Origin of the sequence: Streptomyces sp. DT2A-34 (genome assembly GCF_030499515.1) — a bacterium.
Taxonomy (GTDB): domain Bacteria; phylum Actinomycetota; class Actinomycetes; order Streptomycetales; family Streptomycetaceae; genus Streptomyces.
Genome location: NZ_JASTWJ010000001.1, coordinates 8,359,366 through 8,820,738, shown reverse-complemented (window position 1 = coordinate 8,820,738; position 461,373 = coordinate 8,359,366). Strand labels below are relative to the sequence as shown.

Here is a 461,373-nt window from a genome sequence, read left to right as displayed (position 1 = left end):
CGAAGATGGGGTCCTGGTCCTCGTCCTGGCTGTCGCCGCCAAGGGCGCCCGAGCCGATGAAGCGCTTCATGCCGCCGTTCAGCGAGGTCGGCACCTTGATGGTCGAGGTCACCGACTTGTCGCCCGTGGGCGTCGGCCAGGCGCCGAGGACGCCGCCCGCGGAGGACGCGGGGACGGAGGTGGTGGCCGCTGGGGTCTTGGACGCCGAGGGGGTGGCCACGGAGGTCTTGGTGGGCGTGGCGGCCGGGGGGACCGATGCGGAGGAGGGGGACGGGGAGGCCGGAGGAGTTGAGGCCGGCCTGGTGACCGGGCCCGTGACGGGCTCCAGTTTCCAGCTCTTGCTGAGCACCTTGTCGCAGGAGTTCTGCTGTGCAAGCCCGGCCTTCACGTTCAGGCACTTGCCGCTCTTGGCGTTGACCAGGTGGTAGGCGTCACCGACCGCGCTCAGCTTCCAGACCTGCGCGGACGTGCCGTCGCAGAGCTGCTGCTGGACCGCCTTGCCGGCGGAGGTGGAGGCGCCCTGCACCCCCGCGCACAGACCACTGAGCGCACTCTTCACCAGGAACCCGTTACCGGACTTGCTGAGCCGCCAGGTCCGCTGGGCGGCGTTGCCGGCGGCGCACTTCGCCCCGCCGAGCCGTACTCCGCTCTTCGCCGTGGCGGCGGGCACTTCAAGACACGTGCCGTTCGCGGCGTTCACCAGTCGGTAGGTACCCGCGCCGGGCCCGGAGGCGGATGCCGTCATCAGCACTCCGCCGACGACCGCACCTCCTGTCAGGGCGGTGGCCAGTGCACCGATGAGAACGGTGCGTCGAGGGTTCGTTCGCCTGCGTCGTGTTCTGCGCAGGGTTGCTCTTGTGCTCACGCGATGACTTTCATTCAGAGGTACAGGAAGTCCCATCGCCCCTCTGTTGCCACAGTCCGCACAAAGGTTGCCCCCTGATCCGCACTTTGTGCGCACCGTGTGCGCACAAAGTGCGGGCCTCTTTGACTCTTATCAGCGCAATTCGCCCGCGCACCCGCTCCCCCGGCCCGCCCGTCGATCCCGATCTCGCCGGCCTGTTCGAGCCCGTACGCGCCAGCACGCCCCGCTAACCGGCGTTGTCCAGCATGACGGCAGGCCGCACACCTGCCGGACCCCGGACGCGGCCAGGCCACGTTCGGCGGATCCTTCCGCGATGTCGATCAGATTGATCCGTCCCAGGACCTCTCCGCCCGCGCCGGTGTCCAGCAGTACGTGGAGGCGGTGCAGCCCCCGGCAGCCAGCTCTGCTCGGCGAGCAGGCCGGCGTGACGTGCGTCGAAATCCCTTACGGCGGCGCACGAGAATCAAGTGGAGGGCGTGCCAGGACGGCGCACTACCGCCGTGGGTGGCGGAGGTGGACGTACCGGTCGCCGAGCCGGTGGCACCGGCAATCCACAGCGCGGTGGAGTGCGGAGATACCGGATATACGGCTTGTACTGCCGAACGCCTGCCCGTCGTGCGTCCGATGCCCGGGCCAAGCCAGGTAACTGGCCTGGGCGGACCGCCGGAATCTGGGTCCTGGCGACACACCCGGCGGCCGTCTTCCTGGAGCGAGGCCGGATCGCTCTCAACTCCGGGGTGACCTTGAGGCCCCGCGGAGCGGGGTTTGTCCGCATGAATCTGGCCACCTCCCCGGAGATCCTGACCGAGGGGTCCGCAAGATGGCCTCCGCGCCGTGTGCCTATCGACTCGAATCACATCGCGAGAGGTCAAACGTTGCCTGATGCGCTCCTGGTGGCCTCCGCACGGGCCTCACTCGGGGTCATACCGAATCTCGCGCGGAAGAGGCGAGCGAAGTGAGCCTGGCTGGAGAAGCCCCACCGGTACGCCAGGTCGGCAATGGTGGTCTGCCGTCCTCCCGGAACGGTGAGTTCCCGGTGCGCCGCTACCAGTCGCCGCTCCACGATGTGCCGCATGGGAGACCTGCCGGTGGACTCGAAGATCCGGCCCAGGTGCCGTACGGAGATACCCAGGACATCAGCGACCTGAGCCGCGTCCAGGCCCGGGTCGTGCAGATGCCTGTCGATGTAGTCCTCGGCGACTATCAACTGCGAACGGTAGGCATCGGGCCCCGGCCCGCCATCCGTCCGTTCCGCCGCGAGCTGCGCGAGCAGGTCGAGCACGGCCCGCTCGACGCAGGCGGGATCGTTGGCCTGCCGCGACTCCACCGGCCCGCCGACCGTGGAACGCAACGCGGCGACCAGCGCCCCCTCCCGCACCGTGGATCTGCCGAACACCATCGCCCCGGGCAGTTCGCCCGCGAGGCAGGTCTGACCGAACAGCTCGCGCGGGATGTCCACGAGGATCTGGCGCATCGAGGAAGAGAACCCGAACAGATACGGCCGGCGCGTGTCGTAGACGACAAGCTCACCCACCGTGACCGCCAGGCAACCGTTCTCGTGCAGGAACACTGCCTCACCCTTGAGCAGCAAGCTCGCAAACACCGAGTCCTTGGGTGTGGCTCTGACCGTCTGTGAGCTGCGCTCGATCACGTGTGCGTTCCCGGTGATCTCGGCCACCCGCAACCCGGCCAGTTCGATGTTGGTCTGCCTGGCGAGGAGCCCTTGCTCTGAATAGGAGGTGCAGGACAGGCCGACGAGTGCCTCGCGGTTGTAGTCCTCCCAGAAGCGAATGCGCTCCGAGGGCGCAACGTTCTCAGTCGTGACTTGGGAGATCACGGAGACGGCGGACATACGACGGCTCCTCGTGTTCCACGCCTGGGGGCACAGCTTAAGTGACCTACCACAGGCGAGGAAGTCACCGTCCATGAACTCGATGGCGCCGGTCACGTACGAGGCTGCGGACGTGCACGTGACCGCCTCTGTGGCAACTGCACACGGCCGCCGAGCCGCTCGGCCGGGGTGCGGGCCACTGGTTCAACGGGTAGGCGGACGACAGCCCGAGCACGTCGCGTCGACGCCCAGTTCGGCGAAGGCACGGCGATTGCGCCGCCGATTCCCGACGCACCTGCGTCCACGAACGCCCGGCGGTCTCCGAACAGGCGGAGCACGAAGCCTTCGGTCACCTTCCCTGCACCCCAGTCACACCAGGACCTGACCCACTCTTCGCCGTGCCACAGCGCCTCGGACCCGGCGGGTACCACGTGCCTGGGAGGGATCGTCGGGCTGACGATCCCTCCCAGCGTCTGCGCCATCGGCAGCGGTCAACGGAACAAGGAGTCGACGTAGTCGGCGCCGATCCCGACCTTCTCGTAGTGCTCGCGGCACATCTTGATGTAGTCGTGCACGTCGAAGAAGCCGTCGGCCTCACCGTTCTCGTCCAGCCACACGAGCGGGCCCTTGACGATGAAGAACGTCTTCATCGGCTCGCCGCTGTCGTAGGCGACCAGCGTGTGCCCCTCACCGGGCGACTCGTAGACGAAGTCGCCGGCGGTCGCGGTCCAGGGCCGCTCCAGGTAACCCCACTTGCCGGAGATCGTGTAGGCGAACACCTCGTGCGGGTGATAGTGCCGGTTGACCAGCCCTGCCTCCTTGGCCCGCAGGATGTCGGCCCAGCTGTTGTCCTTGACATTGATCCACAGCGGCCGGGAGCCGACGGTGTCGGTGAACGGGACGTAGTAGCGGTCGTCGTCCGTAGCGACCTTCGACAGATACACCTCGGGCAGGGCGTCAGGGCGCAGGGAGTTCTCGATCGGCTTGAGGTTCTTCCAGAACTCACCGGCAGGCATATCGGGCATGTGAACAGCCCCCTTCAGTCGGATTTCCCGGAAGTGAATCCCGGCTGGGGTGGTGCCGTCTTTCCCGTGGCGGACCTGCCTGTTTGCAGATCCCGGACACTCGGCATGACGGCCTCACCTTCTGCTGTCGCAGTCATCTACCGGGTGAACCGGAGCAGGGAACGTAGACATGGTCCGGTAAGCCGAACCGCCGACCGATGGTTGTGCGGACGCCGTCCAGGACAGCGCCGACGCGCGTGACTGATACCCGCCGTCCGGTGCCGCTTTCGGGCGGATGCGGACGGCGGATCGTGCGTCGCGAGTGTCCTTTACCGTTGCCGGACGTCCGGGCTGTCGCGTGCTCAGGCAAGCGTGGTGACGACGTCCACCGGGTTGACGAGGGTGTCGCGGATGGGCGAACGGCTCTCGACGAGAGAGATCAGCTCTTCGAGCTGCTCGCGGGTGGCATCGGGGGCCTCGATGTGGACACGGACGCGCAGCTGCTGCACACCCGGCCGGATTGTGGTGTCGATGCCGAGGAACCCGCGCAGGTCGATGTCGGCTTCGAGGTCCAGGCGGAAGCTCTTGAGCTCGATGCCGCGCGAGGCGGCGTTGGCGGTGAGTGTGACGGTGTAACAGCCTGCCAGCGCCTGCAGAACATACTCCGCGGGCGAGACCGCGGTGTCGGTGCCCAGCAGCGCGGTCGGCTCGTCGCTGCTCATCGTGTACTTCGCCACGCGCTTCTCGTCGCGCTCGCCGCCCTGCGTCAGAGCGCCGGTCTGTGCCTTGATCCGGAAGCCGCCCTGCCACGAACCGTCGACAGCGAAGGTGACCTGGCCGAGTTCGGGAGTGGCCCGAACGGCGTCGATGGTGTCCTGCAGAGCCTTTACGTCGATCTCGTTGACTACGGACATCAGTATCGGTTCCTCCGATTGGCGTGGGGTTCTCAGGGGTGAGCGACCGCCGCCGTCGCGCCGCCGCTCAGGGCTGAGAACTTTGTCGCGGCGCGGCGCACACTTCGCCTCCGAAGAAGCAGTCGGCCGCGTCGACTCTCGAAGACGAGACTAGGCAAGATTTGACCGTTATATTTTTGCCTTCTTTGCTGCCAGCCGGACAGATTGGGGAGAGGGTTGCTTGTCGACCGCCTGGATCGCGAAATTCTTGCGGAGCTCCAGAAGGACGGCCGCCAGACGATCACGGAACTGTCGGAGAAGGTCCGGCTGAGCATCTCCCGTTGCCAGCGGCGACTGCGTGAGCTGGAGCGCGCGGGCGTGATCCGCGGATACAAGGCGGTACTGGATCCGGAGGCGGTGGGGCTCGGCTTCGAAGCACTGGTCTTCGTGACGCTGCAGCGGGAGGACCAGTCGACGCTGGCGGCCTTCGACGAGGCCGTCGCCGCCATCCCCAACGTTCTGCAGGCACAACGCCTCTTCGGCGACCCCGACTGCCTCCTGCACATCGTGGCCGCCGACCTCGCCGACTACCGAAAGCTCTACGAAGGGCAACTGACCAGGCTGCCAGGTGTGCAGAAGCTGACCTCCACCATCGTCATGAAGCAGATCGTCGAGGCGCGCCCACTCCCCACCTGAGACGACGCCGGCCACTCGGCTCGGTACGGAATGAGTGGGGCGAGGAAGAGGGACGCGCCCGTCAGGCTGCGGTTTCGAGCGCACGCGCCGCGAGTGTCGTCGGCTCTGGTCGGCGGCTTGGACGGCGAAGCAGTCGCCGTCCGCCGGGAAGGGCACACGACATTGGCTCGTCGCCCCCGGGAACCCCCCTCAGGTGCGATGCCGGACGTCGAAGTGCGCGGAGTGCGCGGTCAGCTTGCCGAGCAGCTCGATGAGGGTCCGCTGCTCGCCTTCGCTGAGTGCGCCCGCCCACTCCTGTTCACGTGCGTTGTGCGCCTGGAAGGCCGTGGTGATCGCCTGCAGGCCGGCTTCGGTGAGGCCGAGCTGGACCGCGCGCCCGTCGTAGGAGGCCCGTTCCTTGCTCACCAGACCGTCCCTTTCCAGCGTGTTCACCAGCGCCGACACGGCCGCCCGGCTCATGCCGGACAACTCCGCAACCTTCTTCGCCTCGACCGGGCCCGACAGCCAGATGGCGAACAGCACTCGGAAGCCGGGCCACGACCAGCCGCGAGGCCGGTGCACGGCGGATTCGAGGTCGTACACGAGCATGTTGGCCGCGCGATGGAGGGTGAGTACGAGCCGCATGGCAAGCGGGTTGATGCCGGGGAGTTCCCGGGAGGCCCGGTCGACGGCGTGGTCGATGAACGACCAGAAGTGCAGGTGGTCGGCGTCCAGCGGTTCCGGTTCCTGGGTCACAGTCGGAGTCTAGGTGGGGCGGTGTCACGGACCGCACCCAGGAGGCAGACGCCCGTCGACGCGTCTGCCCGGTTTCCGAACGATTAAAAACCTTCGCCCGAGGGCTTCCCCGGAGATGCCGAGAGGGGTACGGTCGCCAATTAATCAAAGCATTGATTACACGCTCTGAGTAGCATTCGTCCCGTTTTGCCCTCTGGGCCTGTCAGGGGACAGGTCTCCCCCTGGCCGTGCGTCCTGATGTGCGGCCGCCCTGGCCGTTCCTCCCCCGTCGACAGGGACGGCGCGGTGGGCGATCGATCCCAAGGAACCTCCTATGCCCGAAGCACTCGCTCCCCCCAGCCCCGGCGCGCTGCGTGCCTGTATGTCGCGTTTCGCCACCGGCGTCACGGTGGTGTCGTACGCGACCGACAACGGTCCGCGGGGCGCCACCATGAACTCCTTCACGTCCGTGTCCACCGAACCGCCGCTGGTTCTGGTCAGCGTCGCGCGCCGGGCCCGCTGCCACGACCAGCTGGCCGACGGGCCCTTCTGCGTGAACATCCTCGGTGCCGAACAGGAGCAGTTGGCCCGGTTGTTCGCCGGGGCCCCGAGCACCGTGGAGCCCCGCTGGGCGCAGGGCGCGCGGGTCCCCCGGCTGGCCGACCCGCTCGCCTGGGTGGAGTGCGAGCCCTGGCGCTCGTACGACGGCGGTGACCACACCCTCGTCCTCGGCCGCGTCACCGGCCTCGGTCATCGCGACGGCGACGCCCTGACCTACGCCTGGAGCCGTTTCGGTTCCACGACCGAGTCCACCGACGGCATCGAGCACCTCTTCTGAAGCCCCTCCGACCGTCCCATCCCCTGCTGAAGCCCCACACCCCAGGAGAACGACCATGGCCGCACGCACCGGCAAGGAATTCCTCGAGCGCCTCTCCCAGTCCCGCCCCACCGTGCACATCCAGGGCGAGACGCTCACCGAAGGAATCCAGGAACACCCCGCCTTCCGCAACGTAGTGCAGACCTACGCCGAGCTGTACGACCTCCAGCACAGCGACGAACACAAGGACGTCCTGACCTACATCTCCCCCACGTCCGGCGAACCGGTCGGCACCTCCTTCCTCACCCCGAAGGCCCCGGACGACCTCGTCAAGCGCCGAAAGGCGTTCAAGGTGTGGGCCGATCACAGCAACGGCATGCTCGGCCGCACCGGCGACTACATGAACAGCTCGCTGATGGCCCTTGCCTCGGCCGCCGACTGGTTCGCCCAGGCCAACCCCGACTTCGGCGAGAACATCCGCCGCTACTACGAGAAGGCCCGCGAAGAGGACCTGCTGTGCACGCACACGCTGATCCCGCCGCAGGTCAACCGGGCCGTGGCGGGTACCCAGCAGGCGGGCGGCAAGCTCGCGGCACGCATCGTGAAGGAGGACGACAACGGCGTGGTGATCCGTGGGGCACGCATGCTCGCCACCATCGCCCCCTTCGCCGACGAGATGCTCGTCTTCCCATCCACGGTGCTGCGTGGCACGCCGGAGGACAAGCCGTACTCGTACGCCTTCGCCATCCCCAACGACACCCCCGGCCTGCGCTACATCGCCCGCGAACCCCTCGACTACGACCGCCCGCGGCACGACCACCCCCTCGCCTCCCGCTTCGAGGAATCCGACTGTGTGGTCGTCTTCGACGACGTGCACGTGCCCTTCGAGCGCTGCTTCGCCCTCGGCGACGCCGAGCTGTGCAACGGCTTCTACTCCCAGACGTCCTCCGTGGTGCACATGACCCACCAGGTCGTCACCCGCACCACCGCCAAGACCGAGTACGTCCTGGGGTTGGTGTCACTGCTCACGGACGCCATCGGTATCGAGCAGTTCCAGCACGTCCAGGAGGACATCGCCGAGATCATCACCACGCTGGAGACGCTGCGCGCCTTCCTGCGAGCCGCGGAGGCGGACGCCGAGGTCAACGAGTACGGCGTCCTCACCCCGGCCTGGGCCCCGCTCAACGCCGCCCGCAACCTCTACCCCAAGCTCTACCAGCGCTTCCCGCAGATCCTGCGCAAGCTCGGCGCCTCCGGGCTGATGGCCACCCCGACCGAGCTCGACATCACCGGCCCGGCGGCCGCCGACATCGAGGCCTACCTCCAGTCGGCCACCCTCACCGGCCCCGAGCGCGTGAAGCTGTTCCGTCTGGTCTGGGACACCTGCATCTCCGCGTTCTCCAGCCGCCAGGCGCTGTACGAGTACTACTTCTTCGGCGACCCCGTCCGGATGGCCGGCGCGTACGTGAAGTCGTACGACCGCGAGCCGTACAGGGCGAAGGTCCAGGCGTTCCTGGAGCGCTCCTGATGACTCACCCCCTGGGGAACCCCCCGTCGAAGATCATCGCTGTCCATCTCAACTACCCCAGCCGGGCGAAGGAGCGCGGCCGGATCCCGGCGCAGCCCTCCTACTTCCTCAAGCCCTCCTCGTCGCTGGCCGGCACCAGGGAGGCCATCGTCCGCCCGGAGGGGTGTGAACTTCTCGGGTTCGAGGGCGAGATAGCCCTGGTCATCGGTAGTCGGGCCCAGCGGGTGAGGCCGGAGGACGGCTGGTCCCACGTGCGGTGGGTGACCGCCGCGAACGACGCCGGGGTCTACGACCTGCGGTATGCCGACCGCGGCTCCAACCTCCGCTCCAAGGGCGCCGACGGCTTCACCCCGATCGGGCCGCGGCTGCTGGATGCCCGCCAACTCGACCCGGACGCGCTCCGGTTGCGTACCTGGGTCAACGGCGAACTCGTGCAGGACGACACCACCGACACGCTCCTCTTCCCCTTCGGACAGCTCGTCGCCGATCTGTCGAGACTGGTCACGCTGGAGCCCGGGGACGTGATCCTGACGGGCACTCCGGCCGGCGCGTCCGTCGTCTCTCCCGGCGACACGGTGGAGGTGGAGGTCACCGGCAGCGGGCAGTCAACCGGGCGTCTGCACAACCCCATCGCCACCGGGCCCGGCCTGGAGACGTACGGTGCGATGCCGAGGACGGACGCGGCCGAACGCGAGGCCGCCTACGGAGCCGCGTTCACACCCGATCCGCTGCTCGACAAGCGCATCGAGGACGGACTGCGTTCGGTCGCGGTCGCCACGCTCAGCGCGCAGTTGCGGGGGCGCGGGCTGCCGCACATGTCCATCGACGGGGTACGTCCCACACGGCCGGACATGAAGATGGTCGGCGTCGCCCACACGCTGCGCTACCTGCCGCTGCGCGAGGACCTGTTCAAGCGGTACGGCAATGGCATGAACGCCCAGAAGCGGGCCGTAGAGCAGCTGCGGCCCGGCCATGTGCTGGTCATGGACGCCCGCCGGGACACCTCGGCCGGCACCCTCGGCGACATCCTCGCCCTGCGCGCCCAGCAGCGCGGCGCGGCCGGGGTGGTCACCGACGGAGGCCTGCGCGACAGCGTCGCCGTCACCGAACTCGGGCTGCCCGTCTACCACGGCGGAGCCCACCCCTCCGTCCTCGGCCGCCGCCATGTGCCGTGGGACACGGGGGTGCCGATCGCCTGCGGCGGAGCCCTCGTGCAGCCCGGCGACCTGCTGGTCGCAGACGCGGACGGCGTGGTCGTCGTACCGCCCGAGCTGGCCGAGGACCTGATCACCGACTGCCGGGAGCAGGAACAGCGCGAGCGCTTCATCACCGAGCAGGTGCGCGCCGGACACGACATCGACGGCCTCTATCCCCTCGGTCCCGACTGGCACGAGCTGTACGAGCGGTGGCGCAAGCAGCAGAGCACGCAAGGAGAGCACACATGAAATTCCGCAGCGACCCATCCGCCATCCGCGGATCCATCGCCCCCGTCGTCACCCCCTTCACCGCGGACGGAGCCGTCGACCACGACAGCCTGCGCTCACTGATCCGCTTCCAGCTCGAGTCCGGTTCGCACGGCATCTCGCTGGGCGGCTCCACCGGCGAGCCCAGCGCGCAGAGCGTCAGCGAGCGGATCGCCGGCATGCGGACGGCGGTCGAGGAGATCGGCGACCGCGTCCCGTTCCTGCCCGGCACCGGCTCCCACAAGCTCGATGAGACCCTCGAACTCACCGCCGCCGCGGCGGAGCTGGGCGCCGACGCCGCGCTTGTCATCACGCCGTATTACGCGCGCCCCACACAGGAGGCGCTGTACCAGTGGTACGCGACGGTGGCCCGGGAGTTCCCGGACCTGCCGATCGTCGCCTACAACGTGCCCTCGCGCACGGCCGTCGACATCGCACCCGAGACGGTGAAGCGCCTGTTCACCGACTTCGAGAACTTCGTCGGCGTGAAGGAGACCACCAAGGACTTCGAGCACTTCTCGCGAGTCCTGCACGCCTGCGGGCGCTCACTGTTGGTGTGGTCCGGCATCGAGCTGCTCTGCCTGCCCCTGCTCGCGCTCGGCGGCGCGGGGTTCGTTTCAGCCGTCGCCAATCTGGCGCCGGGTGCCGTGGCGCGGATGTACGAGCTGTGGGAGGCGGGCGATTTCGACGGAGCCCGCGATCTGCACTACCGCCTCCACCCGCTCGTCGACCTCTTGTTCGTCGAGACCAACCCGGCGCCGGCGAAGTGGGTGCTGCACCAGCAGGGACGTATCGCGTCGTCTCATGTCCGCCCGCCGCTCACCTCCCCCACCGACGCGGGGCTGACGAAGATCCGCGCATTGCTCCGCGAGGGCGGAGACCTCACCCAGCAGATCGGAGCCGCGCAGTGAGCGCCACCCCTGAGCATCTTCCCTCCGTGATCCCGCACTGGATCGGCGGTGCCCTCGTCGACGCCGCGGACGGACGCACCTTCGACGTCGCCGACCCGGTCTCCAACACGGCCTACGCACAGGCCGCACGCGGCTCCGCGACCGACATGGACCGGGCGGTGGCAGCTGCCCGTGCCGCGTTCCCGGAGTGGGCCGGGCTGTCCAACCGGGCACGTGCGGGTGTCCTGTACCGGATCGCCGACGCCGTCGAGGCCCGTCATGACCGACTCGCCGCCTTCGAGTCGTACGACTCCGGGCTGCCGATCACACAGGCCCGCGGTCAGGCGCGGCGCGCGGCCGAGAACTTCCGCTACTTCGCAGACGTCATCGTGGCCCTGGGCGAGGAGGCGTTCCGGCAGGGCGACGACCAGTTCAGCTATGTAGTGCGGACGCCGGTCGGGGTCGCCGGACTGATCACTCCCTGGAACACCCCGTTCATGCTGGAGAGCTGGAAGCTCGCCCCGGCGCTGGCCGCCGGCTGCCCGCTCGTGCTGAAGCCCGCCGAATGGACCCCACTGTCCGCTTCGCTGTGGCCGGAGATCTTCGCCGAGGCCGGCGTCCCGGACGGCGTGGTCAACATCGTGCACGGCATCGGCGAGGAGGCCGGCCAGGCCCTCGTCGACCACCCGGACGTGCCGCTGATCTCCTTCACCGGCTCCACCGACACCGGCCGGCACATCATCCGCTCCTCCGCCGAGCACCTGAAGACGGTGTCGATGGAGCTGGGGGGCAAGTCACCGGTCGTCGTCTTCGCCGACGCCGACCTCGAAGCCGCCCTGGACTCGGTCGTGTTCGGGGTGTTCTCCCTCAACGGCGAGCGCTGCACGGCAGGTTCACGTGTCCTCGTCGAGCGCCCGCTCTACGAGGAGTTCACGCGCCGGCTGGCAGAGCGGGCCGCGAACGTACGCGTCGGGCTTCCTTCCGACCCGGCCACCGAGGTCGGCGCGCTGGTCCACCCCGAACACTACGAGCGTGTCCTGAACTACGTGGAGATCGGCAGGAAGGAAGGCCGTCTCGTCGCCGGCGGCAACCGCCCCGACCACCTCGCCGACGGCAACTACCTCCAGCCCACCGTCTTCGCCGAGGTCGAACGCGACGCCCGTATCTTCCAGGAGGAGATCTTCGGGCCCGTCGTCGCCATCGCCCCGTTCGACGACGAAAACGAGGCCGTGGAGCTCGCGAACGCCACGCAGTTCGGTCTGGCCGCCTACGTCTGGACCTCGGACATCAAGCGCGGCCACCGCATCGCCCACGCCGTCGAGTCCGGGATGGTCTGGATCAACTCCCACAACGTCCGTGACCTGCGCACCCCGTTCGGCGGGGTCAAGGCCTCCGGTGTCGGCCGCGAGGGCGGCGCCCACAGCATCGACTTCTACACCGAATCGAAGATCGTCCACGTCGCCCTCGCCGAGGTGCACACTCCCCGCTTCGGAGCCACATCATGACTACCTCGAACGCCCCGGACGTCATCCGGTCCGCCTACGCCCAGCTCGCCGTCACCGACCTCGGCGCCGCCCGCTGGTTCTGGGTGGACATGCTCGGCTTCTACGTCCAGTACGAGGACACCGAGTCGCTGTACCTGCGCGGCACGGACGAGCTCACCCACCACTCCCTGGTGCTGCGCAAGGGCGACATCGCCGCCCTCGACCACATCTCCTACCGCGTCCGCACCCCCGAGGACGTCGACAAGGCGGAGAAGTTCTTCACCGACCTCGGACGCCCGGTCAAGCGGCTGAAGAAGGGCGAGGGCACGCACGGTATCGGCGACGCGGTCCGCGTCATCGACCCGCTCGGCTTCCCCGTCGAGTTCTTCCACGAGATCGAGCGCGCCGAGCGCCTCATCCAGCGCTACGACATCCGCCACGGCGCCGAGATCGCCCGCCTCGACCACTTCAACATCTGCACCCCCGACATCCCTGCCGCCTATGCCCACTACAAGTCCCTCGGCTTCGGCTGCTCGGAGACCATCGAGGGCGACGAGCACGAGCTGTACGCGGCCTGGATGTACCGCAAGCAGACCGTCCACGACGTCGCCTTCACGGGTGGTGCCGGGCCGCGCCTGCATCACCTCGGTGTGGCGACCCACGAGTCCCACCAGGTGCTGCGCGCGGCCGACATCTTCGGCTCGCTGCACAAGGAGCACCACATCGAACGAGGCCCGGGTCGGCACGGCGTCTCCAACGCCTTCTACCTCTACCTGAGGGACCCCGACGGCCACCGCGTGGAGATCTACACCTCGGACTACTACACCGGTGACCCGGACCACGAGACGTACCGCTGGAACGTACGCGACGACCGCCGCCGCGACTTCTGGGGCAACGCCGTCATCGAGTCCTGGTACAAGGAGGCCACACCGGTCCTCGACCTCGACGGGCACCCGCAGCCCGTCACCGACACCGTCCTCGACGAGTCCGCCGTCCAGGTCGGCGCGGACGGCCTCGGCTGATGCCACGTGCGCGGGAGGGGGCCCGGCGATGCTTCGCGTCCCTTCCGGAACCCCCTCCCGCGCGCCCTCGACGCACACGGGATCTTCCTATACACCCCATTCATCGCACTTTATAAAAACCGGATACGGCAGTTAGTATCCGGCGGCACGCCCACCGGCCGGCTTGCCGCAGGGCCCGCAGAGGAGACCCATGCCCTCGATGACGACTCCGTCGGACGCGACCTCCCCAGGACGCTTCGAGTTCTGGCGGGAAGTGGTCGGCCAGAGTTTCGTGCCGCTGGAAGCACTGCCGCGCGAGGTTCCCGACTTCCACGCCACCCTGCACACCGCCCAGCTCGGCGCGGTGCAGGTGTCGGTCGTGGACGCCGATCCGCACGGCGTCGCCCACACCGGTAGGCACATCGCCTCCGACCCGGCCGATTTCGTCAAGGTGAGTCTTCAGCTGGCCGGGCAGTGCATGCTGACCCAAAAGGACCGCCAGGCCCTGCTCAAGCCGGGCGAGCTGGCCGTCTACGACACCCGGCATCCGTACACGCTCGACTTCGACCAGCGGTACCGCACGCTGGTGCTGATGTTCCCGCGGGTCATGCTCCGGCTGCCCGAACGCGATTTGACCCGCGTGATCGCGACCACCGTGCCCTGCAGTGACGGGCTGGGGCCCGTGGTGTACCCGTTCCTGCGCGGGCTGGCCGGGCAGGTGCGGCAACTGGACGCCCTCGGCACCCACCGGCTCGCGGACAGCGTGGTGGACCTGGTCGGCGCCATGCTCTCGGACCGGTGCGGGGTGCACGTGGCGCAAGAGGACGACGGGCGGGAACTACTGGCCCGGCGCATCCTCAGTTATATGGAGCAGCGGCTGTCCGACCCCGGGCTCGGCCCCGACCGGATCGCGGCCGCCCACCACATCTCACGGCGCTTCCTCTACAAACTGCTGGCCGAGCGGGGATACACGGTCTCGGGCTGGCTCCGGGAGCGCCGCCTCGCCGAGTGCCTGCGCGACCTCGCCGACCCCGCGCTCGCCCACATGCCAGTCGCCACCATCGGAAGCCGCTGGGGCTTTCCCGACCCCGCCCACTTCAGCCACGCCTTCAAGAGCGCGTACGGCATGAGCCCGTCGGGCCGGGCGCACCGCGCTGGGCGCCTAAGGACCTGTCCGGCCGATCATGACCGCAAACGCGGGGTGCGGCACGCGCATCTGCCGCGTTGTCGTCGGCTGCCGACTCCCTCACGCTCGAACAAGCTCGCGCCGAGGGGCTCCTATCACCCTGCTCACCAGCGCTGATGTGACGCCGTCGCTGCCTGTCGTCGTAGGACACCCGAACACGGTGGATCTGTCGATCGTGCCCGCCGCAGCAAGGGCCGGTGCACCATCACGCAAGCAGGAGTGGGCCGCCGAGGTGCACCCTCCGGTCGTGAGAGAGAGCCGCACACTGCTCACGGGCCCGCTTCGCGGGCGGCAGTGAGCGGCTCCCGCAGGAACATCCACAGACACGGAACGGGCTGACGTCCCGGCCTCCCCCCAGGGCCGGAGGGCGGCATCACTGCGCTTGTCGAGAGCCCCATGCTGGTTCTTCTCCCCACGGCACCCTCCCTTCCTGCCGCTCGGCGGCGCCGGCCCCGACGCGCGCCGCTACGAGAACAAGTTGCTCGTCATCCTGTTCCTGGGCTTCGGCCTCGTCTTCTTCGACCGGCAGGCACTTCTCTTCCTCGTCCCCTTCATCAGTGAGGAAATCCCCTCTCGAACACCGCTCTGGGCACGCTCTCCGGAGTCCTCGCCCTGACCTGGGCCCTGTCCGGAATGGTCTCCGGGCGCCTGTCCGACCGGCTCGGCCGTCGCAAGCCCGTGATCATCATCGCGGTGGTGCTCTTCTCCTGCTTCTCGGCGTCGAGCGGGCTGGTCGCCGGGTTCGGCGCACTGCTGGCGGCCAGGGCGCTGATGGGATTCGCGGAAGGTGCTGTACTGCCGGTGTCGCAGTCCCTGATGGTGGAGGGGTCCCAGGAGCACCGGCGCGGTCTGAACATGGGACTTCTGCAGGGATCCTCGGCCGGGCTGCTGGGCGGCATCCTCTGTCCGCTCGTGGTGGTGTGGATCGCCACGCAGTACACCTGGCGACTGGCGTTCGTCATCACCATCGTCCCGGGGCTGTTGATCGCCCTGTGGATCTGGCGGTCGGTGCGTGAGGAGCCGCCGGGCGGCCGTGTGACGACGGAGCCCGCGGTGGAGGCCAGGGACGCCGGGGCCAAGCCGACCGTCGGCAGCATCCTCCGGCAGCGCAACATCATCCTCTGCGTGCTGATCGCCTGCGCGTACATGACCTGGTTCTTCGTCATCATCACGTTCGCGCCTGTCTACATGACCTCGGTCAAGGGGTTCTCACCCGCGACGATGAGCGGCGTCGTGACCTGCCTCGGGGTGGCGTGGGTACTGTGGGGCTTCGTCACACCGGGGATCTCGGACCGGTTCGGCCGCAAGAGCACACTGATCGTCTTCACGGTGTTGGCCGCGCTCTGTCCCCTGGCCGTGGTGTACGTGAGCAGCCCTGTGATGCTCGGCGCAGTCGTCGTGCTCACGTATACGGGCCTTGGCTGCTTCACCCTGTTCATGGCGACCATTCCCGCGGAGACCGTCCCCCGCGGCGCGCTGGCGACCGCCCTGGGCCTGGTCATGGGCATCGGGGAGCTCGCCGGCGGTTTCCTCGCTCCGGTGATCGCCGGGTGGGCCTCCGACAACTGGGGGCTTCAGACGGCCATGTACATCTCGGCAGCGGGTGCCGGGCTGGTCGTCCTGCTGGCCCTCGGACTGAAGGAGACGGCTCCCGCCGTCCTGCGCAGGAAGGAGGCGGCGGCGGTCCGCGACGGCGCTGCGGAGCGCACCAGGAGCGCATCCGCCGTTTCCTGACCCGCCCGCTTTCCGCGACTCCCGCGACGGCCAGGACCACCGAGGTGGTCCTGGCCGTCGCGTGCTGCTTCGGACGAGCTGTTCGCCCGCGCGGGCCAGCCGGTCGCCCGCCCCAGCTGCCAGGTCGCCCACAGTCCCGTAAAGGCAACGCGCAACCGGCCAGAGGGCTGGTCCGACCCGGCCGTACACAGCCGTTCGTGCCCGCCTCCACAACACTCCGTGCACCGCGACACAAGCAGGGAGCCCGTCCGCCTGTGACCCTCCCGTCATGCGAGCAACACACACCGTTTACGACCACATCGTGGTGGGCGCCGGCTCCGCCGGCTGCGCCCTCACACGCAGACTCGTGGATGCCGGCCGGACCGTCCTGCTGATCGAGGCGGGCGACCGGGACGACAACCCGGCCATCCACGACCCAGGGCGACTGTGGGAGCTGTGGAACTCCCCCCAGGACCACGCGTACACCACCGAACCCCAACGGCACGCCTCCGGAACCCAGGTCTTTTGGCCGCGAGGCAAGGTTCTCGGCGGCTCCAGCGCCCTCAACGGCATGATCTACGTCCGCGGCCACCGTGCCGACTACGACAGCTGGGCCTACCAGGGAGCGGCCGGCTGGTCGTACGACGAGGTGCTGCCGTACTTCAAGCGCTCGGAGGACTTCGAGGACGGCGCGTCGTACTACCACGGTGTCGGCGGCCCGCTGCCCGTCAGCCGGAACCACTCCCCCAACCCTGTCACCACCGCCTTCGTCGAGGCCTGCCAGGACTACGGGCTCCCGTACAACGACGACTGCAACGGCCAGGACCAGCTCGGCGTGAACCTGCTGCACCGCAACATCCGCGCCGGCAGGCGGGTCAGCGCGTGGACCGCCTTCGTGCAGCCGGTGCTCGACAGTCCGCTGCTGACGGTGATGACCGGCGCGGCGGTAACGCGAGTCCTGGTGGACGGCGGCCGGGCTCGGGGCGTCGAGCTGCTGCGCGAGGGCCGTACGGCGGAGATCCGCTGCGAAGGCGACGTGATCCTGTCCGGCGGCACCATCGGATCGGCCCAGGTGCTGCTGCTCAGCGGCGTCGGGCCGGCGGACGAGCTGCGGGCACTCGATATGGAGGTGACCTCGGATCTGGCGGGCGTGGGCGCCAACCTGCACGACCACACCCTCGCTCCGGTCGTGTGGGAGTCGGCGCGGCCGGTGCCGCAGGGCACGGCCAACAAGCTGGAGGCCCACTACTTCGCCAAGTCCGACCCCGCACTTGCCGTGCCGGACCTGCAGCCGCTGATGTCCCACGTGCCGCTGCCGGTGCCCGACATGACCATTCCGGAAGAGGGGCACGGCTTCTCAGTACTCGCGGGGACGATCCGTCCGCTCAGCCGGGGCCGCCTGTGGCTGCGCTCGGCCGACCCCACCCAGGCTCCCGCCCTCGACCCCGCCTACCTCTCCGAGCCGTCGGACCTCGCGGCCATGGTGAGAGCCGTTCAGCAGGTGCGGGAGATCGGCGAGGAGAAGTCGCTGGGCGACTGGCGGGCCCGCGAGGTCGCACCCGGACCGTACGTGCGTACGGACGCGGAGGTGGCCGCGTACATCAAGCGGACGCTCCTCAGTTATCACCACCAGGTGGGCACCTGCCGTATGGGCATCGACCGGATGGCGGTCGTCGATCCGCAGCTGCGCGTCCACGGCGTGGGCGGGCTGCGTGTCGCTGACGCCTCCGTCATGCCCTCCGTCACCTCCGGCAACACCCACGCACCGGCCGTCATGATCGGCGAGCGCTGCGCCGACTTCATCCTGGGAGTACAGCTGTGACCACCAACACCCTTCTCATCGGTGGCGAGTGGCAAGCCGCGGCCTCCGGAGCGGAGTTCGAGACCCTGGACCCGGCGACGGGGCAGGCCCACGCCCGGGTTTCCCTGGCGGGGGCCGTGGACGCCGACGAGGCCGTACAGGCCGCTCGCACTGCCTTCGAGAGCCCGGAGTGGGCGGGCCTCACCCCGGCCGCCCGCGCCCGGATCCTGTGGCGCATCGGTGACCTCATCGAAGAACACGCCGAGGAACTGGCCGAGTTGGAGACGCGCGACCAGGGCCAGCCGCTCGGTGTCTCCATGGCGGTCAGTGTCGCCGCTGCGGCCGAGCACTTCCGCCACTACGCCGGCTGGGTCACCAAGATCTACGGCGAGACGGCGCCACTGTCCTTCCCCGGTGTGCTGCAGTACACCAAGCGCGAGCCGGTGGGAGTGTGCGCGCTGATCACCCCGTGGAACTTCCCGCTCATGATTGCGAGTTGGAAGATCGCACCGGCCCTTGCCTGCGGGAACACCGTGATCGTCAAACCGGCGGAGCAGACCCCGATGACCACGGTGCGGCTCGTCGAGCTGTGCCGGGCGGCCGGTGTGCCGTCGGGCGTCGTCAACCTGCTGACCGGAGGCCCCGAAGCGGGCCGGGCCCTGGTCGAGCACCCCGGCGTGGACAAGGTCTCCTTCACCGGTTCGACCGAGACCGGCAGGGAGATCGTCCGGGCTTCCGCGGGCAACCTCAAGCGGGTCTCGCTCGAACTCGGCGGCAAGGCACCGAGCCTCGTGCTGCCCGGCGCCGATCTGGACGCGGCCGTGACGGGCTGCCTTCAGGGCGCGCTCCTCAACAGCGGCCAGGTGTGCGCCGCCTACACCCGGTTTCTCGTCCACCGCTCCCTCGCCGACGAGTTCGCCGAGCGCTGCACCAAGGCGGTCTCAGCGATGCGGCTCGGCGCGGGCAGCGCGCCTGACACCGAGCTCGGCCCCCTGGTCACAGGCGAACACCGTGACCACGTCCACGCGCTGGTCCGCAGCGGGGTCCAGGAAGGCGCCCAGTTGCTCGCCGGCGGTGCACCCGTCGACGACCTGCCGGGCTTCTTCTACCAGCCGACCGTGTTCACGGGCGTACGGGACGACATGCGCATCGCCCGCGAGGAGATCTTCGGCCCGGTGCTGTCCGTCCTGCCGTACGACGACGAGGACGAGGCGATCGCCCGTGCCAACGACACCGAGTACGGCCTGGCGGCGGCCGTGTGGACCCGTGACGTGGGCGCGGCGCACCGCGTGGCGGGCGCCATCCGCGCGGGCACGGTGTTCATCAACATGCCCAACCCGGTGGATGCCTCCGCGCCCTGGGGCGGGTTCAAGGCCAGCGGCTGGGGCCGGGAGATGGGCAGGGGAGCCATCGACGCGTACACGGAGGTCAAGAGCGTGTGGACCTCGCTCGCCTGAGGTGCCCGCCCGTCGGCGGACAGGCAGGTCCCGCCGGCTCGACCGTCACGTGCCTGACGATGACGCGCGGCCCGACCGCCTGTCCGCCCGGACGAGAATCTCGTCGCCACCGCGGCCCCGCGACCAAGAACCATGCGGCCGCCCGGGGCCCTGAAGAACCACACAACCGACGTCTGGTCCCTGTACAGCGACCGCATGGCGGTCGGCAGAGCTCAACGAGGAGTGTCGTGACCACAGAACCGTCTTCCGACGTCGTCACCGTGGCAGGTGTCGTGCGCGGCCGCCGCGAGGAGGGTCTCGCGGTCTTCCGGGGCATCCCGTTCGCCGAACCCCCGGTGGGCGGCTTGCGTTTCGCCGCGCCGCAGCCGGTGCGCCGCTGGGAGGGCACACACGAGACGTTCGAGTTCGGGCCCCCGCCTCCGCAGGAGCCGTTGAGCCCCGCCATGCCCGCTCCCATCGATGCGACCGGCGGAGAGGACTGGCTCACTGTCAATGTCTGGACACCTGATCCGGACCCGGCGGCGAAGCGCCCCGTGATGGTGTGGATCTACGGCGGTGCCTACCGGTTCGGTTCCGTCGACGACCCCGCCTACGATGCCAGCCGACTGGCCCGGGACGGGAATCTCGTCGTGGTGACCTTCAACCACCGAGTCGGCATGGAGGGGTTCGCCCGCATCGAGGGAGCACCGGCGAACCGCGGACTGCTCGACCAGGTCGCCGCCCTGAAGTGGGTGCGGGAGAACATCACCGCCTTCGGCGGCGACCCCGACCAAGTCACCTTGTTCGGCGAATCAGCCGGCGCCGGGTCCATCGCCTCGTTGCTGGCCATGCCGAGAGCGCGGGGCCTGTTCCGGCGGGCCATCGCACAAAGCGTGCCCGGCACCTTCTTCTCCGACGAGCTGGCCGCCGACATCGCCACCGCCCTGGCGGGCGAGCTCGGGCTGCGTCCTACGGTGGGCGACCTCTCGGCGGTGGATCCGCACAAACTGCCAAGGGCGGGCCTCGCCCTCGGCGCCCGGATGAATCAGTACGCGGATCGCTGGGGACCGATCGCGCTCTCGTCGTCGCCCTACTCCCCCGTGGTCGACGGCGAGGTCCTGCCGACCACACCGTGGCAGGCACTCGCCGATGGCGCCGCGCGCGATGTGGAGCTGATCATCGGTCACACCCGGGACGAGTTCCGGCTGTTCATGGCACTGGGCGGGCTTCTCGGTCAGGTCGGTGAGGAACTGGCGGTCGCCGCACTGCGTACCTTCGGGCCGGGCGCGGACCCCGGGCACGCCTACCGCACGGCCTTCCCGGATGCTCCGGCGGAGCGCATCTTCGAGCTCGTCCAGTCCGACTGGCTCTTCCGCATGCCCTCGCTGCACCTCGCGGAAGCCCAGGTGGCAGGAGGCGGCCGGGCCCACCTCTACGAACTCACCTGGGCCGCACCGGCGAACGGCGGTGCCCTGGGCGCCTGCCACGCGTTGGACATCCCGCTCGTCTTCGGCACGTTCGGCGGTCTCGGCGGACAACTGATCGGCCCCGCGCACCTCGACGAGGCCGCGGCCCTCTCCGGCCTGGTCCGCGCCGCGTGGACCTCCTTCGCCACCACCGGCGATCCGGGCTGGCCCGCCTACGACACCGAGCGCCGTCCGACGCGCATCCTCGACACGGAGCCGATGACCACTACCTACCCGGAGGAAGCCTCTCGCCGCCTCTGGCAGCACCACGTGTTCAACGCGCTTCCCCTGATCGCCTCATAGCCCTGCCTCACTCATCCCTGCCATTGAGAGTTGCTCAACCTGAATTCCTGGTCATGGGGTGGCGTGGGGAGGGGCTGGGGTCCTCTTGCCGGTCGTGGGTGTGATCAGTGGCAGGCGATCGGAGCGCGCCGGGGATCTCAACCTGGGATGGCCAAGCGCTGTTCGACCGGGGCGGGGCAGCGTCGGGCGTCGACCAACTCGCCCCAGACGGCCTTTCCCGCCCAGTCGTCGAGCGGCGGTAGCCCCACTGGGTGCTCAGGTGCTACGCCTGTCGGCGGCATGGGTGGGGTCCTCCAGGCGGGCCGAAATCCAGGGAGGATGTCGGCCGTGAGGTCCTGAGCGTGGACATGTTCACGATCCTCCTTCCGTCTCTTCATCGTGAGCGGCGCGGCCGGCCCAGCCACGTTGGTCAAGTGGTGGCAGTACGTTGGGAGTGGACACCTCCTGATGGCTACTAAGGGTGAAACTCATGAGACCACCTTCTTCTGCCGGCGCCCCACGCGAGCGGCGGCGCGGGACACCGAGCCTCCTCGTGCCAGTCGCTCTGGAGCGGGCCTCCGGGGAGACGCTCACCGACCAACTCGTCGCCTCGCTGCGCGACGCCGTTCACAGGGGGCTCCTGCCGACCGACACCCGTCTGCCGTCCACGCGCACGCTCGCCGACGAGCTCTCCGTGTCACGGACCGTGGTCGCGGCGGCGTATGCCCGGCTGGTCGACGAGGGCTATCTGGAGGGCCGCCATGGATCGGGAACGTACGTGCGCACGCTCAACGAGGCGGCACGGCACGGCAGTGCCGCGCCACAGCCGTCCGAGCCCGTTCCTTCCCCGACCACGGCCGACATTGCCCGCTTCACCTTCCGGACCGGTGTCACCGCACCGGATGCCGCACCCGAAGGATGGGGGCGCGCGCTTCGGGAGGTGGCCCGCACCACGCCGCCCAACCGATACCTCGATGCCCAGGGCGAGCCGCCGCTGAGGGCCGCCATCGCTGCGTATCTGGCCCGTTCCCGGGGACTGACCGCGGAGCCGGAGAGCATCGTGGTGACGAGCGGGGCCACCCAGTCACTGGACCTGATCATGCGGACACTGGTGTCCTCCGGCGACAAGGTGGCCTGCGAGGAACCCGGACATCCGGGCGTGCGGGCGCTGCTCGCCTGCCACGGTCTCACCGCGGTGGCTCTGCCGGTGGACAACGACGGGGCCCGCCCCCAGGACCTCCCCCGGGGCCGGGGCCGCCCGCGTCTTGCGCACGTCACCCCGTCCCACCAGTTCCCGCTCGGCGTCCGGATGACCATCGGACGCCGTCTGGACCTGGTGGCCTGGGCTCGCGAGGAGGACGCCTTCATCATCGAGGACGACTACGACAGCGAGTACCGCTTCGACGGGCCGCCCCTGCCCACGCTGACCGGCCTCGATCCCGAGCGGGTGCTCTACCTGGGCACCCTGTCCAAGACCCTCACCCCGGCCATTCGCTGTGGCTACCTGGTGGCCCCCCGAGACATGGCCCGCCGCATCACGCGGCTCAAGGACCTGTGCGACGGGCCCCTGTCGTGGCCGGTGCAGCAGACGCTCCTCCACCTCATCGAGTCAGGCCGTCTGGAACGGCATGTCCGCCGGACCCGCCAGCGCTATGCCGCCGCCCGGGCCGCCTTGCGCGGCGCTCTGGCGCCCGTCCAGGACGCCGTGACGCTCACCGGCATCGAAGCCGGTCTTCACGTGGTCCTGTGTCCAAGAGCCGGGCTGAGCGCCGAGCGCATCGCCGAACGGGCGCGGGCGAACGGCGTGAGCGTGACGACCCTGGCCGACTTCTACACGGGCCCGGACAAACCTGACGGTCTCCTCCTGGGGTACGCAGGCATGTCGGAGGTCGAACTGGTGGAAGCCGCCGAGGTGTTGGTGCGGACCATCAGCGACCTCGACGAGGACTAGACGTTGCGGGAACCGACCGGCGGGGACGCCGTCTGACCCACCACTGTCAGCGCTGCGTGGTGGGTTCGCCGTCGTTTCCGACCACCGTGTGTCCCGCGGCTCGCAGGACGGTGGTCGCGTCCGTGAACCGTGCCTGTGGCACGAGCACGAGGTCCGAATGGAAGGTCGAGGCGACGAACACGGGAATGCCGGCCGATCCGAGTGGCCCCACGACGGCGGCCAGCATACCGGGGAGGTCCAGGTCGTGGGGGTCGTCGCCATAGAGACCAATCCAGTACTCGGGTCCCTCGGTGGCGTCCGGCGGCGCATGGCGGATGACGGTCAGCCCTTCGGGAGCCCGGACGGCCGCGAACCAGGAGTCGTCGGCGGGTGCGGACCGGTCGGGGAGATGATCGATAAGAAAGGGCGGCGGCAGGACCAGAAGCCGTCTGCTCGGTGTGGTCATGGCGGGAGAGTACGTGGCGTTCACCTCCCACAACACACCCCAAGTGGACTCTTTGACTATCTGCATAGTGGCCGTTTGTTCATGTCCACTTCCGCTGTAACGTCACTCATGACGACGCCACGGCAAAGGAATGCGCCACATGACAGGTATCCGACTGGCCGACTACGAAGTCGACGACGAACTCGGCTTCCTCCCCGGCGCCGAACCGTTGCGCGTGCTGCCGAAGGAGTACAGCGAGTGGGACGAGATCGGTGCGTCCCTGCCCAAGTTCTTGATCATGGGCCGAGGCCGCGACCTGCTACGAAACGTACCGCCGCTGGACACGACCAACCTGCGGACGACCGCCGAGCTGGAGCGGGCGATGCTTCTGCTCTCCTACTTCGGCCACGGCTACCTCAACGACACCGACCCGCCGGCCCGGGTCCTCCCCGCCAACGTCGCCGTGCCCTGGCACGCCGTCGCCACCCGGCTGGGTCGCCCGCCGATCCTGTCCTACGCCTCGCACCAGTACCACAACTGGGGCCGCTTCGACCCCTCGCGCCCGGTTGAGCTCGGAAACCTCACGCGCCTTCAGGACTTCCTCGGGGGCATGGACGACGACTGGTTCGTCATGGTGCATGTGGCGATCGAAGCGGCCGCGGCCCCAGGCCTGCGGGCCATGGTCCAGGCTCAGGACGCAGCCCTCGCCGGCGACGACGCACTCCTCGCCGAACGGCTGCTCAACGTGGCCGCCAGCCTTGGTCGCATGCAGCGGGCCCTGGACCGTATGCCCGAGCGCTGCGACCCGTACGTCTACTACAACCGTGTCCGCCGCTTCCTCTTCGGTACCAAGAACAACCCGGCCTTCCCCGAGGGTCTGGTGTACGAAGGCGTCGCGGAGTACGGCGGAAAGCCGCGGCAGTTCAGCGGCGAGACCGGGGCGCAGAGCGCCGTCATCCCCTTCCTCGCGACAGCTCTCGGCATCAAGCACCAGGACGACCCGCTGAACGACTACATGCTGTCCCTGCGGGACTACATGCCGCCGAGGCACCGCGCCTTCATCGAGACCGTGGGCCCGCGCGCCGACATCCGCGGTGCGGTGCTCGACCGCCGTACCCCCGCCGCCGTCGAGGCGTACAACGCGTGCATCGCGGCGATGCACGACTTCCACCAACGGCACCTGCGCTATGCGGCCATGTACGTGCACAAGCAAGGCCAGAAGTCCACCTCGAACTCCAATGACACCGGCACCGGGGGCACACCCTTCATGAAGTACCTCAAGCTCCACCTCGACAACATCACCGCGCACGCGATCGAGGCCGGGCGAACTCCATGACCACCCTCACACCCGCCCCTCAGCGCGTCCTCCTCGACAGGCTCGACGAACGAGTCTCCGTCTTCCGGGTCAAGGACGAGGTCGACGCCTTCGCCATCCGTACGGACCGCTTCGTCGCACTCATCGACACCCTCAGCACGCCGGACCTGTGCCGGGCGGTCCTGAGTGAGCTCGAACCAGACCTGCGCGACCGCCCGCTGATCGTCGTGAACACACACGGCGACTGGGACCACGTCTGGGGCAACGCCGCCGTCGAGGACCGCGCGACGATCATCGCCCACGCGTCCGCGGTGGACCGGCTCCGCTCGCCGCAGGCAGCTGCCGTCCTTCAGGAGAAGGCGGCTGCCGAGGAGCGCTTCAACACCGTTCGTATCGTCGAGCCGACGGTCACGTTCACCGACACTCTGACCCTTCACGGTGGGGACCTCACCCTGCGGCTCATCCACACTCCTGGCCACACCGACGACCACACCGCGGTGTGGATTCCCGAACTGCGTCTGTGCATCGCCGGGGACGCCGCCGAGGACCCGATTCCGGAGGTGACCAGCGCGCACCCCGAGGACCTGCGGCGGCTGCGCCTGTCGCTTCGACGCCTGCAGGCTCTGCGGCCGTTGACAGTCCTGCCGTCGCACGGCGAGACGACCGAGCCTCAGGTGCTGGAGCGCAACCTCGACTACTTCTCCCTCATCGAAGACCGCGTCCGCGCGCTGTCGCCCGGAAACGCCGACCCGTTCGAAGCACCCGGACTCACTTTCACGGAATGCGTCGGGGGCACCAGGCCGCTCGCTGAAGGCCTCCAGGCCTTCTACTCGATGTGCCACCGCAAAGCGCTGCTCGCCACTCTCGACCAGGAATCTGCCGACCGCCTGCTTCAGACGTCCTCCGGCCTGGCCGACCCGACGGACGCGGCGACCGCGTGATCGTCATCGAAGAAGATGCCGGTTTGACGGACCCCACGCCCCGGACACCACTGCACGGGCTCGACGTCCACTGGATCCACGGATCGCCGTCGCCGGAAGCACAACGCAGACCCCGAGATACAGACCCACGCCCATGACGAGCACACCTACGTACTGCGCCAGAACAAGGCTGTCCACTACGAGGCCCCGTTCATGTTCCTGTTGTTCGGCGAAGAGTGGGCCGTGCTCATCGACACCGGGGCCACCCAGTCACCTGAGTGGTTCCCGTTGCGCCGGACCGTTGACGACCTGATCGACCACTGGCTCGCCGAGCTCCCGCGGTCCGCGTACTCCCTGCTGGTGTTGCACACCCACGCGCACGACGACCACGTGGCGGGCGACACGCAGTTCGCGGGCCGCCCTGGGACGCTGGTCGTAGGCGCGGACCGGACCGCAGCGTGGCCGATTCCGCGCAGGGGAGATCGCATGAACATGGGTCCTTCTGTGAGTGGATTGGTTCGGCTTCGACCTGGGCCCGGAGAAGACCGCCCGGGTCGACCTGGGCGGGCGAGTGCTGGAATGCCTGGCCACCCCCGGCCACCACGAGTCAGCGGTCACGTACTACGATCCGTGCACCGGATGGCTGCTCACCGGCGACACCGTGTATCCGGGCAGGCTCTACGGTGCACGACTGGCCTGCGTTCGTCACCACTGTCGACCGGCTGTACGCGTTCGCGGCGTGCCGTCCGGTCACGCACGTGATCGGGTGCCATGTCGAGATGACGCGCGAGCCGGGTGTGGCTACCCGGTGCGTCCCACCTACCAGCCCGACGAACGCCGCTCGAGATGACAGTGCTCCAGCTCCGTGAACTGCGCTAAGCGGTGCACCGCGTCGGCGATCACTCCGGTCGGTACGTCTTCCCGGACTTCGTCATCTGCCACCAGGTGACCGAGCCGGCCCAAGGGGAATGAAGCCCCACTTCTTGGAGTGCGGGACGACGCTTCCAGAACTGTCCAATCACCACCTCGGCGGCTCCAGCCAAGCCACCCCGGCCTCGATCTCGGCGAGCTGCTTGCGTAGTTGTTCGGCGCCATCAGCCAGCAGGCTCCTCCGCTGTATCCCCCAGACCAACACCGAGGCCGAACGGCTCAGGGCTCTACATTGCCTCGCCGCTACGAACGCAGCCCTGAGCGCGTCCGGCCTGTTGCCGACATGGCCGCGGGCGAAATCGAGATGAACGGAGCCGCTGCCGCGCCAACACCTGTGAGAACCCTGTGAAGTTCAGCCTAATTTGATATTTCAAGATTTTCTTTGGTCGCGAATTCTGTGACATTGAGCGTCATCCAGGGTCACGGGGACCGACGTCACGAAATTCGACTGATTTGGACCACTGTTGCTACTCGACCGAAGACATCTCAGAGCACTTGGTGCGCTCTTGGCTCCTGCCCTCACAGGGGCCCTGACGCTGACCGGTGCCGTGCCCGCGTACGCCGCTCCCGGCGACGCGCCCGATTCCGGGCAACCGAAAGGGACTTACAGCGCAGGCACCTATGTGGTGAAACTCAAGGACGACCCCGTGGCCGCGTACGAGGGCGGACTACCCCGGCTGAAACGGACGGCACCGGTGCCGGGAGAGCGGCTCAACGCCGACTCAGGCGCGGTCAGGGGCTATCTGCGGCATCTGGACGACCGTCGGGACAGCGTGCTGGACGCCGTGCCGGGCGTCAAGAAGCTCTACGACTACGACTACACGTTCAACGGGTTCGCCGCCCGGCTCACCGGCAAGCAGGCAGCGAAGCTGGCCGGCACGCCCGGTGTGGTGGCGGTTACCCGGGACACAATCAACCAGCCGGCCGCCGCCCCGGGCGGATCCGCCCCGACGGATCACGCCCCCTCGGCCACCGCCACCTCCGTACGGACTGCCACTGTCAACACCGCACCTGCGCCCGCAGGTTCGGCCGCCGACAGGCGGTCCGGCGCGGCGCAGCCGCCCGACATACCCCGCTTCCTCGGTCTGTCCGGGAAGAAGGGCCTGTGGTCCAAGTTCAGCGGCCCGGAGCACGCGGGCGAAGGCATGATCGTCGGAGTCATCGACGCGGTGGACACCAAGAACCCGATGCTCGCCTCGCTGCCGGAGCCCCGCCCGGACGCGGAGGTCATCGCCAAGAAGTGGCGGGGAACCTGCGACACCGGCCAGGACAGTGACCCCGCCAACAACATCACCTGCAACAACAAGGTGATCGGCGCCGGCTGGTTTCGCAAGGGCGTGCCCGAGCCTCTCCCGATAGACGTCCCCTCACCCATGGACATGGACAGCCACGGCACCCACGTCGGCACCACCCTCGCGGGCAACTACAATACCCCTGCGTCGATCCCGGGCACCGGCGTGAGCGGTCGGCTCAGCGGCCTCGCGCCCGCGGCTCGGCTGGCCTTCTACAAGGCGTGCTGGAGCATCGGCTGCCCCGGTGTGGACACCGCGGCGGCGATCGACCGGGCCGTGGCGGACGGCGTCGACGTCATCAGCTTCTCCATCGGCGGGTCGCTAACCGACCCGACCTCCGTGGAAGCCATGTTCAACGCCGCCAAGGCGGGCGTCTTCGTCGCCGCGGCGGCCGGCAACGACGGCCCGCAGACGGTGAACAACACCGCGCCGTGGATCACCACGGTGGCCGCGAACACACATGACACCGTGTACCACTCGACGCTGGTCCTCGGCGACGGCCGACGGTTCACCAACATCAACATGAACCCTGGTGTCCCCTCGGCTCCGCTGATCAACGCCGCCGACGCGCGCAAGGCGGGCGCCGACGCCGCGAAGGCGGAGCTGTGCCTCCCGGGCACCCTGGCCCCGGATAAGGTGAAGGGAAAGATCATCGCTTGCGACCGGGGCGGTCCCCCCGGCGTGTACATGCAGGACAAGGTCAAGGAGGTATCGGACGCCGGCGCCGTGGCTGTCGTCGTGGCCAACACGCCGACCAGCTCCCAAGACTTCTTCTCCGACCCCCTGCTCCTCCCGCTCATCCAGCTGGGACCGGAGAACCGCGAGGCGCTCAAGGAGTACGCCGCCACCGCGGGCGCCACTGCCGAGTTCACCCCCAGCGCGGCCAGCCGTGGCCGGGCTCCGGAGGTCACCTACTTCTCTTCCAGCGGCCCCGACCCCTTCAGTAACGGTGGCCTGCTCAAGCCCGACATCTCCGGACCGGGCGACCTGATCGCCGCGGGCACCGTGCCGGGCGGCTTCGCCGGATACCCGGGTGAGTACGGCTTCATGTCGGGTACGTCGATGGCGACCCCGCACATCGCTGGGCTCGCGACGCTGCTGAAGTCCCTGCACCCGCACTGGTCTCCGATGGAAATCAAGTCGGCGCTGATGACCACGGCCGCCACGACTGACAACGAGGGGAAGCCCATCGGCCGGCAGGAGGCCACCGGTGCCGCGACGCCGCTCGATTACGGAGCGGGCACGACCCGGGTCACCCTCGCCGCCGATCCCGGCCTGGTCTACGACTCCACCTCCGCGGACTGGACGGCGTACCTCTGCGCGCTCGGCGAGCAGCCGACGACGGACGACGGCGGAGACATCTGCGCCACCATCCCGCGGACCGACCCCAGCGACCTGAACTACGCGTCCATCGCCGTCGGTGACCTGCTCGGCCGGCAGACCGTGGCCCGTACGGTCACCAACGTCTCCTCGGAGACCGGCGACTACAAGGCGACGATCCAGACCCCGCCCGGTTACAAGGCCGAGGTCACGCCGAAGCGGCTGGTGCTGAAGCCTGGCGCGTCGGCGACTTACAAGGTGACATTCACCCGCACCGACGCCGCCTTCGACGACTGGTCGTTCGGCTCCCTCACCTGGAATGACGCACACAGCCAGCACCGGGTCACGAGCACGGTCGCCCTGCGTGCGGCGGCGATCGACGCGCCGGATGCGGTCACGGTGGACGGCGAGGACTCGGCCACGCTCACCGCACAGGTGGGCTGGAACGGCGCACTCAGCGCCACGACAACGGGGTTGTACGCAGGTCGGAAGACCACGGGCACGCTCACCGACACCGATCAGAACGGATATTCCGAAGGCGCCCCGGACCCCTCGGACGCTGTCGCGAAGATACGAGTTCACGTACCGGAGGACGCCCTCTTCACCAGGGTGGCGATCACCTCGGCGGACCATCTGCCCGGCACCGACCTCGACTTGTACACCTTCGACAAGGACGGCAATTCGGTGGGCCCGCCGCCTCCGTTCGGCTCGGACGAGCAAATCGATCTGCCGCCCGGTGACTACGACGTGTACGTGGTCCAGTACGAGCTGCCGGAGGGCGCGACGAGCCAACAGTTCACCCTGTGGACCTGGCAGGTCGGCCAGGGCAGCCCGGACGTCGGGGCCCTGGTAGCCCCCGCGACCCAGCCGGTCCGCGGGGGCTACCACGCCGACGTCACCGTGACGTGGCCGGGCGTCGAGCGGGGCAAGCGGTATCTCGGGGTCGTCGAGTACGGCGACGGTTCCGCGACCGTGGGGCGCACGGCGGTCACGGTCATCCCGTAGCTATCAACAAGCAGTCATAGCGCGAGATGCCGCCACGGGCCATGTGCCTGTGGCGGCTTCTGGCGTCCTAACAGGTGTTTAGTGCTGCAACGGGACAGGGGCAGCACGGCCTGTTGATGAGGTTCCTGCTGCTGTTCTTGCCCCAAATGGCTCGCGGCACAGGCTGTGCCGCGAGCCCATTACGTCCTTCACGCATCAGCTTCCCAAGCTGAGAGCGCGAGTTTGATTCTCGTCACCCGCTCTTTTCGAAGCCCAAGGTCAGCGGCCTGGGGCTGATGTGTAGGCGAGCCGTTTCGGCGTCCTACTGGCACCCATGGACCCAAAGATTGGGCACGTGGGGACATGAGCGCCTTGCGTGTGCAGCCCGCTCATGATGGAGCACACGCTGGCCTGTGCGTTCCCGTCGACCGTCACAAGCTCGCGCGGTCGGAGCACTCAGAGGGCGTTTTCCTCCAATGTTTAGAGGTCGTTTTCTCCCAGTGTTTTATCCCGTGATGCGGATTTGATCCGGTGTTGTCGGGTCGCGCCAGGAGATGGTGGCCTCGCGGGTGAGGCGGCGGGCCATGAGGTCGGTCATCGCGAGGTGGATCAGGGCTTCTGAGCGGGCCGGGAGGGTCTCGTAGTCGCGGGCCAAGCGACGGTGGAGCATCAACCAGCCGTAGGTCCGCTCTACCGTCCACCGCTTCGGTATCGGGGTGAATCCTCTGGTCCCGGGGGTGCGGGTGACGATTTCCATGTCGATGCCCAAAGTGGCGGCATGCTCGACGAGGTGCTGGCGATAGCCGCCGTCGACCCACACCTTGCGGATGCCGGGATGGCCAGTGGCAACCTGGTCGAGCAGTTGGGTGCCGGCCACGGAGTCCTGGACATTGGCCGCCGTGACCAGGACGGCCAGCAGCAGGCCGAGCGTGTCGGTCACGATACTGCGCTTGCGGCCCACGATCTTCTTGCCCGCATCCGTGCCCTGACTCGCGGCGGGGACGCTGGTGGAGGTCTTCACGCTCTGCGCGTCGATCACGCAGGCCGACGGCTCCGCGTTCCGTCCCTCCTTTTGCCTTGCCAACTCCCGCAGCAGGCCATTGAGCTGGGCAAACACTCCTTCCTTCTGCCACTTGGCGAAGTAGCCGTAGACCGTCTCCCAGGGTGGGAAGTCGTGTGGCAGGTAGCGCCACTGGACCCCGGTGCGGTCCACGTACAAGATCGCGTCCAGGATCTCCCGCAGGTCATGCTGGGGCGGGCGTCCGAAGTCCAGGGCCCGGCCGCGGCGTTCGAAGCGCCAGGCCGCCAGGGCGGGCTCGATCAGCTCCCAGCGGGCATCGGACAAGTCGCTCGGATACGGGCGTCGTTCACTCATGCCCTGGACGTACTGCCACAAGGTGAGTGCGCCCAGGCGTGCGTATTAGGCCCTGGAAGCACGGCATCGATCAGGGCACCTTGGGATGAGACAGGCGCACGTCGCATCCCACCCCAGCTATCACCCCACGTGGCCCTCACGGTTCGAAGGCACCGGCAAGCGCACCAACACCACAGCTCCGCACATCAGAAACCGTCAGGTAATGGGCTAATCGAGATGAAAACGACCTCTCAGAGGGCGTTTTCCTCCAATGTTTAGACGTCGTTTCCTTTGGCGTGATCGTTCGTTGAGCCGTGCATGACGGATCTGATTGAGCGGTTGGTGCCGGAAGAGTTATGGACGCTGTTCCGACGGGTGGTTCCGCCGACGGAGGTCATACGTCCGCAGGGCGGCGGCCGACGGCGGGCGGGTGACCGCGAGTGCCTGGCGGCGATCATCTTCGTAGCCACCTCCGGGTGTACCTGGCGGCAGTTACCCCCGGTGTTCGGCCCGGCCTGGCCGACGGTCTACCGGCGTTTCGCCCGGTGGAGCCGGGACCGGGTCTGGGCCAGGCTCCACCGGGTCCTCCTGGACGAGCTCGGCGCCCGCGGTGAGCTGGACTGGTCGCGGTGTGCCATCGACTCCGTCAGCCTCAGGGCCGCAAAAGGGGGCCCCTGACCGGACCGAATCCGACCGACCGCGGCAAGAGCGGATCGAAAATCCACCTGATCACGGACCGGAACGGTCTGCCTCTGTCACTGGGCATCTCCGGCGCCAACATGCACGACAGCCTCGGTCTCAAGCCACTGGTGCGCGGGATCCCGCCGATCCGCTCCCGGCGCGGCCCGCGTCGCCGACGGCCGGCCAAGCTCCATGCCGACAAGGGCTACGACTACGACCACCTGCGGCGATGGCTCCGTAAACGGGGTATCCGCCACCGCATCGCCCGCAAAGGCATCGAGTCCTCCACGCGGCTCGGCCGCCACCGCTGGGTCGTCGAGAGGACGGTGTCCTGGCTGGCCGGATGCCGACGTCTGCACCGCCGCTACGAGCGCAAGGCCGAACACTTCCTCGCGTTCGTCGGCATCGCCGCGGCCCTCATCTGCCACCGCCGACTCACCAACTGAAACGACGTCTTAGTCCCTTCATGTCCTGGTTCAGGTCGTTCTAGGTTCCGCGCCAGCTCGGGGTGGATTCAGCTGTGAGGCGGCGGGTCATGAGGTTGACCATTGCCAGGTAAACCATGGCTTCGGAGCGGTGGGGATGGGCTTCGTAGTCGCGGGCCAGGCGGCGGTGGTTCATGAGCCAGCCCAGTGTGCGCTCGACGGTCCAGCGGCGGGGCAGGACCGTGAATCCTCTGATGGTGGGGTCGCGGCGGACGATGTGCATGTCAATGCCGAGGGTTGCCTCCAGAAGTACTGGCGCAGCGGAATCCTCATGGGCAGCCTCAAGTAAAGGAACCAGTCGTGGCCCACACACCCCGACGTCGTGAAGTGCTCAAGTACACCGGTTCGACGGAGCCGATGACTTTGCCGGTGGCGACCTCAAGGGCCGCGAACAGGGTGGTGGTGCCGGCCCGGACATAGTCGTGTGTCGCCCGCTCGGGAACCCCGGGCACCATCGGCAGTACGGGCTGGGACCGGTCCAGAGCCTGGATCTGTGACTTCTCGTCGACACAGAACAGGGCCCGCTCGGGCGGGTCCAGGTAGAGGCCGACGACATCGTGGGCCTTGTCGACGAGATACGGATCGGTCGGCAGCTTGAAGGTCTCCGACCGGTGCGGCTGCAGGCCGAAGGCCCGCCAGATCCGTGACACCGACGACTGCGAGAGACCCAGCCCTTTCGCCATCGACCGCGTCGACCAGTGCGTTGCGTTCCGCGTTCCCCGGAGTGGACTCCAACGTCCTGGCGATCACCGCGGCAACCTGCTCCTCCGTCACCGTCCTGGGGCCGCCTGGACGTGGCATGTCCCCGAGACCAGCGATCCGGTACTGCACGAACCGGGCCCATCAGCGGCCCACCGCATGAGGCGTGGAGCCGAGTTCAGCAGCGCCGGCGTGCCTGGCGGCCGAAGCAGCTGACGAAGCCGTCGAGGCACGAGGGTGCTTGCCCTGGCTTCGACGGTTGACGGTCAGACCAGGCACGCTGGCCGCTGTGCCCTGAGTTTGGCCGATCGGGCTCACGGCCATTCTCGCGAACGGGACGGATAGGCGGGCGCGGGGCAGCGCGGAGGGGCCCCAGAGAAACTGTGCTCCTCTGGGGCCCCGATCTGGTCAACCGTGACGGGCCTGGTGGTGGTCGCGTTGCGGGTTCTTGCGGGTGTTACTAACCCCGTTGCCCGTACCAAAAACGGGCAAATTGCCTACACCACGCTGGGTGGTGCCGAGGCCGAGGACGTCTCGGTGAGCGGTCGGCCCGCCCAGTGATGGCGACGTCGGTGGTGAGGGACGAGTTCGTCGGCACGGTGGGGGCGGACGTGCCGGTGAGCGGGTCAGGCCCCCGGTCGCGCTGCCCATTCCTCGATCAGGCGGATCGTGCGTTCCGGGCGCTCCTCGTGAAGGTAGTGCCCGGTGTCGGGCCAGTGGTCCACCCGTGAGCCGGGCACCAGCAGGGTGCCACGTTCCCAGGCGGCGGCCTCGGCCGACGTCCATACCGTGAGCGCCGGCTGGGTACGTGCGCGCAGGTAGGTCTCGCTGTGCGGGCGGACGCCGACCGCGTCCGGGTCGGTGTACATCCCGGCGTACGCCTGGGCGATGACATGGTCAGGAGTGCCGAGCATGGTGCGTACGTGCGCGGTGCGCAGGCCGGGCGGGGCGGTCGGCGCGAAGGCCGCGGCCACGAAGGCGGCCGCCGCGTCGGCCCCCCGCTCCCGGTATTCGGCCAGTCGTGCCGGGATGCCATCCACCTCGGCGCCGTGCGCCCCGTGCGCCGGGTCGAGGGCGACGACCGACCGCACGAGGTGGGGGTAGTGCACGGCGAGCAGGTTGACCACCTGACCGCCCATGGAGTGGCCGACAGCGATCACGGGACCGGTGCCCACCGCGTCGGTCAGCGCGGCCAGGTCCGCGGCCATCTCCCTCGGCGTGTTTCCCTCGCGCGGCGTCTGGGAGCGGCCGTGCCCGCGCAGGTCCGGGATCACGACCCGGAACCGCCCGGCCAGGGCATCGGCGTGCGGCGACCATTCTCTGCCGTCCCCACCCCAGCCGTGCACCAACAGAAGCGTGGGAGCGCCCACTGGGCCGAAAGAGGTGCAGAACAAGCGGACACGGCCGAGGTCGACGGTCCTCATGGGCGCTCGTCCTCCGTTGTTCGGTACTTGGCGTAGGCGAAGTCCGCATTCACTGCCCCGCCGTCGAGATCCTGCACCCACAGGCCCAGCATGGCACCCGTGAAGCCGAGGACGCGTAGCTGTCCGTCGTGGAACTCGTCGGCGTGCTCGTCCGACAGCACGGTGGCGTCGAGATCGAGGGGAAGTACGTTCGGGCCGTGGCCGTCGTCGTACGCGAACCGCAGGACAGGACCTTCGAACTCGGCGCGCAGCACCACCGGCCGCCCCGGTGCGAGAGGCACGGCAACCGGGTGGGCGGTGCGATCACCGGCCGCGCAGCTCATTGCCGTCAGCAGCGGGCTGCCGTCGTCGTCGGCGGTCACGTACACGTAGTGCCAGTTACGGGTGTTGTAGTAGGCGGTGAGTCCGGCCAGGTGGTCCGAAGTACGGGGTTCGAAGGTCAGGCTGGTCTCGAAGGAGCACCGTTGGGCGGTGACCCGGCGGGCGACCAAGCTGGGGCTGCGGCGCCCGGCGGGCGACTGCCCGCCTCGGATGCGCAGCCGTCCGCGGGCGGGCTCGACCCAGTCGGCGCCGGCCGGACGACGCAACGTCGACCACTCGGGCCCCAGGGACTCGAAATGGTCGGTGGCGTGCTCCCGGCCCACCGGAGCGGAGGGCAGAGCGGGAGCGGGCACGGTGACGGACGGGATCCCGCCCGCGATGCGCGGCCAGCCGTCCGCCGTCCAGGTCACCGGCTGCAGCGCGGTCTCCCGACCGAGGACGCATCGACCCCGTTCGCCGTACGGTCGGGCGGTGATGTGGGCGGCGTACCACTCACCCGTCGCGGTCTCCACCAGCGAGCAGTGCCCTGCCTTCTGCAGGGCCAGGGACGGGTCGTGCCGGGCCGTGAGCAGGGGGCCGGACGGGTCGGGCTCGTACGGGCCGAACAGGTCGCGGGAACGGGCGACGGCCGCGCCGTGCTCGTATCCGGTGCCGCCCTCGGCGTGTACGAGGTAGTACCAGCCTTCCCGTCGGTACAGGTGCGGTCCCTCGGCGACCCCCGCAGCCGTGCCCACGGAGATCGTCCGGGGCTCGCCCAACAGGGCCTGGGTCTTGCGGTCGTACTCCTGGAGCTCGATCCCGGCGAACGACTCCCGGCCGGGCCGCCAGTCGAACCGCATGTTGAGCAGCCAACTGCGCCCGTCCCGGTCATGGAAGAGCGACACGTCGAAGCCCCGGCCGTGCAGCGGCACCGGGTCGGACCACGGCCCCTCGATCGACGGCGCCGTGGTCACATAGTTGGGCAGGTCCTTCCAGCCCTCGGCATAGGTGTCGACGACTGTGAAGACCAGGTGGAACAGTCCGTCCGCGTACGACAGTCCGGGCGCCCAGATACCGCCGGAGTCCGGGACGCCGGTCAGGTCGAGGAGCCGTCTGCTGTCCAGAATTCCGCCCAGTGGGCGCCAGTTGACCAGGTCCCGGGAGTGGTGGAGCCGTACGCCCGGATACCACTCGAAGGTCGAGGTGGCGATGTAGTGGTCGTCGCCGACCCGAAGGATCACGGGGTCGGGTTCGAAGCCGCGCAGCACGGGGTTGTGAATCAACGGGATCATGAGGCGCTTTCGTTCAGAGGGTGAACAGCAGGGTGCCGAACCCGGGGTGGTCGCACTGGAAGAGCTCGCCCTCGGGGCGGATCCTCTCGATCGCCGCGTACGTCCACGGGACGGACAGGCTGCGGCGCTTGACGTAGTGGTCGAAGACCATCTCCTCTATCGGGCGTAGCTTGCCGGGCTCGGTCGTCGAGAGGGGGAGCCGGGCCGGTGCGGTCCCCCAACCGCACCGATCCGGCAGCGGATCAACCGCGGTGCAGCACCAGGCTGCTGAGCGGTCCGAGCTTGGGCCGGTCGCCGGCGCTGACGGTCCTGCCGGTCGCGAGGTCGCGGGCCGGGCCGAAGTCGGGACGGATGGGCAGGGTGAACGTCCGGTCGGCGCTGGTGTTCATGGCTATGAGGTAATCGCCGTAGACGCAGAGGTAGAAGGGGGCACGGCCGACGAGCATGGTCTCTACGCCGTCGAAGTGGACGCCGAGGGTGGGGTCGGGGACGTCGGCGGGGATCGGGGCGAGGTGATAGACGTCGCCCGCCAGTGCCTGGTGGACGGTGTCCCCGGGCGGTGGGAACCCGCCGGGCGGGATGTGCGAGGCGCCCGGGTCGTTGATGGCGTAGTCCCACAGGACCCAGTCGCGGGCCGTGAAGGTGTCGTCGGTGGTGCCCGCGGTGCGCTGGCGGATGGTGGCCGAGCGCTGGTCGGTGGGCGTGACGTGGTGTACGCGGGCGTAGTTGTTCACGCCCTGGCGGGCCCGCCAGTACAGGGAGGCGAAGAGGAGTTCCCTGCCGTTCTTGACGGCGACGCAGCCGTTCTCCTCGTCGGTGACGACGAAGTCCGGCCGGTCCCAGTCGGTCGGAATGCGGGCCGGACGAGCGGCGAGGGACTGGAAGGCGTCCCAGTCGCGGGAGATGAGGCGCAGGGCGTTGAGGCCGACGCGCGTCCAGGTGTGGGTGGCCTGGAGGCCCAGCTGCGGGTACAGCTGGCCGTCCGCCACCATCTCCTGGGTCCAGCCGACGATGTCGGGGTCTTTGAAGACGGCCGCCGTCATCAGCGGGTTGGAGTCCCAGGCGGTCCGGGAGGCGTACGCGGTCTCGCCGGGGTAGACCTCGTTGCGCCAGCCGATGACGGTCTCGATGCGGGAGATCCGGCAGTTGTCCCCGTCGACGTCCACGATGCGGAAGTTGCCGCGCGCCTTGGTCATCTTGACCATCTGCTCGCGCAGTTCGGGCGCTTCCTGGCCCCCGTGCCCGCGCGTCACGGACTCGTACATCATCACGAGCCAGTCCATGACCTCGCCGTAGTTGCCGACGTAGCCGAGCTCGCGGGTCAGGCCCGCCTTCGTCACCTGGTAGTAGCTCTCACCGAGCGGCTTCGTCGGATTGCCGTCCGCGTCCTCCGGGCCGAGGTACGGCTTGATCCCGATCGCCTGGTACATGTAGTCGCGGGCCTTGGCCTCCGGCAGCGCGAGGTCCGGGGCGAGGAGTCGGAGGCCGCGGTTGGCCTGGTAGATGCCGATGGCGCAGATCTGCGACTGGTTGCTGTAGTGCGGGAAGTGCTGCCGCCAGTAGTCCCGGCTCGACTTGAGCATGTCGATGTACGCGTCCCGCCGCACCGGCGGTACGGGGGTGTCGGTGGCGGCGGGCGCGACGAGCGTGACGTCGTCGAACCAGGCCGTGCCCGGGCCGGCGAGCCGCAGGTGCATCTCCATCTGGGTGGCGCCGGCCGGGGTCTCCAGGTCGATCGAGACGTACTCCCAGTCGTGGGTGCCCGTGCTCGCGTACTTCTTGTGGTCGCTGCCGACCAGATTGCCCTTCGCGTCGAAGAACAGCGGGTCGATGTGGGCGCCGAGACCGGTGACGGTGTCGGTCTTGATCCAGGCGCCGTAGGTGTAGGTGCCGTGTCCTATACGGGTCCTGGGGGCGGAGTAGACGTAGCTGTAGCCGTTCGTGGTCGTGGCCTGGAGCTTGAGTGAGGCGGAACCGGAGCGTGAGACGGTGGTGTCGCGCGCGAAGGTGCCGCCTCCGCCGGAGGCCCAGCCGGGCGCCTGCCAGGACGTGGGCTTGTCGGCGCCCGATTCGAAGCCGGGGTTGGCGATGGCGTACGGGGAACCGGTGACCTGCTCGCCGAGGCGCTCTTCGCCCAGGTGCTCCCAGAGCAGGGCCAGCACCAGCCCGACCCGGCCGAAACCCTGCCACTGCTGGTCGGAGCCCGTGAGCACCGTGCTGTCGGACTTCCAGGCCAGATAGCGGCCGTCGATCGCCTGCAGCACCCGGTCCAGTGCGGCGTCCTGCTGATAGGCAGGGCTGCCGGACCACAGGTAGCCCTCCGCGAGGGACTGCATCGCCCAGCCGTCCATGGTGGCGGGCGTCGCGGTAGTGAGGTAGTTCTTCTGGTCCTTCTGCACCCGCGCCTTGATGGCGTCCATGACCTCCTCACCGCCGGTGCGGGGCTTCGGCTGCGGAGCGGGGCCCTGGACCTCGCCCTTCGGCGGCACGAAGTACGGGTTGGTATGGGTGTAGAGGCGGTAGATGCCCCGGGAGGGCGTGGTCATGTTGTAGTAGAGCTGGGCCTGGTTCTGGCCGTAGGGCCAGATGCGGCCCATCGCTCGGATCTCCAGCGTCACCTTCTTCTTGCCGGCGGTCATCTTCTCCGGCAGGGGAATGGTGTGGAAGAAGAAGCGGCCGGGGGTGCGCGGGGCGGTGTCGAGGATGTCGAGGCCGTCGACGGCGCCTTGGTCCTCGTAGCCGATCTGCTTGCCCTCACAGAACAGTTGGAGCCGCCACATGCGCTTTCCCGAGGCAGCCTCCTCAGAGCTGTCGTCGTGGTCGTCGCCCCAGAGCCGGACTGTGACATACGTCGTTCCGGTCGGGCTAACAGCCACCTCGAACGTGAGCTTGCCGCCCCAATAGGACACCGGATCGGACGGATTGAGCACGCGGGCGCTCTGACCGAGGCCGCCGGTGATCGTGTCGGAGCGGGTGGCGGTGAGGGCATGGACGGTCTCGGAGTCCGCGTCGCCGAAGACAACGATGTCCAGCGGTGCACGTGTCTCGGAGGCCTTCGCAGCGGGCGCGGCCGTGGCGGGCAAGGCTCCCGGCCAGCCGAGGCCGACGACGGCGAGACCGGCCGTCGAACCGGTGTACTTGAGCACTTCACGACGTCGGGGTGTGTGGGCCACGACTGGTTCCTTTACTTGAGGCTGCCCATGAGGATTCCGCTGCGCCAGTACTTCTGGAGCGCGAACATGAAGATCGCCAGCGGAATGATCGACAGCAGTGAACCGGTGAGGACGAGCGTGTTCATGTCTCGGGACTGCTGCGCCTGCTGCACCCAGGAGAACAGGCCCAGGGTGACGGGGAAGGTGCGCTCGCCGTTGAGCATGAACAGGGGCAGGAAGAAGTTGTTCCAGATGTTGATGAAGTCGAGCATGAAGATCGTGACGCCGCCGGTGCGCATGAGATTCAGCGCGACCGAGAAGAAGATCCGCGTCTCGCTGGCCCCGTCGATGCGGGCGGCCTCCATCAGCTCGGTGGGCACCGAGGTGTCGGCGTACACCTTGCCGAGATAGACCCCGAACGGGTTGATGAAGTACGGGATCAGCACGGCCCACACGGTGTTGGTGAGCCCGATCTCCGAGAAGACGAGATACAGCGGGAACGCGAGCAGGGTGCTGGGCAACAGGGACGCGCCGACGATGACAGCGAACATCGCCCCCCGGCCCCGGAAGCCGAACTTCGAGATGCCGTAGCCGGCGGCGAGCGAGACGAAGGTGGAGCCGGCCGCGCCGACCGTTGAGTAGAGGAGGGAGTTGCCGATCCAGCGTCCGAAGACGCCGTCGTGGTAGTCCCAGATCGCGGTGAAGTTGTCGGCGAAGTGGTTGGAGGAGAACCACAGGCCGAACGTGGAGTACAGGTCGGTCTGGTTCTTGGTGGAGGACACCAGGAGGAACCAGGTGGGCGCGATCGAGTACAGCAGGAAGACGATCAGCAGGCCGGTGGTCAGGGCCACCGCGCCGCGGGAGGGACGCACCCCGCCTCCGGAGGAGCCGGTGGCCCGGGTGGCGCGGACGGCCTCGGTGGCGCTGCTCATGACATCTTCCTGTTCGTGACGCGGTAGAAGACGAAGGCGAGGATGCCGGTGACGACGGCGAGAACCAGCGACTCGGCGGCGGCGTACTGATAGTTGCCGGTCTTGAACGCCTTGTCGAAGATCTCCATCATCGGCGTGAAGTCGGTACCGATGGACTCCGGCGCCACATACCTCAGCAGCAGTGGCTCGGCGAACAGCTGGAGCCGGCCGATCAGCGAGAACATGCCAGTGAGCACCAGGATCCCGGTGATGTTCGGCACCTTGATCGACCAGGCGATCCGCCACTCGCGGGCCCCGTCGAGCCGGGCCGCCTCGTACAGCTCGCGGGGCAGGGCCTGCAGTGAGGCGGAGATCAGGATCATGTTGAAGCCGATGCCCTGCCAGGTGAGCAGATTGCCCAGCGAGAGATAGGTGTTGAGACCGCCGAACAGGGAGAGGTGCATCCCCGCACGGTCGGCCAGGTCGATGATCGGGCTGATCGTGGGGCTGTAGAGGAACAGCCACATCAGGGTGGAGACGACACTCGGGACGACGTACGGGATGAGCAGCCCGGCGCGGAAGAACCGGACCGCGCGAGCCGCCACGCCGTCGAGGAGCAGCGCCAGTAGCAGCGAGATCCCGAGCATGACGGTGATCTGCACGGCTCCGAAGAGCAGAGTGCGCAGCATGCTCGACCAGAAGGCGCTGTCGGACAGGATCGTCGCGAAGTTGGAGAAGCCCGTGTAGACGACCTTGGTCGGGCCGAAGCCGATGCCGCTGCTCTTCTTCTCGCGCAGGCTCTGGCTGAAGGCGTACGCGATCGGCAGGACGTAGGTGAACAGGAAGCCCACGAGGAAGGGCAGCGCGAACAGCACGCCCTTGTAGGCTCCGCGCCTCCCCGGCCGGCGGGGGGAGGTCCGCCGGGCCGGGGAGTTGGCGGCGACCTTGGGGGGTCGCGTCAGGGTGGACACGGAAGTCTCCAAGTCAGGTGCTCGGACGATCGGTTGAGCGTGCGCGATACGGATCAGCCGCCTGCGACGGCGTTGACTCCCTTTTCCTTCAGGTCCGCGAGCGTCCACTGCTGAAGGTGCGTCAGCATCTCCTTGACGGTGAGCTCCTTCTTCATGACCTTGCCCCACTGCTTCTGCATCTCGGAGTACATGGAGGCGTAGTTCGGCCCGTACTGCCACTGATCGCCGACTCGGGAGGCGGCCGTGGTGATCACGTTCGCGCTGTCGGACTTCCCGTTGAACATGTCGGTCGGGATGATCTTGTCGACGTACGGGGAAACGTCGTTGGCCGCCGGGAAGAGGCCGGACTTCGACGCGGGGTCAGTGAGTGCGGTCAGCGACTCCTTGCTGCTGGACAGCCAGGCAGCGAACTGTGCGGCGCGGTCCGGGTACTTGCAGCCCTTCAGTACGGCCGTTACGTCGAAGTTGCTGGAGGTCTGCGGCTGGGCGGTGTCGAACAGGGGGGCGTCCGCGAGCTGCCACTTGCCCTTGGACTTGGGGAAGTTGGTGTCGTAGATCGGCAGCTGCCAGGTGGACGTGGTCATCAGGATCGTCTTGCCGAGGTCCCAGGTCTTGAAGACGCCCGGGTCGGCGTACGAGGCGTTCGAGGCGAGGTTGTTGTCGACCAGCTTCTGGACGACGTCACCCGCCTTGAGCGCCTCGGGCGAGGTGAAGTCGATGACCCAGTGGTCGCCGTCGACCTTGTACCACTGGGCCCCGGCCTGCCAGGACAGGTCGACCAGTGTGCTCGGGTCCTCACCCGCCATGTTGTAGATCTTGACGTTCTTGTCCTTCTTCTGCACCGCCTTGCCCGCCGCGATCAGGTCATCCCAGGTCTTGGGCGCCTTGATGCCGTACTTCTCGAACAGGTCCGCGCGATAGGCGGTGAACAGGGGCGAGGAGCCGGTGGGGATGCCGTAGGTGGCACCGCCGGGGCTCACGGAGTTCCAGGCCGGGACGGTGTACCGGGACTTGTACGGGGCGGCGACCTTGGTGATGTCGGTGAGCAGTCCGTCGGCGGCGAAGTTCGCCAGGTTCATCCCGTCCATCTTGGACAGACAGGGGGCGTTGCCGGAGGTCACCGCTGCCCTGAGCTTCTGGTAGACGGTGTCGCCGGCCGCGTTGACGAACTTGACCTGCGTCTCGGGGTGCTCCTTGTTCCAGACCTTGACCTGGGCCTCGATGCCCTCGGTCCAGCTCCAGAACTCCAGGTTCACCTTGCCCTCGGTGCTGGGCTTGGCGGCCGAGTCGGTGTCGTCACCGCCGCCGCACGCGGTCAGGGCGAGGGAGAGCGAGAGTGCCACGGCCGCGCCGGCGAGCGCTCTTGAACGGATGGTGGTCATCGGTCCTCCACGAAGGACGGGACTGCGCGTGCGGTGTGGGGGCCGGCGCGGTCGGCTGAGCGGGGCAGGGGAAGGGGAAGGGGAACGGCCGGAAATCAGTAGTAACCGTTTGCCGTGGACCGTAGGACTTCGAGGGCCCGCCCCACAAGAGGCGGGAGGTTCTTTGTTTCGCCAATCTTGCCTGAGCGTTACTTGAAGGGGCTTTCGACCTGCATCTTTGTTCGGCATATCGATTCGGTCCCGCGCCCGCCGGACTCTGGACACCCTCCGGACGCACGACCCAGAGCGTTGACCAGGAGCCTCTCGCCTCACTAGCGTGGAATACGTTTACTACCCGTATTCACCACCTTCCTTCCTCCTTTCGTGACGAAGCGGGAGCCCCATGCCCACGTCAGCGCTGCCCCGCGCCGTGTTCGCCATGAACCCGGTGCACCTTCCCGAGCTCTTCCCGCCCGGCCTCATGGCGCGGCTGCAGGCCCTGGCGCGGGTCGATCCCGCACTGGTCGTGCGGGACTTCGCCGATCCCGCCGTCGGCCCAGCGCTGGCGGATGCCGAGATACTGATCACCGGATGGGGCTGCCCACGCATCGACGCGGACGCCCTGAGGGCCGCTCCTCGCCTGCGAGCCCTCCTGCATGCCGGAGGCAGTGTGCGCGGCTGGATCGACGACGCCGTGTGGGACCGCGGTATCCCCGTGTCGAGTGCGGTGCAGGCCAACGCGCTGCCGGTCGCCGAGTACACGCTCGCCGCGATCCTGTGGGCCGGCAAGGACGCCTTCGGGCTGAGGGAGCGCTTCCGCGCCGAGCGTGTGTACCCGGCTCCCGGTGACTGCGTGACGATGGGCAACCTCGGCCGGCGGGTCGGCATCATCGGGGCCTCCCGGGTCGGCCGCCGCGTGCTGGAACTGCTGCGGCCCTTCGACTTCTCGGTCGGCCTGTTCGACCCCTACGTCAGCGACGCCGAGGCCGCAGCGCTGGGCGTCGTACGGCTGCCTCTGGACGAGCTGCTGGCCGCCAGCGACATCGTCAGCCTGCACGCGCCCGACACTCCCGAGACGTACCGGATGCTCGACCGCCGGCGACTGGCACTGATCCCGGACGGCGGGGTGCTCGTGAACACCTCCCGGGGCGCGCTCGTCGATCCCGAGGCACTCACCGACGAGCTGGTCGGCGGGCGGATCAGCGCGGTGCTGGACGTCACCGAACCGGAACCACTGCCGGCCGATTCGCCCCTGTACCAGATGCCGAACGTCTTCCTCACCCCGCACATCGCCGGGTCGCTCGGCAACGAGCTCGAGCGGCTCGGCCGCACCGTCGTGGACGAGCTGTCCCTGCTCATTGCTGGGAGGGAGCTCGAACACGCCGTGCGGCACACGGACCTGGTCAACAGCGCCTGAACCAGGTGCGCGGGCGAGCGGACCGGAGCCGGCGTCCCCTACAGCCATCCCCCACGCGAACCCACCCCCGCACGACCCTCCAGAGCCGAAGGGAACCCCCGCCATGTCCGAACCCGTCCAGCGCAGATCCTTGCTCAAACTGACAGCCGGCGCCGCCGCCACCGGATGGCTGTGGCAGACCGGCGTCACCCAGGCATCCGCGGCCGAGACGACAGCGTCCGCCGTAGGGCCGCTGGACACCCTCGTCCTCGGCGACCCCGCCTCCGAGGCCGCGCACGGGCTGTCCGCCACACTCTCCGACGTCGTCACGGGCGGCCTCGACCAACCCGCCCGGGTACTGAACCCGCGGAGCACCACCGATTTCTGGGGCGGGACTCTGGTAGCGACCCTCGCCTGCCGCCCCGGGGGGCCCACCTACGTCACCATCAAGCTGTGGGGTTCGGAAAGCGGTGCTGAGCTGGGACGTCTCCAGCTGTTCGCTGAGGGCAAGCAGGTCGGCCACTACCACCTGGGCGCTGTCGATCCCCTCGACATCTCCGGTGACGACCCGCGTACCCCAGGACGGTTCTACTTCCACACGGTGCCCCTCCCCACGGAGCTCACCGCGGGCAAGGACGCCGTACGCCTCGAGATTCGCTCCATGGGACGGATCGCGGGCTATTCGCAGTCGGCCGCGGACTACTACAAGCCGATGCCCGGCTCAAGCCGCACCATCTACCGGCTCTACACCCACGACGCGCCGTACTTCGACGTCACCGCCGACGACGTCACCGGCACCATGCCCGAGCTGAGGAACCGGCCCGAACCGGGCATCGAAGTGCTCGACACCATCAACGCCCGGGTGGTGGCCAAGGCAAACGCGGAGGCCGTCCGCTCCGTGCCTCAACTGGAGCCCTGGTACCTGGAGTTCCTGGGCCGGGCCTACCGGATGCCGTCCACCAAGGCGTACCGGAACAGCGCGGTGCCGCTGCAGATCACCAGCAGTCTGGACGCCCTCTACTGGAGATACCTCGACAACGCGAAGATGATCACGGATTCCAGCCAGCAGTGGATGGGGCTGGGACGGCTGGGTCTCGTCATGCTCCAGTTCCAGGACGAACTGAAGCCGCTGCTGGACGAGCCGGTCATCGGCTCCCCCGGTACGATCGCCAACCCCGGCTTCGAGTACGGCATGTCCGGCTGGCGTTCGGCCACGTGGGGCGGCAGTGGTACCGCCTCCCGCGACACCGAGGTGCACCGCACCGGAACCGCGTCGGCGAGGATCACCATCCCCTCCTCGGGTGTCGTCGGCTGGGTTCCCCAGGCCAAGGTCCCAGTGGGCCAGGGCACGTACACGTACGGGGCCTGGATCAGGACCGAGGGGGTTGTCAAGAGCGCGTACCTCGACATCCTCTTCTTCGACGCCGCCGGGAAACTGGTCGGGGGCGACAACAAGTTCTACGCCGCCTCGGGCACCCATGACTGGGAGCACGTCACCGCCACGCTCACCACACCGGGCACCGCCGCCTCCGTCGAGGTTCAGGTCCGTCTCGACGGCGCGGGAACCGCGTGGTTCGACGACCTGACCCTCACCCCGCCCGCGGGCTCGGCCTTCACTCCGGTCGTCCGCCGCGACGCGTGGGCCAAGATGCTGCTGGACAGCCGCGAGTACTGGCGCCAGTGGTTCCCGCAGTACACCAACCAGGCGATCATCTGCGCCATCGGCCTCTACCTCGCCGACCGCGGCCTGTCCCTCCTCGGCTCCGCCGACGCCTGGGGGAGGCCAAGGCCCGTGGCTACATCTACCAGTCCGTCGGCCTGACCCCCTGGCTCGGCCCGGAGAACGAAGACGGCACTCCCACCAAGCCACTGGGCAGCTCGTACTACCAGGTCACCAAGAAGGGTGTTTCCAAGGAACTCGGCTACGCCGGTAACTACGGCGACCTCCACGACTGGCTGGCCCTGGTCTACGACTCCGTCATCGAGTTCGGCGGCGTGCGTGACGACAAGCTCCGCGACCACCTGATCAAGATGGCCAAGGCCCGGTCGTACTTCCGCCACCCGTCGCTGGACAACGGCGGTTACCGGACCATGCGCATGGAGACAGTCGTCGGCTGGCGCGACACGGAGTACCCGGGCAAGAGCGCCTACGACGAGGGCAGCAAGTGGGACGGGCACCCCCTGCGGCTCGCGGCTCAGCTGAAGGACCCGGACCTGGTCGCGCACGCGAAGCAGTCGATCGCCGACAACCAGGTGTTCCACCTGCTCCAGGAGGCGTACGCCCTCGGGGACTCGGCCCGGACGAACCTCGCTCTGCTCAGCACGGCCGACGACTACGCGTACATCAGCCAGGCCTCCGCGAGCGGTGCCCGGCTGCCCATGACGCCCGGGCAGCCGGACCTCGTCTTCAGCGACGAGGAGAACGGCCTGGTCGCGATCAAGCACGACGACGAGATCCTCTACGCCTCGCTCTACTGGCGGGCCCGCTGGGGCGTCAACCGGCTCGCCCGGATCCACCACATCACCGCCGACGGCATCGAGCGCTCCGCGACCGTCTGGCAGGACGTGAAGTACATCCCGGACGGCCGCGCTTATGCCGAACCCGACTGGGTGAACTGGGAGTTCGGCAATCCCGACATGCCGTCGATCCCCGGCGGGGGCTTCCCGCCGCCCGGGGAGGCACTGCACCAGGCGTTCGCCGGGCAGGTACTGCCGCTGGCCGCCGCACCCGCGGACGTACCGGACTCCCCGCTCGGCCACGAGACACCATACGTGGGGCGAGCGTCCTTCTACCGGTGTCAGTACGGCCCGTACCTGATCGCCATGAACACTACGGCTGACCGCAGCTACACCTGCACCACGAAGGGCTTCGGTGCCGGCCGTGACCTGGTCACCGGCGCCAAGGTGCTCGGCAACGAACAGGTGGCCGTTCCGCCCGGCAGCACGGTGGTGCTGCGCAAGATCTGACCGCCCGTAACGGTGGCCCGGCGAACCGTCGGGACGCCGGGCCACCGCCCGCTTCCTCTTCGCCCGTGCCGCGTCGCCGGAACACCTCAGGGCAGAACGCGGTCGTGCGCGGACCGACCGGTACCGCGCACGACCGCCTTTGCACGTCAGCACATGGACGTCGCCCCGAAGACCAACAGCGCCGCCGACCGCTCGGCCGGGAGCGTCATCCGAAGAACACGCTGCAGGCCGTTCCACTCGTACTGCGGCCCTGGGTCCGCAGCGAACAACACCCGGGGCTCGTCGTCCGTGGCTACCCAGGGCAGCGGGATCGTCAGCGTGTCCGGGGTGCCGTCGCGGCGCCACACCGCCAGCAGGGTCGTGCCGTCGTCGGTGGTCAGGGCCAGGCAGATCCAGCCGTCGCGCCACCCGGGCAGGCCCAGGGGCCAGCGGGGCCGGGTGTCCGGCAGCAGGTGGCGGTAGGTCCTGTAGGCGTCGAGGGCTCGTCGCACCAGCGCCGCCTGTCGCGGGGACAGCAGGTCAGGGCGACCACTGAGGTGAACACGGCCCAGCATCGCCGAGACCATCACCATCCCGAGCTCCGCGTCGCTGTGCTCGGGCAGTGGGTATGCCCAGACGGCACCCTGCTCCGGGGTGACCGCGGTGGGCGCGGCAGCGGCGATGGCGGGCAGGAGGCGGAAGTCCTGCTGGTCGGTGACGGAGTGGATCGGCAGCCGGGACAGGATCGCGTGGTCGGTGCGACTGCCGCCGGCCGCGCAGCTCTCCACGACCAGCGTCGGATGCCGATCCAGGACGCCGTCGAGCCAGTCGAGGTAGGCACGGTTGTGGCCGAGGAGACCGGCTCCGGGGCTGTCGGTGCCCTCCGGGCCGTCCGTACCGGCCCCGATGTCGATGTTGTAGTCGAACTTGAGGTAGCCCACCCCGTAGTCGCGCACCAAGCGGTCCACGACCGTGTCCAGATGAGCGCGGGCCGCCGGGTGGCGCAGGTCGAGCTGGTGGCGGTCCCACTCCACGACCCGCACACCGTCCCGTCGGAAGAACGCCTCGTCGGGCAGGGCCGCGGCGATCGGACTGCGTACTCCGATGACCTCGGGTTCGAGCCACAGCCCCGGGACCATACCCGCCGCGCGGATCCGGTCCAGCACCTCACGGAGTCCGCCCGGAAAGCGCCGCGTCGACTCCTCCCACTCGCCCACCGCGCCCCACCATGCCGGGACGCCGCCCGGGCCGGCCGTGCCGGGAGGCTCGGCGTCGTACCAGCCCGCGTCGATGCAGAAGACCTCGGCACCGGCGGCCGCCGCCGCGTCTACCAGCGGCAGCAAGGCTTCGGTGCTGGGGTCGCCCATCAGACTGTTCATGAAGTCGTTGAAGACGACGGGGAGTCGCTCGTGATCGGGATGCGGGCGACGGGTGGCGCGGCGGTGGTCGGTCAGCGCGCCGAGAGCCGCCTCGAAGCCGCCCTCGGCAACGAGAGCCACCGTCGCCGGAGCCGTCCGGAAGGTCTCGCCGGCGGCGAGGCTTTGGCGCCATTGGTGTTCGCGGTCGGTCGGGCCCGACAGGGTCAGGTACACATCGTCGAAGCGGTCGCCGAGTTCGACGTGCCAGGAGCCGTTGTGCTCGATCTGCCACATCAGGGTGCGGCCAGTCGCCGTCTCCTCCAGGCAGCCCATCGGCAGGTGCTCGGAGGAGGACCAGGAGCCGGTGCTGGTCACGGCGATGCGGTTCTTCGAGCCCGTCTGACCGTGGGCGACCATGCCGACGTCGTACAGTCCCCTCTCCGCCAGGGTGGCCCGCGACCAGCGGAATTCACCGCTCCAGGGATTGGCGGCCAGCCAGAGGGACAGCCCGTCCTCCCATCGCTCGCCCTCCGGCAGATGCCTGGCCAGGTTGGACAGCGCGAGGGACGAGACGTACTCCAAGGTCACGGGGCGGTCGCCCGAGTTCTCCACGCAGGCCTCGGCACGCAGCACTGGAGCGGTGTCGCACAGGGTGTACATGGCGGTCACCCGTACACCAGAGGCGTCGTCCATCAGCCGCACGCGCAGCGTGCGCTCGGCCGCGCCGTCCTCGTCCTCGTGGCTGACGTAGCGCAGGCCGCGTGAGACGGCACCGTCGACGTGACGCTTGCCGGAGGTGCCCAGACGTCCACTACCCGTGGTCTGCATCTCGACCAGAGGAAGGGCCCTGCGGGCGAGGAGTGCGCACCGTTCCGGATCGCGCTCCGGATCAGGCAGAGAAGCCACCTCCCCCGCTGCCAGTAGTCGCACCGAGCCCGTCGGATCAAGGGCGAGGAGAAGGGACAAATCGTCGCTTCCCCAGCGAAGGTAGGTGGAGGTCATGGCGGCGGCTCCGGCGAAGGGCGTACGGAGAGGAGAGAAAACGTTTTCTGACGTGAGTACCGTAGTTCGCCAGGTTACTGGGTCGCAAGGCTCATCCAATGCAGTAACGTCGGGAGCTGTGACGGACGACGGACAGGGAACGCGCAAGCGCCCAGGACCGAAGCGGGCGAGCCGGAACGGTGCACAGACGGACAGGCCGAGCACAATTCGCGATGTCGCGGCAAAGGCCGGAGTCTCAGTAGCAACCGTTTCCCGTACCTTGGCGGGCAACTACCCGGTGTCGGCCGATACCAGGGCCCGGGTCATGGCGGCCGTCGACGCACTGCACTACGTGGTCAACGTGCACGCCAAGGCACTCTCCGGCCGAGTTCCGGGGCCCATCGCCCTGGTCATCGGGGACATCACCGGCCCGTCGCTCGCACAGGTCGCCGGCGGTGTGGAACAAGAGGCAAGCAGCCGGGGCAGACTGAGCCTGGTGTGCTCCACGCAGGGAGACACCTCCCGGGAGGACGATCTGGTCCAGCTCATGCGGGAGCAGCACGCTGCGGCCGTCGTCCTGGTCGGCGGTGTTGTGCAGGACGAGGCGTACCACCGCCGCATGGCCACGTACGCCAGAGCGCTCGAGGCCGCCGGGTCCCGGCTGGTGCTGGTCGGTCGTCCGCCTCTGCCCGGGGCGATCCCGGCCACCGTCGTGGAGTACGACAACCGGGGCGGCGCCTTCCAGGCCGCTGCCCACCTGCTCACCGCCGGACACCGCTGCATCCTCCTGCTCAGTGGCGAACCTCAGCTCAGCACTGCCGAGCAACGCCGCGAAGGATGCCTGGCCGCTCTACGCGCGCACGCCGTCCCGTACGACGAGGAGCTGGACATCCCAGGCCCCTACACCCGCGTCTCGGGTTATCGGCGTACCAAGGAGGCGCTGAGCGCCGGCCTGGACTTCACAGCGATCTTCGCGGGCACCGACGCGGTAGCCGTCGGAGCGCTGGCCGCCCTCAGAGAAGCGGGTCTTCGCGTCCCTGGCGACGTGTCCCTGGTCGGCTTCGACGACGTGCCCTTCGCCGTCGACCTGACGCCTTCCCTCACCACGGTCCGGGTGCCCTATGAGGAGCTGGGCCGGACCGCCGTACGACTGGCCCTCGAACGCGAGGAGAACATCACAGGCGACAACCAGGTCATCCTGAGTACCCAACTGGTGATCCGGGAGTCCGTGAGCTCACTGAAGCAAGCCGCGGTCCGTCCCGCCGCGGACTCCCGGTGAGGCGTGACCGAGCGCGGAACAACCTGAACGACGAGGCCGTGCGTCCACCCGGTCTCACCGTCACCGAGCGGACGACGACGCTGCGCCACGACGAGCCCCTCGGGTGGATCCACAGATCCACAAATGCTCACGTCAGAGCGGGGACGGATACCGCATTCGGGACGGTTCCAGTTGCGCGGAGAGCAGGGGCGCTTCGCTGAGTGGATCGCAGTCACACCAGTGCCGGATCGGTGCAGGTGGAGGAGTGCCGGTCCGTCGGCGGCGAAGAGCTCGCGCATAGCCGTGTCGAGTTCGGCCGCCGTACGCGCGGAGATGCCGGTGGCGCCGCAGGAGCGGGCGTAGTCGGCGAAATCCGGGTTGACCAGCAAGGCCTGTCACACGGGTACGTCCGCGGCCAGTCGCTCCTTGCTGATCTTGCCGAGGGAGCCGTTGTCGAGCAGGACATGCTTGATCGACATGCCATGTTTGACGGCGGTGGTGAGCTCGGCAAGGTACTGGCCGAAGCCGCCGTCGCCGGTAACGGCGATGATAGGCCGGTCGGGATGGGCGGCCCAGGCTCCCAAGGCCGCCGGATACCCGAGGCCTATTGAGCCGAGGTAGCCGAACATCAGGACGCTGGCCCTTGCCTTCGAAGTAGCGGCCGAAGGCGTAGACGTGATCGCCCACGTCCACAGCAATCACCGCGTCGCTCGGGCAGTGCCACGCCAGCGCCTCGAATACGTCCGCAGACGACAGCCCCTGCCCCCGGTACTCCGCGGCCTGGCGTTCCGCCGCCGAAGCGGCCGTTCCTGATCACGAATCCCCACTCGGGCGGCGGCAAGGTGGACCGGTTCGGCCTGCAATAGAAGGCCGAACAGCTCGGAGCCAGGGCTGCCCTGCTTGATCCCAACACCAACACGTCACCGCCCTGGCCCGCGCCGCCGTCGCGGACGGCGCGGTACCCCTGGGCGTAGCAAGAGGCGACGGCACCCAGGCACTGGTCGCACCCGTCGCCGCCGAGCGGGAGATCCCGTTCCTGGTCATCATCGCCGGCATCCGCAACCACTTCGCCCTGGTTCTCGGCCTGAACCGTGCCGACCCGGCCGGCGCCCTGGAGGCCCTCACCGACGGCGTCGGACTCCGCGACGACCTTGGCTTCGCTGACGACCGTCCCCTTCGTGACAACGCCTCCTTCGGCGCGTACGCGGCGATCGTGCAGAGTCCCGCCTACCACGACGACAAGATCGGCACCAGCCTGGCCCTGCTGCCCGATCTGCTCGCCGGTCACCAGGACCCCCAACTGACCGCCCTTGCGGAAGACATCACGCTCTCCGCCCCGCATGCCGTGCTGGTCAGCAACAACCCCGACGGCACCGACGGTCCTCTCAGGTGCGGCCGCCGCGACGGCTGGACTCCGGCGTGCTCGGCGTCCGAGTGGACAGCGTGACCAGGGCCGCCGCCCTGCTGCTGGACCCCGAGCCGGACGGGCTCTCCATCCTGACGGTCCACGCGGTCGTCATCGAGCCCGACCGCACCGCAAGGAGATCGAGGTCGGCGTCTACGGCGACGCATTCTCACCGGTTGACTTTGTTACTTGACTAAGTCGGTAGTATTTCCTCATGGCACATGTTCCAGCGGCCGAGCGCCGCCCCCAGTTGATCAAAGCGGCCGTCGACCTCATGACGCGGGAGGGAATCGCGGCCGGAAGCACCCGCGCCATCGCTACTGAACTTGGCGTGGCCCAGGCCACCGTGCACTACACCTTCGGCACGAAGGAGGGGCTCTACCGTGCCGTCATGGAACAGCTCACGGACGAACTGGTGGCCCGGGTGAAGCGAGCCGCACCGAACGACACGGGCTTCGAGGAGACACTGAGCGCTCTGGCCACGGCTCTGTGGCGGACCGTACGCGAACAGCCCAGCAGCCACCAACTCCTGGCCGAACTGACCCTCTTCGCCCTTCGCACGCCAGCCCTGAGCGATGCCGTCGAAAGCCATTATCGAGACGTCACCGAGGTGGCGGCCGAGCTCATCGCGGAAGCAGCCACACGCACCGGTCGCTCTCTGGCACAGCCCGCGGAGACCCTCGCCCGGTTCTTCCTCGCCGGCTTCGACGGGCTTACGACCCAGCGCCTTGCGCTGCCCGACGAGGCGGCCGAGTACGCCTGCCTCCAAGCCCTCGTCTCCTCCACCGTCGCCTTGGCAGGAGGGCAGCTGGACCTGGTCGTGGTCCCCCGCGACCTCGACCGGTGATCGTCCGGCCGCTTGAGTCCAGCTGTATTGTCCCGCAGCGTTCTTTTAGTAGCTGTTGTCGTACAGAACCCGAGGACGGCGTTTTCGCTGGTCGGGCGTAGGGCGGGCGTTCCCGTGGGAGTGGTGGCGTGTCGTGTCGTCGCTCCGGTGAAGGTCGTGGATGCCGTCGGTCGTGGGGTTGCTGGAACAGCGCGAGGTTGCCGTCCGCCGTCGCGTGGCTGGGCCGAGGGAGGAGGCCGACCGTATCCAGGCCGAAGTGGCCGTGGCCGAGCGGGAATGGCAGGAGTGGAGTGGGCCATCGCCTGCTCGCGGGTCGGCGATGTGCTGGCCCGCGTGAACGAGTCCGGGCAAGGCCGCGTCCAGGCCATTGGGACAGCGCCGGCCACGAGGCAGGGTGAGGAGACATCCTCAGCGCGCCGCGGCGAAGTCGCAGGTGCCGGTGTGGCGTGAGGGGCTGGCCTGGTCGGTGCTGTCGGTGGATTACTAGCGCATTCTGCAGGCGCTCGCGGACCGGGCCCGGCTCCGTCAAGGGCCGTTGACCTGTCAGAAGATGGCCGCCTTGTTCGGCATGGACGTGGTGCCGGCTCGGGTGGAGGCACTGCGGTCGAAGGCGAAGCATCTGGTCGCGCGCGGTTGGCTGGCCGAGCCTGCGCCGGGCCGGTTCACGCTGGCTGCGGGTGTGGCCGGGCCAGGCGGCGGGTCATGAGCAGGATCAGCCCACTCCGCGATCGTCCAGCAGTTCTTGCGGGGCAGGTCCGACAGCAGGCCCAGCAGCAGCCGCCCGGCTCGCACGCGGGGTTCGTATCGGGCGAACCGGCCCGCGATGCGGCCCATGGCCGCCGCGAACGCCTCCCGCCATCGGGCGAGATCTATGCTGTGACCTGCGGCCACCATCTCATCGTCAGTCCACACAGCTCACGATGATCAACGGTGGCCGCACTCGGCCACCCACCGGACCCGGTCGGCATGATCACGCTCTACGAGCGTTCGGTGAGCAACTCCGCCAGGCGGTCGGCGAATTCGGTGAGCCAGTCCAGTCGTGGTCCACTGCGGGCGATACGAAAACCGTGACGGCGACCCCAGAACGCAGCCTGGACGGCATGGAACTGGGCCCACCGCTGGACGCGTCCGCGGTCGAGTTCCGCGGCCTCTGCGAAGACGTCCAAGACGCGGTGGACAGCCTTGCGCAGGTCATCCGCTTCCAGGAGCGTCAGCGCGCGGGACTTCAGCAGTGTGCCGCCGTCGTAGGCGGGATCTCCCACGTACCCCTTGGGGTCGACAGCCAGCCACGGCTCTCGGCCGGCACGCAGGATGTTCCGGGCATGCAGGTCGCCATGGATGAGGGTGTCCGGCTGGGCCCGGCCCAGTTCCCGAACGGTCCCCACGGCGGCATCCAGCACCTGACGCGGCAGCGCATGCGGCAGCTCCTTGGCGTCCTTGCACAACTGCTCCTCCCAGACATCGGCCTGCTCACGCAGCCGGGGCAGGTCGAGCGGTGCGGGGATGGCCAGGCGGCGATTGAGCCGCCCGGCGACCGTCACCACCTCGTCGCCGTCCTCGACCTCCGCCAGGGTCGACGGCTGAACCCGCTCCAGCAGCATCGCGAACCGCTCGTCGTCGTGCTCATGCAGCAGGACGGCGCCGCACCCGCCCCACGCAACGAACGCATCCGGTTCATGGGCGTTGCCGGGATGCGGAAACGACACCTTCAGCACGGCCCTCTCGCCGGCTCGCCGCAACACTGGAACGATGACGCCAACACCCCCGTGCATGACCTCGCCATCCGGCACGCACCCCCAGCGCCCCAGCAACTCCTCCACGATCCCGGGCAGCTCGGCGAGCCATGCCGCCCCGGCCTCCCCCTCGCGGTCGACGGTGCTCTGTGCGAACTCCTCTGGCATCGCGATCATCCCGGCACCCTACGCGCCAGCCCGCTGCAGCCACCAAGCCCAAGCCGGCAGCTGCCGTCGCCCCGGCAGACTCCGCACTACGAAGATCGCGATCTACAGCTGGAGTATTAGGGCCTCCTGAGCAACTCGGGTTACCTCACCGTCCGAGCATCAAGAGTCCAGTTTGGTCACCGGGACGTAGGCCGCATCCCGACCGAGCCCACAACGACACACGCCAGCCGTCCGCGCTCATCACCTGGCACGGCACGGCGCTCCTGCGCTGGTCCCGGTCTCGCCCGGTGGACTGGCGGTCGGCGCATGTCCGAGGCGCCGGTGGTCCCATCCACCCCCGAGGCATGCCTGGGTCTGCTCCAGCGGCACAGGTTCTCCTGCCTCAATTCCACAGCCGGCAATGGGCGAGGTCACTGCCACGGGCTTGAGGTGCCGCCACCGAGGGGGGACCTCTGCGACCGGCGACGGTTCCCACGAGGGCGTCTCGGCGGAGCAACAGGCCCGCGCCCTCGGTACGAGCGGAGGTTCGGTGGCCATCTCGTACGGCCCACGAAGTGACGCCGCCTTCTCCCATGGACACCGCGTCGACGCCCTACGACGAGCAGCCCCTTGAGCCAAGCTACTCCAGCGCCACTGGCCAAGGCCAGCCGAGCCGACTGCCTCATACCTCTCTCTTCCGGCCCTGCCCGACGCCCTCAGGGCCCTCTGCATGCACCGGTGGCCCGCGCCGACCGCGCCTGCAGGATCCAGCGCCGGCATGCCGGGTGCCTGGGCCAGATCGCCATCGACACCACCGGGACGCTCAGACGACAGCCGCTTGAGCACATACGGCTGCCACTCACCGTGATCGATTTACCTGAGCAAACCTCGCGCGGCTCCTCCTTCGAGCGGAGCTCCCCTGGGGAGAATCTGGGGAATTTCGGCCGCGTTGGGGAGCGCGTGGGGAGAATCGACTGCACAACGCCGCACGAGCCTGAAAGACAATGAAAGAAGCATCGGCGCAGGTCAGGGGGCCCCGAACCACATAGTCGCAGGTCAGGACCCCCAGGTAGACAACTTCAAGAAGATGTCCTCTTGGGCGGCGATTCTGTTCGCTCCGACGCTGGTCGGGACCATCTACGGGATCAACTTCGAGCACATGCGGAGCTACCCTCGGGCGGGATTGACTCTGAGTGGTCTGTTGTGCGAGCCCGTGTCCCGCAGGCTCGAAGCGACGTTCACGCGTGTCGCAGCCCCTCTCAGGCGGCTGGGGAGAATCAGGCACGAATGCGATCCAGCACTGGCCAAGGTTGAGGCCGGAGAAGGGGCAAGCCGCCCAGCAATCCCGCCACGAGCGGCGAAGTGGCCAGAAGGCGGCCCACGGTCTGGCGGCTGAGCGAGACGCGACGGTCCGACCAGGGCAGCACTGGATTGATTTCCTTGATCGAGGATGGTGCCGATCAACTCTCCGCGGGGGGAGCCTTGAGTTCTACCAGCACGGCAAGGGCCTGTCATGGCGCCCCGACGAGTCTCCTCGCCCAGCCATGAGACCTTGCCGGCCGAGGAGTTGACCTTTCGAAAGCGCCGAAGATTTTAACCGCCAATTAATCTTGAAACATAAACAAACAGGTATCATGACCAGCACACACGCGGGACCGTCTCCTGCCGGAGCGGGTGACCTCCGTGTTCATCGCTTCGCACCGTCGGGCAGCAAGGCTGCCACCTTTCGTCGTGCACAACAGAAAGCAACACGAGCATGAGCATCAGCAGGGGCCGAGGGCTCCAGGCCAATGTCCTCGGTACGTTCGACACGGTGGTGATGGCGGTCGCGGGCAGTGCCCCGGCGTACTCGATCGCCGCGACCACGGCGGTCCTGGTCGGCGCGGTGGGTCTGGCGAGTCCGGCCGCGCTGCTGTACTGCGCGATTCCCATGCTGGGCATCGCTCTGGCGTTCAGCTATCTCAGCCGCATCGACGTGAACGCGGGTGCCAGCTACTCCTGGGTGGGCCGCACGCTCCACCCCTTCCTCGGGTTCATCAGCGGCTGGTCACTGGTCGTCTCGGCGACCATCTTCATGGTCGCCGGCTCGCTCCCCGCGGGATCGATGACGCTGGCCCTGTTCGACGAGGGGCTCGCCGAGAACACCGCACTGTCCACGGTGGTCGGCGCCGGCTGGTTCCTGGTCATGCTGGGCGTGGTGCTCGGCGGCGCCCGGCTCACGGTCCGTGCTCAGCTCATCATGTCCGGCGTCGAACTCGCCATCCTGGCCCTGTTCGCCGTACTCGCCCTGTTCCACACGGACAACGCCCGTTCCTTCGAGTGGTCCTGGCTCGGCTTCGGCCACTTCGACGGGATGTCGGGCTTCGCGGCGGGTGCCCTGGTCGCCGCGTTCTACTTCTGGGGCTGGGACGTCACCAGCAACCTCAGTGAGGAGACCCGCAACAGCCGCCGCACGACGGGCCTCGCCGGCCTCATCGGGGTGGGCGTCGTCTTCCTGCTGTTCGAGGTGTTCACCATCGCCACCAACGTCATCCTCACGTCCAAGCAAATCGCCGACAACGATGCCAACGTGCTGGCCGCGCTCGGCGAGGAGATCTGGCCGGGCTGGGGCGGCAAGCTGCTCATCATGGCCGTGATGCTGTCCACCATCGCCACCCTGGAGACCACCCTCATCCAGGTCACGCGCTCGCTGTTCGCGATGGGCCGCGACCGAACGATGCCAGAGGCACTCGGCCGGGTCCACCGCCGGTGGAACACCCCCTGGGTGGCCATCGCCGCGGTGGGTGCGGTGGCGCTGCTGCTGTTCATCGCGTCCAACGCTCTGGGTTCGGTGGGCGACATCCTCTCCGACGCCATCTCGGCGATCGGCCTGCAGATCGCCGTCTACTACGGGCTGACCGGCCTCGCGGTGGTCGTCGCCTACCGCAAGATGCTGCTGAAGTCCGTGGGCAACTTCCTCTTCGGCGGGCTTTGGCCGCTGCTCGGCGCGGTGTTCATGTTCTGGGTGCTCGTCGAGTCCCTCGGCGAGCTGAGCAGCGCGGCGGTCACGATCGGACTCGGGGGTCTGGCCGTCGGCCTGGTGCCCATGCTCTGGTACTGGCGCAAGGGCAGCGAGTACTACCGGCCGGTGAAGCTGGACGCTTCCCGCACCGTCGAGACGGACTACGTCCCCGACGACCGGGTGCCCGCCGGGTCCCATGCCTACGAGGGCCTTTCCACCGACTTCTGAGGGAGAGCCCCATGGCGCGACACAAATCCCCCTCCGGCTCCGACATCGCCTTCGACCCCGACGACGGGGACGCGCACCTCACCTCCGCCCGCCAGGACGTCGTCATCGGCCGCTGGCAGGGCCTGCGCGATCTGCTGCAGGCCACCGGTGCCGACTGGCCGACGCGCGGCCACCGGATCCGGCTGCTCGGGCAGGCGTGCGCGAGCAGTACGACCGTGGAGTCGTGGCTGGCCGCCGAGCCGCACAGCACCGACGCGCTGGTTCTGCGGGGGGCCACGGAGACCGCCAGGGCCTTTGGCCTGGCGATCGCGGCGGGCCGCGGCGCGCCGATGGACGTGGACCGCATCGACACCGCGGTGGTGGCGTGCCGGCGGGCCGCCGACGCATACCCGGCAGATCCGACTCCGTGGATCTCCCTGATCTCCCTGGCCCGGCTGTACCCGTCAGGTGTACAGCAACAGGAAATGGCCCGCTGGTGGGACGAGTTGGACGCCCGTGACCCGTACAGCATGGAGGGCCACCTGCAGGTGCTGCACTACTACTCGGCCCGCTGGCACGGTACCCACGGCTTCATGTACGACTTCGCCCGCGACGCCGCCGGAGTAGCACCGCCCGGCTCCCCGCTGCCCGTGCTGGTGCAGTACGCCCGCGTCGAGGAGTACCGCTACATCCTCGACGCGGCGAAGGGCCGCCGGGAAGCCGTGGGGCTCGGGCAGCACTGGCATCACGACGGTGCCGTCAGCGACGTACGCCGGACATGGGAGCGCTGGATCCTGGGGCGCCCGAACACCGCCGTGCCCCCTGCGGAACTGCGCGATCTCAACTACCTGGCTCACGCGGCCTGCCTCGCGGGCACCACCGACATCGCCACCGCACTCCTGCGGATGCAGGGGCCGTATGCCACGCGAACTCCCTGGTTGTACACCGGAGATCCGGTCAAGCAGATCGGTAAGTGGCGTGAGCATGGGCGAGTGTGAGCAGAAGCCATAACCGCAGACGTCGGGTACTGCCATGCTTCCCTGGCCGTGCCGCGCAGCATCCGGCAGCTCATACCCGAGTTCGATGTCCGGGACGCGTACATCGCCCGCCCGTGGATCGCAGTGCTGATCGCGCCGCTCGGGCTCGCCGGCTACCTACTCTGGGTCGGCAACCAGATGGGCGACCTCGGCGGCTATTTCACACACCAGGAAGGAGCCTGGGCGCATACCTTCGACTACGGCGAGCACACACTCGATGTCCTCACCGGCGTCGCAGTGGGCCACGTCGACTACTTTTTCGCGTACCGCTACGCGGACACCATCGGAGTACTGGTCGTACTGCTTGGCCTGCTTCTGATCCCCCTCTTGAACCGCCAGCGCCCGCCGGCTGTCCTGACTGGCTACACGCTCCTCACCTTCGCATTGTTCCTGGGCAGCCAGCAGATATTCGGCAACGTCTCCCGCTACCTGTTCCCCGCCTTCCCCCTCTTCATCCCCCTCGCCATCCCTCTGAGCCGCCTCCGCCTGCCGATGCTGTGCACGCTGCTCGGCATTACAGCGATCGCATCGGGCTCGTACTCGGGATTCGTGCTCTTTCGAACTCGGAGTCACTTACGACCTTGGGAGCGATTGAGATCGGGGCGTGTCGGCCTGGTGGGTCGGCTGGTGGGTGATCAGCAGGCGACCTGCCGAGTGTGCACCAGTTCGGTGCTGGTCTTGCGGCGGGTCGCCCGGCGGGCGGAGCGGTCGGAGACCAGGCCGGCGATCGCGGAGTGGGTCTCGGCGTAGGTATCGCGGCGGCCAGTGAACCGTTGCAGCGGGCACCACTGCTTGAACTCGGCGTTGGTGTGCTCCACGCAGATCCGGCGGGAGGACTGGCGGCGTCGCTGCTCGCGCCAGGCGTGGTGCTCGCCCAGCGGCGCATCGTCCTTCGGCTTCTTCGGCGGGGCACTGACCTGGGCGGGGAACTCGTTGGCCAGACCCCGGTAGCCCTCGTCGTCCTCGGCCCTCACCTTCGGGTGCAGGCGGAACTGCTCGGCGATGCCCTCGGTACGCACGGCGGTCTGGTCGTGCATCCGCCCCGGCCTGACCACTCCGCTGAACAGGGTCCGCCCCTGGCCGTCGCTGAACGTGGTGGTCTTGATGGTGTTCTGCTTCTTCTTGCCGGATACGAACGCTTTGCGGCCGGGACGGCCTGCGCGCGGGCGGCGGACCTGCATCTCGGTCCCGTCGATCCGCAGCTCAACGCCTTCTGCGTCGGTGTAGGAGAACAGGTCCTCCAGCGTGCGCAGCCGCATCCCTGGACGGTCGGGGATGGCGAAGCCGCGAACGACCAGCAGCGGACGGACCTCGCGGACCGCTCCGGACATGGTGGAGCGGTCCACCCCGTACAGCTCGGCCAGCGCAGCGTGCGGCAGCCCCAGCCGCAGGTGGACCAGCGTGGCCAAGAGCCGGTCGGTGAATACCAGGCGCTGCTTGGGCCCCGCGCCAGCGGCCCGCCGCCGGCCCCCGCCGCGGCGCTCGTGGAGTGCCGACTCCCGGGCCGCTTCCCACTTCGGAGCGAGTTCTTCGAGCAACTCGCCGAAGTGTGCGCGGGAGATGCCGGACAGGGCAGGATGGGAACAGGCCGCACGGGCCCAGTCTCACGTCACGGCCCGAGGCGAGGCGCGATACTCGACCAGTGAAATCGATCTACCGCAGTACGACGGGCAAGGATCTCATCCGACGCTGGTGCCTCGACCAGCTCGCCGCGTGGCCGGTGCCACACGAACGGAAGACGGTGACCGCTAAGGGCGCACAGACTCACGTGGTCCTCGCCGGCTCTGGCGCGAAGACGGTCGTGTTCGTCCCGGGCACCAACTTCAACGCCGCCGCGTCCCTGCCGCTGGCCACGGCCCTGGTCGCCACCGGCTACCGGGTCCTGCTGGTGGACGTCCCTGGCCAGCCCGGTCTCAGTTCTGGCCAACGTGGGCTCTCCGGCGGCCGGTTGTCATGGTATGGGGCGTGGCTGAGCGAGGTGATCGAGAAGATCTCGTCCGAGCCGGTAGCGGTGATGGGCCACTCCTTCGGTGCCGCCATTGCCCTGTCCAGCGACACTCCCCGGATCGACCGGCTCGTCCTGGTTTCCCCTGGCGGACTGACCAGACTGAGGCTGACCCCCACCGTGCTGGCCGCCTCGGCCGCCTGGTTCCTTCGGCCCGCACCGACGCACAGCGCCCGGCTCCTGCGCACCATGCTCGCGCCTGGCCGTCCACCCCGCACGGAATTGGTGAACTGGATGACACTGGTCGCCCGGCACTCGCGCTCCAGCGGGGCGCCCGGCGCTGCCACCCTGCCAGCGCAGTTAATTCCCCGCCTGGTCGTCACCGGGGAGCACGACGTCTTCCTCCCTCCACGGCGGCTCGGCCCGGCAGCACGCGCCACACTCAGCGCCGAACTCGGTGTGGTCTCCGAGGCCGGACACCTCGTGGTCGAAGAGCGCCCCGAACGCCTATCCACCTTGCTGGAGATTCCGGGCCAGCCCACCGCCGATGCCCCCTTGGAGTAGCCGACATCCGAGTGCCGTGTCCGCCGACCATCCAGGACCCGGGCCCACACGCAGCATGGCACTCCTATCGCTCCCCAAGTCGTTAGGACATCCACCGCCTTGCGCACCTCGGACATACCGCCTTGGCGCTTCTCCGCCTGCGGCAGCAGATGAAACCGCAAGCTGCGTGTCTTGGCGCTGCACGCGCTCCCACAGCGTCAGCGGCGACAAGGACACGCTGGAGCGAGCCCTCGCCAGTAATGCGAAGCAACCCCACTCCGGCCCGCCGATAGACGCCGTCCCACCTACCGCTGCGTCGCCCCACCGGTCACGTCCGCTGGAGTGGTGTATTGACGGCCACTCGGTGATCTCGTTTTTGAGGTTATGCGGTGAGTTCGGTCGGGAGGACGGTGTCCTCGGTTTCTGACTCGATCGGGTGGAGGCGGGCCTTGGCGAGCAGGTCGAGTCCCATGTAGCGGCGGGCTTCGGTCCACTCGTCGTTCTGCTCGGCCAGTACCGCGCCCACGAGTCGGATGAGGGCGGTGCGGTCGGGGAAGATGCCGACCACGTCGGTGCGGCGGCGGATCTCCTTGTTCAGTCGCTCCTGCGGGTTGTTCGACCAGATCTGCCGCCAGATCTCGCGGGGGAACGCAGTGAACGCCAGCAGTTCGCGCTGGGCGGAGTCCAAGTGGGCGGCCGCCTTGGGGAACTTGGCCTCCAGCGCGTCCAGCAAATGTCGCATCTGGGCCTGGACGGCGTCTGCATCGGGCTGTTCGAAGACCGTCCGCAGCAGCGTGGCCACCCACGGCTGGGCGGACTTCGGCACCTGGCAGAGCAGGTTGCGGGCGTAGTGCGTGCGGCATCGCTGCCAGGAGGCGCCGGGAAGGACCGCGCCGATCGCGTTCACCAGCCCGGTGTGGGCGTCGGAGACGACCAGCTGGACGCCGGACAGGCCACGGGCGGTCAGGGAGCGCAGGAAGGCGAGCCAGCCGGCGCCGTCCTCGGCGGTGGCGACATCGATGCCGAGGATCTCGCGGTGTCCGTCGGCGTTGACGCCGACCGCGATCGACGCGTGAACGTTGATGATCCGGCCGCCCTCGCGGACGTTCTGGGTCAGCGCGTCGACCCAGACGAACGCATACGGCCCGGCGTCCAGGGGCCGGTTACGGAAGGCGGCCACCTGTTCGTCGAGGTGCTTGGCCATCGCGCTGACCTGGGACTTCGACAGCTGGGTGACGCCGAGGGACTCGGCGAGTTTCTCGACGCGGCGGGTGGAGACGCCGAGCAGGTAGGCGGTGGCGACCACCGAGAGGAGGGCCTGTTCGGCCCGGCAGCGGTGTTCGAGGAGCCAGTGCGGGAAGTAACTGCCCTGGCGCAGCTTGGGAACGGCGAGTTCGACAGTGCCGGCGCGGGTGTCCCACTCGCGTGGGCGGTAGCCGTTACGGTGGTTGACGCGTTCGTCGCTGACCTGCCCGTACTCGGCGTTGCAGAGTGCGTCGGCCTGTGCGGACATGAGTGCGTCGGCGAACGTCTTGACCATCGCGCGCAGCAGATCGGGACTCGCCGCGGCGAGGTTGTCCTCGGCGAGGGCGTGCAGGGGCAGACTGTCAGGTGCGGTCATCGTGCTGATCTCCTTCGAGGCTTCGACACTTCGAAGATCAGCCGGTGGCCGTTCATCTAGGCGGGCCCCATCCCGATGCCGGAGCAAACCCCCGGATCAGGTCGCACCCGTACACCACTTCCCTGGACGTAACCCGACTGTCAAGCATTCGGAAGGTGACCTCGAGGAAGCTCTGGGCCTGCGCGGCGCTCGACGCGTCAGCCAACCGAGCGAAGGCACCGAAGGCGGCCTGGCGCGGATCGCGGGTGCCAAAAGGAACGGGGTGTTCGTCCCCAATCTCCGTCAAAGCCGCGTCGGCCCAGGTGCGAGCATCGCCGTCCGGGAGTAGGTCAGCGGCGACTTGCACGGCGATGAACGTGCCGTGCCGTCTCCATCGTGGTTGGTCGGGCAGATCCTCAGGAACCTGGAGGGAGAACGGTTCCTCGGGTAGGCGACCGCTGAGCGACTCGAGAGCCTTGTCAACGCCAGCGGTAATGAAATGGCTGACGGCAGCAGCAAGCTCCCCGTTGTCGAGATGACCTCGACCGAGGATTTCGTGGGCCTCGTGCTCCTCAAGCCACGCAGCCGAGACCGTCGCCTGCCGGAGGTACTGAGCCTTTTCCAACATGGCTGGGAGTCGCTGGGGTTGGCGTGGCAGAAGGACGAAGCTCCTGGTAGATGGGTTGTCAACCAAGATCAACCTCGCTGTCAGGGGCTTCGCGTGCTTGTCTACCCATCAGGACTGGACCTGTCCACTTCCGCACTGCGGCTGCTGCGGCGGGAGCTGACCGCTCGGCGGCGACGGATCGGCACCCGCTGGCGTCGACTCACTTGCGGCCGACAGGCGTTGATGACCCTGGCCCATCTGCGCTGCGGTCATACCTTCGCCCAACTCGCGGCCGGGTTCGGCGTCGGCCTGGCCACCGCCCACCGCTACGTCACCGAGGCCGTGGACGTCCTGGCCGTCCTCGCCCCACCCTCCAGCAGGCCATGGCGGTTGCCGCACGCAAGGCGTTCGTGATCCTGGACGGAACCCTGCTGCCCATCGACCGCATCGCGGCCGACCGCCCCTTCTACTCCGGCAGGCACCGCAAACACGGCATGAACGTACAAGTTCTCACCGACCCGTTCGGGAAGCTCATCTGGGCTTCGCCGGCCCTGGCGGGCGCGGTCCACGGCATCAAGGCAGCCCGCTCCCAGCCTGCTCGACGCCCTCAACACCGGTGGCATCCGGTGCTGGGCCGACAAGGCGTACCAGGGCTTCGGCCCCGCCGTCCGCGTCCCCTTCCGCGGCCGCTGGCACAAGCTCTCCACCGGGGAGAGGGCCGTCAACCGCGCCCACGCGAAGATCCGCGCACTCGGCGAACAGGCCATGGCCACCCTCAAGTCCTGGCGCCTGCTGCGGAAGCTCCGCTGCAGCACCACCCGCATCACCGACCTCGTCAAGGCCGTCCTCACCCTGGAGCTGACCGCCTCAGCCTGAGGAGGAAGCCTCACTGGCTCCTATACTCCTGGCGTGTTTGATACACCAACCCTCCTCCACGTTTCGTCCGTGCTCAATCGCCGGTCGATCGCCCAGCACGGCCTGGATTGGACCCGGATGAGCGCCGCACGGGGGATCGCCGGCAGCCGCCGCCCTGAGGTGGAGGGGATCTTCGTCTGTCGAGGCGAGGAGGAAGCAGAGTTCTTCTTTCAGATCAACAACACCGGTGGGCCGGTTGATCTCTGGTCCGTGGACGGCGTCGATGAGGGGTTGCTCCTCGACAACGGCAACGGATTCGTGTACCTGCCCGGCTGCATACCAGCCGCGCGAGTCCGCCTCGTGCGATCAGACGTTCCTCCGCAGCTTGGTTTTTGACTTCGCGCGGCGATACGGCTGGGGGCAGGCCCACGCGGAATCTGGATGCGAGCTCGGCGAAGGCGTGGTTGCAGCGCAGGTAGGCCAGGGTCGTAAGCGCCTGACGGCTGCAGGTCAGCCGGCGCCGGGTGCCGATCTGTCGTCGCCGAGCGGTCAGCTCCCGCCGCAGCAGCCGCAGTGCGGAAGTGGACAGATGTAGCCCCGATGGGTGGGCAATGACTCGGGGCTCGGCGGAAAAGGTTGCTGTTAGTCGACAACCCATCTACCTGGGGCTTCGTCGTCCATTCACCGCAACCCCTCGATCTCATAGCTAGGTTGGAAGGGGCTCACTGGGTGAGGGCCTGCAAGGTCTCAGCTGGACGGGCCTGGTTCGCCACCCGTCCCAAGGCCCGCTCACGGGCGGAGAATGACTGCGGCAGAACACTGCCAGAGCGAACAGCCCGTAGGACAGTCGCGGTGGGATACGCCTGACCGATCTTGTCACCCTGCAGGCCGTAGCGGATGCGGACAAGGTTGTGTGCCTCGATCCACGCCGCAGCATCCTGATGATTGCTGCACTGAACAGCGCGCTCAATGGCGCCGCCGTACCGGCCGAGGGCCTTCTGCGCCTGCCCGTGACTGGCCAAGAAACGGCCATGGCGGGCCAGCAGTAGCGCGGTGATCGGCCGGGGGAAGTCGGCTCGGGCGGATTGGGCAAGGGTGGTCCACGCGGTTCCAGTGAGGTCCAGATCAGCCAGACATGCCCGCAGCCGCGCCTGCAACAGCGCATCGCTCTGAGTCGCAGTGGCGGCAAGGCTGGACAAAGCCTCCTCTCGCGGCCGCAACAGGTCCATTCGGCCGGTTGCAGTGGCGCGCTCCGCAAACCAGGTAGCGGCCAGCACACAATGCGGGTCACTGGCACGGAGAGCGTCAATCGTGGCGCACACTTCATCAAGAGTGACCTGGTGAAAGTGCTCGTAGGCCGCGAGATCGCCGAGGGCGTTCGCCGCGCGGATCAGTTCGTGAGGCGCCACGATCTGATCAGTGGCCAGCCGTTGACTAACCGACACCGCACGCCACACCTCACCTGAAGGCAAAGCCGCGGCCAACACGGCCACGCCGGCAGTGTGCTCCCCGGGCGGCTTCAAGTTCCCGGTAGAATCGGGCTGTCGGTGATGCCCCAGATCCAGATGGCGTGTTCGGGTGCGTCCCGGATCGCTCTGGTGGTCTTGGCGATGTTGTCCGCTCCCAGCAGCCGCAGTCTGCCGATGGCCAGGTTCCGCAGAGCGGCCATCGCCCGCGGCGCGCTGCCGGTGTGGACGGTGGAGGCGTCCTCGGCGAACACCACATCTCTGACATGGTGGCTGGAATTTTCGATTCCCCAGTGCCCTCGCCCGTATCCGCCCAGGTCGGCAGGGGTGGCCTGGTGGGTGTCGAGGCTGGTGACGGCGTAGACCGTCTCCCGGGTCTGCCGCTTGCCGTTCTCCTGGCGGCGCCGGTGGATGCGCAAGGCCAGCCGGGCTCGCGGGAAGGCGAACCCGCCCAGGTTCGCCGCGATGGCCATGGTCTTGACCGATCGGGACTCCCGCCGGCCGTGCCCGGTGCCGGAGACGGTGTGCGCCACGGGCACCTGGTCCCACGGCAGGGCCTTGAGCTGGGCCGACGCGGTCGGCTGGTTTCCCTTGATCACCGCGATGTAGTGGGCCTTCTTCTCCTGTACCAGCCAGCGCACCTGGTCCTTGACGCTGTGCAGGGCGTCGAAGGTGACCACGGTGCCGGTCAGATCGAGTGGTTCCAGCAGCGGACGGAATGCGGTCGTCTCGTTGGTCTTGGCCCCCACCTCGCGCTGGGCCAGGGTCACGGTGGGGGCGTGGGTGACGGCGGACAGCAGGTGTCGGTGGCGCTGCTGCCGGTGCGCGGAGCCTGACAATGCCTTGCCGTCCACCGCGATCGCCGGCCGCGGCGCCAAGCCGGTGGCGTCGACGCCGGTGTGGTTGTGTCCGGCCAGGTAGGCGCCGATCGCGGCGTCCAGGGCATCGCCGTCGAGAGCGGCCAGGAGCCGGGTGAAGGTGGCATGGAACGGGGCGCGCCGGCGTCCGGGCAGATGGCGGCGGATGCCGAGGTGTTCCAGCACCGTGGTGGTGGCGCGCTGTCCCCACTCGGTGATCTCGGTGATGGTCCGGGCGCCGGAGACGACTGCGCAGGCGCAGATCAACAGCAGGCCGACCAGGGGATACCACCGTCCGCGACGCGAACGCGGGTCGGGTACGCGCTGAAGGTGGGCGCGCAGGCGGCCGGTGTCGTGCTGGTGAAGGGGTTCCAGTTTCGCCAGGGCGGCAGGGACCAGGGAGGATGGAGCAGCAGGCACGGGACCTCAAAGTGATCAGCTGGCGTAGACACCCTGATGATCACCGGTCTCGTGCCTGTGCTGTTGCTGCGTCAACTCCCGCTGGACGCGGATGATCTACGCAATCCCGGAACTTGCAACCGCCCTGCGCCAGGACCGCCCGGATTGTGAAATGCGTCACGCACAAGAATGCAGATTTCCGGCCGGCAAACATGCCAAGCCAGGTCGATCCAATTCGAGCAGCGGGAGGGGGAGCGGCCGCAGACCATGGCGACGCAGGGGAATTCTGTCAAGGGTCGACGGGAAATTGATATCGTTCAGTAGTTCGCAGAAACTCGCGGGGGCACCGTGGAAAACGGTGAACATTTGATCAACTCCGCAGCCCTGGGGGAGTATTACCTTCGCCACACATGCAGACCCCACGCTCTGCACAATCCGTGGAACGGCTAGCTCTGAGCCCAACCGGAGGCGGAGGCACCTTGCCGACCTGCCGAATTGCCGAATCTTTGCTTGACCAGCGCACCGCGGTGCTTTAGAAACAAAGCAACTTTTGCGGATGCGCCGACGCGCGCATTGCGCTCCGCACCTCAGGGGACCCGCCGCGGCCTCCGACACACCCATTCAGCTTGAGAGGTGCACGTCAATTCAGGATTGTCCGGTGGCCGAACCGGCCGTCGGAAGGGCAAGGACCCGCGAGCGCGTGGGATGAGCACCTCTCAGTATTGGAGTGTCTGTGGCCAGATCTCTCGCGGTGCGCGCCGTCTCTGATGCGCGCCACCCGGTCGACGCAGGCTGGTCGGCATGGCCGCCCGCACGGTAGACGCGCCGGTCGTCGGCGAACGGGGCGCGGTGATCAGCGTGGCCGTGCACGCCGGTGACCCGGTCAGCGGCGAGGGTGCCGTCGCCTGTCTGCGCTCCGTCCCGGGGATCACGCTGCTCCCGCCCGACCGCAGGTGCGAAGCCGACGTCCTGCTGATCACGGCCCACCAGACCACCGAGGACATGGTCCGCTGGATGGAACGCGCCGCCACCGAGTCGACCAACCCCGACATGCGCATCGTGCTCGTCGCCGAGACCATCTCCGAACACCACCTGATGCGCGCGGTCACCAGCGGGCTGGTGGCCTTTCTGCCGCGCGAGGAGGCCAACCGGGACCGTGTGGTGAAGACCATCCGGGACAGCGGGCGAGACCGCGCCCTCGTCCCCGAGCAGATGGTCGGATGGCTGCTCGAACAGGTCCGGACGATCCAGCGCACGGTGCTGGTGCCCAACGGCCTGACCGTCGGCGGTCTGCAGGAGCGGGAGGTCGAGGTGCTGAGGCTGCTCGCCGACGGCCTGGACACCGTGGAGATAGCGCAGCAGCTCAACTACTCGGAGCGGACCATCAAGAACATCGTCAGCGGCATGCTGACCCGGCTGAACCTGCGCAACCGCTCGCACGCGGTCGCCTACGCGATGCGCTGCGGAGCGCTATGAACCTCTGGGAGCGCTTCCACGCGATGTCCATGGAAGAAGGACGGGGATGACGAACACGGTGCCGGTGAAGCGCGGCTCGCGCGCGACCCCACCCGAGATGCCCGAGGGCGAGATCGAGCTGGCCGAGCCACCGGTGCTCGGTGAGCCGGCAAGCGTGGAGTTCGGGTCGGCGCTGGCCTTCCTCCCCATGGGTCTGGGCTCGGCCGCGATGGCGGTGGGGCTCTCCATGGGCAACGGCTCGCCCACCACGTACATGATGTCCGGGATGATGGGCGTCTCCATGATCGCGATGAGCCTGACCCAGCTCGGGCAGGCGGGCCGCGAACGCAAACGCCGTATGCGGGCCGAGCGCCGGGACTACCTGCGCTACCTCGCCCAACTGCGCAAGCAGGCCAGGGACGCCGCGGGCGAGCAGCGGGCCGCCGTCTCCTGGGATCATCCCGAACCCGAGGACCTGTGGTCGCTGGCCATGAGCCCCCGGCTGTGGGAGCGCCGCGCCAGCCACGACGACTTCGCCCGGGTCCGGGCCGGGCTCGGCTCACGGCGGGCCGCGCTGCACTTCATCCCCCCGGAGACCAAGCCCGTCGAGGACCTCGAACCCCTCTCGGCGATCTCGCTGCGCAGGTTCATCAAGGCCCACCAGACGGTCGAGGGCATGGCCGTCCCCGTCTCGCTCCGCAACTTCAGCAGCGTCGAGTTCGCCGGGGACGGCACCCACGCGTACGCCCTGGTCCGGTCGATGCTCTGCCAGCTGGCCGTCTTCCACTCGCCGGACGAGCTGCGTATCGCCGTACTCGCCGACGAGCGGGGCCGGCCGGACTGGGACTGGGTGAAGTGGCTGCCGCACAACGCCCATCCGCGCGAGCACGACGCGGCCGGTGCGCTGCGGCTCGTCGCCACCGACCACGACGCCCTGATGGATCTCCTGGGCCAGGACGTCAGCGACCGGCCCGACCACGACAAGTCGGAGGCGCCGAGCACCTCCGAGCCGTTCGTGGTGATCGTCGCCGCCGGTACGCAGATACCGACCGGCTCCCGGCTGCTCGGCGCCGGACTGCGCAACGTCGTCCTGCTCGACCTGACCGGCGCCATGACCGGCGGCTCGAAGGTGCTGCGGCTGACCACCGAGAAGGGACAGGTGACCTTCCCGTCCGGCGACTCGACGGCGTCCGCTCGGGCCGACGCCCTGAGTCTCGCCGCGGCCGAGAGCCTGGCCCGGTACCTCGCGCCGATGCGCACCAGCGGGATCGTGGACCTGGTCGACGAACCGTTCGAGAACGACTTCGACCTGACCGCCCTGCTCGGCATCCGCGATCCGCGGGGGTTCGACGTGGCTTCGCAGTGGCGGTCGCGCACCCCGCAGCACTCCCGCCTGCGGGTGCCCGTCGGGGTGACCGAGGACGGCGAGATCGTCGAGCTGGACTTCAAGGAGTCCGCCCAGAGCGGCATGGGTCCGCACGGTCTGCTGATCGGTGCCACCGGCTCCGGCAAGAGCGAACTCCTGCGCACCCTGGTCATCGGCCTGTGCGCGACCCACTCCTCCGAGATCCTCAACCTGGTCCTGGTCGACTTCAAGGGCGGCGCCACCTTCCTCAACATGGAGAAGCTGCCGCACACCTCCGCGGTGATCACCAACCTGGCCGACGAGCTGCCGCTGGTCGACCGGATGCGCGACTCGCTCCAGGGAGAGGTGATCCGCCGTCAGGAACTGCTCCGCGAGGCCGGCTACCCCTCACTCTTCGAGTACGAGAAGGCCAGGCTGGGCGGCGCCCGGCTGGCCCCGATGCCCTCGCTGCTCCTCATCGTCGACGAGTTCTCCGAACTGCTCTCCAGCAAGCCGGAGTTCATCGAGCTTTTCGTGATGATCGGACGCGTCGGGCGAAGCCTCGGCGTGCACCTGCTGCTCGCCTCGCAGCGACTCGACGAAGGCAGCATCCACAAGGTCGCCGGCCACCTCTCCTACCGGATCGCCCTGCGCACCTTCTCCTCCATGGAGTCGCGCAGCGTCATCGGCGTCACGGGCGCCTACGAGCTGCCCTCGGCGCCGGGCCACGGCTATCTGAAGATCGACACCACCAACCTCGTCCGCTTCAAGGCCGCCTACGTCTCCGGGCCCTGTCCGGAACCGCAGATCCGCGCCGTCACGGGCGACGACCCGAGCAGGCCGGCCGCCGAGATCGTCCCCTTCGGCCTGGAGCAGCGGCCGCCGCTGCCGGCCGCCCTGGCGTCCGCCGACCCGGATGAGTCACGGGATTCGGACGAGCCGTCGGACGACGAGGAGCAGTCCGAGAGCTCCGAGAGCCTGCTCGACGTGCTGATCGACCGGCTCAACGACGCCGGCCCGCCCGCCCGCCAGGTGTGGCTGCCGCCGCTGGACGAGTCGCCGAGCCTCGACCAGCTGCTGCCGGGCATCGTGCCCGACCCGCTGCGCGGGATGAGCGCGAGCGACTACCCGGCGCTCGGCGCCCTGAAGGTACCGCTCGGCATGGTGGACCGGCCGTACGAGCAGATACGCGAACTGCTGGTCGCCGACCTCTCCGGGGCCGACGGACACGTCGGTGTCGCGGGAGCACCGCAGACCGGCAAGTCCACCCTGCTCCGCAGCCTGATCCTCTCGCTCGCCCTGACGCACACCCCGGAGGAGGTCCAGTTCTACTGCCTGGACTTCGGCGGCGGCGGCATCGTCTCCGTCGCGGGGCTGCCGCACGTCGGCTCGGTGGCCACCCGTCTGGAGCGCGACCGGGTGCTGCGCACCGTCGAGGAGATGACCCAGGTACTGGAGACGCGCGAGGAGCGCTTCACCAGCCTGGGCCTGGAGTCGATGGCCGCCTACCGCGCGCTGCGCAGGAGCGGGCAGATCGACGACCCGTACGGCGACGTCTTCTTCGTGGTGGACGGGTGGGCGACCCTCCGGCAGGACTTCGAGGAGCTGGAGGACCGGGTCGCCGAACTGGCCTCCCGCGGCCTCTCCTTCGGTGTGCACGTGGTGGCCTCGGCGGTCCGCTGGTCGGAGATCCGCCCCAAGCAGCGTGACCTGATGGGCACCAAGCTGGAGCTCCGGCTCGGTGACAGCATGGAGTCGGAGGTCGGAACCCGTCAGGCCGCCGGAGTGCCCTCGCGCCCGGGGCGCGGTCTCACCAGTTCGAGCCACCACTTCCTGTCGGCGCTGCCCCGGCTCGACGGCTCGTCGGACATCGAGGACCTGACCAGCGCGACCAAGGCCGCGGCCGCGGAGATCGAGACGTTCTGGCCCGGCCGGTCGGCACCCGGCGTACGGCTGCTGCCCAGCAACCTGCCGGTGGACCAGCTGCCGCCGCCGGAGGGCGACATGCGGGCCTGTCTGGGCTGGGACGAGAAGCGCCTGCAGCCTGTCTGGCACGACTTCGCGAAGGTGCCGCACCTGATGACCTTCGGCGACGACGCCACCGGGAAGACCAACGCGCTGCGCCTGGTCGCCAGGGCGATCACCGCCCGCTACACCCCCGACGAGGCGCGCATCCTGCTCGCCGACCCCAGCCGGCAGCTCCTGCGGGACGTCCCGGAGGAGTACCGCGTCGGCTATGCCGTGGGCACCGAGGCGCTGGCGGAACTGGCGGCCAGCGCCGCGGTGTCGGTGAGCGGCCGGGTGCCCGGCCCCGACATCGCCCCGGAGCGGCTGCCGCAGCGCGACTGGTGGACGGGACCGCGGCTGTTCATGCTCATCGACGACTACGACCTGTTCGCCACCGGCAGCGCCATGGACAACCCGATGACGCCCATGGTGCCGCTGCTGGCGCAGGCGGCCAACATCGGGCTGCACATCGTGGTCGCGCGCAGCACCTCCGGAGCGATGCGCGCCATGATGGACCCGCTGCTGCGCCGGATGTGGGAACTGGGCAGTCCGGCGCTGCTCCTCTCCTACCCCAAGGAGGAGGGCAAGTTCATCGGCGAGGCCAAGCCGCGCACCCTGCCCCCGGGCCGTGCGCAGTTCGTCACCCGGCGCGGTGTCGGGCTGCTCCAGACCGGACTGGCGGCTCCGCCGTGAGCCGGCCCTCCGCCGGGCGCCGGACACCTGGCGCCCGGCGCCCGCGCGCCGCACCGACCTTCCCCAGCGCATCGAACCCGCCCCGTTTTCCCCGTCTTTGCACCGCAGGAGAACCATGAGCACCGCCGCGTCGTCCCCATCCCGTACCGGGCACGGGGGGACCACCGACGTCTGCCGACTGACTGTCAGCGCGGCCAAGGGCCGCACCGACCTCGCGGTGCCCGTCACCGCCACGGTGGCCACACTCCTGCCCCTCGTGCTGAAACCGTCCGTGAACGAGGAGGACCTCGGCGGCAGATGGGCGCTGCAGCGCCTCGGCGAGGCCCCGCTCGACCTGGACGGCACTCCGGAGACCCTCGGTCTGCGCGACGGTGACGTGCTGTATCTGCGGCCGAAGGACGACCTCCTGTCGGAGCTGCGGTTCGACGACGTGGCCGACGGGGTGTCCAACGCGCTCAACGCCCAACGGGACCGCTGGCGGCCGGAGTTGACCCGTCGGCTCTGCCTCGTCCTGGTCTGCCTGGTGCTGGCGTCCCTCGCCGCCATGGTCGTCGCCACCCGCCCCCATCTGCTGACCACGCTCACCTGCGGGCTGCTCGCCGTGGGCCTGATCGTCGGCTGCGGCCTGGTCACCAAGAACCTGGAAGACCGGGCCATGGGGACCATCACCGGCCTGGGCGCGTGCCTGTTCGCCGCGCTGGCCGGGCTGTCCGCGGTGGCCGGCCCCGCCGGGCTGTTCGCGCCCGGCCGGCTGGACGGGCTGCTCACCGCCACGTTCACCGGAGTGGCGGCCGCCGCGGTCCTGGCCACCGGCCGGGTGCCGATCGCGGTGTTCGGCACCCTGCTGATGCTGGCGGGCACGGTGGAGGTCGGTTCGTTCCTGTCGATCGTCCTCGCGTGGGACGCCACCCGGGTCGCCGCGGTGCTCGCGGCGACCCTGTTCGCGCTGTCCCCGATCGTTCCGCGCCTGGCGCTGTTCGCGGCGAGGCTGCGCGTCGTGGAACTCCCGCACAACGCCGAGGAACTGCAGCAGGGCATCGACCCGCTGCCCGAACCCCTGGTCAACCGCCGGGCCGCGGCGGCGGACGGCTATCTCAGTGTCTTCTTCCTCTCCTCCGCCGCGGTCTTCATCGTGGCCTCCGCCCTGCTGGTCCAGGCCCCGAACTGGTCGGGCTGGGTCTTCGCCGCGGTGTTCAGCCCGGCGGTGCTGCTGCGCGCACGCGCGGTGGGCAACGCCTCGCAGCGCATCGCCCTGGTGATCGCCGGCGCGCTCGGCGCGATCCTGGTGCTGCTGTCCCTCACCCTCCACGCCGGCCCGGTGGCACAGGCCGGCACCATGTTCGGGCTGTTCGCCGTCGCCGTTCTGCTGCTGACCGGTGCCTGGCGGCTGCCCGGGGCGCGGCTGCGGCCCATCTGGGGGCGCCTCGGGGAGATCTTCGAGGGCCTCACGGCGCTCGCCCTCATCCCGCTGCTGCTGCAGGTCCTCAACGTGTACGCGTACTTCCGCTCGCTGGCCGGCTGAGGGGGCTGCGGTGCAGAATCGACGCGATCACGTCCAGGCCCACCGGTTCGCCGTCGGCCGGCTCGTGTCGGCCTTGCTGGCCGGTGATCCAGGACCCGTCGAGGTCCCCATGCGGCGCGGGAACCTCGGCATGCAGTTCGGCGCGCTGGTCGCCGTCCTGCTCGCCGCGGGCTTCGGGGTCTACGGCCTGATCAGCCCCAAGGAGAGCACGGCATGGCGCAATCCGGGGTCGATCATCGTGGAGGAGGAGACCGGCAACCGGTACCTCCTCCTCGACCAGCAGCTGTACCCCATGGCCAACTACGCCTCCGCGCTGCTGGTCGCCGGAGCCCGTGCCAAGACGGTCTCCGTCGCACGCGACACCCTGGCGGAGGTCCGGCGCGGCCCGCAGCTCGGCATCGTCGGCGCACCCGATGAAGTGCCTCCCGCCACCGACCTGCTCTCCGGAGACCGCGCGGTCTGCCTGCCGCCGGGCAGCGCGAAGACGCTGGTGGACCTCGACCCCGCGGGTCGTTCCACCCCCGTCCCCCGCAACCAGCGGGTCCTGCTCTCCGGGCCGGACCGCACCACGTACCTCGTGTGGAACAGCCGGGCGTACAAGCTGTCCCACGCCGAACTGGTCGCGCTCGGCATGGTGACCCAGCGGACCGTCCGGGTCTCCTCGACCTGGCTGGCCCAGCTGCCGTCCGGCGGGAAGCTGACCGCCCCGCGCATCCCGGAGGCGGGCTCCGCGGGCTCCTCGGTGGCCGGCGAGTCCGCGAAGGTGGGGCAGCTGTTCGAAACGACAGCCGCCGGCGCCCGCGAGATGTACGTGCTGCTGACCGACGGCCTGGCCCCGATCAACCGCACCGAGTTCGCCCTGCTCAGCGCCGTACCCGGCGCCTCTACGCCGAGGCAGGTCACCACGGCCGACATCGCGGCGGCCCCCGTCTCGCAGGACCGCTCCCTGCTGACGGCGGTGCCGGACCTCCTCTCCGGGCCGGCATTCAGCCCTGGCGGCTCGGCGCTGTGCGTGCTGCAGAAGGCCGGCAGCTCCAAGGGCGGCACGGTCGTGACCGAGCCCATCGCCGCCGGGCCGCGACCTTCCGGTCTGTTCGTGCCGCCGGCCAAGGGCCTGATCGTCGCGGCGGAGTCCGCGCAGGCGCCCGACGCCACATCGCGGATCTACCTGATCACCGACAGCGGCAGGAAGTACCCGTTCGCCAACACCGACGCGCTCGCGGCACTCGGCTACGGCCAGGCCAAGGTGCGGACGCTGCCCCGCCAACTGCTCGATCTGGCACCCACCGGTCCGACGCTGGACACCACCACAGCCAAGACCGCCGTCTCGGCGCGTGCCGGTTAGGGGGCGGGACATGGTGCAACTCGATCGCGGTTCGCGCAGCTCAAGCCGGGCCGCACTGGAGTGCCAGAGCATCGGCGGTGCGCTGCTGGTCCACCCCGCGGGGAAGATCAACCCACAGCTGCACGCCTTCGCCGGCGGACTGGCCCACGACCCGGAACACACGCTCGTCGTCGTCGACCTCCCGGAGGATCCGCCGGCCGAGGACTGGGAGTCGGTGGCCAGTCTGCTCAAACGCCGAGGGCGTTCCTTCCGGCTGATCATCGGCCGACCGAGCCGCGAGACCGCCATGACGGCCGGTCAGCTCCTGGCCGACCGGCTCGAACGGACCGTGCTCACCCCGGACGGCTGGGTGCTCCCCGCCGCCGGGGGTGTGCTGTTCGTGCCGGAGGCCGCCGGTTCCGGCTGGCTGGGCTTCCAGCCGCGTCGCTCGTCCGCCTGGGCCCGGCTCGGGCCGACCAAGCGCGCCCCCCAGGTGTCGCGCCGGTTCCCCGTGCCGAAGTGGGAGCACGCCGTGCCGGAGGCCTCCTTCGCGACCAGCCCCAACGGTACGGCCGAACCCGTTCCCGGCGGCGTCTGGGTCCGGCGGACGGACCAGCCCGTAAGCGAGCAGGACGTCCATCGTCGCCGGCTAACGGCCTCCCTCCTCTGCCAGTCCGACCGGCTCGTCGTGGTGCTCGGCTGCCCCGGTGGCGCGAACCTGTCGGTGGAGGACATCGAGCGGTTCTGGGGACGCGTCGCACCGGCCGCCCGGCCGCTGGTTCGCTTCACCGCCTACGGGCCGGTGGCCGTGCCGAAGGGCACCGCGCTCGGTCAGGTACTGGCCGACCGGTTCGGCCAGCAGGTCACCGTCTACGCCGGGCTGCCGACGGTCGGCGAGCCGGGCACCGACGGTGCGCAGATCCGCGTACTGGCCACCGACGGCACCCCCGGCCCGCCCGCCTTCGTCCGCGAGCTGGTCTACCGGCCCGCGGCCGCCCCCGGCTCCGCGGCGCCACCGCCCGAGCTACGCGGCCGCCGCCGCCCGGCGGACGGCTTGCCGGAGGTCTCCTCGGGCGTGTACGAGTACGCGCCCGACGCCGTGCTGGAGGTCACCCAGAGCGGACTGTGGCTACGGCCGCCTGCGGCTGCGTGCGACGCCCCGGCGGTGCACCGCGTCCCGGCCGACCCGGGCATGACGGTCATCCACTTCGACGCGGGCACACCGGAGTCCGCGGAGCGGATGCGGACACTGGCCGAGGAGCTCCGGCAGAAGCTCGATCCGACACTCACCGAAAGCTGCCGAGTACTGCCCGCCCCGAAGGACGCAATCGAGAAAAACTCCGGCGCGGCGTCGTCCCGGAGGGGTGGGGCGGGTGCGTCTGGAGCTGCGGCTGGGGTGGCGGGTCCGGGGCCCTTGGCCGGCGAGCCTGCGCAGGTGGCCGACGTGCGTGCACCTGTGCCTGGGGGCGGGGTGTCGGACGCGTCGGGGTCTGGGGTTGGTGAACCTGGGCTTTCGATCGAGGTGCCGGGTGCGGCGCGGCCCGCGGCGGGTGAACCCTCAGGTGCGAGCGGAGTTCAGGAGCCCGGGTCGAGGTCTGCGGCGGGCCGGACCGGGCCTGCGGCGGAGGCGCCGGGGGCTGTGGTGGGCGAGCACGGGCTTGCTGCCGAGTCAGTGGCTTCTACGCCGGACCGGATCGGTCCTGCCGGTGGGGTTCCTGGGGCTGATGGTGGGGTGTCCGGGCCTGCTGGTGGCGTACCAGGTCCGGCAACCGGGATACCTGGGACGACAAGTGGCGTGCCCGGGGCCGATGGTGGGGCGTCCGCGCCCGCGAGTGACGTCCCTGGGCCCTCAGCTGAGATGCCTGGGACCGCGAGCGGTGTGCCCGGGGCCGGTAACGGAGTGTCCACGCCCGCAGGTGCCGATGTTCGCGGCCCCGCAACCAGTGGTGTGCCCGGGACCGAAGGCGGAGTGCCCGGAACCCAAGGAGGCGCGCCCGGCGCGGCAGGCGCAGTGTCCAGTGCCGCGCTTGCGCCCGGAGCCCACGGCGGTGCCCCCGGGCCCGAAGGCGGAGTGTCCAGGACCGCAAGTGGCATGCCTGGAGCCGACGGGAGCGTGCCCGGAACTGAAGGCGGCGTGCCCAGTCCCGATCCGGCGCCTGTCGTCGGTGCGTCAGGGGCTGCGGGCTCGGCGCCGGAACTTGCGGTGGGTCGATCCGGTGCTGCGGCCGAGGTGTTGGAGCCCACGCCGGTGCCCGTTGCCGGCGAGCCCGGGTCCGCGCCTGCCACCTCCGCAGGCGGGCCCCCCGATGGTGCGGCTCCCGTCGATCCGGCCGCGTCCGGCGGGCGGCAGGCGCAGGCATCCATGCCCGCCCCCGCTCCCCTGCGTCCGCGGTCACTCAGGCTGGAGTCGGCCCCGCCTGCCGGGGCCGCGTCCGCCGAATCGGCCGAGGCGGCGCCCGCCTGTGCCGGTACCGTGGATCCCGAGCCCGTGACAGACCCGGCGCCGCGAGCGGCGGCACCGCGACCGGCTCCGCAGCCGACGGCCGCGTCCTCCCCGGCGCCTCCTCCGGCGGCCGCCCCCACGTCGGCCCGGACCCCGACCCCGCCTCCGCCTCCGGGCCCGGCAGCGGCCCCCGCTCCCCCGGGAACGCCTGCGCCCGCGCCGGCCCCCACGCCCGCCGCGCGACCCAAGGCTCAGCGGCCGGCCGTACGCATGCAACCCGTGCCCGCGCCCGACGCCTGCGCCGTACCCCCGGCGCGCGGCATCGAGCAGGAACGTACCTGGTTGCGACGGACGTTGAAGGAGCAGTACGACTCCGCCTCGAACCACGTGGCGCGGGTGCTGTCCGAGGCCCCCGGGCTGCGCGGTGGTTCCAAGCAGTCGGCCGACGACGTGGTCACCGACCTGGTCGCGGTTCGGCTGTATCTGTCCGGAGGAACCGACCGGATCGACAGCGCGGTGCGCGGCGCGACCGTCGGCCCCCATGTGCCGCTGGCCCGCTGCGTGGCGTCGGGGCTGCGCCGACTGCCGTCCTATCGCGGAGCCACACTGCTGCGCACCACGCTGAGCGAGGCGGAGTGGCAGTGGTACGGCAAGCGCCGGCTGGTCACCGAGTGGGCGTTCTGCGCCGCGCTGACCGCCGCGCATCCCGAGATGGCCGGCGACGTCGACGTACTGATCTGGTCGATGACGGCGCGCCGTACCGCCCTGCTCGACCCGACCGTCCCCGACCGGGTGCTCTACCTGCCCGGCACCAGTTTCAAGGTGCTCGGGGTGCGCGACGAGGAACGGCGCGTGCTGCTGCTGCGGGAGCTGACGGGCCCGGAGATCGGCGCGGACGGGAGCGTCGACATCCGGCGCCTCCCGCTGGACGACCTCGCGATGACCAGGCTGGAGCAGGCCGACACGGAGTGGCGGGACGCCAAGCCCGCCGTACGGCTCCCGGCGACGGCCCTCGGCGCCCTCCGCAATCCACCGGGGCTGATCGTGACCGGCCGCGGCGCCGGCACCGCACCACCCAGAAAGGGAACGACGCCATGACGAGGCAGGTCCTGCTGGTCTCCCGGGACCGTCCCGGCGCCTACCAGTCCATAGGCGAGGCACTGCGCGCCGCCTCCGACGGCGCGGTGATCACCGTGGCCGGGGGGACGTACGAGGAACCCCTGGTCATCACCCGCATGGTGACCATCTCCGCCGCGAGCGGCGGGAGCGACGTGCGGATCCACGTGGGCTCGGGCAGCGCCGTCGTCGTCGACACCGAGGCGGTGCAGCTCTCCGGTCTGACGATCTCCGGCGGGGACGACGACACGGCCGCCGTGGAGATCCGGCGCGGCGAGGCCGCACTCGACGCCTGCCGCATCACCGGTGCGGGGTGGACGGCGATCCTGGCGTGGCATCAGGGAACGCTGGTGGCACGTGACTGCCGGATCGACGAGGCGCAGGGCGCCGGCATCGTGGTGACCTCGCCCGGTGGCAACACCGTCGAGAAGACCGTCATGCAGGAGACCGGCTCGTCCGCGATCGTGGTCGCCGAAGGCGGGCGGCTGGCGGTCCGGGAGAGCGTCATCGACCGGCCGGGCGGCAACGGCATCTGCGTCAACGGCAACGGGCACGCGAAGGTCAAGGACACGGCGATCACCGCGAGCGGCAAGCCGGCGCTGGTCGTCGAGCAGAACGGCGCGGCGACCGTGTCGGGCGTCACCGTGACCGAGAGCGCGAGCGTGGACGCGTACCTCACCGGCAAGGGCCGGATCACCCTCACCGGCTGCCGGTTCTCCGGTGCCGGCGCGGAGTCGGTGCACATCGCCGGCGGTTCGGCCCCGCTGCTCAAGAAGTGCGCTGTCTCCGCCCCGGGCGGAACCGCCGTCCGGATCACGGCGAAGTCGCGGCCCCGGGTGGAGAACTGCGAGATCACGCGGGCGTCGGTGGGCGTGAGCGTGGAGGGCGGCAGCACGGTCGCCCTCAAGCAACTGTCCGTACGCGAGGCGGCCCAGGCGGCCGTGCTCGTCACCGAGGGCTCCGCCGTCGAGGCGGAACAGCTGACGGTGGCGGAGGGCGCCGGCATCGGGCTGCGGGTCGCGGGCGGCGCCAAGGTCATGGTGCGGGACAGCGACATCGCCACCGACCGGGCGAACGCGGTGGAGCTGGCCGAGAAGGGCACCGGCAGGTTCCAGGAGCTGCGCCTGCGCACCGCCGGCGGCTGTGGGTTCTCGCTGACCGACGGCTCCGAGGCGGAGGTGGTGTCCGCCCGGCTCCAGGGCTGCGAGGTCCTCGTCGGGAAGGACGCGGCGCTCACCGTGCGGGACAGCGAGATCGCCGGCTCCGGGACCGACGCGATCCGGGTGACCGGCGGCGGATCGGTCACCGCGATCGGGTGCCGGGTGCACAGCGCCCGCGGGCACGGCGTCAACATCCAGGCGACCGCGCGGGCCGAGGTCAGCAACTGCGTGATCTTCGACAACGCCGGGGACGGCGTACGCACCAACACCGAGGAGCCGGTCAGCGTCCGTGACTGCGAAGTGCGGGACAACGGCGGCCTGCAGGTGCACCAGCTCCGGGACAACCCGCAGTTCTCGGCCGGCAACCTGACCGGCGGCGACCGGCAGGACAAGTCCGGGCGTGCCGCGTCGAAGGGGCGGCAGCGGCAGGAGGACGGCGGCGCGGAGCGGTCCGAGGCGTCGGAGACCGCGCAGCACACCGGCACCGGACCGCTCGCCGAACTCGACGCGCTGGTCGGGCTGGAGAGCGTCAAGCACGAGGTCACCAGCCTCATCAACCTCAACAAGATGGCCCAGCGCCGGGAGGAGATGGGACTGCCCATGCCTCCGATGAGCCGGCACCTGGTGTTCGCCGGCCCACCGGGCACCGGCAAGACCACCGTGGCCCGGCTCTACGGCGCGGTCCTCGCCGAACTGGGCATCCTCAGCAAGGGCCACATCGTGGAGGTCGCGCGCGCCGACCTCGTCGCGCAGTACATCGGCGCCACGGCCATCAAGACCACGGAGGTCGTCACCAAGGCGATCGGCGGTGTGCTCTTCATCGACGAGGCCTACACGCTGACCAGCCAGGCCAAGGGCAGCGGCCCGGACTTCGGTCAGGAAGCCGTCGACGCCCTCATGAAGATGATGGAGGACCACCGCGACGAGATCGTGGTCATCGTCGCGGGCTACTCCGAGCAGATGGACCAGTTCCTGTCCTCCAACCCCGGTATGGCGTCACGTTTCTCCCGCACCGTCGAGTTCCCCAACTACTCGGTGGACGAGCTGGTGACGATCGTCCGGGGACTGTGCGCCAAGCACTACTACGAGCTCACCGATTCCGCGATGGAGGGCCTCACCACCTACTTCGAGCGGATCCCGAAGGGGCCGACCTTCGGCAACGGCCGGGTGGCCCGCCAGCTGTTCGAGTCGATGATCAACCGTCAGGCATCCCGGCTGGCCACTCATCCCCCCACCGCCGACTCGGAGTTCACGCGTCTGACGGCGGACGACGTGGAGAAGCCGCCCGGGGCTGAGCCCGCCGCATCCGGCCCCGGGGACAACCGGCAGCCGCAGGAACCGCGCAGCAGCCGGCGCATCGCGAACCTGGTCGGGCTGGAGACGGTCCGCACCTCGCTCCTCGAACGGCTCGCCGGACTCACGGAGCTGCGCCGGCAGCGTCAGCCGGTCGCGGGGCTGATGAACCTCGTGTTCGCGGGCAAGGAGGGCAGCGGCCGCGGTGCCGTGGCCGGGCTGTACGCGCGGTGCCTCGCCGAGTACGGGCTGCTGGAGACCGGCGCGGTGCACCGGCAGGCCCTCTCCGCGTTCCCGGCGGGCTGGCGGGAGCAGGCCGAGACGTTCGCAGCCGCCGTCTTCGACGAGGCCGCGGGCGGCCTGCTGCTGCTCGAACTCGACCAGGCCTTCCAGGCCCGCCCGGAGTCGGAGCGCGGCGTCGTCATGAGCGCGCTGCGCGCCGCCGCGGACGCCAACGGTGAGGTGGCGCTGGTGCTGTGCGGCGAGGAGGCGCTGGTGGCCGAGGTCCTGAACGCGCGCCCGGGCTCCGAACTGGCCGCCTGCTTCGCCGAGTACCTGCCGTTCTCCGACTACTCGGGAGCGGAGCTGGCCGAGCTCTCGTGGCGCTATCTGACGGTACGTGGATTCACGGTCGACGCCCCTGTGCGCAATTCGCTCGCCGAGCATTTCACCGAGTCTCCGCCCCCGGCGGGCGCGTACGGGGCGCACCGGTTCGCGGAGCGTCTGGCCGCGGCCGACTCCCCCGCGATCCGGCCGTCCGCCCGGGCGAACGCCGCCGACACCGACTCCGCCGACTCAGGCGCAGGCGCAGGTCAGGTGCCCCCTGAGGAGGGCAGTCCGGCCCTGGCAGAGGCGGGCGCGGGGGCCTGACGGGAGTCGTCGGGGCAACTATCGCTGGTGGACGGGGCAAGGGACGGCGAATGCGGTTCCTTTGGCCCCTGGCATTGGAGAAGGTATGACCAGGCGGTTCCAGAGGGAACCCGCACCAAGAACTGGAGGGCTCGATGGCGGGCAATATGACACAGGTCGATCTTGCTGGACTTCAGAAGGCCATCAACGTCTTCTCGAACGGCGTCGCCAACTTCGACGGCCAGTACAAGGCGATGTCCACGACGGTCGGCAACATTCAGTCCGTGTGGACCGGCCAGGCGTTCATGGCATTCGACCGGGCGCTGCAGAACTGGCTCGGCGACTTCAACAAGGTGATCACGGTGCTCAACGGCATGGAGAACGCCCTGAGCCAGAACACCAGCATCCTGACGCAGACGAACGAGGAGACCATCCAGAAGGCCCAGCAGGCCGCCGCCGGGATCACCACCCCTTCGCTCCCCGGGTTCTAGTAAGTCAGCCTTCGGTCAGCCTTCACAGACAGCTTTCACAGACAGGAGAAGAACATGGCAGATTACAGTCTTCAGTTTGACGGCCTCGAGTCCGCGGTCACGGAAATGAGCCGGATTTCCAAGCAGATCAACGACTTCCTGGAGGAACTGCAGAGCGGCACGATGCAGGCCATCACCGAGTGGGAGAGCGGCGCGCGCGACCTGTTCGACAGCCAGCGGAGCGTCTGGGCCACGGCCGCCAACGACATGACCGTGCAGGCCGCCAACGCCCAGAACTCGCTGACCCAGATCATCGGCCAATACGCCGACGGTGAGAGGTCCGGCGTCAACATCTGGAACCGCTGATGCCGGATACAGATTCTCTGAACTGGGAACCCAGGGAGAAGAAGCCGCCGCCCCCTCCTCCCAAGGAGTGGGATCCGACGACGTTCCACGCGCCGCACACACGGTCCGGACCTGAGCCGCACGACCCCACGCCGCCGCCGGTTCCGGGTGGTTCGGGCAACGGGCGCAGGACCTCGGTCGACACACCGTCCATGGAACTCTTCGCCGGCAACATGGACAAGCTCGCGGAGCCGGTGAAGCAGGCGTACCAGAAGCTCATGGAGCTCCAGCGGGTCAATCCCGGATCCTTCTACGACGCCTATATGCTCCGGCAGGTCTCCTGTGGCGCCAACGGCGACACGGGGCTCCAGAACACATACCTCAAGATTCTCCACGATCTCGGTCAGGGTCTGGCAGACATCAGCACCGGCATGCACCAGCTGAGTGCGAAGTACAAGACCACCGAAGAAGAGGCCAAGATGACGGCCGAGGATCTGAACAAGGCGATGCAGTCCGCTCAGAGCGATTTCAGCAAGCTCGGTACCGGCGGATGAGACCAAAGCTATACAGCTGCCTGTGGCGGCGTCAGGTGTTCCTGGACCTGACGCCGCTTTAGGCGTTTGCCCGTGCAGGCACGAACGAGAGCGTCGACGTCATGGCATCGAAGAAGGACTACAACAGCGGCAACACCACGCAGTCGGACGACACGTCCGGGATCTTCGGCAACAACTCTGTCATGGGGTCACCGAACGACTACGACACCTGGGACTGGAAGCAGATCGAGGCTGTCATCGTCGGCGCTTCGAACCTGGCGTCCGGGCAGGAGCAGGACCGGGCGCACAGCGTGGCCACCCCGCAGAGCCTCTACGACGCCGGTAACACGTTCCAGTTCGTGCAAGAAGTCCTGCAGATGGTGTCGGAGAACCTCGTCGCGCAGGCCAAAGCGCTGGCCGGCAACACGGACTCGCCGTGGCAGGGCACTGCGGCGGATTCCTTCATGACCATGATGGAGACCTTCTCCAAGCAGGTGGCCTCCAGTGCCAATGCGCTCTCCGGGGGGAGTATGGGCGCATCGGTGGCGCAGACTCTCGTCGATGCCGGTAACAATCTCGCGGTGGCCCAGGCGAACATCGTCACGATCGACCAGTGGTATGCGCAACAGGCGCAGATCATCGGCATCAAGCCGATGAAGAACGGGCTCATACCGGTCAGCAAGAGCCCGGAGATCGTCAAGATGATGACGGACGACATGCGCAAGGTGCTGCACACGCTGGCCGGGCAGTACTCCGCCGAGACGCGCACCCTGAATCAGGTCTCCACGACGAACATCACGTCTCCGCTCAGCGGTACCAGCCCGAATCTCACGCCGCCGGATCCGTCCAAACTGCCGCAGCCCAGGACCGCCATCCCTGGCGTCACCACGCCGCCCCGCACCCTTGGGCCCGGGCCCCAGATGAATCCGCCAACGACGCCACGCATCACGCTGCCGAATACGACGCCGCGCACCACGCTGCCGAATACGCCGCCCGTGACAACGCCGGTGAGAAATCCGGTCAATTCGCCGGTGAACTCACCGGTGAGTCCGCCGACTCTGCGGGGAAACCTGCCCGTGAATGCGCCGGTGAACCTGCCGGTGACGACTCCTACCCGGATGACCTTGCCGACCAACACGCCGGTCACGCCGACCAAGTTCACTTCAGCACCGGTGAACGGCCCTGCGAATTCACGGGTGAATTCCCCGACGAACGCGCCCGTGCCGACCCCTACGCGGATGACGTTGCCGAGCAACACGCCGATCAAGCCGACGAAGTTGGCTTCGGCGCCGGTGAACTCACCACTACCGTCGACGACGCCGTCGACCACACGGTCATCCCCACTGTCCCCCACACAGCTGAACCCCGGGAAACTGAACCCCGCGATGCACGCGGCCCTCAACCCGGGTTCCGTGCCCACCAGCACGTTGCCGACGGCGCCCAGCACCAAGAGCCCGAGCACCACTGCGTCGCCGACCGTCGGTACTCCGTCGCGGATGCCGTCGACTTTCCTGAACAGCGGCGGCAACGGGAGCACGCCGCCCGACACGAGCACCATCAACCCCGTTTCTCTCGCCTCCAACCCTTCCGCCGGTGGCGGCGGTACCTCGCCGACGACGGGTCCCGTCAGCCCTGTGCTGCCGTTGCGGACCAACTCGGCGAACCAGCGCAAGAGCGCTGCGGGTGGGAGTGCGGCGCCCGAACTCAGCTCTCCGACGCCGATGCCGTCGGACCTGTTGAACAGCAGGGGCAACGGGGCCACGCCGCCCAACACGTCAACGGTCGGCGCAGGTGGCGTGACCTTGCCGACCGGCGCCGGTGGCGGCCGCACGGGCATCAACCCCGTCTCCCTCTCGTCGAATCCGCCTACGAGCAGGACGACGTTGCCGAACGGGTCTGCGCCGACGGGGTCGTTGCCGAAGGGGTCTGTTCCGAGTGCTCCTGTGTCTCGTGTGCCGTCCAATTTGCTGGGTCAGGGTGGCGCCGGTGGTCTGAAGTTGCCTGGCGCCGGTGCCGGCACCGGCGCCGGCGGGGTCTCGTTGCTGGGCAACCCCGGCTCAGGTTCGGGTTCAGGCTCGGGCTCGGGTGTGCCGTCGTCGAAGGCGCCTGTCGGCGGTGCGGGGACACCGTTCATGCCGATGGCACCCGGAGCCGGCGGAGCACCGAAGGACGAGCAACAGTCCGATGCCTCCGGACTCGTGTCGCGCAATGTCGAACCGTGGTCGGGTCAGGGCGCTGAGCCGCCGGGCGCAAGTGAGATCTCACCGACGTCGGGCACTGCCGCGGGCGGAGCCGGGCTGGTGACACCGCTGCCCAGCGGATCGCTGCCGAACGGATCAGTGCCACAACGGTCCGCACCCAACACAACCCTGCCCAACAGCTCCGTGCCCAACGTCTCGTTGCCGAACAGCTCCGTGCCGAACAGGTCTGCACCGAACGCCCCTGTTTCCCGCATGCCGTCCGACCTGCTCGACCAAGGTGGCGCCGGCGGTCTCAGACTTCCCAACACTGGCACAGGCACCGGCGCCGGCGGGGTCTCGTTGCTGGGCAACCCCGGCTCAGGTTCGGGTTCAGGCTCGGGCTCGGGTCTGCCGTCGTCGAAGACGCCTGTCGGCGGTGCGGGGACACCGTTCATGCCGATGGCACCCGGAGCCGGCGGAGCACCGAAGGACGAGCAACAGTCCGATGCCTCCGGACTCGTGTCGCGCAATGTCGAACCGTGGTCGGGTCAGGGCGCTGAGCCGCCGGGCGCAAGTGAGATCTCACCGACGTCGGGCGCCGCCGCGGGCGGAGCCGGGCTGGTGACACCGCTGCCCAGCGGATCGCTGCCGAACGGATCAGTGCCACAACGGTCCGCACCCAACACAACCCTGCCCAACAGCTCCGTGCCCAACGTCTCGTTGCCGAACAGCTCCGTGCCGAACAGGTCTGCACCGAACGCCCCTGTTTCCCGCATGCCGTCCGACCTGCTCGACCAAGGTGGCGCCGGCGGTCTCAGACTTCCCAACACTGGCACAGGCACCGGCGCCGGCGGGGTCTCGTTGCTGGGCAACCCCGGCTCAGGTTCGGGTTCAGGCTCGGGCTCGGGTCTGCCGTCGTCGAAGACGCCTGTCGGCGGTGCGGGGACACCGTTCATGCCGATGGCACCCGGAGCCGGCGGAGCACCGAAGGACGAGCAACAGTCCGATGCCTCCGGACTCGTGTCGCGCAATGTCGAACCGTGGTCGGGTCAGGGCGCTGAGCCGCCGGGCGCAAGTGAGATCTCACCGACGTCGGGCACTGCCGCGGGCGGAGCCGGGCTGGTGACACCGCTGCCCAGCGGATCGCTGCCGAACGGATCAGTGCCACAACGGTCCGCACCCAACACAACCCTGCCCAACAGCTCCGTGCCCAACGTCTCGTTGCCGAACAGCTCCGTGCCGAACAGGTCTGCACCGAACGCCCCTGTTTCCCGCATGCCGTCCGACCTGCTCGACCAAGGTGGCGCCGGCGGTCTCAGACTTCCCAACACTGGCACAGGCACCGGCGCCGGCGGGGTCTCGTTGCTGGGCAACCCCGGCTCAGGTTCGGGTTCAGGCTCGGGCTCGGGTCTGCCGTCGTCGAAGACGCCTGTCGGCGGTGCGGGGACACCGTTCATGCCGATGGCACCCGGAGCCGGCGGAGCACCGAAGGACGAGCAACAGTCCGATGCCTCCGGACTCGTGTCGCGCAATGTCGAACCGTGGTCGGGTCAGGGCGCTGAGCCGCCGGGCGCAAGTGAGATCTCACCGACGTCGGGCGCCGCCGCGGGCGGAGCCGGGCTGGTGACACCGCTGCCCAGCGGATCGCTGCCGAACGGATCAGTGCCACAACGGTCCGTACCCAACACAACCCTGCCCAACAGCTCCGTGCCCAACGTCTCGTTGCCGAACAGCTCCGTGCCGAACAGGTCTGCACCGAACGCCCCTGTTTCCCGCATGCCGTCCGACCTGCTCGACCAAGGTGGCGCCGGCGGTCTCAGACTTCCCAACACTGGCACAGGCACCGGCGCCGGCGGGGTCTCGTTGCTGGGCAACCCCGGCTCAGGTTCGGGTTCAGGCTCGGGCTCGGGTCTGCCGTCGTCGAAGACGCCTGTCGGCGGTGCGGGGACACCGTTCATGCCGATGGCACCCGGAGCCGGCGGAGCACCGAAGGACGAGCAACAGTCCGATGCCTCCGGACTCGTGTCGCGCAATGTCGAACCGTGGTCGGGTCAGGGCGCTGAGCCGCCGGGCGCAAGTGAGATCTCACCGACGTCGGGCACTGCCGCGGGCGGAGCCGGGCTGGTGACACCGCTGCCCAGCGGATCGCTGCCGAACGGATCAGTGCCACAACGGTCCGCACCGAACGGATCCGTGCCGAACGTGTCGTTGCCGACCGGCTCCGTGCCCGGCGGCTCTGCATCCCGTATGCCGTCTGATCTGCTGAACCAAGGTGGCGCAGGCGGTCTCAGACTGCCCAGCACTGGTGCTGGTGCCGGTGGGGTGTCGTTGGGCGAGGCTCCGACCTTCAGCGCGACCCCGGAGGGAAGCGGGGCCGGTGGCGGGATGCCGTTCATGCCTATGGCGCCCGGAGCCGGCGGAGCGCCGAGGGACGAGCAACAGTCCGATGCGTCCGGGCTCGTGTCGCGCAACGTCGAACCGTGGTCCGGACAGGCCACTGAACCGCCGGCCACAGGTGAAGTCTCGCCGCCGACGGGGGCGGTTGCGGGTGGGCCTGGGCTGGTGACGTCCGGCACAGGTGCTGATGGGGCGATCGGGCAGGTCCCGGGTTCGGTGATGCCGTTGCCCAGTGGGGCGTTGCCGAACGGATCCGTGCCCCAGCGGTCCGTGCCGAGCGGCTCCGTGCCGAACGGATCGCTGCCTACGGGATCCGCGCCGCACGTTTCCCTGCCTACGGGTTCCGCGCCGAGTGGCCCTGTCTCTCGTATGCCGTCCGAGGCGCTCGACCACGGCACCGCCAGCGCAGTCAGGATTCCCGGCGTCGGTGCCGGTGCTGGTGGGGTGTCGTTGGGCGAGGCCCCGGCCCCCAGCTCAGTCCCGGAGGGAAGCCATGCCGGTGCCGGTGCCGGTGCTGGTGCTGGTGCCGCTGGCGGGATGCCGTTCATGCCTATGGCGCCCGGAGCCGGTGGGGCCCCCAAGGACGAGCAGCGGTCCGATGCCTCCGGGCTCGTGTCGCGCGGTGTCGAACCGTGGTCGGATGCTCATGGTGAGGTGCCCGGGGAGGGCGAGGTCGCGGCGGCCGCAGGGGCTTCCGCAGGTGGGCCTGGACTGGTGCATCAGGACAGCGGTGCGGCGGTGCCCCCCGGCGCCGGCGTCGGGGGCGGTGTGACGCTTCCGGGTGTGACGGGTGCCGATGTCCCCGCGCCGCCCGAGGCCCGGGACCACCGCGACGACGACGCAGTGCCCGTTCCCGCTCCGTTTCCGCTGCCCGTCCCGCAGTCGGGGTCGGTCCAGCCGGTCCCGCCGGCGCCCCGGGGAAGCGGTGCGGGCGAGGTGACCCCAGTGCGTCCGGGGGCCTTGCCGACCGCGTCCCGGGTGGGCGTCGGCGGGCTGTCGGTGCCTGCCGAGGGCTCGGCGGCTGCCGCCGAGGAGGCCGCTCTCGGCGAGGCGGCTGCGGCCGAGGGAGCAGCCGCGCGGGAAGGCGGCATGATGCCGCCGTACGGGATGCCCGGTGGCGCCGCTCCGAGGGGCGGTGACGAGCGCTCCGACTCTTCGGGTCTGCTGCTGAACACGGAGAACGGCTGGGCCGATCCCGAGGTCGGGGACCTGCCGGGCGAGACGAAGGGGGCCCCGGCCGGCGGGGCGACTCTCTCCGGCGCGGATTCCTCGGCGGCCGAAGAGCTCGACGAAGGCCGTGTCGCCGTGGTCCCCAGCGCGGAGGCCGCGGAGGACACCAGCGCGTGGGGGGCCGGCGACCCCGCGATGCTGTGGGCGCTCGGGGGGCGCCGTGCGGAGGACGAGGAGGAGGAAGAGCTCCAGCCCAAGTACGTCCTCAGCGACGACGACGGGTGGAGCGACGAGGACGGCGCGGTGTCCGAGGCCGGAGTCGGCGGGGACGGGGCGGAGAGCCCGGACGAGGGCGGCGCTGCCACCGTGGCGGAGGAGCCTGGGTGGAGCGACGAGGACGGCGCGGTCTTCGCCGCCGGGCTCGGCTTCCCGCAGCCCTCCGTTTCCTCGGTCGACGCCTCCGCCGAGCCGGTCACCGGCCCGGGCCTGGCCACCTGGCGGCCCGACCGCTCCCAGGCCGCGGCCGCCGAGGAGCTGCCGCCGCCGGTCACCGGGTACGCCGGGATGCTGCTCAGCACCGCGGACGTGCCTGATGACGAGGATGAGGACGAGGAGGACGAGGACGGCCCGGAGGAGGAAGGTGACGAGGCGAAGAGCGGCCGCGGCATCGCCGACCTGCTGAGGCAGGGCGCCGACTCCTGGGGGGCGGCTCCCCAGCGGGCCGACGAGATCGGCTGACCGCCCAGAGGCGCGAACGGCGCCGCGAACGGTGTGGCGGACGTGCCGGGAATTTCCGCTGCGTCCGCCGTACCGGGTCGTTGGGGCAGAGGTCGGTGTCCTTCGGGTCATGACCTGCCGAATCAGGCTTACGGAGCCCACAGCGGCATGTTTGCTGTCCCGAACGAACTCTGCGTGACCGGGGTGCGGAAGCGCTTCCCGCTGGGCGGGGGCGTCACAGCAGGTGGGAGAGGAGCACCATGTCGAGTCCGTACGACCAGCACATAGAAGAGCTGCTGGGCGCGTATCGCAGGGAGCGGGCGCAGGTCGGCGAACTGCAGCGCAGGATGCGTGAGGTCAAGGCCAGCGCGACGGCTCCCCGGCAGGCTCTGAAGGTCACCGTGAACTCGCAGGGCGAGGTCACCGAGATCGAGTTCCCCACCGGCGCCTACAAGCGCATGGCTCCCGTGGAGCTCTCCCAGATGCTCGTCACGACCATCCAGAAGGCCCGGGCGACGGCCATGACGGACGTCGCCGAGGTCCTGTCCGGTCACCTTCCCGCAGGGATGTCCGCCGCCGACCTGCTCCAGGGCAAGGCCGATCTCGGCGGACTGCTGCCGGAGACGCCGCCCATGGCGGACGAGGTCCAGGAGTACATCGCTGGCGGCCGTCCCGGCCGAGGGTCCGGCCCCCGTATCGCACGGCCTCCGGTCGCCTGACGAAACCCCGAAACTCCGGAATCCCAGAATCCCGGAATCCAGGAATCCAGGAATCCCGGAGCCCCGAGTTTTATCTCCCCCTGAGCTGATGTGAGAAGGAGGTCGCAGTGTCTTCCAACTACTTCGCGGTGGACCCGGAAGCTTTGGCGAAGAACGCTCCCAATGTGCGGGCCTATTCCGACCAGATGAGGCAGCTCGTCACCCGGCTGGAATCGCGCCTGAACGAGCTCGGCGACTGCTGGGGCGACGACTCCATGGGAAAGGCTTTCGCGGAGCAGTACGTCACCCCTCGGAAAGAGATGGTCGACGGGCTCAAGGGGCTCGTCGAGGTGCTGGACAGCACGGCTGACGGACTGGAGACCATGGCGAAGGGCTTCAACGCGACCGAGGACCAGAACACGAAGACCGCCCGCAGCTTCGAGCGCGGTACCACCGACACCCACACGCCTTCCGTCCCGGACACCAACACGTCCGGTGGTTCGCACCGCGGTACCACGCGCGGCTGACGTGTTGTTTCCGGTGGGAGAGGCCTCGTAGCTCATGAGCATCCAGCTGCCACCGGAATTGGGATTCGTCGCCAAGATCGCCGTCGGGGACGAGTTCCCTAGGGGGAACGAGGACAAGCTCGCCGAACTCGGTGCGGTCTGGAACGCGGCGGCGCAGGAGATCAACCAGCTCCTGGGTGAGCTCAATCCGGCGACGGCCGCGACGTTCGAGAGCATGGCAGGGGCTCCGGCGGAGCAGTTCGGGCAGTTCGTCACCGCCCTGAGTTCGACGTTGCCCGTGATGGCGACGTCGGCCGCGCAACTCGGTGTGATGGCCGACAACATCGCGCTGGAGATCGAGTACGCGAAGTACATGATCATCCTGAATCTGGCGTGGATGGCCGCGGAAATCGCGTATCTGACGGCCACGTTGTTCGGGTCGGCGGCGATTCCGGCCGTGGTCACGGCGGGCCGGTTCGCGGTTCAGGCGATCCTGCGGGAGCTGTTCATCGCGGTGCTGTCGAACATCGTGATGCAGGTCGGCATGGATGTCGCGGTGCAGGTCATCCAGTTCCTGAAGGGCGACCGCACGCACTGGGACCTGAGCAAGACCAAGGGCGCGCTGGAGATGGGTGCGATCGGCGGGGCCCTCGGCGGCGGGCTGGGGCAGATCATGCGCCACCTGGCCCCGAAGTTCGCCGACTCCTTCGTCGGCAACGTCACCCACGGCGCTCTGACCGGTCTGACCACGACCGCGGTGACCAACATCTTCAGTCCCGGGCAGAACCTCGGGCTGGGCACGCTCTCCGAAGCCATCGGCGGGGCCCTCGAAGGTGGCGGCCGGCGCGGCGGGCACGGCGCGGGAGAGGGGGTGTCGCCGGAGCACATCAGTGTGCCCAAGATCGACATCCCGTCCATGCCCGACCTCCTGAAGGACGTGAATCCGGGCGCGGGCCAGGAGGGCGGCCCAACGGCCCCCACGTCCTCTACGACTCCGACGTCCTCCACAACCCCGACGACCGGTACCACTCCCGCGACACCCGCGACCGACACGACTCCCGCGACCTCCACGGGACCCGCGACACCCACAACCTCATCGACACCCACGACACCCGCGCGTTCGGGCCAGGTGCCCGAAGAGAACTCGGGACACGTGCCCGAGGAGAACTCGACCGGTCAGCGTCCCGGCGAGGAAGACCTCGATCTGCCGGACGCTCCGAAACCGTTCGACCCGTCGGAGCTGCCGGATCCGTCGCCCAGCACGCTCGTCACGGACCTTCCCTCCGCTCCGACCGGCACCCTGCCTCCCCTGCGACAGGAGGTGCAGACCCGCGTCACCGAGCTCAGCAGGATCGCGCGGTCGGCCGGGCTGCCCGAGTCGGAGTGGCGGCCGCGGGCCGACTCGGTGCGCGAGTCGGCCGGCTCGGGCGACTGGGCCGAGACGAGCCGGCGTCTGCAGGATTTCCGGACGACGGTCGAACACCAGATTCTCGACCAGCGGCTCGCGGACTTCCGCGCCCATGTGGAGAGCCAGGTCGAGAACGGTCTCTCCCCGCTGCGCGATCTGGGCGTCGACGAGGACGCATGGCGTTCCCAGGTGGACGCCGTGGAGCAGGCGCAGCAAACGGGCAACCCGGTCCTGGTAGACAGCCAGCTCAAGGAGTACACCGACTTCGTCGAGCGTCATCTTCCGGTCGAGGTGGTGTCGGAGAACGGCCCGCGCTCCTTCGACTCGAGAGTGGAGCAGTTGCGCCGGGAGCTGACCACGGTCAGCGACCCGACTGCGCGGGAGGCGCTGCAGAAGGACCTGGAGTGGCACCAGCAGGTCCAGCAGCGTATGGACCGCCTGACGCAGTCCGATCCCGAGGCCGGCATCATGCGGCGCCGGACGATCGCGCAGCAGGAGTCGGCCCGGTCGCCGGAGGAGTGGTCCCAGGCCCGTCAGACGCTGCAGGACTTCCAGAACCAGCGCGACATGCAGCGGCAGCTCGACGACGTGCGCCAGGGCACGGCCCAGGCAGAGGTGGAGCGGCGGCTGGACGCGCTGCGCGAACGGGCACTGCCGGATGCGCGCGGGCAGGAGTTGCTGCAGCGGCTGCAGGACGCGACCACGCCTCAGGAGACCGAGCAGGCGCTGCGCGATCTGGTCGCGCACAACCAACTGACGCAGCAGGAGCGGCAGTTGAACGAGCTGCGCGAAGGGCTGCTGCCCGCCGCCGATCCGCAGCGCGAGCAGCTCGTCCAGAACGTGGAGAACGCGCGGACGCCGGAGGAGGCGCGCCAGGCGCAGCAGGAGCTCAAGGAGTTCACGGATCGTCAGATCGAGGAGCAGCAGCAGTCGTTCACCGAGCGCCTGAACGCGCAGGAGGATGCCCGGACGCAGGCGGCGGACGAGGACCTGCTGCGGCGGCTCGACAGTCTGAACGCCGGTACGCCGCAGGATTCGCGCGAGGCGGAGCTGCGGCAGCAGCTCGATGCCGCGACGAGCCCGCAGCAGCGGGCCCAGGTCATCCACGAGCTGGGAGTGCACCAGCAGGGCGTGCTGCAGCAGCGCGTCGATGCCGCGGCGACGCCGCAGGAGCGCAGGCAGGCGCTCGACGCGCAGGCGAAGTTCAACGGCTGGACGCCGGTGGAGCGGCGGATGGCCGAGCTGCGCACGGTGCTGAACCCGGGCGGCGCGCCGGAGGCGGACGCCCACCGGGCGGACCTGCTGCGGCAGGTCGAGAACGCCCGGACGCCGGAGGAGGCGCGCCAGGCACAGCAGGAGCTCAAGCAGCACACCGACCGCCAGATCGAAGAGCAGACGCGGCACTTGGAGGAACGGCTGCGTCAGCAGGCCTCTGGCGGCGGCCAGGGGTCGGCTGCCGCGGCGGCCAACGCGGACCTCATGCGGCGGTTCGAGGAACTGCGCGGCGACGGGTCGCACCAGGACCCGCGCGAGGCCGAACTGATACGGCGGATGGAAGCGGCCGACAGCCCGCAGGAGGCACGGACCGCCGAACAGCAGCTGAAGGACCACCTCGCCGACCGGGAGCAGCAGCGCCAAGTCAGCGAGCAGCAGCGGCTGGAGCAGGTCCGCAGCCACCAGCAGGAAGTCACCCAGCTGCGCGACCAGCTCACCCAGCAGCGCCGGACCGGCGCGCCGGAGGAGTTCGTACAGCAGACGCAGCAGCGACTGGAGCAGGCGCGGCAGCGCCTGGCCACGGTGCGGACCCCCGACGAGAACACCGCCGCGCTGCGCCACGAACTCCAGCAGGAGATCGAACGGCCGGCGTCGGGCTCGGACCGTCCCGGTGCCGGGTCCGGCCGGGGCGGGGGAACGGAGTCCGGCGGTACGGGTTCCGACTCGGGCTCCGGGAGCCGGCTGGACCGACTGGTCCAGGAAGGCGTCTCCAGGCAGGCCGAGCAGGACCTCGCGCGCACGCAGGAGGAGCAGCAGTTCCTGCGCCAGGAGTCCGACGAGCAGGCCTCGTTCACCCTGGACGAACTCGACGACCTGCCCAGCGCCCCCAACACCAGGCCCGACACCCTGCCGAACGCTCCCACCGACGGCCCGGGCGCCCTGCCCGACGTGCCCACCAACAGGCCGGAAACCCAGCCGAGCGCCGACACCTCCCAGCCGGACGCCCTGCCAACCGCACCGGCCACCCGGCCGGAGACGTCGACCGCCACGCAACAGGAGCAGCAGTTCCTACGCCAGGAGCCGGACGAGCAGGCCTCGTTCACCCTGGACGAACTCGACGACCTGCCCAGCGCCCCCAACACCAGGCCCGACACCCTGCCGAACGCTCCCACCGACGGCCCGGGCGCCCTGCCCGACGTGCCCACCAACAGGCCGGAAACCCAGCCGAGCGCCGACACCTCCCAGCCGGACGCCCTGCCAACCGCACCGGCCACCCGGCCGGAGACGTCGACCGCCACGCAACAGGAGCAGCAGTTCCTACGCCAGGAGCCGGACGAGCAGGCCTCGTTCACCCTGGACGAACTCGACGACCTGCCCAGCGCCCCCAACACCAGGCCCGACACCCTGCCGAACGCTCCCACCGACGGCCCGGGCGCCCTGCCCGACGTGCCCACCAACAGGCCGGAAACCCAGCCGAGCGCCGACACCTCCCAGCCGGACGCCCTGCCAACCGCACCGGCCACCCGGCCGGAGACGTCGACCACCGCCGGCCGGCCCGATCCGCTGTCGGACCTGCCGGGCGCCGGTGCCAGGCCCGATGTCACGGTCCCGTCCGAGCAGCGCCCCGTCGGGGACGAGCCGCGCGTGCCGCTGCCCTACGAGGCGGCCGACCGGATCGCCTCCGAGATCGAGGGTCTGCCCAGTGCACCGGTGAGTCCCTTGGCGCGTCCGGGCGATGCGCCGACCGTCCAGCGGCAGCCGGAGATGTCCCGGCAGGCGCAGCCGCAGCGTACCGAGCCCTCCGCGCCTCGCCCCGGATCCGACGTGAACCAGCTCCAACGTTCCCGTCCCGCGGCCGAAACGGAGTTGCCCGCTGCGCCGGCATCCGGTCCGCGCGTCGACCGGGCCACCATGCCCTCGCGTGTCCCGCAGATCGCGGACCTCGAGCGGACCCTCGCGGAGATCGAGCACCAGGACTCCACCCCCGAGCCCGCCCAGGACACCTCGGCGACGCCGTCCGCGACGCGGCCCGGTCCGGAGACCGGTGATTCCCCGGACCGGCGGCAGGCCGACGGGGTGCGTCCCACGGCGCAGGCCGAGGCCCCCTCGACGACCGAGCTGCGGCAGAACGCCCCCGACGAACTGGACGTGCAGGACGTCCAGGACGTCCAGGACGTCCAGGACGGAACGACGGACCAGGACGTCCGCGACGTCGCGCCCGACGCATCGCTGCGCCACTTCGCCGAGCAGCGGTTCGGCAAGCTGGACGAGCCGACGGCCCGTCAGCTGTGGACGGAGGCCTCGCGCGTCACCGCGCAGCACAACCCCTTCCCGCCCGCCTTCGGCCGCCCCGGCGAGGGCATGCGGCAGCGTGATCCCCAGCAGTTCTGGTCCATCATGCGCGTGGCGCAGACCCTGCACGAGAACGAGGGAGCGCCGGACCGCGTCGCGCAGGCGGTCGAGGTCGCCCAGGGCCTGGCCGCAGAGCGCGGCATCGATGGTGTACGGGAGATGTTGCGGGGTGGTGCTTCCGCCCGCCCGACGGTGGATCTGACGCTCCCGGGAGACGGCCCCACCCGGCTCGACGAGGCCGGAACGCCCACGGAACAGCGGGTTGACGTCCTCGGCGCCCCTGTCGAGGCCCCGTCGTCCGGCGAAAGCTCGACCGCGGACGCGTCGGGTGCGGCCACCCTCGGCGGTCAGGCGCGCACGTCCGAGGGGCCGGCGGAGTTGCCTCTGCTCGGTGGCGGGGCATTGTCGGAGCAGGGGGCGCGGATCACGCGGGTCCCGGGTGACGCGGCCTCCGCGACCCCGGATCGGCTGGAGCTCGTGGGCCCCGACGGTCTGCGGCTCCCCTACCGCTCGGTGCAGGCCGGCGCGGACGGAAGCTTCATCGTGACCGGCACCGGCACCGGCACCGGCACCGGGGAGGAACTGCATTTCGCGGCGGACGGCGGGTTCAGGTACCGGGACTTGCCGCTACCGGGGATAGGCCATGTCGCGCGGTTCGACACCCCGTCCGGTGTGGTCGACGCGCCGCGGCTGATCGACAGGAACGGTTCTCCGGTGCCGGGAGCGGACATCCGGCGCACCGGTGACGGCGGCATGGCGGTGACCCTCCCGGTGCCGGGGCAGGAGGAGACGCGGCTCCGCTGGGAATTCGGCGAGGACGGAGCGCCTCGCGGCCAGTCGCTGATCGTGCCGGACCGGCTCGCCGCGGCCGTCGACCGCACGCTGGACCTCACGGATCTGCGTCCGGAGGGCGTCGTCTGGCGCGACTCCTACGAACCTTTGTGGCGGTACGACCTGCGGCCGCCCAAGGTCGTCTTCAAGCACGGCTTCGCGTCCAAGAGCACCGAGAACGCCGACATGGTGAAGTACGTCGTCGCGTGGGGCCCTTCGATGTTCGTCAGCACGTCGAAGGACAGCGACTACACCCACCCCGCGAAGTTCAGGTACGAGATCCACGCGCCGGGCGGCATCGACGTCAACGAGACGCTGAAGGACCACCGGTTCGACGATCTGCCCGAGGACTTCGGTGCCGATGTGGAAGGCACGAAGGCCGGGAACCCGCACACCGAAGAGCACGAGATCGCGTTCCCCGGTGGTATCCGCCCGCAGTTCATCAAGCAGGCGCAGCACATCAAGGACGCGCAGCACAAGCACATCAGGGGCAAGTGGGCCGCCAACCCCAGGTTCGACCCGACCTCCGTCAACACCGAGGTGACGAGGCCGGTGACCGTCCAGGAGGTCGAACAGATCCTGGAGCGGGGCAGGACCGCCATGGCCGCCGAGACGCCGGTGTCGGGGCCGGTGGAGGTGCCGGAGGAACTGCGGCGGTTCGCCCAGCAGCTGGCGGAGATGACGCTCCGGAAGTCTCACGACCTCTGGAACAACGCCGTCTTCGTCACCCGGAGGTCCAACCCGTTCGATCTGGTGGTCGACGAACCCCTGAACTCCGTGGCTGGGCACCGCCTGATCAGTCCGACGCTGCTCAAACGCGATCCCGAGCAGTACTGGCACACCATGCGGGTGGCGCAGGAGATCCACCTGCACGGCGGTCCCGGCCGGGGGGACTACGAAGGCTTGAAGCTGGCCGAGAGGCTGGCCAAGGGCCGGCGCGAGGGTGGTACGGCGGAGAGTCTCCTGGGCACAGGGGGCCTACGGACCTCGCAGGCGCCGTCCGGGGCATCGGCCGAACGGAGCGGGGTCGGTCACCCGTCGCAGCAGCCGGTGTTTCCGGCGGCGGATCCGGTGCGGCCCGAGCAGTGGCGGCACCGCCGGGCCGACGCGGTCGGCAGCGAGCTGCGGACCGAGCGCTTCGACCCCGAGCGGGGCCGGCCGGCCGGCGACGGCACACTGCCCGGCAGCAGCACCCTCATCCGGGCCTGGGTGCGCCGGATCCAGGCCGAGGACGGCCGCTGGGTGCGGAACCTGAGCCTGCATCTGCCGGTGCGGTTCGGCGACGGCTTCGACCAAGACATGCTCAGGGAGTTCGAGGCCCGCTGGCGGCAGGCGCTGGACGGCCACTTCAACACCGGCCTGCGGCTTCCCCGCTCCGGCGACCAGCTCCACATCGACCTCGACCTGAGCCATGTCCCGGACCACCCCGAGGCGATCGAGCTCAGTATGTCCCCCGAGCCCGGCCGCTCCGACCAGCTGCACCTGCGGATGCACAGCGAGGCTCCCGGGCTCGGCCCCGACGAACTGGTGCGGCAGCAGCAGCTCAACGACCTGCTGGGCCTGCACGAGTTCGGTCACTTCACCGGTCTGCCGGACACCTACTACGCGGCGGACTCGGTCTTCCGCAACAGCGCCGGGAAGTCCAGCGGCAGCGGCATCATGGCCGACGTCATCGAGGCACCCTCCCCGGGCGTTCCGGCGGAGTACCTGGCAGCCATCGAGAACGCCGCGGACTCCGGCCCGGTCGTCCGCGACCACCCGCTGACGGGGTCGACCGCCGCGAGGACGACGGCGCCGAGTGCCCGCCAGACCCCGGTGGACCCCGCGGAGCACCAGCGGTTCGGGCAATTCCGCGACGAACTGAAGAGCATGGTGGTCAGGCCCCACCCTGATCCCGAGCGACTGCGGCAGAGCATCGGCACGTTCCTGGACGGTGTCGCTCCGCAGCACCGGGCGGACTGGGTCCGGGAGACCCGGCGATTCATCGACACCCTGCCGGAGACGCAGTACGCCGACGAGTCGGTCAACGCGGCGCACCGGGCTCTGAACGCCTTCGACACCGACCGGCCCGCCATGGCCGTCCCCGGCACGGAGTACGTGAGCGCGAGCCGTGTCACGGGCACCAGGGGGGCCGGTGTCGTCCACCGCGACATCCCCGAAGTCGTCGTGGTCGAGGGCGAACCGTATGTGCCCATCTACACGGCTGTGTTCGGCGACTCACTGGGCGTCGACAAACCGCCGTTCAAGGACGTCGGTCTGGACGGGAACGGCATCGTCCAGATCCACACCGGCGCCCTCAAGGACACCGACAACGTGTTCTGGGTGAGCATCGGCCAGCCCCTGCGCCAGATCAAGTGGATCGACAAGTACAGGACCGACCCCGCGGCGACCGAGCCGATGATCCGGTCCTTCCTCGTGCCGCTGCGCACCGCCAACGAGATCTCGCGTGGCGCGGTCACCGAGCACCAGGCCGCGTCCTCCGCGTACCAGGACGGCGAGGTCCCGGACGACCTCAACGTCGACAAGCCGTACGCGTCCAACCAGTTCGGCATCAGGAACCCCCGCTCCCTCGAACTGCTCCGGCAGACCGCGCTGCCCAACTCGCTGCGCACGTACACCGACGGAGAGCCTCAGGGCCGTCCGGATTCCTGGGGCGATGTCCGGCCCCTCGGCGAACTCCGCGCCAGGCTCGGCGTCCCGAGCGAGGGCATGTCCGACTACCCCGTCTTCGTCGAGGGCAACAACTTCCTCGCTCCCGCCAGGTACAAGGAGATGGCGAGGACGCTCCGAGAAGTCGTCGCGGCCCACTACAACAACCCGAGCCTGCGCGAACGCGGGGACAGGCATCTGTCGAGGAAGCAGGTGGAGGCGTTCTTCGACCAGCACGCCCCCGAGCACCTCAAGGCGGGTGCCGCGGACCGTGCCGACAAGCGGCGGGCCATCGACGAGTTCGTCCGCGACTACGTCAGCCCCTCGGCCACCCAGGTGCGTATCGCGCAGACGATCCACGACGAGTATCAGACCCTCGCCGAAGGCAACCCGTCGGACCGGCCGGTGGCGTACCGCCTCACCGGGGCACAGCCCACCCTGCGGGGCCAGCGCAGGACCGCCGACCGGCAACTGGGCCAGTTCCACCGTGAGCTCATGGAGGAGCGGTTCGCGATCCGCTCCGGCTTCGACGCCCTCAACAAGGGGCTCCTCAGTGCCGCGTTGAAGGAGGACCCGCCGCGCGAGGTCCGCCTGGCTCTCACCGAACTGAGCGACAAGCGCAAGGAGATAGTCAACGACTACGAGTTCAAGATCGGCGACTTCACCACCATCCCGGCCAAGAACGAGGAGTACCGCGGCTTCGCCACCGCCGTACACGGCCGGATCACCGAGGCGCTGGGCGCGCGGCAGCAGGGTCCGCAGCTGGCACGTGTCCTCGAATTGCTCGACCGGATCCGGTCGGCCTCGACGCGGGAGACGGGCGCCCTCGATCCCGTCTCCAGCCGCTCGGACCTGCCAGACCGCCCCGTCGCGTCCGCACCGGTCGCGCAAGCCTCCGGGCCCGAGACCACCGGGACCGCCACACGTCAGGCGGTACCGGCCGTGGCGGCCCTCGGGCAGACCACCACGCACGGTGCCCTCTCGCGGCTGGATCCCGTCGCCGAGCACGAGGACATCGCGCTGCCCGGCACCGACCACGTCATCCGGGTCGACGCCGAGTCGGGGCAGCTGTTGTCCGTGGTGTCCGGCGGGACCGAGGCCGGCACCGACGTCCGGGTCGAGCCGACAGTGGACGGCGGGCTCATGGTGCACGTCGCGGGCCTGGCGGACGGCACGATGACGTGGCGTTACGACGCCGACCGGGTGCTCGTATCGACGGAACGGCCGCTGGTCGCGTACCGGGGCACCCCGCTCAGCGGACAGCGCGTGCAGTTCCGCTTGGCACCGGAGGGCGGTCTGCGCGAGGTCCGGCTCGTGCCGGAGAGCGCCGGGGGGCTGTTGCACGCCGACGTGCTGCGCGGCGAGGCGGCCACGCGGGTGCCCGGTGGATTCCAGGTGACCGATCCGCGTACCGGGGTGGAGTACTACTTCGACCGCGCGGCACGGCAGGTGCCGGCACCGAAGCCGGTCACCCGGCACGTCCTCTTCGACGGAGGATCGAGCCGGCTTTCCTCGGACGCCCGGCGGGCCGTCGACACACTCGCGGCGAGCACGGCCCAAGAGGGTGCGGCTGCCTTCGAGCTGGGACAGCGGCTGCCCGTCGTGTCCATCACCGGTCACGGCAACGGCACCGCGCTCGGACGGCCCCACTACGGCCGGGCCATCGAGCGAGGCAGCGAGCGCGCGGAGGCAGTGGCCCAGGCCTTCGCAGAGAGTCTGCGCAGTCACCTGCGGGAGGCAGGAGCGCCTCCCGCGCTGCACGCCGCCGACTTCCCCGTCGTCGTCACGTCACGCGGCCGCGAGTACCCGCTCGGCACGAGCCCCGCCGACGGCCCGGCCGCCCTCCGCCGCGCGGTCATCAGCATCAGCCACCCGAGCCCCACGCTGGCCGACCTCCTCGCGACCTCACCCCAGCGGGAGGCGGCACAGCCTGCCGGGGACGGGACGGCTCCCGAGGACACGCGCGCGCCGGACGAGGGGTCTGCCGCCGGGGACATGACGGTCCTTGAGGAGTCGCGCACGGCCGAGGGCGTACGCGACTCGGAGCAGCCTCCCGCCGTCGCAGAGGCGCCCGCCGCGGAGGGTGTCCATGCGGCGCTCGACGAGGCGCGGGCGTCCGAGAACGTGCGTGCCGCAAGCGACACGACGGTGTTGGAGGAGGCCTCCGCGCCGGTCGAGACCCGCGCGCCGAAGCGGGCTCGCATAGACGAGGCCGCCGCGTCGGACGAAGTCCGCGAGCCGAAGCGAGCCCGCACGACGGAAGAAGTCCCGGTACGCGCACCCGAGGAAGCCGAGGCGGTCGGTACGCCGGAGCAGGCGCCGACCGCCGAGGCGGTCCGCGCGCCCGAGGAGGCGTCCACCTCCGACGGCACCCGCGTACCCGAGCAGGCCGCCACTCCCGACGAGGCCCGCTCCCCCGCGCAGGTGGTCGCGTCCTCGTCGGTGGAGCGGCAGGCCGGCCGGACGGACGCGGAGGAGGAGAGCCCGGCCGTCGAGGTGCCGTGGTACGTGGAGCGAGGCGCGCTGGGCGAGGTGACCGTCCACGACGCCAAGACGTTCGACGAGGACGTGGCACGACAGTGGGCGGAGCGAGTCGCGTTCGAGGTGACGCGGCCGGGGGACGCGACCGAGCTGATCGAGGGCATCTACGACGCGGTCCGCGGGCTGCTGGTGGGCGCGCCCGAATCATCGTCGGCGACGCGGGTCCACGGCGAGGACGAGCACGCCGCTGTGCCCGCCGCCGTCTGGGACCGGGCGCTGCAGCGGGGCCTGATGGTGACGGCCGGCGACCACGTGGTGTGGGTGCGGCCGGTGCTGAAGGCGCTGGCGCCGGCTCCGGCTGACCCCCAGGCGGACGCGGCGGTGCGCGAGTACAAGGTGTCCTTCGCCGGGCTGTCGTCCACCACCAAGACCGCGACCGAACGGCCGCACGGCGCCGACGTCGTCCCGCTCACGGCCCTGTCACTCGCCCAGGGCGCCGGCTCACTGCTGCCGGTGATCCCGCTGGTCGGCGGCCAGTGGGGCCGCCAGCAGGCCACGGAACTCGAACGCAGTGTGGTGGCGGGCCGCAAGGTCTTCGTGCGGGACATGCTCCGGTTCCTGGCGGGCGGAGCGCACCTGCGTGTCTTCGTGGACGGCGAGCCGCGCCCCTACCTCTCCGGGGACGAGCAGCTGGTCGTACCGGCCCAGGTGACGGTGGACCTGCCCGCTGACTTCGCCCGGCCGGGCGGGCCTCGCCCCGAGGCCGTGGACGGACCCGACCCGCAGGGCACCGGGGTGGCGCGCCCGCACCACGCCCGCGAGGTGATCAACGCCGTCGACCTGGTGCCGGTGGCGGCCCAGCTGCAGCAGCGCCTGCGTTCCGCGGGACTGCCCGCTGAGGCGGTGCGGCAGATCGCGGAGACGGTGCTGTCCCGGCTCAACGAGAAGGCGGCCCGGAACCGGAGCAGGCACCTGCTCGGCAACGGCGTACTGACCAACCGTGTGGACGTCCGCGCGGGCCGAGGGCGGTTCCGCGGGCGCGTCGCCGTCAAGGCGACGATCCACGACCTGCAGTACGTGGGTGACACCCCGGAAATCGCCGTGCGCGAGGACTCCGGGGTCGGCATCACCGCCGCCCGTTCGCGGATGGACAAGGCGCGGCTGTCGCTCGGGGTGGCCAGCGGGGGCGGAACGAGCGGCACGGTCCGGTTCATGCCCTCCGCCGCGTTGTCGTACGACCGCGGCCGCAACGCCGGGCACGGCCTGGCCGAGGTGGCGATGAGCCACACCGTGCTGAACGCCACCAGCGAGCAGGCCCGGTACCGGGCGGGGCTGCGGGTCACGGTGGAGGTGCTGTCGGACACCCACCGCATCGCTCCCGTGGAGCACGTCGTCGACGCGGAGATCGGCGTCCCCGGCCGGGAGGCGGCCGACTTCGAGAAGCGGCTGCTGGGCGAGGACGCGTCGCCGCTGCGGCAGGCGGCACCCTCCCTGGAGGGCCCCGTCGACGCACAGCCGAACGTGGCGCGGTTGCTGACGCTGGCCGCGGACCATGGGGTGGGGCTGCCGGAATCCGCCTACCAGAGGCCGGTGAGGCTGGACGCCCCGCTGTCGGAACCGCATCCGCGCGAGCCGCTCGCGCTGGCGTCCCGGCTCGGTCAGGGCTTCGGCATGGGCATCGCCCTGCCCGGCGCCGAGCTCGTACTCCCCCAGATCCGCACCGTGCTGGCCACGCTGCACCGGCAGGTGTCGGGCGGCCGGACGCCCGACTGGTCGACGGCCGAGGACGACCTGATCGCGTGGTTCAACCGCCCGGCTCTCGAGGGCGACCTGCCGCGGCTGCTGGCGGGTGTGACGCACGGGATCACCCTGAACGGGCGGACGTACACCGTGTCGGTCGGCGCGCGCCTGCTGGAGCGGGTCGGCGGCCGGACCGACGTGGACGCCTACCCGATGATCGTCAACGCGCGGGCGCTGGAGAGCGCCTCGGCGACCGGCAACCGGGCGACCTCCTGGGGCGTCGACTTCCGGCTCGGTGCTCGGCTGAGCGTGCAACTCAAGAAGATCCTGCGCCTGCAACTGGGCAACGTCGGCTTCTCGGCCGGCGGCGGACGCAGCGGCACCAGCCAGTTCGCGGGCGCCGCCAAATCGTACCGGCGCACGGAGACGGTCGGCTCCGTCGACGAGCATGTCTACAACCTGGTCTACGAGCTGTCGGTGCGCACCTTTGGCCACTCGCCGCAGCGGTGGTGGATCGACCGGGCCGACGACGTGGTGGCCCGGATCGTCGTGCCGCACCAGCACGTCCCCGCGCGGCCGCTCAGCGTCGAAGACGCTCGCGCGGCCGGCCAGGTGAGCCCGCTGGCCGCGTTGCCGGAGACGGCGACCGACTTCCGCCACGGCGGCGTCGCCGGCGTCTTCCCGGCCTTCCTCACCCCCCGCGACCTGCCGCTCACCGCGGCACGGTTGTTCCAGGAGGCCGACGGGCTGCCCGAGAGCTGGCTGGAGGACTGGGGGAACTGGCCCGCCGAGCTGCACCGGACCTTCTCGTCCACGGACCTGGCGGCCCGCTTCGCGGACCTGGTCGGACCGAGCGGCGTGCTGGTCGACCTGCCCACCACCGACGGCGGCAGGCACCACATGCTGCGCGTCCGGATGGTGGTCACCGAGCCGAGGCACCTCACCGCCCACGCCGCGAAGGGCGAGGAGGTGGAGATCGAGCAGTACTCGCAGGGGCAGGCGCAGTACGAGAGCGGTCGCGCGAAGGAGCGCTCGGTCGGCGTGACCGCCGGTGCCGGTCTGCGGTTCGAGGCCGGTGACGAAAAGGTGAGGTTCGGGCACGCCAAGGTCACCACCCAGGGCAAGGCGGGCTGGGAGTGGGGCCGCAGCAACGAGGAGACCACGAGCGCGGGCCCGGTGGGCATCACCCGTGCCACGTACGGCGGCACCACCCACACCTACCGCGCGGACCCGGTGTACGAACTCACCGTCTTCCGGTGGAAGAGCGCCGGCGTGCTCGACCGTCTGACCGGCGCCGGCCGCAGCATGACCAGCAGGACACAGGTCGTCCGGGTCGTGGACGGACTGGAGTTGCTCGTACCCGAGCGGCGGATCCCGGATCTGGGCCTGGCCCCGCCGCCGGACGCGGTGGTGACGCCGCACGAACCGACGGGCTACGTGGATCACGCGCTGCTGCCAGGGGTGAGCCACGCCGAAGTGCTGCACGCCGACGGTGTGCTGGAGCTGATGAAGGGGTGGCTCGGCGAGCAGGGCCTGCTGAAGGACCGCGGGGACGGATACCGGCCGAACCTGCTGATGCGCGAACTGGAGAGGTCCTTCTCCTCCGAGGCACTGCTCAGCCAGTACGCGGTCCTGACGGGCGGCGGCGTGTCGCGGTGGCTCGCCGTGCCCTCCGTCTTCGGCACCCGCTACCTGTGGGTGGGGGTCACCGCGCAGGCGGGACGGCCGCAGGAGCAGCTCGACCGGCCCGACGTACGGCTGACGCTGCGCAACCAGACGGTGCGGGCGACCGGCGAGTCCCGGGCGACGTCCTTCGGATGGCAGGCCGCCCTGGTGGGGCGCGCCCTGTTCGGCGAGGAGACCCATGTTGGCCCGGAGATCGAGGCCGGCTACCACAGGGCGACCGAGGTCGGCCACGAGAAGTCCGAGAAGGAGATGGAGATCTACCGGGCGCAGACCCGCGAGGGCTCCGTCGAGTTCGGCCACGAGCTGACGTTCCAGGTCCGGATGGGTCTCGCCCACGAGCTGCCCGACGTGCTCCGCGCTCCGCTCGGCGCGGTACGCCGCACCGCGCTGACGGTGGCCGGCTGGACCGGGCACCACCAGGACGCTTCTGCGTGGTGGCAGGCCCACGAGACGTTCGTCAAGAGCTTCCCCGAGGCAGAGAACACCGATTCCGGCACCGTACGCGGCGATGTCCGCCTCCTGGTCCCGCGTCACCTGGTCACCCCCGGCGAGCCGCCGCCCGCTCCGGCCCGCGCCTACGGCACCGACCCGGTGTGGGAGCCTGCCGACGGCCGGCCGCAGCCCTCCGCTAGTGCGACGCCCGCGCCCTTGCTGGAGCGGCTGGCGCAGGACGGTCACCCGTGGGCGCTGCCCGCGCACGCGGCGGTGCACAAGTGGGCGGCACTGGCCGCGGCCCCCTCGCGGGTGCAGCGCGAGAACCTGGAGGCAGTCGCCCCGGAGACCTGGAACATCCCCGGGCCGCAGATCGCGGCAGGCGTGTCGTACGCCCACCACACCGGCGAGAACATGCTGCGGGCCAGCTTCGAGAAGCTGTTGAAGCACCAGTACGTGGTGCCGGTCGGCCGGCGCGACGTCACCGTCGGCATCGACGTGCTGGGCGTCACGCGTGTCGGCCCGGCCGACCCCGCCACCTTCAAGGCCCGTCACTACTCCCAGGTCCACGAGTCGGAGAAGGACCCTGTCAAGCAGTCCTCCGGATGGTTCGCCGGGGCCGGCCTGGAGAGCGGTCGGGACCCTGAGCGGGGCCCCCGGTTCATCAACCGCGCCCCGTACAGCTACGGGTGGGACCGCAGCCAGGAGACCTCGGGCGAGGCCGAGGACGTCGACGAGACCAACCGGGAGCGGGCGAAGCAGGCGTACCTCTACTACAAGGCCACGCTCGGCCTCGTCCTGACCGGCCGCCACGGACAGCTCCGGGTCACCGTCCCGGACGGCCTGTACTTCATGCTCCCGTCCGACGCGGACCTGGCCGAGTGGCTGGAGCGGACCGAGCCGCCCGCGCTCGTCCCGGTCGAAGAGGAGCCGGCGTCCGAACAGCTGGAGACCGGCGGGGACGAGCCGCACCTGCCCGCGCAGGCGCCCACCGTCGGGGTGGCCGTGCCGGGCGGGGCCACGCGGGCGCCGCAGGAGTTGGTGCGGCCGGTGGCGGATCCGGTGCTGCCGGAGCAGTGGCAGCACCGGCGGGCCGAGGCGCCGGACGCGCGGCTGGAGACCGAGCGGTTCGATCCGTTGCGCGGAGCGCCGCTCGCGGGCGGCTGGCTGCCCGGGAACAAGACCAGGATCCGCGCGGTCGTCCGGCGGATCCAGGCCGACGACAGCCGCTGGGTGCGCGATGTGACCCTGCACCTGCCGGTGCGCTTCGGCGAGGGCTTCACGGCGCAGCGGCTGCCGGAGTTCGAGCGCCGCTGGCGCGCTGCGCTGGACCGCTACTTCAACACCGGCCTGCTACTGCCGCGATCGGGCGACCAGTTGCACGTCGGTCTGCGGCTGGCTCCCGTCACCGACAACCGGGAGGCCGTCGAACTGAGCATGGCGGACGTCCCCGGGCGGTCGGACCAGCTCAACTTCCGCCTGCGGTCCGAGGACCCGGCGCTCGAACCGGCGGAACTGCGGGCGCGGCAGCTCCGCAACGACCTGCTGGGCCTGCACGAGCTCGCGCACTTCGCCGGCCTGCCGGACACCTCCTTCGCCCCGGAGTCGGTCTTCCGCGACACCCCCGCGAAGTCCACCGACACCGGCATCATGGCCAGCATCGCCACGGCCCCGGGCACGGGTGTGCCCCGGCGCTACCTGGAGATCATCGAGGGCGTCATCGACTCCGGTCCCGTCGTGCGGGACCACCCCCTGCCTGCGTTCGACCCGGTGGACCGGCGTGAGGTGTTCGAGGCGGTCCTCGCCGAGGCGCTGGCCGCGGTCGACGGGGTCCGGCCGGGTGACGGTCCCGATCTGTCGGGCGTCCAGGAACTCATGGACCGGATCGAGGAGGACTTCGGGAAGCACTTCCCGCAGGACGACTTCGACGTGCGCCCGGTGGGGCGGATCGAAGAGGTCGCACCCGGGATCGTCCAGGCGCTGGAGCGTGCGGGCTGGTCCCGGAACCTGATCCAGCCGAACGTCGTGGACGCGATGGCACGGGGCCGCAAGCGCCTGAAGCTGGAGGCTCAGCGCGCCCTGAACAAGTACCGTCAGCTGCCCTTGGCGGAGCGGCTTCCGATGGTCACCGAAGCAGATCCGGGGCCGTCCGCACGTACGATGACGATCGGTGCGTACGCCGTCGTCCCCACTCCACGCGAGGCGCTCGGCGGGGGCGTCCACCAGGTCACCCACCTCCCCACGGGACTGCGCTGGGGCTTCGGCGACAACGGGGAGCAGACCTACCACGAGGTGTTCCTCGGCAGTGTCGCCCACGACATTCCCGCCGAACTGGAGGGAATCAAGGTCACGTTCACCGGCGGCACCGTCGGTTTCACCGACGCTGCCCAGGTCGCCGACCGTTTCACCCTGACCACGGAGATTCCCGAGGGCGTGGAGGCCGCCTTCGGCATCGCCGACGGGAACGGGACGACGTGGTACTTCACGGCGGAGGGTGTCCACAACGGGCGCACGGTGCGGCTCTCCGACGGGACCGGATCTCTGCACTTCGAGGTGGGGCTGCCCGGGACCACCGAGCCCGGCTTCCTCGATGCCGCGGGCCGGCGCGACGACACCGTGCGTGCCGTACCGCTCGGGTCCGGGCGGATCGCCGTGCGGCGCGACGCGTCGGACCGCCGGCCGCTGGAGCACCGGGTCTACCAGGCACACGGCGCCCTTCAGGAGACGACCGTCGCGATTCGCCGGCGGGCCGGCGTCCCGACCGGCGAGCACTGGTGGATCGACCACACGACCAACACGGCGTCCCGCGTCGGCGCGACCGGTACCCGGGTGACCGGGCCGCACGGCTTCGCGACGGTCGGTACGTCTCCCACCGGCGCGCTGCGCCTGACCAGCCCCGATCAGCCGGATGTCGTCCTCTTCGAACAGGAGCCGCTGGCCGGTGGTCACGTCCTGCACGTCGACCGGGACGACGCCGGAAAGCTTCGCTGGACCGAGTTCGATCCGGCCGGGAACCGGGTCGCGCACGGCAGGCGCACCCAGAACGCCGGGACGCGGACGTTCCACGACACGCGCGCCAGTCGCCTGCCGCGGATGAATCTCCTCGACGTACGGACCTACCGTCCGACGGCCGACGGCGGTGTGGTCCGTGCCCAGCGAGGAGCCGACGGCACCTGGACCTGGACCCGCTTCGACGCGGACGGCGTCGAGCGGCTCTCCGGTACGCGGCGCTGGAACTGGACCCGTTCCGGCTACAAGGACGTCCACATCGATCCGGAGACGGGCCGGGAGGTCATCGCCGGGCGCAGCGGTGACGCGTGGCCGTTCGTCACGGGGACCGAGGAGCGGGTCGGACAGCCGGAGACGGCGGTGGACCTTGGGCTCACCGCGCAGCAGCCGGAGACCGCCGGGAGCCTCGAACTCACCGCGCAGCAGCCCGCGAACGTGCCGGTCGTCGCCGCACCGGCCGCCACGAGCAGGCCGCGTGGTGCGTTCCGCCCGATGCTGGACGCGATCCCCGAGATCTCCGAGGACGCGACCGTCGAGGGGATCCGGCTCTCCGGCGTCGACCAGGTGGCCGAACTCGCCGGTGCCGGCATCCAGTTGAGGGATTCGCTGCGCCCAGTCCTGGTGGACCGTGAGGGCGCTCCGCTGCCCGGCGTCGTCGTGACGCCGCGCGCGGACGGCGGTTTCACGCTCGCGGGGCTCCCGGCCGGCACGCTGCACGTCTCGGCGGCCGGGCAGTTCCAGTTCCGTACAGTGCGGTTGCCGGGCACGGACCGGCTGCTGTGGTTCTCCTCACCGGCCGGCGTGGACGGCGGGGCCCGCCTGGCCGATCCCGACGGCACACCGCTGGCGGACGTGCCCGGCGTGGGGACCGCCGCCGGTGCCGACGGCGGCCTCACGGTGCGGATGCCCGCGGCCGACGGGCCCGACGGGGCGGTGCTGGCGTGGCACCTCAACGCCAACGCCGAGGTGCGCGCGCTGGAGGTCCCGCTGCGGGGGGACGGGATCGGCGGGCTGTCCGGGCTCCGCGTACGCACCGACCTCCTGCGGGCCACGGACGGAGCCGTCGCGCAGCGCACGCTGCACGGCCCCCTTGGTGCCCTCTTCGACATCTGGCTGGAGCAGCCCACTCCCTCGTCGGAGGAGCGGCTGGACGCCGGCTTCACCGTGACGGACGCGGGCAACGACCGCATCCACCACTTCGACACGCTCGGCGTGTCGCACTCCTCGGACGCACCGGCTGTCGACCCGCAGGTCGCGCAACCGGCCGACGAAGGGGCGACGTTCGACGAGGATGCCGAGTCCGACGACGAGGTGCTGTCGGAGGAGGAGTCGGATGTCGTCTCCGAGTTGATGTCGTTCCCGAAGGCCTCGCCCGCCGGGTCGACTCAGGCCATCGCCTCCCCGTCCCGCCCGGCCCTCGTGGAGGAAACGCACGAAGAAGCCGAGTCCGACGACGAGGAGCTGTCCGACGAGGAATCGGACTTCGTCCCGGAACTGACCACGTTCCCCAAGACCTCCCCCACCGGATCAACCAAGGCCAACCCCTCCCCGTCCTTCACGTCTCTCCCGACCCTGACGGAGGAATCAGACGAAGCGACCGAGTCCGAAGAGGAGTCGGATGCCATCTCGGAGCTGACGTCGTTCTCCAAGTCGCCGTCTGCCCTCTCGGTGCAGAGCCCCGTCGGGACGCAGTCACACTCGGGGACTTCGGAGACCGTCGCTTCTCCGGTCGGCGACCTCGGGACGCCGATGCCGGCGACGGCCGTTCAGGCGGCCGGTGGGCAGCGGTCGATGCGGGCGCTCTACCAGGACGCGCAGTACTTCCCGAAGGCAGCGGCGTTCGAGTCGCGGCTGGGGTCGTTCGCCGCCGAGCACCCCAGGGCGCGGGCGGCGGCGCGCCAGGCCGTGGCCCGGCTGCACGAGGTACTGCTCGACGGACACCCCGATGTCGCTCCCGAGGAGATCGCGCGGATCTTCACGGCGGACGCCGCCACGACTGGTCTGCGGGACCTGCTGGAGCAGGGCACCGTCGGCGAGTTGATGACGGCCTTCACCCGTGCCGCCTTCGCCACCGACTCGCCGTTGACGCTGCGTTCGATGCTGCGGGACATCACCGACTCCAGCGGCTGGACGCGGGCGGAGGACCTGCGCCTGGACGCCGGGGCCCTGCGGGAGCAGACGTCGTTCCTGCGGGAGCGGCCGGGCGGACTGCGCTCCCGTGTGCAGGAGCTGATGGGCCGGACGGATCCGGCGAGGGCCGCGGCGTCCGCGAGGGACTTCTTCCTCGGGGAGCAGGGCCCGGAGCTGCGTCCGGGCCTGGTCACCGGCGAACCGGGGACCGCGATCGACCCGCGCTCCCCGCTCTACCGCGAGATGCACGACAAGCGGGGCATGCCGCTGGTCGGGGGCGTGTCCGGGACGGCGGCGAGGCTCGGCAACGCCTTCCGGCTGCTAAACGTGCCCGGCGCGGACGCCGAGGGCCTGGCGCTGGCGCTCGTGGGCTGGATGCTGCCGGGGCAGGAGCACTCGCTGTACGAGGTTCTGGCGGGCCTGCAGAAGGCGGATGCCGGGCCGTCGACGGCCGGCCGGCCGCTGGACGACGCCGCGCAGATGTACCGGTCGATCCCGGGCGTGCGGCTCGGCGAGCTGCGCGAGCGGGTGGGTGAGGGCGGCATGCTGCCGCACGAGGCGGCCTACTGGGCCAGGGTCTCCACCCGGCCCGCGGACGGCGGCTTCAACTCCCCCGGTGAGGACCTGCGAGCGGCACAGACGCGTCGCAGGGAGTTCCAGGAGCTCGCCGAGCGTCCGCAGGGCAGCCGCGCCTCGCTGCTCCCGTCGGAGGCCGAACGCTGGGTCCGGGACAACGGCATGTCGGCGCCGGAGGTGCTGGAGCGGCTGAGCCCGGCGCACTTCGCCGCCCTCGTCGCCTACACCGTCGCGGCGTTCCCGCTGATGAACGTGCTGCTCACGCACGGCTCGGGGGGCACACGCATGGCGCTGCGCGTCCAGGTCAAGGCGATCCTCGACAAGGCGTTCCGCGCGCCCTCCTGGAGCGTGCCGCCCACCCTGGAGTCGTACAGGGAAGTCGGCGACCTGTTCCGCGCTCATCGCCCGGACATGACGCCCTGGGAGACGGCCTCCCTCAAGGCGCGGATCTACGCCGCCGCCGACCGAGCGCTGCCCGCCATCGAGAACGAGATGGCAGCCCACTCCGCGATGATGCTGGAAGCACTCGCGCAGCTGCCGCCCGCAACCGGCGAGGCATACCGCGGCACGCGTTCCACGGGCACCCTCGACTCGGGCATCGGCCGGTTCGTCCCGGGCGGTTTCGGCGGTTCCCAGCTCTCCTTCAGCGCGTTCGCCAGCTTCAGCCGGAACGAAGCACTGGCACAGGACTTCCTGCGCCGTCCGGCTCGCCTGCCCCTGACCCACCCCGTGCTGGTCCGAGCCGAGCTCAGCGGGAACTGGGCCCGGGACATCTCAGCCTTCTCGGCGACCCCGTACGAGCAGGAGCTGCTCCTCCTGCCCGGGGCCCGGCTGAACGTCACCTCCCGGCGGGTCTCGGGCCACGACGGCCTGCGGTACGAGGAGATCAACGCCGTCGAGAAGCAGCCGGACCTCTCTTCGGCCACCCTCGCCAACCCGGCCGTGCCCGAGGACCGGGCCACCGAGCTGCGCCACGCCCTTCAGTCACTCAACGGCGCCGGCCCGATCTCGACCCACGGCGACCTGGAGCCCCTGGCCACGCGGATCGGCGCGTCCAGCGGCTTGCAGGTGTGGCGTCTGGCCGGTCTGGCCGCCCAGGTGTTCGGAGGCCTGGCGCAGCTGACCGTGGAGAGCCTGACAAGCGTGCGCCGCGCGGCGGACGTGACCCGCCGCACCCTGAGGCTCGGCGCGGACCAGCCGGTGACCGGCGAGCACCTGGACGCCTTGGTGCGCCGTCTGCGGGGCGCCACCGCCGAGGCCCTGGTCACGCCGGAGGAGCGAAAGCGGCTGCTCGACCTGATCGGCCGGCTCAAGACTCCCGGCCGGCCCGTCACGTACGCGCGGCTCGCGGACGCGTGGCAGGCCCCCGCCGCGGGGGAGCAGCGGACCGATGCCGCCGCCCCCGAGGACGACGAGCTGAGCGGCGAGCACGGCTCCGCGGACGTGGCCAACCAGGCCCACGCCGGCGTACCGGAGGTTGCGGAGGAGGCCGCGAACGACGCGAACGGCACAGGCAATACGGATGACACGGGCGCGAGCGAGATCCAGCCGGCCTCGGCCGCAGTACAGGAGCAGGCGCCTGGCGGGGATCCGCTCGACCCCGGGCTGTCGGAGGCCCGTACGGCACCGGTGTCGCGGGCCGAGCCGGACCTGCTGGAAACGTTCGCGCCCGGCCGCAACCGCGCCCTGCGGGCGCTGTACACGGATCCGTCGTACTTCGCGAGAGCGGAGAGGTTCGAGACTCGGCTCGGCGCGTACGCGTTCAACCACCCGCGGGCGCTGGAGACGGCGCGGGAGAGCGTCGGGCGCCTGTACGAGGTGCTGACGAAGGCGCATCCGGACCTCGGGCAGGACGAGATCGCCTCGGTCTTCTTCAGCGACGACGTGACCTCGGCGGGTCAGGTCGGTGAGCACGCGCCGTCGTCCGGTCTGCAGGAGATGCTGGAGCGGGGCAGCGTCCGGGAGTTGATGACGGCGTTCTTCAACGCCACGTTCTTCAAGGACTCGCCCCACACGTTGAAGTCGCTGCTGCTGAGAATCGCCGACCGCCGTGACTGGGCAGAGGCGGAGCGGCTGGGCCTGGACGTGCGGGCACTGCGGGAGCAGGCGTCGTTCCTTCGGGGCGGGCTGCGGTCTCGGATGCACACGCTGTTGAGCCGGGTCGCGCCGGGCAAGCAGACGGCGTTCGACAAGGACTTCTTCGCGATCGCCAACGTGGCCGCGCAGTCGGCGTCGTGGAAGCGGGAGCTGCCCAAGTACTGGGGAGCGTCACGGCGCATGCGTCCGTGGCGGGAGCGGCTGGCGGGAGAGATCGCCAGAACTCCGCGCGAGTGGGCGCAGTCAGGCATCGCGCTGAGCGAGCGCGAGGCGGCCTTCCTGGCGGCGAACCCGTTCGCGCTCGGGGTGATGGGTTTCCGCACCGAACAGGTCCCGCTGGAGCGGGTGCGTTTCGACGACCAGGGCGTTCCGCTGCTGGAGGAGCTGCGCGCGGCTCCCGGCGTGCTCGGCATCGAGGTGCACCACAGCGCTCCCGAGGGCACCGCGGGCCGGACGGTAACCGGCATCACCAGGATCATCGCGGAGCCCGCGATGGTCGAGAACCCGCGCGCGGGCGATCTGGCCCCGGGCGTGGAGGGCCCGGAGCTGCCGCTGCCCCTGGTCTCGGGCAAGGCATTCTGGGCGATGCTTCCCGGTTCGTCGCTGTTCCGCGGAGCGCACGACAAGCAGGGCATGCCTCTGGTCGCCGGCATCTCGGGCACGGCCGCGAAGCTCGGCAACGCCTTCAAGCTGCTGAACGCGCCGGGCGGGGACGCGGAGGGCCTCGCGCTGTCCCTGCTGGGATGGATGCTGCCGGTCCAGGACCACTCGCTGTACGAGATCCTCTCCGGTCTGCAGACCGCGGACGTGGTGCCGTCGCTGGCCGGGCACCCGCTGGACGACGCCGCGGGAATGTACCGGTCAGTCCCGGGCCTGCGACTCGCGGATCTGCGGGAGCACGCCGGTGAGGACGGCATGCTCCCCCACGAGGCCGTGTACTGGGCCAGGCTGAAGTCCCCGGCCGGGGACAGCGGCTACCGCGAGCCCGGCAGCCAGGGACTGTCCGGGGCCGAGCGGCGGCGGGCGGTCTTCCAGCGGCTCGCCACCCAGGCGCAGCCGGAGGGGCCCGTCGAGATCCTGGCCGAGGAGTGGCTGCGGGAGAACGGCATGACGGCCCCGCAGGTGCTGGAGCGGCTCAGCCTGGGCCACTTCGCCGCCCTCCGGTCCTACACCGGCCCGGCCTTCCCCCTGTTCAACGTGCTGCTCACGTTCGAGTCGGGCGGCACCCGCACGGCGCTGCGCACCCAGCTCAAGCGGCTCATCGACAGGTTTGTCGACCACGGAGGCCTGCAGGACCTTCCGGCCGTGCTGCGGGACGCCCCGGCCGTGGCCGAGGTACTCGGCACCGGGCGCCCGTTGATGTCGCGGATCGAGCGGGCTCGGCTCAAGGAACGGCTCCACGCCGCCGTGGAGACGTTGCTGCCCTCGATCGAGGCGGAGATGGCGGTCCACTCCGCGATGCTGCGGGAGGCTCTCGCGCAGTTGCCGCCCGCCTTCGGCGAGGTGTGGCGCGGCACGCGCTCCGTGGGGGATCTCGCCTCGGGGATCGGGCGGTTGGTCTCGCCCACCTTCGGCGGCTCGGAGCTCGGCTTCGGCACGTTCTCCAGCTTCAGCCGGAAGCAGGCCGAGGCGCACGGTTTCATGAGCCGCCAGGATCCGCTGCCGATGACCCACCGGGTGCTGATCCGTGCCGAGCTCAACGGGAACTGGGGCCGGGACATCTCGATCTTCTCGGATAAGGAGCACGAGCGGGAGGTGCTGCTGCTCCCGGGGGCCCGGATGAAGACCGTCTCCCGCCGGGTCGCCGACAGCATCATCGGCCCCTACGAAGTGATCGAGGCCACGGAGAAATTGCCGGAGTTCCCGGCCCTCGGCCTGGCTCAGACCCCGGCCGCGGCACAGGTCCGGGCCGCCGAGCTGAGGAACTCCCTGCAACGGCTCTCCGGCTCCGGCCCGGTACTGAAGCGGAGCGATCTGAGGCCGCTCGCGACGCGGGTCGGTGCGGACAACAGCCTGCACCTGTGGCGGCTGGCCGGTCTGGCCGCCGAGGTGTACGGCGGTACCGATCACCTGACCGTCGAGCGCCTGACGACCGTACGCCGCACCGCGGACCTCGCGAGGAGCGCGCTGCGGCTCGGCTCCGGTCGGCCCGTCACGGTCGAGCACCTGAACGCCCTGGCTCGTCGCCTGGACGGTGCCGCGGAGGACGCCCCGGTCGCGCCGGGTGCGGGGCTGCGGCTGCTCGACCTGGTGACCGCACTGAAGAGGCCGGGCCGGCGGATCACCTACAGCCAGCTCGCGGCCGCGTGGCAGTCGAGCGGCGAGGCGGAAAACCGGGCAGCCGACCAGGCCGACCAGTATGCGGACGAGCCGGCCGACAGCGACAGCGCGTCGGCGGCCGAGGCTCCCGACACCGCGCCCGAAGTGGAGCCGGACGGGGAGCCGGACGCGGCTCAGTCCTGGGACAACGAGTCCCAGGCGGGGCTGACCGACGTCGGGTCCTGGCACACCGAGGACGAGGTGGTGTCGCAGGGCGAGTCGGAGGAATACGGTCCGGGTCCGGACGGCGAAATGGTGCCGGACGACGAGCTCCTGCCGGACGTCGATTTCCAGCCGGACGTGGACGCCGGGTTCAACGAGGACGGGACGGACACGCTGCCGGCCGTCCTGGGCTCGACGGCCGTCGGCGGCTCCCTGCGGACGCTGTACGCGGATCCGGAGTACTTCCGGAAGGCTCAGGAGTTCGAAGCACGGCTGGGGACGCTCGCGTCCGGTCATCCGCGGGCTCTGGCCTCGGCGCGGCAGAGCGTGCACCGCCTGCTCGACGTGCTCACGCGGGCCCATGCGGACCGCGGCCGGGAGGAGATCACCAAGGTCTTCTTCACGGACGACCCGCAGGTGCCTGAGCTCGGGGAACTGCTGGAGCAGGGCAGCGTGCCGGAGTTGATGGCGGCGTTCTCCCACGCGGCGGTGTTCAACGACTCGCCGCTGGCACTGAAGTCGCTGCTGCGCGGGCTCGCCGACACCGCCGACTGGTCCGGGGCGGAGCGGCTGGGTCTGCACGTGCGGGCGCTGCGCGACCAAGGACCGGAGTTGCCGCAGAGCGCGCTCTCGGGTCTGGGGCATGCGCTGGAGCCGGGCTCCGCGCGGTTCCGGGAGCTGCACGACGATCGAGGCATGCCGCTGGGCGCGGGTGTCTCCGTGACGGCGGCGAGGATCGGGAACGCGTTCAGGCTGCTCAACGTGGCGGACGCGGACGGTCTGGCGCTGGCTCTGGTCGGCTGGCTGCTGACGACGCGGGACAACTCGCTGTACGAGGTGCTCGCCGGTCTGCGCACGGCGGACGTGCTGCCGTCGTCGGCCCAGAACCCGTTGGAGGACGCGGCGCGGATGTACCGGTCGGTCCCCGGGGTGCGTCTCGCCGAACTGCGGCAGCAGGCGGGCGAGAACGGCATGCTGCCCCACGAGGCCGCCTACTGGGCCAGGATCACCGTCCCGGTCGAGCAGGGCGGGTTCGGTGAACCGGGCGAGGAGACACTGCAGCTGGCCGGTCGGCGCCGGAGGGCCTTCGAGCTCCTGGTGAACCGGGGGCTCGGCAGTGACCCGGCCGACGATTCCGCGGCCGGGCGCTGGTTGCGGGAGAACAGCATGACGGCGCGACAGCTGCTGGAGCGGCTGAGCCCTGCTCACTTCGCCGTCCTGATGGCCTACACCGGCCATACGCACCCGCTCATCAACGTGCTGCTGAACTTCAGCTCCGGCGGCACCCGCACGGCGCTGCGCATCCAGGTCAGGCGGCTCGTCGCGCGGCACCTCGCCCCCGACGGGGGGCTGCTGCCGCCCGTGCTGGGTTCCCACCCGACCGTGCGGGCCCTGCAGCCCACCGGCTCCAGGTGGGACCTGACGCCCGAGGAGTGGACGCAGTACGGGAAGCGGCTCTACGCGGCCGTGGACACGCTGCTGCCCGCCATCGAGAGGGAGATGGCGGTCCACACCGCGATGCTGATGGACGCGCTGTCGCTGCTGCCGCCCGCGGTCGGCGAGGTGTGGCGCGGTACGCGTTCGGTGGGCGACCTCACCTCGGGAATCGGGCGGTTCGTCTCGCCCGGCTTCGGCGGCTCGGAGCTCTCCTTCAAGGCGTTCTCCAGCTTCAGCAAGGAGCAGGTGATGGCGCGGGGGTTCATGAACCGCCAGGCGCAGCTGCCCCTGACCCACCGTGTCCTGGTCGCCGCGAAGCTCACCGGTCAGTGGGGCCGCGACATCTCGGCCTTCTCGAAGCTGGAGAGCGAGCGGGAGGTCCTGCTGCTCCCCGGGACACGGATGAAAATCACGGCCCGGCGGACCGTCGACGGCGAATACGAGGTGATCGAGGCCGTCGAGAACCCGCCGGAGTTCCCCGTCGCGGAGCCTCAGCACCCGGCCGCTCAGGCCCAGGCCATGGCCCTGAAGGACGTCCTGCAGAGTCTGTCCGGCACCGGGCCCGTGCTGAAGCGCGCCGACCTCAAGCCGCTCGCCGCGCGGATCGGCGCGGCGGACACCCTGCAGGTCTGGCACCTCTCCGGGCTGGCGGCCGAGGTCTACGGCGGCCCGGAGCACCTCACCGTCGAGCGGCTCGCGACCGTACGCCGGGCGGCGGACATGGCCCGTCGGGTTCTGAGCCTCGGTTCGGCCGGTCCGGTGCTCGTCGAGCACTTGGACTCCCTGGTGCGGCACCTGGAGCGTGCCGCGGACGGCACCCCGGTCGAGGCGGCCGCGAGGCTACGGCTGCTGGACCTGGTCGCGGAGCTGAAGACGCCGGGTCAGCGGGTGACGTACCCCCGACTCGTCGAGGTGTGGCGGACGACGGCCCCCGCCGCCCACGAGCCCGCGCACGTCACGGACGAGGTGCCGGACGCACCGGCGTCCCTCGATGACCCGCCGGCCTCCCTCGACGACTCGTCGCCGCACGGGCCTTCACAGGCGCCCGTCGAATCGCCTGCCGAGGCCACGGCCGAGCCGTCCGAGGCGGCACCGGTTCAGGACGCTGTCACCGAGGCCGTACCCGGTGGTTTCACCGTGGTCGACGGTGATGCGGTGGATCTGGTGGAGCCGGTCGCTGTGGCTGGGGGCCGGACGTTGGGAGCCCTGTACGCGTATCCGGAGTATGCCGAGCATGCGCAGGAGTTCGAGGCGCGTCTGGGTTCGTACGCGGCCGGTCATCCGCGTGCGGTGGCGTCGGCGCGGGAGAGTGTGTCGCGTCTGTTCGACGTGCTGTCCCAGGCACATCCGGACCGTGGTCGGGAGGAGATCGAGCGGGTCTTCTTCAAGGACGAGGTGACGCCGAACGGTCTGCGGTCTCTGCTGGAGCTGGGCAGCGTACAGGAGTTGATGACCGCGTTCCACAACGCGGCATGGCTCAGCGACTCCCCCTTGACGCTCAGGTCGTCGCTGCTGGACATCGCGGGGCGCCGGGACTGGGCTGAAGCGAAGCGGCTGGGGCTGAACGAGGAGGCGCTGCGGGAACAGACGGCGTTCCTGCGCGGCGGGCTGCGCACCCGGATCAACAACGGGCTGGACTCGGTGACGCCGGGGGAGGCGAAGGCCTTCGAGAGGGGCTTCTTCGCTGCGGACGACGACGTGGAGCACTCGGTGTCGTCGAAGCGGGAGCTGCGTCGCGAGCGTGGCATACCGCTCGTGGCCGGTGTGTCGGCGCAGGCGGCGAAGACGGGCAACGCCTTCAAGCTGCTCAACGTGCCCGGCGGGGACGCGGACGGACTCGCCCTGTCGCTGATGGGGTGGATGTTGCCGGCCGAGGACCACTCGCTGTACGAGATCCTGGCGGGCCTGAGGACTGCGGACGTGGTGTCGTCGCTGGCGGCGAATCCGCTGGACGACGCGACCCGGATGTACCGGTTTATTCCGGGGTTGCGGCTTGCCGAGGTGCGGGAGCGGGTCGGCGAGGACGGCATGCTGCCGCACGAGGCCGCCTACTGGTCGAAGCTCAACACCCCGCACGAGCACGGCGGTCTCCGCGAAGGCCGCATGTCGTTCGTGGACGACGAAAGGCAGCAGACGCTGCTGCAGGAGGCCCTCCGGCGGCGGAACGACTTCCGGCGCCTCGCCGACCCGCTCCCGGACGACCGGCAGAACCCGCACGTGCAGATGTGGCTGCGGGACAACGACACCACGCCGCAACAGGTGCTGGAGAGGCTCAGCCTGGGCCACTTCGCCGCCCTGATGACCTACACCGGCCCGGCCTTCCGGCTGATGAACGTGCTGCTCACGTTCAAGTCCGCAGGCACCCGGTCGGCTCTGCGCGTCCTGATCCAGCGTCTGCTCGACAAGCACCTCGACGACAACCGCGTGGTCGTGCCGGGCGTGCTGGCGGGCGACCCCGGCGTCAGCGGACTGCTGGCCACCGACCGCACGTCCATGACGCCCAAGCAGCTGGCGCGGCTCAAGAAGCAGCTCTACGCCGCCGTCGAGCCGCTGCTGCCCGGTGTCGAGAAGGAGCTGTCGGTTCACAACGCGATGCTGGTGGACGCTCTCGCACAGCTGCCGCCGGCCCTCGGCACGGCCTGGCGCGGCACCCGTTCCGTGGGCGACCTCGCCTCGGGGATCGGACGCTTCGTCTCCCCCACCTTCGCCGGATCGGAGCTCTCCTTCGCGGCGTTCTCCAGCTTCGCCCGGGGCCGACGGCAGGCCCAGGTGTTCATGGACTTCCAGGCTCGCCTGCCCATGACCCATCCCGTCCTGGTCGGTGCCGAACTCAGCGGGGCATACAGCCGGGACATCACGGCCTTCTCGGCGAAGCCGCAGGAGCGGGAGATCCTGTTGCTGCCCGGGGCCCGGATGAAGATCACCCGGCGCACGATCGAACAGGGGGAGAACGGCTCCTACGAGCTGATCGTCGCCAAGGAGGCACCGCCGGAGTTCCCCACCACGGACACCCTGAGCCCGGGCGAGGCACGGACCCGCGCCACCGCGCTGCGAGGCGCACTCCAGCGGCTCTCCGGCTCCCGCCCGGTGGTCAGGCGCGCCGATCTCAGGCCGCTCGCCAGGCGGGTGGGTGCGAACGGCGGGCTCAACCTCTGGCGGTTGGCCGATGTGGCGGGCGACGTGTACGGCGGCCCCGAGCACCTGACCGTCGAGCGGCTCACGACCGTGCGCCGCACCGTGGACCTGGCACGCCGGGTCATGAAGCTCGGTTCCGAGTGGCCGGTCTCCGTCGGCGATCTCAACGCCCTGGTGCGTCGCCTGGACCGCGTGGGGCCGTACGACGTGGTCGACCCCGCCGCGCGGCTGCGGCTGATGGACCTGGTCGCCGCGCTCAAGACACCGGGCCGACCGGTGACGTACACACAGCTCGCGGAGGCGTGGCGGACGCCGCGCGGTGTGGCGCCCTCACGGGGTGCGGGCGAGGTGTCAGACCAGCCGGCCACCCTCGACGACCCGTCGCCGCAAGGGACCTCGCAGGCGCCGCTCGAGCAGCCCGCCGAGTCCGAGCGTTCGGAAGCACCGGGCCAGGAGCTCCGCCCCGCGGAAAGCCGGACGGAGCACGTGGAGTCCGCCGCTCAGGACCAGGTGGAACAGGAGCCGGGCAGCCCGGCTGCCTCGGTCAGTTCCCTCTCCAGCATCGGCTCCCTCACCTGGCAGAACGGCTCCGAAGCGGAGGTGGGCGGGTCCGAACGGGGGCTGGACGGATCCGAATCCTCGCTGACCGACCTCGACGCGGGGCCGCTCGGGGACGAAGCCTCGCCGGCCGAGGACGGCCTGTCGGTGCGGGCGGAGACGAACGAGGCCGCCGAGCGGCAGTCCGTCATCGCGGAGCGTCAGGAGGCCGGGGGCCCGGCGGCCGTCGGCGCCGACGGCCGCCGGGAGCTGCCGCTGACCGGCGTGTCCGAGGGACTGCCGGACGGGCTGCTGGTCCGGCTGCCGCACGGTGCCGACATGGCGCAGCGGCGGCCGGAACTGATCACGCCGCCTCACCTCGCCGGTTCGTTCCTGGTCGCCCCGCTGGAGGGCGAACGGGCCGAGCGGTTGCTGGGCGGGTTCTCCCTCACCGATGTGATGACGGGGATCACCCGCTTCTTCGACGCGGACGCGCGGGAGTCCATGCCGGCGGAGATGCCGCGGGACGACGAGGCATCAGGGTCGCCGCTCACCCAGGTGATCGGGCAGCCGACGACCGGGCCCGCGCACCGGGCCGACGGGACCGAGACCGCGCCGCGGCCGACACAGGCACCCGCGCCACAGGCCGCCACCGAGGGCGCCCGGAAGACGTTGACCGACCTGTTCGCCGAGGCCGACGTGGAGGACGTGCTCGGCCTGAGCGACCACCCGCTCGACCCCGCCGAGCTGATGCGCCGGGCGCGGGCGGAGCAGCCGAAGGTGACCGGCGACATCGACGGCTCCGACGTGCGCACCGCCGTCGTCCGGATGGTCGGACTCGCCGCCGCCGAGCGCGGTACGTACGCACTGATCGACAACGCCTTCTCGGACGAGCAGCTCAAGGCGAACTTCCACCGCGCCCTGGACGGCGGTCACCTCGTCGACTTCAGTGGCCGGAGGAACGGCGGGCCACAGGTGGTCGTGGAGGCCGTGGGCCTCGGCACACCGCACGGTGTGACGGACGGCACCGACGACTTCACCTTCAACCGGACTCAGGTGGTGGAGGACCACAGTTCGTCGGCCACCCGCCAGCCGCCGTCCCTCGAACCGGCGGCGGGCCGCATCCCGATGCCGTGGGTGCAGGTCCAGGCGAAGATCGCGGGGATCTTCAACGCGCGGGACTCGAAGCAGTCCGCGAAGACCAGGCGCAGCATGAAGACGAAGGTCGTTGAGACCGGGGTGCCGGTCACGACGGCCGGGCACGACGTGACGTACCGCGTCTCGGTGCGCAAGCCGGGCCGCTGGCCCTGGAGCAAGGCCAGGGTCCAGGAGGACATCGTCCACGTACCGGTGCAGCTCACCTGGCCCAAGCCGGCCGAGGACACCGCCACGCGGAGCGACGGCCGGCAGGGCATCGAGCGGCTGCGCACCGAGGAAGTGGTGCACGCCGAGTTCACCAGCGTCGGCTCCGGTGTCGTCCGCGAGGTGGAGAAGGCGCTGGGCCGTGAGTTCGACGTGAACGACCCCGTGGCGCGGGATCTGCGCACCTGGCTGGAGCGGCTGCCCGAGCATGCGACGGAACTGTTCGGCGGTGAGCCGGTCCGCAAGTCCTTCCCGTTCAAGGGCCGTTGGGGGCGGACCCAGGTCATGCTGGCCATCGCCAAGGACGTCGTCGTCCAGGACTTCCCGGACGCGGGGGGCACCGTCACCCGCACCCATGAGATCAGCGAGGAGAACACCTCGGGGCAGGGCGTGACCCAGCGCTGGGGTGCCGGTGTCACGGTGGGCGTGGGCAACACGACCCATGCGACGGGCACTGTCGGCCCGGTCGTCCTGGGCTACGGACTGACCAGGAACACCAGCGACGTCACCGACAAGCGCGAGCGCACCGAAGCCGAGAAGTACAGCGGGCCGGTACACAAGCGCCGGGCGGAGTTCACCCTCGTCGTCCGGGTGGGCGGCCCGGACGGTCAGGCGCAGCGGGTCGACGGCGGTGTGGCGACGCTGTGGACGCGCGAGCGCGACGCGGCGGCGCCGGCAAACGACGCCCAGGACGCGGTGTCCGCCGATGACCCCGCGGAGACGGAGGAGTCCGCCACGCCGGGGGCTGCCGTCGAGGAGCCGGCGGGCGTGAGCCGGTTCACCGTGGCGGACCGGCTGGACTCCGTGTACCGGCTCGCGGACGAGACGGTGGAGGACATCGTCGGCCGGGTGCTGCACCGTCTGCACGCGGAGGGTCTGCTGGACTCCGCCCGGCTGGACAGGACGAGGACGAGGCTGCGCGCCTTCCTGCGGGAGCACGCGCGGGAGCTGGCGAACGGCGGGGACGGGGTGCGGTTCCCCTTGAGCGCGTGGTCCAGCGGCGCCCCGGATGTGTTCGTCCGCGGTGTGCTGCGCCCCGCGGACGGCCGATATGTGCCCGGCGGGACGGCGGACGTGACGCTGACCGGTTCCACCTCCGCGAGCCACGCCCAGAGCACCTCGCTCACCAGGCGCCGGGACAGCTCCGTCGGCGTGGCGGCGGCCGGGTACCTCGTCGACGGCGACGAGATCGACTACGCCTCGACCGGGCTGGCGTACAAGTCCAACCAGGTCGACACCCACAAGGTGACGCAGCGGCTGGGTTCCGAGCGGCCGCTGGGCGGCGGCACGGGCGCCCACCGCTTCGACTTCCCGGTCGACTTCGAGGTCCGGGTGGGCGGCCGCTGGTCGATGCCGGGCGAAGTCGAGCGGTGGCGGGACACCTCGGGCGACGGGTCCCCCAGGATTCACGGCCGGGTCGAGGTGGCGGTGCCCCAGCGTGCCGCGGTGCCGCTGGCGGAGCCGTCGCGGGATACGGCCGAAGCGTCCACCCCGGTGTGGCAGGAAGGGAACGCGCCGGAGTCCGACCAGCGCGTGGGACGCCTGCCGGCCGACTACCAGCTGGACTCGCTGAAGCCGGTGCCGGAGCTGCAGAGCACCATGGCCGAGATGCTGGCCGCACCGCCCGGAACGAGCTGGCGGGAGTTCTACCGCCGGCCGCTGACGGGCAGCGCCCCGGCCGAGTTCGACCAGCACCAGGGCAAGAACTGGCTGGAACGGAAGCGGGACGAGATCAGCGAGCGCAACGCCGCGCTGGACGTCCTGGAGAGTTTCACCGGTCCGACGGCCCGGATGGCCGGTTTCGAGCGGGCGGTGGGACTCGCGGACACCGTCCCCCTGAAGAGCCACAATCGGGCGGGACTCGCGGGCAACCGCGAACTGTTCGCTCGCGTGGGCCTGTCGGCCCGGCTCGGTGACCCGCGGATCGTGGCGGTCGACGAGCAGCACCGCTTCGGCGGCACACGCCACGGGCAGGTCGAGCGGGCTACGGACGCCCAGCAGGGCTGGGCCGTGAAGGCCAAGCTCGGCGGCGGCATCCTGACGCCGATCCCCGACGCGCACATCAACGTCGGCGGCGAGGTCGGCGGCTCGCTGAGCTATGTCGAGACGCAGGGCACGTCCGCCGGGCGTACGGCGAGGGACGTGTCCACCGACGAGTGGGTCGAGCGCGGCTATCTGGTGAGCTTCGACGCGACCTACCAGGCCCGCACCACCAAGGACCAGGCGTGGCAGGACCTTGCGAAGCGGCTCCATCGGGACCCGGCCCAGGAACGGTCGTCCTGGGTGCAGGTGCCCGACGCGGTCACCGTGTGGGTGCCGGCCGGCGAGATCCACCGAGTCGGCGAACTGACCCAGTCGGACATCGCCAAGCTGGCGGCGCGCGACGCGGAGCACTACCGCGCGACGGTCGCCGAGGCCGAGGCCGACGTGGACACCGAAACGCGGCAGGATCCGGACACGCCGGCGGCGGAGTCCCCGGCTGCGAACTCTCCAGTGGCGGAACCCCCGGCTCAGGAGTCGCCGGCGCCGACCGAGACGCCGGACGTGCCGACGGTGCGGGCGCCCGCCAATGTGGGCCGGGGCAGCGGCAGCGTCGACCTGTACCGGCTGGAGGCCGGCGGTGAGCTGGTCCAGCAGATCGCGCGCCGGCTGAACGAGTGGTCCGTGGCGAACGGGCAGCCGACGAGGTTCGACCGGATCAACGAGCGGCTGGTGCACGACGTGCTGGGCCCGGTGCTGTCGGGGCCCACCTCCGGTACGGCGATCGAGCAGATGCTGAACGGCGGGCGCCCGGTGTTCCTGGAGGGCGACACGGCCTTCGGCAAGGTGGAACAGCTGGTGGTGCTGAAGGCGGAGCTGGGCCACGGGACTTACCACGCCACGCGCTCCCGCCACACCTCGCGCGGCGGCCTGGACACGACCGAGCGCACGGCCGACACGACCCAGTCCGGCATCTCCGCCCTGTGGGGCGCGTACCTCGCCGCCAATCCGGGCGCGACGGGCATGCCGGGCGCGATGTTCATGGCCGGAGTCGGCGGTTCCCGCTCCTGGACCACGAAGGACGAGGTGTCGAAGGAGCACACCGACTCGCTCACCGGCTCCGAGTCCGGGGTGAGTGTGCAGTTCCTCCACGATCTGCGGGTGACGATGGAGGTGCATCCGCACGCGAGTCCGGGCACCTACAGCAAGCATCTGCCGGACTGGATGCCCAAGCCCGGCGGCCGCTCGTTCGACGGCTCGTGGACCGAGCAGTTCACGCTGCCCGGTGCGGCTCGCTCCACCGTGCCCGCGGAGGAGGTGCTCCCGGCGGACGAGACGGGTCCGTCGACCGGGGCGCCGGTCCAGGGTTCGCTGTCGCAGTGGCAGCAGGATGCCGGACTGCCGGTGGGCCTGCCCACGAAGACGCTGGTACGTCCCTTCGACGCGCCGCAGCTCCACGAGGTGCTCAACGACCTGGCCTTCGCGGGCCGGGACGGACGGCCGGTGCTGCGCCCGAGCGCGGGCTTCAAGCTGCTGTCGCAGACGGGTTCCGAGCTGCTGCGCTCGAGGCTGCCGGAGGCGCTCTCCGAGCAGGGCCAGGTGATCGACGTCGCCGGGGACGCTCTGGCCCAGGTGACGGTCAAGGCCGACGTGGTGGATCGGGAGGTCGTCCGGGTGATCCAGGGCGGCTCCCTGACCAGGACCGCCACCGACACCGCGAAGGCCGAGACGACCTGGACGAGCGCGGGTGACCTGGGCCCGGAATGGATCGCCGACTTCCGCCAGCCGACGATCCAGGTCGACGACCAGACCGCGGCCAACCGCCCCAACGTGCTGCTCGCCGATCCGTACAGCACCTGGCTGACGTACGGGGAACCGAAGTCCGTCGCAGCGGAGACGACCCCCGAGGTTCCGAAGCCGGCGGAGGAAGCCGAAGCAGGCCCCCACTACCTGGTGCGGCTGACTCCGAAGTGGACGGTCACGCCCGCCTACCGCGAGAAGAAGATTCCTGCGCGGAGCCGTCCCGCCCTCGCGGAGTGGCAGACGCCGCTCACCACCGAGCCGGACGAGCCCATCCTGGTGGTGGTCGACCAGGAGGGACTGGCCCGACTGGGCCTGCGCGAGCCCGGTGACGACGACACCCGGACGTCGCTGCCGACGGTGCCCGAGGAGTTCGAGGAGCCTGCGGAGCACGCGAGCGACCTTGCGGAGCAGTCGCCGCGACCTGCCGCCGATCCGGCGACGCGGGTGCGGGTGGTGGAGGAGCCGCTGCGCGACGCCGGGCCGCTTGCCGGGCACCTGCTGCGGCGAACCGACACTCCGGCGACCGAGACGTCCCCGGCGTCCTCGCGGCTGGAGTTGGTGGACTCCGCAGGTGAGGTCGTCCCGGACCGGACAGTGCTGCCGCGTGAGGACGGCGGGTTCGTCATCCAGGGCCCTGAGGGCAACCTCTACCTGGACTCCGCCAACCGCTTCGAGTACCGCGAACTGGAGCTGCCGGGACTCGACCACGTGGTGCGGTTGTCGGTGCCGACGGGCATCGAAGGTCCGCTTCAGCTCCTGAACCGTCAGGGCGACCCGGTCGAGGGCGGACGCCTCGCCCGCTTCCCGGACCGCCTCACCGCCACCGTCCCGCTGACGGACCCGAACCAGGGCACCACGGCCGAGTGGCACTTCGACAACCGAGGCGCACTGGTCCGTCAGGTCCTGCCCCAGACCGGCCAGTCGTCCGCCAGCATGGTCATCGGCCGCGGCAAGGCACCGCTGGACGCGGTGGAGACACCGGGCGACGTGTCAGACGTAGCGAACGTAGAGGACGTAGCGGAGACACCGTCGGCCGAGGCCCCGGCGGAGCAGCCCGCTCAACAGGCCGATCAGGCCGAGCAGGACCAGCAGGACCGGCAGGCCGAGTCCGGCGACGTCACCCAGGAGCCGGAGGAACTGGAGGAGGAGCCCGAGCAGACGGCAGGTCGCGGCAGGGAGCCGCGGGCGCGGTGGCAGCCGGGGCTGCCGACCGTCCCCGAAGGGCTGCACGCGACTCCCCCGTTCCGGCTGCTGGTGCCGTCGCCGGAGGTGATCGCCCGGTACGAGCTGCTGGGCCTGCCGGCGGTCCCGGAGGTCATGGACGCGGGCGGGAAAGCGGTGCCGGGCTGGACGGTGACGTCGCGAGCGGACGGCGGGTACACCGCGTCCGACGCGTCGGGCGAGACCCGCTGGCAGTTCGGTGCGGACCGGGTGCCGCAGGCGTTGGACGTGCGGTTGACGGGGACGGCGGACTTCCTGCGGTTCGCCGCCGGTGCCGACGGTTCTGAGCTGTCCGTGGTGGACACGGAGGGCGCGGTGGGTACGGAGGGCACGAACCAGTACCAGCTCGGCGAGGTCCGCGACGCGGCGGGCACGCTGACCGAGGTGTGGGTCAGCACTCCCGGCGATGACCTGGGGTGGCGTTTCGACGGAACCGGCGTACCCCGCGACGTCGAGGTGCCGCTGACCGGCGCGGGGCTGCCCGACCACCTGGCGGGTGCGCTGATCCGCAAGCTCCGGGTCCCGGTCTCCGAGACCGCGCCCTCGGGCTGGGTCGCCGAACTCGTCGCCGACGACCCGTGGGTCGTGGCGTCCCACGGGCTGGAGACGACCTCGGACGCGTACGTCCTCATCGACCGGGTGACCGACGAGGCGCTCCGCTTCGGCACGGACGGGGTCCTGGTACCGGTCGGCGCGCACCGTGAGGCGCCCTGGCGGACGTTGCTGCGCCGGCTGAACGAGGGGCTGTTCGCGAAGCGTCCGCCCCTGGTGGAGCCACAGAACCACCTGGGCACCATCGGCCTGGAGTACGACCCCGAGCTGGCCCGGATCTTCGACGAGACGCTGCCCAAGGCGCGGCAGAGCGGCACCCGCGGTGAGACGCCTCCGTTGCTGACGTCGTTGATCGCCGACGATGCCACGGACTTCCTGCAGCGTGCCGGACTCGACCCGGCGTCGGACCGGGAGGAGCTCGCCGAGCTGCGGGCAGCGGTCCATGAGGCGCTGTGGACGGACGCCCGGCGGGCCCTGGACGAGGCCGGGCCTGTCACGGACGCGGCCGGGCGTTCCGTGAACGGATTCACGGTGCTGCCCGCCCAGCCGAACGGTCTGCGCCCGGTGGTCCACGAGGCCACGGGGCTGGAGACCAGGTTCGGGCGCTCAGGCCAAGTGGTTTCGCACCAGGTCTACTTGCACGAGGTCACCGAGGAGCTGGTGGGACGGCGGATGCTGGTCACCCGCGGCCCGGGCGGGGAGTTCCTGTTCGAGTGGGCGGACGTGCCCGAGGGCGCGGAGCACCTCATCGTGAGCTGGGCGGGCGACGAGCACGAGGCGAGCGCAGACGACCCTCTCCGCCAGTTCCTCATCGCGAACGTGCGTACCAGGGCGACGTATTTCTTCAGCGCGGACGGCACCCGAACCGAGGCTGTTGGCGAGCCGGAGGTCTTGTCGCCACGGGCGTCCGAGATCGAGCAGCCCCAGGGGGCGTCCGAGGCATCCGAGATCGCCTTGGAGTCATCCGAGACCGAGCAGTCCCAAATATCGGCCGACGCCGACGCCACCGACACCGCACAGCCGCACGAGCAGGAGCACGAGCAGCAGCCGGACACCCCCACGGCCCCTCCCGAGCCGCAGCCACAGCCACAAGATCAGCCAGATCCGGAAGCTCAGCCACAGCCACAACCGCAGCCCCCGCACGCCGAAGCCCCCTGGTACATGGGCCAGGACGACATGGACGCGCACGGTGAGCTGAACGTCATCGCCGTCGACCCCTGGGACGAGGCGCTGATCCGGCAGTGGGCCAACAACATCGCCTACGCGGTGCGAAACGACGGCGACAGTGCCGAGCTGACGACGGGCATCCGCGAGGGTCTGCGCACCCTGCTCCGGGACGGGACCGTACCCGAGGCGTTGTCGGCCGGCCGGGACACCGCCGGCACGTCCACCGCGGACAAGGACAAGGAGCGGCGGCTGGACTTCTGGGAGGCGGCCCTCCAGCGCGGGCTGCGGCTCACGGCGGGCGGTCGTGTGGTGTGGCTGCGGCCGGTGCTGCGCGATGTCGAGCCGTTGCCGGCGACCACGCCCGCTGTCGAGCAGTACGCCCTCAACTGGACCAAGCCGGCCACCACGCACAAGTCGGCGTGGGAGCAGGGCTGGGGCGCCGGGACGTCCGTACTGACGGCGATCTCCACGGGCGCGAAGGTCGCGTCGTCGGTCACACCCGCGCCGGTACTCACCTTGGAAGCGCACCGCACCGGCGAGACGCAGACCAACCGCACGGTGGCCTTCGACCGCAAGGTCTTCATGCAGCAGAGCACCCCGTTCAGTGCGGGCCTGAAGCTGCGGATCTTCGTCGACGGCGAGGAACGTCCCCACGACGTGGTCACGCCCGCCCGTCTCACCGTGCAGCTCCCCAAATCGCTGACCGTGCCGGGTGCTCTGCGGCACGTCGCCCACGAACCGTCGCGCGGCGGCGAGCCCTCGGACACTGGGTATCAGCGGGCCCGGACCATCATCAACGCGATCGATCTGATCCCGTCGGCCGCCGAGTTCGAGCGCCGGCTGCACTCGGCGGGGCTGTCCGCCGATGTCGTACGAGCCCTGATGGACCGGACTCTCACCCAGCTGAACGAGCGGTCCGCCATCAACCAGAGCAAGAACCTGCTGACCAACGGGCTGGTGACGGGGCAGGTGTCCGGCTCCCTGGGCATCGGCAGCTCCTTCAGGGGCCATGTGGCGATCCACGCGACGGTCGAGGGCCTGCGCTATCTGGGCGACACGAGCAAGGTCCCCGTACGTGAGGACGCCGCGAACACGCTGGCCGTGCGCCGGAAGGAGGGCGCACGCACCGGCTTCTCGCTGGGCGCGCGGGTCACCGCGGGGCCGGCGGAGTTCTTCTCGCTCACCGGCGAGTTCAACCGAGCCACCGGTCACGGCCTGGCCCTCGCGACCGACACCCACACCATCGTCCAGACCACCGAAAACCATGCGCGCTACCGCGCCTCCCTGAACCTCACCCTCGAGGTGCGTTCCACCACCCACCGGATCGAGCCGGTCACCCTGACCGTGCCGGCCGAACTCGCCGTCCCCAGCCATGAGGCCGCCGACTTCGAGCACCGCGTGCTCGGTCCGGACGCCACGCTGCTACGGCAGCCGCAACCGGAGCCGGACGGGCCGGTGGAGGCCCACCCGTACGTGCGGGCGCTGCTCGCCGAGGCCGCCGAGCTGGGCGTAGGCCTGCCGGAGGCGGCGTTCCGGCGCCCGGAGCGGCTGGACGCGGAGCTGCCCGAGCCGCACGAGCGCGAGCCGCTGGCCCTGGCGGCGCGCAAGGGCCCGGGCTTCGGCATCCTCTTCGGGCTGCCCGGCGCCGAACTGGTCCACGACCAGATCCGGACCGTCATCGAGCTGACGCACCAGCAGCTGACCGGTCGCCGACCGAAGTTGACGTTCGAGCCGCCCTTCGTCAAGCTGCGCCGCCCCCGGGTGAACTGGGCGGGCGCCGACGCGGACCTGCTCACCTCGTTCGGGCGGGCGACCCTGGAGACCGACCTGGCGCAGCTGATGTCGGGCATCGAGCACTCGGTGCGGCTGGGCGGCCGGACGTACCACGTGTCGATGGCGGCCCGGCTGCTGGAGCGCGTCGGCGGCATCACCGGTGATGAGGCGCGGCCGATGTCGCTCAACGTCCGCACCAATCAGGGTGCCACCGTCACGGGAGAGCGGAAGAACAGCTGGAGCGTGCGGGGCTTCCTCGGTGCGCGCGGCCGGGTCGAGCTGGCCGAGGAGGTGCGACTGCAGCTCGGGCAGGCGGGTGTGACCGGCGGGATCGGGAGCGGAACCAAGCAGGTGTTCTCCGGTGGGGCGGCGTCCGGTCAGCGCGCGGACATGAGCGGCAAGGTCGACGAGCACGTCTACAACGTGATCTACGAGCTGTCCGTGCGCACGGAGGGTCACCCGGAGCAGAGGTGGTGGATCGACAAGCCGGGCCAGGTGGTGGCCCAGGTGGCCGTGCCGCACCTGCACGTGCCGGTGGAGAGGATCTCGCGGGAATCGCTGCGCGAGGCCTACGAGACGCGGCCGCTTCCGGCGCTGCCGGCCGTGGACCGGCAGGTGGACTTCGCCGGCCATGGCGCCACCGCCGTGTTCCGGTCGGTGACAGCCCCGCCCGAGGTGGTGCGTGCGGCGGCGGAGATGTACCGGAAGGCCAACGGCCATCCGGACATGTGGCCCGCGGACCCGGCGAACTGGCCCGCGGAGATCAGGGCGCTGTTCTCCCCGAATGAACTGGTGGCGCGCTTCCCGTCGCTGACCAGCGCTCAGGGACGGCGGACGGAACTGCCCGACGGTCCCGACGGGTGGCACCAGGCTCTGCGGCTGCGGATCGTCGCCGTCGACCCGCACCATGTGCGGGCCCACGACGGCTCCGACTTCAAGCTGTGGCAGAACAGCAGCGCCTCCGCCAAGTACGAGCACGCCGACGACCGCACCCGTGCCCTGGGCCTGGCGGGCCGGCTGGGTCCGGTGGTGCACCTCGGCCACGGTGCGGATGAGGGCGAGGAGGCGGCTTCGGCCGGCGAGGAAGGGGCCGCGGCCGGACAGCGCAACGCCCTGACCGCCGAGGTCGGCGGCACCCTCGGCGGCGGGTTCCAGTGGGGCTGGGAGACCGGCGACAGCACCGCCGTCGGGCCGATCGGCATCACGCGCGGCACATACGGCGGCCCCAAGCACACCTACCGGGCCGACGCGGTGTTCCAGATCACCCTCGACCGGTGGCGTGGGCGCCATCTGACCGACGCCGTGACCCGCGGCACCTCCGGCACGACCAGCGACGAGCTGACCATGGAGGTCAGGCACGGCCTGGACTTCGTGGTCCCCGAGCGCCGGATCTTCGACCTGGGCCTGCCGGTACCGGACGGCGTGGACCACGTCGAACCGCACCCCCCGACCGACCACTTCGACCCGGCACTGCTGTCCGGAGGGACCCACCCGGAGGTCCTCAAGTCCGACGGCGTGCTGGACACGATGAAGCAGTGGCTGACCGAGCAGCGCCTGCTGCGGCCCGGCCCCGACGGCGTCGGCCACCTGCCGAGCCAACTGCTGAGCGAAATCGAGGCTTCTTACTCGCCCGCGGCCCTGCTCGACCAGTTCACCCTGCTCAACACCACCGGGGTCACGCGGTGGTGGCCGATTCCGTCGGCCTTCGGCGCCACCCGCTACCTGTGGACCAAGGTCACCGCCGCGACCCTGGAGCCGATGTCACAGCACGACCGGCCCGAGATGACGATGCTGCTGCGCGGCAAGGCGATCACCGAGAACACGACCAGCACGTCCCGCTCGACCGAGGTCGAGGCCCACGCCGAACTGCACGGCAGGGTCGGCACCTCGACCACCGGCGGACTCCAGCTCGCGGGCGGCTGGTCCCGCGAGGCGAGCACGGCACACGAGCAGCACGCACAGGGCGTGGGCGTCTACTGGGGCCAGACCAGCAACCCGTCGGTCGAGTTCCAGCTGCGCCAGCGGTTCGACATCGAGATGGACATCACCCAGGAGATGCCCGAGATCCTCGCCGCACCCGTGCGTGGCTACCACGGCGTGACGCTCGCGACTTCCAGCCTGCTGGGCCACCGCCGCCACGCGGCAGGACGCATCCAGCAGCATCCGTCGTTCGTCGCCCGGTTCCCGCGCCGGCCCGAGGAGGGCTCCGTCGACGGCTGGGTACGGGTCGTCATCCCCAAGCACACCGTCCGGCCGGGCCTGGCACCACAACCGGTCGCACAGCCCTCCCAGAACACCGTCGCGCGGTGGGAGTCCGAGGAACGGCCGTCGAACGACGCACTGGTGGACCTGATGGCCGAGCACGGGCATCCCTGGGCGCTCCCCGCCGCCACGGCCGTGAACCGCTGGGCCGTGCTGCCCGCAGCCCCGACCACCTCGCGTCCCCAGCCGACGACGCCGGAGTCCTGGCGGCCGAACGGCTCCACGCTCTTCGGCCTGCTGTACGACCACCTCACCAACGAGGTGCACATGCGGCTGAGCCTGGAGCAGCTGCTGCGGCACAAGTACGAAGTGCTGGTCGGCGGCGAGAAGGTGACCGTGGGCATGCGGATCACCAGCGCCACCGCTCTGCCCGGGTCCGAAGTGAAGATCCTCTCCCGCCACTTCAACCAGGGCCGCGACACCGAGGAGCACGTCAGCGGCGCGGCCAGTGCGTGGTTCGCCGGCATCGGCCCGGCCGTCGGCGGGGAGGTCGACGGCCACTCGCTGCGGGACTCGCTGCCGCTGCGCTACGAAAGCCATGGCTCCGGGGAACAGGCCGGGGAGTCCGAAGAGGTCCTGGAGCGCAACACGGCCTCCACCCGGCAGTTCCGCTACTACAAGACGGACGTCGAACTCGTCCTCTCCGGCCCGCACGGAAACCTGCTCGTCGACGCCCCCGGCGGCCTGTACCTCATGCTCCCCACCGACCTCGAGGACTCCCCCGCCCTGCGGGAAATCCTCGTCACCGAGCCGGAGCCCCAGCAGCCGGACAACGGCGATGACAGGGACGGGGACGGGGACGGCGCAACGCCGCACACCGCCCCGACATCCCACGCCGAGCGCCCGGTTGACCCCCTGGTCGAGGCGTTTCTGACCCGCATCAACGGTGATGCCGCGTCGGACAGCCGCCGAGCAGAACCTCCCGTTTCGCCGGCGCCGCCGCCGGAGTCGGCGCCCGAGCACGAGTCCGACACGGTGGTGCACCAGTCGGACGGCCCGGAGACCGCCGAGGCCAGTGCGGAAAGGTTCCTCACACTGATCAACGATGACCGACGCGCAGCCGATGCAGGCAGCCGTACCGATACCGACGAGGAATGAAGAAGGGAACGAGGGCCAGATGAGACCAGGAGAGCACGCCTCCGAGGAAGTTGGCGAAACGGCCGCTTCCGCCGGGCAGGCCGGAGCGCAGGTCGCGGTCGCGCCGGCGCCCGCCGCGCCGGGGACCGATGCCGACGGCAAGGCCGGTCAGCCGGCGGGCGCCGTGTGGGACCAACCCCTGCCTTGGGCCACGCCACAGGCCGAGGGCGAGGACCGGAGCTCCGAGGAGCCCACGTCCTCGCAGGCCGAGTCGCCCGTGGCCGAGGCAGGCCCGGCAGCGCAGGCGGCCGCCGTCCGTGAGGCGGACGGAGACGAGGCGAAGGGCGAGGCACAGGGCGACGCGGAGCAGGGTGCGCAGAGCACGGAGGCCGCCGACAACGACTCCTCTGTCGCGCTGTGGCAGGCCGCTGCCGCCGACCAGCAGCGCGGTGCGCACGCGGCGCCGACTCCCGTGGGTGCCACCGGCGTTGCCGGCCACGCCGTCTCCAAGTGGCTGCTCGGCGCGGCTGTCGCGGTCGGCGGTCTGGTCGCGGCCGCGGGAGCGGTCAAAGGAATGAGTTCGCCACCCGCCGCGACGGCCAAGGAGAAGCCGGAGCCGATCCTGGCTCCCGGCCAGGGCCTCGACGAGGACGGCAGCCCGACGCCGACTTCGACGACGCCTGAGAAGAAGCGCGCCGCGACGGAGGCCGGGAAGGCTGCCGCGGCGGCCGTGCCTGCCGCAGCCGCCCCGGGCCACGTCCCCGGCGCTCCCGCCCCCGCACCGGCGCACACGCCCGAGGCCACGTCCCAGCGGTCGGGCGTCAAGTCCTCGGTGGCCGGGCAGAGCAGCTATGTCGCCGTTCAGACCGCCCTGAAGTCCCCGGACGGCTACTGGAGCCAGAGCTCCGTCACCGTCACGACCACCAAGAAGCTCACCGCGCTCAAGGTCGTGCTGCATGTGGCGCAGACGGGTGGCGTGGCGAACACCGGTGTCTGGACGTCGCTCGGTGACAAGGTCACGGTGCACGCAGGGAAGGCCTCGGACGGAGGAGCGGACTACGTCGTGGTGCTCAACGAGGGCATCACGCTCGACGCGGGAACGTACGTCTTCCAGTTCGGGTACAACCACGACAAGGGCGCCCGTGAGACGGTCCATGACATATGGGGCGTGGTGACCACAGCCGTCGGTGACAGCAGCGAGGTGTACAGGAACGGACGTTACTGACGACACCTCGCTTCAGGCCTGCCCGCACGACGCCGTCTGCTGGTCGGCGTCAGCGGCGCATTAGGGTGGCGCATGAGGGCCTCCTGGGCTCGGCGGACGATGTCGCAATCCCCACCGAAACCAGAAGGCCCTCACCGATGCAAGGCCTCCGTGCCGTCACCAACGTGCCCGAACAGCACATGTGTATTGATCACGAGCGTTGTTGACACTTGCCGGGCTTGATCATGGCGAAGACCTCCGGTGTGGTGGAGCTGTCTAGGACTGCACCGCACGGAGGTCTTCGTGTCCCACCGTAATGCCCGGCTCACCGTTCACGGCAGGCGGCTGCTCGTCGAACGTGTCTGCAGTGGCCGCCCCGTCGCGCACGTCGCAGCGGAAATGGGTATCTCGCGCGTCACGGCCCACAAATGGATGCGCCGCTGGCGAGCGGAGGGCGAGCAGGGGCTGCACGACCGCTCCAGCCGTCCACGGACGACACCCCATCGCACGGCGGCAGCGGTGGAGGCCCGGGTGTGCCGGCTGCGCCAGGAACGCAAGCTCGGCCCCGCCCGCCTCGGCCCAGTTCTGGGCCTGCCCGCCTCGACCGTGCACCGCATCCTGGTCCGGCACGGCCTGAACCGGCTGGCGTTCATGGACCGGCCCACCGGCCAGATCATCCGCCGCTACGAACGCGCCCGGCCCGGCGAACTGGTCCACGTCGACGTCAAGAAACTCGGCCGGATCCCGGCCGGCGGCGGCCACAAGACGCTGGGCCGCCAGGCCGGCCGGGCCACCCGCGGCGGCATGGGCTTCGACTACGTCCACTCAGCCGTCGACGACCACTCCCGTCTCGCCTACAGCGAGATCCACCGCGATGAGAAAGTCGCCACCTGCGCCGGCTTCCTCACCCGCGCAGCCGCCTTCTTCCACGCCCACGGCATCACCCGCATCGAGCGCGTGCTGACCGACAACGCCTGGGCCTACCGCAAGGGCCTGGCCTGGCAGCAGGCACTCGCCGAGATCGGCGCCACCGGCAAGCTGACCCGCATCTACCGCCCCCAGACCAACGGCAAGGTCGCGCTTCAACCGCACTCTGCTCGACGAGTGGGCCTACCTGAGGCCCTTCACCAGCAATGACCTCCACACCTACAACTACCATCGCTGCCACACCGCACTCGGAGGCCAGCCACCCATCACCCGAGTCAACAACCCTGCGGGTCAATACACCTAGCGCGGTCGCGGTCCGATGCCGGGCCCGTGGCCGCAAGTTCAGCCAGAGGCATCCGGTGGTGGAAACCCGAGACGGTGAACGCCTACGACCGGGAATGCAGCCCAGCCGCCCGCAACAGCGTTATGCGCCTGAGCCTGCGACCTCTCCGGCCGACTTGTTGCGGACATCACGCATCCGGGCGTCGAGAGCGGCCTGCGTCTCAAGATCGAGCTCGTAGTCGCCGGCGGTTTCAGGGTTGACGTCCAGCGCGTGAGAACGGAAGGCCTCCCGCTCGGCGGAGAGCTGCTGGATGGTCTGGGTGATCCGGTGGATCTTCTGGCGCAGCCTCTCCCATTCCTGCTCGGCAAGGGCGAGCTCAGCGAGCTGGTTCTGGATCTCAGCCTCGTTCTCGCGGGCGTAGTTGTCGCTGATCAGTGTGATCAGAGGGACCCCGAGAGCCTCGGCAGCGGTGACCGCCTCGTCGAGCCTGACCGCGCGGGTCTGCTGCTCGATGCGCGTGATGGCGGTGGAGTCGACGTTCGTGCCGAGCAGTGCGGCCATACGGCGTGCTAGCTCTGCCTGGCTGATGCCGAGGCGTTCGCGTTCTTGACGAAGTCGGCGGGCGAAAAGGTCCCCGGGCAGTGGGTTCATGGCGGTTTGGCACTTCCTGGTCAAGATCGCGATCGAGTGCGTGAGGGTGGCCCGCCTCGAAATCGAGCAGGCCAGCGCCGCAGCAGTGCTGGAGCGGCACATTACACATCTCGCACTGCGGATTCCACAGGCGTCCATCACGACCCTGCGGTCGCGCGCCGCGATGCCGATTCGCCTCGTTTCCGAGCACCTTGCGACCCTTTGTCGATAGACCATTTGAGACCCCTACGATCCACCATTCGAATGGGGTAGATTGGCCATTGCACACGTGCACGTATACGAGTCGGCGAGAGGGGTCGGCAGCATGCAACCGATCACTCCATTTTCTATCAGTGCCCGTCCTGGTGGGCGACCTGCGCTTGTTGCCTTGCGACTCGCTGCCATGGCTCCGAATGATTCGAAAGAGGAGAGGAAAGAACCATGACGAAGATCTACGAGGCAGCCGTCCTCACACAGGCCTCCCTGCCGAGTGCAGCCTGGGACCTGACCAGCTTCCTGCAGAACGCCAAGTCCCAGATCCAGCTCTGGGGCGGTCTTCTGCTCTGCTGCTCGGTGCTGTCGGCCTGGTCTGGGGCGGTGTGCTCCTGATCAAAAAGCTGATGGCCAACCCGCAGTCCGCGGGTCAGCAGCAGGGCTGGGGCACGATCGCGCTCCTCATTCTCGTCGGCGGAGCCCTGGGCACCGGCGGGTGGTCGCTGATCTCGACGGTCGGTTCCGGCGGCCAGCAGACCATCACGGACCTCGGCGGCGGCACGGTGATCGTCCAGACCGCCGATCAGTTCAGCGGGTTCCTGAGCGGCCTTTCCAAGTAAGAGGCCGTCACAGACCGTGCACACGACCGGGGACAGAGGCGTCGAGCGAACCGGGTCGGTTGAGGTGCAAGGCCTCCTCCGGCCCGGTTCGCCATATCCGGTCCCGCAGCACGGTGCAGGCACGAAAGAGAGCAGAACATGGGGATCAAGGACAAGGCACTGGCCTTCAGTAGGAAGTTCAAGCTCGACTCGCACCACGCGATCGAGCGTTTTGGGGTGTTCTTCGGCATCTTCGCGGTCACGGGCGCGATCGTGATCAGCGCATCGGGGGCCTCGGCGTACCAGGCGGAGCGTGACTCGCTGTCGCAGACGGCGCTGTACACCAGCGACTTCAAGACGTCGAAGACGAATCTCGACGGCACCGTCGACGGGGTCTACACCAACGAGAGCGGCAACAAGGCGCTCGTGATGATGCACTTCAGTCCGACCGCTCAGATCTCGTACAACGCCGCGGACTACAGGGCGTTCCTGCTCGGGTCGGACACCTCGCTGAACAGTGAGCCGGTCAGCACCAGTGGGATCAAGGGCTCCTTCTACGCCTTCGGTTCGACCGGCTACGTCGGGGTCCTCCTGAACGCCGACCGGCCCTTCGACCGTCAGGTGTTGAACCTGACGGTCCGTGCGAATGCTGAACTCACCACGCCCGGAGCGGAGCAGGCGCACAGCAGCGGCAAGCTGGCCGGCGACGAGACCTTCTCCAAGTACGACCAGTGGCGGGTCTTCTTCAACCCCGGCGCATCCGGGGTCCAGAAGATCGCGGCGCTCGACGCTCTGACCTTCGACCCTGCGCAGGCCTACTACGAGGTCGCGCTCAAGGAGATGGAGGCCGAGGCCAGGGATGCCCTGGACCAGAAGCTCGTCGAGTTGCGCACGAATCTGACGCAGATTCAGTCGTACACGTCCGACCTGCAGACGACGAAGATCGACGGCCTGTTCCTGCGTCCGCCGACCGTTCCGGTCTCGATTTCCACCGACAAGATCACGGGCGTCTCCGCGGCCGCGGCCAAGGACGGCGTCTCGACGCTGGCGCTGCAGACCAAGCATGTCGTCCCGGGCGGCTTCGACCTCAACTGGCGTGCAGGCAACGTCTACGGCGGCTACCTCGACGCCCTGGTGCCGGCCGGTCAGAGCTACGCCCAGTTCTTCACCAAGAAGCGTGACGAGGGCTCGGATCCGACGAGCCAGCAGATCTCGGACATGCAGTGGATCCTCTCGGACGGCACCAGCCTCACCAACGGCTACCAGTCCTCTGACGTGACGATGCGCCCTCTCATGAACATCATGAACAACCTTTCACAGGCGTATCAGAACTACTCCCGGAACAAGTCGCAGTACGAGTCTGATCTGTCGCTCGACTTGCTCCGACTGGACGTGAGTCTGCGGGACGTGCAGTCCAACAGCACCATTCGCGACGACAAGGACTTCCTCACCACTCTCCATTGAGTGCGGCGAGGAAGTGACGCATCCCGCTACCTGGAATTGAGCTGGAAAGGAAAACGACATGGCCACCGACAAGCCGAATCGGAGTCCCAAGAAGGGGACGACGAAGGACCAGCCGAGCACGTCGGTGAGTCAGGGGATGCCCCGGCAGGGTCGCGGGAGGGCATCGAGAAGCCTCCCGAGGGCAAGGCCAGCGTGCCCAAGCAGCTCCCGGGGCCGGGAGCTGCTTCTTCTGGTCCTTCTGGCGCGGCGAACACGGCACCGGAGGCCGCGCCGAAGATGCCGGACGCTGCAGACACCGCAGAGACCGCGGGCAAGGCGGCCGGTGCCGCGAATGCCGGGTCGAAGATCAAGCAGGGCATGAACGGCGTCGCCGGGAACATGGCCGGAGTCGCGGCCCAGAAGGCGATCGAGGGAGACGGCAGCAGCGCGACCCGCCGTAACGCCGGGCGTTACGCAGGAGCTGCCGTCTCCGGTGCCGTGGCCGGCGCACAGGCTGGCGGGCTTCCGGGAGCCGCCGTTGGCGCAGCGAAGAACGTCGGCGTCGAGGGGGCCCAGGACGCGGTCAAGGGCGTGTCCAAGGTCACCGGCGGCAGCCCGGACGCCAAGCCGGCCGACCAGCGCGAGCTGGGTGCCGGCGGCACTGGCTACGAGCGCGGTGCGTCGAAAGACGACGAGGGCCTGGGCTCGAAGGCGGCCAAGGGCGTCGCCGTCGGCGGTGGCGCGGCTGCTGCTCCGCCGGCCATGGGCGTGGTCATGGCCATGGCCTTGCTGAACTGGTTGAAGTCCATGTTCTTCGCCGCCATGGCGATGGCCGTCAACGCAGGGAAGCTGCTGTGGACGCTCATCGTCAACATCGCCAAGGCGGTTGGTCATGCGATCGCTGCGCCGTTCATGGCGATCGGCAGCTTTATAGCCAAGGGGGCCGGCGCGGTCCTGGGCGTCACCGTCACGGCGACGATGACCCCTGTAGCGGCAGCCATGTCGGGTGCGGTCGCGATGACCGCCACCGTGGCCCTGCTGGGCACGGTCTTGACCGGCGTCCTCAACTCGACGGCGCTGACCGAGGGCAGCATCAACGCGAACGGGACGGCGTGCGTCTTCAACGCGGGTAGCGTCGGCAACGGTTCCGGGGCCACCGTCCCGGCGGACGTGGAGAAGAACGCCAAGGAGATCTACTCGGTACTCAGCAGCTGGGGGATGCCGAAGGAGAACATCGCGGGCATCCTCGGCAACTGGTCGCAGGAGTCCGGGATCGACCCGACGAGCGTGCAGAACTTCCCCACGGGGACGTATGCCATGACCGCCGGGAAGGCCAGCGCCGCACAGAACACGGACAACGGCATCGGTCTCGGGCAGTGGACGTTCGGCCGCAACACGCTGCTGCGCCAGTACGCGAAGAGCAAGGGCGTCGACTGGTTCACGATCAAGGCCCAGCTGGCCTTCATGGTCGATGGTGACAACCCGGGCGATGTCACGGTCTTCAAGGACATGCTCAAGACGTCGCAGGGCTCGCCGCGTGCGGCGGCGCTGCACTTCCACGAGAACTGGGAGCGCTCCGCTGACGGCGCGGCCGGGCTCACCGCACGAGGCGACAACGCCGAGATGTGGTTCGGCAAGATGAGCGGCTGGTCGGTCGACAACTCGATCGTGGACGGCGTCAAGAACATCGTCGGCGGGATCATCGAGAACATCGTCAACGGCATCAATACGATCCTGGGCAACTGCAGTACCAAGGGCGGTACTTCTGTCTCATTGAAGGACGGCGGGATGACCCAGGAAGAGGCTCAGGCCCTCGTCGACCTCTTCAACAAGGAGGGTGACAAGTTCCTCGACGACCGCTACGGCGACCAAGGTGGTCCTGGCTCGTGCGGGAGCAACCATGCTGAGAACTGCGTGTCGTTCTCGACCTACTTCGTGAACAAGTACACGACGTTCCAGACCTACCCGGCCGGTGACGGCAAGGAGACGGCGTACACGATCGCGAGGGAGACCAGCAAGCAGTTGTCCTCGACTCCGACGGCGTATTCGGTGGGTTCCGGCCCGGGCTCCGATCCCGCCGGCCACACCCTCGTGGTGCTCGGCGTCCAGGGCGACAAGGTCATCCTCGGCGAGGCCGGCTACTGCGCCTTCATGGGGCGGGTCCGTGTCGACAGCGCGGCGCGGATGGCGGCCGAGGGCTGGAAGTTCGTGGACATGTCGGATTCGATGCTCCCCTCCGGCAAGATCAAGACGGTCTGATGCACTGCATCTGATCTGGGAGTGAGAAGCCGGTGCCGGGCGATCTGGGCACCGGCTTCTTCATGTCCGGTGCAGGCCCTGCGTGCCGGCTTCGCTTTTCGGAGCCCTTATCGAATGGATTCAGAGTCGGTCGCAAATGCCTTTAGAGATAGGCTTGAGTCGTTTATGAGGAGCAACGTGGAGTGAGGAGTGTGCTGGTAGAGCACGTGGGCACCGCAGATCCCAGTGTGGGCGTAGGTCTCGTCGATCCGGCACGGGTCGACGGTGATGTCCGCGGTCGAGCCCGGCGCGAGCTCTTCATGGTGATCGGTCACCAGCGTCGTCCAGCCCAGGGCACGCGCGGCGGCGATACCGCGGTGGGAGTTCACTCCCCCGTCGCAAGTGAGCAGGACCCGCGCGTCGGGCCACTTCGCGTGGATCTCGGCGATGTCCTCGGGCGTGAGCTCGTGACCGCGGCGGTAGTCGGGCAGGTGCAGCTCGACGTCGAAGCCGAGCTCGGACAGACCGGCGTAGCCGAGGACCCCGGAGGAGATGCCGTCCATGTCGAAGTCGGGGGCAATGGTGATCTTCTTGCCCGTCGCCCGGGCGTCCGCAAGGGCCTCGACCATCTCGGCCAGGTCCAGGAGCTCGTCGTGCTCGGTGGACTCGATCTCCTTCAGGTACTGATCCGACCACCCCCGGCGCTGGCACAGCAGTCCGAAGAGGTCAGTGTCCTCGTCAGTGAGCGAATGGTCGTCGACGGTGTCGAGCGTGGACATGGTGGAGGCCTCTCGATCGGGGTCTATGTCGGTGGGGAACGGGGTACGAGACCCCCTTGCGGCACTGTGATTTTAGCAGTTGCATTCACATCCTCTGCTCTTTTAGCAGTAATCCTGAGTCTTATTCCGGCCCTCAATGGCACACTTATCTCGAATGACCGCGACAGACTTTCCAAGGTCCTTGCGTATCGGCTACTCTCGCTGCTATGGTCATTCGAAGCATTGTCGAGTCGGATCTCAGCGGTAAGCCGGATGCGGCTACACAGATGTTCGGCTTGGGTGACACCTGGTACGAAATCGATCTCACAGCTGAGGAGCAGAAGAAGCTTGAGGAAGCGCTGAAGCCGTACCTGAAGGTCGGCCGGAAAGCCGGGAAGACAACGCCGGTCAAGAAGCGAGTCGTACCCGAGACGACTGCCGAGGAGCGCGACAAGATCCGCGAGTGGGCCAAGAAGGAGGGCTATGAGTTCGCGGAACGGGGACGCATCGCGAAAGCAGTCATGGAGGCCTATGACGAGGCGCACGGCATCGATCGGAGCAAGTAGCGCTGAGCCTGGTGTTCGCCTCCCGGCCGACTTCTCCCATCCGTCCTTGAAGGGCCCTGCAGCACGCTGCAGGGCCCTTCGTGCGTCATCAGAACGGCGACAGCGACGGATGGAGCACGGTGGCCGTCTCGATCCCCGCGGCTCGCGCGCGAGCCCTGCAGTGGATCGTGCCGTGCGAGAAGTGCCCCGGCGTATGCGGCATGAGCTGCTCCCGGCCTCGCTGCGGGCACCCAGGCTTCCGACAGAGGTCGAGGAATGCCGTGCACAGCACCTGAGCCCCGGCCTCGCGGAAGACCTGGGCGGCGTCGACCATCTCCTGGTTGCGCTGGAAGCCGGCCCGCTTCCCATGAGCCGACCAGGCGGCGGGGAAGGTGCGGATCTCGAAGCCGGCGGCCCGCCACAGGCGCTCGGCCATGGCGTCGGCACCTTCGGGGCAGTGCCCCGAGATGAGTACCGGCCGGGTGACGTTCTTCGCTCCCCAGTCGCGCCAGGCGTCGTTGAACGCCGAGCGCATGCTCTGCTCGTCGTTCCAGCTGCGGGAACCCGTGAGGAGGACGACATGCGAGAACGATTCTGGAATCATTTCAGCAATCATTCGAGTCTCCTCTCCTTGTGACTCGGCGGTCTCCACAGCTGGAGTCGAGAGCTGTGGCCACGATGTCTGGACAGGCGCGGCGGCCTGCATGTCGCTGGCTCATACCGGCCGGCTGGTACTGGGCTCGATGACGGCCAGGTCCTTCTCCCGGTGGAGCTCGACGCGGATCTGATCGTCATCACACATCGGCATGAGGTGGACGGTGTACATCCCGTCATCGCTGCGGGAGACGTGCACGGTGACGACCGTGCTGTTCTCGCCGTTGGTGAAGTCGACGTTGCCGATGTCCCCGGCTTCGCCGGAGCGCATCACCTCGGCGACGGCTTCGCTGTTCGGTTGCCACAACTTCGGCTGGTAGCGGGCTCCGGTGTCGTAGGGCGAGATTTCGGGCTGGGACGGCGTCATGGTGGCGCCTCTTCGTGGTCTCGGGTGTGGGTGGCGACCATCGAGTGCGGACCCCGGTGGGGTCCGTGTGATCTCGATGTTCGACCCAGCTCCCGTGCCAGCTTTGCTGGCTGACGACTCGGAAGATCTTGCTGGCGTGATCCGCTCCCGGACGGATCGCGTGGCGAGCCGTCGCACGGGTCGTCACTTCTCGCCTGAGCCAGGCGCGCAGCGCCAGGCGATCCACCACTGCTGCGCCCTTTGCTGCTGTCCACATCTGTGGACAACAGCAGCGGGGCAGTGGTGGGGCTTCCTCTCTCAAGCGCAGCGCTGGGCATAGCCGGAGGGAGCGCCAGCGACCGACGGACCGGCGAGCGAAGCGAGCGGTGGAACCCGTCGGCTATGCCGACTAACACGTCCTCGGAGCGCAGCGGAGAGGCCGAGCGGAGCGAGGGTCCGCAGGACACGTGTTATCAGGTTCCCTTATGCCCTTTGCTTCCTTGTCGTCGTCCTCGCTGTTCCACGGCTGGAGCGTTAGCGGAAGCCTGGAACATCAGGGGAAACGGTCCGTACCCTCTTGACCCGTACCCCTCCCCTTCTTCCGCGCAGCGGGGGTACGGGTCTGGCTGTTTCGCCTGGTCATTGCACCTTTTGGCTGTACTGCTGTTTTGTCGTCCGTGATACGGCCGTACCCCCATGCTGATCCGTCCTCGTGAGGCACGAGCGAGGCGGGGGTACGGGTCTGCTCCCGACGGGGCGCAGCCCCGGTTCATCGCCCTGCTGCCGCAGGCGGCACAGCCCTCGCCGCGCAGCGGATCCGGCCTCTCGCGACACCGTCGCTCCGGCTGTGGATAACGCTCTGCTCCATCGCTCGCTGCGGCGGCGCAGCCGGCCTCGCCCCGTCGCGTTGTGCTGGCTGCACCGACGTCGACGATTATCTAGTGCTGTCAAGCATCCCTACAGGTCAACGGGTTGATGCGGCGTAAGGCAAGTTGGTCATGTTCACGGCCGACCTGATCGCCGGGCACCGGCGGCTATGACCCCTCAGCCCACATCCTGCTCCGCCGTCGTAGCTCAGCCGTATCTGACTCATCCGCAGCCAGCCGTGTTCAGCGGTCGATTCCGTCGACGAGTCGATGGGCTATGCGTGTGGATCGGCGCGCTCTGCGCGACCGGCCTGTCCCACACTCATTACTCCTCGTTCGGCCATGCACACTTTTTGTAAGCACTACGCCTTGAGAGACGTGTCCGCCCGCAGGGCGAGCGTATATTCGGGTTTATGGGGACCGATGTCGATGTCCTCCTTTGCGATCTCGCTCGAGGGCTTAGGCCCCGATCGGATCAGTTGACCGACGCCCTGATACAGCGCCTGCGCAGCGATGTCCCCCAGCTGTGGAAGTTCGAGGACATCGCCGCTCCGGCACTGGTCGCCACGTCCGAGCACGTAAACAACTGGTTGGATGTTCTTGAATACGGTTTCGACGTGGCTGAGGTCAAAGCGCCGCCTGCAGCCGTTGAGTGTGCCCGTCTCATCGCTGAGCACGGGATTCCGATCAGTGTTCTCCTGCGTAGCTACCGGCTCGGCCATGCCAGTCTGCTTCAGCTGCTGCAAGAGGAGACAGCCCGTCTCATCAGGGACCCGGAACTCATCAACGCGGTGTCGATCGCACTGAGCGCGCTCGGTTTCGAGTACGTCGATCGCACATCGGAACAGGCCGTAGCCGCGTATCAGGAGGAACGTGACCGCCGACTGCAGCGGAAACTGATCGTGATAAACGAGGCCGGCACCCGGATCGGGACCACTCTCGACATCACCCACACCGCCCAGGAACTGGCAGATGTCGGAACCGACCACTTCGCTGACGTCGTCACCGTCGACCTAGTCGACGCAGCTTTCCGAGAAGCGCCGAGCAACCCGGCAGCCGATTCGCCGGCACTGCGCCGCATCGCCCAGCAGTCCGTAGGGGGCGACAGCCCGAACTCAGCCGTCGACACAGGGCAGATACACACCTACCCCGAAGGGTCGGAGGCCGCTCGCGCACTGGTCACCGGACATTCCCTGCTGCAGGTCACGAGTTCAGACAACCCATCAGGGTGGGCGGAGTCTCCGGACCGCAGCCCCACTCTCCACGTATCCGGTATCCACTCCATGCTTCTGGTACCGCTGTGCGCCCGCGGAAGCACTCTGGGCCTTGTGCAATTCCTCCGCCACCAAACCGCAGTACCCTTTGACGACGACGATCTGCTCCTCGCCCAGGAGATCGCCTCCAGGGCCGCTGTCAACATCGACAATGCCCGTCGCTACACCCACGAGCGTTCCACCGCACTCACCCTTCAGCGCAGCTTGCTGTCGCACCACGTCCCGGAACAGTCCGCCGTCGAGACAGCCTCCCGTTACCTTCCTTCCGGATCCCGCGCGGGAGTAGGCGGTGACTGGTACGACGTGATACCGCTATCCGGAGCCCGCGTCGCCCTCGTCGTCGGCGACGTGGTAGGCCGCGGCATCAACGCCGCAGCCACCATGGGCCGACTGCGGACGGCCGTCCGTACCCTGGCGGACATCGATCTGCCACCAGATGAATTGCTCACCCACCTGGACGATGTGGTCATCCGCCTCCAAAGCGAGGAAGAACGCGATTCCGACGAGATCAGCGCCACGTGCCTCTACGCGGTCTACGATCCGGTCTCCCGCCAGTGCTCCATCGCCAGTGCCGGACACGTAGTACCTACTGTGCTGACTCCCCGTACCGCAGATGGTGTTCCGGACTGCCGTGCAGTCGCCATCCCTGAGATGCCGATCGGCCCGCCACTGGGCCTGGGAGGCTTCCCCTTCGAAGCAGCCCAGTTCGAACTGCCAGAAGGCAGTCTCCTCGCCCTGTACACCGACGGCCTCATCGAAAGCCGCACTCGCGACGTGGACACGGCACTCACGTTGCTGCGCCGCACCCTCGCCCGGGCACCGGTGTCGTTGGAGGACACGTGCGACATCCTGCTGTCCGCGCTGCAACCCGGCAGCCCCATCGATGACATCGCTCTGCTCATGGCGCGTACCCGAGTTCTCGATGCCGACCATATTGCCACCTTGGACATCCCCCCCGATCCGGCGGTCGTCTCCAGAGCCCGCGCGTACGCCTCCGACCAGTTGGCCGCCTGGGGACTGGAAGAGATGGTCTTCAGCACGGAGCTCATGGTCAGTGAGTTGGTGACGAATGCGATCCGCTACGGCAAAGGCCCGATCCAGCTGCGGTTGATCCTTGAATCGGCCCTGACGTGCGAGGTGTCCGACACGAGCAGCACCGCTCCGCACATGCGCCGTGCCCGCGCATTCGACGAGGGCGGCCGCGGCCTGCTTCTGGTCGCCCAGATAGCCGCGCGCTGGGGCACTCGGCACAGCCGCGACGGAAAGGTCATCTGGGCGGAACAGCCCCTTGTGGACGCTCAGTCGAGCGCCGTTTCATAAATCAACTACCGGTAGTTCGTTAAATCCGGAGGTAGAGATCAAGGCCGTGTCCGGTGGTGACCGCGTCGATCAGGGCCTGGAGTTCGGAGGGTGGGTCTCTGTCCGTCCAGGATCGCCACCATCGGTTCAGGGTGGTGGTAGGGGTGAGCCAGGCGCGGACCGAACGTAATGCCTTGGGCCAGCAGGGCAGTTGGGGTGGGTGGGGTTCGGTTGGTCCCCCTCTCTGGCCCCTCGTCGGGGCACGGGTCCGGGGCGGTGTCGTCCAGGAGTCCGGGTGGGGTGAACCACTGGTCCCAGCAGAAGGAGAAGGCGCAGTTGACCAGGGTCTGGTGGCGGCGGATGGCGCGGTCGGAGCGGACCTGGAAGTCGGCCCAGCCGAGTTCGTCCTTGATCTGCTTGTAGCTCTGCTCGATCCATGGCCGCAGGCCGTAGAGGCGCACGATCTCGGCGAGGTCGGCCGGCGGATGCGGGCTGGTGGCGGCGTGGGGTGCGTCGGGGTGGGGCAGGTTGGTGGCCAGGTACCAAGTGGCCTTCTCTGGCAGCCGGGCTGGGCCGGTGGTGGCCACGATCAGCCGGCAGGGTGAGTCGGGGCCGTAGCCGCCCAGTCGGGCATCGGCGGCCCACCAGGTCTCGGTGTGCCCGTCGCGGAAGTGACGCTCCACGGCCCTCCAGTCGCCGGGGCGTCTGGCATCGAGCCAGGTCAGGGCGTGGGCGGCTTCGATGGCGGTGTGCGGCTGGTCGGCGCGGGCCCAGGTGCCACGGTGCGGCTTGAGCGCCACCACGTAGGCCAGGCCCGCCTCGCGCAGTGCCAAGTGCCAGTCGTCGCTGACGGAGTAGGCGCAGTCGGCGACCACCGCCCGGCAGGCGAAGCCCGCCTCCTTCCCGCGGGTCGCGAGAGCAGCGGACAGCTGTGGTTTCGTACGGAAGGCGGGATCGGACCGGCCGCGGGCGAAGTGGTGGGCAGGGGTGTAGGGGTGTGCGTGCAGCGGGTAGTAGACGCGGCCGTCGGTCCACACCGTGGTCACCGTGACGATGCCGTTGTCGGTCTTGCCCAGCCGGCCCAGCCACTGCCGGCCCACGTGCGCGGTCGCTCGGCCGTCCTTGCGGTCCCCGGAGTCGTCGATCACGATGACCCCGCCGTCGTGCGGAGCCGTCGCCGGCTCCTCGCGCAGCAGTTCAAGCCGCCGGTCGTTGATCTGCTCGGCCTCCCAGGGCGACTCGGACAGGAAGAACTGCAGCCGCTGCACCCCCGGCATTCCCGCACTGGCCACCGGCTCCGCCCCTGCCAGGCAGGTGATCGTCTTGTTCCGCTGCCGCGGCGCCAGCAGCCCGGTCAGATACTCACGAAACCCCCGCCGCTGGGCCAGGCTGAAGAAGAGGTCGTCGAACCGAGCCGCGTAGTCCTCCAACGGTCCCGGAGCGGGCGGACACGGACGGCGAGCAGTCATCTTCAGCCCCCAGTCAGGCAGTCGACTCCTACCACCGGCCTACGACCAACCCGACCCGTCGTCAATCCCCACCACCGGCCGGATTTAACGAACTACCGGTAACTGTATGCACCGCATGGGACCACTGAATCGCTCCGAAATTGATGGAGGCTCTGTGCGTTGACTCCAGATGCTGGCCGAGGCTGGTGTTGAGCGTAGTGGTCGGTCTCTTATGGACACAGGCCCGGTCGTCACTCTTGAGCCCCACAAGGTAGGCACACGCCTCGATGTGCAGCTCGAAGGCATCGTTGACCACGACCCAGTACGTAGACCCGTCACCCGATATGGCCCGCTCAGCCCGGTAGTGCCGGTACAAGACAGCAGACGTAGCCAACGTGCCTAACACCCCTTGGATACCGGTAAGGCAAGTACAGAACTACCCTACTTGCCTTACATAACTGACGTCGTTTAAGGACCCAAGATAAGGATTCACCTCACTCCGGTCGTTGCTCTGGTGCTGCCGCGGCAGCGTGCCAGCACTTTATGCACCGCGTCCGAGGCGGGGGTTCGGCACTACCTTGTCGACGCACGATCCGGCCCCGGGCTGTGTTCCATTTCGCGCCTGCGCGGCGAGCCTGGGGTGTTCCCTCGTGGACGCATCAGAAGAAGAGAGGCTGACTGCCGCGACCAGCTCCAGCGCCATCGGGCCGTTGCCGTCTTCCTCCAGGGGCAGCCTCCGCAGCAAAGGCCTCCGCTCTTCCTGTACCCCACGGTCGTTTGGAGCCACTGACACATCCCCCTTACCGCCCCGGCGCAACCCGTTGGCGGAGCCTGAGGAATGCCCTCGCGGGCTCGGTTCCACAGCCCGGCGGAGCGTATGATGTGCGTCACCATTTCAAGATTCATTGCCGGTTTGAGTCCGTGCCGAGCCTGAAGAGTGAAGGTGTCGCTCAACTTGGTGCTGGAGGACTTGATGATCCCGTCGAAGACGCTTCTGCCGACGATTACGCCGGAGGGGACGTACGGGCAGCTCGTGGAGCTGATCACGGCTGTTTCGGAGCTCGACGATCAGGCGGCAGAAGGGCTTGCGGACCGCCTGCTGTTCCGGTTGGGGCTCTACGGCCCTACCCCTGAACGGGTGGACGACTTGTGTGCGGCGATGTTCTTCGACGCCGATCCGGAGGACGGCGGCTGGGTGCAGTGCGGCAAGACGCCGGGGCACATCCGGCGTGGCGATCCGCTGCACAAAGGCTGGTGGGGCGGACGGCGTTGGCGCGACGACCACCGGCAGGCCGTGGTCGCTGACGGCGACGAGGGGTGACGTGGCGGCGGCCGGAACAGCCGGCTCCGGCCGCCGCACCAGTGCTGCGCCATCACCGTGCACGGCTCACCGGCTGTTGTGCTGATCTCGCTCCGCCGACGTTCCGTGGCTGCGCTGCCGTGCCCGCCGACGGGCTTCGGCAAGGGGCACAGACAGGCTTTTCGGCCGCATGAAACAGCAATGAAACAGCGTCTCCATCGCGTCTCTGAGGTGACTCATCGGGACACACTCCCGAGACGCGACAGGGACGCCGATAAGACGCCGATTGGTTGCGGCGAGCTTCTCAGAGTCCTGTGCGTGTCCCCCTGATGCCTCGCGTGCGCTCCAACAGTGCCGTCATGGTGTCGCACACAGTGCCCTCGGAGGACACATCTGTGTAGGGGTGCCAGGTGGCGTCTCTCAGGAGTCACAGTCGGGACACCGACGGGGCCTTATACGTACCCTCATGCGGCTTCCCCGGGGCGGCGCCGTGACCCCAGGTGTCTCGCAGGTGTCCCGTGGGAGCCGTTGTTGCGTCGCATGTGGGGCTCATAGGCACATGGTGCCGGCGGCTTGCACACGGTCGTCCCAGGCGGGGGCGCTGCGGTGTCTCGCAGGTGTCCCTGCCAGTACTCAATAGGGCCACCAATGGCGCCCACATCGCGTATCGAATGGGACTTGCATAGGACTCGATAGGGACACTAGAGTGGACTCGCGTCGATTCGCATTCGAGGGGAGACGTGAAAGGCGGTGAGTCCATGTGACAGAGCGAGAGGCATCCGGCGAACGACCGGATGAAGTGCAGGAGCGAGTGGCAGGGCGAGGTGAGTGCAATGGCGAATCAGTCGGGTGAACCTCGCAAGGTCCGCTGGACCGTGCCCGCTGCCGACACCTCGGTGATCGAGTGGCTCGATCAGCAGGAGAACATCTCGCAGTCGCTGCGACTGCTCATTCGGGAGTCCATTCAGCGCGACGGATACGTCGACGTCTACTACAAGCCCGTCGAGCAGCTGCCGCGTCGTGGTCGGCCGCCGCTGGAAAGCACCGAGCAGCACGAGGACGACGAGGCCACAACCGATCGCCGTCCGGCCGCCAGGCCGGTTCAGCCGCAGCCGCAGCCCGTGGTCACCGACCAGGCCGACGCCGTCGTCGAGAAGACAGCACCAGCGCCGGTAGCACAGCCTGAGCCGGTTCCCGCACCGGTTGAGACGGCCGAGGAGCCCGCGGCAAGCGCCCCCAGCGCACCGCCGGAGCCACCGAAGCAGGCATCCATCGACGAAATCATGGCGAGTACTCGGCGCTGAGTGACGCGGTGAATTTCATTTTCCAGGCAGACAACACAGACACTACCCGCAGGCCTTGGCACTCTCCTGGCCCGCGATGTCTTCGGCGGCTCGGAGCTCTCCGGCGGTCAGTGGCAGCGCGTGGCGTGTTCGAGGGCCCTGTACAGGCGCCCGGGGCTGCTGATCCTGGACGAGCCCACCTCCCAGATGGACCCGCGTGGCGAGCACCAGATCTTCGAGCAGATCAAGGCCATCGCCGCCGACCGCATCACGATCGTGGTCACGCACCGCCTGGAGAACACCAAGATCGCCGACCACATCGTCGTGATGGAGCACGGCCGGATCACCGAACAGGGAAGGTACGAGGACCTCGTCCACGCCGGCGGAACCTTCGCCGAACTCCTGGAACTCTCCCAGGACCGCTGATCCGCCTCGCGCCCGTCCCGCCCCGGCGGGACGGGGCCCCATCAAGGAGGACCCGTGCCCCCATCCCTCGCCTCTGCCGACGACCTTGCCTTCCGCTCCCCGTGTGCTTCGTACCCGAGCGCGAGGTGCACGGCGTGAGGCAGACGAAACCCCTGCCTACGACAGTGCAGTGCTGGGCGGAGCAGCGAACCGGGCCGGTCGTGGCCGTACGCGACGCCTCGCACGACTGGCACCGCTCCCGGGTGTGGGAGCTGACCGGCGAGGGCGGGGCCCGCTGGTACGTGAAGGTCTCCCCCTCGGCGAAGTTCTTCGCCCGCGAGACGCACGCCTACCGCCATCTCGTTCCCGCGCTCGGGCACAGCCGGGCACCACAGCTCCTCGACAGCCGCGCGGACGACCTGGCCTTGCTGCTCACGGTCGCGCCCGGCGCTCCGGCGCCGGGTCTGGGTCTGACCTCCGCCGCGTGGCGGGCCGTGCACGCGCAGGCCGGCATGCTGTGCGCCCGGCTCCACGAAGCCGGTGAACTCGACCGCTCCGGCCGAGCGGAGGCCGAAGCCTCGTTGACAGCCGCGGCCGACGGCGCGGAGAAGTACCTGGGCCGCGCCGGGGATCGGCTCACCGGGGGCGAGCAGCAGCTGGTCCGCGACTACGCGGCCCAACTCCGCCGCGTCGGCCGGGTGCCGCTCGGCTACATCCACGGCGACAACCAGCCGCGAAACTGGCTGTGGTCTGGGGCGATGGCGTTCGTCGACTTCGAGCGGACCCGGCCGGCCGCTCGTGTGCAGGACCTGGTCATCCTCGCCGTCACCGAGTGGCTCGACCACCCCGACCGCGAGCAGGCCTTCTTCCAGGCGTACGGGCGAGTGCTCACCGGTGCCGAGCGGCACGCGCTGCGCTGTCTGACCGCGCTGGACGCGGTCAACTGCCTGGCCCGGGTTCCGGACAACCATCATCCCGAGGTCACCGCCCGGGGCCGGCGGACCTTGGACCGGCTCATGAAGGAGGACAGGCCGTGAGCGACGTCCACCGGAGCATCGCGTACGTTTCGGAACTGACCGGCGGGGGCGAGGCTTCGTGACGGTCGCCGCCCGAGCCGCGAGGAGCACCGCGTGGTCGAGGCCCCCTTTCCGGTTCCTGCTCGGAGCCGAGGCCGTGACCCTGTCCGGGGCGGCGGTGAGCACCGTCGCTCTGCCTGCGCTGGCTGTGCTGGAGCTGCGTGCGTCCACCACCGAGGTCGCCGTGCTCGCGTTCCTCGGACAGCTTCCGAACGCGGTCGCGCTGTGGGCGGGGGCGCTGTCCGACAGGCATCCCAAGCGGCCTCAGCTGATCGCGTCGGACGTGGCGGCGGCCGGCGCGCTGGTGACCATCCCGGCCGCCGCCCTCGCTGGGGTGCTCACGGTCGGGCAGCTGTGCGCGGTCGCGGTCGTGCTCGGGGCGGCCAAGGTGGTGCACGACGCGGCGGCCATCAGCCTCCTGCCGGCCCTGGTCGGTCCGGATCAGCTCCACGACGCGAACTCGAAGATCGGTGCGGCGTCCTCGGTGGCCGACAGCGCTGGCACCAACGCCGGTGCGCTCCTGGTCGGTGCCGTCGGCCCCGCCCGCTCGGTCCTTGTCGACGCCGTGTCCTTCGTTGTCTCCGCGGTGCTCATCTGGCGCATGCGCGTCCCCGAGGCCGCCATCGCGCCGCGCGCCCGCACCGGCTTGGCGCGGGACATCGCCGACGGCGTGCACTACGTGGCCCGGCAGCCCACGATCCGCATCGTGATCGCCGCGCTGTCGACCCTCTCCTTCGGCCTGGCGGTCATGAACACGTACTGGGCGTACTACCTGCTGGACCGGCTCGGGGCTTCCCCGTCCGCGTTCGGCGTGATCATGAGCATCGGGGGTGCCGGCGGGGTGGCCGGTGCGCTGCTCGCGCCGAGGATCGCCGCCCGGATCGGTATAGGCCCAACGATCATCGTGGGGTTCGCGGTCAGTCCCCTCGCCCAGGTGCCCCTACTGTGCGCCGGGCCAGGACTGCGGTGGCAGATCGTCCTGGCCGCCACGCTGGCGGTGCAGTTGTTCTGGGCGACGGCGTCGGGGACCAGCCAGCGGTCCCTGCGCCAGGCCGTGTGCGACCCGGCCTTCCAGGGCCGGATGCAGTCCGCCAGCACCACGCTCACCGCCGGGGCACGCCCGCTCGCCGCCGCCACCGCCGGCGGCCTGGTCCTCCTCCTCGACGTCCGGGCCACCCTCGCCGTCGGCGCGCTCCTCCAAGTCGTACCCGCCGTCCTGCTGCTGGCCTCCCCCATCCGCACGCTGCGGAAGATCCCCGCCCGCGCGGCCGTGCCGCCAGCCCGAGAAGGAGCCCCTTCATGACCACCGCGTCCACCGCGGCCGCGACCTACTGGGAGCCGCTCTGGTCCCAGGGCCGCCGCTACCGGCAGCTCGACGACACCGAGAACCGGCTGCTGGAAGACCACCTCGGCCCCGGTCGCGACCGCCCCGCCCTCGACATCGGCTGCGGCGACGGCTCGCTCGCCCGGCGCCTCGCCGAACTCGGCTACCGCGCCACCGGCATCGACTGCTCCCCCAGCGCCATCGAGTTCGCCGCCGCCCAGGACACCGGGCCCGGCCACGAACCGGTCTGGCGGTGCATGGACATCACCACCGACGACCTCCGTGCCCTGCCCGAGCCGGCGTACGCGGTCGTCACCTGCCGCCTGGTCTACCGGTGGATCGACGACAAAGCCGCCTTCCTTGGCCGCGTCCGCCACCTCCTTGCCCCGGGCGGGACCTTCTGGGTGGTCACCGAGATCTCCGGGCGCCGCCCCGCTACCGACCCCTTGCAGGGCCTCGGAATCACCCCCGCCCAGGCCGAGATCCTCACCGCGGGATGGTCCTCCGTCCACACCGCCGACCTCGACGTCCTGCGCTGCTACGTCCTGCGCCCCTAATCCCCCGCCGCCCCGCGACCTGATGGAGAACCTGGTGACCACCGAATCGGAGACCGTCGAGACGTGAACGGGCTGCGCGTCCTCGACCTCGGCAGCGGCCTTGGCCGGCACGCCGCTCACCTCGCCGCCCGGGGCGCCGACGTCACCGCCGTGGACGCCTCCCCCGCCCAGCACCAGCGCGCCCTCGCCCGCTACCCGGACACCCCGAGCCTGCACCTGGTATGCGCCGACGCCGTGGCCCACCTGCGCGACGCCGATCCGTACGACCTGATCTACTCCGTCTGCTCCATGCCGTACCTGGACCCCGACCGGCTGCTGCCCGTCCTGGCCAACGGCCTTGAACCGGGCGGCCGACTGCTCTTCTCCGCGCTGCACACCAATTCGGCCGGCGCCGGGCCGTCGAACGAGGTCGCTCCGCGACCCGAGATCCTGCGGCTGCCCGGCACCACCGACGATCACCCCGTCGACATGTGGGTCCTTACCGCGCAGCTGTCGGAGGACCTCCTGGTCCAGCACGGTCTCACCATGGAGGCGGTCACCGCGATCGACTCCGACAAGCCGGACAACCACGTCTCCTACCGGCTGTACGCCGCCCGCCGCCCGCAGCGCGTACCGAGCCGCCCCCGCACCAACGCACCGCCCCCGCCGAATACCGCGCTGGGCGTCGGCGTGATCGTGCACGGCCCGGACGGAGTCCTGCTCGGGCGGCACCGGCGCCGTACGTGGGAGCTCGCAGGCGGAACCGTCGAACCGGGAGAGACCCTCGCTCAGGCCGCCGTCCGCGAGCTCCGCGAGGAAGCCGGCCTCGTAGCGGCTCCCGGCGACGTACGGGTTCTGGGCACGCTCCTGGACCGGGTGGGCGACGTCGTCCGGGTGACGGTGCCCGTCGTCGTCACGCAGTGGTCCGGCGTCCCGGAGCAGCGCGAGGAGGCCATCGGATCCTGGCGGTTCTGGCCCACGGACGCGCTGCCCGGCCCGCTGTTCGTACCGAGCGCCCAGTGCCTGACCGCCTGGAACCCGAATCTGCCGCTCGACCACCCGCCCGTCCACTTCCAGGCCTACCGCTCTCCCGGCCGTTCCTAGCCCGGCGCCCACTCCCCACCGCGTTCGACAGGAAGGCACCATCGTGACTCCGCCCCCTACAGATGTGTCCCGCCCGTCCCTTCTGGGGGTCTTCGCCCACCCCGACGACGAATCTCTCCTGGCCGGCGGCGTCCTCGCGCAGCACGCCGCCGCGGGCGCCGCGACCGCCGTGGTCACGGCCACCTGGGCCCCCGACACCCGCCGAGCCGCTGAGCTCGCGGACGCGCTTGCGGTCCTGGGGGCTGGGAAGCCCCGGATGCTCGGCTACGCCGACGCCCGGGTCCCCCAGTCCGCTTCCGGCATGCCCCGCCTGTGCGACGCCCCCCTCGATGACGTGGTCGACGTGCTCGTCAGACACATTCGCGAGCTGCGGCCGGACATCGTCGTCACGCACGACGCGTACGGGCAGCTCACCGGTCACCCCGACCACATCCACACCCACCGCGTGACCCTGCTCGCCGTACACGCCGCCGGGCTCCGCCACCTCTACCCGCACGCCGGCGCCCCCTGGCAGCCCAGCGCCCTGTACGTGGCCACGCACCCGGAATGGGGCATCGACGACCTCGGCAGCCTTCTCCAGCGTGTCGGCAAGACGATCCACAGCGCCCCCGATGAACAGGTGACCGCGACCGTCGATGTGGGTCCCTGGGTGCAGACGAAGTGGCGGGCGATCCTCGCTCACCGAAGCCAGGTCGAGAGCCAGCGCCCCCTGCCAGCTCTTCGGTCCGGCCTCACTGCCGACGCCCGGCACCGGATCCTCGCCACCGAGTGGTTCACGCGCCTGGACACCAAGCCCGCGCCCGGGCTGCAACGGGATCTGACGCCCTGACTCCCTTCATCGTCCGACAACGCCGACACCCACCCCCTTCGCCAACCCTCAAGGAGCGCCCGTTGACAGCACACCCGTCGAACCCACCGCTGTGGGACGTGATCGGCCAGCTTGCCGCCCTCTTCACCGGCCTGGACTTAGAACGCGGGATGACCCCAGAGCAGCAGTGGACGCTGCAGGTCCTCAAGCTCACCGAGGAGGTCGGCGAGTCCGCGCAGGCCGTGGTCGGCGCCTGGGGCACCAACCCCCGGAAGGGACAAAGCCACACGTGGCGACACGTTCAGGAAGAGGTAGCCGACACCGCGATCACCAGCCTGGTCACGCTGCATCGGATGCTCGGCGACGAGGCACCCGCGTTCCTGGCCGACGTTCTCGCCCAGAAGTCCGCGAAGTTCCTCCCCCAGAGCAGTCGCATCGAGGAGGTGTGAGCCATGGCGAGGACATTGCGGCTGGCTGTCGCGCAGAGCACCGTGCCGGAGGACCCCACAGACCGCGGCGCGCTGCGGGCGGCTGGGCAGGAGATCCGGGCCCTGATGGCCGAGGCCGCCGGGGCGGGGGCGCAGCTGGTGCAGTTCCCTGAGGGGGCGATCACCTACCCGAGCAAGCACGTGATGGCGGCTGGACCTGACGGGAAGCTGGTCCCGGCCGACTGGAGCCGTGCCGCCTGGGACGTCCTGCATGAGGAGGCCGAGGCAATCGCCGCGCTGGCTGGAGAACTACGGCTGTGGACGGCGTTCGGTTCGCTCCACCCCCTCACGCCTCCGAACAGGCCCCACAACAGCCTCTTCGTCGTCTCCGACCGCGGCGAGCTGGTCGCCAGGTACGACAAGCGGTTCCTGTCGCATACCGGGGTCTCCTACCTGTACACCCCGGGCCGCGAGCCGCTGGTCTTCGAGGTAGACGGCGTCCGAATCGGCTGCGCGCTGTGCGTGGAGGCGAACTTCCCGCCGCTCTTCGCCGAGTACGAGCGCCTGGGCGTCGACTGCGTCCTGCTCTCCGTGATGGTCGACGACGCTCCGAGGGCGCGCGTCGCCCAGGCCTACGGGACGCTGTACTGCTACTGGGTGGGCTACGCCGTGCCGGCGCAGTTCAGCGCCACGGTGCCGTCCGGGATCGTGGCGCCCGGCGGCAGGTGGCTGGCGCAGTGCCCCGCCGACGGGCAACCCGCTCTGGCGGTCGCGGACATCGACCTCGACTCGGCCGACCCGGACATCGACGTGGCCGTTCGGTACGCCAGGCCTTGGCGCCGCCGGGCGCAGGAAGGGCTCTACGAGGACCGACTGGTAGCCGGGGACCCGCGCAGCGACATCCGCACGGCCTTCTGAGAACGCCCGCGCGCCTGACCCGCCAGAGCTTCTTGGTGTCTCGTCGGATCGCGGTGCTCCCCCAGCGGCCGCTGGGGGAGCACCGCGAGGATGTCCCGCCCGTCCACGGTCGGCCCCGCCTCCTTCTACTCGTACGACCAGGGCCGGCCAGTGGCCTCGGCCGTCCTGCGGTACTCCTCGACCGGGACCGGCCTCACACCGGGCCGCATCCGGTCCATCAGCAGAAGTCCGTCGAGGTGATCAATTTCGTGCGCGATGAGCCGCGCATCACCCCGCTCGTAGACGGCCTTCTCGATACTGCCCGCTGCTGTCATCGTTTCCACCGTGATCCGCAGGGGTCGGGGAACCTGTGCCCGTACGTCGAAGAACGACAGGCACCCTTCGAACCTCTCGTCCACGTCTTCAGAGGCGCCGGTGACACGGGGGTTGAGCAGAACGATCGGGTCGGATCCAGGAGGCTGGACGACGGCTACCGACCGGCCGATGCCGATCTGCGGGGCAGCCAGGCCCAGGCCCTTGCCAGAGAAGTCGTGCGTGCGACGGATGCGCTCCATAACGTCAAGGAGCTGAACGACGACGGTGTCGATGGTTTCCCGCTCGTCGGGGAGTGCGAAGGGGCGGGCAGGGTCACGCAGGACAGGCGCGCCGTACTGAACGATGCCGAGATCGCGCATCTGCTGGCTGGGCCGCATCGGACCATCTCCCCCTTCGCGAACGGTCATGGAGAGTCTGCCCCACGGCTTGTCACGGGGCGGCGCGTTTCGCCCTCAATAGGGGCACGGTGGTGGGCATCGGTCAGGTCAGCTCCGGGCTGTTCCCGCTCAGGAACTCGCGGGCGCCGCGGAGCCGGGTGCGCAGCATCTGCTGGGTGGTGCGGCTGTCGAGTCGTACGTCGAGCCCGCCGGGCAGTCCCGTATCGGAGCGGCGTGCGGGGGGGCAGCCGGGCGGGGTCGAGCCCGTCGCGGCGGGCGATGAGCTCGCCTAGCTCGTAACGGCTGAGGGCGTCCGGCCCAGCGAGGTGGAACACGCCAACGGCGTCGGACCGGGTGATCTCCCACAGAGCGGCAGCCAGGTCTGTCACGTGGACAGGGCAACGGATGTCGTCGGTGAACAAGGCGCCCTGCCGGGTGCCGTCGGCCAGCGCGTGCACCAGCCGCTCGTGCTCGGACCGACCGTTGCCGATGATCAGGGAAGTACGGGCGACGGCCGCCGTGTCGGGGCACAGGAGGCGTACGGCGGTCTCGGCGGCTGCCTTCGCGGCCCCGTAGGGGGTAAGGGGGTCCGGAAGGCAGGACTCGTCATAGCAGTGGCGGCCCGTCCCGGAGAAGACTGCGTCGCTGGAGACGTGCACCAGGCGGATGCCGCGGCCGGCCGCGGCTTGGGCAATGCGGATCCCGCCTTCAGCGGTGACCGCCCAGTCCGCTCCGCCACTCGTCGCGTTGATCACCACGACCGGAGCCACCGTGTCGAGGACTTCCTCCAGGCGGAGGGCGTCGCGAAGGTCGAGGTGATGCCAGGTCGCCCCGTCGTGGCCGCCGGGGCGGGAATGGAACGTGGCGACCGGGTGCAGGCCCGCGGACACCGCCTGGCGTACTAGCTCGGCGCCCAGGAAGCCGTTGCCGCCGATGATCAGCACAGTCATGCCGCCTCACGCTACGGGCGAGCGCCATCGCCCCGAGCCACTTCGGCCGAAATCGGGGCAGGGCCTCGATGTACTGCTCGGACGGGAGCCAGGTACCGGCTGCGGCGTCGAGGCGCGGCGGGAAGGCAATCAGCTGCTCCAGTCCAGGTCGCGCAGGACGGTGACGGCCCACTGGTAGTGGCCGGTGGCCTGGATCGGCTTGTGGTTCTCGGGATACAGGTCGCAGGTGAGGATCGCGATGACCTCGGCGTAGGCGCGCAGGAGGTGGCGGCGGCCGGCGAGGGTGCGGTCGGCGGCCTGGTTGTGCAGGCGCCGCCAGACGGTGAGGCGGTCGTTCTCGTACTAGCGGTAGTAGATGCAGGCGCCAGCGACGTCGTAGAACGGGTCGCCGGTCATGGTGAAGGTGCCGAAGTCGACGACCGCGGACACGCTCCCGCCGGCGAGCAGGAGGTTGTCGGGGTAGAGGTCGCCGTGGACGACGGCCTCGGGCCCGGTGTACTCGCTGTCGAGCAGGGTGTGCAGGTCCTTGACGACGGTGTCCATGCGGGGGACGTCGGCGCTCAGGATGTCGTGGACGGCCTCGAGCCGGGTGTCGAGTAGGCGGCGCAGGAGGGGGTGCCAGTCGAGGCCGGGGTCGGGGCCGGGCGTGCCGGGGCCGGCCAGGAGCGTGCGGGGCCCGCGTCGCCGGGCGGGGGCAGGGCGCCGAGGGCAGTGACGGCGTCGAGGTAGAGGGCCTCGGTCTCGGGGGTGGTCAGGTCGCAGACCTCGCCCATCGGCCGGCCGGGCAGGAGCGCCTCGCGGGTGGCCAGGAGGGGGCCGTGCTGCTCGACCGCGTGGATGACGGGCAGGGCGTAGGGCACCCGGTCGCGGTCGAGGTGGTCGTAGAAGGTGCGCAGGGTCTGCAGCCGGGCGGCCTGGGTGCCGTCGGGGTCGGCGTACACCTTGAGCACCTGCTCGGCGTCGAGGAGGTAGACCTTGGCCTCGGTGCCGGTGGCGATGAGGTCGAGGGAGTTGAGCTGGTGGGCGGCGAGGAGGTCGCGTTCGGCCTGGGCGGTGATGTCGCTGACGTCGCGTCGGTGGATGACGGGGCGGCTCCGGGGGTTGTGGCGAGGACGACGGTTCGGTTGGCGGCCACAGTCAGCGGGCCGCGTCGAGCTCCGGTGTACCAGAATTGACGGCGTGCCAGACGTCCGCAGCGGGCGCCGGCCACGAGTGTTCATCGATCCGCCGGGGTGTGAGCCAAAGCTTTCCCATGTGGTGAGCATGGCCTTGAGGCGGGTGCACCTGTAGAAGAACCCAGCAGCTTGGCCCCGTGTCCCCATCCGGAACATCGGCTGAACATACCTATCCAGGCCGGCTCCTGCGGGCTTTGCGCCATGGGCGCGGCCGGACTCCCTGACGGCATCCGCCGCGGGACTGCGTATAGCTCGACCGGACCGCTGCCCTGCCTGCCGACCGGGTCGGCGCCACCGCGAAGAGGTGGCGCTCCGGCGCGGGGGGCTGGATCCGCGACCTCAGAATCGCGTGAGCTGCTCCTTGGCCAGAGCTTCGAGCGTCCCGGCCCCGGCGGCTTAGGCCCGGGCCGCCAGCCGGCCCCAGCTCCTGACCAACACGCGTACAGGGTGCGATCACATAGACCCCAAAGGTCTACTCCGGCGCGCCGTCCCCACCAGCATGTGACCGAGGCTCACGTGCATGGCCAGCTACAGACATTCAGAGCCAAGGGATTCGACAAGAGCTCGATAGCGATCGACTGGGCAAGTGAGTAGCTACTTTCCTTGAAGGGCGGAAGATCCTGATTGACGAGTCGAGACGCCAGTCGTTAGGCTTTCAGAGTGAGCTTTGATAGGCGAACCGGAGCGTCACCCATGAGGACTTGACACACACCAGGAACCGACTCGACATCATCGCTGCAGCACAGCGTCGGCAGTGCCGCAGCTTCAAGGTGCACTCCGCGCTGACACGCAAGGACCAGCCGTCTACGAGTTCGTACAAGTTCCTGCACTCGCTTCATGTCCGGGTGTCTACCAGCTGACGAAGCACCCAACCAGCCCGAGACGGAAGAGAGGTGCCATGACTAGTCCGGAGGCAAACCGCACCGGTGCCGAGCGCAAGGCCATAATCGAGGCAGCCATTCAGGCCCTTGAGCAGGGCGAGGTGATGCTCACCCCACGGGAAGCGGCCCGCGCCATCGGCTGCGGCGAGAGGTGGCTTCGAGATGGGGCCAACCATCGCGGCTTCCCTCACCACCGCTTCGGCAAATTCCTGCGGTTCAGCCTCCAGGACTGCCGCGAAATCCGGGAGATTCACCGTGCGATGGCCCGGCCGTCGGCACTGGCCAAGGCCCGCCGTCGCAAAGCCACTACACGTAAGTCCACTGGCAGCGGCCCGGCTACACCGGCCTCCGTCCGCCTCAAGCCCGTCGCGTGAGGCGACCCCTAAGGGTATGCCGCGACCGGCAGCCTCACCCCGACTTGCTCCTCCCAGATGAAGGAGCGCATAGGTCGGCTCGCTCCGCCGGACCCGCCCTGACGTGAGAAAACTCCCGGACCAGGGCGGGTTTTCCCATGCCCGGCAACCTGCACGTCACCCCAACGCGGCTTCTTGACTCACCAAGTGATGGTGTGTCCGTTGCGGACGGTCCGAGTCATGGGGGGTATCCCGGCCGTTCCACGCCAGGCTCCGGGCCGCATCCAAGGGGTGCATGCCTGATCCCCGCAGCCCCACACCCCGCGACACATCTGCCTCATTCAACTGCCGAACTCTTCCCCTACCGCCCAGAAAGAGAGACACCTGATGCCCTACACCGAGTGGCGCGGCAACTTCTGCCGCGTCCGCTGGAAGACCGGCCGCATCAAGCCGAACGGGAAGCCCGAGTACGACAGTCAGGGTGGCTTCACCGACGAGGAGGTCGCCTACGCGTACGGACTGGACCGGGAATCCGACGTTCGCAACGCGCGCTACATAAGCCGCCGCGACGGAAGCATCCTCATGTCCACCTACTGCCCCAAGTGGCTCAAGACGCAGGACGTCGGGCACCTGCGATGGCGAACGATCGACGGTATCCTGCGCAACCACATCGTGCCCTACTGGGGCGAGACCTCCGTGGGCGACATCAAGGCCCCGACTACCGCGCATGGGGTCTCCATCTGGACGCCCAGCCCGGTGTCGGTGACGCGTACGCCAGAGAGATCCGGCTGGTGTTCAGCATGATCATGGACGATGCGGTCGATGACAGCCTACGGGCCGAATCACCGGTGAAGAAGAAGTCCCGACGCGGCAAGTACACGAAGAAGCCCCGGGAGAAGAAGCAGGACATGCAGATAAAGGAGGTGCACCAGCTTGCCCTCAATGCACTTACCTTCTGGGGCTTCGCCGGTTATGTCTTTTTCCTGACGATGCCGTTCACGGTCATGCGGCCTGCCGAGCTCTACGCTCTGCGCCGCGAGTTCTGCCACCCGAACTGGCCGGCCTCAGACCCCGACCTTGAACGGCGGAAAGAAGCCCTGGAGCGCTACGGGCCAACGGCACTGCCCGCGCTGCGCGTCCAGTGGCAGTTCCAACGCGAGTTCGGCAAGGGACCGGTGAAGCTCTTCCCGCCAAAGTACGAATCCCATCGAAATCCCTCCCTCCCCGGATTCCTCGCGGAGCTGCACACGGCGCTCCTCGCCACCCTTGACCACGAGTACCTGTTCCCGGCCATTGGCGGCGGGCTACTGGCCAACGCAAACTTCAGCTACTCCTACTGGCAGCCGGTCTCGCGCGGTCGACCGGCCTCCGAGGAGTTCGAGAGGGTTCGCCTGGGCCAGCCCCAGCTGGTCACCTCCCGCCGCCCCCTTCCGGAGGTCCCTGCGACCGCATACGCCGGGAAGCGGCTGTACCTGCTTCGTCACGGCGGCAAGGAGTGGTTGGACGAAGATCGACACAGTCGCATCGCCGTGGAGACCCGCATGGGCCACGAGGTCGCCGGCGTGGAAGGTCTCTACTCGCACGTTACCCTGACCATGGAGCAGGAAATTGCCGATTCGCTGCAAACCAGGTGGCTGCGGTTCGTGGCCAGCGAGGGAGAGCACTGGAGAGTGTCATCTCCCACTGCTCTCCCATTCGATCTTGAAGAGTGGTGGAAACAGCAGGTCAAAGCCGCTCAGGACCTCGACGCTTGAACTGGTTCATGAAGTTCATCTCGACCAAGAGCTTCATGCCGTTCGTCTGGTACCGCATCGCGCTCGGCATCGTCATCATCGCCCTCGTGGCCACCGGCGCCCTCAGCCCGCACGCGGCGGAATCAGCGGGCTGACCCGGGCGGCACGAAAGCCCGTGACCAATCACATACGTGGTGCGTAGCCGTCCGGTAGCGCACTGTCAGTCCTTGCCCCTAGGCTTGTCCGCATGTCCCCCCATTCCTTAGGCCCTGGTTCCGTGCGGTCTGCTGCCGAGGTGAACGAGGAGATACGCGCCCTGTGGCTGCGCGCGGGCGGCTCCCTGTCGGCTCAGGAGCGCGCGGAGTACGAGCTGTTGGTGGTCGAGTGGGCGGCCGCCATCCGCGGTGAGGTCATCGAGGCGGCCTGACGCCGAAACACCGGGTCGGCGAGACTCCGGGGCGCGAGACTCCGGGGCGGCCGGCCCCAGTTGATGATCCGCCGCCGTCTGGACTCGTAGTCGTCTCTAGGCTCGCAGATGCGCGAGGACCTCGTCCTCCAGCGGATACGGCCGCTCCTGTGGCAACAGCTCGGCCGCACGGTCCAGTTCACCCGCCCGCACGCGCGCGTGGATCTCCGTGGCGAGCGGTGTCACGTCCTCGATGCCGACGATCCACTCGTCCGCGTACCGGGCGGCCGCCTCGCCGGTGAGCCCCAGTTGCAGGGACCGGTATGGCAAGGGGTTGAGGTGCAGATCGCGCTCCGGATCCCACTGCACGCGCGCGGGTGCCGTCCTCAACTGCCGCTTCCAGGCGCCCTGGTCGCCGTGCAGGACGGGGACGTGGTGGGAGAGGCACGCGTGGCGCAGCGCCCATGCGAAGCCGTCCCGGCTGATCTCGACGGCGAGGACGGTCTCCTGGTTCTCCTTCGTGGCCCAGCCGCAGCGGTACATCATCCAGAGGAACGACGGCTTGATCCATGTCATGCGGTCACGGCTCCAGGACGACGGAAAGCGGCCGTCACGGGCGGCTGCCCGGCCGATCTCGGGGCGGTAGGCCTGGTAGACGGTCACCGTGGACTCGGTGTGGTGGGTGCGTATGCGGAACCTGGGTTCCTGCTGGACCGGCTGCACGGGCCGGTCGTTCGGGTCGTTCTGGTTGTTCTGGTTGTTCACGGGGAACAGCCTCGCCCCCCGCCCCCGCCGACATCCACCGAATATCGCCGCACGCCCTCTTGGCTCCGACCACCTCATGCCCAACACTGAGCCGATGACGCAGCGTGTGGAACTCGCGACCCTGAGGGACCGGCTCGCGGTCGACGAACTGATCACCGACTATGCCGTGGCCGTCGACGACGGCGACTGGGCGGCGTACCGGGACCTGTTCGCCCCCGGCGGACGCGCGGACTACCGCTCGGCCGGTGGCATAGAGGGGGACGCCGGACAGGTCGCCGTTTGGCTCGCCGAGAGCATGCGGGTCTTCTCGATGCGGCAGCATCTCATCGTCAACCGCCGGGTGCGCTTCGGGATCCTCGAACAGGACGACGGCGACACGGCCCGGGTCCAGGCCGAGTACATCAATCCGATGCGGTTCGCCGAGCACGGCGACGGCTGTGCCGCGCCCGACTTCGTGTGCGGCGGCCGGTACGCCTTCGGGCTGCTGCGGACGTACGACGGCTGGCGGCTGCGCGAGGTGGTCGTGCAGGAGAAGTGGCGTCGGCTGCCCGACCGGATCGCGTCGGCGATGATCGACTGAGCGGGGTCCCACTGTCCGCTGTCAGTGCCGGCGAGCACACTGGAAGGACCACGAGGCAGGGAGGCCACCGCATGAAGACGATCAGCCACTGGCTCGCCTCGCCGTGGCGGCGCTCGGCCGCGGCCGCGGCGGCCGGTGCGCTGCCCGTGCTCGCCTATCCGGAGCCGTCGCTGTGGTGGTTCGCGTACGTCGCGCTGGTCCCGTGGATCGCGCTGCTGCGCTCCGCGCCGACCGGAAAGCGGGCGCTGTACGACGGCTGGTGGGGCGGGTTCGGCTTCATGCTGGCCATGCACCACTGGCTGCTGCCGAACCTGCATGTGTTCACGTTCGTCCTCGCCGCCCTGCTCGGCGCGCTGTGGGCCCCCTGGGGCTGGCTGGTGCGGCGTTTCCTCGCCGCGAGGCCGTCCCCGGGCCGGGTCGCGGCGGCCCTGGCCGTCCTGCCGTCGGGCTGGCTGCTGATCGAGCTCGTCCGTTCCTGGCAGGGACTCGGCGGGCCGTGGGGCGTGCTGGGCTCCAGCCAGTGGCAGGTGGAGCCCGCACTCCGGCTGGCATCGGTGGGCGGGGTGTGGCTGATCAGCTGGCTCGTGGTGGCCGTCAATGTCGCGGTCGCCGTGCTGGTGGCGGTGCGGAGGTGCCGGGTGCCCGCGGTGGCCGGGCTCCTCGCCACGGCCGTCGCCACCTCGGCCGTGTGGGTGTGGTCACCGCGCCCCGACGTCGACGACCGGGTCCGGATAGCTGTCGTACAGCCGGGCGTGATCCAGGGCGTCCGCGGCCCCGACCGCCGGTTCGACCGGGAGGAGCAGCTCACCCGCGAGCTGGCCGGCCAGGATGTCGACCTGGTCGTCTGGGGCGAGAGCAGCGTCGGCTACGACCTCGGCGACCGGCCCGACTTCGCCCGGCGCCTCGCCGCGCTCTCCCGCGAGACGGGGGCGAACATCCTGGTCAACGTGGACGCACGGCGCTCCGACAAGCCCGGCATCTACAAGAGCTCGATCCTCGTGGGCCCGGACGGCCCGACCGGCGCCCGCTACGACAAGATGCGGCTGGTCCCCTTCGGGGAGTACATACCGCTTCGCTCGATGCTGGGCTGGGCGACCTCCGTGGGTGAGGCGGCGGCCGAGGACCGCAGGCGCGGCACGGAGCAGGTCGTGATGGACGCCGGACACGGGCTTCGGATCGGCCCGATGGTCTGCTTCGAGTCCGCGTTCGCCGACATGAGCCGCAACCTCGCCGACAACGGCGCCCAGGTGCTGATCGCCCAGTCGGCGACCTCGACGTTCCAGCAGAGCTGGGCCCCCGAACAGCACGCCTCGCTCGCCGCGCTGCGCGCCGCCGAGACCGGCCGGCCGATGGTGCACGCGACGCTGACCGGCGTCTCCGCCGTGTACGGCCCGAGCGGGCAGCGCCTCGGTTCCTGGCTGGGCACGGACGCGAGCACGAGCGCGGTCTACGAGGTGCCACTGGCCGACGGTGTCACACCGTACGTCCGCTTCGGCGACTGGCCGGTGCAGGCGGCGCTGCTGATCGTCGCCCTCTGGGGCGCGAGCGAGGGCATACGGACCCTGCGGCTGCGGTTCAGGCGGCCCGCTCCTGAACCGCGTGTACAACCCGCTCGCACAGCTCATGGGTCGCCAGCGCGTCCCGGGCGCTGAGCACCTTGCCCGCGCGCACGGCATCGAGGAAGGCCAGCACCGCCTGCTCGATGCCGCGCTGCCGGGCCACCGACACCCAGTCCCCGCGCCGCCGCACGGTGGGCTGGCCCTTGTGGTCGACGACCTCGGCGAGGTTGAGCACCTGGCGCTTGGTGTCCTGCCCGGACACCTCAAGGATCTCCTCGGCCGAACCGCTGAGCCGGTTCATCACGCCGAGGGCGGTGAAGCCGTCCCCGGCGAGCTGCAGCACGACGTGATGCAGCAGACCGCCCTCGACGCGGGCGCGCACGGTCACGTCGTCGACCGGGCCCGGCACCAGGAAGCGCAGGGTGTCCACGACGTGGATGAAGTCGTCCAGGATCATCGAGCGCGGCTCTTCCGGCAGTCCGATCCGGTTCTTCTGCATCAGGATCAGCTCGCGCGGATGGTCGGCGCACTGCACATAGCCGGGGGCGTAACGCCGGTTGAAGCCGACGGCGAGGCTCACGTTCCGCCGCTCGGCGAGCGCCACCAGCCGTTCGGAGTCGGCGAGATGGTAGGCGAGCGGCTTGTCGACATACGTCGGCACGCCCGCCTCCAGCAGCCGGGTCACGATCTCCGGGTGCGCGACGGTGGGCGCGTGCACGAAGGCGGCGTCGAGGCCTTGGGCGAGGAGCGAGTCGAGGTCCGCGTGCCGCCGCTCCGGCGGCAGGTGGAGGCTGTCGGCGACCCGGGCGAGCGTCGCGGGCGTACGGGTCTGCAGATGCAGTTCAACCCCGGGCTGGACACCGAGCACCGGCAGATAGGCCTTCCGCGCGATGTCACCGAGTCCGATGCAGCCGACCTTCACGGGGTGTTCTCCTCTGGTGGTTGCCTGCCGTGGCCTTCCCGGCAGCATACGGCGGCTACGGGGGCCACCGGCCGGCGATGCCCGCGAAGCCTTCGGGAACGGCAAGGGCGCGGCCTGGGACATGGCGACGGTCACCGTGTTCCCTACGGCGATCCCGGCATGGTCGGCCATCAGGTTGAGGCGGGCAGCCTTGACGGCCTGGCGGGCTGTGGTGGTCGTACCCGGCAGGCCGGCCCGCGGGTACGCGGCGAGGTCGTCGGCGCGGGCAGCGAGCACGACGGCGTCCTCGATGGCGGTTGCCGCACTGCCCCGGCGCCAGCGGCCCGGCGTACCCGGCGTCGCCTACCGGGGCGACGCACAAGCGGGGGCCGTGCGACCGCGGTGGCGTCGACGGCCCCGGCCCGGCACGTGCCGTCCCGGGCCGCCCGTCCGCCCGGGCGGACGGGCCGACAGGCGGACGGGCGGATGTTCAGCCGCGTGGCCGGGGCCTTCGGCACCGAGGCGCCGAACCTGGCGGAGGTGCGGCAGGCCGCGCGAGTTGCCGGCCGGGATGCTCGGCCGGTGACGCCGCGCACTTGGGCACTCGTGGGCACCGCAGAACTCCTGGCACTCAAGGGCACCGTAAAACTCCTGGTGGGCTCAGGGGAGTTGAGCGAGGATTCGGGGATGACCATCGAACGCAATGAGCCCGCCACCACCGCCGACGAGCGCGCCATGCTGGAGGGCTGGCTGGACTACCACCGGCAGACCCTCGCCTGGAAGTGCGAAGGCCTGACCGACACCCAGCTCAAAACCGCCTCCGTGGAGCCGTCCGAGCTGACCCTGCTGGGGCTGATGCGGCACATGGCGGAGGTGGAGCGGTTCTGGTTCCACGAGATACTCCTGGACGACGACCTCGGGGTCCTCTACTGCAGCGAAGAGGACCCGGACGGAGACTTCCACTTCACCGAGGCCGACACCGGGGACGAGGCGCGCACCACCTGGCAGACCGAGATCGACAACGCCCGTCGCAACGCGGCCGCCTTCGGTCTGGACGACATCTCCAAGGGCAGGAGCCGCAGGGGGGAACCGTTCAACCTGCGCTGGATCATCACCCACATGATCGAGGAGTACGCCCGCCACAACGGCCACGCCGACCTGATCCGCGAGCGCCTCGACGGTGCCACCGGCGACTAGGACGTCAGCCGCGAGGGGCCCGCGCCGCCCGTACGGGGACAGAGATCACCCGTGCGGAGCAACCTCTGCTCGTCCGCTGTCCCAACGGCCGCCGGCCCCAGCAGAGTTGCGCGGGTGCATCGAACGACGACCACCGCAACGCTCCTGGTCACCGTGGCCGTCTCGGCCCTCTCGGGCTGCGTGACGGTCCCGCCGTCACCGTCGCCCGTCCCACCGACGGCACCGTCCCAGTCGCCGACGCGGCAGCCGGGCGGGCAGACGGACCCTCGGATCGTGCAGGCACCGGCTCGCGAGGCCCTGGCGCAAACCGGACCGTCCCCCAGCCCGGCCCCCACGACGTCCGCCGCACAGCCCGCGTCCCCCACCGCCCCACCCCAGGCGCACAGACCACCAGCCCCGCGCTCGCACCCCCACCCCCGTCCGCATCCCCAGCACCCCCGTCCCCAGCACCGGGAACCCCACCGCCCGGCCGTCGACACCCCGAAACGGCCGCACATCGAGACCCCCGACATGTCCGGGTCGGTCCGCAACGAGGTCCCGAAAGGGAACGCGGACCTCTGCACGCTGGGCAAGAAGTACGGCGGCTGGAGGGCGGACAGCCCCGAGTCGAGGATCTGCGAGCAGACGTACGGCCATTGAGGTGCGCTGCCGCTACGGCCCCTCCCCCAGCCACGCCTCCAACCGCCGAAGCTCCGCCCGCACCCCATCCCCGTAGCTGTCGTCCCGCAACGCCCCCACGGCTCCCCGCGCCCGGCGCAGATGCACCCGGGCGGCCTCCGCACGGTCGAGCTTCACATAGTCGGCGGCCAGATTCAGATGCAGCGAGGGATACAGGGCCCGTACGGCAAGCGCACCGCCGGCGCCCTCGGCCTCGGTCAACGCCCGCAGATCCCAGGCCAGTTCGTCCGAGGGGTCGTCCTGTGTGTCCGCCAGGTAGTGCGCCAGCGTGCAGCGGTGCAGTGGGTCGCCGTCCTCGCCCAGCTCGGTCCACAGGTCCAGCAACCGGCGCCGGGCCTCCTCGCGGTCCCCGGCGTGATGCAGAATGACGACCTGCCCGATCCGCGTCAGCACCGCGTCCGGCGCCGCCTGCTCCTGTTGCTCCGCCACCGCGTCCTCCGGGCCCTCGTCGGCTGGTCTCTCCCGACGCTAACGGCCCGCACCGGCAATCCCGGTCAGGCGGCTCCGTACGGAACCGGGCCGGTCCGGCGAACGACCGGCCCGGTGGAGCGCGTCAGCCCAGGTCGGGGATCCGCCAGTCGATCGGCTCGTGCCCCTGCCGGGCCACCGCCTCGTTGATCTGCGTGAACGGGCGGGACCCGAAGAACTTCTTCGCCGACAGCGGCGAGGGGTGCGCCCCCTTGACCACGACGTGCCGCGTCTCGTCGATGAGCGGGAGCTTCTTCTGCGCGTAGTTGCCCCACAGCACGAACACCGCCGGGTCGGGCCGGTGGGCCACGGCGCGGATCACCGCGTCGGTGAACTTCTCCCAGCCCTTGCCCTTGTGCGAGTTGGCCTCACCGCCGCGGACCGTGAGGACGGCGTTGAGCAGCAGGACGCCCTGCTGGGCCCAGGGCATCAGATAGCCGTTGTCGGGGACGGGGAGGCCGAGCTCCTCCTTCATCTCCTTGTAGATGTTCCGCAGCGACGGCGGCGTCTTCACTCCGGGGCGGACCGAGAAGCACAGGCCGTGCCCCTGGCCTTCGCCGTGATACGGGTCCTGGCCGAGGATCAGGACCTTCACCTGCTCGTACGGCGTCGCGTCCAGCGCGGCGAAGACCTCCTCGCGCGGCGGGTGGACGGGACCCTTCGCCCGCTCCTCCTCGACGAACTCCGTCAGCTCCTTGAAGTAGGGCTGCTGCAGCTCGTCACCCAGAACCCCGCGCCAGGACTCGGGCAGCATGGCGATGTCGGTCACGTCAACTTCCTTACGATGTGCGGCGAACGGTGGGAGGTGACCGCCGCGCGGTCACTTCCAGGCCTCCGAACCTACAGGCGGGCACTGACAATCGCCCCGCCCACCGCACATCCCGCCGCTACCAGCTGGTCTTGCGGTACAGCTCCCCCACCATCATGATCGTCGACGGGTCCAGCGCCCGCTCCGCGCCCGAGATCTCCGCGCTCGCGGCCACGTACTGCCGGCCCTGCCACAGCGGCAGCAGTCGCGCGTCCTCGACGAGGATCCGCTGGGCCTCCTCGAAGTCCTTGACCACGTTGGCGCGGTCGCTCTGGGAGCGCGAGTTGGGCAGCAGCGTCTCGGTGATCTTGGGCGTCACATACGGCGTACCGAGCGCGTTCTGCTTGCCGACGAACGGCGCGATGAAGTTGTCCGCGTCCGGGAAGTCGGGGAACCAGCCACGCCCGAACACCGGGTACTCGCCGTTCTGGTAGCCCGCGACGTAGGTCTTCCAGGGGCGGCTCTTGAGGGTGATCTCGAAGAGACCGGACTTCTCGAGCTGGCTCTTCAGCTCCTGGAACTCCGCCTTGGTGGCGGAGCCGTAGCGGTCGCTGGTGTACCAGAGCGTGAGCGGGACGGGCGTCGTGATGCCGGCGTCGGTGAGGAGCTTGGCGGCCTTGGTCTCGCTGGGCTCGCCGTAGTCGTCGAAGAAGCCCGTGGTGTGTCCGGTCAGGCCCTTGGGGACCATGGAGTACAGCGGCTCGACGGTGTCCTTGTAGACCTTGTGGGCGATCGCGGGGCGGTCGATGACCTGGGCGATGGCCCTGCGGACGGCGGACTTGCCCGCCATGGGGTCCTTGGGGTTGAAGACGAGGTAGTTGATCTCGGTGCCGGAGCCCTCGATCAGCTGGAGTTCGTCGTCATCGTCGGCCTGGATGTCGACGATGTCGTCGGCGGCGAGGCCACGGAAGGCGACGTCGAGCTCCTTGTCGCGCAGCGCGGCGACCATGGTGGGCGAGTCCTGGAAGTAACGGATGGTCACCGCGTCGTTCTTGCGCTCCGCGTGCCCCTGGTAGCCCTCGTACTTGACCAGCTCGGCCTGCTGGCCCTCGTCGTACGAGTCGAGGGTGTACGGCCCGGAACCGACGACGGTGGTGTCGTCCTCGCGCAGCTTGTCGGCCGGGTAGTCCTCGGGGTCGACGATCGACATGGCGGGCGTGGCGAGCACGAACGGGAAGGTCGCGTCGGCCTTGTTGAGGTGGAAGACGACCTCTCGGTCGTTGAGCACCTGAACCCGTTCGAGGCTGCCCAGCAGACCGGCGGGTCCGCCGTTGACGTTGATCGTCCGGATGCGGTCGATCGAGTACTTGACCGCCTGCGCGTCGAGGGTGTGCCCGTCGGAGAACTTCAGGCCCTCGCGCAGCTCGCACTTGTACTTCATGTGCGAGCTGTCGGTGAACTGGCAGCTCTCGGCGGCGTCGGGCTCGGGCGCGCTCGCGCCGGAGGGGTAGCTCAGCAGCGTCTGGTAGATGTTCCGGAACAGTTCCCAGGAGCTGTCCCAGGACGCGGCGGGATCAAGGGTGCTGGGGGCTGCGGTCGTCCCCACCACGATCGCGGCCTCCTCATCCGTCGAATCGGACGAGAGGACGCCGCACCCTGCCACCAGGGACGATATGGACGCGATGGCCGCCACCTGCCGCAGGCGTCGGATCCGGTTGAACACGCGCACGCTCCTCGATCTGCCATGCCAAGGGTCGGCAAAACATACCGCAGTGTTCCGGCCGGTGGACCTCCAGTCTCAGGAGCACTTGCTCACCTCTGCGGTGACTACGTTGTCAAGGGCCGTTGATCTCCCGATACGCCGACACGGGCGCCGCTGGTGTCCAGCAGCGCCCGTGTCCTGAGTCCTGTGTCCTGTGTCCTGTTTTCTGAGTCGCCTGCGTCAGCCGACGCCGGCGTTGAGGAAGATGCCGCCGTCGACGACGAGCGTCTGCCCGGTGACCCAGTCGGACTGGTCCGAGGTGAGGAACGCGGCGGCGCCGCCGATGTCGGAGGGCACGCCGAGCCGGCCCAGCGGGTAGGACGCGGCGGCCTCCGCCTCCCGGCCCTCGTACAGGGCCTCGGCGAACTTGGTCTTCACCACGGCCGGGGCGATCGCGTTGACCCGTACCTTGGGCGCGAACTCGTGCGCCATCTGCTGGGTGAGGTTGATCATCGCGGCCTTGCTGACGCCGTAGGCGGCGATGAACGGCGAGGGCGCGATGCCCGCGACGGAGGCGATGTTGACGATCGCGCCGCCGTTGTCCTTCTGCCAGGCGTGCCAGGTCTTCTGAGCGAAGCCCAGCGCCGAGATCACGTTGGTCTCGAAGACCTTGCGCGCGACACCCAGGTCGAGGTCGGCGAGCGGCCCGAACACCGGGTTCGTGCCGGCGTTGTTGATCAGGTAGTCGACGCGGCCGAAGGCCTCCATGGCGCGCTCGACGGCGACGGCCTGGTGGGCCTCGTCGTGCGCCTTGCCGGCCACGTAGACGGCGCGGTCGGCGCCGAGCTGCTCGACGGCCTCCTTGAGGGCGTCCTCGCCCCGGCCGGTGATGACGACGCGGTCGCCGCGGGCGACGAGCGCCTCGGCGACGCCGTAGCCGATGCCGCGGCTGCCGCCCGTGACGAGGGCGACCTTGCCGGAGAGTTCAGGCAGTCCAGTCATGTCCGTGTGTCCCCAGTTCCCTAGTCGAGCGGTCCGCCGGCGACGTACAGCACCTGGCCGGAGACGAAGCCGGCCGCCTCGCCGGTGAAGAAGGCGATGGCGTTGGCGATGTCCTCCGGCTCACCGACCCGGGCCACCGGGATCTGGGTGGCGGCGGCGGCCTTGAAGTCCTCGAAGCCCATGCCGACGCGGTCGGCGGTGGCCTTGGTCATCTCGGTGGCGATGAAGCCGGGGGCGACGGCGTTGGCGGTGACGCCGAACTTGCCGAGCTCCTTGGCGAGGGTCTTGGTGAAGCCCTGGAGACCGGCCTTGGCGGCGGAGTAGTTGACCTGGCCGCGGTTGCCGAGCGCGGAGGACGAGGAGAGGTTGACGATCCGGCCGAAGCCCGCGTCCACCATGTGCTTCTGACAGGCCTTGGACATCAGGAAGGCGCCGCGCAGGTGCACGTTCATGACGGTGTCCCAGTCGGCGACGCTCATCTTGAACAGCAGGTTGTCACGGAGCACACCCGCGTTGTTGACCAGGATCGTCGGGGCACCGAGCTCCTCGGCGATCCGCGCGACGGCCGCCTCGACCTGCGCCTCGTCGGAGACGTCGCAGCCGACCGCGATGGCCTTGCCGCCGGCCGCGGTGATCTTCTCCACGGTGTCCTTGCAGGCGGCCTCGTCGAGGTCGATCACGGCGACCGCGCGGCCCTCGGCGGCCAGGCGTACGGCGGTGGCGGCGCCGATGCCGCGCGCTCCGCCGGTGACTACGGCGACCCGCTGCTCAGTGGTGGACATGGATGACTCTCCTCGGGTGAGCGACCGCTTAGTACCTTCGATGGACGTGACGCTAGAAGTCCTGGCACGCGGTGTCAACGGCCACCGCACGCATGTGATCCATTACCTGATCCGTAACCCGGTTTGTCACTTCACCAACAGATCGAGCAGCCGCTCCGCCTCGGCCGCCGGATTCGAGGTGAGCCCGGTGTGCACGGGCCCCGGCTGGACGACCGTCGAGCGGGGCGCGATCAGCCAGCGAAAGCGCCGGCCGGCGTCGTCACCCCCGGCCTGCCCCGCCGCGTCGCCGCCCGCGCAGACGCCCTCGACGGCCCGGAGTGCGGCCCGCACTCCGGCGACATCGGCATCGGCGTCCAGCGCGCGCAGTCTGGTCTCGTCCAGGTGGGTCCGGGCGGCGACGAAGGACCGGGCGCGGCAGTACACCAGCACGCCGGCGTTGAGGCACTCCCCGCGCTCGATGCGCGGGACGACCCGCAGCAGCGCGTACTCGAAGACGTCCTGCGTGCGGGAACGGGTCCCCAGGGTGCGCTCGCTCACTTGATCCCCTCGATGCGTTCGTGGATGACGGCGGCCCGTGCGACCAGTGGCTGCGTGTACGCCCTCCGGAGCGCGTCCGCCGACTCGAACCCCGGTTCGTCCGCCAGCCACACGCCGGGGATCTCGGCGGTCACCTCGGCGAGCAGTTCCTCGGTGACCAGCGGCGCCAACTCGGCCGCGGCTGCCCGCACATCCGGGGCGAAGGAGGCCAGGGCATGCTCGGAGGCGTCGTACGGGCGCGCCGCCGAAGCCTGTGCCCCGGGCCAGTTGTGCTGCCAGATCATGGTCGCGCCGTGGTCGATGAGCCACAACTCGCCCTGCCACATCAGCAGGTTGGGGTTGCGCCAGGAGCGGTCGACGTTGTTCACCAGGGCGTCGAACCAGACGATCCGGCCGGCGTCTTCCGGGCTCACCTCGAACGCGAGGGGGTCGAAGCCGAGCGCGCCGGAGAGGAAGTCCATGCCGAGGTTGGTGCCGCCGCTGGACTTGAGCAGCCCCTGCACCTCCTGGTCGGGTTCGCCGAGCCCCAGTACCGGGTCGAGCTCCACGGTCACCAGGCGGGGCACCCGGAAGCCCAGCCTGCGGGCGAGTTCACCGCAGACGACCTCGGCGACCAGCGTCTTGCGGCCCTGTCCGGCACCGGTGAACTTGATGACGTACGTCCCGAAATCGTCGGCCTCGACGAGCCCCGGCAGCGAGCCGCCCTCACGCAGGGGCGTGATGAAGCGGGTCGCGATGACTTCCTTGAGCATCGCCCCAGGTTACTGGCGCGGAGGCGGGGCACGGGGCGGCCCGGGCGGGCGACGGCGGGTTTGCGCCGACAGCGGATCGACAGCGCCGGACAGTGAACCGACAGCTCCGCTTTACCCACCTCTTCGCCGGACCGGGTCAAGATTTCGACTGCGTCTGAACAGCCGGTCCCGAAGGACCGTACCTCTCGCCAGATCAAGAATCCGTGGAAGGAACTTCAGCATGACCAGCAAATCAGTTCAGCCGGTGTCGGGCCCGAGTCGCCGTACCGTCGTGGCGGCGGTCGGCTCGGCGGGGCTCGCCGTTGCGCTGACCGCGTGCGGGTCGGACGACGACGCGTCCGGCTCGTCCACCGAACAGGGCGCCGCCAGTGGCGGTGCGAGCACCGAAGCGAGTGGCTCGTCCGGCGAGGCCGGTGCCGGTGGTGCGGCGCTCGCGAAGACCGGCGACATCCCGGAGGGCGGCGGCAAGGTCTTCAGCGACGAGAAGGTGGTGGTCTCGCAGCCGACGGCCGGTGACTACAAGGCCTTCTCGACGATCTGCACCCACCAGAACTGTCCGATGACGGACCTGCAGGGCGACACGATCACCTGCGCCTGCCACAAGAGCCAGTTCTCCGTCCTGGACGGCAGCGTGAAGAAGGGGCCCGCCACCGAGCCGCTGGCCGCCAAGCAGATCAGCGTGACGGGCGACTCGATCACCCTCGCCTGACCCGGCGCGGGCGCTTGAAGCCGTCCAGTACCTCGTCCGTGGTCGCGACCGTGGCGACCAATGCGAGGGTGTGGCGGATCATCGCGGGGGTGTAGTCGGAGGGCGCCCCCGCGATGGCGTCCCGCGGCACGACCACGACGTAACCCCGGTTCACGGCGTCGAAGACGGCGTTGGGGATCGCCACGTTGGCCGAGACTCCGGTGACGATCAGCGTGCGGCAGCCGAGGTTGCGCAACAGGGCGTCGACGTCGGTGCCCTGGATCGGGGACAGGCCGTGCAGCCGTCGTACGACGAAGTCCTCCTCGGCGACCTCGATCGGCGCCGCCACGCGTACGGCGGCCGTGCCGGACAGCTGCTGGACGGGGAGCCGTTCGGCGGCCCGGAAGAGGCGGGCGTTGCGGCCCGCGCCGCGGCCGTCGGGGCGGCGTTCGGCGATCGCGTGGATCACCTGGACGCCGCTCTCGTGGGCGGCCGCGACCAGCCGGGCGACGTTGGCCAGGGCTCCCGAGGAGCGGGCCTGCTCGGCGAGTTCGGGCAGCGCGCTGTCCGGTCCGACGACGCCCTGCTGGCACTCGACGGTGAGCACGACCGTGGTCGCGGGGTCGAGGAGGTCGCTGAGTTCGGCGTACGACGGCATGGGTCCCCCTGTGACCGACGGCGGCGTGGGGCGGCGAGCGTAGCCACGTTCGGGTGAGGACGGAACCACCATTGCGTGTGGACGGAAGACGACCCATCCTTTTCTGACGTGATGTCAGAGGATCTCTCCTCTGACACGACGTGAGAGAAGAGGGGGCCGCATGACCGTCACTGAGCAGCGCCGGGGCCGGAAGATCATGATGACGCCCGGTGAGCTGGACGAGTTCCTCACCAGCCAGCGCACCTGCCGGGTCGCCACGGTGTCCGCCGACGGCTTCCCGCATGTCAGCGCCCTGTGGTTCGCCTGGGACGGCACCTCGCTGTGGCTGTACTCGGTCGTCCGCAGCAAGCGGTGGGCCGAGATGCGCCGCGATCCGCGGGTCGCCGTCGTGATCGACACGGGTGAGGAGTACGAGCAGCTGCGCGGCGTCGAGCTGTCCGGAACCGTCGAGTTCGTGGGCGAGAGCCCTCGCGTCGGCGAGCTGCGCGCCGAACTCGACGTGCCCGAGACGCTGTTCGCGCGCAAGAACTTCGGCCTCGACGAGATGCCGCACGACGGCCGGCACGCGTGGGTGCGGCTGACGCCCGAGAAGATCGTGTCCTGGGACTTCCGGAAGCTGGGAGCGCTGTAGGCGGCGTCAGGAGACGTTCGCCCCTGCCTCTTGCAGCGCCCGCACCGCCGCCCGGATCGACGGTCGGCGGTCGGCGTCGGCTCGCCAGACGACGTACACATGGCGCCGCACCCGCTGCTTCAACGGCACGGTCACCACCCCCGCGGGCATCGGGTGCCGCCCCAGCAGCGGCGCGATGCACACGCCGAGTCCGGCCGCGACCAGCGCCAGCTGGGTGTGTGTCTCAGGGGCGCGGTGGCCGAGAAGGGGCTCGATGCCCTTGGAGCGCAGCGTGAACATCAGCCACTCGTGGCAGAACTCGCCCTCGCCCCAGGTGATCCACTCGTCCTCGGCGAACTCGGCGAGGTCCACCTCGTCCCGGTCGGCGAACCGGTGCCCCGCGGGCATCGCCACGTCGGCCGGATCGTCCAGGATGTGCGCCTTGACCAGGCCCTCGGGCAGCGCCATCGGCTTGTTGTACCAGTCGAGCACGACGGCCAGGTCGAGGTCGCCGCGGATCACCCCGGCGATGCCGCTCTCCGGCTCCAGCTCGCAACTGCGCACGCGCAGCGCGGGATGCGCCGTGCGCAGGGCGGAGAGCGCGGCCGGGAACAGCCCTCGGGCGCCCGTCGGGAACGCGGCCAGCCGCAACTCACCGACGACCTTCCCGCGCTGCGCCTCCAGGTCGGACTGGGCCAGCTCGACCTGCGACAGGATGCGCGCCGCGTGCTCGGCCAGCAGCCGGCCCGCGTCGGTGAGCCGGACACCCCGGCCGTTCTTGGCGAGGAGCTGCTGGCCGACCTCCCGCTCCAGCTTCGACATCTGCTGCGACACGGCCGACGTCGTGATGTGCAGCCCCTCGGCCGCGCCGCTGACCGAGCCGTGCCGGGCGAGGGCGTCGAGGGTGCGCAGGCGCTCCAGATTCAACATGTAAGCAATGCTACGAGATATCGCGTGCGAAATCTCGATTGTGCTACGAGATCAGCTGCAGCATCGTTGCTGCCATGACCACCGCCACGACGTCCCGCAACCCGGCCGAGGCCGCCGCCCGCCCACTCCCCCGCGCCCGCCTCGACTGGCGTCTGCGCTTCGCCGCCCTGTCCCTGATCTGGGGCTTCAGCTTCCTGCTCATCAAGGTGGGCACCGACGGCTACGCACCCTTCCAAGTCACCCTCGGGCGGCTGGTGTTCGGTACGGCCGTACTGGCGGCGGCGATGGCGGTGAAGCGGGAGCGACTGCCGCGCGGGGCGCGCACGTGGGGGCATCTGACGGTCGCCGCGTTCCTGCTCAACGCGCTGCCGTTCTCGTTGTTCGCGTACTCCGAGCTGACGATCCCGTCCACGCTCGCCGGCATCTGCAACGCGACCTCGCCGCTGTGGGGCATGGCCCTGTCCCTGGTCGCCCTCTCCGAGGACCGGCCGACGCGGGTCAGGGTCGCGGGTCTCGGGATCGGCTTCCTCGGTGTGCTGACGGTGCTCGGGGCGTGGCAGGGCTTTCACGGGCTGGATGCCACGGGGACGGTGATGGCGCTGCTGGCCTCGTTGAGCTACCCGATCGGCTGGATATACGTACGGCGTACGCTGGCCGGGTCCCGTGAGTCGCATCTGTCGCTGACCGGGGCGCAGTTGCTGCTGGCCACGGTGCAACTGGCCGTTGTGACGCCGGTGTTCACGTCCGTGCCGAGCAGCTTTCCGGTGCTGCCTCTGCTCGCGATCGTGGCGTTGGGTGCGCTCGGTACAGGGCTCGCGGTCCTGCTGCAGTACGGGCTGGTCGCTGAGGTGGGGCCGACCACGGCTCAGATGGTCACGTACTTCATTCCGGTCATCGCCACGGCTGCGGGGGTGGCTGTCCTCGGGGAATCTCTGAGCTGGTCGACGCCGGTGGGTGCGGTGGTCGTTCTTGTGGGGGCGGCGCTTACTCAGGTCAAGCGGGGCGCCTAGTGGGGTGGGGGCGGGGAGTGTTGGCGGCTGCGGGCCGATTGTGGCTGGTCGCGCCCACGCGGCGGAGCCGCACATCGATACAGCCCCGCGCCCCAAAAAGCAGGTTGGCTGCACCCGCCCCTGTCTAGACGTAACCCCTCGGCGGTGCTGAGCCAACCGCCTTCGCCACCGCGTCTGCCAGCGGGGCGATCTCGTCGGCGCCGAGCGTCGCGATGGTGATGCGGATCCCAGGCGGCGCACTCATGCGGAAGCGGGCGCCTGGTGCTACGGCCCAGCCGGCGTGCAGTAGCCGGGCCACGGCGCCCGTCTCGTCGGGCACCGGAATCCACACGTTCAGCCCGCTGCGTCCGTGTGCCGTGATCCCCCGCTCCGCCAGCGCGGCGATCAGCGCGTCCCGGCGCGCGGCGTACGCCGCCGCCACCGCCTTCGGGTCGACAGCGCCGTCGGCCCACAGTCGCGCCAAGGCCCGCTGACCGATGCGGCTGACCCAGCCGGGGCCGAGGCGCTGGCGGCCTCGCACCCGGTCGACGGTGACGGCGTCGCCGGTGAACACGGCGAGCCGCAGGTCGGGGCCGTACGCCTTGGCGGCCGAGCGGACGAACGCCCAGGAGCGGGTAACGCCGGCCAGAGCGTGCAGGGGCAGGTCGACGATGCCGTGCCCGTGGTCGTCCTCGATGAGCAGGACGTCGGGGTGGTCCTTCAGCACGGATTGCAGGGCACGCGCGCGTGCGGCACTCACGACCGCGCCCGTCGGGTTCTGCGCCCGGTCGGTGACGATCAAGGCGCGCGCCCCCGCTTCCAGGGCCCGGCGCACGTCGTCCGGGAGCGGGCCCTCGTCGTCCACGCCGACAGGAGCCGTCCGCAGCCCGACGGCCGGGACCAGGTCGAGCAGGCTGCCCCATCCGGGATCCTCGACGGCGACGGCGTCGCCGGGCTTGAGGTGGGCCGCGAGGACCCGTTCGATCATGTCGAGCGAGCCGGAGGTGACGGCGATCGGCCCGTCCGGGACTCCGTCGGCGTCGAGCGCGGCCCGCGCGATGCGCGCCAACTCCGGATCCACAGCCTCGTCCCCATACATGACGGGCGCGCGGTCGTTCTGTTCGGCGGCCGCCGCGAACGCCTTGGCCAACGACGGCAGCAGCATCGGGTCCGGGTTGCCGGTGGCCACGTCCCGTACGCCCTCCGGTACGTCCACCCGGATGGACTCGCGCCCGGTCGTGGCCGGCTTGGGCCGCACCCGGCTGCCCCGACGCCCCGCCGTCTCGATCACCCCGCGCTCACGCAGGATGCGATACGCGGCCGCGACGGTATTGGGGTTCACGCCCAGCGTGACCGCCAACTCCCGCATGGGCGGCAGCAGTTGCCCCGGTTCCAGTTCCCCGTCCCCGACCGCGCGCTCGACGCTCGCCGCGATCTCGGCTGCGCGTCGCCCTTCGATCCGATATCCTTCTAGCACAAACCACATTATGCACTAGTGCAATGGAGAGCGCAATGCAGGGGACCCAGCAGCCGACGTCGCCGCCCGCCGCCTACACGCCGACCGACCGCACCGTCCCCACGCGCTCCCCGGACCGGGCGTCGTACGACAAGGAACTGGTGCACGCGATACTCGACGAGGCCTACGTCTGCCATCTCGGCTTCGTGCGCGACGGCGCGCCGGTCGTGCTGCCCACACTGTTCGGCCGGGTCGGCGAGACGCTCTACGTGCACGGCTCGACGGGCTCGCGCCCGCTGCGGATGACCGGCCGGGCCGACCCGGGGCTGCCGGTGTGTCTGACGGTCACGCATGTCGACGCGCTGATCCTGGCCCGCTCGGCGTTCCACCACTCGATCAACTACCGGTCCGTGGTGGTGCACGGCCTCGCGTACGACGTGACGGACCCCGAGGAGAAGCGGGTCGCGCTCGACGCCCTGGTCGACCACGTGGTGCCGGGCCGGTCGGCCGACTCCCGCCCCGCCAACAAGAAGGAGCTGGCGGCCACCGCCGTGATCCGCCTCGACCTGACCGAGGTCTCCGCCAAGCTCCGCACGGGCGGCGTGAACGACGAGCCCGAGGACCTCACCCTCCCCCACTGGGCCGGCGTCGTCCCCCTGCGCAAGGGCTATGACACGCCCGTCGGGGACCCCGGCCTGGCCCCGGGCACCGAGCTCCCCGACTACCTCGGAGCCCTGTGATGCTGATCCACCCCTGGGACGCGCCCCGCGACGACGCGGAGTGGCAGGCGTGGCTGGACGTCCACGACTTCGGGCAGCTCGTCGTCAACGGGCTGGACGGCGAGCCGCCGTATGTCCAGCCGCTGCACTTCGCGTACGACGCCGAGCGGGGTGAGGCCGTGACGCACCTGGCCCGCCCCAACCCGATGTGGCCCGCGCTGCTGGCGAACCCCGAGGTGGTCCTGAGCGTGGTCGACGACTATGCCTACGTACCCGGCCCTTGGCAGGCCGACCCGGACGGCCCGTCCGAACACGGCACGCCCACGAGTTTCTACGCGGCGGTCCAACTCCGTTGCCGGGCCCGTCCGGTGGACGACCCGGCGGAGAAGGCCGCGCTCCTCAACCGTCAGGTCGGCCATTTCCAGCCGGAGGGCGGCTCGGCGCAGGTGGCGGTGGGTGAGGTGCCGTACGGGCGGATGTTGCCGGGGATTCGAGGGCTGCGGCTCGAAGTGACCGGTGTACGGGCGAAGTTCAAGTACGCCGGGCATCGGTCCGCACCGGTGCGGGACCGGATCGCGGCCGAGCTGGCGAGGCGCGGTGGTCCGGGGGACACCGCGGCCCGCGAGCACCTGCTGCGACGGCGAGGAGCCTGAGCGTGGGGCCCTGCGAAGAGACAGGGCCCCACGGGCTCAGACGAGCACCGGTTCCTCCTGCCTGCCTGCGCCCCGTGCCTCCGCGACCGCCAGCCACACGACCGACCCCAGCATGAGCAGGGTGCCGACGATCGTGGCCGCCGTGAGGTGCTCACCGAGCAGGACGACGGCGAGCACCGCCGCGCTCACCGGCTCCAGCAGCATGATCACGGAGACGGTGGCGGACCGTACGACGGCCGCGCCCGCGAAGTAGAGGGCGTAGGCGAGGGCCGTGGGGATCGCCGCGAGGTAGGCCAGCAACAACAGCACCCGGGCGGGTTCGGCGATGTGCGGCAGCAGTCCCTCGCCCAGGGCGAGCGGCAGCAGGCACAGGGCGGCCGCACCGAACGTCCCCGCGGCCGCGGCCGAGGCGTCGGCCCCGCCGCCGCGGCCCCAACGCCGCGTGAGCAGCGTCACCGCGCACTGTCCGCCGGCGGACATGACGGCGAACAGCACCCCCAACGGCCGTACCGTCGCGCCCGAATTCCCCAGCACGACCTCCCCCAGTCCGAGCAGGGCGCCGGTCACGGCGACGACGCCCCCGACTCCGAGCCGCTCCCCCATGGCCAACCGCGCGGCGAGCGCGATCAGGACGGGACCGGTGCCCAGGGTGACGACCGTGGCCACGGCGAGCCCGGTGACCGAGACGGCGGCGAAGTAGGCGCCCTGGAACACGGCGAGCCCCAGGCCGGTCGCCGCGCTGCGCAGCACCCTGCGCCCGAGTGGTTCGGATGCGGCGGGCCGGAAGCGGGAGCGCAGGAGATGGACGCCGAGCAGCAGGACGAACCCGGCCGCACAGCGCCAGAAGGACAGGGCTAGGGGCCCCATGTCGCTGGACCGGTAGACCAGCGAGGCCGCGGCGCCGGCAGTCCCCCAGACGGCAGCGGCGACGATCAGATGGACAAGGCCTCGCCCAACGGGCAGGCCGGAAGCATTCGACACGACTTCTCTCCGCAGACGCGCGGCGGCGCCCCGGAGAGCGGCGGCCGCGCGGAAGTTCGGGAACGGACCTCGCGCGGGGCGCGTCAGGTCCTCGGACTTCGTCTGCGGGCAGCACCGTCACGCCCGGCGGGACGTGGGGTTCGGTCCCCGTGCCGTCCCGGGCGTGGTGTCCGGAGGGCCCGCCTCAGGCGGCCGGCGGAGAGATGATGAGGGTGCCGCACTGCATGGCTCGGAGCCTAGGTCGCCGCTTCCCGGGCCGACAACTCGGTTTCCGTACGGGCGTCCGCGCCCGCCACCGGCCCGGCGGAGCCCTTCGCGGGCGTGGACGACTGCGCGATGAACGCCCCGACCAGGACGACCGCGCCACCGATGATCTGCGGCGCCGAGAGGTGCTCGCCGAGCAGGAACCAGGCGAGGACGGTGGCGATGACCGCTTCCAGGCACGCCACGACGCCCGCGACCTGCGGTGAGAGCCGTCGTACGGAGAGCACGCCGGTGACGTAGGCGACGACCGTGGCGAGCAGCACGATCCAGGCCAGCAGCACAGCGGCCGCGACCGGGGTGCCGTTCATGTCGGCGGTGCCCGCGAGGACCGACCAGTCCATGCTCCACGGGCGGGCGACGACGGTCAGGACGGCGGCACCGACGAGCAGGCCGTAGGCGATGACGCCGAGCGGGTCGGGCGCCGCCTCACCGGAGTCGCTGCCCTGGTCGGACAGGACGAAGTAGCCGACCTGGCAGCAGGCCGCGCCGAGCGCGAGGAGCAGGCCGAGGGCGTCGAAGCTCAGGCCCGACCAGACCTCGACGACACAGGCCAGGCCGCCGACCGCGAGGACCACGCCGAGCGCGGCGGCACGCGTCACCGGCCGTCGCTGTACGAACCGCACCCAGCCGAGTACGAGGGCGGGGGCGAAGTACTCGACGAGCAGCGCGACCCCGACCGGTATCCGGGAGATCGAGGCGAAGTAGAACGCCTGCACACCGGCCACGCCGAGCAGGCCGAACCCGGCGAGCAGCGCGGGACGACTGCGCAGCAGCCCGCGGTGGCGTACGGCGAGCGGCAGCATCACCAGGGCGGCGCCGGCCACCCGCAGCCACACCACATGGAGCGGGTCGAGTCCCGCCTCGATCAGTGGCTTGGCGGCGACACCCGACCCGCCGAAGGCGACCGCGGACCCGACCGCCAGACCGAGCCCGATGCCCTTGCCACGACCAACCTGACTGCTCTCAGACATACGCACCGGCACATGATGACAGGCGATGACATGAGCGTCATCCCCGATGACACCTGTCTCGCCGAGTGGACCGAGGTGGCGGGGCAGAGTCGGCGCACCGGGCAGCCGAGGCCGGGCCCAGCGCGTGGCGGGGGCGTCGGCCTAGCGGGCCGTCTCGCCGCCGGCCGCGTACTCGTCACGGCGCTCGTCGACGCGGGCGTGCACCACGTTCGCGTCGATGCCGGCGCGGGCGAGCACCTCCACCGCGCGGGCCTGCGGGTCCGCCACGATCGCCGCGAGCAGGTCGATGCCGCGGGCCTGTGGGTCGCCACGCCGGGCGGCGCGTCGGCAGGCGTGCTCCATGGCGCTCGCCGCCAGCGGGGAGAAGCCCTCGCCGTCCAGCACCACGGGGACGGCGCCGGAGTCCTCTACGGTGCCCTGCCAGCGCAGGCCGTAGCCGATGCTGCGCTGCACGAGGTAGCCGAGCAGGCGAGCGATCCGGGGTCCGTCGCCGAAGACGGCGTAGACGTCCGGGTCGCGCTCCAGGAGCGAGTGCAGCAGATGAGCGGTGTCGATCTGCCGGTCCCCGTCCCTCACCGCCCGGCGGCGGGCACCGGAGACCACCGCTGCCAGCTCGTCGCTGAGCCTGGCATCGTCCGCCGCGGCGTCCGGGGGCCGGCAGTCCGGCTCCTGGGCCGACTGCCGGGGAATACGGGGTTGCACACCCCCACCCCATCAACCACTTCGAGCCAAGTCATCCCCGAGAGGAAGCATCTTCGCGTCCCACACAGAGTGGACTGCGTCGGCCGGGATCTCCTCCTTACGGATGAGATCAGGCCGAACGACCCCGAGGGGCGCGCGCCGCCTTGCTGTGCGCTCCGTACGCAACCATGGCGCTCCGTCGCACGTCCCACAGGGATATGGAGCGCAGGTGCTGGTTGGTGGCATTGCCCGCCGTCGACGGCAGGCAGTACGTCTACCGGGTGTACGCGCCGGAGGACGCCCTGCTCGCCGACCTGTTCTGGGAGGCGTGGCACTGCCACGACGAGAGCGCGTTCCCGCGTGCGTGGGATCTGTTCGACGCGGCGGTGATACGGCTGGTGGGCTGAGTCGACGTCTCACATTTCTGACGGTTCATCAGTATTGAATGTTCCACGCCCCGCGGCTACGTTCCGCGACACCGTAGCCCGAGACGAAGGGGTGGTCGCATGGCCGAAGTCAGCGCGGAGGCACGTATCGAGGCACCGGCCGAGAAGATCTGGGCGCAGCTGACGGACTGGTCGGCGTACGGACAGTGGAACGCCACCCACACCAGCTTCCCGGGCGGCGGCCCCGCGGTCCTCGAAGTGGGCGGGACCTTCCAGGAGAACATGAAGCTCATGGGGTTCCCGGCCGAGGTCGAGTGGACCATCGAGGAACTGGAACCGGCGCGGGTGCTCGCCATCCGCGGCAAGGGTCCGATGGCGGTGACCGTGGCCACGCGCTACACGCTGGCCCCGGACGGGGACGCCGCCACCGTCGTACGGATCGACGGGGAGTTCACGGGTGCGGCGGTGTCGTTGATGGCGGGCAAGCTGAAGGACTCGGCGACGGCGGCACTGAACGAGTCGCTGCGCAAGCTGGCGGGGCTGGTGGCCTGAACGCCCGCACAACGCACACGAAGGCGCCCCGCGGATCACTCCACGGGGCGCCTTCACTCACGGGCAACCTCAGCCACGGCGGGGAGGCCGCCGGCTCTTCCCACTCCTCGCCTCAGTCCTCGTCGGCGAGGATCAGGTACAGCTTCTTGCGGGACTCGTTGATGACGGCGAGCGCCTTCTCGCGCTGCTCCTTGTTGCCCGTCTTCCAGACCTGACCGAAGGCCTCCATCAGACCGAAGCCGGCCTGACGGATCTCCCCGAGGGCCTCCCAGTCGACACCACGGGAGGCTTCCTCCCAGGGCGCCTCGGGCCCCACCTCGGCCGCCTCGCGGCCCGCCTCGGTGAGCGAGAACAGCTTCTTGCCGCCCTCGGTCTCACTGGCGATCAGGCCCTCGTCCTCCAGGAGCTGGAGGGTGGGGTACACCGAGCCGGGGCTGGGCTTCCACGCCCCGCCGCTGCGCTCGGCGATCTCCTGGATCATCTCGTAGCCGTGCATGGGGCGGTCCTTCAGCAGGGCGAGGATCGAGGCGCGCACATCACCGCGCCGCGCCCTCCCTCGCGGTCCACCTCGACCACCCCTCGGGCCCCAGGGCCCGGGCCCGAAACCGGGGCCACCCGGCCCGAAGGGCCCGAAGGCGCCGCGAAGCCCCTCGAAGCCGCCTCGGCCGTGGTGACCGTGTCCACCGTGTCCACGCTCGAATCCGTGGGAACGCATCGCAATCACTCCATTCCATCGTTGACCTGTCGCGATGCCTCAACGATATATCGGGATAGCTCGCATGGCAAGGGAGCCGGGTAAGGGAGCCAAGGGAGCGGAGCCCGTGATCTACTGCCGGCCATGCCGTTGCTGCTGCTCGACCTCGACAACACGCTGGTCGATCGCGACGCCGCCTTCCGGCACGCCGCCGCCGACTTCCTCGCCGAGCACGGACTGCCCGCCTCGGAGCTCACGTGGCTGATGGCCACGGACGCCGGCGGCTATACCGCCCGTGACGAGCTGGCCGCGGCCATGACCGACCGATACGGGGACGTCGTGCCGGCCACCGCCGTCCGAGCCCTGCTCGACACCGGCGCCGCCGACCGCGTCCGCCTGGCGCGCTCCTCCCGCCGGGCACTGGTGAACGCCCGGGCCGGCGGCTGGACCTGCGCGATCGTCACCAACGGCCGCACCGCCCAGCAGGAAACGAAGATCCGCAACACCGGGCTCGACCGACTCGTCCAGGGCTGGGTCGTCTCCGAAGCCGTCGGCCACAAGAAGCCCGAACCGGAGATCTTCCGGGCGGCGGCAGCGGCCGTCGACGCCCCCCTCTCCGGCGCCTGGGTCATCGGCGATTCACCGCACGCCGACATCGCCGGTGCCGACGCGCTCGGACTTCGCAGCGTGTGGGTGACGGACGGACGGCCCTGGACACAGGGCTCCTACGAGCCCACCCACACCGCTCACGACGTCGCCTCCGCGATCAACCACGCCATCGGTACACGGCCATAGGGTGCCGCCGACAGCGGCTCTCCCTCCCCACAATCGGTCCAGCACCCCCGAATTGGCCTTAGCCACCTCCTCACCACAGCCCCTAGCGTCGACGTCATGCGGATTCGAATCGTCGATGCCTTCACCGACCGTCCCTTCGCCGGCAACCCGGCCGGGGTCCTGCTGCTCGACGCCTTCCCGGAGGACGACTGGCTCCAGAAGGTGGCCATGGAGGTCAACCACGCCGAGACGGCGTTCGCGCACCGGCTGGACGGGGGCGGGGAGGCCGACTGGGCGCTGCGGTGGTTCACCCCGGTCGCCGAGGTGGCGATGTGCGGGCACGCCACGCTGGCCACGGCCCACGTGCTGCACAGCACCGGCGCCCACAACGGTCCCGTGCGGTTCGCCACTCGCAGCGGCGTCCTCGTCGCCACGCCCCGCGAGGACGGCTCCCTCACCCTCGACTTCCCGACCGCTCCCCTCACGCCGGTCGAGGTCCCTGCCGGAGTCGCGCAGGCCCTCGGCGCCGAGCCGCGCGTCGCCTTCGACACCGGCCCGAACGTCGGCGACCTGGTCATCGAACTCGCCGACGAGAAGACGGTCCGCGCCCTGACCCCCGACCACAAGGCCCTCGGCGCCTACTCCGAGCGCGGCATCATCGCCACCGCCCGCGCCGAGGACCCCGCCCGGGGCTACGACTTCGTCTCCCGCTGCTTCTTCCCGAACCTCGGCATCGACGAGGACCCGGTCACCGGCAGCGCCCACACGGCCCTCGCCCCCTTCTGGTCCGAACGCCTCGGCCGGGCCGAACTCACCGGCCTGCAGGCCTCGCCACGCTCCGGCCGCGTCCGCACGGAGCTGCGCGGTGACCGCACGCTGCTGAGCGGCCATGCGGTGACCGTCATCGAGGGGGAGTTGATCGCCTAGGCGGGGCGGCCCGGCATGACGAAGGGGGCGTACGAAACCGTCGTAGGCCCCCTCGGAACGGCTCACGCCGTCGGCAGCCACCCCACCTTCCCGGCCAGCAGCGCGTACCCCACGAACGCCCCTATGTCGAGCAGGGAATGCGCCACGACCAGGGGACCTACCCGACCCCAGCGCCGGTACAGGTACACGAAGACCACGCCCATCGCCATGTTGCCGATGAACCCGCCGATGCCCTGGTAGAGGTGGTACGAGCCGCGCAGTACGGAACTGGCCACCAGCGCGGTGCCCGGCGTCCAGCCCAACTGGCCCAGCCGGCGCAGCAGATAGCCGACCACGATGACCTCTTCGAGGATCGCGTTCTGCAGGGCGGACAGGATCAGCACCGGGTACTTCCACCACACGTCGGGCAGCGCCTCGGGCACCACGGTGAGGTTGAAGCCGAGTCCACGGGCGGCCAGGTAGAAGGCGATTCCGGTGCTGCCGATCAACGCCGCGATCGCCGCCCCACGGCCGAGGTCCGGCCAGGGGCGGGTCCGGTCGAAGCCGAGGGTGCGCAGGCCCGCTCCCTCGCGCAGAAGGAAGTGCGCGACGAGGGCGACGGGCACCAGGGCGGTGGTGATCCCGAAGAGCTGCCAGGCGAGATCCAGCCAGGGACGGCCCGGCGCGGCCGAGGCGTTGAGGGTGGCGGCCTGGTCCTTGAGGCCCCCCGGTTTGGTGACCGATCCGACGAAACTGATCAGGGCGGACACACCACTCGCACCGAGCGAAAGCCCCAGAACAAGCAGCGTCTCATCGCGGAAAGTCCGTCGCGAGGGCCGCTCATGCGGAAAAGAATCGGCCACGGGGCCTGCCTCGCCCTGCACACCTGCCTCCAGTTGAGTAATCCCGCCGCATCCTCATCGCCACGCCGCCAGGGTCTCGAAAGCAGTTACGAAGACCGTGCGCGACAGGCCGTTGGGGAGACGGGCGCCGTACGGGGCGTACCGCCCCTTCGCCTGCCATACGGCCGTACTCCGGCACAAGGTTCAGCAGGGAAACAGGGCGGGGCACCACCGTCATGGGACGTCACAGCTTGCCCGATCAGTATGGAGCGGGCGGCAGGGCCCCCGCCGACGCACCCCTCGGCGACGCGCCCGCCGTCGTACGGTGGCCGCCGGCGACGGCCCTCGCCCTGGCCGTCGCCGGCGGTACGGTCGTCGCCGCGGTCGAGAGTGGGGACGCGCAGGCCGCCGCACTGATGAAGGCGCTGGCGCAGCGCGTCCTGGACAGTGCCGGCCAGGTCCTGGACACGCTGCCGCGCGATGCCTCGGAGCAGGGCAATCCGAAGCGGAACCAGGCGCTGGTCGTCAGCGAGCAGGCGGCGTACACGCACAACTCAGGGGCGGACGGCGGCGGCAGCCTGGACTTCTTCCCTCCGAAGACGGCCCGGCTCGCCTACCCGTACCCCCTCGACCAGGCGGAGCTGACGACCGACTCTCCGCGGCGTTCGGCGAGCCGGCGCCGATGCCGAACGGCGCGACCGGTCTGCACGAGACCGCTCTCGCCGCGTACAAGGCGGCGACGGCCTCATGATCACCGTCGGCCCCGACGCCGACCGGGAGGAGGCCGACCGCATCGCCGGGGCGACGGGAGGCTCCGACCTGCCCCGGACAACCGCCGCGGCCGTCACCCCAGCGGCACCGGCTCCAGCAATCCGACCGGCCAGGTGTGCACCGGGTCCCCGCGGTGCATCAGCTCGCGGTATCGGCGGGTCGTCGCCGCCAGTGCCGCCTCTCGGGTCAGCCCGGACTCCAGGGCCCGGTGGAAGGTGGCCGACTGCCAGGACGCCCCGTTGATGCGCCTGCGGCACCGCTCCTCGATGACGCCCAGGTACAGATCCCGGTCGGCCGGCTCGACTCCCCAGGCGTCCAGGCCGGCCTCGGCCAGGGGCAGCAGTTCGTCGCGTACGAGGCTCACCGCGTCGACCTCGGCCGTACCGCCGTACCGCCCCCGACGGGGCCAGCGCAGCCGGGCGTCGATGCCGTGCTCGCACGCCGCGTCGAAGTTGGCGGCCGCCGCCTCGAAGGGCAGCCGCGTCCACACCGGCCGCGGCTCCTCGGCGAGGGCGCGGACGACGCCGTAGTAGAAGGCCGCGTTGGCGATGACGTCCGTGACGGTGGGCCCGGCGGGCAGCACGCGGTTCTCCACGCGCAGGTGCGGGACGCCGTCGGCGATGCCGTAGACCGGGCGGTTCCAGCGGTAGACGGTGCCGTTGTGCAGGACGAGCTCGGCGAGTGTGGGTACGCCGCCGGCGTCGAGCACCTCGAGCGGGTCCTCGTCGTCGCAGATCGGCAGCAGGGCCGGGAAGAAGCGCAGGTTCTCCTCGAAGAGGTCGTACGCCGAGGAGATCCACCGCTCCCCGAACCAGGTGCGCGGCCGCACGCCCTGGGCCTGGAGTTCGGGCGGGCGGGTGTCGGTGGACTGCTGGAACAGCGGCGGGCGCGACTCGCGCCACAGCTCCCGCCCGAAGAGGAAGGGCGAGTTGGCACCCACGGCGACCTGGGCCGCGGCGACCGCCTGGGCCGCGTTCCACACGTCGGCGAAGCGGCCCGGGGTGACCTGGAGGTGCAGTTGCACAGAGGTGCAGGCGGCCTCGGGCGCGATGGACTTCGACGTGCACGTCAGATGCTCCACGCCGTCGATGTCGAGCGTGAAGTCCTCGCCTCGGGCGGCCACGATCTGGTCGTTGAGGAGGGCGTAGCGATCGACGTCGGAGAGGTTCGAGGAGACCAGGTCGTCGCGGTCGAGGGTCGGCAGAATGCCGATCATCACGATTCCCGCGTCGAGCTCCCCCGCTTTTCGGTCGGCATATGCCAGTGACGTACGGAGTTCCTCGGCGAGCCGGTCGAATACCCGCCCCTGCAATCGATGTGGGGCTATGTTGACTTCCAGATTGAACATGGCGAGTTCTGTTTGGAAGTCGCGGCTCGCGATCCGCTCGAGTACCTGCGCATTCAACATTTTCGGCATGCCGTCGGCGCCGGTGAGATTCAACTCGATCTCCAGCCCCATGAGGTTCTTGGGGCGGTCGAACCGCTTCGCCTCCAGCAGCCGCTCCAGGCCCGTCAGGCACTGCCGCAGCTTGTGGCGGTAGCGCTGGCGATCGGACAGATCGAACCGACCTGCCACGACCTTCTCCCCCATCGAAGCTTCCCTCCTCGGATGAGCGGACCGAAGACCGGGCCGCCGGTCTCCCGGGTCAGGTGGGATGATGCCCAGCCGAAGCGATCGATAACGTCCCGCGTGAGGCCGGCGCCCGCTAGGCTGTCGGACGTGACCGGCGGCACATTCACCAGGCATGGACCACTGTGCAGTTTCGGTCGGCTCACGAACTCGTGAAAAACGCCGACGAGAATTGGCCGACCGCACCCGGGGCATTTTTCGAGGTCATCGCCGCACGACCGGCCGGCAATCGGGATGATTCCCGCATATCGCCGACCGAATGGACCCTTGCCGGGTGCACCAAAAGCGGTTAGACGAAACACCGTCTGAACACTCGTCGTATAAACTCCGCAATCAAGGCAGAGGGTTGGCGCCCGCGGTCCAGGACCTGCCGTCCAGGTGACGTACGACAGGCCTCACCCGCACCTCTCACCCCCAGACCCCGGCCCCCGCCTCTCTGACCTTCGTGAGCTGACAGCGCCGTCCGCCCCCGCCCCGCCCTCGCGCCACCGTGCCTGTCGAATGAGAGAGGCGACCCACCATGCCGCTGCATGTCCCCCCGGCTCCCGCGCCCGCACTTCGCTCCGTCCTCACCGCACTCGGCTCGCCCACCGCGGTCAGTGAGGCCCGAACTCCCTCCCTGCGCGCCGCCCAGGGGCCCGCGACACCCGAACTCCCGCTGCCCGTCCATGTCGTGGACGAGATCACGCCGGCCGGTGTGGCCGCGACCCGGCTGGCCGGCTGGCGTTTCCTGATCCGCTGCGGCGACCGGGCGGTGGCCGCGGCCGAGACCCGGCTGACGCCCGACGGCTGGGCCTTCTCGCACTTCTTCGAGGGCCCCTACATCGCCTCCACCGAGCGGGCGCTGCGCCAGGCCGAGACGATCACGCAGGCCTACCAGCCGCGCCTGCTGTCGTTCCCCGGCCTCTACATGCTGACCCTCTGGCTGCACGGCGACTGCGCCGCGGACGGCACCACCGGGCACCCCGACGGCACGGACATCCTCGTGCCGCTGGCCCCGGCCCCGCCCGGCATCGCGGCCCATGTGCCGCACCGGGTCGCCGAGCTGCTCCCGGTGCTCACGCATCGGGCGACCCAGGCTCCGCTGCCTCCGCTGCTCGGCTCGCCCGCCTGACAGCACACCGCGCGTACACCGCCGTACCCCGCTGCCCGATTCCGGCAGCGGGGTACGGCGGTGTTTGCGCTGGAATCAGGGCGGTGGGATTAGGCTCGTGTCGGACAACAGAAAACACGCACGCACGAACCGTAAATAACTCGTACGAGCGAGAATGTGCTCGAATGAGCCCCGCAAGTCCCCCGACCCTCCGGACTAGCCCCATCCGACCATGTCGAACCACCCGAAATGACGGTGGAGTTGGGCTGAACCGTCCGCGCGAGTGAGGCGTCATCAACCTGTGAGAAGCGGTGCTGCGAAATCCCTGCGGATTGACGCCCGTGGGGCAACACTGGGTTCCGACCGACCAATCATCAACGGGGGGCGGCCATGAACGAGGCTTCACGCCGCGAAACAGACACCACCACAGTCACATCACACGTCACGACAGAGCGAAAGATCCCTTCCATGTGCCAGCACCAGCCACCGTGTCCCTCAGCCGACTCCGCCGACCGGGAATCCGCCCGTCTCGTGGCGCACCACCCGGAGCAGGGGTGGAGCCTGCTGTGCAACGGTGTTCTGCTCTTCGAGGACACCGGTGAGCTCCTGCCGGACGGCCAGATCATCGCCCCGCACCGTCCGCTGGGCACCGGCAAGGTGATGACCGCCGCATAACGCCTGCCGGCGGAACACACCGGTCAGGCCCGCACCACCGGGCGGCTCGACGGACGCCCGGCGTACCCCAGGGGCCGGTCGCAGACCCTGACTGCGAGCCGGCCCCCACGTGCGTCCGGGGCCGGTCACGCACCGTAGCGGGTATCTACTTCAGCGCCATCCGCAGCGCGAAGTACGCCGGCTTGGGGTTCAGTTGCTCGTCCCACGGCAGGGCCGCGCCCTCACCCTCGAAGAACGCCGGAATCCAGCTGTACTTGTCGGTGTAGTCCCAGACCGTGATGCCCACGCACCGGCGCACCGCGAGACAGGCGTCGGTCAGGTCCGCGTACCACTCGGCCTGCTGGGCCAGCTTCTCCTCCGTCGCGGGCAGGATCATCCGGATGTCCACCTCGGTGAGCGAGGTGTCGAGTCCGAGCCTGGCGAAGCGGCGGAGGTTGTCCTCCAGCGTGGTCGGATAGCCGTACTGGAGCGCCAGATGGGCCTGCAGGCCGATGCCGTCGAGCGGGACACCCTCCGCCTTCAGCTCCTTGGCGAGGTTGTAGTAGGCGTCGCTCTTCGGGCCGATCGACTCGATGTTGTAGTCGTTGAGGTAGAGCTTCACCTTCGGGTCGGCCTGGCGGGCCCAGCGCAGGGCGTCGGCGATGTAGCCGGGGCCGAGCGTCTTGTAGAAGATCGTCTCGCGGTAGGTGCCGTCCTCGTTGAACGCCTCGTTGACGACGTCCCAGGCGAAGACCTTGCCCCGGTAGTGGCGTACCTCGGTCTGGATGTGCTTCTTCAGTACGGCCCTCAGCTCGGCCGCCGTCCACTCGCGGCCGGTCAGCCAGCCGGGCAACTGGCTGTGCCAGACGAGGGTGTGGCCGCGCACCTTCTGGTGGTGGGCGCGGGCGAGGTCCACGATCTCGTCGCCCTTGGAGAAGTCGAACGCTCCCTGCTGCGGCTCGGTGGCGTACCACTTCATGCCGTTGCCCGGCGTGATCTGGTCGAACTCGCTGCCGAGGATCGCCTTGTACGGCTCGTCGACGAGTTCGGGATTGTCGGTGGCGCTGCCGAAGTAGCGGCCGTGGCGCTGGGCCAGTTCGGCGAGGGTGGGCTGCTTGCCGTGCCGTTGGTCCGCCTGCGCCGCCGGGCCGGTGGCCACGCCGGCCGCGACCAGTACGGCGGCGAGGGCCCCGGCGAGTCTGAGCCGGGTGCGGGAGCGGGTGGTCGTACTGCGCATGGTGCGACTCCTCACGGATCGGTGGTGTGTTGAGCCGTACGTCCGCCTGCGCGCGTCACCCCTTGGTGGCGCCGGCGGTGAGGCCGCCGACGAGCTGGCGCTCGGCGACCGAGTAGAAGGCGAGGGCGGGGACCATGGCCAGCACGAGGTAGGCGAACACGCGGGCGTAGTCCCCCGAGTACTGGCCCTGGAACTGCTGGACACCGAGCGGCAGGGTCCACCAGGTCGAGTCGGTGAAGACCAGCAGCGGCAGGAAGAAGTTGTTCCAGCTGGTGACGACGGCCAGGACCGAGACCGTGCCGAGCGCGGGCCGGGCCATGGGCAGCAGGACCCGCCAGAAGAACCCGAGCGGTCCGCACCCGTCCAGCGTGGCCGCCTCCTCCAGCTCGCCGGGGATCTCCCGGAAGAAACCGCGCAGGATGATGATCGTCATCGGCAGCCCGAAGGCGGCCTGCGGAAGGATCACGCCCAGCGGGTTGTCGAGCAGCCCCATGGAACGCAGCAGCAGGAACAGCGGCAGGGCCGCCACCGCGAACGGGAACATCAGCCCCATCGTGAACAGCGTGAACAGAAACTCCCGCCCGCGGAAGGCGAATCGGGCGAACGAGAACGCGGCCAGCGCGGACACCGCGACCACGAGCACGGTCGTCCCGACCGCGATCAGCGTGCTGTTGCCGACCAGCCGCCAGAAGTCCCCCGAGCCGAGGATGCCGCGGTAGTTGGAGAACACCCACGGGCCGGGCAGCCCCACCGGGTTGCGGGAGAGCTGGTCGGTGGACTTGAAGCCGGACAGGACGGCGTACAGCAGCGGCAGGCCCATCACGGCGCCGACCAGGACGAGGATCACGTGCAGGGGCAGGTTCTTCCTGCCGGTCTTCCTGTCGGCCCTGGCGGTCACTTGGCGTCTCCCCTCATCGTCGTGGTGGCCCCTTGGAGGTCTCGGCGGAGCACGAACCGCTGGTAGGCGAGGGCGAAGACGAGGCTGATGCCGAACATGACCACACTGATCGCGCTGGCGTAGCCGACCTGGTAGCGCTTGAAGCCGTACTGGAACATGGTCACGGCCATGGTCTCGGAGTGGTGGTCGGGACCGCCCGCGGTGGTGACCCACACCAGGTCGAAGAGCTGGATCGACCCGATGACGGACAGGAAGGCACTGATGCGCAGGGTGGGCGCGAGCAGCGGCAGGGTGACGCTGCGGAAGCGCTGCCAGGCGTTCGCGCCGTCGATCAGCGCGGCCTCGGTCAACTCGCGCGGGATGGACTGGAGCCCGGCCAGGTAGAGCATCATGTGGAAGCCGAAGTACTTCCACGTCATGACCAGGAAGAGCGTCGCCATCACCGTGGACGGGTCGGCGAACCACTCCCCGCCCAGTCCGGCCAGCCCTACATAGCCCAGGAGATGGTCGGCGAGGCCGTCGTCGGGGGCGAAGACCATGCTGAACAGCACCCCCGTGATCGCCTCGGACAGCACGTACGGCGCGAAGAACAGCATCCGGTACACCGCCCGGCCGCGCAGCCTCTGGTTGAGCAGTACGGCCATGGCGAGCGCGAACGGCAGCTGGACGGCCACCGACAGCGCGACCAGGAGCAGGCAGCGCCACAGGTCCCCGAGGAAGACGGGGTCCTCGAAGAGCCGGGTGAAGTTGTCGGTGCCGATGTAGTCGGAGGGCATGCCGAAGCCGCCCCAGCGGAAGAAGGCCGCGTACGTCGCGAACAGGATCGGCAGCAGCACCAGGACGAGGAAGAGCACCAGGGCGGGCACCTGGAACGCGACCGCGGTGAGCCAGTGCAGCGCGCGCCGCCGGGCCCGCCCCCTTGCCGCGCCGGCGGACGGGGGCGGAACGTCGGCATCGGGGCCGTCGGGGCCGGTCCGCTTGTCCGGCAGGAACGTGGAGGTCATCGCCGGCTACTGCTCTTCCTTCGCGGTCTGCGTGATCGACTCGCTGACCTGCTGGGGAGACTTGGACCCGGCGATGAGCGCGGCAACGCTGTCGTTGACCTCCTGGCCCACGGCCGGCGCGTACGCCTGGTCGAGATAGAGCTGGAAGCCGGTGGCGGCCTTCAACTGCGCCTGTACAGCCTTGATGTTGGGGTCCTTGATGGCGCTCTCGGCCGCCGGCACGACCGGGAGGATGCCCGTCTTCGCGACCAGTTCCCGGTCGGTGGCCTCCGAGGCGAAGAACTTGAGGAAGTCGACGGCGGCCTGCGGGGCTCCGCTGCGCAGGGCATGTCCGCCGCCCCCGCCGAACACCTCGGTGATCTCGCCGTTGCCACCCTCGACCGCCGGGAACGGGAAGAACCCGAGGTCGTCGCCGAGGCCCTTGCCGGCGTCCGCCTGCACGACCGGGGCCCACTGGCCCATGAGTTCCATCGCCGCCTTGCCGTTGCCGACGGCCGCGGCCTGGCCGGTGGGGGTGGAGTAGGCGGCGCCGAGGAAGCCCTTCTGGAAGGGCTGGAGGTCGACGAGTTCCTGGAGGTGCTGACCGGCCTGGACAAAGGCGTCGCCGGTGAAGTCCTTGTCGTCGTAGGCCCTCTGCAGGGCGGCGGCACCGGCGGTGCGCATCGCGAGGTAGGCCCAGTAGTACATGCCGGGCCACTTCTCCTTGCCCGCCAGGGCCAGCGGGGTGGTGCCCTTCGCCTTCAGTTCGCGCACGGCGTCGAGGAAGCCGCTCCAGGTGGTCGGCGGCTCGGTGATGCCCGCGTCCTTGAAGAGCGCCTTGTTGTACCAGAACCCGATCATGCCCATGTCGAACGGGATGCCGTACACCTTCTCGTCGAGGATGTACGGCTTCTTGGCGACCGGCAGCAGGCCGTCGGCGAAGTCCTTCGTGCGGTCGGTGAGGTCCTCGACGAGCCCGGCGTCGACCTGCTGCTTGAGCACGCCACCGCCCCAGGTGTGGAAGATGTCGGGCAGCTTCCCCGAGGCGGTCAGTGCCGTCATCTTGGATTTGAAGGCGTCGTTCTCCATCTGGACGATCTTTATCTTCACCTTGGGGTTCTGGGCTTCGAACTTCTTTGCCAGCGCCGCCCAGACGCCCCTCGTCGGCTCGGCGGTGGAGATGTTCCACCACTCGATGGTGGTCGTCCCGTCCGACGACCCTCCGTCCGCGTCGCCGCCGCAACCGCTCAGTGCCGTCATGCTCAGACCGGCTGTGGCGGAGGCCGCGAGGAAGCCGCGGCGGGACAGTCCCGGGTCGCCCATCATGCGCTCCTTGGGTACGGGACGGCCCGTCCACGGCCGTCCGCTGGATCGAAAGTTTCGGAGTTGATCCAGAAAGCTGCGTCGTTGCCGCACCCTAGAGACAGCTGCCAAACGGTGGCAACCCCTTGTACGCGGTGAATCTGCCGCCAAGTGTGACTGCGGGGGCGGGCCTTGAGGGATGTCGGCGACAACGTAAGGGCAAGTAGGCGTCACTCGAAACATTCGGCCTGGTGGACGAACCTTACGGAGGGGGCTGTGAGGGGGCGGGACGAGGGTGGGTGCCGGACCGCGGTGCCTCCGGACGACGACCGGGCCGGCTCTCGTCCGGAGGCGGGGCGGGGAGCCCGTCGGCTACAGGCCGATGTCGCGGCTACGGATGTCGTCCAAGGACTCGCGGCGGATCAGGAGCCGGGCGTGGCCGTGGTCCACGGCGGCCACCGGTGGGCGGCCGACCAGGTTGCGGCCGGAGGCCATGGCCAGGTGGTAGGCGCCGGCGGCCGGGACGGCGAGCAGGTCTCCGGGACGGATGTCGGCGGGGAGGTCGACCTCGGCGACGACGTCGCCCGCCTCGCAGTGACGGCCCACCACGGTCACCGGGCTCGGGGCGGCGGTGCTGCGCCGGCCCACGAGGCGGGGCGCGTACCGGACGCCGTACAGGGCAGGCCGGGGGTTGTCGCTCATGCCGCCGTCGACGGCGACGTACGTGTGCGAGCCGGTGCGCTTGACGGAGAGGACGCGGTAGAGCGCGATCCCCGCCGGGCCCGCTATCGCCCGCCCGGGTTCGATGATGAGGCGCGGCACGGCGAGCCCCGCTACCGTGCACGCCTCGATCAGTTCCGCACGCACCTTGCGGGCCGGCAAGGTCAGGTCCAGGGCCGGTTCACCGGGCCGGTAGGCGATGCCGTGACCGCCGCCCAGGTCGAGTTCGGGGAGGACGAGGCCGTGCTGTTCGTGCAGGCCGGCCATGAGGCCGACCATGCGCCGTACGGCGGCCAGGTAGGGCTTGACACTGGTGATCTGTGAGCCCAAGTGGCAGTGGAGACCGGCCAGTTGGAGCTGCGGCTGGTCGAGCACGCGGGCGATGGCGTGGTGTGCGTACCCGTCGAGGGGGGGCACCTCCCGTTCGAGCGAAGCCGAGAGTGGGGGCGGACAGACCGAACTTCTGGTCCCGGTACCGGTACCGGTGCGGATCTTCTCGTGCCCGCCGGCGCTGATGCCGGGCACGACGCGGACCCTCACCTTCTGGTGGCCGCCGATTCCGACCGCCGCGGCCGGCCGGGCGATCTCCGACGGGCTGTCGATGACGATACGGCCGACCCCGAGGCGCAGGGCGGTCTCCAGGTCGCGCGGGGACTTGGCGTTGCCGTGCAGGACGATCCTGTCGGGCGGGAATCCGGTGGTGACCGCGAGTTCGAGTTCACCGGCCGAGCAGACGTCGAGTCCGAGTCCCTCCTCGTCCATCCAGCCGAAGTCCTGGTGGACCATCGCCCGGCACAGGAACGCCTTGGCCGCGTAGAGGACTTCGGCGTCGGGGAAGACATGCCGGTACGTACGGCAGCGTTCGCGCACCTCGGCCTCGTCCAGGACGTAGACGGGAGTGCCGAAGCGATCGGCGACCTCGGCCAGGGGCACGCCGCCGACGGAGAGGGCGCCCGGCCGGGGCTCGGCGGTGGAGCCGGGCCACACGGACAGGGCGTCGGCGCCGGAGGTGACCGCGGGTTCGTGGAGGGTGGTCATGGTGTGGTCCCCTCAGCCGATCCGCAAGGCGGGAACAGGGTCGACGGACTCGACCGGCGCGGGAGCCGGTGCCGCGAACTGGGGATCCAGCGTGAGGGTGGTGACACCGAGCGGTGCCGTCAGCGCACGCAGCGCGGGCTCGGCGAGCCCGATCCACGCCTGCTGCGGGCCGAGCGTGGCGATCAACTGCCGTTCGGAGGTGAAGCCGACGGCCGTACGGTCGCCGAGAGCTGTGCGGAAGAGGCGCGTCACCCACCCCGATGGTCCCGACCGGACCGGAACGTACAGAGGGCCGGCCGGGAACCGATCAGGGGGCTCCGGGTCTTCGTCGGACGGGATGTCTGGCATGGGGTGCCTCCGGGTGGATCGGCCGAGATCCGCCGTGGATCGGCCGAGATCCGCCGTGGATCGGCCGAGATCCGCCGTGGATTGGGGGAGACCCGAGGGACTCGGGCGAGGAGATCAGCGGTAGATCGGGCGAGATCCGTGAGTGGGTCGGACGAGCAGTTCGGCAGCCCCGGACGCGGGGAGGCGGACCGGGGCTCGCCACTGACGCTATGCCCGGCGACCGGGGTTTCGGACGGTCCATGACGCGATGCTGACGGCGATCGGTCGGATGCTGACGGCACGCTGACACACCGCCCGGTCGGCCGGGGAAGGGGCGCACATCCAGCCGCTACGAAACAACCGCAGCCGGCACCTCGGGCTCCCCCGAACCGCGCCCCTGCGCCATCCGCAGACTCAGCACCATGGTCAGCCCGGCACCGGGCGCGTCCTCGGCGTTGATCGTGCCCCCATCCCCTCCGCGAAGCCCCGTTCGACGGCGAGGCCGAGTCCGCCCCCCGCCCCGCGCGGGGCGTCGCCGTAGCGCTGGGAGGGCTCGAAGATGCGTTCCTTGGCCTCGTCAGGGACGCCCGGGCCGCGGTCGACCACCCGGACCCAGACGCGGTCGGCGATGGCGCTCCCGGATACCAGCACCGGCTCGTCCCGCGGGCTGTACTGGACCGTCGGCACCACCTCGTCGAGGTCGATCTCCCGGATCAGCGGCGTGCCCGTGCCGGTCCGCAGGCGGGACATGTCCAGCAGGTTGCCGACCAGGCCAGGACGATCGGAACCACACCCGGCAGACCACCTCACCGGTCGCCCGCCACACGACGCCCCGCTGTTCTGCGGCAGCCACCACCACATCCACCACGGGCTCCAACCGCACGCCGTCTACGGCACGGTGGGGTTCCTCCCGCACAGCGGAGTGTTATCCCCGACAGGCCTCGGCCGGCCCGTCCAGGCACGGCCCCTGCCCAACAGCAGCGCGGAGAAGCGCCGTACCGTGACGCTCCGTATCCGCCCCCACAAGACAGCCGCGCGTCCCCCAGACAGCCCACCCGGTGCCCGAACAGCCCCGGAGCTCGAATCTTGAGGTGCGGCCGACTCCGACACGGCGAGTCTTAACGGAAGCTTGACGCCCACAGCCCCCTGATCCGTGGGCCCAAGCGTCACTCTCTGCTTACGCTGGTGCCGCCGTCCGCGTGATGGCCGGAACCGCACGCCGCACATCAGGAGCACGCCGATGGCCACCACCGAACACCCCCCGCCCAGTCGCCTGCGCGCCTGGATGCTGGAGGGCCTGTCCGACATGGGCAAGAGCCACGGCCGCCAGGCAGAGCGGCCCGAACCCGAACCGGAGCACAAGGGCCAGCCTTGGTACCGCGTCATGTGCCTCACCGGCGTCGACTACTTCTCGACCCTCGGCTACCAGCCGGGCATCGCCGCGCTCGCCGCCGGCCTGCTCTCCCCTGTCGCGACCATCGTCCTGGTCATAGTCACCCTGGCCGGCGCCCTGCCGGTCTACCGTCGCGTGGCCGAGGAGAGCCCCCACGGCGAGGGCTCGATCGCGATGCTGGAACGGCTCCTGACCTTCTGGAAGGGCAAGCTGTTCGTCCTGACCCTGCTCGGCTTCGCCGCCACCGACTTCCTGATCACCATCACCCTGTCGGCGACCGACGCCTCGACCCACCTGGTCGAGAACCCGCACCTGAACAGCGCCCTGCACGACCAGCAGATGCTGATCACCCTCGTCCTCGTGGCCCTGCTCGGCGCGGTCTTCCTCAAGGGCTTCCTGGAGGCGATCGGCGTCGCGGTCGCCCTGGTCGGCATCTACCTCGCGCTGAACGCCGTCGTCGTGGTCGTCGGCCTGTACCACGTCCTCACCGAGGGGCACGTCGTCGCCGACTGGTCCAGCGCCCTCACCGCCGAACACGGAAACGTCTTCGTCATGATCGGCGTCGCCCTGATCGTCTTCCCCAAGCTCGCCCTCGGCCTCTCCGGCTTCGAGACCGGCGTCGCCGTGATGCCGCACGTCAAGGGCGACCCGTCCGACACCGAGGAACGTCCGACGGGGCGGATCCGGGACACGAAGAAACTGCTCACCACCGCCGCCCTGATCATGAGCTGCTTCCTGATCACGACGAGCTTCATCACCACGCTGCTGATCCCGGAGAAGGAGTTCGAGTCGGGCGGCCAGGCCAACAGCCGCGCGCTGGCGTTCCTCGCGCACGAGTACCTCGGCGGCGCCTTCGGCACGCTCTACGACGTCTCGACGATCGCCATCCTGTGGTTCGCCGGCGCCTCCGCCATGGCCGGCCTGCTCAACCTGATGCCCCGCTATCTGCCCCGCTACGGCATGGCCCCGCACTGGGCCCGCGCGGTGCGCCCGATGGTCATCGTCTTCACCCTCATCGCCTTCCTGGTCACCTGGATCTTCGACGCCGACGTCGACGCCCAGGGCGGCGCGTACGCCACGGGCGTGCTGGTCCTCATCAGCTCCGCCGCGATCGCCGTGACCATCGCGGCCCGCAAGGCCGGTCAGCGCGGATGGTTCATCGCCTTCGCGGTCATCTCGGCGGTGTTCCTCTACACGACCGTGATGAACGTCATCGAGCGCCCCGACGGTGTGAAGATCGGCGCCTGCTTCATCGCCGGCATCATCCTGGTCTCGCTCTTGTCCCGGCTGGCCCGCGCCTTCGAACTGCGCGTGACCGACGTGACGCTGGACGACATGGCGGAACGTTTCATCAGGGATATGGCCAGCCGCAGGATCCGGTTCATCGCCAATGAGCCCGACCGTCGGGACACCGCCGAGTACCGCGACAAGATCGAGCAGATCCGGGCGGACAACGACGTCCCCGGCCAGGAGGACTTCGTCTTCGTCGAGGTGACGGTCACCGACCCGTCCGAGTTCGAGTCCGGCCTGACCGTACGCGGCGAGGTCCTGCACAACCGCTACCGCGTCCTGACGCTGGAGTCCTCCTCCATCTCCAACGCCCTGGCCGCGCTGCTCCTGCACGTCCGCGACACGACCGGCCGCATCCCGCACATCTACTTCGAGTGGACCGAGGGCAACCCCTTCGCCAACTTCCTGCGCTTCTTCCTCTTCGGCCAGGGCGAGGTCGCCCCGGTCACCCGCGAGGTGCTGCGCGAGGCGGAGCCGGACCGGGACCGCAGGCCCCGGGTGCACACCGGCTGAAACGGCCGCGGACATCAGAATCGCGTCAAGGTTGCACCGTAAGGCGTCAGAGCACCGTGAAGCGGCGGCCGTTCCGGCGCCCTGGCCCCTACCGTCTGCACTGTGCCGTCCGGAGGAAGCAGACCGCGTCCGGCCCCGACCGGCGACCGCCACTGGCGTGTCAACGCTCGCTTCGCCATGGGCTGCGCTCTGGCCTTCCTCGGCATGGCCCTGCTGGTCGACTATGACGCGCAGACCCTGACCCCGCCCCGCGCCCTGCTGTGGCTGGTGCTGACGGCCGTGGTCTTCACGATCCTGCTCCCGCAGCGCGTGACCGCGGGCCCGGGATGGCTGGCGGTACGGGGGCTCGTACGACGGCAGGCGGTGCGCACGGACGCGCTGGTGACGGTACGGCAGTACGGCGACATCTCCGCGCACCTGACCCTGTGCGACACGGACGGCCGCCGCCTGGAACTGGACCCACGGATCCTCGTCGCCAACCCGCTGCTGTGGCACGAGGTGGACACCGGGGTACGCCGCTCACGCCAACGCGGGACGCTGCGCGAGGGCGCGGACGTACTGGAGCGGCTGGGGCATCAGATCGACGACGCGACGACGCAAGCGGTACTCAAGGCGTCGGGGATCTCCTGAACTCCGCACTACGGTAGGGACCGACCCAAAAGCCTCAATCAATAACAAACGCCCCTACCCCCACCACTTGCGAGGCGTCCTCCATGACCCTGAGCATCCGCAACCAACTCCCCGGCACGATCACCGCCATCACCCCCGGCGAGGTCATGGCAACGGTCAAGCTCCGCCTCACCGGCGGCCAGGACCTCACCGCGGCGATCACCCTGGAAGCCGTCGAGAACCTCGGCCTGGCCGAAGGCACCGCCGTGAACGCGCTCGTGAAAGCGACGGAGATCTCCCTCGCCACGGCTCCGATCGACGGCCTGTCCATCCGCAACCGGCTTCCCGGCAAGATCACCGGCATCGCCACGGGCGGCGCGATGGCGTCGGTCAAGGTCGCCGTGGAGGGCGGTGCCCTGACCGCGCTCATCACCAGGGACGCCACCACGGACCTCGCGCTCTCCCTCGGATCCCCGGTCGTCGCGCTCATCAAGGCGACGGAAGTGGCCCTGGCGACGGCGTGACACGGAAGGGCTCCGCCCGGCCCGGTACGGCCGGGGCGGAGCCCTTCCTTCACCTGTGTCTGTACGTCAGCCCTCGTACGCGTCCAGCGGCGGGCAGGAGCACACGAGATTGCGGTCGCCGAAGGCCTGGTCGATCCGGCGCACCGGCGGCCAGTACTTGTCGGCGGCCGCGACCCCGGCCGGGAACACGGCCTCCGCACGGCTGTATGCGTGCTCCCACTCCCCGCCCAGCGCCCCGGCGGTGTGCGGCGCGTTCCGCAGCGGGTTGTCGTCGGCGGGCCACTCCCCCGACCCGACCTTCTCGATCTCCGCACGGATGGCGATCATCGCCTCGCAGAACCGGTCCAGTTCGGTCAGGTCCTCGGACTCGGTCGGCTCGATCATCAGCGTCCCGGCCACCGGGAACGACATCGTCGGCGCGTGGAAGCCGTAGTCGATGAGCCGCTTGGCCACGTCGTCGACGCTCACACCGGTCGCCTTGGTCAGCGGCCGCAGATCGATGATGCACTCGTGCGCGACGAGCCCGCCGGGCCCGGTGTAGAGCACCGGGTAGTGCGGCTCCAGTCGCTTGGCGATGTAGTTGGCGGACAGCACGGCCACCTGCGTGGCCCGCTTGAGCCCCTCGCCGCCCATGAGCCGGACGTACGCCCACGAGATCGGCAGGATCCCGGCGGAACCCCAGGGCGCGGCCGAGATCGGCCCGACGCCCGTCTCCGGACCGGCCGCGGGCTGCAACGGGTGGTTCGGCAGATACGGCGCCAGATGCGCACGCACACCCACGGGCCCGACCCCCGGGCCGCCACCGCCATGCGGAATGCAGAAGGTCTTGTGCAGGTTCAGGTGCGAGACGTCACCACCGAAGTGCCCCGGCTTGGCAAGCCCCACCAGGGCGTTGAGGTTGGCACCGTCGACGTACACCTGCCCGCCGGCCTCGTGCACCTGCGCGCAGATGTCGGCGACGTGCTCCTCGAACACACCGTGCGTCGACGGGTACGTGATCATCAGCACCGACAGCTCGTCCCGGTACTGCTCGATCTTGGCCCGCAGGTCCTCGACGTCGATCTCACCGTCCTCGGCGGTCTTCACGACGACGACCTTCATGCCGGCCATGACGGCGCTGGCGGCGTTGGTCCCATGGGCGGAGGACGGAATCAGACACACGGTCCGCTGCTCGTCCCCGTTGGCCCGGTGGTATCCGCGTACGGCGAGCAGCCCGGCCAGCTCACCCTGCGAGCCGGCGTTGGGCTGCAGCGACACCTTGTCGTAGCCGGTGACCTCGGCGAGACGTTCCTCCAGCTCACGGATGAGCGTCAGATAGCCCTGCGCCTGCTCGGCCGGCGCGAAGGGGTGCAGCTGCCCGAACTCCGGCCAGGTGACCGGCTCCATCTCGGTCGTGGCGTTGAGCTTCATGGTGCAGGACCCGAGCGGGATCATGCCCCGGTCCAGCGCGTAGTCGCGGTCGGCGAGCCTGCGCAGGTAGCGCAGCATCGCGGTCTCGGAGCGGTTCTGGTGGAAGACGGGGTGCGTGAGGTAGTCGTCGCTGCGCAGCAGCCCGCCCGCGAGCGCGTCCTCGGTCACCGCGTCCAGCGCCTCGATGTCCCCCTCGACCCCGAACGCCGTCCATACGGCGCCCAGTTGGGCCCGCGTGGTGGTCTCGTCACAGGCGACGGACACGTGGTCGGCGTCGACGAGGTGCAGGTTGACGCCGTTCTGCCGGGCGGCGGCGACGATCTCGGCGGCCTTCGCAGGCACGCGCACGGTCAGCGTGTCGAAGTAGGAGCCGTGCACGACCTCGACCCCACCCGCCGTGAGACCCGCGGCGAGGAGGGAGGCGTACCGATGCGTCCGCCGGGCGATGCCCTTCAAACCCTCGGGCCCGTGGTACACGGCGTACATCCCGGCCATCACGGCGAGCAGCACCTGAGCGGTGCAGATGTTGCTGGTCGCCTTCTCGCGCCGGATGTGCTGCTCACGTGTCTGCAGGGCCAGCCGGTATGCCTTGTTCCCGTCCGCGTCCACGGACACACCCACGAGCCGCCCCGGCAGGCTGCGCGCGAACTTCTCGTGCACGGCCATGTAACCCGCGTGCGGCCCGCCGAAGCCCATCGGCACACCGAACCGCTGCGTCGTCCCGACCGCGATGTCCGCCCCGAGCTCACCGGGCGACTTCAGCAGCGTCAGCGCGAGCAGATCGGCGGCCACGGTGACGAGAGCACCGAGTTCATGGGCCTGCTCGATGACGGGCTTGATGTCCCGTACGACACCGGAGGCGCCCGGATACTGAAGGAGCACGCCGTTGATCTCACGGGAGGCGACGTCGGCCGGAATCCCGCCACTGAGGTCGGCGACGACGACCTCCACACCGGCCGGCTCGGCCCGGGTCTCGATCACGGCGACGGTCTGCGGCAGCACATCCGCGTCGACCAGGAACAGCCCCTTCTTGTTCTTGCCCATGCGCCGGGACAGGGCCACGGCCTCCGCCGCCGCCGTCCCCTCGTCGAGCAGCGAGGCACCGGAGGTCGGCAGCCCGGTGAGGTCGGCGACCATGGTCTGGAAGTTCAACAGGGCCTCGAGCCGCCCCTGAGAGATCTCCGGCTGGTACGGCGTATAGGCCGTGTACCAGGCAGGGTTCTCCATGACATTGCGCAGGATGACCGGCGGCGTGAAGGTCCCGTAGTACCCGAGCCCGATCATCGAGTCCAGCACCTGGTTGCGATCGGCGAGCGACCGCAGCTCGGCGAGCACCTCGGCCTCGGTACGCGCCCCCGGCAGATCGAGGGAGTCGGCATTCTTGATCACATCCGGCACCGCGGCGGCGGTGAGCTCATCGAGCGAGCCGTACCCGACGTGGGCCAGCATCTTGGCGCGAGCCTCGTGATCAGGACCGATATGACGCTGCTCGAAGGGGATCCCCTGTTCGAGCTCGGAGAGCGGAATGCGATGGGCGGTCATTACGGAGGCCTCCTGGTCTGACACGACCTTCGGGGGGCACCACGGCACGGGTACCCGGACGGCCTCCCCCTCTGTCATCTCAACCTGAGAGCTTCACCGGGATCGCCACAGGGGCTCCCGGTTTTCACCGTCGGTGAGAGCGGAAGCCGTCGGCTCCCGCCCTGCTTTCCAGAGTGACCTCGTCCGTGCGGTACGTGAGCCTGAGAGATTCCGGGGAGGATTTGCTCCTTCGGCGCCTCCGGATGGTGTCCGGAGGACTCTCCCGCACGGGGTCAGCAGCCGCTAGCAAGCCTACCAGCGGGGTCAACGCACGAACCTTCGAGTGGCCGGGCTCACCAAAGTGCCTTTTCGTAGTGCTTACGGATGGAGTTGCGACCAAGTGGAGGGCCCGTGCAGACCGACATCGATCCGCGCAACCTGATCGGCCGCAAGGCCTTCGACCGCAACGGCACCAAGATCGGCACCATCGACGAGGTCTACCTCGACGACGCGACCGGAGTGCCGGAATGGGCAGCGATACGCACCGGCCTGTTCTCCCGGGACGCCTTCGTCCCCCTGGAGCCCAGCGAAATGCTCGAGGGCAGCCTCCACGTCCCCTTCGACCGCGCCCTGATCAAGGACGCCCCCGACTTCGGCGTCGGCCGCCACCTCTCCCCCGAACAGGAACTCCAGCTCTACCACCACTACGGCCTCGACGTGGCCCCGCCCTCCCCACCCCCGGACCGAGACTTCGGCAACTTGGCAGGCACGGAAACCCCAGAAGACAACGGCCCCAGACCAACACACCCCCACCGCTGATCACACACGACCACACCAGGCAGCTACCCCCCGGCCCCCACCTCAGAACAGACCGCCCCACCAACCCACCTGCGGAAACCACCACAGGACGCACCGCCCGAGTGCCCATAGCCGCGCCTACCAGTGCAGGCCGCGCCGCCCCAGCCTCCGCAGCTACGATCCGCCCGGAGAGCGCAGCTGTGCCGACGGCCCCCTCCAGGACGAGCCGCCCAGCCTGCGCAGCTGCCGACGCCCCTACAGAACGAGCCGCCCCAGCAGTCAATGGCTGCGGGCGCCCCTACCGGTCGGGCCCGCCCCAGCAGGCAGCTGCGCGCAGCGGCGGAAGGCGCCGTCGCCTCAACGTGCGTATCGCCGCATACCCCCTACAGGACGACCCGGCCACCGGGCGTAGCTGCGCACGGCACTACACAGGCGCAGCCCCAGCGGCAGCTCCGCGCAGTTGCAGGAGGCGCCACCGCCCGAGCCTGCAACGCCGCGGACGGCCCCACAGGACGGCCTGCCGAGCGTGTAGCCGCGGACGGCCCCCTGCAGGACGGCCTGCCCCAGCGTGCGTAGTCCGCGCACAGCCTCTACAGGACCGCCCGCCCACCGTGCACAGCTACGCACGCCCTGCACACCGGACCGCTCCAGCGGCCACAACTGCCAAAACCACTGCACGAGGAGTCGCCCCCACCAGCCATAGCTGCGGCTGCGGCACAAGGCCGCCGCTCAACGTACGTAGCTGCGGGCAGTCGTGCCGCTGGGGCGGCACGGGTGGGCGCAGCGGCACCCCGCCAGCGCGGGCAAGCGCCCCCACCCCACGGCGCCCTCCACGCCACCGCACGGCAGCGTCCACCCCCGCACCTCCTATCCAGACGCCACAGGCACCTCCCCCACGCCCCCACCATCCCCTTCCGGCAATCCGAAGTCCCCCACCTCTAAAACCCCACCAGTCCCGGAGTCCCCGCGCCCCCCACCCCCTCCATGTCTCCTCCGCACCAACGGCAACGGATCCGCCGCCTCCAACCCCGGATCGTCAACCCGAAACGTCCGCACCCGCCCCGGCTCCGACGACTCAGGCGTCTCAAACCGCACCGTCACCCGCCCAAGCCCGCTCCCCTGCACCCACCCATGCCCGTACTCGGCATGCCGCACATCGTGCCCCGCAGGCCACCGCCGCTCGACAGGCACAGACTGCCGCTCCTCCGCAGGCTCCTCGTGGTCGTCGCCCTCCTCCTCGGAGTGCTCAACCTGCTCCCCCGCGGCCTGCGCGAACAGATCCTCCTGCGTGTAGTCGGCCAACGCACTGACCCCAACCCCCAGCAGCCGTACACCCCCCGTCGTGTCCACGGAATCCAGCAGCCGCGCCGCAGCCTCCCGCACCACCGCCGGATCATCCGTGGGCCCACGCAGCGTCTCGGAACGGGTCAACGTGGAGAAGTCGTACCGCCGCACCTTCAGCACGATGGTCCGCCCGGACAACCCCGCCCCCCGCAACCGCCGCACACAACGATCGGCGAGCCGCTGCACCTCCAGGCCCACCCGAACCCGGTCGTGAATGTCCACGTCATACGTGTCCTCGACCGACACCGACTTGGCCTCCCGCTCGGCCACCACCGGCCGCTCGTCGTGCGCCAGCGCCATGGCGTACAGGGCATGCCCATGAGCCTTGCCCAGCAGCCGAACGAGCTCGTCCTCACCCGCCTCGGCGATCTCCTCGACCGTGTGGATCCCGGCCCGCCGCAGATGATCCCCCGTCGCCGGCCCCACCCCCGGCAACGTCCGCACGGACATCGGCCCGAGCAACGCCCGCTCGGTCCCGGGCTCGATCACCACCAGCCCATCGGGCTTGGCCTGCTCCGAGGCGATCTTCGCCAGCATCTTGGACGCGGCCAGCCCCACCGACCCCGCGAGCCCGGTGACCGCCCGTATGTCGGCGCGCAGCTTCGCCCCGACCAGCCGCGCGGATCCCTCGTCCCAGGCCGCTCCCGCGGCCTCCAGATCCACGAAGGCCTCGTCCAGGCTCAGCGGCTCCACCAGCGGCGACAGCTCCCGCAGCAGCGCCATCACCTGCTCGCTGACGTCACGGTAGATCCCGAAGCGCGGCACGAGATACGCGGCATTCGGCGCCAGTCGGCGAGCCTGCGCCATGGGCATCGCCGAGTGAACCCCGAACACCCGAGCCTCGTAGGACGCGGTGGCCACGACTCCCCGAGGCCCGAGCCCGCCCACGATCACAGCCTTCCCGCGCAGGCTCGGCTTGGATGCCTGCTCCACCGAAGCGTAGAAGGCATCCATGTCGAGATGCAGGATCGTAGGCGCGTTCCTCACATCTACGATGCTGCCTCACGCCACTGACAATGCCCTGCTACGACCGCCTGGTCCGCGATCCGCCGGACCTCGCCCTACGCCCGACCCCCGCGAGGCACGCTGTCGAAGGCCACAAGGACCGCTCAGCCGGCCCGGTTACGCCGCCGAGCCAGCTCATCGGCCGGATTGTGCCCGACCAGAGTCTCCCCGGTGTCGATCCGCTCCCCGTGCAGCTGCGACAAGGCGCTCTCGACGTCCCGCCACACCACACCCACGGCGATCCCGAAGATCCCCTGCCCACCCTGGAGCAGCGCATGGACCTCGTCCGGCGAGGTGCACTCGTAGACCGTCGCACCGTCGCTCATCAGCGTCATGCGCTCCAGATCACAAAAGCCCCGCTCCCGCAGATGCTGCACGGCGGTACGGATGTTCTGCAGCGACACACCGGTGTCGAGGAACCGCTTGACGATCTTCAGGACGACGACGTCCCGGAAGCTGTAAAGCCGCTGGGTCCCCGACCCGTACGCGGGCCGCACGCTCGGCTCGACGAGGCCGGTGCGGGCCCAGTAGTCCAGTTGCCGGTACGTGATGCCGGCGGCCGCACACGCCGTCGGACCGCGGTAGCCGATCTGCTCGGTCTCCATGGACGCCGCCCCTCCGCCACTGCTCGGCACGGCCGTCGGTCGCTGCGCAGCGTGATCGGCCGCGCTGCCCTGAAGCGGGCTCTGAAGCGGGTACGGGCCGCTTGCCCCGAAACTGCGTCCGGGGGCACCCCCAGCCGTACCGTCGCCGCTGCTTCTCACGCCGACCTCCGTCCTTGACCTGCCTTCTCGACGGTAGGCAGTCACCAGGGGTGCGTCAACGATCGCCACACTCGGCACGCCGAGTGATAATCACCCTAGGAGTGGTTTCCCGTACCCCACCGCGGGGAAAGGCTAGCCGAATGCGCTCGGAGCAAGGCGTAGGACGCTCGCGCTCGCCGCTGGCAAATACCGGCATTTGAGCCGTAACCGACTGTGGGCCGCACCCCCACGGACCGCGAGTCCGCCGGGCCGCCGCCCACGTCGCCTCACTGACTGCTGGTGCCGAAGTCTTCGGGCGAGATCTGGTCGAGGAACTCGCGGAACTTCTCCACCTCGTCCTCCTGCTCGTCCGGGATAGCGATGCCCGCGTCGTCGAGCACCCCGTCGCTGCCGTAGATCGGCGTTCCGGTGCGCAGGGCCAGCGCTATGGCATCGGACGGGCGGGCGCTCACCTCGACGCCGCTGGCGAAGACCAGCTCGGCGTAGAAGACGCCCTCACGCAGGTCCGTGATGCGTACCTCGGTGAGCTCCTGGCCGACGGCCTCCAGCACGTCCTTGAACAGGTCGTGGGTCAGCGGTCGCGCGGGGGCCATGCCCTGCTGGGCGAAGGCGATGGCCGTCGCCTCCCCGGGCCCGATCCAGATGGGGAGGTAGCGGTCGCCTCCCACTTCGCGCAGGAGCACGATCGGTTGGTTGGAGGGCATTTCGACCCGGACACCTACGACATCGAGCTCGTTCACACAGCAACCCTAGGCCGTGCTCGGGACGTTTGGGTAGTCGGGCCGAGAACGGGTGGCCGATCCGGCCTTCCTCGGGTAGGCCGACTCAGGGCAGCCGTACCCCGAGAGCGGTCTGCACCAGCGCGGCGTGCAGCTTCACCGTGAGCCCCGCGAGCTCCTTCGCACGCGCCTCCGCGTGTGCCCTGGTCTGCGGATTGCGGTGCCGCCTCAACGGGGCCACGACCTGGTCCACGAGCCCGGCCTCACGGTCGGCGGCGCCCTTCATCACCCGCAGATGCCTCGGCTCGATCCCGAAGCGCCCCAGCTCGGCGACAAGCGAGGCCACGGTGACCGCCTCCGCGTCGTATGCCCCGTCCGGCAGTGGAGTGATCAGCCCGTACGACTCCCACTCCTCAAGCTCCTGCTCACCGATCTCGGCGGCGGCGAGCAGTTGGGCCCGCCCGATCCGGGCCACCGTGCGCCTCTCGGCCGGCTCCAGGACTGCTTCGCCGTCCCGCTGACGGCCCAGGGGCGGCAGCGCTACCGCCTCCCCGCGCTCCATGGCGTCCAGGTGCTCACGGATCACCTTGAGCGGCAGATAGTGGTCCCGCTGCATCCGCAGTACGTGTCCCAGCCGCTCGACGTCCTGCGCGCTGAACTTGCGGTACCCCGAGGGGGTCCGCTGAGGCTCGACGAGGCCCTCCGACTCCAGAAAGCGGATCTTGGAGATGGTGATGTCAGGGAATTCCTCGCGCAGCACGTTCAGCACCGCGCCGATGCTCAGCAGCCGACTGTCCGTGGCGGCGATGCCGTGCCCGGCACCGCCGCTCGGTGATTTCAGCATGGACCTTCCCTGGGTCTCCCCGGACGGGCTCCGGGGGAGGGTCAGTAGCCCCGCTGGCTCGCGTAGAACACCAGACGGTACTTGCCGATCTGGACCTCGTCGCCGTTGTTCAGAGCGACCTGGTCGATCCGCTCACGGTTGACGTACGTGCCGTTCAGACTGCCGACGTCGGCCACCGTGAACGAGCCGTCCGGGCTGCGACGGAACTCCACGTGCCGACGCGAAACCGTGACGTCGTCCAGGAAGATGTCGCTCTGCGGATGCCGCCCGGCCGTGGTCAGATCGCCGTCCAGCAGGAAGCGGCTGCCCGAGTTCGGTCCCCGACGTACCACCAGAAGCGCGGAACCCAGCGGGAGCGCGTCGACGGCCGCCTGGGCCTCGGGCGACAGCGCCGGGATCTGCGTCTGGCCGGTGGCCTCGGCGTCGTAGGCCTCAAGGCCTGAAATGGAGATCGTGGAGGTCGTCTCGGACGGGCGCTCCGCGGCCGCACCGGCCCGCAGCGGCGCGCCGCAGTTGGAACAGAAGCGGCTGTTCTCCGCGTTGCGGTTACCGCACCTCGTACACACCAGGGCCGACATCGGGGAAAACCCTCCACCCGTACTTGAGGTTGACGGTTGCCCGAAACCTATGCCGCCGGACTGGGCAGGGTCAACTGACGGCGCGCCCTGACCACCGGGAATGTCACCGCCCGGCCCAGGCACCTGGTCCCTGAACAGCGGCCGCTGGCCTTCCTCATCCCCCTGTGCGCGATGACGAGCGGTGGCATTGTCCCTGCCCTCTCGCGCGCTCTTGCCGAACAACTTCGCAAACAACTTCACGGGCGATTCCCCTTGACCGAAACAGACCCGCCCGTGGGGCAGGACGAACCCTGACTGCACTCTCTGAACGACCCGGACACCCTCACAACGTCCGTCTCCACCAGACAGTTTCCACCACGCACCACCCATTCGGTGCGCCGACCCCCCGCAACCTCATGCCCTCGCCTGATGTCCCCCATGCACCCCCGGTTCACTGGGAGGACGACCGAGCGTAGTCAGGCCGCTTCGCCGCTCGCAAGGCGTCCACGACGATCTTGTCCGACCGCTCGATGATTACGGTGGCCTGCTCCTTCTCGAGAGTCTGCACCACGCCTCCAGGAATGTTGAGCGCTGGTTCGAGGTCCTGCGGTTTGCCGATGACCTTGAAACGATAGGGCGCGTTGATCTTGTTCCCGTCGACGCTCACGCTGTTGCCGGAATCCGTCAGATAGGTGTCCGCGACAACGCGTACGCCGTTCACCTGGATCGCCTCCGCGCCGGCCGCGCGCAACTCCTGGATCGCGTCGAGCAGCATGTCCGCCTCGACCGTCCCCTTCGTGTCGTCGATGGTCATCGTGATGCCGGGTCCCTGCGCGGCCACCGTGCCCGCCAGAATGCCGAGTTGCCTCTCCTTCTCGACCGTCTGCTTGCGGGCCTCCTCGGCCTGGTTCGAACTGTTCTCCAGTTCGTCGCGCTGCTTCTCGAGACCTTGCTTCTCGTCCTCAAGACGCTGAGTACGGTCGTCCAGTTCATCGAGGATGCGAACTAGATCTTCCTGCCGGGCGCCACGCAGGGCGCTGTCACCGTCACTGTTGGAGGCGACCTGGACGGCCAGACCGAAGCCGAGGCCGAACAGCAGCAGAGCGACGATGAGTTGGGCCCGGGTCACGCGCGGCGGCCACAGTCCCTTCGCCAGCCGCTGCCGCCCGGTGAGCCCACTCCGCTGCTCCTCGGGGGCGTCCACGGCCTCGGACGCGTCAGCGGCCGGCACCTCTTCGGGCAGTTCCTTGCGCAACCTGCTCTCGGGCCTCTCGTCGTGCTCGCTCATCGGCCTCACGCCCTGAAGACGTGTCGGCGAATGGCTGCGGCGTTCGAGAAGATGCGGATGCCGAGCACGACGACGACACCGGTGGACAGCTGGGCACCCACGCCCAACTTGTCGCCCAGGAACACGATCAGCGCGGCCACCACCACGTTGGACAGGAAGGACACGACGAAGACCTTGTCGTCGAAGATCCCGTCGAGCATGGCCCGCAGACCTCCGAAGACGGCGTCGAGAGCCGCTACGACGGCGATCGGCAAGTAAGGCTCGACGACCGCCGGAACCTCAGGCCGGACCAACAGGCCGGCCACGACTCCCACGACGAGGCCCAGTACGGCGATCACGATGTGCCCTTCTCGGTTTTCTCGGTGTTCGGCTGTGCTGTACGTACGATCACACTCGGTGCGGCGGGCAGGCGGAGGTCGTCCTGCACGGAAATGCTGGTCCTGACCCCGAAGTTCTCCTGCAGGGCGTGCAGATACAGCCCGTCGGCGCTGTCCTGGAACCTGGCGCTGAGCCGCTCCCCGTCCCCCACCGCGAGCACCGTGTACGGCGGAACCAGCGGCCTGTTGTCGACCAGTATCGCGTCACCCGCGGCCCTGATCGCCGAGAGGGCCGTCAGCCGCTGCCCGTTGATCGAGACGGCCTCGGCACCCGACTCCCACAGCCCGTTGACCACACGCTGCATGTCCCGGTCGCGCACCCGCCCGGTGTCGGAGAACCCGGACGTCCCGCGCGGTTCGCCGTCACCGCTGGTGCTGGCTTCCTTGGCGTCGTTCACGACCAGCTTCACACCGGGCCCGTGCACCTCGACTGCGCCCGCCAGGATGCCCACGAGCTCCGCCTGGTCACTGTCGCCGGTCGTCTTCAGCGCCTCGCGCTGCCGCGCGCTCACATCGTCGCGCAGCTTGTCGACGCTCTCCTCCAGCTTGTCCGCCGCCGCGGTCGCACGGTCGATGCGGTCGATCAGTTCCTCGCGCTCCTTGGCCATGACGGGCGCCGCGACCCGCGCCTGCGCCGCTCCCACGGTCACCACGAGCGCCGCGAGCACCAGCCCGGCGGCGAGCCCCAGCTTCGCCCTCAGCGTCCTGGGCAGGCCTGCGTCCCCTGCGGCCTTCTTACGAGCGGCGGCCTCGGCGTACCCGTCGTCGAGGCTGTGATCCATGACGTTGGTGAGCAGCGACATGGACGCGTCCGGGCGCGAGGGGCGCGTGGGTGTGCTCCGAACGGGGGGCTGCGGCATGCCGCACATCGTCGCACGTCGCGGCCGATACCTCCGAATGGCCCCACCGGCGTGCCGGACAGGCCTCCTGGGGATGCCTGTCCGGCACGCGCGCGTGTACCGGGCGCCTAGCGGCCGGCGCTGTCCACGACCGCCGCCCACTCGTCGAGCAGGGCCTGCGCGGACGCGTCGTCCGGCCCTTCGGCCCACAGATGGGTGACCGCCTCGGCCGGGTCGGGCAGCACCATCACCCAACGCCCGTCGGTCTCCACGACCCGAACGCCGTCGGTCGTGTCGACAAAGCGATCTCCAGCCGCCTCCACGACCCGACGCATCACCAGTCCCTTGACGGCCCAGGGGGTCGCAAGATCCCGCTTGATGACATGCGCCCGCGGAATCCGCGCGTCGATCTGGCTGAGCGTGAGCTGCGTCCGCGCCACCAGCCCGATCAGCCGTACGAAGGCCGCCGTACCGTCGAAGACGCTGCTGAACTCAGGGACGATGAAGCCGCCCCTGCCGTCCCCGCCGAAGATCGTCGTGTCATCGCCACCGACCCTGGTCAGATCATCCGGCGAGGTGGTCGTCCACTCCACCTGTGTCCCGTGATACGCCGCCACCTGCTCGGCGATCCGCGTGGTGGTCACCGGCAGCGCCACCCGCCCGCTGCGCCGCTCCGCAGCCACGAGGTCGAGCATGACGAGCAGAGCCCGGTCGTCCTCGACGATCCGCCCCTTCTCGTCGACCAGCGACAGCCGCTCACCGACGGGATCGAACCGCACTCCGAAAGCCGCCCGCGCCGACGCCACGATCTCTCCCAGCCGCACCAAGCCCGACCGCCGCGCGTCCGCCGACTCCGTGGGCCTGGACTCGTCGAGACCGGGGTTGATGGTCAGCGAGTCCACACCGAGCTTCCCGAGCAGGCTGGGCAGCACAAGCCCAGCGCTGCCGTTGGACGCGTCCACGACGACCTTCAGCCCCGACTCCGAAATCCCGGTCGTATCGACGTTCCGCAGCAACGACCCGGTATAGGAGTCGAAGACACTAGCCGGGAAATACAGGTCCCCGATCTCGCCCGGGAACGCACGCCGGTACTCCTGCCGCGCGAAGACCCGGTCCAGCTTCCGCTGACTGCCCTGCGACAGGTCGGCACCCTGCCCGTCGAAGAACATGATGTCCACGGAGTCCGGCACCCCGGGCGTCGTCCGGATCATGATCCCGCCCGCACTGCCCCGCGCGGTCTGCTGCCGCGCCACGGGCAGCGGTACGTTCTCCAGATCCCGTACGTCGATGGCGCTGGCCTGCAGCGCGGAGATGACCGCCCGCTTGAGCGCCCGGGCACCACGGGAGTGGTCGCGGGCCGTGGTGACAGTGGACCCCTTCTTCAACGTCGTCGCATACGCGCCGGCGAGCCTCACCGCCAGCTCAGGCGTGATCTCCACGTTCAGGATTCCGGAGACACCACGAGCACCGAAGAGATGCGCCTGCCCCCTCGACTCCCAGATGACCGAAGTGTTGACGAAGGCGCCGGCCTCGATGGTCTTGAACGGATAGACGCGCACATTGCCCTGGACGATCGACTCTTCACCGATCAGACACTCGTCCCCGATGACCGCGCCGTCCTCGATCCGTGCGGCACGCATGATGTCGGTGTTCTTCCCGACGACACAACCACGCAGGTTGCTGTGCTGCCCGATATACACGTTGTCGTGCACGACAGCCTTGTGCAGAAACGCACCGCTCTTCACGACGACGTTCGAGCCGACGACGGTGTGCTCCCGGATTTCCGCACCGGCCTCGACCTTGGCGTAGTCCCCGATGTACAGAGGCCCCCGGAGAACGGCGTCGGGATGCACCTCGGCGCCTTCCGCCACCCACACACCCGGCGAGATCTCGAAGCCGTCGATCTCGACGTCGACTTTGCCTTCCAGGACGTCGGCCTGCGCCTTCACATAGCTTTCGTGGGTACCGACGTCCTCCCAGTACCCCTCCGCGACATACCCATAGATCGGCTTGCCCTCCTTCATCAACTGCGGGAAGACATCGCCGGACCAGTCCACGGGCACGTCTGCCTCGACATAGTCGAAGACCTCGGGCTCCATGACATAGATGCCAGTGTTCACGGTGTCCGAGAAGACCTGCCCCCAGGTCGGCTTCTCAAGGAAGCGCTCGACCCGGCCCTCCTCGTCGACAATGGTGATGCCGAATTCCAGTGGATTGGGCACACGCGTCAGACAGACGGTGACCAGCGCGCCCTTTTCCTTGTGGAAGTTGATGAGCTCAGTGAGGTCGAAGTCGGTCAGGGCATCACCGGAGATGACGAGGAAAGCATCGTCCTTCAACGCCTCTTCGGCGTTCTTGACGCTTCCGGCGGTACCGAGTGGCTTCTCCTCATTGGCATAGCTGAGCTCCATTCCGAGCTCTTCACCGTCACCGAAGTAGTTCTTGACCAACGAGGCCAGGAACTGAACAGTAACGACGGTCTCACTCAGCCCATGCCTTTTGAGCAGCCGCAGAACGTGCTCCATGATCGGCCGGTTGGCCACCGGCAGGAGCGGCTTGGGCATGCTTGAGGTCATGGGGCGAAGGCGTGTGCCTTCGCCTCCGGCCATCACGACGGCCTTCATGTCGGAAGCGTCCTCCTCTAAGAGACGACGGTCTAGCCGACTTCACTCGTCCAGATTGTCCCGCACTTTTCCGCCGCGGGCCATCGAGCGGCTACGCCCGTTTCAATCCGCGAGTTCAATCGGCCATGGCGTCCGCACGAACCAGGCGGCGGACCTGTACCACGTAGAGGACTCCTGCCCACCAGTACAGCGTTGTACCCCATCCGGCGAACGCCCATCCGAAAATAGCAGCGAGTGACGCGATCCAGCCACTTCCGTCACTGAGCAGCAACAGCGGGAAGGCATACATCAGGTTGAAGGTAGCCGCCTTCCCAAGGAAGTTCACCTGGGGCGGCGGATAGCCATGCCGCCGGAGGATGCCCACCATCACCAGCAGAACCAGTTCTCGCGCCAAAAGTACAGCGGTCAACCAGACTGGCAGAATCTCCCGCCACGTGAGACCGACCAAAGTCGAGAGAATGTAGAGCCGATCGGCCGCCGGATCGAGAAGCCGGCCGAGGCTGCTGATCTGGTTCCAACGCCGCGCGAGCTTGCCATCCAGGTAGTCGCTGACGCCGCTCAGAGCCAGCACCAGGAGCGCCCAGCTGTCGCTCTTCGGCCCACCGAACTCAGGCCGGAGAATCAGCCACAGGAACAGCGGCACCCCAACGAGCCGCGCCATGCTGAGGATGTTGGGGATGGTGAGTACCCGGTCCGTCTGAACACGGGTCTCCTGGACCTCCACCCGGGGGCCTCCTGTGGGAAACGTACTTACGATGCCCCCTGACCCTACCTCAACGCAAAAAAGCTCTGGCTCTCGGGCTTGTATGCCCAAGAGCCAGAGCTCTAAAAGGAGTTCGGCGGCGTCCTACTCTCCCACAGGGTCCCCCCTGCAGTACCATCGGCGCTGTAAGGCTTAGCTTCCGGGTTCGGAATGTAACCGGGCGTTTCCCTCACGCTATAACCACCGAAACACTATGAAGTTAAACCGGAAAAAACACGGTCGTTGCCTCAGAACTAACACAGTGGACGCGAGCAACTGAGGACAAGCCCTCGGCCTATTAGTACCGGTCACCTCCACACCTCACGGTGCTTCCAGATCCGGCCTATCAACCCAGTCGTCTACTGGGAGCCTTACCCCATCAAGTGGGTGGGAGTCCTCATCTCGAAGCAGGCTTCCCGCTTAGATGCTTTCAGCGGTTATCCCTCCCGAACGTAGCCAACCAGCCATGCCCTTGGCAGAACAACTGGCACACCAGAGGTTCGTCCGTCCCGGTCCTCTCGTACTAGGGACAGCCCTTCTCAAGACTCCTACGCGCACAGCGGATAGGGACCGAACTGTCTCACGACGTTCTAAACCCAGCTCGCGTACCGCTTTAATGGGCGAACAGCCCAACCCTTGGGACCGACTCCAGCCCCAGGATGCGACGAGCCGACATCGAGGTGCCAAACCATCCCGTCGATATGGACTCTTGGGGAAGATCAGCCTGTTATCCCCGGGGTACCTTTTATCCGTTGAGCGACGGCGCTTCCACAAGCCACCGCCGGATCACTAGTCCCGACTTTCGTCCCTGCTCGACCCGTCGGTCTCACAGTCAAGCTCCCTTGTGCACTTACACTCAACACCTGATTGCCAACCAGGCTGAGGGAACCTTTGGGCGCCTCCGTTACTCTTTAGGAGGCAACCGCCCCAGTTAAACTACCCATCAGACACTGTCCCTGATCCGGATCACGGACCCAGGTTAGACATCCAGCACGACCAGAGTGGTATTTCAACGACGACTCCACGAACACTGGCGTGCCCGCTTCAAAGTCTCCCACCTATCCTACACAAGCCGAACCGAACACCAATATCAAACTGTAGTAAAGGTCCCGGGGTCTTTCCGTCCTGCTGCGCGAAACGAGCATCTTTACTCGTAGTGCAATTTCACCGGGCCTATGGTTGAGACAGTCGAGAAGTCGTTACGCCATTCGTGCAGGTCGGAACTTACCCGACAAGGAATTTCGCTACCTTAGGATGGTTATAGTTACCACCGCCGTTTACTGGCGCTTAAGTTCTCAGCTTCGCCACCCCGAAGAGTGACTAACCGGTCCCCTTAACGTTCCAGCACCGGGCAGGCGTCAGTCCGTATACATCGCCTTACGGCTTCGCACGGACCTGTGTTTTTAGTAAACAGTCGCTTCTCGCTGGTCTCTGCGGCCACCCCCAGCTCAGAGTGCAAGACTCATCACCAAGCGTGGCCCCCCTTCTCCCGAAGTTACGGGGGCATTTTGCCGAGTTCCTTAACCATAGTTCACCCGAACGCCTCGGTATTCTCTACCTGACCACCTGAGTCGGTTTAGGGTACGGGCCGCCATGAAACTCGCTAGAGGCTTTTCTCGACAGCATAGGATCATCCACTTCACCACAATCGGCTCGGCATCAGGTCTCAGACTATTGCCAGGCGGATTTACCTACCTGACGTCCTACACCCTTACCCCGGGACAACCACCGCCCGGGATGGACTACCTTCCTGCGTCACCCCATCACTCACCTACTACCAGATAGGTTCGTCGGCTCCACCACTCCCCTTTGCCCGAAGGCTCCAGGGCGGCTTCACGGACTTAGCATCACTGGATTCAATGTTTGACGCTTCACAGCGGGTACCGGAATATCAACCGGTTATCCATCGACTACGCCTGTCGGCCTCGCCTTAGGTCCCGACTTACCCTGGGCAGATCAGCTTGACCCAGGAACCCTTAGTCAATCGGCGCACACGTTTCTCACGTGTGTATCGCTACTCATGCCTGCATTCTCACTCGTCAACCGTCCACAACTACCTTCCGGTGCTGCTTCACCCGGCAGACGACGCTCCCCTACCCATCCACACAGGCGTTGGCCCTATTGTGTGAATGACACGACTTCGGCGGTACGCTTGAGCCCCGCTACATTGTCGGCGCGGAATCACTAGACCAGTGAGCTATTACGCACTCTTTCAAGGGTGGCTGCTTCTAAGCCAACCTCCTGGTTGTCTCTGCGACTCCACATCCTTTCCCACTTAGCGTACGCTTAGGGGCCTTAGTCGATGCTCTGGGCTGTTTCCCTCTCGACCATGGAGCTTATCCCCCACAGTCTCACTGCCGCGCTCTCACTTACCGGCATTCGGAGTTTGGCTAAGGTCAGTAACCCGGTAGGGCCCATCGCCTATCCAGTGCTCTACCTCCGGCAAGAAACACACGACGCTGCACCTAAATGCATTTCGGGGAGAACCAGCTATCACGGAGTTTGATTGGCCTTTCACCCCTAACCACAGGTCATCCCCCAGGTTTTCAACCCTGGTGGGTTCGGTCCTCCACGAAGTCTTACCTCCGCTTCAACCTGCCCATGGCTAGATCACTCCGCTTCGGGTCTTGAGCGCGCTACTAAAACGCCCTATTCGGACTCGCTTTCGCTACGGCTTCCCCACACGGGTTAACCTCGCAACACACCGCAAACTCGCAGGCTCATTCTTCAAAAGGCACGCAGTCACGAGAAACAAGCAAGCTTGCTTCCGACGCTCCCACGGCTTGTAGGCACACGGTTTCAGGTACTATTTCACTCCCCTCCCGGGGTACTTTTCACCATTCCCTCACGGTACTATCCGCTATCGGTCACCAGGGAATATTTAGGCTTAGCGGGTGGTCCCGCCAGATTCACACGGGATTTCTCGGGCCCCGTGCTACTTGGGTGTCTCTCAAACGAGCCGCTGACGTTTCGACTACGGGGGTCTTACCCTCTACGCCGGACCTTTCGCATGTCCTTCGCCTACATCAACGGTTTCTGACTCGTCCTGTTGCCGGCAGACAACAGAAGAGAGATCCCACAACCCCGCATACGCAACCCCTGCCGGGTCTCACACGTATACGGTTTAGCCTCATCCAGTTTCGCTCGCCACTACTCCCGGAATCACGGTTGTTTTCTCTTCCTGCGGGTACTGAGATGTTTCACTTCCCCGCGTTCCCTCCACATACCCTATGTGTTCAGGTATGGGTGACAGCCCATGACGACTGCCGGGTTTCCCCATTCGGAAACCCCCGGATCAAAGCCTGGTTGACGACTCCCCGGGGACTATCGTGGCCTCCCACGTCCTTCATCGGTTCCTGGTGCCAAGGCATCCACCGTGCGCCCTTAAAAACTTGGCCACAGATGCTCGCGTCCACTGTGCAGTTCTCAAACAACGACCAGCCACCCATCACCCCCAACCAAAGGCTGGAGTGCACTGGGGCCGGCATCACGAGGGAAATCATTCCCTCAGATACCCAACAGCGTGCCCGGCCAGCTCCCGTCCGAAGATCATGCGTTCCACACTCTTGCGAGCAGTACTAGCAGCCTCCGACCCGTGAACCCGGCCGAATAATCAACGTTCCACCCATGAGCAACCAGCATCAGACACTCGCTGATGTACTGGCCTCTGAACCAGGCAAGCCCGGCTAAGAAGTGCTCCTTAGAAAGGAGGTGATCCAGCCGCACCTTCCGGTACGGCTACCTTGTTACGACTTCGTCCCAATCGCCAGTCCCACCTTCGACAGCTCCCTCCCCACAAGGGGGTTGGGCCACCGGCTTCGGGTGTTACCGACTTTCGTGACGTGACGGGCGGTGTGTACAAGGCCCGGGAACGTATTCACCGCAGCAATGCTGATCTGCGATTACTAGCAACTCCGACTTCATGGGGTCGAGTTGCAGACCCCAATCCGAACTGAGACAGGCTTTTTGAGATTCGCTCCACCTCACGGTATCGCAGCTCATTGTACCTGCCATTGTAGCACGTGTGCAGCCCAAGACATAAGGGGCATGATGACTTGACGTCGTCCCCACCTTCCTCCGAGTTGACCCCGGCGGTCTCCTGTGAGTCCCCATCACCCCGAAGGGCATGCTGGCAACACAGGACAAGGGTTGCGCTCGTTGCGGGACTTAACCCAACATCTCACGACACGAGCTGACGACAGCCATGCACCACCTGTACACCGACCACAAGGGGGCGACCATCTCTGGCCGTTTCCGGTGTATGTCAAGCCTTGGTAAGGTTCTTCGCGTTGCGTCGAATTAAGCCACATGCTCCGCTGCTTGTGCGGGCCCCCGTCAATTCCTTTGAGTTTTAGCCTTGCGGCCGTACTCCCCAGGCGGGGAACTTAATGCGTTAGCTGCGGCACCGACGACGTGGAATGTCGCCAACACCTAGTTCCCACCGTTTACGGCGTGGACTACCAGGGTATCTAATCCTGTTCGCTCCCCACGCTTTCGCTCCTCAGCGTCAGTAATGGCCCAGAGATCCGCCTTCGCCACCGGTGTTCCTCCTGATATCTGCGCATTTCACCGCTACACCAGGAATTCCGATCTCCCCTACCACACTCTAGCTAGCCCGTATCGAATGCAGACCCGGGGTTAAGCCCCGGGCTTTCACACCCGACGTGACAAGCCGCCTACGAGCTCTTTACGCCCAATAATTCCGGACAACGCTTGCGCCCTACGTATTACCGCGGCTGCTGGCACGTAGTTAGCCGGCGCTTCTTCTGCAGGTACCGTCACTTTCGCTTCTTCCCTGCTGAAAGAGGTTTACAACCCGAAGGCCGTCATCCCTCACGCGGCGTCGCTGCATCAGGCTTTCGCCCATTGTGCAATATTCCCCACTGCTGCCTCCCGTAGGAGTCTGGGCCGTGTCTCAGTCCCAGTGTGGCCGGTCGCCCTCTCAGGCCGGCTACCCGTCGTCGCCTTGGTGAGCCATTACCTCACCAACAAGCTGATAGGCCGCGGGCTCATCCTGCACCGCCGGAGCTTTACACCATCAAGGATGCCCAAGACGGTCATATCCGGTATTAGACCCCGTTTCCAGGGCTTGTCCCAGAGTGCAGGGCAGATTGCCCACGTGTTACTCACCCGTTCGCCACTAATCCCCACCGAAGTGGTTCATCGTTCGACTTGCATGTGTTAAGCACGCCGCCAGCGTTCGTCCTGAGCCAGGATCAAACTCTCCGTGAATGTTTTCCCGTAATCGGGACGACACCACGAGAGCGGAACAGTCAGGCGGAATAAGCCCGACCGTTCACAGCGTCCTCGCTGTGTTTTTTCAAAGGAACCTCGCCCCAACCGGTAATCCGGCCGGAGACGGGGTATCAACATATCTGGCGTTGATTTTTGGCACGCTGTTGAGTTCTCAAGGAACGGACGCTTCCTTTGTACTCACCCTCTCGGGCTTTCCTCCGGGCGCTTCCCTTCGGTGCTTCAAACTCTATCAGTGTTTTTCCGGCTCTCTGACCACCGTCCTGCAGGCATGCAGAAGGCGACCCCGAGATAGGATCTGACAAGTTTGAGTGCTGCCGGGCCAGGACACATAGCCGCGTCGCTCAGCCCCAAGCAGGAGTACGACTGTACACGCAGCCGCGGAGCCGGTGCAAATCGACTTGAGGTATGGTCTAGACCACTTCGAAGTGCTCGCGCGGAACCTGCACTTCATGTGACATACCCTGCTGAACAGTGTGCCGTCCGCACAGGCAACGGCGGCCCATATCGATCTCCACCCCTGGGAGGCTTCCCATGACCACCGTGACGTCCCCACTGGCAGGACGCGCCGTCGGACTGGCTTCCGTGCCGGATCCGGTCTTCTCCGGGGCCATGGTCGGCCCGGGCACCGCGATCGACCCCGTGCGTGAGCCCTCCGAGGCCGTGTCACCCGTGGATGGGGTCATCGTCTCTCTCCACCCGCATGCCTTTGTCGTCGTCGACGAGCAGGGGCACGGCGTGCTCGCTCATCTCGGTATCGACACCGTGCAGCTCAACGGTGAGGGTTTCGAGCTCCTCGTGAACAAGGGCGACACCGTGACTCGCGGCCAGGGCATCGTGCGCTGGAACCCGGCAGCCGTCGAGGCAGCCGGTAAGTCCCCGGTGTGCCCGATCGTGGCCCTCGAGGCCACGGCCGAGGCCCTCTCCGATCTGCGTGACGACGGCGATGTGAAGGCCGGCGACAGTCTCTTCATTTGGAAGTGACACCGTTGCCGTCGTATGACGGCAACTAGGGACGACAAACACCGCGGCGGCGGGACCCGCCGCACTAACGGAGACGGGTGAGATGGAGACAACGCTGCGAGGCGTCGGCGTGAGTCACGGTGTGGCGATCGGCGAGGTTCGGCACATGGGAACGGCGGTCCTCGAACCGCCTGCCAAGCAGATTCCGGCCGAGGATGCGGAGCGTGAACCGGGGCGCGCCCGCAAGGCCGTGGAGGCTGTGGCAGCCGACCTGATGGCACGCGGCAACCTGGCGGGGGGCGAAGCCCAGGCGGTGCTCGAGGCGCAGGCCATGATGGCCCAGGACCCCGAGCTGATGGCGGATGTGGATCGGCGTATCGCCGTCGGCAGCACGGCCGAGCGTGCCGTGTACGACGCTTTCGCCGCGTACCGCGAGCTGCTGGCAGGTGCCGGGGAGTACCTGGCCGGTCGCGTGGCCGACCTCGACGACGTGCGGAATCGTATCGTCGCTCGTCTGCTCGGGGTCCCGATGCCGGGTGTCCCGGACAGCGACGAGCCCTATGTCCTTGTGGCTCGCGACCTCGCCCCGGCGGATACGGCGCTGCTGGACCCGACCCTCGTTCTCGGCTTTGTCACCGAGGAGGGCGGGCCGACCAGTCACAGTGCGATTCTGGCGAGGGCGCTCGGTGTGCCGGCCGTGGTCGCGCTGCCAGGTGCCGGTGAGCTCGCCGAGGGCACGGTCATCGCCGTGGACGGCAGCACCGGAGACATCTTCGTGAACCCGAGCGAGGAGAAGAAGACGGAGCTGGAGGCGGCCGCCGCTGCGCGCAAGGCCGCGCTCGCGGCGTCGACGGGTCCGGGTGCCACCGCCGACGGCCACAAGGTGCCACTGCTCGCCAATGTCGGCGGTCCGTCCGACGTCCCGGCCGCTGTCGAGGCGGGCGCTGAGGGTGTCGGTCTGTTCCGCACCGAGTTCCTCTTTCTCGACGACAGCAAGAAGGCCCCGTCGGAAGAGAAGCAGGTCGAGGCCTATCGGCAGGTTCTCGAAGCCTTCCCCGAGGGCCGTGTCGTCGTACGTGTGCTGGACGCGGGCGCGGACAAGCCGCTGGACTTCCTGACGCCGGCCGATGAGCCGAACCCGGCCCTGGGTGTGCGCGGTCTGCGGACGCTGCTGGACCACCCCGAGGTGCTGCGCACCCAGCTGACGGCACTCGCCAAGGCGGCGGAGGGGCTGCCCGTCTACCTCGAGGTCATGGCTCCGATGGTGGCGGACCGTACCGATGCGAAGGCGTTCGCGGACGCATGTCGTGCGGCCGGGCTCCAGGCGAAGTTCGGTGCGATGGTGGAGATTCCGTCGGCCGCGCTGCGGGCGCGTTCGATCCTGCAGGTGGTCGAGTTCCTGTCGCTGGGGACGAACGACCTCGCGCAGTACACCTTCGCCGCAGACCGTCAGGTGGGTGCGGTGTCCCGGCTGCAGGACCCGTGGCAGCCCGCGCTGCTCGACCTGGTCGCCTTGTCCGCCGAGGCTGCGAAGGCCGAGGGCAAGAGCTGTGGTGTCTGCGGGGAGGCAGCGTCCGATCCGCTGCTGGCGTGTGTGCTGACCGGTCTGGGTGTGACCTCCTTGTCCATGGGTTCGGCGTCTATTCCTTACGTCCGGGCGACGCTGGCGAAGTACACGCTGGCGCAGTGTGAGCGGGCCGCTGCGGCCGCACGGGCGGCGGACAGCGCCGAGGAGGCGCGCAACGCCGCTCAGGCGGTGCTGTCCGGCGAGTAGCCGGAGCGGGACGGCTGCACGCCGGTTCGCGCGGGGCGCTCCACCTGCGGGTGGAGCGCCCCTCCTGCGTTCAGTGGCGGTGTCCCGGCGGCGCTTCCTCACCTCCGAGATCCGGCGGCACGCAGTAGTCGACGCCTGATTCCGGGGAGATGAGGTCTCCGGATTCGATGTCGGTGCAGTAGGCGTCGAAGACCTCGCCCGCGGTGAGGGGTTCCAGCCCATCTCCGCGCAGGCGCCATCCGTAGATCCGGTCGGATGTGTCGGGGGCGCTGGTCCGCATCACGAGTCCACCGGGGCTCTGGGTGGCGATGCCGAGGGCGAGGACTGTGGTGAACTCCAGGACTTCCCCCTCGTCGAGGTGCGTTGCGCCTTGGGCGTCTTCGTCGGCGTGCAGGACTGCGACGAGGGTTTCCGGGGTTCCCGTGACGCTGCAGACGAGGTGTCGGTTGCCCGGCTGGGCCGTATCCAGGATGCGGAAGAGGAGGTTCGAGGCACGGGCGAAGGCCGCGCGGCCGAAGTCCTCGCCGCAGGTGGCGCAGGCTCCGAGTCGTGCCAGGAGTGTGGACGCGTACTCCCACGTGGCTTGTCGGACGGCTTCGTCGACGAGGGCCGGGACGAGGTCTGCCAGGGACTGGCCCTCGTAGGGGACGGTGGGGCCGGTGGTCGCGAGTTCGGCGGTGAAGCGGGTGCGGCTCGAGGGGACGTCGGGGTCGAGGCCCGTTTCCGCGCAGAACTCGGCGTACTCCTCCGGGTCGAAGAGGGCGATCGTCGTATGGCTGCCTTGGGAGGCCCGTGTCCTGAGGAGCGCCTCCATCTGTTGCAGGTAGATCTTGTGGTCGTCGAAGGTGAAGCTGCGGTAGCGCCGCATGGCACGGAAATCGTGCTCGTCGGTCAGCAGGCCGATCGTGCCGGCGATCTCGCGGCGCAGGACGCGTCGCATCGTCTGGTGGTTGGTGTGGACCATGTTTCCCCCTGTGCACAGTCGATCAATGCTCACTCACAGTAACCGGCAGCACTGACAACGGCGTCCGTGTGAGGTGCCTGCGGGCCAGGAGGGGCGTGTTCGTGCAGGTTGGAGGGGTGGTGTCCGCGGCGGTCGGCCTCGGAATTCATCGAGGTCGGTGAGTCCGAGGCCGCGTCGGTCAGGCTCGCTTGCGTGCAAGCTCCTCGTAGAAGTGCAGGAGATCGAGGTTGTCGATGGAGCCCGGGTTGACCGCCTTTTCCAGCGGTGTGCCCTGGAGCAGGCGCTTGACCGGGACCTCGATGCGCTTTCCGGTGAGGGTGTGTGGGACGCCGGGGACCTCGATGATCTCGTCGGGGACGTGACGTGGTGAGAGTTGTTCGCGGATGGTCTGCTTGATGCGGCTCAGGAGGGCCTCGTCGAGCACGGCTCCGGGGACCAGGTGCACGAACAGGGGCATCCAGTAGCCGCCATCGGGCTGCTCGATGCCGATGACGAGGGATTCTTTGATCTCGGGGAGGCGCTCCACGGCTTCGTAGATGTCGGCCGAACCCATGCGCACGCCCTGGCGGTTGAGTGTCGAGTCGGAACGGCCGTGGATGACGACGGAGCCGCGTGAGGTGACGGTGATCCAGTCGCCGTGGCGCCATACGCCGGGATACGTGTCGAAGTAGCTGTCGCGATACCGGCTGCCCTCGGGGTCGTTCCAGAAGTAGATCGGCATGGACGGCATGGGGTTGGTGACCACCAGCTCGCCCACTTCGTCGACGAGGGGTTTGCCGCTGGGGTCCCAGGACTGCAGGTCGGTGCCCAGGCTGGGGGCCTGGAGCTCGCCGACGTACACAGGCAGCGTGGGCACGGCTCCGGCGAAGCAGGAGCACACGTCCGTGCCACCGCTGACGGAGGCGATCCACAGGTCGTCGCGGACCTCGTCGTGCAGCCAGCGGAACCCGTCGGGCGGTAGGGGTGATCCGGTGGTGGCGACACACTGCACCTTGGCGAGGTCGAAGTCGCGTGCGGGGTGCACTTCGGCCTTGCGGCAGGCCATGACGTACGCGGCAGAGGTGCCGTAGAGGGTGGCTCCCGTGCGTTCGGCGACTCGCCACTGGGCGCCCGTGTCGGGATAGCCCGGGCTGCCGTCGTAGAGGACGATCGTGGTGCCGGTGAGGAGGCCGGAGACGAGGAAGTTCCACATCATCCAGCCTGTCGACGTGTACCAGAAGAAGCGGTCTTCGGGGCCCAGGTCGCAGTGCAGGCCGAGTTGTTTGAGGTGCTCGACGAGGATGCCGCCCTGGGACTGGACGATGGCCTTGGGCAGGCCGGTCGTGCCGGAGGAGTAGAGCACCCAGAGGGGGTGGTCGAAGGGCACCTGCTCGAAGGCGGGTTCCTCGTCGGCGGCGGTGAGGGCCGACCACTCGAGTGCGCCTTCGGGGGTCTCGGTGCCGAGGAGGGGAATGTGGACCACGGCGCGCAGGGTGGGCAGTTCGCGGCGCAGTTCGGTGACGGTGTCGCGGCGGTCGTGCTCCTTGCCGCCGTAGCGGTAGCCGTCGACGGTGAACAGGACGACGGGTTCGACCTGCTGGAAGCGGTCGAGGACGCTGCGGGCGCCGAAGTCGGGGGCGCAGGAGGTCCAGACGCCTCCGACGGCGGCGGTGGCGAGGAGGGCGACGACGGCCTGCGGGATGTTCGGGAGGTAGCCGCTGACGCGGTCTCCGGGGCGTACGCCGAGGGCGCGCAGCTCGGCGGTGAGAGAGCCGACCTGGCGGCGCAGTTCGGACCAGGTCACGGGGCTGGGCTGGTGGGATTCGTCGACGTAGAGGAGGGCGGGTTCGTCGGCGCGGGTCGCGGCGGCGCGCAGGGCGTGCTCGGCGTAGTTCAGGGTCGCGCCGGGGAACCACTCGGCGCCTGGCATCGAGCGGTCGTCGAGCACGCGCGCGTAGGGCGTGGAGAAGCTGACGTCGAACCACTCCGTGACGGCTTTCCAGAACGTGTCCAGCTCGTCGACCGACCAGCGGTGCAGGGCCGCGTAGCCGCCCTCGGCGGGGGCGCCGTGGTTTTCGGCGGCCCAGGCCTGGAACTTGGTGACCCTGGCCTGGGCGATGCGTTCCGGATCTGGCTGCCAGAGCGGCTGGGGGTTCACGGTCGACATGGGGCGGCTCCCGGACTTTGCGCGTCGTGTGCGTCCTCCGCGCACGGCGGGGTGTGCGCGTGACGCGGATGACACGGACGATGCCATGTGATCGACTTCTGCACCAGGGTGCGCCCCACACAGTCCGTGTCGTGAAGATGTGGTCCCAGCACGGGTGAACGGAAGTTGAATGGCACGCGTGTGTGGCGTCGGCAATGGCAGGCTGAGCAGCATGGACGGTCGTGACCTGGTGCGTTCGATGAAGGCGGTCGGTTCTGTGGGGGCGGCCCAGGGGTTGCGTACCGTGCGGGCGGCGTGGCGCAGGAGGCGTGCCGACGCCGTGGGGTTGCCGCCCCGGGGTGCCGAGCGCGCGCGGGTGCCCGGGCCCGTGCAGGAGGTGCGGCCCGGCCCGGGCGGCGGTGTCATCCGGTTCAGCCGGTCCGAGCTGCGCATCACCGTCGCCGTGAACGGCGCCGTCTTCTGGGGCTGGGACGGGGCCGCTCCCGAGCCGTCGTACGCGCTCGCGGGGCGCTGTCCGGAACCGGATCCCCGGGCGTTGCTGGAGCCCGACAAGGACGGTGGCTGGCGGGTCGTGGCCGAGCGGGTGACGGTCGTCATCTCGCGGCACGGCGCGGTGGAGGTGCAGACGCCCGGTGGGGTGACGCTCCGGCGCGATCTGCCGCCGCGTTGGTGGGAGCCTGTCGACGGTGGGACGGCACGGTGGATGCAGCGGTCGGAGGTGGCCGCGGAAGCGCGCTTCTACGGGCTCGGGGGGCGGGCGTCAGGGCCTCGTCTGCGAGGCGGAACGTACCGGCTGTGGAACACCGACCCCGGCCGTGCCTTCGGCCCTGGCGACGACCCGCTGTACATCACCATGCCGGTGCAGTTGGTGGTGGCCGACGCCGGCACTCACCTGGTGTTCCACGACACCTCGTGGGACGGCAGGGTGACGCTGCGGGAGGGTGAGGAGGGGGCCGGTTCAGGGCACGACCGGGCGGGGATCAGCGAGCTGCGGATGGACGGCGGTCCGCTGCGCTGCTGGGTGATGGTGGGTACTCCCGCGCGCGTGCTGCTTGTCTGGGCCTCTCTCACCGGTGCGCCGGCTTTGCCGCCCGCATGGGCGCTGGGTCACCAGCACGCGCGGTGGGGCTTCGGCAGCGAGCAGGAGGTGCGGCGGATCGTTTCGGGCTACCAGGAGCGGGACCTGCCGCTGGACGCGGTCCATCTGGACATCGACCACTACGACGAGCACCAGGTGTTCACGGTCGACCAAGAAGGCTTCCCCAAGCTGCCGCAGCTCGCCGAGGAGTTGCGGCGGGACGGTATCCGCCTGGTGTCGATCGTCGACCCGGCGGTCAAGGCCGCGCCGGGCAATGTCGTGTACGACAGTGGGACGGCCGAGGACGCGTTCGTCAGGGACGCCTCGGGAGAGCTCGTGCGGGGAGTGGTCTGGCCCGGGGAGGCGGTCTTCCCGGACTTCACTCACGCGCGCGTGCGTGCGTGGTGGGGTGGCCTGTACGAGGAGCGGCTGGCACAGGGTTTCTCGGGTTTCTGGCATGACATGAACGAACCGACCTCGTTCGCCGCCTTCGGGGAGTCGACGCTGCCGCGTTCGGCCCGGCACTCCCTGGAGGGGCGGGGTGGGGATCATCAGGAAGCGCACAACGTCTACGGCCTGTGCATGGCCAGGGCGGCATACGAGGGGCTGCGCGAGCTGATGCCCGAGGAGCGGCCCTTCGTCTTCTCGCGCTCCGGATGGGCCGGCATGCAGCGCTACGGGGGGACGTGGTCCGGGGACGTGGCCACGGGCTGGCCGGGGCTGCGGGCGTCGCTGTCGCTGGTCATGGGGCTCGGGCTGTGCGGCGTGCCGTACTCGGGGCCGGACGTCGGCGGTTTCGACGGGAGTCCGTCGCCGGAGCTGTATCTGCGGTGGTTCCAGTTGGCCGCGTATCTGCCGCTGTTCCGTACGCACGCGAGTCTGCGCGCGGGGCGCAGGGAGCCGTGGGAGTTCGGTTCCGAGGTGCTGGAGCACGCGCGCGTGGCGCTCGTCGAGCGTCGGCGGCTGCTGCCGTACTTCGTGACGCTGGCGCATCTGGCCCGGCGCACAGGGGCGCCTTATGTACGTCCACTGTGGTGGTCGACGCCCGACGACCGCGTGCTGCGCGACTGCGAGGATGCGTTTCTGCTGGGCGATTGCCTTCTGGTGGCGCCGGTGCTGGATGTGGGGGTCGACCGGCGTGCGGTGCAGTTGCCGCGAGGGCGCTGGTACGACACCGCGACGGAGCGGGTGCACGAGGGACCTGGGCAGGTTCTCGTCGACGCGCCTCTCTCCCGGATCCCGGTGCTCGCGCGCTCGGGCGCCGTCGTCCCCGTACGTGGGGACGACGGCGGGCTGGAACTGGAGGTGTGGGCGCCCGCCCCAGGGTGTACCGGGGGCGGGCTGGTGGTGCCGGACGCGGGTGACGGCTGGGACGAGCCGGAGATCGAGCGTTACGTCAGCCGCTGGGAGGGCGGAAAGCTGGTCGTCGAGCGGGAGCTCGAGGACGGGGTGGTCCCGTCGCCTCACCCGGTTCGCATACGAGGGCTCGGCGAGCGTCGAGCTCAGACGTAGCGGCCCTCGAAGAACGCCCGTACGGCCAGCGTGTGCAGCGGGAAGGCCAGCTCCTCCGGCCTGCGCAGGAGGTGCCAGCCTTCGGTCTCGTCGGTGGCGGCCGACGTCGGCAGACGGTCGGCGGGTCGTTCCGGCAGTAGGCCGAACAGCAGCAGGTGCCCGTCGGGGGAACTCATCGCGTCGACGAGACGTACGTCGCGGCCGGCCGCGTCGATGCCGGTCTCTTCCTTGAGTTCGCGTACGACGGCCTGCCGCCAGTCCTCCCGGTCGTCGATGTAGCCGCCGGGCAGGGCGATGCCTCCGCGCGCGGGGGCGATGGTTCGGGTGATGACGACCAGGGCGGTGCCCTTCGTGTCGTACACGGGCTGGAGTGCGATCGCTACCGGCAGCGGATTGCGGTAGGCCACGGTTGCGCATGCCGGGCAGGTTCGGGGCCAGCCGGAGACGCCCTCTCCGTAGGGCGCGCCGCAGCTCGAACAGTGGGAGTCTGCTGCGGAGTTGGGGGCGGAGTGCTGAGTTTCGGACACGCGGCGGACTGTATCCGATCAGTGGAAGGGCGTCTTCCGGGGGCCGGTCACTACTGCCTTGTGAGGGATTTCCAGGGCACGGGGAGATCGAAGTAGGTGTCCGGACAGGGCTCCGGCCGGCCCACATGGCCGCCTGCCGCTTTCCGCTTGCCCGTGGCACACTTCTGACGTCCCGTCAGATCTGTTGCAGGAGGGGCTATGCCACGCACGCGTACGCCTGTGGTCGCCGGGTGGTTCGCCGGTGAAGGGGACGACTTCCGGCTCCTCGGCACCCGTTGCTCGAACTGCACCTCGGTGTTCTTCCCGCGCGAGGACGCCCACTGCCGCAACCCGGGCTGCCCTGGCGGCGATCTGGAGGAGGTGCCGCTCTCGCGGCGGGGGCGCGTCTGGTCGTACACGGACAGCCGATATCGGCCTCCGTCACCCTATGTGACCGATCCGGAACTTCCGTGGGAGCCGTACGCGTTGATCGCTGTGGAGCTGGAGTCCGAGCGTCTCGTGCTGCTGGGACAGGCGGTTCCCGGGGTCACCGTCGCCGATCTGACGGTGGGCATGGAGGTGGAGGTCGTTCCCGGCGTGCTCCATGAGGACGCGGAGACGATCTGGACGACCTGGCAGTGGCGGCCGACGGGGGTGACGGCGTGACGGAGGAGGTGGCGGTGCTCGGCGTGGGCATGCACCCCTGGGGCAAGTGGGGGCGCAGCTTCGTCGAGTACGGGACGGCGGCGGCCCGCGCGGCGCTCGCGGATGCGGGACTGGAGTGGCGGAACATCGGGGCGATCGTCGGTGCGGACACCGTGCGGGGCGGCTATCCCGGCTATGTGGCCGGGGCCACGTTCGCGAGGGCGCTCGGATGGCAGGGCGCGAGGGTCACGAGCGTGTACGCGGCGTGCGCGTCGGGGGCGCAGGCCGTCAACACCGCTCGGACGCAGATACTTTCGGGACTCGCGGACGTGGTGCTCGTAGTGGGCGCCGATGCGGCTCCCAAGGGCTTCTTCCGGCCTGCCGGCGGCGACCGGCCCGACGATCCGGACTGGCTGCGCTTCCGCGTCCTCGGTGCGACCAATCCGGCGTACTTCGGGCTGTACGCGCGCCGCCGGATGGCCGTGCACGGTGATACACCCGAGGACTTCGCGCAGGTCAAAGTAAAGAACTCCGCCCTGGGCGCACTCAATCCGAACGCGCGCTACCGCAGGCAGGTCACCGCCGCAGAGGTCGCCGCCTCTGCCGTGGTCGCCGATCCCCTGCGTCTGCTCGACATCTGCGCGACCTCGGACGGTGGAGCGGCTCTCGTGCTGGCCGGCATGGAGTTCGCACGTCGGCACGGGGCCCGGGACCCGGTGCGGATCCGTGCGGTGTCCACCGTGACGCCGCGTTATCCCAACACGGTCCTGGATCTGCCCGACATGGCGACGGACTCCGCGGCGGTGGTGCAACCGGCGGCCGAGACGTTCCGGGAGTCGATCGCGCGCGCCGCCTACGAGGAAGCGGGCGTCGGCCCCGAGGAGCTCTCCTTCGCGGAGGTCTACGACCTGTCCACCGCTCTGGAGTTGCAGTGGTACGAGGATCTGGGGCTGTGCGGCGAGGGAGAGGCCGCGAAGCTGCTGCGGGAGGGCGCGACGGCATTGGGGGGACGAATACCCGTGAACGTGAGTGGGGGGCTTGCCTCCTTCGGGGAGGCGGTTCCGGCCCAGGCGATAGCCCAAGTCTGCGAACTCACCTGGCAGTTGAGAGGCGACGCCGGTGACCGGCAGGTCGCCGGGGCACATGTGGGGATCGCGGCGAATCAAGGGCTGTTCGGACACGGCTCGGCGGTGATCGCGGTGCGGTGATGCGCGCCGGTGCGGTGGATGTGAGGCGTTCGGCTGTACGAGTGTGGTGTCACCGTCGTACGTCCAGGGAGGTGAGGTCTTTCTACGCTGTGTGACCAACCCGGAATCCTGCGTGAACGTCTCATGAACTGGGCTCGGGCGTCTGCCGGCGGCGAGATCATGCTCGCGTGCCCTCCTGGACGGATACTCTCCGCTTCGCATTCCAGCCGGTGGTCAATCTGACGACCGGAGGAGTCGCGGGGCTGGAGATACTCGCCCGCCCGGAGACCGGCGACGTCCTGGCCGAGGCCCGCCGCGATCCCGAACTCGACGGCCGACTTGCCGTGTTGGCGTTCCGTACGGCGGCTCGCAAGGAGACCTTACTGCCGCTGTACGTCAACGTTTTCGCCGGCACCCTCGCCGACCTGGGCGGACTGACACCGCTGCACGACGCCGTGCGCGCGGCGGGGCGACTGCCGTGGGAGGTGACGATCGACGTCGGTCCGCCGTACACGCACGTGCCCCAGCACGCACTGCTGGAGGCGATCGGCGCGTTGCGGGAGCAGGGTTTCCGGGTCAGTGCGGACGGCATCGGCGATGGGGACGTACCGCTGCGGTTGCTCACCGACATGGCACCGGACCTGGTGAAACTCGATGCGTGCCTGCTGCCGCGGCCGGCAGCCGTACGGGCGATGCGGACGCTGTGTGAGCAGTTGGGAGCGCTCCTGTGCGTCGAGGGGGTGGAGACGGAGTTGCAGTGCTCATCCGCGCGGTCGGCCGGTGCACAGCTGGCACAGGGGGAGTTGTTCGCTCCCCCGGCTCGGCTGCCGGCAGCGGAGGTATACGTTCCGCCACGCTCCCCCGGACTGGCGGTGACGCCACGCTCGGGGCCGTCGGTGCGGGAGTTCGTACGGCCGGCCGCACTCCTGCCCGCCACCGCGTCCGCCGGCCAGGTGCGAGCGCTGCTGACCGGATCGCCGGACGTGTCCGGAGTGCTGCTGGTGGACTCGAACGGCGTCCCGCTGCGGTCCGTGCACCGCTCCCGGTTCCTGCTGTCGATGTCGGGGCGGTACGGCCATGCGCTGTACGCCGACCGGCCCGCGGCCAAGCTGGGAGATCCGCCGCGCACGGTGGGCGTAGACGCCACCGCGTGGGAAGTATTGGACGTGGTCGCCGTCGGCGGCCGGGACCGTACTTCGGACGATGTAGCCGTGGTCGACCGGTACGGCCGGTGTGTGGGCGTCGTACGGCTCGCGGACCTCGTACGGGCGCTCGCCGAGACCCGGGTCGAGGAGGCCGCGGGGCTCAATCCGCTGACGCGGCTGCCCGGTTCGGATGCCATCACCGGTGAGGTGGACCGGCGGATCGCGGACGGGCGGACGTTCGCACTGACTTGGCTGGACGTGGACCACTTCAAGCAGGTCAACGACGGGGCCGGGTTCGCGGCGGGCGACGAGCTGATCCGCTCGGTCGGACAGGCGCTGCAGCGCGCGGCGTCCGACAGTACCCGCGTGGGCCACATCGGCGGCGACGACTTTCTGGTGCTCGCGGATCCGGAGGGGCTCAATCCGCTGGCCGCCTCCGTGCTGGACGCGCCCTGGTCCGCAGGTGGGCGTCCCGTCACGCTCTCTCTGGCCACGGTCCTGTGCGAGCCCGGGAGCGTGACGGACCACCGGCAGGCGGCCGCCTGTCTGGCCCCTCTCAAGAAGGCCGCGAAGTCACTGAGCGGGGCGAGCTGGGTGATGGGCCGCGCGGGGCTGTCCGGGCACGAGATCCTTCGCGGCGTGGCGGCGGCGTCGGCCCCGGCCGAGTGGGCGGTGGCGGACCCGAGCAGGGGGTGAGACGCTTTTCCCACGAGGTCGTCGGAGGCCGAAGGGCGTCCGTACGGCCTCAGCACAGCCATGGTCTTCGGCCCCTGCCGGTTCAGCAGGAACTGGCCTCCCTGCCGGCCTCAGCAGGGCCTCGGAGGCCGTCCCACTTCCGAACGGGCGTGCCACGAGCCGTGTGGGCGACGGTCCGTGGCCCGTCGGTGCGCCCCCAACCGTTGGCGTCGGCGACCTTGACGCCCCCTGGACGCCGGTGAACACTTCCCGGTGTCAGTCGACATCGCCGTACATTCTCGGCGTATCCACGCACTGCGCCGCGCGGTTCCGCCTGGACCATGGCTCCCTTCCCCCACGGGCGAGTCGGCTGCGACGGCACGCTCGTCACGGACGCCGGGCGGGGCGCGGGACCTCCCTGCCTTCGGCTGAAGTCGCCGTGGGAAACGCACCCCGCACGGAGAACCGGGGCCGATCGTCCCGGCCAGGGCCTAGGAGCCGCCATGAGCAACGGAGACATATTCCTCGGTGAGGTCATCGGTACCGCGATCCTGATCCTCTTCGGGGCCGGTGTCGTCGCCGCCGTCGTACTCAACTATTCGAAGGCGAAGGACGCGGGCTGGGTCGTCATCGCGTTCGGCTGGGGATTCGGCGTGATGGCCGGCGCGTACACCGCCGCGCCGCTGTCCGGAGGTCAGCTCAACCCGGCCGTGACGATCGGTATCGCCATCGACACGGGGGAATGGGACAAGGTCCACATCTACATCGCCGGCCAGATGGTCGGCGCGATGCTCGGTGCGGTGCTGTGCTGGCTGGTCTACTTCGCGCAGTTCCAGGCCAACGCCGACAAGGAGATCGCTCAGCCGACCCTCGGAATCTTCTCCACCGCCCCCGCGATCCGCAATGTCGTCGCGAATCTCATCACCGAGATCATCGCGACCATCGCGCTGGTACTGCCGATCCTGGCGTTCGGTCTAACCAAGGGGCTCGGCGTGTCCGGCACGGCGATCCTGATCGTCTCCTTCCTGGTGGTCGGCATCGGTCTGTCGCTCGGCGGTCCCACGGGTTATGCGATCAACCCGGCCCGCGACCTGGGCCCGCGCATCGTCCACGCGCTGCTCCCGATTCCCAACAAGGGCAACTCGGACTGGGGTTACGCGTGGATTCCGGTGGTGGGACCGCTGATCGGCGGGGCGCTGTCCGGGCTCATCTTCAACGCAGCCTTCTGAAGGAACCGACGAAGGGGACGTCATGACGGACAAGTTCGTCGCCGCAATCGACCAGGGCACGACCTCCAGCCGCTGCATCATCTTCAACCAGGACGGCGCCATCGTGGCCGTCGACCAGCGCGAGCACCGCCAGATCTTCCCCAAGCCAGGGTGGGTGGAGCACGACGCCACCGAGATCTGGTCCAAGGTGCAGGCCGTGGTCGCCGGGGCGATCGCCAAGGCGGGGCTGCGCGCCGATCAGCTCAGCGCCCTCGGCATCACCAACCAGCGCGAGACGACGGTCCTGTGGGACCGCGCGACGGGCAAGCCGGTGCACAACGCGATCGTGTGGCAGGACACGCGTACCGCGGCGCTGTGCAACCAACTCGGCGGTTCGGATGGGCAGGATCGTTTCCGCGAGCAGACGGGGCTGCCGCTGGCCAGCTACTTCTCGGGCCCGAAGGCGGCCTGGCTGCTGGACAACGTGCCTGGTCTCAGGGCCCGCGCCGAGCGCGGCGAGATCGCCTTCGGCACCATCGACTCCTGGCTGATCTGGAACCTCACCGGCGGTACGGACGGCGGGCACCACGTCACCGACGTGACCAACGCCGGCCGCACCATGCTGATGAACCTGGAGAGCCTGCAGTGGGACTCCTCGATCCTTTCCGCCATGAACGTGCCCGAGGCGGTCCTGCCGGAGATCAAGTCCTCCGCCGAGGTGTACGGAACCGCTGTCGGGCAGCTGTCCGGCGTGCCCGTCGCGTCCGCGCTGGGCGACCAGCAAGCGGCCGTGTTCGGGCAGGCCTGCTACGACGTGGGCACGGCGAAGAACACGTACGGCACGGGCAGCTTCCTGCTGCTCAACACGGGCAACCGGCCGGTGCCGTCGAAGAGCGGGCTGCTGACGACCATGGGCTACAAGATCGGCAGCGAGGCGCCCGTGTACTGCCTGGAGGGGTCGATAGCGATAACGGGCGCGCTGGTCCAATGGTTCCGGGACCAGCTCGGCATCATCCGCACCGCCGACGAGATCGAGACCTTGGCGGCAAGCGTCGAGGACAACGGAGGCGCGTACATCGTGCCCGCCTTCTCCGGCCTGTTCGCGCCGTACTGGCGCTCCGACGCGCGCGGTGTCATCACCGGACTGACGCGGTACGTCACCAAGGCGCACCTCGCGCGCGCGGTGCTGGAGGCGACGAGCTGGCAGACGCGCGAGGTCGTGGACGCCATGTACCAGGACTCCGGGGTGCAGATCACGACCCTGAAGGTCGACGGCGGCATGACGAAGAACAACCTGCTCATGCAGCACCAGGCGGATGTGCTCGACGTGCCTGTGATCCGGCCCAAGGTCTCCGAGACGACCTGTCTGGGTGCCGCTTACGCGGCGGGGCTGGCCACGGGTGTGTGGAACGACCTGGACGAGCTCAAGACGCACTGGGCGAAGGACGCCGAGTGGACGCCCGCCATGACTGCCGCCGAGCGTGACCGCGAGTACCACAACTGGCGCAAGGCGGTGGAGAAGAGCTTCGGCTGGCAGGAGGACGGCGACACCTGAGGGACACGGCGAGAGCCGTGATCGGTGCACGCGTGCGTGCGTTGGCTCGAGCCACGCGCGCGTGCCCATGAGCCGCGGCTCGTACCCCGGTCGGCGGGGGTACGGGCCGCACCCTCCGCCGGGCTTCAGGTAGTCACGGTCTGACGGCGGTCCGCCTGGTAGGCCATCGCGTGCTGGACGACGCCGATGAGGGTCTCCTTGACGGACTCCCGGTCGCGGGCGTCGCACAGCAGCAGCGGTACGCCGTCGTCGAGGTCGAGGGCCTGGCGGATGTCCGCCGCCGGGTAACGGGCGGCTCCCTCGAAGCAGTTGACGCCGACGAGGAAGGGTATGGAACGCCGTTCGAAGTAGTCCACGGCCGCGAAGCAGTCCTCGAGGCGGCGGGTGTCGGCGAGGACGACGGCGCCGAGCGCTCCCTCCGAGAGCTCGTCCCACATGAACCAGAACCGCTCCTGGCCAGGCGTGCCGAAGAGGTACAGCACCAGGTCCTCGCGCAGCGTGATGCGGCCGAAGTCCATGGCCACGGTGGTGGTGCGCTTGCCCTCGACACCGCTCGTGTCGTCGACCGGGCGCCCGGCCTCGGTGAGCAGTTCCTCGGTACGCAGCGGCCTGATCTCGCTGACCGCGCCGACGAGGGTGGTCTTGCCCACGCCGAAGCCGCCGGCCACCAGGATCTTGAGCGTGACGGGCTCGACCGGAGGCTTCCCGCGCTCAGAACGCCCGAAGATCATCGATCTCTTCTCCTGCTTGATGGGGGTCGCGCGACGGTGGGCCGTAGCCTCCGCCGCCGGGGGTTTCGATGACGAGTACGTCGCCGGGGCCGACGTCGGCCGAGTCGCTTCCGGCGAGTGCAGTGACCGTGCCGTCCGCGCGTTCGACGCGGTTGGCTCCCAGCGCACCGGGTTCGCCGCCCGCCATGCCGTACGGCGGGACCCTGCGGTGCTGGGAGAGCGTGGAGACGGTCATGGGCTCGTGGAACCGGATGCGGCGCACAGCGCCGTCGCCGCCGTGCCACTGCCCGGCGCCGCCGCTGCCGCGCCGCACGGCGAACTCGTCGAGCTGTACGGGCAGCCGCCACTCCAGCACTTCGGGATCGGTGAGCCGCGAGTTGGTCATGTGGGTCTGCACTACGGGCGCCCCGGGGAACCCGTCGCCCGCGCCGGATCCGGACGCCACGGTCTCGTAGTACTGGTGGCGTTCGTTGCCGAAGGTGACGTTGTTCATGGTGCCGGAGCCCTCGGCCTGGACGCCCAGTGCGGCGTAGAGCGCGCCTGTGATCGCCTGGGAGGTCTCCACATTGCCTGCCACAACCGCTGCCGGGGGTTCGGGCGCGAGCATGGAACCGGGCGGCACGACGATCTCGAGGGGGCGCAAGCAGCCGTCGTTGAGCGGGATGTCGTCGGCGACCAGAGTGCGAAAGACGTACAGGACCGCCGCGTTGACGACCGAGAAGGGGGCGTTGAAGTTCGTGGCCAACTGCGGGGAGGTGCCGGTGAAGTCGACGTTGGCGGAGCGGTTCTCGCGGTCCACGCGCACGCGTACTCGGATGACGGCGCCGGAGTCGGTCTCGTAGGCGTACTCGCCGTCGTCCAGGGCGTCGATGACGCCGCGTACTGCTTCCTCCGCGTTGTCCTGGACATGCCTCATGTACGCCTGAACGACGTCGAGGCCGAAGTTCTCGATCATGCGGGCGACTTCGTCGACGCCCTTCTGGTTGGCCGCGATCTGGGCGCGCAGGTCGGCGAGGTTGGTCTTGGGGTTGCGGGAGGGGTAGGGCGCCTCGGTGAGCAGGCGGAGGGTCTCCTCCTCGCAGAAGCGGCCGTTCTCGGCGAGCAGCCAGTTGTCGAAGAGGATTCCCTCCTCCTCGATGGTGCTGCTGTCGGCGGGCATGGAGCCGGGGGCAATGCCGCCGATCTCGGCGTGATGGCCACGGGAGGCGACGTAGAAGAGGATTTCCGGCTCACCCTCCGTGTTCGCCGTGCTCCCCGTGTCGAAGACCGGGGTGATCACGGTGACGTCGGGCAGGTGAGTGCCGCCGTGGTACGGGTCGTTGACGGCGTAGGTGTCGCCGGGGCGCATCCGGGAGCCGCGGCGCCGGATGACCTCCTTGACGCTGGTGCCCATCGAGCCCAGGTGGACGGGGATGTGCGGGGCGTTGGCCACCAGGTTTCCGTCCGGGTCGAAGAGGGCGCAGGAGAAGTCCAGGCGTTCCTTGATGTTGACGGACTGGGCCGTGGATTCGAGGCGGGCGCCCATCTGTTCGGCGATGGACATGAAGAGGTTGTTGAAGACCTCGAGAAGAACCGGGTCGGCTTTCGTGTCGAGATCGGAACTCTGCGTAATCGCCGCGCGTTCCATGACCAGATGCCCGTCGTCGGTCGTCGCGGCTTGCCAGCCGTCGTCGACGACGGTCGTCGCACTGGCCTCGGTGATGATCGCCGGGCCGGTGACGGTCTGGCCGGGAGGCAGGTCCTCGCGGCGATGGAGGGGTACGTCGCGCCATGTGCCGCCCGTGTGGAGGCGGACGGTCCGCGGGGTGGCCGGGCTGCCTTCAGGGGCGGCTTCGTAGGGGGCGAGAGCGGAGAGATCGGGGGGTTCGGTGATGCCGGTGGCTTCGACGGAGAGGGCTTCGACGACGATCGGGCGGTCGAGGGTGAAGGAGTACGTGGCGCGATGACGGTCTTCGAAGGCGCGCCGCATGGTGTTGGGGTCGGTGAGTTCGACTGTGAGGGTGGTGTCGGTGCCGTCGTAGCGGAGTTGAGCTCGTCGGGTGACCTTGATGCCGTCCTCTGGGACGTCCTCGTCGAGGAGTTCGGTGCGGGCAGCGGATTCGAGGTCGCCCGCGGTCTTCAGGACGCCGGGCATGGAGGTGGCCTCCAGGGGCGCCTCGGCGGACTGTTCACGCATGGCCGTGGTGTCGGCGAGGCCGATGCCGAGTGCGGAGAGGACGCCGGCCATGGGCGGCACGAGGACGGTGCGGATACCGAGGGAGTCGGCGACCATGCACGCGTGCTGGCCACCCGCACCGCCGAAGGTGGTGAGGGCGTAGCGGGTGACGTCGTGGCCCTTCTGGACGGAGATCCGCTTCACGGCGTTGGCGATGTTGGCGACCGCGATCTGCAGGTAGCCCTCGGCGACCTGCTCGGGGGTGCGGTCGTCTCCGGTCTGCTCGCGGATGTCGCGCGCGAGGGCGGTGAAGCGCTCCCGGACGAGGGCGTCGTCGAGGGGCTGGTCGCCCTCGGGGCCGAACACCTTGGGAAAGTGGGCGGGTTGGATGCGGCCGAGCATGACGTTGGCGTCGGTGACTGCGAGCGGGCCGCCGCCCCGGTAGCAGGCGGGCCCCGGGTCCGCGCCCGCCGAGTCCGGCCCTACGCGGTAGCGGGACCCGTCGAAGTGGAGGACCGAGCCGCCGCCTGCCGCGACGGTGTGGATGTCCAGCATGGGGGCGCGCAGGCGGACGCCGGAGATCTGTGTGGTGAAGACCCGTTCGTACTCGCCGGCGAAGTGCGAGACATCGGTGGAGGTGCCGCCCATGTCGAAGCCGATGACGCGGTCGAAGCCGGCGAGCTGCGACATGCGTGCCATGCCGACGATGCCTCCGGCGGGACCGGAGAGAATGGCGTCCTTGCCGCGGAACTGCCCGGCTTCGGCGAGACCGCCGTTGGACTGCATGAACATCAGCCGCACGTCTTCGAGCTCGTCGGCGACGTGCTGGACGTAGCGACGCAGCACGGGCGAGAGGTAGGCGTCCACGACGGCGGTGTCCCCGCGCGGGACGAGCTTCATCAGAGGGCTGACCTCGCTGGACAGCGAGATCTGCGGGAAGCCGATGTGGGCGGCGAGCTCGCCGACGGCCTGTTCGTGGGCGGGGTGGAGGTGGCTGTGCATGCAGACCACGGCGACGGCACGGATGCCGTCGTCGTACGCCTCCCGGAGAGGGCCGACGAGGGCGTCCAGGTCGGGAGTGTGCAGGACGGCGCCGTCGGCGGCGATGCGCTCGTCGACCTCGACGACCCTTTCGTAGAGCAGCTCCGGAAGTTCGATGCGGCGGGCGAAGATGCGGGGCCGGTTCTGGTAGGCGATGCGCAGGGCGTCGCGAAAGCCACGGGTGATGACCAGCAGGGTCCGCTCGCCCTTGCGCTCGAGAAGGGCGTTCGTGGCGACCGTCGTGCCCATCCGGACGGACTCGATGGGGTGGTCCTGGGAGCCGTCCAGCAGTTCGCGTACGCCCGCGACGGCCGCGTCGGAGTATCGCGCCGGGTTCTCCGACAGGAGTTTGTGGGTCAGCAGACGGCCGTCCGGGCGGCGCGCGACGATGTCCGTGAAGGTGCCGCCACGGTCGACCCAGAACTGCCAGCCTGTCACGTCCCTACCCCGCTTCCACGCCGCTCACAGCGCCCGCAGGCCGTTGATCACGTCGCGCAGAATACTCTCGTCCACCAGCTCGGCAGGCGGTACGGGCCGGTTCACATGGACGAATTCCGCGTCCACGAGATCCCCGACGAGGACGCGTACGACTCCGATGGGCAGGTCGATCTCGGCGGAGAGTTCGGCAACGGACTGCGGGGCATCACGGCACAGTTCGACGATGTCCACGTGCTCCGGGGACAGCATCGAGTCCGCTTCCGGGTCGTCCGCGTGCGGTTCCACGACGACGACCGCGATCAGGTCGAGGCGGTGCTGGGCCGCACTGGTGGTGCGGCCGCGCGTCATGGCGTACGGACGGACGACCGGCCCGGCCTCGTCGTCGAACCAGTGGCTTCTTCCCTGACCGTCAGCGCTCATGCCATCCCACTACCCGCCCGCGGGCAGATCGGTGCGCGGAGCGGTACCCAGATGCACTCCGACCCGCTTGACGAGGAGCGTCATCTCGTAGGCGACCAGGCCGACGTCCGAGTCGGCGTCCGAGAGCACGGCGAGGCAGCTGCCGTCGCCCGCGGCCGTCACGAACAGGAAGGCGTCATCGAGCTCGACGACCGTCTGCCGGACATTGCCCGCCTCGAAGTGGCGGCCCACGCCCTTGGCGAGGCTGTGGAATCCGGACGCGACGGCGGCCAGGTGCTCGCTGTCCTCGCGGGTCAGATCCTTGGACACCCCCGTCGGCAGGCCGTCGCCGGAGAGCACGAGGGCCTTACGGATGCTGGCGACGCGGTCCACCAGGTCGTCGAGGAGCCAGTTGAGCTCGCCGGACTGGTTGGTCGCGGTGTGGCCGGTCGCCTTCGGTGCGGTCATCGACCGTCCCCCTTTGTCGTTCCTTGTGCTGTGCCGCTGTGGGCGTCGTCGCCCGCGGCGTTCTCCTGGCGGCCGCGCTGCCAGCCACGCTGGAGCGATGCCATTCGGCTGCGTACCTCGTCCGCGTCCCGCTCGACGAGTTCCGTGTTCTCCTCGGCTCGCCGAGCGGGGCCCTGTTTGAGCTGCGGAGCCAGGCTGGCCTGTCGTACACGCCGGGGCAGCGGACCGGAGCCTGAGCCGCTCTCCCACTGCGCGGCGGCCGTGCTCGGAGCGGAGTGGTCCAGGCCACTCGATTCGATCGCGGCACGCCGCGTGCGCTTCGGGAGGGCTGCGGGCTTCGACGGCTCACTTCGGTCGTGCCCCGCGCTGGGCCACGTGTCGGTACGGTCACCGATCCGGTCCTGCGCGCCGGTGGCCTCTCCGAGGGGTCCCGTACCGCGACGTCGGGTCGGCAGCGGGGCGAGGTCGTTCGGCTCCGGGCGGCTCGGGCTGCCTGTCGGAGGGTCTGCGTCCGTCTCCCCTCGCCGGGAGCGCTGCTCGGTGACCGGGCGTCCGTGCGAACTGACCAGCTTGGGCGTCCGGCGGCGGGGCAGCGGGACGGGGGCGCTCACATCGCCGTCCGTGTCGGAGCGGTCCGTTGCGCCGTGGATGCCGGAGACCGGGTGTCCGCCGAGCGGGCCCGACGCCTCGTCCTCCACATGGGCGAGAGCACGGCGGGGGCGGAAGAGACCGCCGCGTTCGCTGTCCTCGTCGTCGAGTGCGTCCGGGAAGTCGTTGAGCGCGTCCAGGTCGACGGGGGCCTCCAGCTCCACCGGCCCGTCCAGGAGCGAGGCGGGCAGGCCGGGCACACGGGCCGGCACGTGGGCGAGGGCGGCGCGGCGCGTCTCCTCCAGCTCGGCCTCCTTCGAGGGGGTGGGCCGGTCGAGACGGAACCCGATGCCGTTGGTGTCGGGGACGTCGTCGGTGAGCAACGCGTCGGGGATGAAGACCACGGCGGTGGTGCCGCCGTACGGCGACGGCTGCAGCGAGACCCGGACGTTCTGCCGCTGGGCGAGCCGGCTGACCACGAACAGGCCGAGCCGGTCGGTGTCGGACAGCTCGAACTCGGGCGTCTCGGCGAGCCGGAGGTTGGCGTCCAGCAGGGCGTCGGCCGCCATGCCCAGGCCGCGGTCGTGGATCTCAAGGGTGAAGCCGTTGGCGACCCGCTCGCCCAGGACCTGCACTGCGGTGTGCGGCGGGGAGAACACCGTGGCGTTCTCCAGGAGTTCGGCCACGAGGTGCGTGAGGTCCGCGACGGCCGGTCCGGTCACGGCGACGCGAGGCAGACGTCGGACCTCGATGCGCTCGTAGTCCTCGACCTCGGCGACCGCGGCGCGTACGACATCCATGAGCTGGACGGGCTTGCGCCACTGCCGGGACGGGGCGGCGCCGGAGAGGATCACCAGGCCTTCGGCGTGCCGGCGCATACGGGTGGTCAGGTGGTCGAGGCGGAACAGGTCGGCGAGTTCGTCGGTGTCCTCGGTCCGGCGTTCCATGGTGTCGAGGAGGGTGAGCTGCTTGTGGAGGAGGACCTGGCTGCGGCGGGCGAGGTTGACGAAGACCTCGGCGACACCGGCGCGCAGTTCGGCCTGCTTGACGGCGGCCTCGACGGCGGCGCGCTGCAGGGTGTTGAGGGCCTGGCCGACCTCGCCGATCTCGTTCTTGTCGTATTCCAGGTGTGGGACCTCGGTCTCCACGTCGACCTGTTCACCGGAGGAGAGACGGCGCATCACACTGGGCAGGCGTACGCCGGACGCCTCGTGGGCCTCCAGTCGCAGCTGCCGCAGGTCGCGGATGAGGCCGCGCCCGATGCGCACGGACAGGAAGAGAGAGAACAGCAGGGCGAGCAGCCCGAGGACACCGGCGACGGCCGCCTTCAGGATGACGCCCATCGCCACCGGGCTGACGCGGTCCTGATAGCGGGCGCCCGCCTCGTCGTTGAGCTTGCTGAGCTCGTCGAGGACGCTGCCGGCGGCGGTGTCCCAGCTCTTGGCGTCGACCTTGCTGGGCCTACCTGCCTGGGACAGGATGACGGCCTGTTCGGCGACGCGCAGTGGAGCAGTGGAGGCGTTGTCCCAGAAGCGCTTGTAGCGTTCGCGCTCGGACGACGGCAGGTCCGTCAGGCTGATGTCGTACATGAGGCTGCGCTGGGCGACGAGGTCGGAGACCTGGCGTATCTCTTCGCGGGACAGCTTTCCGACCACCAGGGCGGAACTCAGCAACGCGTCCTCGCGGGAGAGCAGTTCGCGGGCGCGGGTCACGTTGAGAAGGGCGCGGGCCTGTTTGTCCATCGCCACGCTGTCGATTCCGTCGAGGGAACCCAGCAGGGCGTAACAGGGGTCGACGAGCCGGTTGTACAGGCCGAGGGCCTGGGAGCGGGTCACCGTTCCGTCCTCGACGCTGCGGCGCAGGGAGTTGATGCCGTCGAAGGCGTCCAGGACGGCGGTGAGGCGCTCTGCGTCGCCCTCGTCCATGCCGTCGCGGACGTCAGGGTCCTTGGCGTTCTTGCGGATCTCGGCGACGGCGGCGTCGGTGGCGCTCCGGGTCTCCCTCAGTGCGGACAGCGCGTCCGAGGCCCGCCGGTCGGCGAGATAGACGAGGGCCTGGCGACGTTCCTGCTGCAGGACGCGGACGGCGTCCTCGGTGGAGTAGCCGATCTTCTCGACGAGGGACGACACCGTGAACAGCTGGGCCACACCTCGCCCCGTGAGTACCGTGGCGAAGCCCCAGATCGCGGTCAGGGACACCAGCGGCACGAGAAGCAGCGCCACCATCTTCCGGCGGACGGACTTCCCGCGAAAGCGCATGGCCTCCCCCAGCTCAAACCCCCATTGCTCAGGGGGCACACATGTGCGTCAACAATTGGCGCGAGCCTACTACCGACGCACAAGTAACTCGAAGAGCCATCCGGAACCTGAACTTCCGCACCGGCGACGAGACATGGGGAGTTGTCCGGCCATTGCGGGAGATTGCCTCCCGCGATCCCGCGGCGCCACCGAGGACGGATCCGGCCAGTCTCCCAGGCCAGTTGGCCAGAAATTTATCTTCCTCGGGAATCTTCGGGACGCGCCGTTCGTCCTTCTCTATGGGAAATGGGGGCGGAATGGGCCACAGGAGCCGCATCCAGTCCCCGGGCGGCGTAAAACAGCGCAAGCCGGGCAACCACTGGGGAGCCGAGTCTTCGGACACGGGCACACGGTCTGCTGGCGGTGGGGAGTGACACGGTGATGGGCACGGCGGAGCGGCGCGAGGCGCCCGAGGACGGGGCGGCGGCGCATGTGACGGCGCGGCGCGGCCCCGATGCGCTGGATCGCGACATTCCGGCGGGCGGACGTCTGGCGACGGGCGGTCGCGATGCTGCGGTGGACGCGAGTGCGGTGACAACGGAGCAGCACGACGTTTCGGCCAGCTCCGGCGGCAAGGCGGCGACGGCCAGGAGCGTGGCCGAGACCGCCCGCGGCGGGGCTGCCCAGGAATGGTCGGCATACCGGCCGTTGTGGGTCGAGGAGCCCGCCCGGCAGCGCCGGATGCCGGATCCGGTACGGACGGCGTCGGTGCGGGCGGTACTGATCATCGCGGTGACGCTGATACAGGCGATGGTGGCCTTCCTGTGCACCCTGGCGGGGTCGTGGCTGGCATTCCCGATGGTGATCAGCAGTGTGGTCAGCACGGTGGTGGCCACCTGGGGCGCTCTCGACGTCTGGGTGACCCGCCAGGTGTGGAAACAGCGCAATGGCGTGATCTCGACGCCGAGCAGCACGGCGCGCGCCCTGCGACGCGAGCGGCGTCGGGCACGACGGCAGACAGGGCAGACCGAGCGCGCTCAGGAGCGAATACGCCGACGGGGCGGCGGGACCGGCCAGCTGTCGCACTCCTGAGCGCGGTCGAACGACCCAGCGCCGGAGGCTGAGGAACGGCCCCGAGCGGTCTTGCCGAGCCAAGCTCGGGTCGGGCCAAGGCCGGAGCAGGTGCCGGGAGCTGGGCCGAGTGCCGGTGCCTGGCCGGGCCGGGGCGCCGGGTCCGTTGCCCGGTCCCGCATCGGCGGGCCCCAGACCACCCCGAACGGCCCGCCCCGGCCGGAGTCAGACCACGGCCGGCCGGGTCTGGTTCGTCCTGCGGACCAGTTCGCGCCGCGCTCGCATGAACGCGCGTGGGCGGTCCACGGAGAGGACGGCGGTCGTCCTGCCGTCACGTTCGTACAGGGCAAGGAACCCGTCCTCGACCGGTGCGCCGTCGGCAAGTTCGCCCTCGGTGATGCGGACCGTGTCCCCGTCCTTGCGTCGGCCCGCGAACTGGATGCGCGCTCCGTACTGGTCCGACCAGAAGTAGGGCAGGGATCGGGCGGTCTCGGCGCTGCGACCGGCGAGCAGGTTGGCCACAGCGACCCGGGGCTGTTCCGTCGCAGAGGTCCAGTGCTCGGCGCGGGAGCCGCCGACGCGGGCGACGTCCCCCACGGCGACAACCTGGGGCAACGCCGTGACGCAGCCGTCGTCGCACAGGACACCGTCCTGCAGGGTGAGCGTCGAGTCCGCCAGCCAGGCGGTGTTGGGGGTGGCGCCGATGCCGACGATCACAACGTCGGCGGGGAGGGTGCGGCCGTCGGCGAGTTCCACACCGGTGACGCCGATCGTGCCGCGCAGTCCGGCGACCGAAGTGCCGGTGACCAGTTCCACCCCGCCACGGCGGTGCAGAGCGGCGCACACGGCGGCCATTTCGGCGCCCAGTTGGGGCACGAGCGGGAGCGGGGCGGCCTCGACGACGGTGACGGTGTGGCCGAGGGCGGCGCAGGAGGACGCGGTTTCGGCACCTATGAAACCGCCGCCGATGACGACGACTTGGAGCGGGCCTCGGGTGAGTTCCGCGCGCAGGGCGCGGGCGTCGTCGAGGGTGCGGAGGGTGTGGACGCCGGCGAGGCCGTCAGCAGGGAGGCGGCGGGCCGAGGCGCCGGTGGCGATGACGACGCCGTCGGTGGAGACGGTGCGGCCGTTGTCGAGGAGGACGGTGCGGCTGCGCGGGTCGAGGCCGCGGGCGCGGGCGCGGGCGCCGAGGAACCACTCGGCATCCAGTTCGGCGGTCTCCTCGGCGTCGGTTAGAGCGAGTCGGTCCTCGCCGGACCGTCCGGTGAGGAAGTCCTTGGAGAGAGGAGGTCGGTCGTAGGGGCGGTGAGGTTCGTCGCCGATGATCACCAGTCGCCCGTCGAAGCCCTGGGCCCGCAGCTCCCGGGCGGCGTACAGACCGGAGAGGGAGGCTCCGACGACGGTCACGGTCCTCATGCGATACGGCTCCTCTCGGACACGGCAGAGACGGGGGCGAGCAAGTGCGGGGCTATGGCCGGCGAGTCCGCGAGGACCGGGGTGTGCGGTGCGGCGCGCGGCGGTCTCGCCGGGACCGGGCGCCGGGAGGGACAGAGGTCGGCCGGGGCCGCAGCCCGGGAGGTCGCCCAGGCCGGGCTCGGCGGAGCGGCAGCCACACAGGACACCTGGGTGCGGCTCACCGGATCCGCGGCCAAGCGGGTCACTCGGGCGCGGCTCATCGGAGCCGCGGGCCGACAGCTCGCCCTGGCCCGACTCACCACAGCTGCCTGCAGCCAACTCACCCCGGCCCGACTCACTGCGGCCGCCACCAGGCGGTCAACCCCCGCCCGACTCACCGCAGCCACAGCCACAGCCGCCGAGCGGATCCCGGCCGTCTTGGCGGGCCGGAGCGCGATTGCCGACCTGAGCCGCTCGGCCCCACCGGTCGGTGGGCCGGCAGTCCGGTGAGTCCACGCGATCGTGTGGGTCGGTGCGATCGGCGTGGCCGGTGGCGCGGTCGGCCGACGGAGTTGCTCGGTCCTCGTCGGAAGGGGTGCCCTCCGCGGGGTGAGTCCCGTCCGCGTGGTCGCGAGGACCGCCACAAGGCCGTCGGCTGCGGCGTCCACACGGCGCTGCCCCACTCCACGGCCAGGTGGACGCAGAGGGCACCACGGCGTGGTCGCGAGGACCGCCACAAGGCCGTCGGCTGCGGCGTCCACACGGCGCTGCCCCACTCCACGGCCAGGTGGACGCAGAGGGCACCACGGCGTGGTCGCGAGGACCGCCGCAAGGCCGCCGGCCGCGGCGTTCGTACGGCGGCCCCCAGTCGTAGGGCCATCGGCGGCGCCGTTCACGCGGCGCTGCCCTCCTCCACGGCAAGGTGGACGTGGATGACACCGTCGTCGACGGTGACGCGGTGCGTGCGGACGGGGCGGCGGGCCGGGAGGCAGGTCGGCTCGCCCGTACGGAGGTCGAATGAGGCGGCGTGCAGCGGGCATTCGACCAGACAGCCCTCCAGCCAGCCCTTGGAGAGGGAGGCGTCCTGATGGGTGCAGGTGTCGTCGATGGCGTACAGCCGGCCGTCGTCGGTATGGAACACGGCGACGGGTGGTGTCGTCCCGATGCGGACGGACTCGCCCTCGGGGAGGTCTTCGAGGCGGCAGACGGGAATCACGGGCCCCCCTCTCGGTCCGGGACACTCGGTCCGGACCTGTGTGGTCCAGGCGGATCGGAGCGTTCGAAGGCCGGACCGTCGTCGGTCCGGCGAGCAAGGCGGTGACGAGTGCCGGACCGGCGTTGCTCCGGCAGTCGAGGAGTTCCGGACCTTCGTGGATCCCGGTGGTCAGGGACCGCTCCTTCGTTGGTCCGGGCTGTTCGGCCCCTTCCGAGGACCGGACGCTTCGGTAACATGATGTTTCGCATGGCGCACGATCGAGCGCTATGCGCAACAGAATCCGGGCGGGACCTCCGTCGCGTCAAGGGTTTCCCGCAGATGCGGCCCAAACCGGGGCCGACAGGTGGTGAGAGTTGAGCCATGACCCGCACGCAGAAGCATTCCGAGCACGGCGAGGAGAAGGCCACGACGACCGAGAAGCAGATCGGTAGAGGGGCGGCCAGTGCCGTCCAGTCGGTGGACCGCGCCGTGAGCGTCCTGGAGATCCTGGCCCGGCACGGTGAGGCGGGCGTGACCGAGATCGCCGACGAGCTGGAGGTGCACAAGTCCACCGCCTTCCGGCTGCTCGGCGTGCTGGAGAACCGCGGCCTGGTGGCCCAGGCGAAGGACCGCGGCAAGTACTACCTGGGCGCCGGCGTACTGCGCCTTGCGGGGGCGGCGGCAGTGCGGCTGGACATCTCGCAGGAGGGCGTCCCGGTCTGCCGGGAGCTCGCGGACGAGCTGGGCGAGACGGTCAACATCGCGGTGCTGGACGACGACGCGGCAGTCAACATCATGCAGGCCCGCGGCACCGCGTCCGTGACGGCCCAGAACTGGCTCGGCCGGCGTACCCCACTGCACGCCACGTCCAGCGGGAAGGTCCTGCTCGCGCACATGCCGCCGACCCTGCGCGAGGGCATCCTGGCCCGCCCGCTCCCCCGCTTCACCGAGCGCACCATCACCGGCGCGTCCATGCTGCGCAGCGAGCTGGAGGCAGTGGTCGAGCAGGGCTACGGGTTCACCATCGAGGAGCTGGAACTGGGGCTGGCGGCCGCCGCGGCGCCCATCCGCGCTCACGACGGCAAGGTGATCGGGGCGATCAGCGTCTCGGGACCGGTGTACCGGCTCAACGCCGACCGCCTGCCGGAGCTGGCCAAGCGCACGGTCGCCGCGGGAGCGGAGCTGTCCCGCCGTATGGGATACGGCTTCTGAGCGAGCGCCGGGCAGACGCTCGCGTCGGTTCGACACCAGCGCGGGACCGGGAACTTCCTGGTCCCGCGCTGCTGTGTGTCCGGCGCGTTTCGAACGGTCCCGCTCCTTTTGCCAAGGGTTAACTCGCACCTCTTGACGGCCGCTTGATGGCGTTCTCAATATGTTCCTCACCGCGCAACCCATCGCGCATTGCGCAACAGCAGAGGAGCTTGGTCGTGCCACACGAGGTCCGTGCCGTAGTCGCTGTGAAGCAGGGCGCACCAGTCGAGGTGCAGACGATCGTCGTTCCCGATCCGGGCCCGGGTGAGGTGCTCGTGAACGTGCAGGCCTGCGGGGTCTGCCACACGGATCTGCACTATCGCGACGGCGCGATCACGGACGACTTCCCCTTCCTGCTGGGTCATGAGGCGGCCGGCACGATCGAGGCGGTCGGCGCCGGCGTCACCGACGTCAAACCCGGCGACTATGTCGTCCTCGCGTGGCGCGCCCCGTGCGGCAGCTGTCGTTCCTGTCGCCGTGGCCGCCCCTGGTACTGCTTCGACTCCCGCAACGCCACCCAGCCGATGACCCTGCTGGACGGTACGCCGCTCACCAACGCCCTCGGCATCGGTGCCTTCGCCGAGAAGACGCTGGTCGCGGCGGGGCAGGCGGTGAAGATCGACCCGGCCGCCCGGCCCGAGGCGGCGGGCCTCATCGGCTGCGGGGTGATGGCCGGGTACGGCGCCGCCGTCAACACCGGCGCCGTCGGCCGCGGCGACTCGGTCGCCGTCATCGGCTGCGGCGGCGTCGGCAACGCGGCCATCGCGGGCGCGTGCCTGAACGGCGCCATGAAGGTCATCGCCGTCGACATCGACGACAGGAAGCTCGACCAGGCGGAGAGGTTCGGCGCCACGCACACCGTCAACTCCCGTGGTACGGACCCCGTCGAGGCGGTGCGCGCGCTCACCGACGGCTTCGGCGTCGACATCGCCATCGACGCCGTAGGCCGCCCGGAGACCTTCAAGCAGGCCTTCTACATGCGCGACCACGCGGGCCTGCTGGTCCAGGTCGGCGTTCCCTCCCCCGAGATGAAGGTCGAGCTCCCGCTGATCGACGTGTTCTCGCGCGGCGGCGCGATCAAGTCGTCCTGGTACGGCGACTGCCTGCCGAGCCGCGACTTCCCGTTCCTCATCGACCAGTACCTGTACGGGCTGCTGGATCTGAACGCGTTCGTGAGCGAGACGATCACTCTCCACCAGGTCGAGAAGGCGTTCGCCAAGATGCACCGGGGTGAGGTGCTGCGCTCGGTGGTGGTTCTGTGAGCGCACAGGACGCCGTACGCCCTCTTCCGTAGCGACGCCCCCTTCCACAGCGCCCCCTCTTCCACGCCGCCCGGCCCACGGTCATCCGCCCCGGCCAGGACACGACCATCGCCGCCGAGCGGTCCAACGAGCCCACCCCTGAGCGACTTCCCTGATCCCTGCCATCCCCGCCACCGCAAGGAGGGGCATGTCCAGCACGCCCGAAACCCGCCCGAGCGGTCCCCGCGTCGTCGTCATCGGCGCCGGCATCGTCGGCTGCTCACTCGCCGACGAGCTGACCGCGCGCGGCTGGACCGACGTCACCGTCCTCGAACAGGGCCCCCTGCCCGCCCCCGGCGGCTCCACCTCGCACGCACCCGGCCTCGTGTTCCAGACGAGCCCGTCCAAGACGCTCGCCGAGTTCGCCAAGTACACGGTCGAGAAGTTCAGCGCCCTTCGCGTCGACGGCGTCCCCTGCTTCAACCAGGTCGGCGGCCTGGAGCTGGCCACCACTGCGGAGCGCCTCGCCGACCTGCACCGCAGGGCGGGCTACGCCGCCGCCTGGGGCATCCGCGGCGAGGTCGTGAGCGCCGCGCGCTGCAAGGAACTCTGGCCTCTCATCGACGAGTCGGTCGTCCTCGGCGGCTTCCACACTCCCGACGACGGCCTGGCCCGCGCGCTGCTCGCGGCCCGCGCCCAGATGGAGCGGGCCACGAGCAGGGGCGCCCGTTTCCTGGAGCGCCACACGGTCACCGGGCTGGAAAAGCAGGACGGCCGAGTTACCGCCGTGGTCACCGACCAGGGCATCTTCCCCGCCGACCACGTGGTCTCCGCGGCCGGCTTCTGGGGCCCGGTCATCGGCCGCATGGCGGGCATCGACATACCGCTGCAACCGCTCGCCCACCAGTACGCGAGGACAGAGCCGCTGCCCGAACTCCAGGGCCACGAGGCGGAGGCCACGCGGCCCATCCTCCGCTTCCAGGACCGCGACCTCTACTTCCGCGAGCACACCGACCGCATCGGCATCGGCAGCTACGCCCATCGGCCCATGCCCGTCGACCCGTTCGCGATCCTGCCGTACGACGAGGCCCGCTCCCGGAACATGGACATGCCCTCCTCGTTTCCCTTCACCACGGAGGACTGGGCCCCGAGCTGGGACGACTGCCGCCGGCTGATGCCGGCGCTGCGTGCGTCGCAGGTGGAGACGGGCTTCAACGGCGTCTTCTCCTTCACCCCGGACGGTATGCCGGTGCTCGGCGAGTCGCGGCAGCTGCGCGGGTTCTGGCTGGCCGAGGCGGTCTGGGTCACGCACTCGGCCGGGGTGGCCGGGGCCGTCGCGGAGTGGATGGTCGACGGACGTCCGTCCCTGGACCTGCACGAGTGCGACCTCACCCGTTTCGAGGAGGCACAGCGTTCACCGGCGTATGTCCGTGAACGCGGTGCGCAGCAGTTCGTGGAGGTGTACGACGTTCTGCACCCGCTCCAGCCCATGGAGCGGCCACGCCCGCTCCGGGTGAGCCCGTTCCACGCCCGCCAGCAGCAACTCGGGGCGTACTTCCTGGAAGGCGGCGGCTGGGAACGCCCGCACTGGTACGAGGCGAACGCTCCCCTCGTCGACGCCCTCGGCCCGCTGCCCGGACGTGACGCCTGGTCGGCCCGCTACTGGTCGCCCATCGCCGCGGCCGAGGCGAAGGCGACCCGCGAGAAGGTCGCCCTCTACGACATGACCCCGCTGCGCCGCCTCGAAGTCACCGGCCCCGGCGCTCTCGGCTTCCTCGACCGCATGACCAGCAACAACCTCCGCAAGAAGCCGGGCGCGGTCACCTACACCCTCCTCCTCGACGAGAGCGGCGGCATCCGTTCCGACCTCACCGTCGCCCGGCTGGCCCCCGACCGCTTCCAGGTCGGCGCGAACTCCCCCGCCGACCTCGACTGGCTCGTCCGCCACGCCCCGGCCGACGTCCACATCAGGGACATCACGTCCGGCACCTGCTGCATCGGCGTCTGGGGCCCCCTCGCCCGTGATCTCGTCCAGCCGCTGACCCGCGACGACTTCTCCCACGAGGCGTTCGGCTACTTCCGCGCGAAGGAGACATACCTCGGCCACGTCCCGGTGACGGCCATGCGCCTGTCGTACGTCGGTGAACTGGGCTGGGAGCTCTACACCACCGCCGACCTGGGCCTCCGTCTCTGGGACACGCTCTGGGAGGCCGGCCGGGACCTCGGTGTGATCGCCGCCGGGCGCTCGGCCTTCAACTCCCTGCGGCTGGAGAAGGGTTACCGCGCGTGGGGCGTCGACATGACCGACGAGCACAACCCGTTCGAGGCGGGCGTCGGCTTCGCGGTGCGCATGGACAAGGAGGAATTCGTCGGGAAGGCCGCGCTGGAGCGCGCCGGTGACCCGACGCGCCGCCTCACGCCACTCCTCCTCGACGACCCCGCCTCCGTGGTCCTGGGCAAGGAGCCGGTGTACGTCGACGGCACCCCGGCGGGTTACGTGACCAGCGCGTCGTACGGCTACACCCTGGGCCGCTGCGTCGCATACGCCTGGCTGCCCACCCTGGCCACCGGCACCGCCGTGCACATCGAGTACTTCGGCGAGAAGGTACCGGCGACGGTCGCCGAAGAGCCGCTCTTCGACCCGAAGATGACCCGCATCCGCCGATAGGAGGCGCCGGTGTCCCCCACCTACGACGTGATCGTCACCGGCCTCGGCGGCATGGGCAGCGCCGCCGCCCACCACCTCCGCGCGCGCGGCGCCCGCGTGCTCGGCCTGGAGAAGTTCGGGCCGGTACACAACCGCGGCTCCAGTCACGGCGGTTCACGCATCACCCGGCAGTCGTACTTCGAGGACCCGGCGTACGTCCCGCTGCTGCTGCGCGCCTACGAGCTGTACGACGAGCTGGAGCGGGCCACCGGCCGGGACATCGCCACCCTCTGCGGCGGCGTCATGGTCGGCCGCCCCGACACACCGGCCGTCTCCGGCTCGCTGCGCTCGGCCCGGCAGTGGGACCTGCCGCACGAGACGCTGGACGCGCAGGAGATCCGCCGCCGCTTCCCGACTCTGGCTCCGAAGGACGACGAAGTGGCCCTGTACGAGAGGAAGGCCGGTTTCCTGCGGCCCGAGAACACCGTCGCAGCGCACCTTCAGCTGGCCACCCGGCAGGGTGCCGACCTGCACTTCGACGAGCCGATGACGCGCTGGGAGCCGTACCGGGACGGAGTCCGCGTCCACACGGCCGAGAACACCTATACCGCCGGCCAGTTGGTGATGTGCCCGGGCGCGTGGGCGCCGCAGCTGCTGACCGACCTCGGAGTGCGTTCACCATTGAGCGGCAAGTCATGTACTGGTTCCAGCCGAAGCACGGTATTGATCCGTTCCGCCCCGAGAATCAACCCATCTACATCTGGGACGACGCGGCCGGCGTCCAGGTGTACGGCTTCCCGGCCATCGACGGCCCCGATCTCGGTGCCAAGGTCGCCTTCTTCCGCGGGGGAGAGGTCACCACTCCGGACACCATCGACCGGACGGTCCACGAGGACGAGATCCGGGCCATGGCGGACCACATGTCCGGTTGCGTCCCGGACCTGCCCGGCACCTTCCTCAAGACCGCGACCTGCATGTACTCCCTCACCCCCGACGAGCACTTCGTCATCGCCCGCCACCCCGCGCACCCGGAGTCGGTCACCGTGGCCTGCGGGTTCTCCGGGCACGGCTTCAAGTTCGTGCCCGTCGTCGGCGAGATCCTCGCCGACCTCGCCCTGACCGGCACCACCGAGCACCCGATCGGCCTGTTCGACCCCGCCCGCCTCGCCGCCGCGCCCGCCTGAGGAGCACGCACGTGACGACGACACCCGTTCCGGAGACTCCGCTCTCCGCGGCCCACCAGATCTCCCCCAGCCTCATCGCGACGCTGCCGGGCCACTACTACACCGACCCCGAGATCTTCCGGCAGGAGCAGGAACACCTCTTCGAGTCGACGTGGTTCTGCGCCGTCCGCAGCGCCGACCTGGCCAAGCCGGGTGCCTTCCGCACCGTCCAGGTCGGCCGCGAGAACGTGTTGATCACCCGGACCCGCAAGGGTGAACTGCGCGCCTTCCTCAACGTGTGCCGTCATCGCGGGGCGCGTCTGTGCATGGAGGACTCCGGTGAGGTCCGGCGCAACATCCAGTGTCCCTATCATGCTTGGACGTACGATCTTGACGGCAAGTTGATCGCCGCCCCCAACTTGATCAAGATGCCGGACGTCGACCGCGTCGAGTACGGGTTGATCAATGTGGCCCTGCGCGAGTGGCTGGGCTACGCCTGGGTGTGCCTCGCCGGTGAACCGCCCTCCTTCGAGGACACCGTCATGTACGCCGCCGTCGAACGCCTCGGCGACGCGGCCGCGATCGAGCACTACGGCACCGAGAACCTCGCCCTCGGCAAACGCATCACCTATGACGTGAAGGCGAACTGGAAGCTGATCGTCGAGAACTTCATGGAGTGCTACCACTGCGCCACCATCCATCCCGAACTGACCGATGTGCTCCCGGAGTTCGCGGACGGCTACGCGGCCCAGTACTACGTCGGCCATGGCGCCGAGTTCGGCGAGGACGTGCGGGGCTTCACCGTCGACGGCAGCGAGGGCTTCGCCAGGCTCCCCGCGGTCACCTCCGACCAGGACCGCCGCTATTACGCCATCACGATCAAGCCGACGGTCTTCGTCAACCTCGTACCGGACCATGTGATCCTGCACCGCATGTTCCCGCTCGCCGCGGACCGCACGGTCGTGGAGTGCGACTGGCTGTACGCGCCGGAGGTGGTGGAGTCCGGGGCGGATGTGTCCAAGTCCGTGGAGTTGTTCCACCGCGTGAACGCGCAGGACATCGAGGCGTGTGAACGCACACAACCGGCCATGTCCTCGCGGGCGTACCGCAGGGGTGGTGTGCTGGTCCCCAATGAGCACCACATCGGGATCTTCCACGAGTGGCTGATCGAGAAGCTCGGAGGCGACCATGGCCGACCTGTTCATTGACGGCGAGTGGCGGGGTGCGGTGGACGAGCGCACCCGGGAGATCCGATGTCCCGCCGACGGCTCGCTGGTCGGGGTGGTGGACGAGGCGGGCGGCAAGGACACGGTGGAGGCGATCGCCGCCGCCCGCCGCGCCTTCGACGAGGGGCCCTGGCCCAGAACCTCGCCCGCCGAGCGCGGTGACCTGCTGCTGCGGGTGGCCGACCTCCTCGTACGGGACAAGGAGGCGCTCGCGCGGGCCGAGTCCCTGGACACGGGCAAGCGGCTCGTCGAGAGCGAGTACGACATCGACGACATCGTGAACTGCTTCCGCTACTTCGGGCACCTGGTCGCGAACGAGACCGGGCGGGTCGTCGACACGGGGACGGAGGGCGTCGACAGCCGGGTCGTGCACGAACCGGTCGGCGTCTGCGCGCTCATCACCCCCTGGAACTACCCGCTCCTGCAGACGGCCTGGAAGGTCGCCCCGGCACTCGCGGCCGGCAACACGTTCGTGCTGAAGCCGAGCGAACTGACTCCGCACACGGCGATCCATCTGATGCGGCTCCTGGAGGAGGCCGGTCTTCCGCCGGGCGTCGGCAACCTGGTCCTCGGCGCCGGTCCCCAGGCGGGCGCCCCGCTCGGCGACCATCCGGACGTCGACCTCGTCTCCTTCACCGGCGGACTCCAGACCGGCCGACGCCTCATGGCCGCCGCGGCCGGGACCGTGAAGAAGGTCGCGCTCGAACTCGGCGGCAAGAACCCCAACATCGTCTTCGCCGACGCCGACTTCGACACGGCCGTCGACATGGCGCTGACCGCCGTGTTCCTGCACTCCGGGCAGGTCTGCTCGTCCGGAGCGCGGCTCCTGGTCGAGGACCGCCTGCACGACCGGTTCGTCGACGAGGTCGTACGCCGGGCATCGGGCATCCGTCCGGGCGGGCCGTTCGACGAGCGGGCGCAGACCGGGCCGCTGATCTCGGCGGCGCACCGGACGAAGGTCGAGGCGTACGTGGCCAAGGGGCTTCAGGAGGGCGCGGTGCTGCGCTGCGGCGGCGCGCGCCCGACCGGGCCCGGGTACGACGAGGGCTTCTACTACCTGCCCACCGTTCTGGACGAGTGCGCCGCGGGGATGTCGGTCGTCCAGGAGGAGTCGTTCGGGCCGGTGCTCACCGTCGAGCGCTTCAACGGTGAGGACGAGGCGGTGCGGCTCGCCAACGGCACGATCTACGGGCTCGCCGGCGCCGTATGGACGGGCGACGAGGCCAGGGCCGCGCGGGTCGCGGCCGCGTTGCGCCTCGGCACGGTGTGGATCAACGACTACCACCCCTACGTGCCGCAGGCCGAGTGGGGTGGCTTCAAGCAGTCCGGCTTCGGACGCGAGCTCGGGCCCTCGGGGCTCGCCGAGTACTGCGAGACGAAGCACATCTGGCGCAACACCAATCCCGCTCCGCAGGGGTGGTTCGCCTGACTCCCGGGTAGCAGCACGCTCACCACCGGTCCTTGATCGGCGGCACCCGCCCGAGCCGCTCACTCCCCTTCCCCGGCACACGAGGAGTCCGCCCATGTCGACAACGGAGCAACCCACCAGTCCACACAGTCACGACGACGCCGAACTCGCCGAGTTCGGCTACAAACCCGAACTCAAGCGCACCCTCGGCAACTTCCACACCTTCGCCGCCGGGATCAGCTACATCTCGATCCTGACCGGGACCTTCCAGCTGTTCTACTTCGGCTACGGCAGCGGCGGCCCCGCCTACTGGTGGTCGTGGCCGATGGTCTTCGTCGGCCAGTTCATGGTCGCCCTCTGTTTCGCGGAGCTGGCCGCCCGCTATCCCGTCGCGGGCTCGGTCTACAACTGGTCGAAGAAGATAGGCAATCCGCATCTGGGCTGGCTCGCCGGCTGGATGATGTTGATCGCGTCCATAGTGTCCATATCGGCCGTGGCGCTGGCCTATCAGTTGACACTCCCCCAGATCTCGTCGGTCTTCCAGATCGTGGGGGACGGCACCGGCACGTACGACGTGGCGACCAACGCGGTCATCCTGGCCGCGGTGTTGATCCTCTTCACCACCTTGGTGAACGCCTTCGGCGTCAAGTTGATGGCGAGAATCAACACGGCGGGCGTGTTCATCGAGTTGATCGCCACCGTCGTATTGATCGTCCTGTTCGCCGTCCACATCACCCGCGGCCCGCAGGTGGTCATGGAGACCAACGGCACCGGCACGGGCTACGGCGCCGGATACCTGGGCGCGTTCCTGGTGGCGTCGCTGGCGTCCGCGTACGTCATGTACGGCTTCGACACGGCGTCCTCCCTCGGCGAGGAGTGCCTGGACCCGTCACGCAACGCGCCGCGCGCCATCATCCGCGCCATCGTGGCCTCCTTCGTCCTCGGTGGCCTGATCCTTCTGCTGGCGCTGATGAGCGTCTCCAGCCTGAAGGGCGAGAAGCTGTCCACGGACGGCCTGCAGTACGTCGTGCTCAACGTGCTCGGCCCGACAGCCGGCAAGGCGATGCTGTGGTGCGTGCTGATCGCCGTCACGGTGTGCGCCCTGGCGGTCCACACGGCGGCGATCCGGCTGGCGTTCGCGATGGCCCGGGACAACAACCTGCCGGCGTCCTCGCTGCTGGCCCGGGTGAGCCCGCGCTTCCAGACGCCGGTGCTGCCGACCGTGATCATCGGGATCCTGGCCCTGGCGATCCTGGTGGTCAACATCCGTCAGCCGCAGATCTTCACCGTCGTCACCAGCATCGGCATCATCATGATCTACCTCGCCTACCTCGGTGTCACCGCCCCGATGCTGGTGGCGCGGCTGCGCGGCAAGTGGCAGCCCGCAGGCGACGGCAAGTTCTCCCTGGGCCGGTGGGGGCTGCTGGTCAACATCGTCGCCGTGGTGTGGGGCGCGGGCATGACGATCAACCTGATCTGGCCGCGCGCCTCGGTCTACAACGCGACGGCTCCGTACCACTGGTATCTGCAATGGGGCGCGGTGCTGTTCGTCGCCGTCATCGCGGGCGGCGGCTTCGCCTACTACTGGTTCGTCCAGCGGCACCGCACGGGCGTCCTCGCCGAGCACAGCCTGGCGGGCACGGACACGCCGACCAAGGAGGTCAACTCCCTGTGAGCAGCGACGAGTTCGACTATGTCGTGGTCGGCGGCGGCACCGCGGGCAACGTCGTGGCGGCCCGGCTGACGGAGGATCCGTCGGTCACGGTGTGCGTCCTGGAGGCGGGGCCGAGCGACGTCGACGACGACAACATCCTCAGACTCGAACGCTGGATGGGTCTGCTGGAGTCCGGCTACGACTGGGACTACCCCGTCGAACCGCAGGCCACCGGCAACAGCTTCATGCGCCACGCCCGTGCCAAGGTGCTGGGCGGCTGCTCCTCGCACAACTCCTGCATCGCCTTCTGGGCCCCGGCCGAGGACCTCGACGACTGGGCGGGCGCGGGCTGTACGGGCTGGAGCGCTGCCGACCTCTTCCCGCTCTACCGTCGGCTGGAGAACAACGACGCCCCCGGCGACCACCACGGCCGCACCGGCCCGGTGAAGCTGCGCACACTGAAGAGCGAGGACCCCTGCGGTACCGCCCTGTTGGAGGCGTGCGCGCAGGCCGGCATACCCACCGTCGGTTTCAACACCGGCAAGACGGTGATCCGCGGCGCCAACTGGTTCCAGATCAACTCCGACGAGAACAACATCCGCCAGTCGTCGTCGGTGGCGTACCTCCACCCGGTCATGGGCAAGCGGCCGAACCTGGAGATCCGTACGGGCGTACGCGCCAAAAAGCTCGTCCTCGACGGGCGGCGCTGTGTGGGCGCCGAGTATCTGGACCCCGACCTGATCCACACGCGGACGGTACGGGCCCGGCGCGAGGTGATCGTCTCGTGCGGGGCGATCGACTCGCCGAAGCTGCTGATGCTGTCGGGCATCGGCCCCGCCGGGCATCTCCGTGAGGTCGGCGTCGAGGTCGTCGTCGACGCGGCAGGCGTGGGCGAGAACCTCCAGGACCACCCCGAGGGCGTGATCATGTGGGAGGCCCGGCAGCCGATGACCACCACATCCAGCCAGTGGTGGGAGGCCGGGATCTTCTACGACACCGAGCCCGGCCTCGACCGGCCGGACCTGATGTTCCACTACGGCTCGGTGCCGTTCGACATGAACACCGCGCGGCACGGCTACCCGACCTCCGAGAACGCCTTCTGCCTCACGCCCAACGTCACGCGCGCGAAGTCACGCGGGACGGTGCGGCTGCGGACGCGGGACCACCGGGACAAGCCGAAGGTGGATCCGCGGTACTTCACGCACGAGCATGACGTGCGGGTGATGACGTACGGGCTCAAGCTGGCGCGGAAGATCGCCTCGCAACCCGCGCTGAGCGGCTGGGCAGGCGCCGAGCTGGCCCCTGGCCCGGACGTGCGGACCGACGACGAACTGCTCGACTACATCCACAAGACCCACAACACCGTCTACCACCCGTCCTGCACCGTGAAGATGGGCGCGGACGACGACCCCTCGGCCCCGCTCGACGCGCGGCTGCGTGTCAAGGGGGTCGAGGGCGTCAGGGTCGCGGACGGCTCGGTCATGCCGGATCTGGTCACCGTCAACCCGTGCATCACGACGATGATGATCGGCGAGAAGTGCGCGGACTTGTTGAAGGAGGACGCGTAGCCGCCCCAGCGGCGCGGGGAACTGCGCGACCAGCCGCACACGGCCCGCAGTTCCTCACCGGCCGCGCCACTACGGCACATTCACCGCCGGGCGCTTGAACATCCGGGTCGCGGTGATCTCGCTGTGCACGGCCTCCTCGGCGGAAGCCTCACGCGGCAGTCCCGGGCGGAGGTGTTCCTCGACGCGGATGTACTTCAGGCCGGCCCTGAGGTCGGCGTCGTTGCGCAGTCGGATGACCAGCGGGAACTCCGCCAGCGCGGTCGTGTCGAACAGGCCGGTGGTGTAGAGGAGTTGGACGCCGAGCGCGTCCGACACGGCCCGTTGGAGCTCCAACAGGTACGTGGCGTTGGCGCGTCCGATGGGGTTGTCGAGGAACAGCGTGCCCGCGTGGCGGTGTTTGTCGCGGCCCCGGTCATTGCTCCTGAGCGCCGCCATCGTGCAGTACAAGGCGATGGCCGCCGTCAGCAGCTGACCACCGGAGAACACGTCACCCATCTGCCCGACGGGCACGCGCTCGGCACGCAGCACCGCGTCCGGCTTGAGGATCTCGACGGCGACGCCCTTGGGCTGGAGCGCCGCGGCGACACCGCGCAGCAGCAGGGACATACCGTCCCGGCGCAGGTCCGAGTTCTTCCTCACCGCCGCCCGGGTCGCCTCGTCGATCACCTCGCCCAGCCGTTCGGTGAGCGTGGCCTGGTCGGGCTCCTCGAAGCGGATGCGCAGGAACTCCTGCCCGGACCACTCGCCGAGCCCCTCGGGCAGCCGGGAGAGCCGCTGGGCGGACCGCAGGGTGGCCAGCGCCGACTCGACCAGGCCCCGGAGCCGGTCCACGATCGAGTCCCGGTTCCGCTCCAGCTGCGCCAACTCGTCGGTGAGCACGCGGAGCCGGGGAGCGAAGGCGTCCGCCCACTTCTGCGCGTGCTCGGGCAGCGTGGACGCGGGCAGCTCGCGGATCTGCTGGCGAGCCGCGGTGCGGACCTGCTCGTAGCGCGTGGAGTTGGCGTGCCGTACCAGCACGTCACTCGCCTCGCGTACGGCGGCCTCGGCGGCGGAGAGGTCGGCGGCGCAGCCCCGCAGCGAACGGCGGGCCTCCGCGGCGGACTGCCGGGCCTCGTCGAGGCTGCCGGGGTACGGCTCGAGTTCCTCCTGCTCCTCCTCGGAGGTGTGCTCGCGCAGCAGGTCGCGCAGCATCGCGGCGATCTCGTCGAAGCCGCCCGCGGCGTCCTCGGCGGCGCGGTGCGCTTCGAGGAGCTCCGCGTGCGCCTCGCGGGCCTGCCTCAACGCCTCGGTGCGGGAGGCGAGTTCGGCGGTCGCCGTGCGCAGCAGTGCCTGCGCGTGTTCGGCGTCGCGCGGCTGGAGCTCCTCGGACAGCTCGGTGTGCGCCTCCCCGTCCTCGGGCGCGTGCCGCTCGGCCTCGCCGCGCAGCCGGCCGAGCTGCTCGCTCGCGCTGGACACACGGGTCTCCAGGAGCTGGACCAGCTCCTCCGCGCGTGAGGCGGCCGCCTGCCGGGAGGGGCCGTCGGAGCCGTCGGGCGACTGTAGGAGCTGTTCGGCCCGGGTCCGGACCTTGTTGCTCAGCCGGTCCAGCTCCGCGAGCGCCGCGCTCTCGTCGCTCTCCGCGCGGGCCTGCTCGGCCCTCAGGTCGGCGCCGACGCCGACCTTCTCGTACAGCTGGGAGGCCGCCCGGTACGCCTCACGGAGCGCGGGCAGGGACGCCCTCGGGGCATCCGCCTCGGCGTCCGGGACGTCGTCGGGGGCGCCCGCGATCTCCGAGCGCTCGGCGCGCAGGGCACGCGCGGTACGGCGCGCGTCGTCGGCGGCGCGCTGGGCGGCACGGCGGTCCTCGTCGGCGGCCCGGGCGCGCTCCAGGCAGGCCTGGGCGCGGGCCTCGGACTCGGTGGCCTCGTCGGCGAGTTCGCGCAGCTTGACCTGCCAGCCGGCCCGCTCGCGCAGCCGGAAGGCCAGCCCGGCCAGGGCGTCCGCGGCGCGCCGCGCCTTCTGCGCGGCCTCCTGTCGCTCGTCGCGGACCTGGGCGGCCTCGGCGGCGGCTTCGTCGGCCTCGGCCCGCACGGTCCGCGCCTCGGCCAGTTCGGCCTCGGACTCCTCGGCGAACGCGCGCGCCTCCCAGGCCGCCTGGGCCAGCTCGACCAGCCGCCCGGCCGGGCAACCGGTCCGCCACGAGGCGAGCCGCGCCGCCAGCTCCCGGTCCTTGCCGAGCCGCGCGGCGAGGGCGCGGATCTCCTCGTCCCGCTCGGTCGCCCGAGCGCGCAGCGCCTGCCGCTCCTCGTCGGCGGCGTGCTCGTCGTGCATGGCGGGGTTCGGCGGCACGAGGAATACGTCGGGAGAGGGGCCGTGGGGGGAATCCGGCGCCGGAGTCGGGGCGAGCAGTGCGGCTGCCGTACCGACCGCCACGGCGGACCGGGGCAGCAGTGCGGCGTCACTCAGCACCTCGCGGGCACGCGCGTGCGTGTCCGGGTCGGTGATGATCACGCCGTCGACCAGTTCGGGCCGGGCGGCCAGCACACGCGCGTGGTCGGTGGGGTCGACGGCCTGGGCGAGGTAGCGCCAGCCCGGCAGGGCGGGGATGCCCTGCTCGCCGAGGAACTCCACGGTGGCCAGCACGTCCGGGCCGGGCGGCAGCAGCCCGCCGTCGCCGAGCGCGCCCAGGATCCGGGCGTCGTCGGCGGCGGCCGTACGCAACTCGAAGAGCTGCCGCTCGGCCGTGGCGACGCCGTCTTCGAGCAAGTCGCGCAGCTCGTCGGCGAAGCGATCGAGTTCCTCAGGCGTGAGGGCGCCTTCGGCGAGGGGGCGCGGGGCGCGGGGACCGGCGAGCCCACCGGCGCCGGAAGTGCCCCTCCGGCCGCGCGACGCCGTGTCGGAGCCGGTCGAGTCGGAGCCGGCCGACAGGTCGTCGCCTGCGGCCGCCGCCCCGCCCTGGGCCCCGACCGCCCCGCCGGGCGCGCCGTCCCCCTCCGTGCGGGGCGCGGGCACCCCGGCCCGCTGAACGCCCGAGGCGGACGGCAGGCTCAGCAGTTCGGCCAGCCGCTCCTCCCCCGCGAGCGCCTCGGCAAGGCGGTGCTCCGCCTCGTACGACCGCTCCGCCGCCGTGGCCGCATCCGCCGCGCGGGCCGCCGTCAGCTCCGCACGGGACTCGGCCGAGGCCGCCTCGCGCGCGTGCTCCGAGGCTCGCCGGGAGGCCTCGCGCGCGGTGTCCCAAGCGGCGACGGCGGTCTTCTCGGCGTCGCTCGCGGCGAGGGCCGCGCGGGCCGGGTCGGCGTCGGGTGCGCTGTCGTCGAGCCAGCCGGCGCGCACGGCCTCGGCGGTCTCCTGCTCGACCTCGGACAGCCGCTGCCGCAGATGCCCGATCTCACTACGGGCGCGCTGCGCCTCGGTCGCGGCGGCAGTCGAGTCGCGGTACGCGGACTCGCTGACCTCCTGGAGGGCGGCGGACCGCTCCTCCCCCTCGTTGGCGAGGGTCTCGGCGCTCTGAGCGGCCGCGTGCAGGGCCCGTACGAGATCTACGGCGGCCTTGGCCCGGGCGGCCAGCGCGGGCGCCGCGTCCCGCTCGGCCTCCTGGATCGCGGCGGCCACGCGCGCGACGCGGTCGGCTGCGGCGCGGTGCCGCAGGACGGCCTCGGCGGCCTGCCAGGCGGAGTGCAGGGTGCGCGCGTCGGCGAGCTCGCGCTTCTGCGCGGCCGCCGACTTCTCGGCCGCCGCGAGCGCCAATGAGGCGTGTCGGTAGGCGAGTTCGGCGGCGATCAGGGCGCTGCGCTCCCGCGCCGCCTCGGTGTGGGTCACGGCGTACGCGGCGGCGGTGACCCGCTGTGCGAGGTCGCCCGCCCGGACTCGCTCCTGGACGCCCCGCGCGGAGAGCCGTCGGGCCAGGGTCCGGGTCCGCCGCTCGGCACCGGCGTGGATGTCACGCGCGCGTGAGCGTGCCTCGGCGGCCTCGACGATCCGTCCGAGCAGGTCCACGGACCCGGCGGTGAAGTCCCGTTCGGCGATCAGCTCGGCGCGTCGGCCCAGCTTGTTGCCGAAGCCGCTGACCAGGTCGGCAAGGCCGTCGGTGTCCCGCGTGTCCGTCACCGCGCGCAGCAGCAGGTCGGTGAAGTCGGAGTCCTTCTTGACCGCGAAGAGGCCGGCGGCCTCACCCTCGTCGGCGTTCATCTCCCGCTGGTAGCGGAAGAGTTCGGGGTCGAGGCCGAGGTCGCCGAGGTGCTCGATCCACCGGTCGTGGATCTCCTCCCAGTGCACCTCCAGATGCGGATACGCCTTGCCCGCCTCCGTGATGGCGTCCCGGAAGCCCTTCATGGTGCGGCGGCGCCCCTGCGCGCCCGACTGGCCCTCGACGGGCGGCCGTACGGCGGTGGACTCGGCGACGGGCAGGTTGTCCAGGCTCAGCCCGGGACCAGGCCGGAAGGAGTACCAGGCCTCGGCGAACTTCCGAGGATCGTTGGAGACTTGGCGCCCGCGCCACTCGCTCACCTTGCCGACCACGACGCACTCGCCGGTGAGCGTGTGCTGCCACTCCAGCGCGACATGCCCGCAGTCGTCGGCGAGCAGGAACTTCCGCAGCACACCGGAGCTGGCGCCGCCGAGGGTGTTGCGGTGGCCCGGCAGCATCACGGAGAAGATCAGCTTGAGCAGGACCGACTTCCCGCCGCCGTTCTCCAGGAAGAGCACCCCGGCGGGCGCGGGCCGGCGCGGCGGGCCGACGGGCTCCTCCTCGAAGAACTCCGCCTGCGTCGGCGCGGGGTCGGGCACGGGCTCGCCCACCCCGCGCAGGTCAAGCACGGTGTCGGCGTAGCGCGCACCGGCCGGTCCGATGGAGTAGAGACGGACCCGGGACAGCTCGTACATGGCGGACTCTCGTAAGTCTTCGGCTGAGTCTTGGTCAGATCAGGGATGTTCGGGGCTTCAGGCGGAGTGGAACGGCAGCCCGGCGTCGGCCACCAGCTCCAGGTCGTCCGTGTCCTCGGCGGGCAGCAGGCTCGGGGTGCCGTCGGTGACCGGGACCACGCCCAGCTCCAGCAGCTCGGCCATGGCGGCGGTGCCCGCCAGGTCACGTACCTGGAGTTGGTAGCGAGCCGTGGTGCGGTAGGTGCCGCCGTTGTCGTCGCCGGTGCGCTGCAGGAAGCCGGAGTCGGTGAGGAAGGCGGCCGCCTTGCCGACGATGCCGGTGGTCGAACCGGCGAGTCTGCGCGCGTCCTTGGTGGCGCCCGTCGCGCTGCGTCTCACCCAGATCCGCCAGGCGGCCTCCAGGCCGGGCGCGTCCGTCGCCGGATCGGTGTTCTCGCCCTGCTCCTCAGCACGCTCCTCCAGCCGTCGGCAGGCCTGGCGTACGAAGGCGTCGACGCCGTTGACCGTCACGCGCCCGATGTAGCCGTCGTCGGCCAGGTCCTCGGGCCGCGGGAACGCCATGGCGGCGATGGCGAGATGGGCCAGTCCGTGCAGGAAGCGGTCGCTGCCGTCGGCGGACGTACGACGCGCGTAGTCGCCCATGCGCACGGCGAACACGGAGTCCTCGGCGGCCGTCACGGCCATCCCCGCGCGCGGGGACACCTCCAGCACGACCAGTCCCAGTCCGGCGGCCACAGCGTCCGCGAGCCGGGCGAACGGGGGGTCCTCCCGGTACCGCCGCAGCAGTTCCGTGTACTCCTGGTCCCGCGCGGGCTGCAACTTCGGCTGCAGCCCGAAGGCGACCAGCCGAGCCGCGTCGGCGGCGTCGGCCGGGGTGACGGCGGCGGTCGCCGGCGGGGTGGGGACCTCCGTGTCACTCCACTCGACGTGCTCGCTCACGGTCGGGGCTCCTTGCTGCGCTGTCGCTCACTCATGCTGCTTCCGTCCTGTCCGCCGCCATCCCCGCCGCGTCCAGCAGAGCCGTCCCCACGATCAGGTCGGCACCACCGAACTCGGGATCGTCCAGCTCCGTCCCGTCGTCCACGGCGAACAGCAGCTTCCCCTCGCCCTGCCGATAGGCGGTACCGACCGGCGGGCTGGCCGCGTGGACGGCCAACAAGGCGACCAGGTACGGCAGTTCGGGGTCCTGGTGCCGCGCCTGGGCCAACAGCCCGGACAGCCGCCGCGGAGCATCCGCCGGCAGATCCAGCAGGTCCATCGCCGCTGCCAGCTGCTCCTCGCTGAACCGGCTGTCGTCCGGCGTCGCGATGAGGTCGGGCTCGGGCATCTCGGCGCCCAGGTGCTCCCGCTCCACGGGCGGCGTCAGCAGTATGTCGACGAGATCGGCGACCCGCACGGACACCGGCGTACGCATCCCCGTCCCGCGCGCGAAGAAGGCGTCCGTGACCCGGACGGACTGCTCCAGGGGCAACGGCAGGACAGGGGCCAGGAGGTGCCCGTACAAGTCTGTCCCCGACGTCGTCATGGGCGTCGCGAAGGCCTGCCGGTCCTGCTCGGCGCGGAACAGCGGTCCGGCCTCCAGCAGCCGGGACTGCAGCTGCGTGTGCCGTCGGATGCAGTCCTTGACGATGTCGACGAGCTCGGCCGCGCGGCGCTTGTGCTCCGGGTCCTCGGTCTCGTCGCGCGCTTTGCGGATGTTGGTGAGGATCGCGTTCTCATGGCGGTACCGGTCGGCGACGTGGTCGAGCGCCTCGGCGATCATGTCCGGTACGGCGTTCAGCCAGTCGACCGCCCTGACGTTGCGCCGGGTCGCGTCCAGGGCCCTGCGGAGCGTCTCCGAGTACTGCACGGTCCGGTAGCGAGCCTGCTCGGCGGCCAGCTGCGCGTCGGCGAGCCGGCCGCGGTTGATCAGCACCTCCAGCTTCACCTCGGCGGCGATCTGCGCGCTGGTGACGTCGGTGTCGAGGGCGCCGACCAGGACGTTGACCGCCTCGTCGGTCGTACGGAGATACACCGTGCCGCCCGGCCCCGGCACCTCCTCGATCAGCTTGAAGTCGTAGTCACGGCGGACATAGCTGCCGTCCGGCGCGAACGTGCCGTATACGGCCCGGAAGCCGCGGTCGACGCTCCCGACGTTGATCAGGTTCTCCAGGACCCAGCGGGCCACCCGCTCGTGCTCGGCGACGGGGCGCTGCGGGGCCTGGGCCGCGATGCGCGGGATGAGGCGGGCGACGATCTGGTCGTGGTCCGCGCCCGTGTCGAAGTCCATGTTCAGTGTGACCAGGTCGATGGCGGCGAGCGCCACCTCCGCCATGCCGTACACCGAGTACTCGCCCGCGAGATTGGCCTTGCGCGCGTCGAGGTCGTGCAGCGGCGCGGTGCAGGCGAGCGCGCGCAGCCGGCGCGCCAGGCCCTCGTCGGCGGCCGGGCCCGGAGCAGGGCGCGGCCCCGCGCTGAGCTGGGGCGGAACACGGTCCGTCGATGCAGGCGAAGTCACGGTGCACAGACTAGGTCCTCGGTCTGACAACGACCCAAACGACGGCGCTCCGCTGGTTCGGCCGAGGAAATGCGGGCTGAGTGTCGACTGCGGGCCGTCTTGGGCTGGTCGCGCCCACGCGGCGGAGCCGCATATGGATACAGCCCCGCGCCCCTCAGGGCGTGCCCGTCACCCGGCGCCGGTAGACCTCCACGACCCGCTCCAGGGAGTCATCGAGATACCCGGCGAGCAACTTCTCGGCCGCGGCCTTGTCGCCCGCCTCCAGCGCCTGCAAGATCTGCCGATTGCGTGCGAGATACGGCTCGTGCAGCCGCTTCGGGTCGTCCACCACGTGGAAGGCCAGTCGCAACTCCGCGAAGACGCTGCGCATCAGCTCGTCGGTGCGGGCGCTTCCCGCCAGGGCGACCAGTTCCCGGTGGAAGTGGATATTGGCCGTACCCACACCTTTCCAGTCATCCTCGGCAGACGCCCGGCGGCCCTCCTCGACGGCCGCCGCAAGGCCGTCCAGACCGTACGGCGGCTCGCCGAGCCCTCGCACGACGGCGCACTCGACGAGCCCGCGCGTCCGGTAGATGTCCTCGACGTCCTCCACCGCCAGGACCCGTACGAACACACCCCGGTTCAGCTCGTGCACCAGCAGCCGTTCATGGGTGAGCAGCCGGAACGCTTCGCGCAGTGTGTTGCGGGACACACCGAGCGCCCCTCCGATGCTGTCCTCCGACAGCCGGGTGCCGGGCGGGAAGAAGCCCTCGGCGATGCGACTTCTGAGGATGTCCGAGACCCGCTCCGCCGTGCTCGTGCGCCCCAGGAGGGCACGGTCGTCGGCCAGTCCGCCCAGCTGCTCTGCCATGCCCGGAATTCAACCGCAGACACGAGAACGAAACAACACGGGTATTGAAGGATCGTTCAACGATCCTCTACCTTGCTGCTCACGGTTCCCGCCCACCGTTCAGCTCAGTTCCGCACCCTCCGTCCCCATCTCTGCGAGGTGCCCATGAGCACGACCCCTCCACCGCAGGCTCTGACAGACCCCACCACTGACGAACGCGCCGCCGACGACGGCGCGTTCGCCTGGCTGCGCGCCCTGGGTCCGCGCGGCCGCCGCGCCTTCGCGGGCGCTTTCGGCGGTTATGCCCTGGATTCGTACGACTACTTCACCCTGCCGCTGAGCATGGTGGCGCTGGCCGCGTACTTCGGCCTGGACAGCGGCCAGACCGGCCTGTTCACCACCGTCACGCTCGTGGTCTCCGCGATCGGCGGCGCCCTCGCGGGCGTGCTGGCCGACCGGATCGGCCGGGTCAGGGCGCTGATGATCACGGTCATCACCTACGCCGTCTTCACCGTCGCCTGCGGCTTCGCGCCCAACTACGAGACGCTGCTGGTCTTCCGCGCCCTCCAGGGCCTCGGTTTCGGCGGCGAGTGGGCGGTCGGCGCGATCCTGGTCGCCGAGTACGCGAGCGCCAAGCACCGGGGCCGTACCCTCGGCGCGATCCAGAGCTCGTGGGCCGTCGGCTGGGCGCTGGCCGCGATCATGTACACGCTGGTCTTCTCGTTCGTCGACGACGACCTGGCGTGGCGCGTGATGTTCTGGACCGGCGCACTGCCCGCCCTGCTCGTCATCTGGATGCGACGCCGGGTGCACGACGCCCCGGAGGCGGTGGCCATACGTGAACAGAGCACGGAGAAGGGCTCGTTCGCGGCCATCTTCAAGCCCGGCCTGCTGCGTACGACGATCTTCGCGGGGCTGCTCTCCACCGGCGTCCAGGGCGGCTACTACACCCTCGCCACCTGGGTGCCGACCTATCTGAAGACCGAGCGCGACCTGTCGGTCGTCGGCACCGGCGGCTATCTGACGTTCCTGATCTCGGGCGCCTTCATCGGCTATCTGACCGGCGGTTACCTCACCGACCGGCTGGGCCGGCGGCGCAACATCTGGCTGTTCGCGCTGCTGTCGGCCGTCTGCATCCTGGCGTACGCGAACATCCCGGACGGCGCCAACACCCTGCTCCTGGTGCTCGGTTTCCCACTCGGGTTCTGCATGTCGGCGATCTTCAGCGGCTTCGGGTCCTACCTGAGCGAGCTGTACCCGACGGCGGTGCGTGGCACGGGACAGGGCTTCACGTACAACACCGGCCGCGCGGTGGGCGCCGTCTTTCCCACCACGGTCGGCTTCCTGGCGGACAGCTGGGGCGTGGGCGGCGCGCTGGTCTTCGGCGCGATCGGCTACGGCATCGCGGCGCTTGCCCTGCTGGGGCTGCCGGAGACGCGCGGGAAGGAGCTGGTGTGAACCGTACGGAGGACCGCCCGCTTACCGTCACCGCAGACCGCCCGCTCACCCTCGTCGACGAGCACGCGCACGCGTGGAGCCCGCAAACGGCACGCGCCCGCTTCCGGGAGGGCCTCACGGGCCCCACGGCCGGGGTCGCGGCGGGCCACACCCAGGTCAACCTGATCTCGGTTCCCGCCGACTGGGCGTACGACATGCTGCTGTTCTGCCAGCGCAACCCCAAGCCCTGTCCGGTCCTCGACGTCACGGACGCCGGTTCCTGGACCACCGTCCTGGCCGAAGGCGCCGACCTGCGCACCGATCTGCCGCGCTACCGGGTGTGGCGGGACGGCGAGCTGGTGGAGGAGCCGACGGACGTGCGCGCGCACTGGCGCGACGACCTGGTGTCGTTCCTGATCGGCTGCAGCTTCACCTTCGAGTGGGCGCTGGCCGAGGCGGGCGTCCCGATCCGCCACGTCGAGCAGGGCCGCAACGTCCCGATGTACGTGACCGGCCGCCAGTGCCGTCCGGCGGGACGGCTGCACGGCCCGATGGTGGTGTCCATGCGCCCGGTGCCGCCGCAGCACGTGACGGCGGCCCTGAGGGAGACCGGCCTCCTGCCGGCCGTGCACGGCAGCCCCGTGCACTGCGGCGATCCGTCGGCCCTCGGCATCGCCGATCTCGGCCGGCCCGACTTCGGCGATCCGGTGGACGTGGAGCCGGACGACATCCCCATGTTCTGGGCCTGCGGAGTGACCCCGCAGGCCGCGGTGATGGCCTCGCGCCCGCCGTTCGCCATCACCCACGCGCCAGGTCAGATGTTCCTGACCGACGCCCGCGACGAGCAGTACCGCATCGTCGCCTGACTGAGGAAACGACGTAACCCATGACCTCCATCGATCTCAACGCCGACCTCGGCGAGGGCTTCGGCCGCTGGCAGCTCACCGACGACGAACGGCTGCTGTCCGTCGTCACCAGCGCCAACGTGGCCTGCGGCTTCCACGCCGGGGACGCGGCCACCATGCGGCGGGTGTGCGAGCAGGCGGCCGAGCGCGGGGTACGGATCGGCGCCCAGGTCTCCTACCGGGACCTGGCGGGGTTCGGGCGGCGCGCGATGGACGTGCCGCCCGCCGAGCTGGCGGCCGAAGTGGCGTACCAGATCGGCGCCTTGGAGGTCTTCGCGCGAGCGGCGGGCACGCGCGTGTCGTACGTCAAGCCGCACGGCGCGCTCTACAACCGCGTCGTGCACGACGAGGAGCAGGCCGGCGCGGTCGTCGGCGGGGTGCTCCTCGCGGACGCCGCGCTGCCCGTGCTCGGCCTGCCCGGCTCGCGGCTGCTGGAGCTGGCCGCCAAGGCCGGACTCCCGGCCGTCACGGAGGCCTTCGCCGACCGCGCGTACACCGAGCAGGGCACGCTCGTGCCGCGCGGCCAGGACGGCGCCATGGTCACCGACCCGGAGGCCGTAGTGGAGCGCTCGGTGGGCCTGGCACGCTCGGGCGTGGTCACCTCGCACTCCGGAGTTCCCGTCGGGGTACGCGCGCGTTCCCTGTGCCTGCACGGGGACACGCCCGGCGCCGTCGAGCTGGCCCGCCGGGTGCGGGCCCGGCTGGAGGAGTCGGGTGTCCGGGTGGAGGCCTTCGTATGAGGGCGCTGCCGGTCGGCGACGACGCCCTGCTCGTCGAGGTGTCCTCGGGTGCGGAGGCCCAGGCGCTGCACGCGGAGTTCCTCCGGCGCCGTACGGAGGGCTCGTTGTCGGTCCGCGAGATCGTGCCCGCCGCCCGGACGGTCCTGCTCGACGGCCTCGCCGACCCGGCCCGCCTGGCCTTCGAACTGACCACGACCGAGGTGCCACCCGCTCCCCCACGCGCGCGTGACGTCGTCGAACTCCCGGTGCGCTACGACGGCCCGGACCTGGCCGAGGTCGCCGCGCACTGGGGCGTCACCCCGCACGAGGTGGCGCGCATCCACGCGGGCACCGAATTCAGCGTCGCGTTCTGCGGTTTCGCCCCCGGATTCGGCTATCTCACCGGCCTGCCGCCCCGCTACGACGTCCCGCGCCGGGCCACTCCGCGCACGGCCGTCCCCGCCGGTGCGGTGGCGCTGGCGGGCCCGTACACGGGCGTGTACCCGCGCTCGTCGCCGGGTGGCTGGCAGCTGATCGGCACCACGGACGCGGTGTTGTGGGACCACACGCGCGTGCCGGCCGCGCTGCTGTCACCGGGCACGCGCGTGCGCTTCGTTCAGGTGGAGAGTTTGGTGGGGAGCGCATGACCGACCGCGCGCTCTCCGTCGTACGCGCCGGCGCGCTCACCACCGTGCAGGACCTCGGCCGTCCCGGGCATGCCCACCTCGGCGTGCCCCGCTCCGGAGCACTGGACGGGCCCGCCGCAGCGCTCGTCAACCGCTTGGTCGGCAACGCCCCGGAGGCGGCCGTACTGGAGACCACGCTCAACGGCTGTGCGGTGCGGCCACGTTCGACGGTGACCGTGGCGATCGGCGGCGCGCCCTGCCGCGTCACGGTGGACGGACGCCCGGTCGCCTGGGGCGCTCCGGTGCGCGTGCCCGCCGGTGCGCTCCTGGACGTCGGCGCTGCCACGTCCGGCGTACGCAGCTATGTGGCCGTCTCCGGCGGCATCGCCGTCGAGCCGGTCCTCGGCAGCCGCTCCACGGACCTCCTGTCCGGCCTCGGCCCGCCGCCCCTCACGGACGGCGCGGTACTGCCGCTGGGCCGACCGACGGGGCTTCACGCACGCGTGGACGTCGCCCCGCAGCCGGCGCCCCCCGCCGAACTGGTCCTGCGCGTGACGCCGGGCCCGCGCGACGACTGGTTCACACCTGAGGCCGTGCGCGCCTTCACCTCCCGCGTGTACAGCGTCTCCCCCGCGAGCAACCGCATCGGGCTGCGCACCGAGGGACCCGCCCTGGAACGGGCCCTGACCAGCGAACTCCCCAGCGAGGGCGTGGTCCTGGGCGCGGTCCAGGTCCCGCCCGACGGCCGCCCTGTCGTCTTCCTGGCCGACCACCCGACGACGGGCGGCTACCCCGTGATCGCCGTCGTCCGCCCGGCCGACCTCCCGGCCGCCGCCCAGGCGGTACCGGGTACGCCGGTCCGGTTCGTGGCCGTGCGCCGACGCTGACGCCCGCCACGCGCGCGTGCCGCTACGCCGCCTCCGGTTCGGGCTGCCGCTTCGGGGCCGAGCGCTGCCCTGGCAGCAACAGTCCCTCCGGCAGCGGCAGCTGACCCGGCACCGACAACCCCTCCGGCAGGCACCGCTGCCCCGGGGCCGACCGGTGCTCCGGCAGCGACCGATGCTCCGGTACCGACCGTTGCTCATGCACCGGCACCGGCACCGGCTCGGGCACCGGCTCGGGCACCGACAACGAAGCCAGCGCCACCGACACCGCCTGTGCCGCGCGCAGATCGAGTCGGCCGCAGGTGCCCTTCGCACGGTGCCGCATCTCCGTGGCGGCGAGGCGCAGCAGCTGGGGCAGCAGGTCGTTGCACCGCCGGAGCACCCAGGCGGTACCCGCGGTGGCCAGCCACAGCAGGCTCGCCGACTTGGTGGGCGGCGGGAACTCGGGCTCGGCGGCGGGCGCCGCCCCGGTCGTCACCCCGGCGTCCGCCAGCAGCTCGTGGAACCGTATGGCCAGCTGTCGGTGCCCCCGCTCCCCGGGATGCAGCCGGTCCGCGCTCCACATCGCCCGGTCGTCGACCCAGTCGCCGTCGGCCGCGTGCAGGTGCAGGGCGCCGTACCGCTCGGAGAGCGCGTGCACCACGGTGTTGACCGCCCGCTGCCGCCGCGCGAGGGGGTTGCCCAGCACTCCGGGCAGCCCGAGCATCGAGCCGGGGTCGGGCAGGCACGCGGTGAGCACGGCGGTGCCTTGCCGGGCCAAGGCGGCGTAGACCTTGTCGAGGCGTTCGGCGATGTGGTGGATGTCGAACGTGCGGCGCAGGGTGTCGTTGACGCCGACGAGGACGGAGGCGACGTCCGGGCGCAGGGCCAGCGCGGCGGGCAGCTGGGTCTCCAGCACGTCCCGTGTCTGTGCCCCGCTGGCCGCCAGGTTGGTGAACTCGGCGGGCGGTTCGGACAGCCCGCCGGCGAGCAGCGCGGCCCAGCCGCGCCACCCGTTCCCCACGGGATCGCCCACCCCCTCGGTCAGCGAGTCCCCGAGGGCGACGAACCGGAGCGGTCTCATGCCGCGCCCTCCGCACGCGAGAAGGGACGCACCGGCACGGCCGCGTCGTGCGCGGTCAGGAAGGCGTCCACCGCGGTGCCCCACCCGAAGCACTCCGCACGCGCGCGTGCCGCCTCCCGGCGCTCGCGCTCGGGACGGTCGAGCAGCATCTCCACGGCGTCCGCGAAGGCGTCCCCGTTGTCGGCCGCGGTGGCCCCGGAGGAGCCGATCACCTCCGGCAGCGCGGACGACGCGCTCGCCACGACGGGCGTGCCGCAGGCCATGGCCTCCAGCGCGGCGAGCCCGAACGTCTCGGCGGGCCCGGGTGCCAGGCAGATGTCGGCGGAGGCCTGGAGCGCGCCGAGCAGACTGCGGTCGGCGACATGCCCGAGGAAGGTCACCGGCAGGTCGCGCTCCTGCGCCCGCTGTTCGAGCCGCGCCCGCAGGGGGCCGTTTCCGGCCACCACGAGCACCGCCCGCACCCCGCGTCCGCGCAGCGACTCCAGGGCGTCCAGCGCGGTGCCGGGCCGCTTCTCCACGGAGAGCCGGGAGCACATCACGAGCAGCTTCTCGTCGGCACGCGCGTGTGTCTCGCGCAGAGCCGCGTCGCGCAGCGTGGGACGCCGGTTCATCAGGTCGACGCCCAGCGGAGCCCGTACGACGTTGCGGGCGCCGATCCGCACGAACTCCCGCTCGGCGAACTCGGTGGTGCACACGACCTTCGCGTACGTGTGGGCCGTACGGACGTTGAGGGCGTCCGCGGCGCGCCGGGACAGGTTCTCCGACAGGCCCCAGGTGCGCAGCACGCCGTCGGCGGTCTCGTGGGAGACCATCACGGCGGGGACCCGGGCACGGCGGGCCCACCTGCCGGTCCAGCGCAGCGTCGTACGGTCGGAGACCTCGAGGCGGTCGGGGGCGAGCTCCTCCAGGAGGGCCGCGACCCGCCGCTTGTCGATGAGCACGCGGTAGCCGCCGGTGCCGGGCAGCATCGGGCCGGGCAGGGTGATCACGCGGCCCTGCTCGGTCTCGCAGTCGCTGTACTTCTCACCCGGCACGACCAGGACGGGATCGTGGCCCGCCAGCTTGAAGCCCTTGCCCAGCTCGCGCAGCGCGGTGCGCAGCCCTCCGGAGGCGGGGGCGACGAAGTTCGCCAGCCGGACGATGCGGAGCGAGCTGTTCATACCGTTGCGAGACGACGTGTTCATACCGCCACCGCCGGCCTCCGTGCCTTGAGCACGGCCTCGTAGTGGTCGATGAGCTGGTCGCCGATGGCCGCCCAGGTGCGGCCCTCGACCGTGGCACGCGCGGCGGCCCCGTACGCGGCCCGCAGCGCGGGGTCGGCGGCCAGGGACCGCACGGCGTCCCGTACGGCGTCGGCGTCGCGCGGGGGCACCAGGAGCCCGGTGCGGCCGTGGTCGACCAGGTCCAGCGGGCCGCCGGCGGCGGGCGCGACGACGGGCACGCCGCTCGCCATGGCCTCCTGCACGGTCTGGCAGAAGGTCTCGAAGGGGCCCGTGTGGGCGAAGACGTCGAACGAGGCGAAGATCCGGGCGAGGTCGTCTCCGCCGCGGCGGCCCAGGAAGACCGCGCCGGGCAGTGCCTCGGCGAGAGCGGGCTGGCTCGGCCCGTCGCCGACGATCACGACCTTCACGCCCGGCATGCCGCACACACCGGAGAGCAGCTCGATGTGCTTCTCGGGAGCGAGCCGCCCGACATAGCCGACGATGATCTCGCCGTTCGGGGCGAGTTCGCGGCGCAGCGCCTCGTCCCGGAGTTCGGGGCGGAAGCGTGCGGTGTCCACGCCGCGTGCCCACAGCTTGAGCCTGGGCACGCCGTGGGTCTCGAGATCGCGCATGGACGCGCTGGACGGGACGAGGGTGAGGTCGGCGGCGGAGTGGACGGACCGTATGCGACGCCAGGCCGCGGCCTCGCCGGCGCCCATGTAGGTGCGGGCGTATCCGGCCAGGTCGGTCTGGTAGACGGCGACGGCGGGGATGCCGAGCCGGGCGGCGGCGGCCATGCCGCGGACGCCGAGGACGAAGGGGCTGGCCAGGTGCACGATGTCGGGCTGGTGCTGGATCAGCGCGGCGGCGAGGCGCCGACTGGGTAGGGCGACCCTGACCTGGGGATAGCCGGGGAGCGGAAGGGAGGGGACATGGACGACGGGGCAGGGCGCCAGGGCGGCGGCTGCCTTCTGGCCGGGAGCGGGGGCCGGGGCGACGACGAGGGGAGCGTGACCGCGATCGACGAGGTGTCGGGCGGTCTGGAGCGCGCAGTGGGCCACGCCGTTCACATCGGGGGGAAAGGATTCGGTCACGATGACGACACGCATACCGGTGTTGTCGCCGTGCTGGACGTGGCCGCGTCAAAGTGGATCTTTCCGAACGACAAACGTCCCATGAGCGTTCCGCTGCGCCCCCGAGCGGGTCAGGTCATGTCCATGCGCACCTGACCCGCAGGTCATCCGGAGTTCACCCGGCGGGCGGATCTCCGCGACATTCACAGGGCGGACACACGCCCGCCCGATGATCAGCCGGCGGTGGCGTCCGGCCCGAACCGGCTGCGTACGGCCGTCTGGACCTCGGCCTCCTCGGCCGGGTCGGCGGCGAGCCGGCGCAGTCGCTCGACCACGCGCGTGTCACCGGTCTCGGCGTGCCTGGCGGCGATCTCGCGGGTGGACTCCTCGCAGTCCCAGAGGCACTCGACGGCGAAGCCGGACGCGAAGGAGGGGTCGGTCGCGGCCAGGGCACGGGCGGTGCGGCCGCGCAGATGCGAGGAGGCGGTCTCGCGGTAGATATGGCGCAGTACGGGGGCGGCGCAGGCGATACCGAGCCGTCCGGTGCCGTCGACGAGGGTCCACAGGGTCGGCGCGTCGGGGCCTTCGCCGCGTACGGCCTCTCGTAGGGCCGCGAGGACGAGGTCCTTGTCCTCGGCTCCGCCGCGGCAGGCGAGCATGCGTCCGGCGGCGGCGCCGAGCGGGTCGGGCCGTCGGGCCCAGCCACGCGCGCGGTCGACGGCTGCGATGCTGCGCATCCGTTCGAAGGCGTCGAGGGCGGCCTCCACGACGGCCGCCGATCCGGTGATCACGGCCGCCTCGATCAGGTCGAGGGCGTCCCGGTCGTTGCTGTCGACGAGGTAGCGCAGGGCGGTGCAGCGGGCTCCGTCGGTGCCGTCCTTGGCGGCGGCGACGATCTCGGGCCGGTCCTCGGGGCCCGCGACGGCGCTGAGGCACCGAGCGGCGGGCACATGGAGCGCGGCACCGCGCTCGATGCCCTGCTGGGCCCACTCGAAGACGGCCTGCACGCTCCACCCCGGACGGGGCCCGGTAGGTCGCATCTGCCGTTGCCAGCGGTCGAAACAGCCGGCCTCCTGAGCGGCACGCACACGCGTGGCGATCGATTCGCGCGGATCCTCGGCCCACAGCCGCCACGGCCGTGGCTCAAAAGCGTCGCGTACGGCGACGGCCAGCTCGGCCTCGCCCTCGGGATCGGCCGGGAAACGCGCCAGGACGGGCGCGGCGAGGGCGCGTAGGCCCGCGTCGTCGTCCCTGAGCGCCAGCTCGTCCAGGGCCCAGGCCCAGTTGGAGCCCGTGGCGGCATACCTGCGCAGCAGCTCCAGGGCGTCCCGCCTGCCGTAGGAGGCGAGGTGGCCGAGGACGGCCAGGGCCAGCCCGGTGCGTGACTCCTCGGTGTCCAGGGCGTCCTCGACGTCGAAGAGGTGCGCCTCGATCTCGTCCAGCTCGCCGTTCAGGTCGAGGTAGAGACGGGCGTAGTACAGGGAGCGGTTCTCCACCTGCCAGTCGTGGCGGGGGTCCCGCAGCACACAGTGGTTCAGGGCCGCGAGCGCCTCGGCGCGCGGGGCGGTGAGCGCGTGCAGTGTGCCGTCGCCGCGACCCCGCTGGAGCAGGCCGAGCAGCGTACCGCTGGGCGCTATGACCGGTTCGAACATGGGAAACAGCCTCACATCAAGCGTCGACGCAACCGGGGTTCTTGCTTCACCTGGCCGCGTGACAACACGTCGGGGCGCCCGCCGTTTCCTGCTTGCTGTAGACCATCTTCCTCTGCCTCTCGTCGGTGGCCCATGCGGACCGCATCACGGCCCGCGCGGTGCGGCAACACCTGCCCAGCCATCGCGTCCGTGAATCACGACGTCATGATGACTCGGCACTTCCATCTGCCGCGACCGAAATTTCGGCGGCCCTGTACCGCCTCCCCCGTTTTCCGTGTTTTCGCTGGTCAGAAAGGGCGGCTCAGTGCACGCCGAACAGTTCGAGCAGTTCCCGCTTGTCGAACATGCGGGCCGTGTCGACGGCTGACGGAGTACCCGCGGCCGGGTCGGCACCGGCCTCCAGCAGTGCCTTGATCACTTCCGTCTCACCCTTGAAGACGGCACCGGCGAGCGGTGTCTGGCCCAGGTCGTTGACACGGCCGGCCTCGGCACCCCGGGCGAGCAGGGCGCGCACCGCGTCGGCGTGGCCGTGGTAGGCGGCGAGCATCACGAGGGAGTCGCCGCGGTCGTTGGTGAGGTTGGCCGGGACACCCGCGTCGACATACGCCACGAGCGCCTCGGTCTGCCCCTGCCGGGCCAGATCGAAGATCTTGGTCGCCAGCTCCACGACCTCGGGGTCGGGGGCTTCAGTCATCGGCCGGACCGCCTCTCACTACAAACACGGGGACTGCGGGGGACTACGGGAACTGCGGGGAGCACGGGTACGGCCGGCGAGCGGTGTCGGCCGTACGAGTGATTCGCCAGGGTACTGGCTCGCGCCGCACATGACCCGATCCGCCCGAGGCAAAGATCATCGCAGACACGGCCGGACGCAACAGTCCTGCTCATCCGCACCGCGACACTCCGCCACTCGAAGGAAATCAGCCGAATTTCACCCAGTTGCACCTTTTATCGTATGGATACATCCTGTGAGCCTGGAAGTACTCATGGTGACTGTCCCCACCAACCAGGAGCGCTCACATGATCCTCTCCATCTCAGGCGTCGTTCTGCTCGGCATCGTCGTCTTCATCTTCTTCCGCAAGGACGGGCTGAAGGCGTCGCACGCCCTGATCTCGGCCCTGTTCGGCTTCTATCTGGCAAGCACGGCCATCGCCCCGAGCATCAAGGCCGGCGGCGAGAGCCTGGCAAGCCTCCTGGGCGGCATCCAGTTCTGACGCCGCCCTTCCCGCCCGTACGCACCACCAGGAGACAGCAGTGGCCCGCCGCCCCCTCCCCCGCATCCTGAGCACAGGCAGCGCGCAGATCGCCCGGAACCGGGAGCTGGCCCGGGCGCAGATCGCCCGAAGCCGGGAGCTGGCCCGGACGGCGGCCGACAGCGCCTCCGACGTCCTCCACCCGTTGATCACGATCACCCGCGGACTGCGCCGACTGGCCTCGGCCGGGCGGCGCAGGTGGGCCGACACCCCCAAGGACAGGCGCGGACCGCTGCTGTTCCTGGTGGCTTCGGTGATCCTGGTCGTGGCACTGGTGCCGTACGGGCCGCTGCTCGCCGTCATCACCCTGATGGCGGCGGCAGCCTGGCAGGGCCGCGACCGGGGGCCGTCGACACCCGACGGGCCCGACGAGTCGCAGACGGAGCGGCTGAGGTCGCTGTACGAGGCGCTGGTCCCGTACTTCTCCGCCGCCGAGGACCCGGCACCGCTCTACGCCCACGGCGGCGAGTGGGAGAAGGCCTTCCCGGAGTACGAGTTCGACGGCACGGGACGCGTCAGCAGTCTCCTGATCCGCTACCCGGCCTACTTCACCGACGGCGAGGCCCAGGCCCGCGCGCGGATCGAGCACCTGCTGACCACGAAGTCCGGCCGTGGCCGCGAGTACCACTTCGCCTGGGACGAGGAGGGCAACGAGCTCACGGTCACCGTGCTCGCCCCGCTGCCCACCGGCATCGCCGCCCAGCGCTTCGTCACGAGCCCCGGCGAAACGGTCCTCGGCTTCACCGACCCCACCCAGGTCCAGCGCACGCTCCCCCTCACCTACGGCGACCAGCAGCGCGACGTTCCGCCGGTCGTCTGGCGCACCGGCATCCGCTCCACCGAGCCCCACCTGCTGGCCGTCGGCCAGCCCGGCAGCGGCACTTCGACCCTGCTGCGCTCGATCGCCCTGCAGGCCCTGCAGTACGGCGACATCGTCATCGTCGAGGGCGGCAGCACCGGCGAGTACGCCTGCCTGATCGGACGGGACGGCGTCCTGGCCGTCGAGTGCGGGCTGGCCGGCGCGCTGGCGAGCCTGGAGTGGGCGGCCACCGAGACGGAGCGCCGCCTGATCGCCACGAACCGGGCCCGCCAGTCGGGCAACCCTCCGCCGGAGGACACCAAGCGCCCGCTGTGGATCCTCCTGGACCGGCCGACCACGTTCTCCCACCTCGCCGTCGCGGACGACCGCAAGGACCCGCAGTCCCTGCTCCAAGTGCCCCTCCGGCACGGCCGCGCGGTGGGCGTCACGGTGGTCGTGGCCGAGCAGTGGGACGCCCTGGACGCGCTGAGCGACGCCGTACGGCAGCACACACGCGCGCGTGTCGTGCTCGGCCCCGCGACGGCGCAGCAACTGGAGACCGTGCTGGGCGCTCCCCCGCACACCACCCCGGTCGCCGACGTCCCACCCGGCCGCGGCTACGCCCGCCTGGGCACGGGCCCGGTCCATCGCCTCCAGGTCCCGGCGACCCCGGACCCCTACGACGACGCCACCAGCGAGGCGCACCGGCAGGCGGTACTGGACCTGTTGCCGGCGCGGACGACGCCGGTGGAGGCGGAATCGCTGGGAAGGCTGGAGAAGACGGAACAGGAGCCGGAACAGGAGCCGGAGCCGGTGCCGGCGGAGGCTGTGGTGGCGGAGACGTCGTAGTCGCCCGCCACAGCTGCGGGCGGGTCGTCCTGCGCGCCGGCAGCGACGCCGCTCAGGCCACGAACGGCCGCATCGACTCCATTGCCCCGCTCCCCCCGCTCTCCACCAACCGCGCCGCCGCCGCCAGCCTCACCGCGGCCTCCTCGGCCACCGCACCGCCCACGGTGAACGGCAATCGCACATACCCCTCGAAGGCCCCGTCCACCCCGAACCGCGGCCCGGACGGCACCCGAACCCCCACCCGCTCCCCCGCTTCCGCGAGCCGGGACCCCGACAGTCCCCCCGTCCGCACCCACAGCGTGAGCCCGCCCCTCGGCACCTCGAACTCCCACTCGGGCAGCTCCCGCCGCACGGCCGTGACAAGGGCGTCCCGGTTCTCCCGGGCCTGCCCGCGCCGCAGCTCCACGGCCTGCTCCCAACCCCCCGTGCCGAACAGCCAGTTCACGGCCAGCTGCTCCAGCACAGGCGTCCCCAGGTCGGCGTACGCGCGCGCGGCCACGAGACTGCGGATCACATCCGGGGCCGCCCGCACCCAGCCGATCCGCATCCCGGCCCAGAAGGCCTTGCTGGCCGACCCGACGGTGATGACGGTCGACCCCGCGGGATCGAAGGCGCACACCGGCCGCGGCATCTCGAGATCCGGTTCGAGCCACAGCTCGCTCATCGTCTCGTCGGCGACCAGCACCGTCCCCGCCGACCGCGCCGCGTCCACCAGCCGCCGCCGCTGGTCCTGGTCGGCCAGCGCCCCGGTCGGGTTGTGGAAGTCGGCGACGACATAGGCGATCCGGGGCGCGGCCTCCCGCAACACCTGCCGCCAGCGGTCCACGTCCCAGCCGGCCAGCCCCTCGGCCATGGCGACGGGCACCAGCCGGGCGCCCGCCTCCCGCATCAGCTGGAGGATGTTGGCGTACGACGGCGACTCGACCGCGATCCGCTCACCGCGCCCCGCGAACAGATGGCAGATCGCGTCCATGGCACCCATCGCCCCGGTCGTGACCATGATCTGCTCGGGCATGGTCGGAATCCCGCGCGCCGTGTACCGGTCGGCGATCATCGCGCGCAGCGCGGGCAGCCCGGCCGGATAGTCGCCATGGGTGTGGGCGTACGGCGGCAGTTCCTCCAGAGCGCCCTGGACGGCACGCGTCAGCCACGGCTCGGGCGCGGGCAGCGCCGCGGTGCCCAGGTCGATCATCGAGCCCAGCGCCTCGGGCGGCAGGGGCTCCAGGCCCCGGGCGGGCAGCGGGTTCCCGGCCGGTACGGCCGTCCAGCTCCCGGCCCCGCGCCGCGACTCCAGGAATCCCTCGCCGCGCAGCGCCTCGTAGGCCGCGGCCACGGTCGTACGGCTCACCGACAGGGCGAGGGCCAGTTCCCGCTCGGCGGGCAGCCGCGCGGCGACCGGGACGCGGCCCTCCAGGACCAGCAGCCGGACACCGTCGGCCAGCGCCCGGTACGCGGGCGGGCGCTTGCTGCCGGGGCCGGCGGGGCGGTCCTGCTGGGAGGTGAGGAGCCGGGCCAGCTGCGCGGCACCCACCGCAGAAGTCCACTGCGCCATGATTTCCAGTCCACCTTCCCCGAATTGGCCATGGAGGGCGTTGCTCTCCAAGCCACAGGGTGTCATGCATCAGTCCACTACCACCACAGGGGGGCACGCCTTGTCCACGCAAGGGCATCCCGCACGCAGCCGGTCGCGGGGGCATCTCATACGGCGGCTGTCACAGCTCTACGTCGGGCTCGCGCTGTACGGCGCGAGCTCGGCGCTGCTCGTCGAGGCGGGCCTGGGCCTGGAGCCCTGGGGGGTGTTGCACCAGGGCCTCGCCGGACGCACCGGCCTGACCATCGGCGTCGTGTCGATCATCGTCGGCGCGGCCGTGCTGCTCCTGTGGATACCTCTGCGACAGCGTCCCGGCCTCGGCACCGTCTCCAACGTCTTCGTGATCGGCATCGCCATGGACGGCACGCTCGCCCTGCTCCCCGAGGCCCACACCCTGGCCGTACGGATACCCCTCCTCCTGGCCGGCATTCTGCTCAACGGCGTGGCCACCGGCCTCTACATCGCCGCCCGCTTCGGCCCCGGCCCCCGGGACGGCCTCATGACCGGCCTGCACCGGCGCACCGGCCGCTCGATCCGCCTGATGCGCACGGCCGTCGAGATCGCGGTCGTCGTGACCGGCTTCGCCCTGGGCGGCACCGTCGGCATCGGCACCCTCCTCTACGCGGTGTCCATCGGCCCCCTCGCCCAGCTCTTCCTGCGCGTGTTCGCCGTTCCCTCGGCATCGGACGGCAGCACGGTCGTTGCCACCGGGCAACCCCGGCGCGCGATACTGCGTCCGTGAGCACCACGCGGATACGCCACCCCTACCTCGACCACCCCGGCCCGATCCCCTTCGCCCACCGGGGCGGGGCGGCGGACGGCCTGGAGAACACCGTGCTGCAGTTCCGGCGCGCGGTCGAGATGGGCTACCGGTACATCGAGACCGACGTCCACACCACCCGCGACGGCAAGCTCGTCGCCTTCCACGACTCGACGCTGGACCGGGTGACGGACGGGGCGGGCCGGATCGCCGACCTGCCCTGGGACGACGTACGGCACGCGCGCGTGGCGGGCAAGGAGCCGGTGCCCCTCTTCGAAGAGCTCCTGGAGACCTTCCCCGACGTGCGCTGGAACGTCGACCTCAAGGCGGAACCGGCACTCCACCCCTTCCTGGAGCTGATCGAGCGCACCGGCGCCTGGGACCGCGTCTGCGCCGGCTCCTTCTCCGAGGCCCGCGTGATCCGCGCCCAGCGGCTGGCCGGACCACGCCTGGCCACGTCGTACGGCACCCGGGGCGTCCTCAATCTGCGGCTGCGCTCCTGGGGAGTGCCGGCCGCGCTGCGCCGCTCGGCGGTCGCCGCCCAGGTTCCCGAGACGCAGTCGGGGATCCAGGTGGTGGACCACCGCTTCGTACGGGCCGCCCACGCGCGCGGGATCCAGGTGCACGTGTGGACCATCAACGATCCCGATGCGATGCACCGGCTCCTGGATCTGGGAGTCGATGGCATCATGACCGATCACATCGACACATTGCGCAAGGTCATGGAGGACCGCGGCGTCTGGGTCTGACTCCGCCCCGTCTCCACCCGCGCGCGGGATCATCACGGGGAAGCGAGGGCACGGGGTGGGCACCGATACCGTGCGGACCGAGGCGGGCGACGACGCCGCCGGGCGGCGACGCGAGCAGCGCGGCTGGTACTTCTACGACTGGGCCTGCTCCGTCTATTCGACGAGCGTGCTCACCGTGTTCCTGGGCCCCTATCTGACGTCGGTCGCCGAGAAGGCGGCGGACGCGGACGGGTTCGTCCACCCCTTGGGCATCCCGGTGCGCGCGGGATCCTTCTTCGCCTACTCGGTGTCCCTGTCGGTGATCGTCGCCGTCCTGGTGATGCCCCTGGTGGGTGCGGCCGCCGACCGCACGGGCCGCAAGAAGCCCCTCCTCGGGGCCGCCGCCTATGTGGGAGCCACGGCCACGACGGCCATGTTCTTCCTGGGCGGCGACCGCTATCTGCTCGGCGGCGTCCTGCTGATCGTCGCGAACGCGGCGCAGTCGGTCGCGATGATGCTCTACAACTCCTACCTCCCGCAGATCGCCCCACCCGAGGAACGCGACGCGGTCTCCTCCCGGGGCTGGGCCTTCGGCTACGCGTCGGGCTCGCTGATGCTGATCGTGAACCTGGTCCTGTATCTGGCCCACGACTCCTTCGGCGTCTCCGAGAGCACGGCCGTCCGCATCTGTCTGGCGTCGGCGGGCGTGTGGTGGGGCGCCTTCGCGCTCATCCCCTTGCGACGACTGCGCGACCGCAGGTCCGCCAAGGACATGGCCGAGGCGAGCGGCACGGGCAAGGAGACGGCGAGGAAACCGACCGTCCCCGGCTTCCGGCAACTCGCGGCGACCGTCCGCGACATGCGCCGCCACCCCCTGACCCTCGCCTTCCTCCTCGCCTACCTGGTCTACAACGACGGCATCCAGACCGTGATCTCCCAGGCGTCGGTCTACGGCTCCGAGGAACTGGGCCTGGAGCAGTCGACGCTCATCGTCGCCGTGCTGCTGGTCCAGGTGCTGGCGGTGGCGGGCGCGCTGGCGATGGGGCGGCTGGCCCGGATCTACGGCGCGAAGCGGACGATCCTCGGCTCGCTGGTCGCGTGGACGGTGACGCTGGCGGCCGGGTACTTCCTGCCGGCCGGGGCGCCGGTGTGGTTCTTCGTGCTGGCGGCCGGCATCGGGCTGGTCCTCGGCGGCAGCCAGGCCCTGTCCCGATCCCTGTTCTCCCACCTCGTCCCGCCCGGGAAGGAGGCCGAATACTTCGCGGCGTACGAGATGAGCGACCGCGGCATGAGCTGGCTCGGCCCGCTCCTGTTCGGGCTCACCTACCAGCTGACCGGAAGTTATCGGGACGCGATCATCTCCCTGGTGGCCTTCTTCGTCATCGGATTCGCCCTGCTCGCGAGGGTTCCCGTACGCCGGGCGATCAGCGACGCGGGCAATCCGGTGCCGACCACGATTTAGCGTTCCGAGTGAAAGGGCGGTAGTGTACGCGTTTGGCCTGCCAGGCGTACCGTTACTGCGCGTCAAAGATGCCGAAACGCTGGGTTACATCTGCTAGCAGATGTGACAAACCGGGCGCCGGTGGGTACGACATTGGTCAGCAAGGCTGCGGCTACGACGGCGACGCATCACCCGGAACGGGACACGGAACGGGAATCTTTACCGCCGACCGGACGTTGACCGGATGACGACGACAGCGACACCTGTCCTGTGGGCGACAAGCCCGGGAGGCACGATTCATGAGTGAGCGAGCTCTTCGCGGCACGCGCCTCGTGGTGACCAGCTACGAGACGGACCGCGGCATCGACCTGGCCCCGCGCCAGGCCGTGGAGTACGCATGCGAGAAGGGGCACCGGTTCGAGATGCCCTTCTCGGTAGAGGCGGAGATCCCGCCGGAGTGGGAGTGCAAGGTCTGCGGGGCCCAGGCACTCCTCGTGGATGGCGACGGTCCTGAGGAGAAGAAGGCCAAGCCCGCGCGTACGCATTGGGACATGCTGATGGAGCGGCGTACCCGTGAGGAACTCGAAGAGGTCCTCGAGGAGCGCCTTGCTGTTCTGCGCTCCGGGGCGATGAACATCGCGGTTCATCCCCGGGACAGCCGCAAGTCGGCTTAACCCCTGCGAGGCCCTGCGGGGCTTGGGCGGGGGTTCGACCAGGCAACACCTGTACCGCGGGCGCCGTACGTGAAGTCGACGTACGGCGCCCGCGGTTTGGTGTGCCCAAAGATCATTCGGGGTGCCCGAAAAATCTGGTGTGCCCAAAAAAGCCCGGCGCTCGGTGGCGCCGGGCTTCTTTCTCTGTCGGTCAGCGGGTCAGCGGCGGGCGCGGGCCCTCCGGCGCATCTCCCGGTTCATCCCGGATGACCTCACCCTGCACGACCTTGCCATCAGGATGGTGCATACGAGCCTGCTGGAAGGCATCGCCGAACGAACCCGGGGTCGCCTCACGCAGCTTCCGGTCGAACGTCCGCTCCGCATAGCCGCTCAGGGCCTTCTGGACCGGCGGGATCAGCAGGAGCAGGCCCACCGCGTCCGAGATCAGGCCAGGCAGCATGATCAGCAGGCCGCCCAGCATCATCAGGCCGTTGCCGCCGCCGCTCGCCGGGGCGCCGCCGCGTTGCAGCGCCTCGTTCAGGGCCTGGAAGGCGCGTCGGCCCGCCCGCTTGATGACCACCGAGCCGAGCACGAGGCCGGCGAGCAGCAGCACGAACACCAAGAGCCCGCTCGCCGCGTCCGCGACCACGGTCAGCAGCCAGATCTCCAGCACCAGCCACGCCGCGATGCCCAGCGGCAGAAAAGTCCGCAGCCGGGAGCGCCGGGGCCGGGCGGGATAGGTGGGGGTCGGTGCGCCAGTCGTCATGCGTCCAGTGTGCCTGGGCCCGGCTCAGAGCGGGATAAGGGGACGCCCGACGGCGCCTGTGCGGTCGTAGGTGACGACTGTGACGACCGTGACGGCCGCCGCGCCATGGGCCGACAGCGGGACCGTCGGGCGTGGGTCGACGCCGTGACCGCCGCGCCGCAGGTTACGACCGGGACGGCGACGACGGCTTCGCGCGGCCCATCAGCTTGCCCACCCGCTCCCGCGCTCCCCACGACGTGACCCGCCACAGCGCCTCGACCAGGATGTCGCGGCTCATCTTCGAGTCACCGAGTTCGCGCTCGACGAAGGTGATCGGCACCTCGACGACATGGAAGCCGGCCTTGACGGCGCGGCGGGCTAGATCGACCTGGAAGCAGTAGCCCTGGGAGGCGACGTCGTCCAGGCCGAGGCCCTCCAGGGTCTCGCGGCGGAAGGCGCGGTAGCCGCCGGTGATGTCGCGCAGGGGCAGGTCCAGGGCGAGGCGGGAGTAGAGGCTGCCACCGCGGGAGATGAACTCGCGGGACTTGGGCCAGTTCACGACCCGGCCGCCGGGTACCCAGCGGGAGCCGAGGACCAGGTCGGCGCCCTTGAGGGCGGTCAGCAGGCGGGGCAGTTCCTCGGGCTGGTGGGAGCCGTCGGCGTCCATCTCGATCAGGACGCCGTAGCCCTTCTCGATGCCCCAGCGGAAACCGGCGAGGTAGGCGGCGCCGAGCCCCTCCTTGCCCATGCGGTGCAGGACCTGGACGTGGTCGTCCTCGACGGCCAGTTCGTCGGCGAGCTTGCCGGTGCCGTCGGGGCTGTTGTCGTCGGCCACGAGCACGTGCGCCTCGGGGACCGCCTTGCGGACCCGGCCGACGATGCTCTTGATGTTCTCCGCCTCGTTGTAGGTCGGAATGATCACCAACGCCGTGCCGAGCGGCCCGAACTGCCTCCCCCGGTCCTGTGCCGCGAGGGTCCCGTCGCCGTCGTTCACTGCTGCCCCTTCATGTCCGTACGCAGACGTCCACCATAGTCGTCGCGGCCTGCGCTGACGTGACAGCACGTTCGAATGGCGGTGTCGATTCCACAAGAGCGGGGTAAGTACAGATTTTCGTGTGACTGTGCGGGGACTCGCGCCTTCTGCTGCGGATGGGGGCCCGGCGCCCTTCGGGCCGACCTGGGACCCGCTGGCTGCGGGTCGACCGAAAGCCGTTGTCTACTGAGCGCCCGGGCCCCACCCGGGTCACACCTCCCCGACCGGCCGGAACGTTCCGTCGTCGCCGCGCGAGCGCTGAGCCTGGCTCCCAGTGGCGGTGCCCCGGTGCGGCACACCGTCCCTGACCCAGCGGCGTTGCGACGGGTTCGGGGAAGTTCCGCGGTTCCCCGGTCGGGCGTCCGGTGGTGGACTCGGCCGAACCTATCGGCCCCGGGCCTCCGCCTGTCAACAGCCGTTTGACCTGCGGTTCTTCGCTCAATCCCCTGGTCAGCGCGGAGGATGCGCAGGTCGCACGACGGGGTGGTGCGGACCGATCGGGTTCGCGCCACCCCGGGAGATCACTCGCCCGGCCGTACGAAGACCGTTCGTCCGCCCACCACCGTGCGCAGGCAGACCGGAAGCGCTCGACCCGGGGTCAGGTCGGGCAGGCCCGGGGTGCCGGAGCGGGGGTCGGTGGACCAGCGCGCGACCCGGTCGTCGGGGGCCTGGACCACCAGTTCTTCGGTGCGCCACACCGCGTAGTCGGCGGGCGCTCCCGGTGCCAGGACGCCCGCGTCGTCGCGTCCGATGGCCCGCCAGCCGCCCCGCGTGTGCGCCGTGAACGCGGCGCGCACGGACACGCGGTGCTCCGGCGTGCGGTGGAAGGCCGCGCCGCGGACCGTGCCCCAGGGATCGAGGGGCGTGACGGGGCTGTCGGAGCCGAAGGCGAGCGGGACACCGGCGCGCAGGAGGGCCGCGAAGGGGTTGAGGGAGCGAGCACGCTCGGCACCCAGGCGCTGGGCGTACATGCCGTCCTCGCCGCCCCACAGCGCGTCGAAGGCGGGCTGGACGGAGGCGGTCAGGCCCAGCTCGGCGAAGGCCGCGATCGTCTCGGGGGTCAGCATCTCGGCGTGCTCGACCCGATGCCGGGCGGCCCGGATGCGGGCGAGGCCGAGCTTGTCGGCGGCGGCGCGCACGCCCTCCACGACGGCGGTCACGGCGGCGTCGCCGATCGCGTGGAAGCCCGCCTGGAGGCCGGCCTCGGTGCAGGCGGTGACGTGGGCGGCGACGGCGGCGGCCTCCAGATAGGCGGTGCCGGCATGGGGGGCGTCGGCGTACGGCTGGTGCAGGCAGGCGGTGTGCGAGCCGAGAGCGCCGTCGACGAAGAGGTCACCGGCCGCGCCGATCGCGCCCAGCTCCCGCGCCTTGGCGATGCCCTCCTCGGCCTGCTCAGCCCAGTAGCCGACGACCCGGGGTCCGGCCTCCTCGGCGGCGAGCCGCAGCAGGCCGGTGAAGTCGTCCTCGGAGGAGATGTCGGGCCCGCCGCACTCGTGGACGGTGCCGATGCCGAGGGAGGCGGCGTGGGCGAGGGCGGCGCGCTGGGCCTCGGTGCGCTGGGCGGGGGTGATCGCGTCCAGCGCGGTGGCGCGTACGGCGTGGTGGGCGTCGGCGACGAGCGGGGCGTCCCCGGCGTCGAGGTGTCCCGGCGTCATGTCCAGCAGGGCCGTGGTGACGACCGCCGAGTGGACGTCGATACGGGAGAGGTAGAGAGGGCGCCCACCCGTGGCCTCGTCGAGTTCGGCGCGCGTCGGGGGGCGGCCGCCGGGCCAGCGGGAGGAGTCCCAGCCGTGGCCGAGCAGGACGCGGTCGTGCGGGCGTGCGGTGGCGAAGTCCCGTACGAGAGCGAGAGCCGCCTGAAGGGAGGGGGCGTCGGACAGGTCGAGGCCGGTCAGGGCGAGACCCGTGGCCGTGGTGTGCACATGCGCGTCGGTGAACGCCGGCGTGACCAGGGCACCGTCCAGGTCGACGACCTCGTCCACACCGTCCGCGAAGGCGTCGGCGGCCCCCTCGGACCCGACCCAGGCGACCTGGCCGCGCTCCACGACCATCGCGGTGGCGAAGGGGTCGGCGGGGCTGTGCACCTCTCCGCGGCGGAGCAGGACGGTCTTCGGCTGGGCGGTGGACTCACTCATGGGGAACAGTCTCGCGCCTGGCGTGAGCCCCCCGGCACGCAGGTCGGTCAGATCCGCGGTGGCCGTGCCTCGTACGGCGTCGACAACACCACCGTCGTCCGAGTCGAAACCCCCGCCAGCGACCGGAGCCGAGCCAGCAGCTCCTCCAGCTCGTGCGGCGTGGCCACCCGGACCTTGAGGATGTAGTTCTCGTCCCCGGCGACGCTGTGGCAGGCCTCGATCTCCGGCACCCCGGCCAGCCGCTCCGCGATGTCGTCGGGAGCGCTGGGGTCGAACGGTTTCACCGAGATGAACGCGGTCATGGGCAGCCCCACCGCCTCGGGGTCGACGACCGCGGCGTAACCGCGGATGACGCCGCGCTGCTCCAGCCGGCGCACCCGCTGGTGCACGGCCGATGTGGACAGGCCCGTGGCCTTGCCCAGGTCGGTGTAACTCATCCGCCCGTCCTTGACGAGCAGCTGCACGATTTGCCGGTCCAGCTCCTCCATGACGCAGAACCTACAGTGCGGTTGATCTCCTCGGATACCTGAGCAGCCCAGGTCATGCCCGGTTTGTGATGTGGCCGAGAGCCGCCTGTGGGCCGACTGAGGGACAAACCGGCCGCGCCGGGCACCTGCGGGCGGCATGTGACGAACGCCACAGGCCTCGAACAGGCTCCGTGATGTTCTCGTGATTACCGCTGAGATCGGACGGGAAGTGCTTGCTGTGGTCGAGGCCGCAGCGCCTTCACGGCCCAGCCCGAGGGGGAGAAAATCCATGCAGAGTCTTAAGCGCCCTGGTCATACCGCACCCAAGCGGCTCCAGCCGGTCGTCGAGCCCGCTCCGGAGGGCGTCGAACCCGACGCCTTCGACGACGAGGAGCTCGACGCGTACGACACCTTCGAGATGTACCGGGTGATCTGCCCGGACTGCGCGCAGCCCATCGCCCTGCTGGCGGACGAGGAGGTCCTGCCGGAGCACGCGCTGTGCGCCTCGCCGTGGAACCCGTTCGGCCTCACGGTCTGTGCCGGCACGGGTCGTGCGGCCTCCGAGGCCCGCTCGGCGGACGAGTCGACGGAACCTCAGGAGCAGGACACCGCCCTCCTGTTGACCCTTCCTCAGGGACTGGACTGGCGGACCCAGCCCTTCTCGCATGTCGGCGGCCCGGGCTCGCGCCCCATCAGGGTCCCGGTCATGCGGCGTCAGGCCGCCTGAGCGCGCGCCACCCCGCGCGGCGGCACCACCGCCGCATCGCTCAATCCCGGTAGCCACCCTGCACCATGGTTCGCCAATCCGATTAGCCAACCGTAGTGATTCCGTGGCAGAGCGTGACGTGCACGCCCGGCGCCCAGGCGACGTCGGGCACCCTCCCCAGTGGGTACGTACGCGTCTGGCTGGCCAGCGTCCGGAGGGACGTGCCACGCGGGCCAGCGGCTTCCACCGCTGACACCAGGGCACGAAGGCGATCGGCTTCACTCGGCACTTGCCACCAAGCCAATCAGAGACGCTGCCGTGGTGCAGGACAGCAAAAGAAGCGGTGCACCTGATGGCCCCGCGCGAGGTCAACCTCACGCGGGGCCAGGCCCGCCATCTCCCAGTCGAGGACGGCCGCGGGTTCGAAGCCGTCGTAGATGACGTTCCCGATGCGCGCGTCGCCCCAGTTGAGCACCGGCATGCCCGGATCGAGGGGCCAGAGCTCCTCCAGGCGGGCGAACGCGTCCTCGATGAGCGGTGAACGGGGCGAGTCCGTCAACCACCCATTCGTAGTACGCGCGTTGTGCCGCGACATGGCGACGCAGTGCGTCACCTTCACCTGGGAGGGCGAGGAACTGCGCTTCCCCCGCCGGTACTTGGTCGTGCAGCCGGGCCAGCAGTCCGATCGTCGCCGCTTCGAGGTGCTCGCGTTCCTCGTCGCTCGCCGCGTGCAGCCAGTTGCCCGCGTAGGTGTACGGCATGACGTCCGGCGGCACGCGCCCCGCGACTCGCTCCATGGCGAAGAAGGGCGCCCCCAACGGACCGGGGTCCTCCTCCAGCCACAGCACCTTCGGCACGGGGAGGTCGGACCGGTCGCCCACCAGTCGCATCGTGCGGTACTGGCAGGCCATGTCATACACCGGGAACACCGTGTACGCCGCCGGATCCGCCGCGAGCCGCAACGCGCATGCGCGCACTGGCGGTTCGGGGTGCTCGATGTCGAAGAGCAGGGTCTCGCTGGACATGCCGTTCGACTCGGGGGTGGTGACGCCGACCGCCTTGGCGCCCGGCAGCCGGGTGCCGAGCCAGGCGGTGAGGCGGCGGGTGATCTCCTTCGGGTCGCGGGTGGTCGTGCGAGGGCGGGGTGCCGTGGCTGCCATGTCGCAAACCCCCTACGGTGCAACCGACTTGAAGTCCGTGAACCCGCTCGGGTCGTGCCGCCCGAACGAGCCGTGCTCGAAGATGCCGTGACCGCCCGGCCGTCCAGCCGGAAGCGCGCGGCGTGGTCGGTGACTCCGTATGCGGCGAGGGGGTGGGCGGCGAGGTCGGAGAGGTCGTAGGTACGGCGGTCGGTCCAGCCGCGCCCCCGCCAGGTGCCGTGCTGCCAGTCGTCGGCGGGCGGATAGCCGGCGCCGATGGCGAGGGGGGACGAGGTGAGGACCTCCACCTCCAGTTCCTGCGGCTTGCGTACGTCGCCGATGTGGATGAGGGCGCGTTCGGGGTGGCGGGTGCCGGAGCGGTAGGCGATCTCGGCCTGGGGCCGGCCGAGTTGGCGGTCGCGGTGGCCGGGGCGGACCAGCGTCGCCTCGCTGAGCGAGCGGTATCCGTCCGCGTCCTCCTGGACGATCACCATCAGGAACCGGTCCTCGAAGCGCACCGGGCACCAGATCCAGTGGAAGCCCTCGGTCGGATGCTCCTCGGCGAACCGCCCGCCCTCCTCCCCGGTTATGGGTCGCACACCCCAGCTGCGGTCGCGGGTGCCGGTCCACTCGGCAGGGTTGACGCGGAACTCCGCACCACCCGCGCGCACGACACCCGCCACGCCACCCGCCTGCACGAAGCGGCGCCCTTCGAGGCTGAGCCGGTCACCGCGTCGCTGCAGATGGTGGGGTTCCCAGAGGGCGGGGAAGTCGGCGGTCCAGGTGATGTCGTACGACAACTCCGCGTCGTCGCACGTCAGACGCAGCCGCCGCAGCGGCTCCCCGGCCTCGATGCGCAACGGCCCGACGGCGAGCCGCATCCGGTCCTCGCCGAGCGCGTCCGACGCCCGGACCGCGTGCAGGGTGTCCCCGACCCGCGGCGTCGCGTACGCGTCGATCACCCCGGCGTTCGGGGACACCCCGAGGCCGAGGATCAGCAGGGCACGCCCCTGATGGTCGAGGACGTGGAAGATGCAGCGGTCGTAGGCGTTGCGGTCGCTGGTCGCGACGTACTTCATGGACAGGGGCACCTGGTGCACCGGGTACTCGTCAAGCGGTACCGGGCGGTCGCCGTCGGCCACGGCAAACCCCCCTGGAGGCGGGTGGCCTGACGGTACGTCAGGCGGCGTGACGTGACCAGAGAGGGAGCCGGACGTCCGTGAACTCACGCCCGATTCCGGCTGGCGGTGACTTGTCCCCCAGCTCCGCGTTGCCCTGGTATGCCCCCCACGTATTCGGCGACCGGGCCTCAGCGCCGCATCTTCGTTCCACGGCCCGCAGGGACGCTTCCGCCGGCGCCGCCGCAGCAGCCGGATCCGCCCATCTACCGCGAGCTGATGCGCACCTGGGCCGACCGTGGCCGCACCCTGCCGGGGCGCCACGACCCGGAGTGGATCCGGCTCGCGGCGCCGCAGGTCAAGCACGGTCAGTTCAGCGTCCCTCGGGACCTGCTAGGTGACGGGCGATGACCATCCGCTGAATCTGGTTCGTGCCCTCGACGATCTGCAGGACCTTGGCCTCCCGCATGAAGCGCTCGGCCGGGAAGTCCGCGGTGTAGCCGTACCCGCCGAGGATCTGGACGGCGTCGGTGGTGACCTTCATCGCCGTGTCGGTGCAGTGCAGCTTGGCCATCGCCGCCTGCTTGGCGAACGGACGGCCCGCGTCGCGCAGCCGTGCCGCCGCCAGATACAGCGCGCGGCCCGCCTCGATCTGGGTCGCCATGTCGGCGAGCATGAAGCGCAGGCCCTGGAAGTCGACGATGGGCTTGCCGAACTGCCGTCGCTCGGTGGCGTACGCCACCGCCTCGTCCAGCGCGGCCTGCGCCACGCCGATCGCGCAGGCCGCGATGCCGAGCCGGCCGGAGTCGAGCGCGGACAGGGCGATCGCGAAGCCCTGGCCCTCGTCGCCGATACGCCGCTCGTCGCCGACCCGGACACCGTCGAAGTGGACCTGGGCGGTGGGCGAGCCCTTCATGCCCATCTTCTTCTCGGGCGCCGCCGCGCTCAGCCCCGCCGCGTCACCGGGGACCAGGAACGCGGTGATCCCGCGCGGCCCCTCCTCGCCGGTACGCGCCATGACCGTGTAGAAGTCGGCGATGCCGCCATGAGTGATCCAGGCCTTGGTGCCGGTGATCACCCAGCCGTCGCCGTCCCGCACCGCCTTGGTCCGCAGCGATGCCGCGTCCGAGCCCGACGACGGCTCGGACAGGCAGTACGCGCCGAGCAGCCCGCCGCCGAGCATCGCGGGCAGGTGCTCGACCTGCTGCTGCTTGGTGCCGTAGGCGGCGAGGGAGTAGCAGGCCAGGGAGTGCACGCTGACGCCGAGGCCGACGGTGAGGCGAGCCGCGGCGAGCTCTTCGAGGACCTGGAGGTAGACCTCGTACGGCTGGTCGCCGCCGCCGTACTCGGAGTCGTACGGCAGGCCGAGCAGGCCGGATTCGGAGAGCAGGGTGAAGACCTCGCGCGGGAAGCGTCCGGCGTCCTCCTCGTCGGCCGCCTTCGGGGCGATCTCACGCTGCGCGATGTCGCGGACGAGCGAGATCAGATCCCGGGCCTCGTCCGTGGGCAGTTGACGGTCCACCGGCTGCGGGGCGCGGTCGGGCATGGCGACGCTCTCCTCCCTTTCGGGAAAGTCGGCGGTCGCACGCCTTGGGTGGGGCGGCTCCGCCTGGTGTCTCGGATGCCGGCCGGTGCTCCGCCTCCGGGTCGCGGAAGCTGCTGACCAGCGGCTCTGCGGTGAGTATGCCCGATCGGGGACATCGAGTCACTAGTTAACGACCGCTTACTCCAGGAAACTTTACACCCTTCCGAATTGGTCTGAACCACCGACAGGCGGTCCAGTCGAAACCCCCCGGGGCGGGGCACCACGAGCCTCCGCCCCTCGCCGCGTCAGCCCTCCCGGCGCGCGGGCCGCGGGGCCGGGTAGGAGGGGTCCATCTCCTCGATGGCGCGCATGGCGCCGCCCAGCGTCTTCACCAGCAGCTCGCGCATGGTGTCGCGGTTCAACTCGGGGCGGTCTATCCAGTCCAGGGTGGCACCCTCGACGCTGCACACCCAGGCGAGCAGGCCCATGCGGGCGAGCGGGGCGATGTCGGTGCGGCCGTACGCCCCCTCGGCGAGGGTCGCCACGATCGCCTCACGCACACCGTCCCGGATGGCGTGCACCTCGGTGTCGAAGCCGACGCCGCCGCTGACGATGGTGCGGTAGGCGGACTGGTTGTGCTCGGCGTAGCGCAGGTAGCTGTCGATGGTGCGGTGGACCCGGTCCACCGGCTGGAGTTCGAGCCCGCTCGCGGCGAAGGTGACCAGATCGGCGACGGAGTCCTGGATGATCGCCAGGTAGTACCCGCGCTTGGACTGGAAGTAGTAGTAGATGAGCCCCTTGGCGACACGGGCCTGCCGCGCGATGTCGTCCATGGAGAGCGCGTCGTACGACGTGTCGGCGAACAACTTCCGCCCGATGGCGATGAGTTCGGCACGGCGCGCCACCGAGCGCTCGGTGCCGCGGGCCCGGGGACGGGCCGCGTCACGCTGTTGACTAATATTCAATTTAGACCCTGGATTTCCGACGGGCGGCGGGACATCGGCAGTATGGCAGACGTACACCAGCTGGCCGTTCGAGTCTGATCGACTTTGGTGGAGCCGCTCCACACCGGGGTCGATATATGTCCGATCAAAGCGCCCGGTGTGCGTCAGGTCACAGCAGCCCGAGCTGGGTGACCAGCATCGCGACGACCACCACGAGGATCCAGCCCATGACGTGCTCGACGACCTTCGGGCCGTCTCCCTGGGGGCCGCCGGTGCGGACGCGGGGGGCGGTGGCTGAGTGCGCGGTCATATGCCCACCTTGCCATCGGGAACGGCTTTTGCGGCAGAGAGGTTGCTCACAGCACAAAGGCCCCGGTATCCCGGGGCCCGTGCGGGCGGCCGCTCAGCGCACGCCCACCGCGGCGAGCGCGGCGCGCTGGCGCGGCGTCGGAGTCGCCGGGAAGTAGAGGTAACAGACGCCACCCGTGCCGGAGACCACCTTGCCGCTGGCGTCGTACCGCTTGGTCCGCAGCCAGATGTTCTCCCATTCGCGCCGCTTGTAGACGCGCCGCACCGCCTCGTTGCTCGGTGAGTTCGGGTCGTTGGCGATCACGTCGCCCTCGGCGGTGAAGCCGATGACGGTCATCAGATGCCCGGCGGTGCCGTACCCCGCCCCGGTCAGCTCCCCCGCCAGGAAGGACTGGGACGTTATGGCCGGGATGCCGGCCGCGATCAGCGTCGCCAGGTCGGTGAGCGAGCCGAGCCGAGTGACCACGCCCTGGAGGCCCTTGAAGGTGGCCGCGTAGGCGGCGTTGAACGGCCAGTTTCCGCAGCCGTCGTACTGGTGGTCAAAGGTGTACCGGGCCGCGTGGCAGACCTGCGGGTCGGCGTACGCCGGGTCGACCCAGGCCAGCTGCTCCGGGGTGAGGCGCCCGCCCCAGTACTCGATGATCATCTGCGAGGAGGTGGGGCTGCACCAGGCCTCGCCACCGTTGTCGTACTCCGGGTACTGGCCCACGTGGGTCTCCTGCGAGTAGCGCGGGACGATCAGCTCGTGGGCGAGGCCGGGGGCGGAGGCCGGGACGGTGAAGCGGTCGGGGACGTCGGAGCCCATCGCGCCGACCCGCCAGACGGTGGGGGTGAGCTTCGTGCCGGGCTTGCGGTAGAGGGTCAGCCGCAGCCGGTACGAGGTGAGGCGCAGCCCGGTGGCCGGGTCGTCGATGGCGAGCGTGTCCGTCCAGACGCTGCTCCTGCCGTCGCCCTGGTCGTCGACCGAGGTCCGCCGGATGTCCTGGTCACCGGCGGCCCAGCGGCCCAGCACGTACCAGGGGGTGGCCGCGCCGTCGGAGTACGTCCCCCGGAGTTCGATCTGGAGCCAGGTGCCCGCCGGGGTGTGCGCGTTCCAGGAGGCGATCGCCTCGGTCGAGGGGACGGAGAGCCGGTGGACGGGGGAGGTCCAGGTCGCGTACTCCCAGCGGGCGCTCCTGCCGGTGTGCGGGTCCGTGTAGTCGGTGGTGCCGACGGGGGTGGCGATCACGATGCCGGGGCGGGCGCCCGCGACGGCGCGCGTGCCCGCGGCGCCGCCGCCGCGCCAGTCGGTGTACGTCGTCCAGGCGCGGTAGTCGACGGTGCGGGCCGGGGCCTGCGCCGGTTCCGCGCCATCGGCGGTGGTGTCGGCGGCGGCCGCCGGACCTGAACTGCCACCGCCGGCGACGGCTGCGGCGACCGCGGCGGCCAGGACGGTTCTGCGGGACGGCTGTTCGGCTCTGCTCATGGGCGGAAGACCCCCAGGTGTCCGAGTCGGGCGGGTCCAGTGCACGGCTGTCCGCCAACTATGGCCGCAGGCGGCAGCGTCCACCAGCACTTCGGTTCCTGGCGCGTCTACGAATATTGGTGTCGACCGCTGGCAGGCCCCGGGGCGTACGCCGCCGTGGCGACGTACGCCGAGACCGTGACCTGCCTCTATCGGTGACGGGTTGTCAGACGAGGTCCATGGCCGCGACCTCGTCGGGGCGTCCGTAACTGACCGGGCCGTGGAAGCGGCGGCGAGCGGCGGCGAACCACCACACCGTGGCCACGGCCAGGACCACGCCCAGCGCGATCGGCGCGTAGTTGAAGGAGTGGGCGGTCACCGGCGAGGCCTGCGGCAGCATGAACAGGACGCTGCTGAACAGGATCCAGGTCACCGCGACGACCCCGACCGGCCGTCCCCACCGGCCCAGGTGCCAGGGCCCTGGCTGGAACTCGTCGCCCAGTCGCAGCCGGAGCAGGATCGGCACGGCGTACGCGAGGAAGAGTCCGACGACGTTGACGCTGACGATGGCGGTGAACGCCGTGTGCGACCACCAGCCGGGCAGCACGAGCGCCAGCGAGCAGGCCACCGCCAGCCACACCGCCTTGACGGGCGTGCGGGTGCGCGGCGAGACCGAGTGCCACCAGCGGGAGCCGGGCATCGCGCCGTCCCGGGAGAAGGCGAAGATCTGCCGGGTGTTGCTGGTGAGGTTGGCGAGCCCGCAGAAGAGCATGGCGCCGATGACGATCAGCAGCACCACCTTGGCGGTCCCCAGGCCGAGCCCGTCGATCAGGATCTGCACGGGAGGCGCGTCGGCGCTCGCCACACGGTCGTAGTCACGAATGCTGTAGACCAATGCGAGCATCAGCAGCAGTCCCGCGATCGCCGAGTATCCGATCGCCCGCGTGATCCCCTTCGGCGCGTTGACCGTCGCCCGGACCGTTTCCTCGGACATGTGGAAGCTGCCGTCGAAGCCGGTGAAGGTCCAGCTGGTGACCAGCAGACCGAGCATCCCGCCGTAAAGCGCGCTCGTGAAACCGGTGTTGTTCGCGAAATGCGTGACGAACGAGGCCGACTGATGATGTTCGGGCATGACGATCAGGGCGCTCACGATAACCACGAGTCCGCTCAGCAGCCACCACACGGAGATCCGGTTCAGTACGGCCACCAGGTGCACGGTGTAGGTGTTGGCGAGCCCCTGGAGCACGATGATCAGGGCCGTGATCAGCACCGTCCGGTGCGGCGTCGGCTCGTACGAGGGCCACTGCAGGGCGATGAAGGCCTGGAGGAAGGTGGCGGCGGCGTACCCGGTGGCGGCCGTGCCGCCGACCTGGCCCACGAAGTTCAGCCAGCCCGTGTACCAGGACCACGCGCCCTTGTGCCGTTTGGCGAGCTTTCCGGCGGAGAAATACAGCGCGCCGCTCGTCGGATAGGCCGAGGCGACTTCCGCCATCGCTGCTCCCACGAAGAGCACCATGACGGAGACGCCGATCCAGCCGAAGACGAGAACGCTCGGGCCGCCCGCGTTCAGACCGAATCCGAAGCCCGAGAAGATACCCGAGATGATGTTGATGATGGTGAATGAGATGGCGAAATTGTCGAATGCCTGAAAGCGCCGCGTGAGTTTTCTCGGATAACCCATCGCATGCAGGGTCGCATCGTCGTCGAGCGCGATCGGAACCGCTCCCCCGCGCGCTTTGGCACGCGGAGGCGATATCCGTTCTGACACGGGTCGGACCTTTCTCTCGGTGGGGGGTTGCGGTACGTCAGGCGCCCGGCACGGGCAGTCCGCAGGCGCGGCGCGCCCGGGAGAGCTGCTCGGCCGGGTCGCCGAAGACGGACCAGGGCATCCGGGAGGCGTACGGCCCCATCGCCGCGAAGACGGCGCGTGCCTCCTCCTCGCGCCGGGCCATGACCAGGGCGTGTGCGAGGTAGGCCAGGTCGAGGACCGGGGTGAAGCGGTATTCGGCCACCGTGGGCAGCCAGTCCCGCTGGATCGCCAGGGCTGTGGAGCGCCACTGCGGCTGCTCCCAGACGCGGTCGGCGAGCAGTTGGGTTCGGGTCGTAGCTCGCCACCAGGGCGACCAGCGGGAGCAGGCGCAGCGGCGAGTCGTCGGGCGCCCGCTGACCGAGGAAGGCGGCGACGTCCCAGGCGGCGGTCACGGAGCCGCCGTGCCGGGCGAAGAAGCAGGCCAGGAAGCGGTGGTGGGCCTCGCGGTGCCAGGGGTCGAGGGAAAGGACGTGCGCGAACAGCCGCCATGGCCCGGGCGGCGCGGTGAGCAGACCGCGCGGCGCCTGGTCGCGCAGCCGGTGCATCCGGGCCATCGCCAGCTTGGCCACCCAGGGCGTGGGGTCGGCGGGGTCCGCCGCCGCGGCCCGCTCGCACGCGGCCAGCGCTATCCGCTCCAGCGCCTCGGCCCGGCTGTCACGCGCGTCGGCCGCGCGCAGCGCCCGCAGCACGGCCACCCGTGCCCACAGCAGCGCCGCCTCGGGGCCGGGCTCCTCGGCCAGCCAGCGCTCGACGAGGTCGGAGTCGGCGGCCTCGGAGGCGAGGACGAGAGAGCGGTGGGCGCGCAGGGCGAAGTCGCCGTGGGTTTCGGCCAGCGCGTCGCGGGCGCTCAGATAACGGCCGGCGCGGACATCGACGCACACGCTCGCGAGCAAGCGGTCGTCGGCCGCCGGATGCCACACATACTGCCCTTCGAATAACCCCGCGGCCATCTGTCCCAGCCCATCCCCCGTTACGGCGCCTCACAGTCGCGCACCAGGCACCTTACTCAGCAGGGGACTCAACCGGAACGCACATTTCGCCGTGACGGCCGGAGTTTTTCGGTGGCATTGCGGACCTTCGACAGCTAGTTCAAAGCGACACCTTTTCTCATCGCGCCCCGCCACCCGCTTTCACCCACTACTAGAATGTTCCAACGAAATATGCCCACCCTCTGCCACCCTCGGGAAAAACGATTCAAGACCTCGCCACGCGGCTCCACCGCCTCCCCCCGTCCTGCGGCCCGGTCCGCCTCGTCGGCGTGGACGGGCACGCCGGCTCCGGAAAGTCCACGTTCGCCGGGCAGTTGGCCCGCGCGCTCGGCGACGCCCCGGTGCTGCACCTCGACGACATCGCCAGCCACGACGAGCTGTTCGAGTGGACCGAGCGCCTGCTGACCCAGGTGATCGAACCGCTCGCCCACGGCGAGACCGCCCACTACGCCCCCTACGACTGGCGGGCCCGCCAGTTCGGAGCGCCCGTCGCCCTGCCGCCCGCCCCGGTGATCGTCATCGAGGGCGTCGGCGCCGGCCGCCGCGCACTACGTCCGTATCTCGCCCGGCTGCTGTGGATGGAACTGGCGCACGAGGAGTCGTGGACGCGGGGACGGTCGCGGGACGGGGAGGAGCAGCGGGAGTTCTGGGACCGGTGGGTCAAGGCGGAGCGCAGTCACTTCGCCGATGACTCGTCCCGGCCGTTCGCCGACCTTCTGGTTCGGCAGTGCGGCAAGGGATATGAGGTGGTTCCTGGGCCTGCCGGGACCGTTGGACCGGACCAGTTCATCACGCACGGTGACGGGCCATCGGCAATGTGCTGAACTTGTGAAGGGTCTTGCGGGAGAACTTCTCGGAGTGCTTCAACTCGGCTTGACCGGGGGCCCGTACAGGACTTACGTTCTGAATGTGCGGCCATTCGAAGCCGCCCACACACGCGAAGCCCCCGGTTGTTCCCCCGTGATCGGGGGCTTCGTTCTGTCCTCACCCCCTTGTCGCGGGCGCCGAGAGGCGCGATTCGCTCACCCTCGGTCACCGAGCGCGGTGGGCCCGATCTGCTCCCACCTCGCCAAACGGCCCGTGCGGCACCCTGGGGCGGGCCACACCCTCGCAGGTACGATGCCCTCGGTGCGCCCTACGGACGGCTGCTCTGCGCACCGTTGCAACTCCGGTCCGCGGTACGGCGGTTCGATCAAGGCGGTCGACGCGCGAGCTGTCGGCCAACCGACGGGGGCACGGTTTGTGGGGGGACGTGATGGACTTCGGCACGCAGGGCCCCGAGGCCCCGGCCGACCTCGCTTGGCTGCGAGGTGTGGATGCCTACACGATGGGGGCGTATCCGCAGGCGGAGGAGGAGTTCCGTACCGCGGTGCGGATCGATCCCGGGATGGCCGACGGCTGGCTGGGGCTGCACGCGCTGCGCGTCGACACGACGACCGCGCTGCTGCGGATGTTCCGGCACCGGGAGCGCTTCGGGGAACAGCGCGCCCGGCATCGGCGGACGCTCAACTCCTGGTACTGGCTGGGCTGGTGGGTGCAGCCGGTCCTGGAGAGTCCGCGCGACCTGCTGCTGGCCCACGCCTCGCACTGGCTGGACGGCCGGCACGTCCCGGAGCTGGACCGCGCGCTGGCCGGGCTGCCGCCCGTGGACACCGACCACCAGGTCCGCTTCCTGCACGCGTGTCGCGCCTACCTGGTCAAGGACTGGGAGCAGCTCGTCCGGCACACCGACCCGCTGCTCGACGACCCGATGCTCGGCATCGAGGCCGGCCTGTTCGGCGGTATGGCGCGGGTACGGCTGGAGACGTACGGACAGGCCGAGCCGCTGTTGTCGGCCGCGCTGATGCGCTGCCGCAGCGAGCAGCCGCAGCGCAAGGAGCTGCGGTACTGGCTGGCCCGGGCGCATGAGGGCACGGGCCGGTCCGCGGCCGCCCTCCCGCTCTACCGTGCCGTGCACCGCGTCGACCCCGCCTTCATGGACACCTCGGCCCGGCTCGCGGCGATCGCCGAGGGCGACGGCTACGACGAGACCGCCGACCTCGCGGCGATCACGCTCACCGGGGTCGGACAGGACGTGGCCGACGGTCCCGACGGGCTCGATCCGCTCTTCGGCATCGAGGGACGGGACCTGAGGCTGCCGGACCCGGACCTGCCGCCGGCCGTTCCGCTGCCGTCGGTGGCCGATCCGGCGGTGCGCGAGAAGACGGCCGTACCGGGGCAGCCGATCCCCGCCGGGCCCACCGACCCCGGGTTACTCGAGGAGGCGCTCGCCGAGCTCGAGCGCATGGTGGGGCTGGAGCCCGTCAAGCGCCAGGTCAAGGCGCTGTCCGCCCAGTTGAACATGGCCCGGCTGCGCACCGGGCAGGGCCTGCCGGTGCAGCCGCCCAAACGGCACTTCGTCTTCTCCGGCCCCTCCGGCACCGGCAAGACCACGGTCGCCCGCATCCTGGGCCGTGTCTTCTACGCCCTCGGACTCCTCGGCGGCGACCATCTCGTGGAGGCCCAGCGAGCCGATCTGGTCGGCGAGTATCTGGGCCAGACGGCCGTGAAGGCCAACGAGCTCATCGACTCCGCGCTCGGCGGTGTCCTGTTCGTGGACGAGGCGTACTCCCTCTCCAACACCGGTTACGGCAAGGGCGACGCCTACGGCGACGAGGCCCTCCAGGTGCTGCTGAAGCGGGCGGAGGACAACCGGGACCACCTGGTGGTGATCCTGGCCGGCTATCCGGAGGGCATGGACCGTCTGCTGGCCGCCAATCCGGGACTGTCGTCGCGCTTCACGACCCGCGTCGACTTTCCCTCCTACCGCCCCCTCGAACTCACCTCGATCGGCGAGGTGCTCGCCGCGGAGAACGGGGACGTGTGGGACGAGGAGGCACTGGACGAGCTGCGGTCCATCGCCGGGCATGTGGTCGACCAGGGGTGGATCGACGAGTTGGGCAACGGGCGGTTCCTGCGGACGCTGTACGAGAAGAGCTGTGCGTACCGGGATCTGCGGTTGACGACCTATCCGGGGGCCTTGACGAGGGACGACCTGTCGACGCTTCGGTTGCCGGATCTGATGCAGGCGTATGGAGAGGTGCTGTCGGGGAGAGGGCCGCAGGATCCGTCGGCCATGTGAGACCGACGCAGCCTGCGGGCAGTCGTGCCGCTTGGGGCGGCACGGGTGGGCGCAGGCCGCACCCCGCCGGCGCGGGCGGACGACCCAACCCCCGCCCGCACCAGCACCGGGCACTCGCTATCCCGCCAGGGCCTCCTCAGGCTCCCCGCTGTTCACCCGCGGCCCCGTGACCCGTACCTCCGGCAGCTCCCGGTGCGCCGGGTCGCGTACCTCGCCGACCAGCAGCTCCAGTACGTCCTCCAGCGCGACGAGGCCGAGGACCTTGCCGGAGGCGTCGGCCACCTGGGCGAGGTGGGTCGCGGCGCGGCGCATCACCGTCAGGGCGTCGTCCAGCGGCAGTTCCGAGCGCAGCGTCGTCATCGGGTGCCACACCTGCTGCGGCACCGCGCGTTGCGACTCCTCCAGATCCAGTACGTCCTTCACATGCAGGTAGCCCATGAAGGCGCCGTTCTCCGCCGCCACCGGGAAACGGGAGTACCCGGTGCGGGCGGTGAGCGCGACGATCTGGCCGGGGGTGACCGACGGGCTGACCGTGACGAGGGACTCGCGCTTGAGGAGCACGTCCGTCACCGGGCGGGAGCCCAGTTCCAGCGCATCCTCCAAACGTTCCTGCTCCTCGGGGTCGAGCAGGCCGGCCTGACCGGAGTCCTCGACGAGGCGGTTGAGCTGCTCGCTGGTGAACACCGCCTCGACCTCGTCCTTCGGCTCGACGCGGAAGAGCCGCAGGATGGCCTGGGCGACCGCGCCGAGGGCCACGGTGATCGGCCGGCAGAAGCGGGCGAACCAGACCAGGCCGGGGCTGAGCCACAGCGCGACCTTCTCCGGCGCCGCCATCGCCAGGTTCTTCGGCAGCATCTCGCCGATGACCAGGTGGAAGAAGACCACCGCGGCGAGCGCGATGACATAGGTGAGCGGGTGGATCATGCCGTGCGGCAGGTGGATCCATTCGAACACCGGCTCCAGCAGGTGCGCCACCGTCGGTTCGGCGACCGCGCCGAGCGTCAGCGAGCAGACGGTGATGCCGAACTGGGCCGCCGCCATCATCTGCGGCAGCCGCTCCAGGCCGTACAGGACCTGACGGGCCCGTGCGGTGCCCAGCGGTTCGATCTGGCTGCGCCGGACGGAGACCAGCGCGAACTCGGCGCCGACGAAGAAGCCGTTGGCGAGCACGAGCAGCGCGGCGAAGAGGAGTTGGAGCACGCTCATCGGGCGACCTCCACGACGGACCCCGTCCGGACCAGCCGGACGCGCTCGGCGCGGTAGTGGCCGACCCGGCGCACCGACAGCCGCCAGCCGGGCAGTTCCGCCTTGTCCCCGACGGCCGGGATGCGCCCGAGCAGGTCGGCGACGAGTCCGGCGACGGTCTCGTACGGCCCTTCGGGCACATCGAGTCCTATGCGCTGGAGGATGTCGACGCGGCAGCTGCCGTCGGCGTCCCAGGCGGGGCGGCCGTCCTCCGGCGGAGCGGCGGCGAGTTCGGGCAGGTCCTGGCCGTCGTGTTCGTCGCGGACCTCGCCGACGATCTCCTCGACGATGTCCTCCAGCGTGACCACCCCGGCCGTACCGCCGTACTCGTCGACGACGACGGCGATGGGCTGCTCGCTGCGCAGCTGGGCGAGGAGGGGCTGGACCGGCAGGGTCTCGGGGACGAGCAGCGCCGGGCGGGCGATGCGCCCGACCGGGGTGCGCAGACGATCACTCGAACGGATCGCCAGCGCGTCCTTCAGATGGACCATGCCGACGATCTCGTCGATCCTCTCCCGGTAGACCGGGAAGCGGGACAGGCCCGTGGCGCGGGTCAGGTTGACGACGTCCTCGGCGGTGGCCGACGACTGGAGCGCGCTGACCTTCACGCGCGGCGTCATCACGTGCTGCGCGGTCAGCTCGCCGAGTGAAAGCGTCCGTACGAACAGATCCGCCGTGTCCTGCTCCAGGGCGCCGGCCTGGGCGGAGTGCCGGGCCAGGGAGACGAGTTCGCCGGGGGTACGGGCGGAGGCCAGCTCCTCGGCGGGCTCGATGCCCATGGCGCGGACGAGGCGGTTGGCGACGGAGTTCAGCGCGGCGATCACCGGCCGGAACAGACGTGCGAAGACGTGCTGCGGGCCGGCGACGAAGCGCGCGACCTGCATCGGCCGGGACACCGCCCAGTTCTTGGGCACGAGCTCGCCGATCACCATCTGCACGGCCGAGGCCAGCAGCATGCCGACGACCACGGCGACGCCGGGCACCGCGCCCTCGGGGACGCCGATCGCGGTGAAGGGGACGCCCAGCAGCTCCGCGAGCGCCGGTTCGGCGAGCATGCCGACGACGAGGGAGGTGATGGTGATGCCGAGCTGGGTGCCGGAGAGCTGGAAGGACAGCTCCTTCAGCGACTCGGCGACCCTGCGGGCCCGTCGGTCGCCCTCGGCGGCGGCCTTCTCGGCGTCCGTGGCCTCGACGGTGACCAGGCCGAACTCGGCGGCCACGAAGAAGCCGTTGGCGAGGATCAGGAGGAACGCGGCTGCCAGAAGCAGCAAGGGGGTGCTCATGATGCCGCCGCCCCGGTATGTCGGGAGGGGGCGGCGCAGGTACTACAGGACGATCCGTCCATCGCTGGAGGGAATCACTCCTCGGGTAGTCGGGGGCCTCTGAAGACCGGATGGAACATCAGGGGCGGAGGCGCCAGAAAACGCCTCCGCCAACAGATTAATCAAGACATGGGGATTTACGGCAGGGTGAACGTCCCTGAGTCAGCCCCGATGGCCCTCGGACTCAGCCCTGATGCTCCTCGGGGTCCCTGACGGCGCGGGCCTCGACGAGCGCCCGCAGAGCGCGGGCGTCGGCGATAGCACGCTGCTTGGCGATGCCCGGCTGGATGCCGAGCGCGGGCAGGCTGGTGCCGTCGCTGAGGTTGAGGAACACCCAGGGATCACCCGGGCGGAGGTTCACCTGGACGATCTCGGCCCACTCCAGACGGCGCCTGCCGGCGATGTTCACCACGGTGACGCCGGACTCGTCGGCGACGACCTTGACGCGCGCCAGCATGGCCAGCACGCCGAACATGAGCGCGCCGGTGAGGATGAAGCTGAGGCGTTCGCCCGGGCCGAGCTTCTCCAGCAGCAGCGCGACCGTCGTGATGACGACGAAGATCGCGACGCCGGCCGTGAGCAGGACGACCCGGGTGCGGCCCGGCCGGAAGGTGACGGGCAGGGTGGGCAGTTCGGAGGACATCGGTGTACGGCCCCTCGACTCAGAGGCGGCAGGCGTGGATGGCCGTCGTCAGGATGGCCCGGGCGCCGATGTCGTACAGGTCGTCCATGATGCGCTGGGCCTCCTTGGCCGGAACCATGGCCCGGACGGCGACCCAGCCCTCGTTGTGCAGCGGGGAGACGGTCGGGGACTCCAGGCCCGGGGTGAGGGCGACGGCCTTCTCGAGCTGCTCGACGCGGCAGTCGTAGTCCATCATCACGTACGTCCGTGCGACCAGGACGCCCTGCAGGCGGCGCAGGAACTGCTGCACCTTGGGCTCCTCGCCGTCCGCGCCGGTGCGGCGGATGACGACGGCCTCGGACTTCATGATCGGGTCGCCGAAGACCTCCAGGCCGGCGTTGCGCAGGCTGGTGCCGGTCTCGACGACATCCGCGATGACCTCGGCGACGCCCAGCTCGATGGCGGTCTCGACGGCACCGTCGAGGTGGACGACGGAGGCGTCGATGCCGCTGTCGGCGAGGTGCTTGGCGACGATGCCCTCGTAGGAGGTGGCGACCGTCTTGCCCGTGAGGTCCTCGACGCCCCTCGCCGCGCCCGGCTTGGAGGCGAAGCGGAAGGTGGAGCGGGCGAAGCCCAGCGGCAGGATCTCCTCGGCGTTGGCGCCGGAGTCGATCAGCAGGTCACGGCCGGTGATGCCGATGTCGAGCTGCCCGGAGGAGACGTAGATCGCGATGTCGCGGGGGCGGAGGTAGAAGAACTCGACGTCGTTGACCGGGTCGACGATCCGCAGTTCCTTGGACTCGCGGCGCTGCTGGTAGCCGGCCTCATGCAGCATCTCCGCCGCAGGGCCGGACAGTGAACCCTTGTTGGGGACGGCGATGCGCAGCATGAGGTCGGCTTCCTTCGTTCGCTCTTATATGGGGGTGCGGGTGCTGGTACTCAGAGGTGGGCGTACACGTCGTCCAGGGAGATGCCGCGGGCGACCATCATCACCTGGACGTGGTACAGCAGCTGCGAGATCTCCTCGGCGGCCGCTTCCTTGCCCTCGTACTCGGCGGCCATCCAGACCTCGGCGGCCTCCTCGACGACCTTCTTGCCGATGGCATGGACGCCCTTGCCGACCAGTTCGGCGGTGCGGGAAGTGGCTGGGTCGCCGTGGGCGGCCTTCTGCTGGAGCTCGGTGAAGAGCTCCTCGAACGTCTTCTTGGACATGGTGACGCTCAGCCTATGCCACATATCGGTTTCGTCAGCGCCAGGGTTCAGATACTGAGCGGAGGGTGGCCGCGGTCGCCACGGCCGCCGTCACCGCCTCGTGTCCCTTGTCCTCGCTGGAGCCCTCGATGCCCGCCCGGTCCAGGGCCTGTTCCTCGGTGTCGCAGGTCAGCACGCCGAAGCCGACGGGGACGCCGGTCTCGACCGAGACCTGGGTCAGGCCCTGGGTCACGCCCTGGCACACGTACTCGAAGTGCGGGGTGCCGCCGCGGATGACGACGCCGAGGGCGACGATCGCGTCGTAGCCGCGGCCCGCGAGGACCTTGGCGACCACCGGGAGTTCCCAGCTGCCGGGGACCCGGAGCAGGGTCGGCTCGTCGATCCCCAGGTCGTGCAGGGCGCGCAGGGCGCCGTTGACCAGACCGTCCATCACCTTGTCGTGCCACTGCGCCGCGATGACCGCGACCCGAAGGTCGCCCACGTTGCGTACGGACAGTTCCGGTGCTGCGCCCTTGCCGCTCACGTTCTTGTGTCTCCTCGTTGTGCTACTGGTTGCTGCAGGTGGACACGGGGGCCGTGTCCAGCCAGGGCAGGTCGTGTCCCATCCGGTCCCGCTTGGTGCGCAGGTAGCGGAGGTTGTGCTCGCCCGCCTGTACAGGCATCGGCTCGCGGTCGGAGACCTTGATGCCGTGCCGGACGAGGGCGTCGCTCTTGTCGGGGTTGTTGGTCATCAGGCGGACGCTCGTGATTCCCAGATCCGTCAGGATCTGCGCGCCGGCGCCGTAGTCGCGGGCGTCGGCGGGCAGGCCGAGTTCGAGGTTGGCGTCGAGGGTGTCGCGGCCGTTCTCCTGGAGTTCGTACGCGCGCAGCTTGGAGAGCAGCCCGATGCCGCGTCCCTCGTGTCCGCGCAGGTAGACCACCACTCCCCTGCCCTCGGCCTGGATGCGCTGCAGGGAGGCGTCCAGCTGGGGGCCGCAGTCGCAGCGCAGGGAGCTGAACACGTCGCCGGTGAGGCACTCGGAGTGGACGCGGACCAGGACGTCCTCGCCGTCGCCGATCTCGCCGTGCACGAGGGCGACGTGCTCGACGCCGTCGACGGTGGAGCGGTAGCCGTACGCCGTGAAGGTGCCGTGGGCGGTGGGGAGCCGCGTCTCGGCCTCGCGGCGGACGGTGGGCTCGGCGGAGCGGCGGTAGGCGATGAGGTCCTCGATGGAGATGATCGTCAGGCCGTGCTTGCGGGCGAACGGGATCAGCTCGGGCAGCCGCAGCATCTCGCCGTCCTCGCCGGCGATCTCGACGATGGCGCCGGCCGGGCGCAGCCCCGCGAGGCGGGCGAGGTCGACGGCCGCCTCGGTGTGGCCGTTGCGCACGAGGACGCCGCCGGACCTGGCGCGCAGCGGGAAGATGTGGCCGGGGCGGACGAGGTCCGACGGCTCCGCCCTGCCGCTCGCGAGGAGCTGAAGGGTGGTCGCCCGGTCGGAGGCGGAGATGCCGGTGGTCACACCGTGCGCGGCGGAGGCGTCCACGGACACGGTGAACGCGGTCTTCATGGACTCGGTGTTGTCGTCGACCATCTGCTGCAGTCCCAGCCGGTCGAGCTCCTCGGGCTCCATGGGGGCGCAGATCAGGCCGCGGCACTCGCTCATCATGAACGCGACGATCTCGGGTGTCGCGTGTTCGGCGGCGATGACGAGGTCGCCCTCGTTCTCGCGGTCCTCGTCGTCGACGACCACGACGGGGCGGCCCGCGGCGATGTCGGCGATGGCCCGCTCGATCGGGTCGAGGCTGAGGTCCTCGAAACCGTCGGTGCTGTACAGGATCGGTGCCGTGGTCATGCCGGCGCTCCTTCCAGGACGGGCCGCGCGTCCTCGCGGGAGCGCAGCCACCAGTCGCGCATGCCCCACAGGACGAGTGCGCCGTAGATGACGTAGACGAAGCCGGAGAAGGCGTAGCCGTTGGCGAAGTTCAGGGGCACGCCGACCAGGTCGACGAGCAGCCAGGCGAACCAGAACTCGACCATGCCGCGCGCCTGGGCGTACATGGCGACGACGGTGCCGACGAAGATGTACGCGTCGGGCCAGGGGTCCCAGGACAGGCTCGGGTACGCCTTGAAGAGCAGCGCCACCACGACGGTGCCGGCGGCGGCCGCCGCGACCATCGCGCCGCGCTCGCGCCAGGTGGCGAACCGTACGGCGATGTGGCCGTCCTCCGTCTGCCCCTTGCCGCGCTGCCACTGCCACCAGCCGTACAGCGCGACGAGCATGACGACCGCCTGCTTGCCCGCGCTGCCGGTGAGGTGGCCGAAGAAGGCGCCGAAGAGGATCAGGCCGGCCAGGAACTGCACGGGCCAGGTCCATATGGAGCGCCGCCAGCCGAGGGCGAGGGCGGCCAGGCCGAAGAGGTTGCCGATCATGTCCGACCAGAGGATGTGCTGGCCGAACAGGGCGAAGGCCTCGGAGTTCAGCGAGTTCACTTGGCCGTCGCCCCTTCGGAGGAGAGCCGGTCGCCCAGCATCCGCTCGACGTACTTGGCGATGACGTCGACCTCGAGGTTGACCGGGTCGCCGGGCTGCTTCAGGCCGAGCGTGGTCAGGTCGAGGGTGGTCGGGATGAGGCTGACGGTGAAGTAGTCGGGCCCGGCGTCGACGACGGTGAGGCTGATGCCGTCGACGGTGATGGAGCCCTTCTCGACGACGTACCGGGACAGGTCCGCGGGGAGCGAGATCTTCACGATCTCCCAGTGCTCGGAGGGCTTGCGCTCCAGCACCTCGCCGGTGCCGTCGACGTGCCCCTGCACGATGTGCCCGCCGAGGCGCGCGCCGACGGCGGTGGGGCGCTCCAGGTTGACGCGGGAGCCGACGGTGAGGGCGCCCAGGCTGGAGCGGTCGAGCGTCTCCGCCATGACGTCGGCGGTGAACTCGTCGCCCTCGTGGTCGACGACCGTGAGGCAGACGCCGTTGACGGCGATGGAGTCTCCGTGCTTCGCGCCGTCGGTGACGACGGGACCGCACAGTCGGAAGCGACAGGCGTCGTCGAGGGTCTCGACGGCCGTGACCTGGCCCAGCTCTTCGACGATTCCGGTGAACACTTCCCGGGTCCTCCTGCCTCATTCGGGCACGGACTCCGGGGCTGTCGATGACGACAGAATGTACGAGCAGGGACACCGGGGGCGACGCCGAACAGGGCTCGCCACGGGGGCGAACCAATACGGCGGCGCGCACGAATGCCCGCCCGCCGCGCACTGCCTCCCATCCGGACTTTAACCGTCGGTCCAGGAATTTCACCTGGTCAACCGGCCGCTGGAGGCGACCGGGTCGCGGACTGTAACCGCCGGTTCGGACTTTCACCGACCCCGGAGTGCGCTGCTTCTGGTACAGGGCCAGTGTGCCACGCCTGATCGGTGTCCATGCGGGCGAATGCTGTGGGGTGCCTCACAGGCTGCATGGCTGGATTTCTTTGATCCGGGATTGGTCCATACCTATTGACTCACTGGTCTAGTCCTCTCTAGGGTCGGCGCAACTTCCGCGGACAGGAACGACGTTGGGGTTCGGGAGACCTCGGAGTCCGCAGAACGCCGCGCAGACGACCCGGCGGCGGTGACGACGGCCCTTGCCCGCCGCCGGGTCTCCCAAGTCCCGCTTCCGGCGGTTCTGGCAGGGTGAACGGCATGACGACCGCGACCGCCGACGAGTTCGAGACCCACCGGCCCCGGCTCTTCGGCCTGGCCTATCGGATGCTGGGCTCCGCCGAGGAGGCCGAGGACACCGTCCAGGACGCCTATCTGCGTTTCAGTGGCGCCGACCGTGCGCGGATCGAGCATCCCGCGGCCTGGCTCGCCAAGGTCGTCACCAACCTCTGTCTCACCCGGCTGACTTCGGCCAGGGCCCGGCGCGAGCAGTACGCCGGGCCGTGGCTGCCCGAGCCGGTGATCACCTCGGACGGCACACTCGGCCCCCTGGAGTCCGCCGAGCAGCGCGACGCCGTGTCCATGGCGATGCTGGTACTGCTGGAGCGGCTCACACCGACCGAGCGGGCCGTGTACGTCCTCCGGGAGGCGTTCGCGTACGGCCACCGGGAGATCGCCGAGGCGCTGGATCTGACGGAGGCCAACTGCCGTCAGCTCTACCGGCGCGCGGTCCAGCGGGTGGGTGAGGCGCGGTCGCGGTTCGAGCCGGCCCCGGAGCGACAGGAGGAGCTCGTCGCGTCCTTCGTGGCCGCGGCCCGGGACGGCGATCTGGCCCGGCTGGAGAAGCTGCTGGCGGCCGACGTGATCTGGTCGAGCGACGGTGGTGGCAAGGTCTCGTCGGCCCGGCGGCCGGTCGAGGGCCGGGAGAAGGTGTCCCGTTTCCTGGTGGGCCTGGTCGAGCGGTTCATGGAGGGCGTGCACTTCACGACGGCCGAGGTCAACGGCGAGCCGGCGGTGGCCGCCTGGGCGGGCGACACGCTCCTCGGCGTCGTCGCGCTGGAGCTGAGCGACGGTCTCGTCGTGCATGCCCGAGCCGTGGTGAACCCGGACAAGCTGGCGTTCGCGGGCCGTCAGCTGACCGGGGCGTAGAAGACCCCTGAGGCCGGCTGTCACATTCCGCACCGGGTATTCGGTCCCAGTTGACGAGGGGCGCTCCACCCGGGAGCGCCCGGCGTCCGAAGGGGCTGAACAGCATGACCACGATCCTGGTGACCGGCGGTACCGGAACGCTCGGCCGGCTCGTCACCGAGCGGCTGCGCGGGGACGGGCACGACGTACGGGTGCTGAGTCGGCACGCCCAGCCGTACGCCGTCGATCTGCGCAAGGGTGGCCCCGGCCTGGACGCGGCGGTGGCGGGCGTGGACACGATCGTGCACTGCGCGACCTCGCCGGGTGGGGGCGACGAAAAGGCGGCGGCGCATCTGATCGCGGCGGCGCGCAGGGCGGGCGTACAGCACCTGGTCTACATCTCGATCGTCGGCATCGACCGGGTGCCTTTCGGCTACTACCGGACCAAGCTCGCCGTGGAGACGCTGATCGAGGAGTCGGGGCTCGGCTGGACCGTGCTGCGGGCGACGCAGTTCCACGACCTCCTGGTCCGGCTGTTCGTGATCCTGTCCAAGCCGCCCGTCATGCTCCTCCCGGCCGGCGTGAAGGACCAGCCCGTAGAGGTGACGGAGGTCGCGGACCGCCTCGCCGAACTGGCCCTCGCGGCTCCGGCGGGGCGGGTCGCCGACATGGGCGGCCCCGAGGTACGGACCCTCGATTCACTGGCCCGCGCCTACCTCAAGGCGACGGGACGGAAGCGGGCCGTGGCGAACGTGCCGCTGTGGGGGAAGGGGTACCGGGGGTTCCGCTCGGGCGGGCATCTGACGCGGGGGCCGGGAGTGGGCAAGGGGACGTTCGAGGAGTACGTGGGGCGGGTTGGGGGGCGGCGGGTCTGACCGGCGCTTCCAGGTACGGCCACGCCTGAACGGAACTCCCCGGGCAAGCCGGCCTGCCCTCCAAGGGCCCGTGCTCGCCGGGCACTTGGAGGGCGGGAGCGGGCGGGCGGGTTACCGGTCCGGCGGTGCGAACAGGTCGTCCTGGGCGGCGTCCCGTGCGGTGAGCAGCGCGCCGCGCAGCACTGCGCCGCCGCCCAGAGCGCTGGGGCGGACCACCGTCACCAACGGCGACATCCGCCGGATCCGCTCCTCCACCCGCCGGGCCAGCACGTCCCCGCCGGCCTGCCCGACCTCTCCGCCGAGGACCACGCAACCGGGGTCGAGGATCGCGACCACAGAGGCGACGCCGATGGCGAGGCGGTCGGCGAGAGCGTCGAGGAAACGGTCGGCGGAGGCCGGGCCGTGAGGATGGTCGGCGGACGCCGGACCGCGAGCCTCGTCGGCGGACGCCGGACCGTCAGCCTCGTCGGCAGGAGCCGCAGCGTGGCGTGGGTCGGCGTACGCCACGGGGGCGGAGGCATGGGACGGCTCGGCGGGCGCGTCGTAGCCCCGGGACGGTTCGGCAGGCGGCGCGGTGGTGGGATGCGGGTCGGCTCGCATCGAGTGGTCCAAGGGGCGCGCTGTGGCGGTGCCGTCCGCGCTGTCGGTCGCCTGCGTCGCCGCTGCCCGCGCGCCGCCGGCGACCGAGGCAGGGGGCGCGATGTCCGAGGGGCTGGTCGGCTCGGCGCGTTCCGAGCCGCCCGAGGCGGGCGTCGGGCTTCCCCGCCCCGCAGGCCGGTGCCCCGCTCCCCCGCCGCCGGCCCCGGCGACCAGCGCCACCGCTTCCCTCACCACCCCCGCCGCCAGTGGCTCGTGCACAGCGGCGCCCTCAAGGCTCAGCCCGTACGCGCCGGCAAGCTCCACCACCGCCGCCGACCCCGCCAGCGAGTGGAATCCGCCCTCGCAGTCCACAGCCGACGGCAGCCCCGCCGTGCCCGGCACCGGCAGGAACCCGATCTCGCCGGTCCCGCCGGAGGCCCCGCGGCGCAGGGCCCCGTCGAGGACCACGGCCGCGCCGGTGCCGTGGCCGAGCCACAGCAGGACGAAGGTGTCCCGGTCCCGGGCCGCTCCGTCGCGCTGTTCCGCGAGAGCGGCGAGGTTGGTCTCGTTCTCGACGTTGACCCGAGCCTCGGGGAACCGTTCCTGGAGCGCCGCCACCAGGCGGCGGTGCCATGCGGGGAGGCCGGTTGAGTCGCGCAGTTCACCGCCGGCCGGGTCGATGAGGCCCGGGGCGCCGATGCCCACCGTATGGAGCCGGTCCGCTCCCGCCTCCTTCACGACCCGCTCCACCAGCGCCACCGCCTGTTCCACGGCAGGCCCGGTCCCCGTGTCACCGCCGATCGGCACCGACGCCTCCGCGAGCACGGCCCCGACCAGGTCGGACACGACCACCGAGACGCCCTCGGTACGGACGTCCAGCGCCGCCAGATGGGCACGGTCGGCGACGATGCCGTACAGCTTGGCGTTCGGCCCGCGCCGCTGTTCCCCCGCCTCGCCGACGACCCCGATCAGGCCGGCGGCGGTGAGGCGTTCGACGAGGTCGGCGACGGTCGGCCGGGACAGGCCGGTCAGCTGCTTCAACTGCCCTGCCGTCAACGGGCCCTCCCGCTGGAGCAGGCGCAGGGCGAGCCGGTCGTTGATGGCCCGGGCGGTGCTCGGGGATGCGGGCATGCCGGGATCCTCCCACGGCTGGTTTATCCGCTATCTATCAGGCAGGGTCCCTGATAGTTTACGGCGGCGACCGCAGGCCCGGGACCGACAGGGGGCCGAGAAGCAGGGAGGGGCCGCAGAATGAGCGCAGTGGTTGACGAGCAGCGCGAGGTGAAGCGCGCCCGGTACGCCGTGGCGGCCGTCTTCGCCGTGCACGGCGCTGTCACGGGCTCGTTCGCGACACGGGTGCCGTGGATCCAGGACCACGCCGGGGTCAGCGCCGGCCAGCTGGGGCTGGCGCTCGCCTTCCCCGCGCTCGGCGCCTCCGTGGCGATGCCGCTGGCGGGCAGTGTCAGCCACCGCTTCGGCGCCCGGAACGCCCTGCGCGGACTGATCGCCCTGTGGACGCTCGCCCTCGTCCTGCCCTCCCTCGCCCCCAACCTGCTGACCCTGTGCCTGGCCCTGTTCACCTTCGGCGCCACGGCGGGTATGGCGGACGTGGCGATGAACGCGCTCGGCGTCGAGGTCGAGAACCGCCTCGACCGGTCGATCATGTCCGGGCTGCACGGCATGTGGAGCGCGGGCGCCCTGATCGGCTCGGCGGCCGGCACGCTCGCGGCGCACCTGGGCACCGACGCCCGGCTGCACCACGCGCTCGCCGCGGCCACCCTCACCTTCCTCGGCGTCCTGGCCTGCCGGTGGGTGCTCGACCTGCAGCCCGCCGAGGACGAGGAGCCGCCGCCCCGGTTCGCGCTGCCGCCCCGCTCGGCGCTGCTGATCGGCGCGGTCGGGTTCTGCGCGGTCTTCGCGGAGGGCGCGAGCCTGGACTGGTCGGCGGTCTATCTGCGGGACCAGCTGGACGCCTCGGCCGGTCTCGCGGCGGCGTGCACCACCGGCTTCACGCTCACGATGGCGCTCGCCCGGATCGCCGGCGACAAGGTGGTGGACCGCTACGGCGCCGTGCGCACGGTCCGGTTCGGCGGCGTCCTCGCCACGCTCGGCGGCCTGCTCATCGTCGTGTCCGACCATCCGGCGGTGGCGATGGCCGGGTTCGCGCTGCTGGGCCTGGGCATCGCGGTGGTCGTCCCGCTGTGCTTCGCGGCGGCGGGCCGCAGCGGCCCCAACCCCAGTCAGGCCATCGCGGGCGTCGCGACGATCACGTACACCTCGGGTCTCGTCGCCCCGGGCGCGATCGGCGGTCTCGCCCAGGCGACCAGTCTGATGGTGTCGTTCTGCGTGGTCACCGTCCTGGCCTCCGGCCTCGCCGTGTTCGCGGGCGTCCTGCGCGCCGGCGACCGCGACCGCCCGAAGGTCAGCCGCCCGGAGGCGGCGGTTCCCGACCCACGCCCCTGAGGGCCGCGACCGCGGCATCGCGAACGAGCTGATACGCGGCCCGTCCGGCTTCAGGCGGGCGGCCGTCCGGCTTCAGGCGGCGGCCCGTGCGGCGCGTCGTGCGAGGCCGGGAGCTCCCGTCCCAGACGTGCGAGCGGGGACAAGGCCATCACCACCGGGGACAGCATCATGCCTGCGGCCGTCACCAGGAGACTGGTGCGCAGCCCCCACTCCTCCGCGAGAAATCCGCCGACCAGAGAACCGAGCGGGGTCGACCCCATGCCGACAAACGTGATCGTCGCGGCGGCCCGGCCCTGCATCCGGTGCGGAGTGACGGCCTGCCGGACGGCCATGACCGTGACATTCACCAACTGGCCGCCGAACCCGAACACGAAGCCGACCGCGAGGAGCGCGGGAACCGTCACCGCGGAGGAGCCGTGCAGCGCGGGCACACACAGGAACGCGCCGTCGCCGAGTGCCGCCGCGCACACGAGCACCGCGCCATGACCGAACCGGCTCGGCAGACGGGCGGCCAGCAGTGAGCCCAGGAGCGCGCCCGGTCCCGCCGCCGCGAGCGCCAGCCCTACGACGGTGCCCGACAGGTGCAGTTCCCGCGGCAGGAAGAGCAGGTAGACGGTCATCGTGGCCGCGAAGGAGAACTGGAAGGCGGCCGAGGCGAGGCACACGGTCCGAAGCGCGGTGTCGCAGGCGACGAAACGCAGGCCCTCATGAATCCGCCGCCAGACCCGAGGGGGGTGTTCCGGGCGCTCCGGGAGCGATTCGGCTCGGCGGATCCGCCGGATCGACAGGAACGACAGCGCGAAGAACAGCGCGCTGGAGGCGGCAGCGATCGGCGCCGACAGCAGGGACACCAACGCGCCGCCGAGGGCGGGGCCGCCGATCTGGGCCGCGGACCGGCTGCCCTCGAGTGCGCTGTTGCCTCGCACCAGTTGGTCGCGTCGCACCAGTCGTACGAGAGACGCCTGGTATGCCACGTCGAAGAACACGGACAGGGCCCCGACGGCGAAGGCGAGCGCGAGCAGGCCGGGCAGGCCGAGCCAGCCGAGGAGGCCGGCCATGGCTGCGGCACCCAGGGCCAGGGCGCGACCGGCGTCCGTGAGCACCATCGTCGTGCGGGTCCGCCACCTGTCCACCCACGCGCCGGCGAAGAGCGACAGCAACAGGATCGGCGCCTGCCCCACCGCGCGAAGGGCACCCAGCTGGCCGGCACTGGCGTCGAGCGTCAGGACGGCGAGAAGCGGCAGAACCACGAGACTTGCGTGTTCACCGAGTTGGGAGGCTGTCTGCCCCCACCAGAGACTGCGGAAGTCGGCGTCGCGCCACAGGCTCGGCGGAACAGGCCGATCGGAACCGGATACAGCGGAGGAAGCGGACGGCACGGGGATCCCTCGGGTTGCCGACAACGAGGCCCGTCACCGGCGCACCACAGGTGCACCGGCAGATCAGGGCAGGGAGAGGCTCGCTGTGCCGCAACATCAAGGGCAGCACGCGATGACAGGCCGGTCAGGGCCTACAACGTCAACGCGCGCTCGGGAAACCGACCATGTCTCAGCTCCTCGTGGATGACTCGTCGCGCCCGGACCCTAGCCGTCGGCGGCCCGGCGCGATAGGTGGCATCACGTCACCTTCGACGCCTGGCTCGGCTACAGCCGGACGAGCTGACCGTCAGCGCGCGAAGCCGTGCGCTTCGCCGGGTTGTCCTCGCCGTCGCCAGGGCGTACGTGGCCGGGGCGGGCGGCGAGGAGTCCTGCGATCGCCTCCGGTACCACCAGAGCGATCAGGGCGGTGAGCGGCACCTGCCAGCCGCCGGTGGCGTTGTGGAGTACCCCCATGGCCAGCGGGCCGAGGCCGGCCAGCAGGTAGCCGACGGTCTGCGCCATCCCCGAGAGCTCGGCGGCGGCCCGCGGGCCGTCCGTGCGCAGCCCGAGCAGCGTAAACGACGACGCCGTACAGGTCGGCGATCGTCGCCAGCGCGCTCTGGTGGATCTGCTCGGCGGACAGTCCGCCCCCGACCGACGGCAGCGGCCGGGTGGCGCAGGCGTCCGCGACCACGGTGGGCTTGTTCCCGCGAAGGAACGCACCCTCGGCGGTGAACGTCACGCACATGTGCGTCATGAACCCGGCGATGACCAGGTTCTCGTTCCCCGCCTCGTCGACCTGCCGAGGTCGGTGTTCACGAAGGCGTCGGGGGCCTTCTTCACCACGGTCCGCTCGCCCTTCGCGGGCTTGACCCGGTCGTGGATCTCGCCGATCGGCCGACGGATGTCGTACGGGGTGTTCTCCCCGCCGTCATTGACGATGTGGATGACCTTCCCGCCCGCCTCGCGGGCCGCGCTCAGCAGCTCGGCCGCGGCGTCCAGGGCCGCCTGCCAGCGGGTCAGTTCCATGACACCCCGGGTGTAGGTGTTCTGGTAGTCGACCATGATCAAAGTGGCGGAGGCGAGCGAAGCCGGCTTGTCGGCCAGGCCGTTGAGCTTGCGCAGCGTCGTCGTGCCCGACGTGTCCGCGTCCGCCGCCTGCGCGGGGCTGTCGCCCAGCCGGGTGGCGCCGAACACCCCGGCGCCGCCGACGACGGCCGCACCGCCGACCTTCAGGAACCCGCGGCGGGACGCCATGTCAGGCCAGCTCTTCGCCGGAGGCGACGACCACGCCGTACGCGTCGGCGATGGCCGCCAGCGCACTGCGGTGCAGCTCGTCGGCGAACACGTCCACGATCGACCGGGTGGCGCACGCGTCCGCCGGCACGGTGGGCTTGTTGCCGCGCAGGCCGCCGACGCCGACGTGTACGCGATGCACATGTGGGTCATGAACCCGGCGACGATCACGGTCTCGTCCACGAGCTTGCCGAGTTCGGTGCCGTGGAAGGCGTCCGGGGCCTGCTTGACGACCACGGACTCGCCGTCGATCGGCGCCACATCGGGGTGGATCGCGCCGATCTCCGCGCGGATGTCGTAGGGCGAACCCTCGCCGCCGTCGTGCTGGACCTGTCCCTCGCGCTGGTCGCGGAGGACTTCGGCGAGGCGGTCGCGCTGCGCGTCGCCCGCCAGCTCGTGATGTACCTGAAGCGACCCGGCGGGCAGTCGCAGTTCAGCGTGCCGTTGGAGCAGGTGTCCACGACGCGCCGCATCGAAGACCTCCGGCACCACATCCTGAACAACATCGACCGGCGCCTGACCGTCCCGGACCTGGCCGCGTACGCGCATGTCAGCGACCGGCAGCTCACCCGGATCTTCAAGACCGAACTCGGCACGACGCCGCACGCCTACATCGAGTCGGCCCGGGTCGAGATGGCCGGCAACCTGCTGGAGACCACCGACGACACACTCGAACGGGTCGCCTCCCGCTGCGGGTTCGGCACCGTCGACACCCTGATCCGGGCATTCCGCCGCCGCCTCGCCACGACGCCGAGCGAGTACCGGGCCCGGTTCCGCGCCACCCCGGTCCGGCACACGACGCAGAGCGCGTTCTCTCAGCGCGCCAAGTCATAGGCGTACGACGCCGTGAAGGTCCCCGGCCTCCCCTTGCACCCGTCCGACTCCCCCGGCAGCTTCACCCACAGGTAGGCGTCGATCCGCGCCTCGCCGGTGCTGAGCGTCGGCGCCCGGCCCAGCCTGCGGCCCGCCGGATCGCACCACTCGCCGTCGGCCGGAGCCCCGGCGCCGTTGCGGCTGGTGTCGATGACGGCGCCCAGGCTCGCCGGGCCGCCGAGGGCGTCGAGGACCTGTCGGTCGTAGGCGATCTCGTCGCTCGTGGCGTGGAAGTTGGAGACGTTGCTGAAGATGCCGTCGGAGGAGGCGGCCGAGGCGGCGCCGGCCTGCTTCAGCCGCTCCGCCTGCTTCGCGGGCGTGTTCCAGCCGGAGTGCCCGGCGTCGTAGTACACGCGTGCCTTCGGGTTCGCGGCCTTGAAGGCGCGGCCCGCGCGGGCCAACGAGGCGAAGCGGTCGGCGCGTTCCCCGGCGGACAGGCACTCGGACTGGGCGATGGAGTCGGGCTCCAGGATCACGATGACGTCGCCGGAGCCCAGCCCCGCGGCGAACCTGTCGATCCAGGCGTCGTACGCGTCGAGGTCGGGCGCCCCGCCCTCGGAGTACCCGCCGCAGTCACGGTCCGGTATCGCGTACGGCACGACCACCGGCACCCGCCCCAGCGCCGCCCCGCCCGAAGTGACCGCGCGGACCCGGGCGGTGACGGTGTCCGGCGTGAAGTCGGCGAACCACACGGCGGCCGGCTGGGCGGCGATCCGGGACTCTATGACGGCGTGGCGCGGGTCGCCCGCGTTGTCGCGGACCCACTCCAGGACCTGGGAGTCGGGATGGCGGTAGAGGCGGGCGGACACCACGGCCGGCTGCTGCTTTCGCTCGGTCCTGGTCGGCGAGGGCATGGGGCTCGCGGGGCTCGCGGGGCTCGCCTGCTTCTTCGGAGTCGGTGAAGTGGCCATCGGCGAAGGGGACTTCGTGACCGACGGGTAGGCCGAGTGCACGGGCGGCAGGGACTGAAAGCTCGGTGAGCGCGTCGTCTCGGCCGGCCTGGCCTCGTCGGAGCGCCCCCTGTCGTCGAGCGCGGAGATCATGCCGGTCGCGGTACCGACGGCCACCACGACAGACGCCGCCACGGCCATGGCATGGCGCCGGGCCGCCCTCCTGCGCTCGGACCTGCGTGCGGCCAGTCGCTGGGCACGTAAGCCTGGCACGGTCCTGCTCCCCCTCCCCCCAACAGCGAGCGCGCGTTCCCCCGTTCTGGGGAAGCGCCGGGCCCGCCGACACTCCCGCCAGCCTAAAGCTGGGACTCTGCCCCCATGGCGCAATGCGAACAATTCACCACACCTGTGGACGCGGTCATCTCCCGTATGCGCGCCCTCGACGCGGCCCTGCCCGAAGCCGACGGAATCGCGGTCTTCAACCGCGTCTACCTCACCGTCACGGAGGCGTTCGACCGGCACATCGACGGCGGCCGGTTCACGGACGCGCGGGCCGCGATCACGCTGGACGTGCGGTTCGCGGAGCGGTTTCTCGCAGCGGTGGAGGCGGCCGAGGACGAGCAGCGCCCACCGGCCTGCTGGCGGCCCCTGTTCCAGATGCGCCGCCATCCCGGCGTACGACCGCTGCAGTTCGCGCTCGCGGGCATCAATGCGCACATCGGGCACGACCTGGCGCTCGCCGTGGTGGACGCCTGTCGTAGCCTCGACTGCGAACCCGCCGAGCTGGAGGACGAGTTCGACCGCGTGGGTGATCTCCTCGTCTCGCTGGAGGAGCACATCCGCGAAGATCTGATGCCGGGTCCCGACCTGCTTCAGATCGCCGACCCGCTCACCCATCTGCTCGGCTCCTGGAGCCTGGAGCGGGCCCGGGACGCCACCTGGTCGGCGGCCCGTGCCCTGTGGGCGCTGCGCCGACTGCCGGACGTCGCCGAGGAGTTCACCGAGCGGCTGGACGGGGCGGTGGGGTTCGCGGGACGCATGCTGCTCACGCCACTGCCGGTCTGATCCGGCCACTCCTGCGCCGAGGCCCCTCAACCACTAGATGAACGTTGTACGTTCGACATGACTGGACCTCTTGCAAAGGAGCACAGGCATGGCGACTCGGCTCGGACTCGCACTCCCCCAGAACAGGCAGTACGACCTCGGCAGGGACGTCCCGGACGTGGCACGCGCCGCCGAGGCGGTCGGCTACGAGAGCCTGTGGGTCTACGAGCGGGCCCTGTTCCCCGAGCCCGCCACCCAGGGCCTGTACGGCATCGAGGGCCTGCCCTGGCCGGACGACTACCGCGGGGTCGCCCCCGCTGGTCACGCTCACGCTGGCGGCCGCGGCGACCGAGCGGGCCCGGCTCGGCACCAGCGTGCTGGTGGCCCCGCTGCACGTGCCCTTCCAGCTCGCCAAGTCGCTCGCCACCCTGGACGCGGCGAGCGGCGGCCGCCTCGTCGCGGGCCTCGGCACCGGCTGGTCGCACGACGAGTACGCGGCCGCCTCCGTCCGTCCCTTCGAGGAGCGCGGCCAGGTCCTGGACGAGGTGCTCGAGGTCTGCCGCGCGGTGTGGGGCCCGGACCCGGTGTCGTACGACGGCCGGATCACGAAGATCGCCCCCTCCGTGGTCGGCCCCAAGCCCGCCCGGCCCATCCCGATCCTGCTTGCCGCCGCCACCCCCAAGGCGCGCCGCCGGCTCGTGGACCACGCCGACGGGTGGATGCCCGTCGCCCTGAGCGCCGAGTCGCTGGCCGAGCAGTGGCAGGAGCTGCGGGAGCTGGCCGCCGAGCGGGGTCGCACGGAACCGATCCAGACGGTCGTGCGCACCAACGCGCGCTATTCCGCCAAGGGATACGAGGGCTCCGACCGCCCGCCCTTCCACGGCAGTGTCGACCAGATCGTGGAGGACCTGGCCGCGTACGCCGAGGTCGGCCTGGACGAGATCTTCGTCGACCTCCAGAGCACCGTGCGCGACGCCCAGGAGCTCAAGGACGTCGCCGCGGAGGTGTACGAGAAGGCGCGGGCCGCCGGGATCTGATCCTCTTCGCTACGGGCTACGCGCTCAGTCCTCGGGCAGCTCGACCGGCGCGATCTCGTCGTACACGTCGCCCGGCCCCGGGTTGCCCGGGTCGGTGGCCCCGCCGAAGTGGTGCATGACGCCCCAGACCGCGTTCAGCGCGGTCTGGATCGCGCCCTCGGCCCAGCCGGCCGTCCAGGAGATGTCGTCACCGGCGAGGAAGATGCCCCGCTTGTCCTCGGCCAGCCGGTCCTGCATGAAGTGCGTGAACAGGCGCCGCTGGTAGCGGTAGTGGCCCGGCAGGTTGGCCTTGAACGCGCCCATGAAGTAGGGCTCGTTCTCCCACGACACCGTCACCGGGTTGCCGATGATGTGCTTGCGGATGTCGACCTTCGGGTAGATCTCGCCGAGCGACTTCAGCATGACCTCCATCCGCTCGTTCGCGGACAGCGGCAGCCACTTCAGGCTGTCGTCGCACCAGGTGTACGACAGGCAGATGACGGCCGGCTTGTCCGGACCGTCGTCCAGCAGGTAGGTCCCGCGGGTCATGCGGTCGGTGAGCGTCATCGACATGACGTCCCGGCCGGTCGGATTTCCCCTGTCGTCGACGGCCTTGTCGAGCCAGAAGGGCCGGTCGACCGGCACGAAGAGCTTGGAGCTCTCCATGTAGTGGGTGCGCTCGATGGCGGTCCAGTGGTCGATCGGGAAGAGCGAGTCGTCGCAGGCGATCTTCGACAGCAGCATCCAGGACTGGGCGGTGAAGACGGCCGCCTGGTAGGTACGGATGTCGCCGTTCGCGTCGGTCACGGTGATGCGGTTGCCCGCGGTGCGGTGCAGCCGGGTCACGGCCGGGCGGGGCGCGCCGTTCTCGTGCAGGCTCGCCAGCGAGGTGCCGTAGGTCCAGTGGACGATCTTCTCCGGCTCGCGCTCCCACAGGCGCAGCGGCAGCTGCTGGGAGCCGCCGACGATGCCGCGGTGGTGGTCGTCGGCCTCGGTGTAGACGACGCGCAGGATCTCCAGGATGGAGTTGGGGAAGTCGGTGTCCCAGCCGCCGGTGCCGAAGCCGACCTGGCCGAAGATCTCGCGGTGCCGGAAGGACTTGAAGGCCTCGGAGTCGCAGAGGAAGCCGTAGAAGGTCTGGTTGTCGAGCTTCTCGACGAGCTTCGCCCAGATCTCACGGATGCGCGGCACGTCCCGCTCGCGCATCGCCCGGTTCATGTCGGAGAAGTCGGCGCCCTCTTCGAGGCACTTGTTCCAGGCCTCGGCGACGTCCCGGTAGACCTGCGGGAGGTCCTCGATCGTCTCGGCGTAGTGCGACTCGCCCTTGAGGTCGACGACCGTCGAAGGGGTCGACTCGGCAAGGGGGTTGGGGAAGGGCCGGGTCTCCAGGCCCACCAGGTCGATGTAGTGCTGGAGCGCCGTGGAGGACGGCGGGAACCGCATCGCGCCCATCTCGGCGGTCAGGCCCTCGGTGCCCGGGCCGTCGAAGCCCACGGTCCGCAGCCGCCCGCCGATCTGGTCGGCCTCGTACACGACCGGCTTGAGGCCCATCTTCATCAGCTCGTACGCGGCCACGATGCCGGAGAGCCCGCCGCCGATGACCGCGACCTCGGTGCCGTGCTCGGTCGCGGGTATCTGGCCGAGCCCCGCCGGGTGGGCGAGGAAGTCGTCGTACGCGTACGGGAAGTCCGGGCCGAACATGGTGATCGGCGGCTGCTGCTCGTCGGCGTGCTGGACGGCGTTGGGCACCGTGGACGTCATGGGGTGCGGACTCCTTGCACAAACAGGGACTGCGGGAGGAGGGGATCGAGGCTCAGATCAGGGAGCCGTAGAGACCGGGGCGGCGGTCCCTCAGATACGGGTTCGCCTCGCGGGAGGCGGCGAGGAAGACGGGGTCGACGTCGGCGAGCACGAGCTCCTCACCGCGGCCGGCGCGGGTGCGCGCGACGCCGTCGGGGCCGGCGAGGGTGGAGAGGCCGACGAACTCGAACTCCCCTTCCTGGCCGACCCGGTTGACGTAGGCGACGTACATCTGGTTCTCGAAGGCCCGCACCGGGATCATCGACTCGGCGACGAACTGGAACGGGTGCATCTGCGCCGTCGGCACGACCAGGAGGTCGGTGCCGGCGAGGGCGTGGGCGCGGACGTTCTCCGGGAACTCGACGTCGTAGCAGATCAGGATGCCGACGCGGAGGCCGTCGAGCTCGGCCTGGACGACCGGCTGGTCCCCCGGCGTGAAGTGGTCGCGCTCGAAGCAGCCGAAGAGGTGGGTCTTGCGGTGGTTCGCGAGCCGGGTGCCGTCGGCGGAGATCAGCTGGGCGGAGTTGAAGACGGCGTCGCCGGCCCGCTCGGGGTAGCCGTAGGCGATCGCCAGGCCGTGCCGTGTCGCGGTCTCGGCGATCGCGTCCGCGCAGTCGCCGTCGGCCGGTTCGGCGAGGCGGGCGATGTCGTCGCCGATCGCGTACCCGGTCAGGAACATCTCCGGCGCGACCAGCAGCCCGGCGCCCGCGGCGGCGGCACGGCCCGCGGCGTCGTCGAGCACCTTGAGGTTCTCGACGGTCGAGCCGGGTCGGCCGGAGCTCTGGAGCAGGGCGGTGCGCATGCGTGTTCCTCACCGGGCGGAAGGGGGGGCAGGAGGGCCGTGTAGGGGCCATGTAGACGGTACGGGCGGCTGAGCAGGGCGGACAAGAAGGAGCCGTTGCGCGCCGGTGAGCGGTTTGTTGCGTGCGCCAAGGCGTCGACGGCGATTCGTTGCGCGCCCTCCGTCGTAGCCCCGGTCCTCCTCGAGGCGCACGCCCGACCGGCCTCCCCCGCCGGACGGCCGAGGCGAGGTCCCGTCCCCGGCGCGATGTGGTGCGGGCGCGGCGCCGGGAGAGTGGGGACTGTCCACTTGACCTGCGGAAAGGACCGCCATGAAGCGCCGTACGAAGATCGTCGTGCTCGGCTCCGCACTGCTGCGCACCGCCGGAGCGGCCACCGCCGCGACCGCCACCACCACCGCATCGGACGCGTCGGCGCAGCGAGAGGCCGCCGCGCTCACCGGCACCGCCAAGCTCTACCGCTCGGCCGGGGACGACATCACGTTCTCGTTCGACGCGCACCTCGCCGGCGCGGACCAGGCCGACCCGATGAAGGCGACCGGCACCTTCGAGTGGAGCCACTACCTGAACGGCGAGGGCGCCTGGGCGAAGGCGAAGGTCGACTGCCTCGTCACCGGGGGCAAGGTGGCCGTCGTCTCCGGCGTGGTCACCGACACGGACCTGCCGGGCGAGAAGGGCAAGCGGGTGGGCATCACGGTGCACGACCTCGGCCGCCACGACCGGCTCGGCTACAGCTGGGCGACGACCGAGGACCTGGGCCCGAAGGACCTGCCCAAGTGCGTGAGCTCGGCGCCCTTCGAGAAGGTCAGGCAGGGCACCGGCGATTTCACGGTCGTGCCGTGGCAGCCCGATTTCTAGCCAGGGCCAACGCCGTCACCAGGTAGGGAACCGCGAGTACCGCGAACACCGTGCTGTGCGCCGCCCTTGTACCGAGCAGCGCGTACACGCCGAACGTGGCGACCGTGGCCAGTTCGGTGCCCAGACTCGCCACCGAGGTGAGGGTGGCCCGGCGGGACTCGTCGATCCGGTGCTGGAGACGGACGTCGGCCAGCACCTCCGCCAGCTGGAACCCGCCGAAGGCGAGGCCGACGAGGGCGATGCCGGCCACTGTGCCGGCCGCGGCTCCCACGGCCAGGGCGAGCGCGGCGCCCGCCAGCAGCGCCGCGAGCCCTCTCGTGCCGAGGCGTTCGGCCGGCCCGGTCAGCAGGCTTCCGGCGGTGACGCCCGCCCAGATCAGCAGGATCAGCCAGGGGACGGTCGCCTCGGCGACGCCGATGTCCCGGACCAGCAGCGGGGTGTACTCGTCGAGCGCCCCCCACACGGCCGCGACGGCGGGGATCAGCAGCAGCGCACCGCGCACGGAACGGTCCCTGCGGATCTCGGCGAGTCCGGTCCGCAAAGTCGTCGCCCAGCTGTCGCCCCCGGTCTCCGGCGGCACCCGGTGCTCCGGGAACCGGGTCGCCGTCGCGGCGGTCAGCAGACAGGCCAGGACGCTCGCCGCGCCGACGGCCGCATAGCCGCCCAGGGCGAAGGCGGGCCCCGCAAGGCCGACGGAGGCCATCGTGCCCACCAGTCGCGCGGCCCTGGCCCGGCCCGTGACCCGCGCATACCGGTCGGCGGCACCCAGCCGGTCCAGCTCGTCGTACACCAGCGCCTCCAGCGCACCGGAGCCGAGCGCTCCGCCGGCGCCCCACAGGACGAAGCCGAGCGCGAAGGCCCCGTACGACGGCACCAGCACCCACAGCCCGAAGCCGACGGCCGTGAGCAGCGGGCCGAGCCACAGCAACAGCCGCCGCGAGACGGCGTCGGCCCAGGCGCCGGAGGGGACCTCCAGCAGGACGGCGGTGATCGACCACAGGGCGAACAGGGAGGAGATCTGCCAGAGCGACAGGCCGGTGTCGGCGAACAGCAGCGCGTACACCGGGTAGAGCAGGACGAAGTCGTCGAGGAACGAGTAGCCGTACAGCGTGGCCGTGAGCCGCCGGGCACCGGTGGCGGGCACACGCGCAGGTGAGAGTGTCATGAGGCCTTCCCGAAGGGACTGTTCGGACACCGGGGGTACGGCGTCCGAGGCGGCCCTCGGGAGGCACGGCTGGTGGATCAATGTCGCCAGGTCATGGCATCGATGGTAGGCGGGCGGGGCGCGCGAGCGCAGCGGGAATGCGGTGCCGGGTGCCCTTCCCCAGGAGGAGGCGGGCGCCGGACACCTCCGCCGCGCGGCGACGGACGTCGGCCCGCGGGAGGACGCCGGTGCGCGAGGCGGCGCGCGAGACTGCCGGCATGGACGCCACCGAGATCCACGACCTGCCGTTCGTCGACGCGCACACGTCGGTCGTCGCCGCGGCGCCGGACGCCGTCTGGCAGGCCATCGCCGACACCGTGGACCACCCCTTGTTCCACGTCGTCACCGCGGTCCCGGGGAAGGAGCTGGCGCTCGCCGGAAGCCATCGCTTCTCGACGTACGCCTTGGTCTTCCGCTTGGAGGAGGCTGCCACGGGGCACACCCGGGTGCGTGCCGAGAGCAGGGCCACGTTCCCGGGCCCGGCCGGCCGCCTCTACCGGCTCCTCGTGATCGGGACCCGCGGGCACAAGGTGGCCGTACGGCGCATGCTGAGGACGGTGCGCAAACGCGCCCTTCAGGGGCGCGGGGCTGTATAGATGTGCGGCTCCGCCGCGTGGGCGCGACAAGCCCCCACCGCCCCGCGGAAAAGACACTACGCAGGTGACCCCGAAGAGAACCGCCGCAGCAACGGCGACAACACCAACACCGACTTGGTCCGCTCCACGAACGGCTCCCCCGCGATCCGCTCCAGCACCCGCTCGAAGTGCCGCATGTCGGAGGCGAAGACCTGCACGACCGCATCCGCCTCACCGGTGACGGTGGACGCGGCCACGACCTCCTGATACCGCTCCAGCCCCCGCTGGATCGTCTCCGGCGAGGTGTTGCGCCGGCAGTAGATCTCGACGAACCCCTCGGTCTCCCAGCCGAGCGCCGCCGGATCCACCCGGACGGTGAACCCGGTGATGGCTCCGGTGGCGCGCAGCCGGTCCACGCGCCGCTTCACGGCGGGCGCGGACAGGCCGACGAGCTGCCCGATGTCCGCGTAGGAGCGGCGGGCGTCCTCGGCGAGGGCGTGCACGATGCGTTCGTCGAGATCGTTCAGCACTGCGGGTGGTTCACTTCACTTCTGGTGTTGCAAGACGGGAACGGCGATAGCCGTACAGGAAGTAGAACACGAGACCCGCGGCCATCCAGCACCCGAAGACGACCCAGGTCACGGTGTCCAGGCTGAACATGTTGTACGCGCAGAACAGGAACCCCAGCACCGGCAGCACCGGCCCGAACGGCACCCTGAACGTGCGCTCGAGCTCCGGCCGCCGGTAACGCAGCACGATCACCGCGATGTTGACCAGGCCGAAGGCGAACAGCGTGCCGATGCTGGTGGCGTCGACGAGCTTGCCCAGCGGTATGAGTGCGGCGAGCGCACCGCAGAACAGGGACACGATGACCGTGTTGAGGCGGGGTGCGCCCGTCTTGTGGTGGACCTTGCCGAGCGCCTTGGGCACCAGGCCGTCGCGGGACATCGCGAAGAGGATGCGGGTCTGGCCGTAGAGCACGGTCAGGACCACGCTCGCGATGGAGATGACCGCGCCGAGGGCGAGCAGCGTGCCCCAGAAGGACTGGCCGCTGACGTCGTTCATGATCGCGGCGAGGGAGGCTTCCGAACCCTCGAACTTGGTCCAGTTCCAGGCGCCGACGGCGACGCCCGCGACGAGCACGTACAGCGCGGTGACGATGATCAGCGACAGCATGATCGCGCGCGGCAGGTCCCGCTTGGGGTCCTTGGCCTCCTCACCGGCGGTGGAGGCGGCGTCGAAGCCGATGTAGGAGAAGAAGAGCGTGGCACCGGCGGCGCTCACGCCCGCCATGCCGAGCGGCATGAAGTCGGCGTAGTTGCCGGACTTGAAGCCCATGAAGCCGACCGCGCAGAACAGCACCAGCGCGGCGATCTTGACGGCGACCATGATCGTGTTGGCGCGGGCGGACTCGCGGACGCCGCCGAGCAGGAACACCATCGCCAGCAGCACGACGATCAGCGCGGGCAGGTTGATGATCCCGCCCTCGCCGGGCGCCGAGGACAGCACGGCCGGGATGGTGACCCCGATCGTCCCGTCGAGAAGCTCGTTGAGGTACTCGCCCCAGCCGACGGCGACGGCGGCCACCGACACGCCGTACTCCAGCACCAGGCACCAGCCGCAGACCCAGGCGACCAGCTCGCCCATCGTTGCGTATGCGTATGAGTACGAGGAGCCCGCGACCGGGATGCTGCCCGCCAGCTCGGCGTACGACAGGGCCGAGAACAGCGCCGTCAGACCGGCGATCACGAAGGCCAGGGTGACCGCGGGACCGGCCTCGGGGACGGCGTCGCCGAGGACGACGAAGATGCCGGTGCCGAGGGTGGCACCGATGCTGATCATGGTGAGCTGCCACAGCCCCAGGGAGCGCCGCAGGGACCCTCCCTCACCCTGACCACCCTCTGCGACCAGGTGTTCCACGGGCTTGCGACGCATCAGGCGCGCGCCGACACCCGGGGACGGTGGGCCTGACTGGGGGCGGTTCTGCGGGGGTGCGCCTTGATCGAGCACGCGCTGACTCCTTCGTCGCTGCCTCTCAGGGCGGCGGGGACCGGCGGCACCCTGCGACAGCAGGAACCCACCGAGCGGGGTCCCTGCCACGCCACGTACGAGGCGACAGCCTATGAGGAGCGGCGTTGCCGTTGTAATGCAGCAACCTTGCGCATGCCCGCAAGATCATTGCGTTCCTGGGGGTTGGGTGGGTGTTCGTTGCGCGATGGCTTTCGACCGTTGCGCGAGGGCTCTCAGAGGGCCTTCACCAGGAACACGCAGGCGTCGGCCTGCTCATGCTGTACACCGTGGTCGTCGAGGTGGGCCCAGCGGTCGACGTAGGCCACCGTGGGCAGGTACCCGAGCCGTGCGTAGAGCGCCGCCGCGCGCGGGTTGTCGTCGCCGACGCCGAGGCCCATGACGCCGACGCCGCGCTCCCGCGCCAGCCGCTCGGCAGCGCTCACCACAGCGGTGCCGATGCCCTGGGAGCGGAGCGACTCGGGCCAGGCGAAGAGGCCGTTGATCTCCGGGCAGCCCGGCTGCGCGGCCCGCACCTCCGGCGCCGCGCACCCGGTCCAGCGCACCTGCGCGTGGCCCACGGGCCTGCCGTCCAGCCACGGGATCAGATAAGTGCTGCCCCCGGCCTCCTGCCGTGCGAAGCGGGCAGCATGGTTGCCGTCGACGCTGCGCGACGGCATGACGCGATCCAGCACCTCGATGTCCTCGGCCCGGCAGGCGGCGATCTCCATGCACCGACCCTAGGGCCCGGGCATACGAAACGGCCCCCGATTTTCCCGGCGGACAGGTCAACGGGGGCCGTACGAAAGGGCGTTGGGGCATCAGCTCCAGCTGGCGTGCAGCGGCTTGCCCTCCGCGTAGCCGGCGGCGCTCTGGATGCCGACGACGGCCTTCTCGGCGAACTCCTCCAGGGAGCCCGCACCGGCGTACGTGCAGGACGACCGCACGCCCGCGATGATCGAGTCGATCAGGTCCTCCACGCCCGGCCGGTCCGGGTCGAGGAACATGCGGGAGGTGGAGATGCCCTCCTCGAACAGGGCCTTGCGGGCACGGTCGTACGCCGACTCCTCCGACGTGCGGTTGGCCACGGCCCGCGCGGACGCCATGCCGAACGACTCCTTGTACAGCCGCCCGCTGGAGTCCTGCTGGAGGTCGCCCGGCGACTCGTAGGTGCCCGCGAACCACGAACCGACCATCACGTTGGACGCACCGGCCGCGAGCGCCATGGCGACATCGCGCGGGTGCCGGACACCACCGTCGGCCCACACGTGCTTGCCGTACTTCTTCGCCTCGGCGGCGCACTCCAGCACGGCCGAGAACTGCGGCCGGCCGACGCCGGTCATCATGCGGGTGGTGCACATCGCGCCCGGACCGACACCGACCTTGATGATGTCGGCACCGGCCTCGACGAGGTCCCGGACACCTTCCGCGGCGACGATGTTGCCCGCGACGATGGGCACCTGCGGGTCGAGTGCCCGCACGGTCCTGATCGCGGCGATCATCGACTCCTGGTGGCCGTGCGCCGTGTCGATGACGAGGGTGTCGACGCCCGCGTCGAGCAGCTGCTTGGCCTTGCCCGCCACATCGCCGTTGATGCCGACGGCGGCCGCTATGCGCAGCTTGCCGTTCGCGTCGACGGCCGGCGAGTACAGCGTGGCGCGCAGGGCTCCCTTGCGGGTCAGGATGCCCGCGAGGCGGCCGTCGGAGTCGACGGCGGGGGCGTAGCGCCGGTTGTGGTGGTCGAGGGTGTTGAAGGCCTCGCGCGGGTCCTGGTCGGCGTCGAGAAGCAGCAGGTCCCGGGACATGACCACTTCGAGCTGGGTGAACCGGTCCACGCCGGACAGGTCGGAGTCGGTGACCACACCGATCGGCTTGAAGTCCTCGTCGACGACCACACCGGCGTTGTGCGCGCGCTTGGGCAGCAGGGCCAGCGCGTCGGCGACGGTCTGGTGCGGGGCCAGCACGATCGGGGTGTCGAGGACGTGGTGGCGGCTCTTCACCCAGGAGACGACCTCGGTGACGACGTCGATCGGGATGTCCTGCGGGATGACCACCAGGCCACCGCGCCGGGCCATCGTCTCGGCCATACGGCGGCCGGCGATGGCGGTCATGTTGGCGACGACCAGCGGGATCGTGGTGCCCGTGCCGTCCGGGGAGCTGAGGTCCACGCCCTGCCGCGAGCCGACCGCGCTGCGGCTCGGGACCATGAAGACGTCGTCGTACGTCAGGTCGTACGCGGGCTGGATGTCGTTGAGGAAACGCACGTGCTGCACATCCCAGTCGATCAGAGGTGGCCCCCGGACAGGTCAGCCAGGGGGAAGAGCACGTACCTCATTGTCCCATGCTGACCGGAACGTGATGCACGGTCGCATCATCCAAGCAGGTCAGAGGGGCCTTAGGAGGATCCTCCGAGAGCGACCGTCACGGAGAGTGCCGGCGTGCGGTCCACCGCTTCGGAGAAGACCTCCTGAGCGGTCTCCCACTCGTCGGGCCGCGCCTTCGCGTAGGGCCGCCAGTTCCGTACGACGATCAGCAGCCCCTGCTCGACGGCGCCCTCGGGCCATACGGTGTGGTCGCGCAGGGAGTCGGCGAGGGCGTCCCAGTTGCGGCCGAACCAGTCGGGCAGGTCCAGGGCGCGGGCGCAGCGGTCCATCAGGCCCGCCTTGTCCGTGACCCCGTCGAGGTCCAGCGTGACCACGAGCTGCGTCATCTCAGTACCGCCAAGGTCGTAGTGATCGTCGACGAACATCGTCGATGAACATCATCGATGAACGAAGGGGCGGCCCCGGACGGACCGCCCCCCTCTTCTTTCCTGACGCCCCGTCAGTGTCCGTCCGGGTCCGCCCTGTTGAGCGCGGGCTTCGGCGTCTGCCCCGCCGCCATCAGCACGTCCGCCGCCGCCGTGTCCGTCACCAGGCTGGTGACGAGTCCCGACCGCAGCACCGCGTCGATCGCGGCCGCCTTGCGCTGCCCGCCCGCGATCGCGACGACCTCGGGGATACGGCGGAGCTGGTCGGCCTTGACCGTGATGCACCGCTCCCCCAGGTCCCGTCCGACCCGGCGCCCCTCGGCGTCGAAGAGGTGCGCGGACATCTCGGCGGCGACGCCGAGGGAGGCGTAGTGCGCCCGCTCCTCGTCGCTGAGCATGTCGTGCACCGTCGAGATGCCGGGCTCCCAGGAGCCGATGGAGACGCAGGCGACCGTGACCTTGTCGAAGTACTCGAAGGCCCGGGCGATCCCGGTCTGGTGGCGCAGCGCCACCGCGGTGGCCGCGTCCGGCAGCAGCATCGGCGCGTAGATGGGGTGCGCGTCGCCGCCCGACACCTGGGCGGCGCGGCGTACCGCCTCGACCGAACCGCGCTCGGCGGTCCCGGCGTCGTACACACCGGTCAGCTGCACCACCGTGCAGGGCGGCAGCCGGTCGAGGGCGGCCGCCATGTGGATCGTGGACCGGCCCCAGGCCAGACCCAGCACATCCCCCTCGTTCACCAGTTCGCCGAGCAGGTCGGCGGCCACTTCCCCCAGGTTCTCCGGGTCGGGCGATTCCTCGGCCTCGGCCGGGGACTCGACCACGACGGCATGCCTGAGGCCGTAGCGGGCGCGCAGCGCGTCGGAGCGCTCCGCGTCCAGCTCGGCCGGCACACGGATCTCGATACGCACCAGATCCCGTTCGAGAGCGGTCTCCAGGACCCGGGCCACCTTGAAGCGGCTGACGCCGAACTCCTCCGCGATCTGGATCTTGGACTTGCCCTCGAGGTAGAAGCGGCGGGCCATGGCCGCCGCCTGCACCAGCTCAGCGGGTCCCATCCGCATGGCTGACCGGCCCGCCGACATACCCGACACGGCGATCTCCTCACTGCTGTTCACACTCTGGATTCGCCGTTCATCCTTGCAGATCCGGCGCTCTTGATCCGCCCTGATGGCGGCCGTTCACGTTCCCTTGGCTCAGTGGTCGCATGCCCAGGCTGCGGTCTTCGTGACCGCATCCGCCTGAGCGCGCAACGCACGGACCGCCTCGGCGGGGTCCTCGGCCCCGTACACCGCCGACCCGGCGACGAACACATCGGCACCCGCCTCGGCGCACCGCTCGATGGTCGAGGCGGAGACCCCGCCGTCCACCTGGAGCCACAGCTGAAGGCCGTGCTTGCTGATCAACTCGCGGGTGCGGCGGATCTTCGGAAGCATGATGTCGAGAAACGCCTGACCACCGAAGCCCGGCTCGACCGTCATGATCAGCAGCATGTCGAGCTCGGGGAGCAGATCCTCGTACGGCTCGATGGGCGTCGCCGGCTTGAGCGCCATGGAGGCACGCGCGCCCTTGGCCCGGATCTCCCGGGCCAGCCGCACGGGTGCCGCGGCGGCCTCGACGTGGAAGGTGACGGAAGAGGCCCCCGCTTCCACGTACTGGGGCGCCCACCGATCGGGGGCCTCGATCATCAGATGGCAGTCCAGCGGAGTGTCCGTCGCACGGGCCAGCGACTCTACGACCGGCACGCCGAGCGTGAGGTTCGGGACGAAATGGTTGTCCATGACGTCTACGTGGAGCCAGTCGGCTCCCTCGACCGCCTTGGCCTCGTCCGCGAGGCGGGCGAAGTCGGCGGACAGGATGCTGGGGTTGATCTGCGGGGCCATGACCCAAGACTGCCATGCCGGAGCACGAATGTTCGCGCCGGTACAGACCTGAGACGTTCATCGGATGTTGTGTCCGGTTCGCGCGCGCCGTGCCGGGCGGCCGGCCGGCTCCGCATACGGCTGCGGGGGTGGCCATGACAGGGATCCAGGGGAACCCGGAGAACCCGGAGAACCAGGAGAGGCGGCAGTCACGGTCGGGCCGGCGGGGCATCGCGCATCTGGTCTGCGGCCGACGCGCCAAGTGGATGGTGCTCGTCCTGTGGCTGGCGGTGCTGTTCCTGACGGCGCCGTTCGCCCAGAAGCTGACCGACGCGCAGGACAACGACGCGGCCTCCTGGCTGCCGGGGTCGGCGGAATCCACTCAAGTCCTGGAAATCTCAGAGAACTTCAGGCCCGAGCAGATCCCCGCGGTCGTCATCTACGCCCGCGACAGCGGCCTGACGGCACCGGACCGGTCGGCGATCACCGAGGACGTGGCCGAGCTCAAGCGGCTGACCGACCACGGCATACGGGGCGCCGAGACCCGGGGGCCGGTCTTCGACCGCGAGGCGGACCCGCGCGCGGCCCGGGTCCAGGTCCCGATCACCATGGACGAGCAGGGCTGGGAGCGCATCGCGCCCGCCGTCGACTCCATCCGGGACGTCGTCGGCGAGGGCGGCGGCGCACTGGCCGTGCACATCACGGGCCCGGGCGGCACGTCCGCGGACTTCGCGGAGGCCTTCGAGGGCATCGACTCCACGCTGCTGCTGTCGGCGATGACGGTAGTCATCGTCATGCTCCTGCTGACCTACCGCAGCCCGACCCTGCTCCTGGTCCCCCTCATCGCCGTGATCGTCGCCCTGTTCACAGCGCAGGCCTTCATCTACCTCCTGGCGGAACACGGGGGCCTGACGGTCAACGGCCAGAGCGCGGGCATCCTCACGGTCCTGGTCTTCGGAGCAGGCACGGACTACGCCCTCCTCCTCGTGGCCCGCTACCGGGAGGAACTGCGCCGCCACGAGGACCGCCACGAGGCGATGGCCCTGGCCCTGCACCGCGCGGGCCCTGCGGTGATCGCCTCGGGCGCGACCGTCGTCCTGAGCATGCTGGTGCTGCTGGCGGCGGAGATGAACTCGACGAGCGGCCTCGGCCCGGTAGCCGCGATCGGCGTGGCGGTAGGCCTCCTGGCCATGCTGACCCTGTTCCCCGTTCTCCTCGTCGTATCCGGCCGCTGGATCTTCTGGCCGGTGATCCCGCACCTGGGTACGGAGAACCCGGACAAGCGTGGCGTCTGGGCCCGCATGGGCCGCCGTATCACCCACCGCCCGCGCATGGTCTGGGCCGTCACGGCCATCGCCCTGGCGATCTGCTCCCTCGGCCTGATCCAACTGCGCGCCGAGGGGCTGAGCAACGCCGACGCGTTCACCGACAAGCCGGACTCGATCACCGGCCAGGAGGTCTCCGCACGGTACTTCCCGGCCGGCAGCGGCGACCCGCTGGTCATCGTCAGCAACCAGGCACAGGCCGTACAGGTGGGCCGCGCGGTCGCCGAGACACGAGGCGTCGTCCCCGACTCGCTGGGCCTGCCGCCGGGCACGAAACCGTCGTACGACGGCAAGGTGCTCTTCGAGGCGACGATGACGGCCCCCGCCGACAGCGAGGCCGCGAAACAGACCGTCGACCGGGTCCGCGACGCCGTCCACGCCGTGCCGGACGCGGACGCTCAGGCGGGCGGCGGCACGGCAGCCCTGCTGGACATGGACAAGGCAACAACCCACGACAACATACTGATCATCCCGCTGGTCCTGCTTGTGGTCCTGCTGATCCTCTGCGCCCTGCTCCGCGCACTGATCGCCCCACTCCTGCTGATCGGCACGGTGATCCTGTCGTTCGCCGCCGCGCTGGGCATCAGCGCCCTGGCCTTCCGCCACCTCTTCGACTACGCCGGCGAGTCGACCGACTTCCCGCTGTTCGTCTTCGTCTTCCTCGTGGCGCTGGGCATCGACTACAACATCTTCCTCACGACCCGCATCCGCGAGGAGGCCACCCACCAGGGCACCCGCCCCGGCGTCGTCACCGGCCTCGCCGCCACCGGCGCCGTCATCACCTCGGCCGGCCTGGTCCTCGCCGGCACCTTCGCCGCCCTGGGCACCCTCCCCATGGTCGCCTTCGCCGAAATCGGCTTCGCGGTCGCACTAGGGGTCCTTCTGGACACGTTCATCGTGCGCTCGGTCCTGGTGACGGCCCTGTTCCTGGACGCGGGCCCGAGGGTGTGGTGGCCGCATCGGCTGGCGCGGGAGGACGGGGCCGGGGAGCCTGATGACGGTGCCCCTCCCCAGCACCGGCCGACACCACCCAGCCCGTCCGGCGTTTGAGGACGAGGCCCCTTCAGGGCCGAAGCGGGGTCTGGGGCGGCAGCCCCAGGGGGGTCCAGGGGCGGAGCACCTGGCGGGGTCGAAGGGGCAGCGCCCCTGGGGATGGGACGGGTATGGGCGGCGGGGGCGAGGAAACATCGGCGAGGAAACATCCACGGCCCGCACCGACACCGGCCGACGAACAACCGACGCCGCGCCGTACACCCCGCCTCAGCCCTCCTGGCCCGCCTCCCCCACCTTCCGAATCAGCGCCAAATACATCGCATCCGTCCCATGCAGATGAGGCCACAACTGCACATCGGGCCCCTCCCCCAACTCCGGCACCCCGGGGAACAGCCCCCGAGCATCGATCAGCTCCCCATCGGCCCGCTGCTTCAACACGTCATCGACAACCGCCCGCGTCTCGGCAAGATGCGGCGAACACGTGGCGTACCCGACCACCCCACCCACCCGCACAGAATCAAGAGCGACCTGCAACAGACCCCGCTGCAGAGGCGCAAACCCCTCCAGGTCCTCCGGCCGCCGCCGCCACCGCGCCTCCGGCCGCCGCCGCAGGGCCCCCAGCCCGGTGCACGGAACATCCATCAGCACCCGGTCAAAACTCCCGGCCCGCCACGGCGGCCGCGTCCCATCCGCAGCGATCACCTGATACGGCCCCGGATTGCCCTCCAGAGCCTTGGACACGAGCCCCGCCCGATGCGGCTGCTTCTCGGAGGCGAGCAGCATGGCCCCCCGCTCGGCGGCCAACGCCCCGAGCAGCGCCGCCTTGCCACCGGGCCCGGCACACCCGTCGAGCCACTTCTTGTCGGCCCCCTCCAGTGGCGCGTTGGCAAGGGCGAGCGCAACCAGCTGACTCCCCTCGTCCTGCACCCCCGCACGCCCTTCCCGTACGGCCTCGATCGCCCCGGGCTCGCCACCCTCGGCCAGCCGCACGGCATACGGCGACCAACGCCCCGGCACGGCGGCCTCCTCGCCGAGCAGTTCCGCGGTCGTCGCCCGCCCCGGCCGCGCGACCAGCGTCACCTCGGGCCGCTCGTTGTCGGCCTGCAGCAACCGCTCGATCCCGGCCCGCCCGCCACCGAGCGAGTCCCACAGCGCCGAGACGACCCACCGGGGGTGCGAGTGCACGACGGAGAGGTGGTCCTCGGGATCCTCGTCGTAGGGCGGTGCGACCCGCTGGATCCACCCGTCGAGATCGTGCTGCGTGACTTTCCTCAGCACGGCGTTGACGAACTTGGCCCGCCCGTCCCCCAGCACGACTCGCGCGAGCTCCACAGACGCGGAAACGGCGGCATGCGGCGGAATCCGCGTCCCCAGCAGCTGGTGCACACCCAGGCTCAGCACATCGAGCACCGGCGGATCGACCTCACGCAGCGGCCGATCCACGCAAGCGGAGATGACGGCGTCGTACGTCCCCTGCCACCGCAGCGTCCCGTACACGAGCTCGGTGGCGAGCGCGGCGTCCCGCCCGTCGAAGTCGCCCTTCTCCCGCGCCTTCCGCAGCAGCGGCGGCAGCACGAGGTTGGCGTACGCGTCCCGCTCGTCCACGGCACGCAGCGCCTCGAAGGCGAGGACGCGGACGGGGTCCTTCTTGGGCCGTCGGTAGGGCTTGCCGGGTTTGCGGGGCCGACGGGAGGTGTCGCTCACGAAAAAGGTGCTCCGGATTGCTGGATGAGATGTACGACCAGCCTACGTCGCACCGCTTGCACGCCGTACGGCTGGTTACGCCCCGAGGCCATCACGCCGGTCAAACCCCGCCGCTCAGACCCCGCCGGTCAGACCCCATCGGTCAGGCGCCGAGGCTCTCCCCGTCCCCGATCCGCACGCCCCGCGCCCAGTCCGCGGCCCGCATCGGCTTCTTGCCCTGAGCCTGCACCCACAGCAACTCGACGGCGTACGACCCGGTCCCGACGTACACATTGTTCTTCCCGACGGACAGCGCCCCGGGGGCGAGATCGTCCCGCCCGGGCACCGGCTGCACCTGGATGAGCTTGAGCCGCTCGCCGCGGAAGACGGTCCAGGCACCGGGGGCAGGGGTGCACCCGCGCACGACACGGTCGACGCGCAGGGAGGGAGCGGTCCAGTCGATGTGGGCGTCCTCGACATTGACCTTGGGTGCGAGGGTGATCCCCTCGGACGGCTGCGGTACGGCCTTCAGCGTGCCGTCCTCGATCCCGTCCATGGTCGCGGCGAGCAGCCCGGCGCCCGCGAAGGCAAGGCGGGTCAGCAGGTCGCCGCTGGTGTCGGTGGCCCGGACCTCCTCAGTGACGGTGCCGTAGACGGGCCCGGAGTCGAGCCCTTCCTCGATGAGGAAGGTGGAGGCGCCGGTGATCTCGTCGCCCGCCATGATGGCGTGCTGCACGGGAGCGGCCCCACGCCAGGCGGGCAGCAGCGAGAAGTGCAGGTTGACCCAGCCGTGGGCCGGGATGTCGAGGGCGACGCGCGGCAGCAGGGCGCCGTAGGCGACGACGGGACAGCAGTCGGGGGCGATCTCCCTGAGCCGCTCCAGGAACTCGGGGTCGCGCGGCTTGGCGGGCTTGAGCACCTCGATACCGGCATCCGCGGCCCGCTCGGCCACCGGGCTCGCCACCAGCCTGCGCCCGCGCCCGGCCGGCGCGTCGGGCCGCGTGACGACGGCGGCCACCTCGTGCCGCCCGGAGGCGATCAGAGCGTCCAGAGCGGGAACGGCGACCTCGGGGGTACCGGCGAAGACAAGCTTCATGGGTGGGTACGGGCCTCTCGGGCGGGGGTGGTTGGGCAACACACAAGTCTATGGGCGCGGGGCACAGGGGCTCACGTCGGCAGCACCGCGAACGAATGCGCCCCCTGTGAGCTCCGCGGGAGAGTCCAGCCGCTCGGCCGATTGGAAGCGTGTGGTGCGAGGGCAGGCACCTGTCTGAGGCCGAAGGCCGAGGCGCACCACCCCACTCGGGGGCGTAGGCATATGCCCACACGCCCCCAATGCGTGACCCGTGGAGCGCTCCCGCGTTGGTCAAGAAAGAGTTGACCACAACGGGCCGCATGCGCCGAATTCGCGGCCCTCTCCTTTTCACGCCGGTTCGAGAGGCTTGTTCATGGCCGACCACGCAACCCACGACGCCCAGGCTCGGGCCAGCCTGCACTTGCTGGTGCGGGACATCGAGCGGGTCCGCCGGCAGGTGGACGCACTGCGCACGCTCACCGCCCAACTGGGCAACGTCTACCGCCCGCGCCGCTCCGGGCCCTCCACGGGCTTCGTCGTCTACGGACGCGCCCCCGCCCCGACGGTCCGTCTCGCCCAGGAGCTGCGGGACAGCGTCGAAACCCTGGTCACGGCAGCCGTGGACTTCGACCGCTCACTCGGCTTCTCCTGGGACGCGGTGGGTTCCGCCCTCGGCGTCACCAAGCAGGCGGTCCACCGCCGCTACGGCGCCCGTCGCGCGGCCGCCCAGTCGGCGGCGGAGAACGAGCGGGCGACCGAACCTTCGGGATCCCGGACGGTCAACGTCACCACCGCCCTCCCCCGGTGCCGACGGTCCCCGCGGCCCGCTCCATGCCGACACAGCCGACGGCCGGCAGCCCCGCCCTCCGCGACGAGGCCCGACCCACGGCGTTCCCCGGCCCACGCAACGGCTGACGCCTCCTCACTCTGCCCTCCTGGAACGCGACCGGGAGGGCAGCGGCATGCCGGGACACCGGAAAGCCGGCCTCACGGGCAGGAGGACCGCACCCCAGGACACCCGCGAGGCACCAGGCACCAGGCAGTGTCCCCCGTTGTCAGGCAGCGTCACCCGATGTCAGGCGGATCAATCCGAACCCGCACCGCGGCCGCATCTCCCCCTCCCCGCGCCATCCGCGCCGCCTGCGCGGCCTTCAACGCGGCAGCCAACGCGGCCCCCCTCCCGGGCGGCACCCGGATCAACGCCCGGTCCCAGTGCTCCCCGGGCGGCGGTGCCCCCACGCGCCGCGGCCGCCCCACCGCCGTGACGGGCAGCGGCACGGGCCCCAACACCTCTGCCTCCGGCGGCATTTCGACCGTATGGAGGAACTCGGCGACCGCCTCCCCCGGCCCGGCGACGGAAGCCATCCGGGACACCGGCGGAAACCCCAGCTCGGCCCGCTCGGCAAGCTCCCGCACCGCGTGCCCCACGGGATCCCACCGCACCAGCGCCTGCACGGGCCGCAGCGTGGGCTCGGCGACGACGACCACCGTCCCCCCGGCACTCTGCGGCCGTACCAGCGAGGCAGCCCCGATCCAGCGCCGCAGCGCGTCCTCCCCCGCCCGCAGATCGGGCCGCCCGAGCATGGCCCAGCCGTCCAGCAGCAGCGCCGCCGCGTAACCGCCCTCGGCGACGGGCTCGGCCCCCGGTGTACTCACGACCAGCGAGGGTGTGCCCGGCACGGTGTCCAGCACATGCTCACGCCCGGAGGTCCGCACCGGAACCGCGGGAAAGGCCCGCCCCAACTCCTCAGCGGTCCGCCGCGCCCCCACCACCTGGGCCCGCAGCCGGAACCCCCCGCACTCCGGACAGTGCCAGCCGCCCTCCTCACGCCCGCACCACCCGCACCGCAGATCGGCCCCCGAGCCCTGCGCCTCCAGGGGCCCGGAACAGTGCCGACACCGAGCGGGCGCCCGGCAGTCGGCGCAGGCCATCCGCGGCACGTACCCGCGCCGGGGCACCTGCACCAGGACCGGGCCCTGCCGCAGCCCCTCCCTCACCACCTGCCAGGCGACAGTCGGCAGCCGAGCGGCCCGGGCCGCCTCGTCCCGCGCAAGATCCGCGTCCCCCACGGTCCGTACGAGCGGAGCCGCACCCCGCACCCGCTCCCGCCCGGCGACGAGCGGCCGGGCCCAGCCGCTCTCCACCAGCTGGGCGGCCTCGACGGTGCAGCTCCAACTCCCCAGCAGAAAACCACACTTGTCCTGCGCGGCCCGAAGCAACAGCACTTCGCGCGCATGAGGCTGCGGGGCATGCTGCTCACTGTGGCTGTCGTCACCGTCGTCCCACAGCGCGACCAGCCCGAGATCCCGCACCGGAGCGAACATGGCGGCCCGGGTCCCCACGACTGCCCGCACGGCCCCCCGCCGCACCGCGAGCCACTCCCGATACCGCTTCTCGGGCCCGGCATCGGCGGTCAGCACCGCATGCCGCCCCGCCCCCATCAGCGCCGTCAGGGCGGCATCGACCCGCGCGACGGCCCGCCCGTCCGGCAGGACGACCAGCGCCCCACGCCCGGAGGCCAGCGTCGCGACGACGGCCCGGGCCAGCTCCTCACTCCACTCGGGCCCGGGCAGCGCATTCCACACGGCCCGCGGCGCGCCCCCGGAGGCCAGCGCCTCCAAGAAGACGGCCCCCCGCTCATACCGCCCCCAGGACCCCGCCTCGGGCCTGCCGGGAGCCGGAAGCGCCTGCGGCGAAGGCCGCTGCTCGGCCCGCGCACTGCGCGGCGGCACGGCCAGCTGCAACACATCGGCGAGCCCCCCGGCATACCGGTCGGCGACCGCCCGCGCGAGCCCCAGCAACTCCTCGCTCAACACCCGCTCGGGCGAAACGACCTGCGCGAGCGCCGCAAGGGGCCCGGAGTAGTCGGACTCGGCAAGCCGCTCGACCAGGAACCCGTCAATGAGCCCCCCGCCCTCACGCCGCCCATCCCGCACCCGATGCCGCCCGGCCCCGAACCGCACCCGCACCCGCACCCCGGGCTGCGCGTCGGCATCCAGCTCCTCCGGCACGGCATAGTCGAAGTACCGATCAAGATGCAGCACACCCTTGTCGACCAGCACCCGCGCCACGGGCAGTTCCTTGGCCAGCGCGGCCCCCCGCCACGTCCGCGGCTTGGCCTTGGGCACCTTGGCCTTCCGCACACTCTCCCGAATGAGCGCAAGCTGCTCGGGCGGCGCCCCCTCGGCCCCACCACCCGTCTGCCCGTTCTCGCTGCTCACGCTTGCATTCTTACCAAACGCCACTGACATCCGACCGCGCCCGAGTTCCCGCAGAGCGACGGAGCGCACTCTGCCTTGGACCGCTCGACCACGTCACAGGCTCTGCGGCCGACTACGGAATTCGCCCCCGCGGGGCTCCCGCCCCGAAGCACCCGTCCCTACGCGCCGGATGCCTCGGCGCCATTCTTCCTCCCGAGATCAACGCGGCAGCCGTACCGATTCCAGATCCACCGCACGCACAAGGCGCTCTGCGCCCAAGCAACCCCGGCCAACGCACCGGGCGATCACCACCGCACGAGGATCTCTATCGGACCGCCATTGACTACCCCGGCCCGGCGAAGGACTCATAGCCCTACGCCCTGGCCGAAACCGCCTTCTCGACAGCGGACTCCTCGTCAGCTTCCCTCCCAATGAGAAAACGGGAAACGCCCGTTTCACGTTCGTCGGCCCGGCCACCTGCCGCACGCACTGATCAGCGGCACTCACCCGGCTGCCGCCCGGGGAGTGATGGAGGTCGCCGATGGGGTGGCGCACGTTCAGGCTAACTGTGCAAGCGGCGCGTGGAGACGCGGCTCTCCCTGCAGCAACTCGCCTGTGCGACGGCCGCGAGCGACGCGTGTGGCTGACACAGCTCCGCAAGGTCGGTTCTGGTTCGACCAGTTTGGGCCCTGATCAGGTCCGGCACTGCATGCGTGCATGCCTCCCGTGACCGCTCAGACCCATCACCAGAACCTGAACAGCTCACGCACGCGGTGCAGCCAGCCCCCGCCGGCTCGGACACCGGTCTGTCAGGTACCTGACGTCGACCGGGTCTGCCAGACCGCGGCTGACGTTCTGCCGTCCATCAGCGCGTCCGCCCCCACCTGTCTCTGCCGACCCGGCCGACTCTCCCGCTCCCCGAGAAGGGATGTATTCGTGCACGAGATCTTCATCAACTACCGATCCAGGGGCGGCAAAGAAGTCGCCTACATGTGTGATCGACTGCTGTCTGCCAGGTTCGGGCAGGACAGCGTCTTCCTGGCCCGGAAGTCGATCGGTCCAAGCCAGAACTATGTCGATGTCCTCATCCAGGCCGCCCGTAGCAGCCAGGTTCTGCTCGCACTCATCGACGAAGGATGGCTCGACGCGCCCGACCCGTCCCGGCCCGGCAGCCGCGCGCTCGACAACCCTCAGGACTGGGTGCGGCGGGAGATCGAAGAGGCTCTCACCTCCCGGGCGCTCGTCGTGCCGCTGTTCATCGGTCACAGGGTGAAGCAGCTCGATGCTCGGCGACTGCCCAGGTCCATCGCCGAACTCGCCGAGTGTCAGGACGCGCGTTTGGAACTCCACAGTTTCGAGTGGGACCTGGCGAGGCTCGGAGATCGTCTCGTACGCCGAATTCCGGCCCTCGCCACGCTGGGCGAGGGGATGCACACCAAGCCCTCCACTCGCACTGAACCGAACAAGGCACAGGAACCGCTACGCATGGGCAATGGCATTCAGCTCCACACCCCCGCAGACCAGCGGTGACGGCACGCGTCTCCTCGCCGTGGCGATGGTGACGGCGACGTTCGGCTCCTACGTCGTCTCGCGTCCGTGCATGCCGGTGAGATCAAGCGGCACTTGGACCGTGCCGAAGCAGACGAATCGAGCCCGAAGAAAGGGACGGCCCTGAGGCCCTCCCTGGCCGGACCACCCGGGTGAAACGCCGAGGCCCGGCACCCCGCACAGGGGAACCGGGCCTCGCACAAGCCTGAGGTCAGGCCTTACAGCCCCACAGCCTTCCGCAACGCCTCCACCCGATCCGTCCGCTCCCACGTGAACTCCGGCAGCTCACGGCCGAAGTGGCCGTAGGCGGCCGTCTGGGCGTAGATCGGGCGGAGCAGGTCCAGGTCACGGATGATCGCGGCCGGGCGTAGGTCGAAGACCTCGTCGATGGCCTTCTCGATCTTCTCGGCGTCGATCTTGGCCGTGCCGAAGGTCTCGACGAACAAACCGACCGGCTCGGCCTTGCCGATCGCGTACGCCACCTGCACCTCGCAGCGGGAGGCAAGGCCCGCGGCGACGACGTTCTTGGCGACCCAGCGCATCGCGTACGCCGCCGAGCGGTCCACCTTGGACGGGTCCTTGCCCGAGAAGGCGCCACCGCCGTGGCGGGCCATGCCGCCGTACGTGTCGATGATGATCTTCCGGCCGGTCAGGCCCGCGTCACCCATCGGACCGCCGATCTCGAAGCGGCCGGTGGGGTTGACCAGGAGGCGGTAGTTCTCGGTGTCGAGCTTGATGCCGTCGTCGAGGAGGGCCTTGAGCTCCGGCTCGACCACGAACTCCCGGATGTCGGGGGCGAGGAGCGAGTCCAGGTCGATGTCGCTCGCGTGCTGCGAGGAGACCACGACCGTGTCCAGGCGGACCGCCTTGTCGCCGTCGTACTCGATGGTGACCTGCGTCTTTCCGTCGGGGCGCAGGTAGGGGATGGTGCCGTTCTTGCGGACCTCGGACAGGCGCTTGGACAGGCGGTGCGCCAGGAAGATCGGCAGCGGCATCAGCGTCGGCGTCTCGTCCGTCGCGTAGCCGAACATCAGGCCCTGGTCACCGGCGCCCTGGCGGTCCAGCTCGTCTTCGTCGCCCTCGACCCGGGTCTCGTACGCCGTGTCCACGCCCTGCGCGATGTCCGGCGACTGCGCGCCGATCGAGACGGAGACGCCGCAGGAGGCGCCGTCGAAGCCCTTCTTCGAGGAGTCGTAGCCGATCTCGAGGATCTTGTTGCGGACCAGCGTCGCGATGTCCGCGTACGTCTTGGTCGTAACCTCTCCGGCCACGTGCACCAGGCCGGTCGTGATCAGGGTCTCGACGGCGACCCGAGAGGTCGGGTCCTCGCGCAGAAGCGCGTCGAGAATGGTGTCGCTGATCTGGTCAGCGATCTTGTCGGGGTGACCCTCGGTCACGGACTCCGAGGTGAACAGGCGACGGGACACAACGCTCCCTGTGGTTGCAGCGGCTGCTGGCTGATCATTGGCGGACGGGACGGGGGCTGCGCCCGGCGTCGTCCGAGGACAGTTTATCTGTCGCGTTCGGCCGCGGGCCCCCTGTCTCGCCTCTCGGGAGCGCTGTGACCTGCGGCACGGGCATTCTGCCCAATGCCGCACGCCCTTGGCCAGGGGCGCCACACCCGAATCGAGCGAGGCTCGGGAGAGAGCCGCAGCGCATCAAACATTCACACCAGTCGCCGCGTCACCAGGTCCCACACGATTTCGGCCAGGGCCTCCTTGGGCCCGTGCGGTACGGGTGTCTCGCTGCCGTCGGCGCCCAGGACGACCGCCTCGTTCTCCTCCGAACCGAAGGTCTTGCGCTCGCCCACCTCGTTCACCACCAGCAGGTCGCAGCCTTTGCGTGCCAGCTTTTTGCGGCCGTTGGCCATGACGTCGTCCGTCTCGGCGGCGAAGCCGACGATCACCTGGCCGGGGCGGGCGCGGTCGGCCGAGATCTCCGCGAGGATGTCCGGATTCCGCACCAGGACGATGGGGTCCGGGTCCTGGCCGTCCTTCTTCTTGATCTTTCCGGCGGCGTACGCGGCCGGGCGGAAGTCCGCGACCGCGGCCGCCATCACCACCGCGTCGGCGTCCGCGGCCGCCTTGAGGACCGCTTCCCGCAGCAGTACGGCCGTGCCGACCTGCACCACGTCCACGCCCGCCGGGTCGGGCAATCCGGTGTTCGCCGCGAGCAGCGTGACCCGGGCGCCCCGGGCGGCGGCGGTGCGGGCGAGGGCGTAGCCCTGCTTGCCGGAGGAGCGGTTGCCCAGGAAGCGGACCGGGTCGAGGGGCTCCCGGGTGCCGCCGGCGCTCACGACGACGTGCCGGCCCTTGAGGTCCGGCTCGGTGACGCCCCGGGCCAGGACCCGGCGACAGACCTCGAAGATCTCCGCGGGCTCGGGCAGTCGGCCCTTGCCCGTGTCGACGCCGGTGAGGCGGCCGACGGCGGGCTCGATGACGACCGCGCCGCGGCGGCGCAGCGTCGCCACGTTCTCCTGGGTGGCCGGGTGCTCCCACATCTCGGTGTGCATGGCGGGCGCGAAGACGACCGGGCAGCGGGCGGTGAGCAGGGTGTTGGTCAGCAGGTCGTCGGCGAGGCCGTGCGCGGCCTTGGCGAGCGTGTCGGCCGTGGCCGGGGCGACGACCACCAGGTCGGCCTGCTGGCCGATGCGGACGTGCGGGACCTCGTGGACATCGTCCCAGACCTCCGTCGAGACGGGATGGCCGGACAGGGCGGACCAGGTGGCGGCGCCGACGAAGTGCAGCGCGGAGGCGGTGGGCACGACCCGGACGTCATGCCCTGACTCCGTGAGTCTGCGCAGCAGCTCACAGGCCTTGTACGCGGCGATGCCGCCGCTGACCCCCAGAACGACCTTGGGCTTGTCCACCGGGCCTCCACTCATTGAACCGACGACTCCATGCTGCATCACAGCGGGGGACGCCCCCCGCGCCCCCGAGCAGACCACAGGCCCGACAGCACGCTGCCGGGCCTGTGGAAAAGCCAGCTCAAAGCTGAAAATACTACTTACTTCGCCAGGCTCACTGCGCCGGGCCCTCGACGGCCTCGGACGTCAGAAGACCCGCGTTGATCTCGCGCAGGGCGATCGAGAGCGGCTTCTCGTGGACGTGGGTGTCGACGAGCGGACCGACGTACTCGAGGAGGCCCTCGCCGAGCTGCGAGTAGTACGCGTTGATCTGGCGGGCCCGCTTGGCCGCATAGATCACGAGGCTGTACTTCGAGTCGGTGGCCTCGAGGAGCTCGTCGATCGGCGGGTTGATGATGCCCTCGGGCGCGGAGATGGAAGAGGACACGCTCTACCTTCCGATGGATGGGAAAGATTCAGTGTGAATGATCAAGCCTGAGCGAAACGGCCAAGCTTCAACGATCAATCACGATCACACAACGTCCATCAAGGCTAGCAGCTCGCGCGCCACGTCCTCGACGGAGGTGTTGACCAAGGTCACGTCGAACTCCGGCTCGGCCGCCAGCTCGACCTTCGCCGCGTCCAGACGGCGCTCGATCACCTCGGGCGGCTCGGTGCCCCGTCCGGTGAGTCTGCGCACGAGCTCCTCCCAGGAGGGAGGAGCCAGGAACACCAGCTGGGCCTCCGCCATGGACTCGCGGACCTGCCGGGCGCCCTGGAGGTCGATCTCCAGCAGGACGGGCTCACCCGCCTCCAGCCGCTCCAGCACGGCCGCACGCGGCGTGCCGTAGCGGTTGCCTGCGAACTCGGCCCACTCCAGCAGCTCACCGTTGGCGATCAGCTTGTCCATCTCCTCGTCGGTGACGAAGAAGTAGTGGACTCCGTGCCGCTCGCCGGGGCGGGGCTTGCGGGTCGTCGCCGACACCGAGAGCCAGACCTCGGGGTGTTCCTTGCGCATATGGGCGACGACCGTGCTCTTGCCGACCCCGGAGGGGCCGGAGAGCACGGTCAGTCGCGGACGTTCACTCATGCAGCGATTATTCCAGCAATCCCGGAGTGCCCGGGACTCCCGGTCCGGGAGTACCCGGACTCAGGAGCCGGTGCTGCCGAACTCACGCTCCAGGGAAGCGATCTGGTTCGAACCGAGGCCACGCACGCGGCGGCTCTCGGAGATGCCGAGTCGCTCCATGATCTGCTTGGCGCGGACCTTGCCCACGCCCGGCAGGGACTCGAGCAGGGCGGAGACCTTCATCTTGCCGATGACGTCGTTCTCCTGGCCCTGCTTGATGACCTCGTGAAGGGAGGCGCCGGAGTGCTTGAGTCGATTCTTGACCTCGGCCCGCTCCCGGCGAGCCGCGGCGGCCTTTTCGAGCGCGGCTGCGCGCTGTTCAGGGGTAAGGGGCGGAAGAGCCACGCCTACGTCACCTCGGATGTTGACTGTCGGATACGGACCGGTGAGGAACCTAGTCGCCCCACACCTGGGGAGCTACGAGCAACACGCTTGCCCGTTCACTCTCGTCGGAGACTAGCGGCCAAGTCCGCCAGAGTCAGCGAGAACAGAGGAAAAGTCCTGGTCAGCCTCCGCCAGGCCGGACATTTAGGACATAATGCCCCGGATTTGAGGATGTATTCAGACTCAAGCCGCCCCCGAACCACTCATCGGAGGACTCGGCAAGGGGCTCGAACGATCCTGACGGCAGTCAGTCGACCGCCACAGCCGCCCGGATCTCGTCAGCGAAGCGTGACGCCGCGTCACGCAGCGCGACGACGTCGGGCCCGTGCCGCAGCACGCCCCGGCTGACGTTCGGGACGACATTGCGCACCGCCGCACCGAACACCCGGGGAAGATCGGCAGGGGTGGCTCCCTGTGCCCCGATGCCGGGCGCGAGGAGCGGGCCGTTGATGTCGAGGTCGTACGTCGACAGGTCGCCGAGCGTGGCTCCGACGACGGCCCCGAAGGAACCCAGGGGGTCCTCCCCCGAGTTCTCGACAGCCAGGTGCCCGAGCATCGTCGCGCCGACGTTACGGCCGTCCCCGCGGATCGCGTGCTGGACCTCGCCGCCCTCCGGGTTCGAGGTCAGCGCGAGCACGAACAGGCCGGTGCCGCTCTCGCGCGCCAGCGCGATCGCCGGCGACAGCGACCCGTAGCCGAGATACGGCGAGACCGTCAGCGCGTCCGAGAACAGCGGGGAGTCCTTCCGGAGGAAGGACTCGGCGTACGCGGCCATGGTCGAGCCGATGTCGCCGCGCTTGGCGTCCATCACGACCAGCGCACCGGCCGCACGCGCCTCCTCCACCGACTTCTCCAGTACGGAGATGCCACGCGACCCGAACCGCTCGAAGAACGCGCTCTGCGGCTTGAGCACGGCGACCCGGTCGGCCATCGCCTCGACGACGGTGCGGCTGAACCGCTCCAGGCCGGCCACGTCGTCGTCCAGGCCCCACTCGGCGAGCAGGGACGCGTGCGGGTCGATGCCGACGCACAGCGGGCCGCGCTCGTCCATCGCGCGGCGGAGGCGGGCACCAAAGGGTTCTCCAGAAAGACCCTGCGGCCCGGAGGGCCTCGTTGAGGGGTGGTGGTCGGGCGACGGGTGGGCAGTCATGCGGCTTCCTCGGCCTTCCTGACGTCGGCGCCGACCGCGTCGGCGAGGGTGGCGTACGGGCTGGTACGCAGGCGCGCGGCCAGCCCCTTGTGGATGGCACGGCCCCAGAAGGGCCCCTCGTAGATGAAGGCGCTGTATCCCTGGACCAGCGTGGCGCCCGCCAGGATCCGCTGCCAGGCGTCCTCGGCGTTCTCGATGCCTCCGACGCCCACGAGGGTGATCCGGTCGCCCACGCGCGCGTACAGGCGCCGCAGCACCTCCAGGGAGCGTGCCTTCAGGGGCGCGCCGGAGAGTCCGCCGGTCTCCTTCACCAGAGAGGATTCGGATTTCAAACCGAGCCCCTCGCGCGCGATGGTGGTGTTCGTGGCGATGATCCCGTCCAGACCCAGCTCGACGGCCAGGTCGGCGACCGCGTCGACGTCCTCGTCGGCGAGGTCGGGCGCGATCTTCACCAGGAGCGGAACGCGGCGGTTCGCGACCGTCCGGTCGGCGGCCTCGCGCACGGCGGTCAGCAGCGGGCGCAGCGCCTTGGTGGCCTGCAGGTTGCGCAGGCCGGGCGTGTTCGGCGAGGAGACATTGACCACAAGGTAGTCGGCGTACGGTGCCAGCCGCTCCGTCGACTTCACGTAGTCCCCGACGGCCTCCGTCTCCGGGACGACCTTGGTCTTGCCGATGTTGACGCCCACGACGGTCTTGAAGACGGGCGTACGGGACGCCAGGCGCGCGGCGACGGCCAGCGAGCCCTCGTTGTTGAAGCCCATGCGGTTGATCAGCGCCCGGTCCTGAACCAGCCGGAACAGCCGCTTCTTGGGGTTGCCCGGCTGGGCCTCCCCCGTCACTGTGCCGATCTCGACATGGTCGAAGCCCAGCATCGACATGCCGTCGATGGCGATCGCGTTCTTGTCGAAGCCTGCGGCAAGTCCGAAGGGACCGTGCATGCGCAGGCCGAAGGCCTCGGTGCGGAGCTCCTTGTAGCGGGGGGCGAGAGCGGCAGCGACGAAGGTGCGCAGCACGGGGATCCTGACGGCGAGTCGGATCCAACGGAACGCCAGGTAGTGGGCCTGCTCCGGGTCCATCCGTTTGAAAACCAGACGGAAGAAAAGCTTGTACATGTCGGTGTCCTCTTGAAGCCTCGGTGCGCCTCATGAAGAGGGGGACACCGTTTCCGGTGTCCCCCTCGTCGGCTGCTAGTCGCGGGCCGCGGTCAGGTGTTCCGCGTGTTCCTGGAGCGAACGGACGCCCACGTCCCCGTGGTTGAGGGCGTCGATGCCCTGGACGGCGGCGGCGAGTGCCTGAACCGTCGTCAGGCAGGGCACCGACCGGGCCACGGCCGCCGTACGGATGTCGTAGCCGTCGAGGCGGCCGCCGGTGCCGTACGGGGTGTTGACGATGAGGTCGACCTCGCCGTCGTGGATGAGCTGGACGATGGTCTTCTCGCCGTTCGGGCCGGTGCCCTCGGACTGCTTGCGCACGACGGTGGCGTTGATGCCGTTGCGCTTGAGGACCTCGGCCGTGCCGGACGTGGCGAGCAACTCGAAGCCGTGGGCGACGAGTTCACGCGCCGGGAAGATCATCGAGCGCTTGTCGCGGTTGGCGACCGAGATGAAGGCGCGGCCCTTGGTCGGCAGCGGACCGTAGGCGCCCGCCTGCGACTTGGCGTACGCCGTGCCGAAGACGGAGTCGATGCCCATGACCTCGCCGGTGGAGCGCATCTCCGGGCCGAGGACGGTGTCGACGCCACGGCCGTGGATGTCGCGGAAGCGCGACCACGGCATGACGGCCTCCTTGACGGAGATCGGCGCGTCGAGCGGCAGTTCGCCGCCGTCGCCGTTCGCCGGGAGGATCCCCTCCGCCCGCAGCTGGGCGATGGTCGCGCCCAACGAGATCCGGGCGGCGGCCTTCGCCAGCGGCACCGCGGTCGCCTTCGAGGTGAAGGGGACCGTGCGGGACGCGCGCGGGTTGGCCTCCAGGACGTAGAGGATGTCCCCGGCCATCGCAAACTGGATGTTGATCAGGCCGCGGACGCCGACGCCCTTGGCGATGGCCTCGGTCGAGGCGCGCAGGCGCTTGATGTCGAAGCCGCCCAGCGTGATCGGCGGCAGCGCGCACGCCGAGTCGCCGGAGTGGATGCCGGCCTCCTCGATGTGCTCCATGACGCCGCCGAGGTAGAGCTCCTCGCCGTCGTAGAGCGCGTCGACGTCGATCTCGATCGCGTCGTCCAGGAACCGGTCGACGAGGACCGGCCGCGAGGGGCTGATCTCGGTCGACTCGGCGATGTAGGACTCCAGCCGGGTCTCGTCGTACACGATCTCCATGCCGCGCCCACCGAGGACGTACGACGGCCGTACGAGGACCGGGTAGCCGATCTCGTCCGCGATGGCCTTGGCGCCGGCGAAGGTGGTGGCGGTGCCGTGCTTGGGGGCCGGGAGGCCTGCCTCGGCGAGCACCCGCCCGAACGCGCCCCGGTCCTCGGCGGCGTGGATGGCCTCCGGGGACGTACCGACGATCGGCACGCCGTTGTCCTTCAGCGCCTGCGAGAGGCCCAGCGGGGTCTGGCCGCCGAGCTGCACGACGACACCCGCGACGGGGCCGGCCTGCTGCTCCGCGTGGACGATCTCCAGCACGTCTTCCAGCGTCAGCGGCTCGAAGTACAGGCGGTCGGAGGTGTCGTAGTCCGTGGAGACGGTCTCCGGGTTGCAGTTGACCATCACAGTCTCGTACCCGGCGTCGCTCAGCGCGAAGGAGGCGTGGACGCAGGAGTAGTCGAACTCGATGCCCTGGCCGATGCGGTTGGGGCCGGAGCCCAGGATGATGACGGCCGGCTTCTCACGGGGAGCGACCTCCGTCTCCTCGTCGTACGACGAGTAGAAGTACGGCGTCTTCGCGGCGAACTCGGCGGCGCAGGTGTCGACCGTCTTGTAGACCGGGCGGATGCCCAGGGCGTGCCGCACCTCGCGCACGACGTCCTCGCGCAGCCCGCGGATCTCGCCGATCTGCTGGTCGGAGAAACCGTGCCGCTTGGCCTCGGCCAGCAGGTCGGGCGTCAGCTCGGGCGCCTCCGCGAGCTCGTCGGCGATCTCCTTGATGAGGAAGAGCTGGTCGACGAACCAGGGGTCGATCTTCGTGTACTCGAAGACCTCCTCGGGCGTGGCGCCCGCGCGGATGGCCTGCATGACGGCGTTGATACGACCGTCAGTGGGCCGTACGGCCTCACGCAGCAGCTCTTCCTTGTCGCCGGGCTCGCCGACGAACGTGAACTGGCTGCCCTTCTTCTCCAGCGAGCGCAGCGCCTTCTGGAAGGCCTCGGTGAAGTTGCGGCCGATGGCCATGGCCTCGCCGACCGACTTCATGGTGGTGGTCAGCGTGGAGTCGGCCTGCGGGAACTTCTCGAAGGCGAAGCGCGGGGCCTTCACGACCACGTAGTCGAGGGTCGGCTCGAAGGAGGCCGGGGTCTCCTGCGTGATGTCGTTCGGGATCTCGTCGAGGGTGTAGCCGACCGCCAGCTTGGCGGCGATCTTGGCGATCGGGAAGCCGGTCGCCTTGGAGGCGAGGGCCGAGGAGCGCGACACGCGCGGGTTCATCTCGATGACGATCACGCGACCGTCCTCGGGGTTCACCGCGAACTGGATGTTGCAGCCACCGGTGTCGACGCCGACCTCGCGGATCACGGCGATGCCGATGTCGCGCAGGAGCTGGTACTCGCGGTCGGTGAGCGTCATCGCGGGCGCGACGGTGATCGAGTCACCGGTGTGCACGCCCATGGGGTCGAAGTTCTCGATGGAGCAGACGACCACGACGTTGTCGTGCTTGTCGCGCATCAGCTCCAGCTCGTACTCCTTCCAGCCGAGGATGGACTCCTCCAGGAGCACCTCGGTGGTCGGCGAGAGCGTGAGGCCCTGCCCTGCGATGCGGCGCAGCTCCTCCTCGTCGTGCGCGAAGCCGGAGCCGGCGCCGCCCATGGTGAAGGAGGGGCGGACGACGACCGGGTAACCGCCGAGCGTCTCGACGCCCGCCAGGACGTCGTCCATGGAGTGGCAGATGACCGAGCGGGCGGACTCGCCGTGCCCGATCTTCGCGCGGACGGCCTCGACCACGTCCTTGAAGAGGTCGCGGTCCTCGCCCTTGTTGATGGCCTCGACGTTGGCGCCGATCAGCTCGACGCCGTACTTCTCGAGGGTGCCTGCCTCGTGCAGCGAGATGGCCGTGTTGAGGGCCGTCTGACCACCGAGGGTCGGCAGGAGCGCGTCCGGGCGCTCCTTGGCGATGATCTTCTCGACGAACTCCGGGGTGATCGGCTCGACGTAGGTGGCGTCGGCGATCTCCGGGTCGGTCATGATCGTCGCCGGGTTGGAGTTGACGAGGATGACCCGCAGGCCCTCGGCGCGCAGGATGCGGCACGCCTGGGTGCCGGAGTAGTCGAACTCGGCGGCCTGGCCGATGACGATCGGGCCGGAGCCGATGACCAGGACGGACTGGATATCGGTGCGCTTAGGCACGCTGGCCCTCCATCAGGGATACGAAGCGGTCGAACAGGTAGGCGGCGTCGTGCGGGCCCGCTGCCGCTTCGGGGTGGTACTGGACGCTGAAGGCCGGCCGGTCGAGGAGCTGGAGCCCCTCCACCACGTTGTCGTTGAGGCAGACGTGGGAGACCTCGGCGCGGCCGAAGGGGGTGTCGGACACCTTGTCGGTCGGGGCGTCGACGGCGAAGCCGTGATTGTGCGCGGTGACCTCGACCTTGCCGGTCGTGCGGTCCTGCACGGGCTGGTTGATGCCCCGGTGGCCGTACTTGAGCTTGTACGTGCCGAAGCCCAGCGCCCGCCCCAGGATCTGGTTGCCGAAGCAGATGCCGAAGAGCGGGGTGCCGCGCTCCAGGACCGCCTGCATGACGGAGACCGGGTGGTCGGCGGTGGCCGGGTCGCCGGGGCCGTTGGAGAAGAACACGCCGTCCGGGTTCACGGCGTAGACGTCCTCGACGCTCGCCGTGGCGGGCAGGACGTGCACCTCGATGCCGCGCTCGGCCATCCGGTGCGGGGTCATGCCCTTGATTCCCAGGTCGACGGCGGCGACGGTGAACTTCTTCTCGCCGATCGCCGGGACGACGTACGCCTCCTTCGTGGCGACCTCGGCGGAGAGGTCGGCGCCCTTCATCTCGGGGGCCTGGCGCACCTCGGCGAGCATGGTGCCCTCGTCGGGCAGCGCGTTGCCGGAGAAGATGCCGACGCGCATGGCGCCGCGCTCACGCAGGTGGCGCGTCAACGCGCGCGTGTCGATGCCGGAGATGCCGACGACGCCCTGTGCGCGCAGCTCGTCGTCCAGCGAGCGCCGGGAGCGCCAGTTGGACGGCACGCGCGCGGGGTCGCGCACGACGTACCCGGCGACCCAGATCTGCTTGCTCTCCGGGTCCTCGTCGTTCACGCCGGTGTTGCCGACGTGCGGGGCGGTCATCACGACGACCTGGCGGTGGTACGACGGGTCGGTGAGGGTCTCCTGGTAGCCGGTCATGCCGGTGGAGAACACGGCCTCGCCGAAGGTCACCCCCACGGCCCCGTAGGCGCGGCCGCGGAAGGTGCGGCCGTCCTCCAGGACGAGTACGGCGGGAGCCGCCTTGTGCCTCTGCGAGGCGGTCCCCTGGATGGAGGTCGTCATCGTTCGGCGCCTTCCGTGCTGTTGGTGTTGATCATGGAGTTAATGAGGTCGACCCACTCGTTGTGCTCGGCCGCGTGGTCCGAACGGAACCCGGAGTCGATCAGCCGATCGCCGTGCGCCCACGTCACGACCAGCAGACCTCCCTCGGTCAGGACCTTGCCGGCGATGCCCTTGTCGAGCCGGGCCTCACGCAGCTGTGCGGCCGGGACGAAGAAGTCGGCCGCCCCGGGGCGTACGACGTCCAGTCCCGCGTCCGTCAGCGTGAGCTCGACCCGGCTGCGGGTGCCCAGGCCGTGCGCCACGATGCGGTCCAGCCACTGACCGGCGGTGGTCGAGCCGTGGTAGCGGCCGCTCATGCTCAGTCTGGCCGGGCCGGGGTCGTCCGGCGCGCTGGGCAGCTCCGGCAGGTCGCCCTGGAGCGTGCCGCGCCACTTCCAGCCCTCGCGCATCAGCCAGTAGACGAGCGCGACGAAGAGGACGAGTCCGACGACCCAGCCGACGCGGGCGGCCCAGTCGGTCACTTCGGCCGACTTCTGTTCGGCCGCGAGCCCGGTTCCGGCTGCGAGCAGTGTTGCAGGTGTCACGTGAGCTTCCCGTCGACGAGCGTGGCCTTGCCCCGGAGCCACGTGTGCGTCACACGGCCCGGCAGCTCACGCCCCTCGTACGGAGTGTTGCGGCTGCGCGAGGCGAAGCCCGCGGGGTCCACGGACCCACGGTATTCCGTGTCGACGAGCGTGAGGTTGGCGGGCTCACCAGCCGAGACGGGACGGCCGTGCCCCTTCGCCTGCCCGATCTGCGCGGGCTTGAAGGACATGCGCTCGGCGACCCCGGCCCAGGTGAGGAGCCCGGTGTCCACCATGGTCTCCTGCACCACTGACAACGCGGTCTCCAGGCCGACCATGCCCATGGCGGCCGCGGCCCACTCGCAGTCCTTGTCCTCGTGCGGGTGCGGGGCGTGGTCGGTGGCGACGATGTCGATCGTGCCATCGGCGAGCGCCTCGCGCAGCGCCAGCACGTCACGCTCGGTGCGCAGCGGCGGGTTCACCTTGTAGACCGGGTTGTACGTCCGCACCAGCTCGTCCGTCAGGAGCAGGTGGTGCGGAGTGACCTCGGCGGTGACGTCGATGCCGCGGGACTTGGCCCAGCGGACGATCTCGACGGACCCGGCGGTCGACAGGTGGCAGATGTGGACGCGGGAGCCGACGTGCTCGGCGAGCAGGACATCCCGGGCGATGATCGATTCTTCGGCCACCGCCGGCCAGCCGCCCAGCCCCAGCTCGGCGGAGACGACACCCTCGTTCATCTCGGCGCCCTCGGTCAGCCGCGGCTCCTGCGCGTGCTGGGCCACGACACCGCCGAAGGCCTTCACGTACTCCAGCGCCCGCCGCATGATCACGGCGTCGTGGACGCACTTGCCGTCGTCGGAGAAGACGGTGACCCCGGCAGCCGACTCGTGCATGGCCCCCAGTTCGGCGAGCTTCCTGCCCTCCAGGCCGACGGTCACGGCGCCGATGGGCTGCACATCGCAGTAACCGTGCTCCTGGCCGAGCCGGTAGACCTGCTCGACCACACCGGCGGTGTCGGCGACCGGGAAGGTGTTGGCCATGGCGAACACGGCCGTGTAACCACCGGAGGCCGCCGCGCGCGTGCCGGTGAGGACCGTCTCGGAGTCCTCGCGGCCCGGCTCACGCAGGTGGGTGTGCAGGTCGACCAGCCCCGGCAGCAGCACCTTGCCGGCCGCCTCGACGACCTGGGCGCCCTCGTCCGAGAGCCCCGTACCGACCGCCTCGATGACGGCCCCGTCGATCAGCACGTCCTGCGGCTCGCCGCCGAGCACCTTCGCACCACGGATCAGGATCTTGCTCATCTGTCTTACTTCTCCTCGGTACGGGTGTGAGTGACGGCGGGCACGTTCTTGGAATCGACCACCGCGCCGCCGAGCAGCAGGTACAGAACGGCCATCCGGATGGACACTCCGTTTGCGACCTGCTCGACGACGGTGCAGCGCTCGGAGTCGGCGACCTCGGCGGTGATCTCCATGCCGCGGACCATCGGGCCGGGGTGCATCACGATGGCGTGCTCGGGCATCTTCGCCATGCGCTCGCCGTCCAGGCCGTAGCGCCGCGAGTACTCGCGCTCGGTCGGGAAGAAGGCGGCGTTCATGCGCTCGCGCTGCACGCGCAGCATCATCACCGCGTCGGTCTTCGCCAGGGTGCTGTCGAGGTCGTACGACACCTCGCAGGGCCAGGTCTCGACGCCGACCGGCACCAGGGTCGGCGGGGCGACGAGGGTGACCTCGGCGCCGAGGGTGTGCAGCAGGTCGACGTTGGAGCGGGCGACCCGGCTGTGCAGGATGTCGCCGACGATCGTGATGCGCTTGCCGGCGAGGTCCTGGCCGAGCCCGGCGTCCCGGCCGACGAGCCGGCGGCGCATGGTGAAGGCGTCCAACAGGGCCTGGGTGGGGTGCTGGTGGGTGCCGTCGCCGGCGTTGATGACGGCCGCGTCGATCCAGCCGGAGTTGGCGAGGCGGTACGGCGCTCCGGAGGCGCCGTGCCGGATCACGACGGCGTCGACGCCCATGGCCTCCAGGGTCTGGGCGGTGTCCTTCAGGGACTCGCCCTTGGACACGCTCGACCCCTTGGCGGAGAAGTTGATCACGTCCGCGGACAGTCGCTTCTCGGCGGCCTCGAAGGAGATACGCGTGCGCGTGGAGTCCTCGAAGAAGAGGTTGACGATCGTGCGGCCGCGCAGGGTCGGCAGCTTCTTGATCGGCCGGTCGGCGACCCGGGCCATCTCCTCGGCGGTGTCGAGGATCAGGACGGCGTCGTCGCGGGTGAGGTCGGCGGCCGAGATGAGATGACGCTGCATCTGTCAGGCTCCGTAAGGAAGTTCGGGAGATTACGGGCAAGTGCGGGCATGCCGAAGAGTGGCGTCCCCGCCGGCTTGCTACTGGGTCTGCTTCGCACCGAGCAGCACGGTGTCGCGACCGTCCTCCTCGGCGAGCTGGACCTTGACCGTCTCCCGCAACGACGTGGGGAGGTTCTTGCCGACGTAGTCGGCGCGGATGGGCAGTTCGCGGTGGCCGCGGTCGACGAGGACGGCGAGCTGGACCGCGCGCGGACGGCCGATGTCGTTCAGGGCGTCCAGGGCGGCGCGGATAGTGCGGCCGGAGAAGAGGACGTCGTCGACGAGGACGACGAGGCGGCCGTCGAGACCGTCACCGGGGATCTCGGTGCGGGCCAGCGCACGCGGCGGATGCATGCGCAGGTCGTCGCGGTACATGGTGATGTCGAGCGAGCCGACCGGGATCTTGCGCTCGGTGATCTGCTCGAGCTTGGCGGCGAGCCGCTGGGCGAGGAAGACGCCGCGGGTCGGGATGCCGAGGAGCACCACGTCGTCGGCGCCCTTGGCGCGCTCGACGATCTCGTGGGCGATGCGGGTCAATACCCGCGCGATGTCAGGGCCTTCGAGGACGGGCCGCGCATCGGACGCTTGCGTGTCCTGCTGCTTGTCCATACGAAAAGGACCTCCTTCTCCGCCTCACGGGACGGACCTTAAAGGACGTCTGGTTTGCGCCATCCATCGTAGCAGGCCGGGGAGGCACCCCCGTTCACCCACTTGGCCCAATCGGCCACCGATAGCACGGAAGCGTCGGTGTGGACCATTCGGCTTGACGCGCCAGAGTAACGCTGCGTAACCTCACAGTGAGTTACCAACCGCGCGGCATGGAACCCAAGCCAGCCGCGTCGACACAGTGTCCGGGGAGCTATATGTCCAGCGAATACGCCAAACAGCTCGGGGCCAAGCTCCGGGCCATCCGCACCCAGCAGGGCCTTTCCCTCCACGGTGTCGAGGAGAAGTCCCAGGGACGCTGGAAGGCCGTCGTGGTCGGTTCGTACGAGCGCGGCGACCGCGCCGTGACCGTGCAGCGCCTCGCGGAGCTGGCGGATTTCTACGGCGTTCCGGTGCAGGAGCTGCTGCCGGGCACCACGCCGGGCGGGGCCGCCGAGCCGCCGCCGAAGCTGGTCCTGGACCTGGAGCGGCTGGCCCACGTGCCGGCCGAGAAGGCGGGCCCCCTGCAGCGCTATGCGGCGACCATCCAGTCGCAGCGCGGTGACTACAACGGCAAGGTGCTCTCGATCCGCCAGGACGACCTGCGCACACTCGCCGTCATCTACGACCAGTCCCCCTCGGTCCTCACGGAGCAGCTGATCAGCTGGGGTGTGCTGGACGCGGACGCGCGCCGCGCGGTCTCCCACGCCGAGGAGAGCTGAGCGCTCCACGGGTTCGACCCAGTCAGCAGAAACGTGCCGCCGGGGTGGCCGGAACTTTACGGTTCCGGCCACCCCGGCGGCCTTGTGAGGGCCTGGCGGTGCGTAGTCGTACGGGGGAATGCCGGAGGGCCCGCAGCGGTGATGCTGCGGGCCCTCCGGCGATTTCCCTGCTTACGCCTCGTCGCGGCGCAGTGAGGGCTTCAGGTCCTTGAGCCGGCCGAGCAGCCCGTTGACGAACGAGGGCGACTCGTCCGTGGAGAACTCCTTCGCCAGCTGCACCATCTCGTCGAGTACGACCGCGTCCGGGGTCTCGTCGACCCAGATCAGCTCGTATCCGCCGAGGCGCAGGATGTTGCGGTCCACGACCGGCATGCGGTCGAGCGTCCAGCCGACGGAGTACTGCGCGATCAGCTCGTCGATGCGCTGGATGTGCTGCGCATAGCCCTCGACCAGCTGCATCGTGTACTCGCTCACCGGCGGCTGCCGGGTGTCGGCCCGGGAGAGCCGGATCCAGTCCGCGAGGACCGTCAGGACGTCGACCCCGCGCTGGTCGGCCTCGAAGAGGATCTGGAAGGCGCGCTTGCGGGCCGTGTTGCGGGCAGCCACGGTTAGCTGTTCACCCGGCCGAGGTAGTCGCTCGTGCGGGTGTCGACCTTGATCTTCTCACCGGTGGTGATGAAGAGCGGGACCTGGATCTGGTGGCCGGTCTCCAGGATGGCGGGCTTGGTGCCGCCGGTGGAGCGGTCGCCCTGGACGCCCGGCTCGGTCTCCTGGATGACGAGCTCGACGGCGGCCGGCAGCTCCACGAAGAGCACCTCGCCCTCGTGCTGCGCGACGGTGGCGGTGAAGCCCTCGATCAGGAAGTTGGCGGCGTCGCCGACGGCCTTGCGGTCGACCATGAGCTGGTCGTAGGTCTCCATGTCCATGAAGACGAAGTAGTCGCCGTCCATGTAGGAGAACTGCATGTCGCGCTTGTCGACGGTGGCCGTCTCGACCTTCACGCCGGCGTTGAAGGTCTTGTCGACGACCTTCCCGGAGAGCACGTTCTTGAGCTTGGTGCGCACGAAGGCCGGGCCCTTGCCGGGCTTGACGTGCTGGAACTCGACGACGGACCAGAGCTGGCCGCCTTCGAGCTTGAGCACCAGGCCGTTCTTGAGGTCGTTCGTGGAAGCCACGGTTGCGGAATCTCCTGGACTGACGTGGACGACCCCGGCGCACGCACCTTCCTAGAGGGCGAGCAGCTCCTTGGTCGTGATGGTGAGTAGCTCGGGTCCGCCGTCCGCCTCGGGGCGGACGACGAGCGTGTCATCGATCCGGACGCCGCCCCGGCCCGGGAGGTGGACCCCCGGTTCGACGGTGACCGGCACGCAAGCGTCCAGTTTACCCATGGCCGCGGGAGCCAACTGCGGGTCCTCGTCGATTTCGAGTCCCACGCCGTGCCCCGTCAGTGCCGGAAGGCCCTGCCCGTACCCCGCGGAGTCCAGTACCTGACGTGCCGCGCGGTCCACGTCGCGGTACGCGGCGCCGGGTACCAGCGACTCCCGTCCGGCGCGCTGGGCGGCGAAGACGAGGTCGTACAACTCGATCTGCCAGTCGGCGGGGGACGTACCGATGACGAAGGTACGGCCGATCTCGCACCGGTAGCCGCGGTACGTGGCCCCCAGGCAGACGGAGAGGAAGTCGCCCTCCTCGACACGGCGGTCGGTGGGCCGGTGGGCGCGTCGGCCGGCGTTCGGGCCGGTGGCGACCGAGGTCGGGAAGGCAGGGCCGTCGGCGCCGTGATCGACCAGGCGCCGTTCGAGTTCCAGGGCGAGGTGGCGTTCGGTGCGGCCGACGAGGATGGATTCGAGCAGCTCCCCGAGTGCCTGGTCGGCGATCTCGGCGCCGATCCTGAGGCAGGAGATCTCCTCCTCGTCCTTGACCACCCGGAGCTGCTCCACGGCCCCGCCGAGGTCGGCGAGGCGCAGTCGCGGGACGACCGAGCGGATGGCCCGGTGGCGGGCCACGGTCAGGTGGTGTTCCTCCACGGCGAGACAGACCCCGCCCTGCGCTGCCGCGAGGTCGGCCGCGGCGACGGCGGGGTCGCCGCCGGCGCCGGGGAGGGTGTGGATCCGCAGCGCCTCGTCGGGGCGGCCCTCGGTGGGGCGGTCGTCGAGCGGTTCGGCACACACGAGCAGGTCTTCGGTCTTGCCGAGGAGCAGCACGGAGCCCTGTGGGGCGGCGCCCGCGAGGTAGCGGACGTTGGCGGGGCGGGAGATCAGCGCGGTGGCGCTGCCGCTGGCCTGGCAGCGGTCCCTCAGCCGGGATCGGCGGGTGGCGTACACCTCTGACATGACCCGAGCGTAAGAGCTCCGCTCGGATGGCGCCGGTTGAGGGCGTCTGAGTGGGCGGTGTCTGGATTGTGCGGGTTGGGTTCGTGCCGTTCGGGGACGGGGGTGCGGCTTGAGGTTGTGTGCCGTGTGCGGGTTGGTGGGGGCTTGTCGCGCAGTTCCCCGCGCCCCTTGGGGCACTGCGCTCACGTCGGCCGGCAGCGCCGCGCCCCTGGGGCAGTCCCCTCACGTCGGCCAGCAGCGCCGCGCCCCTTGGGGCAGTCCCCTCGCGTCGGCTACCAGTTCGGGGGGCTTGCGATCGATCTTGCCAGTACGTCGTTCAGGACCTGGGCCGTCTGTGGGACGTCCAGCTGGGAGTTGTCGATGATCGGGAGGCCCGAGCCGTACCAGCCCGCCATGCGGCCGTGGATGCGGGCGACCTCCTCGTCGGTGAGGCGGCGGTTGCCCGAGCGTTCGGCGTTGCGCTCCAGGACGATCTCCAGGCCCGGGAGCAGGACGACCGGGAGGAGGCCGGGGCCCACGTGGCGCTTCCAGCCGCCCAGGCCGACCACCGGGCGGTCGGGGAAGACCGCGTCGTCGAGGATGCACGAGATGCCGTTGGCCAGGAAGTTGCGCGCGGCGAAGCCGCAGGTGCGGCGGGCGAGGCGGTACTGGGCCTCGGAGTTGTCATTCCAGCCGGACTGGGGGTCGGCGAAGCCCGAGCGGACCCATTCGCGGACGTCATCGAGGCTGATGTGGGCGGTGGGGACCCGGCGGTGGTCCGCCCAGTACTTGGCGACGCTCGTCTTGCCGGCCCCGGCCGGACCGATGAGCAGCACCGCGAGGGTCGTGGCCGCCGGGTCGGCTGCCGTCGTGGCGGGCGGGGCGCTCGGCATGCCGACGGGGCCGCCGGGCGGCAGCGGTACGTGGCCCGTGGTCTCGGGTGTCGGCGGGACATGGGCCTGCTGTGGCGCGGGCGGGACCGGGGCGGGGGGTGTGAAGCCCGGGGCCGGGGGCGGCGGGGGGACGGGAGCTGACCCCTGGTGCGGGGCATGCGGGGCAGGTCCCTGCGGCGCGCCCGGGTGGTGCTGACCCGGGTGGTGTGCGGCCGGCGACCAGCCGTGCCCCGACTGGTGGGGCGGCGGCAGCGGAGAACCCACTGCGTGCTGCATCCGGTGCCACTCCGTCTCGTCTTCCATGGCCATTGGCGCTGCCGGCAGGGCACACGAACCTCGCTCTCCCCCACTGCCTGAAAGGCGTGGGGGGATCCATCCGAACGGTACCGCCCCCGGCCGCCGTTTGGTGAACGGCCGGAGGCGGTCCGAAGTGCCCATCGCCACAGGCGAATCGGACGCAAGCGCGCTTCCGGGGACTTACTGGCCGACTTCGCCGTACGCCGCGAGCAGGACGGCCGGGTCCGGGCCCTCCAGGACGGTCGGCTTGGCCAGACCGTCCAGCACGATGAAGCGCAGCAGATTGCCGCGGGACTTCTTGTCCACCTTCATGGTCTCCAGCAGCTTGGGCCACTGGTCGTAGCGGTAGTGCAGCGGCAGACCGACCGATTCGAGGATCGTGCGGTGACGGTCGGCCGTCGCGTCGTCCAACCGCCCGGCGAGACGGCCGAGTTCGGCGGCGAAGTGCATGCCGACGGAGACCGCGGCGCCGTGCCGCCACTTGTAGCGCTCGTTCTTCTCGATGGCGTGGCCGAGCGTGTGGCCGTAGTTGAGGATCTCCCTGAGGCCCGACTCCTTCAGGTCCGACGAGACGACCTCGGCCTTGACCCTGATGGAGCGCTCGATCAGCTCGGCGGTGTGCGGGCCGGCCGGGGTCCGCGCGGCCTGCGGGTCGGCCTCGATCAGCTCCAGGATCACCGGGTCGGCGATGAAACCGGCCTTGATGATCTCCGCGAGACCGGAGACGTAGTCGTTGACGGGCAGCGACTCCAGCGCGGCCAGGTCGCACAGCACGCCGGCCGGCGGGTGGAAGGCACCGACGAGGTTCTTGCCCTCGGCGGTGTTGATGCCGGTCTTGCCGCCGACCGCCGCGTCCACCATCGCGAGCACGGTGGTCGGTACGGCGATCCAGCGCACGCCGCGCAGCCAGGTGGCGGCCACGAACCCGGCGAGGTCGGTGGTCGCCCCGCCGCCGACCCCGACGATGACGTCGGAGCGGGTGAAGCCGGACTGGCCCAGCGCCTTCCAGCAGTAGGCGGCCACCTCGGCGGTCTTGGCCTCCTCCGCGTTCGGCACCTGGATGGCGACCGCCTCATAGCCCTGCCCGGCCAGGTCGGCCCGCAGCGCCTCGCCGGTCTCGGCCAGCGCCTCCGGGTGGACGACGGCCACCCGCTGGGCCTTGCGGCCGATCAACCCGCCCAGCTCGCCCAGGAGCTGACGGCCCACCAGGACCTCGTAGGGGTCGGTCCCCGCGGTGCCGCCGACCTGGATCCGGGTGACTGCCTCGCTCATGCTTCTTTCAACTCCAGTGCGTCCAGGGCGATTTCGGTGACCTCTTCGGGCGTACGGCCATCGGTCGCGACGACGGCCGTGGCGACCTCCTCGTACAGGTGCCGACGGGCCTCCATCAGCTCGCGCCACTGCTTGCGCGGGTTGACCGCCAGGAGCGGGCGGGCCGCGTTCAGCCCGGTCCGCTTGACCGCCTCCTCGACGTCCATCGACAGGTACACGACCCGCTGGCCCGCGAGCAACGCGCGCGTGTCCGCGTCCAGGATCGAGCCGCCGCCGAGAGCGAGAACACCCTCGTGCCCGGCCAGCGCCCCGTGCACGGCCGCCTTCTCGATGGCACGGAAGGCGGGCTCGCCCTCGTCGACGAAGATCTCGGCGATGGTCCGGCCCTGCTCGGCCACGATGTCGTCGTCGGTGTCCCGGTAGGTGACCCCCAACCGCTCGGCCAGCAGCTGCCCGACGGTGGACTTGCCCACCCCCATCGGGCCGACCAGGACGACCAGCGGCCCGCTCATCGGATGGCGAGGTTGTCGAGGTACGAGGTCACGTTTCGGCGGGTCTCGGTGACCGAGTCGCCGCCGAACTTCTCCGCCACCGCGTCCGCGAGGACCAACGCGACCATCGCCTCGGCGACGATGCCGGCGGCCGGGACCGCGGACACGTCGGAGCGCTGGTGGTGGGCCTGCGCCGCCTCGCCGGTGGTGACGTCCACCGTCTGCAGGGCGCGCGGCACGGTCGCGATCGGCTTCATCGCGGCGCGGACCCGCAGCAGCTCACCGGTGGTGAGGCCGCCCTCGGTGCCGCCGGAACGGCCGGAGACACGGCGGATGCCCTCGGGCGTCTTCACGATCTCGTCGTGTGCCTTGGAACCGGGGACGCGGGCCAGCTCGAAGCCGTCGCCGAGCTCGACACCCTTGATCGCCTGAATGCCCATGAGCGCCCCGGCGAGGCGGGCGTCCAGCTTGCGGTCCCAGTGCACGTGCGAGCCCAGGCCGACGGGGACGCCGTACGCCAGGATCTCGACCACGCCACCGAGGGTGTCGCCGTCCTTGTGGGCCTGGTCGATCTCCGCGACCATCGCCTTCGACGCGTCGGCGTCCAGGCAGCGCACGGGGTCCGCGTCCAGCTTCTCGACGTCGGCCGGCGTCGGGTACACACCCTGCGGCGCCTTCGCCCCGGCCAGCTCCACGACATGGGAGACGATCTCGATGCCGGCCGTCTCCTTCAGGTACGACCGGGCCACCGCGCCCAGCGCCACGCGGGCCGCCGTCTCCCGGGCGGAGGCACGCTCCAGGATCGGCCGGGCCTCGTCGAAGCCGTACTTCTGCATGCCCGCGAGGTCGGCGTGGCCGGGGCGCGGGCGAGTCAGCGGCGCGTTGCGGGCGAGGCCCGCGAGGATCTCGGGGTCGATCGGGTCGGCCGCCATGACCTGCTCCCACTTCGGCCACTCGGTGTTGCCCACCATGATCGCGACCGGGGAACCGAGGGTGAGGCCGTGCCGGACGCCGCCGAGGAAGGTGACCTCGTCACGTTCGAACTTCATGCGCGCACCGCGCCCGTAACCGAGCCGGCGCCGGGCCAGGTGGTCGGCCACCATCTCCGTGGTGATCGGCACGCCGGCGGGAAGGCCCTCCAGCGTCGCCACGAGTGCGGGACCGTGGGACTCCCCCGCGGTCAGCCAGCGCAACCTGCTCAACGTTGCTCCTCAGTCCTCGCGCCCTGGTACTGCCCTGCGTACGCGCGTCCTCGCGTACATCGACGGCGCGACCAGGTGCGCGGCCCTGGCCCGCCACCTTCGATCCTCCCACGTCCGGGCCCGCGCCCCGGCCGCCGGTCCACCAAGCGGGACGGCGGATGGACATCGCCGGGCGCTGGGAGGGATCACGCGGGGCCGTTGCCGTGGCGCTGTTGCGGAGCGTATGAGCCCAGGAAGTCGACAGCGGGTCCTAGCGGCCCGCGAGCGCGCGCTCCCCCGCTTTTCGCATGGCCTCCAGGGGAGCCGGAACACAGCCGGTCATCTGCTCCACCTGGAGCACCGCCTGGTGGACCAGCAGGTCGAGCCCGCTGACGACGGCTCCGCCGTACATCGACCAACGAGCCGCGAGGGCGGTCGGCCAGGGGTCGTAGAGCACGTCGAACAGGGTAGCGGGGCGCTCCGGTACGGCGGAGGCGAGGGCGTCGGTCGTACCGGCCGGCGTGGTCGCGATCACCAGCGGCGCGCGCAGCGCCCGGTCTGCGTCGGCCCAGTCCGCGGTACGGAGCTCGACGTCGAGCCGCTCGCCCCACTGCCGCATCTCGGCGGCGCGGGCCTCGCTGCGGACGTACGCCACGACCTCACCGGTGCAGATGCGTGCGAGCGCGGCCAGCGCGGACGACGCCGTGGCGCCGGCGCCGAGGATCGCCGCCGAGTCGACCTGTTCGATGCCGCGCTCCCGCAGCGCGGCGACCATCCCGGGGATGTCGGTGTTGTCGCCGACGCGGCGGCCGTCCTCGGTGAAGACGACCGTGTTGACCGCCTCGACCGAGGCCGCCGTCTCGCTGATCTCGTCGAGCAGCGGCAGGACGGCCCGCTTCAGCGGCATGGTCAGCGACAACCCTGCCCACTCCGGCCCGAGCTCCGCGAGGAACCCGGGCAGGGCGGCCTCGTCGATCTCGAAGCGGTCGTACGCCCAACCCGCGAGCTTCAGTTCCTCGTAGGCGGCGCGGTGCAGCACCGGGGAGAGGGAGTGGGCGATGGGCGAACCGAGCACGGCTGCCCGGCGGGCGTCAGTTGCCCCTGCTCTCATTGAACTTGTCCTTGAGCCTGAGGAATTCATCGTGGGTCTTGGCGAATTCGGTCTTGTGCACACCGTCGATCGCCACGAAGTAGTACCAGCCCTGGTCAGTCGGATTCAGCGTCCCCTTCAGCGCGCCGTCCCCCGGGTTTCCGATCGGGCCGGGCGGCAGACCCTTGTGGTAGTACGTGTTGTACGGGTCCGGGTTGCTCTTGATCTCCCACTCACTGATGTCGATGTTGCTCTGACCCTTCAGGTAGTTGAAGGTCGAGTCGAACTGCAGGGCACCGTAGGTCTCGGGATTCGCGAGGTCGAGACGGTTGTAGACCACCTCCGCCATCTTGCGGTAGTCGTCGTCGGTCTTGCCCTCGGCCTGGACGAGGCTGGCGACCGTGATGACCTGCAGCGGGTTGTCCAGCTTGAGCGCCTTGGCCTTGGACTCCAGACCCAGCGCCTCGTACCTGTCCGCGGCCCGGGTCACCATCTCCTGCAGCACGACCTCGGGCTTCATGCCCTTTACGGCGGGATAGGTGCCCGGGTACAGGAAGCCTTCCAGCGGGTCCTTGATCTCGCTGTTGTCGTTCGCCCAGCTCGGAAGTCCGAGGCTCTTGTATTTCTTCTCGGCGACCTTCTCGGTGGTGCCGGACGACAATTCGAGCTGCTCGTCGATCGCCTTGTAGACAGCCAGATTCCGCTCGCCCGGCCTGACCAGAACGTTGTTCTGGCTCTTGGGGTCGAGCATCATCTCGACAGCGCTTGCGGCGGACATCTGCTTCTTCAGCAGGTAAGCGCCCGCCTGGATCTTGTCACCGTCGGGATTCTGCTGCTGAGCGGAGACGAAGGCGTCGACGCTCTTCACGACGCCGGCCGCCTTCAACCGCTGACCGATCTCGGATCCGAACGCACCCTTGGGAACCTCGACGGTCACCGTCTCGCTCGTACCGTCCCCGGCGTAGTCCGGCGCCGCGCCGAAACGATCCTGGTAAAACTGGTACCCGAAATACCCGACTCCGGCCACGCCTCCGCCGAAGATCAGAACGACCACCAGACAGGCCATCCCGCTGCGCCGTTTCTTGGGCTTTCCGCCCCGGCCCCGGCGCCCACGGCCGCCTCCCGACTCGTCGTCGGAATCGTCTTCGTCCTCGTCGCCGCCACCGGCGAAGAAGGCATGTTCGCCCTGGTCAGGACCAGGATCCCAGTCGGTCTGGGGCGGCTCCGGCTCGGCTTGCCGCCGGCCCGGCGGCGCCGGTGGCGGGTACGCGTCGGGTGTGCCGTAGTAGTCGTGCTGCTCACCGCCGTACGCCGCGGCCTGCTGCCCGTAAGGGTCGGCCGGGTCGGGGTACTGGCCATGCGTCTGGGGGCCGGTGGCCCAGCCGTTGTTGTCGTACGACTGCTGCCCCTGGCCCGCGTACTGCTGCTGTTCGTACTGGTGCGGGTACTGCTGGCCCTGCTCCGGGTACTGCTGACCCTGCTGCTGGTACTGCTGCGCCTGACCGTATGCGGCCTGCTGGCCGTTTCCCCAGTCGCCGTAGTGCTGTTGCTGCTGCGACTGCTCCGGATAGTGCTGCGGCTGGCCGCCGTAGGCAGCTTGCTGGTCCGCGTGGGCCTGCTGCCCTTCCCATCCACCGTCCCCGAACAACGGGTCCTCGGGATGCCACGGTTCGGAGCCTGGGCCCCGGCCATACTCAGTCATCGATCCCCTAGAGCCGCGAGGCGGCGGTCACGCGGCTGGTGTAGATCCGGCTCCCGTCCCGCCTCTCATTGTGCCCCGGCTGTTCGAACACCGGCACATCGCGCGGAACGTTACCGTATCGCGATCAGATGACCACTTCGACGCCCTCTCCGGGTGCTTTACCTGACACCCGTTCGGATTCGAGCGCCTGCTGCAAGATGATCACAGCGGCTGCCTGGTCGATCACCGACCGGCCCTTCTTCGACTTCACGCCCGAGGCACGCAGTCCCTGACTGGCCGTCACGGTCGTCATCCGCTCATCCACGAGCCTGACCGGTACGGGCGCGATCATGCGGGCCAGCTCCTGGGCGAAGCCCCTGACCTTGACCGCGGCCGGGCCCTCGCCCCCCTTGAGGGAGCGAGGGAGACCTACCACGACCTCGATCGGCTCGTACTCCTCGACGAGTTGCTTGAGGCGGCGGTGAGCCGCCGGGATGTCCCGGCCCGGGACCGTCTCCACCGGGGTGGCGAGGATCCCGTCGGGGTCGCACGAGGCGACCCCGATGCGGGCGTCACCGACGTCGATCGCGAGGCGGCGGCCGCGGCGCATGCCCCGGCCGTCGCCGCTCGCCTGTGTCTCGGCGCTCACTTGGCCGTTTCCGCCACGAGCCGTTCGACGGCCTCGACGGCCTCGCCGACTGCGGCCGGGTTCTGGCCGCCGCCCTGGGCGACGTCCGGCTTGCCGCCACCGCCGCCGCCGAGGGTCTTGGCGGCCGTACGGACCAGGTCTCCGGCCTTGAGGCCGCGCTCGCGGGCGGCCTCGTTGGTGGCGATGACCGTGAGCGGCTTGCCGTTGTTGACCGTGAACAGGGCGACCACGGCGGCGCGTCCGCCCTGGATACGGCCGCGTACGTCGAGGACCAGCTTGCGCAGGTCGTCGGGCGTGGTGCCGTCGGGGACCTGGCCGGTGACGACGGCGATACCGAGGACGTCCTTGGCGGACTCGGCGAGACCGGCGGCGGCCTGCAGGACCTTCTCGGCGCGGAACTTCTCGATCTCCTTCTCGGCGTCCTTCAGCTTGCCGAGCATGGCGGAGACCTTCTCCGGGAGCTCCTCCGGGCGGCCCTTGATCAGCTCCTGGAGCTGGGCGACGACCGTGTGCTCACGGGCGAGGAAGTTGTAGGCGTCGACACCGACGAGGGCCTCGATACGGCGCACACCGGAGCCGATCGACGACTCGCCGAGCAGCTTCACCAGGCCCAGCTGGGCGGTGTTGTGCACGTGCGTACCGCCGCACAGCTCCTTGGAGAAGTCGCCGATGGTCACCACGCGGACCCGCTCGCCGTACTTCTCGCCGAACTCGGCGATGGCGCCCTGCTTCTTGGCCTCGTCGATGCCCATGACGTCGGCGCGGACGTCGAGGTCGCGGGCGAGCACCTCGTTGATCTTCTGCTCGACGTCGGTCATCACGGCCGTGGGAACGGCGGACGGCGAACCGAAGTCGAAGCGGAAGCGGCCGGGCTGGTTCTCGGAACCGGCCTGGGCGGCCGTCGGGCCGAGGGCGTCGCGCAGGGCCTGGTGGGTGAGGTGGGTGGCCGAGTGGGCGCGGGCGATGGCCGTGCGGCGGCGGGCGTCGATCGAGGCATGGGCCTTGGCTCCGACGGTGACCTCGCCGACCTGGACGACGCCCTTGTGGACGTAGACGCCGGGGACCGGCTTCTGGCAGTCGCGGATCTCGATGACGGCGCCGGTGTCGACCTTGATGCGGCCGGTGTCGCCGATCTGGCCGCCACCCTCGGCGTAGAACGGGGTGCGGTCGAGGACGATCTCGACCTCGTCGCCCTCGATCGCGGCCGGGGAGGAGGCACCGTCGACGAGGATGCCGACGATGGTGGACTCGCCCTCGGTGTCGCTGTAACCGATGAAGTCGGTCTCGCCGACCTTGTCGGCGATCTCCCGGTAGGCGCCGGCACCGGCGTGGCCGGTCTTCTTGGCCTGGGCGTCGGCCTTGGCGCGCTCCCGCTGCTCCTTCATCAGGCGGCGGAAGCCGTCCTCGTCCACGGAAAGCCCCTGCTCGGCGGCCATCTCGAGGGTGAGGTCGATCGGGAAGCCCCAGGTGTCGTGGAGCAGGAACGCCTTGTCGCCGGGCAGGACCGAGGCGCCGGAGGCCTTGGTCTCGCTGACGGCGGTGTCGAGGATGTTGGTGCCAGCCTTCAGCGTCTTGAGGAAGGCGTTCTCCTCGGCGAGGGCGACCTTCTCGATGCGCTCGCGGTCGGTGACGAGCTCGGGGTACTGCTGGCCCATCATGCCGATGACGACGTCGATCAGGTCCTTGACGACCGGACCGGTGGCGCCGAGCAGACGCATGTTGCGGATGGCGCGGCGCATGATGCGGCGCAGCACGTAGCCACGGCCCTCGTTGCCGGGGGTGACGCCGTCGCCGATGAGCATCACCGACGTACGCATGTGGTCGGTGACCACGCGCAGGGAGACGTCCGAGGCGTGGGCGTCGCCGTAGGCGACACCGGTGAGCTCGGTGGCCTTCTTGATGACGGCCATGGAGGTGTCGATCTCGTACATGTTCTGCACACCCTGCAGAATCATGGCGAGTCGCTCGAGGCCCAGGCCCGTGTCGATGTTCTTGCTGGGCAGTTCGCCGAGGATCTCGAAGTTGTCCTTGCCGGTGCCCTCGCCGCGCTCGTACTGCATGAAGACGAGGTTCCAGATCTCCACGTACCGCTCGTCGTTGACGGCGGGGCCGCCTTCGACGCCGAACTCGGGGCCGCGGTCGTAGTTGATCTCGGAGCAGGGGCCGCAGGGGCCGGGGACGCCCATGGACCAGTAGTTGTCCTTCATGCCGAGGCGCTGGATGCGCTCCTTCGGCACGCCGACGACCTCGTGCCAGATGCGCTCGGCCTCGTCGTCGTCCTTGTAGACGGTGATCCAGAGCTTCTCCGGCTCCAGGCCGTAACCACCCTTGTCCTGGGGGCTGGTGAGCAGCTCCCAGGCGTGCTTGATGGCGCCTTCCTTGAAGTAGTCGCCGAAGGAGAAGTTGCCGCACATCTGGAAGAAAGTGCCGTGGCGGGTGGTCTTGCCGACCTCTTCGATGTCGGGCGTGCGCACGCACTTCTGCACGCTGGTGGCGCGCGCGTAGGGCGGCTTGACCTCACCCAGGAAGTAGGGCTTGAAGGGCACCATGCCGGCCGGGACGAGGAGCAGAGTCGGGTCGTCCGCGATGAGCGACGCCGAAGGGACGACGGTGTGCCCGCGCTCCTCGAAGAAGCTCAGCCAGCGGCGGCGAATCTCGGCCGACTCCATCAGTGGTCCTCATTCCGGTTGTTCGAGTACGTCGTCCTGTCGACGTACTTCGGGTTGGTGCGGTTCTCGATGGCGGCGAAGCGCCGGGGGGCGGGGAGTTCGGGGTCGTTGTTGATGCCCAGGGCCTCTCCCAGCTCTTCCTCCCGCTGGGCCATGTTGTCGCGGACGTCGAGCGCGAAGCCCACCGCGCGGTCCTTGAGCCGGTGACCGGCCTCGATCGCCTTGTTCGCCGCGGACGTGGCGAGGCTCTCGGGGGTCAGCTGCTTCAGCTTCCGGTTGACCTTGGTGGTGGCCCACACACCGGCGGCGACACCCGTGGTGAACCAGAACGTACGGCGGAACATGCTGGGTCTCAGTCCCTCTTTCCGCGGAGGTTTCGCTTGTCCCGTCGCGTGGCCGAGACCGTGCGGCCCACGATCACGGTGCGTCGGGGCGCCTTGGCGGGCGCGTCGTCCTTGCGGCCCCCGAGCGCCCGGCGCACGCCGTAGCCGAAGGCCGCGACCTTGACCAGGGGGCCGCCGAAGGTGGAGGCGACGGTGGTCGACAGGGCGGAGGCGTTCGACGTGACCTCCTGGACGTCGGAGGCGATCGCGTCGACCCGGTCGATCTGGGTCTGCGCGGAGCGCACCGCCGTGGAGGCCTCTGCCAGGAGTGGGACGGCCTGGTCGGTCACGTCCGCGACGAGCTTGGTGGTTGCCTTGAGCGTCTGGGCCAGCCTCGCCAGCGCGACGGCGAGGAAGGAGACCAGGATCGCCCAGAACACGGCCACCAGGATCCCGGCAACCTCTCCACCGGACACTGTGTGCACCCGCTCCCTGAAACGTGCCTCTACATCGGTCTACATCGAAAAAGTCGTGCACCGAGCCTATCGCGCCGGGGGTGCCGCTCTGCACCGGATTACCGCCCGCGCGGAGGCGAGTCGCCGGAAGTCGGACCGTACACATGCGGAAGCCCGCCGCCTCGCCCGCCCGGAAGGGCGGGGAGACGGCGGGCTGAGGCGCAGAAGTCCTACGACCGCTGAAGGATCAACGGGCGTAGTACTCGACGACGAGCTGCTCGTCGCAGATCACCGGGATCTCCTTGCGGTTCGGCTCACGGTCCAGGCGGAACGCCAGGGCCTTGAGGTTCACCTGAAGGTAGCGCGGGGTCTCACCCTCGGGGGCGAAGCCGCCCTCACGGGCGATGGAGAAGAGGGTCTTCTCGCGGCTGCGCTCGCGAACCATCACGACGTCGTCGGGACGGACACGGAACGACGGCTTGTCGACCTTCTGGCCGTTGACCTCGATGTGGCCGTGAACGACCATCTGACGGGCCTGGTAGATGGTGCGGGCGATGCCCGAACGCAGGACCAGGGCGTCGAGACGGCGCTCGAGCTCGATGATCAGGGCCTCACCGGTCTTGCCCTGAACCTTGGAGGCACGCTCGTAGGCGCGGACGAGCTGACGCTCGGACACGTCGTACTGCGCGCGCAGACGCTGCTTCTCCAGCAGACGGACCTTGTAGTCCGAGTTCTGCTTGCGGCCACGGCCGTGCTCACCCGGCGGGTAGGGACGGGCCTCGAAGTACTTGACGGCCTTCGGGGTCAGCGCGATGCCGAGGGCACGCGACTTCTTGACCTTGGGGCGGGACTGGTTCGCCACTTCTTTTCCTTTTCCTATTCGGCTGCCTCAGGGTTACGGGAGGTCACAATCCGCAGCCGGGGAATCCCGACAGGTCCACGAGGGACTTGTCAGGCAGCCGTTCCCCTGGTCTGGGCACATACGTGCAGCACACGAACGGCCCACCGACCGGTCCCGGGACTTACGGGTGGTGGTGGGCTGCCCGCGACACCTACGACGGTGCGCGACGCTCCTGGATCAAAAGATCCGGCTGGGTGTCCCGCCTGAGGCGCCGACCGGAGCCGGACACGGGACTCAGCACTTCGAGCGAGTCTACAGGCTGCTCAGGACCGCTTGCGACCGAGGTGTTTCCTGGTCCACTCCACGGCGTCCGCGTACCGCGCCTCGGCGCCGTGCCGGGTCGGGGTGTAGTACTCGCGGTCCTTGAGGGCGTCCGGCGCGTACTGCTGCTCGGCGATGCCCTCGGCCAGGTCGTGCGGATACACGTACCCCTGCGCGTGCCCCAGCTTGGCGGCGCCCTTGTAGTGCCCGTCGCGCAGGTGGGGCGGGACGGGACCGGCCAGTCCCTTGCGTACGTCGTCCAGGGCGGCGCCGATCGCGGTGGTCGCGGCGTTGGACTTGGGGGCCAGCGCGAGGGCGATGGTGGCGTGGCTGAGGGTGAGGGCGGCCTCGGGGAAGCCGATCATGGCGACGGCCTGGGCGGCGGCTACCGCGATCGGCAGGGCGTTCGGGTCGGCGAGGCCGATGTCCTCGCTGGCGGAGATCATCAGTCGGCGGGCGATGAAGCGGGGGTCCTCGCCGGCCTCGATCATGCGGGCCAGGTAGTGCAGGGCGGCGTCCACGTCGGAGCCGCGGATGGACTTGATGAGGGCGCTGGCCACGTCGTAGTGCTGGTCGCCGTCGCGGTCGTACTTCACCGCCGCCCGGTCGACGGTCTCCTCCAGGGTCTGCAGGCCGACGTCCGTCTCGCCCTTGTCGAGCGCGGCACCGGCGGCCGCCTCCAGCGCGGTCAGGGCGCGGCGGGCGTCGCCGCCGGCGATGCGCAGCAGGTGGGCCTCGGTGTCCTCGGGGAGGGTGACGGCGCCCTTGAGGCCGCGCTCGTCGGTGAGGGCGCGGTGCAGCAGGCCGCGCAGGTCGTCGTCGGTGAGGGGTTCGAGGGTGAGCAGGAGGGAGCGGGACAGCAGGGGGGAGATGACCGAGAAGTACGGGTTCTCGGTGGTCGCCGCGATGAGGGTCACCCAGCGGTTCTCGACGGCCGGGAGGAGGGAGTCCTGCTGGGCCTTGCTGAAGCGGTGGATCTCGTCGAGGAAGAGGACGGTCTCCTTGCCGAAGCCGCCGGTGGCGCGGCGGGCGCCGTCGATGACCGCGCGGACCTCCTTCACCCCGGCGGTGATGGCGGAGAGCTCGACGAAGCGCTTGTCGGTGGCCTTGGAGACGACGTAGGCCAGGGTGGTCTTGCCGGTGCCGGGCGGGCCCCAGAGGATCACCGAGGAGGGCCCGGCGGGGCCGCCGCCGGATTCGCCGACGAGTCTGCGCAGGGGCGAGCCCGGCTTCAGCAGGTGCTGCTGGCCCACCACCTCGTCCAGGGTGCGCGGGCGCATGCGCACCGCCAGGGGACTGCCGGCGGGGTCCTTCTCCTGGCGTTCTTCTGCGGCGGCGGTGAACAGGTCGGGCTCCACGCTGGAAACCCTAAATCACCGCACTGACAATCCCGCCGGGCCCCGGGAAAGGCCCGGCCGGGCCCGGCCCCTCAGCTGGTCCAGAAGTCCCACCAGCGGGTCAGCACCAGCATGCCGATGATTCCGATGTGCAGGACGGGCAGGACCCAGGTGAACTCGCCGAAGAAGCTCTTGAGCCAGTTCGGCGCGGGCAGGAAGCCGTTGCGGATGTTGAACGACGTCACGTACCAGAACATGATGATCGTCGCGACCCAGGCCAGCGAGCACCACAGGCACAGCGCGTTGATCCGGTACAGCGACTGGAACATCAGCCAGGCGCAGAAGCTCACACCGAACAGGCAGCCCGCGTTGAAGGTGAGCCAGTACCAGCGCGGGAAGCGGGCGCGGCCGAGCAGGCTCATGCCGACGCAGATGACGATGCCGTAGGCGACCAGGCCGAGCATCGGGTTGGGGAACCCGAAGGCGGCGGCCTGCTTGCTCTCCATGACGTTGCCGCAGGAGACGACGGGGTTCAGGCTGCAGCCAGGGGTGAACGTCTTGCCCTCGACCTTGGCCTCGAGCAGCTTGAACTTGTCGATCGTGATGACCCACGCGGCAAGCAGTCCCGCCGCGCCGGTGATCACCAGCATCAGGGCGAACGCACGGCTGCCGCCCGCCGATCGCGGCGCCGCCTCGGCACGCTCCGGCTCGGGCTCGGTGGAGACGTCTTGGACTGTCGTCTTGCTCATCACGCCGATTCCGTCACTTGAGACTTGGAGTTTCTCCGGACACGGCACATTGTGCCGTACGCGCACGCGTGCCCACCGTTCGCTGGGCATAAGGAAAGGCGCGCGAACGGGTAAAGGCGTTCGGTTCAGGACACCGGCGGGACGGCAAAGGGCGGGGACCGAACCGGTCCCCGCCCTTTCGGAATTCAGCCCAGCCGGGCTTCCAGCTCGGCCACGATCTCGTTGACGCCGACGGCAGCCTGCTCACCGGACTCCATGTCCTTGAGCTGGACGACGCCCTCGGCGAGGTCACGTTCGCCGGCGACGATCGTGTAGCGGGCGCCGCTGCGGTTGGCGTTCTTCATCGCGCCCTTGAGGCCCTTGTGGCCGTAGGAGAAGTCCGCCGCGATGCCGACCTTGCGCAACTCGGTGACCTTGGCGAACAGGACGCGGCGCGCCTCCTCGCCGAGCGGCACCGCGAACACGCTGGTGGACGACGGGAGTTGGAGTTCCACGCCCTCCGCCTCCAGGGCGAGCACCGTGCGGTCGACGCCCAGAGCCCAGCCGACGGACGGCAGCGCGGGGCCGCCGATCATCTCGGACAGGCCGTCGTAGCGGCCACCGCCGCCCACCGCGGACTGGGAGCCGAGACCGTCGTGGACGAACTCGAAGGTCGTACGCGTGTAGTAGTCCAGGCCGCGCACCAGCTTCGGGTCGTCCTCGAAGGAGACGCCCGCGGCGGTGATCAGTTCACGGACCTCCTCGTGGTACGCCTTGCAGGCGTCGCAGAGGTAGTCGCGCAGGAGCGGGGCGCCGGTCAGCTGCTTCTGGACCGACTCGCGCTTGTCGTCGAGGACGCGCAGCGGGTTGATGTCGATGCGGCGGCGGGTGTCGTCGTCCAGGTCCAGGCCGCGCAGGAAGTCCTGCAGCGCCGCTCGGTACACCGGGCGGCACTCCTTGTCGCCCAGGCTGTTGAGCAGGATCCGGAAGTCGCTCAGGCCCAGCGAGCGGTATGCCTGGTCGGCCAGGATGATCAACTCGGCGTCCAGCGCCGGGTCCTCGGCGCCGATCGCCTCGGCGCCGACCTGGGAGAAGTGCCTGTAACGGCCCTTCTGGGGGCGCTCGTAGCGGTAGTACGAGCCCGAGTACCAGAGCTTGACCGGGAGGTTGCCCGCCTTGTGCAGGTTGGCCTCCAGGGCCGCGCGCAGGACCGAGGCCGTGCCCTCGGGGCGCAGGGCGAGCCTGTCGCCGCCCTTGGTCTCGAAGGCGTACATCTCCTTGGTCACGATGTCGGTGGACTCGCCGACGCCGCGCGCGAACAGCTCGACGCTCTCGAAGCCGGGCGTCTCGATGTAGCCGTAGCCGGAGTTGCGCAGGGGGGCCGCGATCGCCTCACGGACCGCCAGGTACTTGGCGGAGTCCGGGGGGATCAGGTCGTACGTGCCCTTGGGGGCCTGAAAGGTGCTCACGGAAGTCTCTCGTCACATTCCTCGTCGGGGAGCCTCTGCGGCTCCCTGGCCGGCCGCCACCTGCCGCAGGTACGGGTTGGTGGCGCGCTCCTGGCCGATGGTCGTCTGGGGGCCGTGGCCGGACAGCACCACGGTCGAGTCGTCGAGCGGCAGGCACACGCGTGCCAGCGAGTCGAGGATCTCGGCCATGTCACCGCCGGGCAGGTCGGTGCGTCCGATGGAGCCGGCGAACAACAGGTCGCCCGAGAAGAGGATCGGCGGGATGTCCGCCGCCTCGGGCAGGCCGAAGGTCACCGACCCCTTGGTATGGCCCGGCGCGTGCGCGACGGTCAGCTCCAGACCGGCCAGCTCCAGCTTCGCGCCGTCGGTCAACTCCTTGACGTCGTCCGGCTCCCCGATGGTCAGCTCGCCCATCAGCTGCATGCCGATGGAGCGGCCGAGCGCCTTCTCGGGGTCGCTCATCATGTACCGGTCCTCGGGGTGGATCCAGGCCGGTACGTCGTGTGCGCCGCACACCGGGACGACCGAGGCCACGTGGTCGAGATGGCCGTGGGTGAGGACGACGGCGACGGGCTTGAGCCGATGCTTCTTCAGCGCTTCCTCGACTCCGGGGGCCGCTTCGTGGCCCGGGTCGATGATCACGCACTCCTCGCCGGCGGCGGGGGCGACGAGATAACAGTTCGTCCCCCAGGCCCCGGCGGGGAACCCGGCAATGAGCACGATCGTCCTTAGGTTTGTGTCGACACAGGTGGTTTGTCGGCGGGCTCCGCCTGTCGTCAGAGCCTACCGGCGCTGCCGATTCCTCAGCGAACCCATATACGGTACGGGGCACACGCGGGCGATCGGCTCATTGGACGCGCGCGTACCGGTCGACACACACGACGCATGAGGAGAGAACCCGGTGGTCAGCCAGGAACAGCGGCGGCGTCAGCTCGCCCGGGAGAAGTTCTTGCGGCAGCAGCAGCGGCGCACATCCGCCCGACGCAAGGCGCGCATGCGCAACTCGGTGATCGCGTCGGCGCTCGGGGTGGTCATCATCGGCAGCCTCGCGCTGTACACGACCGGGGTCCTCAAGGAGGACGACAGCAAGGAGAACGCGAGCTCGGAGGTCACGCCGAGCTCGCCCCCCAAGGCCGAGGACCCGTGCGAGAAGCCCGCCGAGGGCAAGGTCAAGACGGCGACCTGGAAGAAGGAACCGGAGCTGACCGTCGACAAGTCGGCGAAGTACACGATGAAGCTCGCGACGACCTGCGGTGACATAGACATCGCGCTGAAGGCCTCGGCCGCGCCGCACACCGTGAACTCGTTCGACTTCCTCGCCGGCAAGGGCTACTTCGACCACTCCAAGTGCCACCGGCTCACCACCAGCAACATCTATGTGCTGCAGTGCGGCGACCCGACGGGCACCGGCACGGGCGGTCCCGGGTACACGATCCCGGACGAGAACCTGAAGGACAAAAGCCTCAAGGACAACATCTACCCGGCGGGCACCGTCGCGATGGCGAACACCGGGCAGAAGAACTCCGGCGGCAGCCAGTTCTTCCTCGTCTACCAGGACAGTCAGCTCCCGCCCAGCTACACACCGTTCGGTACCGTTTCCGAATCCGGCATGAAGGTACTGAAGAAGATTGCCGACGCCGGAGAGAGCACTGGCCAGGGCGACGGGGCGCCTGTCGCGACGGTCGTCATCAACAAGGCGACGGTCACCAAATCCTGACCGCCAACTGCGTAATTTCGGTCGCGCGGGATGCGGACAGGCAACCCGCCGGTCGCCTATGTTGGCCGTGACGAAACTGTGGACGATGCCCGGGGGAACACAAGCCCCTCGCAGGCATCATGTGGAGGAGGCGCTGTGAGCAGCGACCCGTGGGGCCGCGTCGACGAGACGGGGACCGTGTACGTGCGTACGGCCGACGGCGAGCAGGTCGTCGGATCCTGGCAGGCCGGCTCCCCTGAGGAGGCGCTGGCCTACTTCGAGCGCAAGTACGAGGGCCTGGTTGTCGAGATCGGCCTCCTCGAGAAGCGAGTGAAGACCACCGACCTGTCGGCGAAGGACGCGCAGACCGCGATCGACCACATCCGTGAGCAGGTCGACGCGCACCACGCGGTCGGCGACCTGGACGCCCTGCGGACCCGCCTGGACAAGCTGGTCGAGACCGTCGGCAAGCGCCGCGAGGAGCGCAAGCAGCAGCGCGCGAAGCAGTCCGACGAGGCCCGGCACGCCAAGGAGGCGCTGGTCACCGAGGCGGAGGAGCTGGCCCAGTCCGACCAGTGGCGGGCCGCCGGTGAGCGGCTGCGGTCCCTGGTCGACACCTGGAAGGGCCTGCCGCGGCTGGACCGCAAGTCGGACGACGAGCTGTGGCACCGCTTCTCGCACGCCCGGTCGGCGTTCTCCAAGCGCCGCAAGGCGCACTTCGCGCAGTTGGACGCACAGCGCGAGGAGGCTCGCAAGACCAAGGAGCGGCTGGTCGCCGAGGCCGAGTCGCTGTCCGGTTCGACCGACTGGGGTCCGACGGCGGCGCGCTACCGCGAGCTGATGTCGGAGTGGAAGGCCGCCGGGCGCGCCCAGCGCGAGCACGAGGACGACCTGTGGAACCGCTTCCGCGGCGCCCAGGACGTCTTCTTCGCGGCCCGCAGCTCGGTCTTCGCCGAGCGCGACGCCGAGCAGGCCGAGAACCTGAAGCTGAAGGAGGAGCTGGCCGAGGAGGCCGAGAAGCTCCTGCCGATCGGCGACCTGAAGGGCACGCGAGCCGCCTTCCGCTCGATCAACGAGCGCTGGGAGGCCATCGGCCATGTGCCGCGCGACGCCCGCCCGAAGGTCGAGGGCCGGATGCACGCCGTCGAGCGGGCCATCCAGGAGGCCGAGGAGGCCGAGTGGCGACGGACCAACCCGGAGGCGCGCGCGCGTGCTGAGGGGCTGACCGGTCAGCTCCAGGCCGCCGTGGACAAGCTGAGGGGCCAGATCGAGCAGGCGCGCGCCCAGGGCAACAACGCCAGGGCCGACAAGCTCGAAGCGTGAGCTGGAGGGCCGCCAGGCGCTGCTGGACCAGGCGCTGAAGGGCCTGCAGGAGTTCGGCGGCTGACGGCCGGGACAACAGCTTCGGGACAACAGCTTTACGACGAGAAGGGCCCCGTACGTCGCGTACGGGGCCCTTCTCGTCGTACTCGTGCTACGCCTACGAGCTCGTCGTGTCCTACGACCGGCTGCGCGCCGACGTCACGCGGTACACGTCGTACACGCCCTCGACGCCCCTGACCGCCTTGAGGACGTGCCCGAGGTGCTTCGGGTCGCCCATCTCGAAGGTGAAGCGGGAGGTGGCGACGCGGTCGCGGGAGGTCTGGACGGCCGCGGAGAGGATGTTGACGTGCTGGTCGGACAGTACGCGGGTGACGTCGGAGAGGAGGCGGGAGCGGTCCAGGGCCTCGACCTGGATGGCGACCAGGAAGACCGAGGACTGGGTGGGCGCCCACTCGACTTCGAGGATGCGCTCGGGCTCGCGGGACAGTGACTCCACGTTCACACAGTCGCTGCGGTGAACCGATACTCCGCTACCGCGCGTGACGAAGCCGATGATCGGGTCGCCGGGTACGGGCGTACAACAGCGGGCCAGCTTGACCCACACGTCCTCGACGCCCTTGACGATGACGCCGGGGTCGGCGCTGGAGCGGCGTTTGCGGCTGCGACCGCGGGTCGGCGGAACCGACTCATCGATCTCCTCGGTGGCGGCCTCCTCGCCGCCGAGCGCCTGGACGAGCTTCTGTACGACGTTCTGGGCGGAGACATGGCCTTCGCCGATCGCCGCGTACAGCGCGGAGATGTCCGGGTAGCGCATCTCGTGGGCGAGCGTGACCAGTGAGTCGCCGGTCAGGATGCGCTGGATCGGCAGGTTCTGTTTGCGCATCGCGCGGACGATGGCGTCCTTGCCCTGCTCGATCGCCTCGTCGCGGCGCTCCTTGGAGAACCAGGCGCGGATCTTGTTGCGGGCGCGCGGCGACTTGACGAAGCCGAGCCAGTCGCGGGAGGGGCCCGCGCCGGCCGCCTTGGAGGTGAATACCTCCACCAAGTCGCCGTTGTCCAGGGTGGATTCGAGGGGTACGAGCCTGCCGTTGACCCGCGCTCCTATGGTGCGGTGGCCGACCTCGGTGTGGACGGCATACGCGAAGTCGACGGGGGTGGCCCCGGCCGGGAGCGCTATGACGTCGCCCTTGGGGGTGAAGACGAAGACCTCGTTGCGGGACAGGTCGAAGCGCAGGGACTCCAGGAACTCGCCCGGGTCCTCGGTCTCCTTCTGCCAGTCGAGGAGTTGGCGCAGCCACGCCATGTCGTTGAGGTGGTCGTCCTTGCCCTTGCCGGCCTTGGGCACGTCGGTGCGCACCTTGGAGGCGCCGGCGACGGCCTCCTGCTTGTACTTCCAGTGCGCGGCGATGCCGTACTCGGCGCGGCGGTGCATGTCGAAGGTGCGGATCTGCAGCTCGACGGGCTTGCCGTTGGGGCCGATGACCGTCGTGTGGAGCGACTGGTACATGTTGAACTTGGGCATCGCGATGTAGTCCTTGAACCGGCCGGGGACCGGGTTCCATCGCGCGTGCACGGTGCCGAGGGCGGCGTAGCAGTCGCGGACCGTGTCGACGAGGACGCGGATGCCCACCAGGTCGTAGATCTCCGCGAAGTCGCGACCGCGGACGATCATCTTCTGGTAGACGCTGTAGTAGTGCTTCGGGCGGCCGGTGACGGTCGCCTTGATACGGGCGGCCCGCAGGTCCTGCTGGACCTCGTCGGTCACTATGGCCAGGTACTCGTCACGCTTCGGTGCCCGCTCGGCCACCAGCCGTACGATCTCGTCGTACATCTTGGGGTAGAGGATCGCGAAGGCGAGGTCCTCCAGTTCCCACTTGATGGTGTTCATGCCGAGGCGGTGGGCGAGCGGCGCGTAGATCTCGAGGGTCTCGCGCGCCTTCTTCTCCTGCTTCTCGCGCTTGAGGTAGCGCATGGTGCGCATGTTGTGCAGGCGGTCGGCGAGCTTGATGACCAGGACGCGGGGGTCCTTGGCCATGGCGACGACCATCTTGCGCACGGTCTCGGCCTGCGCGGCCTCGCCGAACTTGACCTTGTCCAGCTTGGTGACGCCGTCGACGAGCAGGGCGACCGAGTCGCCGAAGTCGCGGCGCAGCTGGTCGAGGCCGTACTCGGTGTCCTCGACGGTGTCATGGAGCAGGCCCGCCATCAGGGTGGCCGGATCCATGCCCAGCTCGGCCAGGATGGTGGTGACCGCGAGGGGATGCGTGATATACGGGTCGCCGCTCTTGCGCTTCTGGCCGCGGTGCCAGCGCTCGGCGACCTGGTAGGCGGTCTCGATCTTGCGGAGGGTGGCCGTCTCGATCTTCGGGTCGTTGCTGCGCACTATCCGCAGCAACGGCTCCAGGACCGGGTTGTACGGGTTGGAGCGCTGGACGCCGAGACGGGCGAGGCGGGCGCGGACGCGATTGGAGGAGCCGGAGCGGGCGGGCTGGCCGGTGTTCGGCCGGACAGCCGGTGCGGGGTGCTCGGGTGGGGCGGGCTTGGGTCGCGACTGGTCGGCCGACTTGTCGACGGGCGCGGACTGGGCATGCTCGACCGGCCCGCGGGTGTCGTTCTTCGCGTGCGGCGCGTTCGGCGCGGGCTTCGCCGCGGGTGCCGAGGCGGACTCGGGCTTGGCGGCGGTCAGGTGCTGGGCCTCGTCTGGCAAGAGGGCTCCTCGTGCGCGATCCGGGTCCCCCGGTCAGGCTCCGGAAACCCCATGGTAGCGATCCTGCGCCCCAGGATCGCCTTGAGCCCGATGTGAGGGCCGTCAACCCAAGAAACGCACGAGGCGGGCGCCGGATTCCTCCGGGCCCGCCTCGGTCACCCTATGCGGTCGGCGCGCAACTGCCGGGCCGGTCGAATCTCAGCCGGTCCGTCCAGTGTTCGCGGACAACTGCTGAGGGGTCAGCGCCACTTGAAGAGGGCGGTGGGTCAGCGCCACTTGAAGAGGGCGGTGCCCTTGACCTTCATCTCCTTGATGCCGGCGACGTTCCCCCACGGCACCTTGACGGAACCGTTCTTGGCGCAGCCGGCGTCGTACCACTTCGCCTTGTGCTGAGCATCGAAGCCCTTCACCTTGACGCAGATGCGGCCACCCCGCTCGACAGCCCACTGGTAGCCGATCTTGAAGCCGTCGTGGCCGATGATGCTGCAGTCGGAGTTCTTGACCTTGCTCCAGCGACCGGGGACGGCGCCCGCGTTCTTCCAGGAGCTCGAACAGCGCGTAGCGCGCTCGGACGAGGCGTCTGCCTGCGTCGCGTTCGCGGGAGCCGCTGCGGCGGAGATCGCTGCCACAGATACAAGGGTCATGGCCCCCGTGACGATCTTGCGCGAGATTGACACTTGGTTCCTCCGTTTTTGGTCCCCGCCGGCACCCACAGGTGGGTTGGTCGAGCCGGCGGGCTGGTCGGAATAGATCTTGCTCATCACCTCCGACGCACATCAAGGAAGTTGAGCAACTTCTGAGGAAAACCGCCTAAGGCATGACAAAGTCACTGCATCTACACATTTCGCTCACATCGACAGAAAAGGGTGCTCCGGGAAACCCGGAGCACCCTTTTTCACCTTCCGACGCCGACCTCAGACGATGATCAACGTCTCCAAAGGTGCACCTGACAACGCAGGCTCAAGCCGCTGCCGACCGCCGAGAAACCCGAGCTCCATGAGAATCGCGACACCGGCGACCTCCGCTCCGGCACGACGGATGAGCTGGAGAGAGGCCTCAACCGTGCCGCCGGTGGCGAGCACGTCGTCGACGACCAGGACGCGGTCGCCCGCGCTCAGGTCCTCGGCGTGCACCTCGATCTCGGCGGAGCCGTACTCCAGGTCGTACGCCTGGCTGAGCGTCGCCCCGGGGAGCTTGCCCGCCTTGCGGACCGGGATGAAGCCGATGCCCGCGCGGACGGCGACAGGGGCGCCGAGTATGAAGCCTCGGGCCTCAAGGCCGACGATCTTCGTGGCGCCGGTGTTCGCGGCGATCTCGGCCAGCGCGTCGGTGAGCGCCGTGAAGGCTGCCGGGTCCGCCAGGAGCGGGGTGATGTCCTTGAACATCACGCCCGGCTCCGGGTAATCCGCGACGTCACGGATACGGCTGAGCAGCAGCTCCTCGATGCCGGTCATCGGCGCTTCCCCGAGGGTCGGCCGCGGCCCCGGTTGCGGGACGCGGGCTGGTCGCGGGGGCCGACGACCGCGGGGGCGGCGTCCTCCGGCTCGTCGTCGAACTGCTCGTCGTCGGCCAGGGCGTCCGCGGGCTCGCCCTGCGCTCCGGCCTGGGCCCGCTTGGCGAGCACGCGCTTCTTCAGGGCCTTCATCTGCGGCTCGAGCTCCTTGAGGTCGGCGACGAGCGGCGTGGCGATGAAGATCGAGGAGTACGCACCGGCCGCGAGGCCGACGAACAGCGACAGCGAGATGTCGTTGAGCATGCCGGCACCGAGGAAGCCGCCACCGATGAACAGCAGGCCCGCCACCGGCAGCAGCGCGACCACCGTGGTGTTGACGGAGCGGACCAGGGTGCTGTTGATCGAGCGGTTGGCGATGTCGCTGTACGTCCAGCGGGTCTGCTTGGTGACGTCCTTCGTCTGCTCCTTGAGGCTGTCGAAGACGACGACCGTGTCGTAGAGCGAGTAACCGAGGATCGTCAGCAGACCGATCACCGTGCCCGGTGTGACCTCGAAGCCGACGAGGGCGTAGATACCGACCGTGATGGTGATGTCGTGGATCAGTGCGACGAACGCGGCGAGCGCCATGCGCCACTCGAACGCGATCGCCAGATAGATCACCACGAGTACCAGGAAGATGCCGAGGCCCTGCCAGGCCTTGGCGGCGATCTGCTCACCCCAGCTGGGGCCGACCAGCTCGCCGGTGACGTCGTTCTCGTTGACGCCCAGGTCCTTGGCCAGCTCCGCCGAGACCTTGTCGGCCGCGCCGGTGTCGATGCCCGCGACCTGGATGCGCAGGCTGCCGTTGCCGAGCTTCTGGACGATGGCGTCGTGGCCGGACGCCTCCTCCGCGTACTTCTCGGCCTGGGCCACCGAGACGGCCGTCTTCTCCGGGGTGGTGAAGACCGCTCCGCCCTCGAACTCGATGCCCATGTTGAGGCCGCGCACCGCCAGGCCGACGATGGCCGTGATGGTGATCAGGATCGAGACGCCGTACCAGATCTTGCGGTTGCCGACGAAGTCATAGCCGACCTCGCCACGGTGCAGTCGGGCGCCGAGGTTGCCGAGCTTCGACATCTCACGCCTCCTTCGGGTCGACAGGGCCGGCGGCAGGACCGGCGGGACGGCGGGTGCGGCGCAGCGGAGGCTTGGCACCCAGTCGCTTCGGGTCGAGGCCGGACCACTTGTGACCGCTCGCGAAGAACTGCCTGCGCGCCAGGAGCGTCAGCAACGGCTTGGTGAACAGGAACACGACGACCACGTCGAGGAGGGTGGTCAGGCCGAGCGTGAACGCGAAGCCCTGGACCTTGCCGACGGTGACGACGAACAGCACCGCGGCGGCCAGGAACGACACGAAGTCGGAGACCAGGATGGTGCGCCGGGCGCGCGGCCAGGCCCGCTCGACGGCGGGGCGCAGCGAGCGGCCCTCGCGGATCTCGTCGCGAACGCGTTCGAAGTACACGATGAACGAGTCCGCTGTGATGCCGATCGCGACGATGGCACCGCAGACGGCCGGCAGGTTCAGCGCGAAGTTGATGGTCGGGCCCAGCAGCGCCATGATCACGTAGGTGAGGGCGGCGGAGACCAGCAGAGAGGCGATGGCGATGAGCGACAGACCGCGGTAGTAGACCAACAGGTAGAGCACGACCAGGGCGAGACCGATCGCGCCCGCGATCAGACCGGCCTGCAGCTGCTCACCACCGAGCGCCGCGGTCACCGTGGTGACGCTGGCCTCCTTGAAGGTCAGCGGCAGGGCGCCGTACGACAGCATGTTGGCGAGGCTCTGGGCCTCTTCCTGGGTGAAGCTGCCGGAGATCTGCGCGGTACCACCCGAGATGACGCTCTGGACGTAGGGGTGGGAGACCACCTTGTCGTCCAGAACGATGGCGAACTCGTTCTGCGGGGTGGTCTGCTGCGCCAGCTTGCTGGTGACGTCGGCGAACTTCTTGGAACCGCTGGAGTTGAAGGTCATGTCGACCTGCCAGCCCGCGGCGCTCTGGGTGTTGAAGGTCGCCTGGGCCTTCTTGATCTCGGTCCCGTCGACGGCGACCGGGCCCAGCACGAACTTGCTCCACACCTCGCCGTCCTGGCCACAGGCGACGGTGGTCTCGCCCGGCTTCGCTCCCTTGCCGGCGGCGGCCCGCTGCTTCGGATTGGCGCAGTCGAGCGCGGCGTACTCCTGCTGCAGCTTGCCGGCCGCGGCGTCGGAGCCGCTCGACGCGGACGGCGAAGGGCTGCCGGACGTCTTGGGGCTGTTGCTCGCGGACGGCGTGGCGTCCGCCTTCAGCGCGTCGGTGACGGCGCGGCCCTGCGAGGTGGCGGTGGCCGACGGACTGGCGGAGCCGGAGCTCACGGAGTCCTCGGCGCCGGCCTTGCCGGTGCTGGACGCATTCGGGGAGCCGCTCCCGCTGGGGCTCGCGCTCGGGGTGGGCGTCGTCGAGCCGGCGGCGGCCTCCCGCTGCAGAACCGGCCGGAAGTAGAGCTTGGCGGTGGTGCCGACCTGGTCCCGCGCCTCCTTGGAGTTCGTGCCCTTGGGGATGTTGACGATGATGTTCTTGTCGCCCTGGGTCTGAACCTCGGCCTCGGAGACACCAAGACCATTGACACGGCGGTTCATGATGTCGACCGCGGTGTCCATGTTGGTCTTGTTGATCGCGGATTCCTGGCCCTTTTCCGGTACCGCGGTGAGCGTGATGCTCGTGCCGCCGGCCAGGTCGATGCCGAGACGCGGAGTGGTGTGCCCTGAGGCGAACATCCCCCCGGTGAGCGCCACGATGGCGATCAGGATGAGGGCCAGCGAGCGCCCTGGCTTGCTCTGGGCGCTCGCGCTCCGGCCCTTCTTAGGTGCTGCCACCTTCTCGTACTCCCTCTCGGGCCGCCTCGCGCCAGGTCAGCGGGCGAGCGGCCATGACTGGTATCGGGATCCCGTGCGAGATCGGCATGTTCCGGGGCGCGCGGGCATGGCCCGCGCGCCCCGGAACACGGCTACTTCGCGTCGGACTCGCCGTCGGTCTTCTTCGGCTCGGCGTCCGTCTTCGCCTCGGCGGCCACGGCGTCGTCGGACGCCTCCTCGGCCTCGTCCTTCTTGCCGAGGTCGACGGCCTTGTCGTCGGAGGCGGCAGCGTCGGCGGCGGGCTCGTCGGTCTCGGTGAGGGAGGAGGCGTCGTCCGGGACGACGTCGGACTTCAGGTCGTGCTCGATGCCGTGCACGATGCGGTTGTACTCGTCGTCGGAGAGGACGGCACCGATCGCGTTCTTGGCGAAGAGCAGGTCGACGCCCGGGCCGGCGTCAAGGAGGACCGTGTCGTCACTGACCTCCTTGACCGTCGCGTACATGCCCCCGATGGTGCGGACGCCGCTGCCGGGCTGCATTTGGTTCCGCATGTCGGCCGCCTGCTGCTGCTTCTTCTTGGCCGACCGGGTCATCAGGAACATGGCCCCGATGAGCACGATGAACGGGAGGAGGGTCACGAGACTCACGGGTCGGTACTTCCTTCACACGACCGCGTTGGTGAGCGGCCTGATGGTTGGGGGTATGTATGCCGTCGACAAAGGCGGCATCGGCGGAGTCTAAGCGAGTCCGCATGCATGGAACAACGCTCAGCATGGCACCGGGGTTCCTGCTCCGGCCATTGCCCTCGCCGTCACCGTGCCATCACGCCCCGAACAGGTCCTGTTGTCCGTTTCCCGCAGCTTGCGAGCGGGGCGGCGTGAGGCCGAGATGTGCCCAGGCCGCGGGGGTGGCGACACGACCGCGCGGGGTGCGGGCGAGCAGGCCCTCCCGTACGAGGAAGGGCTCGGCGACCTCCTCGACGGTCTCGCGCTCCTCCCCCACCGCGACCGCGAGCGTGGACAGGCCGACCGGGCCGCCGCCGAACAGCTTCAGCAGGGCCTCCAGGACACCGCGGTCCAGCCGGTCGAGGCCTCGGGCGTCGACCTCGTAGACGGCGAGGGCGGCCCCCGCGATGTCCCTGGTGATGATCCCGTCCGCCTTGACCTGGGCGTAGTCGCGGACGCGGCGCAGCAGGCGGTTGGCGATGCGGGGCGTGCCGCGGGAGCGGCCGGCGATCTCGGCGGCGCCGTCGGCCTCGATCTCGACGTCGAGCAGGCCGGCCGAGCGGTGGATGACGCGCTCCAGCTCCCTCGGCTCGTAGAACTCCATGTGCGCGGTGAAGCCGAAGCGGTCGCGCAGCGGGGGCGGCAGCAGACCCGCGCGCGTGGTGGCGCCGACCAGGGTGAACGGCGGGAGTTCGAGCGGGATGGCGGTGGCGCCGGGGCCCTTGCCGACGATGACGTCGACCCGGAAGTCCTCCATCGCCATGTAGAGCATCTCCTCGGCGGGCCGGGACATGCGGTGGATCTCGTCCAGGAAGAGGACCTCGCCCTCCTGGAGGGAGGAGAGGATCGCGGCGAGGTCGCCGGCGTGCTGGATGGCGGGACCGGACGTGATGCGGATGGGGGCGCCCATCTCGGCCGCAATGATCATGGAGAGGGTGGTCTTGCCGAGGCCCGGGGCGCCGGAGAGCAGTACGTGGTCGGCGGTGGCACCACGCGCGCGTGCGGCGCGCAGGACGAGGTCGAGCTGCTCGCGTACCTTCTCCTGACCGATGAACTCGTCCAGGTCCTTGGGGCGCAGGGCGGCCTCGACGGCCTGGTCCTCACGGTCGGCGGACGCACCGACGAGCCGCTCGGCGGCGGGGGTGTCGGTCGTGTCGTCCCAGTTCATGGAGTGTGCCTCGGGGGTCGCGGTCGGGTGGGTCGTACGAGGATCGGGGCATGCCCCGGCACAGCGCCTTCAGGCCTTTGCGGGAAGCCGGTCGTCAGCGGGCTCTGTTGAGGGTCTGCAGAGCGGCCTTGAGCAACTGACCGACCTGTGGCGTGCCCCCGGCGGCTTCGGCCTGGGGTGCTACGGCGGACACGGCCTCGTCGGCCTCGCGGGTCGCGTATCCCAAGCCGATCAGGGCCGCGTGCAGTTGGTCGCGCCAACCCTGGGTGACCGGTGCACCGACCACCGGGGCTCCGATCGGCTCGCCCAGGCGGTCCTTCAGCTCGAGCAGCAGCTTCTGGGCGCCCTTCTTGCCGATGCCGGGGACGGCGGTCAGGGCCTTCTCGTCGCCGGTCGACACCGCGCGGCGCAGGGCGTCCGGGGAGTGGACGGCCAGCATGGCCTGGGCCAGGCGGGGGCCGACGCCGCTCGCGGTCTGGAGCAGCTCGAAGGTCTGGCGTTCGTCGTCGTCCGCGAAGCCGTACAGGGTGAGCGAGTCCTCGCGGACGACGAGGGACGTGGCCAGCTTGGTCTGCTGGCCCATCCGCAGTCCCGAGAGGGTGTTCGGCGTGCATTGGACGGCGATGCCGATCCCGCCCACCTCGACCACGGCGGAGTCCGGGGCAAGGGCGGCGACCGGGCCGCTGACGAAGGCGATCATGCCGTTCGGCCTTTCGACGTGGTCGGTGCTTTGGCTGCGTGCAGGGCCACGGCCTGCTGGAGTCGGTTCTGCGCGGGGGCGCGCCAGATGTGGCAGATGGCGAGCGCGAGGGCGTCGGCGGCGTCGGCGGGCTTGGGCGGGGCGCTGAGCCGCAGCAGGCGGGTGACCATGGCACCGACCTGTGCCTTGTCGGCGCGGCCGCTGCCGGTGACGGCGGCCTTGACCTCGCTGGGGGTGTGCAGGGCGACGGGGATGCCGCGGCGGGCGGCGCAGAGCATGGCTACGGCGCTGGCCTGGGCGGTGCCCATGACCGTACGGACGTTGTGCTGGCTGAACACCCGCTCCACGGCGACGTATTCGGGCCGGTGCTCGTCCAGCCACTCCTCGATGCCCTGCTCGATGGCGACGAGGCGGTGTCCCAGCTCGGCGTCCGCGGGCGTGCGGACGACTCCGACGCCGAGCATAGCGAGCGGGCGTCCGGCGACGCCTTCGACCACTCCCACACCGCATCGGGTCAGCCCCGGGTCCACCCCCAGCACGCGCACGCCGCGCCCCTCCCTCTTTTGCGGCTAAACCGCCGCCGCTCTCGCGGACCTGGCTGAGCGCCGTCGGGGTTCCTCAATTGATGGTTGCGGCCCGTGGACGGCGATCTTTGACTCTCGCCAGGCTATCCGCTGCCACTGACAAGAGCGGCGGGCCGGTGGGATGTGTCCCACCGGCCCGCCGAAGCCGTTCAGCTCGCGGCAGCGCTATGCGTCGACCTTCTCCATGATCTCGTCGCTGACGTCGAAGTTGGCGAAGACGTTCTGGACGTCGTCGCTGTCCTCGAGCGCGTCGATCAGCTTGAAGATCTTCTTGGCGCCCTCCTCGTCCAGTTCGACCTGGACGGACGGCACGAAGCTGGAGTCGGCGGAGTCGTAGTCGATACCGGCCTCCTGGAGGGCGGTGCGGACCGCGACCAGGTCGGTGGCCTCGCTGATGACCTCGAAGGACTCACCGAGGTCGTTGACCTCCTCGGCGCCCGCGTCCAGGACGGCGGTGAGGACGTCGTCCTCGGTCAGCTCACCCTTGGGGACGATCACGACGCCCTTGCGGCTGAACATGTACGACACGGAGCCCGGGTCGGCCATGTTGCCGCCGTTGCGGGTCATGGCGACGCGGACGTCGGAGGCGGCGCGGTTGCGGTTGTCGGTGAGGCACTCGATGAGCACCGCGACGCCGTTCGGGCCGTAGCCCTCGTACATGATCGTCTCGTAGTCGGCGCCACCGGCTTCGAGACCGCCACCGCGCTTGATCGCGGAGTCGATGTTCTTGTTCGGCACCGACTGCTTCTTGGCCTTCTGGACGGCGTCATAGAGCGTCGGGTTGCCGTCGAGGTCGACGCCGCCCATGCGGGCCGCGACCTCGATGTTCTTGATCAGCTTCGCGAAGAGCTTGCCGCGCTTGGCGTCGATCACGGCCTTCTTGTGCTTCGTCGTGGCCCATTTAGAGTGGCCGGACATCTGCCTGTCTCCTTCGCGTAACCCATCTATGAACGAACGCCAGAGATCCTACAAGGACTCCGCTGTCCGGTTCGCGCGCGCCATGTCGACGAACAGGCCGTGCACGCGGTGGTCGCCGGTCAGTTCCGGGTGGAACGACGTGGCCAGCGCGTTGCCCTGGCGGACCGCGACGATGTGCCCGTCGTGCTCGGCGAGGACCTCGGCCTCTGCGCCGACGGACTCGACCCAGGGGGCGCGGATGAAGACGCCCTCCACGGGATCGCCCTCGACACCCTTCACGTCGATCGCCGCCTCGAAGGACTCGTTCTGCCGTCCGAAGGCGTTGCGGCGCACGATCATGTCGATGCCGCCGATCGTCTCCTGGCCCGAGCGGGGGTCGAGGATCTTGTCGGCGAGCATGATCATGCCGGCGCAGGTGCCGTAGACGGGCATGCCGCCCTGCACGCGCGCGCGTAGGGGCTCCATCACGTCGAAGAGGACGGCCAGCTTGGAGATGGTCGTGGACTCGCCGCCGGGGATGACGAGGCCGTCGACCTCGGCGAGCTCTTCGGGGCGCCGCACCGGCCTGGCCACGGCGTCGGCCGCGGCCAGGGCGATGAGGTGCTCCCGTACGTCGCCCTGGAGGGCCAGGACGCCAATGACGGGTGCGTCAGTCATGTACGTGCAGTCCTTGGAGGGATGCCGGAGGGGTGCTTACCAGCCGCGGTTGGCGTAGCGCTCGGTCTCGGGGAGGGTGTCGCAGTTGATGCCGACCATGGCCTCGCCGAGGTTGCGGGACGCGTCCGCGATGATCTTCGGGTCGTCGTAGAAGGTGGTCGCCTTGACGATGGCGGCGGCGCGCTTGGCCGGGTCGCCGGACTTGAAGATGCCGGAGCCGACGAAGACGCCCTCGGCGCCGAGCTGGCGCATGAGCGCGGCGTCGGCGGGGGTGGCGACGCCGCCGGCGGAGAAGAGCACGACCGGGAGCTTGCCGAGTTCGGCGACCTCGCGCACGAGCTCGTACGGCGCGCGCAGCTCCTTGGCGGCGGCGTACAGCTCGTGGTTGTCGTAGCCGCGCAGGCGGGCGATCTCGTTCTTGATCTGGCGCAGGTGGCGGACGGCCTCGACGACGTTGCCCGTGCCGGCCTCGCCCTTGGAGCGGATCATGGCCGCGCCCTCGGCGATGCGGCGCAGGGCCTCGCCCAGGTTGGTGGCGCCACAGACGAACGGGGTCGTGAAGGACCACTTGTCGGAGTGGTTGACCTCGTCGGCCGGGGTGAGGACCTCGGACTCGTCGATGTAGTCGACGCCGAGGGACTGCAGGACCTGGGCCTCGACGAAGTGGCCGATGCGGGACTTGGCCATGACCGGGATCGAGACGGCGTCGATGATGCCCTCGATCATGTCCGGGTCGGACATACGTGCCACGCCGCCGTCCTTGCGGATGTCGGCCGGGACCCGCTCCAGGGCCATGACGGCGACGGCGCCCGCGTCCTCGGCGATCTTCGCCTGCTCCGGCGTGACGACGTCCATGATCACGCCGCCCTTGAGCTGCTCGGCCATGCCGCGCTTCACGCGCGCGGTGCCGGTCTCGGGAGCCTGGTTTTCGGAAGTGGACACGGATGACCTCACTCGGTGAAAAAGGGTTACTGCAAGCACCGAGGAAACGGGAGTGGACCAGGCCACAGCAAGGGCCAATGAGGAGCCGGTGGATCCTTTTCCGGCCTGCTGGCGCGAACGCGCTGGTCAGGCAGCCCTGTCGACCAGTGCCACGGGCGGCTCGTCGTCCATCTCGAAAGCCAGGGGGAACGGGGCATGACCCGCCAGTCGGAACCAACGGACCTTGCGGTGCCGGCGCAGCGCCCGGGCCGCCCGTACGGCGTCGTTGTGGAAGCGGCGGGCCATCGGTACCCGGCGGATCGCCTCGGTCAGCTCGCGGGCCGCCTCTTCTCCCCCGGTGCCTCCCGTACGGCCTCCACCTGCGGCATCTCGCCGAACACGGCCCGCAGCGCCTGGCTCAGCTCGCTCTCGGCGACCTCCCGCTGCTCCTCCTCGGCCTGCCGGGCGGCGTGGGCGGCCTCGTACAGGACGATCGACGCGGCCGGATCCAGCACGCCGGAGGTGGCCAGTTCCTGGGCCACCGACGCGCGGCGCAACAGCTGTGCGTCGAGGGCGGCCCGCGCCGCGTCGATCCTGGCGTGCAGCCGGTCGAGGCGACCCGCGGTCCAGCTCAGGTAGAGGCCGATCGCGACGAGGGCTACGAGGATCCAGATGAGAGTTGCGGTCACGGCCCGCAGACTAGCTCCGTCACCGGGGGCTGCCGTCCCCGGACCCCCGCTTCGGCCCTGAACGGGCCGCGTCCTCAAACTCCGGACGGGCTGAGACTCCCCCGCCCGGCGCCGAGAGCCGTCACGTGCCTCTCAGTCCCGCGCCAACCCCAGTCGGGCCCGCAGGCCGCTCCCCCCGCCGCCCCCGGCTCGCTCGTCCGCGGCCACCGCCGCCGCGCCCGCCGTCACCGTCTCGTACACCGACAGGATGTCCGCCCCTACGGTGGACCAGTCGAAGCGGCGTACGTGCTCGCTCCCCCGCTCCCGCAGCTCCGCTCTTCGGGCCGGGTCTTCCAGGAGGCGTACCGCCGACTCGGCCAGGGCGTCCGCGTCCTCGTTGGTGAAGAGTTCGCCCGCCGCGCCCTGGTCGAGGACCTGGGCGAACGCGTCCAGGTCCGAGGCGAGGACCGGGGCGCCGGCCGACATCGCCTCGACCAGGATGATCCCGAAGCTCTCGCCGCCGGTGTTGGGCGCGACGTACAGGTCGACGCTGCGCAGGAAACGAGCCTTGTCCTCGTCGCTGATCATGCCGAGGAACTCGACGCGGGAGCGGAGTTCGGCGGGCAGGGACTCCACGGCCTCCTCCTCGTCGCCGCGGCCCGCCACCAGGAGCCTGGTCTGCGGGCGGGCGGCGAGGATCTTGGGCAGGGCCCTCATCAGCACCGGCAGGCCCTTGCGGGGCTCGTCGATGCGGCCGATGAAGCCGATCGTGTCGCCCTGCCACTCGGGGTTGGGCTCGGCCTTGGCGAAGAACTCGACGTCGACGCCGTTGGGGATCACCACCGCGTCGCCGCCCAGGTGTTCCACCAGCGTGCGGCGGGCGTACTCGCTCACCGCGATCCGGGCGCTGATCTTCTCCAGGGCCGCCTGGAGGATCGAGTACGCGGCGATCATCGCCTTGGACCGGGGGTTGGAGGTGTGGAACGTGGCGACCATCGGGCCCTGTGCCGCCCAGCAGGTCAGCAGGCCGAGCGAGGGTGAGGCCGGCTCGTGGATGTGCACCACGTCGAACTCGCCGTCGTGCAGCCAGCGGCGCACGCGGGCCGCCGAGAGGAAGCCGAAGTTCAGGCGGGCGACCGAGCCGTTGTACGGCACCGGCACAGCGCGGCCCGCCGAGACGACGTACGGCGGGAGCGGGGTGTCGTCGTCGGCCGGGGCCAGGACGGACACCTCGTGGCCGAGCCGGATGAAGTATTCGGCGAGGTCGCGGATGTGGAACTGGACGCCGCCCGGCACGTCCCAGGAGTACGGGCAGACGATGCCGATTCTCACGGACGTTCCCCGTCCCGGCCGTCGGCGGCGGATGGTCGTGGTTCCAGGTCGGCGAGCCACAAGCGCTGGAGCATGTGCCAGTCCTCCGGATGTTCGGCGATCCCCGTGGCGAAGGCGTCGGCCAGCGCCTGTGTCATGACAGACGTCTTCTCCGCCCGGGTACCTGTCTCGGGCACCTCGATCGGTGGATGGACTCGGCCCTGCATGACCGGGGAGTCGTCGTACCAGAGCGTGACGGGGAACAGCAGCGCCCCGGTCTGCTGGGCCAGCAGCGCCGGGCCGGCGGGCATGCGGGCCGTGTCGCCGAAGAACTCGACCTCGACGCCGGACGCCGACAGGTCGCGGTCCGCGACCAGGCAGACCAGGCCGCCGTCGCGCAGCCTGCGGGCCAGCGTGCCGAAGGCGGTGCCGCCGCTGTGCGGCAGGACTTCCATGCCGAGGCCCTCGCGGTAGGCGACGAAGCGGTCGTAGAGCGTCTCGGGCTTGAGGCGTTCTGCGACCGTGGTGAAGCGTGTCTCCAGCTTGGTGGTGACCCAGGCGCCCGCGAGGTCCCAGTTGGCCAGGTGCGGCAGGGCGAGTATCACGCCCTTGCCGGCGGCCAGGCCGTCGGTCAGGTAGTGGACGTCCTTGACGTCCAAGCCGCCCTTGACGCGCTCGGCGCTCCAGGCGGGGAGCCGGAAGGACTCCATCCAGTAGCGCAGGTACGACCGCATGCCGGCGCGGGAGAGCTCGGCGAGGCGCTCCGGGCTCGCGTCGGGCACCACGCGCGCGTAGTTGCTCTCCAGCCGCCGCACGCCCTTGCCCCGCTGCTTCCAGGCGAGGTCGGCGATGGTGCGGCCGAGCCGTACGGCGACCGGCTCGGGGAGCCTCTTGACGGTGCCCCAGCCAAGGCCGTACAGCGCGTCCGCGAGGCGGTCCTGGGCACTCACTTGGCTGCCTCGCTCCCTTGGGAGGCGTCCTGCGACTCGTCGTCCTGTGCGGTCGCCGCCTCCGCCTCCGCCTCCGCCGACTCGCGGCGGACCGTGACGACCCGCTGGATCAGCGTGACGAGGCTGCCGACGGCGACGATCCACAGGGCGATGGGCAGCAGGTACTGGATGCCGGGTACCCCGAACTTGTGCAGGCCCGCGAGACCGGCCGCGACCAGCGAGATCACCAGGCGCTCGGCGCGCTCGACGAGGCCGTTGACCGCGACCGGCAGGCCGATCGACTCGCCGCGCGCCTTGGTGTACGACACCACCTGGCCGCTGGCCAGGCAGAAGATCGAGACGGCGCACAGGACGAGGTCGTCGCCCCCACCGGCGTACCAGAGGATGAAGCCGCCGAAGATCGCGCCGTCGGCGACCCGGTCGAGCGTGGAGTCCAGGAAGGCGCCCCAGCGGCTGGAGCGGCCGAGCTGGCGGGCCATGTTTCCGTCGACGAGGTCGGAGAACACGAAGAGTGTGATCACGACCGTGCCCCAGAAGAACTCGCCCATGGGGTAGAAGACCAGCGCGCCCGCGACCACACCGGCCGTGCCGATGAGCGTGACGGTGTCGGGGCTGACGCCCCGCCGGATCAGAAACGCGGCGAACGGTGTGAGGACACGCGTGAAGAATGCACGCGCGTACTTGTTCAGCATGGCCTTCCCGAGGGTCGGTGTGGCGCCGTGGGGCCCCTGCTGGCCACCGGCTGGCCCATCGTAGCCACGCGCGCGTGAGCGCGACTGCCGGGCACTCGTACACGGGACGGGCGGCCCCGGCCACCGGTGCCGGACGGCACGATCACGTCCTTCGTATGGACGCACCGTGACGGGAGTGGAAAGCTCGAAGAACCGCGGGCGTCACCGGAGCCGCCATCGCTGGGGGCACCTCCCAGGCGAAGCCTGGGGGATGATCCGCATGTCCGCGCCCGCAGTGACCTCACCGTGCACGGGAGGCAGGATCATGGGCGACAAGGCGAACGCACACCCCGGAGCCGCCGGCAGGGCTACAGCGGCCGACCACCCCGCGTCCGTACGGAATGTGGTGCTGGTCGGCCACAGCGGATCCGGCAAGACGACTCTGGTGGAGGCTCTCGCACTCACGGCGGGAGCGGTGAACCGGGCGGGCCGCGTGGAGGACGGCGGCACCGTCTCCGACTACGACGAGATCGAGCACCGGCAGCAACGCTCCGTGCAGCTCTCCCTGGTGCCCGTCGAATGGGACGGCATCAAGATCAACCTTCTGGACACCCCCGGATACGCCGATTTCGTCGGTGAGCTCAGGGCCGGTCTGCGAGCGGCGGACGCGGCCCTTTTCGTCGTCTCGGCCTCCGACGGCGTGGACGGCTCGACCCGCATGGTGTGGGAGGAGTGCGCGGCCGTCGGCATGCCGCGCGCGATCGTCGTCACGCACCTGGAGGCCGCCCGGGCCGACTACGAGGAGATGACGCGGATCTGCGCGGAGGCCTTCGGCGGGGACGACCCCGACGCCGTGCTCCCGCTGTATCTGCCGCTGCACGGCCCGCAGGGCCCGGACGGGCACGCGCCCGTGACCGGCCTGATCGGGCTGCTGTCGCAGCAGCTGTTCGACTACTCCTCCGGAGAGCGCAAGGGGTCCGAGCCGGGCGAGGACCAGTTGCCTGAGATCGAGGAGGCCCGCAACCGGCTGATCGAGGGGATCATCGCGGAGAGTGAGGACGAGACCCTCATGGACCGGTATCTGGGCGGCGAGCAGGTCGACGTCAAGACGCTGATCGAGGACCTGGAGCGGGCCGTCGCGCGCGGCACGTTCTTCCCCGTCCTGGCCGCCGCCCCGGCCATCGACGGCGCCCGGCAGGGGCTCGGCACGGTCGAGGTGCTGGAGCTGATCACGCGGGGCTTCCCGACGCCGCTGGAGCGCGAGGCGCCGCGGGTCACCACGGTCGACGGCAAGCCGCGCGAGCTGAAGGCGTGCGATCCGGACGGGCCGCTGGTCGCGGAGGTCGTGAAGACGGCGTCCGACCCGTACGTCGGCCGGGTGTCGATGGTGCGCGTCTTCTCCGGCACCCTGCACCCCGACGAGACGGTCCATGTCTCCGGGCACGGGCTGGCGGACCGCGGTCACGAGGACCACGACGTCGACGAGCGGATCGGCGCCCTGTCCGCGCCCTTCGGCAAACAGCAGCGCACCCTCAGCCACGCCATCGCGGGTGACCTGGCCTGTGTGGCGAAGCTGAGCCGCGCGGAGACCGGCGACACGCTGTCGGCCAAGGACGACCCGCTCCTGATGGAGCCCTGGCAGATGCCCGACCCGCTGCTGCCGCTCGCCATCCAGGCGCACAGCAAGGCGGACGAGGACAAGCTGTCGCAGGGGCTGTCCCGGCTGGTCGCCGAGGACCCGACCATGCGGCTCGAACAGAACCAGAACACCCACCAGGTGGTGCTGTGGTGCCTGGGCGAGGCGCACGCGGACGTCGCCCTCGAACGGCTGCGCAGCCGCTACGGCGTCCAGGTCGACGTCGTGCCGCACAAGGTCTCCCTACGGGAGACGTTCGCGAACAAGGCGGCGGGCCGCGGCCGGCATGTGAAGCAGTCCGGTGGGCACGGGCAGTACGCGATCTGCGAGATCGAGGTGGAGCCGCTGCCGGGCGGCTCGGGCATCGAGTTCGTGGACAAGGTCGTCGGTGGCGCGGTGCCGCGGCAGTTCATCCCGTCGGTGGAGAAGGGCGTAAGGGCCCAGGCCGCCAAGGGAGTTGCGGCCGGGCATCCGCTCGTCGACATCCGGGTCACCCTGCTCGACGGCAAGGCGCACTCCGTGGACTCCTCCGACGCCGCGTTCCAGACGGCCGGCGCGCTCGCGCTCCGCGAGGCCGCGGCCGACACGAAGATCCATCTGCTGGAGCCGGTGGCCGAGGTGTCCGTCCTGGTCGGCGACGACTACGTCGGCGCCGTGATGAGCGACCTGTCCGGGCGGCGCGGCCGCGTCCTCGGCACCGAGCAGACCAGCGGTGGCCGCACGCTCATCAAGGCCGAGGTGCCCGAGATCGAGATCGGCCGGTACGCCGTCGATCTGAGGTCGCTGTCGCACGGCACCGCACGCTTCAACCGCTCGTACGCGCGGCACGAGCCGATGCCGCCGCAGGTCGCGGAAAGGATTCGGGAAGAGGCGCGCGACGCCTCGTAGTTGGCGCCCGGGGCTGACCGTAGTCGGCGCGCCCGGCGCTGACGAAACGGCTTTTGCGGAACGCCCCCCTCCGCGTCGGCGGGCGGCATTGGGCCGTCCGCCGACGAATGTCAGTGGCGGAGGATACGCTGATCATTGATCAACAGGTGTGCGCAGCACGGAAGTCGGGAAGGCCGCAGAAGCGACAGTGCGGCGATCGGGGGCGGGAATGACCGTTGAGAGCGGTTACGCGGACATCTTCGGTCCGCAGGTGCCGCGCACGGCCGGCGATGGACAGACGGCGACGTTCGCGCTGGCCTCGGCGGCCTATCGGGACAATCCGTTTCAGGACATCAAGAAGGCCGACAACGAATGGCACCAGACCGACGTCAAGGAAGGCCGCGCGTGGGCCAAGATCTTCCGGCCCAACCTGGGTGAGGCCTTCTCACGTGCCGTCGTCGACCGCATGCTCGGCAGCGGCCGCAAGCCGCTGATCCAGTCCTTCGGTACCGAGCCGCAGGTCGTCGTCGAGCACTGTCTGGCCGCCAACAACATCCGCAAGGCCCGTGACCGGATGCTCAGCGCCATCACGGTCCTGTGCGGTGTGCTCTTCCTGCCCGGCCTGCTGGTGTGGCTGCTGATCTTCCAGCTGCGCACCACCATCGGCAAGGCGAACGAGAAGCGGGGCGGTGCGCTGGCCTCCGTGCTGCTCGTCGCGGCGGGCGCGCTGGCCGTGATCTTCCTGATCCAGATGCCGTTCGGCGGGTTCTGGGCGTGGTATGCGCGGGCCTGTGTGGTCATGCCCGTGGTCGGCTGGTTCTGGGCCAAGCAGGTCTGCGAGCGCACCGCGAAGGACCTGCGGGAGCGGTGGGACAGCCTGCTGGCCGGCAGCAGCATCGGCGCGAAGGTGCCGGAGGCGGTGCCGACCAGCCCCAGCGAGACCCAGGCCGAGCAGCTGCGCCAGTCGCTCGCCAAGCTCAGCGCGGAGCAGCAGTCCAACTCCGTGTTCTACGCCGGGCCCAAGGGGATACTCGGCATGGGAACCCGGTGGGGCAGCTGGCAGTTGGCCGAGAACCTGTCCCCGGCCGACCCCACCCGGGAGATCCACCCCTTCCGCAGCTGGGACGTCATCCGCTCGATCCACGACCAGTTGCGCATGCTGGAGCGCGGTCCGCTGAACACCGGTGGTTTCCCCAAGCCTTCGATACGGCACTGGGTCGTGACGCCGATCGCCGAGGGCGCGAAGGCGGTGTCCCGGCCGGAGGGCACAGACGTCGAGGCGTACCGGGTCAAGCAGCACGCGATACAGGACATCTGCAACAAGCAGCAGTTCGGCAGCGGTGACCGGCATTACCTGGGCGTCCAGTGGACGCTGTGGGACGGGCAGTTGATCATCACCATGCTGATCACGGTGACCGTGCTGCACGAGACGCTGCGTATCGAGGTCACCGGGCATGCGCTCGGCCCGGTGAACGGGCTCTTCCAGGAGAAACCCGAGGCTCCGACCAAGGAGGTCGCCAAGTCGCTGAAGCCGTGGGAGACGCGCAAGATCAAGCTTCCGCTGGTGAACAGCGACGAGGTGGTACGGCTGGCGGTGCGGGCCCCGATCTCCTGGTATCCGCCGCTGCTGAACTGGCTCGGCGGCACGATAGGCCTGCCCGAGCCCTTCGGACTCCGGCACGCGTGGGCGGATCAGCCGTGGCGGCACCGCTTCATGGCCGACGACGCGCTCCGCGCCGCCACGCCGGTGCTGCGGGTGGTACACGCGGCGGCGATCAAGGTGCTGGACGAGAACGGCGTGGACACGGAGAAGTTCGGTACGCGGTCGGCGTTCCTGAGTACGGCGGTGCAGGATGCGGCGCCGCGGAAAGCGGACGTCTACGACGCGTAGGCCTCCGGCGGTTGAGCGGGGTGAGGTGGGTCTGGGTGAGCGCCCCTGGGGGCTGCGCCCCCAGACCCCCCTTCGGCCTGGACGGCCTCGTCCTCAATCGCCGGACGGGCTGATCGGTGTCATCGTCAGCCGAGACATCAAGCCGCCGGCCAGGCCTCCGCCAGCATCTTGCGCGTGTCCGCCAGCAGCTGCGGCAGCACCCGCGTGTGCCCCACCACCGGCATGAAGTTCGTGTCGCCGCCCCAGCGCGGGACGATGTGCTGGTGGAGGTGGGCCGCGATGCCGGCGCCGGCGACCGAGCCCTGGTTCATGCCGATGTTGAAGCCGTGGGCGCCGGAGGCGGTCCGCAGGGCCGTCATCGCCTGCTTGGTCAGGGCGGCGAGCTCGATGGTCTCCGGCTCGGTGAGGTCGGTGTAGTCGGCGACGTGGCGGTAGGGCACGACCATCAGATGGCCGCCGTTGTACGGGTACAGGTTGAGGACCGCGTACACCTGCTCACCGCGCTTGACGATCAGTCCGTCCTCGTCGGACTTGGCCGGGATGGAGCAGAAGGGGCAACCGTCGTCGGCTCCGGGGCCGGTCGGCTTGTTCTCACCCTGGATGTAGGCCATCCGATGGGGCGTCCACAGGCGCTGGAACGCGTCCTGGATCCCCACTCCCCACTGCTGCTCCGGCTCACTCGTCATGCGTGCAGCATATGGCTTCGTCCGTTCGCGGCGTGTCGCCGGGGCTCGCACCGGCGGCGGCACACCGAGGTCGCTCTCTTCGTGGCGCCGCTGATCTTTCTCGCCGCGTACGCGGTCCGCGTGCTGGGCCATGGTCGTCTGCCGATGGCCGTGCTCGACCTCTGCCTCGCGCCGACGTTTGCCGCGTGGGCGCTGTTCGCGGTCGACTACGCCGTGTGCCGGCGGCTCAGCGGGCAGCAGCGACTGGGCTTCGTACGGACGCCCCGTAGGGCTGGGCCTGCTAGGCGCCGTGACCGGCACGTTCGCCTCGTGGCTCCTGCGGGCCTTCTTCCACAGGGAAGGGGACCACGGGAAAGGCGACCGCGGAGAAGACGACCGCGGGAAAGACGAAAGGCCCCCGGGAAGCTGAACCCCCCCAAGGGCCTTCGTCACGTACGAGCGTCAGACCTGCGCCCGCTCCTCGACCACCGTCGCGATCTTCGCGATGGCCTCGTCGAACGGGATGCCGTTCTCCTGCGAGCCGTCGCGGTAGCGGAAGGAGACGGCGTTGTTGGCCATGTCCTCGTCGCCCGCGATGACCATGAAGGGCACCTTCTGCTTCTGGGCGTTGCGGATCTTCTTCTGCATGCGGTCGGAGGAGGAGTCGACCTCGACGCGCAGCCCCTTCTTCTTGGCGGCCGCGGCGAACTTCTCCAGGTAGTCCACGTGCCCGTCGCCGATCGGGATGCCGATCGCCTGGACCGGGGCCAGCCACGCCGGGAAGGCGCCCGCGTAGTGCTCGAGGAGCACCGCGAAGAACCGCTCGATCGAGCCGAACAGCGCGCGGTGGATCATGACCGGGCGCTGCTTGGAGCCGTCCGCGGAGGTGTACTCCAGGTCGAAGCGCTCCGGCAGGTTGAAGTCGAGCTGGATGGTCGACATCTGCCAGGTACGGCCGATGGCGTCCTTGGTCTGGACGGAGATCTTCGGCCCGTAGAAGGCGGCGCCGCCCGGGTCCGGGACCAGCGGCAGGCCCTGCTTCTCTGCGACCTGGCGCAGCGTCTCCGTCGCCTCCTCCCAGACCTCGTCGGAGCCGACGAACTTCTCCGGGTCCTTGGTGGACAGCTCCAGGTAGAAGTCGGTCAGGCCGTAGTCGCGCAGCAGGCCGAGGACGAAGGTGAGCGTCTTGTCGAGCTCCTCCGACATCTGCTCGCGCGTGCAGTAGATGTGCGCGTCGTCCTGCGTGAAGCCACGCGCGCGCGTGAGGCCGTGCACGACGCCCGACTTCTCGTACCGGTACACGGTCCCGAACTCGAAGAGGCGCAGCGGCAGTTCACGGTACGAGCGACCGCGCGCGTCGAAGATCAGGTTGTGCATCGGGCAGTTCATGGGCTTGAGGTAGTAGTCCACGCCCTCGTCGAGCTGCATGGGCGGGTACATGCCCTCGGCGTACCAGTCCAGGTGGCCCGACGTCTCGAAGAGCTTCCCCTTCGTCGCGTGCGGGGTGTAGACGAACTCGTAGCCCTCTTCCTCGTGGCGGCGGCGCGAGTAGTCCTCCATGACCCGGCGGACGATGCCGCCCTTGGGGTGGAAGACGGCGAGGCCGGAGCCGATCTGCTCCGGGATGGAGAACAGGTCGAGCTCGTTGCCCAGCTTGCGGTGGTCGCGCTTCTCGGCCTCGGCGAGGAAGTCGAGGTAGCCCTTGAGCTCGTCCTTGGACGGCCAGGCGGTGCCGTAGATGCGCTGGAGCATCGGGTTCTTCTCGCTGCCGCGCCAGTAGGCGGCCGCGTTGCGCATCAGCTTGAACGCCGGGATCGCGCGGGTCGACGGCAGGTGGGGACCGCGGCAGAGGTCCTTCCAGCACAGCTCGCCGGTCTTGGCGTCCAGGTTGTCGTAGATCGTCAGCTCACCGGCGCCGACCTCGACGTCCGCGCCGTCGTCGGACGAGGCGGAGCCCTTGAGGCCGATCAGCTCCAGCTTGTAGGGCTCGGCGGCGAGCTCCTCGCGGGCGGCGTCGTCGGTCACGACGCGACGGGCGAAGCGCTGCCCCCGCTTCTGGATCTCCTGCATCTTCTTCTCGATGGCCTTGAGATCCTCGGGCGTGAACGGCTTCTCGACGTCGAAGTCGTAGTAGAAGCCGTCCTTGACCGGCGGGCCGATGCCCAGCTTGGCCTCGGGGAAGAGCTCCTGCACCGCCTGCGCCATCACGTGCGCGGTGGAGTGGCGCAGGATGCCCAGACCGTCCTCGGAGGAGATCTCGACGCCCTCGACCTCCTCACCGTCGGAGAGCACGTACGACAGATCCCTGAGCTCGCCGCCCACGCGCGCGGCGATGATCGAGCGCTCGCCGGCGAAGAGGTCGGCGGCCGTAGTGCCCGTCGTCACCACGCGCTCTTCCCGCTCGGAATCGCGTTGGATGATCACACGGACGTCTGACACCGGTCTCTCCTGACTGAAGGGGGGTGCGGCGCCATACCAGGAGCGCGCGCATTACGCGATCGTACCGACCCCGGACGGCCGACCGCGAAACGGTGGCGCTGCGCTGGCAGTGCCGCCGTGTGCCGTTGACGGTCTGCGGCGCCGTCACGGCTGATCGCGCCCACGCGGCGGAGCCGCACATTGATACAGCCCCGCGCCCCTTCAGGGCGCTGCCGAACCGCAGCCGACACAGGGCCCTCGGACCAACCAGCCCACACCAACGCCGGGCCACGGCCCGCCAACAGCCACTGTCCCAACGACACCGGCCGCGAGGGAGCCGTAGGGGCGCGCCATAGGCGACCGAGCCAAACTTTCGGCACCCAGCTGCAAGGCCTCGCCCTGCAACCGCCCCCCGTCAGTCCCCGCCGTCCTCCCCGCCGCACACCTCCTCAAAGAAGTCCAAGTCCTCCTGCAACGACTTCATCAGCCGATCCCGCTCGGCCTCGTCCACCTGCACGGGGACGACCCCGGAGGCCCCGGTGACCTTCCGGAAGCCGCCCCGGCTCTCCAGCCGCCCGTGCACCCGTACCGGCAGCCCGACGAGGTGCGCGTGTCCGGCGATGCGGTACGCCTCCTCGTCCAGCGTCAGCCGGACGTGCGGAATCTCGGCGCCGGCGAGGACACGCAGCCGTACGGTGCCCTCCCCTCGGGGCCCCGACCTGCGCATACGTACGACGGCACCGGTGATCCGCACCGGCACGGACGGCTCCTCGCGCAGATAGCGGGCCCCGGCCTCGCGCAGCGCGGGCAGGTCGCCCGGCGAGAACTCGACGGGCTCGACGCCGGCCGCACAGTCGGCGGGCACCCCTGCCGCGGGCGCCCACTCGACGGCGATGCGGGCGCCTTCCGTACCGCGTACCAGGGCGACCAGCGCCTCGGTGAGCTCGCGACTGACGCCCGCCTCGACTGCGCTGTCGAAGGCGTCCATGCCGCCGGTGGCCCGCTGGTAGTCGATGGCCTCGCGGGCCGCGTACAGGGCCTGGTGGAGGCGTACGGCGAGGGGGCGCCCCGTGCCGACGGGGACGAAGGCGGTGAGGCCGCGGCCGCCGGGCGCGGGGCCGACGAGGACGTTCTCCAGCATCGAGGCGGCCGAGCGGCGGTGCCGGGCGCCGTAATAGCCGGCACGCGCGCGCGTGGCCAGCGCCGCGGCGAGGAGCATCTGGCGGGCGGCGGTGCGCAGTTCCTCCTCGACGGTCCAGGGCGCGGCCCCGGCCGGCCCGCTCGGCGCGTCCCGCCACCAGCGGACCTCGTCGCTGGGCACCGCGAGCCCGATCAGCACCTCGCGCGCGGAGGGCATGCCGCTGCGGGAGAGGGCGACGAGCGCCTCCCCGAGCAGATCGTCGCTGTCGGGAAAGGCACGGGACTCGGGGACGAGCAGGCTCGTGCCGTTGCCACCGGGTCCGGGCGGGGTCCAGCGGCCGTAGCGCCCCGCCGCTCCCCCGCGCCGCTGCCAGCCGTGCCGGTGCAGCAGGGCGCTGAGCACGGCGGGGTCGACGTCGCCGGGCTCGGGGGGACGGTCCCAGGACGCGTCGACCGGGTGCGGCCTCACCGGCCGTAGCGGTTCCTCCAGGGGGCGGTGCGTCATGGTCTGCCTCCCGTCCCGACCCGCGTCATGATCTCGCAGAGGGCCCGGTCGTCGAAGATGCGTGAGGTCGGTATCCGCACGCTGGTCCGGCGCCTGCCGGTGATCGCGTGGCCGGCCAGGTTGACCCAGTAGCAGCAGTGCCGCAGATCGAGCCGGTCGTGGCTGGCGCGCAGCCAGTCGTCCTGGGTCCGCGGGACGAGCATCACCACGAGGATCTTGTGCACCGAGACCGGCGTGCGGGCGAGCTTCGCCAGGTGGTCGTTGTCGAGCGTGAAGGAGAAGAACCGGCCGGGCGGGTTCGGCGCGATCTGGTAGGTGGCCTTGAGCTGCACCTTGATGGTGACCTCGTCGTCGACCGTGTGGCCGGGCGCGCTGTGGCTGACGTGCCAGTCGATGCCGTTGTCCGGAAACGGCTGCGACAGCGAGCACCCGGCAGCCGCCGCCACGGCGTGCAGATAACCCACCTGCAGTGTCTCCATGCAGGCGGTGGTGGCGAGTGAACCGCGATGGGGGCCCGTTCGTTCGGGCAGCAGCCCGCCCCGCTCGGGCTGCGCTATCGCCATGACGAACAGCCTTCCACGCCAGGTGAATCCCTGTGCCGGGCCGCTGAACTGCAGGGACCCGCACTCCTGTTGTGTCCTTCCGGCGTACGGCGCAAACGGCCCGGGTATCACCAAACGGGCAGAAGACGGTGCGTCAGCTGCCGTGGGTGAACGAGGGGTTGTGTGGATATGGCGTGCTGGTATGAAGGCCCGCTGGCGGCATTCGACACGGAGACGACAGGCGTGGACGTCGAGACCGACCGGATCGTTTCGGCGGCCGTCGTCGTCCAGGACGCCCCGGGCACCCGGCCGCGGGTGACCCGGTGGCTGGTGAACCCGGGTGTGCCGGTGCCGGAGGCGGCGACGGCGGTGCACGGGCTGACGGAGGAGCATCTCCAGCGCAACGGCCGCTGGCCGGCGCCGGTGATGCATGAGATAGCCGAGGAACTGGCCGGACAGGCCACGGCGGCCCGGCCGATCGTGGTGATGAACGCGCCGTTCGATCTGACGCTGCTGGACCGCGAGTTGCGCCGTCATCGCGCCTCGTCGCTGGACCAGTGGTTCGAGGCGACGCCCTTGCTGGTGCTCGATCCGCGCGTTCTGGACAAGCATCTGGACCGCTATCGCAAGGGTCGCCGCACCCTGACCGACCTGTGCGCGCACTACGGCGTCACGCTGGACGGCGCGCACGACGCGGCGGCCGACGCGCTGGCCTCGCTGGAGGTGGTCCGGGCGGTCGGGCGCCGTTTCGCGGCCCGGCTCGAGCGGCTGTCCCCCGCCGAGCTGCACATGCTGCAGGCGGTGTGGCACGCGGCACAGGCACGCGGGTTGCAGGCGTGGTTCGCGCGCAGCGGCAGCGAGGAGGCCGTGGATCCGGCGTGGCCACTGCGGCCGGACCTGCCGGCGGCGGCCGCCTAGGTACGCGAGGCGACGTGAGGCGTACAAAAAAGCCGGTCCGCTGCTGCGGACCGGCCTTTCCCGGTGGGCGATACTGGGTTCGAACCAGTGACCTCTTCGGTGTGAACGAAGCGCTCTCCCACTGAGCTAATCGCCCGGGAACGCACTGAACAATACAGGTCCCCGCGCGCTTCCTTCAAACCGCTTGAGGACCGCCGTCATGACCACCTCCATGACCGCCTTGACGACCGCCGTGGTGGCCACCGGCCAAGTGCGCCACCAGCCCTCGCCGCCCGGCCCGCATCATCAGCCAGTGGTTGGCGCGGAAGACCGGTCGCCCCGGCACCGCGAACCGCCGCAGCAGCGGCTTGTTCACAGCGACCACCTGGTCGTAGCGGGCGATGCTCCCGCCGCCCTGCGACGTGACGGTCCAGCGCGCCCAGCCGTCGATGTCACCGGACATGGCGATCTCCAGCACCCCAGCCTCCGGGTCCCGCCGCACCTCGCACGCGGTGAAGGTCATGTCGTACGGCAGGACGGAGCGGATGGTGATCACTCCGGTGGTGTCACTGACCTTGGTCACCTCGCGCACCTGGGGCCACCAGCAGGGGTAGTCCTCCGCCTGTTCCAGCAGGCCGTAGACGGTGGCGGGCGGTGCGGGCAGGGCCCACAGGCTGCGGAAGCGGTAGTGGCTCCAGTCCATGGGCCGAGTCTGCCCCTGTCCAGGGGGTTCCACCGCATCCGAGTACGTTCTGAGTACGCGTACTCATGCCCTACGACGTGACGTGGACCACACTCCCGGACATGTGAGCGCCGCCGCCCGTGCGGCGGCGCTCCTCCTGCTCCAACCGGCCCGCTAGGACGGCATCCTGTCGCCCAGCAGCGCCAGGTTCTCGATGGCGGCGAGGCCGTACAGCGCGGTGTCGTTGGTCGACACCCATGCCGCTTCACTGCCCGGGACCAGCGCGTCCGGGCCGCTCAGCTTCTCCGTCTTCCAGGGCGCCGACTCCTTGTAGCCGTCGGAGTTGTAGAACTTCTCCCACGCGCGCGTGGCGAGCTTCGCGTCGCCGGTCTGGACGGCGGCGTACGCGTCGAGGCGCGAGTGGCCCTGGAAGAGCAGCAGCGTGCCGAAGTTGGAGCCGTAGCGTGCCGCCTGCTCCGCCTTCGTCGCGTTGAAGTAGCGGCAGTAGTCGAAGTACGCCTCGTTGAACTTCGGCATGTCGACGAGGTCGATGAGCTCGGCGCACAGTTCGTTGAGGCCGAACACGGCGGACAGGTGCGAGACGCCGACCACCGGCTTGTCGGCGATGGCGAACTTGCCCGTGTCGAGGTCGTAGAGCCCGGTCCCCTGCACGAAGCCGTTGGGCTGGGCGGCGATCGTCTCCATGGTCGACAGGACGCGCGCCTTGGCCTTCTCCCACTTGGGCCCCTTGCGCTCCCACTCCGTCAGCCACGCCGACACGAGCCCGCTCCAGTCCGTGCCGAAGCCGATGGACAGCGCGTGCCGGTCGGGCGTGTACGGCTCGGTGCGGATCTTGCGGATCGGGTCGAGGACGAGGAACGTCTCGTCGGAGTCGACGTTGGCGTGCATGAGGTCGCCGACCCGCTCGTCGGCGGTGAGGAAGTAGTAGTAGCGGCGGTAGGTGGTGTTGGCGATGCGCTGCTGCTTGGCGCTGTCGGCGTAGTGCTGGACGCCGTGCCGGGTGCCGAGGCCGGCCCACTGCCCCAGGTGGTAGACGTCGACCTCACCGGTGTGCCGGGTCATCGCCTCCGCGAACCGGAAGATGTCCGCACGGCCGGAGCGCAGATAGGCGAACCACAGCCACAGGTCGGGCGAGAGCTCGGAGTTGTCCCAGGCGTAGCCGCCGATGTCGTACCGCCACTGGTGCCTGACGGTGTCGTAGGTGTGCATGATGTCGCCGTAGTCCCAGAAGCCGTACCAACGGCGCATCTCCACCTGGTCCTTGTAGTAGGTGAAGAGGAAGTCGAGGTGGTCCTCGATCTTGGCCTTGGCGGGCGTGGAGCGGTCCGGCTCGGAGTACAGGCCCGGCCCGAAGACCTGGGCCTTGATGAGCTGCTTGGGCGGGGCGGCGAGCTGCGGCAGCACCCGTACGGCCTCGACCTGTTGGGCGAGCTTCTCCGCGCTCGGGGTCGACTCGTTGGCCCAGAAGAGGAGTTCGGAGGTGCGGGCGATGCCGTACGGCGTCCCGAACTCCGGCTCGTAGTCCTCGTAGGTGATGTTGAGGCCTTCGAGCTGCTTGGGGTAGGTGTCCTGGCCCATGCCGTCGTGGTAGAAGCGCAGGTCCATGGGCTGCGCCTCGGGCGACCAGAGCCACATGGTGACCTCGGCCTCCTCGGTCTGGGCGTCGCGGATGTCGAGCTGGGCGGGGAACTTCTCCCAGAAGTCCCGCAGCCCGAAGGAGAATCCGCCGCTGACGCCACCGACGTACCCGAAGCCGGACGCCCGCTTGCCACCACCGGTGCCGATCCAGCCGTGGCCCTTCTTGGTCCTCTTGCGCAGCGTGAAGCCGTCGGCGGACAGCTGGGAGAGGGTGTAGTCGCCCCACTCGGGGATGTACTGCAGCCGGGTCGTGACCCGCTGGTCCCAGTTGGCCGGATCGGGCAGCTTCTCCCCCGCGAACTGCGCCGCCTGTACGGCCGCCCCCGGGTCGCGGCGCAGTCCGGTGATGCCCTTGACGGCCTCGCGGAGCATGCCGGTGCCCTCGCCGCCGATGCGGATGTGGCGGTCGTAGGACTCGTCGCGCATCGGCACGGTGAAGCGCACGCCGATGCCGCGGATGAAGTCGCCGCTGGCCTTGCCCGGCTCCTGCGTGCCGTCGTAGGTGATGGTGTGCACCATGCGGAAGGAGTCGGCGCCCGCGTAGAAGTAGAGCCGGATGGAGAAGGGGAGCCAGCTGCGGCTGCCCTTGCGGTGCTTGCCGTCGATCTTGACGACCGCGCGGACCGGGCCCTCCTGCTCGACGGTGACGTCGGAGATGGCGCCCTCGAAGCGTTCGGTCTTGACCGCGCCCTGGTCCTCGTCCTCGATCTCGGGCTGGCGGATCAGCACGAGCCGGCCGTTCCTGGCGATCTCGGTGGAGCCCCGGGTGACCGACTTGATCAGCGTGGCGCCGGACTTGCCGATCTTCGCGGTGATGACGCCGGTCGAGACGTCGATGGTGCCGCCGCTCTTGTCGACGGTGACCTTCTTGTCCGGTACGGCGGCCTCGCCGGCGGCGAGCGTGAGCTTGCCGTTGCCCGAACTGACCGCGTGGGCCGTCCACTTGAGCGAGCCGTCCGGCCAGTAGGCGATCGGCCAGGACTGCACGGGCACGGACTTGCCGTCCGCGTCCGTCACCGCGAACGTCTGGTCCTCCTGGTACGCGCCCTTCGGCCACGGCACACCCACGGTGGAGCCGGGCGCGGCACCCAGGCCGCCGTCCTCCAGCCAGTCGAGGGTCACGGGGTCGGCATCGGCGTCGGCGGCTCTCGGCGCGGCCTGCGCGTCCTTGGCTCCCAGTGCCCAGCTGAACTGCGCGGCGGCGCCGGCGACGGCGGCCGCCTTGAGGATGGACCTGCGGGGGATCGGGGACATGGCCTTTCCTTCCGTGCGGGATGCAAGGGGGTGGACAGAGGCATGACAGAGAGAGGTACGGCGCCCGGGGCACCGACCTTGTGTGCGGGCACCGCCCTCCGCGGTGGTGCCGCCTGCGTGCGAGGGCACCGCCTCTCAGCGGTGCCGGTACCGCTCCTCCACGGCGACGGCGGCCGCCGCGACGGCCCCCAGGACGGGGACCGCCAGCGGTGCGATGAACGCGGCGGACAGGGCTACGACGCCCAGCCCGCCGACCAGCAGAAAGGACCCGGCGGGATCGAGCACGGTCCGGCGCCCGGCGCCCGCCAGCAGCGCCCGCCAGGAGGCGCCCGGCGTCCAGACGGCCGCCGCCCGCAGCAGGGCCACGATCAGTCCGATCAGGGCGAAGATTCCCACCGCCCCGACGAACGGCCCGCCGGGAATCCCGGCCCGCGCGGCCAGGACGTCCACCCAGACCGCCGCGGCCGCCGCCCAGCCGGAGAGCCCGACGGCCCACCCGCCGCGCAGGGCGGCCCGGAAGTCCGAGACGAACTCCCGCCAGCCGCCGCCCTCATGACGGGTACGCCGCCGCAGATGCCGCGCGCCGGCGGCGAAGGCCGCGGGGTAGGTGACGACCCCGAGACAGGCCACGGCGATCCACACGCCGGTGAGCAGAGACTCGGCGAAGACCGAGAAGCGCTCGCCGAACACGGACTCCTTGCGTGCCTTCACGCGTGCTTGCGCCATGGTGACCGCCTCAGCCCTCTCACTTCAGTCCGGACGTCGCCATGCCGTCGATGAGGTAGCGCTGGAAGGCCATGAAGAAGGCGATGACCGGGATCAGCGCCACCAGCGACATCGCGATCATGCTTCCGTAGTTGGAGATGCCCTCCTGGTCGCGGAACATCATCAGGCCGAGCGAAACGGTGTACTTCTCGGGGGTGTTGAGGTAGATCAACGGCCCCATGAAGTCGTTCCAGGCGTTGATGAAGGTGAAGATGGCGCTGGTGATGAGGGCGGGACGGGTCAGCGGCAGCACGATGGACCAGTAGGTCCTCAGGTGCCCGCAGCCGTCGAGCTTGGCGGCCTCGTCCAGCTCGCGCGGCAGACCGCGCATGAACTGCACCATCAGGAAGACGAAGAACGCCTCCGTGGCCAGGAACTTGCCCGCCACGAGCGGCACCAGCGTGTCGGTGAGCTCGAGGTTGCGGAAGAGCACGTACTGCGGGATGAGCAGCACGTGGTACGGCAGCAGCAGCGTGCCGATCATCAGCGTGAACAGCAGGTTCCGCCCGGCGAACCGGATCTTGGCGAAGGCATAGGCGGTCAGCGAGCTGGACACCACGACACCGACCACGGCGAGAACCGCGTACATCAGCGAGTTCATGAAGAAGCTGCTGATGGAGATGCCGGAAATACCGTCGGCGAGCCCGGAGAAGTTCGCCCAGACCGGCTCGGTCGGCAGCAGGTCGAGGCTGGCGATGATGTCCTTGCTCGGCTTGAACGAGGCGCCGACGACCCAGATCACGGGGTACAGGACGACCGCGAGGACAGCGAGCGCGCCCACGTGCCAGGCGATCGATCCGGTGCGCCGGCGCTCGCTCGCGCTGCGGACGACCGGGGTGGTGGCACTGGTCACTTGGCGGCCTCCTCGTAGTGCACCCACTTCTTCTGCGACCAGAACAGGACCGCCGTGACGAGCGCCACCGCGATCACCAGCGTCCAGGCCATCGCGGAGGCGAAGCCCATCTGGGCCTCCTTGAAGCCCTTCTGGTAGAGGTAACAGGTGTAGACGAGCGTGGCGTCGGCGGGCCCGCACCGGCTGTCGGAGACGACGTACGCGGAGCCGAACACCTGGAACGCGTGGATGGACTCCAGCAGTACGTTGAAGAAGAGCACCGGGGAGATCACCGGCAGCGCGATGTTCCAGAACCTGCGCAGCGGGCCGGCCCCGTCCACCTCGGCGGCCTCGTACAGCTCCCGCGGGACCTGCTTGAGACCGGCCAGGAAGATGACCATCGGCGCGCCGAACTGCCAGATGCTCAGGGCCACCAGGGAGTAGAGGACGTAGTCCGGGTTGCCGATCCAGCCGCCCACGTCGAGACCGAAGATCTTCTGCGTACGGTCCACGATCGCGTCGTCCGAGAACAGCGCCCGCCACACGAAGCCGACGGAGACGCTGGCGCCGATGAGCGAGGGCATGTAGAACGCGGCCCGGTACAGACCCTGCCCGCGCCGCTTCTGTGCGAGCAGCAGCGCGACGCCGAGCGCGAGCAGCAGCTTCAGCGGAGTGGCCACGACGACGTACTTGAGCGTGACCTCCACCGACTTCTGCCAGCGCGGGTCCTGGAACATCGTCGTGAAGTTGTCGAACCCCACCCACTCGGGCGGCGTGAACAGGTTGTAGCGGGTGAACGCGTAGTACAGCGACGCGATCATCGGCCCCGCCGTGAGCAGCAGGAACCCCGCGATCCACGGCGACATGAAGAGGTAGCCGGCGAGGTTCTCGCGGCGCCGCCCGCGCCGCCCGGCAGCGGGAGCGGCGGACCGCTTCCCGGCCGGGCGCACGGGCGCTTCCTTGACGAGCGTCATGGTGGTACGTCCCCTCAGCCCGCGAACGCGGCCTTGGCCTCGCTGAACAGCGCCTTGGCGGCGTCGGCCGGCTTGGTCTTGCCCTGGGCGACCTCGCCGCCGATGCGCAGGAACGCCGCCTCGATGACGTCGGCGCCGGACGGGTGCGGGGTGATCTTCCCGAGCACTCCGGCCTTGGCGACCTCTTCCTCGTACGCCTTGACGCCCTTGTTGTTGTCGTCGGTGGGCGTGAACGCGTCGTACTGCTCGGTCGTGGCGAGGATGCCCCGGTCGTAGCCCATGATCTTGCCGACCTCGGGGTCGTGGACCATGAAGTCGATGAACTGCGCGACCTCCTTGGGGTGCTTGGTCCCGGAGAAGGCACTGAGCATCAGCGAACCGAGGTACTGGCCAGTCTGCTTGCCGTCCGTGGTGGGGATCGGCGCGAGCCCGTAGTCCGACTCGCCCTCGCCCTCGTAACGGATGGAGAAGTTGTCCCAGGTGAACTCGGACGCGGCCAGCCCCGCCGAGAGCGCGGACTTGGGCTTGACCTGCTCGACCTTCTTCGGGTCGGCGACGAGCCCGGAGCGCACGCGCTTGTAGCCGTCCTCCCACCACTGCGTCAGATCGTCCTGGGTGAAGCCGAGATCGGTATCCGTGAAGAAGGCCTTGCCGTTCTGCCGCAGGTACAGGTCGTAGAGGTACATGATGCTGAAGTAGCCGGTGTCACCGGCGATCTTCAGCTTGTCCTGGATGGTCTGCAGCGCGTCGAAGTACTCGTCCCAGGTCCAGCCCATCTTCGCCTCGACACCCGCCTTCTCGAAGGCCTTGACGTCGATGACGAGCGCAAGGGTGTTGGCGCCGACGGGGATGCCGATCTGCTTGCCGTCGACCTGACCGTTCGCCAGAACGCCGTTGCGGAAGTTCTCCAGGCTCAGATTCCCGGCGTCCGCTTGCGTCTTGAGATCCATCAGAACACCGCGCTTGTCGTACTTGCGCAGGAAGCCGACCGCATTCTGGAAAACGTCCGGCGGATTCCCGCCGGAGGCCTGGGTCTGGAACTTCTCCCAGAACGCCTCGTAGTCGGTGAATTCAGGCTTGATCTTGATCTTCGGGTACTTCTTCTCGAAGAGCGCGATCGTCTTCTTGATGGCAATGGTGCGCGGCTCGCCACCCCACCACGCGTAACGAAGTGTCACGGTCCCGTCTCCGGAACCACTGTCACCGCCGCATCCGGTCGTCGCAGCGAGCCCGAGCGTGGCTGCCGAGGCCCCGGCCACCTTCAGGATCGTACGCCTCTCAACATTCCTGCTGGTTCTCATCGTCGAGCCTCCCCGCAACGCTGCGTTGCCGCCTGCATGAATCGTTTCAAGTAAGCGCTTGCTGGCACAAGTTACGGAGGGCCCGAGGGTGCGTCAATGATTCGGACAGGAATTTCTTGTGGGCGGGCTGGGCGAGTTGACGACTCGTGAGGGCGGGAGGGCCGGGCGAGCGGTGCAACGTCGCAGGTGAGGGGTGTGCGTCCGGTGGACCGAACGAGGAATGGACGGCCGTAAGTGTGTGCCGGTCGGCCAAAAATCATCTGCCGACCGTGGCTTGACGGGGTGTCGTCCGGCCCGGAGCGGGAGGGACAGGACCTTACGAGGCGTCACTCACGAGGGGTCGCAGGATGTCCCTCACACACCTACGACTCTCCGGCCGTCCGTACGCGGAAACGACGTCGGCCCGCCTGCACAATCGCAGGCGGGCCGCCGGATCCGGGTGGGCGATACTGGGTTCGAACCAGTGACCTCTTCGGTGTGAACGAAGCGCTCTCCCACTGAGCTAATCGCCCGGACGCAGGAAGAACATTACCCCATGTCAGGGGGTGCGTGTGACCAGCGCGGACCCGCACCGGCCGACGCTCGCACCCCCGTCGCGGATCACTGGTCCTTGATCTTCCAGGGCATGACGATGCCGAACTTCCACACGTAGACGCCGACGAGCACGGCAATGATCACGAGGCCGATCGACGTCAGGATGATGTTGCGGCGGCGCACCTTCGGGTCGAGGGCCTTGTGGGCCGCCTCGGTGACCTTGCGCTTGGTCCAGCGCAGCACCAGCTGGGCCCAGACGAACTCGGTCGCCCAGACCGCCATGCCGCCGAAGATCACGACCCAGCCGGGACCGGGCAGCGGCAGCATGATGATGCCGACGACCACTATCGCCAGGCCGATGATGAAGATGCCCACCTGCCAGCTCAGGTGCAGCACACGGCGCGCCTTGATGAACTCCGGCGCTCTCGAGCCGAGGCCCTCCTCGCTGTCGCCTTTCACACCGTCCACTTCGGTCTCGTCAGTCGCCACGGCCACCCCGCCCGACTCGCTACTCCCCGTATTCATACGGCCAAACCCTACCGGACGGAAACCAGTCACCGGAATGGTCGTACCTCGCGAACGGGTCATCGGCCGGAAGAGTTACGTAAACACACGCAAAACACTCAGAGGGGTTTACAACGGCACCGTAGGTGGCATGTCGATTTCGCCGACGTGCGAATCCCCGAGCGCACACTGAGCGAAAGGCCCTGGCGCTTATGAACACCACGGTCAGCTGCGAGCTGCACCTGCGCCTCGTTGTGTCGAGCGAGTCATCCCTGCCTGTCCCCGCAGGCCTGCGGTACGACACGGCCGACCCCTACGCCGTGCACGCCACCTTCCACACCGGAGCCGAGGAAACCGTCGAGTGGGTGTTCGCCCGCGACCTTCTCGCGGAGGGCCTCCACCGGCCCACCGGAACCGGCGACGTCCGCGTCTGGCCGTCGCGCAGTCACGGCCAGGGCGTCGTCTGCATCGCCCTGAGCTCTCCGGAGGGCGAGGCACTGCTCGAGGCCCCGGCACGGGCTCTGGAGTCCTTCCTGAAGCGAACCGACGCCGCTGTGCCCCCCGGCACGGAGCATCGGCATTTCGATCTGGATCAGGAGCTCTCGCACATCCTGGCGGAAAGCTAGGGCGAGGCCCCACAAGGCCGCCCGGCGCCGTCGACTCGGGGAGACGGCTCGGGCCAAGACAACCGCATACGGCACACAGCAGCGCCGTCTTCGCTCCGCGAGGGCGGCGTTGGCATGCCTTGCGGCGGGTGGGGGCCGGCCGGGCTCAGCGCGGCTCGTGGGGGCCTGGCTCGCCGGGAACCGTCGGCGCTGTTGTGGCGTTGTATTCGAAACCGCGTGCGAGCACGGCCGGTGTGACGGTTCTGTGAGCCACTACCATCGGCCAGCATCGGCGGGCACCCCGCCCGACCCCCAGGCCAGGGAGCGAAACGTGCTGATCACCCATGACACCCGGTGTGCACTCGATGCCGTGGTGGATCTGGTGAACACCGCACCGGATGACGACGGGACTCCGGAGGGGCTGCCGGACGTCACGGCTCTCGGGGATTTCGTACGAAAGCACGAAATCAGCGATGTCGGGGTCCTCTCGGAGTTCGATCTCTCGGCGGTGCGCAAGGTACGCGGGCGGTTCGCCGCGATCTTCGCCGAGCCGGACGCCCGGAAAGCGGCCGGCCTGATCAACGAGCTGGTCGCCGCCGCCGGCACCACCCCCCGCCTCACGGACCACGACGGCTACGACTGGCATGTGCACTACTTCGCCCCCGGCGCCTCCGTCGCCGACCACCTGGCGGCCGACTGTGGCATGGCGCTGGCGTTCTTCGTGGTGGCCGGGGAGCAGGAACGCCTGCGACGCTGTGAGGCGCCGGACTGCCGGCACGCCTTCGTGGATCTTTCCCGCAACCGTTCGCGGCGCTACTGCGACAGCCGTACCTGCGGAAACCGTCTGCATGTGGCCGCCTACCGGGCGCGCCGCAAGGAAGCGGCCGGCTGAGCGAAGCGGCGCTGGCGCTCGCCTGCGGACCGACACGACCGGTGTGTGGACGCGGGCCCCGGCGGGTGGCGCCGGGGGCCGCGGGTACGGCTCAGAGCAGCAGCAGATCGTGCAGCGCAGCCATGAGCAGCAGACACCCGATCACCGCAAGGAAGATCATCAGCGGTGGCTGGGAAAGGGCGAAGAGGCACCCGCGAGGCTCGTCCTGAGGTGGCGCGGCCTCGCTTTGTGTCGTGTCCAGCATCTCGCGGCGATGATGGCGCAGTTGCGCCTCGCCGCGCGATCAACACGCCCGGAATGAGCGGGAGTTCGCCGGATTCCGTGATGTCCGGTTCGAGTATTGATCGCTTACGGCCGGGCGGCGACCCACTGTGTCGTTTCAGTCCGGCAGGCGGGCGTCATATGCCGTGCTTCTTGAGGATGGCCTCGATGTCGCTGAAGTCGTCGCCCGCCCCGGCTCGCGGTGCGGTCGCGGGCCGGGTCGCCTGAGGGGAGCCCGGTCCCAGCGAGGGCGCGGAGGCCGTCGGGGCAACCGCCTCGCCCCGTCCCGCGGCACGCGCCTCCCTGCGCTCCTTGCGGGTGCCTCCTCGCCGGCGCTCCACCGCGCGCGTGCTCGCGAACAGCAGCCAGGACAGGCCGAGGACTCCGAAGCCCGCCCACGCCGTCGGGCTGAACGCGGTGTCCGCCAGCCAGTCGACGACCCCGGTCATCACCAGGCCCAGGGGCACCAAGGAGTACGCGGCCATACGCGTGGCCGCGAGGAAACGCTTGCGGTACGCCGTGACCGCCGCGATGCCGAGGCCGGCCGCGGCGACGGCTGAACAGACGGTCTCGGCAATCATCCGGTCCTCCGGGCACGCTCGGTCGGGTCAGGACTTCGTCCCTTCCATCCTGCACCGTGGCAACCCCGCGCGGCCATGCCTGGGCGGGACATCAGGGACATCTCCGGGTCACCTCCTCCGCAGGTGCCGGTCACCGTCGTACGGCCAGGGCCGACGGCCGGCGAAGCACCAGGTCGGATTGGGTCGTCCGGGCCGGTGCTGGGAGACTGGGGCCATGAGCGACTCCTCCCCCGACCGCCCCGCCGCCCCCGTGCTCGACGTCTGGTGCGAGCTGCAGTGCCCCGACTGCCGCGGCGCCCTCGACGATCTCCGCGCCCTGCGCGCCCGCTACGGCGACCGGCTGGAGCTGCGGCTGCGGCACTTCCCGCTGGAGAAGCACAAGCACGCCTTCGCCGCCGCGCAGGCCGCCGAGGAGGCGCTGGAGCAGGGACAGGGGTGGCCGTACGTCGAGGCGGTGCTGGGCCGGGTCGAGGAGCTGGACCGTAAGGGAGAACCCTTCCTGGTCGAGGTGGCCGGGGAACTCGGCCTGGACGCCGAGGAATTCGACACGGCGCTGATCGACGGCCGGCACATCCTGATCGTCGACGCCGACCAGGCCGAGGGCAAGGCGATCGGCGTGACCGGCACCCCGACGTATGTGATCGGCGGTGAGCGGCTCGACGGCGGCAAGAGCCAGGAGGGGCTGCGCGAGCGCATCGAGGAGATCGCGGACCGGCTGCTGGCCGAACAGAACGCCTGACCGCCGCCGGCCCGACTGGCTGCAGCGAAGCCCTGGACGCCGGTGCGCCGACGGCTACAGCAACGTCTTGTACAGGGCGTACTGCCTCGTCTCGTAGCCGAGTGACTCGTAGAGCCGCTCGGCCGGGGTGTTGCCCGCGAAGACGTTGAGGCCGATGGCCCGGTACCCCGCGGCGATCGCCTGGGCCTCGGCCAGCAGCATCAGCGTGCGTCCGTGTCCCTTGCCCCGGTGGGCCGCGTCGGTCTCGACGTCGTAGACGTAGGCACGGCCGTCACGCGAGGCCACCCAGAGGGTGCCCACCGGGACTCCCTCGTGCTCGAGGACGCTGAGGAACGTGTCCGGCGTGCGCAGACCGTCCGGCAGCAGTGCGGCGTGGTCCCGCTCGGACTTGGCCCGGGCCTCGGCCTCCGGAACCCCTCGCTCGGCCCAGCTGCGGATGTAGCCCTCGTGGCTCTCGGCCAGCCAGGATCCGTACTCGGCCTCCGTCAGGGGTCGCCCCCGGCTGCCCGGCGGCAGATCGGGCGGGACGGCGCCGAGCGCCTTCTCCATGCCGCGGTTGCGTACGACGTAGCCGAGCGCCGCGGCGAGCCGCAGTGCCGGTGCGGCGTCGCCGGGGACCGTCGCCTCGATGCGCCTGCACCCCCAGCCGCGCGCGACCTCCTCCGCGGCGAGCGCCGCCACGGTGCCCCGGCCGCGCCGCCGGTCCGGTTCCTCGATCCGCAGCTCCGATATTCGGGCCACCGCGTCGCCGAAGACGGGATGCGTCCCGAGGTGAAGGGCGCCCACGGGGCGGCCGTTCACACACACCTGATAGCGACGCGAACGCGTCCCGTCGTCGTTGCGCTGAAGCGGCTCGGTCGGCCGCAGCGTCGTGGTCATCAGGGGTGTTCTACCCGCCTCGGCGCCCGGGATCAGCCGAATATCCGAGCCCGTGGTACGCGCCCGTCGAACGCGTCCGTCGTATCCGCGCCCGTCACGGATCCAGGTCGTCCCCGGACCGCTCCTCGAAGATCCGCATGGCCTTGGCGGTCACCGGCCCCGCCGAGCCGGGCAGTTCGCGCTCGTCGACCCTGTGCACGCCCTGCACGTCCCGCAGGGTGGAGGTGAGGAAGACCTCGTCGGCCCGCTCCAGCACGTCCAGCGGCAGGTCGGTCTCCTTGGCGCCGGTCCACTCGACCGCCAACGCGCGCGTGATGCCCGCGAGGCAGCCCGAGGCGAGCGGCGGGGTGTGGATCTCGCCGTCCAGGACGACGAAGACGTTCGACCCGGTGCCCTCGCAGAGTTGCCCGACCGTGTTGCCGAACAGGGCCTCGGAGGCGCCGTGTTGGTGGGCGCGGGCGAGAGCGACGACGTTCTCGGCGTACGAGGTCGTCTTCAGGCCGGTGAGCGCGCCGCGTTCGTTGCGGGTCCAGGGGACGGTGATGACGGACGTGGCGTCGGGGCGGCGGGTGGTCTCGCCGAGGGCGACGACGAGGGTCGGGCCGTGCTCACCGCGGTCGGAGCCGAGGGGCCCGTGGCCGCCGGTGTAGGTGATGCGCAGCCGGCCGAGCGGCATCGGGTTGGCCTCGAGGACGGCGGCGCAGGCGCGGCGGACCTCGTCGTGGTCGGGCTCGGGCAGGCCGAGACCGCGCGCCGAGCGCGTCAGCCGGTCGAGATGCCGAGTCAGCGCGAACGGACGGCCGTCCACCGCCTTCACCGTCTCGAAGATGCCGTCGCCCACGGTCAGCCCGTGGTCGAAGACGGAGACACGGGCGGACTCGATGTCCTGCAGCCCGCCGTCGAGCCAGATCCTCACGATCGCAGTCCCTCTCCACTCACCTCGTACACTCCCGACGCTACCGCGAGCAGCCGGGCCGCCTTCAGCTCGGTCTCCCGCCACTCGCCTTCCGGGTCCGAACCCCAGGTGATCCCGGCACCGGTCCCGAACCGCAGCGCCCCCGCGGCCCGGTCGATCCAGAAGGTACGTATCCCGACGGCGAGCTCGCCGACGCCCCGGTCGGCGTCGACCCAGCCGACGCCGCCGCAGTACGGCCCGCGGGGCGCCGTCTCCAACGCGTCGATGATCCGCAGCGCACTCGACTTGGGCGCACCGGTGACCGAGCCGGGCGGGAAGGCGGCGTCGAGCAGCTCGGGCCAGCCGGCACCGGCGCGCAGCTCACCGCGCACAGTGGACACCAGATGGACAAGCCCAGGGTGCTTCTCGACGGCGCACAGGTCGGGGACGGTCACGGTCCCGGTGCCGCACACACGGCCGATGTCGTTGCGCACGAGGTCGACGATCATGACGTTCTCGGCGTAGTCCTTCTCCAGAAGGTCCGCCTCGGTGCGCCCGGTGCCCTTGATCGGCCCGGACTCCACGATCCGCCCCTCCCGGCGCAGGAACAGCTCGGGCGACGCGGTGGCGATCTCCACCCCGTGCCCGGGCAGCCGGATCGTTCCTGCGTACGGCGCCGGGTTGCCGCGGGCGAGCAGGGCGGTGAGGGCGTCCACGTCGGCGTCCCGACCGATCGGCGCGCTCAGGACGCGGCAGAGGTTCGCCTGGTAGACCTCGCCGGCCGCGATGTGCTCGCGTATCCGCCGCACGCCCGCCGTGTACGCGGCGCGATCAAGGGAAGACGTCCAGTCACCGGCCGCCGGGCCCTGCCACTCCCCCGGCACCGGGGCGGGCACGGGCTCCTCTCGCAGGTCCCGGAAGCGGGCGCAGGTCAGACCGCCCTCGAAGTCGGCGCAGACGGCCCAGAAACCACGGGAGTCCAGGGCCGCCGGGTCGCTGGTGACATCGAGGAGGCCGCTGGCGACGCGGTCGCCGAAGCGAGCGAGAGGAGGGAGGTCGAGCACGCAGTCGAGTCTATGGGGGGTGACCTGCGGGTGGCCTGGCCATGTTCGGGGGACCTCGACAGGCCCCTGAGCAGGTGCGGCGCAGCACGCTGCACAAACGTGTTTTTGTGCTGGCCGGGGAATCCGCTAGAGTTCAACACGTCGCCGGGACGCGGGAGCGGACCGAAACGACAAGCGGACGTAGCTCAGTTGGTAGAGCGCAACCTTGCCAAGGTTGAGGTCGCGAGTTCGAACCTCGTCGTCCGCTCGAAGGAACAAGGGGATCTTCCCGAACCCCTGCACTCCTGGTGGAGTGGCCGAGAGGCGAGGCAACGGCCTGCAAAGCCGTCTACACGGGTTCAAATCCCGTCTCCACCTCCAAGGACGATTAGCTCAGCGGGAGAGCGCTTCCCTGACACGGAAGAGGTCACTGGTTCAATCCCAGTATCGTCCACTGGATCTTCGGATCCCCGCGCGATTAGCTCAGCGGGAGAGCGCTTCCCTGACACGGAAGAGGTCACTGGTTCAATCCCAGTATCGCGCACGCAGTAGCTCGTGATCTTCGGATGGATGGTCGATCACGGTCCCGAGGACGATTAGCTCAGCGGGAGAGCGCTTCCCTGACACGGAAGAGGTCACTGGTTCAATCCCAGTATCGTCCACACTCCGAAGCCCCCGGTCGATGACCGGGGGCTTCTTTGCGGCTCGGTGCGGCTCAGCTGGAGAACAGCATGTGGCCGAAGCTCTTCTGACGCTTGTGGCCGTAGTGACCGCCGTGATGCCCGCCGTGGTGCCCACCGTGCGGGGCGCCCCACGCGGGGGCCTGCGGGGCGGCCGGATAGGCCTGTGGGGCGGCCGGAGGCGGTGGGGCCGGCTGGGACCACTGGGACTCCAGGCGCGTCAGCGACTCCAGCTCGCCGTAGTCGAGAAAGATCCCGCGGCAGCCGCTGCACTGCTCGATCTGGACGCCGTTTCGGTTGTACGTGTGCATCGGCGCATGGCACTTCGGACACTGCATGGTCGGGTCAACTCCTCGCCGGTCGGTCCTGCTTCGCGTATCGCCAGGACAGACTCTGTCCGGCTGCGGTCGGTTGCACCCTACTTTGCGTATCCCCGGGTCAACTCAGGGGGAGCGAGGCCATTCGGTCGCAGGCGTCGACGAGGGCCTGCTCGACCTCGTCCAGGAGACGGCCCTCGGCCAGGGACTTGGTGATCGCCCGGGCGGCGGTCTGCACGGTGAGGGCGCGGGCCGGGACGTCCAGTGCGGGCCAGGCGTCGCCGTGGGCGGGGACGGCGGGACCGCCGGCGGTGCGGTACGCGGTGAGGAAGCGGTCCCATTCGTCGGGCGGCAGCAGCCCACAGGCGTACCAGGCGGCCGGCCGCCCCAGATCCCAGGCCGGCACGCCCACGCCGAGGTCGTCGACGTCGATGAGCAGCCAAGGGCCGTCCGGGGCCGGGTGACGGACGAGTTGGCCGAGGTGGAGGTCGCCGTGGCAGAGGGTGGTGGTGTCGGGCTGCGCGGCCTCGGCGCGGGCCCAGGCGGGAAGGGTGTCCCAGGCGCGGAGCACGGCGATGGTGCCGGGTGTCAGCTCTGTGCCGGTGGCCGCGCGGAGGCGGGATACGGCGAGGGCGGCCTTGGCGGGGCCGCGCATGGCGGGCAGGGGCGTGGGGGCGGGGGTTCGATGGAGGCGGGCGAGCAGGGTTGCCGCCGCTTCCCAGGGGGCCGCGTCGGGATCTCCCGGGTCTACAGGGAGGCCGTACGGCCAGAAGGTCACGAGTCGGCCGTGCAGGTCGACGGGCGTGGAGCCGAGCGGGGGAAGGAGGAGGCCGGGGAGGTGCGTGGCGGCTGTGAGGCGGGGGGTCAGGTCGCTCGGGGTGAGGTCCGGGGCGTGGGCCTTGGCGACGGTGTCGGCGTGCCGGACGACGGTGGCGTCGGGGCGGTCGGCGAGGGTGACGGTTGCTCCGCAGGGACAGGCGGATGTGCGGGAGTGGGCCGCGGCTTCGGCTTGTGCGGTGAGGCCGGGCAGGAGGGGGCTGGGGGTCACTGGGGTCCCTTGGGTGCGGAGGATCTGGGCCGAGGGTACGCGGGGTGACGGGTCGGCTCGGCCGGATGACCGGAGTCGGTCGGGGTGGGCTGCGCCCAGACGTGAGAATTCGCCCCCGCCGCCCCTACCCGTCCCATCCTGAAGGGGCTCCGCCCCTTCGACCCCGCTGGGGCTGCCGCCCCAGACCCCGCTTCGGCCCTGAACGGGCCTCGTCCTCAAACGCCGGAGGGGCTGAAAAGCAATGCCGGCGCAGCTCCCCAGCTGCGCCGGCATTTGTGCCGTCCGCCGCACCCCCGTCCCCACGGGGTTTCATGGATGGATGTCCCCGCCCGGACCGCTCTTCCGGGCCTGGGGTCGCCGCTCAGCGCCCCAGCATCACACCCACGGACGACGCCTGTGTGGCCACCGTCTCCCAGCCGTCGAAGACGACGAGGAGGAGGGCCGCCAGGGGAAGGGCCATGAGCGTCGCCACCAGGGGGTGGCGGCGGCCCTGACGGCGGGGGCGCAGCGCTGTGCGCTCCTGCGTGCGGATCAGTGTCCGCGGTGCCGTGTGGGCCATGGTCCCTCTCCTGACCTGTATCAGTTGTCGTTGGCAGCGGCGGGTGTCTGACCTCGGGGGACGAGTGCTGCACCCGCCGCTTGACTTCAAATCTAGGCGCCCGGGCCACCCCCGGGCGTCATGCCCTCGTACCGATTGCCGGGCCTCCCGGAGGATGAGCCATGACCTGCGAAGTACTCCCCTGGGTGGAGACGAGGTCCTAGGTCTCGGGGTCTTCCCCGAGGGGACGCCCGGTCTACCCCGATTTCTCCGAGCTGTCCTCACGCGGCACCGGCTGCTCGACCAGCGCCAGGACCCGGTTCGCCATGAAGCGGGCCGTACGCACCACGGACCCTCCCCCACTGCCTAAACGGCGCGGGGGGACCCACACCGGGTGACTTCGCTCACTTCCACGACACCCCGACGCACCGCCGTCTCCACCCGGCGGCCCGCCCTGCTCGCCACCACCTCGTACGTGCGCGTCGTGTCCCCCGCGTCCACGACTATCTCCACGCGATCACCCTTCATGGGCTCAATCCCCCTTCTGTGATGGGTGGTTGGGGGACGAATCGGGCCGAAGTCGCCCTGCTCACCAGCCCCCTGACCACCCTTCACGTCTCCCACCCACCACTGACAATCCATCCTCCCGAGAGGGCGCGGCCTCTGCGCACGGCGGCCCACGGAAACGTAAGCTGTGGCTCGTCACACGGACCGGGCAGCGGGGATGAACATGGCGATGATGCGCCTGAGGCGCGAGGACCCGCGCGTCGTCGGCTCGTTCAGGCTTCACAGAAGGCTCGGCGCGGGCGGCATGGGCGTCGTCTACCTGGGCTCCGACAAGAAGGGGCAGCGGGTCGCACTGAAGGTGATCCGGCCCGACCTGGCGGAGGATCAGGAGTTCCGCTCGCGGTTCGCGCGTGAGGTCTCGGCGGCACGGCGGATTCGCGGGGGCTGTACGGCACGGCTCGTGGCCGCCGACCTCGAAGCGGATCGGCCGTGGTTCGCCACGCAGTACGTGCCCGGCCCTTCTCTGCACGACAAGGTCGCCGACGAGGGCCCGCTCGGCGCGGCGGAGGTCGCCGCCGTCGGGGCCGCCCTGTCCGAAGGGCTGGTCGCCGTCCACGAGGCGGGGGTCGTGCACCGGGATCTCAAGCCCTCCAACATCCTCCTCTCCCCCAAGGGCCCGCGGATCATCGACTTCGGTATCGCGTGGGCGACGGGGGCCTCGACCCTCACGCACGTCGGTACGGCGGTCGGCTCCCCCGGCTTCCTCGCCCCGGAACAGGTGCGCGGCGCCGCCGTCACCCCGGCCACGGACGTCTTCTCCCTCGGCGCCACCCTCGCCTACGCGTCGATGGGTGACTCGCCCTTCGGGCACGGCAGTTCCGAGGTGATGCTGTACCGCGTCGTACACGAGGAAGCACAGCTGTACGGCGTACCGGACGCCCTGGCTCCGCTGGTGCGGGCGTGTCTGGCGAAGGACCCGGAGGAGCGGCCCAGCACGCTCCAGCTGTCGCTGCGGCTCAAGGAGATCGCGGCCCGGGAGGCTCAGGGGCTGTCGGACGTACGCCCGCCCGCGCAGCGCAGCGCGGAGACGGACCGGCCGACCGGGCGGCTCGCCGACACCTATGCGGAGCCGCAGCGCGCCCAGCGACGCCCCCAGGGCACTCCCCCGGCGCGCGGCACCGGCGCCTCGCGGGTGCCCGGCCCCGCGCGCGACGGGGGTGCGTCGAGCGGCGGCGGCGCGCATGGCGGTACCGCGTCGTCCAGGTCCGGGGCCCGTCCGGTGCCGGGGGCACGGAACAACCCGCGTTCGGGCAACGGCAGCAGGCCCACGCCGCGCGGCGGCACCGGCCGTCCGGCGCCGCGGAACACGGGGACGGGGCGGCGGCCCGCCAATCCGCAGTTGCTGCGGCAGCGGCTGTTCGTGTTCGTCGTGGTGACGCTGCTCGTGGCGCTCGGCATCGCGGCGGCCCAGGGCTGCCAAGGGCCGCAGCGCGGGCTCGGGGGCGACGGGGACGTCGTACGGCAGCCGCAGGAGCACGTCGAGTCGGGCTACCAGCCGATGGAGGGGGACTCGATGTCCGACCAGTACGAGTCGACCTTCGACATCTCCGAGTAGGGGCCGTCCCCCGTCACAGGCCGGGCAGGATCCGTTCGAAGAACTCCCGGTCGCCGTCGAATACCGGGTCCAGGGACAGGAACTCCTCGGGCGTGACCCAGCGGGCCTCGCCGACCTCGCCCGGGTCGGGGACCACGTCGCCGGTGTCGGCCCGGGCCGTCCACCAGTGGAGGCGGAAGGAGCCGTCGTCCGTCTCCGACTCCCACACCTTCGCCAGGGGTACGACGGTCAGGCCCACCTCCTCACGGACTTCCCGGACGACGGCCTCCCGCTGGGTCTCCCCTGCCTCGATCTTGCCGCTGAGGGGTTGCCAGTAGCCGGGGCGCGGCACGGCGGGACCGCGGCGGATGGCGAGTACGCGGTCGGCGCGGAGCAGGACCGCGACGATGGCCTCGCGCCGCGCCATCGCCGTACGGCCTAGACCTGGGGGCGGCCCGTGGCCACCGCGTAGAAGGCGACCGCGGCCGCCGCGCCGACGTTGAGGGAGTCGACGCCGTGGGACATCGGGATGCGGACCCATTCGTCGGCGGCCACCAGGGCCTGGGTGGACAGGCCGTCGCCCTCGGCGCCCAGCATCAGCGCGACCCGGTCCATCCGGTGCGGGGCGGCCTCGTCCAGGGACTTGGCCTTCTCGTCGGGGGTGAGGGCGAGGAGGGTGAAACCGGCCTCGCGGACCGACTCCAGGCCCTTGGGCCAGGTGTCCAGGCGGGCGTAGGGCACGGAGAAGACCGCTCCCATGGAGACCTTGACGCTGCGGCGGTAGAGCGGGTCGGCGCAGTCCGGGGAGAGGAGCACCGCGTCCATGCCTAGGGCTGCGGCCGACCGGAAGATGGCGCCGATGTTGGTGTGGTCGTTCACCGATTCCATGATCACGACCCGGCGGGCGGTCTGCAGGAGCTCGGCCGCCGTGGGCAACGGCTTGCGCTGCATGGAGGCCAGCGCGCCGCGGTGCACGTGGTAGCCGGTGACCTGCTCGGCGAGGTCCGGGCTGACCGCGTACACCGGGGCCGGGAGCTCGTCGATGACGTCGCGCATGACGTCGACCCACTTCGCCGAGAGCAGCATGGACCGCATCTCGTAGCCGGCTTCCTTCGCCCGTCTGATGACCTTCTCGCCCTCGGCGATGAACAGGCCCTCGGCCGGCTCGCGCTTGCGGCGCAGGTCGACGTCGGTCAGGCCCGTGTAGTCGCGCAGGCGCGGGTCGTCGGGATCCTCGACGGTGATGAGATCGGCCACAGGGTGATACTGCCTTGTCCTGGGTGCGGTGCCAACGGCTCGGAACGGATGGGTTACCCGCGGTTACGCGGAAGGGCTCGGTCCTACGTTCACGACCTCGCCGACGACGATGACCGCCGGGGGCTTCACGTCCTCGGTCCGTACGGTCTCCGCGACCGTCGCCAGGGTCGCGTCGACGCGGCGCTGGGCGGCCGTCGTGCCCTCCTGGATCAGGGCGACGGGGGTGTCCGCGGACTTGCCGTGTGCGACGAGGGTCTCGGCGATCCGGCCGATCTTGTCGACGCCCATGAGGATGACGAGGGTCCCGGTCAGCTTGGCAAGCGACGGCCAGTCGACGAGCGAGCGCTCGTCGTCGGGGGCCACGTGGCCGCTGACCACCGTGAACTCGTGCGCGACGCCGCGATGGGTGACCGGGATGCCTGCCGCGCCCGGCACCGAGATCGAGCTGGAGATGCCGGGGACCACCGTGCAGGGGATGCCGGCTTCGGCGAGTGCTTGCAGTTCCTCCATGCCGCGCCCGAAGACGTACGGGTCGCCGCCCTTCAGCCGTACGACCGACTTGCCCTGCTTGGCGTGCTCGATCAGGGCGTTGTTGATGGCCTCCTGGGCCATGAAACGGCCGTACGGGATCTTCGCCGCGTCGATCACCTCGACGTGGGGCGGGAGTTCGGCGAGGAGGTCGCGCGGGCCCAGGCGGTCGGCGATGACGACGTCGGCCTCGGCGAGGAGGCGGCGGCCGCGGACGGTGATCAGGTCCGGATCGCCCGGGCCGCCGCCGACCAGGGCGACGCCCGGGGTACGGGTGCGGTGGTGGGGGGCGACGAGGGTGCCGTCGCGCAGACCCTCGACGACAGCGTCGCGGATGGCGGCGGTGTGGCGGGGGTCGCGGCCGCGGGCGCTGGTGGTGAGGACGGCGACCGTGACGCCCTCGCTGTGGCCGGTGGCCGGGGTCCAGGCGGTGGCGGCGTCGGCGTCGTCGGAGCGGACACACCAGACGCGGTGGCGTTCCGCTTCGGCGGAGGCCCGGGTGTTCGCTTCCTTGTCGCCGGTGGCGATCAGGGCGTACCAGGCGTCGGCGAGGTCGCCGTCCGCGTAGGGCCGCCGTTCCCAGGTGATCTCGCCTGCGTCCGCCATGGCCTCGACCGACGGGGTGGCTTCGGGGGATACGAGGAGGATGTCCGCGCCTGCCGCGATCAGTGCCGGGAGGCGGCGCTGGGCGACCTGGCCGCCGCCGAGGACGACCACTTTGCGGCCGGTGAGGCGGAGGCCTACGGGGTAGGCGGGGTTTTCGGCCATGAGGGTGCGGCTCCTCTGTACGGCGGTGCAGTGGCCCTGACGTGCGGATTTTACGGGGCGGGTGGGGAGGGCGGGGCAGGTGTCCGGTGGCTGAGCGTCGTTGCCGGGTGCGGGTGCGTGGGTCTGGGCCCACCCGTTCCGCCCTGCGGAACGACTGCCCACAGACCCACGGAAGGAGTGCAATCACGCGGCCCGTCCACGAGGGACCCGGCGCTGTCGTAAGAAGTCCCTCGCCCGCACCACGGCATCCGCTACTTCTCAGTTACCCCCGCCGAATCGAACGTCGCCACCTCGTGCATAGCCCGCGCCGTGCTCTGCACCAGCGGCAGCGCGAGCAGCGCGCCCGTGCCCTCGCCGAGGCGGAGGTCGAGGTCGACCAGGGGGCGCAGGCCCAGCTTGTTGAGGGCGGCCACGTGGCCGGGCTCGGCGCTGCGGTGGCCGGCGATGCAGGCCGCGAGGACCTCGGGGGCGATCGCGCGGGCGACCAGGGCGGCCGCGCCGGCGCTGACGCCGTCCAGGATCACCGGGGTGCGCAGGGACGCGCCGCCCAGCAGGAGGCCGACCAGCGCGGCGTGTTCGAAGCCGCCGATCGCCGCCAGGACGCCGATGGGGTCGGCGGGGTCGGGCTGGTGGAGTTCGACGGCGCGGCGGACGACCTCGGTCTTGCGGGCGAGGGTCTCATCGTTGATGCCGGTGCCGCGGCCCGTCACCTCGGCCGGGTCGGTGTCCGTGAACACGGAGATCAGGGCCGCCGAGGCGGTGGTGTTGGCGATGCCCATCTCGCCGGTCAGCAGCGCCTTGTTGCCGGCCGCCACCAGGTCACGGGCCGTCTCGATGCCCACCTCGATGGCCTGCTTGGCCTCCTCGCGGGTCATCGCGGGGCCGGTCGTCATGTCGGACGTGCCCGCGCGGACCTTGCGGGGCAGCAGGCCGGGGGTGGCCGGGAGGTCGGCCGCCACGCCCACGTCCACCACGCACACCTCCGCGCCCACCTGGCCGGCGAAGGCGTTGCAGACCGCGCCGCCGCCGAGGAAGTTGGCGACCATCTGGGCCGTCACCTCCTGCGGCCAGGGGGTGACGCCCTGGGCGTGCACGCCGTGGTCGCCGGCGAAGATCGCGACGGCCGCGGGCTCCGGGATCGGCGGCGGGCACTGCCGCGAAAGCCCGGACAGCTGCGCGGAGATGATCTCCAGCATGCCGAGCGCGCCGGCCGGCTTGGTCATGCGCTTCTGCCGCTCCCAGGCCTCGCCGAGCGCCTTGGCGTCCAGCGGGCGGATCTGGGCGACGGTCTCGGCGAGCAGGTCGTGCGGCTCCTCGCCGGGCAGGGCGCGCCGGCCGTACGTCTCCTCGTGCACGACCCACGACAGCGGGCGGCGCTTGGACCAGCCTGCCTGCATCAGCTCGGGCTCGTCCGGGAACTCGTCGACGTACCCGACGCACAGGTAGGCGATGACCTCCAGGTGCTCGGGCAGGCCGAGGGCACGGACCATCTCGCGCTCGTCGAAGAAGCTGACCCAGCCGACGCCGAGGCCCTCGGCGCGGGCGGCGAGCCAGAGGTTCTCCACCGCCAGGGCGGCGGAGTACGGCGCCATCTGGGGCTGCGTGTGGCGGCCGAGGGTGTGGCGGCCGCCGCGGGTCGGGTCGGCGGTGACGACGATGTTCACCGGGGTGTCGAGGATCGCTTCGATCTTCAGTTCCTTGAACTGCTTCGCCCGGCCCTTGGGGAGCGACTTGGCGTACGCCTCGCGCTGGCGCATGGCCAGTTCGTGCATGGTGCGCCGGGTCTCCGCGGAGCGGATGACGACGAAGTCCCAGGGCTGCGAGTGGCCCACGGAGGGTGCTGTGTGGGCAGCCTCCAGGACGCGGAGCAGCACCTCGTGCGGGATCGGGTCGCTGCGGAAGCCGTTGCGGATGTCGCGGCGCTCGCGCATGACCTTGAGAACGGCCTCGCGTTCGGCGTCGTCGTAGGCGGGCGCTGCCGGGCCGGTGGACTGTCGCACTTCTTCCACGGCCGTGCTCTCTTCTGCGGGGGCTTCTTGGTCTTCCTGGTCGGCGGCCCGGGTGTCCAGGTCCTCCGCGTGCTGTACGAGTTCGGGGTCGCCCTCACGGGGTGCGGGGACCGTGGCGACGGGGGCCGGCGCCTCGTCCGTGGGGAGGACCGTCGGCTGCGGCGGGGTCGGCGCGAGGTGCGGGGTGGTCGGCACCGAGCCCTCGACCGGGACGAACTGACCCAACGACTGGTCGGGCGTGGGCTCCAGGCGCGTGACCGGTTCCTCGGAGCCGTCGGCGGACTGGGCTGCCAGGGGCTGGAGCTGCGGGCCGGCGGGTTCGGCGACGAAGGGCTGGGGGGCCTCGGCCGGTGCGGTGTCCGCCGACGGGGTCGGCTGCGGGTCGGTGGAGTCCGGGGCGGCGGCGTCTGTGGGGGCCGTGTCCGAGGAGGTGTCCGGGGCGAGCGGTTGGGCGGCCTCGGCCGGTTCGGCGCTGACATCCGGGGTCGGCTGGGCGTCCGGCATCTGGGCCGCCGGGTCCGCGACGGGGGGTTCCGCGTGGGGGTCGGTGGAGCTCACGGCTTCGGCCTGTGCTTCGGCGTCGGGGGCGGGGGCGCTCGCGGCCACAGCCTGCGCTTCGGCGTTTACGTCCGTCGGAGTCCCGTCCTGCGTCGGCTGCGGGGCCTGCGCGTGGTGGGGGTCCTGGACGGCTTCGGGGGCCTGCGTCTGCTGCGGGTCCGAGGCCTCGGCAGGCTGGGCGACCGGGGCGGAGGGCTCGCTCTCCTGCTCGGCGGCGACCTGCTCGACGTCCGCGGCCTGCGGGGTCGGTTCGGGGGCTACGACAGCGGAGGCGCCGTCGGTGGCCGCGGCGACGGCCTCGGCCGGCTGCGAGTCCGGTGCGATGTGCTCGGCATCCGCGGGCTGGGGGGCCTGTGCGGCGTCCGGCACCGGCGGGACGGGGGCGGCCTCGGGGGCCTGCGCCTCCGGGGACTCGGCGGCGGGCTCGGCTGACGCGGCCTCGGCTGCGGGGGGCTCGGCTGCGGGGGGCTCGGAGACCTGCGCCGGGGTCTCGGGCGCGGCAGCGTCGAGCACCTGGACGGCTTCGGGAGCGGAGGCGTCGGCGACCTGCGCGGTCTCGGGGTCGAGCACCTCGGGGACCTGCGCCGGCTCAGGGGCGGCACCCTCGGGCGCCTGCTCCAGCTCAGGGGCGGCACCCTCGGGCGCCTGCTCCAGCTCAGGGGCGGCACCCTCGGGCGCCTGCTCCAGCTCAGGGGCGGCACCCTCGACAACCTGCTCGACCGCAGCGTCCAGCGCCACGTCAACCTGCCCGGCGTCAGCGTCGACCGCCTCGGAAACCTGAGCGGTTTCCGGCGCGGTTTCCGCAGCGACCGGGCCAGGCTCAGCCGCCGGAACCTCCGTCACCGGCGCGGCTCCGCCGACGACAGCTTCGGCGGCCTCGGCAGGCACAGCGGCGACCAAGTCCTCCGGAGCCTGCCCGGGCTCAGCGCCCTGGCCGCCCTCCGGGGCATCGCCAACTCCCCCGGTCTGGGCGGCATCCGGGGCACCGGCACCGTCAGGCACCTGCGCGGCACCCGAGTCGGCTTCGCTCGCCGGCACTTCCCCGGCGGCGGTGCCGTCCTCACCCGCAGCCACCGCGGCCTCGCCGGCACCGGCGTCGTCCGCACCCGGCGCGGCCTCGCCGGCCTCCGCAGCAGGCACAGCCGCCGCAATCTGCTCGGCCTCAGCGGCAGGCACGGCGCCCGCGGCCTCGTCGGCACCCGAAGCAGCCGCCACACCCAAGGCCTCGTCCGCGCCCGGAGCAGCCGCAACACCCAAGGCCTCATCCGCGCCCGGAGCAGCCGCCACACCCAAGGCCTCGTCCGCGCCCGGAGCAGCCGCAACACCCAAGGCCTCATCCGCGCCCGGAGCAGCCGCCACACCCAAGGCCTCGTCCGCGCCCGGAGCAGCCGCAACACCGGCCGTCTCTCCCACACCCGGCTCCTGCGCGGCCGCCGGCATCGGACCGGAGTCCTGGCCAGGCACCGCCCCGGCCACCGGCGCGGCGGCGCCACCCGGCGGTTCCTGGCCGCCGTACACGCTCTCCTGCGGCACAGGCACACCCACCTCGGCGCCCTGAGCAGCGTTCGTCACCTCGTGCGCCGCGCCCGTCGTGGCACCGGCCTCCGTGGCCACCCGAGCCACCGCCGCCTGCGCCACGCCCACCGGCTCGCCGCCCGGCTGTCCGGTCGGGACAACCGTTTCGGCAGCCGGCACCTCCACGCCGAACGGCGCGGGGGCCGGAGCCTGGGCCTGGACGGCGGTCTGAACGGCGGCCTGGGCCGGGGCGCCCCAGGGAGTCGCCGGCTGCGGTACCTGTGCCTCGTGGTACTGGGGGGCGTCGAGGTACTCGGGGCCGGTCGGGGCCGGGCCGGGCTGGCGGGTGGGTGCGCCTACGGCGCCGCGGTCGGCGAGGGAGCGGACCGGGCTGGCGGAGGCGTCGGGGATGGGCGGGCCGAGGTGCAGGGGGCGTCGGGGTGTGATGGGCGGGATCGGCGTCGAGGGGGCCGTCGGACCCGGGAGGCGGACGCCGCTCAGGTCGACCGAGCCGCTGTCACGGCCGGAGATCTGGTGCGCGTCCGGCTCGTGCACGGCCTCGACGACCGGCTCCGGCGCGGGCGGGGCGACCTCGTTGCCCCAGGCTCCCTGGGAGCCGGGCAGCAGCAGGTCTTCGTCCTGGGCGGTGGTCTCGGAGAGGTAGGTGTACGTACCATGCGCCGCGGGGACGCCCGGCTGCTCCACCATGCCTGCGCTCTCCGGCAGTCCCTCGCCCGGGACCTGGCCGGTGTCGGTCATGCGTACCCCTCGCCCATCGATTAGTGCTTCTACGACCAGCTCACCGGGGACGGCGCACCGACCGCCCCCGCAGTGAAGAACGAGCGTGCGTGCCCAGCGGCACGAACGACCCGCCCAAAAAAGGCGACAAAGCCATTGAGTGGCATTGTCGTGGCCGTTCGGCCGTCGCGACAGGCTGATCCGCGACAGGCCGCTGTGGACTGCGCCACGTTGCGCGTCCTCCGGTTTCGCCGTACCACACCCACCCCAAACGGGGCGTGTTTTTCCGGACATTGACCGACGAAGTGCCGGGCGACCGAGTGCGGTACAACGATCGGCCAGCCTACCGCGCGCGGTATGACAACAGGATCACGGGGACGGGCGCACGGTCATACCGTGCGGTCGGGCAATACCCCGCTGAGCAGGAACGCGACACTGCGCTCCCGCTCCGTCCAGGCCCGCGTGTCGAGTTCGACGGACTGCAGGAGGGCGCACTCGACGTCGTAGCCGTGCGCGCTGAGGTCGCGTCCGACGATTTCGGCGGCGTCGCGGGTCGCGGCGTGCGTGACGATGCGCTGCGGGCGCCGTTCGGCGACGGCGGAGACGACGGCCGCTCCCCCGCCGCCGACGCGTACGACGTCCGGTTCGGCGAGGTTCTCCAGGGCATGCGGGGCCGTGCCGTGGACGATCTGCAGCTGGATCCCGAAGCCGCGCGCGTTGGCCTCGGTACGGGCACAGGCCTGCGGGTCGCGGTCGACGGCGATGACGGCGGCGCCGGCCCGGGCGGCCTCGACGGAGAAGGCGCCGCTGCCGCAGCCGATGTCCCACACCAGGTCACCGACGCGCGGGCCCAGCCGGGTGAGTTGGGCGGCACGCAGCGGTTCCAGCTCGCCTTCGCCCATGAGGCCGCCGTAGGACTCGGCGGGCAGGGTCCAGCCGCGCGGTCCGGCGCCCGGGTCGCGGCCGGCGATCCACCCGCCGCCCTCCGCCGCGGCGCCTCTCCCGGGGTGTCTGCCGATGACGATGACGACGTTCGGGTCCCGCCAGGTGTGGTCGGCGGCCTTGTCGGAGGTGACGACGGTGACGCCCTCGCGTTCGCTGCCCAGCGCCTCGCAGATGACGAAGGTGCGGTGGACGCCCTCCAGAAGCAGGCCGAGTTCGGCGGGTCCTGCGCCCGGTGAGGTGAGGACGGCGACCTTGGTGTGGGCGCGGCACACATTCACCGCGCGTCGCAGGGTGCGGCGGTGTGCGACGACCACCTGTGCGTCGTCCCAGGGCATGCCGGCCCGGGCGAAGGCGGCGGCGACCGAGGAGACGGCGGGGACGACCTCGACCTCCAGGCCGAACTCGGGCGCGCGCAGGGTCCGTACGACTCCGAAGAAGCCGGGGTCGCCGTCGGCGAGCACCACCGCGGTGCCGCGGTGGCCGGCGATCCGGCGGGCGGCGAGGGCGACGCTGCCGAGGCGGATGCGTTCGGCGGCGGGCGGCACCTCGGGGAGCGCCAGGTGGTGGGCGGCACCGGCCACGAGCGTGGCGGCACCGAGGGCGGAGCGTGCCGCGGCGGTCAGCGGCGAGCCGTCCCAGCCGATCACCGTGACGCGGTCGGCCATCGTCGTCAGTCTCCTGGGGTTCGCGCAGGTCGTCGTCGGCCAGCCCGAGGGGGCGGGCTCCGTGAGGGTACCCGTTCGGCAGGTCGGCACCCGCCGGCACCCGGGGGTTCGCTTCCGTCAGTTCCAGTCGCCGAACGAAGTGAAGCCGCCGACCGACTGCTCGCCGACGCCCTCCAGGTCCTCGGGCAGCAGGCTCCAGACAATGAGGTCGGTGCGGACGTCCGTCCACTCACCGCTGTCCGTCCTGCTGCGCACTATCCAGGCGCCGCGCAGCACTCCCTCGCTGATGCAGCCGATCTTCTGCGCCACCTGCTGGGAGGCGGCGTTGTCCGCGGCGGTGCGCAGCTCCAGCCGTTCGAACTTCTGGTCGTGGAAGAGCCATTGTGCGGTGGCGAGGGCAGCCTCGGAGGCGTAGCCCTCACCACGGGCCCAGGGGGCGATGACGTAGGCGATCTCGCTGGAGCGGACACGCCAGTTGGTGTTCTGCAGGTGCACGATCCCGACGAGGCGCTGGGTGAGGAACTCGGTGACGGCGAAGACGATGCCGCGCCCCTCGGTGCGTTCGGCGGGGGCGAGTTCGGTGATCCAGGCGCGGGCGTCGTCCTCGGTGTAGGGGTGCGGCACGGAGGTCCAGGCGGTGACGTGTTCGTCGTTCATCATCTCGGCGAACGCCTCGATGTCCAGGTCCTCGAAGGGACGCAGCACCAACCGCTCCGTGCTGATGGAGATGTTGGGGAAGGTGCTAGTCATGCGCCGCTCCGTAACCTTCGACAAAACCTTCAGGGCCTGCTGAACTGCCCAGCATGCAGCATGAAAGCACTGAGATGCACCACGGGGTCCACACCAAGTGAAGGAGTGGACCCCGTGCGTGGCGATACGCGGTAAACGCACCGTCAGATGGAGGTTGACCTCTCAGAACGCCGCGACGACGGCGCCGTCGTACTTGTCCTCGATGAACTTCTTCACCTCGGGCGACGTGAGCAGCTTCGCCAGCTTCTGCACGCGCGGGTCGTCCTCGTTGCCCTTCTTCACGGCGAGGAAGTTGCCGTACGGGTTGTCCTTGGGCGACTCGGCGGCGATGGCGTCCTTCGCCGGGCTGAGGTCGGCCTCCAGTGCGTAGTTGCCGTTGATGACCGCGGCGTCGACATCGCCGAGGGAGCGCGGCAGCTGGGCCGCCTCGAGCTCCTTGAACTGGAGGTTCCTGGGGTTGGAGGCGATGTCCTTGGGGGTCGCTGCGTAGCCGACGCCCGCCTTCAGCTTGATCACGCCGTTGGCTTCCAGCAGCTTCAGCGCGCGGGCCTCGTTGGTGGTGTCGTTCGGGACGGCGACCGTGGCGCCCTTCTTGAGGTCCGTCAGCTTCTTGACGCCCTGGGAGTACACGCCGAGCGGCTCCAGGTGCACGGTGGCGTTCGGCACGGCCACGATGTCGCCGCCGTTCTTCTTGTTGAAGTCGTCCAGGTACGGCTGGTGCTGGAAGTAGTTGGCGTCGACCTCACCCTGCTGGACGGCCGTGTTCGGCGTCGCGTAGTCGGTGAACTCCTTGACCTCGAGTTCGAGGCCGGCCTTCTGCGCGAGCTTGTCCTTGATGTACGTGAGGATCTCGCCCTGCGGGGTGGGCGTGGCGGCCACCTTCAGCGGGGCGCTCGCGTCGGTTCCGGAGTCCTTGTCCGAGCCGCACGCGGTGAGTCCGAGGGTGAGGGCTCCGGCGGCGAGGACGGCAGTGGTGATCTTGGCGGTGTTACGCACGAAAAGTGCCTTTCCTTATGGGTGGTGCGACCCCGACTTGGGTGTTCGGGGAGTTCTGGGTGCTCGTCCGGGGTGTTCAGACGGTCTTGCTCGTCGCCGTGGACGCCTTCAGCAGCCGCAGCTTCGGCGCCGGGCCCGAGCGGCCGCCGCGGCGGTGCAGGGAGCGGGCCGCGTAGTCGCCGGAGAACTGGATGAGGGAGATGACGACGGCGAGGATCGCGACGGTGAGCCACATCAGCTCGGTCTCGAAGCGCTGGTAGCCGTAGCGGATGGCGATGTCGCCCAGACCGCCGGCGCCGACGGTGCCGGCCATGGCCGAGTAGCCGATGAGGGCGACGATCGTGGTCGTCGCGCTGGCGATGAGGGACGGCAGGGACTCGGGGACGAGCACCTTCCGTACGACCGTCCAGGTGTTGCCGCCCATCGACTGCACGGCCTCCACGAGCCCGCCGTCCACTTCGCGGACAGCCGTCTCGACGAGGCGCGCGAAGAACGGGATGGCACCGATCGCGAGCGGCACGATCGCGGCCTCACGGCCGATCGTCGTCCCGGTGACCCAGCGCGTGAAGCTCATCAGCGCGACCATCAGGATGATGAACGGCATCGACCGGGCGACGTTCACGATCTGCCCGATGACCTTGTTGGCCAGGACGTTCTGAAGCAGACCGCCCCGGTCCGTGAGGACGAGGAGGATGCCGAGCGGGAGACCGCCGACGACGGCGATCAGGGTGGACCAGCCGACCATGTAGAGGGTGTCCCAACACGCCTGCTCCAGCAGGGGCTGCGTCTCGGACCAGGTCACTTGGCACCTTCCTTCACCAGCACGGGCTCCTGGCCCTCTCGGCCGACGACGTCTATCCGGAGGCCCTGTTCGCGCAGGAAACCGATCGGCACGACGTTGTCCTCGTAGCGGCCGGGCAGTTCGATGCGCATCCGGCCGACCTGGAGGCCGCCGACGGTGTCGATGGCGGCGCCGAGGATGGAGATGTCGATGTTGTAGGTGCGCGAGAGCTGGGAGATGACCGGCTGGGTGGCGGCCTCGCCCTGGAAGGTGACGTCGACGACGGTGCGGTCGTCCGCGGAGGCCTCGCCGCCCACCGGGAAGAGCGCGGAGGCGAGTTCGGAGCCGGGGGTCGCGAGGAGCTCGCTGACGGTGCCGGACTCGACGATGCGGCCCTTCTCCATGAGCGCGGCCGAGTCGCAGATCGACTTCACGACGTCCATCTCGTGGGTGATGAGCAGGACGGTCAGGCCGAGCTGCCGGTTCAGGTCGCGCAGCAGCTGGAGGATGGAGCGGGTGGTCTCCGGGTCGAGGGCGCTGGTGGCCTCGTCGGACAGGAGCACCTTGGGGTCGCCGGCCAGCGCGCGGGCGATGCCGACGCGCTGCTTCTGGCCGCCGGAGAGCTGGGCGGGGTAGGCCTTGGCCTTGTCCGCGAGACCCACCAGGTCGAGCAGCTCAAGTGCCTTGCGGGAGCGTTCCTTCCCGGACTTGCCGAGGATCTCCAGCGGCAGTTCGACGTTGTCCTGGACCGTCCGCGAGGACAGCAGGTTGAAGTGCTGGAAGACCATGCCGATACGGCTGCGCGCCTGCCGCAGTTCCTTGCCGGCCCGGGGACCGCGTCCCGCGAGGGCCGTGAGGTCCTGCCCGGCAACGGTCACCGTCCCGGCGGTGGGGCGCTCCAGCAGGTTGACGCAGCGGATGAGCGAGGACTTGCCGGCGCCGGACTGGCCGATGACGCCGTACACCTCGCCTTCGCGGACGTGCAGATCGACGCCGTCGAGGGCGGTGACCTCGCGGGCGCGGGAGCGGTGAGCCCGGTAAATTTTCGTCAGGCCCGTTGTGGTGATCACTGGGGTTTCCGTCACTGTCGAGTGCGCGGCACCTCGTGGGCGCCGGGCACGTGGCGTTCATGGTCGAAGGCGGCCAGGACGCAGCACGGCTCTCGCGGGCGCGGTGGAACCGGGGAGGAGAATCGTGTGCGCGGGGGCGGGGCTCAGTCCCGTACGCGTGGCGTACGTGCGGACATGAGCGGGCTCTCGCTTCGGGGCGCGAGGCTCAGGGTGGTACAGGGGCCCTCTAGAAGGCGCACATTCGACACATACAACGAGCACCGGGCGTCAGGGTCGCCTCGGTCGCAAAGGTGCGGCAGCTCGTCGTGGTCATGCGATCAGTAAACCAGACGTACGGTCCTTACCGACCGCCGCTGTCCGCATACTGGACAGCGGCGGACAGCTCTCAGCCGCGGACCGAGATCTCCACTCCCCCATCGGTGACCAGGGCGGACAGGGCCGACAGGTCCTTCACCACCAGGTCGGCGTCGAGCTCGTGGACCTCGTGGGTTGTGGTCAACGCCACGGTGATCATCCCGGCGGCGCGACCGGCCGCCAGACCGGCGGGGGCGTCCTCGAAGACGACGCAGTGGGCCGGGTCGACGCCCAGTTCGCGGGCGGCGAGGAGGTAGGGCTCGGGGTCGGGCTTGCCGCGGGTGATGTCGTCGGCGGTGACCATCGTCTTGGGGAGGATCCCGACGGCGTCGAGCCGGGCCTCGGCCAGCCTGCGGGTGGCGGAGGTCACGACGGCCCAGCGGTCGGCGGGCAGCGCGTCGAGGAACGCCTTCGTGCCGGGCAGCAGGCGGACGCCGTCGTTCGGTACGTCCTCCACCTCCAGCGTCTCGATCCGGGCGAGGGCCTCCGGCACGACGTCGGCGGGCAGCAGGTCGGCGACTATCTCGACGGCCGGGCGTCCGTGCAGTTCGACCTTGCCGAACTCCTCCGTGATGCCGTACTCCTCGGCCCACAGCGCCCAGCATCGGTCGACGGATGCGAGGGAGGAGACGAGGGTGCCGTCGTTGTCGAACAGGAGGGCGTGTGCACGGATCTTCATGCCGTCGACCCTACGGGGCCGCTCAGGGGGCGACCGCATCAGGCCTTTTGGCCCGTAATAGGCTCGCCGCATGCTTGATGCCCTGACGCTGGTGACCGGTGTCGCCGCGCTGCTGCTCGCCGCCTGGTGCGGGTGGGCCGCCTACCGTGACCAGCCGACGAAGGACTGGCACTTCATCGGGATGGCCGTGGTGACGGTGCTGACCCTGGTGCAGCTGGTGGTGGGGATCGTGCTGCTGGCGCGGGGCGAGAAGCCGGAGCAGGGCACGACGATCTTCGTGGCGTATCTGCTGGGCTCGTTCGCGTGCGTTCCGGCCGCGGGCTTCATGTCGCTGGCCGAGCGGTCCAAGTGGGGTTCGGTGACGGTCGCCGCCGGCGGTGTGGTGCTGGCCGTGCTGGAGGTGCGGCTCTATGACATCTGGGGAGGCTGAGGTGGCCGTGACACAGGACAAGCCCACCAGGACACGGCTGATCAGCGGGCCCGGAATACTGCTGGTGTGGCTGTACGGCGTGATGGTGGTCGGGGCCGTGTCGCGATCGGCGTACCAGATCGCGACCGAGTTCGACCGGGCGCCGCTCGCCTATGGGTTGTCGGCCGTCGCGGGTCTCGTGTACGGCTTCATCACGTACACCCTGGTACGAGGCGGGGAAACGGCCCGCAAGGCGGCGCTGGTGTGCTGCGCCGCCGAACTCGCGGGCGTTCTGATCGTCGGCACCTGGACCCTGGTGGAATCCTCGGCGTTCCCCGACGCGACCGTCTGGTCCGACTACGGCATGGGGTATCTGTTCATCCCCGTACTGCTGCCCCTGTCGGCCCTGTACTGGCTCCGCAAGGCACGAACCGTCACGCGGTAGTGGCGTACGTCCCCGCCGGCTTCTCCAGGACGATCATCGGGACGCCGTCCGCGCCCTTCGACGTGCCCACCGCCTCGTAGCCCACCTTGCGGTACAGGCGCAGGTTGCCCTCGCTGCGGTGGCCCGTGAAGAGGCGGAACTTCGTGGCGCCGCGCTCTTCCACCAGGGCGGATTCGGCCGCGCGGAGCAGGCGGGCGCCGATGCCGTGACCCTGGAGGCGGGGGTGGACGCAGAGCTTGCCGATGGCGGCGGCGCCGTCCGCGGTGAGGCTGCCGCGAACCGAGCCGACGACCTCCTCGCCCAGCCGCGCCACGAAGACACAGTCCGCGGCGACCTCCGCACGGACCGAGTCCAGGGTTTGGACCAGCGGGTCGATGCGGTAGTTGCCGTACAGCGCCGCCTCGCTCTGGAAGCACAGGTACTGCAGCCTGAAGATCTGCTCCGCGTCCTGCTCGGTCGCCGCCGAGATGGTCACGCTCATGCCCATGTGCGCACGCCTCCCGCTCACCTGATCGCCTGTCGTCCCTCACTCCTATCCCCGCACTCCGCGGGCCGCAACCTCCGGTGTGAGCAATCGCCGCAGACATCCCAGGCATCTGGAACGTTCCGGGCCGAGACTGCCCTGTGAGATACCCAACTCCCCCGCGATTTCCCGGTATGTCAGGTCGTTCGGGGAGAGGAGGGCCTCCATGAGGCGGGGGCAGCGGCCGGGGAGGCGGCGTACCGCCGCGCGCAGGTCCCGGTGACGGGCGGCCGTGAGGGCGAGGTGTTCGGGGTCGTGGCGATCGGTGTCGGCGGCGGGCTCACTCTCGTACGGCTGTTCCCGTCGCGTCGTACGGCGGCTTCGGCGCGCCTCGGAGCGGACGGCCCTGCGCAGCCAGCCCTGCGGGTCCGCGGGTGGGCCGTCCGAGTCGAGGCGTTCCAGGAGGCGGAGCCAGACCGCCTGCTCCAGGTCGCCCGGCTCCGTTCCGGCGGCGTGTGCCTCGGCGGAGGCCTCCGCGAGGAGCAGCGGGCGCAGGGCGGCAACCAGGTCGTCCGTCATATGCGGCACGACGCGGCCGCCCGGGCGCGGGGTTGCCCGGGCGGCCGACAGTCACCCCAACCGGGGCGCGGGGCTCAGCCGTTGACGAAGTCCTCGCGGGCCAGCACGCCCGTGTCGGGGTTGTCGGTGAAGACACCGTCGATGCCGGTCGCGAAGTACACCTTGTAGGCGCCGAAGACGTCGCCGTAGGCATCCGCGTCGGTGCCCTTGCGGAAGTTCGCCGGGAGGAAGGGGTTCTCGTTGCGCATCGTCCAGGGGTGCAGGACCAGGCCGACCTTGTGCGCGTCGGTCACCAGCGTGGTGGGCGTGGTGAGGTTGCCGTCCGCATCCTTCGGGATGACCAGGTCCAGGGTCGGGCCGATGCCCTGGGCGTAGGAGGCGATCTCCCTCAGGCCGGCCGGCTTGACCAGGTCGGCGACCGTGCGCGGGTCGCCCGTCTCGACGAAGTCCCAGGGGCGGGTGGTCGGGCCGGACAGCAGGACCACCAGCGGGTTGTCGACCAGCTTGTTCAGGCGCTGGATGCTGGTCGGCTCGAAGGACTGGATGATGACCGGCGAGTTCCGCTTGTCCTTGCCGTACTTGTGCAGCACCTTGGCGATCCGCTCCTCCAGGGCCAGGGCCTGCTTGCGGAAGTAGGTGGGGTGCTTGAGCTCGGGGTAGATCCAGACCTGCTTGCCGCGCTTGCGGGTCTGCTCGTCCTGCCACTTCAGGACCTCTTCGAAGGTGGGGATCTCCCAGCGGCCGTTGTAGAGGGTGTTGTGCGGCCGGTTGGCCGGGATGCGCTCGATCGCGCGCAGGGTCTTCAGCTCGGCGAGCGTGAAGTCCTCGGTGAACCAGCCGGTGGTGGCGACGCCGTCGAGGGACTTCGTCTTCTTCCGGTCGGCGAACTCCGGATGGTCGGCGACATCGGTCGTGCCGCCGATCTCCGGCTCGTGCCGGCAGACGAGGTGGCCGTCCTTGGTGGGCACCAGGTCGCCCGCCTCGACGATGTCGGCGCCCATGTCCAGGGCCAGCTGGTAGGAGCCGAGGGTGTGCTCGGGCCGGTAGCCGCTGGCGCCCCGGTGGCCGATGATCGTCGGCTTGGGCAGGCTCTTCAGGCCACCGCCCCCGCCACCGCCGGGCCGGGCCTCGGCCGCTCTCGCCGTACCGGACAGCCCGAGGACCGCTCCGCCCGCGCCGAGCACGGCCGCGCCGAGAAGCATCCGCCGTCCGGTTACGCCCGCCTGCTCGTTCTCCTGGGTTCCCATGAGGGCCCTCCCTGACCTTCCGCTCATTCAGTGCGCGCCGATCGTAGGTGCGTGCACATGACGGATGGGAGACCTTCGGCGGAACTCGCGGGTGACGCTGAGCGTCGTACGGGAAAGGTGAGGTGACGGCCCGTCGGAATGGGCCCGGCGGTGCGGGGAAGTCGTCCAGTAGGTCTCGGGGGCGATGTCCGTCACATCATGGCGGGGGCGTTACGCGCCCTCGACGACGCGCCACCGCAGGTAAATGTGCGTCAACAGTGCGTAAGACCTCGGTGAAGTCGGCCCACCCGATGTGCGGGAGCCCGGGAACCGCGAGTATCGTCCTCACCTGCACAGACTTATACAGATCCCTCACCATCCTCTTGACCCCGGAGGGCCCGTTGTCCCGCTTCGCGCTCATCAAGGCAGTGCTCGGACCGATCATGCGCCTGATGTTCCGCCCACAGGTGGAGGGCGCGGAGCACATCCCGGGCGACGGTCCGGTCATCCTGGCCGGCAATCACCTCACGTTCATCGACTCGATGATCCTGCCGCTGGTCTGCGACCGTCAGGTCTTCTTCATCGGCAAGGACGAGTACGTCACCGGCAAGGGCCTCAAGGGCCGACTGATGGCGTGGTTCTTCACCGGCGTCGGCATGATCCCGGTCGACCGGGACGGCGGCCGGGGCGGTGTCGCGGCCCTGATGACCGGGCGCCGCATCCTGGAGGAGGGCAAGGTCTTCGGCATCTACCCCGAGGGCACGCGGTCTCCCGACGGGAGGCTGTACCGGGGGCGCACCGGCATCGCGCGGCTGACGCTGATGACCGGGGCGCCGGTCGTCCCGTTCGCCATGATCGGCACGGACAAGATCCAGCCGGGTGGGGCGGGGATGCCGCGGCCGCGCAAGGTGACGGTGCGGTTCGGTGAGGCGATGGAGTTCTCTCGGTATGAGGGCATGGACCGGGATCGGTACGTCCTGCGTGCCGTGACCGACTCCGTGATGGCTGAGGTCATGCGGCTGTCGGGGCAGGAGTATGTGGACATGTACGCAAGCAAGGCCAAAGAGGCCGCGTAGCGCCGTTCCGGTTCTCAGGTACGGCGGCTGCGGGTCCGTTGTGGCTGGTCGCGCAGTTCCCCGCGCCCCTGAGGCCAACTGTCCAGCCGTTGGTCTCGAAGCATGAACCATGCTGCTGCCGCCGCAGCGAGCAGCACCGCCGCGCCCACCCCCGCCGCCAGCGCCAAGCCGTCCACGAAGGACTGGCGGGCCGCTTCCAGCAGGGCCTCGGACGTGTCTGAAGGCAAGTCCGCTGCCGCTTCCACCGCACCGCCCAGCGACTCGTGTGCCTCCGCAGGAGTGCCTGCCGGTCCCGTGAAGTCCCGGTAGACACCCGTCACGATCGAACCCAGTACGGCGATACCCAGAGCGGCGCCGAGCTCGTACGCCGTCTCCGACACCGCCGACGCCGCGCCCGCCTGCTCCTTCGGTACGGAGCCCAGGATCACGTCGGACGTCACCGTGAAGGAGAAACCGGCGCCGACGCCGACCACCAGCAGGGCCGCACCGAGCAGCGGATAACCCGTCGAGCGGTCGATCACCGTGAGCGCGGCCAGCGCGAGGCCGATCGCCGCGAGCCCGCCGGAGACGACGGCCCGTACCGAGAAGCGGCGGGCCACGCGGCCGGCGATCAGGCCGGCCACCACGGCGCCGATCGCGGCGGGCAGCTCCGCGAGGCCCGCCTCGAACGGGCCCCTGCCCTGCACGAGTTGCAGGAACTGGGAGAGGAAGAACACCAGGCCGGACAGGCCGAGGATGGTCAGCAGGTCCGCGAGCACCGCACCGCTGAAGCCGCGGTGGCGGAACAGCCGCATGTCCAGCAGCGGGGTCGGCAGGGTGAACTGGCGGCGGACGAAGCCGTACAGCGCGGCCGCGCCCAGCAGGCCCACGGCGAGCGTGACCCACGTGAAGCCGTGGGTGGCGGCCTCCTTGACGGCGTACACGATGCCGATCGTGCCGACGAGCGACAGTACGACGCTGACCAGGTCCCACGGGCCGGAACTCGGGTTTCGCGATTCGGGCAGCAGCTTGATGCCGACGAGGACGAGGACCACCATCACCGGCAGGTTGATCAGGAAGACCGAGCCCCACCAGAAGTGTTCGAGCAGGAAGCCGCCGGCGATCGGGCCGACTGCCGTACCGGCGGAGGCGGTCGCGCCCCAGATGCCGACGGCCAGGCTGCGTTCGCGCGGGTCGTGGAAGAGGTTGCGGATCAGGGCGAGCGTGGCGGGCATCAGGGTGGCGCCCGCGACGCCGAGCAACGCCCGGGCCAGGATCATCAGTTCGGGCGTCGTCGCGTAGGCGTTGAGCACGGATATCGCGCCGAACGCCGTGGCGCCGACGAGCAGGATCCGCTTGCGGCCGATGCGGTCGCCGAGGCTGCCCATCGACACCAGCAGACCCGCGATGACGAAGGAGTAGACGTCGCCTATCCACAGGAGCTGGGTGCCGGAGGGCTTCAGGTCCTCGCTGATGTAGGGGGTCGCGAGGCCGAGGACGGTCGCGTCCACGGCCACCAGCAGCACGGCGAGCACGAGGACGGACAGCGCGAGCCAGCGGCCCGGACGCTTCACCGCCTCGGTCGTGGCCGCCGACTGCAGGGTGCTGGTCATGATTCCTCTCTTCTGAGCGCGCCGCCGAGCAACAGCTCGACGATCATGTGGTGGAAGTCCTTGGGGGCGACCTTGCCGTTCTGCACGACCCAGGCGCCGGAGGCGAGCAGCCCGAACAGGGCCTCGGTGAGCCACGCGGGCGTGAGATCGATCCGGAACTCGCCGCTGTCCTGTCCGCGCCGGAACAGCGCGGCGATACGGCCGTCGATCCTGGACCAGCCCTCGTGCTGCTCCTCACCCTCGAACAGCTGGTTCTCGGTGTAGAGGAAGGCGAGGAGCCCGGCGGCGGACTCGATCTCGCGGACGAGGCGTCGTACGGCGCCACTCGCCGGCCCGTCGTCCAGCCGCGCCGCGTCCAGCGCCGCCTCGCACTCCGCGATGCCGAGCGCCTCCAGCGCCCGGACGAGCGCGTCCCGCCCGGCGAAGTGCCGGTGCAGCGTGGCCCGGCTGATCCCGGCGGCCTTGGCGACCTCGTCCATGGTCGCGGTGGATTTGCGGGTCAGCAGGGCTGCGGCGCTGCGCAGTACGTGGTCACGATCGACGGCCATGAGACAACCATGGCCCACATGAGACACTGATGTCTCATTCAAGGCATGCGGAGCTCACAGCCCCTTACAGAACTCACCGTCCTGCACTCGGCCGGCGCCTCAGTGCCAGGGCAGCTGCCCGCGCCGCTCCCAGTACGCGCCCGGCTCCTCCACCAGCGCGGCGAGCCGCTCCACCTGCTCGTCGTCGAGGTCCACGACCGCCGCGTGCAGGTTGGACGCGAGCTGTACGGTCGTCGCGGCGCCGGAGAGGACCACGCCGGCCCAGGGCTCGCGCAGGATCAGGGCGAGGGCGACGGCGTCGCAGCCCAGAGACGTTTGTGCGGCTACGGCCTTCAGCGCGTCCGGCGCGTACGGGTCCGCGAGCCGCCCGTTGGCCATGCCCTCCTTGACGATCACCGTGAGTCCGGCGTCGTGTGCCTCGGCGAGGGCGGGACCGGCCGAGGTCTCCAGGGCGTTGTACGTCGACTGGACGGTACGGAAGAGGGGCTCGCCGTCGACCGTCACGGCGAGGGCGGCGCGGATCGCGTCGGCCTGGGCGGGGCCGCTGGTGGAGAAACCGATGGTGAGGCCCTGGGCGGCGGCTTCGGCCAGCCTGACGTGCAGGTCCTTGTCGGTGAGGGCCGGGCTGTCCGGGGTCACCGAGTGGATCTGGTAGAGGTCGAGCCGGTCGCCGAGCAGGGCGTCGGTCTCGGCGCGCTGACGCTCGTAGGTGGGGAGGGCGTGGTCCTTGACCTCGTGTGTCTCGGCGTCCGCCGTCCAGTCGGCCGTGTAGGTGTAGCCCCATTTGCTGCCGATGACCACGTCGTCGATGCGGGGGTTCTTGTTGAGCCAGTCTGCGAGGAACTCCTCGGAGCGGCCGTAGGAGCGGGCGACGTCGAAGTAGCGGACGCCTTGGGCGTAGGCGGCGTCGAGGAGTTCGTGGGTGCGGGTGCGCAGCGTTTCGACACTGCGGTTCTCTCCGAGGTCCTGGTCTCGGCCGAGGTTGATGTAGCCGGGGCGGCCGACGGCGGCGAGGCCCAGTCCGAGGTGGCAGGTCGGGGTGGTTGCTGTTGCCAGTCGGGCGAAGGGCATCGCGGGCTCCGTTCGGTCGGTTCCAGTGCGGCTCCTGACCAACGTAACCCGCGATGACCTTCGCATCAGGGCTCGGGTTGTGCGGGGATTCGACGGGTGCGGGTCGTGTGTGGCTTGTCGCGCAGTTCCCCGCGCCCCTGAAGGGGCGCTGTCCCTCAGCCCTGCTTCTTGGCAGCCGCCCACTCGTGCTGGGCCGCCACGTCCTGCTTCACCTCGGCCAGTTGGACGGCCACCGCGCTCGGGGCCGTACCGCCCCGGCCGTTGCGGGAAGCCAGGGCGCCCGGGACGTTGAGCACCGAGCGCACCTCCGGTGTCAGGTGGGCCGAGATCTTCGCGAACTGCTCGTCCGTCAGGTCGTCCAGCTCCTTGCCCTCGGACTCGGCGACCTTGACGCACTCGCCGGCGACCTCGTGCGCGACGCGGAAGGGGACGCCCTGCTTGACCAGCCACTCGGCGATGTCGGTGGCGAGGGAGAAGCCGGCCGGGGCCAGTTCCTCCATGCGCTCGCGATTGACGGTGAGGGTGGCCATCATGCCGGTGAAGGCGGGGAGCAGGACCTCCAGCTGGTCACAGGAGTCGAAGACCGGCTCCTTGTCCTCCTGGAGGTCGCGGTTGTAGGCGAGGGGCAGGGCCTTGAGGGTCGCCATGAGGCCCGTCAGGTTGCCGATCAGGCGGCCGCTCTTGCCGCGCGCCAGCTCCGCGATGTCCGGGTTCTTCTTCTGCGGCATGATCGACGAGCCCGTGGAGAACGCGTCGTGCAGGGTCACGAAGGAGAACTCCTTCGTGTTCCAGATGATGATCTCCTCGGCGATCCGGGAGAGGTTCACGCCGATCATCGCGGTGATGAAGGCGAACTCGGCGACGAAGTCACGGGAGGCCGTGCCGTCGATGGAGTTGGCGGCGGACCCGTGCTCGAAGCCGAGGTCCTTCGCCACCGCCTCCGGGTCCAGGCCGAGGGAGGAACCCGCGAGGGCGCCCGAGCCGTACGGCGAGACGGCCGTCCGCTCGTCCCACTGACGCAGCCGCTCCGCGTCCCGGGACAGCGACTGCACGTGGGCCAGGACGTGGTGGGCGAAGAGCACCGGCTGGGCGTGCTGGAGGTGGGTGCGGCCGGGCATCGCCGCGTCCGGGTGGGCCTCGGCGAGGCCGATCAGCGCGTCCTGGAGGTCGGCGATCAGGCCGCCGATGATGCGGGCGCGGTCGCGGAGGTACATCCGGAAGAGGGTGGCGACCTGGTCGTTGCGGGAGCGGCCGGCGCGGAGCTTGCCGCCCAGGTCCGGGCCGAGGCGCTCCAGCAGGCCCCGCTCCAGGGCGGTGTGGACGTCCTCGTCGGCGATCGTGCCCACGAAGGAGCCGTCGGCGACGTCCGCCTCCAGCTGGTCGAGCCCGGCGATCATCCGGGTCAGCTCGTCCTCCGTCAGGAGCCCCGCCTTGTGCAGCACGCGCGCGTGAGCACGCGAACCGGCGATGTCGTACGGCGCCAGCCGCCAGTCGAAGTGGACGGACGCGGACAGCTTGGCCAGGGCCTCGGCGGGACCGTCGGCGAAACGGCCGCCCCAGAGCCGGACGTCACCGCTGTTGCTGCTCACTTGCTGCGCTCCTCGGAAGAGTCTGCGTGTGTGGCACCGCCTCCCCGTGGCGTGAACGGGGAGGCGGTCGTCAGGACAGTGCGCGCTCACCACACACTGACCTGCATGAGTATGCAGACCTCTGCATGATTCGTCAATCTGGCCCGCGGGAGACGGAAATCGAGCGACGGAAATTCGAAGCACCCATTGAACGCGGGAAACCGCTTACTCGTATCTCTCGCTGAACGCAGGCGCCGCGTTCGTAAACGACGACAGGTGAGGCATCCGCATGTCCAGGGCTCTTCCGAAGTACAACAAGCGTCGCGTCGCGTTCATCGGCGGCGCCGCCGCGGTGGCACTGTCCGGCACGGTGATCGCCGGTTTCGCCCTCGCCGGGGAGACGTCCCGGAGCAGCGGCACGAGCGCCCGGACGCTGGCCGGCCCCGGCACGATCACGTGTCCGGACGTCACCGGCCGGCTGCCCGCGATCCCGGCGTCCGCACAGGCCGAGGTCGACCGCAACCTCGCCCAGCTCCAGACCCAGATCAACGAAGCCAACCAGCGCCTCGTCGACACCGTCGGCCAAGGCGGCCCCAACTTCGTCCAGAACGCCATCCTCGGCCCCCTCGAAGACAAGCGCGTCGCCGCCCTCAACCGCATCGAAACCGCCATCGGCCGCGCCGCCGCCAAGCCCGAAGGACTGGAGGCATTCGCCGCCTGCACCCTGAACGCCGACGGCGGCGAGGAGGCCGGAGCGGGTGGCGAGGAGGCCGGAGCGGGTGGCGAGGAGGCCGGAGCGGGTGAGGAAGCCGGCGCGGGCGAGGACGCCGGCGCCGGTGCCGAGGCCGGGGCGGGCGAGGAGGCCGAGGCCACGCCGAGCGAGACGGCCACGGAGGAGGCCGGCGGCGCGGCGGGCGAGGAGGCCGGCGACGCCGCGGGCGAGGCGGGGAACGCCGGTGTCGGCACGATCACGTGCCCGGACGTCACCGACCGGCTGCCCGCGATCCCGGCGTCCGCACAGGCCGAGGTCGACCGCAACCTCGCCCAGCTCCAGACCCAGATCAACGAAGCCAACCAGCGCCTCGTCGACACCGTCGGCCAAGGCGGCCCCAACTTCGTCCAGAACGCCATCCTCGGCCCCCTCGAAGACAAGCGCGTCGCCGCCCTCAACCGCATCGAAACCGCCATCGGCCGCGCCGCCGCCAAGCCCGAAGGACTGGAGGCATTCGCCGCCTGCACCCTCAACCAGTGAGGTGACAGGCAGCCATGGCCGCCCCGTTGGCACGCCGGCCGGGGCGGCCATGGTGATGCCCCTTCAACTCGCTGAACCCGCTGAACCCGCAATTCCTTAGACAAGCGAATGACCCACACCCATACTCGGTGGACGTGGGAAAAACTTATGAACGCATAGACGGCAGACTCCGCAGGTTCATCGAGGAGCAGCCCCTCTTCTTCACCGCGACCGCTCCCCTGGACGCCGACGGCACGGTCAACCTCTCCCCCAAGGGGCTGCGCGGCTCCTTCGCGATCCTCGACGAACTCACCCTGGCCTACCTCGACTTCGCGGGCTCCACCGCCGAGACCGTCGCGCATCTGCGGGAGAACGGCCGGATCACCCTCATGTGGTGCGCCTTCCAGGGGCCGCCCAACATCGTCCGCGTCCACGGCCGCGGTGAGGCCGTCTTCCGCGACGACCCACGGTTCAAGGAACTGCTCGGCCACTTCCCCGACATCGACCACTCCCTGCACGGCCTGCGCGCGATCATCGTGGTGCGGGCCGAACTCATTCGGGACTCCTGCGGGTACGCGGTGCCCCTCATGACGTACGACGAGGACCGCGACCTGCACGCGAGGCGGTTCGCGCGCGAGGACGACGACTCGCTCAGCGCGTACTTCGCCAAGAAGGAGCACATCGCGACGAGCCTGGATGGCCTACCCGGGCTGCCGTTGCCGCTGCCCCCGTCTAGCGTCTGAGCCATGCGCCCCGGTGTCGTCGCCCTCGCCTCCGCGTCCCTCCTCGTGCTCGGCGCCACGCCGGGCGGCGGGCCGCCGCAGCCGCTGCCCGCGCGCATGGCCGACACCGGGGGCGGCTCCCAGCTCATCACCGCGGTGGCGCCGAAGACCGGCTCGACGTCGGGGACGGTCACCTGGTGGGACCGCGTCGACGGGCAGTGGGTGAAGAACGGTTCGACGCCGGCCCGGTTCGGGGCGAAGGGGCTGGTCGAGGGGGCCTCGCGCAAGCAGAGCACCAACACGACTCCCACGGGGCTGTACGGGCTGCCGTACGCCTTCGGCATCGAGGCGGCGCCGCGCGGTACCGCGTACGAGTACCGCCGTGTCCACCGGGACTCCTGGTGGTGCCAGGACAACGACTCCCGTGCGTACAACCGGTGGACCGAGCCTCTGGCGCGCGACTGCCGGGCCGCCGAGTCCGAGCACCTGATCTCGTACGGGGCGCTCTACGCGCACGCGCTCGTCATCGGGTTCAACTACGAGCGGCCGGTGAAGGGGCGAGGGGCCGGGATCTTCCTGCATGTGAAGGGGCGGGGGGCGACGGCGGGTTGTGTGTCGGTGCCGCGGGAGGCGATGCGGAAGATCGTGCGGTGGGTCGATCCCGTCCGGGCGCCGCACATCGCGATCGGGACCGAGTCGGGCCTGACCGCGATCACGCGGTACTGACAACCGGGCCCCGCTGCCGTTTGCCACCGGTGTCAGTGCCTGGTGACATCATGTCCCTCTGCGGGGAGGGCACATGGAACGAGCGCACAGGGCGCTGCTGATCGGGGTTGGGCAGACACCTGCCACCGACGGGTCGCTGGAGCCACTGGACTCGGTCGTCGAGGCCGATCTGCGGTTGATGGCCTCGGTGCTGGACGGGGTCGGCTACGAAGTAGAGGTTCTGCACGACGTGGACCGCGGCCAGATCCAGCGCAGGCTCTACCAGGTCGCCGGCGACGCACCGCCGGGCAGCACCCTGCTGTTGTACTTCACCGGGCACGGCGTTCGGGTCGGCGGCGCCGACTACCTCGTACCAGCCGACGCCGAGCCTTCGCCCGAGGGCGGCTGGGAGTGGCCTTACCTGGACTCCCTGCTGCCTGCGAACATCAGCCAGCTGCTGACGAAGTGCCGGGCCGGGACGGTGCTTTGGCTGATCGACGCCTGCCGTACGGATCTCGGCGACGACGAACTGGCCTTCGGTAACGCCATCGACAACGGTCCGCCGAACGGCGGCTTCGCCGTACTGACCGCCTGCTCGGCCGGCGAGCACAGCGGTTACACGGCCGAGGGCAGCTTCTTCACTCGTGGACTGGCGGACGCGCTCAGCCCACTGACGCCCGCGCGGACCGTCGAGGAGGTCTTCGACCTGGCCCGGGCCCGGACGGCCGCGGCGGCGCGTCGGCACCGGCTGACCCAGAACCCTCGGATCCGCTACGGCACCAACGCCGAGGCGGCGACGCGGGAGACGGAGATCTGTGAGGGCCGACCGCTGCTGGAGACCTGGCTGCGGGCGGCGCGCGAGACGCCGTTGTGGGGCCGGGTGCGCCCGGAGGACAAGGCCTCGCTGCAGGGGTTCCAGGAGCAGGTGGCTGCCTTCGTGGAGCGCTGCGCCCGAATGCTGCATCTGGCGCAGGGCAGGCTCCCGCGCCCCGATCCATGGTCGGACGAGGCGTTCCCGGTCCGTCTGGTCGAGAAGCGGCTGCCGCTGGTGATGCCGGGGACGCAGCCGCTGTCCGCTGTCGAGGTGGCGTTCCTCGTCACGGCTCCGTTCCTGTGGGAGGCGGCCTGGGCCGACAAGCTGAGTCAGGCCGTCGAGGTCGACCCTTACCGGGCGGACCGTAACCCGGGAACAGAGGCCCACCGCAGGCACTTCGAGCAGGTCAGCGACCAGCATGCGAGCATCGTACGCAAGGCGGACCAGTGCCGGGTCCGTGGCCGGGTGGAGGATGAGACCACGGTCGTCATGTGGCTGGTGCACCGCTGGATCGCCGACCGTTTCGAAACGGACGACGAGCCGGTGCCGGTGAGTCTCGCGGAGACGTTCGTCGAAGAACTGGGCGTGGCGTCCGACCGGGTGCACGAGGTGGCAGAGCTGCTGTGTGCGGCGGCAGCGGCCATCGGCCTCGACGAACTGCCCAACGATCCGGTGCCGTACGGCCGGGTGCCGGGCAAAGTGGTGCTGCCCAGCGGCCCCCAGCCCCTACGTGTACGTCCGCTGGCCGCGCTGCTGCGGCTCGCGGCCGTCCTCTCCCTGGACGTGCGGACCTTCCCCGAGATCGTGGCCGAACACCTGGCCGTGACGGACCCGGTCCTGCCCCAGCACGTCGTCGCCGTCGCGCACGGCCTGAGTTGGGAAAAGGAGGACTCGGCACTCCATATCGACGCTCCCTGTCCGCATCAGGCGGTGCACGCCGCGCTCGCCGAGATCACTGAGGAGGCGGACCAACTCGTCGCACGGATCCGCGACCGTGCCGACGGGTTGCCGGGCACGGAGGCGGATCTGCTGGCGGACATACCGAAGCGTGTGACCGCACGCGCGCTGCGTCCGGCCCGGACCAGTGGTGGGCACGAGCCGTACGAGGTGCCGCTGCTGCGTTTCCATCTCGCTCAGTCGGAGGTGCGGGAACTGCTGATGGGCGAGCAGTTGTACGGTGGCCAGCCGAACCTCGCGCTGCGCGAGCTGTACCAGAACGCCATGGACGCATGCCGGTACCGCGCGATGCGGTGGAAGTACCTCACGAGCAGTGGTGCTCGTCCCGCCGACTGGCGCGGGCGGATCACCTTCACCCAGGGCGAGGACGAGCGGGGACGGTACGTCGAGTGCCGGGACAACGGCGTGGGCATGAGCGCGGAGTTGCTCACCCACACCTTCACGCGCGCCGGCAGCCGCTTCGAGCGGTCCAAGTCGTTCCGCCGGGAGCAGTCTCGCTGGCTGCGGCACGATCGAAGCCTCCGGCTCTACCCCAACAGCCGTTTCGGCATCGGTGTGTTCAGCTACTTCATGCTGGCCGACGAGATGACGATCGTGACCCGGTATGTCAGCCCCGAGGGCATACCCGCCGAGCACGCGTTGCGCGTCGACATCCCCAGCAGCGGCAGCCTGTTCCGCATCCGCCGCCATACCGGACCGGAGGACGGATTGGCGGAGGGGGGTACTCGGGTCCGACTGTACCTGCGGCAGGGGGCGGCCGAGGAGGAGCTGTCGTGCACTCGGGTGCTGCGGGAGCTGGTACGCGTCGGTGAGTTCGGGCTGGAAGCGCTGGATGGGGAGGGGCACGCGCATCGGTGGGAACCCGGGGTGCTCCAGCATTCGGTGGTGGGCGGTGGGCACGAGTCCCTGAACGCCGTTCCCGGGGTGTTGTGGTGGGTTGACGGCGAGGGGGCCATCCTCTGCGACGGTATCGAGACCGATCAGAAGCCATTCGGGTACGTGTTGAACCTGACGGGGCCTCATGCGGGGAAGCTCAGTGTCAGCCGTACCGAACTGCAGCACTTCGATCGTGACTGGGCGGAGGAGCAGTGGCGGCTGGGGACCGAGGCGTTGTCCCGGTGGCCGGGGCTGACGGCGAGGTGGACAGCGGAGCTTGAGAAGCAGAGTCTGCGTGTGGCCCAAGTGCTCGACGCGGAGTGGCGGGGCAAGGGCGTCACGGTGGCCAGGAGGGTAGGTGAGCCTCTGTCACTGGACGAGGTGGGTTGGTTCCACCTCGACGCGCGCACTGCTTCCAGCACCAACAGCCTGCGCAGCCAGCCATGGCGCAACACGGTTCTCGGGAAGTCCCGGGACAACCACCTGCCCGCGCCTCCTCGAAGCCTCGTCGGCCATCCGGTACCGTCGCCCGGCGACGCGGACCTGGCAGTCAAGGGATTCGGTTCCTGGCACGATGTCGTCACCCATGCGGCCGAATACAGGATGCCCCTCGCCGACCTGCTGCACCGCATGCGCAGGCTGCGCATCGTTGACCCGTCGTTCTCACCGCCTCCGACCAGTGGAGAGGGCGAGCTGGCCCGGGTTCCCACGGAGCGGGAGGCCGCCCTCGCCCGAACTCTGAAAGGCGAGTCACGGCGCGCTGAGGACGTGCCCGCTCGCACTGCCAGGGAGGGGACCGGCATCGACGACTTCGGCGGCCTCGTTCTTGCGTCAGCGTGGCTGGGCAGGCCGCTCGGCGACGTGACGGAGACGCTGGCTCGTCTTACGCCGCTTCATTCTCTGGTGGTTCCCTCTCCGCCGGAATCCCACGTGAAGTACATCTGCACGGAGTTCGACATCCAGTGCCTGTTCGTGAACATGGGCAACAGGCGCCTGCGCCGCGTGGTCGGCGCAGCCGACGTCATGGCCCGACCGCTTCCCTCCGGGGTCTCGGTTTCCGACGTGGTCGCCCGTCTCTCGGAGTTCAGCTGGCTCGGTTGGGTGGCTCCTCTCCCCGCTGAGATGGCCCCCTGGCTGGAGCTGGACGACGAGACTCTCGGCATCGTGCGCGGCAGCAGCTCACGGCTGCCGGACGGCCGCCACCGACTGGACTGGGAAGCAACCGTCATGGCCGCAGAGGCCTTCCAGATCACCCTCGCCGATGCCGAGCAACGCATGGCCGAGGTTGCCGCGGCGCTCGGCCTGGCCCACGAACCGCGCTACGCCGACGGCGGGTCGGAAGGCACGACAGTGCCCTCGCCCGACACCACCGACTTCGTCGCGTATCTCTCGCTCGAGCTCGGAGTCCGCCTTGAGGACGGGGTCGACCTGGAGGACCTCTACATCGCCGGCATAGAGAACTCCGTCACGGACGAACGGGTCGAGGCCCTGCGCGCCATGGGTGTCCGCGTACCCGATGACCACAGGATCAGCGTGGCATGGCACACACTGGATCTGCGCAGCCGCTACGTCTTCTCAGGCCGGGACGCCGCGCAGGACGACGAAAACTTCCCTGCCGGAGCGCTCACTTCGGCGGTGTTGCTCAACGCTGCCACGTACTTGCAGGAGTCCCTCGGTGACGTGTGGCATCTCGCCGCCCAACGGGCCCCCTTCCTCGGGATCGACGTTCCGTCCCTCCCGCCCGCGCTGGTCGATGTCCGTCCCTCCCTGGAACTCTGCAACGCACTCTGCACGTTCGAATCACGCTACAGCGATGCTGGAACACCGACGTGGACGACTCTGACGCCCGTGGCCCTGGCTCGCTATGCGCGGACGCTTGCCCTCGATCCATC

340 protein-coding genes, 7 tRNA genes, 3 rRNA genes, 24 pseudogenes and 2 riboswitches (2 of these 376 cut by a window edge) are annotated in these 461,373 nt (G+C 70.1%); of the genes and pseudogenes, 151 read left to right on the top strand and 223 right to left on the bottom strand.

Translation table 11 applies throughout. The features are described 5' to 3' along the window. A protein-coding gene (locus QQM39_RS39210) for a pectate lyase (protein ID WP_302003882.1) crosses the window boundary here: on the bottom strand, positions 1-220 show its start. 545 nt of this gene lie to the left of the window's left edge; only the first 220 of its 765 coding nucleotides appear in the window; it begins with the start codon at positions 218-220; its stop codon lies off the left edge, out of view. Between the two features lie 153 nt (positions 221-373). After that, a pseudogene (locus QQM39_RS39205) lies at positions 374-745 on the bottom strand (RICIN domain-containing protein); the annotation flags it as partial. Positions 746-1,493: 748 nt separating this feature from the next. Between QQM39_RS39205 and QQM39_RS39200 the strand changes: the two are divergent. Then, positions 1,494-1,674: pseudogene (locus QQM39_RS39200) on the top strand (pyridoxal phosphate-dependent aminotransferase); the annotation flags it as partial. Positions 1,675-1,733: 59 nt separating this feature from the next. On the opposite strand, the gene QQM39_RS39195 reads toward QQM39_RS39200, so the two are convergent. From QQM39_RS39195 to QQM39_RS39185, 3 genes are all read right to left on the bottom strand, one after another. Continuing rightward, positions 1,734-2,717 (bottom strand): helix-turn-helix domain-containing protein, encoded by a 984-nt coding sequence (locus QQM39_RS39195; protein ID WP_302002361.1) that lies wholly within the window; start codon positions 2,715-2,717, stop codon positions 1,734-1,736. 470 nt (positions 2,718-3,187) lie between these two features. Continuing rightward, positions 3,188-3,721 carry a 2,4'-dihydroxyacetophenone dioxygenase family protein gene (locus QQM39_RS39190; protein WP_302002360.1) on the bottom strand — a complete coding sequence of 178 codons (534 nt, stop codon included), beginning with the start codon at positions 3,719-3,721 and terminating at the stop codon, positions 3,188-3,190. 341 nt (positions 3,722-4,062) lie between these two features. Beyond that, entirely contained in the window at positions 4,063-4,614 is a 552-nt protein-coding gene (locus tag QQM39_RS39185) for an OsmC family protein (RefSeq protein WP_302002359.1), read from the bottom strand. 216 nt (positions 4,615-4,830) lie between these two features. On the opposite strand from QQM39_RS39185, the gene QQM39_RS39180 reads away from it, so the two are divergent. After that, the gene (locus QQM39_RS39180) at positions 4,831-5,289 is read left to right on the top strand and encodes an Lrp/AsnC family transcriptional regulator (protein ID WP_302002358.1); all 459 of its coding nucleotides are present in this window, start codon (positions 4,831-4,833) and stop codon (positions 5,287-5,289) included. Between the two features lie 189 nt (positions 5,290-5,478). Here the strand turns inward: QQM39_RS39180 and QQM39_RS39175 are convergent, their stop codons facing one another. Then, positions 5,479-6,024, bottom strand: coding sequence for a MarR family winged helix-turn-helix transcriptional regulator (locus tag QQM39_RS39175; RefSeq protein WP_302002357.1), 546 nt, complete (start codon positions 6,022-6,024; stop codon positions 5,479-5,481). A gap of 313 nt (positions 6,025-6,337) precedes the next feature. Here QQM39_RS39175 and QQM39_RS39170 point away from each other — a divergent pair, with 313 nt between their 5' ends. The 13 genes from QQM39_RS39170 (at position 6,338) to QQM39_RS39110 (ending at position 23,021) form a co-directional block, all read left to right on the top strand. Further along, positions 6,338-6,841, top strand: coding sequence for a flavin reductase family protein (locus QQM39_RS39170; RefSeq protein WP_302002356.1), 504 nt, complete (start codon positions 6,338-6,340; stop codon positions 6,839-6,841). Positions 6,842-6,896: 55 nt separating this feature from the next. After that, complete coding sequence (hpaB, locus tag QQM39_RS39165; RefSeq protein ID WP_302002355.1) at positions 6,897-8,348, top strand: 4-hydroxyphenylacetate 3-monooxygenase, oxygenase component; 1,452 nt, start codon at positions 6,897-6,899, stop codon at positions 8,346-8,348. Continuing rightward, positions 8,348-9,793, top strand: a complete 1,446-nt coding sequence (locus tag QQM39_RS39160; RefSeq protein ID WP_302002354.1) for a fumarylacetoacetate hydrolase family protein — start codon at positions 8,348-8,350, stop codon at positions 9,791-9,793. The genes hpaB and QQM39_RS39160 overlap by 1 nt, the downstream gene beginning before the upstream one ends. Beyond that, complete coding sequence (gene dapA / locus QQM39_RS39155) at positions 9,790-10,722, top strand: 4-hydroxy-tetrahydrodipicolinate synthase (RefSeq protein WP_302002353.1); 933 nt, start codon at positions 9,790-9,792, stop codon at positions 10,720-10,722. Before QQM39_RS39160 ends, dapA begins: the two co-directional genes overlap by 4 nt. Continuing rightward, complete coding sequence (hpaE, locus tag QQM39_RS39150; protein ID WP_302002352.1) at positions 10,719-12,206, top strand: 5-carboxymethyl-2-hydroxymuconate semialdehyde dehydrogenase; 1,488 nt, start codon at positions 10,719-10,721, stop codon at positions 12,204-12,206. The genes dapA and hpaE overlap by 4 nt, the downstream gene beginning before the upstream one ends. Continuing rightward, on the top strand, positions 12,203-13,207 hold the full coding sequence (gene hpaD / locus QQM39_RS39145) for a 3,4-dihydroxyphenylacetate 2,3-dioxygenase (RefSeq protein WP_302002351.1): 1,005 nt from the start codon (positions 12,203-12,205) through the stop codon (positions 13,205-13,207). Before hpaE ends, hpaD begins: the two co-directional genes overlap by 4 nt. 199 nt (positions 13,208-13,406) lie before the next feature. Further along, positions 13,407-14,489: a helix-turn-helix domain-containing protein gene (locus QQM39_RS39140; protein ID WP_302002350.1), complete on the top strand. Its 1,083-nt coding sequence runs from the start codon at positions 13,407-13,409 to the stop codon at positions 14,487-14,489. Positions 14,490-14,754: 265 nt separating this feature from the next. Continuing rightward, a complete protein-coding gene (locus QQM39_RS39135; protein ID WP_302002349.1) occupies positions 14,755-14,988 on the top strand; it encodes a hypothetical protein in 234 nt (77 codons plus the stop codon). A 17-nt stretch (positions 14,989-15,005) separates the two neighbouring features. Then, positions 15,006-16,106 (top strand): MFS transporter, encoded by a 1,101-nt coding sequence (locus QQM39_RS39130; RefSeq protein WP_302002348.1) that lies wholly within the window; start codon positions 15,006-15,008, stop codon positions 16,104-16,106. Positions 16,107-16,374: 268 nt separating this feature from the next. Then, entirely contained in the window at positions 16,375-17,907 is a 1,533-nt protein-coding gene (locus QQM39_RS39125) for a GMC family oxidoreductase (RefSeq protein ID WP_302002347.1), read from the top strand. Further along, entirely contained in the window at positions 17,904-19,343 is a 1,440-nt protein-coding gene (locus tag QQM39_RS39120) for an aldehyde dehydrogenase (protein WP_302002346.1), read from the top strand. Before QQM39_RS39125 ends, QQM39_RS39120 begins: the two co-directional genes overlap by 4 nt. A 227-nt stretch (positions 19,344-19,570) precedes the next feature. Then, positions 19,571-21,091 (top strand): carboxylesterase/lipase family protein, encoded by a 1,521-nt coding sequence (locus tag QQM39_RS39115; protein WP_302002345.1) that lies wholly within the window; start codon positions 19,571-19,573, stop codon positions 21,089-21,091. A 532-nt stretch (positions 21,092-21,623) separates the two neighbouring features. Further along, a complete protein-coding gene (locus QQM39_RS39110; protein ID WP_302002344.1) occupies positions 21,624-23,021 on the top strand; it encodes a PLP-dependent aminotransferase family protein in 1,398 nt (465 codons plus the stop codon). A gap of 46 nt (positions 23,022-23,067) precedes the next feature. Here QQM39_RS39110 and QQM39_RS39105 read toward each other — a convergent pair whose 3' ends face one another. Continuing rightward, positions 23,068-23,466: an ACT domain-containing protein gene (locus QQM39_RS39105; RefSeq protein WP_302002343.1), complete on the bottom strand. Its 399-nt coding sequence runs from the start codon at positions 23,464-23,466 to the stop codon at positions 23,068-23,070. Between the two features lie 139 nt (positions 23,467-23,605). Here QQM39_RS39105 and QQM39_RS39100 point away from each other — a divergent pair, with 139 nt between their 5' ends. The 4 genes from QQM39_RS39100 to QQM39_RS39090 all read left to right on the top strand — a co-directional run bounded on the left by QQM39_RS39100 (position 23,606) and on the right by QQM39_RS39090 (position 30,227). Continuing rightward, positions 23,606-24,781, top strand: a complete 1,176-nt coding sequence (locus QQM39_RS39100; RefSeq protein ID WP_302002342.1) for a hypothetical protein — start codon at positions 23,606-23,608, stop codon at positions 24,779-24,781. Further along, complete coding sequence (locus tag QQM39_RS39095; protein WP_302002341.1) at positions 24,778-25,701, top strand: MBL fold metallo-hydrolase; 924 nt, start codon at positions 24,778-24,780, stop codon at positions 25,699-25,701. The genes QQM39_RS39100 and QQM39_RS39095 overlap by 4 nt, the downstream gene beginning before the upstream one ends. 487 nt (positions 25,702-26,188) lie before the next feature. Beyond that, positions 26,189-26,530 carry an MBL fold metallo-hydrolase gene (locus tag QQM39_RS46350; protein ID WP_367669588.1) on the top strand — a complete coding sequence of 114 codons (342 nt, stop codon included), beginning with the start codon at positions 26,189-26,191 and terminating at the stop codon, positions 26,528-26,530. 586 nt (positions 26,531-27,116) lie between these two features. After that, positions 27,117-30,227: a S8 family serine peptidase gene (locus QQM39_RS39090; RefSeq protein WP_302002340.1), complete on the top strand. Its 3,111-nt coding sequence runs from the start codon at positions 27,117-27,119 to the stop codon at positions 30,225-30,227. Between the two features lie 484 nt (positions 30,228-30,711). Here QQM39_RS39090 and QQM39_RS39085 read toward each other — a convergent pair whose 3' ends face one another. Then, positions 30,712-31,581: an IS5 family transposase gene (locus tag QQM39_RS39085; protein ID WP_302002339.1), complete on the bottom strand. Its 870-nt coding sequence runs from the start codon at positions 31,579-31,581 to the stop codon at positions 30,712-30,714. Between the two features lie 297 nt (positions 31,582-31,878). Between QQM39_RS39085 and QQM39_RS39080 the strand changes: the two genes are divergently transcribed. Continuing rightward, positions 31,879-32,687, top strand: a protein-coding gene (locus tag QQM39_RS39080) for an IS5 family transposase (RefSeq protein ID WP_301994504.1) whose coding sequence is annotated in 2 segments (ribosomal slippage) — positions 31,879-32,226 and positions 32,229-32,687 — 807 coding nt in all. Because the reading frame shifts where the segments join, the coding sequence is not laid out codon by codon here. Between the two features lie 40 nt (positions 32,688-32,727). On the opposite strand, the pseudogene QQM39_RS39075 reads toward QQM39_RS39080, so the two are convergent. The 9 genes and pseudogenes from QQM39_RS39075 to QQM39_RS39035 form a co-directional block, all read right to left on the bottom strand. Continuing rightward, positions 32,728-32,976 (bottom strand): annotated as a pseudogene (locus QQM39_RS39075) (transposase); the annotation flags it as partial. A gap of 103 nt (positions 32,977-33,079) precedes the next feature. Then, positions 33,080-33,569, bottom strand: a pseudogene (locus QQM39_RS39070) (IS630 family transposase); the annotation flags it as partial. A gap of 482 nt (positions 33,570-34,051) precedes the next feature. Further along, the gene (locus QQM39_RS39065) at positions 34,052-34,849 is read right to left on the bottom strand and encodes an alpha/beta fold hydrolase (protein ID WP_302002338.1); all 798 of its coding nucleotides are present in this window, start codon (positions 34,847-34,849) and stop codon (positions 34,052-34,054) included. Then, complete coding sequence (locus tag QQM39_RS39060; RefSeq protein ID WP_302003881.1) at positions 34,846-36,432, bottom strand: glycoside hydrolase family 43 protein; 1,587 nt, start codon at positions 36,430-36,432, stop codon at positions 34,846-34,848. Before QQM39_RS39060 ends, QQM39_RS39065 begins: the two co-directional genes overlap by 4 nt. Before the next feature lie 22 nt (positions 36,433-36,454). Further along, the gene (locus tag QQM39_RS39055; RefSeq protein WP_302002337.1) at positions 36,455-36,592 is read right to left on the bottom strand and encodes a hypothetical protein; all 138 of its coding nucleotides are present in this window, start codon (positions 36,590-36,592) and stop codon (positions 36,455-36,457) included. A 91-nt stretch (positions 36,593-36,683) separates the two neighbouring features. Further along, entirely contained in the window at positions 36,684-39,614 is a 2,931-nt protein-coding gene (locus QQM39_RS39050) for a Tat pathway signal sequence domain protein (protein ID WP_302002336.1), read from the bottom strand. A gap of 11 nt (positions 39,615-39,625) precedes the next feature. Continuing rightward, the gene (locus QQM39_RS39045) at positions 39,626-40,525 is read right to left on the bottom strand and encodes a carbohydrate ABC transporter permease (RefSeq protein WP_302002335.1); all 900 of its coding nucleotides are present in this window, start codon (positions 40,523-40,525) and stop codon (positions 39,626-39,628) included. After that, positions 40,522-41,475: a carbohydrate ABC transporter permease gene (locus QQM39_RS39040; protein ID WP_302002334.1), complete on the bottom strand. Its 954-nt coding sequence runs from the start codon at positions 41,473-41,475 to the stop codon at positions 40,522-40,524. The genes QQM39_RS39045 and QQM39_RS39040 overlap by 4 nt, the downstream gene beginning before the upstream one ends. A gap of 53 nt (positions 41,476-41,528) precedes the next feature. Further along, entirely contained in the window at positions 41,529-42,857 is a 1,329-nt protein-coding gene (locus QQM39_RS39035; protein WP_302002333.1) for an ABC transporter substrate-binding protein, read from the bottom strand. A gap of 382 nt (positions 42,858-43,239) precedes the next feature. On the opposite strand from QQM39_RS39035, the gene QQM39_RS39030 reads away from it, so the two are divergent. Both QQM39_RS39030 and QQM39_RS39025 read left to right on the top strand, forming a co-directional pair. After that, complete coding sequence (locus tag QQM39_RS39030) at positions 43,240-44,253, top strand: hydroxyacid dehydrogenase (protein WP_302002332.1); 1,014 nt, start codon at positions 43,240-43,242, stop codon at positions 44,251-44,253. 103 nt (positions 44,254-44,356) lie between these two features. Next, the gene (locus QQM39_RS39025; protein WP_302002331.1) at positions 44,357-46,054 is read left to right on the top strand and encodes a hypothetical protein; all 1,698 of its coding nucleotides are present in this window, start codon (positions 44,357-44,359) and stop codon (positions 46,052-46,054) included. 1,291 nt (positions 46,055-47,345) lie between these two features. Here QQM39_RS39025 and QQM39_RS39020 read toward each other — a convergent pair. Continuing rightward, on the bottom strand, positions 47,346-49,442 hold the full coding sequence (locus QQM39_RS39020; protein WP_302002330.1) for an alpha-galactosidase: 2,097 nt from the start codon (positions 49,440-49,442) through the stop codon (positions 47,346-47,348). Positions 49,443-49,656: 214 nt separating this feature from the next. Between QQM39_RS39020 and QQM39_RS39015 the strand changes: the two genes are divergently transcribed. Then, on the top strand, positions 49,657-50,796 hold the full coding sequence (locus QQM39_RS39015; protein WP_302002329.1) for a LacI family DNA-binding transcriptional regulator: 1,140 nt from the start codon (positions 49,657-49,659) through the stop codon (positions 50,794-50,796). A gap of 248 nt (positions 50,797-51,044) precedes the next feature. On the opposite strand, the pseudogene QQM39_RS39010 reads toward QQM39_RS39015, so the two are convergent. Continuing rightward, positions 51,045-51,473, bottom strand: a pseudogene (locus QQM39_RS39010) (thiamine pyrophosphate-dependent enzyme); the annotation flags it as partial. A 90-nt stretch (positions 51,474-51,563) separates the two neighbouring features. On the opposite strand from QQM39_RS39010, the pseudogene QQM39_RS39005 reads away from it, so the two are divergent. Together QQM39_RS39005 and QQM39_RS39000 are read left to right on the top strand one after the other, a co-directional pair. Then, positions 51,564-52,346 (top strand): annotated as a pseudogene (locus tag QQM39_RS39005) (diacylglycerol kinase family protein); the annotation flags it as partial. A gap of 48 nt (positions 52,347-52,394) precedes the next feature. After that, entirely contained in the window at positions 52,395-53,027 is a 633-nt protein-coding gene (locus QQM39_RS39000; protein ID WP_302002328.1) for a TetR/AcrR family transcriptional regulator, read from the top strand. A gap of 543 nt (positions 53,028-53,570) precedes the next feature. On the opposite strand, the gene QQM39_RS38995 is transcribed toward QQM39_RS39000, so the two are convergent. Together QQM39_RS38995 and QQM39_RS38990 are read right to left on the bottom strand one after the other, a co-directional pair. Further along, positions 53,571-53,939 carry a hypothetical protein gene (locus QQM39_RS38995; protein ID WP_302002327.1) on the bottom strand — a complete coding sequence of 123 codons (369 nt, stop codon included), beginning with the start codon at positions 53,937-53,939 and terminating at the stop codon, positions 53,571-53,573. A 65-nt stretch (positions 53,940-54,004) separates the two neighbouring features. Then, a complete protein-coding gene (locus tag QQM39_RS38990; protein WP_302002326.1) occupies positions 54,005-54,937 on the bottom strand; it encodes an aminoglycoside phosphotransferase family protein in 933 nt (310 codons plus the stop codon). 1,726 nt (positions 54,938-56,663) lie between these two features. Between QQM39_RS38990 and QQM39_RS38985 the strand changes: the two genes are divergently transcribed. Genes QQM39_RS38985 through QQM39_RS38975 form a run of 3 tightly spaced genes read left to right on the top strand, consistent with a single transcriptional unit; the run spans position 56,664 to position 59,902 of the window. Next, the gene (locus QQM39_RS38985; protein WP_302002325.1) at positions 56,664-58,136 is read left to right on the top strand and encodes an APC family permease; all 1,473 of its coding nucleotides are present in this window, start codon (positions 56,664-56,666) and stop codon (positions 58,134-58,136) included. 11 nt (positions 58,137-58,147) lie between these two features. After that, entirely contained in the window at positions 58,148-59,113 is a 966-nt protein-coding gene (locus tag QQM39_RS38980) for a hypothetical protein (protein ID WP_302002324.1), read from the top strand. A 48-nt stretch (positions 59,114-59,161) separates the two neighbouring features. Continuing rightward, positions 59,162-59,902, top strand: a complete 741-nt coding sequence (locus QQM39_RS38975; protein WP_367669584.1) for a hypothetical protein — start codon at positions 59,162-59,164, stop codon at positions 59,900-59,902. On the opposite strand, the gene QQM39_RS38970 is transcribed toward QQM39_RS38975, so the two are convergent. Then, entirely contained in the window at positions 59,788-60,690 is a 903-nt protein-coding gene (locus QQM39_RS38970; RefSeq protein WP_302002323.1) for a transposase family protein, read from the bottom strand. The two genes, QQM39_RS38975 and QQM39_RS38970, sit on opposite strands and share 115 nt — an antisense overlap. A 104-nt stretch (positions 60,691-60,794) precedes the next feature. Here QQM39_RS38970 and QQM39_RS38965 point away from each other — a divergent pair, with 104 nt between their 5' ends. Further along, complete coding sequence (locus tag QQM39_RS38965) at positions 60,795-61,661, top strand: alpha/beta fold hydrolase (RefSeq protein WP_302002322.1); 867 nt, start codon at positions 60,795-60,797, stop codon at positions 61,659-61,661. A 361-nt stretch (positions 61,662-62,022) separates the two neighbouring features. Here QQM39_RS38965 and QQM39_RS38960 read toward each other — a convergent pair whose 3' ends face one another. Together QQM39_RS38960 and QQM39_RS38955 are read right to left on the bottom strand one after the other, a co-directional pair. Then, entirely contained in the window at positions 62,023-63,261 is a 1,239-nt protein-coding gene (locus QQM39_RS38960) for an IS256 family transposase (protein WP_302002321.1), read from the bottom strand. 52 nt (positions 63,262-63,313) lie between these two features. Then, complete coding sequence (locus tag QQM39_RS38955) at positions 63,314-63,868, bottom strand: hypothetical protein (protein WP_302002320.1); 555 nt, start codon at positions 63,866-63,868, stop codon at positions 63,314-63,316. Between the two features lie 93 nt (positions 63,869-63,961). On the opposite strand from QQM39_RS38955, the gene QQM39_RS46345 reads away from it, so the two are divergent. The 3 genes and pseudogenes from QQM39_RS46345 (at position 63,962) to QQM39_RS38945 (ending at position 65,098) form a co-directional block, all read left to right on the top strand. Further along, positions 63,962-64,261: a transposase family protein gene (locus QQM39_RS46345; RefSeq protein ID WP_367669581.1), complete on the top strand. Its 300-nt coding sequence runs from the start codon at positions 63,962-63,964 to the stop codon at positions 64,259-64,261. Further along, positions 64,231-64,723, top strand: a pseudogene (locus tag QQM39_RS46340) (transposase family protein). Before QQM39_RS46345 ends, QQM39_RS46340 begins: the two are co-directional and overlap by 31 nt. Before the next feature lie 69 nt (positions 64,724-64,792). Then, the gene (locus QQM39_RS38945) at positions 64,793-65,098 is read left to right on the top strand and encodes a hypothetical protein (RefSeq protein WP_302002319.1); all 306 of its coding nucleotides are present in this window, start codon (positions 64,793-64,795) and stop codon (positions 65,096-65,098) included. A gap of 326 nt (positions 65,099-65,424) precedes the next feature. Here QQM39_RS38945 and QQM39_RS38940 read toward each other — a convergent pair whose 3' ends face one another. Beyond that, positions 65,425-66,195: a hypothetical protein gene (locus tag QQM39_RS38940; RefSeq protein WP_302002318.1), complete on the bottom strand. Its 771-nt coding sequence runs from the start codon at positions 66,193-66,195 to the stop codon at positions 65,425-65,427. 26 nt (positions 66,196-66,221) lie between these two features. Next, on the bottom strand, positions 66,222-67,445 hold the full coding sequence (locus QQM39_RS38935; protein WP_302002317.1) for an ISAs1 family transposase: 1,224 nt from the start codon (positions 67,443-67,445) through the stop codon (positions 66,222-66,224). Between the two features lie 780 nt (positions 67,446-68,225). On the opposite strand from QQM39_RS38935, the gene QQM39_RS38930 reads away from it, so the two are divergent. The 9 genes from QQM39_RS38930 (at position 68,226) to QQM39_RS38890 (ending at position 84,000) form a co-directional block, all read left to right on the top strand. Then, the gene (locus tag QQM39_RS38930) at positions 68,226-68,900 is read left to right on the top strand and encodes a response regulator transcription factor (protein ID WP_302002316.1); all 675 of its coding nucleotides are present in this window, start codon (positions 68,226-68,228) and stop codon (positions 68,898-68,900) included. Between the two features lie 46 nt (positions 68,901-68,946). Beyond that, positions 68,947-72,924 (top strand): type VII secretion protein EccCa, encoded by a 3,978-nt coding sequence (gene eccCa, locus QQM39_RS38925; RefSeq protein WP_302002315.1) that lies wholly within the window; start codon positions 68,947-68,949, stop codon positions 72,922-72,924. A gap of 115 nt (positions 72,925-73,039) precedes the next feature. Then, positions 73,040-74,446, top strand: a complete 1,407-nt coding sequence (gene eccD / locus QQM39_RS38920) for a type VII secretion integral membrane protein EccD (protein ID WP_302002314.1) — start codon at positions 73,040-73,042, stop codon at positions 74,444-74,446. 10 nt (positions 74,447-74,456) lie between these two features. Beyond that, the gene (eccB, locus tag QQM39_RS38915) at positions 74,457-75,791 is read left to right on the top strand and encodes a type VII secretion protein EccB (RefSeq protein ID WP_302002313.1); all 1,335 of its coding nucleotides are present in this window, start codon (positions 74,457-74,459) and stop codon (positions 75,789-75,791) included. 10 nt (positions 75,792-75,801) lie between these two features. Continuing rightward, entirely contained in the window at positions 75,802-79,311 is a 3,510-nt protein-coding gene (locus QQM39_RS38910; protein WP_302002312.1) for a hypothetical protein, read from the top strand. Next, positions 79,308-82,652 (top strand): right-handed parallel beta-helix repeat-containing protein, encoded by a 3,345-nt coding sequence (locus tag QQM39_RS38905; protein WP_302002311.1) that lies wholly within the window; start codon positions 79,308-79,310, stop codon positions 82,650-82,652. The genes QQM39_RS38910 and QQM39_RS38905 overlap by 4 nt, the downstream gene beginning before the upstream one ends. A gap of 134 nt (positions 82,653-82,786) precedes the next feature. Beyond that, positions 82,787-83,122 carry a WXG100 family type VII secretion target gene (locus QQM39_RS38900; protein ID WP_302002310.1) on the top strand — a complete coding sequence of 112 codons (336 nt, stop codon included), beginning with the start codon at positions 82,787-82,789 and terminating at the stop codon, positions 83,120-83,122. 54 nt (positions 83,123-83,176) lie between these two features. Continuing rightward, positions 83,177-83,467 (top strand): WXG100 family type VII secretion target, encoded by a 291-nt coding sequence (locus tag QQM39_RS38895; protein ID WP_128429829.1) that lies wholly within the window; start codon positions 83,177-83,179, stop codon positions 83,465-83,467. Positions 83,468-83,658: 191 nt separating this feature from the next. Beyond that, complete coding sequence (locus tag QQM39_RS38890) at positions 83,659-84,000, top strand: hypothetical protein (protein WP_302002309.1); 342 nt, start codon at positions 83,659-83,661, stop codon at positions 83,998-84,000. 310 nt (positions 84,001-84,310) lie between these two features. On the opposite strand, the gene QQM39_RS38885 is transcribed toward QQM39_RS38890, so the two are convergent. From QQM39_RS38885 to QQM39_RS38875, 3 genes are all read right to left on the bottom strand, one after another. Continuing rightward, the gene (locus QQM39_RS38885) at positions 84,311-84,697 is read right to left on the bottom strand and encodes a hypothetical protein (RefSeq protein WP_302002308.1); all 387 of its coding nucleotides are present in this window, start codon (positions 84,695-84,697) and stop codon (positions 84,311-84,313) included. 57 nt (positions 84,698-84,754) lie between these two features. After that, positions 84,755-85,942: a hypothetical protein gene (locus QQM39_RS38880; RefSeq protein WP_302002307.1), complete on the bottom strand. Its 1,188-nt coding sequence runs from the start codon at positions 85,940-85,942 to the stop codon at positions 84,755-84,757. A gap of 765 nt (positions 85,943-86,707) precedes the next feature. Then, on the bottom strand, positions 86,708-86,935 hold the full coding sequence (locus QQM39_RS38875; RefSeq protein WP_302002306.1) for a hypothetical protein: 228 nt from the start codon (positions 86,933-86,935) through the stop codon (positions 86,708-86,710). 2,335 nt (positions 86,936-89,270) lie between these two features. Here QQM39_RS38875 and QQM39_RS38870 point away from each other — a divergent pair. From QQM39_RS38870 to QQM39_RS38845, 6 genes and pseudogenes are all read left to right on the top strand, one after another. Next, a complete protein-coding gene (locus tag QQM39_RS38870) occupies positions 89,271-90,464 on the top strand; it encodes a hypothetical protein (protein WP_302002305.1) in 1,194 nt (397 codons plus the stop codon). A gap of 239 nt (positions 90,465-90,703) precedes the next feature. Beyond that, complete coding sequence (locus QQM39_RS38865) at positions 90,704-91,162, top strand: YbaB/EbfC family nucleoid-associated protein (RefSeq protein WP_302002304.1); 459 nt, start codon at positions 90,704-90,706, stop codon at positions 91,160-91,162. A gap of 107 nt (positions 91,163-91,269) precedes the next feature. After that, the gene (locus tag QQM39_RS38860; RefSeq protein ID WP_302002303.1) at positions 91,270-91,668 is read left to right on the top strand and encodes a WXG100 family type VII secretion target; all 399 of its coding nucleotides are present in this window, start codon (positions 91,270-91,272) and stop codon (positions 91,666-91,668) included. A gap of 34 nt (positions 91,669-91,702) precedes the next feature. Next, complete coding sequence (locus QQM39_RS38855; RefSeq protein ID WP_302002302.1) at positions 91,703-135,061, top strand: hypothetical protein; 43,359 nt, start codon at positions 91,703-91,705, stop codon at positions 135,059-135,061. 19 nt (positions 135,062-135,080) lie between these two features. Then, positions 135,081-136,265: a hypothetical protein gene (locus tag QQM39_RS38850; RefSeq protein ID WP_302002301.1), complete on the top strand. Its 1,185-nt coding sequence runs from the start codon at positions 135,081-135,083 to the stop codon at positions 136,263-136,265. 282 nt (positions 136,266-136,547) lie between these two features. Further along, positions 136,548-137,475 (top strand): annotated as a pseudogene (locus QQM39_RS38845) (IS481 family transposase). A 120-nt stretch (positions 137,476-137,595) separates the two neighbouring features. On the opposite strand, the gene QQM39_RS38840 reads toward QQM39_RS38845, so the two are convergent. Then, positions 137,596-138,105 carry a helix-turn-helix domain-containing protein gene (locus tag QQM39_RS38840; RefSeq protein ID WP_302002300.1) on the bottom strand — a complete coding sequence of 170 codons (510 nt, stop codon included), beginning with the start codon at positions 138,103-138,105 and terminating at the stop codon, positions 137,596-137,598. A gap of 420 nt (positions 138,106-138,525) precedes the next feature. Here QQM39_RS38840 and QQM39_RS38835 point away from each other — a divergent pair, with 420 nt between their 5' ends. From QQM39_RS38835 to QQM39_RS38820, 4 genes are all read left to right on the top strand, one after another. Then, a complete protein-coding gene (locus tag QQM39_RS38835) occupies positions 138,526-138,693 on the top strand; it encodes a hypothetical protein (RefSeq protein WP_302002299.1) in 168 nt (55 codons plus the stop codon). Between the two features lie 11 nt (positions 138,694-138,704). Further along, on the top strand, positions 138,705-138,917 hold the full coding sequence (locus QQM39_RS38830; RefSeq protein WP_302002298.1) for a hypothetical protein: 213 nt from the start codon (positions 138,705-138,707) through the stop codon (positions 138,915-138,917). A 138-nt stretch (positions 138,918-139,055) separates the two neighbouring features. Next, positions 139,056-140,360 carry a hypothetical protein gene (locus tag QQM39_RS38825; protein WP_302002297.1) on the top strand — a complete coding sequence of 435 codons (1,305 nt, stop codon included), beginning with the start codon at positions 139,056-139,058 and terminating at the stop codon, positions 140,358-140,360. Between the two features lie 276 nt (positions 140,361-140,636). Further along, entirely contained in the window at positions 140,637-142,598 is a 1,962-nt protein-coding gene (locus tag QQM39_RS38820) for a phage tail tip lysozyme (RefSeq protein ID WP_302002296.1), read from the top strand. Positions 142,599-142,705: 107 nt separating this feature from the next. On the opposite strand, the gene QQM39_RS38815 is transcribed toward QQM39_RS38820, so the two are convergent. Next, on the bottom strand, positions 142,706-143,356 hold the full coding sequence (locus QQM39_RS38815; protein ID WP_302002295.1) for a DHH family phosphoesterase: 651 nt from the start codon (positions 143,354-143,356) through the stop codon (positions 142,706-142,708). Positions 143,357-143,562: 206 nt separating this feature from the next. Here QQM39_RS38815 and QQM39_RS38810 point away from each other — a divergent pair, with 206 nt between their 5' ends. Further along, positions 143,563-143,901, top strand: coding sequence for an Lsr2 family protein (locus QQM39_RS38810; protein ID WP_302002294.1), 339 nt, complete (start codon positions 143,563-143,565; stop codon positions 143,899-143,901). An 88-nt stretch (positions 143,902-143,989) separates the two neighbouring features. Here the strand turns inward: QQM39_RS38810 and QQM39_RS38805 are convergent, their stop codons facing one another. Both QQM39_RS38805 and QQM39_RS38800 read right to left on the bottom strand, forming a co-directional pair. Continuing rightward, a complete protein-coding gene (locus tag QQM39_RS38805; RefSeq protein ID WP_302002293.1) occupies positions 143,990-144,496 on the bottom strand; it encodes an SLOG family protein in 507 nt (168 codons plus the stop codon). 99 nt (positions 144,497-144,595) lie between these two features. Continuing rightward, entirely contained in the window at positions 144,596-144,901 is a 306-nt protein-coding gene (locus QQM39_RS38800; RefSeq protein WP_302002292.1) for a hypothetical protein, read from the bottom strand. 1,258 nt (positions 144,902-146,159) lie between these two features. Here QQM39_RS38800 and QQM39_RS38795 point away from each other — a divergent pair. Next, positions 146,160-148,340 carry a SpoIIE family protein phosphatase gene (locus QQM39_RS38795; RefSeq protein ID WP_302002291.1) on the top strand — a complete coding sequence of 727 codons (2,181 nt, stop codon included), beginning with the start codon at positions 146,160-146,162 and terminating at the stop codon, positions 148,338-148,340. 38 nt (positions 148,341-148,378) lie between these two features. On the opposite strand, the gene QQM39_RS38790 is transcribed toward QQM39_RS38795, so the two are convergent. After that, positions 148,379-149,788, bottom strand: a complete 1,410-nt coding sequence (locus tag QQM39_RS38790) for an IS701 family transposase (protein WP_302002290.1) — start codon at positions 149,786-149,788, stop codon at positions 148,379-148,381. 934 nt (positions 149,789-150,722) lie between these two features. Here QQM39_RS38790 and QQM39_RS38785 point away from each other — a divergent pair. The 10 genes and pseudogenes from QQM39_RS38785 (at position 150,723) to QQM39_RS38740 (ending at position 158,949) form a co-directional block, all read left to right on the top strand. Next, the gene (locus QQM39_RS38785; protein ID WP_302002289.1) at positions 150,723-151,088 is read left to right on the top strand and encodes a hypothetical protein; all 366 of its coding nucleotides are present in this window, start codon (positions 150,723-150,725) and stop codon (positions 151,086-151,088) included. A gap of 854 nt (positions 151,089-151,942) precedes the next feature. Next, positions 151,943-152,371 carry a hypothetical protein gene (locus QQM39_RS38780; protein WP_302002288.1) on the top strand — a complete coding sequence of 143 codons (429 nt, stop codon included), beginning with the start codon at positions 151,943-151,945 and terminating at the stop codon, positions 152,369-152,371. 42 nt (positions 152,372-152,413) lie between these two features. Continuing rightward, positions 152,414-152,776: pseudogene (locus tag QQM39_RS38775) on the top strand (ATP-binding cassette domain-containing protein); the annotation flags it as partial. A 134-nt stretch (positions 152,777-152,910) separates the two neighbouring features. Continuing rightward, a complete protein-coding gene (locus QQM39_RS38770; protein ID WP_302002287.1) occupies positions 152,911-153,792 on the top strand; it encodes an aminoglycoside phosphotransferase family protein in 882 nt (293 codons plus the stop codon). Between the two features lie 58 nt (positions 153,793-153,850). Beyond that, positions 153,851-155,134, top strand: coding sequence for an MFS transporter (locus QQM39_RS38765; protein ID WP_302002286.1), 1,284 nt, complete (start codon positions 153,851-153,853; stop codon positions 155,132-155,134). Next, positions 155,131-155,712 carry a bifunctional 2-polyprenyl-6-hydroxyphenol methylase/3-demethylubiquinol 3-O-methyltransferase UbiG gene (locus QQM39_RS38760; RefSeq protein WP_302002285.1) on the top strand — a complete coding sequence of 194 codons (582 nt, stop codon included), beginning with the start codon at positions 155,131-155,133 and terminating at the stop codon, positions 155,710-155,712. The genes QQM39_RS38765 and QQM39_RS38760 overlap by 4 nt, the downstream gene beginning before the upstream one ends. Before the next feature lie 63 nt (positions 155,713-155,775). Then, on the top strand, positions 155,776-156,795 hold the full coding sequence (locus QQM39_RS38755) for a bifunctional class I SAM-dependent methyltransferase/NUDIX hydrolase (RefSeq protein ID WP_302002284.1): 1,020 nt from the start codon (positions 155,776-155,778) through the stop codon (positions 156,793-156,795). 64 nt (positions 156,796-156,859) lie between these two features. After that, the gene (locus tag QQM39_RS38750) at positions 156,860-157,624 is read left to right on the top strand and encodes a PIG-L deacetylase family protein (protein WP_367669708.1); all 765 of its coding nucleotides are present in this window, start codon (positions 156,860-156,862) and stop codon (positions 157,622-157,624) included. A 62-nt stretch (positions 157,625-157,686) separates the two neighbouring features. Then, complete coding sequence (locus QQM39_RS38745; RefSeq protein ID WP_302002282.1) at positions 157,687-158,052, top strand: MazG-like family protein; 366 nt, start codon at positions 157,687-157,689, stop codon at positions 158,050-158,052. A gap of 3 nt (positions 158,053-158,055) precedes the next feature. Further along, a complete protein-coding gene (locus QQM39_RS38740) occupies positions 158,056-158,949 on the top strand; it encodes a carbon-nitrogen hydrolase family protein (RefSeq protein ID WP_302002281.1) in 894 nt (297 codons plus the stop codon). A gap of 125 nt (positions 158,950-159,074) precedes the next feature. On the opposite strand, the gene QQM39_RS38735 is transcribed toward QQM39_RS38740, so the two are convergent. From QQM39_RS38735 to QQM39_RS38720, 4 genes and pseudogenes are all read right to left on the bottom strand, one after another. Next, on the bottom strand, positions 159,075-159,641 hold the full coding sequence (locus QQM39_RS38735) for a peptide deformylase (RefSeq protein WP_302002280.1): 567 nt from the start codon (positions 159,639-159,641) through the stop codon (positions 159,075-159,077). A gap of 103 nt (positions 159,642-159,744) precedes the next feature. After that, positions 159,745-160,591, bottom strand: a pseudogene (locus tag QQM39_RS38730) (NAD(P)-dependent oxidoreductase). Between the two features lie 342 nt (positions 160,592-160,933). Next, positions 160,934-161,200 carry a phosphotransferase gene (locus QQM39_RS38725; RefSeq protein ID WP_367669707.1) on the bottom strand — a complete coding sequence of 89 codons (267 nt, stop codon included), beginning with the start codon at positions 161,198-161,200 and terminating at the stop codon, positions 160,934-160,936. Then, a complete protein-coding gene (locus QQM39_RS38720; RefSeq protein ID WP_302002278.1) occupies positions 161,152-161,811 on the bottom strand; it encodes a hypothetical protein in 660 nt (219 codons plus the stop codon). The genes QQM39_RS38725 and QQM39_RS38720 overlap by 49 nt, the downstream gene beginning before the upstream one ends. An 853-nt stretch (positions 161,812-162,664) precedes the next feature. Here QQM39_RS38720 and QQM39_RS38715 point away from each other — a divergent pair. The 5 genes from QQM39_RS38715 to QQM39_RS38695 all read left to right on the top strand — a co-directional run bounded on the left by QQM39_RS38715 (position 162,665) and on the right by QQM39_RS38695 (position 165,160). Next, on the top strand, positions 162,665-163,021 hold the full coding sequence (locus tag QQM39_RS38715) for a hypothetical protein (protein ID WP_302002277.1): 357 nt from the start codon (positions 162,665-162,667) through the stop codon (positions 163,019-163,021). 366 nt (positions 163,022-163,387) lie between these two features. Further along, positions 163,388-163,804: a hypothetical protein gene (locus QQM39_RS38710; RefSeq protein ID WP_302002276.1), complete on the top strand. Its 417-nt coding sequence runs from the start codon at positions 163,388-163,390 to the stop codon at positions 163,802-163,804. Beyond that, positions 163,801-164,754: an integrase gene (locus QQM39_RS38705; RefSeq protein WP_302002275.1), complete on the top strand. Its 954-nt coding sequence runs from the start codon at positions 163,801-163,803 to the stop codon at positions 164,752-164,754. The genes QQM39_RS38710 and QQM39_RS38705 overlap by 4 nt, the downstream gene beginning before the upstream one ends. Then, entirely contained in the window at positions 164,751-164,888 is a 138-nt protein-coding gene (locus tag QQM39_RS38700) for a UDP pyrophosphate phosphatase (RefSeq protein ID WP_302002274.1), read from the top strand. Before QQM39_RS38705 ends, QQM39_RS38700 begins: the two co-directional genes overlap by 4 nt. A gap of 92 nt (positions 164,889-164,980) precedes the next feature. Continuing rightward, positions 164,981-165,160 (top strand): hypothetical protein, encoded by a 180-nt coding sequence (locus QQM39_RS38695; RefSeq protein ID WP_078504336.1) that lies wholly within the window; start codon positions 164,981-164,983, stop codon positions 165,158-165,160. A gap of 96 nt (positions 165,161-165,256) precedes the next feature. Here QQM39_RS38695 and QQM39_RS38690 read toward each other — a convergent pair whose 3' ends face one another. Then, complete coding sequence (locus QQM39_RS38690) at positions 165,257-165,862, bottom strand: DUF4291 domain-containing protein (RefSeq protein WP_302003880.1); 606 nt, start codon at positions 165,860-165,862, stop codon at positions 165,257-165,259. Positions 165,863-165,998: 136 nt separating this feature from the next. Here QQM39_RS38690 and QQM39_RS38685 point away from each other — a divergent pair, with 136 nt between their 5' ends. Next, positions 165,999-166,484, top strand: a complete 486-nt coding sequence (locus QQM39_RS38685) for a nuclear transport factor 2 family protein (RefSeq protein WP_302002273.1) — start codon at positions 165,999-166,001, stop codon at positions 166,482-166,484. 71 nt (positions 166,485-166,555) lie between these two features. After that, positions 166,556-168,136 carry an apolipoprotein N-acyltransferase gene (lnt, locus tag QQM39_RS38680; RefSeq protein ID WP_302002272.1) on the top strand — a complete coding sequence of 527 codons (1,581 nt, stop codon included), beginning with the start codon at positions 166,556-166,558 and terminating at the stop codon, positions 168,134-168,136. Here the strand turns inward: lnt and QQM39_RS38675 are convergent. Continuing rightward, a complete protein-coding gene (locus QQM39_RS38675) occupies positions 168,060-168,965 on the bottom strand; it encodes a Gfo/Idh/MocA family protein (RefSeq protein WP_302003879.1) in 906 nt (301 codons plus the stop codon). The two genes, lnt and QQM39_RS38675, sit on opposite strands and share 77 nt — an antisense overlap. A gap of 666 nt (positions 168,966-169,631) precedes the next feature. Here QQM39_RS38675 and QQM39_RS38670 point away from each other — a divergent pair. Together QQM39_RS38670 and QQM39_RS38665 are read left to right on the top strand one after the other, a co-directional pair. Next, on the top strand, positions 169,632-170,141 hold the full coding sequence (locus tag QQM39_RS38670; protein ID WP_302003878.1) for a DinB family protein: 510 nt from the start codon (positions 169,632-169,634) through the stop codon (positions 170,139-170,141). Positions 170,142-170,414: 273 nt separating this feature from the next. Beyond that, entirely contained in the window at positions 170,415-170,780 is a 366-nt protein-coding gene (locus QQM39_RS38665; RefSeq protein ID WP_367669572.1) for a hypothetical protein, read from the top strand. 12 nt (positions 170,781-170,792) lie between these two features. On the opposite strand, the gene QQM39_RS38660 is transcribed toward QQM39_RS38665, so the two are convergent. The 7 genes from QQM39_RS38660 to QQM39_RS38630 form a co-directional block, all read right to left on the bottom strand. Next, the gene (locus QQM39_RS38660) at positions 170,793-171,248 is read right to left on the bottom strand and encodes a hypothetical protein (RefSeq protein ID WP_302002270.1); all 456 of its coding nucleotides are present in this window, start codon (positions 171,246-171,248) and stop codon (positions 170,793-170,795) included. Between the two features lie 124 nt (positions 171,249-171,372). Then, entirely contained in the window at positions 171,373-172,056 is a 684-nt protein-coding gene (locus QQM39_RS38655; protein ID WP_302002269.1) for a uracil-DNA glycosylase, read from the bottom strand. A gap of 118 nt (positions 172,057-172,174) precedes the next feature. Then, positions 172,175-173,758, bottom strand: coding sequence for an ABC transporter substrate-binding protein (locus QQM39_RS38650; RefSeq protein ID WP_302002268.1), 1,584 nt, complete (start codon positions 173,756-173,758; stop codon positions 172,175-172,177). 219 nt (positions 173,759-173,977) lie between these two features. Then, positions 173,978-174,739, bottom strand: coding sequence for an SDR family oxidoreductase (locus QQM39_RS38645; protein WP_302002267.1), 762 nt, complete (start codon positions 174,737-174,739; stop codon positions 173,978-173,980). Positions 174,740-174,759: 20 nt separating this feature from the next. Further along, entirely contained in the window at positions 174,760-175,521 is a 762-nt protein-coding gene (fabG, locus tag QQM39_RS38640; RefSeq protein WP_048586257.1) for a 3-oxoacyl-ACP reductase FabG, read from the bottom strand. A 126-nt stretch (positions 175,522-175,647) separates the two neighbouring features. Beyond that, entirely contained in the window at positions 175,648-176,058 is a 411-nt protein-coding gene (locus QQM39_RS38635; RefSeq protein ID WP_302002266.1) for a DUF3037 domain-containing protein, read from the bottom strand. Then, a complete protein-coding gene (locus QQM39_RS38630; protein WP_302002265.1) occupies positions 176,055-176,810 on the bottom strand; it encodes a HipA family kinase in 756 nt (251 codons plus the stop codon). The genes QQM39_RS38635 and QQM39_RS38630 overlap by 4 nt, the downstream gene beginning before the upstream one ends. A 220-nt stretch (positions 176,811-177,030) precedes the next feature. Here QQM39_RS38630 and QQM39_RS38625 point away from each other — a divergent pair, with 220 nt between their 5' ends. After that, positions 177,031-177,519, top strand: a complete 489-nt coding sequence (locus QQM39_RS38625) for a Rieske (2Fe-2S) protein (protein WP_302002264.1) — start codon at positions 177,031-177,033, stop codon at positions 177,517-177,519. On the opposite strand, the gene QQM39_RS38620 is transcribed toward QQM39_RS38625, so the two are convergent. Continuing rightward, complete coding sequence (locus QQM39_RS38620) at positions 177,506-178,156, bottom strand: cysteine hydrolase (protein WP_302002263.1); 651 nt, start codon at positions 178,154-178,156, stop codon at positions 177,506-177,508. The genes QQM39_RS38625 and QQM39_RS38620 overlap by 14 nt on opposite strands. A gap of 160 nt (positions 178,157-178,316) precedes the next feature. Here QQM39_RS38620 and QQM39_RS38615 point away from each other — a divergent pair, with 160 nt between their 5' ends. Continuing rightward, a complete protein-coding gene (locus tag QQM39_RS38615; RefSeq protein WP_302002262.1) occupies positions 178,317-178,787 on the top strand; it encodes a pyridoxamine 5'-phosphate oxidase family protein in 471 nt (156 codons plus the stop codon). 6 nt (positions 178,788-178,793) lie between these two features. On the opposite strand, the gene QQM39_RS38610 is transcribed toward QQM39_RS38615, so the two are convergent. Beyond that, positions 178,794-179,696, bottom strand: coding sequence for a LysR family transcriptional regulator (locus QQM39_RS38610; protein ID WP_302002261.1), 903 nt, complete (start codon positions 179,694-179,696; stop codon positions 178,794-178,796). Between the two features lie 74 nt (positions 179,697-179,770). Between QQM39_RS38610 and QQM39_RS38605 the strand changes: the two genes are divergently transcribed. Beyond that, positions 179,771-180,706, top strand: a complete 936-nt coding sequence (locus QQM39_RS38605) for a DMT family transporter (RefSeq protein ID WP_302002260.1) — start codon at positions 179,771-179,773, stop codon at positions 180,704-180,706. 124 nt (positions 180,707-180,830) lie between these two features. Here the strand turns inward: QQM39_RS38605 and QQM39_RS38600 are convergent, their stop codons facing one another. Next, positions 180,831-182,162, bottom strand: a complete 1,332-nt coding sequence (locus QQM39_RS38600) for an aminotransferase class I/II-fold pyridoxal phosphate-dependent enzyme (RefSeq protein WP_302002259.1) — start codon at positions 182,160-182,162, stop codon at positions 180,831-180,833. Positions 182,163-182,197: 35 nt separating this feature from the next. Between QQM39_RS38600 and QQM39_RS38595 the strand changes: the two genes are divergently transcribed. Beyond that, complete coding sequence (locus QQM39_RS38595; RefSeq protein ID WP_302002258.1) at positions 182,198-182,881, top strand: pyridoxamine 5'-phosphate oxidase family protein; 684 nt, start codon at positions 182,198-182,200, stop codon at positions 182,879-182,881. Continuing rightward, entirely contained in the window at positions 182,881-183,513 is a 633-nt protein-coding gene (locus tag QQM39_RS38590) for an FMN-binding negative transcriptional regulator (protein WP_302002257.1), read from the top strand. Before QQM39_RS38595 ends, QQM39_RS38590 begins: the two co-directional genes overlap by 1 nt. 36 nt (positions 183,514-183,549) lie before the next feature. On the opposite strand, the gene QQM39_RS38585 is transcribed toward QQM39_RS38590, so the two are convergent. The 3 genes from QQM39_RS38585 to QQM39_RS38575 all read right to left on the bottom strand — a co-directional run bounded on the left by QQM39_RS38585 (position 183,550) and on the right by QQM39_RS38575 (position 186,431). After that, a complete protein-coding gene (locus tag QQM39_RS38585; protein ID WP_302002256.1) occupies positions 183,550-184,494 on the bottom strand; it encodes a DMT family transporter in 945 nt (314 codons plus the stop codon). 236 nt (positions 184,495-184,730) lie between these two features. Further along, on the bottom strand, positions 184,731-185,741 hold the full coding sequence (locus QQM39_RS38580; RefSeq protein WP_302002255.1) for a DMT family transporter: 1,011 nt from the start codon (positions 185,739-185,741) through the stop codon (positions 184,731-184,733). A 129-nt stretch (positions 185,742-185,870) separates the two neighbouring features. After that, on the bottom strand, positions 185,871-186,431 hold the full coding sequence (locus tag QQM39_RS38575) for a Clp protease N-terminal domain-containing protein (protein ID WP_302002254.1): 561 nt from the start codon (positions 186,429-186,431) through the stop codon (positions 185,871-185,873). 218 nt (positions 186,432-186,649) lie between these two features. Between QQM39_RS38575 and QQM39_RS38570 the strand changes: the two genes are divergently transcribed. Both QQM39_RS38570 and QQM39_RS38565 read left to right on the top strand, forming a co-directional pair. Further along, a complete protein-coding gene (locus tag QQM39_RS38570; RefSeq protein WP_107083922.1) occupies positions 186,650-186,817 on the top strand; it encodes a hypothetical protein in 168 nt (55 codons plus the stop codon). 99 nt (positions 186,818-186,916) lie between these two features. Further along, positions 186,917-187,348: an SRPBCC family protein gene (locus QQM39_RS38565; protein WP_302002253.1), complete on the top strand. Its 432-nt coding sequence runs from the start codon at positions 186,917-186,919 to the stop codon at positions 187,346-187,348. 112 nt (positions 187,349-187,460) lie between these two features. Here the strand turns inward: QQM39_RS38565 and QQM39_RS38560 are convergent, their stop codons facing one another. Then, positions 187,461-188,063 carry a PadR family transcriptional regulator gene (locus QQM39_RS38560; RefSeq protein WP_302002252.1) on the bottom strand — a complete coding sequence of 201 codons (603 nt, stop codon included), beginning with the start codon at positions 188,061-188,063 and terminating at the stop codon, positions 187,461-187,463. A gap of 123 nt (positions 188,064-188,186) precedes the next feature. Here QQM39_RS38560 and QQM39_RS38555 point away from each other — a divergent pair, with 123 nt between their 5' ends. Next, a complete protein-coding gene (locus QQM39_RS38555) occupies positions 188,187-188,837 on the top strand; it encodes an HAD family hydrolase (protein WP_302002251.1) in 651 nt (216 codons plus the stop codon). Positions 188,838-188,933: 96 nt separating this feature from the next. Then, positions 188,934-189,743 (top strand): PhzF family phenazine biosynthesis protein, encoded by an 810-nt coding sequence (locus tag QQM39_RS38550; RefSeq protein ID WP_302002250.1) that lies wholly within the window; start codon positions 188,934-188,936, stop codon positions 189,741-189,743. Positions 189,744-189,805: 62 nt separating this feature from the next. On the opposite strand, the gene QQM39_RS38545 is transcribed toward QQM39_RS38550, so the two are convergent. After that, positions 189,806-190,606, bottom strand: coding sequence for a CPBP family intramembrane glutamic endopeptidase (locus QQM39_RS38545; protein WP_302002249.1), 801 nt, complete (start codon positions 190,604-190,606; stop codon positions 189,806-189,808). Positions 190,607-191,408: 802 nt separating this feature from the next. After that, complete coding sequence (locus tag QQM39_RS38535; protein WP_302002248.1) at positions 191,409-192,926, bottom strand: glutamate-cysteine ligase family protein; 1,518 nt, start codon at positions 192,924-192,926, stop codon at positions 191,409-191,411. Positions 192,927-193,485: 559 nt separating this feature from the next. Here QQM39_RS38535 and QQM39_RS38530 point away from each other — a divergent pair. Together QQM39_RS38530 and QQM39_RS38525 are read left to right on the top strand one after the other, a co-directional pair. Then, positions 193,486-194,079 (top strand): hypothetical protein, encoded by a 594-nt coding sequence (locus tag QQM39_RS38530; protein ID WP_302002247.1) that lies wholly within the window; start codon positions 193,486-193,488, stop codon positions 194,077-194,079. A gap of 447 nt (positions 194,080-194,526) precedes the next feature. Then, positions 194,527-194,733 carry a DUF5999 family protein gene (locus QQM39_RS38525; protein WP_030053671.1) on the top strand — a complete coding sequence of 69 codons (207 nt, stop codon included), beginning with the start codon at positions 194,527-194,529 and terminating at the stop codon, positions 194,731-194,733. Between the two features lie 145 nt (positions 194,734-194,878). Here QQM39_RS38525 and QQM39_RS38520 read toward each other — a convergent pair whose 3' ends face one another. The 7 genes and pseudogenes from QQM39_RS38520 to QQM39_RS38490 all read right to left on the bottom strand — a co-directional run. After that, positions 194,879-195,949: an endo-1,4-beta-xylanase gene (locus QQM39_RS38520; protein WP_302002246.1), complete on the bottom strand. Its 1,071-nt coding sequence runs from the start codon at positions 195,947-195,949 to the stop codon at positions 194,879-194,881. Positions 195,950-196,004: 55 nt separating this feature from the next. Then, a complete protein-coding gene (locus tag QQM39_RS38515; RefSeq protein ID WP_302003877.1) occupies positions 196,005-196,769 on the bottom strand; it encodes a carbohydrate ABC transporter permease in 765 nt (254 codons plus the stop codon). A gap of 74 nt (positions 196,770-196,843) precedes the next feature. Continuing rightward, complete coding sequence (locus QQM39_RS38510; RefSeq protein ID WP_302002245.1) at positions 196,844-197,851, bottom strand: carbohydrate ABC transporter permease; 1,008 nt, start codon at positions 197,849-197,851, stop codon at positions 196,844-196,846. Positions 197,852-197,857: 6 nt separating this feature from the next. Further along, positions 197,858-199,153 carry an extracellular solute-binding protein gene (locus QQM39_RS38505; protein WP_302003876.1) on the bottom strand — a complete coding sequence of 432 codons (1,296 nt, stop codon included), beginning with the start codon at positions 199,151-199,153 and terminating at the stop codon, positions 197,858-197,860. A 351-nt stretch (positions 199,154-199,504) separates the two neighbouring features. Further along, complete coding sequence (locus tag QQM39_RS38500; protein WP_302002244.1) at positions 199,505-200,890, bottom strand: diaminopimelate decarboxylase; 1,386 nt, start codon at positions 200,888-200,890, stop codon at positions 199,505-199,507. 12 nt (positions 200,891-200,902) lie between these two features. After that, positions 200,903-201,238, bottom strand: a complete 336-nt coding sequence (locus tag QQM39_RS38495; protein WP_302002243.1) for an SAV_915 family protein — start codon at positions 201,236-201,238, stop codon at positions 200,903-200,905. Between the two features lie 328 nt (positions 201,239-201,566). Further along, positions 201,567-202,006, bottom strand: a pseudogene (locus tag QQM39_RS38490) (sensor histidine kinase); the annotation flags it as partial. 451 nt (positions 202,007-202,457) lie between these two features. Here QQM39_RS38490 and QQM39_RS38485 point away from each other — a divergent pair. The 3 genes from QQM39_RS38485 (at position 202,458) to QQM39_RS38475 (ending at position 205,546) form a co-directional block, all read left to right on the top strand. Continuing rightward, positions 202,458-204,413 (top strand): amino acid transporter, encoded by a 1,956-nt coding sequence (locus QQM39_RS38485; protein ID WP_302002242.1) that lies wholly within the window; start codon positions 202,458-202,460, stop codon positions 204,411-204,413. 177 nt (positions 204,414-204,590) lie between these two features. Continuing rightward, positions 204,591-205,043, top strand: coding sequence for a hypothetical protein (locus tag QQM39_RS38480; protein ID WP_302003875.1), 453 nt, complete (start codon positions 204,591-204,593; stop codon positions 205,041-205,043). 83 nt (positions 205,044-205,126) lie between these two features. Continuing rightward, on the top strand, positions 205,127-205,546 hold the full coding sequence (locus QQM39_RS38475; RefSeq protein ID WP_302002241.1) for a molybdopterin-binding protein: 420 nt from the start codon (positions 205,127-205,129) through the stop codon (positions 205,544-205,546). A gap of 66 nt (positions 205,547-205,612) precedes the next feature. On the opposite strand, the gene gcvP is transcribed toward QQM39_RS38475, so the two are convergent. Then, positions 205,613-208,498 carry an aminomethyl-transferring glycine dehydrogenase gene (gcvP, locus tag QQM39_RS38470; RefSeq protein ID WP_302002240.1) on the bottom strand — a complete coding sequence of 962 codons (2,886 nt, stop codon included), beginning with the start codon at positions 208,496-208,498 and terminating at the stop codon, positions 205,613-205,615. A gap of 178 nt (positions 208,499-208,676) precedes the next feature. Then, positions 208,677-208,773: riboswitch (glycine riboswitch) on the bottom strand. A 115-nt stretch (positions 208,774-208,888) separates the two neighbouring features. On the opposite strand from gcvP, the gene QQM39_RS38465 reads away from it, so the two are divergent. Beyond that, positions 208,889-209,296 (top strand): PRC-barrel domain-containing protein, encoded by a 408-nt coding sequence (locus tag QQM39_RS38465; RefSeq protein ID WP_302002239.1) that lies wholly within the window; start codon positions 208,889-208,891, stop codon positions 209,294-209,296. Between the two features lie 846 nt (positions 209,297-210,142). Here QQM39_RS38465 and QQM39_RS38460 read toward each other — a convergent pair. From QQM39_RS38460 to QQM39_RS38400, 13 genes are all read right to left on the bottom strand, one after another. Further along, positions 210,143-211,606 (bottom strand): DNA polymerase IV, encoded by a 1,464-nt coding sequence (locus QQM39_RS38460; RefSeq protein ID WP_302002238.1) that lies wholly within the window; start codon positions 211,604-211,606, stop codon positions 210,143-210,145. Positions 211,607-211,728: 122 nt separating this feature from the next. Then, positions 211,729-212,388: a MerR family transcriptional regulator gene (locus QQM39_RS38455; protein WP_302002237.1), complete on the bottom strand. Its 660-nt coding sequence runs from the start codon at positions 212,386-212,388 to the stop codon at positions 211,729-211,731. Positions 212,389-212,654: 266 nt separating this feature from the next. Beyond that, entirely contained in the window at positions 212,655-213,128 is a 474-nt protein-coding gene (locus QQM39_RS38450) for a bifunctional nuclease family protein (RefSeq protein WP_004002801.1), read from the bottom strand. Between the two features lie 85 nt (positions 213,129-213,213). Continuing rightward, positions 213,214-213,951 (bottom strand): MerR family transcriptional regulator, encoded by a 738-nt coding sequence (locus QQM39_RS38445; RefSeq protein ID WP_302002236.1) that lies wholly within the window; start codon positions 213,949-213,951, stop codon positions 213,214-213,216. A 41-nt stretch (positions 213,952-213,992) separates the two neighbouring features. Beyond that, positions 213,993-214,898, bottom strand: a complete 906-nt coding sequence (locus QQM39_RS38440; RefSeq protein ID WP_302002235.1) for an FHA domain-containing protein — start codon at positions 214,896-214,898, stop codon at positions 213,993-213,995. A 61-nt stretch (positions 214,899-214,959) separates the two neighbouring features. Then, the gene (locus QQM39_RS38435; protein WP_302002234.1) at positions 214,960-215,796 is read right to left on the bottom strand and encodes a DUF881 domain-containing protein; all 837 of its coding nucleotides are present in this window, start codon (positions 215,794-215,796) and stop codon (positions 214,960-214,962) included. A 5-nt stretch (positions 215,797-215,801) separates the two neighbouring features. Continuing rightward, entirely contained in the window at positions 215,802-216,134 is a 333-nt protein-coding gene (locus QQM39_RS38430; protein ID WP_003988855.1) for a small basic family protein, read from the bottom strand. Continuing rightward, complete coding sequence (locus QQM39_RS38425; protein ID WP_302002233.1) at positions 216,131-217,042, bottom strand: DUF881 domain-containing protein; 912 nt, start codon at positions 217,040-217,042, stop codon at positions 216,131-216,133. The genes QQM39_RS38430 and QQM39_RS38425 overlap by 4 nt, the downstream gene beginning before the upstream one ends. Positions 217,043-217,140: 98 nt before the next feature. After that, positions 217,141-219,636 carry a mannose-1-phosphate guanyltransferase gene (locus QQM39_RS38420; protein ID WP_302002232.1) on the bottom strand — a complete coding sequence of 832 codons (2,496 nt, stop codon included), beginning with the start codon at positions 219,634-219,636 and terminating at the stop codon, positions 217,141-217,143. A 115-nt stretch (positions 219,637-219,751) separates the two neighbouring features. Next, positions 219,752-220,360 carry a CDP-alcohol phosphatidyltransferase family protein gene (locus QQM39_RS38415; protein ID WP_302002231.1) on the bottom strand — a complete coding sequence of 203 codons (609 nt, stop codon included), beginning with the start codon at positions 220,358-220,360 and terminating at the stop codon, positions 219,752-219,754. A 110-nt stretch (positions 220,361-220,470) separates the two neighbouring features. Then, positions 220,471-220,587: ribosomal RNA gene (rrf, locus tag QQM39_RS38410) — 5S ribosomal RNA — on the bottom strand. Positions 220,588-220,656: 69 nt separating this feature from the next. After that, positions 220,657-223,776, bottom strand: a 23S ribosomal RNA gene (locus QQM39_RS38405). A gap of 306 nt (positions 223,777-224,082) precedes the next feature. Continuing rightward, a 16S ribosomal RNA gene (locus QQM39_RS38400) occupies positions 224,083-225,610 on the bottom strand. The 16S, 23S and 5S rRNA genes sit together here, the layout of an rRNA operon. Before the next feature lie 555 nt (positions 225,611-226,165). Here QQM39_RS38400 and QQM39_RS38395 point away from each other — a divergent pair. Together QQM39_RS38395 and ptsP are read left to right on the top strand one after the other, a co-directional pair. Continuing rightward, positions 226,166-226,615, top strand: coding sequence for a PTS glucose transporter subunit IIA (locus QQM39_RS38395; protein WP_302002230.1), 450 nt, complete (start codon positions 226,166-226,168; stop codon positions 226,613-226,615). A gap of 82 nt (positions 226,616-226,697) precedes the next feature. Then, positions 226,698-228,368, top strand: coding sequence for a phosphoenolpyruvate--protein phosphotransferase (gene ptsP / locus QQM39_RS38390; RefSeq protein ID WP_302002229.1), 1,671 nt, complete (start codon positions 226,698-226,700; stop codon positions 228,366-228,368). A gap of 70 nt (positions 228,369-228,438) precedes the next feature. Here the strand turns inward: ptsP and QQM39_RS38385 are convergent, their stop codons facing one another. Together QQM39_RS38385 and QQM39_RS38380 are read right to left on the bottom strand one after the other, a co-directional pair. Then, positions 228,439-229,332 carry a hypothetical protein gene (locus tag QQM39_RS38385; protein WP_302002228.1) on the bottom strand — a complete coding sequence of 298 codons (894 nt, stop codon included), beginning with the start codon at positions 229,330-229,332 and terminating at the stop codon, positions 228,439-228,441. Positions 229,333-229,510: 178 nt separating this feature from the next. Further along, positions 229,511-231,478, bottom strand: coding sequence for an acetoacetate--CoA ligase (locus QQM39_RS38380; RefSeq protein WP_302002227.1), 1,968 nt, complete (start codon positions 231,476-231,478; stop codon positions 229,511-229,513). Between the two features lie 211 nt (positions 231,479-231,689). On the opposite strand from QQM39_RS38380, the gene QQM39_RS38375 reads away from it, so the two are divergent. Beyond that, positions 231,690-234,068: a TIM-barrel domain-containing protein gene (locus QQM39_RS38375; protein ID WP_302002226.1), complete on the top strand. Its 2,379-nt coding sequence runs from the start codon at positions 231,690-231,692 to the stop codon at positions 234,066-234,068. Here the strand turns inward: QQM39_RS38375 and QQM39_RS38370 are convergent. Continuing rightward, on the bottom strand, positions 234,059-234,595 hold the full coding sequence (locus QQM39_RS38370; RefSeq protein WP_302002225.1) for an NUDIX domain-containing protein: 537 nt from the start codon (positions 234,593-234,595) through the stop codon (positions 234,059-234,061). The two genes, QQM39_RS38375 and QQM39_RS38370, sit on opposite strands and share 10 nt — an antisense overlap. A gap of 219 nt (positions 234,596-234,814) precedes the next feature. On the opposite strand from QQM39_RS38370, the gene QQM39_RS38365 reads away from it, so the two are divergent. From QQM39_RS38365 to glpK, 5 genes are all read left to right on the top strand, one after another. Beyond that, the gene (locus QQM39_RS38365) at positions 234,815-235,240 is read left to right on the top strand and encodes a Zn-ribbon domain-containing OB-fold protein (protein ID WP_302003874.1); all 426 of its coding nucleotides are present in this window, start codon (positions 234,815-234,817) and stop codon (positions 235,238-235,240) included. After that, positions 235,237-236,427 (top strand): lipid-transfer protein, encoded by a 1,191-nt coding sequence (locus tag QQM39_RS38360; protein WP_302002224.1) that lies wholly within the window; start codon positions 235,237-235,239, stop codon positions 236,425-236,427. The genes QQM39_RS38365 and QQM39_RS38360 overlap by 4 nt, the downstream gene beginning before the upstream one ends. A gap of 167 nt (positions 236,428-236,594) precedes the next feature. Next, positions 236,595-238,247, top strand: a complete 1,653-nt coding sequence (locus QQM39_RS38355) for an EAL domain-containing protein (RefSeq protein WP_302002223.1) — start codon at positions 236,595-236,597, stop codon at positions 238,245-238,247. Between the two features lie 482 nt (positions 238,248-238,729). Then, positions 238,730-239,455 (top strand): MIP/aquaporin family protein, encoded by a 726-nt coding sequence (locus QQM39_RS38350; RefSeq protein WP_302002222.1) that lies wholly within the window; start codon positions 238,730-238,732, stop codon positions 239,453-239,455. Between the two features lie 22 nt (positions 239,456-239,477). Continuing rightward, complete coding sequence (gene glpK, locus QQM39_RS38345; protein ID WP_302002220.1) at positions 239,478-240,989, top strand: glycerol kinase GlpK; 1,512 nt, start codon at positions 239,478-239,480, stop codon at positions 240,987-240,989. A gap of 125 nt (positions 240,990-241,114) precedes the next feature. Here the strand turns inward: glpK and QQM39_RS38340 are convergent, their stop codons facing one another. From QQM39_RS38340 to QQM39_RS38320, 5 genes are read right to left on the bottom strand one after another with little or no spacing between them, the layout of a single operon-like run. Next, the gene (locus QQM39_RS38340) at positions 241,115-241,720 is read right to left on the bottom strand and encodes an ATP/GTP-binding protein (RefSeq protein ID WP_302002219.1); all 606 of its coding nucleotides are present in this window, start codon (positions 241,718-241,720) and stop codon (positions 241,115-241,117) included. Then, positions 241,701-245,354: a hydantoinase B/oxoprolinase family protein gene (locus tag QQM39_RS38335; protein WP_302002218.1), complete on the bottom strand. Its 3,654-nt coding sequence runs from the start codon at positions 245,352-245,354 to the stop codon at positions 241,701-241,703. Before QQM39_RS38335 ends, QQM39_RS38340 begins: the two co-directional genes overlap by 20 nt. A 24-nt stretch (positions 245,355-245,378) precedes the next feature. Then, a complete protein-coding gene (locus QQM39_RS38330) occupies positions 245,379-245,774 on the bottom strand; it encodes a DUF742 domain-containing protein (RefSeq protein WP_302002217.1) in 396 nt (131 codons plus the stop codon). Positions 245,775-245,783: 9 nt separating this feature from the next. Then, the gene (locus QQM39_RS38325) at positions 245,784-246,221 is read right to left on the bottom strand and encodes a roadblock/LC7 domain-containing protein (protein WP_062704455.1); all 438 of its coding nucleotides are present in this window, start codon (positions 246,219-246,221) and stop codon (positions 245,784-245,786) included. Continuing rightward, complete coding sequence (locus QQM39_RS38320) at positions 246,218-249,067, bottom strand: nitrate- and nitrite sensing domain-containing protein (RefSeq protein WP_302002216.1); 2,850 nt, start codon at positions 249,065-249,067, stop codon at positions 246,218-246,220. The genes QQM39_RS38325 and QQM39_RS38320 overlap by 4 nt, the downstream gene beginning before the upstream one ends. Positions 249,068-249,487: 420 nt before the next feature. On the opposite strand from QQM39_RS38320, the gene QQM39_RS38315 reads away from it, so the two are divergent. Then, on the top strand, positions 249,488-250,138 hold the full coding sequence (locus tag QQM39_RS38315; protein ID WP_302002215.1) for a hypothetical protein: 651 nt from the start codon (positions 249,488-249,490) through the stop codon (positions 250,136-250,138). Positions 250,139-250,342: 204 nt separating this feature from the next. On the opposite strand, the gene QQM39_RS38310 is transcribed toward QQM39_RS38315, so the two are convergent. Beyond that, a complete protein-coding gene (locus QQM39_RS38310; RefSeq protein ID WP_302002214.1) occupies positions 250,343-251,533 on the bottom strand; it encodes an NAD(P)/FAD-dependent oxidoreductase in 1,191 nt (396 codons plus the stop codon). Positions 251,534-252,404: 871 nt separating this feature from the next. Beyond that, entirely contained in the window at positions 252,405-252,728 is a 324-nt protein-coding gene (locus tag QQM39_RS38305; protein ID WP_302002213.1) for a bifunctional 3-phenylpropionate/cinnamic acid dioxygenase ferredoxin subunit, read from the bottom strand. Between the two features lie 360 nt (positions 252,729-253,088). Between QQM39_RS38305 and QQM39_RS38300 the strand changes: the two genes are divergently transcribed. The 8 genes and pseudogenes from QQM39_RS38300 to QQM39_RS38265 all read left to right on the top strand — a co-directional run bounded on the left by QQM39_RS38300 (position 253,089) and on the right by QQM39_RS38265 (position 264,865). Continuing rightward, positions 253,089-253,919 (top strand): IclR family transcriptional regulator, encoded by an 831-nt coding sequence (locus QQM39_RS38300; protein ID WP_302002212.1) that lies wholly within the window; start codon positions 253,089-253,091, stop codon positions 253,917-253,919. Between the two features lie 215 nt (positions 253,920-254,134). Next, complete coding sequence (locus tag QQM39_RS38295) at positions 254,135-255,220, top strand: S-(hydroxymethyl)mycothiol dehydrogenase (protein ID WP_302002211.1); 1,086 nt, start codon at positions 254,135-254,137, stop codon at positions 255,218-255,220. Positions 255,221-255,407: 187 nt separating this feature from the next. Continuing rightward, entirely contained in the window at positions 255,408-257,867 is a 2,460-nt protein-coding gene (locus QQM39_RS38290; protein WP_302002210.1) for an FAD-dependent oxidoreductase, read from the top strand. 9 nt (positions 257,868-257,876) lie between these two features. Beyond that, a pseudogene (gene solA, locus QQM39_RS38285) lies at positions 257,877-259,030 on the top strand (N-methyl-L-tryptophan oxidase). An 11-nt stretch (positions 259,031-259,041) separates the two neighbouring features. Then, positions 259,042-260,217 (top strand): aromatic ring-hydroxylating dioxygenase subunit alpha, encoded by a 1,176-nt coding sequence (locus QQM39_RS38280; protein ID WP_302002209.1) that lies wholly within the window; start codon positions 259,042-259,044, stop codon positions 260,215-260,217. Next, on the top strand, positions 260,198-261,664 hold the full coding sequence (locus QQM39_RS38275; protein WP_302002208.1) for an aldehyde dehydrogenase family protein: 1,467 nt from the start codon (positions 260,198-260,200) through the stop codon (positions 261,662-261,664). Before QQM39_RS38280 ends, QQM39_RS38275 begins: the two co-directional genes overlap by 20 nt. A gap of 94 nt (positions 261,665-261,758) precedes the next feature. Next, complete coding sequence (locus QQM39_RS38270) at positions 261,759-263,318, top strand: APC family permease (protein ID WP_302002207.1); 1,560 nt, start codon at positions 261,759-261,761, stop codon at positions 263,316-263,318. Further along, entirely contained in the window at positions 263,315-264,865 is a 1,551-nt protein-coding gene (locus QQM39_RS38265; RefSeq protein ID WP_302002206.1) for a GMC family oxidoreductase, read from the top strand. Before QQM39_RS38270 ends, QQM39_RS38265 begins: the two co-directional genes overlap by 4 nt. A 69-nt stretch (positions 264,866-264,934) precedes the next feature. On the opposite strand, the gene QQM39_RS38260 is transcribed toward QQM39_RS38265, so the two are convergent. The 4 genes from QQM39_RS38260 to QQM39_RS38245 form a co-directional block, all read right to left on the bottom strand. Then, entirely contained in the window at positions 264,935-269,725 is a 4,791-nt protein-coding gene (locus QQM39_RS38260) for a hypothetical protein (RefSeq protein ID WP_302002205.1), read from the bottom strand. A gap of 57 nt (positions 269,726-269,782) precedes the next feature. Beyond that, positions 269,783-270,664, bottom strand: coding sequence for a hypothetical protein (locus tag QQM39_RS38255; RefSeq protein ID WP_302002204.1), 882 nt, complete (start codon positions 270,662-270,664; stop codon positions 269,783-269,785). A gap of 31 nt (positions 270,665-270,695) precedes the next feature. Next, positions 270,696-272,222 (bottom strand): hypothetical protein, encoded by a 1,527-nt coding sequence (locus tag QQM39_RS38250; protein WP_302002203.1) that lies wholly within the window; start codon positions 272,220-272,222, stop codon positions 270,696-270,698. A 154-nt stretch (positions 272,223-272,376) separates the two neighbouring features. Beyond that, positions 272,377-273,072: a GntR family transcriptional regulator gene (locus QQM39_RS38245; RefSeq protein ID WP_302002202.1), complete on the bottom strand. Its 696-nt coding sequence runs from the start codon at positions 273,070-273,072 to the stop codon at positions 272,377-272,379. A gap of 144 nt (positions 273,073-273,216) precedes the next feature. Here QQM39_RS38245 and QQM39_RS38240 point away from each other — a divergent pair, with 144 nt between their 5' ends. From QQM39_RS38240 to QQM39_RS38220, 5 genes are read left to right on the top strand one after another with little or no spacing between them, the layout of a single operon-like run. Beyond that, the gene (locus QQM39_RS38240; protein ID WP_302002201.1) at positions 273,217-274,509 is read left to right on the top strand and encodes an MFS transporter; all 1,293 of its coding nucleotides are present in this window, start codon (positions 273,217-273,219) and stop codon (positions 274,507-274,509) included. Continuing rightward, complete coding sequence (locus tag QQM39_RS38235) at positions 274,506-275,354, top strand: putative hydro-lyase (protein ID WP_302002200.1); 849 nt, start codon at positions 274,506-274,508, stop codon at positions 275,352-275,354. The genes QQM39_RS38240 and QQM39_RS38235 overlap by 4 nt, the downstream gene beginning before the upstream one ends. A gap of 20 nt (positions 275,355-275,374) precedes the next feature. Beyond that, on the top strand, positions 275,375-276,133 hold the full coding sequence (locus QQM39_RS38230; RefSeq protein WP_302002199.1) for a LamB/YcsF family protein: 759 nt from the start codon (positions 275,375-275,377) through the stop codon (positions 276,131-276,133). Further along, positions 276,130-276,759: an allophanate hydrolase subunit 1 gene (locus QQM39_RS38225; protein WP_302002198.1), complete on the top strand. Its 630-nt coding sequence runs from the start codon at positions 276,130-276,132 to the stop codon at positions 276,757-276,759. The genes QQM39_RS38230 and QQM39_RS38225 overlap by 4 nt, the downstream gene beginning before the upstream one ends. Further along, entirely contained in the window at positions 276,756-277,625 is an 870-nt protein-coding gene (locus QQM39_RS38220; RefSeq protein ID WP_302002197.1) for a biotin-dependent carboxyltransferase family protein, read from the top strand. The genes QQM39_RS38225 and QQM39_RS38220 overlap by 4 nt, the downstream gene beginning before the upstream one ends. 217 nt (positions 277,626-277,842) lie before the next feature. On the opposite strand, the pseudogene QQM39_RS38215 reads toward QQM39_RS38220, so the two are convergent. The 5 genes and pseudogenes from QQM39_RS38215 to QQM39_RS38195 form a co-directional block, all read right to left on the bottom strand. Then, positions 277,843-278,685, bottom strand: a pseudogene (locus QQM39_RS38215) (SGNH/GDSL hydrolase family protein); the annotation flags it as partial. Then, positions 278,682-279,845 (bottom strand): glycosyltransferase, encoded by a 1,164-nt coding sequence (locus tag QQM39_RS38210; protein WP_302002196.1) that lies wholly within the window; start codon positions 279,843-279,845, stop codon positions 278,682-278,684. The gene QQM39_RS38210 and the pseudogene QQM39_RS38215, both read right to left, overlap by 4 nt. A gap of 20 nt (positions 279,846-279,865) precedes the next feature. Further along, positions 279,866-280,996 carry a glycosyltransferase family 1 protein gene (locus tag QQM39_RS38205; RefSeq protein WP_302002195.1) on the bottom strand — a complete coding sequence of 377 codons (1,131 nt, stop codon included), beginning with the start codon at positions 280,994-280,996 and terminating at the stop codon, positions 279,866-279,868. Positions 280,997-281,193: 197 nt separating this feature from the next. Then, positions 281,194-282,612, bottom strand: a complete 1,419-nt coding sequence (locus QQM39_RS38200) for a HEAT repeat domain-containing protein (RefSeq protein ID WP_302002194.1) — start codon at positions 282,610-282,612, stop codon at positions 281,194-281,196. Between the two features lie 301 nt (positions 282,613-282,913). Beyond that, entirely contained in the window at positions 282,914-283,306 is a 393-nt protein-coding gene (locus QQM39_RS38195; protein ID WP_302002193.1) for an ankyrin repeat domain-containing protein, read from the bottom strand. A gap of 326 nt (positions 283,307-283,632) precedes the next feature. On the opposite strand from QQM39_RS38195, the gene QQM39_RS38190 reads away from it, so the two are divergent. Both QQM39_RS38190 and QQM39_RS38185 read left to right on the top strand, forming a co-directional pair. After that, positions 283,633-283,827 carry a hypothetical protein gene (locus QQM39_RS38190; RefSeq protein WP_004002760.1) on the top strand — a complete coding sequence of 65 codons (195 nt, stop codon included), beginning with the start codon at positions 283,633-283,635 and terminating at the stop codon, positions 283,825-283,827. A 40-nt stretch (positions 283,828-283,867) separates the two neighbouring features. After that, entirely contained in the window at positions 283,868-285,514 is a 1,647-nt protein-coding gene (locus QQM39_RS38185; protein WP_302002192.1) for a hypothetical protein, read from the top strand. Positions 285,515-285,566: 52 nt separating this feature from the next. Here the strand turns inward: QQM39_RS38185 and QQM39_RS38180 are convergent, their stop codons facing one another. Beyond that, positions 285,567-287,066, bottom strand: a complete 1,500-nt coding sequence (locus QQM39_RS38180) for a PLP-dependent aminotransferase family protein (RefSeq protein ID WP_302002191.1) — start codon at positions 287,064-287,066, stop codon at positions 285,567-285,569. A gap of 64 nt (positions 287,067-287,130) precedes the next feature. On the opposite strand from QQM39_RS38180, the gene QQM39_RS38175 reads away from it, so the two are divergent. The 4 genes from QQM39_RS38175 to QQM39_RS38160 all read left to right on the top strand — a co-directional run bounded on the left by QQM39_RS38175 (position 287,131) and on the right by QQM39_RS38160 (position 290,708). After that, a complete protein-coding gene (locus QQM39_RS38175; protein ID WP_302002190.1) occupies positions 287,131-287,847 on the top strand; it encodes a YitT family protein in 717 nt (238 codons plus the stop codon). Beyond that, positions 287,844-288,614 carry a glycerophosphodiester phosphodiesterase gene (locus tag QQM39_RS38170; protein ID WP_302002189.1) on the top strand — a complete coding sequence of 257 codons (771 nt, stop codon included), beginning with the start codon at positions 287,844-287,846 and terminating at the stop codon, positions 288,612-288,614. Before QQM39_RS38175 ends, QQM39_RS38170 begins: the two co-directional genes overlap by 4 nt. A gap of 55 nt (positions 288,615-288,669) precedes the next feature. Further along, positions 288,670-290,055: an MFS transporter gene (locus QQM39_RS38165; RefSeq protein ID WP_302002188.1), complete on the top strand. Its 1,386-nt coding sequence runs from the start codon at positions 288,670-288,672 to the stop codon at positions 290,053-290,055. A 278-nt stretch (positions 290,056-290,333) separates the two neighbouring features. Continuing rightward, positions 290,334-290,708 carry an RNA polymerase-binding protein RbpA gene (locus QQM39_RS38160; protein WP_003977404.1) on the top strand — a complete coding sequence of 125 codons (375 nt, stop codon included), beginning with the start codon at positions 290,334-290,336 and terminating at the stop codon, positions 290,706-290,708. Between the two features lie 190 nt (positions 290,709-290,898). Here the strand turns inward: QQM39_RS38160 and fxsA are convergent, their stop codons facing one another. The 4 genes from fxsA to QQM39_RS38140 all read right to left on the bottom strand — a co-directional run bounded on the left by fxsA (position 290,899) and on the right by QQM39_RS38140 (position 295,088). After that, positions 290,899-291,453: an FxsA family membrane protein gene (gene fxsA / locus QQM39_RS38155; protein WP_302002187.1), complete on the bottom strand. Its 555-nt coding sequence runs from the start codon at positions 291,451-291,453 to the stop codon at positions 290,899-290,901. A 163-nt stretch (positions 291,454-291,616) separates the two neighbouring features. Further along, the gene (locus QQM39_RS38150; protein ID WP_302002186.1) at positions 291,617-292,426 is read right to left on the bottom strand and encodes a polyprenol monophosphomannose synthase; all 810 of its coding nucleotides are present in this window, start codon (positions 292,424-292,426) and stop codon (positions 291,617-291,619) included. Positions 292,427-292,986: 560 nt separating this feature from the next. After that, positions 292,987-294,600 carry an amidohydrolase gene (locus QQM39_RS38145; protein ID WP_302002185.1) on the bottom strand — a complete coding sequence of 538 codons (1,614 nt, stop codon included), beginning with the start codon at positions 294,598-294,600 and terminating at the stop codon, positions 292,987-292,989. Positions 294,601-294,647: 47 nt separating this feature from the next. Next, positions 294,648-295,088: an Lrp/AsnC family transcriptional regulator gene (locus QQM39_RS38140; RefSeq protein ID WP_030677853.1), complete on the bottom strand. Its 441-nt coding sequence runs from the start codon at positions 295,086-295,088 to the stop codon at positions 294,648-294,650. Between the two features lie 268 nt (positions 295,089-295,356). On the opposite strand from QQM39_RS38140, the gene QQM39_RS38135 reads away from it, so the two are divergent. Next, on the top strand, positions 295,357-295,794 hold the full coding sequence (locus QQM39_RS38135; protein ID WP_302002184.1) for a hypothetical protein: 438 nt from the start codon (positions 295,357-295,359) through the stop codon (positions 295,792-295,794). A 313-nt stretch (positions 295,795-296,107) separates the two neighbouring features. Here the strand turns inward: QQM39_RS38135 and QQM39_RS38130 are convergent. From QQM39_RS38130 to QQM39_RS38090, 8 genes and pseudogenes are all read right to left on the bottom strand, one after another. Beyond that, positions 296,108-296,933: pseudogene (locus tag QQM39_RS38130) on the bottom strand (phosphotransferase family protein); the annotation flags it as partial. Positions 296,934-296,945: 12 nt separating this feature from the next. Next, positions 296,946-298,054, bottom strand: a pseudogene (locus QQM39_RS38125) (hypothetical protein). Between the two features lie 349 nt (positions 298,055-298,403). Continuing rightward, on the bottom strand, positions 298,404-299,576 hold the full coding sequence (locus QQM39_RS38115) for an acyl-CoA dehydrogenase family protein (RefSeq protein ID WP_302002183.1): 1,173 nt from the start codon (positions 299,574-299,576) through the stop codon (positions 298,404-298,406). 284 nt (positions 299,577-299,860) lie between these two features. Beyond that, positions 299,861-300,520, bottom strand: a complete 660-nt coding sequence (locus QQM39_RS38110; protein WP_302002182.1) for a TetR/AcrR family transcriptional regulator — start codon at positions 300,518-300,520, stop codon at positions 299,861-299,863. Between the two features lie 148 nt (positions 300,521-300,668). Continuing rightward, positions 300,669-300,809, bottom strand: a complete 141-nt coding sequence (locus QQM39_RS38105; RefSeq protein WP_302002181.1) for an SCO1431 family membrane protein — start codon at positions 300,807-300,809, stop codon at positions 300,669-300,671. Between the two features lie 93 nt (positions 300,810-300,902). Then, positions 300,903-302,273, bottom strand: coding sequence for a peptidase C39 family protein (locus QQM39_RS38100; RefSeq protein ID WP_302002180.1), 1,371 nt, complete (start codon positions 302,271-302,273; stop codon positions 300,903-300,905). Between the two features lie 205 nt (positions 302,274-302,478). Beyond that, positions 302,479-304,020 carry an amino acid permease gene (locus QQM39_RS38095; protein ID WP_302002179.1) on the bottom strand — a complete coding sequence of 514 codons (1,542 nt, stop codon included), beginning with the start codon at positions 304,018-304,020 and terminating at the stop codon, positions 302,479-302,481. A gap of 37 nt (positions 304,021-304,057) precedes the next feature. Next, positions 304,058-305,012, bottom strand: a pseudogene (locus QQM39_RS38090) (hypothetical protein). Positions 305,013-305,254: 242 nt separating this feature from the next. Between QQM39_RS38090 and QQM39_RS38085 the strand changes: the two are divergent. Next, positions 305,255-305,875 (top strand): uridine kinase, encoded by a 621-nt coding sequence (locus tag QQM39_RS38085; protein WP_302003873.1) that lies wholly within the window; start codon positions 305,255-305,257, stop codon positions 305,873-305,875. A 431-nt stretch (positions 305,876-306,306) separates the two neighbouring features. Further along, positions 306,307-308,172 (top strand): AAA family ATPase, encoded by a 1,866-nt coding sequence (locus QQM39_RS38080; RefSeq protein ID WP_302002178.1) that lies wholly within the window; start codon positions 306,307-306,309, stop codon positions 308,170-308,172. Between the two features lie 117 nt (positions 308,173-308,289). Here the strand turns inward: QQM39_RS38080 and QQM39_RS38075 are convergent, their stop codons facing one another. The 9 genes from QQM39_RS38075 to QQM39_RS38035 form a co-directional block, all read right to left on the bottom strand. After that, a complete protein-coding gene (locus QQM39_RS38075) occupies positions 308,290-309,378 on the bottom strand; it encodes a hemolysin family protein (RefSeq protein ID WP_302002177.1) in 1,089 nt (362 codons plus the stop codon). Next, positions 309,375-310,700, bottom strand: a complete 1,326-nt coding sequence (locus tag QQM39_RS38070; protein ID WP_302002176.1) for a hemolysin family protein — start codon at positions 310,698-310,700, stop codon at positions 309,375-309,377. Before QQM39_RS38070 ends, QQM39_RS38075 begins: the two co-directional genes overlap by 4 nt. Positions 310,701-310,923: 223 nt before the next feature. Continuing rightward, positions 310,924-311,382 carry a PH domain-containing protein gene (locus tag QQM39_RS38065; protein WP_302002175.1) on the bottom strand — a complete coding sequence of 153 codons (459 nt, stop codon included), beginning with the start codon at positions 311,380-311,382 and terminating at the stop codon, positions 310,924-310,926. A gap of 19 nt (positions 311,383-311,401) precedes the next feature. After that, positions 311,402-312,250 (bottom strand): ATP phosphoribosyltransferase, encoded by an 849-nt coding sequence (gene hisG, locus QQM39_RS38060; RefSeq protein WP_302002174.1) that lies wholly within the window; start codon positions 312,248-312,250, stop codon positions 311,402-311,404. Positions 312,251-312,300: 50 nt separating this feature from the next. Next, entirely contained in the window at positions 312,301-312,573 is a 273-nt protein-coding gene (locus QQM39_RS38055; protein WP_023552153.1) for a phosphoribosyl-ATP diphosphatase, read from the bottom strand. Positions 312,574-312,607: 34 nt separating this feature from the next. Continuing rightward, on the bottom strand, positions 312,608-313,096 hold the full coding sequence (gene ribH, locus QQM39_RS38050) for a 6,7-dimethyl-8-ribityllumazine synthase (protein WP_302002173.1): 489 nt from the start codon (positions 313,094-313,096) through the stop codon (positions 312,608-312,610). A 22-nt stretch (positions 313,097-313,118) separates the two neighbouring features. Then, entirely contained in the window at positions 313,119-314,408 is a 1,290-nt protein-coding gene (locus tag QQM39_RS38045; RefSeq protein WP_302002172.1) for a bifunctional 3,4-dihydroxy-2-butanone-4-phosphate synthase/GTP cyclohydrolase II, read from the bottom strand. Beyond that, a complete protein-coding gene (locus QQM39_RS38040; protein ID WP_302002171.1) occupies positions 314,405-315,046 on the bottom strand; it encodes a nicotinamide mononucleotide transporter family protein in 642 nt (213 codons plus the stop codon). The genes QQM39_RS38045 and QQM39_RS38040 overlap by 4 nt, the downstream gene beginning before the upstream one ends. Then, complete coding sequence (locus tag QQM39_RS38035; RefSeq protein WP_302002170.1) at positions 315,043-315,660, bottom strand: riboflavin synthase; 618 nt, start codon at positions 315,658-315,660, stop codon at positions 315,043-315,045. Before QQM39_RS38035 ends, QQM39_RS38040 begins: the two co-directional genes overlap by 4 nt. A 146-nt stretch (positions 315,661-315,806) precedes the next feature. After that, a riboswitch (FMN riboswitch) is annotated at positions 315,807-315,937 on the bottom strand. A gap of 302 nt (positions 315,938-316,239) precedes the next feature. Here QQM39_RS38035 and QQM39_RS38030 point away from each other — a divergent pair. Beyond that, positions 316,240-317,127: an RNA polymerase sigma-70 factor gene (locus QQM39_RS38030; protein WP_302002169.1), complete on the top strand. Its 888-nt coding sequence runs from the start codon at positions 316,240-316,242 to the stop codon at positions 317,125-317,127. A 104-nt stretch (positions 317,128-317,231) separates the two neighbouring features. Further along, on the top strand, positions 317,232-317,981 hold the full coding sequence (locus tag QQM39_RS38025; RefSeq protein WP_302002168.1) for an SDR family oxidoreductase: 750 nt from the start codon (positions 317,232-317,234) through the stop codon (positions 317,979-317,981). Positions 317,982-318,092: 111 nt separating this feature from the next. On the opposite strand, the gene QQM39_RS38020 is transcribed toward QQM39_RS38025, so the two are convergent. Further along, positions 318,093-319,691 carry an ROK family protein gene (locus QQM39_RS38020; protein WP_302002167.1) on the bottom strand — a complete coding sequence of 533 codons (1,599 nt, stop codon included), beginning with the start codon at positions 319,689-319,691 and terminating at the stop codon, positions 318,093-318,095. Between the two features lie 120 nt (positions 319,692-319,811). Between QQM39_RS38020 and QQM39_RS38015 the strand changes: the two genes are divergently transcribed. Further along, positions 319,812-321,023: an MFS transporter gene (locus QQM39_RS38015; protein WP_302002166.1), complete on the top strand. Its 1,212-nt coding sequence runs from the start codon at positions 319,812-319,814 to the stop codon at positions 321,021-321,023. A 50-nt stretch (positions 321,024-321,073) separates the two neighbouring features. Here QQM39_RS38015 and QQM39_RS38010 read toward each other — a convergent pair whose 3' ends face one another. The 4 genes and pseudogenes from QQM39_RS38010 to QQM39_RS37995 all read right to left on the bottom strand — a co-directional run. Next, on the bottom strand, positions 321,074-322,402 hold the full coding sequence (locus QQM39_RS38010; protein WP_367669546.1) for an MFS transporter: 1,329 nt from the start codon (positions 322,400-322,402) through the stop codon (positions 321,074-321,076). 264 nt (positions 322,403-322,666) lie between these two features. Continuing rightward, entirely contained in the window at positions 322,667-322,903 is a 237-nt protein-coding gene (locus QQM39_RS38005) for a hypothetical protein (protein WP_302003957.1), read from the bottom strand. Positions 322,904-322,958: 55 nt separating this feature from the next. Beyond that, positions 322,959-323,560 (bottom strand): annotated as a pseudogene (locus QQM39_RS38000) (isochorismatase family protein); the annotation flags it as partial. A gap of 79 nt (positions 323,561-323,639) precedes the next feature. Continuing rightward, a pseudogene (locus QQM39_RS37995) lies at positions 323,640-324,007 on the bottom strand (isochorismatase family protein); the annotation flags it as partial. On the opposite strand from QQM39_RS37995, the pseudogene QQM39_RS37990 reads away from it, so the two are divergent. Beyond that, positions 324,002-324,511, top strand: a pseudogene (locus QQM39_RS37990) (GlxA family transcriptional regulator); the annotation flags it as partial. The pseudogenes QQM39_RS37995 and QQM39_RS37990 sit on opposite strands and share 6 nt — an antisense overlap. Here QQM39_RS37990 and QQM39_RS37985 read toward each other — a convergent pair. Next, positions 324,493-325,641 (bottom strand): glycoside hydrolase family 6 protein, encoded by a 1,149-nt coding sequence (locus tag QQM39_RS37985; RefSeq protein ID WP_302003871.1) that lies wholly within the window; start codon positions 325,639-325,641, stop codon positions 324,493-324,495. The pseudogene QQM39_RS37990 and the gene QQM39_RS37985 overlap by 19 nt on opposite strands. Before the next feature lie 177 nt (positions 325,642-325,818). Between QQM39_RS37985 and QQM39_RS37980 the strand changes: the two genes are divergently transcribed. Both QQM39_RS37980 and QQM39_RS37975 read left to right on the top strand, forming a co-directional pair. Then, entirely contained in the window at positions 325,819-326,505 is a 687-nt protein-coding gene (locus QQM39_RS37980) for a DUF5995 family protein (RefSeq protein ID WP_302002165.1), read from the top strand. 88 nt (positions 326,506-326,593) lie between these two features. Then, a pseudogene (locus QQM39_RS37975) lies at positions 326,594-327,521 on the top strand (LLM class F420-dependent oxidoreductase). Positions 327,522-327,545: 24 nt separating this feature from the next. On the opposite strand, the gene QQM39_RS37970 reads toward QQM39_RS37975, so the two are convergent. Further along, positions 327,546-329,261: an NAD(P)/FAD-dependent oxidoreductase gene (locus QQM39_RS37970; RefSeq protein WP_302002164.1), complete on the bottom strand. Its 1,716-nt coding sequence runs from the start codon at positions 329,259-329,261 to the stop codon at positions 327,546-327,548. A gap of 52 nt (positions 329,262-329,313) precedes the next feature. Beyond that, positions 329,314-330,102, bottom strand: a complete 789-nt coding sequence (locus tag QQM39_RS37965) for a carbon-nitrogen hydrolase family protein (RefSeq protein WP_302002163.1) — start codon at positions 330,100-330,102, stop codon at positions 329,314-329,316. A gap of 310 nt (positions 330,103-330,412) precedes the next feature. Between QQM39_RS37965 and QQM39_RS37960 the strand changes: the two genes are divergently transcribed. After that, positions 330,413-330,958 (top strand): Repetin, encoded by a 546-nt coding sequence (locus QQM39_RS37960; RefSeq protein ID WP_302002162.1) that lies wholly within the window; start codon positions 330,413-330,415, stop codon positions 330,956-330,958. Here the strand turns inward: QQM39_RS37960 and QQM39_RS37955 are convergent. Then, the gene (locus tag QQM39_RS37955) at positions 330,927-332,123 is read right to left on the bottom strand and encodes an MFS transporter (protein WP_302002161.1); all 1,197 of its coding nucleotides are present in this window, start codon (positions 332,121-332,123) and stop codon (positions 330,927-330,929) included. The two genes, QQM39_RS37960 and QQM39_RS37955, sit on opposite strands and share 32 nt — an antisense overlap. Positions 332,124-332,380: 257 nt before the next feature. Here QQM39_RS37955 and QQM39_RS37950 point away from each other — a divergent pair, with 257 nt between their 5' ends. After that, on the top strand, positions 332,381-332,758 hold the full coding sequence (locus QQM39_RS37950; RefSeq protein ID WP_302002160.1) for a hypothetical protein: 378 nt from the start codon (positions 332,381-332,383) through the stop codon (positions 332,756-332,758). 56 nt (positions 332,759-332,814) lie between these two features. On the opposite strand, the gene QQM39_RS37945 is transcribed toward QQM39_RS37950, so the two are convergent. The 7 genes from QQM39_RS37945 to rpe form a co-directional block, all read right to left on the bottom strand. Further along, the gene (locus QQM39_RS37945) at positions 332,815-333,267 is read right to left on the bottom strand and encodes an Lrp/AsnC family transcriptional regulator (protein ID WP_302002159.1); all 453 of its coding nucleotides are present in this window, start codon (positions 333,265-333,267) and stop codon (positions 332,815-332,817) included. 10 nt (positions 333,268-333,277) lie between these two features. Next, positions 333,278-334,747, bottom strand: coding sequence for an amino acid permease (locus QQM39_RS37940; protein ID WP_302002158.1), 1,470 nt, complete (start codon positions 334,745-334,747; stop codon positions 333,278-333,280). Positions 334,748-334,980: 233 nt separating this feature from the next. Beyond that, positions 334,981-335,475, bottom strand: a complete 495-nt coding sequence (locus tag QQM39_RS37935) for a GNAT family N-acetyltransferase (RefSeq protein WP_302002157.1) — start codon at positions 335,473-335,475, stop codon at positions 334,981-334,983. 90 nt (positions 335,476-335,565) lie between these two features. After that, complete coding sequence (locus QQM39_RS37930; RefSeq protein ID WP_302003870.1) at positions 335,566-337,008, bottom strand: GuaB1 family IMP dehydrogenase-related protein; 1,443 nt, start codon at positions 337,006-337,008, stop codon at positions 335,566-335,568. Positions 337,009-337,139: 131 nt separating this feature from the next. After that, complete coding sequence (locus QQM39_RS37925; RefSeq protein WP_302002156.1) at positions 337,140-337,454, bottom strand: barstar family protein; 315 nt, start codon at positions 337,452-337,454, stop codon at positions 337,140-337,142. Between the two features lie 113 nt (positions 337,455-337,567). Continuing rightward, positions 337,568-338,611 carry a sugar-binding transcriptional regulator gene (locus tag QQM39_RS37920; RefSeq protein ID WP_302002155.1) on the bottom strand — a complete coding sequence of 348 codons (1,044 nt, stop codon included), beginning with the start codon at positions 338,609-338,611 and terminating at the stop codon, positions 337,568-337,570. Between the two features lie 78 nt (positions 338,612-338,689). Next, positions 338,690-339,376 (bottom strand): ribulose-phosphate 3-epimerase, encoded by a 687-nt coding sequence (gene rpe / locus QQM39_RS37915; protein ID WP_302002154.1) that lies wholly within the window; start codon positions 339,374-339,376, stop codon positions 338,690-338,692. A gap of 245 nt (positions 339,377-339,621) precedes the next feature. Between rpe and QQM39_RS37910 the strand changes: the two genes are divergently transcribed. Further along, entirely contained in the window at positions 339,622-341,730 is a 2,109-nt protein-coding gene (locus QQM39_RS37910; protein WP_302003869.1) for an MMPL family transporter, read from the top strand. A 210-nt stretch (positions 341,731-341,940) separates the two neighbouring features. On the opposite strand, the gene QQM39_RS37905 is transcribed toward QQM39_RS37910, so the two are convergent. After that, a complete protein-coding gene (locus QQM39_RS37905) occupies positions 341,941-343,377 on the bottom strand; it encodes an RsmB/NOP family class I SAM-dependent RNA methyltransferase (RefSeq protein ID WP_302002153.1) in 1,437 nt (478 codons plus the stop codon). Between the two features lie 142 nt (positions 343,378-343,519). Next, the gene (gene fmt / locus QQM39_RS37900; protein WP_302002152.1) at positions 343,520-344,452 is read right to left on the bottom strand and encodes a methionyl-tRNA formyltransferase; all 933 of its coding nucleotides are present in this window, start codon (positions 344,450-344,452) and stop codon (positions 343,520-343,522) included. A 352-nt stretch (positions 344,453-344,804) separates the two neighbouring features. Here fmt and QQM39_RS37895 point away from each other — a divergent pair. Then, positions 344,805-345,346 (top strand): annotated as a pseudogene (locus QQM39_RS37895) (hypothetical protein). Between the two features lie 150 nt (positions 345,347-345,496). Here QQM39_RS37895 and QQM39_RS37890 read toward each other — a convergent pair. Further along, positions 345,497-347,653: a primosomal protein N' gene (locus tag QQM39_RS37890; protein WP_302002151.1), complete on the bottom strand. Its 2,157-nt coding sequence runs from the start codon at positions 347,651-347,653 to the stop codon at positions 345,497-345,499. A gap of 915 nt (positions 347,654-348,568) precedes the next feature. On the opposite strand from QQM39_RS37890, the gene QQM39_RS37885 reads away from it, so the two are divergent. Continuing rightward, a complete protein-coding gene (locus tag QQM39_RS37885) occupies positions 348,569-349,162 on the top strand; it encodes a TIR domain-containing protein (protein ID WP_302002150.1) in 594 nt (197 codons plus the stop codon). Between the two features lie 236 nt (positions 349,163-349,398). Here QQM39_RS37885 and metK read toward each other — a convergent pair whose 3' ends face one another. The 13 genes from metK to pyrR all read right to left on the bottom strand — a co-directional run bounded on the left by metK (position 349,399) and on the right by pyrR (position 363,850). Further along, entirely contained in the window at positions 349,399-350,607 is a 1,209-nt protein-coding gene (metK, locus tag QQM39_RS37880; RefSeq protein WP_062714001.1) for a methionine adenosyltransferase, read from the bottom strand. A gap of 239 nt (positions 350,608-350,846) precedes the next feature. After that, on the bottom strand, positions 350,847-352,049 hold the full coding sequence (gene coaBC / locus QQM39_RS37875; RefSeq protein WP_302002149.1) for a bifunctional phosphopantothenoylcysteine decarboxylase/phosphopantothenate--cysteine ligase CoaBC: 1,203 nt from the start codon (positions 352,047-352,049) through the stop codon (positions 350,847-350,849). 151 nt (positions 352,050-352,200) lie between these two features. Beyond that, entirely contained in the window at positions 352,201-352,473 is a 273-nt protein-coding gene (gene rpoZ / locus QQM39_RS37870; protein ID WP_003988945.1) for a DNA-directed RNA polymerase subunit omega, read from the bottom strand. A gap of 84 nt (positions 352,474-352,557) precedes the next feature. Next, positions 352,558-353,115, bottom strand: coding sequence for a guanylate kinase (gmk, locus tag QQM39_RS37865; RefSeq protein WP_030048841.1), 558 nt, complete (start codon positions 353,113-353,115; stop codon positions 352,558-352,560). Between the two features lie 60 nt (positions 353,116-353,175). Continuing rightward, positions 353,176-353,499, bottom strand: coding sequence for an integration host factor (locus QQM39_RS37860; RefSeq protein WP_003977346.1), 324 nt, complete (start codon positions 353,497-353,499; stop codon positions 353,176-353,178). Between the two features lie 286 nt (positions 353,500-353,785). Beyond that, positions 353,786-354,688 carry an orotidine-5'-phosphate decarboxylase gene (pyrF, locus tag QQM39_RS37855; protein WP_302002148.1) on the bottom strand — a complete coding sequence of 301 codons (903 nt, stop codon included), beginning with the start codon at positions 354,686-354,688 and terminating at the stop codon, positions 353,786-353,788. Beyond that, a complete protein-coding gene (locus QQM39_RS37850) occupies positions 354,685-355,800 on the bottom strand; it encodes a quinone-dependent dihydroorotate dehydrogenase (RefSeq protein WP_302002147.1) in 1,116 nt (371 codons plus the stop codon). Before QQM39_RS37850 ends, pyrF begins: the two co-directional genes overlap by 4 nt. 75 nt (positions 355,801-355,875) lie before the next feature. Further along, a complete protein-coding gene (gene carB / locus QQM39_RS37845) occupies positions 355,876-359,184 on the bottom strand; it encodes a carbamoyl-phosphate synthase large subunit (protein ID WP_302002146.1) in 3,309 nt (1,102 codons plus the stop codon). After that, on the bottom strand, positions 359,177-360,334 hold the full coding sequence (gene carA, locus QQM39_RS37840; protein ID WP_302002145.1) for a glutamine-hydrolyzing carbamoyl-phosphate synthase small subunit: 1,158 nt from the start codon (positions 360,332-360,334) through the stop codon (positions 359,177-359,179). The genes carB and carA overlap by 8 nt, the downstream gene beginning before the upstream one ends. Next, positions 360,331-360,918: a hypothetical protein gene (locus tag QQM39_RS37835; RefSeq protein ID WP_302002144.1), complete on the bottom strand. Its 588-nt coding sequence runs from the start codon at positions 360,916-360,918 to the stop codon at positions 360,331-360,333. Before QQM39_RS37835 ends, carA begins: the two co-directional genes overlap by 4 nt. Next, positions 360,915-362,201, bottom strand: coding sequence for a dihydroorotase (locus tag QQM39_RS37830; protein ID WP_302002143.1), 1,287 nt, complete (start codon positions 362,199-362,201; stop codon positions 360,915-360,917). The genes QQM39_RS37835 and QQM39_RS37830 overlap by 4 nt, the downstream gene beginning before the upstream one ends. A 5-nt stretch (positions 362,202-362,206) precedes the next feature. Next, the gene (locus QQM39_RS37825) at positions 362,207-363,202 is read right to left on the bottom strand and encodes an aspartate carbamoyltransferase catalytic subunit (RefSeq protein ID WP_302002142.1); all 996 of its coding nucleotides are present in this window, start codon (positions 363,200-363,202) and stop codon (positions 362,207-362,209) included. A gap of 78 nt (positions 363,203-363,280) precedes the next feature. Next, positions 363,281-363,850 carry a bifunctional pyr operon transcriptional regulator/uracil phosphoribosyltransferase PyrR gene (pyrR, locus tag QQM39_RS37820; RefSeq protein ID WP_302002141.1) on the bottom strand — a complete coding sequence of 190 codons (570 nt, stop codon included), beginning with the start codon at positions 363,848-363,850 and terminating at the stop codon, positions 363,281-363,283. Between the two features lie 254 nt (positions 363,851-364,104). Here pyrR and bldD point away from each other — a divergent pair, with 254 nt between their 5' ends. Then, positions 364,105-364,608: a transcriptional regulator BldD gene (bldD, locus tag QQM39_RS37815; protein ID WP_004002691.1), complete on the top strand. Its 504-nt coding sequence runs from the start codon at positions 364,105-364,107 to the stop codon at positions 364,606-364,608. Positions 364,609-364,779: 171 nt separating this feature from the next. On the opposite strand, the gene nusB is transcribed toward bldD, so the two are convergent. The 18 genes from nusB to QQM39_RS37725 form a co-directional block, all read right to left on the bottom strand. Beyond that, a complete protein-coding gene (gene nusB, locus QQM39_RS37810; RefSeq protein ID WP_302002140.1) occupies positions 364,780-365,214 on the bottom strand; it encodes a transcription antitermination factor NusB in 435 nt (144 codons plus the stop codon). A gap of 2 nt (positions 365,215-365,216) precedes the next feature. Next, positions 365,217-365,783, bottom strand: coding sequence for an elongation factor P (gene efp / locus QQM39_RS37805; protein WP_085562553.1), 567 nt, complete (start codon positions 365,781-365,783; stop codon positions 365,217-365,219). A 51-nt stretch (positions 365,784-365,834) separates the two neighbouring features. Then, positions 365,835-366,941: an aminopeptidase P family protein gene (locus QQM39_RS37800; protein ID WP_302002139.1), complete on the bottom strand. Its 1,107-nt coding sequence runs from the start codon at positions 366,939-366,941 to the stop codon at positions 365,835-365,837. A gap of 272 nt (positions 366,942-367,213) precedes the next feature. Next, on the bottom strand, positions 367,214-368,089 hold the full coding sequence (locus tag QQM39_RS37795; RefSeq protein WP_302002138.1) for a Pro-rich N-terminal domain-containing protein: 876 nt from the start codon (positions 368,087-368,089) through the stop codon (positions 367,214-367,216). Positions 368,090-368,290: 201 nt separating this feature from the next. Beyond that, entirely contained in the window at positions 368,291-369,382 is a 1,092-nt protein-coding gene (gene aroB, locus QQM39_RS37790; protein ID WP_302002137.1) for a 3-dehydroquinate synthase, read from the bottom strand. Next, the gene (locus QQM39_RS37785) at positions 369,379-369,894 is read right to left on the bottom strand and encodes a shikimate kinase (protein ID WP_302002136.1); all 516 of its coding nucleotides are present in this window, start codon (positions 369,892-369,894) and stop codon (positions 369,379-369,381) included. Before QQM39_RS37785 ends, aroB begins: the two co-directional genes overlap by 4 nt. After that, positions 369,891-371,075, bottom strand: coding sequence for a chorismate synthase (gene aroC / locus QQM39_RS37780; protein ID WP_302002135.1), 1,185 nt, complete (start codon positions 371,073-371,075; stop codon positions 369,891-369,893). The genes QQM39_RS37785 and aroC overlap by 4 nt, the downstream gene beginning before the upstream one ends. A 250-nt stretch (positions 371,076-371,325) precedes the next feature. Continuing rightward, positions 371,326-372,165, bottom strand: a complete 840-nt coding sequence (locus QQM39_RS37775; protein ID WP_302002134.1) for a shikimate dehydrogenase — start codon at positions 372,163-372,165, stop codon at positions 371,326-371,328. Beyond that, positions 372,146-373,846 carry an endolytic transglycosylase MltG gene (gene mltG, locus QQM39_RS37770; RefSeq protein ID WP_302002133.1) on the bottom strand — a complete coding sequence of 567 codons (1,701 nt, stop codon included), beginning with the start codon at positions 373,844-373,846 and terminating at the stop codon, positions 372,146-372,148. The genes QQM39_RS37775 and mltG overlap by 20 nt, the downstream gene beginning before the upstream one ends. A 124-nt stretch (positions 373,847-373,970) precedes the next feature. After that, a complete protein-coding gene (ruvX, locus tag QQM39_RS37765) occupies positions 373,971-374,435 on the bottom strand; it encodes a Holliday junction resolvase RuvX (protein ID WP_062707800.1) in 465 nt (154 codons plus the stop codon). Positions 374,436-374,470: 35 nt separating this feature from the next. Then, on the bottom strand, positions 374,471-377,143 hold the full coding sequence (gene alaS, locus QQM39_RS37760) for an alanine--tRNA ligase (RefSeq protein ID WP_302002132.1): 2,673 nt from the start codon (positions 377,141-377,143) through the stop codon (positions 374,471-374,473). Further along, positions 377,143-377,487 (bottom strand): hypothetical protein, encoded by a 345-nt coding sequence (locus QQM39_RS37755; protein ID WP_302002131.1) that lies wholly within the window; start codon positions 377,485-377,487, stop codon positions 377,143-377,145. Before QQM39_RS37755 ends, alaS begins: the two co-directional genes overlap by 1 nt. Before the next feature lie 8 nt (positions 377,488-377,495). Continuing rightward, a complete protein-coding gene (locus tag QQM39_RS37750; protein WP_302002130.1) occupies positions 377,496-377,951 on the bottom strand; it encodes a DUF948 domain-containing protein in 456 nt (151 codons plus the stop codon). A gap of 217 nt (positions 377,952-378,168) precedes the next feature. Then, complete coding sequence (gene rpsD / locus QQM39_RS37745) at positions 378,169-378,783, bottom strand: 30S ribosomal protein S4 (protein WP_015661793.1); 615 nt, start codon at positions 378,781-378,783, stop codon at positions 378,169-378,171. Positions 378,784-379,085: 302 nt separating this feature from the next. Continuing rightward, the gene (locus QQM39_RS37740; RefSeq protein WP_302002129.1) at positions 379,086-380,441 is read right to left on the bottom strand and encodes a replication-associated recombination protein A; all 1,356 of its coding nucleotides are present in this window, start codon (positions 380,439-380,441) and stop codon (positions 379,086-379,088) included. A gap of 71 nt (positions 380,442-380,512) precedes the next feature. Continuing rightward, positions 380,513-381,169, bottom strand: a complete 657-nt coding sequence (locus QQM39_RS37735; protein ID WP_302002128.1) for a vitamin K epoxide reductase family protein — start codon at positions 381,167-381,169, stop codon at positions 380,513-380,515. A gap of 185 nt (positions 381,170-381,354) precedes the next feature. Beyond that, the gene (hisS, locus tag QQM39_RS37730) at positions 381,355-382,617 is read right to left on the bottom strand and encodes a histidine--tRNA ligase (protein WP_302002127.1); all 1,263 of its coding nucleotides are present in this window, start codon (positions 382,615-382,617) and stop codon (positions 381,355-381,357) included. Positions 382,618-382,629: 12 nt separating this feature from the next. Beyond that, positions 382,630-383,337: an MBL fold metallo-hydrolase gene (locus QQM39_RS37725; protein ID WP_302002126.1), complete on the bottom strand. Its 708-nt coding sequence runs from the start codon at positions 383,335-383,337 to the stop codon at positions 382,630-382,632. A 181-nt stretch (positions 383,338-383,518) separates the two neighbouring features. Between QQM39_RS37725 and QQM39_RS37720 the strand changes: the two genes are divergently transcribed. Then, positions 383,519-384,334: a peptidylprolyl isomerase gene (locus tag QQM39_RS37720; RefSeq protein WP_302002125.1), complete on the top strand. Its 816-nt coding sequence runs from the start codon at positions 383,519-383,521 to the stop codon at positions 384,332-384,334. 135 nt (positions 384,335-384,469) lie between these two features. Then, positions 384,470-385,700, top strand: a pseudogene (locus QQM39_RS37715) (DUF349 domain-containing protein). 111 nt (positions 385,701-385,811) lie between these two features. Here the strand turns inward: QQM39_RS37715 and relA are convergent. The 16 genes and pseudogenes from relA to pgsA form a co-directional block, all read right to left on the bottom strand. After that, the gene (gene relA, locus QQM39_RS37710; RefSeq protein WP_302002124.1) at positions 385,812-388,343 is read right to left on the bottom strand and encodes a GTP pyrophosphokinase; all 2,532 of its coding nucleotides are present in this window, start codon (positions 388,341-388,343) and stop codon (positions 385,812-385,814) included. Positions 388,344-388,609: 266 nt separating this feature from the next. Next, positions 388,610-388,972 (bottom strand): hypothetical protein, encoded by a 363-nt coding sequence (locus QQM39_RS37705; RefSeq protein WP_302002123.1) that lies wholly within the window; start codon positions 388,970-388,972, stop codon positions 388,610-388,612. Positions 388,973-389,257: 285 nt separating this feature from the next. Further along, complete coding sequence (locus QQM39_RS37700) at positions 389,258-389,797, bottom strand: adenine phosphoribosyltransferase (RefSeq protein ID WP_302002122.1); 540 nt, start codon at positions 389,795-389,797, stop codon at positions 389,258-389,260. Beyond that, entirely contained in the window at positions 389,794-390,912 is a 1,119-nt protein-coding gene (secF, locus tag QQM39_RS37695; RefSeq protein ID WP_302002121.1) for a protein translocase subunit SecF, read from the bottom strand. The genes QQM39_RS37700 and secF overlap by 4 nt, the downstream gene beginning before the upstream one ends. A gap of 1 nt (position 390,913) precedes the next feature. Next, positions 390,914-392,689 carry a protein translocase subunit SecD gene (secD, locus tag QQM39_RS37690; RefSeq protein ID WP_302002120.1) on the bottom strand — a complete coding sequence of 592 codons (1,776 nt, stop codon included), beginning with the start codon at positions 392,687-392,689 and terminating at the stop codon, positions 390,914-390,916. Positions 392,690-392,820: 131 nt separating this feature from the next. Then, positions 392,821-393,315: a preprotein translocase subunit YajC gene (gene yajC / locus QQM39_RS37685; RefSeq protein ID WP_302002119.1), complete on the bottom strand. Its 495-nt coding sequence runs from the start codon at positions 393,313-393,315 to the stop codon at positions 392,821-392,823. A 175-nt stretch (positions 393,316-393,490) separates the two neighbouring features. Next, positions 393,491-394,561, bottom strand: a complete 1,071-nt coding sequence (ruvB, locus tag QQM39_RS37680) for a Holliday junction branch migration DNA helicase RuvB (protein ID WP_302002118.1) — start codon at positions 394,559-394,561, stop codon at positions 393,491-393,493. 94 nt (positions 394,562-394,655) lie between these two features. After that, a complete protein-coding gene (gene ruvA, locus QQM39_RS37675; RefSeq protein WP_302002117.1) occupies positions 394,656-395,261 on the bottom strand; it encodes a Holliday junction branch migration protein RuvA in 606 nt (201 codons plus the stop codon). Next, positions 395,258-395,806 (bottom strand): crossover junction endodeoxyribonuclease RuvC, encoded by a 549-nt coding sequence (gene ruvC / locus QQM39_RS37670; RefSeq protein ID WP_302002116.1) that lies wholly within the window; start codon positions 395,804-395,806, stop codon positions 395,258-395,260. The genes ruvA and ruvC overlap by 4 nt, the downstream gene beginning before the upstream one ends. A 204-nt stretch (positions 395,807-396,010) precedes the next feature. After that, positions 396,011-396,763 carry a YebC/PmpR family DNA-binding transcriptional regulator gene (locus QQM39_RS37665; RefSeq protein WP_128427832.1) on the bottom strand — a complete coding sequence of 251 codons (753 nt, stop codon included), beginning with the start codon at positions 396,761-396,763 and terminating at the stop codon, positions 396,011-396,013. Positions 396,764-396,811: 48 nt separating this feature from the next. Continuing rightward, positions 396,812-397,420 carry a pyridoxal 5'-phosphate synthase glutaminase subunit PdxT gene (gene pdxT, locus QQM39_RS37660; RefSeq protein WP_302002115.1) on the bottom strand — a complete coding sequence of 203 codons (609 nt, stop codon included), beginning with the start codon at positions 397,418-397,420 and terminating at the stop codon, positions 396,812-396,814. 36 nt (positions 397,421-397,456) lie between these two features. After that, complete coding sequence (pdxS, locus tag QQM39_RS37655; protein WP_302002113.1) at positions 397,457-398,362, bottom strand: pyridoxal 5'-phosphate synthase lyase subunit PdxS; 906 nt, start codon at positions 398,360-398,362, stop codon at positions 397,457-397,459. Between the two features lie 126 nt (positions 398,363-398,488). Continuing rightward, positions 398,489-399,030 (bottom strand): annotated as a pseudogene (locus QQM39_RS37650) (hypothetical protein). Between the two features lie 132 nt (positions 399,031-399,162). After that, positions 399,163-400,341 (bottom strand): glycosyltransferase family 4 protein, encoded by a 1,179-nt coding sequence (locus tag QQM39_RS37645; protein ID WP_302002112.1) that lies wholly within the window; start codon positions 400,339-400,341, stop codon positions 399,163-399,165. Continuing rightward, positions 400,338-401,270: a phosphatidylinositol mannoside acyltransferase gene (locus QQM39_RS37640; RefSeq protein ID WP_302002111.1), complete on the bottom strand. Its 933-nt coding sequence runs from the start codon at positions 401,268-401,270 to the stop codon at positions 400,338-400,340. Before QQM39_RS37640 ends, QQM39_RS37645 begins: the two co-directional genes overlap by 4 nt. Then, the gene (gene pgsA / locus QQM39_RS37635; RefSeq protein ID WP_302002110.1) at positions 401,267-401,962 is read right to left on the bottom strand and encodes a phosphatidylinositol phosphate synthase; all 696 of its coding nucleotides are present in this window, start codon (positions 401,960-401,962) and stop codon (positions 401,267-401,269) included. Before pgsA ends, QQM39_RS37640 begins: the two co-directional genes overlap by 4 nt. Positions 401,963-402,266: 304 nt before the next feature. Here pgsA and QQM39_RS37630 point away from each other — a divergent pair, with 304 nt between their 5' ends. Both QQM39_RS37630 and QQM39_RS37625 read left to right on the top strand, forming a co-directional pair. Then, positions 402,267-404,465: an elongation factor G-like protein EF-G2 gene (locus QQM39_RS37630; protein WP_302002109.1), complete on the top strand. Its 2,199-nt coding sequence runs from the start codon at positions 402,267-402,269 to the stop codon at positions 404,463-404,465. Between the two features lie 208 nt (positions 404,466-404,673). Continuing rightward, the gene (locus tag QQM39_RS37625) at positions 404,674-406,335 is read left to right on the top strand and encodes a hypothetical protein (RefSeq protein ID WP_302002107.1); all 1,662 of its coding nucleotides are present in this window, start codon (positions 404,674-404,676) and stop codon (positions 406,333-406,335) included. 137 nt (positions 406,336-406,472) lie between these two features. On the opposite strand, the gene QQM39_RS37620 is transcribed toward QQM39_RS37625, so the two are convergent. The 4 genes from QQM39_RS37620 to QQM39_RS37605 form a co-directional block, all read right to left on the bottom strand. Next, entirely contained in the window at positions 406,473-407,021 is a 549-nt protein-coding gene (locus QQM39_RS37620; RefSeq protein ID WP_302002105.1) for an HIT domain-containing protein, read from the bottom strand. 441 nt (positions 407,022-407,462) lie between these two features. Next, positions 407,463-409,439: a threonine--tRNA ligase gene (gene thrS, locus QQM39_RS37615; protein ID WP_302002103.1), complete on the bottom strand. Its 1,977-nt coding sequence runs from the start codon at positions 409,437-409,439 to the stop codon at positions 407,463-407,465. Positions 409,440-409,833: 394 nt separating this feature from the next. After that, entirely contained in the window at positions 409,834-411,063 is a 1,230-nt protein-coding gene (locus QQM39_RS37610) for a hypothetical protein (RefSeq protein ID WP_302002101.1), read from the bottom strand. Continuing rightward, positions 411,060-411,626 carry a DUF4365 domain-containing protein gene (locus tag QQM39_RS37605; protein ID WP_302002099.1) on the bottom strand — a complete coding sequence of 189 codons (567 nt, stop codon included), beginning with the start codon at positions 411,624-411,626 and terminating at the stop codon, positions 411,060-411,062. Before QQM39_RS37605 ends, QQM39_RS37610 begins: the two co-directional genes overlap by 4 nt. 168 nt (positions 411,627-411,794) lie before the next feature. On the opposite strand from QQM39_RS37605, the gene QQM39_RS37600 reads away from it, so the two are divergent. Then, positions 411,795-412,523: a 3'-5' exonuclease gene (locus QQM39_RS37600; RefSeq protein WP_302002097.1), complete on the top strand. Its 729-nt coding sequence runs from the start codon at positions 411,795-411,797 to the stop codon at positions 412,521-412,523. Positions 412,524-412,587: 64 nt separating this feature from the next. Here QQM39_RS37600 and QQM39_RS37595 read toward each other — a convergent pair. The 9 genes from QQM39_RS37595 to QQM39_RS37555 form a co-directional block, all read right to left on the bottom strand. Continuing rightward, positions 412,588-412,659: transfer RNA gene (locus QQM39_RS37595), tRNA-Val, on the bottom strand. Between the two features lie 39 nt (positions 412,660-412,698). Continuing rightward, the gene (locus tag QQM39_RS37590) at positions 412,699-413,205 is read right to left on the bottom strand and encodes an SRPBCC family protein (protein WP_302002096.1); all 507 of its coding nucleotides are present in this window, start codon (positions 413,203-413,205) and stop codon (positions 412,699-412,701) included. 153 nt (positions 413,206-413,358) lie between these two features. Then, positions 413,359-416,097 carry a Tat pathway signal sequence domain protein gene (locus tag QQM39_RS37585; protein WP_302002094.1) on the bottom strand — a complete coding sequence of 913 codons (2,739 nt, stop codon included), beginning with the start codon at positions 416,095-416,097 and terminating at the stop codon, positions 413,359-413,361. A gap of 135 nt (positions 416,098-416,232) precedes the next feature. Further along, complete coding sequence (locus tag QQM39_RS37580) at positions 416,233-416,823, bottom strand: hypothetical protein (protein WP_302002092.1); 591 nt, start codon at positions 416,821-416,823, stop codon at positions 416,233-416,235. A 19-nt stretch (positions 416,824-416,842) separates the two neighbouring features. Then, on the bottom strand, positions 416,843-417,715 hold the full coding sequence (locus QQM39_RS37575; protein ID WP_302002090.1) for a carbohydrate ABC transporter permease: 873 nt from the start codon (positions 417,713-417,715) through the stop codon (positions 416,843-416,845). Beyond that, positions 417,712-418,668, bottom strand: a complete 957-nt coding sequence (locus QQM39_RS37570) for a carbohydrate ABC transporter permease (protein WP_302002088.1) — start codon at positions 418,666-418,668, stop codon at positions 417,712-417,714. The genes QQM39_RS37575 and QQM39_RS37570 overlap by 4 nt, the downstream gene beginning before the upstream one ends. 14 nt (positions 418,669-418,682) lie before the next feature. After that, entirely contained in the window at positions 418,683-419,969 is a 1,287-nt protein-coding gene (locus tag QQM39_RS37565) for an ABC transporter substrate-binding protein (protein ID WP_302002086.1), read from the bottom strand. A 440-nt stretch (positions 419,970-420,409) separates the two neighbouring features. Beyond that, a tRNA-Val gene (locus QQM39_RS37560) sits at positions 420,410-420,481 on the bottom strand. An 88-nt stretch (positions 420,482-420,569) separates the two neighbouring features. After that, positions 420,570-421,028 (bottom strand): TIGR02611 family protein, encoded by a 459-nt coding sequence (locus tag QQM39_RS37555; protein ID WP_302002084.1) that lies wholly within the window; start codon positions 421,026-421,028, stop codon positions 420,570-420,572. Positions 421,029-421,219: 191 nt separating this feature from the next. On the opposite strand from QQM39_RS37555, the gene QQM39_RS37550 reads away from it, so the two are divergent. Beyond that, positions 421,220-421,633, top strand: coding sequence for an SsgA family sporulation/cell division regulator (locus QQM39_RS37550; protein ID WP_004002642.1), 414 nt, complete (start codon positions 421,220-421,222; stop codon positions 421,631-421,633). Positions 421,634-421,943: 310 nt separating this feature from the next. Next, the gene (locus QQM39_RS37545) at positions 421,944-422,504 is read left to right on the top strand and encodes a CGNR zinc finger domain-containing protein (protein ID WP_302002083.1); all 561 of its coding nucleotides are present in this window, start codon (positions 421,944-421,946) and stop codon (positions 422,502-422,504) included. Positions 422,505-422,595: 91 nt separating this feature from the next. Here QQM39_RS37545 and QQM39_RS37540 read toward each other — a convergent pair whose 3' ends face one another. Then, positions 422,596-422,748 (bottom strand): hypothetical protein, encoded by a 153-nt coding sequence (locus tag QQM39_RS37540; protein WP_004002639.1) that lies wholly within the window; start codon positions 422,746-422,748, stop codon positions 422,596-422,598. 154 nt (positions 422,749-422,902) lie between these two features. Beyond that, positions 422,903-423,346, bottom strand: coding sequence for a hypothetical protein (locus tag QQM39_RS37535; protein WP_302002082.1), 444 nt, complete (start codon positions 423,344-423,346; stop codon positions 422,903-422,905). Between the two features lie 214 nt (positions 423,347-423,560). Here QQM39_RS37535 and QQM39_RS37530 point away from each other — a divergent pair, with 214 nt between their 5' ends. After that, complete coding sequence (locus QQM39_RS37530; RefSeq protein ID WP_302002081.1) at positions 423,561-424,085, top strand: DsbA family protein; 525 nt, start codon at positions 423,561-423,563, stop codon at positions 424,083-424,085. Between the two features lie 54 nt (positions 424,086-424,139). On the opposite strand, the gene QQM39_RS37525 is transcribed toward QQM39_RS37530, so the two are convergent. From QQM39_RS37525 to QQM39_RS37515, 3 genes are all read right to left on the bottom strand, one after another. Then, positions 424,140-424,964 carry a GNAT family N-acetyltransferase gene (locus QQM39_RS37525; RefSeq protein ID WP_302002079.1) on the bottom strand — a complete coding sequence of 275 codons (825 nt, stop codon included), beginning with the start codon at positions 424,962-424,964 and terminating at the stop codon, positions 424,140-424,142. Between the two features lie 94 nt (positions 424,965-425,058). Further along, positions 425,059-425,880, bottom strand: a complete 822-nt coding sequence (locus QQM39_RS37520) for an aminotransferase class IV (RefSeq protein WP_302002077.1) — start codon at positions 425,878-425,880, stop codon at positions 425,059-425,061. Further along, positions 425,877-426,923 carry a chorismate-binding protein gene (locus QQM39_RS37515; protein WP_302002075.1) on the bottom strand — a complete coding sequence of 349 codons (1,047 nt, stop codon included), beginning with the start codon at positions 426,921-426,923 and terminating at the stop codon, positions 425,877-425,879. The genes QQM39_RS37520 and QQM39_RS37515 overlap by 4 nt, the downstream gene beginning before the upstream one ends. Positions 426,924-427,097: 174 nt before the next feature. Here QQM39_RS37515 and QQM39_RS37510 point away from each other — a divergent pair. The 5 genes from QQM39_RS37510 to QQM39_RS37490 all read left to right on the top strand — a co-directional run bounded on the left by QQM39_RS37510 (position 427,098) and on the right by QQM39_RS37490 (position 427,564). Further along, positions 427,098-427,170 (top strand) — tRNA-Gly (locus QQM39_RS37510). Between the two features lie 39 nt (positions 427,171-427,209). Then, positions 427,210-427,283 (top strand) — tRNA-Cys (locus QQM39_RS37505). A 1-nt stretch (position 427,284) separates the two neighbouring features. Beyond that, a tRNA-Val gene (locus QQM39_RS37500) sits at positions 427,285-427,356 on the top strand. A gap of 18 nt (positions 427,357-427,374) precedes the next feature. Continuing rightward, positions 427,375-427,446, top strand: a tRNA-Val gene (locus QQM39_RS37495). A 46-nt stretch (positions 427,447-427,492) separates the two neighbouring features. After that, positions 427,493-427,564: transfer RNA gene (locus tag QQM39_RS37490), tRNA-Val, on the top strand. A 53-nt stretch (positions 427,565-427,617) separates the two neighbouring features. Here the strand turns inward: QQM39_RS37490 and QQM39_RS37485 are convergent. From QQM39_RS37485 to QQM39_RS37470, 4 genes and pseudogenes are all read right to left on the bottom strand, one after another. Then, positions 427,618-427,920 carry a zf-TFIIB domain-containing protein gene (locus tag QQM39_RS37485; RefSeq protein WP_302002073.1) on the bottom strand — a complete coding sequence of 101 codons (303 nt, stop codon included), beginning with the start codon at positions 427,918-427,920 and terminating at the stop codon, positions 427,618-427,620. Positions 427,921-428,020: 100 nt separating this feature from the next. Then, positions 428,021-428,947 carry a phosphotransferase family protein gene (locus QQM39_RS37480; RefSeq protein WP_302002071.1) on the bottom strand — a complete coding sequence of 309 codons (927 nt, stop codon included), beginning with the start codon at positions 428,945-428,947 and terminating at the stop codon, positions 428,021-428,023. A 361-nt stretch (positions 428,948-429,308) separates the two neighbouring features. Next, positions 429,309-429,506 (bottom strand): hypothetical protein, encoded by a 198-nt coding sequence (locus QQM39_RS37475; RefSeq protein WP_302002069.1) that lies wholly within the window; start codon positions 429,504-429,506, stop codon positions 429,309-429,311. Positions 429,507-429,741: 235 nt separating this feature from the next. Next, positions 429,742-430,013: pseudogene (locus QQM39_RS37470) on the bottom strand (hypothetical protein). Positions 430,014-430,209: 196 nt separating this feature from the next. Here QQM39_RS37470 and QQM39_RS37465 point away from each other — a divergent pair. After that, positions 430,210-431,607: a serine/threonine-protein kinase gene (locus QQM39_RS37465; RefSeq protein WP_302003868.1), complete on the top strand. Its 1,398-nt coding sequence runs from the start codon at positions 430,210-430,212 to the stop codon at positions 431,605-431,607. A gap of 13 nt (positions 431,608-431,620) precedes the next feature. On the opposite strand, the gene QQM39_RS37460 is transcribed toward QQM39_RS37465, so the two are convergent. The 10 genes from QQM39_RS37460 to QQM39_RS37415 form a co-directional block, all read right to left on the bottom strand. Then, complete coding sequence (locus tag QQM39_RS37460) at positions 431,621-432,013, bottom strand: NUDIX domain-containing protein (protein WP_302002067.1); 393 nt, start codon at positions 432,011-432,013, stop codon at positions 431,621-431,623. An 11-nt stretch (positions 432,014-432,024) separates the two neighbouring features. Further along, positions 432,025-432,843: an RNA methyltransferase gene (locus QQM39_RS37455; protein WP_302002065.1), complete on the bottom strand. Its 819-nt coding sequence runs from the start codon at positions 432,841-432,843 to the stop codon at positions 432,025-432,027. Between the two features lie 63 nt (positions 432,844-432,906). Continuing rightward, positions 432,907-434,139, bottom strand: coding sequence for a uroporphyrinogen-III C-methyltransferase (gene cobA, locus QQM39_RS37450; RefSeq protein ID WP_302002063.1), 1,233 nt, complete (start codon positions 434,137-434,139; stop codon positions 432,907-432,909). Positions 434,140-434,390: 251 nt separating this feature from the next. Then, positions 434,391-438,980 (bottom strand): nicotinate-nucleotide--dimethylbenzimidazole phosphoribosyltransferase, encoded by a 4,590-nt coding sequence (gene cobT / locus QQM39_RS37445; RefSeq protein WP_302002061.1) that lies wholly within the window; start codon positions 438,978-438,980, stop codon positions 434,391-434,393. 368 nt (positions 438,981-439,348) lie between these two features. Continuing rightward, complete coding sequence (gene cbiE / locus QQM39_RS37440; protein WP_302002059.1) at positions 439,349-440,569, bottom strand: precorrin-6y C5,15-methyltransferase (decarboxylating) subunit CbiE; 1,221 nt, start codon at positions 440,567-440,569, stop codon at positions 439,349-439,351. Positions 440,570-440,686: 117 nt separating this feature from the next. Continuing rightward, entirely contained in the window at positions 440,687-441,319 is a 633-nt protein-coding gene (locus tag QQM39_RS37435; protein ID WP_302002057.1) for a GNAT family N-acetyltransferase, read from the bottom strand. Positions 441,320-441,481: 162 nt separating this feature from the next. After that, complete coding sequence (locus QQM39_RS37430) at positions 441,482-442,315, bottom strand: MetQ/NlpA family ABC transporter substrate-binding protein (RefSeq protein WP_302002055.1); 834 nt, start codon at positions 442,313-442,315, stop codon at positions 441,482-441,484. Between the two features lie 76 nt (positions 442,316-442,391). Continuing rightward, entirely contained in the window at positions 442,392-443,117 is a 726-nt protein-coding gene (locus QQM39_RS37425; protein WP_302002052.1) for a methionine ABC transporter permease, read from the bottom strand. Then, positions 443,114-444,166 (bottom strand): methionine ABC transporter ATP-binding protein, encoded by a 1,053-nt coding sequence (locus QQM39_RS37420; protein ID WP_302002050.1) that lies wholly within the window; start codon positions 444,164-444,166, stop codon positions 443,114-443,116. Before QQM39_RS37420 ends, QQM39_RS37425 begins: the two co-directional genes overlap by 4 nt. 385 nt (positions 444,167-444,551) lie before the next feature. Beyond that, positions 444,552-445,199 (bottom strand): HAD-IA family hydrolase, encoded by a 648-nt coding sequence (locus QQM39_RS37415; protein ID WP_302002048.1) that lies wholly within the window; start codon positions 445,197-445,199, stop codon positions 444,552-444,554. Positions 445,200-445,269: 70 nt separating this feature from the next. Between QQM39_RS37415 and QQM39_RS37410 the strand changes: the two genes are divergently transcribed. Both QQM39_RS37410 and QQM39_RS37405 read left to right on the top strand, forming a co-directional pair. Further along, complete coding sequence (locus tag QQM39_RS37410) at positions 445,270-445,629, top strand: hypothetical protein (protein WP_302002047.1); 360 nt, start codon at positions 445,270-445,272, stop codon at positions 445,627-445,629. 1 nt (position 445,630) lies between these two features. After that, entirely contained in the window at positions 445,631-446,053 is a 423-nt protein-coding gene (locus tag QQM39_RS37405) for a hypothetical protein (RefSeq protein ID WP_302002046.1), read from the top strand. Here QQM39_RS37405 and QQM39_RS37400 read toward each other — a convergent pair. The 3 genes from QQM39_RS37400 to QQM39_RS37390 all read right to left on the bottom strand — a co-directional run bounded on the left by QQM39_RS37400 (position 446,043) and on the right by QQM39_RS37390 (position 448,342). Beyond that, positions 446,043-446,540, bottom strand: a complete 498-nt coding sequence (locus QQM39_RS37400; RefSeq protein ID WP_302002045.1) for a GNAT family N-acetyltransferase — start codon at positions 446,538-446,540, stop codon at positions 446,043-446,045. The two genes, QQM39_RS37405 and QQM39_RS37400, sit on opposite strands and share 11 nt — an antisense overlap. A 45-nt stretch (positions 446,541-446,585) precedes the next feature. Continuing rightward, complete coding sequence (locus tag QQM39_RS37395) at positions 446,586-447,095, bottom strand: RNA polymerase sigma factor (protein WP_302002044.1); 510 nt, start codon at positions 447,093-447,095, stop codon at positions 446,586-446,588. A gap of 74 nt (positions 447,096-447,169) precedes the next feature. Beyond that, entirely contained in the window at positions 447,170-448,342 is a 1,173-nt protein-coding gene (locus QQM39_RS37390; protein ID WP_302002042.1) for a glycerophosphodiester phosphodiesterase, read from the bottom strand. A gap of 380 nt (positions 448,343-448,722) precedes the next feature. Between QQM39_RS37390 and QQM39_RS37385 the strand changes: the two genes are divergently transcribed. Further along, positions 448,723-449,397, top strand: a complete 675-nt coding sequence (locus QQM39_RS37385; RefSeq protein WP_019757317.1) for a 1-acyl-sn-glycerol-3-phosphate acyltransferase — start codon at positions 448,723-448,725, stop codon at positions 449,395-449,397. A gap of 14 nt (positions 449,398-449,411) precedes the next feature. On the opposite strand, the gene QQM39_RS37380 is transcribed toward QQM39_RS37385, so the two are convergent. From QQM39_RS37380 to argH, 4 genes are all read right to left on the bottom strand, one after another. Beyond that, entirely contained in the window at positions 449,412-450,989 is a 1,578-nt protein-coding gene (locus QQM39_RS37380) for an MFS transporter (RefSeq protein ID WP_302002041.1), read from the bottom strand. Then, positions 450,986-451,537 (bottom strand): TetR/AcrR family transcriptional regulator, encoded by a 552-nt coding sequence (locus QQM39_RS37375; RefSeq protein ID WP_302002040.1) that lies wholly within the window; start codon positions 451,535-451,537, stop codon positions 450,986-450,988. The genes QQM39_RS37380 and QQM39_RS37375 overlap by 4 nt, the downstream gene beginning before the upstream one ends. A 99-nt stretch (positions 451,538-451,636) precedes the next feature. Then, a complete protein-coding gene (locus QQM39_RS37370) occupies positions 451,637-452,608 on the bottom strand; it encodes an aldo/keto reductase (RefSeq protein ID WP_302002039.1) in 972 nt (323 codons plus the stop codon). A gap of 155 nt (positions 452,609-452,763) precedes the next feature. Next, the gene (gene argH, locus QQM39_RS37365) at positions 452,764-454,197 is read right to left on the bottom strand and encodes an argininosuccinate lyase (RefSeq protein WP_302002038.1); all 1,434 of its coding nucleotides are present in this window, start codon (positions 454,195-454,197) and stop codon (positions 452,764-452,766) included. Positions 454,198-454,465: 268 nt separating this feature from the next. On the opposite strand from argH, the gene QQM39_RS37360 reads away from it, so the two are divergent. The 4 genes from QQM39_RS37360 to QQM39_RS37345 form a co-directional block, all read left to right on the top strand. Beyond that, entirely contained in the window at positions 454,466-455,428 is a 963-nt protein-coding gene (locus QQM39_RS37360; RefSeq protein WP_302002037.1) for a hypothetical protein, read from the top strand. Positions 455,429-455,562: 134 nt separating this feature from the next. Continuing rightward, complete coding sequence (locus tag QQM39_RS37355; RefSeq protein WP_302002036.1) at positions 455,563-456,150, top strand: pyridoxamine 5'-phosphate oxidase family protein; 588 nt, start codon at positions 455,563-455,565, stop codon at positions 456,148-456,150. Positions 456,151-456,153: 3 nt separating this feature from the next. Then, positions 456,154-456,855, top strand: a complete 702-nt coding sequence (locus QQM39_RS37350; RefSeq protein ID WP_302002034.1) for a L,D-transpeptidase — start codon at positions 456,154-456,156, stop codon at positions 456,853-456,855. 73 nt (positions 456,856-456,928) lie between these two features. Further along, positions 456,929-461,373: the 5' portion of a caspase family protein gene (locus QQM39_RS37345; protein ID WP_302002033.1), read on the top strand. The gene runs 511 nt beyond the window's last position; only the first 4,445 of its 4,956 coding nucleotides appear in the window; its start codon is at positions 456,929-456,931; the stop codon falls past the right edge of the window.

What these genes read in the sequence shown, in the direction of transcription:
- hisG (WP_302002174.1), bottom strand. Translation starts at nt 312,250, where the DNA reads ATGCTGCGCATCGCCGTCCCCAACAAGGGTTCACTGTCCGGCCCTGCG.
- QQM39_RS38815 (WP_302002295.1), bottom strand. Translation starts at nt 143,356, where the DNA reads ATGTCCACGCTCGACACCGTCGACGACCATTCGCTCACTGACGAGGAC.
- pdxT (WP_302002115.1), bottom strand. Translation starts at nt 397,420, where the DNA reads ATGACTGACGCACCCGTCATTGGCGTCCTGGCCCTCCAGGGCGACGTA.
- QQM39_RS38015 (WP_302002166.1), top strand. Translation starts at nt 319,812, where the DNA reads ATGAGCGCAGTGGTTGACGAGCAGCGCGAGGTGAAGCGCGCCCGGTAC.
- QQM39_RS37565 (WP_302002086.1), bottom strand. Translation starts at nt 419,969, where the DNA reads ATGAGAACCAGCAGGAATGTTGAGAGGCGTACGATCCTGAAGGTGGCC.
- QQM39_RS38930 (WP_302002316.1), top strand. Translation starts at nt 68,226, where the DNA reads ATGGCCGCCCGCACGGTAGACGCGCCGGTCGTCGGCGAACGGGGCGCG.
- hpaD (WP_302002351.1), top strand. Translation starts at nt 12,203, where the DNA reads ATGACTACCTCGAACGCCCCGGACGTCATCCGGTCCGCCTACGCCCAG.
- QQM39_RS38955 (WP_302002320.1), bottom strand. Translation starts at nt 63,868, where the DNA reads ATGTTGGAAAAGGCTCAGTACCTCCGGCAGGCGACGGTCTCGGCTGCG.
- QQM39_RS38385 (WP_302002228.1), bottom strand. Translation starts at nt 229,332, where the DNA reads ATGGTCCACACCAACCACCAGACGATGCGACGCGTCCTGCGCCGCGAG.
- gcvP (WP_302002240.1), bottom strand. Translation starts at nt 208,498, where the DNA reads ATGACCGCCCATCGCATTCCGCTCTCCGAGCTCGAACAGGGGATCCCC.
- QQM39_RS38885 (WP_302002308.1), bottom strand. Translation starts at nt 84,697, where the DNA reads ATGTCGTCCGTCATCATCTTGACGATCTCCGGGCTCTTGCTGACCGGT.
- QQM39_RS38590 (WP_302002257.1), top strand. Translation starts at nt 182,881, where the DNA reads ATGCTGATCCACCCCTGGGACGCGCCCCGCGACGACGCGGAGTGGCAG.
- QQM39_RS37950 (WP_302002160.1), top strand. Translation starts at nt 332,381, where the DNA reads ATGGACGCCACCGAGATCCACGACCTGCCGTTCGTCGACGCGCACACG.
- lnt (WP_302002272.1), top strand. Translation starts at nt 166,556, where the DNA reads ATGAAGACGATCAGCCACTGGCTCGCCTCGCCGTGGCGGCGCTCGGCC.
- QQM39_RS38595 (WP_302002258.1), top strand. Translation starts at nt 182,198, where the DNA reads ATGCAGGGGACCCAGCAGCCGACGTCGCCGCCCGCCGCCTACACGCCG.
- QQM39_RS38530 (WP_302002247.1), top strand. Translation starts at nt 193,486, where the DNA reads ATGCCGCTGCATGTCCCCCCGGCTCCCGCGCCCGCACTTCGCTCCGTC.
- cobT (WP_302002061.1), bottom strand. Translation starts at nt 438,980, where the DNA reads ATGACCGACACCGGCCAGGTCCCGGGCGAGGGACTGCCGGAGAGCGCA.
- QQM39_RS37525 (WP_302002079.1), bottom strand. Translation starts at nt 424,964, where the DNA reads ATGACCACGACGCTGCGGCCGACCGAGCCGCTTCAGCGCAACGACGAC.
- QQM39_RS38715 (WP_302002277.1), top strand. Translation starts at nt 162,665, where the DNA reads ATGACTAGTCCGGAGGCAAACCGCACCGGTGCCGAGCGCAAGGCCATA.
- QQM39_RS38025 (WP_302002168.1), top strand. Translation starts at nt 317,232, where the DNA reads ATGACCACGATCCTGGTGACCGGCGGTACCGGAACGCTCGGCCGGCTC.
- QQM39_RS38320 (WP_302002216.1), bottom strand. Translation starts at nt 249,067, where the DNA reads ATGCGCTTTCGCGGGAAGTCCGTCCGCCGGAAGATGGTGGCGCTGCTT.
- QQM39_RS38210 (WP_302002196.1), bottom strand. Translation starts at nt 279,845, where the DNA reads ATGAACAGCTCGCTCCGCATCGTCCGGCTGGCGAACTTCGTCGCCCCC.
- QQM39_RS38160 (WP_003977404.1), top strand. Translation starts at nt 290,334, where the DNA reads ATGAGTGAGCGAGCTCTTCGCGGCACGCGCCTCGTGGTGACCAGCTAC.
- fxsA (WP_302002187.1), bottom strand. Translation starts at nt 291,453, where the DNA reads ATGACGACTGGCGCACCGACCCCCACCTATCCCGCCCGGCCCCGGCGC.
- eccD (WP_302002314.1), top strand. Translation starts at nt 73,040, where the DNA reads ATGAGCACCGCCGCGTCGTCCCCATCCCGTACCGGGCACGGGGGGACC.
- eccCa (WP_302002315.1), top strand. Translation starts at nt 68,947, where the DNA reads ATGACGAACACGGTGCCGGTGAAGCGCGGCTCGCGCGCGACCCCACCC.
- QQM39_RS38500 (WP_302002244.1), bottom strand. Translation starts at nt 200,890, where the DNA reads ATGACCACCCTCCACGAACCCGCGGTCACCTCCGGCGCCGACGCCCTG.
- QQM39_RS38245 (WP_302002202.1), bottom strand. Translation starts at nt 273,072, where the DNA reads ATGGCAGAGCAGCTGGGCGGACTGGCCGACGACCGTGCCCTCCTGGGG.
- QQM39_RS38070 (WP_302002176.1), bottom strand. Translation starts at nt 310,700, where the DNA reads ATGAGCACCCCCTTGCTGCTTCTGGCAGCCGCGTTCCTCCTGATCCTC.
- QQM39_RS37370 (WP_302002039.1), bottom strand. Translation starts at nt 452,608, where the DNA reads ATGCCCTTCGCCCGACTGGCAACAGCAACCACCCCGACCTGCCACCTC.
- QQM39_RS38855 (WP_302002302.1), top strand. Translation starts at nt 91,703, where the DNA reads ATGAGCATCCAGCTGCCACCGGAATTGGGATTCGTCGCCAAGATCGCC.
- QQM39_RS37970 (WP_302002164.1), bottom strand. Translation starts at nt 329,261, where the DNA reads ATGACGTCCACGGTGCCCAACGCCGTCCAGCACGCCGACGAGCAGCAG.
- QQM39_RS38195 (WP_302002193.1), bottom strand. Translation starts at nt 283,306, where the DNA reads ATGACTGAAGCCCCCGACCCCGAGGTCGTGGAGCTGGCGACCAAGATC.
- QQM39_RS38440 (WP_302002235.1), bottom strand. Translation starts at nt 214,898, where the DNA reads ATGGGTGGTGCGTGGTGGAAACTGTCTGGTGGAGACGGACGTTGTGAG.
- QQM39_RS38310 (WP_302002214.1), bottom strand. Translation starts at nt 251,533, where the DNA reads ATGAGGACCGTGACCGTCGTCGGAGCCTCCCTCTCCGGTCTGTACGCC.
- bldD (WP_004002691.1), top strand. Translation starts at nt 364,105, where the DNA reads ATGTCCAGCGAATACGCCAAACAGCTCGGGGCCAAGCTCCGGGCCATC.
- fabG (WP_048586257.1), bottom strand. Translation starts at nt 175,521, where the DNA reads ATGTCCACCACTGAGCAGCGGGTCGCCGTAGTCACCGGCGGAGCGCGC.
- QQM39_RS38290 (WP_302002210.1), top strand. Translation starts at nt 255,408, where the DNA reads ATGTCCAGCACGCCCGAAACCCGCCCGAGCGGTCCCCGCGTCGTCGTC.
- QQM39_RS38740 (WP_302002281.1), top strand. Translation starts at nt 158,056, where the DNA reads ATGGCGAGGACATTGCGGCTGGCTGTCGCGCAGAGCACCGTGCCGGAG.
- QQM39_RS38515 (WP_302003877.1), bottom strand. Translation starts at nt 196,769, where the DNA reads ATGGGCCTGCCGCTGCTGTACGCCGTCCTGTCCGGCTTCAAGTCCACC.
- QQM39_RS37625 (WP_302002107.1), top strand. Translation starts at nt 404,674, where the DNA reads ATGACCGTTGAGAGCGGTTACGCGGACATCTTCGGTCCGCAGGTGCCG.
- QQM39_RS38535 (WP_302002248.1), bottom strand. Translation starts at nt 192,926, where the DNA reads ATGGGGGAGAAGGTCGTGGCAGGTCGGTTCGATCTGTCCGATCGCCAG.
- QQM39_RS37610 (WP_302002101.1), bottom strand. Translation starts at nt 411,063, where the DNA reads ATGACGCACCGCCCCCTGGAGGAACCGCTACGGCCGGTGAGGCCGCAC.
- QQM39_RS38630 (WP_302002265.1), bottom strand. Translation starts at nt 176,810, where the DNA reads ATGCTCAAGGAAGTCATCGCGACCCGCTTCATCACGCCCCTGCGTGAG.
- QQM39_RS38510 (WP_302002245.1), bottom strand. Translation starts at nt 197,851, where the DNA reads ATGACCTCCACGTTCCTGCCGGACAAGCGGACCGGCCCCGACGGCCCC.
- fmt (WP_302002152.1), bottom strand. Translation starts at nt 344,452, where the DNA reads ATGAAGCTTGTCTTCGCCGGTACCCCCGAGGTCGCCGTTCCCGCTCTG.
- QQM39_RS38560 (WP_302002252.1), bottom strand. Translation starts at nt 188,063, where the DNA reads ATGCGTTCCCACGGATTCGAGCGTGGACACGGTGGACACGGTCACCAC.
- QQM39_RS38525 (WP_030053671.1), top strand. Translation starts at nt 194,527, where the DNA reads ATGTGCCAGCACCAGCCACCGTGTCCCTCAGCCGACTCCGCCGACCGG.
- QQM39_RS38865 (WP_302002304.1), top strand. Translation starts at nt 90,704, where the DNA reads ATGTCGAGTCCGTACGACCAGCACATAGAAGAGCTGCTGGGCGCGTAT.
- QQM39_RS37590 (WP_302002096.1), bottom strand. Translation starts at nt 413,205, where the DNA reads ATGGACTGGAGCCACTACCGCTTCCGCAGCCTGTGGGCCCTGCCCGCA.
- gmk (WP_030048841.1), bottom strand. Translation starts at nt 353,115, where the DNA reads ATGAGTGAACGTCCGCGACTGACCGTGCTCTCCGGCCCCTCCGGGGTC.
- QQM39_RS37925 (WP_302002156.1), bottom strand. Translation starts at nt 337,454, where the DNA reads ATGACGCAGCTCGTGGTCACGCTGGACCTCGACGGGGTCACGGACAAG.
- carA (WP_302002145.1), bottom strand. Translation starts at nt 360,334, where the DNA reads ATGACGACCTCCATCCAGGGGACCGCCTCGCAGAGGCACAAGGCGGCT.
- QQM39_RS38800 (WP_302002292.1), bottom strand. Translation starts at nt 144,901, where the DNA reads ATGACGCCGTCCCAGCCCGAAATCTCGCCCTACGACACCGGAGCCCGC.
- QQM39_RS39035 (WP_302002333.1), bottom strand. Translation starts at nt 42,857, where the DNA reads ATGACCACCATCCGTTCAAGAGCGCTCGCCGGCGCGGCCGTGGCACTC.
- QQM39_RS37375 (WP_302002040.1), bottom strand. Translation starts at nt 451,537, where the DNA reads ATGGCCGTCGATCGTGACCACGTACTGCGCAGCGCCGCAGCCCTGCTG.
- QQM39_RS37830 (WP_302002143.1), bottom strand. Translation starts at nt 362,201, where the DNA reads ATGAGCAAGATCCTGATCCGTGGTGCGAAGGTGCTCGGCGGCGAGCCG.
- QQM39_RS39095 (WP_302002341.1), top strand. Translation starts at nt 24,778, where the DNA reads ATGACCACCCTCACACCCGCCCCTCAGCGCGTCCTCCTCGACAGGCTC.
- QQM39_RS38695 (WP_078504336.1), top strand. Translation starts at nt 164,981, where the DNA reads ATGTCCCCCCATTCCTTAGGCCCTGGTTCCGTGCGGTCTGCTGCCGAG.
- QQM39_RS37735 (WP_302002128.1), bottom strand. Translation starts at nt 381,169, where the DNA reads ATGAGCAAGACGACAGTCCAAGACGTCTCCACCGAGCCCGAGCCGGAG.
- QQM39_RS38620 (WP_302002263.1), bottom strand. Translation starts at nt 178,156, where the DNA reads ATGCCGTCGTACGCCGAACTCAGCGACCTCCTCGACCCCGCGACCACG.
- QQM39_RS39190 (WP_302002360.1), bottom strand. Translation starts at nt 3,721, where the DNA reads ATGCCCGATATGCCTGCCGGTGAGTTCTGGAAGAACCTCAAGCCGATC.
- mltG (WP_302002133.1), bottom strand. Translation starts at nt 373,846, where the DNA reads ATGACTGAGTATGGCCGGGGCCCAGGCTCCGAACCGTGGCATCCCGAG.
- QQM39_RS38145 (WP_302002185.1), bottom strand. Translation starts at nt 294,600, where the DNA reads ATGAGTGAGTCCACCGCCCAGCCGAAGACCGTCCTGCTCCGCCGCGGA.
- alaS (WP_302002132.1), bottom strand. Translation starts at nt 377,143, where the DNA reads ATGGAGTCGGCCGAGATTCGCCGCCGCTGGCTGAGCTTCTTCGAGGAG.
- pyrR (WP_302002141.1), bottom strand. Translation starts at nt 363,850, where the DNA reads ATGGACAAGCAGCAGGACACGCAAGCGTCCGATGCGCGGCCCGTCCTC.
- dapA (WP_302002353.1), top strand. Translation starts at nt 9,790, where the DNA reads ATGAAATTCCGCAGCGACCCATCCGCCATCCGCGGATCCATCGCCCCC.
- QQM39_RS38045 (WP_302002172.1), bottom strand. Translation starts at nt 314,408, where the DNA reads ATGACCACGGCACCGATCCTGTACAGCACCGACGGTTTCGAGGACCTC.
- QQM39_RS38350 (WP_302002222.1), top strand. Translation starts at nt 238,730, where the DNA reads ATGAGCAACGGAGACATATTCCTCGGTGAGGTCATCGGTACCGCGATC.
- QQM39_RS38900 (WP_302002310.1), top strand. Translation starts at nt 82,787, where the DNA reads ATGGCGGGCAATATGACACAGGTCGATCTTGCTGGACTTCAGAAGGCC.
- QQM39_RS38790 (WP_302002290.1), bottom strand. Translation starts at nt 149,788, where the DNA reads ATGACTGCTCGCCGTCCGTGTCCGCCCGCTCCGGGACCGTTGGAGGAC.
- QQM39_RS37980 (WP_302002165.1), top strand. Translation starts at nt 325,819, where the DNA reads ATGGCGCAATGCGAACAATTCACCACACCTGTGGACGCGGTCATCTCC.
- QQM39_RS37390 (WP_302002042.1), bottom strand. Translation starts at nt 448,342, where the DNA reads ATGGGAACCCAGGAGAACGAGCAGGCGGGCGTAACCGGACGGCGGATG.
- cobA (WP_302002063.1), bottom strand. Translation starts at nt 434,139, where the DNA reads ATGGCCGAAAACCCCGCCTACCCCGTAGGCCTCCGCCTCACCGGCCGC.
- QQM39_RS38495 (WP_302002243.1), bottom strand. Translation starts at nt 201,238, where the DNA reads ATGCCAGACATCCCGTCCGACGAAGACCCGGAGCCCCCTGATCGGTTC.
- QQM39_RS38175 (WP_302002190.1), top strand. Translation starts at nt 287,131, where the DNA reads ATGCATCAGTCCACTACCACCACAGGGGGGCACGCCTTGTCCACGCAA.
- QQM39_RS38420 (WP_302002232.1), bottom strand. Translation starts at nt 219,636, where the DNA reads ATGAAGGCCGTCGTGATGGCCGGAGGCGAAGGCACACGCCTTCGCCCC.
- QQM39_RS38705 (WP_302002275.1), top strand. Translation starts at nt 163,801, where the DNA reads ATGATCATGGACGATGCGGTCGATGACAGCCTACGGGCCGAATCACCG.
- QQM39_RS37410 (WP_302002047.1), top strand. Translation starts at nt 445,270, where the DNA reads ATGCTTGATGCCCTGACGCTGGTGACCGGTGTCGCCGCGCTGCTGCTC.
- QQM39_RS37935 (WP_302002157.1), bottom strand. Translation starts at nt 335,475, where the DNA reads ATGGAGATCGCCGCCTGCCGGGCCGAGGACATCGAGGTGCTGGATCGC.
- pyrF (WP_302002148.1), bottom strand. Translation starts at nt 354,688, where the DNA reads ATGACTGCCCACCCGTCGCCCGACCACCACCCCTCAACGAGGCCCTCC.
- QQM39_RS38065 (WP_302002175.1), bottom strand. Translation starts at nt 311,382, where the DNA reads ATGTCCTCCGAACTGCCCACCCTGCCCGTCACCTTCCGGCCGGGCCGC.
- QQM39_RS38830 (WP_302002298.1), top strand. Translation starts at nt 138,705, where the DNA reads ATGGCCAACCCGCAGTCCGCGGGTCAGCAGCAGGGCTGGGGCACGATC.
- QQM39_RS39045 (WP_302002335.1), bottom strand. Translation starts at nt 40,525, where the DNA reads ATGAGCAGCGCCACCGAGGCCGTCCGCGCCACCCGGGCCACCGGCTCC.
- QQM39_RS38985 (WP_302002325.1), top strand. Translation starts at nt 56,664, where the DNA reads ATGAGCATCAGCAGGGGCCGAGGGCTCCAGGCCAATGTCCTCGGTACG.
- QQM39_RS38340 (WP_302002219.1), bottom strand. Translation starts at nt 241,720, where the DNA reads ATGATCTTCGGGCGTTCTGAGCGCGGGAAGCCTCCGGTCGAGCCCGTC.
- QQM39_RS38625 (WP_302002264.1), top strand. Translation starts at nt 177,031, where the DNA reads ATGACCAGCAAATCAGTTCAGCCGGTGTCGGGCCCGAGTCGCCGTACC.
- QQM39_RS37850 (WP_302002147.1), bottom strand. Translation starts at nt 355,800, where the DNA reads ATGTACAAGCTTTTCTTCCGTCTGGTTTTCAAACGGATGGACCCGGAG.
- QQM39_RS39170 (WP_302002356.1), top strand. Translation starts at nt 6,338, where the DNA reads ATGCCCGAAGCACTCGCTCCCCCCAGCCCCGGCGCGCTGCGTGCCTGT.
- QQM39_RS39195 (WP_302002361.1), bottom strand. Translation starts at nt 2,717, where the DNA reads ATGTCCGCCGTCTCCGTGATCTCCCAAGTCACGACTGAGAACGTTGCG.
- ruvB (WP_302002118.1), bottom strand. Translation starts at nt 394,561, where the DNA reads ATGAACTGGGACGACACGACCGACACCCCCGCCGCCGAGCGGCTCGTC.
- QQM39_RS39085 (WP_302002339.1), bottom strand. Translation starts at nt 31,581, where the DNA reads ATGAGTGAACGACGCCCGTATCCGAGCGACTTGTCCGATGCCCGCTGG.
- QQM39_RS38505 (WP_302003876.1), bottom strand. Translation starts at nt 199,153, where the DNA reads ATGGGCGACCCGGGACTGTCCCGCCGCGGCTTCCTCGCGGCCTCCGCC.
- QQM39_RS38980 (WP_302002324.1), top strand. Translation starts at nt 58,148, where the DNA reads ATGGCGCGACACAAATCCCCCTCCGGCTCCGACATCGCCTTCGACCCC.
- QQM39_RS38140 (WP_030677853.1), bottom strand. Translation starts at nt 295,088, where the DNA reads ATGGAGGAGCTGGACCGGCAAATCGTGCAGCTGCTCGTCAAGGACGGG.
- QQM39_RS38100 (WP_302002180.1), bottom strand. Translation starts at nt 302,273, where the DNA reads ATGAGCAGAGCCGAACAGCCGTCCCGCAGAACCGTCCTGGCCGCCGCG.
- QQM39_RS38270 (WP_302002207.1), top strand. Translation starts at nt 261,759, where the DNA reads ATGTCGACAACGGAGCAACCCACCAGTCCACACAGTCACGACGACGCC.
- QQM39_RS37960 (WP_302002162.1), top strand. Translation starts at nt 330,413, where the DNA reads ATGAAGCGCCGTACGAAGATCGTCGTGCTCGGCTCCGCACTGCTGCGC.
- QQM39_RS38135 (WP_302002184.1), top strand. Translation starts at nt 295,357, where the DNA reads ATGCAGAGTCTTAAGCGCCCTGGTCATACCGCACCCAAGCGGCTCCAG.
- QQM39_RS37965 (WP_302002163.1), bottom strand. Translation starts at nt 330,102, where the DNA reads ATGCGCACCGCCCTGCTCCAGAGCTCCGGCCGACCCGGCTCGACCGTC.
- QQM39_RS38895 (WP_128429829.1), top strand. Translation starts at nt 83,177, where the DNA reads ATGGCAGATTACAGTCTTCAGTTTGACGGCCTCGAGTCCGCGGTCACG.
- QQM39_RS37415 (WP_302002048.1), bottom strand. Translation starts at nt 445,199, where the DNA reads ATGAAGATCCGTGCACACGCCCTCCTGTTCGACAACGACGGCACCCTC.
- QQM39_RS38200 (WP_302002194.1), bottom strand. Translation starts at nt 282,612, where the DNA reads ATGTTCGAACCGGTCATAGCGCCCAGCGGTACGCTGCTCGGCCTGCTC.
- QQM39_RS37755 (WP_302002131.1), bottom strand. Translation starts at nt 377,487, where the DNA reads ATGTTCCGCCGTACGTTCTGGTTCACCACGGGTGTCGCCGCCGGTGTG.
- QQM39_RS39030 (WP_302002332.1), top strand. Translation starts at nt 43,240, where the DNA reads ATGCCCACGTCAGCGCTGCCCCGCGCCGTGTTCGCCATGAACCCGGTG.
- QQM39_RS38550 (WP_302002250.1), top strand. Translation starts at nt 188,934, where the DNA reads ATGCGGATTCGAATCGTCGATGCCTTCACCGACCGTCCCTTCGCCGGC.
- QQM39_RS38180 (WP_302002191.1), bottom strand. Translation starts at nt 287,066, where the DNA reads ATGGCGCAGTGGACTTCTGCGGTGGGTGCCGCGCAGCTGGCCCGGCTC.
- QQM39_RS37530 (WP_302002081.1), top strand. Translation starts at nt 423,561, where the DNA reads ATGAGCGACTCCTCCCCCGACCGCCCCGCCGCCCCCGTGCTCGACGTC.
- QQM39_RS37555 (WP_302002084.1), bottom strand. Translation starts at nt 421,028, where the DNA reads ATGAATACGGGGAGTAGCGAGTCGGGCGGGGTGGCCGTGGCGACTGAC.
- QQM39_RS38685 (WP_302002273.1), top strand. Translation starts at nt 165,999, where the DNA reads ATGACGCAGCGTGTGGAACTCGCGACCCTGAGGGACCGGCTCGCGGTC.
- QQM39_RS38260 (WP_302002205.1), bottom strand. Translation starts at nt 269,725, where the DNA reads ATGTACGAGCTGTCCCGGGTCCGTCTCTACTCCATCGGACCGGCCGGT.
- QQM39_RS38105 (WP_302002181.1), bottom strand. Translation starts at nt 300,809, where the DNA reads ATGACCGCGCACTCAGCCACCGCCCCCCGCGTCCGCACCGGCGGCCCC.
- QQM39_RS37630 (WP_302002109.1), top strand. Translation starts at nt 402,267, where the DNA reads ATGGGCGACAAGGCGAACGCACACCCCGGAGCCGCCGGCAGGGCTACA.
- QQM39_RS38225 (WP_302002198.1), top strand. Translation starts at nt 276,130, where the DNA reads ATGAGGGCGCTGCCGGTCGGCGACGACGCCCTGCTCGTCGAGGTGTCC.
- pgsA (WP_302002110.1), bottom strand. Translation starts at nt 401,962, where the DNA reads ATGCTGAACAAGTACGCGCGTGCATTCTTCACGCGTGTCCTCACACCG.
- QQM39_RS38315 (WP_302002215.1), top strand. Translation starts at nt 249,488, where the DNA reads ATGGGCACGGCGGAGCGGCGCGAGGCGCCCGAGGACGGGGCGGCGGCG.
- QQM39_RS37600 (WP_302002097.1), top strand. Translation starts at nt 411,795, where the DNA reads ATGGCGTGCTGGTATGAAGGCCCGCTGGCGGCATTCGACACGGAGACG.
- secF (WP_302002121.1), bottom strand. Translation starts at nt 390,912, where the DNA reads ATGTCGAAGCTCGGCAACCTCGGCGCCCGACTGCACCGTGGCGAGGTC.
- QQM39_RS37620 (WP_302002105.1), bottom strand. Translation starts at nt 407,021, where the DNA reads ATGACGAGTGAGCCGGAGCAGCAGTGGGGAGTGGGGATCCAGGACGCG.
- QQM39_RS38435 (WP_302002234.1), bottom strand. Translation starts at nt 215,796, where the DNA reads ATGAGCGAGCACGACGAGAGGCCCGAGAGCAGGTTGCGCAAGGAACTG.
- ruvA (WP_302002117.1), bottom strand. Translation starts at nt 395,261, where the DNA reads ATGATCGCCTTCGTCAGCGGCCCGGTCGCCGCCCTTGCCCCGGACTCC.
- QQM39_RS38020 (WP_302002167.1), bottom strand. Translation starts at nt 319,691, where the DNA reads ATGCCCGCATCCCCGAGCACCGCCCGGGCCATCAACGACCGGCTCGCC.
- QQM39_RS38425 (WP_302002233.1), bottom strand. Translation starts at nt 217,042, where the DNA reads ATGTGCGGCATGCCGCAGCCCCCCGTTCGGAGCACACCCACGCGCCCC.
- QQM39_RS38960 (WP_302002321.1), bottom strand. Translation starts at nt 63,261, where the DNA reads ATGACCGCACCTGACAGTCTGCCCCTGCACGCCCTCGCCGAGGACAAC.
- QQM39_RS38795 (WP_302002291.1), top strand. Translation starts at nt 146,160, where the DNA reads ATGGGGACCGATGTCGATGTCCTCCTTTGCGATCTCGCTCGAGGGCTT.
- QQM39_RS38840 (WP_302002300.1), bottom strand. Translation starts at nt 138,105, where the DNA reads ATGAACCCACTGCCCGGGGACCTTTTCGCCCGCCGACTTCGTCAAGAA.
- QQM39_RS38230 (WP_302002199.1), top strand. Translation starts at nt 275,375, where the DNA reads ATGACCTCCATCGATCTCAACGCCGACCTCGGCGAGGGCTTCGGCCGC.
- QQM39_RS38615 (WP_302002262.1), top strand. Translation starts at nt 178,317, where the DNA reads ATGACCGTCACTGAGCAGCGCCGGGGCCGGAAGATCATGATGACGCCC.
- QQM39_RS39100 (WP_302002342.1), top strand. Translation starts at nt 23,606, where the DNA reads ATGACAGGTATCCGACTGGCCGACTACGAAGTCGACGACGAACTCGGC.
- QQM39_RS37350 (WP_302002034.1), top strand. Translation starts at nt 456,154, where the DNA reads ATGCGCCCCGGTGTCGTCGCCCTCGCCTCCGCGTCCCTCCTCGTGCTC.
- QQM39_RS37700 (WP_302002122.1), bottom strand. Translation starts at nt 389,797, where the DNA reads ATGACCGGCATCGAGGAGCTGCTGCTCAGCCGTATCCGTGACGTCGCG.
- QQM39_RS38075 (WP_302002177.1), bottom strand. Translation starts at nt 309,378, where the DNA reads ATGAGCGTGCTCCAACTCCTCTTCGCCGCGCTGCTCGTGCTCGCCAAC.
- QQM39_RS39140 (WP_302002350.1), top strand. Translation starts at nt 13,407, where the DNA reads ATGACGACTCCGTCGGACGCGACCTCCCCAGGACGCTTCGAGTTCTGG.
- QQM39_RS37360 (WP_302002037.1), top strand. Translation starts at nt 454,466, where the DNA reads ATGTCCAGGGCTCTTCCGAAGTACAACAAGCGTCGCGTCGCGTTCATC.
- QQM39_RS37475 (WP_302002069.1), bottom strand. Translation starts at nt 429,506, where the DNA reads ATGGCCCACACGGCACCGCGGACACTGATCCGCACGCAGGAGCGCACA.
- QQM39_RS37570 (WP_302002088.1), bottom strand. Translation starts at nt 418,668, where the DNA reads ATGACGCTCGTCAAGGAAGCGCCCGTGCGCCCGGCCGGGAAGCGGTCC.
- QQM39_RS37795 (WP_302002138.1), bottom strand. Translation starts at nt 368,089, where the DNA reads ATGCAGCACGCAGTGGGTTCTCCGCTGCCGCCGCCCCACCAGTCGGGG.
- QQM39_RS39105 (WP_302002343.1), bottom strand. Translation starts at nt 23,466, where the DNA reads ATGACCACACCGAGCAGACGGCTTCTGGTCCTGCCGCCGCCCTTTCTT.
- QQM39_RS38375 (WP_302002226.1), top strand. Translation starts at nt 231,690, where the DNA reads ATGGACGGTCGTGACCTGGTGCGTTCGATGAAGGCGGTCGGTTCTGTG.
- QQM39_RS38330 (WP_302002217.1), bottom strand. Translation starts at nt 245,774, where the DNA reads ATGAGCGCTGACGGTCAGGGAAGAAGCCACTGGTTCGACGACGAGGCC.
- QQM39_RS37485 (WP_302002073.1), bottom strand. Translation starts at nt 427,920, where the DNA reads ATGCAGTGTCCGAAGTGCCATGCGCCGATGCACACGTACAACCGAAAC.
- QQM39_RS39065 (WP_302002338.1), bottom strand. Translation starts at nt 34,849, where the DNA reads ATGAGGACCGTCGACCTCGGCCGTGTCCGCTTGTTCTGCACCTCTTTC.
- QQM39_RS38645 (WP_302002267.1), bottom strand. Translation starts at nt 174,739, where the DNA reads ATGACTGGACTGCCTGAACTCTCCGGCAAGGTCGCCCTCGTCACGGGC.
- QQM39_RS38275 (WP_302002208.1), top strand. Translation starts at nt 260,198, where the DNA reads ATGGCCGACCTGTTCATTGACGGCGAGTGGCGGGGTGCGGTGGACGAG.
- QQM39_RS37785 (WP_302002136.1), bottom strand. Translation starts at nt 369,894, where the DNA reads ATGAGCGGGCCGCTGGTCGTCCTGGTCGGCCCGATGGGGGTGGGCAAG.
- QQM39_RS39055 (WP_302002337.1), bottom strand. Translation starts at nt 36,592, where the DNA reads ATGGTCTTCGACCACTACGTCAAGCGCCGCAGCCTGTCCGTCCCGTGG.
- QQM39_RS38905 (WP_302002311.1), top strand. Translation starts at nt 79,308, where the DNA reads ATGACGAGGCAGGTCCTGCTGGTCTCCCGGGACCGTCCCGGCGCCTAC.
- QQM39_RS38080 (WP_302002178.1), top strand. Translation starts at nt 306,307, where the DNA reads ATGGACTTCGGCACGCAGGGCCCCGAGGCCCCGGCCGACCTCGCTTGG.
- QQM39_RS38380 (WP_302002227.1), bottom strand. Translation starts at nt 231,478, where the DNA reads ATGTCGACCGTGAACCCCCAGCCGCTCTGGCAGCCAGATCCGGAACGC.
- QQM39_RS38710 (WP_302002276.1), top strand. Translation starts at nt 163,388, where the DNA reads ATGCCCTACACCGAGTGGCGCGGCAACTTCTGCCGCGTCCGCTGGAAG.
- QQM39_RS37910 (WP_302003869.1), top strand. Translation starts at nt 339,622, where the DNA reads ATGGTGCTCGTCCTGTGGCTGGCGGTGCTGTTCCTGACGGCGCCGTTC.
- QQM39_RS37800 (WP_302002139.1), bottom strand. Translation starts at nt 366,941, where the DNA reads ATGTCAGAGGTGTACGCCACCCGCCGATCCCGGCTGAGGGACCGCTGC.
- QQM39_RS38835 (WP_302002299.1), top strand. Translation starts at nt 138,526, where the DNA reads ATGACGAAGATCTACGAGGCAGCCGTCCTCACACAGGCCTCCCTGCCG.
- QQM39_RS38205 (WP_302002195.1), bottom strand. Translation starts at nt 280,996, where the DNA reads ATGCGTGTCGTCATCGTGACCGAATCCTTTCCCCCCGATGTGAACGGC.
- QQM39_RS38810 (WP_302002294.1), top strand. Translation starts at nt 143,563, where the DNA reads ATGGTCATTCGAAGCATTGTCGAGTCGGATCTCAGCGGTAAGCCGGAT.
- QQM39_RS37775 (WP_302002134.1), bottom strand. Translation starts at nt 372,165, where the DNA reads ATGAGAGCAGGGGCAACTGACGCCCGCCGGGCAGCCGTGCTCGGTTCG.
- QQM39_RS37535 (WP_302002082.1), bottom strand. Translation starts at nt 423,346, where the DNA reads ATGATTGCCGAGACCGTCTGTTCAGCCGTCGCCGCGGCCGGCCTCGGC.
- QQM39_RS38445 (WP_302002236.1), bottom strand. Translation starts at nt 213,951, where the DNA reads ATGCTGAAATCACCGAGCGGCGGTGCCGGGCACGGCATCGCCGCCACG.
- QQM39_RS37460 (WP_302002067.1), bottom strand. Translation starts at nt 432,013, where the DNA reads ATGGCGCGGCGCGAGGCCATCGTCGCGGTCCTGCTCCGCGCCGACCGC.
- QQM39_RS38555 (WP_302002251.1), top strand. Translation starts at nt 188,187, where the DNA reads ATGCCGTTGCTGCTGCTCGACCTCGACAACACGCTGGTCGATCGCGAC.
- QQM39_RS37465 (WP_302003868.1), top strand. Translation starts at nt 430,210, where the DNA reads ATGAACATGGCGATGATGCGCCTGAGGCGCGAGGACCCGCGCGTCGTC.
- QQM39_RS38735 (WP_302002280.1), bottom strand. Translation starts at nt 159,641, where the DNA reads ATGCGGCCCAGCCAGCAGATGCGCGATCTCGGCATCGTTCAGTACGGC.
- QQM39_RS37605 (WP_302002099.1), bottom strand. Translation starts at nt 411,626, where the DNA reads ATGGCGATAGCGCAGCCCGAGCGGGGCGGGCTGCTGCCCGAACGAACG.
- QQM39_RS39025 (WP_302002331.1), top strand. Translation starts at nt 44,357, where the DNA reads ATGTCCGAACCCGTCCAGCGCAGATCCTTGCTCAAACTGACAGCCGGC.
- QQM39_RS38190 (WP_004002760.1), top strand. Translation starts at nt 283,633, where the DNA reads ATGATCCTCTCCATCTCAGGCGTCGTTCTGCTCGGCATCGTCGTCTTC.
- QQM39_RS37825 (WP_302002142.1), bottom strand. Translation starts at nt 363,202, where the DNA reads ATGCAGCGTCATCTCATCTCGGCCGCCGACCTCACCCGCGACGACGCC.
- QQM39_RS38395 (WP_302002230.1), top strand. Translation starts at nt 226,166, where the DNA reads ATGACCACCGTGACGTCCCCACTGGCAGGACGCGCCGTCGGACTGGCT.
- QQM39_RS37540 (WP_004002639.1), bottom strand. Translation starts at nt 422,748, where the DNA reads ATGCTGGACACGACACAAAGCGAGGCCGCGCCACCTCAGGACGAGCCT.
- QQM39_RS38610 (WP_302002261.1), bottom strand. Translation starts at nt 179,696, where the DNA reads ATGTTGAATCTGGAGCGCCTGCGCACCCTCGACGCCCTCGCCCGGCAC.
- QQM39_RS39160 (WP_302002354.1), top strand. Translation starts at nt 8,348, where the DNA reads ATGACTCACCCCCTGGGGAACCCCCCGTCGAAGATCATCGCTGTCCAT.
- QQM39_RS39130 (WP_302002348.1), top strand. Translation starts at nt 15,006, where the DNA reads ATGGTCTCCGGGCGCCTGTCCGACCGGCTCGGCCGTCGCAAGCCCGTG.
- QQM39_RS38720 (WP_302002278.1), bottom strand. Translation starts at nt 161,811, where the DNA reads ATGAACACTCGTGGCCGGCGCCCGCTGCGGACGTCTGGCACGCCGTCA.
- QQM39_RS38115 (WP_302002183.1), bottom strand. Translation starts at nt 299,576, where the DNA reads ATGCCCGACCGCGCCCCGCAGCCGGTGGACCGTCAACTGCCCACGGAC.
- QQM39_RS38875 (WP_302002306.1), bottom strand. Translation starts at nt 86,935, where the DNA reads ATGCGGGAAACAGGGGCGTTCGGTGCAGACCTGTTCGGCACGGAGCTG.
- QQM39_RS38480 (WP_302003875.1), top strand. Translation starts at nt 204,591, where the DNA reads ATGGGCTGCGCTCTGGCCTTCCTCGGCATGGCCCTGCTGGTCGACTAT.
- QQM39_RS37985 (WP_302003871.1), bottom strand. Translation starts at nt 325,641, where the DNA reads ATGGCCGTGGCGGCGTCTGTCGTGGTGGCCGTCGGTACCGCGACCGGC.
- QQM39_RS38055 (WP_023552153.1), bottom strand. Translation starts at nt 312,573, where the DNA reads ATGTCCAAGAAGACGTTCGAGGAGCTCTTCACCGAGCTCCAGCAGAAG.
- QQM39_RS37400 (WP_302002045.1), bottom strand. Translation starts at nt 446,540, where the DNA reads ATGGGCATGAGCGTGACCATCTCGGCGGCGACCGAGCAGGACGCGGAG.
- QQM39_RS37395 (WP_302002044.1), bottom strand. Translation starts at nt 447,095, where the DNA reads ATGACGGACGACCTGGTTGCCGCCCTGCGCCCGCTGCTCCTCGCGGAG.
- ruvX (WP_062707800.1), bottom strand. Translation starts at nt 374,435, where the DNA reads ATGCGCCGCGGCCGCCGCCTCGCGATCGACGTCGGTGACGCCCGCATC.
- QQM39_RS38990 (WP_302002326.1), bottom strand. Translation starts at nt 54,937, where the DNA reads ATGATCGCGATGCCAGAGGAGTTCGCACAGAGCACCGTCGACCGCGAG.
- QQM39_RS38910 (WP_302002312.1), top strand. Translation starts at nt 75,802, where the DNA reads ATGGTGCAACTCGATCGCGGTTCGCGCAGCTCAAGCCGGGCCGCACTG.
- QQM39_RS38565 (WP_302002253.1), top strand. Translation starts at nt 186,917, where the DNA reads ATGGCCGAAGTCAGCGCGGAGGCACGTATCGAGGCACCGGCCGAGAAG.
- QQM39_RS39125 (WP_302002347.1), top strand. Translation starts at nt 16,375, where the DNA reads ATGCGAGCAACACACACCGTTTACGACCACATCGTGGTGGGCGCCGGC.
- QQM39_RS38820 (WP_302002296.1), top strand. Translation starts at nt 140,637, where the DNA reads ATGCCGGACGCTGCAGACACCGCAGAGACCGCGGGCAAGGCGGCCGGT.
- QQM39_RS38825 (WP_302002297.1), top strand. Translation starts at nt 139,056, where the DNA reads ATGGGGATCAAGGACAAGGCACTGGCCTTCAGTAGGAAGTTCAAGCTC.
- QQM39_RS37955 (WP_302002161.1), bottom strand. Translation starts at nt 332,123, where the DNA reads ATGACACTCTCACCTGCGCGTGTGCCCGCCACCGGTGCCCGGCGGCTC.
- hpaB (WP_302002355.1), top strand. Translation starts at nt 6,897, where the DNA reads ATGGCCGCACGCACCGGCAAGGAATTCCTCGAGCGCCTCTCCCAGTCC.
- QQM39_RS38240 (WP_302002201.1), top strand. Translation starts at nt 273,217, where the DNA reads ATGAGCACGACCCCTCCACCGCAGGCTCTGACAGACCCCACCACTGAC.
- QQM39_RS38005 (WP_302003957.1), bottom strand. Translation starts at nt 322,903, where the DNA reads ATGGCGCAGACCGTCGGCTACCTGCTGGCCGGCCTCGGCCCGCTGGCC.
- QQM39_RS38475 (WP_302002241.1), top strand. Translation starts at nt 205,127, where the DNA reads ATGACCCTGAGCATCCGCAACCAACTCCCCGGCACGATCACCGCCATC.
- aroB (WP_302002137.1), bottom strand. Translation starts at nt 369,382, where the DNA reads ATGAGCGAGGCAGTCACCCGGATCCAGGTCGGCGGCACCGCGGGGACC.
- QQM39_RS38300 (WP_302002212.1), top strand. Translation starts at nt 253,089, where the DNA reads ATGACCCGCACGCAGAAGCATTCCGAGCACGGCGAGGAGAAGGCCACG.
- QQM39_RS38220 (WP_302002197.1), top strand. Translation starts at nt 276,756, where the DNA reads ATGACCGACCGCGCGCTCTCCGTCGTACGCGCCGGCGCGCTCACCACC.
- QQM39_RS37580 (WP_302002092.1), bottom strand. Translation starts at nt 416,823, where the DNA reads ATGGCGCAAGCACGCGTGAAGGCACGCAAGGAGTCCGTGTTCGGCGAG.
- QQM39_RS37585 (WP_302002094.1), bottom strand. Translation starts at nt 416,097, where the DNA reads ATGTCCCCGATCCCCCGCAGGTCCATCCTCAAGGCGGCCGCCGTCGCC.
- glpK (WP_302002220.1), top strand. Translation starts at nt 239,478, where the DNA reads ATGACGGACAAGTTCGTCGCCGCAATCGACCAGGGCACGACCTCCAGC.
- QQM39_RS38805 (WP_302002293.1), bottom strand. Translation starts at nt 144,496, where the DNA reads ATGATTGCTGAAATGATTCCAGAATCGTTCTCGCATGTCGTCCTCCTC.
- QQM39_RS37380 (WP_302002041.1), bottom strand. Translation starts at nt 450,989, where the DNA reads ATGACCAGCACCCTGCAGTCGGCGGCCACGACCGAGGCGGTGAAGCGT.
- rpe (WP_302002154.1), bottom strand. Translation starts at nt 339,376, where the DNA reads ATGGCCCCGCAGATCAACCCCAGCATCCTGTCCGCCGACTTCGCCCGC.
- QQM39_RS38325 (WP_062704455.1), bottom strand. Translation starts at nt 246,221, where the DNA reads ATGACCGCACCGAAGGCGACCGGCCACACCGCGACCAACCAGTCCGGC.
- QQM39_RS37550 (WP_004002642.1), top strand. Translation starts at nt 421,220, where the DNA reads ATGAACACCACGGTCAGCTGCGAGCTGCACCTGCGCCTCGTTGTGTCG.
- QQM39_RS37665 (WP_128427832.1), bottom strand. Translation starts at nt 396,763, where the DNA reads ATGTCCGGCCACTCTAAATGGGCCACGACGAAGCACAAGAAGGCCGTG.
- QQM39_RS38605 (WP_302002260.1), top strand. Translation starts at nt 179,771, where the DNA reads ATGACCACCGCCACGACGTCCCGCAACCCGGCCGAGGCCGCCGCCCGC.
- QQM39_RS38760 (WP_302002285.1), top strand. Translation starts at nt 155,131, where the DNA reads ATGACCACCGCGTCCACCGCGGCCGCGACCTACTGGGAGCCGCTCTGG.
- QQM39_RS38890 (WP_302002309.1), top strand. Translation starts at nt 83,659, where the DNA reads ATGGAACTCTTCGCCGGCAACATGGACAAGCTCGCGGAGCCGGTGAAG.
- ptsP (WP_302002229.1), top strand. Translation starts at nt 226,698, where the DNA reads ATGGAGACAACGCTGCGAGGCGTCGGCGTGAGTCACGGTGTGGCGATC.
- QQM39_RS38520 (WP_302002246.1), bottom strand. Translation starts at nt 195,949, where the DNA reads ATGCGCAGTACGACCACCCGCTCCCGCACCCGGCTCAGACTCGCCGGG.
- QQM39_RS39185 (WP_302002359.1), bottom strand. Translation starts at nt 4,614, where the DNA reads ATGTCCGTAGTCAACGAGATCGACGTAAAGGCTCTGCAGGACACCATC.
- QQM39_RS38485 (WP_302002242.1), top strand. Translation starts at nt 202,458, where the DNA reads ATGGCCACCACCGAACACCCCCCGCCCAGTCGCCTGCGCGCCTGGATG.
- QQM39_RS38850 (WP_302002301.1), top strand. Translation starts at nt 135,081, where the DNA reads ATGAGACCAGGAGAGCACGCCTCCGAGGAAGTTGGCGAAACGGCCGCT.
- cbiE (WP_302002059.1), bottom strand. Translation starts at nt 440,569, where the DNA reads ATGGCCGACCGCGTCACGGTGATCGGCTGGGACGGCTCGCCGCTGACC.
- QQM39_RS39000 (WP_302002328.1), top strand. Translation starts at nt 52,395, where the DNA reads ATGGCACATGTTCCAGCGGCCGAGCGCCGCCCCCAGTTGATCAAAGCG.
- QQM39_RS38670 (WP_302003878.1), top strand. Translation starts at nt 169,632, where the DNA reads ATGACCATCGAACGCAATGAGCCCGCCACCACCGCCGACGAGCGCGCC.
- QQM39_RS37435 (WP_302002057.1), bottom strand. Translation starts at nt 441,319, where the DNA reads ATGACTAGCACCTTCCCCAACATCTCCATCAGCACGGAGCGGTTGGTG.
- QQM39_RS38030 (WP_302002169.1), top strand. Translation starts at nt 316,240, where the DNA reads ATGACGACCGCGACCGCCGACGAGTTCGAGACCCACCGGCCCCGGCTC.